The following is a 438,055-nucleotide window of genomic DNA, read 5'->3' on the forward strand; positions in this document are numbered from 1 at the left end:
TTTGAATAGCTCTTTAAAAATAAATCTAGAATTAACGTTGACGTATTGTCTTGTTTTGTTCAGTTTTCAAGGTTCAATGTGTAAAACACTTCGTTTGAAGCGACCTTTATAATATATCATTTACTGCCGTTACCGTCAAGGTATTTTTATTATTTTAGAAAAGTTTTTTTCTGAAACAGTATGTAATGCCTTTCGGACAACAAATAATATTATACATACTATTGGACAGGTTGGCAAGAGGTAAATCTAAATAAATAAACCAAAGATTAGTTACCTAACCTGAGGTTTACTTAATACGTTGCTATGACTGATCTTAAGAGGCTTCACTCAAAATAAGCTTCAAGCAAAAACTTCTGATATATAAATCTCTTTTTGCTGAGACAGGTCTACGAGTTCTTCCGTTTCGTTTATTTTTACGATGGGCTTTGTAAAAGCGTTCGGTTTGGTATACATCACTTCTCCGTATTGGCCGGTTGATAGCATTACTGAGGTTCCTGTTCTTAGATCTCCCAGTAATTGAAGAAGGCCATTAACGACTTTAATATCGAATTTACCAAATAAATCTTCACTGATCATATCCAGTACCTTGAAGACAGGCTGCTTGCTTCTGTATATTTTTTCTGATGTCATAGCATGAAATACATCGGCGATTCCAACAATCTGAGAGTAAAGATGAATACGATTATCTTTCTCGGATGCCGGGTAGCCGGTACCATCAAATCGTTCATGATGTTGAAAGATTGCCAGTTTTGTTTCCGTTTTTAACAATGGAGTGTCTTTAACCATTTTATATCCGTTGGCTGTATGGAGCTTTACTTCTTTAAATTCACTCTCTGTTAATGGCTGTTCTTTCGTTAATATGTGTGGACTGACCTTGGCCATTCCACAGTCTGCCAGGACACCCGCTAAAGCCAGCTGGTTCACCTGACCTGGGTTCAAGCCTAACTTCTTTCCCAGCATGGCACTTATGATACCCACTGAAATCGCATGGTGAAAAAGATAGTCTTTTTTCGTGCAATATTGATGAAGAGAATATACATATGTATGGTTCTCTTGAACAGTTTTAATGACCGGCAGCATTAACTCTCTCACCCTTGCAACATTTACAGACGTTCCTGATTGCCAGTTCATGAACTCTTTCTTAAATTCCTTGATCGTCATTAAATAGAGATCGATGAATCCGACTGGCTCATTGATTTCTTCGTCCACTATCTCCTTTTCAATAGAGACTTTTGCTCTAAATGGATGTCCATCCGCTTTTGTTTTCTCTATTACGAGCTCTGTTATATGGAATGCTTGAAGAATATTTAGATGTTCTTCTTCTATTACTGTATTCTTTGAAATGATGGGATTGGCTGTCATTCCCATTATATCTTCTGCTACGATGCATCCTAATTGTATCTCTCCACGATGTACCTTCAACTATGAACACCTCACTTCTCACCTTTTTCTTCTAGTTTATTTTACCAAATTTAACAGGTTATAGTTATTTTTTCACAAAAAAATAAGCTGTTTTCCAGTATGAGAGTCTCATTACTGGAAACAGCTTATCCGTTCATTTATTCTTCTGTATCTTCACTTATGTCTTCTGCATCTACAGAAGTTGTTTGATCTTCGCTATCTGATTGTTCCATTCCTTCAGAAGTTTCAACTGGTGCTTCCGTTTCTTCTTCATCTTCTTTTTCAACCTTGGCAACGGTTGAAACAAATTCGCTTTCTTGAAGACGGATCAGTTTAACTCCTTGAGTGTTACGGCCAGTAGTGGAAATATCATTCACATCCATACGGATAAGGACACCATGTGCCGTGATGATCATTAAGTCTTCTTCACCTGTAACGGCTTTAACAGAGACCAGCTCTCCGTTACGTTCCGTTACATTACATGTTTTTAAGCCTTTACCGCCACGTGTTTGAACTCTATATTCACTGGCAGGAGTACGTTTACCGTATCCATTTACCGTTACAACTAAGACATCGCTCTTCTCTTCCAGAATTTCCATTCCTACAACAATGTCATCATCACTCAAGTTAATTCCTTTTACTCCGGTAGCTGTTCTTCCCATTGAACGAACATCCGTTTCAGGGAATCGAATGAGCATACCTTTTTTCGTTCCGATGATCATATCTTTCTCTCCATCGGTCAGTTTGACGGAAATGAGCTCATCGTTTTCTCGGAGGTTAATGGCGATCAGACCGTTCGTACGGATATTGGCGAAATCTGATACAGGCGTACGTTTTGAGATCCCTTGCTTCGTAGTGAAGAATAAGTACCAGTCGTCCACGAATTCTTCCACTCGAATCATGGCGTTGATCCACTCATCTTTTTCTACCCCAAGGAGGTTGATGATCGGAAGTCCTTTAGCAGTACGGCTGAATTCAGGAATTTCATATCCTTTCGCACGGTATGCTTTTCCTTTGTTTGTAAAGAATAGAATCGTATCATGGGTTGACGTTGTCAGTAGGTGTTCAACAAAGTCCTCATCATTGGTACCCATTCCCTGGATTCCTCTTCCTCCACGCTTTTGACTGCGGTAGGTTGAGACAGGCAGGCGCTTGATGTATCCGTTATGAGTAAGGGAGACGACAATGTTTTCTCTTGGAATTAAGTCTTCATCTTCAATATTCTCAATTCCACCCGCTACGATTTCTGATCTTCTTTCATCATTGAAGCGTTCTTTGATTTCGATAAGCTCTTCACGAATGATTTCGAGAACTTTTTCATCATCTGCCAAGATCGCTTTCAATTCTGCAATCTGCTTCAATAGTTCCTGATACTCGTCTTCAATTTTTTCTCGTTCTAAACCGGTTAAACGTTGAAGACGCATATCCAGGATCGCCTGGGCTTGTTTGTCAGAAAGGGAGAAGTTCTCCATCAAGCCTTGTTTCGCAAGTTCCGTAGTTTGAGAGCCACGGATAAGTTTAATGATTTCATCAATATGATCTAAGGCAATACGCAGACCTTCTAAAATATGAGCTCTTGCCTCAGCTTTGCGTAATTCGAATTCCGTTCTACGACGAATGACGACACGTTGATGTTGTAAGTAATGATATAGGCACTCTTTTAAATTCAATACCTTTGGCTGGCCATCAACAAGCGCCAAAAGGTTGATTCCGAAGCTTGTTTGAAGGGCCGTTTGCTTGTAGAGATTATTAAGCAAGACGTTCGCATTCGCATCTTTTCTTACTTCGATCACGATTCGCATACCATTACGGTCCGATTCATCACGTAAATCTGTGATGCCATCAATCTTCTTATCACGAACAAGATCGGCAATTTTCTCGATCAGTCTCGCTTTATTTACTTGATAAGGAATTTGATGAACGATAATCGTTTCTTTTCCGTTGCTTTTTTGTTCAATTTCCACACGGGCACGCATCGTGATGGAACCTTTACCTGTTTCATAGGCACGACGGATGCCGCTTCTTCCTACAATTAGTCCGGCAGTAGGGAAATCAGGTCCAAAGATGAATTCCATCAGCTCTTGAATCGTAATGTCGGGATCTTTACTTAACGCAAGGATTCCATCGATGACTTCTCCAAGATTATGAGGTGGAATGTTCGTTGCCATTCCTACTGCGATACCTGAAGAACCGTTCACTAACAGGTTAGGGAAACGGGCAGGTAACACTTCCGGCTCTCTCTCTGTGCCATCATAGTTATCTTTATAATCAATTGTATCTTTATTAATATCACGAATAAGTTCCATAGAGATCTTGGACATACGTGCTTCTGTGTAACGCATGGCCGCAGCTGCATCTCCATCAACTGAACCGAAGTTACCATGTCCGTCTACAAGCATATAACGATAGTTGAAATCCTGTGCCATACGCACCATTGTGTCATAAACAGCTGAGTCACCGTGGGGGTGATACTTACCGATTACTTCACCGACGATACGTGCTGATTTCTTATATGCTTTGTCAGCTGTCATCCCCAGGTCATTCATCGCATACAAAATACGGCGATGGACAGGTTTCAGGCCGTCACGGGCATCCGGTAGTGCACGGGAAACGATAACACTCATCGCATAATCCAGGAAAGACGAGCGCATTTCACTACTTATATTAATCTCTTTAACATTCGATCTTGGTGTTTCTGCCATAGTAAAAGGGACCTCCTTTTAAAGAAAGATTTATACCTTTCTCATTCTTTACCTTGTCCGCTATGTAAAAGACAGGATAGCACATGGTCTATCCTGTACTATTTAATTTTAGATATCCAGATTCTTAACGTAAGCTGCGTTTTCTTCAATGAAGTTACGTCTCGGCTCTACTTTGTCACCCATCAGGATATCAAAGGTTTCGTCTGCCTCGATCGCATCTTGGAGACTTACTTGCAGCAAGGTTCTTGATTCCGGATCCATTGTCGTTTCCCATAGTTGTTCAGGGTTCATCTCTCCAAGACCTTTGTAACGCTGGATACCAGGTTTAGGCGTCGGGGAGATTTCTGCAAGTATGCGATCCAGTTCTTTATCATTGTAGGCATACTCTATTTTCTTCCCTTGTTGTATTTTATACAAAGGTGGCTGAGCGATGTAGATGTAGCCTGCTTCAATGATGTTTCTCATGTAGCGATAGAAGAACGTCAACAATAGCGTACGGATATGGGCGCCATCGACGTCGGCATCTGTCATGATCACGATTTTATGGTATCTCGCTTTAGCCAGGTTGAAGTCTTCTCCAATCCCTGTCCCAAGAGCTGTAATAATCGCACGCACCTCGTTATTTGAAAGGATCTTATCCAGACGTGCCTTCTCTACGTTGATGATTTTACCACGTAGGGGAAGGATGGCTTGGAAGTGACGATCACGGCCTTGTTTAGCAGATCCGCCGGCTGAGTCACCCTCAACCACATAAATCTCACTGATGCTTGGGTCTTTAGAAGAACAGTCTGCTAATTTACCAGGTAAACTGGAGATTTCCAGGGCACTCTTACGACGGGTAAGCTCCCTTGCCTTTTTCGCAGCCAGTCGGGCACGTGCAGCCATCAATCCTTTTTCTACCACTTTTCGAGCGACAACCGGGTTTTCAAGTAAGAACGTTTCCAGATGCTCTGAGAAAAGAGAATCAGTAATGGTTCTTGCTTCTGAGTTCCCGAGTTTTGTTTTTGTCTGACCTTCGAACTGAGGATCAGGATGTTTGATCGAGATGATGGCTGTTAAGCCTTCACGGACATCTTCCCCTGAAAGATTCGCATCGCTCTCTTTAAACACATTATTTTTTCGGGCATAGTCGTTAATGACCCTCGTTAAAGCCGTTTTAAATCCGGATTCATGGGTTCCACCCTCATGAGTATGGATGTTATTGGCGAAGGAATAAAGATTACTTGCGAAGCCATCGTTATATTGTAGGGCGATTTCAATCGTAATCTCGTCTTTCTCGCCTTCAATGTAAATCGGTTCTTCATGGATGACTTCTTTAGAACGATTAAGATGTTCAACGTAGGACTTAATTCCACCTTCATAATGGTAGTCTCTTCGTTTCCCTTCTCCACGCTTATCTTCAATGCTGATTTGGATTCCTCTGTTTAAGAAAGCCAGTTCGCGAATACGATTTGCAAGTGTGTCATATTCGTATTCCGTCGTTTCAGTAAAGATTTCAGGATCTGGAGTGAAGTGAATGATCGTTCCCGTTTTGTCCGTTTCTCCAATCACCTTAAGATCGAAGCTAGGAACACCTTTTTCGAATTTTTGATAATAGATGTTTCCATCACGATGAACATGGACTTCAAGTTCTGTGGAAAGAGCATTTACTACTGATGCCCCAACTCCGTGGAGACCCCCGGATACTTTATATCCACCGCCGCCAAACTTACCACCGGCGTGAAGTACCGTCATGATTACCTCAACGGCAGGACGTCCCATTTTCTCGTGAATACCCACAGGGATACCACGTCCATTATCTGTGACAGTAATACTGTTATCCTCTTCGATGATGACTTCGATTTCATTACAGTAACCGGCTAACGCTTCATCGATACTGTTATCAACAATTTCCCACACCAAATGATGCAAACCTCTTCCGCTTGTTGATCCAATATACATACCAGGTCTTTTACGAACGGCCTCTAATCCTTCTAAAACCTGAATCTGATTTTCATCATAGGATTGACCTTGTTTTTGTTCCATAGCCATACTGATTCACCTACACTTTCTAACCTTCAGGGCTTTATATTTCTATAATAAATTCTCATAGTTTGAGTATTTCTTTGATCGTTTCTTTAACGTACTTGATGCTAGTGGTGAAAGATACAACTGATTAGACGTGATTACAAGAGATTTATATGAACCCTTTGCAAGATTACAAAGGTTTTTATCTTTCGTTTTTAAAAAGTGTTGAATTTCTTCTGAAAATTGAACGGTGTCTCGATCAATAATAGCGATGATTTCATCTGTACGTACCATGACATCTTCTCCAACATGTATGTACAAGGTAACACCTCATTTCAATCTTTTCATTGATCCGGCTTCCACTTCAAAAGTAGTCGCTTCGTTTAAAGTTTGATGATCAATCCCATCCACGTTTGTCGTCGTTACAAAGGTTTGAACTTTTCCCTGGATGGTATTTAATAAATGTGATTGACGATAATCATCTAATTCCGACAAGACATCATCAAGAAGTAAGATGGGATATTCTTTGATTTCAGAATGAATCAGCTCAATTTCTGCAAGCTTCACAGAGAGGGCCGTTGTCCGCTGCTGCCCCTGCGATCCGAATGTTTGAACATCCCGTCCATTCACAATAAATTGAAGATCGTCCCGATGTGGTCCGATCAGGGTCACACCGCGATCAATTTCCCGCTCGCGGATACCATCAAATTTCTGCTCATATATATCTACCATTTTTGACCATTCTTGATTATCTGATACATCTAAAGACGGTTTATATACGATTTCTAAGTTTTCTAAGTTCCTTGAAATCCCGGAATGGATCGGTTTTGCCCAACTTTCTAATAGCTGAACGAATTCAAAGCGCTTTTTCGTAATTTTCACAGCCATCTCTATGAACTGTTCCGTCAAGACATCCAGCATGGTCTGGTCTTTTTGTTTTCTCGTTTGCAATTGTTTCAGATAATGGTTCCGTTGCTGTAATATTTTTTGATAAAGACTGATATCATGTAAATAAACAGGAGAAACCTGACCGATTTCCATATCAATAAAACGACGCCTTACTTGAGGGCTCCCTTTTACTAAATGGAGATCTTCAGGCGCAAACATGACAACATTCATATTGCCGACATATTGACTTAATTTAGATTGCTCAAGGTGATTACTTTTCGCTTTTTTCCCTTTTTTCGAGAGGATAAGCTCCAATGGTAACGCACCGTTATATTTCTGAATCCTACCTTTTATTTTAGCATATTCCTCGTCCCAACGGATTAAATCTTTATCATTTGAGGTCCGGTGGGATTTAGCCATCGCCAGTACATAGATAGACTCCATAATATTCGTCTTTCCTTGAGCATTCTCTCCAAGAATTACGTTCACCTTATTTTCGAAACTTACGTCGATTGACTCGTAATTCCGATAGTTTCTTAATTCTAATTGTTCAATGTACATGGAAATAACACCCTTTATTATTCTCCAGCAACCACAAATACTCCTACTTCGGGAATTTCAATTGTGTCACCAATTGTGAGTTTTCTGCCTCTTCTTTGGTCTTGTTCGCCATTTATGTATACTTCATATTCACTTAAGAACCACTTCGCCATCCCGCCGGACTGAATTACTTCAGCTAGCTTCAGGAATTGTCCCAATGTGATGATTTCCGTTTCAATGGTGATCTCTTTCGCCACTAAAATCACTACTTTCCGTATAAAGTCTCTAATATCTTATTTTACTCTAAATGGAGTTAAGTCACAACTAACGAAAAATCAGCAAGGACTCACAGTGCAATTTGTCCTTGTTATCATTGGATTTTTCATCAAATAGCCGAGAGTAATTCCTTCAATTACCAGATAAAGTGTAGAAAAAGAGCCAATACCCCATGTGAAAGGCATCGGCTCTTGTATATTCATTAGTACGTTCTAACTGGAAGAATCAACTGAAGGATCGAATCATCATGAAGTGGTTTCAGTACGAACGGTCTCATGGCCCCGGTGAAGTTCACATAGATTTCTGTTCCTTCAATGGCTTTTAACGCGTCCATCATATATTTTGCACTAAAGGAGATCTTCAGTTCTTCTCCTTCAATGGATTGGCTTTGCACCTGTTCGATTACTTTCCCGATCTCTGGTGTGTTAGACGAAATCTCAATCATGCCGCCATCCAGAGTTGAGAGTTTCACTACGTTGTTTCTTCCTTCTCTGGCAAGTAGTGAAGCACGGTCTATCGCTTGTAAAAATTCTTTCGTATTCAGCGTTAGTTCTGTCTTTGTATCAGAAGGAATTAATCGACTAGTGTCAGGGTAATTCCCTTCTAATAGTCTTGAGAAGAATAATAGGTGTTTCGCTTTGAATAGAACTTGATTTTCAGTAATCACGATTTCAACAGGCTCTTCTGTATCATCAAGGATTTTATTCAGCTCGTTTAAGCTTTTCCCTGGTATCACAATATTGTAAGAAGCATCATGATTGGTTTCAATCGGTGCCTTTCTCATCGCAAGTCGATGACTATCTGTTGCAATACAGCTCAGTTCCCCATTTTCAATCTGACAGTTTACACCTGTCAAGATGGGGCGTGTTTCTGAGGTGGACACTGCGAATACGGTTTGTCTGATCATCGTTTTCAGGAGATCCGTCGAAACTTTGATCCCATTCCCTTCTTCAATCTGAGGAAGATGCGGGTACTCTTCTGGATCTAAACCGTTTAAATTAAATTCTGCCTGTCCTGAACGAATAACGGTTTGGAAATGATTTTGAACTTCAATTTCCACCGTATCTTTAGGTAATTTCTTAACAATTTCACTGAAGAACTTAGCCTGAAGAACAATCCCTCCAGTTTCCATGATCTCAACAATTTCTGAACCTTCTTCTTCATTCGGAATAAAGGACTCGATTGAAATGTCTGAATCACTACCTGTTAGTGTTACGCCATCTTCCGTTGCGATGATTTTTATCCCTGTAAGAATGGGTATCGTTGTTCTTGACGTTACAGCCTTCATGACATCCTGAACACTTTGGACAAGATAGTCCCTTTGAATAACAAATTTCATGATTTATTCCTCCAATTTGCACATAATTTTATGGACTGAATCATATACTAATAATTTATTTAAAAAATAGTAATAGAAGTAGTAGGGCCTGTTGATATGTGGATAAGTGTGTGAATTCAACGTAAACACAGCCTATCCACATGTGGACAGACTGTGTGCTAGTTTGTCTTAGTTATTCACATTATCCAGTTTTTTTGTGTGTAAGATTAACTCTTTAAAGACTCACGAATTTCTTTCAGCTGCTGCTGAAGAAGCGCATCTGCTCCGAGTAATGTACTGATCTTCTCATGAGCATGAATGACGGTCGTGTGATCCCGGCCGCCAAATTCTTCCCCAATCTTTGGAAGGGAAGAATCTGTCATTTCCCTGGATAGATACATAGCGATCTGTCGGGGAAACGCGATGGATTTTGTTCGTTTCTTCGCTTTAAAGTCTTCCAGCTTCACATTGAAGTGCTCACCAACGACACGTTGAATTTCCTGGATGGTAATAACCCGTGGTTTTGAGCTTGGAATGATATCTTTCAAAGCTTCAGCTGCAAGATCCGCATTGATATCTTTATTTATAAGAGAAGAGTACGCAACAACTCTGATTAAAGCGCCCTCTAACTCACGAATGTTTGAATCGATTTGGTTAGCTATATAAAGCATGGCTTCATTTGGAATGTCCAATCCTTCAGCCTTTGCCTTTTTTCGTAAAATAGCAATTCTCGTCTCAAGATCTGGGGGGGTTATGTCTGTAATAAGACCCCATTCGAATCGAGAGCGAAGCCTGTCTTCAAGTGTCGGAATTTCTTTCGGTGGCCGATCACTGGAAATGACAATCTGCTTGCTTTCTTCATGTAAGGTATTGAAAGTATGGAAAAATTCCTCTTGCGTTTGTTCTTTTCCTGCTAAAAATTGAATGTCATCTATTAATAAAACATCAACGTTGCGGTATTTATTGCGGAAATCGACTGCTTTATTATCACGAATGGAGTTAATGAATTCATTTGTGAATTTCTCAGAGGATAGATAAACCACTTTAGCAGCAGGATTATGCTCCAGTACATAATGTCCGATCGCATGCATTAAGTGAGTTTTTCCCAGTCCTACTCCACCATAAATAAACAAGGGATTATAGGCTTTTGCAGGTGCTTCAGCCACAGCTAAAGATGCTGCATGGGCGAAACGGTTGCCCGAACCGATAACAAAGGTGTCGAATGTGTATTTTGCATTCAGCATATTTTGATTGATATCCTGTTGATCGTCGTCTTTCATCGACTTCTTTGGCGGCAATTGAATATCAAATTCTTCCGGCTCCTGATTTTGTGGAATGATGAATTTCACGACCAATTCTTCGCCCGTAATATCATACAAAACCCCGGAGATTAATTGAGAATAGCGTCCTTCCAGCCAATCTCGTGCAAATTCATTTGGAGCTGTAATGACAAGTGTGTCACCTTGAATGGAATGCGCCTTAGTTGATTTTAACCAAGTATCAAAGCTTGGTTTACTTATCTTTTTTTCGATGCTTTCTAAGGCTTTGCTCCAAAGATCCCCGATATTCTCCAATCCTGATCCCTCCTTTTCTCAGTTTGTATAACTTCTGTACAACAATTACATGCTATAAAATCCGTTAACTCTCGCTATTTTATAAAAATACAAAACAATGAATGTGGAAAATATATATAATAAGGAAAGAAAATGGTTTTTCGACAATATCCACCACTTGTGGACAACGTTTTACAAACCCTCTGAATAAGTTACCCACATGATATCCACATTTTGTGGATAAGTTATTTCCGTAAACCTAGTTATCAAGAGTGAAAACACAATAATCATATCAAAATATCCTTAGCGGTGCAATGCTTTTTAAAATTTATCCACAAGCCCCCACCCCTTGTGGAATGAAATTGTCCACAACCCAAGAACTTGTGAAAAAGTTGTCAGTATGTGTTGTGGATAAATTAAAAACGTGTCGAATCCTATCCACAGGCATGTTTGATAGAGAAATAAAATAAGATTTGTAGAAGGAGAAAGATCAAACAGGTAGATGAGTTATTCGAAGTAATCGTTCAAATGGATCTAATAATTAGCACATGGTCATTTTTCTTAGATTTTATAAATTGGTTTTGGAAAAAGTATAGTAAATAATTTTGTTGATTGTAGTGGAAGGTGCTCGCTTTCCGCGGGGCGGGCGGTGAGCACCTGGAGCGTAAATCAACCACTACACGCTAATAGTAAAGAGCGAAAAGACTTTAAAATGATTTCCGAAATAACAATTAAAAAGAAAAATAATATGAGTGTTGACTTTTTATGGGTACCGTCTTTATAATAGTGAGGAATGTCTTTAACTTTTATAAAGATATCCTTCAGGGAGGTGTCATAGATGAAAAGAACGTTTCAACCAAATAATCGTAAAAGAAAAAAGAACCACGGTTTCCGTGCACGTATGAGCTCTAAAAACGGACGTAATGTTTTAGCTCGTCGTCGTAGCAAAGGAAGAAAAGTATTATCTGCCTAGACCACTGAACTGACTCAGTGGTCTTTTTTTTCCTTTATCCCAAGTGAAAAGACCATTTGGCTCGTTCGTATTATGTTTTAAGAGAAAAATTACTTATAATTTCAAATGAATGAGCCAATAATGTCGAGGATACATCAAGACAAAAATGAAAATTAGGTGTGGTCAATGCGGAAAGATCAGAGAGTGAAGAAGAATAAAGAGTTCCAGGAGATATTCAAAAAAGGAACATCCTTTGCAAATCGGCAATTCGTCTTATATCTATTGAAGAAAGATGAGCCTCAACCATTTCGAATTGGAATCTCCGTAAGTAAGAAAATTGGAAACGCTGTTTGTCGAAACCAAATTAAACGGTATGTCAGACAGGCTTTCTTAGAATTACAAGAAGACGTTAAAGATCAGTACGATTACTTAATCATCGCCAGAAAACCGGCGGCCGAAATGAATTTCCATGAGGTGAAGGGCAGCCTCACCCATGTGCTGAAAAGAGGAAAAGTGTTGAAAAGATCCTCTAATGGAAAACATGTTAAAAAGAAGTCATAACATTTTACGATATTGACAGGTTTCGTCATCACAAGCCTATGAAAAGATGTTACAATACGAGAGATTGTTCTTTTTAAGTACGGAAGACCTGTTTTACATTAATTTGAAAGATATTAGTAGGGAGGAAATTAAGGGTGAAAAAGAGAATTATAGCCCTGATGGGAATCATTGGGCTAATGGCTATACTATCAGGTTGTACGGAATACAATCAGCCTATCACACCTGAGAGTAGCGGAATATGGAATGAATATATTGTCTATCCTTTATCACAATTAATCACAATGGTAGCTGAGTTCATGAGTGGTTCTTATGGATTGGCCATTGTCATTGTTACATTGATTATTCGTTTAGCGATTCTGCCATTAATGATTAAACAAACGAAAAATTCAAAAGCCATGCAGGCTTTGCAACCGGAAATGAAAAAGCTGCGTGAAAAATATAGCTCTAAAGATGCACAAACTCAACAAAAGCTTCAACAAGAAACGATGGCTCTATTCCAAAGTCACGGGGTCAATCCGCTGGCGGGTTGTTTCCCATTGATCGTTCAAATGCCGATCTTAATTGGTTTCTATCATGCGATCGTCAGAACAGAAGAAATTAAAGCTCATAATTTCCTGTGGTTCGATCTTGGTAACCCGGATCCGTACTATATTTTACCTTTAGTAGCAGGTATTACGACGTTTATCCAACAGAAATTAATGATGGCGGGTACAGCGAATCAAAATCCGCAAATGGCGATGATGCTTTATATCATGCCTGTCATGATCATCATTTTTGCGATTAACTTCCCTGCAGCCCTATCCCTTTACTGGGTAGTCGGAAATCTATTTATGATTGTTCAAACGTATTTCATTAAAGGACCTGATATCAAAGAAGCGCAAACCGCTAAAGCTGCTGGGAATTCGGGAGGAAAGAAAAAGTGAGAGAAGTAGAAGCGACTGGTCAAACGGTGGAAGAAGCCATTGAATCAGCCTTGTCTCAACTGAATATCACCAAAGAAGAAGCAGAGATTGACGTCATTGATCAAGGTAAAAAAGGCTTGTTCGGATTGTTTGGTGGAAGACCTGCTGTCGTTCAAGTCAAAAAAGCGATTGATCCGGTAAATGAAGCGAAAGATTTTCTTCTATCTGTTGCCGAGGAAATGGGAGTGAATGCTACCATTGAAGTGAAAAGAGATGGAAGAGATGTTGAGTTCAACATATCCGGTGAAAAAATGGCTCTATTAATAGGAAAAAGAGGACAAACGTTGAATGCTCTTCAACATTTAACTCAACTCATTGCAAATCGGGTTTCCGATCAGTTCATCACCATCCTTCTAGATGCGGAGAACTATCGGGAAAGACGTAAGCAAACGTTAACAAACCTGGCGGAACGATTAGCAGAGAAAGCATTGCGCACAAATCGTTCCGTTTCATTAGAACCAATGCCTTCCTATGAACGAAAAGTGATTCATACAGCATTAGTTGATTCAACTACTGTTGATACACATTCAGAAGGCAGAGAACCCAATCGTTATATTGTGATTGCTCCAAAATAAATAAGAGACGATTCCTTTCGGGGGATCGTCTTTTTTTATCCCTTCACTCTGTGGATTCTTATTTTCTTCCCGGTTTATTGTTATTCACATGTGGATAAGTTAAAATAATAGAGATGAAGTGTTATCTGTGTGGATAACATTATTTGGTGACGAATAGAGGGTTTCCTTTCTTTAGTATTAAATAGGATTGTGATATTCTAATAATTTGGGGAAACTTTGCTCTCTACTATAATTCAATTATAAATAGATCAACTAAGAAATAAGAGAGGTGAATACAATGGAGTTTGATACAATTGCTGCTATTTCCACTCCGATGGGCGAAGGGGCGATTGCGATCGTGCGTTTAAGCGGTGATCAAGCCTTCGATATCGGTGATAAGGTCTTTAAGGGAATGAAAGGAAACTCTATGAAAGACTTTGCTTCTCATACCATTCATTATGGACATATTATCGATCCGGACACAGAGCAAGTGGTGGAAGAAGTCATGGTTTCTGTGATGAGGGGGCCAAAAACATTCACCCGTGAAGATATTATAGAAATTAACTGCCACGGGGGACTTGTGTCGGTCAATAAAGTACTGCAGCTCGTATTGAAAAATGGAGCCCGCCTTGCAGAGCCGGGTGAATTTACGAAACGGGCGTTCTTGAACGGACGGATTGACCTATCCCAGGCGGAAGCCGTGATGGATCTTATTCGGGCAAAAACCGATCGGGCGATGAATGTAGCCCTTAATCAAATGGAAGGCCGACTTTCCAATTTGATTCGAAAGCTGCGTCAGGAAATTCTTGAAACATTGGCTCATGTAGAAGTGAATATCGATTATCCGGAGTATGATGATGTAGAAGAAATGACGCATAACGTACTGTTGGAAAAATCGAAATACGTCCGGGATGAAATTGACAAGTTGGTCCGAACGTCAGAGCAGGGGAAAATTCTGAGAGAAGGACTTTCTACTGTGATCATCGGACGGCCAAATGTAGGGAAGTCATCTCTATTGAACAGTCTTGTTCATGAAAATAAAGCGATCGTAACCGATATCCCCGGAACAACGAGGGATGTGATTGAAGAATACGTAAATGTACGCGGTGTTCCGTTACGTCTGGTCGATACGGCAGGGATTCGTGAAACAGAGGACATCGTCGAGCGGATCGGTGTGGAACGTTCACGACAAGTATTGAAAGAAGCGGATTTAATTTTACTCGTACTCAACTATGCGGACGAATTGACTCCTGAGGATGAACAGCTCTTTGAAGCAGTAAGAGGAATGGACGTTATTGTCATCGTGAACAAAACGGATCTGCCTCAGAAGATTGATATAGATAAAGTAAGAAAACTAGCGGAAAATCATCAGCTTGTCACAACGGCTTTACTTGAAGAGCAAGGGATCGATGAGCTTGAAGAAGCCATTTCTTCTTTATTCTTTGCAGGTTCCATTGAAGCAGGGGATATGACATATGTGTCCAATAGCCGTCACATAGCTCTACTCAATCAAGCTTCCATTGCGATTAATGAAGCCATAAATAGCGTAGAAATGGGAACTCCCATCGATATCGCTCAAATTGACTTAACCAGAACGTGGGAGCTATTAGGTGAAATCATTGGGGATAGCGTTCATGAAAGCCTGATTGATCAGCTGTTTTCTCAATTCTGCTTAGGGAAATAAATACTATTATAATGTGGACTTTACATTCAAGGTCCTACAAGGAGGAAAATACAAACCATGCAATATGACGCAGGGCAATATGATGTCATTGTCATTGGTGCTGGCCATGCAGGAGTAGAAGCTGGACTTGCTTCGGCCCGGATGGGAGCTAAAACGTTAATGGTCACCATTAACTTGGATATGGTCGCCTTTATGCCATGTAATCCATCTGTTGGTGGACCGGCGAAAGGGATCGTTGTAAGAGAGATTGACGCTCTTGGTGGAGAGATGGGGCGTAATATAGATAAAACACATATTCAAATGAGAATGTTGAATACAGGAAAAGGTCCAGCTGTCCGGGCATTACGGGCTCAGGCGGATAAATTCCTTTATCAGCATGAAATGAAACGTACGATCGAAAATGAACCGAACATGACCTTGCTTCAAGGAATGGTTGAGGAATTGATTGTTGAAGATGATGAATGTAAAGGTGTCGTAACGATGACGGGTGCTGCATACCGCGCCAAAACAGTCGTTATCACAACCGGAACATTCCTGCGGGGTGAAATCATATTAGGAGATCTGAAATATTCAAGCGGTCCTAATAATCAACAACCTTCCATCAGACTTTCTGATCATTTACATGAATTGGGCTTTGATACTGTTCGTTTTAAAACGGGGACGCCACCGCGTGTGAATAGTTCGACAATCGATTATTCGAAAACAGAAATTCAACCAGGTGATGATGTTCCCCGTGCATTCAGCTATGAAACGACGAAATATATTACCGATCAACTTCCATGTTGGTTAACGTATACGAATGAACAGACCCATCAATTGATTGATGACAACTTGCATCGTTCTCCAATGTATTCTGGAATGATTAAAGGAACGGGACCACGTTACTGTCCTTCTATTGAGGATAAAGTCGTGCGTTTCCATGATAAACCGCGTCACCAGATTTTCTTGGAGCCGGAAGGACGAAACACACAAGAAGTCTATGTGCAGGGATTATCAACGAGTCTGCCTGAAGACGTACAACAAAAGATTCTTCAAACCATCCCGGGTCTTGAGAAAGTACAGATGATGCGTGCCGGGTATGCAATTGAGTATGATTCCATCGTACCGACACAATTATGGCCGACCCTTGAAACGAAAAAAATTAAAAATCTTTATACAGCGGGACAAATCAATGGAACGTCCGGTTATGAAGAAGCCGCTGGACAAGGTTTGATGGCGGGGATCAATGCTGCCTGCCGTGCCCTGGATAAAGAAGAGGTTATCTTAAGCCGTTCTGATGCATATATCGGGGTTTTAATCGATGACCTTGTGACAAAAGGGACGAACGAACCGTATCGTCTATTGACTTCACGCGCTGAATATCGGCTATTGCTCCGTCATGACAATGCCGATCTTCGCCTGACTGATATCGGTCATAAAATAGGATTAATCTCCGATGATCGATACGAACGGTTTACAGCGAAAAAAGAAGCGATCTCTTCAGAGAAAAAGCGCCTGGAAGGAATCCGCATCAAACCTACTGACGAAACACAGGCCGTTATCCGTGAAGCGGGCGGAAGCGAGCTGAAAGACGGGATTTTAGCAGCGGATCTTCTGAAGCGCCCTGAAATGAACTATAGTCACATTAAATCACTCGTTCCAAGCGAAATCGAATTGGATTCCGATGTAGAGGAACAGGTTGAAATCCAAGTGAAATATGAAGGCTATATTGAAAAATCCCTTCAACAGGTCGATAAAATGAAGAAGATGGAAAATAAAAGAATTCCTGAAAACATTGATTACAGTGCGATCAGCGGTTTAGCGTCTGAAGCGAGACAGAAATTAATCGAGGTTCAGCCTCTTTCTCTTGCACAAGCTTCCCGGATTTCAGGAGTGAATCCTGCAGACATCTCTATTTTACTCGTCTATATCGAGCAAGGGAAAATTGCAAAAGTATCAGGAGATCAATAGAGGCAAAGGAAGGATAATTTCATGAATGTAAATGAATTTCAATCAATGCTTGAGGAGAAGGGTATCTCCCTTTCTCCTCAGCAATTAACTCAGTTTGAGCGCTATTATGAATTGTTGGTTGAATGGAATGAAAAAATGAACCTGACGGCCATCACTGAAAAGGAAGATGTGTATTTAAAGCATTTTTACGATTCAATCAGTGCAGCTTTTTATGTTGATTTCACGCAGGTGACAACTCTTTGTGATGTTGGGGCAGGAGCCGGTTTTCCGAGTATCCCTCTTAAAATATGCTACCCGCACTTACATATCTCGATTGTTGACTCCTTGAACAAGCGGATTACGTTCTTAAACCATTTATCAGATGAGTTAGGACTTGAAAACACGAATTTCTATCATGATCGAGCTGAGACTTTTGGTAAAAACAAGGATCATCGTGAAAAGTATGATATGGTTACAGCAAGAGCTGTAGCCAGAATGTCTGTATTAAGTGAACTATGTTTGCCACTTGTTAAAAAGGGCGGCTTATTCGTAGCGATGAAGGCTTCAAATGTGAAAGAGGAGCTATCCAATGCGAAGAAAGCCATTGGCATGCTGGGTGGACAAACAGATAAAATGTATTCCTTCTTCTTACCGGAAGAGGAAAGCGAACGAAATATCGTGAAGATCGACAAAGTGAAAGAAACGCCTAACAAATATCCCAGAAAACCTGGGACACCCAATAAATTACCGTTGGAATAATATGGGAATATCTCCTGCCGTGACAGTAACAATACTTTGAAAATCTCAGCACAGGCAGGAACTTGCCATATTTTAGAGAATATTACTAAAGGGAGTTTCTTAAAGGTGGTGTAGGAAGATGAAGCATCCTTTCTCTCGTTTTTTTGGCCTAGGTGAAAAGGAGCAAGATGTTGAATCTGAAGAATCAAATGTAGTGGAAGAAGATCGAGATGAAGTGAAAAAGATACCCGTCTCACAAATCATCCCTAATCGCTTTCAACCAAGAACAGTGTTCAATGATGAAAAGATAGAAGAGTTATCCAGAACGATTCATACTCATGGTATTATCCAACCGATTGTGGTTAGACAATACGATGATGAGCAGTTTGAAATCATTGCAGGTGAACGTCGATACAGAGCCGTTCAAAAGCTTGGCTGGGACACCGTACCGGCCATTGTAAAGAATCTTAATGATACAGAAACAGCTTCTGTTGCATTAATTGAAAACTTACAAAGAGAAGAGCTCTCTCCTATAGAAGAAGCCATTGCGTATGGAAAACTGTTGGAGTTACATGATTTAACCCAAGAAGCCCTTGCTCAACGCTTAGGAAAAGGACAATCGACTGTGGCGAACAAGCTTCGTCTCCTAAAGCTTCCAGAAGAAATTCAATCAGCCTTATTAGATAAACTGATTACAGAACGTCACGCCAGGGCTTTGATTCCTCTGAAGAATGCAGAAAAGCAAATTCAGCTCCTTCAAGAAGTCATTGAAAAAAGCTTGAATGTCAAACAAACCGAAGACCGGGTTGTGAAAATGCAAGAAGGAACGACTCAAAAGCCAAAATCGAAACGTAAAGCATTCAGTAAGGATATGAGAATAGCTGTGAATACGATTCGTCAATCTCTCTCCATGGTATCGGACAGCGGAATCAATCTGGACTCTGAAGAAGAAGAGCATGAGGAATTCTATCAATTCACCATCCGTATTCCTAAAAAAAAATAGATTCGTAGTCTAAAAGTGAGAAACATCTCGGATTGGTTTCTCACTTTTTTTGTTGTCGAATCAGAGGATTTACGATCGATTCATGACGAATGAACAGTTCATAATTACCTGTTTTTAGAAACATGAAAAATTGACAGACAATTAACAAGGAATTTTGATAGAATAGAAGAATACTGTGAAAAAATTTAGTGAATCTTAGGAAGTCAAAAGGTAGGTGACAACCTTGGGCAGAATAGTAGCCGTTACAAACCAAAAAGGTGGAGTGGGAAAGACCACAACATCCGTCAATTTGGGGGCTTGCTTAGCTTATATAGGGAAAAAGGTTTTACTGGTAGACATTGATCCCCAAGGAAACGCCACTAGTGGTGTAGGTGTGGAAAAAGGGGATGTCCAGCAGTGCATATATGATGTGCTGGTAGATGATGTGGATGTCAGAGAAACGATTAAACAATCAAAAGTTGAGAATTTATCCATTGTACCTGCAACGATTTCATTGGCGGGGGCAGAAATTGAACTTGTTCCAACCATCTCCCGTGAAGTGCGTTTAAAGAAAGCATTGGAAAAAGTGAAAGACGAATTTGATTATATTATCATTGATTGTCCGCCGTCTTTAGGGTTATTGACAATCAATGCGTTAACAGCCTCAGATGCTGTCGTCATACCGGTTCAATGCGAATACTATGCTCTGGAAGGATTAAGTCAGCTATTGAGTACCGTTCGTTTAGTTCAGAAGCATCTGAATCATGACCTTATGATCGATGGTGTGCTCCTTACGATGCTTGATGCGAGAACCAATCTGGGAATCCAGGTCATAGAAGAAGTCAAAAAATACTTTCAAGATAAAGTGTATCGCACAATTATTCCTCGTAACGTTCGTTTAAGTGAAGCGCCCAGTCATGGTGAACCGATCATCATCTATGATGCAAAGTCCAGGGGAGCAGAAGTTTATTTAGAACTAGCAAAGGAAGTGGCGGCGAATGGCTAAAGGTTTAGGAAAGGGCCTCAATGCTCTCTTTACCAATATCCAAACAACTCAAAATGAAGAGTCCGTGCAAGAAGTGAGCCTGAAAGAAATACGGCCGAATCCATATCAGCCACGAAAGATCTTTGAGCCGCAAGCAATTGAAGAACTAAAGGATTCGATCTTAGAACACGGAATCCTGCAGCCGATCATTGTGCGTAAAACGATCAAAGGGTATGAAATTGTCGTTGGGGAACGCCGTTATCGTGCAGCCAAAGCGGCTAAATTAGAATCGGCTCCTGTCGTGGTCCGGGAATTGAATGAGCAACAAATGATGGAGCTTGCCGTATTAGAAAACCTTCAACGTGAAGACCTGACACCGATCGAAGAAGGCGCAGCTTATCAAATGCTGATGGATAAGCTAAAGCTCACTCAGGAGGAATTAGCGAAGAGGTTGGGTAAGAGCAGACCTCATATTGCCAATCACATTCGCTTACTATCCCTCCCTGCTCCTATTCAGGAACTTATCTCAGAAGGTAAGTTAACGATGGGACATGGACGTGCACTCCTTGGGTTGAAAAATAAGAAGAATCTATCAACGGTTGTCAATCGTATCCTTAAAGAATCATTAAACGTTCGCCAATTAGAAAAAATCATTCAAGAACTGAATGAGAATGTTCCACGTGAAACAAAAAAGACAGAGCGTAAAGATGTTTTCATTCAGGAACAGGAATCCCTTCTGCGCGAACGCTTCGGGACAACGGTCACGATTAAACAATCAAAGAAAAAAGGAAAAATCGAGCTCGAATTTTTTTCGAAAGAAGACCTCGATCGTATTTTGGAATTATTGCAGTAACGATTTGGGAAAAGGACTGGCTTAAAAAGGTATACTTATACCTATTAAGCCAGTCCTCTTCCATATGGTACATAGAAGATACACTATTCTTTGGGAAATAATCATTTAAAAAGCAGGAATCAGAATTTTTCAGACAGATAAGGAGAACGTCATGGTACTATTAGGAACGCTGGTAAATGGAGTATGTATTATCATCGGAACTCTCCTGGGTAAAGTCCTTCATCGCATCCCGGAAGACATGAAGGGAACTGTCATGAAAGCGATTGGTTTAGCCGTCATCGTCCTTGGGTTACAGATGGGATTGAAAAGTGAAAATTTTCTCATTGTCATCATCAGCCTGGCACTCGGTGCTGCATGGGGAGAGTGGATGAACCTGGAGGACAAGCTTAACTCATTGGGTAACTGGTTGGAAAAGAAGCTGGGCAGTAATAAAGAAACATCCATTTCTCAAGGGTTTGTCACAGCTACCCTTATTTTTGTTATTGGAGCAATGGCTGTGATAGGTGCATTGGATAGCGGCATCAGGGGCGATCATGATGTTCTGCTGACAAAGTCGATCATTGATGGCTTTACATCACTGATCCTAACGACGACACTAGGAATTGGTGTCATGTTTTCGGCGATCCCTGTCGTCCTTTATCAAGGATTCATTGCCCTGTTTGCGACTCAAATTCATCAGTGGGTTCCAAAAGAACTGATGGATACCTATATTGTAGAGATGACCTCAACGGGAGGAATCATGATATTTGCGATTGGTCTCAATCTCCTCGGTGTAACAAAGATCAGAGTCGCCAATTTACTTCCCGGAATCATCGTAGTGGGATTAGTCGTAGGAATCATATACGCATACCAACTCTATATGTAATAAGTGAAAAGGGAGATGACCCGGAACGTATCTGGATCATCTCCCTTTTATTGCTGTAATTCCTCCCGCCATTTTTCAATACTGACGGCGTTGCGGCGTTCCACTGAATCGCCTGCCAGCACAATGGCCTCGGCAATCGTCTTGGCCATTTTCATCACAAGATTCAAACGTGTATTTTGTAACACAAAGAATTCCATAAATCCACTTACATTCACGATTCCGGTCAGGTGAATCTCACCAACCTCTGGTAACTCTTTATTTACGCCGGCACCAGGTTTTAATGGTCCCTCACTTAATTGAATGGCGCCGACACTTTTTAATCGACCGAGACAGGCATCTACACCGATAATAAAAGGATTGATATGTTTAGCGGCAATTTGACCGAGCTTCTCTTCCAGGTTTACTGCATGGATCGGATCATCCAACGTTCCATAGACATGAAATGGTTTGATACCTTGTTCTTCTATTAAGCTTCCAACTAATGGGCCTAATGAATCCCCTGTTGAACGGTCTGTGCCAATACATACGAAAACAATGGGTCTTGTACGATAGTAAGTGGGAAGCATCGACGACAATTGAACGGAAAGATCCTGTGCCGCACGCTCTTCCTGATGAAGGACTCTAAAGGGTTCAGATCTTCGTTCAAATAGTCCTTTTTTTAGATTCATCGCTTCCACTCCTTTGGATATGTTTAAAGGGAATTTTATAGTGAACATACTTTGTCGGACTGACTACCATAATCATATTTTCTAAGTATTATCAGTATACGGACGATTTCTTTTTTTCATACATAATATGGTTGGATTTTTCATAAAATAAAAATTTTCTATAAACTATAGTAATATGAGGTTATATCTACACAAGGAGAGGGAAAGTTGATAAAATAAGGAATACTTCTTATTGAATGATAAGTGGAGGTTCGGTATATATGTCGAGTACTAAAACAGAAGTTGAAGAAACAGTAGACAAAATAAAAGATAGTGAAGCAGCTCAAAAACTTATAGATAATGAATTATGGATTGCCCTGGGATCAGGTGCGATAAAAATTGTGGCGATCATGGTCATCACCTATATCGCTCTAAGGCTGGGAAGGTCAGCCATTCGAAATGTGTTCAGGGTCCGGTCCCGTTCACCTCTTAAGTTTACGGAGCGTCGCGAAGCCACGTTATCGAAACTATTAGAGAATGTATTGACCTATGTGATTTATTTCATTAGTTTAATGACGATTTTATCGACTCTTGATATTGATGTGAAAGGGCTGATTGCCGGTGCCGGGATTGTCGGTCTGGCGGTAGGTTTCGGTGCACAAAACCTTGTTCGGGACATCATCACGGGTTTCTTTATTATATTCGAGGACCAGTTTTCAGTCGGTGACTATGTTCGAATTGGTTCTGCTGAAGGTACTGTTGAAGAAATCGGCCTTCGTACGACAAAGATCAAGAGCTGGACCGGGGAATTACATATCTTCCCCAATGGTAATATTACAGAAGTAACGAACTTCTCCATTCACAACAGCATTGCGGTCGTAGATGTCAGTATTGCCTATGAAGAAAATATAGAAGAAGCAGAGAAAGTGATGCAGGAGCTTCTCCTTGCTTTACCGCAAAAGTATGAAGATCTGGTGAATCCACCTGAACTGTTGGGTGTTCAAACCCTGGGAGCTTCAGATGTGGTCATTCGGATCGTGGCTGAAACGGTTCCGATGAGACATTGGTATATGGCAAGAATGATCCGTAAAGAGGTTAAACTATGCCTGGATGAGCATGGTATCGAAATTCCATTCCCTCGTATGGTGATGTATTCACGTCAGGATCAGGAAGATATCAAACCCCGTGAAGAAAAACAAAGAAAACTTGAAAGCGAATAAGGAGGAGAAATCCAGTGGAGCCCAAGACATTCACATTAAATGATATTGTAGAAATGAAAAAGCCGCATCCATGTGGTACGAACCGCTGGAAAGTGATCCGTATGGGAATGGATATTCGCATCAAATGTGTTGGATGCGGTCACAGCGTCATGATTCCCAGAAAAGATTTTGCGAAAAAAATGAAAAAAGTCATCAGCAGCGGCGAGGAAGGATAAGTATTCTTTTTTTACCCATATTTCTTTTGACCTAATCCATCCTATGGTTAAATTGCCAAGGTTTAAGAGCATTCAGTCGGTTTCAGTCGATTGGATGCTCTTTTTAGTAAGCCATGCCGATGCCTGAAGCTTCACTTGTCTTTTCCCTCTATTATCTCTATAATTGTGAAAGGTTCGACCGTTTACTTATTTTCGATCTTACATGATTTTTAATAGATAAGAATTTAGATGAGGAGTGACCATAATGGCTTTAACAGCTGGTATTGTTGGATTACCTAACGTAGGGAAGTCCACTTTATTTAATGCAATTACAAAAGCAGGTGCAGAATCTGCCAACTATCCTTTCTGTACAATTGATCCGAACGTAGGAATTGTAGAAGTTCCCGATCACCGTTTAGATAAATTAACAGAGCTTGTAGAACCGAAGAAGACGGTTCCCACTGCCTTTGAATTCACGGATATCGCCGGGATTGTAAAAGGAGCGAGTAAAGGAGAAGGATTAGGGAATAAATTCTTATCTCATATTCGCCAAGTGGATGCAATCTGTCAGGTTGTGCGTTGTTTTGCGGATGATAATATCACACACGTTTCAGGTAAAGTAGATCCGATTGCGGATATTGAAGTCATCAACCTGGAATTGATCTTAGCTGACCTTGAAACAGTGGATAAGCGTCTCGCCAGAGTTCAGAAAATGGCCAAGCAAAAAGATAAAGAAGCAGTATTTGAGCATGATATCCTTGTGAAAATCAAAGAAGCTCTTGAAGCGGAGCAGCCGGCACGTACGGTTGAGTTCTCAGATGAACAAATGAAGCTTGTGAAACAGCTACACCTTCTGACTTCAAAGCCTGTATTATATGTAGCAAACGTAAGTGAAGATGAAATTGCCGACCCTTCTGACAACGAATATGTTCAGAAAGTACGTGAATTCGCTAAAGAAGACAATGCAGAAGTGATTGTTGTCTGCGCGAAAATCGAATCTGAAATTGCTGAGCTTGATGATGAAGAAAAAGCAATGTTCCTGGAAGAGCTGGGGATTGAAGAATCCGGTTTAGATCAGCTGATCCGCGCTACCTATTCTTTATTAGGACTGGCTACGTACTTCACAGCCGGCGTTCAAGAGGTCCGCGCCTGGACATTCCGTGAAGGGATGAAAGCTCCACAATGTGCCGGAGTCATCCATACCGACTTCGAAAGAGGCTTCATCCGTGCCGAAACAGTTTCCTATGAAGACCTTGTGGAAGCCGGAACAATGGGTGCAGCCCGTGAAGCAGGAAAAGTGCGATTAGAAGGTAAAGAATACCTCGTAAAAGACGGAGACATCATTCACTTCCGTTTTAATGTATAAATTTGTGAATGAAAGACTAGAGTTTCGATTCTAGTCTTTTTTTTACGTCATATTGCAATAATAGATAACCTGTGCTATAATTTTAATTCGTGAGTAATGAACGCATTGCTCCTTGTTCTTTCACAAAGAAAGGACCGCATAGACCACGAGGAGGTGACATTCAGATGAGAAAGTACGAAGTTATGTACATTGTCCGCCCAAACATTGACGACGAGTCAAAGAAAGCAGTAGTTGAGCGTTTCGATAACGTTTTAACAACTAACGGCGCGGAAATCATCGAGTCAAAAGATTGGGGTAAACGTCGTTTAGCGTATGAAATCAACGATTTTCGTGATGGTTTCTATCAACTAGTTAAGATGAGCGCTACTTCTGATGCAGTTAACGAATTCGATCGTTTAGCTAAAATCAGCGATGATATTATCCGTCATATCGTTGTTAAAGAAGAAGAATAATCCGTACGTTTTTTAAGATATACACTTCTATCATCTGTTTCACATGAAACAGTAAACTAGAAGGAAGGGGTTGATTCTGATGATGAACCGAGTTGTACTAGTAGGGCGTTTAACCAAAGACCCTGAATTAAAATATACTCCAAGTGGAGTGGCTGTTGCTTCGTTTACACTGGCTGTCAATCGTAGTTTTACGAATCAATCAGGAGAACGGGAAGCAGATTTTATTAACTGCGTTGTATGGCGTCGCCCTGCAGAGAATGTAGCAAACTTTCTTAAAAAAGGCAGCTTAGCTGGCGTTGACGGTCGTATTCAAACACGTAATTTCGAAGGACAGGATGGACGCCGTGTGTTTATGACGGAAGTTGTAGCAGAAAGCGTTCAGTTCTTAGAGCCGCGTAGTGCGAATCAAGGCGATCGTGGAGGAAGTCCGGGCTATTCGGGTGGAGGTCAACGCGACCAAGGAAATCCGTATAGTCAGAATCAGAATCAACAGCGCAACAACAATAATAACAACAACTATACACGTGTAGATGAGGATCCATTTGCAAATGACGGTCAGCCGATCGACATTTCCGATGATGATCTGCCATTCTAAACGAACGATAATGAATCCAAACAAGACAGGAGGCGAAACAAATGGCAGGAGGACGTAGAGGTGGACGTAGACGTCGTAAGGTGTGCTACTTCACAGCAAACGGAATTACACATATCGATTTCAAAGATGTAGATCTTCTTAAGAAATTCGTATCTGAACGTGGAAAAATTCTTCCACGTCGTGTAACTGGAACGAACGCTAAGTACCAACGTAAGTTGACTCGTGCGATCAAGCGCGCTCGTACAATGGCATTACTTCCATACGTTACTGGTGAATAATATCATCGGCTAAAGCAGCAGAGACTTGTCTCTGCTGCTTTTTTTTATGCCGTTTTTTAAACGGTGTGTATGAGATCTATCCTTCATCTGCTAAGTACCTCTTCGATTATCCTGTCCATCTTCACTTTGTTCTTGTAAATTCCCCTATACCTATAAAGAAATGGTGGAAAATGTCGATGAATAAGTGTATATATAGATAGTTTTGGCAGTTAGAGGGGGAATTTATGTGAAAAAGAAAAACAAAAGGAAACAGGGCTTTCTTCTATCATCCATTAGAATGAAGCTTATTGTAATCATATCCATTCTATTTATGGTTTCGTTAGCTATTATTATTTCAATTACAAGCTTGCAGACGAGAATGAAAACAGAGAAAGAGGTCATTGACCAAACTCAAGGGATTGTAGGAGAGCTAAATAATTCAGTGCAACTCTTTCTTGGACAATACGAAAAGAGTATTGATCAATATTCAATTTCCAACTCGTTAAAAGATTATGCAAAAGCACAATTGCAAACAGAATCTGCTGGTGAAAATACAGAGCTATTTGCCAATATTCAATCTGATTTTGATAATTACTTAAGCCTTTATGGGGAAGCTACTTCTATTTATTTCGCTTCACCAAATAAGAAATTGAAAATCGTTCCATCCGTCTCTCTGCCAAGTGACTTTGATCCAACAAGCAGGGATTGGTATAAAAACGCTGAGGAAGTAAGGGCTGGCGTGGTGTGGAGCGATCCTTACGTAGATACTGCAACGGAAGAATATATCATTACAGCCTCCAGAGCGATTGTTTCAGATAATAAAGTAGTAGGCGTTCTCGGTGTCGATATTAACTTGACGAAACTTACTGATCGAGTCTCAGAAATGGACATTGGGTTTAATGGCTATCCATTCCTGATTGGACTCGATGGTACAGCCATCGTTCACCCTACTAAGCGGGGGGAAGATCTGTCATCGCTACCTTTCATCGATAAAATGCTGACTTCTGAGAAGGAATCCGATACAATCCGATACGAACTGGACGGTGACGAAAAGGTATTGGTGTATAATACGGTACCCAAGACGAATTGGAAAGTGGGCTCTGCCTATAGTATGGAGGATCTTATTCAGTCATCGAAAGAAATCGAACGATTACTGATCGTGACAGCCCTCATTACTCTGGCTGTCATGTTGGTGTTAGTTGTGTTCATTTCTAATAAAATCACTAAACCAATCAAGCACCTTCAAAAAACGGTAACCGATGTCTCTACTGGAGATTTATCCATTCAGTCTGAAATTAATTCAAAAGATGAGACAGGATTACTAGCGTCCGATTTAAACAAAATGATCGTAAATATGAAAGATACGATACGAGTTGTCCAAGAATCGATTTATAATGTCCGAGAATCAGCTGAGGGATTAAGTGCCGTTTCTGAGGAGACAAATGCTTCAAGTGAAGAGATGGCAAAGGCTGTTTCCGAAATTGCGACAGGGGCTTCTCAGTCAGCAGCAGACTCTGACCGGGCTCATCATCAAACAGAGCAACTAGGAACAAGAATTAATGGAGTCTATGAAAAATCCAAAGCTATGTCTGAGATGGCTGGACAAGCAGATGTCATGAACCAGTCCGGGTTAAACCAGGTAAAAGAATTAGAAAATGCCTACCATTCTTCCAGTGAATACATCTCCTCCATGGAGAAAGTCATCTTTAGTTTGGAAGCAAAGGTGAAGACGATTGAATCGGTCATGGGCACAATAACGGATATTTCTTCTCAAACGAACCTCCTTGCATTAAATGCCAGCATTGAGGCGGCTAGAGCAGGTGAACACGGCAAAGGATTTGCTGTCGTGGCGGAAGAAGTACGAAAGCTTGCGGATCAGTCAGTGAAGGCAACCGAAGAAGTAAAACGAACCATTATAGAAATTCAACAAGGCTCTCATCAAGCGGTTGACGAAATGGTGAAAACGAAGGAGACCTTTGACGTTCAAAATGAAGTGATCCAAAAGACCAATCACGTTTTTGACCAAACCTCACAGTTAATGAAATCCATGCAGGATGAAATTGAAAGAATGTATGAGGAAGTTGGTCAAATCAATCTTGAAAAAGATGAAGTGGTCAACGTGATCCAGATGATGGCTGCTACAGCGGAACAAACGGCTGCTTCCTGCGAGGAAATGAGTGCCTCTACAGAAGAACAAGTAATGGCCGTCCAATCGGTTACACAAGCTGCTGAACGCTTAACAGACCTAAGTCAAGAGCTTCAGTCTTCAATCGAACGGTTTAAAATTTCATAATATTCATTAGAGGGTGGTCCTGATACATTGCTATTCTTTATCTACTGCGTATACTCCTTTTTAAAGTGAGTGCATACTAGAGTAGATAAAGAAAAGAAGCATGTAGAAGGGCTCCTTCTTTTTTGTTCAAAATGAAGTAAAATGAAAATAATAGTTATTCATATTGACAATTGCACAAGTTTAGTGGAAAGTAGCACAACAATGGCGGACATTAAAGAATGCTCGTCACCTTCGGATAAGGACCCGTTAGATGAAATCTATCTCCAAAATTGATATGATAGTGCTATTGCATGTTTTTGAATTTATCGTAAGGAGCGTTTCAATTGAAAAATCCCCGTGTGTTAACGGAAGGTGCGCTTATGCTCGCCATCTTTACTGTTTTACTGTTGTTGGCTTTATATGTTCCGCTAATCGGGACCCTTGCATTTTTCGTATTGCCCCTCCCTCTTATTCTGTTCAGTTCTAAGTATTCGTTACTGAATTCTTTATATGTATTGATCGGATCGTTAGGATTATCCTTCTTGTTTGGAGGGCTCATTGCGCTGCCTGTTGCCTTCATGGTTGCGACAACCGGGGTGGTGATTGGCTGGTGTGTGAAAGCGAAAGTAGATAAAATGAGGCTGTTTATGGCGTCAAGCCTCACACTTGTCATCAATATTGTGATTGGTTTTGTTTTTTCTATCCTACTTTTCAATGTTAATATTATAGAAGATAGCTTAGCTGAATCGAAGGCTGCTTATTATTCTTTACTTGAGAAGATTGGTCAAGCACCGGATAAGAGACTGGTGGAGAGTCTGGAGAACTCCATTGATCTCATTCAGACCTTGATGCCTACTTTGTTTGTGGGAATTGCTGTCGTAATGGCCCTGTTGTTCATGCTGATCAACTTTCCCATAATGAAGCGTTTAGGGAGAGATGTTCCCGTATTTAAACCATTTAGAGAATGGAAGCTTCCTAAGAGTATCCTTTGGTATTATTTACTTACCTTAGTTCTATCCATGATTCTGCAGCCGGAGAAAGGAACGTATGCTTATACGGCCCTTCTTAATGTTCTGTATGTATTGCAAACATTGATGGCGGTACAGGGCTTGTCTTTCCTCTACTTCTTCGCTCATATAAAAGGATGGTCAAAAGGAATTTTGGTATTAATTACAATCATTTCGATTCCTCTTCTTTATCTCGTGCGAATTTTAGGTATAATTGACTTAGGATTTGATCTAAGACAACGCCTACAACGCAAGTCATAGAAATTTAAGGTCCAGGAGCTGAAATCATGCCATCTTATTTTAATAAGCGAATGATCCGCTACCCATTGTACGGTCTTGCTATATTAACAGCTCTATTGTTAGTATCGGTTTCCTTTTACCAATGGATCATTTCGTTAATAGGGTTGATTGTCTTTGGAATCGTGTATTTTCTCGCTTTCTATTTTGAGAGAAGATCGCACGAAGAAACAGAGGAGTATATCTCCACTTTATCCTATCGTGTAAAGCGTGTAGGGGAAGAGGCGTTAATGGAGATGCCCATTGGGATCATGCTGATCAATGATGAATATTACATAGAATGGACGAATCCTTTTCTGGCCTCTTGTTTTAATGAAGATACAGTCGTTGGAAGATCCTTATACGATGTGGCAGAAACTCTAGTCCCATTAATCAAGCAGGAAGTAGATTCAGAAATCGTGACGATTAATGAGAGAAAGTATCATGTCGTATTGAAGCTCAAAGAAAAACTTCTCTATTTCTTTGACGTCACGGAACAAAAAGAAATAGAAAAACAATATCATGATGAACGCACGAATATTGGCATCATCTTTCTAGATAACTATGATGAATTAACGCAAGGGATGGACGATCAAACAAGAAGCAGCTTGAATAGTTTAGTGACGTCCATTCTGAATAAGTGGGCGAAAGAATATGGTGTATTCTTGAAGCGGGTCTCTTCTGAGAGGTTCATCGCCGTCATTAATGAAAAGATCCTTCAAGTATTGGAGAAGGAAAAGTTCGGTATATTGGATGATGTCCGGGATACCACAGCCAAGCAAAATGTACCTTTGACTTTAAGTATTGGTGTAGGGACTGGGGTTTCTTCCCTGCCTGAACTGGGTACCCTTGCCCAATCAAGCCTGGATCTCGCTTTAGGTCGTGGAGGAGATCAGGTGGCCATTAAGCAAACCAATGGAAAGGTTAAATTCTACGGTGGAAAAACCAATCCAATGGAAAAACGTACCCGTGTACGTGCCAGAGTCATTTCCCATGCACTAAAGGAAATCATGCTCGAAAGTGACAAGGTCATCATTATGGGACATAAACATCCCGACATGGATGCCATTGGAGCTGCCATCGGCATTCGTAAAGTGGCTCAAATGAATCAGCGTGAAGGATACGTTGTCCTAAACTTTAATGAAATTGATAATGGTGTGAAACGATTGATGAAGGAGATAAAAGTAAATTCAGATCTTCATTCCCGATTCATCACCCCTGAGGAAGCAATCGAAATGGCGACAGAGGATACACTGCTCGTGGTCGTCGATACCCACAAGCCGTCCCTGGTCATTGAAGAAAGGCTTCTAAACAAAATGGATAAAGTCGTGGTGATCGATCATCATCGACGTGGCGAAGACTTTATTAAGAACCCATTGCTTGTTTATATGGAGCCATATGCTTCTTCAACAGCAGAACTTGTGACGGAGCTATTGGAATATCAGCCTAAACATGAAAAAATCACGATGCTTGAAGCCACCTCCCTCCTGGCAGGAATCATTGTCGATACGAAGAGCTTTACGCTTCGAACGGGATCGAGGACCTTCGATGCTGCTTCTTATTTAAGGGCACAAGGAGCAGATACCGTATTGGTACAAAAGTTTCTGAAAGAGGATGTCGATACCTATATCAAACGTTCAAGGTTAATCGAATCGGTTAAATTTTTCCGTGAAGGCGTTGCGATTGCGAAAGCAGAGGAGGATGTCATCTATGATCCCGTCTTGATTGCACAGGCAGCGGATACGTTATTGACCATGGATGAAGTGATAGCTTCCTTCGTCATCTCCAAGCGGGATCCGGAAACAATCGGGATCAGTGCCCGTTCTTTAGGTGACGTAAACGTACAAATCATTATGGAAAACTTAAACGGTGGAGGTCATTTAACCAACGCCGCTACTCAAATAAAGCAAGCATCTGTACTAGAAGCTGAAGAACAGCTGAAGGAAGCATTAAATGATTATTTTGAAGGGAGAAAAGAGATATGAAAGTAATTTTCTTAAAAGACGTTAAAGGTAAAGGGAAAAAAGGAGAAGTAAAAAACGTAGCAGATGGCTATGCACATAACTTCTTATTAAAAAAAGGCTTGGCCGTTGAAGCAACAAATGCAAATATGGGTCAGCTAGAGGGTCAAAAGAAGAAAGAAGAGCAACTGGCTCAGGAAGAATTTGAAGAGGCAAAACGATTAAAAGCGACTTTAGAAGAAATCACGGTTGAAATGAAAGCAAAATCCGGTGAAGGTGGTCGTTTATTCGGTTCCATCACAAGCAAGCAAATTGCGGATGGGTTGAAAAAAGCACATGACATCAAAATCGATAAACGTAAAATTGAAATGAACGATGCCATTCGTGCCCTAGGCTATACGAATGTCCCTGTGAAGCTTCATACGGATGTTTCAGCTACCTTAAAGGTACATGTAACAGAAGAGTAAGATTCTATCAGAGAAAATATACGAAATTTGGTAACTTCATTTTGAGAAAAACATGTTAAAATGAATATAGCTTGATAAAAAATGTGATCTGGATACTATCCCGATCACATTTTTTCGGTAGGACTAAATTCTTATTTTTATATAGATTAAGGTGTTAACTTTGACGCAGGCAGCAGATGCCTTTAGACGTCTGTTGCCCCTTCGCAGTTTGAATTGGAGGTTATGCATAGATGAATGAAGTGTTCCAGGATAGGATTCCACCTCAGAATATTGAGGCAGAACAAGCGGTATTAGGAGCTATTTTCCTAGAGCCCAGCGCATTAACGACCACATCAGAAATATTGATTCCAGAGGATTTTTATCGTCATTCTCATCAAAAAATATACAATGTCATGCTGAATTTGGGAGACGGGGGAAAAGCCGTCGACTTAATTACAGTGACAGAAGAGCTTGCTGCAGCCAAAGAGCTTGAAGATGTTGGCGGGGTCGCTTATTTAAGTGAGCTTGCAGCCTCAGTTCCGACGGCTGCAAATATTGAATATTACGCAAAGATCGTGGAAGAAAAATCATTACTGAGACGATTGATCCGTACAGCGACGGATATTGCTTCTGACGGCTATGCCCGCGAGGATGAAGTCGACAGCCTTCTGAGTGAAGCGGAAAAAAACATCATGGAAGTCGCACAACGAAAAAATGCCGGTGCATTCCATAATATTAAAGATGTCCTTGTCAGAACCTATGACAACATCGAAACCTTAACGAATCGTAAAGGTGATGTAACAGGGATTTCAACGGGGTTTGCAGACCTTGACCATATGACAGCCGGTTTCCAGCGAAATGACTTGATCATTGTGGGAGCCAGACCTTCCATGGGTAAAACAGCTTTCGCCCTGAATATCGCTCAAAACGTCGCCGTTAAAGCGAAAGAAAACGTCGCGATCTTCTCCCTGGAGATGGGTGCTGAGCAGCTCGTTATGCGTATGCTGTGTGCAGAAGGCAATATTAATGCCCAAAACCTTCGAACAGGTGATTTAACCGATGAAGACTGGAGAAAGCTTACGATGGCAATGGGAAGCCTCTCGAATGCCGGGATCTATATCGATGATACGCCAGGTATTAAAGTGGGGGAAATTCGTTCTAAATGCCGACGTCTCGCTCAGGAGCATGGGCTTGGAATGATCCTCATTGACTACTTGCAGCTCATTCAGGGGAGCGGGCGTTCAGGAGAAAACCGTCAGCAGGAGGTTTCTGAAATCTCCCGTTCCCTTAAAGGACTGGCCCGTGAGCTTGAAGTTCCGGTTATCGCCTTGTCTCAGCTCTCCCGTGGCGTGGAACAGCGTCAAGATAAGCGTCCTATGATGTCTGATATTCGTGAATCAGGAAGTATCGAGCAGGATGCGGATATCGTAGCCTTCTTATACCGTGAAGATTACTATGACAAAGAAGCGGAAAACAAAAATATTATCGAAATCATCATTGCCAAGCAACGTAACGGTCCGGTTGGAAACGTGTCCCTTGCGTTTGTGAAGGAATACAATAAATTCGTGAATCTGGAGCGGCGATTTGACGACGCTCCGGCTTAATAGAAAAAATCCAAGCCCTGCTGATGCAGATGCTTGGATTTTTTTTTATTTTTATAGAATGGTTGCATGCTGATGAGCATGAAGTCTTGTAAAGATACCGTCCTCTCTCGAGAGCAGTTCCTCATGAGTACCATCTTCAGCGATGCCGTTTTCGGTGACGACCATAATGCGGTCAGCCTTGCGGATCGTCGCTAATCGGTGGGCAATGACAAGCGTGGTCCGATCTTTTGCCAATTCATTTAAAGCGTCTTGGATGATCGCTTCCGTTTCCGTATCCAGAGCGGAGGTGGCTTCATCCAGAATCAAGATTCGTGGATTCTTCAGGAACATACGGGCGATGGATAAGCGCTGCTTTTGACCACCGGACAGCTTCAGTCCTCTTTCCCCTATTTGAGTATCATATCCTTCTGGAAGGGAGGCAATGAGATCGGTCAGATGAGCACGTCTCGTTGCCTCTTCAATCTCTTCCTGTGTAGCATCAAGTTTTCCATATGCGATATTTTCCCGAAGAGTCCCGGTGAATAAGAATACATCCTGCTGAACGATTCCTATTTGAGCACGCAGGGATTCCTTCGTCATCTCCCTGATATCGATGCCATCAATGGTGATGGCTCCTTCTTCAATATCATAGAAGCGTGGAATCAAGGAGCAGATCGTTGTTTTCCCTGCACCTGATGGCCCGACAAACGCCACGGTCTGCCCTGATTGAATGGTAAAGGATAGATCCCTTAAAATAGGGCGGTTCGACTCATAACCAAACGTAACGTCGTCAAAAGCAATATCACCACGTAGAGTGGGTACTTCTATGGCATGTGGACGATTTTCAATATCAGGTTCCATATCCATTAGTTCAGTGAAGCGTTTGAAGCCGGCCATTCCCTTCGGATATAACTCAAGGAGGGCTGATATCTTGTCGATCGGTTTAAACAGGACATTGATATAAAGAATAAAGGCAACAAGTTCTCCATAAGAGAGCACTCCGGAAAAGCTTAACCACGCTCCGTACACAAGAATGATCAAGGTCATCAATCGAGTCGTAATGTAGATACCGGATAAATTCACGCTCATCACGTTATACGCTTTCAGCTTGGATTTGCGGAAGAATTGATTATTTTCATTGAATCGTTCCATTTCATATGATTCGTTCGTAAAAGACTGAACCACTCTCGCTCCGGAAACGCTGTCTTCAACGCGGCTGTTTACATCGGCGATATTTCCGTACATTTTTGTCCAGGCTTTATTCATTTTTATATTCGAATAAGAAATAAGCCACACAAGAAATGGAACAATAATAATAGCAACAAGGGCAAGCTCCATATTAATTGTAAGCATGATCCAAAATGCACCAATGAAGGTCATGACCGCGATGAACAGATCTTCAGGTCCGTGATGGGCAAGTTCCCCTATGTCCATCAGATCGTTTGTCACACGACTCATAATATGACCCGTTTTCGTGTTATCAAAGAAACGGAAGGATTGTCGTTGAACATGGTGAAACAATTCCCGTCTCATATCCGTTTCGATATTGATCCCGAGCTTATGTCCCCAGTAGTTCACGACAAACTGCATACTCGAACTAAGTAGGTAAAGAACAAGCAGGCCGGCGGAAACCGCCAATATGGTACTCCAGTTTCCCTCAGGCAATAGGGAGTCGATAAACCATGAAACCGCCATGGGAAACCCTAATTCTAAAAGCCCGACCAACACGGCACAGGCAAAATCAATGTAAAAAAGCCGCTTATGGGGCCGGTAATAGCTGAAAAAACGTTTAATCATCACATCGTCACCTCAGTATTCAATTGTATGTAAAATTCAAAATGCTTATTTTAGATTAGCAAAAGTTTCTAAATTGCGCTATCATAACTTTCTGTTAATGCTCGTTACGTAAACATGCTTAATACTTCATTCAAATGCTCTGTTCAATTTAGCAAACTGTTTGATTGTCAGTGGATTCTCTCCCTTTCCGCGGACGACCGGTCATGCCTCCTCGCATTCGCTGCGGAGTTCTTGACCCGCCTATTTTTAATAGGAGTCTAGCAAATCCCCTGACAATCTCTATGGAAGAGTAATGGAACGAAGCAAATAGTTGAGCTATCATAATGAGGCTAATTTGGTGTTCATCTGTAAATAGTTTGTATTTTGGAACAGACTATCTTCAATAGAGCTTTCTGTGATTGTCTATCCATATTTATAGGTTAGTAAGAGTGTAGAAGTGCAGAGTGGATTGTAGCGGAAAGCAAGTGCCTGGAGCGGAAAGGAACGGTCCCTGTTTTCACACTATCACTATTCGCTTTTAGTTGAGCCTTTTTATTTGTCTCAAAATTCTTAAACTACAGGATTTTCGGGACAAAAGCCCGAAATTATACGAACATAAATATAATCACCCATATAAACGTTCGTGTTTTCATTGACTTTCCTTTTTAGTGTTGATAAAATGAGTTTGTTTGATAAAAGAGGGAATACTAATTCCCGTCGGAGGTGCTTAATATGTCTTCAGTAGTAGTAGTAGGTACGCAATGGGGAGACGAAGGAAAAGGAAAGATCACTGACTTCCTTTCTGAACATGCAGAAGTTATCGCGCGTTACCAAGGTGGGAACAACGCGGGTCATACGATTAAGTTTGACGGAGAAACATATAAATTACACTTAATTCCATCTGGTATTTTCTATAACGAAAAAACATCCGTAATCGGAAATGGGATGGTTGTCGATCCTAAAGCTCTTGTGAAAGAGTTAAAGTATCTTCACGATCGCGATGTGAAAACAGACAACCTGCGAATCAGCAACCGTGCACATGTGATTCTTCCATACCACTTAAAGCTTGATGAAATTGATGAAGAACGCAAAGGTGCCAATAAAATCGGTACAACGAAAAAAGGAATCGGTCCTGCTTATATGGATAAAGCGGCACGTGTCGGAATCCGTATCGCAGATCTTCTGGATCGTCAATCTTTTGAAGAAAAGCTTGCTCGTAACCTTGAAGAGAAAAACCGCCTTTTTGAAAAATTCTATGAAACAGAAGGCTTCAACATTGAAGATATTCTGGATGAGTACTATGAGTATGGTCAACAAATTAAGCACTATGTTGTGGACACATCCGTTGTATTGAACGATGCCATCGATAACGGTCGCCGCGTTTTATTTGAAGGGGCTCAAGGGGTTATGCTTGATATTGATCAAGGTACATATCCATTTGTTACTTCTTCTAACCCGGTAGCTGGTGGAGTAACAATCGGTTCTGGAGTAGGCCCGACAAAAATCAACCACGTAGTTGGAGTATCAAAAGCTTACACAACCCGCGTTGGGGACGGACCTTTCCCGACGGAACTCAAGAACGAAATCGGAGACAAAATCCGTGAAGTAGGACGTGAGTACGGAACAACGACTGGCCGCCCTCGCCGTGTCGGCTGGTTCGACAGCGTGGTTGTACGTCATGCACGTCGTGTTAGTGGTTTAACAGATCTTTCATTAAATTCAATCGATGTATTAACTGGAATCGAAAACTTAAAAATCTGTGTTGCGTACAAATACAAAGGTGAAGTCATGGAAGAATTTCCTGCTAACCTGAACATTCTAGCTGAATGTGAACCAGTATATGAAGAGCTTCCAGGATGGACAGAAGACATTACAGAATGTAAAACGTTAACGGATCTGCCAGAGAATGCACGTCACTACTTAGAGCGCGTATCTCAATTAACTGGTATCCCTCTTTCCATCTTCTCAGTTGGTCCTGACCGCTCTCAAACAAATGTAGTTCGCAGCGTGTGGAGCCCGAATTAATCAACATAAAAAACTCTCAGCCATTTAGAGGCTGAGAGTTTTTTATTGATTTAATTGTTCGTACACTCTGTCATGACATACGACATAAAGAACGTCATCAGCATGCAGTTCCCGGTTCATGGCATCGGTGAAATCCATATTATCATTCACGGCGAGCAGAATAGCTCCCTTTTCAAGCAGCTCCTCAGAAGCCTGCTTGATGGTTTTCCAATTCTCTTTTACACTGAATTCGTGAATATTATTGCCGTATCGTTTACTGAGTAACTGTCTGAATAAATTGGTCGTTCCAGGATGAAGTGTTGCTTTTGCCATTAATAAAGAAACGGAATCATTGGATAAGATAAAGTCCTCAACGGCAATATGCTGGAATTTAGGAATGTGACGGTCCTCTGACACTTCCACAATCGTGTGGACTGATTTCTCATGCGTCTTAGATAATCCCTCAACGGCAGACGCAATCAATAAGGTTTTCCCATCTACAAGGGACGGATCTTCAATCTTTGAATCGGAGAAAATCGCGACTCGTTTCGCCTCAAAGATATTGGCTTTCAATAATACGTTTTCATCTGAAGGATCGCCTTGAATGAAATGAACCTGTTCATGCTCAATGGGTGTGATGGGAAGCATGTCAATAAGGACGATTTCAGCGTCTGGCACATGAGCAAGGATTTCCTCAATGGCTCTCTCTGTTTTCTTCGACCAATTGATATAGATATAATGATCTTCATATGTATACACTAACTTTCCCTCCCTCTTGAATTTCTGAAATGTGGTAATGGAATCAACGGTTTTACTGATCAACACCCCAATAATCCCGATTCCAAAGATAAACAGGAAGATTCCCAACAATCTTCCTCCCACCGAAACGGGAAAATAATCTCCGTATCCGACAGTGGTCAAGGTCGTCATCGTCCACCAGAACCCATCAAAAAGCGTAGGAAATGTTTCAGGCTCCAAAAAATGGCTGCCAAAGGTTCCAAACAGGATAATAATCAGGGATAATAGAAGAATGAAACCGAAGTCCATCTTCGTGATCTGTTTCCAAAGCCTTTGAAATATAATCATACATACCCTCCTTACGAAAAAAATCATAGTTCAATAATACCAATGAATCCCTGTGGAATGAAACCTTTTCCTCAGTGGTTCGTATATTTATAGAAATCATATCCTTCCAATCAGGAGGCTGGTGTCGACAAATGAAACAACAAGTACTGGAATACCGTTTACGAAAAGGCAATGATACGTATGAAGCGATCTATCATTACCCTGATATCGAATTAGAACAAATCCTGGCAAGAAGGGAATGCGAATTTTTTGTAAAAGAAGGTGTGACGTATCGTCAGCTTTCTTCAGCCATTGAAGGGAATCAATTTATACTATATGTAGAAACGTATGAAGAAGAACCTGTTACGGATCCCCTATTTCCACCTGAAGGATTGGTGCTGGAGATTCGCGAATTGAATCCGCGAAGCAACCACCCGATTTTAAAAATAGAACACCATGATTACCATCTCGATATTCTAAGTGTCATCGGTTCTGTTTATTATTATATTGAGGGGGCTGAATGGGAGCGTGATTCTGCTGAAATCGATGAGGATCGGTATGTGTATATATTATATGTAAAAGCAACGGGCTATAAGCTAGAGGAGGAAAGCCGATGAACAAAACGAAAAAAATGATGGCAGGTGTCGCAGCATCCGTAATGGCGATATCTGTGACCGGCTGCGGAAATCAGGACCTGCCTCCTGAACCGACTGATGTTGACTGTGACGACTGGGATTGGGATGACGAAAGCGGCACGTATTATTGTGATGACGACCGCTCATCTAATTTCGGCTACTATTACTTCGCCGGAAGAATGTTTAAAAACAAATCCAGCCTGAAAAATTTCTCGAGCTATAAATCCTATTCCAAGAGCTACAAATCAGGAATCGGAAGCGGCTCAAAAGGCGGATTCGGAGGATAACCATGACAGCCTCTCACCGTGAAAAAAGAAACTCGTTCTATCAGACCATTCCGGAATTTTGGCATGATTTATATGACATGGAGTACTCGTTATTGGATATTAAGATGGAATCACGTGACACGATTTCAGCGATACATGAAGCATCCCGAAGAGTGTACACTATTTATCAAAAAAGTGCGGATCTACTTCGTGAACTGGAAGATGATACTCTTCTGGAGCTGGGTTTTCCAAAGGAATCCCTTGCCTATATAAAATTTAAATCCATTGCTCAAGAGTGCATTGTTGGTCGCTTTGATTTCGTTGTAAGTGATGGGGAAATCAAACTATTAGAATTCAATAGCGACACCCCCACCTTTATCAAAGAGCTTTACCATGTGAATGAAAAGGTTTGTCAGTATTTCGGGTGTTCAAATCCTAATGAGGGATTCGAGGTGGGATTAGCGAAAGAGCTAAAGCGGGCACTCTTATCTTCCTGGAAGTCTTTGCAACGGGAAGGAGAACCAAAGATCGTCTTCACCTCTCACCAGGATCACGAAGAGGATCACCTGACAACAAAATATCTACAAAAGCTTTCAGGTGTTCCGTCTGAATATGTAGGTCTGGATCAGCTGCAGATTAGAGAAGATGGTCTTTATACTCCTAAAGGGGAGCGGATCGACGTATTGTACCGGCCAACGTATCCTATCGAACATCTCATTGATGACAGGGACCCTCTTACAGAAGAACATGTAGGCTTAGACCTGATGCAAATGGTATTGGAAAGAAAGGTTGCCATCTTGAATCCTCCCTCCGCTTTTTTACTCCAGTCTAAAGGAGTTCAAGCACTTATATGGGGTCTTCATGAAGCATGTAGTGCCTTCTATACAGATGAGGAACATCAATGGATCGAACAATACTTTCTTCCAACATACTTAGATTCTGATCAATTCGAGAAGAATGGGATCACCTACGTTCAAAAGCCTGCATTTGGCCGTGAAGGAGATACGGTCAAGATCATTGAAGCGACAGGAAAGATCCTTTTAGAAGACAAAAAAGAAACCTATAAGCAGACCCTGCCAGTATTCCAACAATTTATCCCTCTGCCTGTTGCTGCGATTAAGACGGATGAAGGAATAAAGAATGCAAGCTTGATGGTCGGCAGTTTCATAATTAATGGCACGGCCGGTGCAATCGGAATACGGGCTGGTAACGCCATTACCGATAACGAATCATACTTTCTGCCTGTAGGGTTACAGGAGAAATAAAAAGGAGAGAAACTCATGCAAATCATAACAAGTGAAGCACTACTCAGCTTTCTGGCTCACGTCGGAACGGGCCTTGGACTGATGATCCTCGGAATCACCGTTTTCGCCTTTACCACCAAATTCTCAGAAGCTACCTTAATCAGGGAAGGAAACATTGCCGTAGCCCTAAAACTATGGGGAAAAGCCATCGGACTCGCCATCGTCATCTACACCGTCTGGGCTAACAGCCTGAATTTGCTTGACGCCTTTATCTGGGGACTCATCGGTATCGCGACTCAAGTCATCGCCTACTGGATCATCGAGTACGTTCTGACACCTAAGACGAATTTAGCAAAGAAAGTGGAAGAAGGTAATATTGCCATCGGATTCAGCCTTTTCTCAGCTGCGATTGTAGTGGGATTGGTTGTGGCTGCTAGTTTGACTTATTAAGGGTTGATTTGATATGAAGATCTGCTGCTGGAGCGTTGTGTTGGTGCTTTGGTGGCGGGTCTTTTTTATTCGATAGTACACATATATAGAAGAGGTAATTTGGAATTGATAGGTGCAGAAAGAGTGGAAAATGAAAGTTACAAATAAATATTCAGAGTTGAAAATAATGTTATAAAAGTTGAAAATAAAATTAAAAAGTTGAAAACAAATAGTGGGAAGTTGAAAATAAAAATTTTTCACTTCCCATATTCATAAAAATCTCCTTTGAAAAAGAGGATTTTCTTATAAAATGTAGAATATACTTTAGAAAATCTGAATTGGAGTGATGAAATGGTCAGTAAAGAACGCCCCTTTCCTATTAAAATTCAAAAATTGCAAGTCCTCCTTGATAGACTCCTTTTAAATCATGCAAAGACCCCCATCATAAAAGACAATCTATCAAAAAGTTTAGCTGGATATTATGGTGAGAAATCCATCGACTATTATTTAAATCTCCTCCCTAGCGAACATTTTTATATTCTTCATGACCTCCGGCTTTTTGTTAACGGTCGTTATTTTCAAATTGATACATTATTATTAACAAACCGTTTTGCAATCATAATTGAGGTGAAAAATATAGCAGGGACAGTCGACTTTGATACTACCTTCAATCAGATGATACAACTGAAGAATGGCGTGGAAATTGCCCTACCTGATCCAACTATTCAAGTCAATATGCAGGAATCTCAATTTAGAAAATGGTTAAACCATCATCATTTACCCCTAATACCTATCCGCACTATCATTGTTATCAGTAATCCTCACACCATTATCCGTTCAGATGACAAGGATATAAGTCTACAAGTCATCCACGCAGCTTCTCTACCACAAAAAATCTCTCAAATAGAAAATGCACTCCCAAAAAGCATTCTACTAGATAAGGATATTAGAAAGATAATTGAACTTATTAATAAACACGATACACCTCTAAATCCATCAGTTCTTGAACATTATAAAGTTGGTAGGAATGAAATATTGAAAGGAATCTTTTGTGAAAACTGCAAATACCGTCCCTTAAATAGAGTATATGGATCATGGTATTGTCCTTTGTGCAGAACTAAGTCCAAATGGGCCCATCTTCTAGCACTAGAGCAATATTATTTGCTATTTGGAGAAAAAATAACTGGACAACAACTAAAAGACTTTTTAGTCATCTCATCTTCTGCTCTTGCAACCAGAATTCTGAATACAGTAAGCATCGAATCCCATGGTATAGGAAAAGGAAGGATTCATACATTGCCATTTAAACAAAAGTAGAAAAGTGAATAGGGAAATGCACCTCCCCAAACAGGTGCATTTCCCCATGATTATTCCCCAAGAAATAATTTTCGACAATAAATCCAAAAAAACTATTGCCCTCGACATTCATACTGTGATAATATTAATTTCGTTGTCATGAAAGCGGCTTTGATCAAGCTTGCTATTCGTGTTTATATATATACTTAGAGCCATTAGCTCAGTTGGTAGAGCATCTGACTTTTAATCAGAGGGTCGAAGGTTCGAATCCTTCATGGCTCACCATTTTTTCTCTATATGGCCCATTGGTCAAGCGGTTAAGACACCGCCCTTTCACGGCGGTAACACGGGTTCGAATCCCGTATGGGTCATTATTATTTTCTCAAAGTGATAAATAGTGTTGCTTTCAAGAGAATATTAAACTAGTGTAAGTTGATAGTTAGCTATTTTGCTATCGCAAAAATTTTTGGTCCGGTAGTTCAGTTGGTTAGAATGCCTGCCTGTCACGCAGGAGGTCGCGGGTTCGAGTCCCGTCCGGACCGCCATTTACATAATAGATTCTTTTAAAACGATATGGCTCAGTAGCTCAGTTGGTAGAGCAATGGACTGAAAATCCATGTGTCGGCGGTTCGATTCCGTCCTGAGCCATCTTACAAAAAGTACTGCGACGACTTTGACTCTCGTAGTACTTTTTTATTTGTCTTTGTAACACTATTGTAATAAAACATAATAAAATCCCTCTAATTTTTACCATCATTGTTTCAACGGCTCATCCACCTTTAGACCCACGCAATTCCCACTGTGACGCTAAAAACGCCATTGAAGCGCTTTCTTTGAGCTCTAATCAATTATACAGTTTTATTACAATCGTGATTCTGTGTCCCGGATTTCGTCGAATTATGGTAAATTAGTAAAGTACGAATTTTATAGAATTTTACTAAATTAGGCTTAATGAACTACCGTAACTGGGATTTTTGCTTTAGTTTATAGGAGGCAACTCAATGAGTTTTGGAGAGAAATTAACACCCATTTTAGAAAAATATAAAAAACTTAATATTCGACATAGATCTAATCAATTTGTAAAAAGGGTAGGGATTACAGCCCTCGCTCTGACGACTTTGACCTTTTCATCTGCGGCAGCAAGTACAGGAACGGATGAAAATCTGAAAACCATCTATCATGTATACATGGGTAGTGAGTATGTAGGAGCTGTTACAAATCAAGAAGAGGTTGAAATGGTTCTTGATCGAAAAATGGCTGAAGCTAAGAAGGAGTACACGGATTTCCAGGTTGATTTTAATCATGATGTAACGTACATACCTGAGAATGTGTTTACTGCTGTGAAAACAAACAATCAAAAGGTAATTGAAAATGTAAATAAATCAGTATCAATTGAAGCAAATGCTTTTGCTGTAGTTGTGAACAATAAACCGGTTGCTTTTGTTAAAGACGAAAAGGCTGCTGAAGAAGCTTTAAAGTCTTTTAAGCTCAACTATGTTTCTGAAGATGAGCTAAACGAATTGGAAGCGCGGAAAAATGACTCTTCATCCTCTTCTCTACCCGCTTTAAAGGATAATGAAACACGTTTATTAGAAGTTTCTTTTAAAGAACAGGTAGAGATGAAGAAGACTCAAGTGGAGCCGGAAGATATGATGTCTTCTGAGGAAGCAGCAGATCTTCTTAAGAAGGGTACCTTAGAAGAAAAGAAATATAAGGTTCAGAAAGGTGATGCTCTTGGTACGATTTCAGAAGAGCATCAGTTAACCACCGGGAAGCTGCTGGAGTTAAACTCAGAGCTGAAAGAAGACGATGCACTGAAAGTCGGTTCCGAGTTGAATGTGACCGTCTATGAACCTCTTGTCCATGTACTTGTTAAAAAAGAAGCAAACAAGATCGAAAAGATTGCCTATGAGAAAGAAGTAGTAGAAGACTCTTCTATGAATAAAGGCGATACGAAAGTGAAGCAGGAAGGTCAAGAAGGTGAGAAATCCGTTACGTTTGAAACGACAGAAGTGAACGGTTCTCAAAAAGAGAAGAATGTAAAAGAAGAGAAGAAACTAAAAGATCCAGTGAAATATATTGTCATCAAAGGAACAAAAGCAACTCCATCCAGGGGATCAGGAAACTTTGCATGGCCGACAAATGGCGGTTATATTTCCTCTAAACAAGGACCAAGATGGGGTAAAGTTCATAAAGGGATCGACATTGCGCGACCAGATAATCCTACAATTAAATCCGTAGATAACGGAAGAGTCGTTTCTGCCGGTTGGGATGATGGCGGTTATGGAAATAAAGTTGTGATCGATCATGGAAATGGATATAAAACGATTTATGCTCATTTAGATTCCATTTCAGTTTCTGCCGGTCAAACGGTGGAAAGAGGCCAAAAAATCGGTATCATGGGTACAACTGGTGAATCTACAGGAGTTCACCTGCATATCGAAGTTTACAAAAATGGATCACTTATTAATCCATTAGATGTTTTGTAATTTTATATAGGTAATCAATCATGGGACTGACACAATCATTTTATTTGTCAGTCCCCTTTGTTATATTTAGATTGTAGTCAAAAAGAAATGAAATAAGGGTTATGATAGAGTTAAAGATGAATTAATATGGAGATAGTGGTAAATTTAAAGGAAGAATCCAATACTAATCACAACTTTATATGATACATTACTTTTTTCTAAAGGAGATCAATTGACATGGAAAAGAAAATATTAGTCGTTGACGATGAGAAACCAATTGCAGATATACTACAGTTTAATTTGAAAAAAGAGGGTTATGAAGTACATTGCGCTTACGATGGTGACGAAGCCGTCAAGATGGCGGAAGAAATCAAGCCTGATCTTGTCCTTCTTGATATTATGCTTCCAAATCGTGATGGAATGGAAGTTTGCCGTGAAATCAGGAAGAAGTATGAAATGCCTATCATTATGCTGACAGCGAAAGACTCTGAAATTGATAAGGTGCTGGGGTTAGAACTGGGTGCTGATGATTATGTAACGAAACCTTTTAGTACACGTGAATTGATTGCCCGAGTGAAAGCTAATTTGCGACGCCATCAGCAAGGGGCACAGCAAAATGCGGAAGATGAGAACAATGAAATCACGGTCGGTTCTTTAACCATCCATCCTGATGCGTACGTTGTTTCGAAAAGAGGGGAAACGATTGAGCTGACACATCGTGAGTTTGAGCTTCTTCATTATTTAGCGAAGCATATTGGACAAGTGATGACCCGTGAACATTTGCTTCAGACTGTTTGGGGTTATGATTACTACGGAGATGTACGTACGGTTGATGTTACCGTCAGACGTCTTCGCGAGAAAATTGAAGACAACCCAAGTCACCCTACCTGGATCGTAACACGTAGAGGAGTCGGTTATTACTTACGAAATCCTGAACAGGAGTAATTTGTAATGAAGAAAGTTGGTTTAACCCGTTCAATACATCTGAAATTCGTTTTGATTTATGTTCTGCTTATTCTTCTCGCCATGCAGATTATTGGGGTTTATTTTGTGAGGGAACTTGAGCAGAAGCTTGTTGAGAACTTCCAATCTTCTATTACAAATAGAGTAGAATTGTTAGAGTACACGATTAGAGAAGAAATGGTGAAAGTGCGTGGAGAAGATGACCCTACGCAAGAAGAAGACATTAGAAGAATATTAGAAGATAGCAGCAAGAATTCAGATATCGCTGAAATCCGGGTAATTGATAATCGAAAACGGATCATCGGTACTTCGGATCCCAATAATCAAAAACTTGTAAACAGAGTGACGTCCGATAAAGATGTGAAAAGGGTACTTGCCTTAGGTGTCTCTTCTGAAAATACGTATCTCGATAATCAAACAAATGACCGTATCTGGGTGCATTCGAAACCAATTGAATCTAATGATGAAGTGATTGGTGCCATATATATCGTTGGTGAAATTGAGAGGGTCTATGACCAAATGAACGACATTAATAAAATCTTCACCAACGGTACCCTGATTGCTCTTATCATAACGGCTATACTGGGAGTTTTGTTAGCTCAAACCGTCACCAGGCCAATTTCGGATATGCGAAAACAAGCGTTGGCCATGGCGAAAGGGAATTTTTCCAGAAAAGTTAAAGTGTATGGTTATGATGAGATTGGTCAGCTTGCCATTACGTTTAACAATTTGACTAAGCGCCTGCAGGAAGCACAGGCAACGACAGAAGGAGAGCGCAGAAAGCTTTCATCCGTCCTCTCTTACATGACGGATGGGGTCATTGCAACCGATCGAAAAGGAAGAGTCATTCTCATCAACGATCCTGCAGCAAGCATGCTTAATGTTTCACGTGAAACAGTCGTCTCTCAACCGATTGTTTCATTATTAGGGTTGGATGAAGAATATACTTTTGATGACTTGTCCAATGAACAGGAATCCATCATTTTAGATTACAGCACAAAGGATAAACCTTATATCCTGAGGGCTAATTTCTCTATCATTCAAAAAGAGACCGGGTTTGTGAATGGCCTGATCGCCGTTTTACATGATATAACCGAACAAGAGAAAATTGATTTGGAACGACGGGAATTTGTAGCCAATGTCTCTCATGAGCTCAGAACACCTCTTACCACGATGAGAAGTTACTTAGAGGCTCTTGCAGAAGGTGCATGGCAGGATGAGCAAATAGCCCCTCAATTCCTGGATGTCACCCAAAATGAAACCGAGAGAATGATCAGACTTGTCAATGATCTTCTACAACTCTCTAAAATGGACAGCAAAGACTATCGATTTAATAAAGATTGGGTAGACTTTATCCTCTTTTTCCATAAAATCATCGATCGATTTGAAATGACGAAAGATATTAATGTGACATTTCAACGCTTTTTACCGGACAAGGCATTGTTCGTAGAGGTCGATCAGGATAAAATAACGCAGGTTTTAGATAATATTATTTCGAATGCATTGAAATATTCCCCAGAGGGTGGAACGATTACGTTTCAAGTCCAAGAAAAAGAAGGCTACGTTGAAATCAGTGTATCGGATCAAGGATTAGGCATACCTAAAGAAAACTTAGAAAAAATCTTTGAACGTTTCTACCGTGTCGACAAAGCCAGAACAAGACAAATGGGTGGTACGGGTCTCGGTCTTGCGATTGCGAAAGAAATGATTTCAGCGCACGGTGGTGACGTATGGGCGACCAGTACTGAAGGTAAAGGAACGACGATCATATTTACCCTCCCATATGATACCGCACAAGAGGATGATTGGTCATGAAATACGAAAAAATAAAATCGATAGTATTAACATTGCTTGTTTGTATCAGTATTTTTCTAACCTTTAATCTTTGGACGTATCAACCTGGGTACGACACGATAGATAGTACTGAAACCTTTGAGGTTTCAGTGGGTGAAAAAATTGAGGAGACGGATCTTTCAAAGGTGTTGATCAAACCGTATCAACTTTTTTATCATTCTAGTAACAAAACGGTCGGGACTTTAGATGGTGATGAAATGAATAAGGTTATAAAAGATTTAAGTAGCTGGACTCTGTTTGATTTGAAGGACTATTCAAATCAATACTCCAGAGACGAAATCAAATCATTGATACAAGGAGAAAAGAAAGTAGAGATTGTATTCCCTGATAATGTACCTCTTTCCATCTATAGCCGGGTTATTCATTTGGAAGATAAAAAGGTTCCCACCGCTTCATTTGACCGCATTGTAATTGATTTAAACACTGTAAACTCCGACGCGGGGACTGTGTATTTTGTATCCCTCAATTCTAATGAAAAGTATTTTTATGAGTGTCGTGTCAGTGTTGAAAGTTTACAAAAATTCGAGAAAACATTTCTGAAACAGGTTGTTTCCTATGATGAGTATATTGAGCAGCCATTGAACTCTAAAAGAAACATTTTCCTTCCGAAGTTACCAAAAGAGTATAAAAGCTATAGATACTATTCAGATACACTATCTTTGGATGATTTCAAAAAAGCATTATTCAGCGATCCAAACAATGTCGAGGTGACAAAAAACACCTTTATTAATGTACCAAGCTTTATGAAGACGAATGAAGAATACAATACTCTTTCATATGTGAATTTATCTGTGGATGAAAACACTTCTCTGCCACCCGTTTCTTTATTCCAGAAAAGCATGGAATTTGTCAATGATCATGGTGGTTGGACGGATGACTATCATTTCTATTCCATTAGTCCAATTGAAAATAAGATTGTGTATCGGCTCTTTATGGAGAACCACCCTGTTTTCAATGAGAATAATATGGCTGAGGTGTCTCAAGTGTGGGGAAGTGAATCAATCAGCAAGTATAATCGACCGTTCTTTAAATTGGACATGGTTTCAAAAAATGAAATTCGAGATGTATTACTTCCATCGGGTGCCTCTGTATTATATGCATTGAAACAGAACCGTACGAAAGGACTAGAAGATGTGGAGGATATTGTCATAGGGTATAGAATGACAAGAGATTCAAATGAGTCCAATAAAAATTTCATCATCTTTGAACCTTCCTGGTATTACAAGTTTAGCGGCAATTGGTTAAGAATACCTCTTGAAGAATTGGAGGGGTTCTAACCGATGGATTGGAATAAAACAAAAAGTATATTCATTATCGTCTTTCTGGTTTTAGATATATTTCTATTGACGATATTCATGGATAAAATCCGTGCGAGTAATCCTGATACAATAGTGCAGACTTCTTTTGAAGAAACGCTAAAAGCGGCCAAAATAACCTATCCTCAAAAGCTGTCAAAAGAACCAATAAAAGATGCTTATATTAGAGTTACTACAAAAAAAATCAGTGAAAAAGATCTTGGGAAAATAAAAAATCAAGAAGTAAAAACTGTGAATGATAATACGATCAATGCAATTTTGAAGGAACCTATATCCATCAGTGAGGACTTTTCACCTGCTGAATTAAAGGATTTCCTTAAAGAAAATATCATAAATGGTGAGCAATATAGCTTTTGGAAATACAGTAAAGAAGATCAAACCCTTGTCTATTATCAAACGTACAATGACAGGAAAATTTTTAATAACGAGAATGGAAAGTTGATTTTGTATTTGAATTCAGAAAGGGAAATTGTATCCTATAAACAAACATTGTTGGAAAATATTAAAGAATCCACTGGAAAAAAATCGTTGGTTACCCCTTTTGATGCTCTAAGGTTTTTAGTGGAAAACAATGAAATCGCCAATGGCAGTAAAATCGTAGATGTTCCCAGTCTTTGTTATACAACTTTTGTGCCGATTGATGATTATCAAGTATTGGCTCCAACCTGGCATTTCATTGTTGAAAAAGAAGGGAAGAAAGAAGATTTATTTATTAATGCAGTGGAAGCACAGATAGTAAAGGTCACCGAACCGGACAAAGAAACATTGGAGTGAGAGATATGACGATGCATTTTAGTGTACTTGCCAGTGGCAGTACAGGAAATGCGATATTTGTGGAGACGGAAGAGCATTCTTTTCTTGTCGATGCAGGATTGAGCGGCAAGCAGATGGAAGGCTTGTTCAGTCGGATAGATAGAAAGATAGAAGATTTATCGGGTATTCTTGTTACCCACGAGCATAGTGATCATATCAAGGGAATTGGTGTACTTGCGAGAAAGTACAAGCTTCCTATCTACGCCAACGATAAGACATGGAATGCCATGGACGGGTTAGTAGGGAAAATAGATACGGAACAGAAGTTTTCGTTTGATATGGAAACAGCCAAGCACTTTGGTGGATTGAGCATTGAGTCCTTTGGGGTATCGCATGATGCGGCAGAACCGATGTTCTATATTTTCCACCAGGGAGAGAAAAAGCTTGTTCTGGTAACGGACACGGGATATGTAAGTGATCGGATGAAAGGGATCATTTCCAATGCCGATGCGTATGTATTTGAAAGTAATCATGATGTGGGGATGCTCCGAATGTGCCGGTATCCGTGGAATATAAAGCGTCGTATTCTTGGTGATTATGGACATGTATCCAATGAGGATGCTGCCATTGCCATGAGTGAAGTGATGGGTGATAAGACAAAAGGAATTTATTTAGCCCATCTCAGCCTCGACAATAATATGAAAGATCTAGCCAGAATGAGTGTGACACAAACACTCGAGTCAAAAGGAATAGTAGTAGGAGAACAAATTGACCTATTTGATACGGACCCTAAAGTACCAACACCTTTAGTTGCCATTTAAACCGATTCAAATGTTTACGATTTTTCTTTTGAAGGTATGAAAAAGGTGAGGGCTGATGTCTTCACCTTTTTTTGTCTTCTAATCAAGCTACCTCCACTTTGGGGTTTACATATTTACCAACTTTATGAAATTCCTTCCCTTTTTTCATTATTTTTTAATTAAACCTGACTATAATCATGCTTGTAAAGATAAAATAACAAAAGGAATAGAACGTAGAAAGGATGAAGTTATATGGGATATTATGATTCGGATCATAATTCTGAAAGCCGGAGCAGGCAAAAGGGCAATCGGGGAGGAATGTTCCTTGCCGGGCTATTGGGAGTTGTACTTGGAGCAATCTTGGTTATTGTGGCGATTCCTCAGTTAACCAACTTTGACATCTTACCATATTCAATTCAACCCGACGAGGATCTGAAAGAGACTGATGACGCTTATCATAATGGTGCCACTCAAAATGTTTCTGTCGATGTGACAACGGATGTGACGAAGGCCGTAGAGAAAGCTGGAGACTCTGTTGTAGGAATCACGAATATCCAATCTCAAAGCTTCTGGGGACAGGGTGAAGGACAAACCCAGGATCAACAGGCTGGTACAGGATCCGGGGTTATGTATAAGAAAGAAGGCAGTAAAGTCTATATTGTGACCAATAATCACGTGGTGGAAGGTGCAGATCAGCTGGAAGTGACGCTTGCGGACGGGACTAAGGTGCCTGCTGAAATGCGTGGTGCGGATATCTGGACAGACCTGGCTGTAATCGAAATCGATGGAAGTAAAATCAAGAAAGATGACATTGCGGAGTTTGGAAATTCAGACAAGCTAAAAGCGGGAGAACCTGTTATTGCGATTGGTAACCCGCTAGGACTGCAATTTTCCGGCTCAGTGACACAGGGGGTTGTGTCAGGTGTGGAGAGAACGATTCCGGTCGATATTAACCAGGATGGAATGGAAGATTGGAATGCAGAAGTTCTGCAAACTGATGCAGCCATCAATCCGGGGAACAGTGGTGGAGCGCTCATTAATATTTCCGGACAGTTAATTGGTATCAACTCAATGAAAATCGCACAGAGTGCAGTAGAAGGGATCGGACTTGCCATCCCGATCAACTATGCTCAGCCGATAATTGAAGACCTTGAGCAGTACGGTGAGGTCAAGCGCCCTGCAATGGGTGTGACACTTGAGGATGTGAATAAAATTTCTGCCTATCATCAGCAGGAAACATTGAAGCTTCCGAAAGAAATCAATTATGGTGTCATGATCAGACAAACCGTTCCCAATTCTCCAGCAGCCCAGGCCGGATTACAAGAGCTGGATGTGATTACGGAGCTTGACGGAGAGAAAATTGAAAATGTCATTGAGTTAAGAAAGCATCTTTATAACAAGAAAGATGTAAACGATCAGATGAAAGTCACACTCTATCGAAATGGAGAAAAGAAAGAAGTAACCATGAAACTCACCGACGAGTCCAGATTATAGAATGTGGATAAGCAAAAAGCAGGAAGGCAAAGCGCCCTTTCCTGCTTTTTCTTTACATGATATGATAACTGTGGATAAGTATATACTCTAAAATCAGACCAAAGATTAGGAGGAAACGACATGATTTACTGCTGCTTAGAGCATGTAGAATTAGCGATGGATATTGTCGTCGATGAGCATGAGGTAGCGCCTCAACTGACTGAGCTTTCTGAAGAAAAGAAGTTATCCACAACATGTGAATATTGTGGGAATAACGCAATATATATAGTGGCGAACTAATATTCCCATACGATATGTGGAATGGATATGTGGATATGTGGATAAAGTCTGTGGATAACGTGTTTGTAAATTGTTTGTAAAGTGAGTGTGGATAGTGAATATCACCATTGTAACGGTTGGTAAATTAAAAGAGAAATATTTAAAGCAAGGAATAGATGAATATGCAAAGCGCTTAGGTGCTTATGCAAAGATAGAAATCGTCGAGCTTGCCGACGAAAAAGCTCCGGAAGTGTTGAGTGATTCTGAAATGGAGCAAGTAAAAAATAAAGAAGGCGAACGAATCTTAGCTAAGATCTCTCCTGACCACCATGTCATTGCCCTGGCGATCCAAGGGAAAATGCGTTCATCGGAAGATCTCGCCGATAATCTGGACAAGCTTGCTACGTACGGGAAAAGCAAAGTGGCGTTTGTTATTGGTGGATCACTTGGGTTGAGTGATGATGTGATCAAGAGATCTAATGAAACCCTTTCTTTTTCGAAGATGACTTTCCCCCATCAATTGATGCGGCTGATCCTGGTGGAGCAGATTTATCGTGCATTTCGGATTAATCGGGGTGAGCCGTACCATAAATAGAGGCAAAATAAAGGGTCAGACCCCCCAGTAAGTTAACGAACACTGGGGGACTGACCTTTTTTACTCTATACAAAAATGAAATGAGCTTTACTTAGACACAGAAAAGCCTTCCTCATCTTTCACTGCATCTGCATACTCATCAAGCAGAGCACGAACCTCATCGGTGGATTCTGATTCCATCAGACGATTTCTCAGCTCACTCGCTCCCCGGAACCCGCGGACGTAAATCTTAAAGAAGCGGCGAAGCGGTTTGAATTGCCGTGGCTCGAGTTCTTCGGAGTATTTATCATGAAGATCGAGCTGCAGTCGCAGGAGATCGAGCAGTTCCTGGCTGGTATGCTCTTTCTTCTCTTTTTCGAAAGCGAACGGGTTATGGAAGATCCCCCGTCCGATCATAATTCCGTCCACGCCGTATTTCTCCGCAAGTTCAAGTCCCTTTTGGCGGTCAGGGATGTCGCCGTTGATCGTTAGTAATGTATCAGGGGCAATTTCATCACGTAGTTTCTTGATCTCCGGAATCAGTTCCCAGTGAGCATCAACGTCACTCATTTCCTTTTTGGTACGGAGGTGAATAGACAGATTAACAATATCCTGTTCCAACAGGTGCTTCAGCCAGTCGTGCCATTCCTCCACTTTGGTATAACCAAGACGGGTCTTCACACTGACGGGAAGTCCTCCCGCTTTGGCTGCCTGGATGATTTCCGCTGCTACATCCGGGCGGCGGATCAGGCCTGAGCCTTTCCCGTTTGCTGCGACATTGTGCACTGGGCAGCCCATATTGATATCAATTCCGCGAAAGCCCATTTTAGCCACACCGATACTCGTTTCACGGAAATATTCGGGCTTATCCCCCCAAATGTGGGCGACGATCGGCTGTTCATCTGCAGTGAACGTAAGACGCCCGCGTACGCTGTCTTTCCCTTTCGGATGGCAGTAGCTTTCTGTATTCGTAAACTCTGTAAAAAACACATCAGGTCTCGCCGCTTCACTCACGACATGACGGAAAACGACATCGGTCACGGCTTCCATCGGTGCGAGAACAAAAAACGGCCGAGGCAACTCATGCCAAAAATTATCTTTCATAATATATTTAAACCCTTTCCTTAAGGAAAACATGTTCCCAAAATTAAAAAGTAAAGTCCTTCAGTTTTATCCATTCCCAGTTAGACTGGATTTCAACCAGTATATACTTTAATAGTAAAAAGCGAAAAGTGCAAGGGGATGATACGTCGTGTTTTTTCATGAATGAAAGAAAAACGATAAAAGATAGACGAAAAAAAGGTCGGTGGGCCAGCAAGCTAACGCTACGCGTACTGGGGACTGGCCATTTTTGCGAAAAAAAATCATCCCATATAAGTGAAAATTTCACTCATTATAGTAAACAAAATCTGTAAAAAATTGCTATAATAATTCTTAAGGCAGCAGGGTAATTCCTGCATATTGAATGAAGTAAAGGGGAGCGGCTAATGTCTGAATTGAATGAAAACCCGTTAATGAAGAATGATGAAAAGAAACCAAAGATCAAGGTGGAAAGAAAAGAAGGGGAACCGACTTCCGCATTTAAAGGGGCGAGTTGGGCAGCTTTGGTGGTAGGTGTTTCCGCTTATCTGATCGGCCTGTTCAATGCAGGAATGGAACTGAATGAGAAGGGATATTACTTTGCTGTATTGATATTCGGATTGTATGCAGCTGTATCCCTGCAAAAAGCAGTAAGGGACAAGGAAGAGGATATCCCTGTTTCGGGCATCTATTACGGGCTCAGTTGGTTTGCAGTGATTGTAGCCATTTCCTTGATGGCGATCGGACTTTATAATGCCGGTAGTATCATCTTAAGCGAAAAAGGATTTTATGGTATGTCATTTGTGCTTAGCCTATTTGCGGCTATCACCATTCAGAAAAATATCCGGGATACGCAGGTGGCCAGGGAAAGAGATTAATAATAAGAGAGGCTGGGACAAAAATGTTTTAGCCTAAGTTAAACCCGAACAAATTTGCTTTTTAGTGTGCAGATTTGTTCGGGTTTATTATTTATTTTCGAATCATTTGATTTTAGCTATATCCAGCGGTTGATTGGAGTGCAAGACGAAGACTCCTGCGGGAAAAGTAGCTTATGTGAGACTTGTCCAGCTATAGGGCTTAGAGGCAAATGTCATAAGGCAGATCGTCCATGAAGGCAAAGAACGCCTTCAAGGCCGCTCCGCCTTATGCCAACCGCCTCTGAGCGAAGCCCCTCCCGCTTTTCTACCCGCAGGCTTGCCGAGGAGGCTCACGGGCTACCCGCGGAAAGCGTAGTCTTGCACGGAAATCATTAGCGGTATTAAGACCCTACACTTCTATTGTACGTCTTTTTATCGTGGTTTTGTAGTTTTGTCCCAGCCCTTAGTCATTCTAAATGAAACCTTCCGTTCCCCGAACCGTTCCATATGAAGGGCGGTTCTTTCAAAAAATTTATAGGAGGTCATAATGTTAACCATTCGACAGATTCACAAAAAAGACTTTCCATTTGGAAAAAAAGTGTATTATACCTATACATCTCAAAAATATTATCAGCTACATAGTGAAAAAGCAGAAAATGGCTGGAGTTTTTGTTTAAAGGAAGAAACGTTTGAAACACCTTTTGTAAAAGAGATAGAGGAAGAAATTTTTGAACCTTATAAAGAAGGATCTGAAGTCTATCTGGCAGACTGGGATGGAGAAGAAGCTGCCATTATGGTGATTCAGGAAATGGGATGGAATCATACTTTGTTGATTCATGATTTGTATGTTAAATCCGGGTTTCAACGACTTGGAATTGGTAATAGCTTAATCGCGGCAGCGAAGAAAAGAGCTAATGAATTGAATGTCAGGTCCATCATGTTGGAAACGCAGACTTCCAATTACCCTGCTGTACAGTTTTACTTGAGAAATGACTTTGACATGATAGGTTTCAATACCATTTCCTATTCAAATGATGATGTTAAGAACAAGGAAGTGCGCATTGAAATGGCCTACCTTCCAGAAGAACGCAAATAAATTGGACTGAGTGAACAAAATAGTACGATCCGTATAAGGTGTTCAGGTTTCCGCAAAGGCTTTAGAGGATGGTGGTGGGAAGAGATTCCTATGCCCATATTTTTTGTTTACTAGGTTACCAAGTCTTTGAAAACGGACTTTGCACTTTTTTAAAAGCTCTAAATAGTATATAATTATCAGATAATGGTAGATGTTTTGATCCCTAAATCATTATAATAGATTGTGGTATGGTTATAACAGAACAGGTGAGTTCCAGGGTGGCGCCTTGCTTTAAGTGAGACCCGAGCATGAGCGCTTACTCTTTTCTGAAAATATAAAGAGTAAGGAAGGTTATCATGAGCAGCATACAGAAAAAAACAGACGTTATTTTAATTGGTGCCGGAGTCATGAGCGCGACTTTGGGATCTTTGCTGAAAGAGTTAGCACCGGAATGGGAAATCAAAGTGTTTGAGAAACTCGCAAGTGCAGGAGAAGAAAGTTCGAACGAATGGAATAATGCGGGTACGGGGCATGCTGCATTATGCGAGCTCAACTATACGTCCGAGAAATCTGACGGATCGATAGATATAAGTAAAGCGGTAAAAATCAATGAGCAGTTCCAACTTTCAAGACAGTTTTGGTCTTATCTTGTAAACAAAGATTTGATAGGTAATCCGCAAGACTTTATCATGCCTATACCTCATATGAGTATGGTCCAAGGGGAAAAAAATGTAGCGTTTTTGAAAAAACGATTGGAAGCGCTGTCAAGTAATCCCTTGTTTCAAGGGATGGAGTTTTCCGATGACCCTGAAAAGCTGAAGGAGTGGATTCCGCTTATCATGGAAGGCCGTACATCGAATGAACCGATAGCGGCAACCAAAATCGACTCCGGGACGGACGTCAACTTCGGGGCTTTAACACGAATGATGTTTGACCATTTAACGAGGCAAAATGTCGAGATAAACTACAAGCATAGTGTGAAGGATATTAAACGTAGCAGTGACGGATCTTGGGAAGTCAAGGTGCATAATATTGATAGCGGAATAATCGAACATCACACAGCAAAATTTGTCTTTATCGGCGGTGGTGGCGGTAGTCTTCCTCTACTGCAAAAAACCGGTATTCCAGAATCAAAACATATTGGAGGATTCCCGGTAAGCGGACTTTTTATGGTATGTAACAATCCGGAAGTAGTAGCGCAGCATCATGCCAAAGTATATGGTAAAGCCAAGGTGGGGGCTCCTCCAATGTCCGTTCCTCATCTTGATACACGATATATCGATAACAAAAAATCGTTACTGTTTGGACCGTTTGCCGGATTTTCGCCCAAGTTCTTAAAAACGGGATCAAATATGGATTTAATCGGTTCCGTAAAACCGAATAACGTCCTCACGATGCTCGCGGCAGGTGCCAAAGAGATGTCGTTGACCAAATATCTGATCCAGCAAGTGTTGTTGTCGAATGAAAAGCGCATGGAAGAACTACGGGAGTTTATTCCTAATGCTAAACTCGAGGATTGGGATATCGTAGTAGCCGGCCAACGTGTGCAGGTAATCAAAGATACTGAGGCAGGCGGGAAAGGAACACTTCAATTCGGTACGGAAGTGGTTAGTGCCGCTGATGGTTCGGTAGCTGCATTACTCGGTGCTTCCCCTGGAGCTTCTACTGCCGTTCACGTTATGCTTGAGTTATTTGAAAAATGCTTCCCGCAGCATATGAATGAGTGGGAACCAAAACTGAAAGAAATGATCCCTTCATTTGGGTTGTCACTAGTGGAAAACCCGGAGCTGTTTAAAGAAATTCATGCTTCAACAGCAGAGACGCTTGGTCTAAACGGGAAAGAGTTAGCTTACAGTTAATGTCGTGAAAACCTAAATATATTTGAAATAAACCCAAGCTTATGGCTTGGGTTTATTTCGTGTATTCTATCAGAATTCCATCTGTACATAGAAAAACCTGTAAATGAACAAATCACGAAATGTCTAACACCAAACAATGATTCTATAAGGAGTGGTTTGAGCAGGTATACTCATCGTGGCGGGACCATAGATCACGATCAGATTCCGGTTGCCAGGGTACTTTGAAAAGGATTGTCCGTTGGTCAATACCATTTGAGTATAGGGGGATAGATTTAACCTTAGCATGCCATCGCTGCTCTCCAACTGTGAGTTGAAATAATCAACCTTTACATTTTGAGATGAACTTTCCTTTACCATGACAAGTGCACGAAATTGTGGTGGATAAATAAGAGGAACAGGAGCGTTCCTATCATAATATCCCGTTACCCTATCCCCTACAGCCATCATTACATGGTCCACAAAATATGTGGTTGGTGACACGACAAAATTCACCGAACCACCTGCTCCATCTTCTACAGATATTAATTTATAACAGCCTTCCCCTTCTCCATTTTGTCCTGTCATAAAATCACTGATCATGGTGATGGTACCATAAAAAGACATGAAATTTACCATGCGAATCCTCCATTCATTATTGAATTGAATGGTCCGGTATTGAAATTATGCTTTCCCTGCAAATCTACGAATAAGCCGATGAAAAACATACAACCCTCAACACAATATAGTTTTATGATAAAGAGATTATCACACAAAGTGAAAAATAATTTCTTTCTTCTTTTGTAAAGATTTCATGAAGAAAGCCCTGTTATAGAGGATTTTCCGGTGGCATCTAAGAATGTATACCTCTAAACAGGTTTCTTTAAAGGGGGGTCAAACATGAAGTGGAATGCTGCTATTCGAAAGCCTTTTCTAATGAGAGTCTGGGAGAACTATCCGAAGATTTGGAAATTTATGATCGATGTAGGCATTTTGGTAAAGTACAAAACATTGAATATAAAAAAGCTGCCTAAAACATTAACATTGCCCAGTTCTACGGTTCTCTATATAGATTCTGAGGAAAATCGGGGAAGGGCACTAATGATCAGCAATGGGGTGACCCAAAAAAGGCTCGATCGATTCTGGTCCATGGCTGTGAAGAAAATGAATCCCGACCTGGTCATCGATGTAGGCGTGAATTATGGGGAGTGTATCTTCTCTACTCAATATTCACCCGAGACCAGGATAATAGGCGTGGAGGCGAACAGCCGTTTAATACCTTTTATTGAACAATCGAAAGAAGCACATCCTAACCGGTCACAAATAGCAATCTACAATGCAATCGCCTCGGATAAAGACAATGAAGAAACGGTTTTCTATGTTGATAGGCATTGGTCTGGTACCTCTTCAGCCACTTATGAACCTTCTCATAAGTTAATAGATAAGGTACCTGTCCAGTCCATCACCATCGATACCCTTTGTCATGATCAAACCTATGAAACAGTCCTTTTTAAAGTGGATGTTGAGGGATATGAAGCGTTTGTCTTAAAAGGGATGATTAACCTTTTCAAAACAAGTAAGTCAATCCTTGGGTTCATTGAATTCAATAGTGAATACCTTGAAAAGCTGGGTATCAGTGTAGATGAGTTTCTCCTGTTTCTACAAACGTACTTTACGATTTACGTATATAAGGAAGACCATAGTTTGGTAAAGGCAGCCCATTACAACTACATGGACCTGAAAAATTTGTTTGGAACGGATTATATTCATACTGATTTTTTATTGATGAGTGATGAATCCTTTATGGAACGGATGCATATAAACTATGTGTAAAGCTTCACCTCAACATGGGGGGATTATTAAATTCTTGACAGGCTAGGTGATACGCCTGTACCCAGGTCAGTAAATGAGAAATCCGTCTCACCCAGAGACGGATTTCTTATGATACCATTCATAAAAAATACCAGCTTCCTCTTTCGAAACCCCAAACAACAAACTCTCATGACTCGGATTCGCTCGATTGGAGAACATGATGGTAGCCACTCCGAACTTACGATCAAGCCAGGCATGTTTCACAGTCACCTGCTGGATCCGGTCCCGATGGGTGACGAAGGTTTCGTTCAACCAGCCTCCCTTTCGAATTTGGACGGTTTGATTGTGGCGGGTGTAGCTTGTAAACCAGTAATCCAGGATTCTAAGGAGGATGGATACTCCAAAGACAATGCCTGCAATCCATATCCATTCCATCTTAAAGATCCATAGGCCCACTACAGCAGCAATCGTCAAATAATACGGTTGGAAAAGCTTCAGCCAAAGGACCTTTAGTGGGAAGCGTTCCATCTCCTCTTTGATCGGGTAGTGGGGAAGGATGGTGTGCAGCATATCATAAGCTTCACGTTTTGGCATAAAGGGATATAAAGAACTTATTTCCTCTTTTTCACCTTCGGAGGAGCCGGCACTGATCAACTTGATCGAAACAAGCCCGAGCATCCTCTTCACAATGGATTGTTCCACTCTGACAGCCTGTACTTTATTCTTTGAAATCGAGTAGCTGACCTCATTCCCTATCCCTTTATCGATATAAATCCGTTCCTGGTCATCACTAATGACATAGTTTCCATACTTCATATACGTTTTTACAAAGCCGATGAAGATGGACAGGATCATGGCAGCGATAAAAAGGACGATCAGGATCCACACATGATCGAGCAAGTAGTGCCAGGCACTTTCTGCTGATTCTTCGATGGAAAAGAATTCGGCCAAATTGAAATAGATGGCACTCAGTAATGGGAAGATCGCCAGGAAACTGAGTGACGTGAAGGAGGCTTTAATCAGGTCTTTCCTGGTTGCTTGAAAGTGTACCGTGCGTTCCGGCTTTATACCATCTTTTGATTCATCTCTGTATTGTTTCTGTTCGAGATAAGATAAAATGCGAACTTTCTCTCGTTGTGTGATGACGGGAAATTCAAATTGGGCATTTTCTCCACTCGTCCCTGTCTCCATGGTTAAAGAAGTTAATCCAAACCAGCGATGAATGAAGGTCGTATTGGATCTATGGCTGTGGATCCGATCCCAGGAGACCGTTTTTTGTTTTTTAACGAACATCCCTTCTCTGAAAAGGATGGTTTTATTACTTAATTCATAGCGGTTGAAAATCCACTTGGCAAAGATCGACAGGACAGACACCGCTGTTGCAGCCAACAGGGCGTAGCGGCCCCATATCACCCACCCGGCTGTAGAATTCGACTTCAGCAGGAACAGGAGGATATAGAACCCGAATAGGCCCTTCGCGGTTGAAACTAACTCCACGATGATATAGGCAGGGTGATATCGTTTGACAGGATGGGTCATGCTCCTATTTCTCCTTCTTTTGAATCTTTATCCCGAATCTTTGCGAAGGTACCAATTTCCGCTTTCAATATCTTCGCTACATTTGCCGGTATGGCAGGTATTTTGTGACTGGAAGTCGTTGTCCCGATTTCAAGGTCATAAAGGTCGTAGCGACGCAGGATGGGTCCCTGCTCTGTACGGACGTATTCCACTTTCTCCATGGGTATCAGGATATGCTGCTGCTGAAACTTCCCGAATTTCAACTGAACGAATTCCTCATCGACCTGATAGCGCCAGGTTCTTTGCAGATAAATGGGTTCAATGAAGATGGAGAAAATGGAAGAGACAATGAACAGCCCTCCAAGAATATAAAGAACGATCCCGATCCAGTCGTACCAATCGAATCGGTCACTGCATATCATTAGGGCTCCTATGATGAGCAGTGCTGTTGTATGTACGATCGTGTTGGATATTCGCCAAACTTTAGTGGCTTTTATTGATATGGTTTGTGTTGGTTCAGGTATGTTTATGTACATTTTTTCACCTCTGACTTAAAATACGTGTTTAATATAAGAAAAGTTTCAGATACTGGAAAATAATAGTTGTAAAAAGGGTTTCATTTTACAAAAATTGTGATACTTAATTAATAGTTCGTATTATTCATTGATAAATAATATATCGAATAGGTAAAAAGGATTACTTGCATATACTAAAAATAAACAGATTCTATCATTCTGACAAAATTTCATCCGTGTTATAGTTAAAAAGATTGGAAAATTTTATGAATTAGAGTAATCAATTGAGGTGAAGGTTCTTGTCTTTATATTTTTACTACGGGTTGTTAAGTGAAAAACGTGAGCAACTTCAAAGGCTTCAGACATGTCAGAGCAAACTTCAAGGGAACAAACAGGAATTTTCAAGTTATCGGGAATCCATTACAAATCCTGAATTATCTGGATTCACCTGGCAAGGGACGCTTGCAAATAAATTTGATGAAATAAGGTTTGAAGGAATGCTTCATTACTTTACAGATATTGAAAATAACCAGTTTAGTGAAGTGTTCTCTATGCTGAGCAGTAAGATGCAAACTATAAGAAGTGAAATCCAGGCGATTGAACAGACCATTCATAGGTTGGAATCTGAAGCTGAAGCAACAGTTGATTAGAAAGAAAAGTATTTAATATAGCGGGAGGTAGCTTGTATGGGTAATGAAATCAGAGTAGTGCAAGGTGAGATAGGCCACCACCTTTCAAAAATTAAATCCTCTGCAGAATCTCTTCAACCGGATGTACCTAGTCACATTGGACATGAAAATCGCCTGGAAGTGGTAACAAAATTGAACGAGTTGAATCAAAGCATGGAACAGATGGTACAGAGTTATAAAGAATTGCTTATGCGAAATGAAGAATTGACACGACAGGCTGTCCAGGATATGGCGGATGCCGATCAGGAACTGTCTTCATATATCAAAGCCAGGTAAGGAGAGAAGTTGGGATGAAAACACTGGATGTCATGTCTCTGGATTCAGGAATAGAACAAGTGCTTCGAAAGTTAACCCAGCAAAAAGAACAGATGATCGAAATCGAATCAGCCATAAATGACTTTATTTCTCAAGATGCCTCTTTTAAAGGAAAAGGGGGGCAATCGATACGGTCTTTTTATCAGGATTCTCATCAATCCTTTCTGGAGTTCTATCAGCAAATGGTGACAACATATGAATCTACCCTGAAAGCTATTAAAAATGAATTACAAGGGTTGGAGCCAGCCCAAAATGGATATATACAGGAAAGCTTTTTACAGAATGATATGGAAAACGGATTGAATCGGGGAAGAGATGTGGTCATGGACTTAACAAGTGAGTCCAATGAAACGATTCAAAGTGTTCAAGATATCGTCGCGTTACCAAGATTACAGGATGATTCTTTTCTTCAGCAGGTTCACGTTGCGAGGCAGCAAAAGGATCAAACCGTCGAAAAACTTCACCAGTTTGATCAAAGTCAATCCGCCAACCTGGAGCCAATCCAACAGGATGTCCACACGATGAACCAATACATTCACCAAATTCAAGGTCTCTTCTCCAACGGGAAAATCTCAATCGATACGTATCAGCCCAACAGCTGTTACAACCCTCAATATGATGCTGAGAGCGGGTCGACAAACCCTTATTTCGAGCTGACCAACAATCCCCGATTTGTCGAGAATGGGGTTGAAGCGGCTGATACGGTGAATGGACTGCAACCGGAATGGGATCCTACGCCGACACTAGGCATCAATTTTGATCAGTGGCGAGAGCAGCCTATTAACGCGGCGACGAATTTGGGTATTGCGACTGCTGCCGGGTATGGGGCGGCGAAAGGTGTGAATCTAGGCAGAAAAGGTTTTGGTGTGACGAAAAGCAGTTATACTACCGCACAGGGTAAGGATAGAGTGAGGGTAAAGGTAGATAAGCCGGAACTATACAAAATTAATAAACGAAACTATTCAGGTACGAATGCGACAAACTATACAAAACTCTATAAATTAGTGGATCCCATGACCAGTGTCAAAGAGTCATTTAAGTGGGCTGGAAACAAAATAGGTTACATAGGCGTGGGAACAACTGTTGTTGGTGATATCGTCCACGGTGTTCAGCATAAACAGTCTGGGAGTGAAATTGCAGGAAATGTAACAGGAGATGTAGCCATAGCAGGTGCCTCTATTGCAGCATCTGCCATGGCAGGTGCCAAATTTGGAGCTATGGCAGGCGTAGCATTTGGTGGTCCGGTTGGGGTTGCTGTCGGAGCAGTTGTGGGTGCTGGAATAGGGATTCTAGTAACAACAGCCCTTTCAGATGTTAAATTTATGGATGTTGATGGTGATGGCGAGAGTGATTCAATTGGAGATGCAATAAAAAAAGGGACCACAAGTATCATTGATAAAGTTGGATCTTGGTTTTAAACTCAATTAATTCAATATGATTGGTCTTATGTTAAAAAGAGGTGTGTTTATTTGAAGAAAGCTAAAATAGATGAGATTACATTATCTTATTTAAGATTTCAGAATCCAAAAGAAAATAGGGGGAATATAATCGTTTTCTTTCTTATATTTTTGGATATCATTGGTGTCATTTTTTTATTAGGCGAACCAATGATTCCCTTGATCTTTTGGTCAGGAATCATTCCAGTCATACTAATACACTTATGGGCTATTCCGATTATTATTGCTCCATATAATTTTGAACGGGCATACTATCTTTTTTTTGGAGTGTATGGTGTTATTAATACTTTTGTATACTTTTTAGTCATTCAAAAACTTATTTATAATACTTTTGAAGTTGAAAGCATAGTACCTGCATTTATAGGGTTGGTAATCTGTGTTTCTCTACTTATAGTCTTGAATTGGATTAACATACGTTCACTGTATTCCGGTACATACTCACGACTTCAAAAAGGAGAAAAGACATTAAATCTTTCGCCAATAGCTGCTGCCTCAGGTATAGGCTACGTATTAGCCCAATTTATACTATCTTCTTTTTTTGTAGAGTCGGTGAAAACACTTATTATTATAGGGGTTTTTTCGTTACTCACTATAGCTACAGCTTTCTTTTCAACGAGTATTCACAAATATTTCTTTATTAAAAGAAACATGGAAAAGGTAAAGCAAGTTTATCCTGAATTTGGATTACCTAAAAAGCTAAGAAAAAATACATAGAGGGGATGAAGAATGTGTTCCTAAAAAAGAAAAAAGAAGAAAACCGTTTTTGTATCGCCATTTTCACAGAAAAAGAAATGAGTGATGAAGATTATGACTACCAATCAAACAAAATCTTGGATGCAACAGAAGAATATGTGGTGGTTGTGACAGAGATTGAACCGCAAAATGAAATGGTCGAGGAGTTAAAGAATGCTTTTCCTGACACTAAAATAGAAGTGCCAAGTTACGGCGTCTACAAGTTTGACTCTGAAAAATTAGATGAAGAAACAAAAAAGATGGAGAAGAGGAACAAGTGGAAAAAGTTCTTTAACAACATCCATCCTGATGAGTACCTTATCGTTGAACATAAAGTAATGTACGATATCAAACAGGTTTTATATTATACGACAGATATTAACAAGGTCATATCATATATTCATGAAAATAAAAAAACAGGTTAAAGGGAACACAAATGAAAAAACAGAGTGAAGTCTCAACCTTTTACCTGCAGAATTTACAATGCCCCATAGAAAACAGAAGAAACGTAATTGGTTTTTTAGTAATAAGCATGGACTTCTTAGGTTTATTGCCGCTTCTGAGTATTCCCTTTTTTGCCCCGTTATTTTGGGCCGCTCTTATTCCGATAATATGTATCCATATTTGGGCTCTTTTATATATAATTGCCCCTTATAAATTCGAAAAGTCTTATTACTTGTATCTTGGTGTCTTTGGAATTGTAAATGCGTTTGTGTATTTTCTGGTGATTCAGAAGTTCTTATATAGGCATGTTGGCGTTGAAGGTAGCAGTTATTTTGTAATAGGGATACTATTAATGTTTTTGCTACTGGTTTCAATACAAATTATTAATGCAAAAATGCTATATTCAGGTACATATACTAAACTTCAAAATGGAGAATCAAAGTTTAATGTATCTTTTATAATAGCCGCTTCAAGTTTTGGATATATTATTGCGCAATTTCTGATGTCGTATCTGGTTACTGATTCTGCCTATATGATTGCTATGATCACAGCTTACTCTGTCGCATCCATCTTACCAGCTTATTTATCGACTTATATTCATCGGTTTATATACATTCAAAACAATTATGAAAAAGTCATAAACAGTTATCCTGATTTCGGAAAACCGAAAACATCGAGGAAATTTGGTTAAGGCATTGGTTTATAAAGGGGGATTACAATTGTCGAATTGGATAGTGACCAGCAAGGACTTATATTTACTGGTAAAGATGTTAGGCGGGAAAGTACTGATAGGAATAACAAACCCATTTCCTCATTATCAAGAAGATGATGAACTGGAAAAGGAATGGGAAAGTATGTTCAAGAAGCTCAATAAGATGGGACTTGTGGATTATATCCAAGGAGAATTAAAATTCGAGGGTCAATTTATTGAAGCCATGTGGGTTCTGGCAAGAAGCAATTTGGTTGCAGAAATCGTAACAGATCATCAGGAACAAAGTATTTTTTACTTTAGTGATGACCGGGTCATTGAATGCCTGAAAGAGAGTGAGATGAGCTTTAAGGTGATTCAGCACCCGGCACCTAACCATACAATGAAACAAATCATTTTTCCCCGGATGCTGATGGGAATCGAAGATCGAGCTGTTCGAGTGGGTGATCCACTGTACATTATCCCGAGGGAATATCTTAGTTACTGTGAACATCGGGCCATTTTTAATGTAAACCAGGTAGCGATTAATAATAATATGGATTCTGATTGTTTACTAGTTAAGCAGTTTAATAAATCAATACAAAGAAAGATTCATACTAATCGATTAATGATGTTCTACAGAGATAAAAATGAATGGAATATTGAAGGTGTTCATGTTCTATCATCCCCCTCTTATAATTGGACGTTAAGAATGATGAGTAAAAACGGTATCGAATGGTTAGAAGCTAAACAAGCAACGGGCGATAAATTAGTAAGGGAGATTGTCGGGGTATTGGAGAGAGTAAAGGAAAATCATCTAGTGAAATAAATTCTCTCCCTTTTAGCGGTATGGGGCTTTCATTGCCTTGTATATCAAAATGGAAGTAAAGAATAAATTTCACGAGCATGTTCATAATAACCGTGAAGACAGGAGGTGTGGACATGCCAAATCAAAATGATAACAAACTTAAAAAAATCCAATCTGAAAGTTTCAAACAAGGGAAATCTCAGGAAGAATACGCTGCCGAGCTTGAAATGAACAAGATGAAAAGCCAAAAAAGGAAGTAACCTCGGTCTACATAAAAGAGCCATCCCGATTTTTAATGGGATGGCTCTTTCCATTATAGCGATGATTTAATCACTTTTTTATAATAAAGTACCGATAATACACCAAAGATTGAATACAGAATCGTGTATAACCCCATTACAATGATCATCGGCGTCCAAACCTCGGCACCGAACAGGAACCATCCGGATTGAACCGCGAAGTAACTGTGCAGCAGGCCGATGAGGAGAGGGATTCCGAAGCTGAAGAGCTGCTTGGCTTGAATGCCTTTCAACAAGTCACCCTGAGTGAAGCCCAGTTTTCTTAAAATCGTATAGTTCGGTTTCTCATCTTCACTTTCGTCCATTTGCTTAAAGTACAGGATGCATCCGGATGTGATCAGGAAGGTGAGACCAAGGAACCCGACGATGAACATGATGAGTCCAATATTTTGTTTCTGTTCTGCTTTCATATCATACTGGGAATCGTTTGCCCATCCTTCGTCGAGGCTTAACTCTTGAAAGAGGTCGTTTGCTTTCAAGATATCTTTTTCTTGTTCAATCGTCACCCCGATGTAGAGAGAAGATTCCTTCTGGATAGCAGGATCTAAATCATTCTTCAGGCGTTTGAATACATTGTCATCTACGATCACAACAGGTGAGCCCCCTGCTGTAAAATACCATGAAATCGGGTATTCATCCCTCATTCCCAAGTAATTAAGCTTGGTGACCTCCGTCTTTCCTTTCAGTTCCGTCACCCCTGAATCATGTAACGGAATGACCTTTTGAAGTAAGTCGCTATATCCTGTAAAGACCGTTTCGTCTTCTTTTACATCGACGCCTTCAACGTCTTTCTCGCTGATGACCGAGTTCGGCATGGCATCCAATGAACCGTTCAGTTCCCCAAATTCAGAGTCTGTAATGCCTTTCAGGTTGACCAACACTTCAATGACTTCGATTTCTTCCTTCTTGAATTCGATGCCATTGTCCAGTAGGGCATCTTTAAAGTGTTGGAAGTCTTGTGTATTTGTAAATGAAAAATCGGTCGGAACATTATTTTGAGCTGTTTTTTCAGCCGAGTAATAGCCGATATAGCTTAAGGACAATAAAGCGATAGCAAGAGCCGACACGGTCGTGATGATCGTCAATAGTAAGGCATTGGATTTCATCCTGAACATGATGGATGAAAGGGATAGTACCTCATTGATGTTCAAGTAGCCATCTTTCCTTTTTCGGATGACGTTGAAAATAAAGCTGACGGACCCTTTATAAAAAAGATAAGTTCCGAGAATGACTGAGCCGAGTATAACTAGCATGGCTCCAAACAGCTGAGGCATGGTTGTGAAGTCCCCGCCAAACAATTTGGAAGATACGTAGTACCCTGAGGCAACCAGGGTCATCCCCAAAATCCCGATGATGATCTCAAACTTGGACATTTTTTTCACTTTGGTTTCCGTCGATGAACGTACCCTGAACAGTGATAATATACTTTGCCTTTTAATAAATACAAAGTTCATCAGCATGATCAGCAGGTAGATCGCGCAGAAAACAAGGATGGTCTGGATAAGTGCATGGGTTGAGAAGTGGAGTGTGGCGATTGCCTCGACCCCGGTTATTTTGAATAAGATCATGATGATCAATTTTGAGAAAGAGAATCCGATCAAGATGCCGAGTATCAATGACCCGAAATAAAGGATGAAGTTCTCCACGGTCAAAATACGAAAGATTTTATTTTTTGTCATGCCGATTAACTGAAATAAACCGATTTCTTTACTTCTTCTTTTAATAAAGAGCGTATTCGCATATAAAAGAAAAATAGAGACAATTGCTACAAGTAAAACGGAAGCCGCACGAACCGCTGCGCCGCCTTTGATGGATCCCTTTGTTGCATCCATGGATGGATCATACTGCAGGGTCACAAAGGCGAAGTATAGCGCGACACTAAAGACCAGAGCAAATACATAAAGGTAATAATTCTTGAGGTTTTTCTTAAGATTTCTGAAAATAAGGGTATTAATGTTCATTCTGCACCCCGCCGAGCACCCCTTGGGTTTTCATAATGTCCTTGAAGAAGTGCTGTCTTTCCTGTTCGCCTTTATTTAATTGAGTATAAATTTGCCCATCCTTGATGAAAATCACCCGACTGCAGTAGCTTGCTGCCACAGGATCATGAGTCACCATGACGATCGTCGCTTTCAGCTTTTGATTTAACTCACTAAGCTTATTTAAGAGATCAGAGGCCGACTTTGAGTCGAGAGCACCTGTTGGCTCGTCGGCGAAAATGATGCTTGGTTCATGGATGAATGCCCGGGCTGCTGATGTACGTTGTTTTTGTCCGCCTGAAATTTCGTTCGGGTACTTATCTTTTAATTCAAGAATCCCAAGCTCCGAAGCAAGGTCGTTGAATTTCTGATCGGCTTCCTTTTTGGGTGTCTTTGTGATGGACAATGGCAGAAGAATATTTTCTTTCACCGTTAACGTATCGAGCAAATTGTAATCCTGAAATATAAAGCCCAGGTGATTCTTTCGGAACTCTGCGAGCTGCTTTTCTTTCATCATCGTCATTTCATTGCTCTCAATCTTTATCGAACCCTCACTCACTTTGTCGATGGAGGAAAGGACATTTAAGAGAGTGGTTTTCCCGGAACCCGATGCCCCCATGATACTGACGAATTCTCCTTTTTGGATCGACAGGTCGATTCCCTTTAAGACTTCCTGCTTATTGAATTTATTGCCGTAGCTTTTATGAAGTTTTGTTGCTTCTAATATCGTCATCGTTAAAAACTCCTTTGATTTGATACCCTTATTATAAAAAGCAGGAAGTTTCTTTTCCTTTTATTATTCGAACAAAACAGAAAAGCATGTGACATTTTTGTCACACGCCTGTAAGTTGGACGAAATCATTCTTCTGGGGAAAGGTGAGGGTGACCCGGGTCCCTTCGCCTCGTTTAGACGTAACATCTATAGAAATCAGTAAAGGTTCTGAAACTCTTTTGGTTAAATATAATCCCATTCCGGTAGAAGCGTGATCATTGTGGTCGATGGTTGAAGTGAAGCCTTTGTCAAAGACCCTCGGGAGGTCCTTGGGATCTATTCCCCTGCCAAAATCTTGAATAGTGAGGTTCACCTTATCATCTTGATGCTCACTTTTAATGATAATATCCGATGTTGTGCTGTATTTAACGGCATTGGTTAATAACTGCCTGATCATAAAAGAAAGCCATTTCGCATCGCTCAGCACTTCCGTGATATCCAGTTGAATGTCAAATCCAATACCCTTTTGAATACACCAGGATTGCAGCGTTTTTATCTCCTGAAATATTACGGTCTCAAGATCGGTTTTCTCGATATATAAATCATTCTCCATAAACGACATCCGTTTCTGATGGAGCTGTTGATCGAGCAAAAGGTGGATCCGCAGCCATTCGTATTTTAATGGAGCCTTTAAAGATTGGTTCTCTAAACGCTCAATCATCAAATGCATGGCAGTCAGTGGGGTTTTCACTTCATGGATCCAGGACAGGAGATCATCCTTTTCCTGTTCGAGCAGCATTCGATTTTCAGATGCTGCCTTCCTCAGAAGGTTCGCCTGCTCCGATAAACTATCAGAAATGATTTCTTCAAATGGAGTATCAGGGGCATCCACACCTGTAATATTGAGATTATGATCCCATTCTTTCAGTCGTTTAAAGAAACGGGTTTCCTTCTGATATCGAATGAAAACGAAGACGATGAAAAAGAGCAGTGATATGAACACCATATATAGGATCGGTTGTAGGGGGAGGGCCGTATCGATATAGGCAACAAAGATCCATAACAGGTGAAGAGCGGTAAAGAACAATATCCAGCTTTTTCGTTCCCATAAGTATGTACGGATCATGGTGAATCCTCTTCAATGGCCATATACCCTTGCCCCACTTTGGTTTCAATGAAGCGGCCCAATTCAATCTCTTCAAGCCGTTTCCGAAGTCGGTTCACATTGACGGTCAACGTGTTATCGCTGATGAACCGTTTATCATCCCAGAGGCTATTAATCAACGCATCCCTGCTGACAATCTTATTTTTCTGCTCAATTAGGAGCTTTAAGATGTACATTTCATTCTTCGTTAATTCGATGGACCCCCGTTCATTGGCTACGGTGTTACGCTCATAATCAACTGTTGCCCCGCACCAGGTCTTGATGCTCACCTGTTCGGTGTTATAGTTATAAACTCTCCTAAGGGTCGCTTGAACCTTTGCAATCAGTACATCGAAATGAAAGGGCTTCTGGATGAAGTCATCTGCCCCAAGCTGCATGGACATGACCATATCCGTCGGGTGATCACGGGAGGACAGGAACAGGATCGGCACATTGGAGTGTGAACGGATCATCCGGCACCAGTGGAAGCCGTCGAATTTGGGTAATTGGATATCAATGATCACAAGGTCCGGTTTCACTTCGGTGAACTCCTGCATAACGTGGTTGAAGTCCGTGATTCCATATACATCATAGGACCACTGGGAAAGTCGCTCCTTGATTTCGTTAAATAGGGTTGTGTCATCTTCGATTAGTAATAATTTCAATTTAGTCACCACACAATCTTGATGTTTACATAAATTGTATAGGAAATTATGTAGGTTTGCCATATGACTGAAGAAAGGAACGATTATATTTAGAAGTATTTTGATTATTTTAACAAAATATGGGTATTTAACTCCTAAAAGCAATATAACAAATTGCATAAGAAAGGAATTAAATCATGAAGAAACTTCTAGGGTTATCAGTGATAACAGCGGTTTTGTTAAGTGGATGTGGTGAAGTGCAGATTTCAATTAATAAGGATCAGGATGTGGAGTCCAAAGAGGTGGTCAGTAATAAGAATGATAATGAGAAAGTAGAACTAATGAATGATGGTTCGGAAAGTGAAGAGGTGACAGATGCCGATAAGCAAAAGGCTATCATTCAATTCATCAACGAGGATATCTATAAGGTGGCAGAATATGAAGTCGTCGCCTTCCAGTCTCTGGCATCGGTTTCTGGCGTCAACTATACGGATGATCCAACCGTCTACAATGAGCTGACAAGTAACACCATTCCAGCCTACGAGAAAGCCTTGAAAGAAGCGAAGGGAATTGAGGCTGAGATTCCTGAGCTAGAGGTAATGACGGACAGGATCGTGACGGCGACTCAGACCTTTTACGATGCACTCATTCTCGAAAAAAAGGCGATTGAAGATCAGGATGAAGGCTTGATTAATCAATCAAATGCCAAAATCGAAGAGTATTACAAGCTGGTGGAAGCTTATCATTCGGACATGAGGCTTCTTGCAGAGAAGTATGATGTGACGTATGACCTGAATGAACCGAAACAAAATGTAGAGGAATTATAAGAAATTAAAAAAATGAACAGATATTTTTTTAAGATCATACATTACACAAAGAGCCTTACTATTGAATAAAGGAGTAAGGTTCTTTATGTTAATGAATGCACCTTTTATAAAATTTCTTCTAAAGTAAATTTTATAAAAATAATTGGTTTATAAAAGTAAAAATAAGGATATATAGTAAGTACTTGTAACTAATGGGTCGGATCCTTCAATATGTAACCACCTATCAATGTTATTAATGGAGAGTCTTAAGTCCATGATTTAGCACTATTTTCCTAATTCCATCAAGCGGCTCTTATACCAAATGACCTGAAAGTAATTATTCCTGTAGTTATAAAGTTTCCTTTTCACTGTAAAAATTGTGTTTATATGTATGTTTATAATAGTATGATATTGGAAGTGTGGAAACAATTGTAATTAAAAGGGTTTTGATGAAAGAAAACGAGTTACATAGTTTACAAGGTTCATGTTTCTAATTTGGGTACTCTGATTTGATATAGATGATTACCACCAACAATTTCAATTAAGGGAGAGGAATTACATGTCAGGAATTATTCGTGTTACCCCAGCAGAATTGATTAGTATGTCGAACCGATACACAAGTGAAAGCAGCCAAGTAGGAGAGCAGATTTCACGCCTGGATAATATGATTTCTGAGCTTGAAGGTATGTGGGAAGGTGAATCAAGCCGCGCGTTTGGAGAGCAATATCAAACTTTGCGCCCTTCATTCCTGCAAATGCAGCAACTGCTTGAAGACATCTCAATGCAATTGACTAGCACTGCTAAGTCTCTTGAAGATGCAGATGCTCAAATTGCCAATCAAATTCGCGGATAAGTTTATCCCAACCATTTTAAACATGAAGGAGCGCTTATCATTATGTGGCGCTCCTTCCTTATGAGGTGAAACCCGACATGTATATAGAAATTACCATCGATTTAGGACATTATGAGGAGAAGAGCTTCGATCTTAGATTATCAAACTACCATACTGTTAAAAAACTGATCGATCTTGTGTGGCAGTCTCAGAAACTTACAATCGATCCCAGAGAGGGTTGTTGGATTCGTGTTGTAAATAAACAAAAAGTGGTTCCCGGTCATGCAAGGCTGATCGATGCTGGAATTCATTCTGGAGATCGAATTGAAATATTATAAAGGAGACCAATAGAATGTCACAAAAAAGTGGATCATACTTAGAAGAAAAACTCGAAGCCATTGTACATAAAAAAGAAAATAAAATGACATTTATCTTTCAAAAAGAAAAGATAAAGTTGGATCAAATTGAGGAAATTCACTTCCTGAAGAACATTAACCCATCCATACAAAAAGAAATCACGATGGAAAATGATGAATTGTGCATCGTGAATACCATACCTGACTCCTTCTCTTTTTATCCCCAATTAAAAGCGAATGAGAAAGAAAGGTTGATGTCTGCCTATCAACTGGTACAGAACGTACGAAACCATACCTTATCACGTCTCCATCTCATTATTTGTCCGGAAAATATTGTATTTGATCAAGGCCTGACTCCCCACTTTATCCATTATGGCGTTAAGGAGAGTCTTCCCCCTTACGAAAAAGATGCAGATTTGTTGTTAAAGCAGACAAAAGCTACTGTCGCAGCTATTGTAGATCGGCAGCATACATTTGATGATTACTTTAAGTTCAGCGAAACGCTAAAATTGTCGTCAATGACCAAGGATATCTTGGAAGCCGAAAGCATCGAACGTGTCGGAGAAGTGTTAAATCATTTAATAAAAGAGGCAAAAAAGTCTGATTCCCTCCTTATGACTGTGAGTAAGAAAAAGTGGAAACTCAATCGTTATGTACTGCTCGGAATATCATTGCTCTTAGTACCGGCAATTATTTACTCTATATATTCTTTATTCTTTATGTTCCCTAAGCAGGAGAGGGTAGTAGCAGCTCAAGAGAGTTTTCTCCTGAATAAGTATAGCGATGTGGTAACTGAACTACAGTCTTATGAGGTTGAAGAAATTCCGAAGGTCACTCAATATCAACTTGCACTCTCTTATATTATTAACGAATCCTTAACCGAAGACCAAAAAGAGAATGTACGAAATACTGTCTCCCTTCAATCTGATCCACTTTATTATGAGTATTGGATCAATATCGGAAGAGGAAAGGCTGAGGAAGCATTAGAAGCAGCCAGGTTCTTAGAAGACCGGGATTTAATTCTGTTTGGACTTCTTAAGTACCGAGAGCAAGTCAAGGCAGACGGAGATCTTGATAGCGAGGAAAGACAGCAGGAACTAGATGAAATTGAAAGTGAAATAGCTGAATACGAGGAAGAAATGAAAGCGTTGGAAGACGAACAGCCATCACAACCGGCACAAACAACGGAAGAACCGCAAGAGAATGAGGAAAAAAAGACACCTGAACAAAAACCGGCAGAGACTGATGGAGAGAGTTCCACCCCTCCAACTCAACCTGATAAGAAGGAATCCTGACAAATAAACTAACTGGGGAGGTGAGCATATGTATGCCCTTTGGGTTTTTCACGATCATTACTATCAGTCAATCATGATTGAGGATGAAAATAAAAAAATTACATTAGGTCCACGATTGGAAGATTCAATCACGATTTTATCGTTGCCGTTGTCTGCCGAGTCCATTCTAGTAGAGCACTCAGGCGATACTTTCAAGCTATATCAAGACGGGAAAGAAGGAAGGATTCTTGAATCTGGCCGCAAAGTATCTTTGCTTGCAGGTGATAAAGAACTGCACATATTGGTCACGCCTTTACCAATAAAGTCTCAAATCTATTATGTCGGTCATAAAGAAGAAATCAGTATATCTACCGAACAACTGGACGCAACCATTTATTATGAGAAAAAGGATCTCATTCAAACTTGCCATTGGTATAAAAATGGCGATGATGAATGGGTAATGGATGCTGTTGAGGCGTCTTCCCTTTATCTAAACGGACATCTGGTCAAAGGGAAACAAAAGCTTAAGGTTGGAGACATTTTATTTTCTCCTTTTTTAACTATTACCCTATTAGAAGATGATTTAATCGAGATACATAGTATCGATGACTATCAAACTGAATTATTGGCATCTATACGTCCTACATCAGAAATGCAGAAGAAATACCCTAATTATCGCCGAACGCCACGCATGATTTATGATCTTCCTGATGAAAAGGTTCAATTGTCCTTTCCGAGTCAGGAATCGAGCGATACAAATCGCAGTTTATGGTTGATCATTCTTCCCCCATTGATGATGTTAATCGTCATGGCCATCGTAGCGCTCGTGATTCCACGTGGAATTTTCATTATTATCTCAATGGTGATGTTTACAACCACTTTAGTAACGTCAACCGTACAATTTATTAAAGATAAGAGCAATAGAAAGAAATCCAAGGAACGAAGGAAACGGATCTATACTCATTATTTAGAGAGTAAGAGAAAAGAACTTCAGGAGCTTGCCGAGAAACAGGCAGATGTCCTGCAATTTCACTTTCCTGCTTTTGAAAGAATGAAGTATCTGACAGAGCAGCTTTCCGATCGTCTTTGGGAAAGGACCCTTGAAAGTCCGGACTTCCTCCAGTTTCGTTTAGGAAGTGGAAAGGTGCACGCAAGCTACAGTATTTCAGTGAATTCTTCCGATATGTCAAACCGAGAAATGGATGAGTTATTGGAAGAGTCCCAGAAGTTGGAAATGGTTTATCGTGAGATTGATCAATTACCTGTAACAGCGGATCTTCATAAAGGGGCAATAGGTTTAATCGGTAAAGAATCCGTCTATAAAAATGAGATTCACCAGCTGATCGGGCAATTGGCGTTCTTTCATAGTTACCATGATGTCCGATTTGTCTATATCTTTCATGAGGAAGAGTATACGGACTGGGAGTGGATGAAGTGGTTACCACACTTTCAATTACCACAGTCCTTTGCTAAAGGGTTCATTTATAACGAGAAAACCAGGGATCAAATTCTTTCTTCCATATATGAGGTCCTTCGTGAAAGGGATATCGAGGAAGACTCAGATAAAGTACGTTTTTCACCACATTACGTTTTTATCATAACCAACCACCAGCTTATTTCAGACCATGTGATTCTGCAGTATCTAGAAGGGGAATACGCTCATTTAGGAATGTCCGTCATTTTCGCAGCAGAGGCGAAAGAGAGTTTGTCTGATAATATTCACACTCTCGTTCGTTATATCAATGACAAACAAGGGGACATTCTGATTCAAAATAAAAAGGCGGTTAAGATTCCATTCGAAATGGATGAATTCAAGCATGAGGGCAATGAGCAGTATGCAAGAACATTGAGGACTCTTAATCATCAAATCGGAATGACCAACTCCATCCCTTCAAGTGTTTCTTTTCTGGACATGCTTAGGGTGAAGGATGTTGATCAGCTTCCTATTCAAGAGAACTGGCTATCCAGAGAATCAGCTAAATCCTTAGCTGTTCCCGTTGGTTTGAAAGGAAAAGAAGATATTGTCGAGCTGAATTTGCATGAGAAGGCACACGGCCCCCATGGATTACTTGCCGGAACAACCGGTTCAGGAAAGAGTGAATTTTTACAAACGTATATTCTTTCTTTAGCAGTTCATTTCCATCCTCACGAAGTAGCATTTCTATTAATCGACTACAAGGGTGGAGGAATGGCCCAGCCCTTCAAGAATATCCCGCATTTATTAGGGACGATAACCAATATTGAAGGAAGTAAGAACTTCAGTACGAGGGCACTCGCTTCGATCAAGAGTGAATTGAAACGCAGGCAGCGCTTATTCGATCGTTACGAAGTGAATCATATCAATGACTATACACGCCTTTACAAGCAAGGCAAAACGGAAGACCCCCTCCCTCATTTATTCTTAATATCAGATGAGTTTGCTGAACTTAAGAGTGAAGAGCCGGAATTCATTAAAGAACTTGTAAGTGCAGCCCGTATCGGTCGAAGCCTGGGAGTTCATCTTATCCTTGCTACTCAGAAGCCCGGAGGAGTCATCGATAATCAGATATGGAGTAATGCCCGTTTCCGCGTCGCACTTAAAGTGCAGAATACGGAAGACAGCCGTGAAATCCTAAAAAATGGGGACGCAGCCTCGCTGACTGTAACAGGAAGAGGGTATTTACAGGTCGGAAATAATGAGGTGTATGACCTGTTCCAATCCGCATGGAGTGGGGCCCCTTATCAGGAGGAATCCTTCGAATCAGAGGATGAAGTGGCGATTATCACGGATCTGGGACTGATTCCTTTGTCGGAAGTATCGACTAATCCAAGCAATCAAAAGGAAATGGTCAGTGAAATTGATGCGGTCGTCGATCGAATTGAAGCTTTACAGGAACAGCTGAAGTTAGATAAGCTTTCCAGCCCATGGCTTCCTCCTCTTTCAAATCGCATCTACCGTACATCATTTGCACAGAGAGAAGAGAATAAGATTTTACTTTCCATGATTGATGAACCAGAGAAACAGAGTCAGACCCCGTACCATTATGAAGTGATTGAGGACGGGAATGTAGGAGTCTTCGGTTCTTCAGGATATGGGAAGACTCAAACGCTAATCACCTTATTGATGGGGATGGCCACTCAGTATACACCTGAGGAAGTTCATTATTATCTTCTTGATTTTGGGAACGGTGGCTTACTGCCTTTAAAGCAGCTGCCGCATACTGCAGACTATTTCCTCATCGATGAAGAAAGAAAGATCGAGAAATTCATCGGCATATTGGATGATGAATTAGCCCGCAGAAAGCAGCTCTTCCAAAAGCAGGAAGTAAGCTCGATTAAAATGTATAACACCATAAGTGAAGAAAAACTGCCTCTTCTATTTGTAACAATTGACAATTTCGATTTGGTTAAAGAAGAGATGCAAGAGCTTGAAACGCAAATTAATCAATTTGCAAGGGATGGTCAGTCATTGGGAGTGTATATGTATTTTACAGCTACCCGGGTAAATTCAGTCCGTCAGTCGCTAATGAATAATTTAAAGACAAAAATCGTTCATTATCTGATGGACAGCTCAGAGGCTTATACGATGCTTGGGCGATTACCGTTCAGCCCGGAAGCCATTCCAGGTAGAGCGATTGTTAAGAAAGATACAGCTTTCTTTTCTCAAGTATTCCTTCCAACAGAAGGGAAGGACGATTATGAGCAGATGAATTTCCTAAAGGATGAAATTCAGTTATTGAAAGAAAAGTATAAAGGATTAATGTCGCCTGATCCGGTGCCTATGCTCCCGACAGAGTTGACGATGGTCAACTTTACCCAATATACAGATTCAGTGAGGAAAGAAGGGCTGCTGCCGGTCGGCTTAGACGAAGAATTAGTTAAGCCGGTGTACGTAAACTTTAAAAAGACGAAGCATTGTCTGGTATTGGGACAGGCTCAAAAAGGAAAAACGAACGTCCTGAAGGTTTTAGCCAATACGGCGTTATTGCAGGATAGTGATCATATAGCGATATTCGACTCCATTGACAGGGGACTTTCAAATTTAATGAAAGAAGAAAAAGTAGTCTATATGGAGAACAAAGAACATATCACTATGTGGCTTAATAGAGTGGAAGAATTATTTAGTTTAAGAGAAGAGCAATATAATCTGTCTATACAAAAGGGAAGTGCACTTCCATCCTTCTCACCTGTCATCCTCATTGTAGATGGATATGCAAGGTTCCTGCAGAATCTTGATGCACTGCTTCAAGACAGAATTGTTAAATGTATGAAAAATTATAGTCATTTAGGGTTCTGCATGATTGTTTCCGGAAACAACAGTGAATTAACAAAGGGCTACGACACTTTGACAGTCGAAATGAAGCAGGTTCGTCAGGCTCTTGTCTTGATGAAGAAATCTGAACAAACCTTGTTCACGCTCAGCTATGATCGAAGAGAACCAGAAATTCAACCAGGATTTGGTTATTATGTAGAAAACGGTAAAGAAACTAAAATTCAAATACCACTTATGGTAACGGAAAGGAAAGTACACGCATGACAGAGAAAGTAAGCCTATTTAAACTCTTATTAGCGGTCATGATGATTCTTGCCACTCCTCTTCTTTTCTTCCGGTCAGTTGGGGAAAATCCACTGAAAGTGAAAGAAAACGCTACTCAGTCCATCGCCATTGTGAACGAAGATGCCGGAACAGAATTGGATGGAGAGACGTTGGCATTTGGAGGGGATGTTACGTCCATTCTGGAGGATCAATCATCCTTTGAATGGACTGTTGTAGGCAGAAGTGCGGGAGAAAACGGTCTTCAAAGCTCTAAATATGATGCCGTTGTGTATATACCTTCGGACTTCTCTGACAAAGTGATGACATATGATGAGGAAAGACCAGTAAAAACAAATCTGAACTATAAAGTTCAAACACAACTGAATGCTGTAAACAAAGAAAAAGTCCTTTTAGAGATTGAAAAGGCTACTAAAAGAGTGAATAACAAGATGTCCTCACTCTATTGGAATTATGTATCGGCAGACATGGAGAATATCCGTGCCGAATTCGATGAAATCCTACAAAAAGAGCAGGCTTTCCAAGAAACGATGCTGTCGTTCTATAAACCAAGCTCGAAAGATTTGGCCGGCCAAATCCAACAACAGACCTCGATGCTGTCTAACCTGCAAAACTCGATTCAGCAGGCAGACAGCCGTGCACCACAGCAGCAAAACACGCTGTCATCGTTTGAACAAAGCCTTTCCAGCTTTGTTGAATATGTCAATCAGTATAGAGAATATCAGGATAATCAAAAGCAATTACTCGCGGATATTCAATCACAATCGGTTGAAATGATCAACGCGTCAACTGAAAATCAGCAGCCAAGATATTTGAAAGCAAAATCGCTATTCTCTGATCAAAGTGAATCCCTTGCTGCAGGAATGACCCAACTAAATAGTAGTATGGAAACGAACCAGGCGGTGTTTACAGATTTACAAGAACGCAGGTTTGAAGAAGTAGGGAGGCAGGTAGAAGATTTTTACTCATTCCAGGAACGGGTGTTGAACTTCTATCAGCAATTGCAGGACACCACGACTTTAAATAACCTGCAAGGAAGTATTTTTGAACTTAACAATAAGCTGGCTGAAGGTGACGGAGAGATTTTTAATCCACCCGCTCCTCCTGAAGTTCCTGAACCACCAAAAGACGGAGAGGAACCTGACCCTCAACAGGTCATCATTTCCTCCCAGGAAGGTGAACCCGGACCAGGGGAACCAAGCGATCCTCCTCCTGCACCACCGAATTTAGATCCGGAAATAGGTGAATTGACGGCCATTTCAACAGAAATCGATGCGTTGAAAGAAACACTGACTAATTTAACAGAACCAACACCTGAAGCTATAACCGAGGCAGTTAACAATATTCAAACAATCAATGATCGCATCCTGCAGGTTCGAACGCAGCTGCAAGGAAAAAATAATAGCTCAGAAAACCCTCTGCAGGCAGAAGTGGATAGACTGTTGGGAGAAGTATCAAGACTTCTTGAAGATAATCAGACATTAATTGATAAAATCGATGAACTGACCAAGCAAGTTGAAACTCTTACAACTGAAAATCAAGATCTTAAAGATCAGGTAACGACATTGACTGATACGAATGAAGCTTTGATTAACCAATTGGAAATGTTCTCTGACAATATTTCCAATATCGTTGCGGAAATCGAGGATAAAGAAAGCTCCATCCTGAACTCAGCCGCATTATCTGAAAATAGAAGAAACACTCTATATGGTTATTTTTCTCGAGGGATTAATAACTATAAACTTATGGATCTTCTACAATACTACTCTTACCTGGATCGGTATGAAGCGACTCTTAACGGTATGTTATCGGAGAATGGAGTAAAAGCGGCCGTTCTTCAAGATGAAGAACTGAAAAATGAGATTAATGAGATTCTGAAAGTAAGCCAGTCTGAACAAGCGGAGTGGGAGCAGTTAAATACAGGGCTGCCGAATACAGAGGATGCTCTTAACACGCTTCAAGACTCATTTACCGTGTTTGCAGCAGAATACAACCAAACTCTTGATGACCAGCAATCTCAGCTTACAGAGAGCCTGAATGCGATCAATCAAGAAGCGACAAACGTATTAAATCGTATACAACAGCCGGATCAAGCGGCTCCAACTCCGGTATCAGGGGCAACAGGGCCAGATTTAGTAGGGAACCAGAAGCAAATTGGAAGTGAAATTAAGTCTATCCATTCCTTCCTGGATACAGTGAGTGAAAGCCAAGATACAATCGTGTCCTATACAAATGAGCTTCAATCGAATGTATCCAATGTTCAAAGCGATGCGGATACACTGAATAATAAGTGGGCGACAAATGTAGCCTCCACTCAATTAATTCGCGATGATGTATTTAGTGTTTTAGGGAACGCGTTCGTTGACGGACAATCCAATGGGTATGTGTATGATTTCTTGACGAATCCTCTTAATGTTAATGGAGATGTCCCGGAGGAAAAGAAAGCAAGTGCACTGCCACCTGTTGTGATTTTGTTTATTATCTTGTTGTCCAGTTTACTTATCGGATACACAAGCTATTACTTCCAAAATGCTCCCCTTTGGATACAAGGGGTGATATTCCTACTATTAAATCTCATTGTAGGATTTGTTATTAGCCTTTATGGATTGGACATTTATCCACTAGTTGAATCCCGTTCAGTTGAGTGGACGATCTTTACCATTCTCCTTCTATTAGCAGGATCAGGATTAATCCGTGTTGCTTTTGTCACGCACCGGTTATTGGGCTGGTTTGTGTCTGTAGGACTGGTAGCACTGTTCGTGACCCCATTATTGGCATTAACAACACCTAATTTTACATTTAAAGACCCGATGTCGACCGTTTATATGTCGATACAATATGGATCAGACTCTTTATTTAATCAAGCTGTCATTGTACTGGGTTTGATCGTTATCGGGCTAACCATCGTGCAGGTGTTATTAGACAAACGCTCTAATAGAACATCTGATGAGGGTACGGAAGCGTATGAGGGGTAAAATACTGATTCAATTGATATTAATAGGGGGCATTGTCAGCATGTTTGTGCCCCCTATTTCTGCAAATACAAACATTAATGATTTAATCCCGAATGACTATCAGAACAATGATTTCAAAAAGAATACTGACCTCATCCATGATCAGACGCTCACAAATGAAAAGATAAAAATCCCTGAAGAACAAAAAAGCTTAACATTTGAAGGGATTTCCATTAACAAATTGAATGAGCTCACTGATAAGTTATTTAAAAGTGAAGAAAAAGATACAAATACTATTAAAGCTAAAGCAGAAAACCTGAAACTGTTTAGTGAATCCGAATCGGCAAGATTGGGGAGTCTTGAGGAAAGAAGTCAGAATGGTTCTTCCCTTCCTATCTTGATTGCTGTGTTAGTAGGTATCTGTGTGTTACTTCTCATCATTGTTATTGTCATTTGGAGTCGATCGGCTCAAGGAAGCAAAGGTTGAAAAAATAATAAAGGGGAGCCCGTTTTAGTGCGGGTTCCTCTTCCTCTTTTACCTTCTCGTCTCACTTACCAACGCATGGGTGTTCTCCTCTGAATCCTGAAAAAACACCATCCATGTTTCCATATGATCCATCTAAGCCACAATATAATAATGGAATATAACTCCTGTGCAAGTTCATTGACGGAAGAGAAACATTTATAGATAATATGTTTATATGATTAAACATTTAAACTTTAATTGTAAGGATGATCTATATGAAAGCAATGACCATAAAACAATATGGGAAAACTATTCCTTTAGAACTTACTGACCTTCCGATTCCGGACATGGGAGAACACGATGTTTTAGTGGAGATTCACGCAGCGAGTATCAACCCTATTGACTTCAAGATAAGGGATGGCAAGGTGAAAATGCTATTGAGCTACAAGATGCCATTGGTGTTGGGGAATGACTTTTCCGGTAAGGTGATTCAATCAGGTTCCAAGGTGAGTAAGTTTCAAATTGGGGATGAAGTGTACGGCAGGCCACGCAAGAATCGGATCGGTACGTTCACTGAGTACCTTTCTGTCCATGAAGATGATGTTTCATTGAAACCGGAAAACCTTACGTTTGAAGAAGCAGCGTCCCTTCCTCTGGTTGGTTTAACCTCATGGCAGGCATTCCATGAAATCCTTCAGCTGAAACCGGACCAGAAGATCCTTATCCACGCCGGAGCGGGGGGAGTCGGGACTTTTGCCATTCAGCTTGCAAAGGAAATGGGTGTATTTGTAGCCACAACCGCAAGTGAAAAGGGGTTTGATTTAGTTTCCTCTCTCGGAGCAGATAGAGTGATCAACTACAGGGAAGAGAAATTTGAGGAGATTCTAAACGAATATGATGCTGTGTTTGATACGTTAGGCGGTGATGTCCTCGATCGTTCGTTCCGTATACTCAAGCCTCATGGGAAAATCGTGTCTGTTTCTGCAGTGCCAAACCGCAGATTTGCCGCAGAAAACAATCTTGGTTTCATAAAATGGCTCTTATTTTCTGTAGTTAGCAGAAATATAAGTGCTCTCGAAAAGAAGTTTAACGTAGACTATCACTTCTTATTCATGAAGCCCAGCGGGGAACAGCTGGAAAAAATCAAACATCTTGTCGAAAAAGGGAGTATTCGCCCTGTAATAGACAGGGTGTACTCCCTTGAAGAGGCTCAGGAAGCCGTTCAGTACGTCGAAACGGGCAGAGCTAAGGGTAAGGTAGTCATCCAGGTGAAGAAGCCAATATAACGCAATATAACGCAATATAACGCAATCTAACGAAATAAGACCTGTGAGAGACTTCGGCATGTTGAATGTCGAAGTTTTTTTTCGGTTTTTTGTTATCTTTTCCGTTTAACGAGTCCTTTTTATAACCTATTATTTGTTCAATATATTTGGTAATCTTCATCCTCTTTCATACCTGATAATTTTATTTTCATATCTCTATTATTAGATATTTCTTATTAGCTACATATTATTTATCCCCATTTTCAATGAAAAAAAGGTAGATTCCTAGTTTCACAAAGTAGTAGAATGAGCACAATTTCAAGTAATAATTTGTAAAAAAATCAAAGTTTACAAAAATGTATACTTGTAAACGAAAACGTATACAAGTGTGTACGGAAATGTATACATGTACACAAACAAGTAAACATATTGGTGTGTAAGGATGTGTACAAAAAACGTACACAACGATACAAAAATGTATACAATTCCTCTCTATCTTGACATCAACATTCGATAGAAAAGTAGGATTGACCGGTGAAGAGAAATTGTATACTCTGAGAGTAAGAGTTGAAATTTTATGACAAATTCTTACTCATGAATGAAAGGATGATTTTAATGACGAATTCACGAATTGCAGCCATTGACGTTGGTAATGATTCTCTTAAAGGTATTTTTGGAAAGATGGACGGTGAGGTGAATATTCCAAACGTCATCGCAAGGGATATTGAAGATCGTCCAATTATCGGAATTGAGGAGCTGGATACACAAGACCCACTAGACGGCATACATATCCGTGTCCACTCCCCTACTCTGAAAGATAACAATGCGATTTATCGTGTCGGGAATCTGGCGACGAAGAGCAATAACTCTACTGAACTGGATCCGGGAAGCAGTAAGTCAGAAGAAGATCAAACACTGATCATGCTGTTTGCTTCTATTGCTCTTGATGCAGCACGTAACGACTCTGAATTCAAAAAGAATAATAAGGTAATAGAAGCAAACTATACATTGGGTACGGGTCTTCCCCTTCGCGAAGTTAAGGAAGGTAAAGATGTCGGGTACCGTTCAAGATTATTAGGTTCTGTACACCAAGTAGAGTTCCTGGTAACCCCCCGTTATCAAGGCATCAAAGTGAATATTAAATTTGATGAAGTAAAGGTATACCCTGAAGGCTTCGCAGCATTCATCAACCTTGTAATGGATAACAATCTGAACATCATTAATAAAGACCTTATTGATAAGCGTATCTTAATTCAAGATATCGGTGGCTTATCGACGGATATCGCGGTCATTAAGGACCGAAAAGTAGACGATGATAAAGCCCAAGGTTTTAACCTTGGTGTTTCTGAATCTCTTGAATGGATCCGAGAGGAAATCCGCTCAAGACATGGTATCGAGCTCGACAGCCGACGTGATGTGGTAGAAATCATCACGAAGAAAAATGATCGTAATCATATTATGGTTAAAGGAAGTCGTACAAGCGTACATGACATCGTTGACCGTATTATGCTTGAACTTGCTAAGAAGCAATACCGTCACCTTCGCAATATGTGGCAAAAGAATTCTCAAACGGAAATCTGCTACTTCATTGGTGGGGGATCAAGCGTCCTGAAAGAGTATATCAAGACGCTTAATAACAATCTTGATGGGTATAATATCGACTTCTTTGAAGATGAGAAGGAAAGCATTTGGATGATGGCCAATGCTTATTACAAGCTGATTGCTGACTTCTCAAGAAAGACCCAAAAACAACAAACCCAGAAAGAAGAACAAAAATTAGCGAAAACCAAATAGGGTGATGGTATGAATGGAAAAGGGATGTCGAGGGGACAGCCGATTACGTTTCGAATTCCTTCTGATACACCTGATCATGTATTAAAGCATTTACAAAAGCTAAAGGAAACGGAAAAACGAAATTTCTCCAGTAAAATTGCAGAGCTTGTATTAAATGGAGTAAATGATACGATTTCCAAGCAGAGAGAAGCCATTACAATCCCACTTCCGAAGGGATTGGATAAATCCCAGCGTGACTGGTTGAAGCATGAACACTCAGAAGCGCTGTTGGGGAGTATCGTGTACCAACTGCTTTCAAACCCGGTTCGTACAGCCTCTCTTCTAGCTTCCTTAAGCAGCAATTCGTTGGATATTGATGAAGCGCTCTATCTTCAGGAAGAATCTGCAGCAAGTCACGATTCATCAAGAGAGTGGTCCCTTGATCAAGTGATGGATGATGCACCGGATGAAGATGTAATAGATAAGCGTTCTTACTCTACTGACGAAGAATTGGACAACTTTGATTGGGACAGTGCCATGAAGCCCCAGGAAACCGTTGAAGAAGAACCTAAAGAAGAAACGATGGAAGATCTCTTAGGCGATTTTCTTTCTCAAATGAATAAATAGGAAAAGAACCAGAAGCAAAGCTGAAAAGCGTGATGCTTCTGGTTCTTTTTTTTGCAAAGATTTTTTCATAAAGAATCATTTACACCCTTCCCCCCCGATGAAAATCACATTCTTCCTTTCATTTCAACCCGATTTCTCCTTTAGAAACTGTAATCAATTTGTCTTATTTGAATTATTTTTTCTCCAAAAAACCTTACAAGCCAGATAACTGTAAGAGAGAAATGTTACAAGGTGAAAAAAACGTACTTAAACATGTATAAAAAATGGCAGTTTACTTCAAATGATTTCCACCTCCTGGTTTAGCATAGGTGGAAATCGAGGTAAACACCGATTAAACCGAATATAAAACTTGCACCCAGTCATTGGCTACACCAATTAAGAGGAGAGATTCGATGAGTATTCAAAAAAGTAACGATAGCTCAAGTCTCGCAGAAGTAATTGATAGAATCCTGGATAAAGGAATAGTCATTGATGCATTTGCCAGAGTTTCCTTAGTGGGAATAGAAATTCTTACAATAGAAGCGCGAGTCGTCATTGCAAGTGTAGATACATGGTTACGATATGCAGAGGCAGTTGGGCTTTTAAGAGACGAAGTTCAAGAAGAAGGGTTAGCGAAGCAGGAAAATGAAAGAGGAACAGCGTTTAGCATTTAAACAAGTAAATAAAATATAGTTTTACTATTTTGGTAGAAAAGAGGATGAATATGGCAGAAACAAAAAGCAGTCAACAAGTAGAAGAAAAGAAAAGCACTGAAGAAACCGAAGAGCAAACAGCTGAAAACAGACAATCCATGAATTATGCGATTATCGGAGGAGTAGTCGGGGCTGGTATCGGATTACTTTCAAATCCTGGTACAGGTAAGAAAGTAGTGGACAGTTTAGGGAAGTCAGAAGTGATGAAAGCCGCTACTAAAGAACTGAGAAGATCAGCACAGGAATTCCTGACAGAGCAAGCCATTATTACCTTGAGACAATCGGCTACCGGATATATGAGCAAGTTGGAAGGCGGTTTGCTTGCACCAAAGAAGAAAAAAGAAGAGGCATCGGAAAACACTGATGCCAAGGCAGATAGCGGCGAGAACTCTTCCAATCAATCAGAAGAATTAGAAGAAATCAAAGAAGAAAACAAGAATTTGAATGAGCGTTTAGAACGTATCGAAGAAATGCTTAACAGCTTAGTGGAGTCTAAGAAATAGTCGCATCCCTGAAGGGGGCATTACATGAGTAAGCCGATGAAAAAAGCAGTTGGCAAGATGGCTAAAAAAGCATACGATCACGCTCCAGAGCCTGTGAAAGAGAAAGTGAAAGACACGATGAAAGAGAAAGCGAAAGAAACATTTGTGAACAGTGTTGAAGGCGGTATTCAATCAAAAGCAGGCGAAGCATCCGAGAAGTTAGAGAAGGCAAAAGAGAAAAATGCGGCCAATGTTCATACCAAAGCTGAAGAAGCTAAGGAAAAAGTCCAGGATGTCCTGCTTTCCGTTCGGGAAAAGATAGGAAATGCCAAAGAAGCAGGTGAAGAATTTCAAAAGAAAATTTCTTCATCAAATGATAAACAAACAAAAATGAATGGCGCTGCAAATATTAAAGGAGCAAGTGACATCAAGAGCTCCTTTAACATAAAGAGTTCTACAGAAATCAAAAGTTCAGAAAACATTAAATCTTCAAAAGACATTAAGACGATCTGTTCTTAAACACCGGAAGGAGAATAACAATTGGCTATTCAAAAGAGTAATAATAGTTCAAGTTTAGCAGAAGTGATTGACCGTATCCTTGACAAAGGTATTGTCATTGATGCATTTGCAAGAGTATCTGTCGTTGGGATTGAAATTTTAACGGTTGAAGCAAGGGTTGTCATTGCAAGCGTAGATACATGGTTGCGTTATGCAGAAGCAGTGGGCCTACTTCGAGATGATGTCGAAGAAAACGGCCTTGCTACTCAGCAGAATGAAAGAAGCTCCCAGTTCAGCATTTAAATGGAGTGACAGCAAAAGAATATGTGTTTGAAGGGGGCCATTATTGGCACCCTCCCCCTTCAACTACAGTAGGAGGCAACTATGGTAATCAAAGAAATCATGAATAGTGTGACGGATTTCTTCAATGAACATGTAGCTCCAGTCCATAAGATTACGTCGGTGGAATTGACAGAAGACGAAGGATGGAAGCTTCAAGTCGAGGTAATTGAAGAAAAAGAATATATGAAGAAATATGCTAAAGACGAAATGCTGGGAACATATGATGTTCTTCTCAATAAAGAAAAGGAAGTCACATCATTTAAACGACGGGATATCCGTTACAGAAGTGCCATCGGACAGGAAATGTAGTGGATGAGCGAGTAGGAGGGAATTGTAAGTGACGGTCTTAACAAAACGGATCAAAAAGGATAGCAGGGCATTAATCCAAGACGATGAAACGAAAGAATTGCTTTCGCGCTCATTGCAATACCTTAAAGCTGGATATCCTGTACATTTTACAGGTCCTTCCGGAGCCGGAAAAACGTCTCTTGCTCTGGCACTTGCCAAGAAGAGAAAAAGACCGGTGATGCTCATGCACGGAAATCATGAACTGAATAATAAAGACTTAATTGGTGATTTCACAGGTTATACGAGTAAAAAAGTGGTCGATCAATATGTTCGATCTGTTTACAAAAAGGATGAAAGTGTCACCGAAACATGGAGAGACGGTCGTTTACTGGAAGCAGTAAAGAATGGCTATACCCTTGTATACGATGAATTTACAAGATCACAGCCGACAACGAATAATATCTTTCTATCCATTTTAGAAGAAGGAATCATTCCTTTATATGGATCGAAGCTAACGGAACCTTTTATTCGCGTACACCCGGAATTTGCAATCATATTTACTAGTAATCCTGCAGAATATGCAGGGGTTTATCAAACACAGGATGCTCTCCTGGATCGGTTGATTACCATTAGCGTAGATTACAAGGGAGCAGAACAAGAGGCAATGATTGTATCGGAAAAAGCAAACTTGGTTATGAGTGAAGCAAGAGCGATTACAACACTTGTCTCTACATTACGTGATCAATGTACAAACGAAATGAACGGACCGAGCTTGCGTGCTTCCTTAATGATCGCGAGGCTCGCCATTGAATCAGACATCCCCATAGACGGTAAGGATTCAGACTTTCAACGTCTATGTGTTGATATAGTAGCACACAGTTTAAGCCGATGTATCGATGGAGAAAACCCACAAGAAAAAGCAGAACAACTGATTATAGATGCATGCAAAAGTATGAAGATATCTGAGGAATAAAGGAGAGTTTCATGATGAGTCAGGAAGAAATGGGAATTTATATATTTTGTGCCATCCAGACAGAAGAAGACGATCAATTTGGTTCCATTGAAATCGAAGGTGAGGAACGCGAGACGTTCACGATCAGATATAAGGACGCCGCTATGGTAGCAGCAGAAGTGCCGATGAAAATCTATCATCCTAAGAAGCAGAATTTACTCATGCACCAAGGTGCCGTATCACGGGTGATGGATCAAAAAGATACGGTCATCCCGATCAGCTTCGGGAATGTCTTTAAATCAAGAGACGATGTGCAGGCTCTTCTAGAAAACCTTTATCCTCAGTTCGAAACCCTTTTCCCGGCAATTAAAGGGAAAATCGAGCTGGGCTTAAAGGTTATCGGTAAAAAGGAATGGCTGGAAGCGATGGTTAAAGAAAACCCGCAGGTAGAAAAAATGGCATCAGCCGTTAAAGGGAAATCTGAATCTGCCGCGTATTATGATCGCATTCAGCTTGGAGGAATGGCTCAGAAGCTATTTACTTCCCTTCAAAATGAGGTGAAGCAGGAAGTCTATGCCCCCCTTGAGGAAACAGCCGTATCAGCAAAGGCAAATGACCCTTCAAGTGAAAAAATGCTTCTCAACGCTTCTTTCTTAATTGATCGGGACCAGGAAGAAGTCTTCGATCAAAAGGTGAACGAAGCACATGAAAAGTGGAAGGATAAGGTCGAATTTAACTACACTGGCCCATGGCCGGCATACAATTTTGTCAATATACGCTTGAAGGTTGAGGAAGGCTGATGATTCATAAATTGGTGAGTGCACCAATTAATTTAGTCATTAAAGTCGGCGAAAAGATTAAAGAAGAAGCAGACAAAGAATTATACGACCTTCCTACCATTCAACAAAAGTTGATTCAGCTTCAAATGATGTATGAATTAGGTGAAATTCCTGAGGAAGCATTCCAGGAAAAAGAAGATGAGTTACTAGCACGATATGAAATTGCGAAACAGATGGAAATGGAGCAATGGGAAGAACTAACGAAAAAGAAATAAGGGTGATCAAATGAGCGATTTACTTTATTTATACGGCTTAGTCCCAACAAAAGAAGCAAATGAAAAATCTCTTCCCTCCATGAAAGGATTCGATGGAGAAGGTGAACTTTATACAATTGAAATCGGTGACGTGACAGCAATTGTCTGTGATCTGCAACCGAATGAATACTCAGAAGAAACCATTAAGGACAAAGTCGATAACGACATGGACTGGCTTCAGGAAAAGGCGTTTCATCATCACGAAACCGTTCTGATGGTTTCAAAGATGTATACCATCATTCCCCTGAAGTTCTGTACATTGTACAAGAACGAGGATAGCCTTAAGTCCACGATAGAAGGCAGTCGAAACAAGCTGGAAACGACCTTTACTCAGCTGGATGGCAATGAAGAGTGGAACGTCAAAATCTACTGTGACGATAAGCTGCTGAAGAAGCAGGTAAGCGAAAGCAATCCGTCTATCGAAGCCAAAAGAAAAGAAATCAGTGAATTACCAAAGGGCAGGCAGTTCTTTGAAAAGAAAAAAATCGATCAGCTGATTGATCGGGAGCTTGAAAACGAAAAGAATCGACTCTGTGAAGAGGTTCATGAAAAGCTGAAGGAACATTCCCTCCATGGAAATATCAAAAAAAATTGGAGTAAGGATGTAACAGGCAGACAAGAACATATGGCTTGGAATAGTGTGTTTCTCCTTCCAGTATCCAATGTTGATGAATTTGTAGATGAAATTAAGCAATACGAGGAAGAACTGGGACACGCCGGTTGGAAAATTGAAGCATCCGGCCCTTGGCCACCTTATCATTTTTCTAGTTTTTCTTAATCACAAAACAAGGAATGAGAAATATGACAGTAAGAGAATCGATAGAAAACAAAGATATTGCACTTATAGACATATTGGATGTCATTCTCGATAAAGGTGTGGCGATAAAGGGAGATTTGATTATATCCATTGCAGGTGTCGATCTCGTGTATCTGGATTTGAGAGTGCTGATTTCCTCAGTTGAGACATTGGTTCAACACAAGCAAGGAACACGTAAAACGGTAACGTCCGATCAATTCGATAAAGAAAGGGAGGGATTGATTCATGCCACAGGCCAGCGGGACAAATGGGCGAATTAATTTCGACCCGGAAAAAGCAGAACAAGGCTTAGCGCAACTTGTATTGACCGTTGTAGAACTATTAAGGCAAATCGTCGAAAGACATGCAATGAGGCGTGTTGAAGGCGGTACTTTAACGGATGAACAAGTGGAGAATCTGGGCATTGCCCTTATGAATCTCGAAGAAAAAATGGAAGAGTTAAAAGAGGTATTTGGTCTTGATGCAGAAGACTTGAATATAGACCTTGGTCCTTTAGGGAGCTTAATGTAAGGCCGATTAGGGAGGTTACATGATGGGAATGGAGCATCCGGTACAATCCAACACAATAGTGGATGTATTAGAAAAGATATTAGATAAAGGTGTGGTCGTAGCAGGAGATATTACGGTGGGAATTGCCGATGTCGAGCTGCTTACGATTAAAATCCGCTTAATCGTTGCTTCTGTAGATAAAGCAAAAGAAATAGGCATGGACTGGTGGGAAAATGATCCTTACTTAAGTTCCAAAGCCGCAGATAACAACACGAAAGCACTTGAAGAGGAAAATAAGAAATTACAGGAACGATTGGAATCACTTGAAAAGAAACTGGATACGAACCGTCTGAACCAGGCGGAAACAAACTAATTGGAGGTTTTACCGATGGCAGAAAAAAATACGCAAAACACGACAGTTGAGAATCAAGGACAAGAAAAGGATTCAACAAATGAGAATAAAACAAGAAGAGGCGGCCCTATTAAGAGAACCGTAGCTGGAAGTCTGTTGGGAGCAACTGTAGGGTATCTGGCAACACCTGAAAATGGAAAAAAACTTTTAGATCGTATCGATCAAGAGAAAATCAAAAGCAAAAGCCTGGACTTTGGGAAAGCAGCAAAAGAAAGATCCAGAAAAGCTGCTGTGTCACTAAAATCTTCAACAGCCAACTTGTTTAAGCGTGATAAAGATGAGGAAGCGTCTGAAGACACGGAGACTGACGTGAATTCAACTGAAACGAACAGTTCTGAAGATGAGTCGAACCAGGACTATGACGCCCTTAAACAAGAAAATGAGGAACTTCAGAACCGCTTGCAGCAATTAGAAGAGAAAATGAATCAAATTGCCGCGACTCGTGAAGATGGAAGTGATGACGAGGAAGACGAGGATGAAGAAGAAACCACTTCTAGAAAGAAAGCTTCTAAAAAGTCCAAAGAAGAAGCGACAGATGAAGAAGAAGACGATGAAGAAGACGAAGACACTAATGAAGATGAAAACGAAGAAGACGATGATGATAGCGACGATGAGGAAGAAACTTCAAGCAAGAAGAAATCAAACGGTAAGTCAGGTTCAAAGGGTAAGAAGCGTTCTACCCGCAAGACAAACGCTAAAAGTAAAAAATCTGCTAAAAAAGATGATGATAAAGACGAAGATCAAGAAGAAGATACAACACTCTCTACCGAAGACGATACAGTAGCTTAACGTAAAAAGGAGATGTGAAAATGAGTTTAGAATCAGGTACAGGGAAGGATAGTATCTTAGAATTTTTTGTACAAGCATCAAACAAGCATGACTTTTCATTAGACATCACGTTAAACGTCAAAGGAGCCGTCATAACAGGTACTCTCGTTTCTGCAAAGGAATACTTCGACTCATTAAGTGAAACCTTTGAGGATGGCAGTGAAGTGGCCCAGAAGCTTAGTGAGGAGCTGGCGAAGGCCGGAGAGTCAGTAGATGAAAACCAGAGCGCTGAAGCCCATTTCATTCATTTGAAGAACACCAAGGTGTACTGTGGCGACAGTAAGCCAACCCCTTCCAAAGGGAAAATCATGTGGCGTGGGAAAATAAGCGAGGTTGACGGTTTTTTCTTGGGGAAGATTGCAGAATCGAAAAGTAGTAAATAGCACTAAAAAAGCAACCAGGTACAGTAACTGGTTGCTTTTTTGGTTCTTGAAATGTACGGGTAAGTAATTATTTCCCGGGGAGGATTTACCCTATTCGACAAAAAACTCCTTTCAATTTATTGGAAAGGAGTAGGTGTGATTGACCTAGTTACACAAGGATGACCCATAGCAGTAAAGTGAATACAAGAGCCGTTAAACCCTGAACCAGCGTAGCTGCAGTTTGCGCCTTATAAGCATCTGTGACTTTCATTCCGCTGAATTGGGTTACAACCCAGAAATAACTGTCATTGACATGACTGACTGTCATAGCCCCTGCACCAATGGCCATAACGACTAAAGCAAGAGGCACGGCTCCATCAATCCCCATTTGTGGAAGTAATGGAGCTATCAGGGATGAAGTAATGACAAGTGCAGCGGTAGAAGATCCCTGAGCCGATTTTAATAGAGCTGCAACAATAAATGGAATGAGTAAGACCAGTGCACCGGAAAGTAATCCCCCGTCGGCGATTCCTTGAATCAATTCAGCAACGGGAGTCGCCTTGATAACGGAACCGAATGCTCCTCCTGCGCCTGTGATTAATAGAATATTGGTTGCATCTTTCATACCTTGAGTTACCCAGCCATTCAGGGTTTCTTCATTCCATTTCGGCATGAGGGCAAACGCAGACAGGACACCTATAAGCAAAGCAACAACAGGGGAACCGATGAATAAGAGAACATCCGCTGCTCCGCCTTTCCATTGAAAGAAGCTGACGACTGATCCTGCACCAATCAATAGGATGGGAAGTACAATCGGAGCAAAGGATTTGAACGTTGAAGGAAGTTCCCCAAAGGATTTGACAATCTCATCATAATCCAGATCCAGTTCTTCTTCACCCTCGATTTCAATTTTACTTGCGACCTTAATGGCCCAAAGATAACCTGCTAGAATCGTAGGAATGGCTACAATCAACCCGATTAAAATAATGGTTCCTAAGTAGTCGCTGGCACCGATGTTTCCAGCTGCGGCAATAGGGCCTGGAGTGGGCGGTACCAGAGTATGGGTGGCATATAACCCCGTTGCCAGTGCAACAGACATGGAAGCTAAGGCTACTTTTGCACGCTTTGCCAAAGCTTTTTTTAAGCTTGAGAGAATGACGTATCCGGAGTCGCAGAAGACAGGGATACTCACAATGGCACCGATTAGGGACATGGCCAGTTGAGGTCTCTTTTCCCCCACTAAACGCAGAACCACTTCTGCCATTCTGAGAGCGGCACCTGATTTCTCTAGAATCGTCCCGATAATGGTACCGGCAACGATGACGATACCAATATACCCCATTAACCCTCCAAACCCGCCGTTGACTGCTTCTACGACTGTATTCAGTGGTAAGCCTGCAAATATACCAACCAAGAACGCGGCAAACAATAACGATAGAAAAGGCTGAAGCTTCAATTTTGCCGTTGTGAAAATGATAAATCCTACCCCTAATACAATAACCGTAAATAACCAGATTCCTGACATAAGATTTTCCCCCTTTATCTTTCTCCCTTTGTTACGTGTAAAATTCGTGCGATGTTCCTTGTTTCATGGTAAAGCAGTTCTTCAGCCCGACTGATGCTCTCAGCAAGGTCAATTGGTCCAATGGCAATGGAATGACAGCTGGTAAAGTCTTCGTATAAAGTTTGATAACCTTCTCCTAAGCTCCCTGCAATAAGTGATACTGGAGTTTGATGCTGTTTTGCGATGGTTGCAATATAGGAGGGTAGTTTACCAAACAATGTTTGATGATCACTTTGTCCTTCACCGGTGAGAATCCAATCAGCCTCCCGAATGGCAGTTGAAAGATTGGTCGCTTCAGCAACCAGCTTTGCTCCGGATTCGATTGTTCCGTTTAAATGCATAAAGGCAAAGCCAAGTCCTCCGGCCGCACCGGCACCTTTCGTATCTTGAAAATCGATTCCTTTTTCTCTTTTAAGTAATTGACTGTAGTGAAGCAGCTGTTGATCAAGCTCCTTCACCTGATCTTTATTGGCTCCTTTTTGTGGACCAAATACAGAAGAGGCTCCTGTTTCACCGCATAAAGGGTTCTCGACATCTGAAGCAATGTGAAAGGTACACTCTTTTACAAGGGGATGAAGGCTGCTCCAGTCCACTTTGGAAATGAATCTCAGATCTTTTCCAAAGGACCCGACAGCGATCCCTTCTTCGTCATAGAAGCTGACGCCGAGTGATTGCAGCATTCCGAACCCTCCATCATTCGTCGAGCTTCCGCCTAGAGCAATAATGAAGCTTCGGTAACCTTCTTCTATGGCTGTTATAATAACTTCTCCAATCCCATACGACGTTGTGTAGTAGGGATTGCGTTTTTCAATCGGCACCATTGGTAAGCCTGCAATGGAAGCTATTTCAATAACGGCTGTCTTTTGATCTCCTGACACACCGTACTCAGTGTGAACTTTTTCTCCTAAGGGACCGGTTGCGATCGTTTTTACTTTTTTTCCTCCCGTTGCGTAAATTAAGGTCTCAAGCGTTCCTTCGCCACCATCGGCCATGGGGATGACGTTCGTTTTAAAGCTCGAAGATTCATCAAGAAAGGCTTTTTCCATAATGGTTCCAACCTCGAGTGAGCTTAAACTTCCTTTAAATGAATCGGGGGCAATAAGAATATTCATAGCGGCTCCTTTTTTCAGAAAATATAATCTATTCTTTTATTTAACCAATTTAGGTAAGCGGTTACAATGTGGATTCATCTAAACAATTCTTCATAAAATGAAAAAAGATTGTGCATGTGCACAATCATATTTTACAACTCTTTATTCATTTCCTGGATAATTAGGATAAACCGAAGTAATATGGCGTCATCAAATTGCCGTGGATTTAGACCTGTCAGTTCCTCGACACTTTCAAGCCTGTACAGGAGGGTGTTTCGGTGAATATGTAATGAGTTCGCCGTTTCTTTCATGTTTAATTGGCAATCGAATAATCGTTGTAATGTATGTCGCAAGGTGGTACTCAATTGAAGGATTCGTTCATTATAACGGTCCATAAATTCCTTACGTACATCAATGGGGATTTGCTTTATGAAATCCATGATCCCCCATTCCTGGATATGAATATAGCCGGTGAACTGTGGAAAGCGTTCCTGTAATTCTAGGGAGTTGTGTGCTTCCAAATAAGATTTTCTGTACCCGCTAACTCCTGAATATACATTGCCTACAGCCGTTTTCACCTTGACATGCTTTTCCTGTAAATGGTGTTGCAAACGTTTTGCCAGAATTATCGCTTCTTCCTCAGAGGGGCAAATACTTGAAGGGATTCCTATGACGCAGTGGGAGTCGGTAATGAAGGATTGAAAGTGCACCTTTGGTAATTGAAGCTTCATTCTCCTTAATAGCTCTTCTTTGACCATTGGTAAAGGAAGGTTGGTTGTTGAGTGAGCGGATAAGTCGTCAAACTGAACCAACAAAATGTGAACGTTTTGGCTCGTTTCAAGATGTAAGTAGTGATGAGCAAATGCTTCATTTTTTCTTTCATCAAAATAATGAGGGTGTACCAAATCTAATAACCAATTATCCATTAATGTTTTTTGATGCTGCAATTGATTGTGGAAATGAACCTGTTGAAGCATGACTTCAACGGTGATTTTCACGATTTTCACAAACTGATCTAATTCATGTGGAGAACCTGTAACCCCAACGACGCCGATCATTTCTCCCAGGAACTCAATAGGGAGGTTGATGCCTTCTTTCGAACCATGATACTTACCTAAGTCGTGTTCAGAAATGATTAATGGTCTTTTTTGTTTGAGGACATACAGAGCCCCTTCATGTACTTGATTCATACGTGTAGAATCAGTGCTGGCAACAATCACGCCGGTCTCGTTCATAATATTAATATTAGTACTAACGATGGTTTTTAATTTTGAGATGATTGGATAAGCTAATTCTTCTGTTATATGCATGTGAAACACCTCGTCATTCGTCATGCCTTTATTCTAGCATATGTTTTCATTCTGCATATTCGGGTATAGATTACTATACAAAGGAGGTTACCTGCATGAAACGTTTAATTGGAAGACTGATCAAATGGGGACCTATTATTTACCCGTTTTATAAGAAGTACCGGAATAAAAGAAGACATAAGAAATCGATGACGTATTAAGAGGGCAGCCAACATTGGCTGTTTTTTTTATCTTTAAGGACAAATGAAAAACCCCTGGAATCCAGGGGTTTCAGTGTTTTTAATGAGTAGTCTTTCTCATCCCTCTTAGCAGTAAGCTTAACAGGAATACAAAGATGATCGCTCCGAGTAAGGCTGGAATGATGGCGATTCCTGCAAGGGATGGTCCGAAGCTTCCAAGGAGCTCTCCGCCGATCCATGCACCGATAATACCTGCGATGATGTTTCCGATGATTCCACCAGGAACGTTTTTACCTAATATAAGACCAGCTAACCAACCTATTATTCCACCTACGATTAAGTACAAAATAATACCCATCTTTCTAACCTCCATGTAATGTTTTTTGTATGTTGTTACTGATTTAATTCCCTTTTAGTGTGGAATTAAAACCTAATAGGTGGTCACTTGGAAGATTTTTTGCAAGATATACATGACATATTTAAAGGCAGGCAGCTTATCCTGATATTCCTCATATTTAACGGTGTAGGTGCCATCTTTGTTGTTCCAGGTACGGTTAAAATACTGATCAATATCTGACATGGTTTTACTGTCATTCGGTGCCACAATCTTTATATTTTCTTCTAAGTTATAATCATCTAAGTTTCTCGATGTGTAATTACTGGATCCTCCGATAACGGTACTCTCTTTCGCCCCTTTTATATAAATGAACTTAGTATGGTATTGTTCCTTATTGGTGTTGTACCAGCGAATCGTAATATGGTCATTGTCTAAGTTGTGCAGTTCTGAAGCGATTGGCAGGTTGGGTAACCCTATCTTTTCTTGACCGAAGGCATTCTGATTAGGGTCTAGTACTAATCGTACCTCTACTTCACGATCAGCCGCATTCCCTATGGCATCGATAATGTCACGATCTGCAAGATAGAACATCCCGATCCATACTTCATCCCCTTTCTTTGCTTTATTCATAGCATTGACGACACTTGTTTGAACTTTCTTTTCTGTAAGGATCTGTGCTTTAACGGAGGTCTCCCCAGGGGAAAGCTTTTTAATAGACTGATCTAAGTCTTCCTCAGTAGGGAATGCCTCTACGTTCCCCCCTGAAAATGCTGCCACTGCCTTCTCGGCTTTCACCATGTCCTTAAGTATTTCCCCTTTGACCTTGAAACCTATATTTGAGTGAAAACCGCTGGCGTCATGGGGGTTGGCGGAAAGAATAAGTCCCGCGTTCTCTGAAATGACGACTTTTCGATGATTTGCTTTTACATTTAATAATTTCAGATACGATCTCATGGTTACCTTGGGTGCAGATGAAGCCATGGGATTGGGGAGCCAACCATAGCCATCCTGACCAAACCAGCCTAGAGCAGTTCTCCAAACCCCTGAGTATAAGATATTGGGATCTCTGAGGCGGTTTAAATCGGTATAAATGACTTCAGCCCCAAGGTCTTCTAAAGGTTCCAATTGTTCAGCTGTATGGGATCCATACGTGGTATTGACAACATCACTGATGAAGATTACTTTCAGATCAGGCTTCTTTTTCATCTGTTGTTGAATTTTTTTCGATAACTTTTCACTGATTTTAGGGTAATCACGATCACCTTTTGTGTAACCATTCACTAAAAATAAGTCCAGAATAAGAAAATCTTCTGCTTCTTCTATCGTTTGATAGACTTCATTAAAGATCGAATGGTCATATTGCTCTTTCCCGTCTTTTTGGTATGTAAGGTCGTATAGGAACTCAACATCCTTTTCTGGTATGGTATAGGTGTTGCCAGCGTAGGATATCCCTGGGGGTAACGGCTTTACCCGGTGGTAAAACATGACGACGGTAAGGGTCAATACGATGATCCCTCCGATCCACCATCTTTTCTTCTTATACCACTTTTTCTTTGTTTTCAATTGAATTCCCCTGTTCTACTGTTTTTTTCTTACTATACCCTTAATGGTAGCGGAGGAATCCATGAAGGCTAAGATGAGCACGATTTTTTTACAAAGCTCTTTTCGCAAAGATTGTTGTTTTCTAATATAGAATCTGCGAGGGCTCTGTCAACCAGTTTATGCTAGATAGTGAGGGGAACTGCTCCCTTGCAGCTAGCGTTCGGCCGAGACTCCTCAGCTTACCCGAACGGGGTCTCAGCACGCCCGTACTTCTGCAGGAGTCTGCGCTGTTCCCCTCTCGATATTTAACAAAATTTTCTCTACGGAGCTTCAAGGTGTGCAAGAAAACAAAGTTACTAATAAAATTCTTCTTTCTTATAAGATAATCAATCTCTACTTACCTTAAATGAGATTGTTTGCTAAAATTCTTGTTTTAATTGTTTTCCATTTAAGGATTCATGCTTAGAAAGTTGATCCTCGCTGCAGGATGCTCGACTCCTGCGGGAATAGCTGGACAGTACGAAAAGCGGAGGGGCTTTGCCCAGGGGCGACAAGCATAAGACGAGTCTGCCGGAAAGGCGCTCTTTGCCTTTTTGGCAGACTTGGCTTATGACCTCGAGCCCCTAAGCCCCGTAGCTGGACAGGTGAGACCCCGGAGGCTCACCGCCAGCCCCGCGGAAAGCGATCATCCTGTAGCGGAAATCAACTATTACTTTCTCCCTCTACAATAAGCTACAATTTTTACGAAAAGAGCCTTTTATAAAAAATAGGTCCAGGCAAATATCTGCCTGGACCTGATCTTATTGATCGTTGATTCTTTGGCGGTATAAAAACAATAGAAAAAGGGATAACGTCATTAATACGATCAGAACAAGGAATGTATTCTGAAAGGAATCCACAGGGAATTCTGCTCCGCCCATCTCGACAATGATTCCTCCCAGAACAGAACCAGATGCACTGCCTACGAAGTGGGTAAGCTGTTTCATGCCGATTCCTGAAGCAATCAGCTCTTTACTCATCACCCGGGATACTTCGTTGGTCGAGCTTGACGATAGACTTGAGAAGCCAAAGCTCGTAAACATATAAGCCAGCATAATCATGTATTCGCTGTGGGGTGATAAGATATAAAAGATGACGGTTGAAATGATCAGAAGGATATGTGCAAGGACCATCACCTTCATATTTCCATACCGATCAATCAGTCTTCCTACATAAATAGCTGCCACTGCCGACAGCATCGCACCCGGAAAGATAATGAATCCGACCGCTGTCGGGTTTTTACCAAATACATGCTGAAGCATAAGAGGCATGACGATTAGAATCGCAAAGTGAGTGGCGAAACCCAGGAAACTCATATATAAAATCTGACGGTATCCTTTGTCCCGTATCAAGCTGGGTTGTATAAAAGGTAGTTCGATCTTATGGATCCGAATCCACAGTCCTCCAAAGAATACAACGGCACCTGCGAAATAATACCAGTCGAAAGTTGAAATAAACAGCAGAAAGAACGTAATCCCGATTCCGGTTAAAAGGCCTCCCCATACATCAAAGTACCCTTTCCTGTTCGTCTCATCCGGCAGGAAGCGGTTTAGTACAGGAATCATTCCAAGGACACATAACGTGATTAGAAATAAATAGTTCCAACTTAAATAATCGGTAATCACGCCACCTACGACCGGCCCTAATCCAAAGCCCAGGGAAGAAGCTGAGGCAATCATAGCCAATGCCCGGCCGCGTCTTGCCATCGGGACAAAACGTCCGGCAAACACCATGGATAGACCGGGGATGGCTGCAGCACCTGCCGCTTGGAATAAACGGGAGAGCAATAGCCAGGTAAAGCTATGGGCAAAGAAACCTATGAACGATGCCAGCCCGAAAATGGAAATGCCCAGGATAAGCAGCCTCCTGATCGGAATGTAGTCTGCCAGGCGCGTATATGTAATGGTGCAAATGGCGAGTACGATGGAGTATCCCGATACAATCCAGGCTCCTTCAGAAGGGGCTAAAGAGAAATCCTTTAAGACATTGGGGAGTGCTACATTAAACATGGTGGTATTCATGACAACCAGCCAGACGGTTAAGCTCAAAAGCAGAATCGTCTTTGTATAGGAAGGAGATGCCTGTGCATGTGGTTCTGCAATCATTGTGACCACCTCCATAATATATTTAGATACTCGAAGTAATATATCATAAAAAGCATGGATGTGAAATGAATTCGCTTATATGTGGAAAAGTTTAATTTATATAAAATGGTCTATTATATAAGAAGAATGGAAGAGGAGGATACGTATGTCAAAACTCAATATAAAGGCTTTTGTGTTCGATGCGTATGGAACACTTTTCGATGTTCATTCCGTCATTGAAAAATGTAATGAACTCTTTCCTGATAAAGGGGAGGAAATCAGCCAGGTGTGGCGCAAGAAGCAGCTTGAATATAGTTTTTTACGTCAATTAATGGGTACGTATACGACTTTTTTTACAATAACGAAAGATGCTCTCCATTATGCGGCTAAGCAAGCTGGAGTTGACCTTACTGAAGGAAAAGAGAAGGAATTGCTGGAGGCTTACTTGGAATTAGACCACTATGAAGAAGTAGGGAGTGTGTTGCAAGAACTGAAACCTTATCAAAAAGCCATCTTTTCCAATGGTTCACTGGATATGCTTTCTCCTCTCGTTGAGCAATCTTCCTTTGGGCATTTACTGGATGAGGTTTTGACTGTTGATGAAGTGAAGCAGTTTAAACCGACCCCGATGTCTTACCAGCTCGTACTTGAAAAGCTTGGGGTCAGAAGGGAAGAAGTACTGTTTATGTCTTCTAACCCATGGGACATTGCAGGAGCGACGAACTTTGGATTCTATACGGCTTGGATCAATCGTCAGGATAAAGTGATGGATGAATTAGGGGTCAAACCACACTTTGAATACAGAAATTTAACCGGAATTCTGGAACATATGAGTTAAGAAAAGGGGCGGACGTTTATGCCCCTGCTTTTTTTGTGCAATGAATGGACCACCGTGCCTTTGCTTCTACAATATTTTTTTCTACATTGAGTTTCGAATGCTATCAACTTCAATAATCTTCCCCCTCCCTTTCTTTTAGCATTCATTGTATAGTACAGATAGATTAATAGACTAAGAATGCATCGATGGTAGATGACTAGTTTCATTTTTTTGTAGGAAAATCGGCTTTGTATATCGAAATCTACTACGTAATTAAAAGGGAGGATGGAACATGCCTGAAAAGTTGATTCCTGTATCTGGCGTAGAAGTGGACTCTAAAACGAAATGCAAACATTACCGTACCCCCAAAGATATCATCGCAATTAAATTTAAGTGCTGTAACACGTACTATCCTTGTCATATATGTCATGACGAAATGGCAGATCATGATCCGATCCTTTGGTCAAAGAACGAGTGGAATACGAAAGCGATTCTTTGTGGAGAATGTAAGAATGAGTTAACCATTTTACAATATATGAATTGCCAATCGGTTTGTCCTCATTGTCGAGCATCCTTTAACCCGGGGTGTCAGAGTCATTATCATCTTTACTTTGAAGGATGAATTTAGGGTAAGAAATCTATAACCGATGAGTGTTTCACGTGAAACGAAAGAGGTGATGAAATGGAACATGCGACTTTTGCAGGAGGCTGTTTCTGGTGTATGGTCGAGCCTTTTGATGAACAGGAAGGAATTGAGCGTATTGTCTCCGGATATACAGGAGGTAAATCCGCAAATCCAACATATAAAGAAGTGATCTCCGGGGTAACAGGACACTATGAAGCTGTACAAATCACGTTTGATCCTAATCAGTACCCTTATGAGAAACTGCTGGATCTATACTGGAAGCAAATTGATCCGACAGATTCAGGGGGACAGTTTAAAGATCGGGGTGACTCCTATCGAACAGCCATTTTTTATCATAACGATAATCAAAAAAAACTTGCTGAAGATTCAAAACGAAAATTGGAGCAGAGTGGTATTTTCACGAAACCTTTGGTGACGAAGGTTCTCCCTGCAAGCGAATTTTATCCTGCTGAAGATTATCATCAGGATTTCTATAAGGAAAATGCCTTCCGATATGCTTTATATAAGCGTGGATCCGGGCGGGAAGATTTTTTGAAGGAGTATTGGCCAAATGATCGAGCCCATTTAAAGGAACAGCTAACAGAAATGCAATACTTTGTTACCCAGGAAAATGGAACAGAGTCACCTTACGAAAACGAGTATTGGGATAACAAGGAAGAAGGTTTATACGTTGATATCGTTTCGGGTGAACCTTTATTCACATCCAAAGATCAGTATGATAGTGGGTGCGGCTGGCCAAGTTTTACAAAGCCTGTCATGGATGCAAGCGTCAAAGAACAATATGACCTCTCTCATCGTTCTACAAGAGTGGAGGTAAGAAGCAGGGAAGCTGATTCTCATCTCGGGCATGTGTTCACAGATGGACCCGGTCCTAAAGGTCTTCGGTATTGCATCAATTCTGCTTCTTTACGATTTATTCCCAAGGGTAAGTTAGAAGAAGAAGGGTACGAAGATTTTTTAATTTTGTTTAAAGGCAGATAAAAAGACACGGCAGCGTAGGAGCCGCCATGTCTTTTTATCTTTCTATCTTTTCTTCAACTTTCTCCCAAAGGTTTTCAATTCCTTGTACACGCTTAATAGACGTTATGGTTCCTTGATGTAAGCCTTCATGCCAGTTAGCGAAGGAAAGAACTTCACCTAAAGTGGTAAACGTAGTATGTTCACCAAGAACAAACGGCTTCTCTCCTGTTTCGTCCAAGCGACCGGAGAATGCTTCTTTCATTCTTTGCGGTTGTGCCTCCAATTTCTCACGAAGTTCCTTCAGTGTGGGAGGTGTGAGTGTATTCCAGGTGTCTGGGCTCGTATTGAAGCCAAATAGCTCCCCATATTCAGGTGGAAGTGTTTTACGGTCGATTTCCCCTGCAAAGGAGTATAACAGGTTTTCCTGAGACAGTAGAATATGTCCTAAATTCCATCGGATTGAATTTCTGAATCCAGGAGGCACTTCATCCGCCTGCTGTTCCGTTGTCGCATCGAGAGCAGCCAGTGTTCGAAGCCGGATGAATTCCATTTGTTGAAATAACATTTGTTCTTGCATCATTCATTCCTCCTAATCAATTTCTCTATAACGTATTCGAGGTTGGGAGAGAGATTCCTCTACGGAAAGATGAATGGATCAGGAGAAATAAGAAAAGAATAACCTGACGCAGCGTTACTGCCGGTTATTCTTCAATCAATCAGCTACTTGTTACTAGTCTTGTGGTCGGTTTTTCTTCGTATTCGCTTGCCCGGTTGTAAACTCCACTAATTCAGAACTTGTTCGATTTTGTTTAGCATTCGTATTACTTTGAGCATTACGGTTACCTTTTTTAGTACGTCCCATTCAGAATCCCTCCCAAAAATAGTAACTCAAGCATTTATAGTTTGAGACATAATCGAGGAAATATTCTTCTGTGTATTGCGACAAAATATGTCAAATACTTTAGGATCCGGTTTATTTCCCAGGCTATATTCGACAATAATCGGAAGTTTCTTTCCAGAGGTCCGTCCCTCAATCGGTCACTTCAAACCTTGTAAGAGGTTTCTTAGCAGGTCCTTCAATTACTTCCCCATCAATGGAGAAGCGTGATCCGTGACAAGGGCAGTCCCATGTGTGGTCTCCGTGGTTCCATTCGGTTTCACAGCCGAGATGGGTACAGGTGGTGTCTACGACGTGCAGCTTACCTGTTTCATCCCGGTATCCACCACAACGTCGCCCGTTCAGATTCACCACGTCGCCTTCGCCTTTTTGTAGCTCCTGTACCTTTTTAGTTGGAATTTGAAGCTTTCCTTTAATGAGTTGTCCCGCTACATTTATGTTCTCTTTGAAGAAATGTTTGATGCTTGGATCTGCGACAAAACGGGAAGGAGTATATACGTCAGCATAAATATGGTGATTTCCTAAAATTTGTTCTGATAGAATTTGCCCCGCCAGAGTTCCGGACGTCATGCCCCATTTTTTAAAGCCTGTGGCTACGAAAATGGAAGGATGCTTTTCCGTTAATTTACCGATATAAGGAACTTTGTCTAACGTGATAAGATCCTGTGCTGACCATCTATAACGAATTTCTTCAATTCCAAGCACTTCTTCACCAAAAACTTTGAGAGCTTTATAATGATCCAACGTATCCTTTCCTTGTCCTGTTTTATGATTATCCCCACCGATCAGGATGAGATTCTCTCCATTTTCATCCTCTTGAGAACGGAGGGAACGGGTAGGATCTTCTGCACTTAAGTACATGCCTCCCGGATAATCCTTTTTCGCTTTTACTCCAAGAATGTACGAGCGTTCCGCATACATCTTTGTGAAATAAAAACCCATTCCATCATAAAAAGGAAAGTGAGAGCAGATGACAACTTGCTCGCTATCCAGATGATAACCGTCTGCAGTCACAACTTGATTGGAGTCTCCTTCGTTAATGGTTTTAGCCGCAGTTCCTTCAAATATTTGACCGCCAAGTCCCGTATAAGAATCAATCAAGGCTTTAAGATATTTTAAAGGGTGAAACTGTGCCTGGTCTTTCATTACGACTGCGTTTTTAATGGATAGATCGATCGGGAGTTTTTTGATGAGCTCTCCCATAATCTCTAACTTCTGATACGCCTCGTACTCCTTCTCGATTTTTGTAGCATATTGATCAGTAGTCGCGTATACATACGAGTCCTCTTCTGTAAAATGACAATCTATATTTTCACTGGAAATTGTATCTTTAATAAACTGAAGAGCCTTTGTCTGAGACAGATAGTATTTCTTTGCAAACTCTACTCCAAAATGCTGGATGAGCTCATCATAAATCAATCCGTGTTGAGCGGAAATTTTAGCGGTTGTGTGCCCCGTTGTTCCGTTCAATATATGATCAGCCTCAATAAGAGCCACTTTTTTCCCGCCTTTGGCTAACAGATAGGCAGTGGTGATGCCTGCTATCCCTCCGCCTACAACGGTTACGTCCACTTTTATGTTTTTATCAAGCTTTTTAAATATGGGGAGTTTAGTCGTTTCCCTCCAATAGGGCTCAGGTGTTTCAGAGAAAGCATTTTGGTGTTGTTTATCCATATGAACGCTCCTTTATCTTTCTATTCCTTACCATTCTTTCCTGAAATGTAGAAAAAATAAGTCCGAAATAGGAAAAAAAGAGACTGGCTCCCATAATGGGTCAGTCTCTTAAAGGATATTTATTATGAATGTTCAAGTACAGAACCATATTTCTCAGCAGAATCAACGGTCTGCTTTAATAGCATAGAGATGGTCACGGGGCCAACTCCGCCTGGTACAGGGGTAATCGCGCTCGCTTTTTCATAGCATGCTTCATAGTCTATGTCTCCGACGTTCCCTTTGTTATATCCCGCATCAAGAACGACAGCACCTTCTTTAAGCCAGTCACCTTGAATGAAGTTAGGTTTACCGACTGCTGCCACCACGATATCTGCAGTAGAGAGAATGTCAGGCAGATTCTCTGTATACGAATGACAGGTCGTCACCGTAGCGTTTCGATTCAACAGCATCATGGACACAGGCTTTCCTAGAATCGGGCTTCTTCCTACAACGACAGCATGTTTCCTTTCGAGGGACACACCGTAGTAATCGATGATGCTCATGATTGCAGCAGGTGTGCACGAAGGATATTCACCAAACCCTAATGAATTTTGACCGAACCCGTGGCTCGTGACTCCATCAACGTCTTTTTCAATGGAAATCGCTTCAAAGGCAGCACGTTCATCAATGTGATGAGGTACAGGATGCTGCAAGAGAATGCCATGAACGGAAGGGTCTTGATTAAGCTCATGGATAACGTCCAACAGTTCATTCGTTGTCGTTTCCTTGGGAAGATGAATTCTTCTTGATTCCATTCCGATCTTCGCGCAGGCATTGCCCTTCATCTTGACATACGTAGCAGAAGATGGATCGTCTCCAACGAGCACCGTAGCAAGACATGGAGTAATACCATTCTCCTTTAATATAGCAACTCTAGACTTTAGGCTTTCCTTTACCTCAGATGCAACAAGTTTCCCGTCTAATACTAGTGGTTCCACTGCAATCCCTCCTGATTATAGTAAAAGAAGACAAGGGTATCCCCCTTGCCTTCTGCCCAGGCGAACGGCTAATGGCTCATGATTTATAAGATTCGCAGCTCCCTTGTGGTTGATTCCACATTTTCGCCAGTCACTGCTCTATTTATTTTCAATTTGATTATAACACGAATGTAAATCATATTTCCAGTGTCAATGTTCGTGTTTTTATGAAACTACATCAAAAGGCTGATAATCTGCTCCTTCTAATTTTCTATTCTCCATGACCACTTATAGACGATTTGTCGAAAGGAGATTTTTCATAAACTGTAAGTAATAAGAGTTGGAAAGGGGAAATGAAGATGTTGAAAAATAAAGTGGTCATGATAACAGGTGCTTCAAAAGGGTTGGGTAGGGCCCTTGCCGTACAATTTGCCAAGGAAGGAGCAAAGCTTGCGATCTGTGCACGAACGGATGGACCCCTTCAGGAGGCTGAGAAAGAATTGAAAGCGTTAGGGGCAGAAGTGGTAGCTTTGGAAGCGGATGTTTCTGATTCCCGGGATGTTGATCGTTTTGTTTCTGTAACGGAGGAGGTACTGGGAAGAGTCGATGTTCTTTTTAACAACGCATCCGTTTTTGGACCTGGTCCGCGTTTGCTGGCTGATTATCCTGAAGAAGAATTTCTTGAGGTACTAAGAATCAATGCAATGAACCCATTTTTAGTAACGAAAAGAGTCCTTCCAGGAATGATCAGCAGGGGGAAAGGTTCAATTATTAACTTAACGTCAGAAGCGGGTAAAACAGGCTTTGCGGAGTGGGGAGCATACGGAATTTCAAAATTTGCCGTCGAAGGATTGACTCAAACATGGGCCGACGAGCTAAGTGATACGGGGGTGAGGGTGAATATGGTCGATCCAGGGGAAATGGATACGGACATGCACGACAAGGCTGTTCCGGAATGTGATTATCCACTTGCGGGTCCCCATGATCACCTTGACGTTTTTTTATATCTTGCTTCCGACGCAGCAGAAAACGAGAATGGGAATCGATTTGAAGCACAGGAATTTCAGTGGAATCGAGGTGGGGGAAATGAATGAACTGGCTAAGACCTTTGATATCCCTTCCCACTTAAACGCATCGACTCCCATTGAGCTTCGAGGATTCGAGAGAGACGAAGTGAAACTAATGGTGTTGAACCGTGAAACCGGGAACTGTGATCATACCCAATTCAAGCAGTTACCCGAGTTTTTAAATAAGGGGGATGTACTAGTTTTAAACAACAGCCGGACCATTCCTGCCTCTCTAAAAGGGAAGCAAGGAAACAGGCAGCTCGAAGTTCGTTTATCCAGAAAAGTAGATGATAACTGTTGGGATGCGCTTATCATAGGAGACTTTTATCAAGCGGGGGAACCGATTTGTTTTTCAGAGGAAGTCCTTGCCAGCATGGTGGGTGAAGGAAGTGAAAAACCACTGGTGCAATTGAAATTCAACAGAAGTGGTGTTGAGCTTTTTGATTTTATTTACAGAAACGGAGAACCGATCCGTTACGAATATATTGATTTACCATGGCCGCTTGATTGCTACCAAACCGTATACGGATCAGTCCCTGGGTCTGTGGAAATGACATCTGCCGGAAGGGCCTTTTCTTGGAAGTTGATACAATCCTTGAAGCAGAAAGGAATTGAAATCGTGTTCATACAGCTTCATGCAGGCTTGAGCTATTACGGGGATGATCGCTGGCCGACACCGAAAAATCATCCGGAAGAATACCATGTAGGTTCAGGGACAGTGGACCAAATTCTCAAGGCAAAGAGTAGTGGTAAGCGGGTCATTGCAGTGGGCACTACAGTCGTTCGTGCCCTTGAGACCATCATGACGCAATATGGACAGTTAAAGCCTTCTGAAGGGGTAACAAACTTATATATTTCAGGGGATACCCCTCTCAAACTTGTAGATGGTCTCATTACGGGGCTGCATGAACCGGAAGCGAGCCATCTGGATCTATTAAAGGCTTTTATTTCGGAAAAGAAGCTATTGAACGCCTATCAAACTGCTCTGTTAAAAAATTATAAATGGCATGAGTTTGGTGATATGAATGTAATTTTGTAAGGAGAATGGATATGAGACTTCATCATATTGGGATGAATGTAAAGAGTTTAGTGCGGTCGAAGGAATTCTATCAATCTTACTTTGGGTTTGAAGAGGAAATGTATTTCGAATGGGGTAGTGAGAGAATCCTATTTGTGAAAAAGAATGATTGTCGGTTGGAGCTCATCGAAGAGTCCGGGGAGGATAACGGATCAAAGCGGACTTTTCTTCATATTGCCTTGGCTGTCATCGATTTGGAGACGGAGGTTGGTCAATTAAAGGAGAAAGGGTTAGTACCCGTTGAGGGACCTGTTGTACTTGAAAATGGCTGGAAAGTGGTCTTTTATTTTGGGCCTGACGGGGAAATCGTTGAGTTGGTTGAAGGGTTGTTTCTTTGAGTAGCTGATCTGATTTCATGGAGAAATATACTTTTTTCAGCTTGGAAACTATCGAGTATAAAAAATTTCAATAGTTTCTAATGATGTATCAACGACTTTAAGTGAGTTCAAAGTGACATCTGCTTTTTTTCGAGGCGCAGCTTAGTGAATCCAGCCGAAACGGGCGATAATCCGGCCGAAATCACAATTAATCCAGTTGTTTTAAAATAAATGTAAAAATAGGGTGCAGAGGGTGACTGAATTATCCCCACCAACCCCATAGGTTTTATGAAATTTTTTTGTTTCTTATTCTGTGATACATTTATCCGGGTAATAAATGAAATGACTATGGTGTAGGAAGGGATTTTCATGAATAGAGAATTTGTATTACGTTGGTCGTTCTTCTTTACAGGCCTCCTTGTACTTGCGTTTGGCATAAGCTTGACGATCAAAGGGAAAGACCTTGGAATCGGACCTTGGGATGTGTTTCATTATGGACTATTTAAGCAGCTCGGACTGACGATTGGTACGTGGTCCATCATTGCGGGCTTTGTCATCTTGTTCGTGACGGGGATTGGAACGAAGTCATTTCCTAAAGTCGGAGCCTTTATAAATATGTTGTTAATCGGTATTTTCATAGATTTATTTAATTATGTACTTCCCGATCCTCAATCGTTATTGGCACAGTCAATTGTGTTTGCTATTGGGATTGTGGTAATCGGGTACGGTATCGGACTATATGTGTCAGCTGACTTGGGGGCGGGACCCCGTGACAGCCTGATGCTGCTCGTAGTTGAAAAGACGGGCTGGAAAGTTCAGTGGGTACGGAATGGTATGGAGATCATTGTGTTCTTCTTCGGCTGGTTACTTGGTGGTCCTGTCGGGATCGGGACGGTCATTATCGCACTGGGACTCGGCTCCATCGTCGGATTTTCATTACCTCAAAGTAAAAAGCTCCTTCACTTTTTCCTTATGAGACAAATGACAAAAAGAGACAATCCTTTGGCAAGCTGAGGGTTGTTTTTTTTGTTTAAAAAAGGTTTTTTACCCGATATTAAAGAAGTATGATGAGAGCTCTGCAGACGGGAGATGTTTTGATTGGAGAATATACTGGATGATCAATTTAGTGGGAAAGAACCTTTTAAGAAATGAAAGAGCTGGTAGACTACTGTTATATCTGTCAGAAGCCTCTTTATTGTTTAGACGGTTTCTTTAATGGTGTGCAAAAGGAGAATGGGAAAAGCAGTTGTTTTGAATGCGAAGAACAAAATCAAAAAGGGGAGAAAAAGGATGGGGCATGAGTATTCAGATAAAATCGTCACTCTGTTAAAACAGCATCAAAATAGTGAAAATCGAGAAGCCATGGAAGCGTATATGAGGAATCAATTTCAGTTCTTTGGCATTAGGACCCCGGAACGTACTGCTTTATTACGGGACTTTCTGAAGGAACACGGTAAACCACAGGTAGAAGAATTGCCTGACATTGTTCGTTGTCTTTGGTCTGAACCGCAAAGGGAGTGTCAGTATATCGCTCTTTCCCTTCTGGACAAACAATCCAGATATTTAACGAAAGACCACCTGCCATTTTTGGAAGAAATAATCACAGATAAATCCTGGTGGGACACCATCGATCATATTGCTCCCAATCATGTAGGGAAAATCTATCAAACGGAAGAAGATGACGCACACTTAGAGAAATGGATTCATTCCGATAATATGTGGTTGAATCGGATCTCTATTTTGCATCAATTGAAATATAAAGGAAAAACAGATCAGGATCGTTTGTTCAGGTACATATTGTTCCATAATGAATCAAAAGAATTTTTTATTCAGAAGGCAATCGGCTGGGCCCTCCGGGAGTATTCAAAAACGGACCCGGAAGCGGTTCAGCAATTCATCGAATCAGAAAAGCTGGCACCGTTAAGTAAGCGGGAAGGAATGAAACATATAAACAGAAGGGCTAAGGAAGGGAAAACCGTTGAAAAGTAGTGAGTGTATGAAGAGTCTGGACATGACACTCAGCTAATTTAAGTAAGGGGGATTCCGATTTTAAAATTAGGTATTCACCCTGTCCTCAATCTAGTATAAAGTAAGGACAGATATATGTGAGAGGGGTAGTAGGATATGAATTGGAATGATTGCATCGAGAGAACAAACACTCACTCTGTGAAATGGTCGTTTCCTGCCGAGGATGTAATTCCTATGTGCATTGCAGATATGGACTTTCAAGTGTCGCCTGCCATTCTCGAAGCCATGAATCGCAAGGCTCAGCATGGCATATACGGTTATACGACATTTAGTGATCGATACTTTGAGTCTGTCATTTCATGGTGGAAGAGGCGCTTCCAGATGGGAATAGAGAAAGAGTGGATCAGCTTTAGCCCTGGAATCATTCCGGGTATCAATGTATTGTTGTCCGTGTTAACGGAGCCAGGGGACGGTGTAATCATTCAAGATCCCGTTTATTATCCTTTTTACAGTACGATCGAGAACCATGGCTGCTCTGTTATGAAAAATACGTTGCTTTATGAGGATGGAGTATACTCGATTGATTTTGATGATTTAGAAGAAAAGGCGCGTCATCCCAGAACGAAACTTCTTATTCTTTGCAGTCCTCATAATCCTGTTGGACGGGTATGGACGCGTGAGGAATTAATGAAAATAGGTTCGATCGCTAAACGGCATGACCTATGGATCATTTCAGACGAAATGCATGGAGACCTGGTATACAAAGGATATGAACACGTTCCTCTGTTTAAAGGGGATGAAAGCTTAGTAGAGCGCAGTATTCTATGTGCGGCTCCAAGTAAAACCTTTAATATCGCTGGGCTTCAAACCTCCATCCTGCTCATACCGAACAAAGACCTGAGAGATAAGTATAATGAAAAGCTTACAGGCTATGGACTGATGAGACCGAATGTGTTTGGGATTGAAGGAACGATTGCGGCTTATGAGGAAGGTGAACCTTGGCTTAATGAGCTATTAATGGTGCTTGAAGAGAATAAACAGTATGTACTGAATTATTTAGAGCAACACCTTCCAGAGCTGAAAGGCATTACCCCACAGGCTACACACCTCATATGGATGGATTGTACGGAATTAGGCATGACAGGTGAAGAGTTGTGTACATTTTTCTTAGAAAAGGCCAGAGTGAAATTTGATGAGGGCTTTAAATTTGGTCAGAGCGGGCACACCTTTGTCAGAATGAATATCGCCTGTCCAAAAGAGCGGATCGACTTGGCATTAAGAAGGATCCACGAGGCGATTCTGGAGTACAGGGTCAACCGTAACGTCATGGAATAGAGCAGAGGATGAACAAATGAGATGTCATTTGTTCATCCTTTTTCTTTAAAAGAAATTAAAATAAAGGGCTCAATACTCCCAGATAGCAGAACATATATCGTGCTGTAAAAAAGTCTGAAGTATTTTAAGTATAAGGGGAACACTAAATGATAGGATGAATTTGAATATAATTTTTGTCCATCACAAAAAAACATGTTAAACTAAGAATCAGAATAATCATTAGCAATTATAAAGAATCAACTGATAAATAGTGTGTTTTTGGAGTGGACATTTGTTTTTAAAACGCTTACATAACAGGAGGATACGTATATGACTAGTAAAACATTAGACCATTTTTTACAGGAGAATCTTGAAGACCTTAAATCACGCGGTTTATATAATGAGATCGATCCATTACAAGGTGCAAACGGACCGGTGATTACGATCAATGATAAGAAGCTTGTGAACCTTTCTTCTAATAATTATCTTGGTCTTGCAACGGATGAACGACTGAAAAAAGTAGCGATTGAAGCAGTCAAAGAATACGGTGTAGGAGCCGGAGCCGTCCGTACAATCAATGGAACCCTTGATCTTCACGTGAAGCTTGAAGAGAAGCTTGCGAAGTTTAAAGGGACAGAAGCTGCCATTGCTTATCAGTCAGGATTCAACTGTAATATGGCTGCGATTTCCGCGGTTATGGACAAAAATGACGCTATCCTTTCTGACGAATTGAACCATGCATCGATTATTGATGGCTGTCGTCTTTCGAAAGCAAAGATTATCCGTTTTGGTCACTCAGATATGGAAGATCTTCGTGCGAAGGCAAAAGAAGCTAAGGAATCGGGTCAATACAACAAAATCATGATCATCACCGACGGAGTATTTTCAATGGATGGAGATGTATGTAAACTTCCTGAAATCGTTGAAATTGCTGAGGAATTTGATATCATGACGTATGTAGATGACGCTCACGGTTCCGGGGTCCTTGGAAAAGGTGCAGGAACGGTTAAGCACTTTGGCCTCTCAGACAAAGTGGACTTCCAAATGGGTACGTTATCGAAGGCAATCGGCGTAGTAGGTGGATATGTGGCAGGAACGCAGAACCTGATCGACTGGTTAAAGGTCCGCTCACGTCCATTCCTATTCTCTACATCCTTGACTCCCGCGGATGTAACGGCTTGTACAGAAGCACTTGACCTGATCATGAACTCTACAGAGCTTCAAGATAATATGTGGGAAAACAGTCGTTATCTGAAAGAAGAGCTGACGAAGCTTGGCTTTGACATCGGAAACAGTGAGACACCTATCACTCCGGTTATCATCGGTGAAGAACAGGCGACCCAGGACTTCAGTAAACGCCTGTATGAAGAGGGTGTATATGCCAAATCCATCGTGTTCCCAACCGTACCAAGAGGAACAGGCCGTGTGAGAAACATGCCTTCAGCAGCACATACGAAAGACATGCTTGATCAAGCGATTAAAGCATATGAAAAAGTCGGTAAAGAAATGGGAATTATCTAATCCCCCTATATAAATAACGAGATAGGGTCTGGCTGTAAAAGTCAGCCCTATCTGTATGAATCATGAAATCATTCTATCACCATAGGAAAATGCAGGAGGAAAGACGATGAAAAAGATTTTAGTAACGGGTGCCTTGGGGCAAATCGGTTCTGAGCTCACCAATAAACTTCGTACCGTGTACGGTTCTGATAATGTCATTGCGACAGATATCCGGGAAACAGACAGTCCTGTCGTAACGGACGGTCCTTTTGAGCAATTAGACGTGACCGATGCCGGGAAAATGTTTGATATCGCTAAAACAAATAAAGTGGATACGATTATTCACCTTGCAGCTCTACTATCTGCAACGGCTGAAGCAAAACCGCTACTTGCCTGGAATTTAAATATGGGTGGACTGGTAAATGCCCTGGAAGCAGCAAGAGAATTGGATTGTCAGTTCTTCACACCAAGTTCAATTGGAGCATTCGGTCCATCAACGCCAAAGGATTCGACTCCTCAAGATACCATCATGCGCCCTACTACCATGTACGGAGTCAACAAAGTGTCAGGAGAACTTCTGTCTGATTATTACTTCACTAAATTTGGAGTTGATACAAGAGGACTGCGTTTTCCAGGTCTGATTTCATATGAAACCCTGCCAGGTGGCGGGACGACTGATTATGCAGTAGAAATTTATTATGAAGCAATCAAGAATAACCAGTATACTTCATACATCGGTGAAGGAACCTATATGGATATGATGTATATGCCGGATGCACTTAATGCGATCATCGATCTTATGGAAGCGGACGGTTCAAAACTTGAGCACCGTAATTCCTTCAATGTATCTGCCATGAGCGTAGCACCTGAGGATATTGCAAAAGCAATCCGCGTACACCAACCGGACTTTAAACTGGATTATAGCGTAGATCCAGTTCGCCAAACCATTGCCGAAAGCTGGCCGAACGCCATCGATTCCAGCGCAGCCATGAACGAATGGGGCTTCAAAGCAGAATACGACCTAGCCAAAATGACAGCTGATATGTTAGAAAAATTAAAAACGAAGTAAACAGAATGATCCCTGAGAAGCGATAGTTTCTTAGGGATCTTTTTTATTCCTCATAAGGAATTCAATCTCTATCTAACTTAAAAGAGATTGCTTTTTAAACGTATTTGGTTTTATTTTTTGAAAAGGAAACACACTGAGAATGATGAATCTCACAGCAGGTGCACTCCATTGTAGATAGTTTATTTTGGGAGCAAACTATTTATAAAAGGGGCTTCTTTTGCTTGTCTATCATTAGGGAGTCATAATGTAAAAGCACAGAGTGGATTGTAGCGGAAGGCACTTGACTCCTGCGGGAAATAGAGGAAAGGTCGAGACCCCACAGGGCAAAGCCCGAGGAGGCTCGACTTCCTCCCCGGGGAATCTTGTGCCTGGAGCGGAAAGGAACGGTCCATGTTTTATTCAAACACAAAAATACGACAAAATATGACAATAATTGATAGTAAATTGGAAGGGAAATGTTATACTGAAAGAGAATGAATAAAGGAAACCAAGCTCTTTTTTTGTGGAAAAAAATGGTGGTAACCTATATAAATTATGCTAAAATTCAGAAGTCTAAGGATTTTACATAAGGGGGATTCAGATGAGAGAAAAATTGAAAGTATTTGGGATACCTATAGGAATCATGCTTCTATTCATCGCTGCCTTGTTCTTTCACCAGCTATTGTTAGTGAGAGAACTGCCTCAGCCAAATTGGAGCCGTTCACTCCCATTAGACTACACATCAAAAGAGAGACCACAGGTGTTTCAAAACAATGGGGAACTATACATATCAAGTAAAGGGAAGATCCATGCCTTTACAATCAATGATGAAATGACAGTAGCAGATGAAAGAGTCATTGACACCACTATTACCAGAGGCTATCCATTTTGGACCGATGGCAATGAATTCATCTACTATAAAGATGGAAATCTAGTTTCGACCCAAGACAAGAAGGATCAAATCCTTTCCAAAGAGATCACGGGTCTTGGAGCAAGCGCAAATCATATCTATTATTGGAGTAACGAACAACTCTATGAATATAATGTGCAAGAAGGTTCATCCAGGGAAGTCTACACTTTTCCATCTGGAATTTCTGATGTGCACGTAGGAGAAAACGGAAAAGCTGTCATTCAGGTGGCAAAAGATGATACTCATGATTTCGTCTATTATATGAATGAAAACCGTGAAGTAAGTGAGAAGCCTTTTTTACTAGTAAATACAGCACCGAATAAAAAGGTGGAAGGTTTAACGTTTAAAGTAACAGACGGGCGGCTCATCTTACTATACAATGAGAAATCACGTACACAAGGCACGCTTTCCTACAGTACATACAAGGTGCAGGTTCCATTACAGGAATTGGGATCATCGATGTTAACGGGGAACAAAATTGAATTCGTAAATAAAGATACCGGAGAAAAGCTGGCGAGTGCCGGTGGGGTACAGTTTGTAGATGTTGATGGGAAAGAATCCGTGGTGTTCACTTCAGAAGGACAGCGTATTGGTGATAACGGTGCAATGAGCCTGTATGCGGCTCCTTTTCAAGATCAGGGGATTCTGGAGGGTTCTCCTCTTAGTACGACCAAGCATGTCACATATTCACCCGTGCAATTAACTGACGAAACACTGGTTTGGTTTAATTATGATGGTGGTACATATGAACTATACGGAGCATCTCAGAACGATCAAGTCGTTTCAGAAAGTACAAGCTGGTCGAAAAGATCAGTGAAAGAGGCACTTAACAACGGCGTTCTCATGATGTTCAGCAGCTTGGTGACGGTATTGACGTCCTTTTACTGGGTGCTTCCATCACTCTTTCTATTAATCTTATTGTATATATTCAGACCAAACGCGTTTGAAAAAGACGGGATCAGCTGGGCTGAATATGCATCGATCATCATTTTTATGCTGATGCCGATCAGCTACACAAGCAATGCAATGAACGCATATTTTTACCAAGTGGCACCGGAGTATTTGGTGTTTCCTGGAAGCGGCTACGCACTATTAATGTTGATTAGTGTGATCACTTGGGTGATTTGGAAAGTAGGGCGGGACCCTGATTGGGGTTCATTTGCAGGTGCCTTTTACTTTATGGGAATCTATATTTTGTTCTATATTACTTCAATCGGTCCATATATATTTAACTTATTTTAACGAATAAAAGTATGAGTGGGACGGGTGACTTGGATGATGGAGAAAATGAATCATATGATTAAACATACCTTTTATAACAAAATAATGATCCTCATGGCTCTATTTGTCTTACAGTTCATCTTTTTACTCTTGATTGCCAAGCCATGGAACGTAATCGCTGCCCTTATGGTTACCATTGCAGGCGTAACGGTCCTGGCACGCTTATTAATTAAAGGGAAAATCTTTCTGGCAGAGCATCGAAAATTGCTGGAAGAAGAAAATCAGCTGTCCACCCTTCTCCATTCCCTGCCTGATTTTGTGTGCTTTAAGGATGGACAGGGCCGCTGGTTAAAGGTCAATCAATTTGGCCGAAAACTGTATAACCTTGAAAAAATTGATTATGTAGGGAAGACGGACAGGGAATTAGGGGAGCTGGTTCCCTTTTTTAAAGACGCCTTCGACTATTGTGTGGACTCGGATGAACAATCTTGGAAAGCAGAAAAGGTAACAAGATGTGAAGAAGGATTCTACCTTCCGAACGGTGAATACAAGACCTTTGATGTCATAAAAGTCCCGTTATTTCATTCGAACCAGACAAGAAAGGGACTAGTCATCATCGGCAGGGATATTTCTCAGCAGAAAATAGCAGAAGAAATGCTATTAAGAAAAGAGAAATTATCTGTGGTCGGGGAGCTTGCGGCGGGAATCGCCCATGAAATCCGGAATCCCCTTACGAGCATCAAGGGCTTCATTCAACTGCTTGAAGAGAATGAGCATGTATCCGACCATTACCTTACCGTCATGTCTACCGAGATAGATCGAATCAATCAAATCGTCGGGGAATTACTCATTTTATCAAAGCCACAAATGAGGGAATACCAGGTCTTTGATATGAATGAAGTGTTAAAGTATGTAATCAAGGTAATGGAGCATGAAACGATCCTCAATGGGATCACATTAAATGTTCAAGTACCCTCGTCCTCCATTCACGTATTTGGAGATAAGAATCAATGCGTTCAAGTCTTTATTAATATTATAAAAAACGCAATCGAATCGATGGATGAAGGAGAAATTCGCGTCAACTGGAATGTTCTGAACGAAACGATCATCATCTCGATTCAAGATCAAGGGGTGGGAATTTCACCTGACCGATTAAAGAGACTGGGAGAGCCCTTCTTTACCTTGAAAGAAAAAGGAATGGGGCTCGGACTGACCATTAGTCAAAAAATCATTGAAGACCATAAAGGGTCTATACACATTGAATCAGAAGTGAACAAGGGAACAAAAGTTGAAGTTACCTTACCGGTAAAACATAAGTGAAGTTCAGGGCTGCCTCATTGCGATGCAGCCTTTACCTATTAAAAGGCAGAATTCGTAAGACGATAGGGTTCTTAGCTTGGAATGGTTGTGGGGATAGATGAAAAAGAGTTAATGAACATGAAAGTACAAGAATAAGATGAAAGGAACGGTCAACGTTTTGTTCACTGGTCAAAGAAACAAAATACCCAGATTCGAATTCGAACCTGGGTTTCTTTCATCAAAAAATCATATGAGCAATCGCAACAATCACAAGTAAAGTCAAGAATGTACGCTGTAAGAAGATAATCACTAAGTCCTTGAAATCAACAGGGATCTTAGAACCTAGTAACAGCCCCCCGACTTCAGACATGTAGATCAATTGTGTTACAGATAAACAAGCAATCACAAAGCGTGTCAGCTCACTTTCAATTCCAGATCCAAAGATGGCTGGAAGGAACATATCGGCAAAACCGACAAGGATCGAACGTGACGCTTCTGTTGCCTCTGGAATTTGAAGAAGTTCCAGTAAAGGAATTAGCGGCATACCGATATATTCGAAGAACTTTGTATTCTCGGCTACGATCAACGCGGTTGTACCGATCGCCATTACGATAGGTGCAACCCCCATCCACATATCCAACACATTCTTCATTCCATCAGCGAAAAACTTAGAAGTACTATTGTTATTCTTCGCTTGAACAAGAGCTTGCTCGTATCCATAACCTACGCGGCTGTAGCCTTCTGGAATGACTTCCATCGTGTTCTTGCCTTCTTGATCATTATAGTAAGTGTCAGGCTTACGGGATAATGGCGGGATTCGTGGCAGCACGATCGCTGCGATAATTCCTGAAATGGCTACTGTTATATAGAAAGGAATGAAGTATTTTCCGAGACCAACCTCAGAAATGACGACCAAACTGAAGGTAATGGATACAACAGAGAATGTCGTACCGATGATCGCTGCTTCCTTCTTTGTATAGTATCCTTCTTCATATTGCTTACTTGTCAGTAGCACCCCGATCGTTCCATCTCCTAACCAGGAGGCTAAACAATCGATGGAAGAACGCCCGGGTAAACCGAATACGGGACGCATCACTTTCGTTAAGAGAGCACCGAATAATTCAAGTAGACCGAAATTTAATAATAAAGGTAGAAAAAGTCCGGCAAATAAAAATACAGAGAATAGAATGGTGAGAAGTCCATCCGGATTTAATAAAAGTCCACCTGTTGCGTCTGACCAGACCCATTCAGGACCTAATTTAAATAGAGTCATGATGGCAAACACTGCACCCAATACTCTGACAAAAACCCAAACAGGTCTCACATCGAACAGGCTTGTGAAAAACGGGGATTTTTCAATAAAAGCCGGTCGTACGAACTTTGTGATAAAAGTCCCTAATACGGTAAGGATGATTAACCCAGTCATGATCGCAGGTACATAGCTTCCAATCCAGTCCTGTAATAGTCCTGAAAGAATGGCGATTGGTATCGTGATCCCGTCTTCCTGTGGAATCGGAACCATAAAAAGAAAAATTCCCAATAGGGAAGGAATGATAAATCGTAAATGGCTTGTTAATGTAAAGCGATGTTGTCGATTCATAAATTCACCTCAGATGTAGTTATAACGGAAAATGAAACATTATTCATTCTAATGCATACATATAAATTTGTCCATAAGAAGTTCCCACAAGGGAGATTATGCATTACCTAGCTGTTTTTCCCAAACGGTGTGAAAGTGAAACATAAAATGTCGAATGATAAATCTGGTAAATGTATGTATACAAAAAGAAAGCGCTATCTTTCAATACCTCTCTATTTTACTAAAATTTTAAAAAATTTCAATTATAAGCTGAAAAACATTTTGATTTCTCACATTTCAAGTAAAAAAGTCTGAGGTTCAGGGGGGATTATTACCTAAAAAACTTATTAATTATTTTGATAATAGGGTTTAAGTAGTATGAAAGAGGGTATAAAGAATTCATACCTTGGTAAGTCAGGAGTTGTAATCGATGACATCTTTAACGATACTTACGGAAGAGCAATTGGCTAATGTCTATCAATTAGCACAGGAAGAAGGATTGGAAGAAGAATTTATTGAGATGTTAGAAGGGGAGCTGGAGAGAAGAGAAATCGCTCGATAGGGACCAGAATAAACAAACAATGAAACGCCATACATAACGGCTGATCTCCTCCCGGGAGGTCAGCCTATTTTTATTGTCATATGAAAAGTTCCCTAGAGATTCTAATGGCACAGTCGAAACACTCTAAGGCACTTATAGTTTTTTTATAAGAACAGTAATCCAAGGGAAATGACGACTCCACTAATGACAAGGATAATGACGCAGTAACCCATAATATCCTTCGCCTTTAATCCCGCAATTGCTAAAGCAGGCAATGCCCAGAACGGCTGGATCAGATTTGTCCAGGCGTCCCCCCAAGCAACAGCCATAGCGGTCTTAGCTACAGAAGCATCCAATGTTTGAGCGGCATCAAGCATGATAGGAGCTTGGACGGCCCATTGTCCTCCCCCGGAAGGAACAAAGAAGTTCACAATCCCTGCGCTGAGGAAGGCGAAGAAATAAAAGGTCACATCATTTGAAATCGATACAAAAGCCTCGGACATGACGACAGCAAGACCAGATGCCGTCATCATTCCCATGATTCCTGCGTAGAATGGGAATTGAATGACAATCCCGCTCGCTCCCTTGATCGCTTCCTGAACAGCCGCAAGAAATCGCTTTGGTGTCCCGTGAAACAGAATGCCCAGGAATAAGAATAAAAAGTTGACGATATCTAAATTCAGGGCGAAACCGTTTTGAACAAAATATGAAAATAGGAACGCAATCCCGAGAACGGCTACAATAATGGATAAAATCATGCTGTTTTCGAGACGCTCAGCAGGTGTTAATGCCTCTTTTTCAAGAGTGGCGGCAGTTTCATTAAAGATTTCAGGATCTACGGTTACAGTTTCTTCTTTTGACGGCATCAGCATCCTGTTAATGACCGGAAGAATGATAAATAGAGCTAACACAATCAGGACATTGAACGTAGCGAAAATCGTCTCGCTTGTCGGGATGACACCGATCATATCCTGGAATGGATGATCGGCTGTTGCAACGGATAATGGAATGGAACCCGAGAACCCTGCATGCCAGACGATAAATCCGGAATAAGCACTGGCGATCAGCAACCGGTAATCGACACCTTTCACCCTTTTTGCCAATTCTTTCGCAAATAATGCCCCGATTACAAGCCCGAAGCCCCAGTTGATCCAGCTGGCAATCATCGAAACGACAGTAACAATGACAATCGCTGAACCAGGTGACTTCGCAAATGAGGCCAGGAAACCAAGGAACCGTTTAAACAGTGGACTGCTTGCCAATACATACCCCGTAACAAGAACAAGGACCATCTGCATGGAAAAGGCAAGCAGGCTCCAGAATCCGTTACCCCAATATTGAACCATCTCGAGGCTTGAACTTTCAGTGAAGATAAGACCAAATCCAAATACGGCCAGTGTTAAAATGACAACGAATAAAAATGGATCAGGCAGATAGCGTTGCATGATTTTGTTCGATAATGATATAAGTGCTTTCATCTATTCATCCCCCTTATTTAATACACACCCTTTCTATTCTTCTATAATGATGTATGAAAACCCTTTCATTTATATGAAAAGATGCTCCAAATCAAAAGCGCCTGACTCATTTACAAGAGATCAGGCGCTTTGGTTTATTTCCTTACAGTTCGGGAAGTTCCCTTCTTTTCTTTACGTAGAAGTCTAAACAACGTCACACACATCAAGACAAGGATGACAGTGAATGGCAATGCGGAGACAAGAGAGGCGGTCTGTAAGCCCTCCAGTCCACTGGACACCAGCAGAACCGCGGCAATGGCAGCAATGAGTACCCCCCAGACGATTTTTACTATCATAGGAGGATTCAAGCTTCCCTCCGTCGTCATACTGCTTAAAATATAGGTCGCTGAATCAGCAGATGTAATTAAAAAGGTAAAGATCAATAAGATGGAGGTGACTGACAGGATCATGGTAAATGGAAGTTCTCCATAAGTAGAAAATAATGCACTTGTGACATCTTTGTTGACCCCTTCAGCAATGGAGGTACCATTAAATAAATCGAGGTGAAGAGCTGTACCACCAAAGACGGCAATCCACATAAGGGCAATCAGTGGAGGAACCACCAGGACCCCTATGATAAATTCCCTTATCGTTCTCCCTCTTGATACCCTGGCGATAAAAGCACCTACGAATGGAGACCAGGCGATTGCCCATGCCCAATAGAAAATCGTCCAATCCTGTACCCATGTCCCTCCCTGATAAGGAGTCAGACGTAAGCTGTAGCGGATGAAATTAGAAATATAGTCACCGATTCCAAGGGTGAACGTGTTTAATATAAAGACAGTCGGCCCGACGATGAATACAAACAGCATCAAAAAAAGAGCCAAGGATAAATTTACATTACTGAGCCATTTAATCCCTTTATCGAGGCCAGTTGTGGAAGATGCTAAATAAAGGATAAGCAGAATGAACACAATCAACAGTTGAGAAAGTGTGTTGTTACCCACTCCGAATACGGAACTTAATCCTCCATTTATTTGGAGAATCCCTAACCCCAGTGAAGTCGCTACACCCATGACGGTTGCGATGACAGCCAGGATATCAATCGTATTCTTAATCCCTTTCGTCCTTTTACCTTGGCCGATCATAGGAGTCAGGGAAGTGGAAATCAGACCATTCTCCCCTTTTCTAAATTGAAAGTAGGCAATAATCAATCCGACAATCGTAAAGACAGACCATTGACTGACGCCCCAGTGGAAAAAGGAATAACCCATTGCAAGGCGCGCAGCTTCCTCCGTTTGCGGCTCTACACCCGGAATGGGGGTTTCAAAGAAATGACTCATCGGTTCAGCAATCCCCCAGAACACAAGACCGATTCCAAACCCGGCTGAGAATAACATGCCGATCCAGGTGAAGAAAGGATACTGCGGTCGTTCATCGTCCTTTCCCAATCGTATCTTCCCGTATTTACTTACCATAAGAAAAAATAGAAATAATACAAAGAAAAACACTGCAGCGAGATAAAACCATCCAAACGAATAGGTAGTGAAACCAAAGGCTGCATTTGCCCCTTTAGCAAAAAGTTTCGGAAAAGCAGCCCCAAACACAACCAAGATGGACACAATAATAGCTGAAATCCAAAACACTTTGTTCAAATATGTACGATTACCCATGAATACCCCTCCTGACATAGTAGACGAACGTCTTCTATATTTTCATACCCTAAATCTACAGGGTTATTCATAAGCAGGAGGTGGTTCAGTACAACTCGGGAAATGTTTCATGATACAATGGGTAAAATTATGAACATTAACAACAGGAAGGTGTCTACTTATGATTACATGTATCGCAACGGATATGGACGGAACGCTTTTAAATGAAAAACAGGAAATCAGCGAAGCCAACAAACAGGCTATCCTGGATGCGCAACAGCAAGGAATAGAAGTCGTTGTTGCAACAGGGAGATCATATGAAGAAGCCCGCTATGTCATACAGGAGGCCGGCATCTCATGTGATATCGTTTGTGCCAATGGGGCAGAGGTTCGAAATAAAAAGGGTGAAATCGTCTATCAGGCAGGCATTGAATCAGCACAAGCGAAAAAAATTGCAGCTGTCTTAAACGAAACCGGTATTTACTTTGAAATCTATACAGATCAGGGAACATACACTGAAAATTATGAAATGGGCGTTGAGTTGATCGTCGATATTTTCACGACAGCCAACCCTGAAGTATCAGAAGAGCAGGTGAGAAAAGCAGCCAAGGAACGATTTGATAAAGGTCATATCAAATTAGTGGAAGATTACGGGGTACTGTTCGAGGATGCTTCCCAGCTTGTTTATAAATTCCTTGTTTTCTCTTTTGATGAAAAGCAATTGACAGAAGCGAATGAAAAATTGAATAAAATAACAGGCATTGCCATTAGCTCGTCGGGTAAAGAAAACATTGAAGTGAATAGCCTTGAAGCACAAAAAGGAGTGGCTCTGCAGAAGCTTCTGAACGACAAAGGCCTTTCAGCAGAGAATGCCATGGCAATGGGAGATAACCTTAACGACCTATCCATGATGAAGGCTGTGGGAAGACCTGTTGCCATGGGGAATGCCCTGGATCAGATAAAAGAGTTCTGTCCATTCATCACGGCAACAAACCGTGAAGACGGTGTCGCAAAAGCAATTCAGGAAGCTCTTCAACAGACGGCAAACTCATGAGAACGTACTCTGTTGTCCATACTGGTTAAAAAAGTAAATAAGGGAGCTTGAAAAAAATGAGAAACCGAAATAGAAGCAGTTGGTTCTTATTCGTCATTGGTCTTAGCTTACTACTTAGTGCCTGCTCAATGGGACAGCCAGATGAACAACAGGAAGAAAGTGAATCCGTCAGTAAACCGAGTGTCGAAAGCAGCGTGATCGCACAAAACCTCTCCATTCCCTGGTCGATTCAAAAGCTTGATGATGTATTCTACCTTACCCAAAGGACAGGGGATATCATTGAAATAAAGGATGGCAGGAAATCCGTTGTGAAAATCAATCTGTCTATGCCATTATCCAAACGGCCGGAAGCGGGGTTACTGGGATTTGTGCTTCATCCTGATTTTAAAACAAATCAGCAGGCGTATGCCTACTATACCTATGATGACTCAGGGGACCCGTATAACCGTGTCGTAGTATTGAAACGAACGGAAAATCAATGGAGCGAGGAGAAAGTATTGCTGGATCGTATCCCAAGCGGTCAATACCACCACGGCGGCCGGCTGGAAATCGGTCCGGATAACAAACTTTACATCACGGCAGGGGATGCCACTCAACAGGATAAGGCTCAGGACCTCTCCTTTCTTGGCGGGAAAATTCTTCGGATGAAGTTGGATGGTGGAATCCCAAAAGACAACCCATTTAAGGATTCTTACGTTTACAGTTACGGTCATCGTAATCCTCAGGGACTTGCATGGAACAAAGCTGGAGAGCTATATGAAACAGAGCACGGACCGAACGGATTTGATGAAGTGAACCGTATCAAAGCCGGCAGCAACTATGGATGGCCGAAGATTACCGGGGATGAAAAGGAAGGGTCTTTGATTTCTCCTCTCGCTCACTCCGGGGAACCTTCATGGGCCCCATCAGGAGCGGATTTTTGGAATGAAGATTTAGTGTTTGCTTCTCTCGCAGGTCAAAGTGTGAAGCGATTCGACCCTGAAACCGGCAAAGTATCGGAATTGCTGACAGGATTTGGACGTATTCGGGACGTGCTTGTGGAAGGTGACTCCCTTTACTTTGTATCGAATAACACAGACGGACGCGGGATCCCCCGGGAAAATGATGATAAATTGTATGAGGTGGATCTGAATTCATTGACGATTGAAGAATAAGATTGGGATACCTTCCTTAGCGCTGTATTAGGGGAGGGGTTTTTTGCAAAAAAATAACACGCTAAAGAGCGTGTTTATGAATTCTTATTCTCATCATTGTCTTTATATTTCAGAATAGCGATCACAAACATCCCAAAGCTGAGCATCAGAGATAATACTTCAAATGTATTCATGGATACATCGCCTCCTTACACTCATGCTTCCCTGATCCAGGATTGTCCTATACGCTTCTTAAAAATAAAAAACATGAAACCGATGGAGTATTCGGTTTCATGTTTTTTGTTTTATCTTGTTAAAATATCCAACACATTTGACAGAAATACATCCTCATCGATGGCAACGGCAATCCGTGAACATCCTGTCCCAAAGCAGTCTGTACTTCCCGGCCTGAAATCAGCGATGCTTAATCCATTTGCATAATTTTCTTCATGTTGTACGCGGATTACCCTTTTCTCATAGGTGAACAGCCCATCTATGGCTGCGGCAGCCATGACGGCAGAGAGATCATGCTGTGGAGTCCCGGCTATGCCCGGCTCAAGCTGCTGATACGCTTCGTAATAAAAGTCCAGGATGGGTTTGATGATCTGATCCAATGGGGTCTTTGCCCTGGAATGGATGAAATTCACTTGAGCAGGTGTTATAAGGGCCAACCTTGTGACATTCAGCGGGATCACTGTCAGGTTCGGAGCATTTCTGCACACAATGTCCGCTGCCACTGCATCCCCATAAAAGTTTGCCTCTGCTACTTTTGTTACATTTCCTGGAACAAAAAATGCCCCTCCCATGATATAGGTTTCCTTCACCAGTGACATGACGTCAGGGCTCAAGAGCCAGGCGATGGCAAGGGATGTACACCTCCCCACACCAACAATCGTGAGTTCCGCGGGATTCTTCTTGATCAGTTGGAACAGCTTACTGAAATTGGTTTTGTTCCCATATCGTTCTTCGGGAATTGGAGGGGAGAGGGGACCAAGCCCTTCCACACCATGAATATCCGGGAAAAACTCGGGTTCCTCCCCATTAAGTGGCCGGGTGCTCCCCGCAATGACGGGAATTCCTTTTTGGCCTGCTAATTTCAGTAGATATGTTGCATTCCTATAGCTTTTGTTCCGGTCTGTATTACCGAATCCACTGACAATACCCACGACTTCGATGTTTGGGTCTTTCAAGGCATAGATCAGCGCAATAGCATCATCTATACCGGTATCTGAAAATAGAATGATTTTTTTAATAGAAATCACCTCCTACTATCATATATGTAGGAGGTGCGAAGATTGCTTGTTGTAATCACTAGATTCAACGATTTATTTGTTGGAGTCTGGTAAAAAGAACAATACTTAGCGATAGAAAAGTGAAAGTGATCCAATGCTGATGGTTCATCAAGAGGAGGGTCAAGCTGACGCAGCTCAGGAATATGGCAGCCCATCCCCCGATTATCTTAATCAATTCATATACCATCCGTCTATTTCCCATTATCATTAAACGATTTTGAAAGAGCATGAATGGCGAGTTCTAGCTGTTCCAACTTTTTCTCAAGTTTCACTAATAGAAAGAGTGTGACGGCAATGGGAAATCCGAAATTACCAAGTAATTGAACAAAAACCGAATAATCCATTAGTGCTCCTCCTTTATAAGGCAGGCTGGCCTGCTAGAGATTCAGTGCCTTCCCGATGCCTGATGCTATTGCGTTAGAAATTCCCGTGAGGAAGGTAGGGTCTTTTAAGAGATTGGTATCATTCACACTATCGATAAAGAGATTTTCAAGTAAAATCGCAGGCATGGCCGTTTCTCTCAATACGGCGAAGTTCGCTTCCTTTTGACCTCGGTCCCTTAATCCAAATCCAGTGAGGAACTTCATGACTTCACCGTGCAGGACGTCCTGGCGTCTTCCTGTTTCCGAAGAGCTTGTACCGGGATAGATAAAGCTTTCAAATCCGGTGCCTCCACCTGCATTATGATGAAGGGAGACGAAGTAAGATGCTCCTAAGTTATTGGCGAAATCAGCCCGCTCCAATAGCTCTATAAAGACATCCGTTTCTCTGGTTAAACGCACATCAACGATATAATTTGCCTCCAATAATTGCTTCACCTTCAATCCGATCGTCAGGGTAAGATTCTTTTCCTGAAGTCCGTTTCCAATAGCGCCAGGGTCTGTTCCCCCGTGGCCGGGATCAAGTACGATGATTGGCATATGTTTTCCCCCCTTTTTCTTCTTAAGCCCAGTAATACGACCCGGCACCATACGGGTATTCGACCCGGCTGTCATTATGAACGAAGGTAGAATATTTAATTATCCCGCTGAAGCCGCATGTTTTTGCAACTTCCGCAACTTGAGCCGGTGTCTTTCCTGAGGGATCTACATCTGCTGCGATTCCGTACGTATGCATACTGTTAGAGGCACCGCCGACATTTCGGTTATGTGTGATGCTTCTGAATCCGGAATTAATGACAACGGGTGGATTCCCCAGTTTTTTTCGAAGGGCCTCGAGCTTGTACATCAGTCTTCGTACATTCTCTCTTACCTGTGTCGAGCCGGTATTCCCTCCAGAGAAGCCGCTTCCGTCCTTGGAATAGAATTCACTGAATGCAAAGTTGACCGTCGATCCATCGCTGTCTTCTAGACTATTCAACAGGTTATGGGTTTGCGGTCCTGCAATTCCATCAGCAGAAAGACCGTACGCACTTTGGAATCGTTTGACGGCTGCTTCCGTTCCGGGTCCGAATGCCCCATCCACCGATACATAGGTTTTCGAAGGGGAACTTGCCGCCCAGCCGGCAACGCGGATTTGAAGTTCCAATACATCGCTTCCTGAATCACCTTGTCGTAATGTTCGTGTCCAATTCATTCAACATCTCTCCCTTTATATGGTGATAGGCAAAAGGATGAAGCGGAAGAAAGACCATCCCAATCTCTCTCACTCTTTGTTGTTTGCCTTACACTGTATAAAGAAGAGTTCTAAGGGAAAAAGACAACCTGCAATCAAACATTTATTAAAAAGAAATACAGACAAAAAAAGGACAAGCGCCACAGGTTTGTGAGCACTTGTCCTACCTTTATTGTTCATTTAAATCAAATAACCCTGGTACTTTTTCTAGTGAGTAATCCCGGACATACCGGATCAGTTTGATCTTTAACTCCTGTTCGAGATCATCCCTATTTTCGACCCGGGTAAGATACAAGGATTTCTTGATCTTCGGTTCAAACGTCCGGATGACCTTCGTTTCATATTCCGAGTTGCCCTTCGCTTCTTTGACTAGATCGTATAGAATTCCCATAGTTTATGATTCTCCTTTTTCTAAAATGGATTTTAATAAGCGTAAAGCTTTTCGATGGGTTTTGGAGATCGCTTGTTGTGATACGCTCAGCATTCTTGCGATTTCAGTATCAGATAATTCCTGCACATAGGCTAAATCCAGGATATGCTTCTGTTTGTCGGTCAACGTTTTATAAGCCTGCAAGAGTTCTTCGTTCTCCACGCATTCCATTAAAGTCGAATAATTGGTAAAAAGCGCAATATCCGATGCCGGATCTGGAACAAGATCGACATACGATCCACCATCTTCATCCGCCTGGTTATCCAAGGTCAGAGGGTGTCGTTCGCTATACTTTCTTGTATGTTTGTCAAAGTTCACACTGTGAAAATAAAGGGATGAACTGACGTAAGAGGTAAACCGGATATCAAAATAATGGGCTTTAAAAGCTTCGTTTAAACGTTCTTCCCTACATGCACTGGGGTGACGTAAAAAATTTTCGACTAACTTCTGGTTATCCGATTGACTGATAAAGGACTCAACGGCTTTATTCTGTTTGAGATGAGGATAATGACGATAAAATTCACTGACTAATGAATCCATTTTTTTCACCACCAATAGAACGTATGTTCGATTTTAAAGTAAAAAAAAGAGGAGAAAAATCTCTCAGCTTTACTTTATAAAGAAGTGGAAGGGGACCCTTTCCACAACCCTCTTCACTAATATCGTTCCATAGTACTATCTATTAAACCATATATTACAGATTGAAGTAAGTGATGAATGCACTAATTTTGCCTATTTATCCCTTATTAGCTGCAATTCTGATTTTAAAAAGGGGTTAGAGGGTATTTTATATAATATAGTATACAATGGTTCATTCTCTATGAAAGGGAAGTGATGACGTGAGTGGTAAATGGATGTTCGCATTCCTTTTGGTGCCCTTATTACTGAATGGATGTACTGCAGACGATCAGAGGAACGATCAAGATTCTACTGAAGTCAACTCGGATGTACCTGATTCAGAAACCGAACAGCCAGCAAACAAGATAGACGTTCTGGCCAACGATGAAAAGATCATCGAGATGTTAAAGAAGACCGGAGTCATAGCGGAAGACGCTTCACATGAAGAGATTGAAAAGGCCCTTCAAAAATACCTCCAAGATAAAAACAGTGACCAGCTGAACAATGAAAAAGAAAAGAAAAAATATATAGATGAGATCAAAAAGAAAATTCAAGAGGGCAGCTAGAAATCCAGAATGGGTTAACCGGGGCAAGGGTGAAAATCCTTGCCCGTTCTTTGTTCAACCATGGATCAGCGCATGACGCTTCCCCCTGAAATTTTGACCGATTCCCCGACAATGTTTTCGGCTGCATCACTTAATAGATAGACAATGGTGTTCGCGACCTCAAGAGGGGAGGTCAATCTTCCTGAAGGAATGCTATCCTTTGCGATCTCCAATTGCTCCTCATAACTTCTGCCTTCACGTTCGCCTTTTGATTTTATTGCGCTTCTTCCCATATCAGTATCTACATAACCAGGGCAAATGGCATTCACTCGTATGTGGTTTTCAATCGCTTCATGGGCAAAGGCTTGTGTAAACCCGATTACGGCAAACTTGGAAGCACTGTACGCGCTATTCCCATGTGTCCCTCTCAAACCCGACAGGGAAGAGATATTGACGATGGAACCACTTTTCTTATCCTTCATTTGGTTATAGACTGCCTGTGAGAGCTGAACCAGTGAGAAGTAGTCCAACTCCATGATATTTCTCAGGTCTTCCTCGGATAGACTCTCGACCATATCACCGCCGTCTATTCCGGCTGAGTTCACGAGACCTGTGATGGGACCATGCTGTTTTCTTGCCGCCGATAGAAGCTTTTCGCGATCTTCAGTGATGGTAAGATCTGCTATATATATGAAGACCTTGTCTGAGTCCCGGCATTCATTTTTCAGTTGCTTCAGCTTCTCTTCATTTCTTCCTGTAATCGTCACCTTTGCGCCTGCCTGAACGGCTACTTTCGCCGTTTCAAATCCGATCCCGCCTGTCGCGCCTGTGATGAGGATATGCTGGTCTTTTAATGTGCTTTCGTGAAAAAGGAAACTCATTTCTCTACCTCCTTATGATGTATAGTAGGATTTACCCGTTTGGGGGAGGAAGAAAACAGGTGAAGATGAGGTGGGCTGTCGGTTTTGAAAATAAATTCGAGGTTTTGAAAATAAGCAGGGTGAAATTGAAAATAAAAACCTCATTGCATGAGCAAGACGAATGAAAATCTGCTTCCAGTATCCATTTTCAGTCCCAATGGTCACTTTACAGCAAAAAAAAGAACCCCAAATCCCTCGTTTGGAGTCCTTTCTTCACATTTATCCCTTACCAATCCCATTCACAATCATCTGCACCGTCATGTCGATCTCCTTCTCATCATCCCAATCCGCTTCAGGAAGGAAGAGGTACCTGACAAGCAACAATCCGAAGATACTCGTTGCTGAAAATCGTACGACAGTGTACGAAGGCAGGTCAATGATCTGCCCCTTTTCTTTATAATGATCGACGAGTCTCACGAATTTCTCGATCACTTTTTCAGCGATATGCTCTTTGAATTGTTCCTTCAGCTCAGGATGAAAAGGGATTTCCTGTATCAAAATCTTAAATGCCGTCATGTTCTCTTTCAAAAATTCCTGCCGATTCAAAATCATCGCTTTCAGGAAATCTTCATACCGATCATATTTCGCATCGAGCACTTTATTGAGATCCCGGATGACAAATGGAGCGATCAGCTTGGCCATCGTAGGGGATACAATCGAAAGAAGCAGGTCCTTCTTCGTTTTGTAATGCCGGAAGATGGTTCCTTCTGCAACACCTGCTTTTTTTGCGATTTGACTGGTAGAGGTGGAAGCGTAGCCTTTTTCTGCAAACATTTCAATGGCTGCCTCCACGATTTTTTGTTGCTTATCAGTCAGTGTTTCTTCCTGATCAAATAGCTGTTTAAATATATTCTTTTCTTCAGTCATGCTTTAAACCCCTAACTTGTCGTTCATTACTTACCTATATTTTACGGTATTTTCTGAGGGCTGCAACATTGAGAACGATAAAGAGTAGAGAAAACCCAATCAATACCGATAAGTTAAAGAGCAAATCCTCAAGAGCAAATCCCCGTATCATCACATCTCTTAAAGCATCCGCAGCATAATATAGAGGGGTGATTGGACCGATCCAGCTCAGCCATTCAGAGATCGTATCTAAATTGAATAATCCTGAAAAGAATATCTGTGGTACGACCACAATCGGAATGAACTGCATCATCTGTAATTCATTCTTGGCAAAAGCCGATAGCAATATTCCAAGCGTCAAGGCCGTGAATGATAATGAAACAATGATGATCAATACATTGAAGAAGCTTCCTTCCATCATCATATCCAAAACATAGATGGCATACCAGGAAATCAAGGATGCTTGAAGGAGGGTGACGATACCGAAACCAAGGACATAGCTTACGACCATTTCCCAAATCTTGATCGGGGAAGCAAGCAACCTCTCAAGTGTGCCTGTCGTTCTCTCTCTCAGGAAAGATACCCCGCTGATCAAAAAGACAAAGAAGAAGACGAAAAAGCCCAGAAGGACTGGTCCAAAGGAGTCAAACATCTCCATGTCCCCGCTTCCGTACACGTACTCAATCTGATCTGATAGCTTTTGAGAGTCGGCGGGAAACAAAGTTTGAATTTTTTTCATTACAGCCCCGTTGACAGTGGGGTCACTTCCTTCGATGACAATCGAAGGGGAAGTAGAGTCCTCGAATGATATATAGCCATCCAGTTCACCATCTTTAATGTCTTTCAAGGCCTTATCTGGACTCGCATAAGATTGAAAATCCTTCGTATCGAATTTAGATTCCAGTTGCTGTGGCAGATCGACAATCGCCACCTTTGCATCGTAATCATCAGAGTTAAATACGAGCGACAGCATGCTGAGTATCAATAATGGAGCTAAAAACATCAAAGCCAATGTTCGTTTGTCCCTGAGGAGCTGTTGAAGAATCCGAATGACAAAACCTCTAATCCGCAATGGAAACACCCCCATTTTTCAAAAATACTTCTTCAATCGAAGTCACCCCATAGGTTTCTTTAATAGCATCAGGCGTATCGCTTGAAATGATTTCGCCATGCTGCAGGAGGCCCAGCCGGTCACATCTTTCTGCCTCATCCATCACATGGGTTGTAATGATAAGGGTTCTGCCTTCTTCCTTAAGCCGGTGAAAGCTATCCCATATTTCCTTTCTTAAAACGGGGTCGATCCCGACAGTCGGTTCATCTAAAAATAAGACTTCAGGGTCATGCAGAAGGGCAATGGCAAGGGAAAGCCTCCTTTTCATTCCTCCTGAGTATTGATGGACAGGCTTATAAAGGTGATCAAGTAAATCTACGGTCGTCATTACTTTTTCAATTTGTTCGTTTCGTTTCGGTTTCTTTAATCCATAGAGAGAAGCCATGAAAGATAAATTTTCCTTTGCTGTCAGCTCATCATATAGGGCGTCTGATTGAGCCATATATCCGATGGTCGGGTACAGATCTTTTGCTTTCAGCTTGTTCCCTTTGAAGGTTACACTCCCTGTCGATGGGGTTTCGAGTCCGATCATAAGCTTGATCAATGTCGTTTTGCCCGAGCCAGAGGGGCCTAATAGTCCATAGATATCGCCTTTTGGGATGTTGAGAGAAACGTTTTTTAACACTTCTTGAGGGCCGAATGACTTGGACAGCCCGTTCAATTGGATGATGGAATTCAATTGAATCACACCTTTCTGAAGGTAATGAGTGATTACTCACTATTAATATAAAGTATGCCGGGTGAATTGTAAAGTGAGTAATCACTCATTAATTGGTTATATTTATTCTATTCACAAACCGATACCTTAGAAGAGCACAATAAAAAAAGAGCTTGAGCAAAGCCCAAACTCTTATTACAATCATTATTCCACTGTGTCATTTTCCCATTGATAGCTCCAGAATCGCTCAACAGTCACCCATTTTAATGCTTCAGGGTCATTTTGCTGAATGCCTTTTTCTAAATCCTTGAGCATCCATGCTGTTTGAGAGATATGTGCCTTCATGGCATCGATTTTTTGATCTTTAACTGGTGTGATATCAATAAGGATATCCGGCTGTCCCAACGCTTCCTCACAATTCTTGGAGAAGGCAAGGCAGTGGAGCTTCGGTCTTGATGCTTTTGGAAGGCGTCGAACGGCACGAACGACGGCTCTTGCTGTTGCTTCGTGATCCGGGTGAACGGAGTAGTCGGGATAGAAGGTAATGATGAGTGAAGGGTTCAATTCTTCAATTAACTCAGTCACCATGTTGGATAGCTTTTCATCATTTTCAAATTCAAGGGTTTTATCCCGGTATCCCATCATGCGTAAATCCTGTATTCCCATAACATCGGCCGCTTTTTTTAGTTCTTTTTTACGAATCAGTGGAAGCGACTCTCTGGTTGCGAAGGGTGGGTTCCCTAAGTTTCTTCCCATTTCCCCTAATGTGAGGCAGGCGTAGGTAACAGGCGTTCCATTATTCACGTGGGTGGAAATGGTTCCTGACACACCAAATGCTTCATCATCGGGGTGGGGAAAGATGACAAGTACTTGTCTTTCTTTTTCCATTTTGACCTCTCCTTTTATATAGATTCAAGTTGTTTAGTTGAAAGGTGTCGGGCTGATTTCAAGGGCTACGGCCAGTTTCCCGTCCCCGCCGTGACCTGCAAGTAACAAGCGTCCTTGTTCATCGAATTCATAATGAGTCAGTCCTTCAGCATATATCCAGCCGATTTCAATTTTCAAACCGACACGGTAAGGTCCGTCCCCGATGATCTTCCCGTGCTCATAGTTGACTTTCGCGTTGCGGATATAGGCTCCGGCTGAAAAGAAGCCCTCATTAAAGTGAGATGCATAGGCTCCGTTGGTGGTTTCTAAATGTATATAAACGTCCTGACGGGCAAGCTGGGTAATGATCCCTTGCACATCAGCAATCTTGATCGGTTCCATTCTTTTTCCTCCTTAAATACAGAAAAGACTCTTAACCATTATGTACTATCTTACTAAAATTCATGAATGAATGCGAAAAGTATGATTGGGGGAGGGGCGTGCTTTTTGGAAGGTCCGTCCCTCAAAAAAAGTGCCAGGCACGAGATCATTCTTTCGTGCCTGGCACTAGCCGGTAATTATTTTTCAAGACGATTGTAAGCCCCGTGCATAACCGGGCCTACGTATTCGTTCAGTTTGAATCCGTGTTTGATGGCTGCCGTTACGAAGGTTTTCGCGTTTTGTACAGCTTCTTTCACGTCTTGTCCATTTGCAAGGTTTGATGTGATGGCTGCTGCGAATGTACAACCGGCACCGTGGTTATAAGTCGTTGCTACTTTCTCTTCTTCAAGTAGAGTGAATTCGTTTCCGTCATAGAATAGATCAAGAGCTTTGTCATGTTGTAATTGCTTTCCGCCCTTGATGACAACATTTTTCGCTCCAAGGTCGTGGATTTTCTTTGCGGCTACCTTCATTTCATCAATGGTTTTGATCGGACCTGACCCGGCAAGCTGACCTGCTTCGAACAGGTTAGGAGTCACTACGGTAGCGCGCTTAAGCAAGTGCTCTCTCATGGCATCCGTTGTTTCAGGGTTTAATACTTCATCTTCGCCCTTACATACCATTACAGGGTCGATGACGACTTTATCCAAACCGAAAGCATCGATTTTCTTCGCTGCAAGCTCAATGATCTCAACTGTACCGAGCATGCCTGTTTTCATTGCATCGATTCCGACAGAAAGAACCGTTTCCAGTTGTGATTCCAATGTATCAATGGATAATGGATGAACCTGGTGGTGCCAATGGTTATTCGGATCCATCGTAACAACCGTTGTAAGAGCCGTCATGCCATGCACGCCATGCTCCTGGAATGTTTTAAGATCTGCTTGGATTCCGGCTCCACCGCTTGTATCGGAACCAGCGATCGTCAGGGTTTTTTTCAATGTCATAGTTGCATTCCTCCTTAGAAAGTAACTCTTTATAATTGTAAAAGTCTGACTAAAGAATATAATATCGGACGGGTAAATACAAATTCTTTTGACTATGGCTGTTTACAAAAAAAGACGCCGGGAATGATATCCTCGACGCCTTTTTGGATTGGATGAATCGTTAAAACTTAGAATGGTTTCGCATCATTATTTGTTGCTTCCTTGGAAGCGACGATGACAAGCTTTCCTTTATCGAGTTCTTCTTCATAGACATCTGCTTCTGCCTGATTCATCCCCACTGACTTCATTTTCGAACGTAATTCGTCTCCGCGGCTGTTGAATAAATTACTCATGGACTCAATGATTCCTTGTTCTTTTATACCGGTGGATTCCGTATGGGTTGCTTCTGTGATATGTTCAGAACGATGTTTGTCATGGGCGAACACATAGATTTCATCTTTAGAGTAACCTTCACTTGTAAACATTTCTATTTCTCTTTTCGCTTCTACTACATTTTCAGCTGTTTGAACTTTATACATAATCATTACCTCCACTTTTAATTTAATGTCTTGTTCCTTCTTTTCCCGGTTGTGCAGAAATAAAACTTTCCATAATATAGAAATACTTTTGAGAGAATAATTGTTTCCAAGATTCTACATTATTTCCTATAATAGAAGAGAGGAAGGTGAAGCATTTGACAAATCAATACAAGAAAATACAAGAAATTGAAGCGCTTTTAGCAGATTTGAAAGCGAGTGAAAGAGAAACCGGTGCCTCTTTGGCGTTTGAGAATAGAAGCAGTAGACGTTTTCCGGCTTGGAAATTAACAACATCCGTTCTGTCCTTTTGGAAAAATAGAGTGTTGTTGATTCTCCTTCTTTTCATCCTATTAGTAGGAGGAGTATCCATAGGGGTCTATTCCTTGTTATCCGGATCTACCTTTACAGAAGAGAAGGGGGCATTTGTCGAACGGATTCAAGAGATGAGTTCCCTGGCCACGGCTCAAGGGTTTATAAAGGCCGTGATCGAGCAGGAGGATAATCAATTATTCGGGAAAGACATCAATACGGATATACCCGGGACAAAACGTAAGCTTCTGATGGTGGTCCCTGGAGCCGTCCTGGCAGGGGTTGATTTACAGGGAATCGATGAAGACGATATTGTAGTTGATGAAGAGAAGAAAGAAATTCAATTAACCCTGCCACGTGCTGAGATTCTCCAAGACCCTTCCATTGATACTGAGAACATTAAGACCTTCTCCGTAGAAGGGATCTTCAGAAATGATGTGGACTGGAACGAAGGGTTTGCCCTTGCGGAAGTGGCAAAGGACCAAATCAGTCAGGAGGCGGTTGAGCAGGGGTTGCTTCAAGCCGCGGAAAAAAACGCAGAGAAATCATTGAAAGGTTTCTTTGAACAATTGGGTTATGACGTTACGATTCAATTTAAGGACTAGAAAGGATGTCTAACAGTGACAAAGATTTTTCAAAACGATTGGGCAGACATTCTGGAAGGTGAACTTCAGAGGGAGTACTATCAGACCTTGAGAGAATGGCTTAAAGGGGAATATGAAACGAACACGACGTATCCTTCCATGCATGACATCTTCAATGCTTTTCATTATACAGCTTACGAAGATGTGAAAGTTGTATTGCTTGGACAAGATCCTTATCATGGGCCGAATCAGGCAGAAGGCTTAAGTTTTTCTGTCAAAAAAGGAGTCAAGATTCCGCCGTCGTTACGAAATATGTACAAAGAGCTTCATGATGATATCGGATGTCAGATCCCTCCCCATGGCTCCCTGGTAAAATGGGCAGAGCAAGGTGTCCTGCTGTTAAATACCGTCTTAACCGTACAAGAAGGGAAAGCGCACTCCCACCGGGGAAAAGGGTGGGAACAATTCACGGACCGTGTCATCTCGATCCTGAATGAGCGAGAGAAGCCGATGGTGTTTATTTTATGGGGGAAACCCGCTCAGGCGAAGCAGGCCCTCATCGATTCTTCCAAGCACTATATGGTAACGGCCCCTCATCCGAGTCCATTATCTGCACACAGGGGTTTCTTTGGAAGTAAACCATATACTAAAACAAACGAATTTCTGCGGGATCAAGGCATAAAAGAGATTGACTGGTGTCTCGAATAACCGGATGTTTCACGTGAAACAATGGATGGCCCCTCGTGTATGGAGGGGTTTGTTTTGTAGAAGGGGGATGCCAAATGATAAATGAGAAGCGTATCAACTGCTTTCAATGCCAATATTTTTATACAACGTGGGAGCAGGCTCATCCCCGGGGCTGTAAAGGCTATGGTTTCAAAACAAGAGCCATGCCTTCACTGGTGGTTTTCCAATCATCAGGGAGTCCCTGTATGAAATTCAAGCCTAAACAGAAATGACTCAGGAAGATATTTGCGAAATCCTTCATTTAGAATTAGGATAGTGATGTAGGTGAAACAGAGGAAGTACATATTGTATGTAATCACGTACGGGAAGACTTGTGGAAGGAGTCATAAATTGTGAATATCCCACATCAATCATTAATAAAGAAAATTGAACATGAGCTCGGAAAAGCAAAATCAGCCGAAAAGTCTCAGCAAATCCGTGAGCATGTGTATTCAATAAAGGCTCTATGTGAAGTTTTGTTGGAGGAAAACCACGGGGGGGCCACTGCAGCACCTTCGTTTCAACCTCAACAAGCGATGCCATATTTACAGGAATCACAACCGAGTCAGAAGCCTGTCACCATCCAGAAAGAAGAACCTCTGGAAACGGATGATGGTGCGAATGGAAATTCATTATTCGACTTTTAATCACTAAGTGAAAGAAAGAACAGGAGGTCCATCATGAAAACATTTATCATTATTGGGGCTATCAACGCCTTTTTATCAGTCGCTTTAGGAGCTTTCGGTGCCCACGCATTGGAAGGGAAAATCTCACAGAAGTATATTGATATTTGGAATACCGGAGTTCTCTATCAGATGTTTCACGCCATCGGAATCATCATTGTAGGGGTACTGATGGGGAATGTGACACCAACCTCATTACTGTCCTGGTCCGGGTGGCTGATGCTGATCGGAACGATTTTATTCTCAGGAAGCCTTTATGTACTGAGCCTATCCGGAATCAAGGTGCTTGGAGCAATCACACCTCTGGGCGGAGTCAGTTTCTTGGCAGCATGGGTGCTTTTGATTGTCTTTGCAGCGAAAACGTTATAAAAAAAGTAAAATACCCTGACAGGAAAGTATTCTCCTGTCAGGGTATTTTTTTATCGCTGGGAATAACTTTGCATAGAACCTCCAGCTCCATACGGATATTCATATTCAATTTCTTCATCAAATGTAATGTAGTCTAAGTAAATCATCGGGATGAGGTACCTGGTCCCCGTTTGTGGATCACTCAGGATAAGGTGATCCCGGCCCGCGGCTTCTATGATTCCTTTGAAGATTTTTGCATTCCATTCTGTATTGTTTTCAAACGTAGTGTAAACAGTCGCTACTTTTCCTTTGTTCAAGCGAAGAATATTCTCGATATATGATTCTTCAATCGGCAGCATCCCCTGAATATTTTGAGTAGGGGCTGGAGCATTCGTCGGTGGAGGTACTTGGAAACCTCCACCACCTTGCTGTTGGGGATAATATTGTTGACCCTGAACCTGCCCTCCTCCGTAATATTGACCATATGGATTATACCCTTGCATATACGGGTTTGATTGTTGATTAGCCAAACCGAATACCTCCTTTTAATAAAGTTAAAATACTTTCGGACAATCTCTTTGAGCAGGCTGATAGAAACAACGGGACTTCAAGAAGTTTCACTTCCTTCTCGTGATAAGGAATAACAGCCACCTCACTTTAAAGATGCTATATGTCTCACTATTTCATGTCTATGTAGGGGGAGAAAAATATATTCGTTTGTTTTTTGAATGAGGAAGACGAACTTTTTTTAATAAAAGTTCCTTTCGTAAACTTTGTGTCTTTGCATAACTTCTCAAAAATGAATTTCTGTTTTAGATGAGGGGTAGTGTGAAAATAGGGACCGTTACTTTCCGCTCCAGGCACTTGCTTTCCGCGGGGAGGAAGTCGAGCCTCCTCGACGTTCCGTCTGTGGGGTCTCGACCTTTCCTCTATTTCCCGCAGGAGTCAAGTGCCTTCCGCTCCAATCCACTCTGTGCTGCTCCTAATGACAGATGGCCAAAACAAAAAAAGCTCCTATTGTAGAAATATTGAGCGTTTGTTCCCCCAATAACTATCTACAAAGGAGTAATAGAAAATTTTATGTTAACTCATAAATCGAAGTATCCTTAAACCATCTTTCAAATGAACCAAACAATGATACCACCGTAAATGACCTCATTTAAAGAGAGCAGTAGTCCGTTTTCCATATTAAGCAAGCTCTGTCATGAATTTTTTTATGGATGGTGAGGGGAACTGCGTAGACTCCTGCGGAAGTACGGACGTGCCGAGACCCCGGAAGCGAAGCTGAGGAGGCTCGGCCGAACGTCCGCGGAAAGCGAAGCAGTTCCCCACACCATCCAGCACACGCTTGTTGACAGAGCTCCAGGCAGATCTTATGTTACAAAACAACCATCTGAGAAGAAAAGAGCCTAAAAAAAAAACGACAAGCCAAGAGGGCTTGTCGTTTATCATTGTATTTAGTTCACGTGAAGGAATTTCGCGATTGCTTCTTCTTTTAATAGATTACCTACATAGAAAGTACCGAATTCGCCGTAGCGTGCACTTACTTCATCAAAACGCATTTCGTATACAAGCTTTTTGAATTGAAGGACGTCGTCAGCAAATAGGGTCACACCCCACTCGTAATCATCAAAACCAACAGAGCCCGTGATGATTTGTTTGACTTTTCCTGCGTATTGGCGGCCGATCATTCCATGACTTCTCATCATGTCGCGACGCTCTTCCATCGGCAGCATGTACCAGTTATCATTACCCTGGCGGCGCTTGTCCATCGGATAGAAGCAGATATGATTCGCTTTCGGAAGGATCGGGTAGATGCGCTCCTGTACATATGGATTATCATAAGGATCGCCCTCTGAAGGCATGTAGTTGCCAAGTTCCACTACAGAAACATAAGAGTATGTCGGAATCGTGAATTCAGCGATCTTCAGCTTGTTGAATTCATTTTCCAGTTCATTTAATTCTTCCATCGTAGGACGAAGGATCATCAGCATGAAGTCTGCTTTTTGACCAACGATCGTGTAAAGAGCGTGACTGCCTTCCTTCGCATCCTGCGTGCTGTTTAACTTATCTAAGAAACGGTGGAATTCAGAAATCGCCGAGGATCTTTCTTCACTCGGAAGCATCTTCCAGGACGTCCAATCCATCGCGCGAAAATCATGCAGGGAATACCAACCATCTAACGTTTGTGCCGGTTCTGCCAATGTAATCACTCCTTAAAGTACTTTTTCCAACTTTACTATATCATAGTTTGGCCCTGGAGTAAGAATACAAAACCCAATGTCGTTAAAATGGCACAAATAGTGGATAGGCAAGGGATATGTGGAACACACTATCCTAGTAGATTATGACATAGGCTTAGGGGTGTAGAGAAAAGGGTAAAAGGAAATAGGAATTATTAGAAAACAAAGACTTTTTCCGTGAAACCGATAACATTTCCCCTTTTCCTTGAATTCCTATATGAGAAGAGTATTCTAAGATTGGATATGTATAAATCAAGGAGGTCCCTCTATTGAGCAACTTATTTACAACATTAACAGATAAAGTAAAAGGAAAAGAGTTAAAAATCGTTTTCCCTGAAGGTACAGACGAACGTATTCTAACAGCAGCCTCCCGTTTAGCCGGCGACGGCATCTTGACGCCGATCGTAGTCGGTAACGTGGATGAAGTCAATGCAAAAGCCGACCAGCTTGGTGTGAAGCTTGACGGTTGTGACGTTGTAGACCCGGCATCATTCCCTGGAATGGACGAGCTTGTGAAGGCATTCGTAGAGCGCCGTAAAGGAAAAGCCTCAGAAGAAGATGCGAAAAGAATCCTATTAGACGGAAACTATTTCGGAACGATGCTTGTATACACGGGCAAAGCTCACGGTCTTGTAAGTGGAGCAGCTCACTCGACAGCTGATACGGTTCGCCCGGCTCTTCAAATCATCAAAACAAAAGAAGGCGTCCGCAAAACGTCCGGTGTCTTCATCATGGTACGTGAAGAAGAGAAGTATGTATTCGCTGACTGTGCGATCAACATTTCACCTGACAGCCAGGATCTTGCTGAAATCGCAATCGAAAGTGCGAAAACAGCTGAAATGTTTGACATCGATCCTCGTGTTGCAATGCTAAGCTTCTCTACAAAAGGTTCGGCTAAATCACCGGAAACGGAAAAAGTGGTTGAAGCCGTTTCCGTTGCAAAAGAAAAAGCACCGGAACTGACAATTGATGGTGAATTCCAATTCGACGCAGCATTCGTTCCATCTGTTGCAGAGAAAAAAGCACCGGGTGCCGACATCCAAGGTAATGCGAATGTATTCGTATTCCCGAGCCTTGAAGCAGGAAACATCGGATACAAAATTGCCCAACGCCTAGGAAACTTCGAAGCAGTAGGCCCGATCCTTCAAGGACTGAACGCACCTGTAAACGATCTTTCACGCGGCTGTAATGAAGAAGATGTGTATAAGCTTGCGTTGATTACGGCTGCTCAGGCGCTGTAATTTAATAGATGTTGTATATAAAGCCGGATCCTTTTGGGGTTCGGCTTTTTTTTCGTTTGTGTGTGCTGAATTGGTGGCTGGCACCAGTGATCTGGAGAGAATTACGTTTGCCTGTTAAATATCCCTCTTTTTTTAACAGGCAAATAAACCGGAATATTCATCTGTCAAGATAACCGTAGTTTTTAACAGGCAACCAATCTCAAACGAAATGCGAACCCCATGGATTGTCCAACCCTTTTTTAGCAACCCCATCATTATATGATATAATGAGCTCGCATGTTGTGAGTGAAGGAGAAGCGTTATGGATAAGGAAAAAGCATATGCACTGCTTCGTCAAGACAGATGGAGAGTGATTGATCAATCGAGCTTGGGACCGATGTTCGGGGCCCTGCAGTCGTTTGCCATGGATGATACGTTGTGCACGGCGATTGGAGCAGCTCAGTCAGACCCGACGGCACGCTCATGGGTGCACCATCAAACGGTCGTACTGGGCATTCAGGATACAAAGCTGCCGTTTCTTTCGGATGCCTTGAAGGTGTTGGAAGAAGAAGGCTATCAATATATTGTACGAAACTCCGGGGGCCTTGCCGTTGTATTGGATGAAGGAGTTTTGAATCTATCACTGGTTTTCCCCGATTCTGAAAAAGGGATCGATATTAACCGTGGCTACGATGCCATGTGGTTGCTTGTTGAGGATATGTTCAAGGACTTTGATGTGAAGATCGAGGCGAAGGAAATCACGCAATCCTACTGTCCCGGAAGTTACGATTTGAGCATACATGATCAGAAATTTGCGGGTATTTCTCAGCGCAGGATTCGAAATGGGGTAGCTGTACAGGTGTACCTCTGCGTCAATGGAAGTGGTGCTGAACGAGCGAAGCTGATTCAGCGTTTTTATGAGACCGGGTTGAAGGATGGAACGACGAAGTTTACGTTTCCTGTTATTGATCCTGAAGTGATGGCTTCTTTATCGGAGCTGCTTGGAGTCGAGTTATCGATACAAGACGTGATGCTCCGCTTTCTGCAATCGTTGAAAGGGTTCAGCGGTGAGTTTTATAGCAGTGCCCTTCAAGGGGAAGAGTATGGAATGTATGAAATGTATTATCAGAGAGTCGTTGATCGGAATGAGAAGTTTTTAGGTTAGAAAGATAGATAAGCTGGACTTCGATTGATTTGTGGTCTGGCTTTTTTGGTGGTGTGAGAATTGGTTGACAATGGTAAAAGACGCATAAAATAAAAAAACGACGCAAAAAAATTTTAAAATGACGCAATGACGACTCCTCTCTACTACTTTTGAAGCACCAATTCCTATCGTAAGGTCAATTTTTAGCCTGTTAGCCTTATTTTCATCTGAAAAGGTCTTGAAATAACTGTATTTTCACATAAAATACATCTTTTGCATTCTTTTAGTTTTGTAGAAAAAGGCTTGATCATACATTCACAAGCACTTCGCAACCCCCTTATGCTCCAAAACCTTCCTACAACCCATACCTCTACACCATCCACAAGGCACCATACTGTCACAACCCAACCAAAAAACCAGCACGCCCACAGGCGCACTGGTTGGGAACTAGCATTATTCCGCTACTTTTTCTAAGTTTCCGTTCGGATCCATTTTGAAACGTGGGGCTTTGGCATCGTCTTCATCGAATAGGACAAGCTTTCTGGCACGGTTCATGATTTGCATAAGTGTTTCGTAGTCTTCCTGCATGGTGACGGAATTGTTTTCAAGAGCTTTGACTTTCTTTTCAAGCTCGCTGTTTTCTTTTCTGATTTCAGCGATTTCCTGCTTTAATCTCTGATTCTCTATTTTTACATAGTCGGAATTCATGTTGGTTTGAGCAAGGTTTTGCAGGAAGGCAATGACTTTTTCGAGTGTCACTTCACCTTTTAATCCTGAAGGCTTTACAACATGGTTAGCGGCAGGCGCCTGATGTGTGACGTAGACTGGTTCCTCGCTTGCTTCCATTTCGAATTTCGGGGCTTCTTCGGATTCTTTCCCCAGCTGCTCCGTTTCGGGCACATAGTTCTCGTACTCAGCAAATTCCATTTCTTCTTCGGCTTCAGACATTGATAGAGACATAGCATCTAAATCTTCGAATGAAGGCGTTGGTGGCTGGTACAAAAGCTTTTTCTTGCCGCCCTGGTCTTTCCCGAGGATGCGGTGGCGCTGTTTGCGTTGTTTTTTTGCTAGTTGAAGAGCTTTCTCGTATTGGTGACGCACCACTGCGTTCCAGCGGAATCCACATGCGGCAGATGTGCGGTTCAGTTTGTCCCCGACTTCTTCAAAGGCATTTAATTGTGTGCTGCCTTCCCGTACATGACGTAGGACCGTTTCGGCTAATAATAGATCATTTTCTTCCGTCCAGGCATCCTGTCTTGTTTTCATCATCATTTCATCTCAACTCCCATAGTTTTCTTAAATGATTCGTTGGTTAAAGGATGGACAGTTTTATAGGTTTTTATACGAATATGTTAAATTTATTTTTTGTCTGCTAGTTTCGTTGTATAAGTGGGGGTTCCCACAAGCTGGAAACGATGTTCTCTTGCAAAACTTTGCAGAAAACTGTATTCTATAAATCGATGTTTACGACGAATAAAAATCATTTAAATAGATAGAAAGGGTTGTTGGCAAATGGCAAACGAATTTCGTGTTTGCGATGATTGTCAGGCCGTTAACCTAAAGACATTGATTCCCAAATTAAAAGAAATTGACCCGGATGCACCGATCGATATTGCGTGTCAATCCTATTGTGGTCCAGGGCGCAAGAAGACATTCGCTTTCGTGAATAATCGTCCTGTAGCGGCGTTGACTGAAGAAGAACTCATGGAAAAAGTAATCAAGAAAATAAAGAAATAAAGGAAAACTTCCAGTGAGGGAGTTTTTTCTTTTCTGTTGAATAAAAAAATATAGGTTTGGCTCTTATTGGAAAAGGAAACTAGTTAGAGGGTAGAGAATAAGTAGGGAAAGCGTAGATTTTTGTCAAGCGTGCTTAAAAGCTGAAATTTTTTTGAAGGAAATGGAACGCTTGGCATGGATCATTCAGAAGCCAAATACCTATTTTTTTCGACAGAATTCGAGATGAATACCAGTACGAAAGTAGCTATAATATAAATATGCTAGTTTAGGAAGAGGGTAGAAGATGGAGTATGCCAAGCAGAAATTACATGAAGAAAAAGTATTTAAAGACCCTGTTCATCGGTATGTTCATGTAAGGGATCGCGTGATTTGGGATTTGATTGGAACGAAAGAGTTTCAACGACTTCGCAGGATCAGGCAGCTGGGAACCACTTACCTGACTTTTCATGGTGCAGAGCATAGCCGGTTCAATCATTCTCTTGGCGTGTATGAGATCATCCGCCGAATCGTGGACGATGTCTTCGCAGGCAGACCGGAGTGGAATCAGGATGAGCGGTTATTGTCCCTTTGCGCTGCGTTATTGCACGATCTGGGGCATGGACCGTTTTCCCACTCCTTTGAAAAAGTGTTTCACCTGGATCACGAGCACTTCACCCAAGCCATCATCTTAGGGGATACAGAGGTGAATGAGGTTCTGACGAAAGTGGGACCTGATTTCCCGAAACATGTAGCGGAAGTGATTGCGAAAACGTATAAGAACAAGCTGGTTGTCAGTCTGATTTCAAGTCAGATCGATGCGGACCGAATGGATTATTTGCAGCGTGATGCCTATTTTACAGGGGTCAGCTACGGTCATTTCGATATGGAGCGAATTCTTCGTGTGATGAGACCCCGTGAGGACCAAGTGGTGATCAAACAGAGTGGAATGCATGCAGTGGAAGATTATATTATGAGCCGTTATCAGATGTATTGGCAGGTATATTTCCATCCGGTCACACGGAGTGCTGAAGTGATTTTAACGAAGATCCTACATAGGGCGAAGGAGCTTCATGAAGAGTATTACTCTTTTAAGCAAAGCCCGATCCATTTTTACTCCCTGTTTGAAGAAGAGGTTTCACTTCAGGATTATTTGAAGCTGGATGAAGCGGTCATTATGTATTATTTCCAAATTTGGCAGGAAGAAGAGGATCCGATTTTACGGGACTTATGCGAGCGGTTCATGAACCGTAATTTATTTAAGTACGTGGAATTTGATCCGGCTAAGGAATATAAGAAGCACAGTGAGCTTGAAGTTCTGTTTAAAAAAGCGGGGATCGACCCTGACTATTATTTAGTGGTGGACTCATCTTCAGACCTTCCATACGATTTCTACAGACCTGGGGAGGAAGAAGAACGGCTTCCGATTCATCTGTTAATGAGAAATGATGAGCTGCGCGAGTTGTCGAGGCAGTCGGATATCGTCGATTCTATTTCCGGAAAACGCCGAACCGATCATAAATTATATTATCCAGTGGATTTACTATATGACGAATCAACGAAGAAAAATATTAAGAGACAAATACGTACGATTCTAGAATTAACATAAACGACACGACACAATGAGGATCTGAAAAACGCAATACTAGGAGTAGGAGATGACGTACATTGTTGAAAGATCATGCAAAACTAATGAGTGCCTTCTTAGCCTCGGGTGAAGTGGTGGGAAGAAAAAAGCTTCAGAAGATGATCTTCATCGCGAAGAAGCTTGAATTCCCGTTTCAGGAAAAATTTCAGTTCCATTTTTATGGACCATACTCGGAAGAGCTTACCCTCAGGGTGGAAGAGCTCTGCAATATGGGATTCATCTCCGAGGTGAAGGAGAAAAAGGGTGGATATTATCAATACAGGTACACCGTCACCAAAGAAGGGGAAGACTTCCTGCAGATCTATGAGAAAGAGATGCCCTGTTTAGAAGATTGCCTGACGGATATGAACGTTCAATCAGCACGCTTTCTTGAACTTGTTTCGACAGTCTTATATTTTGATAACCTTCCAAAAGATGAAGTCGTGGAGAAAGTATTCACACTTAAGAGCAAACAGAAATATACAGAAGAAGAAATCGACGAAGCCTTCGCATATATCGAAGGATTAAAATTGAAAAAAATCGTCCAATAAAGGACGTTTCATATGAATGGCGGGGATCACTCGAAATGGGTGATCCCTTTTTAAATGAACAAAAAAATCGTCACTCAAGAGCGTAACGATTTTCCTCACTTTATTTAGGTGTTTGATCCATTTTTTCTATAATCTGATCAAGCTTTTCTTCAATTTGTTTATCATATTTCCGCTGCTGGATCCTTCGATTTCGAAACCCTTTTGCCACCATGAAAGCAACCACCACAATGGCTGCAAGGAAAGCCATCATGAACAATTGGAAGAGTACATCACCGGTATCCATGTCCATTTCACTTCCTCCTTTCCATATGGGTTTGGTATATCGTATTCATCAAAGTGAGAAATTACCCCTTTTTTACGTTTAAGTAGGCTTCATAGCCGAATGTGATGACCAGTCCAGTAAAGAAGAGGAAGGCGGAGGAAAAGAGGTCCCTGCCTATTATCAATGAAGACATATAGTTAACGGCGAGTAACCCCATATATGTATAGAATCCCAGTACGGCACTTTTGTTCCAGTTGGACTTTTCTTTAGGGGACATGGATTTGAAGAATTTCATATGCGCTCCTTCGTATAGAAAACGATTGAAGCCTGCGATCGGTCTGATGGCAGGCTTATTGTCCTTAATTCTTATTGATCACTGAGTCTCTTACCGCCGACTGCATAGTGACCTTTCGTCATTTCTTCAATGAAGACAACGATTTTTTCTTCAGGTGCTCCGGTTGTTTCACTTACGGCTTCGGTTACTTTTTCGACGAGGGCGCGTTTCTGTTCTTCTGAACGGCCTTCGAGCATTTTTACGGTGATATAAGGCATTATGGTTCGCTCCTTGCATTTGGATTTGGTACAATCTGTGGTAGGCATGTTCGTTTTAACCCCCCTTTTAAATGTAAATGGTAGGGGTTGTAAGAGCAAGCTTCTTATGGTGGGGAATTGGAATTGTTCCTTAGAGTGGTCATGAAGGCAGGAATTTTTCTGTATACTATTGAATAAGAAAGTAAATCATTTTTTAAAGGAGTACATACTTTGGATACATTTAGCTCTCTTTTTGAGTCAATTTCCGTCTTTCGCTTGGAAGAGCTTCCGTTTGTGGTGATTGCCCTGGTCATGGCCTTTACGGTTCATGAGTTTGCCCATGCATTTGTGGCGTACAAATTTGGTGACACGACAGCGAAGGATCAGGGAAGGCTCACGTTAAATCCGGTTCAACATCTGGATCCCCTGGGAACCATTTTAATTTTAATTGCGGGGTTTGGCTGGGCGCGTCCTGTGCCGGTCATGAGATCCCGATTTAAAAATCCCCGTTTGGCAGGGGTATTAGTTTCAGTGGCAGGCCCGCTGAGTAATTTCTTACTTGCATTCATTGCATTCGGATTTTTTTATTTTTTTGTAGGAGTGACTGGTGGAGTCGGGGTTCCTCCCTTTGTCATCGATCTCCTGCAGATGATCGTGTATCTGAATGTGTTGTTATTTGTGTTTAATCTACTGCCGTTCCCTCCCCTGGATGGGTACCGGATCATAGAGGATTTATCACCTAATCATATCAGGGCAAAAATGACTCAGTATGAGCAGTATGGAGTCGTGTTATTTCTGATCATCGTGATCACACCCCTTGATGAGTATACGATCTGGCCGCTGTTACAAGGTGGGATGACAGCAACCAACCAGGCTTTCAGTGCCATTTTTACAACTGTTTTTTCAGTCTTTAGCTAGAATGTCAACTTTGAAGGAGTGAAGATACATGGAAAAGAAAAAGAACATCGGGTTCAATATCATCAAAAGTGATCCTACTGACGGCCACGGTGGCTATGGTGTAGGCTCATTAAGTCTTGATAATGTTTCCCCAGTGATGATTGATGTCGAAGAAGGGGAAGCGACGATTGAAATCGGAGCGATGCATGCCAGGAGCCCAATTGAAAAAGGGATTAAATTCACGAATAATCGGGATGATTCAGCAGGCGGTAAGCCGTACTGGTTAATCTGGGTAACCATTGACCGTATGGAAAATGGACCGTACTATGCAGGCGTGACGGCTTGTGAAATGGTCGTGAACCGTGAGAAGCGCAGAGGATACAAGTCCATGCCGGAGCATGTGAATAATATGGATAAATCGATTAAACGTAAAATCGTCCTTGATCATCTGGACGACAAGTCGAAAGGGATTCTCACTGACTTCCTGAAGAAACATGATGAGGGTATGTGGGAACGCTCAAAAGACGAATTAAAGGAAGCGTTAAAAGTTTAAAAAGATAGAAAAAACTTCTTTTGTGAACAAACTATGACATTTTTTTGAATATGTCGTTCACATCTTGCCCTTATGCTTGAAAAAAAGTACACTTAAATCACAGTTTGCACATAAACTAGGACATGAAAAACCACGGGTTCGCACAAACCCGTGGTTTTTCGTTTTTTTATAGAGATTTAGAGTGATTTGAGGGTGTGAATTGGATTTGTTGAGGGGACTTTCTAATTAACTTGTGCCACTTTTGAACTTTGTTGCGCTAAAATGTGAACACTACACTTTTTGGCCTGAACAACCCGCTTCCGCTTTTCGAAATGTCCAGCTCCAGGGGCTTGGGGCTCGAGGTCATAAGCCAAGTCACCCAAAAAGGCAAAGGGCGCCTTACCGGGTGACTCGTCTTATGCTTGTCACCCCAGGGCGAGCCCCTTCCGCTTTTCGAAATGTCCAGCTCCAGCGGCTAGTCCCTCGAGGTCATAAGTCAAGAACGCCAAAAAGGCAAGGAGCGCCTTTCCGGCGTTCTCGCCTTATGCTTGTCGGGCCTGAACAAGCCGCTTCCGCTTTTCGGTATGTCCAGCTCCAGGGCTTAGAGGCTCGAGGTCATAAGTCAAACCTGCCAATAAGGCAAAAACCCGCCTTTTCAGCAGGTTCGCCTTATGCTTGTCGCCTCTGGGCAAAGCCCTTCCGCTTTTCTGTTAAAAAATCCAATCCTTCACCTTTTCATACCAAGGCTTTTCTTCTTTTTTCACTGGTGTCTTTTCTTTCGGTGCTTCATTTTCACCCAGGTGTTCATGACAGTACTCGGTTGGTTCGGTTCCTTTTACAAAGTACGTGAAGCGCTGCACGGGACAGTCCTCTGTGGCCAGTTTCCCGTTATGAGGATTCACGGCTACGCCGACGACACCCTTCGTCGGTTTGAAGTTTTTGACGGGTTCATCCTTCAGGGCTTCTTCCATGAAATTCACCCAGAGTTTCTTGGCTAAATATTTATCGTCGACCAGGGAGATTTCTTTTTCTTTGTCATATCCGGTCCACACCCCTGCAGTGAGCTGAGGTGAGTAGCCGATCATCCAGTTATCTGTGTTGGTGGTACCTGATTTCCCGGCATAGGGACGGGTGGCGTCTTTCCGGATCTGGATCCCCGTCACCGTTGAGTAATCATTGAGCTTTTGATCAAATATTCCACTCAGCATATGTGTCATGACATACGCTTGATCAGGGTCCAAAACTTGTTCTTTTTCAGATTTATTTTCGTAAATGACGTTACCGGACCAGTCTTCCACACGCGTAATGAATACCGGTTTCACCTTATAACCTCCGTTTGCGAAGATATTGTAGGCGTTGACCATATCGATGACTCTTGCCCCTGATGTACCGAGTGCAGAGGAAGGATACTTTTTTACCTTTGTCGTTAATCCGAATGTATCCTGTGCTGTTTTCGTTAAGGTATCCTGACCGATGAAAAGGTGGGTTTTCACTGCGTACACATTATCGGAAAGGGCAATGGCCTGAGCAAGGGTGATATCATCCCCTGCATATTTATTGTTGTAGTTGTGAGGTGTGTATTTCGCTTTGCCATCATCAAATGTGAATGAAGTTAACTCACTTTTCATCGTCGTTGACGGTGTGAAACCTTGCTCCAGGGCAGAATAGTACAGGAGCGGTTTAATCGTTGATCCCGGCTGACGAATGGCCTGAACCGCACGATTAAACGGGCTTTCCTCATAGCTTCTTCCACCGACAAGCGCTGTTACATGACCATTCTTTGGGTTCATCGATACAAAGCCCAGCTGAATATCAGACTCATCGGGGATTTGTTCCTTCACGACTTTTTCTGCGACTTTTTGATGGTCGGGATTGAGGGTTGTGTATACCTTCAGTCCGCCCATTTCAACGGTTCGATCTTCTATGCCTAAGTCTGAGCGGAGAATGCTTTTCACAACATCTTGAAAATACGGAGCCGTTTCTGCCTTATGGTGTGCGTGCTCGCCTGTAATAGTAATCGGAGCTGCCTTTGAAACGACCTGTTGTTCTTTTGTAATGAAGCCGTCCTCGGTCATGGACTGGAGGATCAGCTCCTGACGCTTCTTGGCATTCTCCATATTGGCCACGGGTGAATAGTACGTCGGTGCTTTCGGGATGCCGGCAATCATAGCGGCTTCTGCAACGGTCAATTGATTGGCATCCTTACCGAAATAGTATTGACTTGCCGCCTGGACCCCGTAGGCGCCGTGTCCATAATAGATGGTATTTAAATAGCCTTCCAGAATTTCTTTCTTCGAATAGTTCATTTCGATACGAATCGTATAGAGGGCTTCTGAAATCTTTCTTTTCCATGTCTTGTCATGGGATAAAAATAGATTACGAGCATACTGCTGGGAAATGGTACTGGCTCCTTGTACCTTTGACATGGCTTTCAAATCGGCAAGTGCTGCTCCCGCCATACGTTTGATATCGAAGCCATAGTGCTGATAGAAGCTTTTGTCTTCGATGGAGATGGTGCCTTCGATGAGCGCAGGGGAGATTTCTTTCAGGCTCACCCAATATCGTTTCTCTCCTGTATTCGTTTCCCCTATAACCGAACCGTCCTCACCGTAGAGCAAAGTGGATTGAGGCACAGCAAGTGGAGGCGGCCCCTGGATTTTAGCATATGTTAAAATTCCGATCAGACCGACAAGAATCAAAACCGCCCCCAATAAACCTGCAACGACTGCCACTCTGGCATACTTTTTTGTTCTCTCCATTCGTGCTATCAGTTCCATGCCTCTCCCCACCTTCTCCTCCCGAGGTCCGTGTGTTTAGGGACGGACCTTAGTATATTGGACAATAGTAAACATCCTATATTATGTTTAGCGTATAGTATCAGTATGAAAAGTTTTGCGAGTTTTTAAACGTCAAAGATTTAGAAAAAATTTCACTTGAAATTTTGCTAGATTCCACTATACTTTTTCTCATGTTTGTATTTATCATGATAGGGAAGGATAAAAATGACGTCTGTTGCGGACGTTTTAATAAATAGGAGTAAAGCCCGTCATTAAAGGCTTTCGCTTAATTGAGTGATCTATTTTGTCCTGAGATGAACGTGTGAAAACTCAAACTAGTGGTATATGATTTTTACAACGAAGAACGGAAATAGCGAAAAATCGATAAAAAACAGAAGGGAAGTTGAAACAATGAGCGGACTTTGGTACACAGAAAAACAAACAGAAAACTTCGGAATCACGATGAAAATCAAGAAGACTTTACATACAGAGCAAACGGATTTTCAATATCTTGAAATGGCAGAGACAGAAGAGTGGGGTAACATGCTATTCCTTGATGGAATGGTGATGACAAGTCAAAAAGACGAGTTCGTCTATCACGAAATGGTAGCTCACGTACCTTTATTCACACACCCAAACCCTGAGAAAGTATTAGTTGTTGGTGGCGGAGACGGTGGCGTAATCCGTGAAGTGTTAAAGCACCCAAGCGTGAAGAAAGCGGTACTTGTTGAAATCGACGGAAAAGTGATCGAGTACTCTAAGAAGTATCTTCCGGAGATTGCTGGAGAATTGGAAAACGAGCGCGTTGACGTACAAGTGGACGATGGCTTCATGCACATCGCGAAAAGTGAAAATGAATATGACGTGATCATGGTTGACTCCACTGAGCCGGTCGGTCCAGCTGTAAACCTATTCACAAAAGGTTTCTATGCAGGAATTTCGAAAGCACTGAAAGAAGACGGAATCTTTGTCGCGCAATGTGATAATCCTTGGTTCAAAGCGGATCTTATTCGCCAAGTACAAAGCGATGTAAAGGAAATCTTCCCGATTACCCGTCTGTACACAGCGAATATCCCGACATACCCAAGCGGACTATGGGCATTCACGATCGGTTCGAAAAAGCACGATCCAATCGAAGTGCCGGAAGACCGTTTCCATGATATCGAAACAAAATACTACACACCAGAACTGCACAAAGCAGCATTCGCCCTTCCTAAATTCGTTAAAGACCTGACGAAATAAAGAAAATTTGAGGGACGGACCTCAAAATTCAGTGAAATAGTTTAAATTGAGGCAGGGACGGACCTCAGGAGGTGCTGAAGCACCTCCTGAAGGTCCGTCCCTCTAAAAAAGAGAGGTTGAAGAGTATGCGTTTTGATGAGGCTTATTCAGGTAATGTGTTTATTAAGAGTCATCCTTCTTATGAAGACAGCCAGGTAGTTCTTTACGGTATGCCGATGGATTGGACGGTAAGTTACCGTCCCGGTTCCCGTTTTGGCCCGGCTCGTATTCGTGAAGTTTCGATCGGTTTGGAAGAGTACAGTGCGTATCTTGACCGCGAGCTCGAAGAAGTGAAATTCTTTGATGCCGGGGATATTCCATTGCCATTCGGTAACCCGCAGCGAAGCATCGATATGATTGAAGATTATATCGACGGTCTTCTTGGAGACGGAAAAACCCCATTCGGAATGGGAGGGGAGCACTTGGTATCATGGCCGGTCATGAAAGCAGTCGCTAAGAAATATCCGGACCTTGCGATCATTCATATGGACGCTCACACAGATCTTCGTGAAGAGTATGAAGGAGAGACATTATCCCACTCCACTCCGATCCGCAAGATCGCTGAGCATATCGGACCGAAGAATGTCTATTCATTCGGAATCCGTTCCGGGATGAAAGAGGAATTCCAATGGGCGAAAGAAAACGGTATGCATATCTCGAAATTTGAAGTACTTGAGCCGTTGAAGCAAATTCTTCCACAGCTTGCAGGACGTCCTGTGTACGTGACAATTGATATCGATGTATTAGACCCTGCACACGCTCCTGGTACAGGAACCGTAGATTGCGGTGGGATTACGTCTAAAGAATTACTGGCATCGATCCATGCCATCGCTCACTCTGACGTAAATGTAGTAGGAGCAGACCTTGTAGAAGTTGCCCCGATCTATGATCCATCAGAGCAAACAGCCAATACAGCAAGTAAGCTGATTCGCGAAATGCTCCTTGGTTGGGTAAAATAAACTCCCAAAAGCCTCTTCTGATCGTCGGAAGGGGCTTTTCTTTTACCATAAATCCGCTTACATCCAATCCGCAAAATGAAAACTCATCGTGTTCCATTGCAATTTCCCACAATACTTCTTATACTTAATTAGTTAGAAGGAAGGGACGTCTAAAAGAGGGACGGACCTATCACTTGATCGGACCCTAATATAGAAAAGGATGTGAGTGGTTTGACGGCAAAAACAGATTACACCCCTGTCAAAGTTCACTTGAAAACCAAAATCACAATAGGAGAGGAAAGTGACTCTTTTGAACTGGTATCATTTGGTCGATACTATGAAAAAGGAGATGCCGTTTTCCTGAAGTACGATGAGGTGCAAGAGGAAGGAACCACCCATACGATTGTTAAAGTCTCTGATCAACAAGCTCTCATTCTCAGAAGCGGTGCAGTGAAAATGAGAATGGCCTTTAACGAACGGGAGGAACAAAATGGTTCTTATGAAAGCCAGATGGGTACTCTCTTACTTACAACCAAAACAAAGAAACTTTCACATACACAAAGTGACTCAATACTTGAAGGGGATTTCAACCTTTCTTACGAGTTAAAAATGCAAGACAGTCCAGTAGGGGATTATGTTATGTCCATTCACTATAAGGAGGAAGCATAGGCACATGAATATTGTCGAAAAAGTACAAGAAAACCTGAAATCCGAAATAAAAGCAGCAGTTCTGAAAGCGGGACTCGCAACAGAGGACCAGATTTCTGATGTTATTTTAGAAATCCCGAAAGAAAAATCCCACGGTGACTACTCTACCAATATGGCGATGCAGCTTGCACGCGTAGCGAAAAAAGCGCCGCGCATGATTGCAGAGGACATTATGGCGAACTTCGACCAGTCCAAGGCATCAATTGAAAAAATGGAGATCGCAGGACCTGGATTCATTAACTTCTATATGAACAATGAATACTTGACCGACTTGATTCCATTGATTCTTGATCAAGACCAGCAATATGGCCAATCTAATGCTGGGAATGGCGAGAGAGTGAACGTGGAGTTTGTATCTGCCAACCCGACAGGTGACCTTCACCTTGGACATGCCCGTGGAGCGGCTGTAGGTGATTCCCTATGTAACGTTCTTGAAAAAGCAGGTTATAAAGTAACGCGTGAATACTACATCAATGATGCAGGAAACCAAATCCATAACCTGGCGATTTCGGTCGAGGCCCGTTATTTCCAAGCTCTTGGTGAAGACAAAGCGATGCCTGAAGATGGATATCACGGGGCGGACATCATCGGAATCGGGAAGAAACTGGCGGGAGAATTCGGTTCGAAATATGCGGAAGTTAGCGACGAAGAGCGCTACAAGTTCTTCCGTGAGTATGGACTGAAGATCGAAATGGCGAAGCTTCAAAAGGACCTTGAAATGTTCCGTGTGCCATTCAACGTGTGGTACTCTGAAACTTCACTCTACGAAAACGGTAAAATTGATGCTGCGTTAAAAACATTAAAAGACAATGGTCACGTTTATGAAGAAGACGGGGCGACCTGGTTCCGTTCGACTGAACTTGGGGATGACAAAGACCGTGTTCTCATCAAGAATGATGGGACGTACACGTACTTGACCCCGGATATTTCCTATCACCAGGATAAATTCGAACGCGGGCACGATGTGCTGATCAATATTTGGGGTGCTGACCACCACGGATACATCCCTCGTATGAAGGCGGCGATTGAAGCACTTGGTTTTGACCGTGAGAAGTTAGAAGTAGAAGTGATTCAACTTGTTCACCTTTATAAAAATGGTGAGAAGATGAAGATGAGTAAGCGTACAGGTAAAGCAGTCACTTTACGTGAGCTTGTAGAAGAGGTCGGCCTGGATGCAGTCCGTTATTTCTTTGCCATGAGAAGTGCCGATACGCATATGGACTTTGATTTGGACTTAGCGGTATCCCAATCTAATGAAAATCCAGTGTACTATGCTCAATATGCCCACGCGCGTATTTGCAGCATTCTTCGTCAAGCAGAGGAGCAGGGACTCGCTTCAGAAGACAAGATCGACTTAAAGCTGATCGGTACGGAAAAAGAAGTGGATTTACTGAAAAAATTAGGTGAATTCCCGCAAATGGTTGCCGATGCTGCGGAGAAACGTACACCTCACCGTGTGGCAAACTACATTAACGACCTGGCATCAGCTTTCCACAGCTTCTACAATGCCAATAAGGTTCTTGATGAAGAAAACCGTGAACTTACAACGGCTCGTTTGGCTCTTGTAAAAGTGGTTCGAGTCACATTACAAAACGCTCTTGCATTAATCGGAGTTGCCGCTCCGGAAAAAATGTAATGACGATAGATGAAAAAGGTCCGTCCCTCGGGGTGGACCTTTTTCTTATATTTCTCAAGCTTTGACGTATAATAAAAGTAGACATACTGTTCAGGAGGATGTTATGAAAACAGTTATTTTAGCGATTGTGACCGGTTTCCTGGTTGGTTTTATTTTTGCACTATTCAAGCTTCCTATTCCTGCACCGCCTGCCTTGGCCGGAATTGCAGGAATCGTAGGTATTTACCTTGGATTTAAAGCCTTCACAGCCATTCAGCCTTGGATTGAATCGGTCTTTAAATGAAATCTACATAGGAATCGATTCCAGGAACCGATAGCTTCCAAAGACCGGTTCCCGGAATAGACAAAAAAAGACGAACAACAGCGTGTTCATCTTTTCTTCTACCATTCCAACGCCCCGCCGCTAATCCGCTTTACTCCCCGAATCGTCGAGAGATCCTCTATCAGCTTCAACATGGCCAGATCTTTATGCTTTGCTTCAATCATAAAATCAATGTCCTGATCGAACGTCTTGAGAGTTTTGAAAAATCCTTCTACAAAGCCTGCATCCACCAAATCAGCGTGAGAGCGGAATGCTTTGTCCGATTTCGGCGAGGAAATATGTATTTTTGGAACGAGATCTCTCTTTTCCCATGTGGCAAAAATCGCTTCAAGATAATCTTCTAATGGCTTCTCACTAAGGTTGGCCTCGTGATGGTGGATATCAAGGACCATGGGGATGTTTTCTCTTTGACAGACACCTAATGTTTCTTCTACCGTATAGGTTTTGTCGTCGTTCTCCAGGGTCATGATCTTTTTCACATCAGTCGGGAGGCTTTTCAAATTCTCATGAAAGCGTACAAGCGTTTCTGCCTTATCACCATAGCTTCCACCGATATGAATGTTAATGACAGAGCTATCCTCTATCCCCATATATTCAAGCATGCGGTAATGATAAACCATATCCTTTACGGCGTTGTCAGTGACATGCTGCTTGGGACTGGTGAATAAAGTGAACTGATTAGGGTGAAAACTTGCCCTGATCCCAAACCTTTTGATCAGATCCCCAAGCTCTTTCCATTCGTCTTTAAATGGGGAATAGAAGTCCCATTCAACATCCGGGTGAGTAGCTAACGGAACAAGTGAGCTTGATAGTCGGTACAGTTCAATTTCGTGAGCTGCGCACAGATACAGTATGCGTTTCGTATGTTCCAGGTTTAATCTTGTTACTTCCTTCAAACGATCCATTCGTTCCTCTTTTGGAAGATCAGAATATCGTTTGAAGGTCATGGTTTTGGCAGGGCTTGCGTCCCATAAGGAGAGGGAATTAGCAACAAACCCCAATCTGACTTTCATGTGGTTTCCCCCCTAAAGTAAAATGGAAATGGATGAAGCGACACGTTCCTTTATACGAGTGAGCAAGGAAACATTTGCAAGATCGTTTTCGCTCAGCATGTCGGATGCTTCCATATCCTTTGCCATCTCTTTTTTTAATGTATGAATAAATTCTTTGTCGAAAATAAGGTTGTTGATCTCAAGATTGATAAAAAAGCTTCTTTTATCAAAATTGGCCGTACCTAAATCACAGAAATGATCGTCTATGATCATTACCTTAGCATGGTAAAAACCGTTCATAAATTGATACACCTTTGCCCCTTTAGCCAGTAAGGTTCTAAAATAAGGGAATGCTGCTTCCTTCACTAACATATGATCGGCATTATTTGGAATGATGACCCTTACGATAACGCCACGTTCCAATGCATGACAAAGGGCATCCATTAAAATGGGTGTGGGGATGAAGTAAGGAGTCCCAATAATGATTTCATCTTGTGCTTCATCAATGAACTTCTTGAAGAAATCCTCGATATTCACACCTTCTGTAGGGAAGATCTGATGTGTGATGCTTCCTTTTTCAGCTGGAGGAAAGTATTTCACTTCGTTTTTAAGTTCATTCTTCGCTGCCCTGAACCAATCGATACAAAATTCTGTTTGTAAATCGTGAACGCCTTCACCCTCCAAACGGAGATGATAATCCCTCCAAGGAGACAGCTCGGGTTTGTCATTTTCATCAATATATTCTTTCCCTACATTATACCCTCCCAAATACCCAATCCCCCCATCAATGACGGTGATTTTTCTGTGATTACGCTGTTGGGAGGAAAAGAATAAGAAGGGGAGCCTGACCTTTTGACAGTAGGCCACTTCCACCCCTGCGTCACGGAGCATTCTCACTTTTGATTTAGGCACATTATGACTCCCGATCTGATCCATTAACAAGCGGACCTCTACGCCTTCTTTTGCTTTAACCTTCAGTAAATCCATAAACCGTAAAGCAAAATGGTCATCTTGGACGATATAGAATAAAACATGAATGGAAGACTTGGCTTCCTTCATTTCTTTAAACATTCGATCAAACAGCTCCGGACCTCTGGAAAATAATTCGATATCGCTGTTTCGTTTTTCATAATCTCTTCTTGTCCGTGTCCGGATGAAATGACTTCTACCCAGCTTAAAGTCGATCATTAACAAGCCTATGACAACAACTATTATTAACAGTAGGATGAACCACCACATATAATCACTCTCTCATCTGCATTAGCATTAGTATGTCCTTAAATCTTACCTACTTTGCACTCTTTCTTCTTTTACCTTAAATGATTCATATTGAAACCTATGGGGGGTACAAAAAGTCCTGGTTATTCCCGACGAATGAATGACTATTCATGTAAAGGTTTTCATTTTTCTTGGTAAAAACCATTGACTGAATGCTCATTCATAATATAATGGATATATGAACTATTCAGAATATTAATTTGGTTTGTAAAAGTTTGAACAAAGGGGAAGTTCGGGTCAAACCAAAGAAGGGGGAGTGTTTTTCAATGAATGGGTTACTCATTCTCAATTGGGTTGCATTTATTCTTGTAACCGTTTACGCACTTAGTCTGTTTGTGTATGTAGTAAAGACGAGAATTGAATATATTAAGCTCGGAAAGAAAGTGGAGTTCGACCAGCGATTCAAGGAACGGTTCCAGAAGATCGTGGTCAATGTCTTCGGCCAGAAGAAGCTCTTGAAGGATAAGAAGAGTGGAGCGATCCACGTCATGTTCTTCTACGGCTTCATATTAGTCCAATTCGGAGCCATCGATTTCATCTGGAAAGGACTGGCGCCAGGGAGTCACTTACCACTGGGACCATTATATCCCGGATTCACGTTCTTCCAGGAGATTGTCACACTCATGATCCTGGTAGCGGTTGTTTGGGCCTTCCACCGCCGCTATGTGGAGAAGCTGGTTCGTCTTAAAAGAGGATTTAAATCAGGATTGGTTCTCCTATTCATCGGGGGATTAATGCTATCGGTTCTTGTAGGGAACGGAATGGGCCTTATCTGGCACGGTGAAGAGCTTGCCTGGACAGAGCCTGTAGCGTCACTCATTGCAGGAGCACTTGGAGCCATTGGAGAAACAGCTTCCATCGTCATCTTCTATGTGGCATGGTGGATCCATTTATTATTCTTACTGGCATTTCTTGTATATGTTCCACAATCCAAGCACGCTCATTTAATCGCAGGTCCTGCGAATGTCTACTTCAATCGATTAGACAACCCTGGAAAGCTTAAGCCCATCGACTTTGAAGATGAGTCAGCCGAAAGCTTCGGGGTAGGGAAAATTGAAGAGTTCACGCAACATCAAATGATCGATTTCTACGCGTGCGTGGAATGTGGTCGTTGTACGAATATGTGTCCTGCTACAGGAACAGGGAAAATGCTTTCCCCAATGGATCTAATTGTGAAACTGCGTGATAATCTGACGAATCACGGTGCGGTCGTTACTCAGAAAAAACCGTGGGTGCCGACTTTTGCATTCAATGGGACTAAAGGGAATCAACTTGCGATGGCGAGTGCCACTCAAGCAGCGGAAGAAGCGGCTGCTGGAGCTGCGTACAGTCCAAGCCTGATCGGAGATGTCATCACAGAAGAAGAAATCTGGGCATGTACGACGTGCCGTAACTGTGAAGATCAATGTCCGGTCATGAACGAGCACGTAGATAAAATCATCGACCTTCGCCGTTACCTGGTCCTGACTGAAGGAAAGATGGATGCAGATGCACAGCGCGCGATGCAAAATATCGAACGCCAAGGGAATCCTTGGGGTCTGAACCGTAAAGAACGTGAAAACTGGCGTGAAGCGAGAGAAGACGTTCATATCCCTACGGTTAAAGAAATGAAAAAAGCTGGAGAAGACTTCGAATACTTATTCTGGGTTGGATCCATGGGTTCATTCGATAACCGCAGCCAAAAAATCGCGTTATCCTTTGCCAAGCTGCTGAATGAAGCAGGCGTGAAATTCGCGATCTTAGGAAACAAAGAGAAGAATTCCGGTGATACACCACGTCGACTCGGTAATGAGTTCCTATTCCAGGAGCTTGCAGGTCAAAACATCGCCGAATTCGAAAAGAATGAAATCAAGAAAATTATTACGATCGATCCGCATGCTTATAACATTTTCAAAAATGAGTATCCTGACTTCGGATTGGAAGCGGAAGTGTATCACCATACAGAGCTTCTATATGACCTGGTAAAAGAAGGACGTCTGAAGCCGAAATACGAAGTGAATGAAACGATCACCTTCCACGACTCCTGTTACCTGGGACGTTACAATGAAGTATACGATCCACCTCGGGAAATCCTGAAATCAATCTCCGGCGTGAAATTGGTTGAAATGGAACGTAACCGTGAAAAAGGTATGTGCTGTGGAGCGGGTGGAGGACTTATGTGGATGGAAGAAGACGCAGGTCACCGCGTGAACGTTTCCCGTACAGAGCAGGCACTCGAGGTCAGCCCATCGGTCATCAGCTCGGGTTGTCCATACTGTCTAACGATGCTATCTGATGGAACGAAAGCGAAGGAAGTGGAAGAAACCGTCTCTACTCAGGATGTGGCAGAAATCCTTGAAAAAGCGGTATGTGGCGATCAAAAAGATCAGCCGGCTGCTTCGTAAAAAGAATATTATCCGTTTGATAATGAAAAGTCCGCTTCTCAGTAGTTGAACATCTAGGAGTGAAACAAAAGCCTCAATCTGCGTTTCACTCCTAATATTTTTTTACAATAATAAATTTAATAGAAAAATAAAAACTTTCTAAAAAATCATTACGTTCTAAACGAATATGAAGTACAATAAAGGTATATAAAGGGACAAAAACTGTCCCTTCTCTTATGGTGACTGGTTGAGCGAGCGTTCAGTCGAATTAAAGTAAGTCCAATTTTTTAGGAATAGTTGAAAGCGTATACAATTTGTTTTTGTCGAATCGAATCATTCAGATATAAAGGAGAGCGATTGAGATGGGAAAAACGGTTATTTTAGATGGAGCAAGAACGCCATTTGGTAAATTTGGTGGAAGCTTAAGCAGTTTTACAGCTTCAGAGCTGGGCGGTTTTGCCGTGAAGGAAGCCCTGAAACGATCAGGTATAAATGGTGAAGAAGTAGAGGAAGTGATCCTCGGATCTGTTTTACAAGGGGGGCAGGGACAGATCCCTTCCCGACAAGCATCACGTCATGCCGGATTACCGTGGAACGTTAAAACGGAAACCATCAACAAGGTATGTGCTTCAGGAATGCGAAGCGTGACAATGGGTGACCAAATCATCCGTGCAGGTGACGGCGAAGTCATCGTTGCGGGCGGGATGGAATCCATGTCCAATGCACCGTATATCCTTCCGAAAGCTCGCTGGGGTTTCAAAATGGGGGATTCCCAAGTGAAGGACTTAATGGTTCATGACGGATTGACGTGCAGCTTCAACAATGTCCACATGGGAACGTACGGAAATGAAACAGCGAAAGAGTTTGAATTATCAAGAGAAGAGCAGGACGGTTGGGCACTTAGAAGCCATGAACGCGCTTTGAAAGCGACAGATGCAGGCATTCTTGGGGAAGAAATCGTCGCGGTGGAAGTACCACAGCGTAGAGGGGAACCAGTAGTAGTCAGTAAAGATGAAGCCCCACGCAAAGAAACGTCCATCGAAGCTCTGGCTAAATTAGGCCCAGTCTTCGGATCAGAAGGAACAATCACAGCAGGGAACGCACCGGGGGTCAATGACGGGGCGGCAGCCATGGTACTCATGAGTGAAGAACGAGCCATAAAAGAAGGGAAGCAGCCATTAGCTACCATCCTAGGACACACGGCAATTGCCGTCGAAGCGAAGGACTTCCCGCAAACACCGGGACTCGTCATCAATGAGCTTCTGAAGAAAACAGGCAAATCACTTGAAGAAATCGACCTGTTTGAAATTAACGAAGCATTCGCAGCGGTTGCCCTGACAAGCGGGAAAATCGCCGGGTTAGACCCTGAAAAAGTCAATGTGAACGGTGGAGCAGTCGCCCTTGGACATCCGATCGGAGCAAGCGGAGCCCGTATCATCCTGACGCTGGCATACGAACTGAAACGTCGCGGAGGCGGTGTAGGAATTGCATCGATCTGCAGCGGAGGCGGTCAAGGGGATGCGATTATGATTGAGGTGCCGAAGCAGTAGGCTGTTAGGAGAGTGTTGTACCAGGTACAAAACGGCTAACTTGTACCTGGTACGCATAAATATGATCAGCTACAACTTCAATTACAAACTAAACCAACTAGATAACTAGCTTTAACAAGGGGGAGAAAATAATGAACATCAAAAAAGTAATGGTCATCGGGGCGGGACAAATGGGGTCAGGCATCGCTCAAGTGTGTGCCCAGGCGGGATTCGACGTCTACCTGAACGATCTGAAAGCAGAATTTGTACAAAAGGGAATCGGTGTGATCACAAAGAATCTGACGCGCTCCGTTGAAAAAGGAAGAATGTCAGAAGAAGAAAAAGCAGCTACAGTGAACCGTTTGACGGCTTCAACGGATATTCATGAAGCGAAGCAAGTAGACCTTGTCATCGAGGCAGCGGTTGAAAACATGGAAATCAAAACAAAAATCTTTGCTCAACTGGATGAAATAACTCCGGAGCACACGATCCTTGCTTCTAACACTTCTTCACTACCGATTACAGAAATCGCTGCAGCGACGAAGCGTCCCCAACAAGTAATCGGAATGCACTTTATGAACCCGGTACCGGTCATGAAGTTGGTTGAAATCATCCGTGGCCTTGCGACAACGGATGAAGTGTATCAAGTGATCGAAGACATGACGAAATCCCTTAACAAAGTACCGGTTGAAGTAGAGGACTTTCCAGGGTTTGTCTCAAATCGTATCCTTATGCCTATGATCAACGAAGCAATCTACACACTATATGAAGGGGTCGCAAGTAAAGAGGCGATTGATGAAGTGATGAAGCTGGGTATGAATCATCCAATGGGTCCCCTTACTCTGGCAGATTTCATCGGACTTGATACATGCCTATACATCATGGAAACACTGCACGAAGGCTTCGGTGATGACAAATACCGCCCATGCCCGCTACTTAGAAAATATGTGAAAGCAGGCTGGTTGGGAAGAAAAACGGGCCGCGGTTTCTATTCATACGAGTAACAACGACGAACATCAGGGAGGACCATTCATGGAGTTACGATTCACGGAAGAGCAACAGATGATGAGAAAGATGGTACGGGATTTTGCCGAAACGGAAATCCAGCCGTTTATCGAGAAGATGGAAGAAGGGCAATTCCCGAGAGAGATATTGAATAAAATGGCGGAACTTGGGTTGATGGGCATCACAATCCCTGAGAAATATGGCGGCTCTGAAATGGATTTCACATCCTACATCATTGCCATACATGAGCTGTCCAAAGTAAGCGCAACCATCGGGGTGATCCTGTCTGTGCATACTTCAGTAGGAACAAATCCGATTCTTTATTTCGGTAACGAAGACCAGAAACAAAAGTACCTTCCCAAGCTTGCGACCGGGGAATATTTAGGCGCTTTCTGCCTGACGGAACCAAGTGCAGGATCGGATGCGAAAAGCTTGAAAACGAAAGCCGAAAAACGTGACGATCACTATGTATTAAATGGATCAAAAGTATTTATTACAAATGGTGGAGAAGCGGATACGTATATTGTCTTTGCCGCAACGGATACGTCAAAAGGGAGCCGGGGAGTATCAGCCTTCATCGTAGAGAAAGATACACCGGGTCTTGTGATTGGAAAAGACGAACATAAAATGGGTCTCCACGGTTCGAGAACGGTTCAGTTGACGTTTGAAGATATGAAAGTACCGGCTGAAAACCTTCTGGGTCAAGAAGGGGAAGGTTTCAAAATCGCCATGGCGAATCTGGATGTCGGTAGAATCGGAATCGCAGCGCAGGCGTTGGGAATCGCAGAAGCGGCTTTCGACTATTCCACCGCTTATGCCAAAGAGCGCGTACAATTCGGTAAGTCGATCGCAGCCCAACAGGGGATCGGATTTAAGCTTGCAGATATGGCGACGGCCGTTGAAGGATCGAAGCTTCTTGTGTATCGTGCGGCAAATCTTCGTTCAAATAACATTTCCTGTGGAAAAGAAGCAAGCATGGCAAAGCTATTTGCTTCTAAAACAGCAGTGGAAGTCTCAACAGAAGCCATTCAGGTTTACGGAGGATATGGCTATACGAAGGAATATCCGGTTGAACGTCTATTCCGTGATGCGAAGGTGACGGAGATTTATGAGGGTACGAGTGAGATTCAGAGAATGGTGATTGGGAAGAATTTATTGGTTTAGAGTGATGGATGGGTTTGAGATCTTGGAAGAGTGTATTTGTGCACGTATTCTGAAGCGTGTCAGGCACCTGATCTTGATAGTGATGTTTCGTGGCGTAAAGGGGTTTGTTGCTTTGCTTGCATCGTAAGGGTGCCAGACCCGGTATGTAGTAGATCATAGATATGGAGGAATCGAGATGAATTTTAAATTATCGGAAGAGCATGAAATGATACGTAAGATGGTGCGTGATTTTGCGCGGAATGAGGTGGCCCCGACTGCTGCCGAGCGTGATGAGGAAGAGCGCTTTGATATGGACTTGTTTAAGAAAATGGCTGAGCTTGGATTGACGGGAATTCCTTGGCCGGAGGAGTACGGTGGAATCGGGAGTGACTACCTCGCATACTGCATCGCCGTTGAAGAGCTTTCAAGAGTGTGTGCGTCTACGGGGGTAACCCTTTCAGCCCATACATCGTTAGCGGGATGGCCGGTATATAAATTCGGTACAGAAGAGCAAAAGCAGAAGTACCTTCGTCCAATGGCACAAGGTGAAAAAATCGGGGCTTACGGATTGACTGAGCCAGGTTCAGGATCCGATGCCGGCGGTATGAAAACGACGGCCCGTTTAGAAGGAGACCATTACGTATTGAATGGCTCTAAGATTTTCATCACAAACGGTGGAATCGCCGATACGTATATCGTATTTGCTTTGACAGATCCTTCCCAGCGCCAGCGTGGAACGAGTGCGTTCATCGTTGAGGCAGATTTCGAAGGGTTCTCTGTAGGAAAGAAGGAGAAGAAGCTCGGGATTCGTTCATCGCCAACCACTGAAATCGTATTTGAAGACTGTAAGGTACCAAAAGAAAACATGCTAGGAAACGAAGGGGATGGATTCAAGATTGCCATGATGACCCTTGATGGGGGACGTAACGGAATTGCAGCTCAGGCGGTCGGGATTGCCCAAGGAGCCCTTGATGCGTCTGTCGATTATGCAAAAGAGCGTGAGCAATTCGGTAAGCCGATTGCAGCGAACCAGGGAATTTCATTCAAAATTGCCGATATGGCGACGTCCATCGAAGCTTCCCGTCTACTAACCTATCAAGCTGCGTGGTTAGAGTCAGAAGGCCTTCCGTACGGAAAAGAATCGGCGATGTCGAAACTGATGGCCGGGGATACAGCGATGAAAGTGACAACGGAAGCGGTTCAGATCTTTGGTGGATATGGTTATACGAAGGATTATCCTGTGGAGCGTTATATGCGTGATGCGAAAATTACGCAGATTTATGAGGGGACGCAGGAGATTCAGAGATTGGTTATATCGCGGATGGTGACGAAGTAGGGATTTGGGTGTAATGGGATTTTTGTAGAGGATCTCTTGGTCGTCCTGAAGCGTGTCAGGCACCTGATAGATTTTGGGATGCTTCGTGGCATAAAGGGGTTCGTATCAGCGCTTGCTTCTTAAGGGTGCCAGACCCGGTATGACTGGATATATAGTTAGAGAGAGATATATGACGATCTGCTTTGTTGGGGGATGAGGCAGATTGGTCTTGGAATGGGGTCAATGGGAGAAATGGATAGTAAAGGCGGTCGGTTGTTTTGAATAAGAAGAGGGAAGTTCATGCTTCGGTTAAGGATGAGCGTTTAGTAGAAAAGCGGCGTGATCAGATGATTCGTGGGGCCGTCTCTCTATTTAAACAAAAGGGGTTTCATCGCACCACGACTAGAGAGATCGCAAAGGCCGCCGGATTCAGTATCGGAACGTTATATGAATATATTCGAACAAAGGAAGATGTCTTGTACTTAGTATGTGACAGCATTTATGAGCAGGTCCGGCTGGAGCTTGAGGAGCTGGATGTCGGAAAAGGGACACTGGAGAGCTTAAGGCTTGGCATCGCTCATTATTTTAAAGTGATGGATCGTATGCAGGATGAAGTCCTCGTCATGTATCAGGAGGCGAAATCCTTATCGAAGGACGCCCTTCCATATGTACTGCGTAAAGAACTTGAAATGGTGGGGATGGTGGAAAATCTCATCATTGGCTGTGTCGAGAGTGGAAAGCTTGAGCTTGATGAAGATCAGATCCATATGCTGGCTCAAAATGTATTCGTCCAGGGACAGATGTGGGGATTCCGTCGTTGGGCACTTCAGAAGAGATTTACACTCGATGAATACATCAATCTTCAAATCGAACTCACTTTTGCAGGCGTCATAGGGTTTGAAAAACAAGGGAGAACAGGGGGAGTAATATGAGCACGGTTGAAATTTATAAACCAAAGCACCATGTTCGTTTTGTCACGGCTTCGAGTCTGTTTGACGGACATGATGCGTCGATCAACATAATGCGTCGGATTATCCAGGCAAGCGGGGCAGAGGTTATCCACTTAGGTCATAACCGCTCCGTGGAGGAAGTCGTCAATGCCGCGATTCAAGAGGATGTACAGGGAATCGCGATTTCGTCCTACCAGGGCGGACACGTTGAATACTTCAAGTATATGTACGACCTTTTGAAAGAAAGAGGAGCGTCTCATATCCGCATTTATGGCGGTGGTGGGGGCGTGATCATCCCACGTGAAATCAAAGAGCTTCACGAATACGGGATTGCCCGCATCTTCTCACCTGAAGACGGTCGCAAGCATGGTCTTCAAGGAATGATCAACAACATGATCGAAGAGTGTGATTTCCCGACAATCAAGGGAAGTGTGAATCAAGAGGTTGAAAAGCTTTCGACTGGAAATGTGAACACGGTTTCGAAGCTGATTTCACTTGCCGAGTATCAAGTCGGAGCGAATGAAGAAGTGGCGGCGACGGCCCAAACCGTTTTTTCTGAAATAAAGAACTTAGCGAAAAAAGTTCCTGTACTGGGGATCACAGGAACAGGTGGAGCAGGGAAGAGCTCCCTGACGGATGAGCTGATCCGTCGTTTCATCAACGAGCTTCCTGAAAAGAAGATCGCGATACTATCCATCGATCCCACGAAACAGAAAACAGGCGGAGCCCTTCTTGGGGACCGCATTCGTATGAATGCCATCTTCAATCCTCGCGTCTATATGCGAAGCCTCGCTACCCGTGGGTCGAAAACAGAGCTTTCACTGGCCATCAAGGATGCCATCAATGTGGTCAAAGCGGCAGGCTATGATCTGATCGTCGTTGAAACGAGCGGGATCGGTCAGGGGGATGCGGAAATCGCTGAAATCTGTGATATGTCCATGTATGTGATGACAAGTGAGTTTGGTGCTCCGTCACAGCTCGAGAAAATCGATATGATCGATTTTGCCGACCTTATCGTCATCAATAAATTTGAGCGTAAAGGCTCGGAGGATGCAAGACGCCAGGTCCAGAAGCAGTATCAGCGCAGCCACTTGCTTTTTGATAAAGATTTAGATGACATGCCGGTATACGGAACGATCGCCAGCCAGTTCAACGATCCGGGTACGAACGCGTTGTTTGCAGCGATCGTGGAAACCGTGAATAAGAAAATGGAACTGGATTGGAAAACAAGCTTCTCCAAAGATGTATATGTGGAAAAGCAAAACGTCATCATTCCAAACAATCGCCGTTACTATCTGCGTGAGATTGCGGAAACGGTCCGGAACTATCATAAAAAAGCCGAAGAGCAGGTGAACCTCGCACGCAGGTTGTTCCAATTGGAAGGGGCAATCGAAGCGGTTAACGAAAAGGAAACGAATGATGGGGTCATTACATCTCTTCAGACGTTGAAAGATGAAGTCGAAAACAAATTAACAGCTGAGTCGAAACAGATTTTACAAAAATGGGATGGGTTAAAAGAAACCTACAGCAAAGATCAATTCATCACAAGAATCCGTGATAAAGAAATCGTCACTGAATTAAAGACAAAGAGCTTATCGGGACTCGATATTCCAAAAGTGGCCCTTCCAAAATACAAAGACTACGGACAGATTCTGGATTGGGTATACAAAGAGAATGTTCCAGGCTCATTCCCATACACAGCAGGAGTGTTTCCTTTTAAACGAAAAGGGGAAGATCCGAAGCGTCAGTTTGCAGGGGAAGGCACACCTGAACGGACGAATCGCCGTTTCCATTATCTATCGAAGGATGATGATGCGAAACGCCTGAGTACAGCGTTTGATTCTGTAACGTTATATGGTGAAGATCCGGATCACCGTCCGGACATTTACGGTAAGGTCGGAGAGAGCGGAGTGAGCATCTGTACACTTGAAGACATGAAGAAGCTATACGCCGGCTTTGATCTGTGTGCCCCTTCCACGTCTGTATCCATGACGATCAATGGTCCGGCACCGATCATCCTGGCTATGTATATGAATACGGCTATCGATCAGCAGATCCGCATGAAAGAAGAAGAGCTTGGCCGTGTGCTGACGGTGGAAGAATATGTTGAAGTAAAGGAACAAACGCTTCAGGTCGTTCGTGGAACCGTGCAAGCTGATATTCTAAAAGAAGATCAAGGACAAAATACGTGTATCTTCTCGACTGAATTTGCCCTTCGCATGATGGGTGACATCCAACAGTACTTCATCGATCATAAAGTACGGAACTATTACTCTGTATCGATTTCCGGCTACCATATCGCTGAAGCGGGAGCGAACCCGATTTCACAGCTTGCCTTCACATTGGCGAACGGGTTCACTTACGTTGAATACTATTTAAGTCGCGGAATGGACATTAATGCGTTTGCCCCAAATTTATCGTTCTTCTTCTCGAACGGACTCGATCCCGAGTATACGGTGATCGGACGTGTGGCCCGCCGCATTTGGTCAACGGTGATGCGTGATAAATATGGCGCAAATGAAAGAAGTCAAAAGCTGAAGTACCATATTCAAACATCCGGGCGCTCTCTTCATGCCCAGGAGATTGACTTCAATGATATCCGTACGACGCTTCAAGCCTTGATGGCCCTGCAGGATAACTGTAACTCCCTGCACACCAATGCCTATGATGAAGCCATCACGACACCTACAGAGGAATCGGTCCGCCGTGCCATGGCGATTCAGATGATCATCACGAAAGAACACGGATTATCGAAAAATGAAAATCCGCTTCAAGGATCGTTCATCGCTGAAGAGCTGACCGATCTGGTGGAGGAAATGGTTCTGACAGAATTTGATCGCCTGAATGATCGAGGCGGCGTACTTGGATCGATGGAAACTCAGTATCAACGAGGCAAAATCCAAGAAGAATCCATGTACTACGAAATGAAAAAGCATTCCGGGGAACTTCCGATCGTAGGAGTGAACACGTACCTGAATCCAACTCCACCTTCAGAGGAACAAATGGACAGCATGGAACTTGCACGTGCAACGAAGGAAGAAAAAGAAACACAAATTCATAATCTGCGAGACTTCCAATCACAACACAAAGATCATTCCGAAGAAGCACTCACCCGCTTAAAACAAGCAGCAGTGAACGGAGGAAACATCTTTGAAGAACTCATGGAAACAGTAAAAGTGGCCAGTCTCGGCCAAATAACACGCGCCCTCTACGAAGTAGGCGGGCAGTACCGTCGTAATATGTAAAGAAATCATGAAGAAGATGAGACTACTGTGGGGGTGCAGTGGTCTCTTTTTCACTCAGTGGGGACTTCTATATGGTGGTCAATGGATATATTCATAGCGATGGGTGGGTTGTAATTTTTCTAAGACTGTTTTCAATATTTATTAGGTCTGCCTTGTGAATTTGAAAGTAATATTAGCTAAGTTGATTGGAGCGGAAGGTGCTCGACTCCTGCGGGAATAGTGGGACAGGTGAGACCCCACAGGCGAAGCCGAGGAGGCTCACCGCCCACCCCGCGGAAAGCGAGCATCCTGGAGCGGAAATCAACCACTACTCGCTCATGGGGAAGTAGCAACAAGTCTAAGAAAAGAACCTAATCAATACAGAGCTATGTTAAATAAACGAAAATAAGTTTAAAAAGTCCATAAACAGTCTATCCTTTAAACAAAATCAACCAATTTTTAACACGATCTTAATAGTAGTCGGGTATCATTTCCTATATAATGAGAATTGTCAGATTAGTGAGAGGATAAGAACGATACATACGTTTGGATGTGAGACTGTGAAGACCATTTTTCGTTATATACTATTAGCCATCATCCTATTTGCTGCAGTACTTCTATATCAATTGCAATTAGGAGCGATTCCTTTTCTTCTACTCTCTTTCTATCTTTTCTATGAAGCGTTCCGTGTAATTCGAAATGGTGAAAAAGAAGAGAAATGGGAAAGCGGCAGACCTTCCTGATTCCAATTGTGAAAAAAATGCAAGAAAAACCAGATAGGTATAGCATAAAGTCTTTTCAATTGTTTATAATGATGAATATGGTTAGAATTGATAATGGAGAATTTTTGCCCTTTTTTACTCTACTTAGTAGAGTGTGAAATAGAGAAAGGAAGTGCGTTAATTGAGTCTTAAGCAGTTATCCAAAGAAGAATTACGTCAAACATCATTCATTGAGTTGGCACATGAGATTTTAACAGAGAAAAAGAAAGCGATGCCCTTCGAAGACTTAGTCAAAGAAATTAAAGGTTTGCTTGAAATCTCTGAAAAAGAGGTTCGCAGCCGCTTACTTCAATTCTACACGGACCTTAATGTCGAGGGACGTTTTATTGCAATGGGCGATAACAGTTGGGGATTAAGAGAATGGTATCCAGTGGATCAAATCGAGGAAGAAACGGTTCCAACGATGAAGTCCAGCAAAAAGAAAAAAGCGAAGAAGAAAGACGATGACGATTTAGATCTTGAAGATTTCGATGATCTGGACGATGAAGATCTTGATTATGATGATCTTGATGACACGGACGATGACGATGATCTGACAGATGACGACGATGTAGACGCCGTTGACGACGATGCAGATGAAGATCTGGACATCGATGAAGACGAGGAAGAACTTGAAATCGATGAATTCGATGAAGTCGATGAAGACGAAGAAGAAGAAGAAGATCTTGATGAGGAAAAGGACGATAAATAATCCTCACCTCCTATAAGCATCAGACAAACCCATCAAAAAGGCGTTTTTTCCTTTTTGATGGGTTTTTTTATGGTCTCGAGCCTTGTGCATCGAGTGATGCCATTGATTGAAAATTCCCTCATCATTCTATGCTTGACTTCTTTCTTTGAGGAAGGTAGTATTTTATTTGGGCTCCTTAAAAAAGGACGAATTACGTATACAATGCTCCCCTTACATGTTTTGTAAGCGGGGCTTTTTTTATTTTATAAGAAGAAAGCTTTGACGTAACAGGGTATTTTCTATTCCTTTATGTGTGGCGGATCGATTCTTAAAGACCCCTTACATTTTTATGTATATTTATAATAAGAGGCTGTCTTAAAGCTTGAGTATGCAGATGAATTTATATTAAGAGAATGGACTTGTCCTTCTTTGAACAAGATAAATTCATGACATACCTACAATAGACACCCTCTACTTTTTTTGAACCAAACTTACTTTGAAGGGGGACATATACATGACTAAGTATATTTTCGTAACAGGCGGCGTAGTGTCGTCACTAGGGAAAGGGATCACAGCAGCGTCCCTTGGAAGGCTATTGAAAAACCGTGGCGTGAGTGTCACGATCCAGAAGTTCGATCCATACATTAACGTGGATCCGGGAACGATGAGTCCCTATCAGCACGGTGAAGTATTCGTAACAGATGATGGTGCAGAAACGGATCTTGACTTAGGTCACTATGAGCGTTTCGTTGACATTAACCTGACGAAATACAGCTCTGTCACAACAGGTAAAATCTATTCAACTGTACTGAAAAAAGAGCGTCGCGGTGATTATCTTGGTGGTACTGTACAAGTTATCCCACACATTACAAACGAAATCAAAGAACGCGTATACCGCGCTGGACGCGAGACGAATTCAGATGTCGTGATCACGGAAATCGGTGGAACGGTCGGGGATATCGAATCTCTTCCTTTCCTTGAAGCGATTCGTCAGATCAAGAGCGATGTAGGCCGTGACAATGTGATGTACATCCACTGTACTCTTGTACCTTACATCAAAGCAGCCGGTGAAATGAAAACAAAACCGACTCAGCATAGCGTAAAAGAGCTTCGCAGTCTAGGTATCCAGCCAAATGTCATCGTCGTGCGTACAGAAATGCCAATGACTCAAGACATGAAAGACAAAATCGCGTTATTCTGTGATATCGATAAAAATGCTGTAATCGAAGCAATGGATGCAGACACACTATACTCTGTTCCACTTGCGCTACAGGATCAAAAGCTTGATGAAATCACATGTCAGCACTTGAAGTTGAACTGCCACGAAGCAGATATGACCGAGTGGAATGAACTCGTTGATCGCGTGAAAAACCTGTCTCGTAAAACAAGAATCGCCCTGGTTGGGAAATATGTCGAGCTGCAGGATGCGTATATCTCAGTAGTGGAAGCCCTTCGTCATGCCGGTTATCATTTCGATAGCGACATCGAGGTAAGATGGTTGAACTCTGAGCTGATCGACAGCGCAAACGTAGCAGAAAAACTGGCAGATGTAGATGGAATCCTTGTACCAGGCGGTTTCGGTGACCGTGGGGTAGAGGGGAAAATCGCTGCCACTCAATATGCCCGTGAAAACAAGGTACCTTTCCTTGGAATTTGCCTAGGAATGCAGCTGGCATCTGTAGAATATGCACGTAACGTTCTTGGGTTGGAAGGAGCTCACTCAGCTGAGTTAAATCCTGAAACGCCATACCCTGTCATCGACCTTTTACCAGAACAAAAGGACATCGAAGATCTTGGTGGAACACTGCGCCTCGGACTATACCCATGTAAGCTGACAAAAGGTTCAAAAGCCTATACAGCCTATGATGGAGAAGTGGTTTACGAGCGTCACCGCCACCGCTTCGAGTTCAACAATCACTACCGTGAGCAAATGGAAAAAGCCGGCTTCATCTTCTCAGGGACAAGTCCTGATGGCCGTCTAGTGGAAATCATCGAGCTAAGCGACCACCCATGGTTCGTCGCATCTCAATTCCATCCTGAATTCACATCACGCCCGACACGTCCACAGCCTCTATTCAGAGACTTCGTGGAAGCGTCACTTGCATATGGTGAAAAATAAGATTTGATTATGGAACTGCTCTCCCTGGTTTGGGAGGGCGGTTTTTTTGTTTGATAGGGTGGGGGTGGCCGATTTTTAAGGGGAATCGGAATTTATCGACCGTTATTGAAATTTATCAACCGAAATCCAAAATTATCGACCGTTAATCGGATTTATCAACCGTATTTTCAATTTATCAACCTAATTTTCAGGATATCGACCGTTCTACAAATAGTGACAAATTCGCTCAACCCTCTTTAATCCTCTATAGAAAATTCCCTAAAAAGAATATTGACAATATTCCCACATATCGTTAATATATCGTTTATAGCGCATGCGAACTATATCAAATTTCATAATCTCTTATAAAGAGTTGGCAGAGGGACTGGCCCGATGACGCCCGGCAACCTACCGTACACACGGAAAGGTGCTAAAACCTGCAGGAATAATTTCCTGAGTGATAAGAGTACGTTTATTTATACATAAACCTCTTTTCTCTTGGGAAAAGGGGTTTTTTTATTTGGAAAATTAAGGTATATTACCTCGGGAGGAGAAAAGAACGATGAAAAAAATGGCATCAATACTCGTATTACTCGCACTTATTTTCAGTTTAGCGGCTTGCCAGCCAAAGGTATCCCAGGAGGCGGACGCAGACAGTGGTAACAAGAAGGAAGCAACGTCTGATCATCCGCTAGCCAATAAAAAGATCGCACTAATTATGCAAATCAATTTAGGGACATTTTCCGCTCAATACATAGAAGGTGTCAAAGAACAGGTAGAGAAGTTCGGAGGAAAGGTTCAAGTATTTACGTCTGAAGGAGATTTGGCAAAAATGTCTTCCAACCTGGATGCGGCCATCAACCAGAAGTTTGATGGTATCCTCATCGATCATGGAACGAAAGAAGCACTGCAATCAGGGGTGGAAAAGGCGAAGGAACAAAACATCCCGGTTGTCGTATTCGATGCGGATGTTGCATCAAAAGGGGTGACGGTCCTCGAACAGGGTGATCAGCAAATGGCTGAACAGACCTTGACGAAGCTTTCAGATGAGCTTGGCGGAAAGGGTGAGATCGTGAAGATCTGGGTTGCAGGCTTTGCCCCGATGGAAAGACGCCAAGTGGCCTATCAGGAATTTTTAGAAAAAAATCCCGATATTAAAGAGGTGGCAGCCTTTGGAGCGGCTACTCAGAATACAGCACTGGATACACAAGCTCAAATGGAGGCCATATTGAAACAGTATCCAAATAAAGGTGACATCGATGCTGTCTGGGCTGCTTGGGATGAATTTGCAAAAGGCGCCGTTCGGGCAATCGAAGCGGCAGGAAGAGATGAAATCAAAGTATATGGAATCGACATGAGTGATGAAGATCTGCAAATCATTCAAAAAGATGGAAGCCCGTGGGTGGCATCAGCAGCGGTCGACCCGAAAGATATCGGCCGAGTGCAGGTCCGTTTCTTATATCAAAAGCTAAACGGCGAAGAAACACCTGAGAAAGTAAAGCTTGAACCGGTCTTTATTGAAAAAGAAGCATTGCCTGAAGAAACGATCACCACAGATCAATTACACGAGCACGTAAATGGCTGGGGAGCAAGTGAGCAAGGCTATACAGATGATTTGAAAAAGCTTGAAGGATCATTCACAGAGTAGAAAGGAGTGAGAAGAGATGACGTCTCCACTGTTAGAAATGATCGATATCAATAAAACCTTCTCAGGAGTGAGAGCCCTAAAGAATGCAAGCTTCGATGTGAAAGAGGGGGAGGTTCATGCTCTGTTGGGGGCGAATGGTGCAGGTAAAAGCACGCTGATGAAGATTTTATCAGGAGCCTATGTGCAAGACAGCGGAGATATCATCCTTCACTCCGGGAAAAGAGACTATCAATCTCCGAAGGAAGCGAAGGAGCATGGCATTCATTGCGTATACCAGGAAGTGGACACGGCCATTGTCCCGGAACTTTCTGTAGCAGAAAATATCGTCCTTGATCAGTTTTCACAAAAAGGCTCCTTCTTTATTACAAAGAAGTCATTAAAGAAAGAAGCATTGGAGGCACTCAGACGAGTTGGGGCAGAAGCGATCCCCCTCGGGCAGCCTGCGTCACACTTAAGTCTCGCAGAAAAGCAGCTTGTACTCATTGCCAGAAGCCTGCTTCAAAAAGCGAAGATATTGATTTTAGATGAACCAACAGCACCACTAAGTTCTTCTGAGACGGAAAAATTATTCCGTGTCATAGAAGATTTAAAGAAAGAGAGAGTTGGGGTCATTTTCATCTCTCACAGGCTCCCGGAAGTATTTCAGATTTCCGATCGTATTACTGTCATGCGAGACGGTGAGACCGTTGAAACGTATGAAGCCTACCATACCACCTCCCAGAAAATCATTGAAGCCATGCTTGGAGGAACATATAGAGAGGAGTTTCAGAAAAGAAGGCTGCCAATCGGTGAAACGCTTTACGAAGTGAGAGGGCTGGCAGACGGGAAAAAGGTGAAGGACATCCATTTATCCGTGAAGGCAGGAGAAGTAGTCGGAGTGGTCGGACTTGTGGGAGCGGGAAAAACCGAGCTTGCTAAAGCCTTATTTGGAGCCACTCAAGTAGAATCGGGTGACCATTTTCTGAAAGAAAAGAAACTCACAATCCATTCTCCCCGGCACGCGGTCCAAAATGGCTTGGCGCTCATCCCGGAAGAAAGGCGAAAGGAAGGATTGTTCATTCATGAATCTGTTCAGCACAACCTAAGCTTTCCTTCTTTAAAAAAAGTCTCCAACTGGTTATGGATCAACGGTCGCAAAGAACGTGAGCTGGCTCGTGAAAAAATCCGATCCCTGGGAATTAAAACTGCTCATGAAGGAATCCAGGCAAACTTTTTAAGTGGAGGAAACCAGCAGAAGGTTTCAATAGGGAAATGGCTATCCGATGAAGCTTCGGTGTTTTTATTTGATGAACCGACGAAGGGTGTGGACGTGGGAGCGAAGAAAGAGATATTTTCCCTGATTCAATCCCTTGCAGAAAAAGAGAAAGGCATTCTCTACTTTTCCTGCGAAATACAAGAAATCCTGGCGATTTCGGACCGGATACTCGTCATGTATGATGGTCGGATCGTCAAAGAACTGACAAAAGAAGAAGCAACTCAAGAACTCATATTGTTTTATGCTTCAGGAGGGATCCAAGCGCATGAAAGGCAAGATACTCGACTTACTATTTAAATACGGAGCCATCGTGTTAATGGCTGCAATTCTTCTATTTTTCAGCTTATATAACCCGTTTTTCTTCACATATGGAAATCTATCAGACATTCTCCGCTCGATTTCCATCGTCACATTGGTCGCCATAGGGGTCACCTTTACCCTTGTCGTTGATGGCTTTGACTTATCAGTGGGATCGACGGTTTCCCTGTCTACCGTTGTGACGGCTTCTTTGATGGTATGGTATGAAGCGCCGTTGTGGATCGTGCTCCTTGTTCCATTGTTGGTGGGAGCGGGAGTCGGGTTATTCAATTCGCTATTGATCGTGAAGTTTGGAATTCCGGATTTGCTTGCTACATTAGGGGCGATGTATATCATTTCAGGTGTTCATCGGACGTATACAGAAGGATACTCGATCTACAATAATATGCCGATGACAACTGGCGGGACGGCCCCGGGCGAATTTTCCGAAGCGTTCCTCTGGATTGGCCAGGGAAAGTGGCTCGGATTGCCGGTACCGGTATGGATCATGCTCGTGTTGGTCGGAATCGTCTATGTGATCATGCATTTCACTAGATGGGGACGGATTTTATACATGACAGGAGGTAACGCGGAAGCGTCACGCTTATCAGGTGTCAGAGTGACGCGGGTGAAATTGATTGCCTACGTTCTCTCAGGAGTATTCGCATCGATTGGGGGAATCCTGTTCACGGCCCGGGTCGGATCAGGACAGATGGATGCCGGTGCCCCGCTCCTGATGGAAGCAGTCGCCGCTGTGTTTGTCGGCTTTTCCGTCTTGGGTGCAGGAAAACCGAATATCCTCGGGACCTTCTTTGGAGCAGCCTTGATCGGGGTCCTGCTGAATGGATTGACGATGATGAATCTACCATACTATGCATTTGAAATTATTAAAGGAAGCGTACTGGTATTGGCACTGGCAGTGACGTATGTGCATGCGAAGAAAGTGCGTGGGGGTTGAATTAGTTGAGGGGGAGAGGGCCTTTTAATGGTGCCTCTCTATTTATTGTGAAAAGGAGCCACGACGATTCAAGTAGTAACGTATATGAGAAACGTTATCGACCGTTATTCGGATTTATCAACCTTATTTTCAAGATATCGACCGTTCTACAATGAACGACAAATTTCGCGGAGCGCTTCCCTCAGAAAATATCCATCACAAAAAACCCGTCCCCAACCAGGAACGGGCCTATCCATTACTCCTCATACTCCTCCAACATCTCACGGATCACAAACCCCAGGGCGAAATAAAGATAAAGCGCCGCCATGCTGGAAGGAAAGCTCACTCGCTCACCGATCTCGTCGCCTGGAAGCATGCCCTTGATCACTTTTGTATCCAGGTGAACATCGGCTAAGTCCACCAGGTTCTCATCCCCCTCTACCAATCCAGAGACTGCCACGAATGGGACACCTTCATCAGCCAGTTCTTTCCCTAACTTCACGGCATCCTCATCTGTTGAAAAGCGGCTGACGACTAATACTCGATCAGCTTCCGTCAGCTCGGTGGAATCTTCGTATCTTTTAGCGGAAGGTAGAGGTTCAGCACCAAACAAGGCCTCGGCTGTGACAGCTTCCATTTCCCCGTAGCCCTTAATATAGATATTTCCTTGTCCGATGGCGGCTTGGGCCAGCAGGCGGGCACCGTCTTCGATTTCGAATTCCTGCTTATCATAAATGCGTTTGAAAAGTCCCGTTAACTGTGTCGTGAACATTTTAATCATGGAATAAACTCTCCTTATATATTTAGCTTCGACATTTGTCATCGTAACGCTTATTATAAAGGGGAAAAAGGTCTTAAGTAAAATCTTGATTAGAAGCAGGATTTTTTACAGTAAAAAGAGAATTAGTAATAAATATACAATTATTAGTCGGTTATTTAGCTCAGTAATACATAATTTACTTTAATACGAAGGGGATTGGGATGAATGAACGAGAAAATTCTTATTGTAGACGATCAATTTGGTATTAGGATTCTATTAAATGAAGTGTTACAAAAGGAAGGCTACCAAACATTTCAGGCTGCGAACGGTATCCAGGCGCTTGAAATTGTAGATCAGCATTCCCCTGATTTGGTTTTGCTGGATATGAAGATCCCGGGTATGGATGGTATCGAAATTTTGAAGAGAATGAAGCAGAAGGATGCTGATATCCGCGTCATTATTATGACGGCATACGGGGAACTGGACATGATTCAGGAAGCAAAGGATCTGGGAGCGCTTACTCACTTTGCGAAACCGTTTGATATCGATGACATCAGGCAGGCTGTGAAACAATATATTCCAGCTTGATAGTATTATTTGAATAGTGAAAATAGTAGTATTTTTATCAATTCGCCTCTGCAGTTGGTAAAATCAATTCTGTTTTGGTATGATACAAGTGAAATTGTAAACAATGTCACATGGTGCTATGAATATCACCGCCATTTCTACTAGAATGGTTCACTGACTGAATAAAAGGAGGAAATTACTATGCCTTTAGTTTCAATGAAAGACATGCTAATTCAAGCAAAAGAAAATAGCTATGCGGTAGGTCAATTCAACCTGAATAACCTTGAGTTCACTCAAGCGATCCTACAAGCTGCTGAAGAAGAAAAATCACCTGTCATCCTTGGTGTTTCTGAAGGGGCAGCACGTTACATGAGCGGTTTCAAAACAGTTGTGAAAATGGTCGAAGGTCTTATGGAAGACTTGAACATCACAGTACCTGTTGCGATTCACTTAGATCACGGTTCAAGCTATGACAAATGTAAAGAAGCAATCGATGCAGGTTTCACTTCTGTCATGATCGACGCTTCTCACGGTCCTTTCGAGGAAAACATTGAAATCACTTCTAAAGTGGTTGAATATGCTCACTCTAAAGGTGTTTCTGTTGAAGCTGAGCTTGGAACTGTTGGTGGACAAGAGGATGACGTAGTAGCAGATGGCGTTATCTATGCAGATCCTAAAGAGTGTCAAGAATTAGTAGAGCGTACTGGTATCGATACACTTGCGCCTGCACTTGGTTCTGTTCACGGTCCTTACAAAGGTGAACCGAATCTTGGATTCAAAGAAATGGAAGAAATCGGTGCAGCGACTGGAGTACCTCTAGTACTTCACGGTGGTACTGGAATTCCGACAAAAGACATCCAAAAAGCGATTTCTTACGGAACGGCGAAAATCAACGTAAACACTGAAAACCAAATTGCTTCTGCCAAAGCGGTACGTGAAGTACTTGCAGCTGACACAGAAGTATATGATCCACGTAAATACATGGGTCCTGCCCGTGAAGCGATCAAAGCGACAGTTGCTGGCAAAATGCGCGAATTTGGTTCTTCTAACCAAGCTAAATAATAGGTAATGTTTGGAAAGTTCTTGATGATAGATTACAGGCTTTCCGAATGTGGTAGAAATAGAATGAAGCTGTAGGATGGGACTGGCACCAGGAAAGGGTTGATACCTTTTTGGGTCAGTCCCTTCCGTTCATTAAAAGATGATTGAAAATTTTGTCGAAAATGGGGTATAGTTAATGAAATTTTTCATAGACACAGCAAACATGAGTGAAATTCAAGAAGCATTTGAATGGGGTATTCTTTCAGGAGTGACAACGAATCCGTCGCTTGTAGCGAAAGAAAAAAACGTGACATTTGAAGATCGATTAAAGGAAATCACAGATTTAGTGCCTGGTTCTGTAAGCGCTGAAGTCATCGCAACAGACGCTGAAGGAATGATCAAAGAGGGCAGGGAGCTTGCAAAGATTGCGCCTAACATTACGGTTAAGCTTCCGATGACGCCGGATGGCTTGAAAGCGACATCTACTTTTGCTAAAGAAGGAATTAAGACAAATGTGACGCTGATTTTCAGTGCGAACCAGGCGCTTTTAGCGGCTCGTGCTGGAGCGACGTATGTTTCGCCTTTTTTAGGAAGATTAGATGATATCGGTCATGATGGACTTGAGCTTGTATCCAAAATCGCTGAAATCTTTGCGATTCACGGCCTGGAAACAGAGATCATTGCGGCATCGACCCGCCATCCACAGCATATTACAGAAGCCGCTTTAAGAGGGGCTCATATTGCGACAGTGCCTTTGAAAGTGTTGAAGCAATTGTTCCAGCATCCCCTTACGGATAAAGGAATCGATGCATTCCTGAATGATTGGAACAACCGCTAATTTAAGTCAATTTGTCTAAGCCAAAAAAAATTCGTTTATCCTATACATGTTTTGACGAATTATGTATACACTAGTAGACAATACCTCTTAGAACGTCTTCATTTGGAAAAATAATCCTTTTTGTTTTTGATGTGCGGAGTCTGACAGCCATTGGGTCTTCCTCATCAATGAACAGTGGAAGGGAGTTTAATATGGAAAAGCTAAAAATTGCAGGAGGTTATCCCCTTGAAGGAACCATTAAAGTCAGTGGTGCCAAAAATAGTGCGGTAGCCTTGATCCCGGCAACCATTCTTGCTGATTCACCAGTCACAATCGAAGGGTTACCAGACATCTCTGATGTACGGACGCTGAAAGATCTATTAGAAGAGATCGGTGGTTCCGTCAATTTGGAAGATGGGGATATGAGTGTAGATCCAAGTCAAATGGTGTCCATGCCTTTACCGAGCGGGAAGGTAAAAAAGCTTCGTGCTTCTTATTATTTAATGGGAGCGATGCTTGGACGATTCAAAAAAGCGGTCATCGGCTTACCGGGTGGATGTCACCTTGGTCCACGTCCCATTGACCAGCATATTAAAGGCTTCGAGGCTCTCGGAGCAGAAGTGACGAATGAACAGGGTGCGATTTATCTTCGTGCCGAAGAATTAAGGGGTGCCCGTATTTATCTTGACGTCGTCAGTGTAGGGGCAACGATCAACATCATGCTTGCGGCAGTACGCGCAAAAGGTAGAACGATCATTGAAAATGCGGCAAAAGAACCTGAGATCATTGACGTAGCTACATTACTAAGTAATATGGGTGCGAAGATCAAAGGGGCAGGGACCGATGTGATCCGTATTGATGGTGTAGACGAGCTTCACGGCTGCCGCCACACAATCATTCCTGACCGCATTGAAGCAGGAACGTTCATGATCCTTGCAGCTGCTGTCGGTAAAGGCGTACTTGTTGACAACGTTATCCCATTACATATGGAATCGGTCATCGCCAAGCTGCGTGAAATGGGCGTACCCGTTGAAACAAACGACGACCAGATCTACATCGGAAGAGCGGACAAGCTCAAATCCGTTGATGTGAAAACATTGGTGTATCCAGGTTTCCCAACAGATCTGCAGCAGCCGTTCACCACGTTATTGAACCGGGCAGAAGGTTCCGCTGTCGTAACAGACACCATCTATTCAGCCCGCTTCAAGCATATCGATGAACTGAGAAGAATGAATGCGACGATCAAGGTGGAAGGTCGCTCGGCCATCGTCAATGGACCTGTACAATTACAAGGTGCCAAAGTGAAAGCAAGTGACCTCCGCGCTGGAGCAGCTCTTGTCATCGCCGGCTTAATGGCAGAAGGAATCACTGAAGTAACCGGTCTCGAACATATCGACCGCGGATACAGCGACCTCGTTGCCAAACTCGAAGGCCTTGGAGCAACAATCTGGCGTGAAAAGATGTCAGCGGAAGAACTGGAGCAGATGAAGTCGTAGTTTCGTAAAGCTGTACTATTGTAAAGGTGGTTGATTCCACTAGGAGTAATGGTGAAACATTTAAAACTAAGTTGATTGGAACGGAAGGGTGCTCGACTCCTGCGGGAGAAGCGGGACAGGTGAGACCCCGCAGGCGAAGCCGAGGAGGCTCACCGCCCGCCCCGCGGAAAGCGAGCACCCTGGAGTGGAAATCAAAAACTACTCGCTTTTTGTTAATTCCCTTAAATTTTTCCAATATGACCAGTTCTTTTTCGCCTGAATGAACCATTGTGTCCTACTTTTTTCTAAAAAAAGTCTCTCCATCCCCTTTAATGTGTTACAATAAATCTGTTAATATGTTATACAATTAAAGGATATTGTAAAACAAAAGGGAATACGGGAGGCTATATACATGGAAAGAAGTTTATCAATGGAGCTTGTTCGAGTAACAGAAGGGGCTGCCCTTGCATCAGCCCGCTGGATGGGTCGCGGTAAGAAGGATGAAGCAGATGATGCTGCAACCTCTGCCATGCGCGATGTATTCGACACAGTACCGATGAAGGGAACAGTTGTCATCGGGGAAGGTGAAATGGATGAAGCTCCAATGCTTTATATCGGTGAGAAACTAGGGACAGGCTATGGTCCACGTGTTGATGTGGCCGTCGATCCGTTGGAAGGAACGAATATCGTTGCTTCCGGAGGCTGGAATGCACTTGCGGTACTCGCGGTGGCAGACCACGGAAACCTACTGAACGCACCGGATATGTATATGGATAAAATCGCAGTAGGACCGGAAGCGGTTGGGGAAATTGATATCAACGCTTCTGTTATCGATAATCTGAAAGCCGTTGCAAAAGCAAAGAACAAGGACATTGAAGACGTAGTTGCTACCGTCTTAAATCGTCCTCGTCATGAGCATATCATCCAGCAGCTGAGAGAAGCGGGAGCCCGTATTAAACTGATCAATGATGGTGACGTAGCAGGAGCTATGAACACAGCATTCGATCATACGGGTGTAGATATTCTATTCGGTTCGGGTGGCGCTCCAGAAGGAGTACTTGCTGCCGTTGCGCTGAAATGCTTAGGTGGAGAAATTCAAGGTAAGCTTTTACCACAGAACGATGCCGAACTGCAGCGCTGTATCAGCATGGGGCTGGATGTGGACAAGATTCTTCGAATGGAAGACCTCGTATGCGGTGATGATGCGATCTTTGCAGCAACAGGTGTGACGGACGGCGAACTGTTAAGAGGTGTTCAGCTTAAAGGGACATACGGATTGACCCATTCGGTCGTTATGCGTGCGAAGTCTGGGACTGTCCGCTTCATAGACGGCCGCCACAGTCTTCAGAAAAAGCCAAACCTGGTCATGAGATAATATATATAAGAAACATTGAGAGAGAAACCAACTCTTCTTAATAAGAGATGAGGGATGGGCAGAGTGTCTTACCATTTCTGCCCATGACCACTCTTATCACTCACTTTTTTTCTTCATAGGTGAAAAAATGCTGCCTATCTACAAATTTACCTTCCTTTTTTTACCCAGTCATTGATTCTTGATTAAAAGTATGGTTACAATAGATAAGGTTTTTATCTTCAGCATTTTTTCTATTAGTTTATGCTTCAACATATTTCTTCATTTTTAGAAAAATCTACCCATATTTGGCTCTTTTCTAAAAGATAGATATTTATTTGTGAAAGAGATTAAAAGTAAGTTGATTGGACCGGAAGGTGCTCGACTCCTGCGGGAATAGCGGGAAAGTTGAGACCCCGCAGGGCAAAGCCCGAGGAGGCTCAACTCACGCCCCGCGGAAAGCGAGCATCCTGTAGCGGAAATCAACCTCTACTCTCTCGTGAAAAATAACAACAAAGTTTTATTTTAAGGTAGGACAAATTAATAAAGCGTGGTGTCATGATGGAAGAGTTAACAATTTCTAGCTTAGAAAATATGAAGCTTAAAGAGCTTTATGAGCTGGCCAAACAATACAAAGTTTCTTATTATAGTAAATTAACAAAAAAAGAATTGATATTCGCTATCCTTAAAGTTCGAGCAGAACAAGAAGGCTTCTTCTTTATGGAAGGTGTTCTTGAAATCATCCAATCAGAGGGCTTCGGTTTCTTACGACCGATCAACTATTCTCCAAGCTCTGAGGATATTTATATCTCTGCGTCACAGATCCGCCGTTTCGATCTTCGTAACGGGGATAAGGTATCGGGTAAGGTGCGCCCTCCGAAGGAAAACGAGCGTTATTTCGGACTGCTTCATGTTGAAATGGTCAATGGAGAAGAGCCTGAATCTGCGAAAGAACGTGTCCATTTCCCAGGTCTCACGCCTTTATATCCTGACCGTCAAATGAAACTTGAAACAACACCAAACAAAATCTCCACGCGTATCATGGATCTTATAGCGCCTGTCGGTTTTGGTCAACGTGGTCTAGTCGTTGCGCCACCTAAAGCTGGTAAGACGATGCTGATCAAAGAAATTGCAAACTCGATCACGACGAATCATCCTGAAGCAGAATTAATCATTCTTCTGATCGATGAGCGTCCAGAAGAAGTAACGGATATCGAACGTTCAGTCGAAGCAGAAGTCGTAAGTTCAACATTCGATGAAGTGCCGGAAAACCACATTAAAGTGGCAGAACTCGTTCTTGAGCGCGCCATGCGTTTAGTGGAGCACAAGCGTGATGTCATTATCCTGATGGATAGTATCACTCGTTTGGCACGTGCTTATAACCTCGTCATCCCGCCAAGTGGACGAACTCTTTCCGGAGGTATCGATCCTGCTGCGTTCCACCGCCCGAAACGATTCTTTGGTGCTGCACGTAACATTGAAGAAGGCGGAAGCTTAACGGTTCTCGCAACTGCGTTAGTGGATACAGGATCCCGTATGGATGATGTGATTTATGAAGAGTTCAAAGGAACAGGGAACTTAGAACTTCATCTTGATCGCTCTCTTGCTGAAAGACGTATCTTCCCGGCCATCGACATCCGTCGTTCCGGAACTCGTCGCGAGGAACTTCTCATCAAACCGGATCATCTTGAAAAGCTGTGGGCGATTCGTAAAGCGATGTCCGATCAGCCTGATTTCGCTGAGAAGCTTATGCGCAAGCTGAAGCAATCGAAGACGAATGAAGAGTTTTTCAATGTGTTGACAGAAGAGTCGAAGAAGCGTTAATCTAGTAATCGAATGATTTTCTTTAGGAGAATGATGTCTGTAACTTCCAATTTTTCAGGTTGCAAATATCACTTGACCTTGTTATAATAGTGTCAATGTGTTTTAAAAAATGGATGTGGTAAGGGGCTGGCTATAACTCTCATGCTTATGCTCATATCACATATATCTTCGTAATAAATTACTCTGTCTCAGATGATTCAGGGCGGAAGGAGATGAAAGAAATGAAATCAGGAATTCATCCTAAGTACAACACGATCAAAGTTAGCTGTGCTTGCGGTAACGAATTTGAAACTGGTTCTGTAGCGGAAGAAATGCGCGTTGAGGTATGTTCTGAATGCCATCCATTCTACACAGGACGTCAGAAATTCGCTGACGCTGGTGGACGTGTTGACCGTTTCAACAAAAAATACGGTCTTAAAAATCAACAACAATAATGAAGAGCTGAAAGGTCATATCGAATTTCTTTGTGCGTAAGGCATAAATATATGAGATTGGCACTTCTCTTCTATTAGAAAAACAGGCAAGGATCTTCATGCTTGCCTGTTTTTTATTCTCTTTAAAGCAAATGGTTGAAGAAATAGAGGCAGTTCCAATTGAGCTGTGCCTCTTTTTTTCTGCCAAATTACAGGATTCTGAGCATTTTTCCCGTACATAAAGGAATGCTTTATACTAAAGAGTAGTCCGTTTTTACTAACAGTCAGACTGTTTTATTATAGAATATTGCATAAGGAAGGAGAGGCGCTTTCGTGTATGTCATGAAACAAACGGGTTGGGTAGAAGTCATTTGCGGCAGCATGTTCTCAGGGAAATCCGAGGAACTGATCCGCCGGGTAAGACGCACTCAATTTGCTAAACAAAAAATTGCTGTGTATAAGCCAAAACTAGATAATCGCTATAGCGATGAGTCGGTTGTATCTCATAATGGTACCTCTGTCATTGCCAAAGCAGTCGAGGGATCAAATGTGATCCTCGATGATCTGAATCCAGAGGTGGATGTCGTTGCTATTGATGAGGTCCAATTTTTTGACGAAGGCATTGTAGAGGTCGTCCAAAAATTAGCGAACAGTGGATATCGTGTCATCATAGCAGGACTTGATCAGGATTTCCGCGGAGAACCATTCGGTCCTATGCCGGACTTAATGTCCATTGCAGAACAAGTGACAAAACTTCAAGCCGTTTGTGCAGTATGCGGCTCTCCCGCAAGTCGAACACAACGTTTAATCAACGGCGAACCAGCTTGCTACGATGATCCCGTCATCCTTGTAGGTGCGTCTGAAGCATATGAGCCAAGATGCCGTCATCACCATGAAGTTCCGACTGGAATGAGCGTTACACCTGATATGGTGAAGGAAGTATAAATGAAAAGTCCCATGTTTGGGGCTTTTTTTTATTTCTGGTTATGGTCATTTGCCGAGCTATATTACCCCCTGGACTTTTGTATGAATAAGCACTTTCCTGTGGGAAATCCTAAAAGCAGGAGGTGTGAAAGTATGAAAAAGTTAGTATTAGTTTTATCCTTTACCGTATTCTTCATTTTAATCACCGCATGTGGAGTGAATCAGGAATCGGAATTCGGTATGCACGAGGATCAAAATGGAACACGGTTCATTGATAATCGAAAAGATGATATGAATGATCGTCAAGATAGAAGCGTCCGAAATACGACAAATGAAAACCCGAACTTCCCTAACCTGACGAACTCACCAGGCACAACATCGACAACGACGGGTGTGTATGAAGATAAAGCGCGTGAGGTTGTGAAGGAGTATTCCAACTTCGAACCAGATGAAGTCTGGATCAATGGCGAACAAATGTGGGTCACGGCCCATACCCAAAATGAAATGAGTATGGCTGAGACGGATAAAGAAGAAGCGATGTTAAAAGAGAGACTGGAAAAAGCCATTCCAAAGTACGATATAAATGTGAAAATCACCGAAAGATAAAAAAGTGCAAGCGGGTCTGGATGCTGATCTGCTTGCCATCTACATAAAATCCACCCGTTTATGCCTTCTGCCCATTCCTGATCCTCCTTGTGTTTACATACTCCATATAATATAATTAGACTGTTATGGACTAAAATTGAGGTGAATAGCTGTGTTCGATCGTTTACAAGCAGTGGAAGATCGCTATGATAAGTTAAATGAACTATTGAGTGATCCAGAAATTGTGAATGACCCAAAGAAGCTAAGAGATTATTCGAAAGAGCAATCAGACATCCAAGCAACGGTAGAAGCATATCGAGAATATAAAGAACTTACTGGGCAGTATAAAGACGCTAAGGCGATGCTGGATGATAAGCTTGATGCTGATATGCGTGAAATGGTGAAAGAAGAAGTTTCCGAGCTTGAAGAACAAATTGAAGCATTGGAAGCCCGTCTGAAAATATTATTGATCCCTAAAGATCCGAACGATGATAAGAACGTAATCATGGAGGTTCGTGGTGCTGCAGGTGGAGATGAAGCAGCCCTGTTTGCCGGTGACTTATACCGTATGTACAGCCGCTATGCAGAATCACAAGGTTGGAAGACTGAAGTAATGGAAGCGAACTCGACTGGCGTTGGTGGATATAAAGAGATCATCTTTATGATCAACGGAAATGGCGCATTCTCCAAAATGAAATACGAAAACGGGGCACACCGTGTGCAACGTGTACCTGAAACAGAATCCGGCGGACGTATCCATACGTCGACCGCAACAGTTGCCTGCCTGCCGGAAGCGGAAGAAGTCGAAGTGGATATTCACGACAAAGATATCCGTGTCGATACCTTCGCATCCAGTGGCCCGGGAGGACAAAGTGTTAATACAACCATGTCTGCTGTCCGTCTGACTCACATGCCGACAGGAGTAGTCGTGTCATGTCAGGATGAAAAGTCACAAATCAAGAACAAAGAGAAAGCAATGAAAGTATTGCGTGCCCGCGTTTACGATAAATTCCAACGTGAAGTTCAAGCTGAATACGATGCAAACCGTAAATCAGCCGTTGGTACAGGTGACCGTTCCGAACGTATCCGTACGTACAATTTCCCACAAAACCGCGTAACGGATCATCGTATCGGATTGACGATTCAAAAGCTTGACCAAATTCTTGAAGGAAAGATGGATGAAGTCATCGATGCGTTAATCATCGAGGATCAATCCAAACTTCTTGAGAGACTGGAAGAATAGTGACGTCTGTTACCATATTTGAAGCCCTAAAATGGGCTTCTTCTTTTTTAGTCGAAAATGGCCGTGATGAAAATGTGGGAGAAATCTATTTGCGGCACTTAGTAGGGATGTCCCGTGCCCAGTTATTGGCTGAACAGCGAAGGTCCGTCCCGGGGGAGAATTGGGAAGAATTCCAGGAGGGGATTCGCCGGCATGTTGGTGGAGTGCCGATTCAGCATATTATCGGGGTTGAGGAGTTTTATGGTCGGGAGTTTGTGGTGAATGAGCATGTGCTGATTCCGAGACCTGAAACGGAAGAACTGATTTATTATGGCTTGCAGAAAATGAAGGGTCTGTTTAGTGATTCGGACACTTCTTTGCAGGCTGCTGATGTTGGAACGGGTAGTGGGGCGATTGCGATTACGTTGAAGCTTGAGGCGGATCGTTTCCCTCTTGATTTGATGGCTGTGGATATTTCTCGTGAAGCGTTGGCAGTTGCCCGTGAAAATAGAGAGAGACTCGGAGCTGAGATTCGTTTTTTTGAAGGGGACTTACTGCAGCCTTTAATTGAAGAAGGAGTCAAGCTCGATATCCTCTTATCGAATCCCCCATATATTCCCCTGACAGATCGTGAAACGCTATCAGATGTAGTCATCGAGCATGAGCCTGAACTCGCTTTGTTTGGCGGGGAAGATGGTTATGATTTATACAAGAGATTAATGGATGAACTGCCATTGGTGATGAAGGAAAAATGTTTGATCGGTTTCGAAGTCGGAGTCGGACAGGGCGAGACGGTGGCTGACTTACTACGGGATACATTTCCTGATGCAGAAGTGGAAGTCGTTCATGATATCAACGGGAAAGATCGAATGGTGTTTTGTGAGAGAAAATAAGGATGTTGACCCTCGATTCGTGTGATCGGGGGTGTTTTTTTGTGGAAAAGAGACTATTGTGGGATGAATGCAGAAATTGTAAGGTAGAATATAAAAAGTTGTTCTCATTATTTATCTCTGTGAAAGATAGATTCTCAGAAAGTTGATTGGAGCGGAAGGTGCTCGACTCCTGCAGGAAAAGCTGGACAGGTGAGACCCCGGAGGCGCAGCCGAGGAGGCTCACCGCCAGCCCCGCGGAAAGCGAGCACCTGGAGCGGAAATCAACTAGCACTCGCTTTTTTAAAAGTAACTATATTTTTAAAATCGAAATTCAGCAGATTTTCCAAACAAAAATGTTATTTTACTAGTTTAAGATTTCCCCTTTTTGACTAGACTGTTTTACTGAGGGGGAGAGGAAATGAAAACAAAACATACGGTTTTATTGTATATCTTGATTCTATCATTAGGAACGATTCTAAGTTTATATATACCGAAGCAGGAAATGGCGGCTCAGGAGACGATGGTGATTCCGGAAGAAGCGATTCGACTGCGGATCCTGGCAAATAGTGATCTGGAGCAGGATCAAAATGTGAAGAGACTCGTTCGTGATGAAGTAAATAAAGAGATTACGAATTGGGTGGCGACTCTTACATCACAGGATGAAGCGAAATCAGTGATTCAAGCAGGCTTGCCGCAGCTTCAGAAGATTGCAGAAGAGGTTATTGCTGAGCAGGGCTTGGATCAATCGGTGAAAATAGATTTCGGAAAAGTTGAGTTTCCTACTAAATTATATGGTCAGTATTTATACCCGGCAGGCGAATACGAAGCGGTGTTGATCACTCTCGGTGCAGGAGAAGGGGCGAACTGGTGGTGTGTTCTTTATCCTCCTTTATGCTTCCTTGATTTCTCGACTGGAAATGCAGTAAGAAGTCCTGGGTTTGAAACGAAAGTGGAAGCGAGTGGGAATGAGATTACTGAAGTGGATCCGGAAGATGTAGTTGGTGAAACGTCAGAAGTGGATTCAAGTACTAAATCAGTAGATACCCAAACTCCTGAAATCGTCATGGAAGATGTTATTGCCTATAAAGAGGTCGGGATGGAAAAAGTGGAAGCAGCAACGACGGAAGAAACAGTAGTTGTTGATGAGTCTCAGAAAGAAGAGATTGAAACGGCGAAAGCACAAGAACAGCCAGTCTTTGTTGAAGAAGGAGATGAGGAAGAAGTAGAGGTTCGATTCTTCGTAGTCGATTTTTTCAAAGGATTATTCAATAAGTAAAATGTAGAGCTTCATCTACCTGAGATGGAGCTCTTTTTATGTTTGAAGGAAATCTATCGTTCTAGTATTTTTTCACAACAACTTGTTCTATTCTCTTTTTCCCCTCATACATTAACATTAGGGGATGATAGAAAAGGGAGGATGAAATGTGATGTTAAAAGTGATTCGCCAAGCAACACAGGAAGATATCCATGAAGTTGTAGCCTTCTTAATGAAAGCAGGATTAAGCACAGAAGGCATTAAAAATAGTATTGATTGCTTTTTAGTAGTAGAAGACTCGGACAACCAGTTAATTGGGACTCTCGGTATTGAGGTTCAAGAGAAGATTGGGCTTCTTCGCTCCCTCGTTGTGACTTCATCATTTGAAAGTGAAGAATTGTTTGCTCTATTTCAAGAAATATTAAAGTTGGCACAAGAAAAAGAACTTACGCGTCTTTACTTGATCTCCAATCGAAAAGCGTCGCTGAACTTCTTTGACCTGCTGGGTTTTCAACAGGAAAAGGAGCCTTTTGTGGATGAGTTGCAGAAGTTTGTTCATGCGCAAAAGTTATCCACTGTGGATAACTGTATTACGATGAGGCTTGACCTATAGGATTTCGACAAATTCCACCTAGAAGAAATTAGTTTGCCATAGCAGTCTGCTAGTAGACTGAATCATTTTTATTTAGAAATGATTCAGTTTTTTTATGTGGAAAATTCGACAAAATGCGTGAAGTCCCGATTAATAACGTAAATATCTCTTTTTTCAGAATTATTCACACCATCCACAGGTTTATCCACAGTCTGGAGAGTATGTTTCACGTTTTGTGGACAATACTTGAGAATTTGTGGGGTTTCTTTTATACTTTCAAAAGAGTAAAGTAGTTGAACGCTTGTTAATTCTGTATCTATACACAGATATGAGTGTTGATAATAGAAGGTGGATGACGGAAATGATGAAACATTGGATTGTGGAAAGAGATGTGGATAACAATGAAAGTTATCCACAAATTGTGGATGCAGCGAAGGTTCTTCAACAGAATGAAGTGGTGGCATTCCCGACAGAGACGGTTTATGGTCTGGGTGCCAATGCGAAATCGGATACGGCTGTAGAGAAAATCTTCAAAGCGAAAGGAAGACCTTCGGATAATCCACTGATTGTCCACATATCAAATATAGATCAGCTGGATGAACTGGTGGAGGAGGTTTCTGATGATGCAGCGAAACTCATCGATGCTTTCTGGCCGGGTCCATTAACGATTATTTTGGAAAATAAGGAAAACGTACTTTCTGAAAAAGTAACAGCGGGATTACCTACCGTAGGGATCCGGATGCCTGATCACCCAGTAGCCCTGGCAATCATTGAAGCGTCAGGGCTCCCGATTGCGGCCCCAAGTGCCAACCGCTCGGGAAAACCAAGTCCGACAACCGCTCAGCATGTCATCGATGATCTGAAGGACCGGATTGCGGGAGTCGTCGACGGAGGCGAAACGGGTATCGGTGTGGAATCGACGGTAGTGGATTGCACCGGACCAAGCCCGATGGTTTTGCGTCCCGGAGGTGTCTCGATCGAACAGCTGGAAGAAGTACTCGGTAGAGTGGATGTGGATGCTTCTTTAAAAGAGGGAAAGGGGGCTCCGAAATCCCCGGGCATGAAATATACGCACTACGCACCTGATGCTCCTGTGTATTTAGTGGATGGTACGAGGGCAGATCTTCAGAAATTAGTGGATAACAAAAAAGCAGAAGGTCTCAAAGTAGGTGTGTTAACAACGGAAGAATTCATGGATGACTTCCGTGCAGACGTCATTCTCTCGGTTGGACGAAGAGAGGACCTGACAACAGTCGCTCGAAATCTCTACGATTCGCTGCGTGCTTTTAATAAAAGCGACGTAGATATAATTTTTGCCGAAATGTTTCCCGAAGAAGGAGTCGGACTGGCGATTATGAACCGGCTTCAGAAAGCTGCCGGATATCGGGTGATAAAAGGATAATCGTTACCCCTACGGTTTGAAAGAACTGTAGGTTTTTTTTGTTTGAATGCAACGCTTTACAATAATGCCCAATTTTCAAAATCATTTACCATTCTATTTCCCTTTGGACGTGCATAAATTTGTTCTGTAGGCATGTCCGGAGGGGGAAAAACAAAAATGACAACGATAATTGGTGAACTGATTACCTTGATGTTAATGGCATTTGCTCTTGGGATGGATGCCTTTTCGATCGGAATCGGGATGGGTATGTTTCAGCTGAGATTAAAGCAAATCTTCTATATAGGATTGGTTGTAGGAATCTTTCATGTCTGGATGCCCCTCTTAGGGATGATGACGGGGAAATTCTTATCAGAAACATTCGGTGCCTTTGCAGGGTATGCCGGCGGGCTCCTTTTGATTGTATTAGGAATACAAATGTTCATGTCCAGCTTCAAAGAAGATGAGACGACGCTCATTTCCCCGGTAGGATTTGGTTTAGTGCTCTTTGCTTTGAGTGTAAGCCTGGATAGCTTTTCTGTTGGCTTGACCCTGGGGATATTCGGTGCCAGGACAGCTGTTGCCCTCTTCTGTTTTGGAATAGCGGCGACGGTGTTGACCTGGGCTGGTTTATTCATAGGTCGTAAATTTCAAGGGGTGCTCGGGACGTATAGCGAAGCCCTTGGGGGAAGTATTTTGTTTGCATTTGGGATTAAGCTGCTTCTGCCGTTGTGAAATAAGGTGGTGGGCTGGAGGTTGCGATTTAATTGAGGAAGTCCGTCCCTCTTGGGTGGGCTTTTTTTTGTGTCCAGCTCCAGGGCTTTGAGGCTCGAGGTCATAAGTCAAGCCGACCAAAAAGGCAAAGAGCACCGTTTTGGCCGCCTCCACTTTTCTTTTGTATTCTTTATGAATGGACTATGGGTCGATTGGAAAATATTTTATAATAGGTTGTAAGGAGGATGACGTGATGAAAATTTTATTTGTTTGTACGGGAAATACGTGCCGAAGTCCTATGGCAGAGGCAGTTTTGAAGCATAAGGGTGCAGAGAGGTTTGATGTGAAATCTGCAGGTGTTTTTGCCATGGACGGAAATGATGCTTCATTTCAGACTAAAGAAGTGCTGAAAGAGAACGATATAATACATAGACACCAATCGAGTTCGCTCTCAAAAGAGAATCTGGATTGGGCTTCCTATATTTTCACGATGACTTCGAATCATAAGCGGGCAATTGTGGATCAGTATCCACATGTTGCGGACAAAATTTTCACATTGAAAGAGTTTGTCCTTGAAGATCCTGCAGATTTGGATGTATCGGATCCTTACGGGGGAAGTGTGGACATCTATAGACATACATACAGAGAGCTGGATTCATTGATTGAGGAGTTAATTAAAAAGCTGGGTTGAGACAGGGAGAGAGAAAGAATGGGGAAAGAGAGAAGCTACAAATCGGGTCTTAGAAAGAAATTGGTCTTCTTTATCACGCTTCTTGCGATGGTGACGTATTCCACAAGTGCACTTTTTATTTATTTTATCAAACCTACTTTTGCACCTGAAATGAACGAACTTTTATTTACGAGCATGACGCTTGGGATGGGTGTGTTCTGGTCAGGTGTGCTTGCCTTTTTTGCAGCCGGATTCATCGTCAAACCACTTCAGCGTTTGGAACAGGCTGCGTTAAAAGCGGCTGAAGGGGACATTGCCGAAGAAGTGGAGGTACCTAAGTCGGATGATGAAATCCGCTCACTCGCATTGGCCTTCAATCGCATGCTGCATAATTTAAGAGACATGGTGTCTAGTATCGACGAAAACTTCACCAAGACAAATTCCAATGTCATCGAGCTGTCGAAAGCATCGGAATCAGCTTCCATTCAAGCGGATTCCATTTCCAAAACGATCAGCGAAATTTCAGCAGGTGCCGAAAGTTCGGTGATGGCGATTCAAACGACGGCTGAATCTGTTGAGGACGTGATCCGGATCGCACAGGAAGTACAGAATCACTCCAAATCATCAGAACAAATGTCCAAGCATATGGTGACGGAGCTCCAAGGAAGCAAGGAAGTCATTCATTCCCTCGTAGAAGGAATCAGTCGACTTGCAAGAGGAAATGAAGATTCCTTAGACGCCGTTCGCCGATTGGAAGACAATGCGAAAAAAGTGGAACAGATCATTCAATTGGTCGGTGATATCGCGAACCAAACCAATCTTCTCGCTTTAAATGCTTCCATTGAAGCAGCACGTGCAGGAGAGCACGGTAAGGGGTTTGCAGTTGTAGCAGAGGAAGTCCGCAAACTGGCAGATGAAAGCGGCAAGGCAGTCCAGGGAATTTCGGATCTCATCAAGAACATTCAAACCGAGGTTGGAAATGTAGTTGGACAAATCACGACTCAAGTTGACTCTGCAAATTCTGAAGTAAAAAAAGGAACTCAGACCAATGAGATGATCGAAACGATGACGAAAACGATCCATGAAGTAGCTGATGCGGTTCAAAATATATCCGTTCTTGTAGATCAGCAAATGAACAGCATCCAATTGACTTCCCAGCAATCACAGGAAGTTGCCGCCATCGCAGAAGAAACCTCCGCGGGGGCGGTGGAAGTGTCAGCCTCCACAAAAGAACAAGCGGCTGTGATGGGTGATGTAGAGAAGCTTGCGTTGAATCTGAAAGAGCAGGCAGAATCATTGAAGGGTACGATTACGCGTTTTCATCTATAAAAAAGACGGACATGAGGGACGGACCTCATGTCCGTTTTTTTGTAGTTGTCTGGCTTTCGACTCATTCTCTCAAAAACAATCCGAAAAACTTTATATAATCACGAGTGTGTGGCAAAATAATACGTATCAAAGGCTATAGGGAGTGGGATTAATTATGAAGATTGCAATTGCATCCGATCACGGCGGGGTAAATATCAGGGAAGAAATAAAATCACTACTGGAAGATCTGGGGCTGGAATATGAGGATTTCGGTTGTGAGTGTGGAACGTCCGTTGACTATCCGGACTATGCAGTGCCTGTTGCGGAGAAAGTAGCCAGCGGTGAATTCGATCGTGGAATCCTGATTTGTGGAACGGGCATCGGGATGAGCATTTCAGCTAATAAGGTCAAGGGAATCCGTTGCGCCCTTGTACATGATGTGTTCAGTGCGAAAGCAACGCGTGAGCATAATGACAGCAATATGTTAGCCATGGGTGAACGTGTGATTGGACCTGGGCTAGCGCGTGAAATCGCCCAAACGTGGCTGGTAACAGAATTTGAAGGTGGCCGTCATGCGAACCGTGTAGGGAAAATCACGGCATACGAAGACAAACAATAGGGAGTGGATTTCATGGAAATCGCTCAAATGAAGGAAGAACTGCAAACGATCCTGCAAGATTTCAGCAAACAGGTTCCAATGAAAAAAGGACAAGTGTTTGTTGTAGGCTGTTCAACATCAGAAGTGATGGGGGAGCGGATCGGAACATCAGGAACCATTGAAGTAGCGGAAATGATTTTTGATGAGTTAAAAGGATGGTCGGATTCAATAGGTGTATCGCTTGCTTTTCAATGCTGCGAGCACTTAAATCGTGCCATCGTTTTGGAAAGAGATGTGGCTGAAAGAAAAGGCTTGGATGAAGTCACAGTCATTCCTGTGCGAAAAGCAGGAGGAGCGATGGCGACCCAAGCGTACCATTCCTTTGAAGATCCCGTCATGGTCGAGCATATTAAAGGCGACGCCGGCATCGACATCGGGGATACCTTCATCGGCATGCATCTGAAACACGTAGCCGTCCCGGTCCGGGTATCACAAAAAAGCCTCGGTGAAGCCCACGTCACACTGGCCAAGACCAGACCAAAACTCATCGGGGGAATCAGAGCCGTATACGAATAATATTCTCTACTAAAAGGTCCGTCCCTCTGATTTGAGGGACGGACCTTTATTTCGGTGTTATCTTATATCAAGGTATAAATCCCGAACTATAAAGGAAGACATGGAGAATATGATTATGTTAAAGGTGAGTGAGGGAAATATATAGAACTTAATAAAATAACGGCACATGTGCATCTTCATTCGACAAGGTTAGTCATAATGCTACTTTTGGGAGTGTGTAGGAGAGCGGTGGAGGTGTTTGTGAATAAAATCACACGAGGTCCGTCCCTCTCAATACGCTCTAAACACGAACATTACGTTTTGACTAGAGGTTTTTATTTCGCGTTTTGCGGAATCGTGTTAGAATGAGAGTGAATGAATCAATGAGGCACCTAGAGCAGTTGGGCCTATGAATTAAAGGGGGATATGTATGAGTAAGATTGCCAAGCAAGATCCGGAAATTTATGCAGCGATTCAAGATGAATTAGAGCGTCAACGAACAAAAATCGAGTTAATTGCATCTGAAAACTTTGTCAGTGAAGCGGTTATGGAAGCACAAGGCTCCGTTCTGACAAACAAGTATGCAGAAGGGTACCCAGGTCGTCGCTATTATGGTGGCTGTGAGCATGTGGACGTAGCCGAGAATTTGGCTCGCGATCGTGCGAAGGAACTATTTGGAGCAGAACATGTAAACGTTCAGCCTCACTCAGGAGCACAAGCCAATATGGCAGTCTACTTCACGATCCTCGAACAAGGTGATACGGTTCTTGGAATGAACTTATCTCATGGTGGACATCTGACTCACGGGAGTGCCGTCAACTTCAGTGGAATTCAATATAACTTCGTAGAGTACGGTGTGGACGAAGAGAAGCACCTGATCAATTATGAAGATGTTAGACAAAAAGCGTTAGAGCACAAGCCGAAGCTGATCGTAGCCGGAGCAAGTGCATACCCAAGAGCGATCGATTTCGCGAAATTCCGTGAAATCGCAGACGAAGTGGGGGCCTACCTCATGGTTGATATGGCTCACATCGCTGGTCTTGTAGCAGCCGGTCTTCATCAGAACCCGGTTCCTTATGCAGACTTCGTGACAACAACGACTCATAAAACATTGCGCGGACCTCGTGGCGGTATGATCCTATGCAGAGAAGAATTTGCAAAGAAAATAGACAAGTCTATTTTCCCTGGAATTCAAGGTGGCCCGCTTATGCACGTGATCTCAGCTAAAGCTGTTGCTTTCGGTGAAGCGCTGCAGGATTCTTTCAAAGACTATGCGCAGAACATCATCGACAATGCGAACCGTTTAGGTGAAGGTCTTGTAAAAGAAGGAATCAATCTTGTATCAGGCGGATCTGATAACCATCTATTACTGATCGACCTGCGTTCACTAGGACTGACTGGTAAAATCGCAGAGAAAGTGCTTGATGAAATCGGTATTACCGTTAATAAAAACACGATTCCATTCGATCCTGAAAGCCCATTCGTTACAAGCGGTGTCCGTATCGGAACGGCAGCCGTTACATCCAGAGGCTTTGGACTCGAGGACATGGACGAAATTGCTTCCATCATGGCATTGACACTTAAGAACCATGAAGACGAGGCGAAACTGGAAGAAGCACGCAAACGTGTCATCGACCTGACGAGCAAATTTGAATTATATCCGGAAAAATAATAGATGACCTCTCCGCCAGGGACGGACCTCCCTGGTGGAGGGGTTTTTTTGATGGGAAATTAGTAGGGAAGTAGATTTTCAAACTTATAGTTGTCGGCTATAAAGCGATTTTGGGTAGAATCCAGCCTAAATATGTAATAATCCGGCCGTTTTTTCAGAGAATCCAGAGGCTTTTCAAGAAAATCCAGCCGATTCAGGCATTAATCCAACCAATTAACAAAATTAACCAGAACCAAACCGGATTCGCTCCAGCCCACACCCATCATCTCAATTCAAACGATTCCATTACACTTCCCATCTCATGTTGCTCTTAAATTGTCTTTTATGTACAATAGTCTGAGGTGTAAAGGAAGTAGACAAACTATTTTTACATAAAATCGAATTTAAAGGAGAGAGTCGAATGGGCAAAGTATATGTATTTGATCATCCGTTAATTCAACACAAATTAACGTTTATTCGTGATAAAGAAACAGGTACGAAGGAATTTCGTGAGCTTGTTGATGAAGTAGCGACATTGATGGCGTTTGAAATCACACGTGATTTACCGTTAGAGGATATTGATGTGGAAACACCAGTAAGCAACGCCAAGGCCAAGACTCTTGCAGGTAAAAAATTAGGGATTGTTCCTATTCTGCGAGCAGGGTTAGGGATGGTCGACGGAATTCTTAAGCTGATTCCGGCTGCAAAAGTAGGACATGTTGGTTTATATCGTGACCCGGAGACTCTTAAACCGATTGAATATTACGTAAAGCTTCCAAGTGATGTGGAAGAGCGTGACTTCATCCTGGTCGATCCAATGCTTGCAACAGGAGGATCTGCCGTTGAAGCCATCAACTCATTAAAGAAGCGTGGTGCGGTAAGCATCAAGTTCATGTGTCTCGTTGCTTGTCCTGAAGGGGTAGACGCAATCAAGGAAGCGCACCCTGACGTTGACATCTTCATCGCGGCTCTTGATGAGAAGCTGAATGAAAAAGGATACATCGTTCCTGGTTTAGGGGATGCTGGAGATCGTTTATACGGTACGAAATAATTTGAAATAAGACAGGAAAGCCGGAGTATCTATAATTGATAACCCGGCTTTTCTATTTATATAACGACATAATTCCTACTGTTATTTAGTTGGAAGTATTTACATTAAATTCAAGGGTTACTCATAAAAAGAATTTTCTATATAATGGAGGGGCATGTGAAGGTAGAATCTATACATGAGCGAGACCACAGTCGCCTCCGCTTTTCTGTATGTTCAGCTCCGGCGGGTAATCCCTCGAGGTCACAACTGAAAAATCCCAAAAGGCAAAGAGCGCCTTTAGGGATTTTCCAGTTGTGCTTGTCGGGCCTGACCAACCCGCCTCCGCTTTTCTGTAAATGTGTTAAAAATGTGAACAATTTGGAAACGCGTGGATAGGTTGTGAACTTTTTAACTTGAACTCATTGACATAGATAATACCCTATTGTATGCTTACAAAGGGTATCAAATGATAAGGTTTTCACAAGGGTTGAACCCGTATGGAAACGGTTTTTCATCATTTGTACAGTGTGAACGATTTTCCACTAAATCACATGTGTGGAGATGAAAAAAATGCGTCAAAATGATCGACGCCCTTATCAATCGATGGTCTTGTATTCTGCTATTCTTTCCCAGCTTGTTGGTTCTATCTTAATAGGAATCTTCGGCGGGAGATGGTTAGATGGAATATGGAGCACCACACCACTTTTCTTAATTATTGGACTACTCCTTGGGCTCGCAACAGGAATCTACACCATGCTCCGTACAGTCCAACATTTCAATTCGGGAGATTAATGTATGCCAGAACTTCAGCAATTGTTTAACAGGCATCGTAAGTACATATTTTTCCTCCTTTCCCTTTACGTCCTCGGTTGGGGTTTTACTTCCTATCAGTCTATTTTCCTTGGGCTTTTTTTGGGGACAGGCATCAGTCTGTTTAGTCACTGGCTGATCATGAGGAGAACCGTGCGATTCGGTGATGCAGTAGAATCTGGTCAAAAGGTTCGATCTTTAGGAACCTTCTCAAGGATGGCAGGTGCGGCCTTTGCAGTCATTATTGCAACGGAATACCCTGAGCACTTTCATCTCCTGAGCGTCATTATGGGATTAATGACAATTTACCTTGTCATTATGATAGATTATTTTATTCAGCAGCTTTTAGCTCATAAATAGCGGGGAAGAGAGGTGAATTTCATTGCATCATGAAAATCCTACAGCCGAGTTTCTAGGGTTAACTTTTAACCTGGCGAACGTACTGATGATCACAGTGGCGAGTGCCGTTGTTTTCCTAATCGCCGTTCTGTCAACTCGTAGACTGGCCATGAAACCAACAGGAGTGCAAAACTTTATGGAATGGGTCATGGACTTTGTCAAGAATATCGTGAAAAGTAATATGGATTGGAAAACAGGTGGTCGTTTCCATCTCCTTGGACTTACTTTACTCATGTACATTTTCGTTTCAAACATGTTAGGACTTCCGTTCTCGGTAGTCATTGACCACGAATTATGGTGGAAGTCACCAACAGCGGATCCAGTTATCACTATGACCCTGGCAGTTATGGTCGTTGTGTTAACACATTATTATGCAATCAAGATGAAGGGCTTCGGTGAATACGGTAAAGACTTCTTCAGACCTATGTCGTTCTTATTCCCGCTGAAGATCATTGAAGAATTTGCCAACACACTAACGCTTGGTCTTCGTCTTTACGGTAACATCTACGCCGGGGAAATCCTGCTTACACTACTGGTAGGAAGCCTGGCACATATGGGAGCAGCCGGATTACTGGGTGCCATAATCCCAACGATTGTATGGCAAGCTTTCTCAATCTTTGTCGGCGCAATCCAATCATTTATTTTTGTTATGTTAACGATGGTTTATATGGCTCACAAAGTCAGCCTAGACCATTAATATATACCCTGTTCAAAATTGAACAAAACTACTCAAAACATTTTTTCATACATTTAAAGGAGGAAATTCAGAATGGGTCTTTTAGCAGCAGCAATTGCAATCGGTTTAGCAGCACTAGGTGCAGGTATTGGTAACGGTCTTATTGTTTCACGTACGGTAGAAGGTATGGCTCGTCAACCGGAAGCTCGTGGAATGCTTCAAACTACAATGTTCATCGGGGTTGCGTTAGTAGAGGCGATTCCTATCATCGCAGTAGTTATCGCATTCATCGTAATGGGTCAATAATAGCAGTTTAAAGTTCAAGATGGCGAAGATCATTCGATAAGAACCTTCGCCATTCCTTTATGTTTAGTACTTATGAACAATTGACTATGAATGATACGGCATTTGCCGATATTGTACAGCTTTCTTATGGAAGGCATTGACTCTTGAAGGGAGTGAAACCGCGTGCTTACAAACGCATTTGTCCTTGGAGCTGGTGGCGGCTTTACAGGTGGAGATATCGTATTCCAGCTTGCTATGTTCCTTATCCTTCTTGCGTTACTGAAGAAGTTTGCCTGGGGTCCTTTGATGGGCATCATGCAAGAGCGTGAGAATCACATTGCAAGCGAAATAGAAGCGGCTGAACAAAGCCGTCTAGAAGCAAATAAGAGCTTAGAAGAACAGCGTCAACTTTTAAAAGAGGCTCGTCAAGAAGCGCAAGCGATGATCGAGAACTCTAAGAAGCAGGGCGATGAGCAACGTGAACAAATCATCATTGCCGCTCGTCAGGAATCCGAGCGCTTGAAAGAATCTGCGAAACGTGAAATCGAGACGCAGAAAGAACAAGCGATGGCAGCATTACGCGAGCAGGTTGCTTCACTATCTGTTCTGATTGCATCGAAAGTGATTGAAAAAGAACTTTCTGTTCAAGATCAACAGAAGCTGATCAACGATTATATTAAAGAGGCAGGAGAAGAGCGATGAGCTACTCTACAGTCGCAAAACGCTATGCGTTAGCTCTTTTCGATATTGCCAAAGAACAGAATCAATTAGAAGCGATTGAACAAGAGCTTCGTGCAGTGAAATCCGTTTTTATCCAAAATAAAGAATTAAGCATTCTTTTGGAAAATCCGAAGTTTTCGACGGATAAGAAGAAAGACATGTTGAAAGAAGCGTTCTCAAGCGTTTCAGTACCAGTATTGAATACATTGCTTCTTATGACTGATCGTCATCGTGAAGATCAGGTAGTGGGCGTTGTCGATGCATTCATCGAGCTATCTAATGAAGCTAGAGGAATTGCAGAAGCAAAGGTGTACTCCGTACGTGCTTTAACAGAAGATGAGAAGACAGCAGTCTCAGCTTCTTTTGCTAAGAAAATTGGTAAACAATCATTAAGAATTGAGAATGTGATAGACGAGAACATACTTGGCGGACTTAAGGTCCGTATCGGCAACCGTATTTATGACGGAACACTTGCTGGCAAGTTGGATCGTCTTGAGCGTGAACTTGTTCGTTAACTTTCGTATAAATGAGGGGTGAAATTCATGAGCATCAAGGCGGAAGAAATCAGCGCGCTGATAAAAAAGCAAATTGAAAACTATCAGTCTGAGATGAAAGTAAGCGATGTAGGTACAGTTATCCAAATCGGTGACGGTATCGCTCGTGCTCATGGCCTCGACAATGTCATGGCTGGAGAGCTTGTTGAATTTTCTAACGGTGTCATGGGTATGGCGCAGAACTTAGAGGAAAACAACGTAGGTATCATCATTCTCGGACCATTTAAAGACATTCGTGAAGGCGATGAGGTTCGTCGTACTGGACGTATCATGGAAGTTCCAGTAGGACAAGAATTAGTAGGTCGTGTTGTAAACTCACTTGGACAACCAGTTGATGGATTAGGTCCAATTGCGACAACGAAAACACGTCCAATTGAAGGTGGAGCACCTGGTGTTATGGATCGTAAATCCGTACACGAGCCACTTCAAACTGGTATCAAAGCGATCGACGCTCTAGTTCCAATCGGTCGTGGTCAACGTGAGTTAATCATCGGAGACCGTCAAACAGGTAAAACATCTGTTGCGATCGATTCGATCCTAAACCAAAAAGGTCAAGACATGATCTGTATCTATGTTGCGATCGGACAAAAAGAATCAACTGTACGTAATGCAGTTGAAACGCTTCGTAAGCACGGTGCCCTTGATTACACAATCGTTGTAACGGCATCAGCTGCTTCACCAGCTCCAATGCTATTCTTAGCACCATACGCTGGTATCACAATGGGTGAAGAATTCATGCATAGCGGCAAGCACGTTCTTGTTGTATATGATGATCTTTCTAAGCAAGCATCTGCTTACCGTGAGCTTTCATTATTATTACGTCGTCCTCCAGGCCGTGAAGCATTCCCTGGTGACGTATTCTACTTACACTCTCGTTTACTTGAGCGTGCAGCGAAATTAAGTGATGCAAAAGGTGGAGGTTCCATCACAGCATTACCATTCGTTGAAACACAAGCAGGAGATATCTCCGCTTATATTCCAACAAACGTTATCTCCATCACTGACGGACAGATTTTCTTACAATCTGACCTATTCTTCTCCGGTGTTCGTCCGGCGATCAATGCAGGTCTTTCCGTATCACGTGTTGGTGGATCCGCACAAATCAAAGCGATGAAGAAGGTTTCCGGTACACTGCGTCTTGACTTAGCGGCATACCGTGAGCTTGAAGCATTTGCTCAGTTCGGATCAGATCTTGATAAAGCGACACAAGCGAAACTGAACCGTGGAGCACGTACTGTTGAAGTACTGAAGCAGGATCTTAACAAACCACTAAATGTTGAAAAACAAGTTATGATCTTCTATTCATTAACAAAAGGTCATTTAGATGATATTCCAGTAACAGATATTCGTCGTTTCGAAGGTGAATTCCTAAGCTGGTTAGATCACAACCATACAGAACTGTTAGACCATATCCGCACAACAAAAGGTCTTCCTGAAGACGATGCAATGGTCGCTGCGATCAACGAATTCAAGAAGACATTTGTAAAGTCTGAGTAATTTTATAAGATGTCGGTGTTCATTCTGATGACACCGGCTGATTATTCTATTATTTAGTTGGTTCTAGTGAATATGACTAACATTTTAAAAGGGTGGTGAGAACCAGTGGCATCGTTACGCGACATAAAAACTCGTATTACATCTACGAAGAAAACCAGTCAAATTACGAAAGCAATGGAAATGGTCTCTGCCTCTAAATTGAACCGTGCTGAATCGAATGCGAAAGCCTTCGTCCCATACATGGAGAAAATTCAGGAAGTCGTTGCTTCCATTTCCCTTGGTAGCACAGATGTAACGCATCCGATGCTAGTCTCCCGCCCCGTAAAAAAAACCGGCTACTTGGTCATTACATCTGACCGCGGTTTGGCGGGGGCTTATAACTCGAGCGTCATTCGTGCTGTAAGTAATGCGATTAAAGAGCGTCACAGCTCACAAGATGAATACGCCATTATTGCGTTAGGTCGTATTGGAAGGGACTTCTTCCAAAAACGAGGCGATAATGTAGTGGAAGGTATTGTAGGGCTACCAGATCAACCAAACTTTGCAGACATTAAAGACATTGCCAACAAGGCAGTCAGCATGTTCTCTGATGGTGCTTATGATGAGCTTTACATGTACTACAACCACTATGTCAGTGCCATTCAACAAGATGTTACCGAGAAGAAGGTTCTTCCTTTAACGGAGCTTGATTCTTCTTCATCGAACTTAACTTCTTATGAGTTTGAGCCTAATGCTGAAGAAATTTTGGAAGTGTTGCTTCCCCAATATGCTGAAAGCTTGATTTACGGAGCGTTACTTGATGGTAAAGCCAGTGAGCACGCTGCTCGTATGACAGCAATGAGAAGCGCAACAGACAATGCGAAAGAAATCATTAACAGCCTTACACTTTCTTATAACCGTGCGCGTCAAGCAGCGATTACCCAAGAAATCACGGAAATCGTCGGCGGGGCAGCAGCACTCGAATAGAAATGACATTCCGGTTCAGTGCCGGATTACAACATAGTTTTGTCGTCAAAAGCTAGTTAGGAGGGAAAGAGATGAACAAAGGACACGTTCTTCAAGTAATGGGTCCAGTTGTCGATGTCAAGTTTGCTAATGGCCAACTTCCTGATATCTACAACTCATTAAAGGTCCAAATTGCAGATAGAGCTGAACTTACATTAGAGGTTGCCCTTCACCTAGGTGATGATTCTGTACGTACAATCGCGATGGCTTCCACAGATGGTTTACAGCGTGGAGCTGACGTGCTTGATACAGGAGCACCAATCTCTGTACCAGTAGGGGATATCACATTAGGTCGTGTATTCAACGTTCTGGGTGAATCAATCGATTTAGACGAGCCTCTTGCAGCAGGTATCCGTCGTGATCCAATTCATAGACAAGCACCTACATTTGATCAGCTTTCTACAGAAGTTGAGATTCTGGAAACAGGTATTAAAGTAGTAGACTTACTTGCCCCTTACATCAAGGGTGGTAAGATCGGTCTATTCGGTGGTGCCGGTGTTGGTAAAACCGTATTAATCCAGGAGCTTATCAACAACATCGCTCAAGAGCACGGTGGTATCTCTGTATTCGCCGGTGTTGGAGAGCGTACTCGTGAAGGTAATGACCTTTACCACGAGATGAGCGACTCTGGCGTTATCAAGAAAACAGCGATGGTATTCGGACAAATGAACGAGCCGCCAGGTGCGCGTATGCGTGTTGCCTTGACGGGTCTTACAATGGCAGAATACTTCCGTGATGAGCAAGGTCAAGACGTACTTCTGTTCATCGATAACATCTTCCGTTTCACGCAGGCAGGTTCAGAGGTTTCTGCCCTACTAGGCCGTATGCCATCTGCCGTTGGTTACCAGCCGACACTTGCTACTGAAATGGGTCAATTGCAAGAGCGTATCACGTCAACTAACGTAGGTTCTGTAACATCGATCCAAGCGATCTATGTACCTGCCGATGACTACACGGATCCGGCTCCTGCTACAACTTTCGCTCACTTGGATGCAACAACGAACCTTGAGCGTAAGCTTTCTGAGATGGGTATCTATCCTGCGGTAGATCCATTAGCATCGACTTCCCGTGCTCTTTCTCCGGAAATCGTAGGAGAAGAACACTACAGCATCGCTCGAAATGTTCAACAAACATTACAGCGTTATAAAGAACTTCAAGATATCATTGCGATCCTTGGTATGGATGAGCTTTCTGATGATGATAAGCTGACGGTACACCGCGCTCGTCGTGTACAATTCTTCTTATCTCAAAACTTCCACGTTGCAGAACAGTTCACTGGACAAAAAGGTTCTTACGTTGAAGTGAAAGACACTGTTAAAGGATTCAAAGATATCCTTGACGGTAAATACGATCACATTCCTGAAGATGCGTTCCGTCTAGTAGGTCCGATTGAGGATGTATTAGCAGCAGCTAAAGAAATGGGCGTAGAGGTATAATTAGGGACCAGGAGGGAAGAAAATGAAGACATTAAAAGTCAATATTGTCACTCCCGATGGCCCAGTGTACGATTCAGAAGTGGAAATGGTGAGCACGAAAGCTCAAAGCGGTGAGCTTGGAATCTTACCTGGACACATTCCGATGGTTGCTCCACTACAAATCGGTGCGGTTCGCCTGAAAAAAGGTGGCAACACTGAGCTTGTAGCTGTCAGTGGCGGATTCTTAGAAGTACGTCCTGAACAAGTGACAATTCTAGCACAGTCTGCTGAAACAGCAGAAGCTATCGATGTACAACGCGCGAAAGAAGCAAAAGGCCGTGCAGAAGACCGCATGCAGGCACAACGCGACGACGTAGACTTCCGTCGTGCCGAACTTGCTCTTAAGCGTGCCATGAACAGAATTAACGTTTCCGAACGTAACTTCTAATATAAACACCAAAGCCGCCCTTTCCTTGTGGAAGGGTGGTTTTTTGAATAGAGGGACGGACCTCTGTTGGAAGTTTAAAACAGGTATCGAATCCACTTTCTCCTATTGTAAGGTCTCCAAAGACCTGGTTAAATTTCCACTCCCCAAACTGTACTAAAAAATTTGCAAATTCCATATGTCGTTACAGAATTATGTGGTAAAATGGACTTTGTGCGTCGAATTGATTATTAGGAGTGAGAAGAGTGATAGAAAGCTTTGGCCAGCAGGCCCTTATCAGCATGCTCGTGCATCTATTTGTATTCGGGATCACATTTTGGTCTTTGCAATCCATCCAGTTAGACAAGCTCCTCAAGAAAAATCGAGTCGCTCAAGGGAGACTATTGTATATCCTACTAACGGTCGCGATCGGATCAGCCGTCAGCCGATTTTTACTGGATTACTACCTGTGGTCTCAAAGCTTGCCTGTTTTCTTTGAATAAGTAGAGCTTCTGACAAAAAATAGGTCTTACTGCATGTTTTCAACGGGGCCTGTTTTAAGTAAGATTAATTTTGTGCTCGTTCCTTTGTGAAAAAGTTTCAAAGTGAAACGCTTTCATATAACAGCCTGCCGACAACTCAATATTTGTAAAAAGATGACGACAATTTTCAAGTATGTTCTTCTCCTATTCGGACAGACTTTTAGGTAAGGGGAGGAATGGAAAATGACTCGGTATCTTTACATTATTTTAATCTTTTTTGTTGGATTAGGTTTTCTTCCTGTTATTAATGGGAACAACACTATCGAAGCCAATCATTTATTAGACATTGAAAAGCTTGACCAAGCCATTATACATTCTCAAGGTCAGATAACTGAATGGTCTCTATATGCAAGAGAAAACAAAAAAAGCTTCACGAATAAAGGGTTTGCCAAATATAGTACTACTATGCAAGAAAGATTTTCTGATTTTGAGTGGGTGACGAAGAAATCAGCTGAAGAGGTAATGGTTGTGGGACAACGTCAGACGTCTCACGGGGAAGAAACCATTAAGTTGCAGCATACCCTCACAAAAAAGCAGTCCGTTTCGTATAGTATGTATGAAATGCGCGGAGATCAGAAAGCGTTGGGAGAAAAGACGAAGCATTATATCAAGACTGAATTTATCCCAAATATGGAAATCATTTTTACTACTAAACCTATGATTTTCTCTTGTATAAAAGGCGAATTCAATGATAAGCTTGAGAAAGTTTTGTCGAATCAGGCTGTCGAACTAATGTCGAAATTAGACGCTAAAGAACTGGAATCACTTAAAGAAGAAGACTTTTATTCCATTTCAGCTTACTCGGAACAAATGTCACGGACTATACCAACAAAAAATGATGATATGAATATACAACTAGGTCTACGGAAAAGCGGAATGGGCGCTAAGACAACCTTTGTGATTGGCACACCCATCCTAATTATTGAATATTAATATAGAGAAATTGGACGCGGAGGGGAATACTCTTGGAAAAAATTATCGTCCGCGGCGGTCAGCGTTTAAGCGGTACAGTGCAAGTTGAAGGAGCAAAGAATGCCGTTTTACCAGTCATCGCTGCTACATTATTAGCAAGTGAAGGAAAAAGTGTCATTAAAAACGTACCACCACTCTCCGATGTATATACGATTAATGAAGTATTACGTCATTTAAATACAGATGTAGAGTTTAACCATGGTGAAGTCATCGTGAATGCATCAAGAGAGTTGTTTGTGGAAGCACCGTTCGAATATGTTCGAAAAATGCGTGCATCCGTTCTTGTAATGGGATCATTACTTGGACGTACAGGTAAAGCACGTGTTGCACTTCCTGGTGGATGTGCGATTGGATCAAGACCGATTGACCAACACTTAAAAGGCTTCGAAGCAATGGGAGCAAAAGTGAAGGTAGGAAATGGTTTCATCGAAGCTGAAGTAGACGGAAGACTGAAAGGTGCCAAGGTTTATCTGGACTTCCCAAGCGTTGGGGCCACAGAAAACATCATGATGGCTGCAGTCCTTGCAGAAGGAACAACAATCCTTGAAAACGTCGCAAAAGAGCCTGAAATCGTCGACTTAGCCAACTTCCTTAACAAAATGGGAGGAAGCGTAGTAGGTGCAGGTACTGGAACGATCCGTATCGAAGGTGTAGACCGTCTATACGGTGTCGAGCACAGCATCATCCCAGACCGTATCGAAGCGGGAACTTTCATGGTGGCTGCTGCCATCACTCAAGGTGATGTCCTGGTAAAAGGTGCGATTCCAGAACATTTATCATCATTGGTTGCCAAGATGGAAGAAATGGGCGTTACAATTATCGATGAAGAAGAAGGTCTTCGTGTCATTGGACCGGAGAAATTAAAATCTGTCGATATCAAGACAATGCCTCATCCTGGTTTCCCAACAGATATGCAATCTCAAATGATGGCATTACTTCTAGCAGCTGACGGCACAAGCGTCATCACTGAAACAGTTTTCGAAAATCGTTTCATGCATGCTGAAGAATTCCGTCGTATGGGAGCAGACATTAAGATTGAAGGCCGCTCTGTAATCATGAACGGACCAACGCCTCTTCAAGGAGCAGAAGTGGCTGCAACGGACCTACGTGCAGCAGCAGCTCTTTCGATCGCAGGTTTGGTAGCAGATGGTTACACTCGAGTAACAGAACTTAAGCATTTAGATCGTGGATATGTGAACTTCCATCAGAAGCTTGCAGGCCTTGGTGCCGATATCGAGCGTGTGAAAGAAGTGGAGGAAACACCTGTTTCCGAGCAAGACATGATTAAAGATGCGTAAGCATTAGATAGGAAGGTGAGCTTTTCTTTTATAGAAGAGCTTGCCTTTTTTGTTTGGATTGAGAGTCTGGCTGGGTGTGGGAGCTAGCTGTAACTCAGATTGTTTTGGTAAAATAAGTGAATTGTCTGGATTATTGTTGATTTCGGCTGGATTCTTTCCAAGTTCACCAATCCCAAACAACTTCCCTCGTTAAAATCACTCTTAAAAGATTCATAATTGCTTGTCCACTACCATACATATGAAAGAGAGTGGAGAAGTGTGCTAGGACATTCTCCTATTTAATCTTTCATTGGAGGCCGCGAACATGAAGCATTTGAAACCAGTACTGATCATCTTCTCAATCTTTATCAGCATCATTTTTATTGTACCTACTCTTCTCGTGCTCCCATTTTCATCAGAAAAGGAAACGGCAAACTTAGACGAAAAGCTAAAAGATACGCCAACCGTTGAAAAGCTGGAGAACTCGGTTGAGGTAGCAGTCTATCGCTCCAACCAGGACCTGATCGAGAAACTTCCTTTGGAGCAGTATGTAGTAGGGGTAGTAGCTGGTGAAATGCCTGCAGATTTTGAAAAGGAAGCGTTAAAAGCTCAAGCACTTGCAGCAAGGACGTATATTGTGAATCAGCTTTTACTTGAGGACTCCACTGTTCCGAAGGGTGCCGATGTGACAGATACCGTCTCTCATCAGGTTTATAAGAACCAGAAGGAGCTTGCTGGCCTCTGGGGTGCCGACTATGACTGGAAGGTCAAGAAAATATCCGAAGCGGTGCTTGAAACGATGGGGCAGGTGCTGACCTATGATGGTAAGCCCATTACGGCAGCCTTCTTCTCAACGAGTAATGGTTACACAGAAAACTCAGAGGCTTATTGGCCGAATGAATATCCATATTTAAGAAGTGTCGAAAGCCCTTGGGACTCTGCGTCACCCAAATACGAAGATCAAAAGGTTATCCCGATCAAAGAGTTTGAGCAGAAACTGGGCGTAACCCTGCCAAAGGATGGCTCGGTAGGAACGATCACATCAAGAACAGAAGGCAAAAGGGTAGCGAGTGTTGAAATAAACGGCAAAGGATTCTCCGGCCGTGATATAAGAGAAAAGTTAGAACTGAGATCCTCAGACTTCACTTGGTACCTGAAGGATGATCATATCGTCATCGCTACAAAAGGATATGGCCACGGAGTCGGTATGAGCCAATACGGAGCAAACGGAATGGCGAAGGAAGGCAAGGATTATCAAGACATCGTCACGCATTACTATAAAGACGTCAAAATAACAGAGTCAGATAAACTCCTGCAGAAAGTGACAGCACAAAGATAATAAAAAGGATTGAGTCTATAAGGTCAAGGTGACCAGACTCAATCCTTTTTTAAATAGGCTTCAAACTTCTTCATCTTTCTCGTTAAAGCATGATCAGGCTTTTTAAAATATGTCCGGTTCACAATCCAGAAAAGGACAGTGACCCCGATCAGATCCTTGGCAGCATCAATCATCGTTGCCGACCGATACGGAACAAAGGATTGATGAATTTCATCTACAAACCCATAAAAGACCGCAATTAACGCAACGGTAAAATTCAAAGTGAATCGAAGCTTTCCATGTGCCAACAGAGCGACCACAAATAATCCATATAAAATACCGAATTCGATTAAATGAAGAGATTCTTTAATAAAACGATCCAACTGATTATCAGGAAAACGAATGACGGCATCATCCGGATTACTCGACATAATCCAGATAAGAATCATATAGAGAAAAGGCGCAGCTGTCAGCACATATGTAAGTAACTTCTTCATATGCAGCTCGTCCTTTCTATTTTTTTATATTGTATCATGCAGGATAGTATTTTCGTTAACAATCTAGAATTGCAGGACCTGCGCTATTCTTAAGGTTGTTGTTTTAAATTATTTTGTAAAAAAAGAATCTCAGTAAGTTGAGTGGAGCGAAAGGCGCCCGCCCCGCGGAAAGCGAGCGTCCTGTAGTAGAAAATCAACTACTACTGCTTCTGTTAAAATACGAAAAACGCATAATAAAAAGAAATATTTCATCTTATTTTTAAAATCATACATATTTTCCATCCCTTTGTCGAAAGATAAGAATTAAAAAATTTTTTTGCGAATGTGTATATATTTTCTGAATTCTGTTCAGAATGATTGCTGAGGTGATGAAAATGAGAGAGGAAGAAAAGAAACAACCTTCTCAAAACTTTTTGAAAAGACGTTGGGCATACCCAGCAATCTATTTAGCAAGTGCAGCAATCATTATCACGGGGATTCTGTGGTACCAGGCAGGAAATGATGTAAACGAGAAAGCCAAGGATTACAGCTATGATGGAGTTCCTACTGATAATGAGTTCAACCAGCCTGCAGAAGAAGTCAATCGTTCATTGGAAAACTTTGTAATGCCTGTTGCAAGCCCTGAAGACACAGTCATCGAAAAACAATTCTACGATACTGAAGCATCAGCGGAAGAACAGGAAGCTGCCCTAGTCGTTTATGGTAACATGTATTATCCGAACCAAGGAGTCGACATCTCTAAAGATGGAAAAGAATTCGATGTTCTGGCTGCCATGAGCGGTACAGTCACAAAGGTTCAAGAAGATTCCCTACTCGGAAACACGATTGAAATCGAGCACAGCAAAGGAATCGTTACTCGTTATCAATCAGTCAAAGACTTTGAAGTCGCGGTTGGAGATGTAGTAGATCAAGGACAAGCTATCGCTAAAGCAGGTAAGAGCTTATTCAATGAAGAAGCTGGTGTTCACGTACACTTTGAAATTCGTAAAGCAAATGTAGCAGTGAATCCACTGGAGTACTTCAATAAGTCCCTTGCAACACTTCAAGAAGCGCAATTAGAAGACAAGAAGGTTTCAGGTGAACAGCCCGATGCTGAAGCTGCACAGGAAAACGCAGCTGAAGATCAAGCTAGCGAAGACAAAGCAACTGAAGACAAAGCAACAGAAGATAAAGCAACAGAAGAAAACGGTGCTGACGATGCAGCTGAAGAAAAACCGGAAGCTGAGCAAAAGCCGAAACAAGAAAATGCTGATCAAAAAGACGACGCAGCCGGTAATGGCTCTGACGTAAAAGACGAAGAATAATCATATAGATGAAGAAAGACTGACCGGTGAATTCCGGTCAGTTTTTTTGTTTTCAGATATATTCCCTTTGTCGCCTCATCCATATAAAAATTTCCTCGGAAATTCGACAAAGGAATTATTTTACTGGTAAAGCATTTCCAAGCCATTCCATTCTACTAATGTAATTACTTATTTCAATATCTTTATTGTAGTAAAATGATTTATTTATATAGGGAAAGATCAAGTGCAGATTTGTCGTTTTTTCTTTATTGACCAGGCTTTTTTCAAAAAAGATAATGAGGGCATGAATAAAATTTCAGAAAATTAAATCTTTACTAGTGGGAGGTCGTGTGATTAAGGAGACGCTTACAAAATCAGGAGGTGAAACGTTGCTTTACTTCATCGCGATTTTACTCATAACAGGGGGAAGCATTTTTCTTGCGCTGAGAAAGAAACGGGCTTTCTTCTTAACCATTCCATTCTTGTCTTTATTCATTTACTTTATTTTTCAAATCGCCATGGTCCCGATTCCGTTTTTTGAGACCGTGAAATTTATTTTCAGTTTAAAATAATGAGCTTGAAAAGGGGTTACATAAATGAAGAAGATCGATAGAGCAAAAGCGGATCAGTATTTTAAGGAAAAAAACCGTTATATGGGAATGTATTTAGTGATTTGGCTCGTCTCTTCCTTTGGGGTCGTGCTGTTTGCTGAAAGCCTGTCAACAATCACCCTCAATGGCTTTCCGTTTCACTACTTTATGGGTGCCCAGGGGTCGATTGTCATTTTCATCATCTTACTATACGTAAATGCGAAGGTGAGCGATGGAATCGATAAAAAGTATGGAATAGATGAAAGTAAAAATGAACAGATCAGTTACGGAAAAACACTCGATCATTAAACGGCTTCAACCAAATATAGAGCATAGCAGGGGGAAACGATAAATGGATACTCAGTTTTTAGTATCAACGTCGATTATTCTGTTGACGTTTGCGTTATATATCGGAATTGCTGTTTATAACAAAGCGAAAGCGACATCGGACTTTTATGTAGCAGGCCGTGGTGTACCGCCAATCTTTAATGGGATGGCCATCGGGGCCGATTGGATGAGCGCGGCATCATTCATTGGACTGGCTGGTACCGTCATGATCCTCGGGTATGATGGACTTGCCTACATAATGGGGTGGACGGGGGGATATTTGCTGTTGACCTTCTTACTTGCCCCACAGCTCAGGAAATATGGACGCTATACAGTACCGGAATTCATCGGGGATCGTTACAACAGCCACACGGCCCGCGTCATTGCCGCGATCTGTACGATCATTATCAGTTTCACGTATAGCATCGGTCAGCTATCGGGTTCAGGAGTCGTAATCGGGCGTTTATTCGAAATCGATGCCAAAGTCGGTACGATGATCGGGGTCGTCCTCATCGCCTTCTACGCAGCCTTCGGGGGGATGAAGGGGATCACGTGGACGCAGGTAGCTCAGTATGTCGTTCTTATTATCGCTTATTTAATTCCTGTTATATTTATGTCCTTACAAATTACCGGAAACCCCGCACCTTGGATTTCCTATGGGGAACTGGTAGGGAAAATCGGGGAGCTCGATCGTGAGCTTGGGGTCTCGGAATACTTCGCTCCTTTTACAAACGGTACGAAGTGGCAGTTCATGGCTCTCATGTTTACGTTGATGGCAGGGACCGCGGGACTTCCACACGTCATCGTTCGATTCTATACGGTTTCTACAATGAAAGCGGCTCGCTGGTCAGGAGCATGGGCCCTTCTTTTCATCGGACTTCTCTATTTATCAGCACCTGCATACGCAGCGTTCTCCCGCTTTATTTTAATGACAAAGGTAGCGGGCAGCCAAATCAGTGACTTACCTTCCTGGACGAAATCATGGGTGGATACAGGTAAATTACAGGTCGCAGACGCAAATGGAGATGGAATCCTCCAGTGGAAGGAAATCATCATCTCCAATGATATCGTGGTAATGGCAACACCGGAAATTGCGAATTTAGGCGTATTTGTTATTGGTCTCGTTGCGGCTGGTGCCATGGCAGCGGCGTTATCGACAGCAGGCGGACTGATGATCGCAATATCGTCTTCCTTTGCTCATGATATTTACTACCGTGTATTCAAACCGAACGCAACAGAGAAGAATCGTCTGGCGGTTGCCCGTTGGTCGATCGTCATCGCGACTGTGCTCGCCGGGATCGTGGCACTCAATCCTCCAGGCGTTATCACTCAAATCGTCGCCTGGGCCTTCGCACTGGCGTCAGGAACGTTCTTCCCGGCCCTCTTACTCGGAGTATGGTGGAAACGGTCCAATGCCCAAGGGGTAATCGCAGGGATGCTCGTAGGGTTAGGGGTGACCCTTACGTATATCTTCCTGGCAAGATCGGGAGTTACCCTATTTGGCATCATTGATACGGGGGCAGGAGTGTTTGGCGCAGCGGCAGCCACTATTGCCAACATTGTCGTGTCACTGATGACGAAAGCACCTTCTCAAAAGATTCAAGAAGAGGTAATGGATCTCCGTTACCCGGAACAAATGACCTTCAAAGACGGAGAAGTTTGGGTGAACGACGATGTCGACTTCAAGGCCTGACCAATCATTTCAAGAAGCTGTACTCCTTCATCCCTTCTTCAAGGGGATGGAGCGGAGTACGGCTCTTTCTCTTTTTACTGAGTGTAAGCGGCTTGAGGTGGGAAAGCACTCTACCATTCTTAAAAGCTTTGAACATCGTCTGGGACTCTATCTTGTTGTAGAGGGGGAAGTAGAAGTTGTTGTGACAAAGGAAAAAGAAGAGATTCTCGAAATGATTTCGAGGGATGGGATCGTCGGCTTATCGAGTCTGTATTCTGTACTGAATACAGATGTGGAGGATAGTGTGTATTCCTCGGTTGAGGTCAAGGCGAAAGAAGATTGCCTGCTCTGTCTCGTTCCGTATACTAGTTTGCAAAACTATTGGAATGAACCTTATTTGAAGAATTTTTTATTGGAGGAAACATCGAAACGACTTCAGGATGTTTATTATTCCTTGTCCCATCAAGTGGGAGTGGCGCACGGGCTTGAAGAGCGGACAACGATTCTGAAGCGGGTGAGTGATGCCATGACGAATTCAGTTGTAACTGTCAGCAGTGATGATTCCCTGGGGGAGGCAGCTAGAGCCATGGGAGAAAATCGGGTCAGCTCGGTCATCATTCTGGAAAACAATCGCATCACAGGAATCCTGACAGAAAGAGACCTCGTCTCCAGATGTCTTGCAAGGTCCGTCCCTCTCACCAAACCCATAAACATGGCCATGACCCCCAACCCAACCGTCATCACCCGTTACGCCTACCTGTATGAAGCCCTCGCAGTCATGATCGATCACTCCATCAAACACCTGCCCGTTGTCGGGGGTAAGGAGAGGGACGGACCTATCGTCGGCATCATCACCCTCCACGATGTAATGAAAGCGAATCATATAGGTGCCCTGACGAGTGCAAGGAAATTGGAGAACAAGGATTTTCCCCTGGAAAAGGTTAAACCTATGGCAGAGTCGATGCTTGCGAGCCTTTGGAAAGCACAAGCTCCTGTGTTTCACATACTCGATTTCATGTCGGGGCTATTCGATCGTATATATCAGCGAATCTTAAGGCAGGTTGAGGAGGAATTGCATCAGGAAGGACGTGAAAGCCCTTGTTCGTATGCTTTTTATGTCATGGGCTCAGCAGGAAGGAAAGAGCAGTATATGCTCACCGACCAAGATCATTTCCTGGTTTATGAAAGACATAGTGAAGAAGCGGTGGACTATTTCTATGACTTTGCTGAAAGGGTCGTCGTTGCATTGGAAAAGGCAGGACTAAGTCTTTGTGACGGAGGAATGATGGCGAATCAGAGATCTTGGACAGGAAGTATGGATTCCTGGCAGGAAAGATTGAGGGAATGGTCTCTCCATTCGTCAGAAGAAACACTATTGAAAGTGCAAAACTTCTTATCTTACCGTTTTTTATTTGGGGATGAAGCACTTCATTCAGCATTTGAAGAAGCCATAAAAGATCAGCTGCGCAGTGCGAAAATATTGTTGGTACGGCTGGCTCAAGTTGAAAATTCCAAGCAGGTTCCTGTCCTGCACTCCTCCATCCGATCAATATTAGGAATGGACCTAAAAATAGTGTCCATTAAGAAAGACATTCTGTTTCCTTTTCATCATGCCTTACAGATCTTGAACGCTGCTCATGGAAACACCTCGGGATCAACAAGAGAGAAGCTGGACTTTTTGAAAGAAAAACGGTCAATTTCGTCGGAATTTGCAGAAGAATTATCCGGAGCATTCGAGGAATTCATGAAGCTCTATTTAGAGTTAAAGCGGATGGGTAAGGGAGATACGATACACCTCTCCTCACTCTCTACCCGTAAAAAAGAAAATCTATATAAGAGTGTGAAAACGATTCGTGAATTTCAACATATGATGCTTTCTCATTACTCATTAACATAGAAGGGATGTGTAGATCTTCATTTTTTCAAAGAAAAAGATCGAATGTCCGCTGCACTATGATTCAGTCCCCTTAAACAGTAAAATCAAAGACCTGAAGTTTGTTGTCTTCGATACAGAGACGACAGGATTCCGCGTCGGAGCGGAAGACCGGATGCTGGAAATCGGAGCGGTTATAGTGGAAGGGTATGAAGTAAAGGAAAACATCACATTTCAGACATTTTCCAATCCTCATCGACTCATTTCTCAGGAAATAATCCAGCTGACGGGAATTCAGTCAAAGGATGTCGAACAAGCTCCGGAAGCAGGGGATGCCATCCATGATTTCTTCGCTTTTTTAGAAGGGAATACCGTGAATAGTCTGGTTGGTCACTATGTAAGCTTTGATGAACTCGTGTTGAAGAGTGAACTGAAGCGAGCCGGACTTCATCTACAGATGGCACCGAGCCTGGATACGCTTAATCTAATCGGATATCTTTCGCCCTCTTACGATATGAGAGATCTTGAGCGATATGCCCAGTTATTCGGGACCAGGTTGTACCCGAGACATCGGGCGTTGAACGATGCCCTTATGACGGCTTATTTGTTTGTGGAACTATTGGAGCTGTTAAGAGATCGGAAGGTGGAAACCTGGGGGGAGTTGGTTCGGGTCAGCCGGGGTAGTGGGTGAAAGGTGATACATATCGGATATATTCCCGTGGACGATTTCCCTCCGGAAACCAAGTGAAGGTCCGTCCCTAAGAGTGATTTTTCAGAAAATTAACCTCAAACCTTGTCCTTATTGTGTTTTTTGTGCATATATGTGGGCACAAGCTAATAAAATGATACAAACCTATCAAAATAGAGAGTGTTTGAGGTGAGGAATCGTCGTTATATCATTGATCATTAGCTGAATATTTGTTTATATGTTGTAACATCAGAAAGCTGCCGTGCTTTAAATAAGGCTTTCTGCCGCTTGCGCATGGGTCTATGTGTGCATGCGGTCTATACTATTTCATTGATGCGAATGCGAGTCTCATTTCACACTTCTCACATCCAATTTAGGGAGGTCGAGTGGTGTGCACGATTACATCAAAGAGAGAACAATCAAGATTGGTAAGTATATCGTGGAGACGAAAAAAACTGTTCGTGTAATTGCGAAGGAGTTTGGCGTGTCCAAAAGTACTGTCCATAAAGATCTAACAGAACGACTGCCAGAAATTAATCCAGAACTCGCAAATGAAGTCAAAATAATACTTGATTATCATAAATCTATCCGGCATCTACGAGGTGGAGAAGCGACGAAGCAAAAATACAAAAAAGAAGAGCTCCACAGCTAACCAAAATACGCCAAGCCCCAGAAAGATGGGTCATGCTTGGTGTGTTTTTGTTTTATGTTGGTATATGAAGCGGTTTTGCCTGTTGAATTTACGTCTTTTTTTAACAGTTAAATATTGATTGGAATTTACCTGTTAAAAATCCTCTGAAGTTCAACAGTCTAATAAATACGGTATTTTAACAGGTAAACAAAACGCTCACTTGTAGCAGGTAAAAACCACCCCATCCCACTCAACTTCACCAAACCTTAACACTCCTGTAACATCCTCCTCCAATCTCCCTATACTTTTCCAATTAAATAACAAACTCAATACATTTTTTTGACAAAAAATATCTACCTTCGACATATTTATGGTAAAATAATTAATTAGGTGAAAGTTTTGACTTAACGTTTTTACGTAATGACATTAAGATGAAACCATAGATGAAATATGATGATGAATTTGTAAAAGAAGAAGGGAGAAACACAAGATGTTCGCGAAAGATATTGGGATTGACCTTGGTACGGCTAATGTTTTAATTCATGTTAAAGGAAAAGGGATTGTCTTGAATGAGCCATCGGTTGTGGCTTTGGACAAGAATACAGGTAAGGTATTAGCGGTTGGAGAGGAAGCGCGCCGCATGGTTGGGCGTACTCCTGGAAACATTGTGGCGACTCGTCCGTTAAAAGACGGGGTCATTGCTGACTTTGATGTAACAGAAGCGATGCTGAAGCATTTTATAAATAAATTGAATGTTAAAGGGTTTCTTTCCAAGCCAAGAATCTTGATATGCTGCCCAACGAACATCACAAGTGTCGAGCAAAAAGCGATCAGAGAAGCGGCTGAAAAGAGCGGTGGGAAGAAAATTTATTTAGAAGAAGAGCCTAAAGTCGCTGCGATCGGTGCAGGAATGGATATTTTCAACCCAACCGGAAACATGGTCGTGGACATCGGTGGAGGAACGACTGATGTTGCGGTCCTTTCCATGGGTGACATCGTAACGAGTCAGTCCATCAAGATGGCCGGAGATAAGTTTGATCACGAAATCCTGAACTATATTAAAAAAGAGTACAAGCTTCTCATCGGAGAGCGTACAGCGGAAGATATCAAGGTGAACATCGGGACGGTATTCTCAGAAACATTAGATGAAGACCGAAAAGAAATGAGCATCCGTGGCCGCGACATGGTGTCCGGTCTGCCACGCACAATTACCGTAACATCAACGGAAATCGAAGGAGCCCTTCGTGAATCAGTGGCAGTGATCGTACAAGCTGCTAAGAATGTTCTTGAAAAGACTCCACCGGAATTATCAGCGGACATCATTGACCGCGGTGTTATCTTAACTGGAGGGGGAGCGCTTCTTCACGGAATGGATACCCTTCTTGCAGAAGAACTGAAAGTACCGGTCCTTATTGCTGAAAACCCGATGGATTGCGTAGCGATTGGAACAGGGTTGATGCTAGAGAATATCGATAAAATTTCAAGAAGAAGCATTATATAATTTTTTATAAAATATTGCACCATTCATCCGATATAAAAACGGCAAAGTTATGAGGTGAAAATATGTTTCGCGGATTTTATACAGTAGCATCGGGAATGCTTTCCCAGCAGCGAAAGACTGAAATGCTGACGAATAATATGTCGAATGCGAATACACCGGGTTATAAAGCGGACCAGGCATCGATGCGGGCATTTCCGGAAATGCTCATGGAGCGGATGGATTCTACGTCGATTCCGACAGAGAACAAATTATCCCTTCCATACAATCAAAAAGTGGGAGCCCTCAATACGGGCGTGTATATGCAGGAAACAATCCCTTCCTTTTTACAGGGGGATCTGCAGGAGACTGGAAGAAGCCTGGACATTGCACTCCTGGACGTGTCGATGCCGGCTAATGAAGAAACGGGATCGAAGGGATCGGTGTTTCTGGCGGTTGAAGGTGCAGACGGAAATCCCCGCTATACACGAAACGGAAACCTGACTGTGAACGGAAACGGATTTCTCACGACAAACAGCGGTTTTTATATTTTGGATGAAAATGGCGAGCGTATTCAATTAGACAGTGATCAGTTCGCTGTTGGGGAGAAGGGTCAGATTCTAGTCGATGATAACGTTGTGGCTACTTTGGGTGTAGGCTATTCAGAAAATCCGAACCGACTTGTGAAACAGGGAGATGGGCTATTTGCAACAGAAGGAAATGTGCCTCTACCTGATGCCTATGAAGAAGCCGATGTTTCTTTTACCACCAAGCAGGGATTCCTTGAAAGGTCGAATGTCGATGCATCCCGAACAATGACGGATATGTTATCTGCGTACAGAGCCTTTGAAGCGAATCAGAAAGTCCTCCAGGCGTATGATCGAAGTATGGAAAAAGCAGCTAACGAAATCGGCCGTGTCAACTGATAGTTAAAGATTGTAAATGAATTTCGTCACTCAATACCTTATAATAGGGGGGAACACGTCATGAATCGAACAATGATTACAGCAACCAACACATTAGGTCAATTGCAGAAACAAATGGACATGATTGGTCATAATCTGTCGAACGCAGATACAAATGGATACAAGCGCCGGGAAGCGACATTCTCAGAGTTACTTGTGCAACAGGTGAACAATCAGCGTGTGGAAGAGTTTGAAACAGGCAGACTTACCCCTCTTGGAGTAAGGGAAGGCAGTGGTGCAAAGCTTTCACAATCTCAACTGATCCTGAATCAGGGTTCTTTGAAATCAACGGGTCGCTCGCTTGATTTTGCTTTAACCAGTGGGGGGCAGTTCTTTAAAGTCCTTGCTCAAGATGACAATTCAAGTGCCGTTCGCTATACGAGAGACGGAGCATTCTTTGTCAGTCCAACCGGGAATGGGGAAGCGATGCTCGTGAACGGAAGCGGATTACCGGTCCTGGATGAGAACGATAACTATATTACTTTTTCAGAAGACGCGTCTTCTTTCCAGTTAGGGGATAATGGAATCCTGACGGTTGCGGGTGCAGGCGGCGTAGAAGAGCAATTCAACCTGGGGATTGTCACGGTTGAAAAGTCTCAATTTCTACAGCAGTTTGGCGGCAATCTGTTAGGTTTTGCAGAGAACCTTAACGAACTCGGGGTTACGGAAGAAGAGGTCGTAACGAATATCGTTGGAGGAGCACGCTCTGATATTTCAATGGTTCAGAATTCATTAGAGTCCTCGAACGTTGATATCAGCAAAGAAATGACGGACATGCTGAATGTCCAACGATCATATCAATTTCAGGCCCGCTCGATCTCCCTTGCAGATCAAATGATGGGCCTTGTAAATGGGATACGCTAAAAGGAGTTAAATGCTATGAGTGAAAAAGAGCTACTACAAGAAGAAAAAATGACAAGAGAATCAGTAAAAACAGAAAAAAAAGCCAAGCAAAAGGACGAAACCAAGCCTGCTCGCTGGGTACGTGTCCGCATGCTGCCAATCTGGCTCAGAATCCTTCTGTTCATCCTCCTTCTTGCAGGAAGTCTCGTACTAGGTGCCATCATTGGCTTCGCAGGCATCGGAGACGGCAAAGCAGCCGACGTCTTCAAAGCAGAAACCTGGCAGCATATCATCGATATCGTAATGAAGAAATAACTTCTTGATAACTTCTTGAGGGACGGACCTCGAAATATTTAGCTTTTGGCAAAGAATCCTGGTATATCGGGGGTTCGTTGAGGATGGAGCTTTGTATTCGAAGTCCGTCCCTCTTTTTCAATTGTCGACAAAGTAGAGGGACGGACCTCAATTTTACGCTCATATTGAACAAGGAACCTTGATATAACGGGATTTAGTTTTTAAAGTTAGTCTGTTTTTGAGGTCCGTCCCTCTCCAGGCGTCCTCTCCTGTTGCTATTACACGCCCGGTTTCTGTACAATAAGGTGTACATACATATTGGTAGGAGGAATTATGAATGCTTGATATTAATGAGATTAAAGAGATTATTCCCCATCGTTATCCATTTTTGCTGGTGGATCGGATCCTTGAGGTGGAAGAAGGCAAGAAAGCGGTTGGGATTAAGAATGTGACGGCGAATGAGGAGTTTTTCAATGGGCATTTCCCTGATTATCCTGTTATGCCTGGTGTGTTGATTGTGGAGGCGCTTGCTCAGGTGGGTGCTGTTGCCATGCTGAAAGTGGAAGATAACCGTGGACGTCTAGCTTTCTTCACTGGCATTGATAAGTGTCGTTTCAAGCGTCAAGTAAAGCCGGGAGACCAGCTGAGACTTGAAGTCGAAATGATCCGTTTTAAAGGACCGATCGGTAAAGGAAAAGGCGTAGCGACGGTTGATGGTGAGGTTGCATGCGAATTAGAAATGATGTTCGCTTTAGGAGATAAACAATAAAAAATGTGCAAACTGGGCTTGTTGTGATTCGTTCACTTCATGCCCAGTTTTTTGATTCAACCCTTCGCATGCTTAAATTCAAATTAACCCAAAAAATTTTACTCAAAATGCAAGTAAATTTATTTTCAGGGAATGCTAACGAAAGACCAGAGTAACGGTCTTACATTAACTAACATACACGTTAGAAAGGAGTAATACATCATGAGCAAAAAATTACTTTCAATTCTTGGTGGATCAGCACTTGCTGCCATGCTTCTTGTAGGATGTAACGCAAATCAGGAGCCACCTCCGGAAGACGAGGCACCAACAGAAGAAGAAGTGCCGGAAGATGATGGCATGAACGAAGATAACGGGGACATGGGTGAAGAAAATCTCCCTGAAACAGAGGACCAAAACGAGCAAGGCGACAAAGATGCAGCGAAGGATAATAACACACCTGAAGAAGACGCTGTAGAAGATGATATGGATATGCAGGATCAGGATAAGAAGGACGAGTAATCACTTCAAAAGGCAGAGGCAGCTAAGTGTTGTCTCTGTTTTATTTTTTGAATCACATCACCCCAAAAATAGAGATGATGTAAGATGAAATTTCTAACCGGTTCCATTATTGAGATATTAGAAGACAAAAATGAAACATAATCTCCACACCAAAGGTTAACATTTTACTCAATTCTTTTAGCCTCAATAATATATCGTTCGGTTGAGGGACCAAGAATAGTAAAAGGGTAGCAAGTAGAAAGAGTCAGAATTTCCTCAGGACGTGTTGCCCGAATAACCGACGTGTCATTTTCATCTACAATATAAGTTTTAAAAATTTCATAGGAGTAAGTTCCGGTTGGCATAACGATGGAAAGGATATCTCCATGCTGGAGTTCACCAATGTTTCTAAATACCGTATCCCTGTGCCCGGCCAAAAAAATTTGATCCTTTTGTTCCGGTAGTGACGTTGATGAATAATGTCCTACCCCTTTCTTAAGTTCCTCCCCATCTGTTCCTTCAATAATTGCTACATCTCTTTCCAGTCTTGGAATCTGTAAAACCCCAATGACATCCCCTTTCTCAAAATGGTAATCGATTGAGGTATGAGAGGAACTAATTGGTTCTGAACTCTTATGTACTGAAGAATTTTCCATAATACTTGCTTTTGCTTTTACGAGAGCTTCATTTTCGGCTTCTTCGTTACTTTTCATCTGAAGGAATGAATATAGGATAAACGATAGTCCACTTGATAAAATGAAAATCCCTAAAATCAGAAAAACCTTCCTACTCATGATACTTCCTCCTTTTATACTGAAAAAAAGAAAGAAAATCGTGAAATTCCTCTTTTGTTAAGCCCTGGTGAATGGCCTTCTCAAGTGGTTCAACCCACTCCTCATCTAAAAAAACTTTATTCTTATCAGACGAAAGAATATTCTCTAGAGAAGTATCTAAAGTAAGAGCGATTTTTTTAAGAATCTTAATGGAGGGATTCTTTTGAATTCCTCTTTCAATAGAACTTATATATGATTTAGAAACATTTGAATGATGAGAAAGCTCGTTTATGGTTAACCCTTTTTGTTCACGAAGATCTTTAATCTTATCACCTACCATGTCGATAACTCCTTCACAATTCATTTAATTCATTATATAGAACAATTGTTATTTTATAAAGTACGAAATAAAGTGAATTTTAAAGGGATAAAGAGGAAAGTATCGATATCCACGTTGTTTGACGGGTATTTCAATATTTTTGAAGATTTTCTTTTCATAAGTAAAATCTTATAATTAGTTAAGGTGTTCTTTAAAAAGAACAAATCGCTGATTCTAGGAGATGAAATGAATGAATCAAAAGAGAATTGCCGTAATATTATTAATCCTATTTTTTATCTCTGGAATAATGAATCATAAAACGTATGCAAATGAAGTAGACATCATATTAATACCTAACGAAAAGTTCTTATTTAATATTTCAAATATGAAGCCGGGTGATTGGGCAGAGAGGGAATTGAGGGTTAAAAATGGCGGGGAGAAAGATTTTAACTACTCGATTCGCGTTGACAATAAACAATCTGACAGGAAATTATTTAACGAATTGGATTTGAAGGTGTATGAAGGTGATAAATCCATATTAATCTTTGATGATAAACTAAAAAATTTCACTGGGTTTAAACCAAAGCCATTAAAAAAAGGTGTAACTGACAGTCTATTTTTCCAGGTTGAAATGCCATATGAATTAGGGAATGAGTTTCAGCAAACATCAGCATATTTTGAAATGATCATTGTAGCAGCTGCTAATACATCCACTACTCCCGAGGATTCAGATGATCCGGTAAAGCAACCAGAAAGTAATGTTAAGCCGACCCCGGTGAACCCAGGAACAAATGATACCCAATTACCTGTAGCATCACAAGGCCCAAAGCTACCTAACACAGCAACCAACCTTTACCTGCTATTAACAGTAGGTCTTATATTAACTACAGTGGGATTGACAATAATATATGTAAATAAACGTTTATCAAATAAAAGAGAAACATAACCTGAATGAAGAGGTGACCTTATGTACAAAAAAATATGCAGACGATGTACAAGACCATCCTATAGCAGCACTGAAACAGGTGAATGGGTTTGTCCCACCTGTAAATTTGACATAACCGATCAGCCATTCTATGATTCTAGTAATTACCAAAATATTAATAAGAAAGTCCTTCCTCTTAGAAGGAAGTTAGAAGCATATAAAAATAGCATGAATTCGTAGTTTTTCGACAAACCTCAACATGCTCTTACACGATTTATTAATCCCAACATAATTATATTTTTGTAAATGTCAGATTATAGTTGAATGTGTAGGAAAAAAGTGTAAATAAAATAATCAGAATAGACAAAAAACAACAAAAACTCGGGTGGTTTATTAGTATAATCGAATTAGTTCGAAGGGAAGTCAGATAAAGGCAAACTTATTGAAAAATAAGGACGCAAAGTCACAGATCTAAGGTGGGAAAGTAGGCATATCTTCATAATCATCTTGAATATAATGAACAGAAAATAGATGAAGAAGGTGTGGTTATTTGAGAACTATGATGGCTGGATTGCCTGGAATACATATATGTATTTTGGGAGGGTATTTATATTGACAAATCGTGAACTTGATCTTGAATGGATGGAACTAATTAAACAAGCCTTAGACGCCGGAATTTCTAAATCAGAAATCAGAGAATTTCTTCAAAATCAGTCCCAGGAAGTGAAAGCAGAGTACAAAGTGATTTAATATAAATAAAGTCTTGCGAATCGATTCGCAAGACTTTATTTATTGCCTAATTTCCACTTATTAAATTCAATGAATTCCCTGAACTGCTCCTTGGTAATTCCAGAATCCATGGCTTCTTCTGCAATCTTAAGCCACTCATGATCGATATTTTGATCATCTGGTTGATCGTGTAAAAGAGCATCCATCGGAATCCCTAAGGCAGCTGAAACTTTTTCGAGAAATTGAATGGAAGGGTTTTGTTGAAGGTTACGCTCTATTGAACTCAAGTAAGACTTTGCGACACCGGCTTTATCAGCAAGCTCTGTCATGGACATGCGTTTTTCTTGTCTGTATTTCTTTACTCTTTCTCCAATCACAGGGAACACCTACCTAAGAACTTCATATAAGAAGTCACAATATTAAATACAATTATATCATAATGAATCATACGGATATTACATAATTTCGCATAATTAAACGCTCGGTTTTGCCGTTGCCGGAATCCTAGGCTTCGATACCATTTTCTCACGGAACTCCCGGATTAGTTCTTCGCCCGAATACCCTTTTTGCACCAAGTCATCAAGGAGTAATTCTGCATATTCATTCCTCTGTTTTTTCAATTTCCCCTCAAACATAATACTGATATGCTCATCCATCTCTTTAATACAACGGATTGTAGTCATGAAAGCAGCCGGGTCATTGGCCTTGTGGGAAATCACGACCTGGATTTCCAAGTCTTCCTTACGTTGCTGAGCCTCTTGAAAGAACTCGATATATTCATTCGACAAGTACGTTTCGACAAGCCAAGTACTTTGCCCATCTTCTTTATTAATAATCAGACCGTCCACAATCTCAAAGTCACGCAGTTCATCGTTCTCCACTACTTGCAGTGAAATAACTTTAAAGGTTTTCATGAACGAACATCTCCCATTTAAAGGTTTTATAAAATTATATCATAGTAGGAATTGTTTCCCTAACAAATTCCTCGATGAAAAAAAGGACGAAAGATGCAATTTTGTGATTTTGACCCTGATTTTGATCGAAAACCGGGAATTCTCCCTAGGCGAATTTCCGAAATTCAAGCCATTTTTGCCTCGAATTTCGGAAATCCACGATTTTACAAGATGCGACAGAAGATTGTAAGATGAAAACACCTTAAGAGAAAGGAGGAAAGAATTCATTGATCAACCAAGTGACCCTCGTTGGAAGGCTGACCAAGGATCCTGAAACAAGAAAAACATTGGAAGGGAAATCAGTACTAAACGCAACGATTGCCGTGAACAGGCACTATAAGAATCAACAAGGTCAAGTTGATACAGACTTCGTGCTCTGCACCATATGGAACAGGGCAGCAGACAACACGGAGAAATACTGCCGGAAAGGATCTGTCATTGGCGTCACCGGTCGAATCCAAACCCGTTATTTTGACAATGATCAAGGAAAACGTACGTATGTAACCGAAGTTGTCGCTGAAAATGTCCGATTTATGGACAGCAGGCGGGAAACCGCAGAAACCCCTGAGCCAAGCAAGAAAGAGCCTATCGAATTACCGTTTTAATATTTTTCGAAAGGGAGATGGAGTTGTGGCCACACTGCAAGATCTTGAACAAAGAATTGACAGAATGGAGAAGTTAACAGAAGACCTCATTAAAAAAGTAGCAAGAGCAAAAGTCGAAAATTTCTATTTATCTCAACGGGTGACAGCCCTTGAGCAAGGGTACGAATACCCCAATTCTGTTTTGAAATCCTCGTCATAAGTAAAACAACCTCACCCAGAATTCTTTCCATACGAACAATCCAACCAACCTTATAAGCAGCTGTCTCAAAATCCAATGGTCACCGCAACATGCCCCAAACATACCTCATTAGAAATATACATGTGTAGCAGTGAGTAAAGTAAGCAGTTGTTCCCCTTATTGTCTTCTTATAGAGTCGGTTTCCCTTTTGGGGAGCCGGCGTTTTTTTTGATTAATTAGTTTTTCTGGAGGAGGAAGATGATTCCGGTTGTTCACATTTTGGCACGAGTTTTGTGGAAAGTGGCACAACAGAAGGAAACTGCTTATTAAACGGTAATCATTTATACAATTATATTTGTAAAAACGATTCAAACCTAACCCTATTTTGTCAAACCCTTTTAAAATAACTCTATAAGCCCCCTTTTTTATGCAAGCTCAGCTCAATTCATCCTACACCTACAAAAAAACCTCTTTCCCAAAAAGGAAAGAGGTCACATACAACTACTCCAACACCAACAACGACTCCAAATCCTTATCTGACAATTCCGTAACCCATTGATCACTTCGGATGATCTCATCGTTCAATGCCTGCTTTTTCGTCAGCATGGCGTCGATTTTTTCCTCAAGGGTACCTGAAGAGACCAGTTTATGAACATGAACGAATCGCTGTTGTCCGATCCGATAAGCACGGTCCGTTGCCTGGTTTTCTACTGCCGGGTTCCACCAGCGATCATAGTGGACGACGTGGTTGGCTGCGGTCAGGTTCAATCCGGTTCCGCCGGCTTTTAGTGACAAGAGAAATACTGGGAAATTACCATTCTGGAATTTCTCCACGAGTTCATCGCGTTTTCCTTTGGCCATGCTTCCGTTCAGGAATGGGACATCGACGTTGAATTCTTCTTTCATCACTTCCTGGATCATTTCGCCCATTGAAATATATTGAGTGAAGATCAGGCAAGCTTCACCGGATTCCAGGGCGGTTTCCACGATATCCTTAAGCTTCTGCATTTTTTCAGAACGGGACAGGATCGATTTAGGATCCGGTTCCTTTAAGTAGAGAGCAGGGTGGTTACATAGCTGCTTCAGCTGGTTGAGCATTTGCAGGATTAATCCTTTGCGCTCAAATCCGCTCAATGTTTCAATTTTAGCGAGAGTGTCTTTCACCAGCTGCTCATATAATGCCGCCTGCTCAGTGGTTAGGTGACAATATTCTTTCTGCTCCAGTTTTTCAGGAAGATTCAATTCCACTTCAGGATCTTTCTTCGTCCGACGCAATAAGAACGGCTTGATTTTTGCCTGAAGCTCTTTGACTTTTTCTTCAGATTCATCCTTTTCAATCGGAGCAATATAGTTTTTCTGATACTGCGTGAATCCACCAAGGTACCCGTGATTAAGGAAATCAAAGATCGACCACAGTTCGGACAACCGATTCTCCATCGGGGTCCCGGTCAACGCAATATGATGCTTCCCACTGAGTTTACGGATCGCCCGGGATTGTTTCGTATTGGCATTCTTGATATTTTGTGCTTCATCAAGGGAAATCGATGTCCAGACGACTTCAGATAATTCTTCAAAGTCGATGTGGGACAAGCCGTAAGAGGTGAGGACCACATCTATGCCTTTGATCTCCTTGGCAAATTGTTCGCCTTTCGTCCGGGTCGGTCCATAATGAAGGTGGACCTTCAAGTCCGGAGCAAATTTCTCCAACTCCCGCTGCCAGTTTCCGAGAACGGAGGTAGGGGCAACGATCAGGGAAGGTGTTTCCGGTTTCTCGGCTTCTTTTACATGTTGCAGGTAGGTAATCAGCTGTACCGTTTTCCCAAGACCCATGTCATCAGCCAGACACGCGCCAAAGCTGAATTTTCGTAAAAAGAGCATCCAGCTCATCCCCAGCTGCTGGTAAGGACGGAGCTCACCGATAAACGCGTCAGGTGTTTCCGTTAAAGGGATCGATGACACATTTGTCAGCTGATGGATCATTTTTTTCATCGATCGATTGAGTTCCAGCTGGATCTTGGCATATTTATAAGGATCATGCTCGTCATCATCTGGCTCAAGTTCCGATTCACCGGAATCGCGGGGAACAAGCTCCTGTTCCAGCATATCCTGGATCGAAATCCCTTCCTGCTTCGCTTTCGTCATCATTTGCTGAATCCTTCTAATCATAGCGGGATCAAGCTTCATCCATTGACCGCGGATCTTCACCAGGCGGCGTTGATTATCGACGAGCTGATTAAAGTCATCCTCTGACAGATTGACGCCGTTCATGGATAATCGCCAGTCGAAATCAAGCATGGCATTCAATCCTACGAATGAAGGACGATAGCTTGTATCCGTGTTTTTCAGTTTGGCTTTTACCAGGACCTGAGCATCTTTCATCGCTTCCCACCAGGATGGCAGGAGGATTTCAATGTCCAAGTCGATGAGCTTCTCACTTAATACGGATAGGAAATCCCAGGCATCGTGCTCACCAAGAGCTGTACGGAGGGAACCATCCACGTCACGGAGGATCGGCATCATCTTCATCCACCGTTCCTGTTCTTCGGATACATCAGGCAGATGCTTTTTCCAGGAAGGAGGGACTGTGTCTTCAGCCAGTGAAATGACGCGATTCGTTTTCTTGCGGTCTCTTAAGATCGTCTCAAGCTCCCATGACTCATCCTCATCAAGCGGTTCAGAAATCCTCAGACCGATCGAAAACGGTAATTCTTCATCCTCACCGGCAATCCACTCACTCCAACGCTTCTCATCAAAATACGCATCCAGCTCTTCAGACGTAAGCGTACTTTCCTTCAGCTTCTGAATCCTCTGCATCGCACTCGATCCACCCGAAGCCATCGCCTCATTCAACGCACCCTGAAACCAATTTTCGGTGAGATTTTTGAGGGACGGACCTCCATCAGGAAGCTCTTCCTCCCAGAACTCATCATTGAAATTCGACCAGACTTCAACGGGGATATGAAACTGCAACCCTTTTTCCTGCCATTCCTCGAAGCGGGGCAGCCAGCGACCGGCTTCCACAGCTTCGTAGATCACAGGGGCAATCGCAATACACGCTTGCCCGGTTTCGTCCCAGTCCCATTGGATCATGCTGCTGAAATGCTCACCGGCAAGCAAGGTGAGAAGCTGCCACTGAGTCACTGTAATTCCGTTTGCGGAATCCTCAAGGAGTGTCCCGTAGTAACTCTCTTCATGCCAAAGAAACAACTGACTCTTCCATTCTTTTGGAGGCAGAAGTTTGCCTTCGTCGTTTTCCGCAGTGATGAAGAAACGGTCTTCATATTCAGTTGTGTTGACGTTGATTTTTACGGAAGACAGTTTAAGCATCGATTAACTTACCCTTTCTGCACTCTTCTTGGAACGCACGTAATCGCTTGTATTTATCTAAAATGTAGGGGAGATACACATCCCATTTGTCTGTTTTCTTCGTCTTTTTATAAATCGTCCGGATCTTTTTCATATAGCGGACCGCAAGCTTATAGCTGTCCCGATTCTTCTGATCGATCGCATCCATCACCCCGGCGTAATAGATCGGAAGGGCAAGCTCAGGTGCTTCCTTCGTCACGTCCCGGAGGCCCATGCCTTCCATCTCCTGAATGCTATAGCTCATATATTTCTGCAGCTCGACCCATTCACGATAGGCCTTCGCACTGATGAGATACTCATTGTACGAGAAGAAGCTGTACGGAAGCATGGAAAGGAGGAGTTCATTGACAAGGGAGCTGTCCTTTTCCATCAGCCAATCCATCGGCAGGATCCTCACAAACCAGCGTACGAATCGGGTTGCTTCATAATAGTCGAGGGTTTCCAGGTGTTCCGGCATTCTGGATAATATATTGCGGACCAGGAAGAAGCCGACTTCGAAACGCTTCCCTACGAAAAATTTACGCAGCCAGAATTCACTGAACGCGACCAGCTCGGTACCCAGTTCATCCACCACTTCACTCGCCTTATTTAAATCTTCAAGGAGTAAATATTGATGAAGGATGGCCACGTTGTAAAAAGTGGAGTCCTGTGCGCTGCTTTCTTCTAAACGCGCAACCTCTTCACGGCGCCACGACTTCTGTTTGAACAAGTAATACCACAGGAAGCGGTACACTTCGGCTTTCATCATCGTACTATTTTCTGTGGAATCACTCATTTCAATCGTCTGCTTTTTCAAAAAAGCAATGTACGGATCGAAGCTGAATGGCATGGCATGTATCGACAGTTTTTCAACCGCGTCTTCCATTTCTCCTAACAGAAAATCATACATGCTGTACTGCTCGCGGCTCAGCTCTACATTCCTCTTTTGTAAATAAAGATCGATGTGAATCGATAAATAGAAGGTAGCAAAGAGCTGATAAAGAGGCTTCCATTCCCGTTCGAATGGAGCTTCCTTCATGAAGCGTTTTGTTATATTTTGAACGAGGACATCCATCAAATAGGGCTGTCTTTCAAGTAACTCCAAGTCTTCCTGCTTGAGGATAGAGTTAAAGAATTGCCACCATTCCTCAGGCGTGTTCCCCCGCGTTTTCCGTTCGTTTAACAGATCGCTTGCTTTCTTTAGAGCACCGGTACTGCTGTGCTTCTTCAATAAATCATCCAGTGTCTGGGATTCCTGACTAGGTGGAGCAGACTGACTCCGCCAATTTTGTATCCACTCACTGACCCGTCCAACCTTGTTATATAGCATAAAAAAGGTCGCCATTTGATGCCGGCACCATTTATCCTGAGGACATGAGCACTTGCTTAAAAGGGGAAACGAAAAATTCAGCTCGAGCGTGACAGGCGTGACATCCTGCACCTCTGCCGTCACTTCCTCATCCCGGACCTTTACGTTCGAAACCAGATTTTGACGGAACAAAAGAAGGCCCTTCGAAACGACATTCTTACTCTCGTCCTGATTCGGGTCCAGTTCACCCTGTATCGACTGACTCATGGGAAGTAACTTATCCTTCAACTCCTGAATACGAATCGACATCAACCAACCTCTCCAATCTATAAAATCGCATTCTTTTATTATAACGCAAAAGGAGGGGGAAAAGGAACATGTGGCGGGGGAAGTGGTGGAAGAGGGTGAGGTGAGGGTGGAGGAGTTTGTCGAATTGTGTAGTGACTGTTGGGTTTTGTTGGGAGGCAGAGTGGGATTGGGACGCTTGGGAGAGTGAAGTTGATAATATATTTAGAAAGTCGATAATAAAAGTAGCAAAGTTGATAATATAAGGTCGCATCTCGATAATAAAATTTGAAGATGAGTAAAAAACCTACAAAAAGTTGCTTGTTACAGGTCGATGGAGGTGGATTTGAAAATAAAAAGTGCGTTTTTGAAAATAAATCCCCTTAATTTGAAAATAAAACGCCAAAATTGAAAACAAATCGGCCGAATTTGAAAATAAAACCCCAGAATTAACTCAAAACCTCTCCAATCCCCGCATCATCCCTCCACATGCACATAAAAAGTCTTCCCATCGTACACATTCACACTCTTCAGCCTCACTTTTTCACCATTTTTCCAATAAAAGTCCTTATTTTCAGGAAAACGCAGCTCTTCGTCCCCACGCTCCACCACCATCACAGGATTTTTCGAGGTCCGTCCCTCGATCTTCACCTCAAAACCTCTTTCACGATATAATTCCGCACCATTCACATACCAGGAGGCAAATTCACCTGATGATAATGAAAATCCTAGATACTTAGAAATCACTCTGGGTATATCGGTATTTTCTATAAGACCTACAGGCTTCCCAGGGCCATACGCGTATAAAAAGACATCCTCACCGGTGTGTCCATGAGTCGTAAAACCAAGATTGGCCCGCTTCGCCATCAGCTTCACCATTTCATCCTCCAGATCCTCTGCTTTTTTAGAAGCATCCTCCATCGTACAGAATTCTTTTTTACTCAAGTTCCCTAACCCATAGTTTGAAAGGACCTCTTTTAAATTTGAACGATCCTCCTTAAGCTGGGAAACGGCACCTTTAACCGTAAGCTCAGCTTTACGTAAAGGCTCCACAAACTTTTCAACTGGCTGATTTTTATAGTCCCCGTTTGTACCTTGATTCCCAAGTGTCAACCCGCTATTCCCGTGATCGGTCACGGCGACCACCATTGTATTTCGGTCCTCGCGCGCGAACTTTAAAGCTTCTCCAACTGCGTCATCAAAGCTCAATACCTCACTGATCATTCCTACAGGATCATTTTTATGAGCGGCCCAATCCACCTTACTGCCTTCAACCATCAAGAAGAACCCCTTCTCACTTTGAGAAAGGCGCTGGATGGCTGCACGAGTCATCTCCGCAAGGGAAGGTTCATCAGGCTTTAGAGACTTCCTGTCCATTTCATAGGCAATGTCCTCTTCAGCAAACGCACCCCATAATTTAGATGAGCCTTTTCTTTTTAGAAGTCCGTCCCTCTTCAAAACCAAATCATAGCCTTCTGAGCCGATGACCTCAACGAGATTTTCTCCATCTTCGCGACTGACTTGTTTCGTTTTAAGCATGCCATCATCGTTTTTTACGTGGTCTTTTGATTTTGGCTTCAGCCAGGCGGCACCTCCACCCAGGAGAACGTCGAGACCCTGGTACACCTGTTGTTCGCCGATATCTCCAAATTCATCACGGTTCAAGACATGGGAAGTGAATGCAGCCGGAGTGGCATGCTGGACAGGTGAGGTAGCTACGATACCGGTTTTGTAGCCGGCCAACTTGGCACCCTCGAGGATGGTCAAAACGGGACGTCCATCCGGGTTCATTCCTATGTAATCAGCTTTCGTCTTCATACCGGTGGCCATGGCAGACCCGGCTGCAGCGGAATCGGTGATTGCTGATTGAGCTGAGTATGTCCGGGCGCCGCCGACCAGAATCTTATCCAGATGAAGGTCCGTTCCTCGGTACCAACGTGACAACGTGACGATGTCGGAGTTGGTGCCGTCCATGATCATGAGGATGACGTTTTTCTTGGGTGGATTTGGGGCTGCGAATAGGCAGGTGGATGGGAAGGAGAAGGCCAGGAGGGAGAGGAGGATGGTTAGGATGATGAGGCGTTTTAGTGTATTCATGGTGAGCGCTCCTTTATGTCAGTGATTAACCAATAGTATTTGTTGGTTGAGAAGGAGTATGTATAGAAAATGAAGCGTCTTCATTTACACATGTAGTCGACAAAAAAAGTCGCATCTAAACCTACCTGGCTTTAGATGCGACTAATCCCTATTATTTCCGTTCCAATATTCCAATTAGCAGGTTTTCTAATACCGTCGGGCGATCTACTTTCTTCAACTCACGCAATTTGATTTTATTCCAATCAATGCCCGTTACGAAAGGAGTACAGTTCTCTAAAGCAGGAATGTCCCCTGGATAAACAATGTAGTATTCTCCTGCCTTCACTCCTGACTTGATTTGTTGCTGCCCATTTACTTGAAGCCCTGTTTCAACTTTTCGCTTTTCAACGGTTCCTTTTTCTGTGAGGATCCAGACGTATGTAGAAGAACCTTCTTTTTCAATCGCAGTGACAGGCACGACCAATGCACCTTTTACTTCCTCCGTGATGATCGATAGGAAAACGTGATGACCGGGTAGAAGCTTATTCTCAGTGTCCTGAATTTTCACTTCCACAGGATACATGCTATCTGTTTGCAAGTGTGGATCGTTTTTTGGGAGAGTGGCAACACTGGTCACAATTCCTTTTTGAGTCTTTTTCTCAATGTCGGATTGAACGACTGCGCTCATATTTTCTTCCACGGTCACGATTTCTTTTTCCGTAAGATCAGTCGCTACAATGGTGGACTGTGAGGCAATTGTAATCAATGGATTATCAATCGCATGGGAGAGGTCCTTGATGGTCCCGTCCACACTGCTTTGCACCGTTAACGTTGTTTCATACGATTCCATATCTGAAATTTGGCGTTCAAGATTATCGATTTGATTTTCTAAGCGGTCAATTTCTAATTCTTTAGCGGCAATTTCTTTTTTTATTTCGTACTCCGACTGAAGTGCACTGGCGTCAATCGGAATTTTTTTGTCGTCCGATGAAGAGGAAGGAAGGGACGATTCCAGGCTTTCCAAATCATCGATGTTGTCTTCAATACTATCAATCTCATCTTCCAATTGCTCTACTTCTGATTCCAGAACACTTTTTTGCTGTGTTTGATCGGTTACTTCATATTCATAAAGTGGCGTTCCGGATTTTACCTGTTCACCTTCTTTAACAAGGAATTTCTTGAAGGAGCCAAATTCGTCGTTGAAATAGATGTAGCTTTCTTCTTCAGCTGTAACGACACCAGGTTTCGGAAGCTCTTTAACTAAATCGTCTTTTCCGCTGATTTCCCAATTGGCTACCCGGACTTCGCGATCGACCTTGCTGTTCGCTTTTTCAATTAGATATGTATTTGCACCGACAAACAAAAGAGAGAGTGTTAAAGTGCTATAAAAAATGGTTTTCCTTTTCATCATGTTCACAGCCTTTAGAAAGTTAAATTAAGGTTGAAATGTTTAAGAAAGCGAGTAGTGCGTTAAGAGACCACAAGAATAAATTGGTTAAGAGAATCACTAACCAGATGATCCAGTTTTTTTGATTGGTTAACTGTTTGATACCTTTGTATTGAATGTAGAAAACCCAAACTTTAAAAAGTGAGAAGCTTCCCATTAAATAGATGACATACGATTTTGATGTTATATATTGGGTAATTACCCCTAAAGAGAGTGGTGAAGAGTGCCATTCGAGTGAAAAGAATAGGGATAATGGTATATAGGTGAGTTTTTCAAGTAATAAAATGATTAAGACCAGGCCTTGAGTGATAACCAGTTTACGGTATTCACCTTCATTGGATATTGTCCAGAAGATTAATGATGAAAAAAAGAGAATGATAGCTGCATAAAGCATTCCAGCTATTAGTCTGCCTAAGAAAAATAAAAATTTCTCCAACTCGAATACAGTTGGGGATAGCTTCGTCATTTCTTTAGACAAAGGGTCCATTCCGATCCCGAAAGACGAGATCAATCCAAATATAACAATGGATAATAGGAAGAGAAATGAGACTCGTTTCTTAAAACCTTTTAATGCCTCCATCTCATTGAGTTGATAAAAGAAGATTGATGGTTGTTTCAAACCAATGAAAAGTCTGACTTCTCTATGCATAAAATGATGTCCTCCAACTTGAATAGATTCCACCTCTTATTCTATCGAAAATCATCGAACTTTTCCATAAATTGTAGAACGAATTAAGAAATAAAATAAAAAAGCGTCGAATGGACGCTTTTTGTCAGCTTATGCTTGATAGGTTAGGTAGGTAGTCCCTGCTATTAGTAGAATCGTAATAATAACGAAACTTACATATGTAACTACTTTCTGCGTTTTCTTCTTTCTCATTGCCTCTTCCGGTGTTAAAAATGCCATTATAAAAATCCCCCTTTTCCCGACTTGAAGCTGCTAGACAATAACGAACGTATGTATATATTTTTTGACGAACGTTAATTTTTCCCCATACCAAAATTTTATCGGAAATATATGCTAATAATTAATAGGTCTTTAAGCCTATTTAAATTGACGGATGTCGAAAAATATTTGTAGAATTTTGTATATATATGGTAATATAACTAGTAATTGATGTTTGAACTTTCGTATAATAGTGTAATAAAGTGATAGAAACTGTTTTATATTGTAGGAGGTTGTCTTTTTTGAAAGGAAACGTAAGCAAGGAACAATATGTTCTCTCTGTTATCCAGAAAGCGTATGACAAGGGTCAGCAAGGAGATATGAATACAGATAAAATGATTGATTGGCTAAAACAAGAATTGCAAACTGGATATGCTTTAAATCAACGAAAAGCGCTGTAGAATCCTTAATGGGAATCTCAGCGCTTTTTGTTTTTTATGAGGGACGGACCTCTATTGATAGAACAATAAAGTTAAAATGCCGATTTCCTCACATATTGAATTAAATTGAGGATCCTTGAGGTCCGTCCCTACTTCGTCTGTTAGAGGTGGTTAACCTCGGAGATAAATTTTTCATTGCGCTTTTCTGTGAAGGAGGATAGGTCCGTTTGAATTTAGGATGATCGTGAAGGATTTTCAGGATTTACCTGTTTTCTTCGTCTTTAAAGTTTCAGAATTATTGATTGAAATTACAAAAAATTGAAAAAGGTATACTAAATTACACTAAAACGTATTAAAATGTAAATATAATTGTAATTTTGTCGAATTGGGGGTAAAGGTGGAAGATAGAATGGGAGATCAGAACAGAGGGAGAAAGATTTGCGCTATATGGGTCACGGAATCCAATTTAACGGGAAAGGTCAAATGGATACGTTTGAAATCAGAGTCAAACCTGGTATTCAGTACTAAAAATTACGGCAAACAGCGTGTGATCTACTATTCTCAAAACAGCTTTACCAGCGAGGAACTGAACAGAAAAGATTACCTCTTAATAGATAGAATAGAAGAATAAAGGTGGTTCACTAAAAAGATGAGGGACGGACCTCCAAAGTATAACTTGAAGCCAAGAAGCTTAATTTAACTTCTTTTGTGAATTACCAAGGTCCGTCCCTCAAAAAAAGAGGATTTTTCGGAGTTGTGTCGAATAGGTAATTGTACGAAATTTAGTTTAAACCAAGAGAAGGAGTGATGTTATGGTCCGAACGCCTCGGGATTGGTGTCCGGGAGCCACTTATCATGTAACAGCAAGAGGGAACCGGAAGCAAGATTTGTTTCATGATATTGAAGACCGAAAGAAGTATTTATCCTACCTGCAGGAAACGAAAGACAAGTATCCCTTTACTATCCACGCTTACTGTTTGATGTCCAACCACATTCATCTTCTAATCGAAACCCATGACGTTCCACTCGAGCAGATCTTCAGAATCCTTCATACCCGTTATGCGATTTATTTCAATAAAAAATATGATTATGTCGGACATGTTTTTCAAGGAAGATATGGCTCAACCAAGATTGATACACCTGCCTATTTCATTAAGGTCAGCAGATATATTCACCAAAATCCTGTCAAAGCCAAACTCACTGTCGTCCCCGAGTATTATCCCTGGAGCAGCTACCCCTCTTATGTTCATTCCATCGACAATCCGCTTCTCTCAAAGGAGAGGACCCTGGCCTATTTTCCAGATTCAGAAGTGAAGCTTTATAAAGAATATGTAGACAAAGATGAAGAGAAGGAAGACCCAAACAAGGAATTTGACAAAAATACAACTAAAGTTGTAAAAAAATAAAATATTTTTGTAAAAAATTAAAGGGAATTAGATGTTTATGTCGAAATTCAAGTTAGTAGGACCAAATTCCTATATCGAGGAGGAGGAAGTATGAAAAAAGATTTTATGTTGGTGTTTGAGGATTTTCATGTTTCAAAGAGGAGCATCAAGAAATCGAAAAAACATTTAGTCGTCTTTCAAGGCCAGCATTATTACAATAAGTTAGTCGTTGTGAATCAGCCACCGGGATTTTCCCATGCACTGGAAAGCATCATGTATTCCGATAAGATACTTGAAACAGTTGGGTTTACCACCTTATTTGCCGTTCCAATCGATCGTAATCATTCCATCCCATTTAAGTTTGTCCGAATAGGTGACAACACACCAAAGGAATGTAAGGTTGTTCTGGAAAAGCGGGATGGAGTGGAGCAACTGAATATACGATCTTTATACCCTATGGATGACCGTCTTGCCAATGAAGACAAACAGGATATTCTGTCCTACCTGAGCCTGAAGTCTGATGATGGAACCGTCACCTATCTCATGAACAATCCCCAAGTGTTCAAAGGAAAGGGCAAAAAACAAGAAGAGTAAAGGAGGAATGAGGCGAACCTAAATTGAATAGGTACGTCTTTTCTAGTTCTTATTGTTTATGAGGGACGGACCTCCAACCATTTGAACTAGTGAACACCCCCTATGCCTCTGCCAGAGAAGCTCTCCAAAACCCTTTACCACGCTACCAAACTACCTCTCTAAGTTTCTAAAATCACCACTTTTTTCGTTGACCTCTTATGAAACAGACCATACAATATAAGTAGTTATTAGTATTTTTAGAATTTTCACGTAAGGTGCGAATGCCACTTGGATAAGACAGATCATACTCGTATCGGAAAGAATGCCATGCTTCTTCTCCTCGTAGATAAAGAGGAAGAAGAATGGAATCGTCATTTCAATGAACTGAATTGGAGTTACTGCACTGGGAAAATCGGTTCCATGGATAGTCAAAAAATCGTGGCTGCGATTGAAACGGCAGCGAAGCGAAGTGATCTTGTCCGGGAAGATTTGTATCGTGAAATGCACGCCTTATATCACGCCATCATGGAGGCATTGACGGGTGTGACCCGCGGCCATACACAATTAGGTGAGGTTCTGCGCACAGTGGGATTGCGCTTCTCTGTTGTACGGGGGACTCCATATGCAAGTGAAGATGAAGGCGAATGGATCGCAGTAGCGTTATATGGAACGATTGGTGCGCCCATTAAAGGGTTGGAGCACGAGACAATCGGACTTGGAATCAATCATATTTAAAGTAGAGAGCCTAGAGATATTAGTTAAAAGGAGGCTCGACCAACGGCAGAAGTCTGTCTTTGGTCGAGCCTCTTTTTGTGTGGAGTTTTTGGGGTCAAGATTTTCGGGAGTGGACTGTGCAGATTTGGAGGTCCGTCCCAGAGTGGTTTAAAGCGTTAAAGAATGAAACAACAAACATAGCGATTCAGAGGGGTTTGGCCAGATTGAGGTTGTACAGAGGCGACTTATGGAGGTCCGTCCCTAAAAATATGGAGAGGTGATTGTAATGGTAGAGTTGACGGGTTGTAGTTTGACGCTGGATGAGGCGAAGAGGGTTATTTATGGGAAGGAGCGAGTGGAGCTTTCGCCGGTTAGTATGGAGCGGGTGCGGAAGAGTCGTGAGGCTGTTGAGCGGATTGTGAAGGAGAAGCGTGTGGTGTATGGGATCAATACGGGCTTTGGGAAGTTTAGTGATGTTTTGATTGATTCGGATGATGTGGAGGAGCTTCAGCTGAACCTGATTCACTCTCATGCTTGTGGAGTGGGTGATCCGTTCCCTGAGAACGTTTCTCGTGCCATGCTCCTACTGAGATGCAACGCTCTTTTAAAAGGCTATTCTGGTGTTAGGCCCGTGATCGTCGAAAGGCTAGCGGAGTTCTTGAATAAAGGAATCCATCCTGTGGTCCCGCAGCAGGGATCACTTGGAGCAAGCGGAGACTTAGCGCCACTTTCACACCTTGCCCTAGCATTGATGGGAGAAGGAGAAGTCCACTATCAAGGAGAGGTACATCAAACCCTTCCTGTCCTTTCGAAAGAAAACATCTTCCCTATCCAGCTTCAGGCGAAAGAAGGATTGGCACTCATCAACGGAACGCAAGCGATGACGGCAATGGGAGTCATCGGATACCTGGAAGCAGAGGAACTTGCTTTCCAAAGTGAGATGATCGCAAGTCTGACCTTGGAGGGACTTAGAGGAATCATGGATGCCTTCGACGAAGATATTCATTTAGTAAGGGGTTATCCTCAGCAGGTCGCAACGGCAAAAAGAATCCGGGATTACCTGGTAGACAGTAAACTGACAACGAAGCAAGGAGAACTCAGAGTCCAGGACGCATATTCGTTACGATGCATCCCGCAAGTACACGGAGCATCTTGGCAGGCGCTTGACTATGTAAAAGAAAAGCTGGAAATAGAAATGAATGCTGCAACCGATAATCCACTCATTTTTGATGACGGAGAAAAGGTCATTTCAGGCGGTAACTTCCATGGCCAGCCAATCGCATTCGCCATGGATTTCATGAAAATTGCCATTGCTGAGCTTGCCAACATTTCAGAAAGACGGATCGAACGACTCGTGAATCCGCAGCTCAATGATCTGCCACCGTTCCTGAGTCCACAACCAGGACTTCAATCCGGTGCCATGATCATGCAATACTGTGCAGCATCACTCGTATCCGAAAACAAAACACTCGCCCATCCAGCGAGCGTCGATTCCATCCCGTCATCAGCCAACCAGGAAGATCACGTCAGCATGGGAACCATCGGATCGAGACACGCCTACCAAATCCTGCAGAACTCAAGAAGAGTCCTCGCCGTCGAACTTATCTGCAATCTGCAGGCAGCAGAACATCGAGGGACGGACCTCATGGCAAGCAGGACACGACAATTTTACGAAGCAGCGAGAAAGGTCATCCCTTCCATCACTAAGGACCGGATCTTCTCGAAAGATATAGAAAAAGCCAACCAGTGGCTGCAACAGATCTCGTTAAGCACACTCATCAAACCTAACAAAACAAAGGAGGAAACGACAAATGGTTAAGGCAAACAACCGAATCGTACAAATCAAAACAGGGACGGACCTTGAATGTAAAGGATGGGAGCAGGAAGCAGTTCTTCGCATGCTCTATAACAATCTTGATCCTGAGGTAGCTGAAATTCCGGAAGACCTTGTTGTATATGGTGGTATCGGGAAAGCGGCCCGTAACTGGGAGTCCTTCGACGCCATTGTTCACACGCTCAGAAACTTGGAAAACGATGAAACCATGCTTGTTCAATCCGGGAAACCGGTTGGTGTGTTCAAAACCCATAAAGCGGCTCCGAGAGTTTTACTTTCTAACTCGGTCCTTGTACCAAAATGGGCAAACTGGGAGCACTTCCACGAACTCGATCAAAAAGGCCTCATGATGTACGGCCAAATGACGGCGGGAAGCTGGATCTATATCGGGACGCAAGGAATCCTGCAAGGGACATATGAAACGTTCGCAGCACTTGCGAAGAAACATTTCAACAACTCACTTAAAGGTACGATCACTCTAACTGCAGGACTAGGCGGAATGGGTGGAGCACAACCTCTCGCCGTCACCATGAACGGGGGAGTCGTGATCGCAGTCGACGTTGATGCAGAACGCATCCAAAAGCGCCTCGACACGAAATACTGTGACGTGAAGACAGATTCCATCGATGAAGCGTTAATGATGGCCTATGAAGCACGTGATCAAGGCAAGCCTCTTTCCATCGCCTTACTTGGAAACGCGGCAGAGGTTCATCATGAACTTTTAAAAAGGAATGTTCAGATCGATATCGTAACTGACCAAACATCAGCCCACGACCCATTGAACGGCTATGTACCAGAGTGATATTCGCTTACAGAAGCAGCAGAGCTTCGCAAACAGGATCCGAAAGCCTACACAACGCTTTCACAAAAAAGCATGGCCAAACACGTGGAAGCAATGCTTGAGTTCCAGAATAGAGGATCGATCGTATTCGACTACGGCAACAACATCCGACAGGTAGCGAAGGATGAGGGAGTCGACAATGCCTTTGATTTCCCTGGCTTCGTCCCAGCCTACATCCGTCCATTATTCTGTGAAGGAAAAGGACCTTTCCGCTGGGCGGCACTGTCAGGTGATCCAGAGGATATCTATAGAACAGATCGCCTGATCAAAGAGCTTTTCCCAGAAAACGAAGCCCTCAATCGCTGGATCGATATGGCACAGGAGCAGGTGGCATTCCAGGGACTGCCTTCCCGTATTTGCTGGCTTGGATACGGTGAGCGAGTGAAAATGGGTCTGGCCATCAACGAGCTTGTCAAAAACGGAGAACTGAAAGCACCGATCGTCATCGGCCGTGACCATCTGGACTGCGGATCCGTTGCTTCACCGAACCGTGAAACGGAAAGCATGAAAGACGGCAGTGACGCAGTAGGAGACTGGGCAATCCTGAACGCCCTCATCAACACAGCGGCAGGCGGCTCATGGATCTCCTTCCACCACGGCGGCGGAGTAGGCATGGGTTACTCACTGCACGCTGGTATGGTGGTTGTGGCAGACGGGACGGACCTTGCACAGGAAAGATTAGAACGCGTGCTCACAACAGACCCGGGAATGGGTGTCATCCGCCACGTCGACGCAGGCTACGACATAGCAGAAAAAACAGCCGAAAAACACAACATCCACATCCCGATGAACAAAGGAGGAGAATAATATGACCGCAGAAAAACACTTCGACACCATCATCGACAATATCGGACAGCTCCTGACGATGGATCATGGGGACGGACCTCTTAAAGGGGAGGAAATGAGTAAACTCGAGGTTTCAGAACATGCAGCCCTTGCCATCAGGGACGGACTTGTCGCATGGATCGGAACACATGAAGAAGCACAATCCCTCAAAGCAACGGAACGAATCGACGCAGAAGGAAAGCTGGTCACACCAGGTCTAGTAGATCCGCATACACATTTAGTCTTTGGCGGCTCACGTGAACACGAAATGGCCCTCAAACAGCAGGGAGTTCCATACTTAGAGATCCTGAAACGCGGGGGAGGTATCCTATCTACAGTAGGTGCCACCCGCGAAGCATCAGAAGAAGAGCTGCTCACTAAAGCGCGTTTCCACTTAAACAGAATGATTTCATACGGAGTCACAACTGTCGAAGCGAAAAGCGGCTACGGCCTTGACCGCCCAACTGAACTAAAACAGCTGCGAGTTGCCAAACAACTGAACGAATCGCACCCGGCAGACATCGTTTCCACATTCCTTGGAGCACACGCGATCCCACCGGAATTCAAAGGTCGCTCCGATGAATTTTTAACGGAAATGCTCGAGCTGTTGAACGATATCGAAAAAGGACAGCTGGCTGAATTCGTTGATATCTTCTGTGAAACAGGGGTATTCACAGTAGAACAGTCCCGCGAGTTCCTAACAAAAGCCAAAGAAAAAGGCTTCTCCGTTAAAATTCACGCCGACGAAATCGATCCACTCGGCGGAACAGAAATGGCAACGGAAATTGGGGCAACAAGCGGAGACCACTTAGTTGGCGCATCCGAAAAAGGTATCCAGGCACTGGGCGAGACGGACACCATTGCGGTCCTCCTGCCAGGCACGTCCTTCTATCTGAACAAAGGCAAGTTCGCCAACGCAAGAGGCATGATGGAAGCGGGAGCGGCAGTCGCCCTGTCAACAGACTTCAACCCGGGCAGCTCACCAACAGAGAATCTGCAGTTCATTATGAATCTAGCATCCCTGCAGCTGAAAATGACACCGGAAGAAATCTGGAACGCTGTAACAATCAACGCAGCACATGCCATCAACAGAGGGGATTCAGCAGGAAAACTAATCCCGGGCAGAAAAGCCGACATCGTCCTATGGGATGTACCTAACTATCATTACGTACCGTATCACTACGGGGTGAACCACACCCACACCGTCATGAAAAACGGTCGGATCATCTACCGCAAGGAGAAGCTTCATGAGCACATTTCAACACATTAAGCAGGCGGGTAAAGCTCAATTCAAAGACCGCTACACAACCAAAGCAGCAGAACTTCTGACACCATGGGTAGAAGGAATAAAAGGGGACATCGCCATCATTGGCGCTCCCCTTTCCAAACCTTCCATTTCACACTCAGGGGCAAGCTTTGCACCCGATGCGATCAGACGATGCCTGAACTCGTTTACGACCTACAACATCGAAAGAGGGACGGACCTCGCCAAAGACAAGAAAACCATCATCGACTTCGGCGACATCACCATGCACCCGACATCAATAGAAGACTGCCATCAACGAATCTATGAATCAGTCAAAGATGCAACCAACACAAACGCAGCACCCTTCACCATAATCCTTGGAGGCGACCATTCCATCACCACATCAACGGTGAAAGCTATCAAGGAAACGAAAGGGACAGTCGGGATCATTCAGTTTGATGCTCACCATGACCTCCGTAACACGGAAGACGGGGGACCAACGAACGGAACACCTTTTAGAAGGTTAATAGAAGAGGGGCACATCAAAGGTGAGCACCTCATCCAAATTGGCATTCGTAACTACGCCAACGCAAAAGCCTATTATGACTATGCCATCGAGCAAGGTGTTACAGTTTATACCATGAAGGACGTCAGACAACAACCCATGACAGAGCTAATCAATAATGCTCTAAACCAACTTCAAGACAAAGTCGACACCATCTACCTCTCAGTAGACATGGACGTCCTCGATCAGGCTTACGCTCCAGGCTGCCCGGCAATCGGTCCAGGAGGCATGCATCCTGATACGCTGACACAAGCGATCGAAACCGCCCTGCAGCATCCTAAAGTCCACACCATGGACATCGTAGAAATTGACCCGACTCTCGACACCCGAGACATGACGAGTAGAGTCGCAAGCCTTCTTATCATTAATTCACTTCTATAACAAAGGTCCGTCCCTCACCGCTTTAAAGTGGTGAGGGACGGACCTTTGACGGTGTTGCCCCAATCGTCTCCCTTCCATCTCATCTGTTATGTTGAATTGTCCTTTATCTTTTGTTTCAGTAACTTCTATTGTCAATCACTCTCTTTCCTATTTAGAATCCGAGAAGATACAACATTTTTAATCAATTGTTAAGTCAGTTAATAACAAAATTCGTTTTTTTGTTAAATAATCTCAAAAAATGAGACACCTTAATCCCGACAAACGTCTAATTCAAGAATAACTTACAAAAATGTAAAAAAATTCATTAAACTTTAGCGGATGGGGAACGGACCTGGGTATAATGAGGACTTGGAAATAGCGTCCATCCAGCCTAATCAAGGGGGATATAAAATGGGAGAAGTTATACAGCATGAGAAGAGGGGAGTGATGCAGATGGAAGTAAGTGGGGAAAGGCTGATTGAGAATTTGATTGACGAGTATGAAGCACAGGTTACAAAATTGGTGTATTTGTATGTGAAAGACTGGTCAACTGCTCAGGATATTACGCAAGAGGTATTCATTAAAGCATTTCATGCTCTCCATCAGTTCAATCAAAAATCCTCCTACAAAACGTGGATTTACAGAATAGCCATTAACCAGTGTAAGGATTATAAACGTTCAGCTTATTTCAGGAAAAATATGATTGTGAATAAATTCCATAGCATTCTTAATAAAGAGACGGCAGTTACCCCGGAACAAGAAATCATAAAAAACGAAGAAAATGACTCTGTTGCATTTCATATCTTCTCATTGCCCCTGAAATATAGAGAAATCATTTTATTATACTACTACGAGGAATTATCGACCCAGGAAATCGCTGAAATGCTGGGTATTAACCCTTCAACGGTCCGGACAAGGTTAGATCGCGGAAGAGAAAAGTTGAAGAAAACAATGGAAGGGAGGTTTCCCAATGAATAAGGACCCATTGCACAATTTGAAGAATGAAATAGAACGGGAAGTATTCAAGAACACCGACCCTGTCAGTCAAAAAAGGGCCATACTGACGAAGATAAGGAGTGAAAAACAAAAGAAGTCATCACCAAAATCTATCTTCATCAATCTAGGTGTTTCTTTATGTGTCATCATGATTCTTTCTATTCTAAGTTCCAGTTATCTGTTTAAGGATGACCTCGTGAAGGAGAACGATACAGAGGAGTCTATAGATCAATTCACGTTTATACCTAATGACAATTCAGATGAACACATAAAAGATGAAAAAGCCATAATCAGGAAATCCGCGAAACCCGTTGATCGTGTAAATGAGAATGAAGGACAAGAAGAAGAGATAGAAGAGTTAGAAGAAGGGCCATCTGTTAAAAATGAACAGGAAAACAAGCCTGAAAAGGTGGATGTACCATCTTTAAATCCCTTTGACCTGTCTATCATCCTAAGTCACCCGGATGAATTTAAGCGTGAAGCGAAGAATGGAACTTTCATAGGGACTTCTTTTACCATAGGAGATTCTGTTGACGAGATACAGGAGTTATACAAGGATACGTATGAAGATATTAACATTATGAAAGGTCATAAAGATTATGATCGGATTAACAATTATCTACTTCATTTTCTTCAAGATGAAAAGAAGCTGTTACAGATTCGCTCTAATATCAGCCCTGTATACAAACTGGATCAAGTTATCGAGACGCTTGGTGAACCGTATTATTTTTATAATGTGATGGAAGGCGTTTATACTGCGGATTTTCACTACGGCGAATATATTGTTGAAATGCAGTTAGACGGTCTTAACAAACTTAAACCAAATACGGCTGGCGAGATTCAAACCATTGATCGCGGATCGTATATTACATCAGTGGCACTTCTTAAGAACAAAGGAGGTGCGGATTATTTAAGTAAGGATATTCAGTACCTTGGCGAGGAAGAAGTGGTAGATTTTCGAAAGGAATGGTTTAACGAAGCGAGAGACTATATCGTGCAAAATACAGTATCTCACGCAGTCATCCTTCACTCTCAACAGGACCCGTTGGAATTTAACATCGTCGTCCCACAAGAAACACCAGAGGACGAAATGAGAGCCATAGCAAACCAATTCCTGAAGAAATTGACGGATGTTTCGAACGATGCGATCGAAGAAGGAACAATATGGAATGATTATACCTATGTTATTCATATTGAGAATAGTATAGACGGTTATTACGATACGGGATCGAGCAATTCGAAAAGTATTCATGAAGGGGGTTATCCAGACATCAATTGGACCGGTGATTTAAGCTCCATTGAGTAAGGTCCGTCCCTCACATAAGAACTTTGGCATATGCCAAAGTTCTTTACGTATGTATGAGAAGCGTGAAACATATATGCAGTTCAAACTTCATTGAAAAAATGAGATTGGCAGGAGTTTTGTTAAGAAAAGGTGAAATGAATCATAGGTAAGATTTTATGAAAATGAGGAATCATTATGATTGAAGCACTTATAGGCTTATTATGTGCCATGCTCTTCCTGCTCCTTTCATCCATAATGGTTGCAGTAATCCCGGCATATTTGATTAAAAAGAAATTAACCTATGAAAAAAGGGTAGTAGTGGAGGCAGTGTTATGGGGCTTATGCTCAATGGTGGTATTCATACTCAATCTACCATACTTTTTAATCAATTCATTTGCCTGCGCAGCCCTTACAATCAACGGAGTGAAATTAGTTGCCCTTCCAGTATTGGGTATGTTGAAACGCTCGAATAAAAGAAGGTATATCGTTTTGAGACGATTTATGAGGAAATTTTAGAATGGCAGATGCAAAAAGAGGCAGCCCAGATGGGATAGCCTCTTCAATCTAAACAACATTTAATTACTAATTCTTTCCCGCGTCATGTCATAACCAGAATGAATTTCTTTCATCCCGATCACTTTCAGAAAGTGGCGGAGCTTGTTCATGCAGGATTCCCCAAGGTCACCTGCGATTTCGAACTGATCAATGACGGCACACTTCTCAACTTTAGAAGTTGTTACGCTTTGAGTTTTACGATGCTCCACATGGTTGTTAATGGCGTACGTGGATACCATGGCTTGCCCGACCTTACAATCACCTTTGGAAAATTCGAATTGGAACTGGATCGACATATCCAAATCCGAGTATAGAGGATTTACTTTCATGCTTATGCTTTTCATCATGAAGCCCCCTTTCTTTTATTGTACTTTTATCCTATCACAATATGGAAAAGAGGGAATTTAGCCTTATGAACTAATATCACACATGCAACTTTGTTTATAACATGAATAATCCGTTTTTTGGCAAATTCTATAACTGTAGGAATATTACTATAAGAATATTTTTCATCGTAAAAAAGCTCCCTTTTAAGGGAAGCTTTAAAGTATTTATTAATGTGGGTTTCCTGGAAGTTCAGTTTGTTGGATTTGTCCCCCAGCAATCTCATTTGAACCAGTAGCAAATCCATAAACACTAAGTAAAAGGATAGATGCTGTAAAAACAGTAAGAAAACGTCTTTTCATAGGACTTTCCTCCCTTTCTTGTTTAAATAGATTTTAGATAAGATTAATATTATATATGTTAGTTTAATTAAAACATATTTTATTTTTATGATAGTTCCCCATATAACATCAAAATACCTAATTAATTAACTGTAATATCGTTTATTCATCAGTTTTCATTTAGAAATATAACTTTAGGCATATTTAGGAGAGGGTTTAATGGATTTTGCAGCAGTTGGAAAAAAAATCAAAGAACTCAGAAAAAATAGCGGGTTATCTCAAGAAGAACTTGCAGAAGGAGTATGTACCCAAGCACAAATAAGTAAAATAGAAAAAGGAGATGTTTTCCCTTATGCATCCACCTTATATCAAATTTCTCAGAAGCTAGGGGTGGATGTCAATTATTTTTTTGATATTGGTACTACACCTAGACTGGATTATGTACAAGAGGTATTTCAACAATTACAAATTCTTCGGAGAAGCTTAAAGTTTGAAGAAATGATGGAAATTGTAAGGGCTGAAGAACACAATCCTTTATTTATGCAAAATAATAAAAATAAACAAATTTTATTGTGGCACAAAGGAATATACTTATACGAAGTAAGAAAAGATCTTGATAAGTCGGTGGAAACCCTCCAAGAGGCTATAAATATTACAAGTCTTAAAGGGAAAATTCTTCAAGAAAGAGAATTAGAGATTTTGTTATCTCTCGGAGCTATTTACTTTAATGAAGACCTTGATAAAGCTTTGGAGGTATTTGAAGAAATTAAAGTGCATTTGCAAATTTTACCGCACTTGAATAACTATTCTATTAAAACAAGGCTTCTATACAATTTAGCAAGAGTACTAACGAGACTAGTTAGAATAGAAGAATCAAATAAATATTGTGAGGACGCTATTAAGTGGGCTCTTCATAAAGATAGTTTGTATCTCTTAGGAGAGTTACACTACCAAATCGGATATAATTTGGAACTGTTAAATCAACCACAAAAAGCCAAGAGCTATATGGAGAAAGCACTTATTGTATTTGAACTTCAAGAGGATGACAAATATATCAATTTTATCAGGAATAAAATTAAAGAATTGTCAGAGGTTAAATAAGCTTTTAGACACTTTATAACGTAAAGCACCAATTCCATAAATTTATGATTAGCTTTCTGTTCTTTCTTCTGAAGAGAAATTATCTATTTAATATAAAGAGAAAGAAAGAACCAGTTGTGAACTGGTTTTTTTTTCGTCTCCGTCGTCAATCGAAAGCGGGGGATATCGTTACAGTCTCAACCTCTACGTTTATACTTCTACCAATCGGTTTGGATGCACATACTGGTTTGAAATACTAAAAATTAAAAATCTAATAAACATCACTATCTATTAGAGTATCGCGTTTTTTGTCGGAAAGTATTTGAATTCCCTCTACAAAAATATACAACCTCATTAAATAAAGTTCACTAAAATAGTAGAAAGTTACATAGAAAAAGTGATGATCAAAGAAACCTAGAAATGGACTCCATTCGAACAAATAAGGTGGGATTGAGGACAATGAATAAAAGACAAAAGTTGTGGTTTAAAATAAGTACATCTTTCTTATTATTAGGAATCATCATCATGTCTATCGTAGCTTACTTCCTTATCCAATCCATAAGAGAGGGCTTTTATCAACGTGCGTTTGAGAAGCAATATGACTATGTGTCCTTAGAGGAAGAGGGATCGATTGATGCGGTCCAGGTCTTTCACGGGGTGAAAATAAATACCTATGTGGAAAGTGAGAGTAACGCGAGCATCGTTCTAGAAATAAATGACGAAGTGGAAGCGAAGATAAAAGGACTTAAGGTTGACCCTGAGGAAGAGGGGATGCAGCCCTTCTCTAATGTGATCCAATATAAATCAGTAACAGACATTGAATCAGGCAAAGAGCAGTTCATCGTCAGCCTGCAAACGACTCCTGCTAATCAGAGGGACGGCAACATTAAATACAGGACCTACACGATCAATGAAAATGGTATCGTCAAGAAGAGTGATTTCACGGAAGACACTAAGTCAAAGCTGGAGACCCAATGGATAAGGGGGATTTCAGATGAAACAAAGGGACATTATACTAACATCCTTTACCAGGATGGTTCAGTGGGAGCTATTTTGTTCCTAATGTTTATCGGGATCGCCAGTATCGCAGGTGGGGTATTGATGAGAAAAGCGGTTATTACAATTGAAAGAAGGACAGCCGCATAGGCAGCTGTCCTTCTTTCAATTCATGATTATTTCAAATCCAAATGATCCTTTAAATCACTTTGTACTTTTTGTTTTTCTTCTTCAGGTACGATGTAGTAGTAGATACCGCCCAGTTTGGCTCCCTCACCGGCAATTTGACTTTGAGAAATATCTTTTGTCGCCGATTTGTAGTTCTTCTGAATATCGACCATTTCTTCAAGCGTCAGGTTCGTTTTCACATTTTCACCAATGGCTCCGAAGATATCACCATAGTTCCAGAGGGATGACACGCTCGCACCCTCTTTAATGACCGCCTGGATCACCTGGCGTTGTCTTGCCTGACGGCCGAAGTCACCACGTGGATCTTCATAGCGCATACGTGCATAAGCAAGGGCTTTATCGCCACTTAACGATAGCTGGCCTTTATTAAAGGTATAGCCACCAGAAGAGAAAGTGAAATCATTGTTAACGGTTACTCCACCGACAGCATTTACGATATCTTTGAATCCCTCCATATTGATCTTTGCATAATAATCAATCGGGATATCCAGGAATCCTTCGACTGTATCCATGGCCATCTCGACGCCACCGAACGCGTAAGCATGGTTGATTTTATCTTCCGTTCCTCTACCTACAATATCGACGAGTGTATCACGAGGTATACTAATCATTTTAGTCGTTTTCTCGTGTGGGTTGACTGTCACGACAATCATAGTATCTGAACGGCCCTTATCACCGTCTCTTTCATCCACCCCCAATAGGAGCACAGAGAATGGATGTTTCTTGTCAAACTTTACTTCCTCTGTCCGCTTCTCAGACTTCGGTCTGTCAATGTTCTCGTTCATCGTTTCAGCCGTTTTATTCAGTGAATGATAAATGGAATACGCATATCCTCCACCAGCTAAAAGTAACAGGATAAAGACAATCCCAACGACTTTCGGCCACTTGCGTTTTCTTTTTTTATTATGTTTATCTGCTCTCAAAATATTTCCCACCTATAAATAATGAATTTTACACATATGAAAAATATACTAGAAATAACGTGAAAAGGGAATACATTAGTAAAATTTTGTCTCTTTTTGTCAGAAGCATCAGAAAACGGGATTGAATTGTCGGGTGACCCTCAACAGGTTGGATTTATTTGGTATTATTAGAGCAGAGAGAACATAAAGAGGGAATCAATTGATCAAAAAAACCGCCATAACCATTTTACTTATCATCCTTGCATTCAGCCTGGTAAGACTGGACACAGCTAAGGCAAATGTAAACCGGATCAATGGAGAAAATCGCTTCGATACAGCTGTGGAGATTTCATTTCGGGGATGGGTTCAATCCGACACTGTTGTGCTGGCAAACGGACAAACGTTTCCCGATGCTCTTGCAGGGGGACCGCTGGCTTATAAAATGAGCGCACCGATTCTACTAACCTACAAAAATCGTCTGCCTTCTGAAACGACGGAAGAAATCGAGCGTTTACAGGCAAAGCATATATACATATTAGGCGGGATTGGTGCAATCGATGCAACCATTGAAAATGAACTGAAAAAGAATAATATCAAGATTACAAGAATCGGAGGAGCCGACCGCTTCCAAACGGCAGCCCAAATCGCCAGCTACTTACCTTCCAAGAAGGCAATCGTAGCCAACGGGCGAAACTTCCCGGATGCATTGGCCGTGGCTCCATTTGCCGCCAAGAACGGTATTCCGATTGTATTGACGGAATCCAGTACACTGCCTTCATCCACCAAAAAGATTACAGATCAAAAAGCAGAGACCATAATAGTCGGAGGTAACGGAGTGATCTCTGCGAATGTCGAATCAAAGCTCCCAGGCACAACCAGATATGGCGGAGTCGACCGATATGAAACCGCCAGGAACATCATAGAAGGGCTTCCGATGGAAAAGGGAATGGCTTATGTAGCAACGGGGACAAACTTCGCAGATGCCTTATCGGGGTCAGTGCTGGCAGCGAAAGAAAACTCACCTATTCTATTAGTGAAGAAAGAGGCCATTCCTTCACCGATGAAGAGCTTGGTAAACTCTTACAACTCATTTCGTATTCTTGGAGGGATCAACGCCGTTTCAACAGTTGTGCAGGAGAAATTAACCGGCAGCTTAGTAGAGTTCCGATTCCAAGGAGTTCATGTCAATGCCACCGAAGAATTACTGCGCTCTTCTTCAGGTGATCCCCAGCGAGTCGATGAAAGCAGATTCAGCTTCGATTGGTATGTTTATAATCAGGATCCCAAGAAGTACATCCAATACGGTGTATTTAAAGGAGTAGTGGTGGCTGTCTATTCCAATTCGGATAGCTGGGTATCCCAATCAAGACTTAAGCTTGGTCTGAGCAGAACAGAAGTAGAAGCCAAAATGAACCAAATAGGCGCCATTCATAATCAGGCCAACGATTATGATTACGATGAAATGCTTATTCGAGCTTATTATGACAAAAATGATGGAAATACACTTTCCGGCATCTTACTCATGAGAGAAGATTTCACGATAACCAACCCGGACGTGAACGAAACAGAATTAAGAAACAGCATGGAGAAGCAGATTCTCGACCAGGCAAATGCATTACGGGCAAGACATCTAGTGCATCCTCTTCAGGCAGATGTAAAAGCTCAAGAGGTGGCAAGAGCCCATAGCAAAGACATGTCCATTAGAAACTTCTTCAGTCATAATAACCCCGATGGTCTATCATCCTTTGAAAGAATGGACCGGGCGGGAATCTCTTACTCATCAGCGGGGGAAAACATCGCCGCGGGTCAATTCAATGCCATCGATGTCCATGATGCCTGGGTAAACTCATCCGGTCACCGTAAGAACATCCTGAGTCCCCTCTTCAAACAACTGGGTACAGGAGTATACTTCGGCGGTGAGTACGGGGTTTACTATACACAAAATTACTATACACCATAAAAAGAACCCGATGACATTTAAGTCATCGGGTTCTGCTATTCTACAATTCATAAAATCTCTTAAATCCATCAAACTTCGATTTCCAATAAGAGTTACTTAAGCTTGTAACCTGGACACCATTGTCCCCGGCATGAATGAATTCATTATTTCCGATATAAATGCCTAAGTGAGAAATGCCTTTTTTATATGTATTTTCGAAGAATACAAGGTCACCCGGCTGAGGTGAATTTACGTAGTAGGAGCGACTGTAGTATCCTTCACTGGATAGACGCTTTACACTTTTAGCACCGGCTTCTTTAAAGACATAATAGATGAAGCCGCTGCAATCAAAGCCGCCGACCGATGAGCCTCCCCATACATAAGGGGTTCCCATATGAGACGTTGCCTCACTTAATAATTTATCAACGGAAAAGGACGTAGATTGATTTGGGGACGGAGCTGGCGGCTTGACTGTCTGTGCCGTACCCTTCACTTTCAGTACCTGTCCGATACGTAGGAAATCGCTTGGAAGATTGTTCCAGCTTCTCAAGTCACTTACACTCACACCGAATGCTGCACCAATATGAGACAGAGTATCCCCTGACTTAACGGTATAGCTTGTCATTGAGCTGTCCGGTTTAGTAGGAGCAGGTTGTGCCGGTGCCGGACTGACAGGCTGAGCGCCTGATTTCGACACTTTCAGTACTTGTCCAATCGATAAGAAATCGCTCGAAAGTCCATTCCAACTTTTCAATTGAGCTACCGTCACACCAAACTTCATACCGATATGAGACAATGTATCCCCCGACTGAACCGAGTAGCTTTGAATCGAACTGTCTTGTTTTGGTGGAGTTGGAGCGGGTGCCGGACTGCTCGGGGCAGGATTGGAGCCTGTTTTCGATGTTTTCAACACCTGCCCCGGATAGATCAGATGATTACTTAAACCATTCCAGCTCATTAAATCAGAAAGGGAAATCGAATGCTTACCCGCAATCTGTCCCAATGTATCCCCTGACTTGATCGTATACGTTTTAGCGTTCGTTTGCCCTGTGTTTTGCTTAGGTGGCGTTGGCGTTTGTGGAGCCTGGGCACCGTTCGCGGTAACCTTCAGAACCTGATTGGGAAAAATCATCTCCGACTGCAGCTTGTTCCAACTCTTCAAGTTGGCAACGCTTGTGTCATATTTGTTTGCGATCAGCCAAAGGGAGTCGCCTGATTCCACCTTATGAGTGCTTGCCGAGGCATAGCTAACAAACGAAGACGAGAGAACAGCCGTAGCTGCTACAGAAACCAATGTCTTTTTCACGTACACTTCTCCTTTATTGTCATAGTTTGATAGATAATACCGTCATTTTATCACATAATTTGGTGGAAAAAACTAAATTATTCCTAAAATAGTAAAAAATTATTCCTTTTCTACTAGGAATTCGGTGATTCCTTTGGCCCAGGTTGTATGCCCCTGTTCATTCGGACTGCTGACATCATCCAGATACGTTTTGATTTCTTCATCCTCCACATCAGGCCAGTTGGACCAGTGGTCGATAAACGGAATATCATTCTCTTCCGCGTACTCCTGAATCTCGGTAACCTGTGCAGCATAATTCGCCGGCTGATAAATAGGCTGAGGAGGGGTAAGGACGAATGCGGATCCTGGTGATGACTCTTTTACTTCATCTATAATTGTTCCGATGCTCTGAAGAGTGTCCTCAATCGTAACATTTCCATTATCTTTAAAGACGAACGGCTCAAAAACGACGAGTCCTGGCTGTAATTCCCCAATCTCTTCATATTTTTCTTCACGAACGAATTCAAGTGTATTGGTTTCAAAGGAAAGACTTTCAATTGATACGGTGTCTCCATACTCTTCTACTAAAGCGTCCTCCACCTTATCGTTCCATCCCTCTTCAATAGAATCCATTTCGGTTGACCCCAACAGAACAATAGTGAAGGGTTCTCCAGCTGCCAGCTTCTCTTTATAAAGAGAACGAGACTCTTCTGGCCAATTGACCGTTCCAGGCAGATCCTCACCATTATCTGCTCCAGGGGATGGTGAATCATCCTTTTCAGATTGCCCTTTTTCTTCAGGTTTAAGAGACGAATCTGAAGACGTAGAGTCCGTCGTCATCGCCTTCCAGTGAAGATTCCCGTACACGATAACCCCACCACATAATATAAGTAGGAAAAAAATAATTACCTTTTTCATTACGAACCTCCTATGAATAATGAATTTGGAAAATGGAACCAAATCCGTATAGCCCCTTCCAATAATAAACAATCTATTGTTTAATAGATATGTAACAAAAGATTTCAATTCTATTAAAATTATGACAAGATTACCTAAAAATAACAAGAACTTATGATATAATATGACAAGATTTTTATTTTTGAAGAAATGTAGGAGGCTATCATGGAAGAAACCATCAGTTTAAAGGAGCTCATTCAGACGTTGAAGAAACGCATGAGTCTCATCATCATACTGACCCTTATGGCAGTATTGGTAAGTGCGGCGATCAGCTATTTCGTCCTCACACCAATCTATCAATCGTCCACTCAATTGCTTGTGAATAAATCGAATGACGACCAACAGTCATTTAATGTAGGGGAAGTACAAACCAACCTGCAATTGATCAATACATATAATGTCATTATGAAGAGCCCGGCTATTCTGGATATTGTTATTGATGACCTTAATTTAGATATGACGACTAAAGAATTAAACGAGAAAATTACGGTTCAAAGCGAAAAGGATTCCCAAGTTGTGAACATCTCCGTTCAGGATGAAGACCCTAAACAGGCAGCGGCTATCGCGAATAAGATTGCAGAAGTCTTTCAAACCGAAATCGTTAAGATCATGAACGTCGATAATGTGAGCATCCTTGCTAAGGCAGAGCTAGGAGAAAATCCATCTCCGATTAAACCCCAACCGTTATTAAATATCGCTATTGCGTTGGTAGTGGGATTAATGGCCGGAGTCGGACTTGCATTCTTACTTGAATTCTTGGATAACACAGTGAAAACAGAGCAGGACATCGAGAAAGGTCTTGAGCTCCCAGTACTAGGGGTGATCCCGACGATTACCGACAGTGAATTTCAGAAGGTAGCTCATCGCCAGGAAAGAACGTCAAGACGCAGAGGTGAAAGTGTCGGTGTTTAATAAACAGAAGAAATCAATGAACGCAAATATACGTAAGCTTATAGCGAAAGTCAATCCGAAATCTCCAGTATCGGAGCAATACCGTACGATTCGTACGAATATCCAATTCTCATCCGTCGATCAGGAGTACCGATCGATCATGGTATCATCAGCTGGCCCCGGGGAAGGGAAGTCCACAACGGCTGCGAACTTAGCCGTCGTCTTTGCTCAGCAGGGGAAGACCGTCCTCCTCGTCGATGCAGATATGAGAAAGCCAACTGTTCACTATACGTTTAACTTTCCGAACACGACGGGATTAACGAATATTCTATCGAGACAAGTGACCCTAAAGGAAGCTGTTAAAGACAGCGGGGTGGACAAACTTCATATTCTTTCGAGCGGTCCAGTGCCTCCTAATCCGGCAGAGCTTCTAAGTTCAAGAGCAATGGAGAATTTCTTTGAAGAAGCATATAAAGAATACGACTTGATCCTATTTGATACGCCACCCGTCCTGGTAGTAACAGATGCACAAATTATGGCCAACCAGTGCCATGGAAGCATCCTTGTCGTTTCAAGCGGGAAAACAGAAATGGATCCGGCAAAGAAAGCGAAGGAGCTTCTACAATCAACAAAAGGAAAGCTGTTAGGATGCGTTCTTAATAATAAGAAAGCTTCAGAAACAGACTATTATTACTATTACGGAAATTAAATAGAATTCGACAAAATTCACCTCTTTACAAATATACCTAGTGGTGTAAAATGGTAGTCGGTGTAGAAATAAGTCGAAAGAACTAGAATAAGGGGGAGTTAGTAATGATTGACATTCATAGCCATATCCTGCCCGGGATTGATGACGGAGCCAATACGATCTACGACAGTATCGATATGGCGAAACAGGCTGTCTCAGAAGGGATTCATACAATCATTGCGACTCCTCATCACCGTAATGGGAAATACGACAACGTGAAGTCGGACATCCTTCCACTAGTGAAAGAAGTGAATGAACGTTTTAAAGAAGAGCATATCAACCTTGAAGTTCTTCCCGGTCAGGAGTGCCGCATTTATGGTGAAATTTTAGAAGATTACCAAAAGGGTGACATCTTGCCATTAAACCAAGTATCCCAATATCTTTTCATAGAATTTCCGTCAAGCTCAGTCCCAAGATATACGGAAAAGCTTCTATACGACATTCAGGTAACGGGCTTGACCCCTGTCATCGTCCATCCCGAGCGGAATGCCGAACTGATTGAGCGACCAGAAAAGCTATATAAGCTTGTACAAGGGGGAGCAGCTACGCAACTGACAGCCTCCAGCCTTACGGGATACTTTGGCAAGAATATCCAGAAATTTTCACAGCAAATGATCCAGGCCAACTTGACACACTTCATCGCATCAGATGCTCACAACATACATAATCGCACCTTCAAAATGGAAGAAGCGATGGACTATATAGAGAAAAAGTACGGGATAGACATGGTCTATTACTTTACAGAGAATGCAGAACTGCTGGTCGATGGGAAAAATATTTATAAAGAAATACCTGAGTTGATCAAAAAGAAGAAGTTCCTTGGAATCTTCTAACATGATCAAGATACAGGTAATCCTAAGGTACTATTGTCGTTGGTAAATCAGACTTGATAAGTTGCACACAGACAACAGTAGAATTTTGGGAATGTCTCCTTACCGTTATCATTGGAGGCACTCGGTCACACCGTGGGTGAAGAGGAAGCTTTGCCTTAGACGCTTGTCGTCAGTGGTGGGACGTGAGGAAGGGTTAGATGCCCACAAATACCATTATAATAGAAGCTAGTAAAGTCTTTAAATGAAAACGCTTTATGTAATTTATTCTTATAATGGTATGAAAAAGATTAATTGTAAAATCAAGGGGAAACTAAAATTGAAAAATTTTAATACTTTGTCCAAAAGCATGAAAAAGCCATAAGATACATCTATCAAGATGCACCGATAGAGCGACTAGAAGAAATAAGAACACTAATCAACCTAGCCATTGAAAAAAGATTAAATGATCAAAAGTAAATCTAGATACCTAAGGAAAGGGTATACGGTTGTATCTTTTCCTTAGGTATTTATTTTGTCAAAATAACTTAGAAAAGAAGGGATTTATATGAGTTATACAAAACGGGTATCATTGCTGATGCTGCTGGATTCATTGATTGTGTTAACAGCCATTTATTTCGGTTATTATCTCCTCCATCCAACCTTCAGCCTGTACACGTTACCTACACTCGTCTTTAGCTCATGTGTACTACTGGCAAGTCATCATGTATTCGCATTTATTGATCGTCTTTATCAGAAAGCATGGGAATACGCCAGTGTCGGGGAATTGGTTGCGATCATTCGAGCGATTACATTTTCAATCGTGGCCACCGGTATTCTACAGTTTATTGTGAACGGGGATATATATGTTCGGGTGTTAGCGGTCACTTGGATGCTTCATATCATCTTAATAGGTGGGTCACGATTCTCATGGAGAATGTACAGACACTATTACATAAAGGCTAAACAGGAAAAGAAACGTGCTTTAATTATCGGAGCAGGTTCTGCTGGATCTATGCTTGTACGCCAGTTAATAAAGAGCCAGGATACTGATTTACTTCCAGTTGGATTTATTGATGATGATCCTAAAAAAATGAAACTTCAAATTTATGGTGTGACGATACTAGGCCGTACCAAAGATATACCGACATTAGTTGAAAAGCACCAAATTGATAATATCATCATTGCCATTCCTTCTCTTCGCAAGGGTGAACTGCAAGAAGTCTATCAACAATGCAGTAAAACTACCGCAAAGACACAGATTATGCCAATGATTGAGGATATCGTGTCTGGTAAAGTATCGGTCAATCAATTCCGGGAAGTGCAGGTAGAAGATCTACTTGGTCGTGAGCCAGTAGAGCTGGACACCAATAGTATCTCAAAGAAATTATCAGGTAAAACAGTTCTGGTTACAGGCGCTGGAGGTTCAATCGGATCTGAGATCTGTCGTCAAGTAAGCAAGTTCAGACCTAAGAAGCTTTTATTATTGGGTCATGGTGAAAACTCTATCTACACAATCGATATGGAATTAAGAAATAAATATGGAACAGAACTAAAAGTTGTTCCTATCATCGCGGATATACAAGATCGTAACCGTATTTTTGAAGTTTTTGAAGAGCATGCTCCAGAAGTTGTATATCATGCAGTAGCACATAAGCACGTGCCGTTAATGGAATATAATCCGAAAGAAGCTGTTAAGAATAATGTTATTGGCACAAAAAATGTAGCAGAGGCTGCGGATACATTCGGTGTGAATACGTTTGTTTTAGTTTCTTCTGATAAAGCAGTTAACCCTACAAATGTAATGGGGTCTACGAAACGAATTGCAGAAATGGTCATTCAAAACTTGAATAAAGATAGTCAAACTAACTTTGTTGCGGTTCGCTTCGGAAACGTTTTAGGTAGCAGAGGTAGCGTGATTCCGTTATTTAAGAAGCAAATTCAAGCTGGCGGTCCGGTTACAGTGACTCATCCTGACATGACAAGGTACTTTATGACAATACCAGAAGCGTCCCGTTTAGTCATGCAGGCTGGAGCTTTGGCACGTGGCGGAGAAATCTTCGTGTTGGATATGGGTGAACCGGTTAAAATAGTTGACCTGGCAAAAAATTTGATTAAGTTATCGGGTTATACAATAGAAGAAATAGGAATTAAGTTTGCTGGGATTCGTCCGGGTGAGAAGATGTATGAGGAACTGCTTGGGGAGAATGAAGTACACGGGAAGGCTGTGTTTCCGAAGATCTTTATTGGCAAAACGGTTGATTTTGAGTATGAGAGAGTTTCAAACTTGATTGAGAATCAAAGTGAATTTGATCCCCAGTACTTATCTAACTACGTACTAGAATTAGCTAATAAGAAAAAACAATTATTAGTAAAGAATGTAAATTAAGAGGTGGAAGGTATGCAAAAAGTAAGAAAAGCAATTATACCTGCAGCAGGACTAGGTACACGGTTTTTACCGGCAACAAAAGCACAACCAAAAGAAATGTTACCAATTGTAGACAAACCTACTATTCAATATATTATCGAGGAGGCAGTAGCTTCAGGTATAGAGGATATTATTATTGTTACGGGTAGAGGAAAGAGAGCAATAGAAGATCATTTTGATAAGTCATATGAGCTTGAAGAGACGCTTGCTAAGAAGGGGAAGTACGAACAGCTAGAAGAAGTGCAAGGTATTTCTAACCTGGCTAATATCCATTATATACGTCAAAAGGAACCTCTTGGATTAGGTCATGCAATTTCGTGTGCTAGTAGATTTATCGGCAATGAGCCTTTTGCTGTATTACTGGGGGATGATATTGTTCACTCTCCTGAGAGTCCTTGCTTGAAGCAGCTGGTAGATATATATGAGCGTTATAATTCTTCTGTCATTGGGGTTCAGCAGGTTCTAGAACAGGATGTTTCTAAATACGGGATAATTTCTATTATTCATAATGGGATTGAAGATGGGGTTTATCATGTCAATGATTTAGTCGAAAAGCCAAAGGTGCAAGAGGCTCCTTCTAATTATGCGATTATGGGTCGATATGTATTGCGTCCGGAGATTTTTAGTATTCTTGAAAATCTTACACCAGGGGCTGGCGGGGAGATTCAATTGACGGATGCGATTAAAAAGCTAAATGAATCGCAGATGGTTGTTGGGTATGAGTTTGAGGGTGAGCGTTATGATGTTGGAGATAAGTTTGGGTTTATTAAGGCTACGGTGGAGTTTGCTTTGGAACGAGGAGATTTGCAGGTTCAAGTAATGGAATATCTTAAGCGTATAGTGAACCAAGAAAAGATAACTAGTTAACATAAGAATATTAACATGGGTACTTAACCAAACTTAAGTACCCATGTTAATAAAAGGTATTAGTAGTTTATTAGTTGCTTGGAAAAAGCATCTAAATATCCAAGTAAGTAATAAGCAACTACTTAATAGTGGAAGGAAGATTTAGAGTATGGAAGATCGTATTTTTCTTTCATCACCACATATGAGTGATGAGGGATATGAAATGGAATATGTAAAAAAAGCCTTTGATACGAATTGGATTGCCCCTCTTGGGGAGAACGTAAATGAATTTGAAAAAGAATTTGCTGCTAAGGTAGGATCCAAAGCTGCAGCAGCACTATCTTCTGGTACTGGGGCTATCCATTTAGCTTTAAGAGCAGCTGGTGTAGAGAAGGGAGACATCGTCTTCTGTTCAACACTAACATTCTCAGCTACAGCCAATCCAATAATCTATCAAAATGCTATTCCTGTTTTTATAGATAGTGATTACGAGACTTGGAATATGTGCCCTAAAGCCTTAGAAGAAGCTTTTGAAAAGTATCCTGAAGTTAAAGCAGTGATTGTGGTCCATCTTTATGGTCTGTCTGCTGATATGGATAAAATAGCAGAACTATGTAAGAAGTATAACGTTGCACTAATAGAAGATGCTGCAGAGAGTTTGGGTACTTATTACAAAGGGAAACAAACAGGAACTTTCGGTGATTACGGTATTTTTTCCTTTAATGGAAACAAGATCATCACTACCTCTGGTGGAGGGATGTTAGTTTCAAATAATGAAGAACGCATTGAGAAAACAAGATTTTGGGCTACTCAAAGTAGGGATCAGGCAAGACACTATCAACACAGCGAATTAGGCTTTAATTACCGTATGAGCAATGTGGTTGCTGGTATTGGTAGGGGACAACTTAAAGTTTTAGATCAAAGAGTTAAGAAGAAGAGGCATATTTGTGACTTTTATAAAAGAGAGCTTGGAGAACTTGATGGTGTTGAATTTATGCCTACTAATGAATGGGATGAGCCGAATTATTGGTTAAGTTCGATAACTTTGAATGGTCATGTAAGACCTATAGATGTTATGGATGCTCTTGAAAAAGAAAATATTGAATCGAGACCAATATGGAAGCCGATGCATATGCAACCGTATTTTGAGAAATATGACTTTCTTGGATCTGGTGTCTCTGAGAAGTTGTTTGAGAATGGTGTTTGTTTGCCGTCTGATACGAAGATGACAGTAGAGGATCTAGAAAGAATTGTGGAGATTATTAAAGGATTGTGGATTAAATAATGAAGAATCCCCATGGTGGTATTTATAGAAAGTTTATAAAAAGGCCGATGGATTTAATTCTTGCGTTAATTGCTATTATCATTCTTACTATAATTCCGGTTTTCCCTATAGTAGCTATTCTTGTGAGAATTAAGTTAGGCAGTCCGGTCCTTTTTAAGCAAGAAAGGCCAGGGCTTAATGAAAAGGTTTTTATGATGTATAAGTTTCGAACGATGACAGACCAAAGGGATGAGAATGGAGAGTTGCTTCCTGATAGTGTTAGGTTAACGAAGTTTGGAAGGTTTCTGCGTTCAACGTCTCTTGATGAACTTCCTGAACTTTTTAACATTCTTAAGGGGGATATGTCGATCATAGGTCCAAGACCATTACTGGTTCAGTATTTACCTCTTTATAATGAGGAGCAAAAGAGGCGTCATGAGGTTAGGCCGGGGTTGTCTGGATTGGCTCAGGTAAGTGGTAGAAATGCTATTGGTTGGGAAGATAAGTTTGATCTCGATGTTAGATATGTTGATAGTGTGAGTTTTATTGGTGATTGGAATATTATTTTTTCTACTATTAAAAAGGTTTTTGTTAGAGAAGGCATCAACTCAGAGACCGCAGCGACTATGGAACCATTTAAAGGATCTGAAAAGGGAAGAAATGAACTATGAAAAATAAACTACTCATTATCGGTGCTAGTGGCCACGGCAAAGTTGTCGCTGACATTGCGTTAAATATGAATAAATGGTCGCACATCTCTTTTCTAGATGATGATGAAAGTATAGAATCATCAATGGGAATAAAAGTAATTGGTAAATCAAATGAAGCATTTGAACTTATAAATGATTATGACATTTTTGTTGGTATTGGTAATAATGCCATACGAGAAAAAATACAGGAAGTTCTTGAGACAAAAGGTGCTACCTTACCTGTTTTGATCCACCCTACTGCTATTGTTGGCGAAGAAGTTTGCTTAGCACCCGGGACAGTAGTTATGGCTGGTGCTGTGATAAACTGTTGCACCAGTATCGGTAAGGGCTGCATCATTAATACTGCAACTACAATAGATCACGACAATATCATCGGTGATTATGTTCATGTTTCACCTGGTTCGCATTTGGCTGGGTCAGTGAAGGTTGGTCAACAAACGTGGTTAGGGATTGGTAGCATAGTTAGTAATAATGTAACTATAGACAGTGGATGTATGGTTGGTGCAGGTTCTGTGATTGTCAAAGATATTACTGAAAGCGGGACCTATGTAGGGGTCCCAGCTAGGAGAGTTTAAACAATGAAGATTCTTGTGTTAGCCAACTTTGGTATGGGATTGTATAAATTTAGAAAAGAATTATTAAAAGAATTAATTAGTAATAATAATGATGTATATATCTCCCTACCAAATGATGAGTATGTTCCTAAACTGAAAAATTTGGGTTGTAAATTCATAGAAACCCATCTTGATAGAAGAGGGAAAAATCCATTTACAGATATAAAACTTTTGGTTGAATATATAAAAATAGTAAAGCACATAAAACCAGATGTGGTTTTAACTTACACTATTAAGCCGAATGTTTACGGCGGATTAGCTTGTAGAATAACTAAAACACCTTACATAGCCAATATTACTGGGTTAGGTACTTCGCTAGAAAATAAGGGCTTGCTTCAGAAAATTACACTAATGCTCTATAAAGCTGGTTTAAAAAAAGCAAAGTGTACATTCTTTCAAAACAAGACCAATAAAGCGTTTTTTACTGAAAGTGGTATTGTCGAAAGGAAAACCCAGTTAGTTCCAGGATCAGGAGTTAATCTTAAGACGAACAAATTTGAAGTATATCCCTCTGAAACGGAAAATGTAAAATTCCTATTTATCGGACGGATAATGAAAGCAAAGGGAATAGAAGAATTGTTAGAGGCTGCTCAAAAGATTAAGAACATTTATCCAAATGTCCAATTTGAATTGATAGGAGCTTGTGAAGAAGACTATTCTCAAAAATTAGATGTTTTAAATAAAGCTGGAATAATAAAATATCATGGGCAACAGAATGACGTACACTCGTTTATTAAGAAATCTCACGCAACAATTCTTCCATCTTACCATGAGGGGACGGCGAATGTTCTTCTAGAATCTGCTTCATCGGGAAGACCTGTATTAGCAAGTAGAGTTCCTGGTTGTAAAGAAACGTTTGAGGAAGACGTGAGTGGTCTTGGTTTTGAAGTTAAGAGTGTAGATAGTTTGGTTGACGCAATCATTAAATTTATTCAGTTACCGTATGAAGAAAAGAAAAGAATGGGCTTAGCTGGGCGAAAAAAGATGGAACAAGAGTTTGATAGGAGTATTGTTATCAATGCTTACATTCAAGAATTAAAAATGCTAATGGGTGAGGAGAACAAACATGAACTTATACGAAAGAATAGTTAACCGGGAAGAAAAAATTTCATTAATAGGGCTAGGGTATGTTGGAATGCCTATTGCGGTTGCATTTGCTAAAAAAGTTGATGTAATTGGTTTTGATATTCATAAAGAAAAAATTGAATTATATAAAAACGGTATAGATCCAACAAAAGAGGTTGGTAACGAGGTAATAAAGAGTACAACAGTAGACTTTACTTCAGATGAAGCAAGGATTAGAGAGGCTAAATTTCATATTGTAGCAGTACCAACTCCAGTGAAAGAAGATCGCACCCCAGATTTAACACCGGTCAAATCAGCAAGCCGAACACTAGGTAGAAACTTAACTAAGGGATCTATCGTTGTTTTTGAATCTACTGTATACCCAGGTGTTACAGAGGATATCTGTGTACCAATTTTGGAAAAAGAATCTGGATTAAAGTATGGCGAAGATTTTAAAGTTGGGTATTCACCAGAAAGAATAAATCCTGGTGATCAAGAGCATAGGTTAGAAACTATAATAAAAGTAGTTTCAGGTATGGACGAAGAAACTCTAGATATCATTGCAAGAGTGTATGAGCTGGTGGTAGACGTTGGGGTTTATAAAGCAGAAAGTATAAAGGTAGCTGAAGCTGCTAAAGTTATTGAGAATGCACAACGTGATATTAATATTGCTTTTATGAATGAACTATCCATTATTTTTAATAAAATGGAAATAGATACAAAAGCTGTACTTGAAGCTGCTGGGACAAAATGGAATTTTCTTAAATTCTCCCCTGGGCTGGTTGGTGGTCATTGTATAGGTGTGGACCCATATTATCTAACATACAAAGCAGAGCAGATGGGCTACTATTCGCAGATTATACTTTCAGGAAGAAAAATAAATGATGATATGGGTAAATATGTAGCAGAAAGCACTGTAAAGAAAATGATAAAAGCTAATAAACAAATAAATGGGGCTAAAGTAGCTATCTTTGGCGTTACGTTTAAAGAAAATTGTCCTGATGTTAGAAATACGAAAGTAGTCGACGTAATAAAAGAATTAGAGGAGTACGGAGTAGACGTCAAAGTTGTAGATCCTGCAGCAGATAAGGAAGATCTATGGCGTGAATATAGAATCAATCTTTGTGAAGTAGATGATATAAAAGAGATGGATGCAGTAATCTTTGCCGTTCCACATGATGAATTTAAGGCTATTCAATTGGAAGATGTAAAAGCGATGTTTGGGACAACTGGAGATGTAAATTTAGAAGTTATGAAAGAAGTAGCTGTAACTTCTGAGATTAATATAGATATTGATCGAAAAGATTGTGTACTGATAGATCTCAAAGGAATATTTAATAGAACAGAAGCAAAGGATGCTGGGTTTGTATATTGGAGGTTGTAAAAATGGGATATGAAAATATAAAGTTTCCAGAGGGTAGTACATTCTTAGTTACTGGCTCAGCAGGTTTTATTGGTTCAAATTTAGTAGAAGCCATACTTAAATTAGGATATAAGGTTAGAGGGCTTGATAATTTTTCAACAGGGAAAAAAGAAAATGTAGAAGAGTTTATAGACAATCCTAATTACGAATTTATCGAAGGAGATATTCGTGATCTTGACACATGTATGAGAGCTTGTGATGGGATCGATTATGTTTTGAATCAAGCTGCATGGGGGAGCGTTCCAAGAAGTATTGAGATGCCCTTGTTTTATGAAGAGGTAAATATAAAAGGTACTTTAAATATGATGGAAGCAGGAAGACAAAGTGGCGTGAAGAAATTTGTCTATGCTTCAAGTTCATCAGTGTATGGTGATGAACCCAATCTTCCAAAAAAAGAAGGAAGAGAGGGCAACGTATTGTCACCTTATGCACTGACCAAAAAAGTAGATGAGGAATATGGCAAACTATATACAAAAATGTACGGTCTTGATACTTATGGCATGCGTTATTTTAATGTATTTGGAAGAAGACAAGATCCTAATGGTGCCTATGCAGCCGTTATTCCGAAATTTATTAAACAACTGTTAAATGATGAATCCCCAACTATTAATGGGGATGGGAAGCAAAGTAGAGATTTCACTTACATTGAGAATGTAATTGAGGCCAACTTGAAGGCTTGCAATGCATCCCATGAAGCAGCTGGGCAGGCCTATAATATTGCTTATGGTGGTAGGGAGTATTTGATTGATATCTATACCCACTTATTGAATGCATTAGGAAAGGATATACAGCCTATTTATGGACCTGACCGGAAAGGCGATATTAAACATAGTAACGCTGATATAAGTAATGCTAGAGAACAACTTGATTATGATCCTGAATGGAGTTTTGAGCAAGGGATCGATGCTGCTATACAATGGTATAAGGAGAATTTGTAATGGGATTACTTGAAAGATTATATGATAAATCTCCAATTGGATTTCAAAATATGATGGTATCTCTTTCAGGTTTTCAACGTAATATGAGCCGGTACGGTAAAGCCTATTATGAGTACTTAGATTTTTTGTCTGATTTCGATAAATGGAGTTTGAAGAAAAAAATAGATTATCAAAATGAGGAATTAGTAAGATTCATTAGATATGCTGTAGATAATAGTAAATTTTACAGGGAATTATATAAAGATATTGACATTAATTCCATTAAAACGATAGCAGATCTTAAGAAGTTACCTATAGTAGATAAGGAATTGCTAAGGAAAAATATTGATGATGTTTGTACGATACCACATAAAGGTGCAGTAGAAGGTCATACTGGAGGAACGACAGGAAAGTCGCTAGTTGTATTATTTACACCCGAAGATATGATGAGAAGAATGGCCATGCTGGATCATTTTAAGGATCGAGTAGGTTTTGTACATCGAAAAATGAAACGCGCGACTTTTAATGGTAAACATATCATTCCTCCAAATCAAAAGAAGAAAGTCTTTTGGCGCTATAATAAGGCTTGTAAACAAATGATCTATTCCTCATTCCATCTAACTGAAGAGAATATGCAATATTATGTCGAATCTTTAAATAAGTTTAAACCTCAAGCATTAGATGGTTTTTTTATGTCAATATGTGATATAGCTGGGTATATTGAACGCCATAGCATTAAGTTGGAATTTACACCAACTGCTATTTTTCCCACATCAGAAACTTTAACCGAATCAGGGCGGCAACTACTTGAACGAGTATTTAAATGCAAGGTTTACGATCAATATGCTTCAAGTGAAGGTGCGCCGTTTGTTACAGAGTGTAAAAGTCAAGTATTGCATATGGAACTGGCTTCCGGTGTATTTGAGCACTTTGAATGTGATAGTGATGAAGTATTAGTTACAAGTTATACAACCCATGGTACACCTTTAATTCGTTATCGTATTGGTGATTCTATAGTCTTGGATGATAAGAATGACAAATGTGAATGTGGTATAGAATCCCATACGGTTAAGGAGATTGAAGGTCGTAAATTAGACTTTTTATATACAGCTGAAGGTGCAAAAATCAATGGAGGAAATGTTGCGAATTTATTTAAAAATATGCCAAATGCATTGATTAGAGCTCAAACTATTCAGGAGAAAATTGATGAAATTACAATAAAACTCGAAGTAGATGAGAACCTTTATAAATCAGAGTATGATGACTTATTGAGGGATGAGTTTGTTCATAAGTTTGGAACCAATACCAAAATCATAATTGAACATGTTGATGAAATTCCACGAGAAAAAAGTGGGAAATTTAGATTAATTAAAAATAGTGTTAAGAAATAGGGAGGGGATTTTGTTGGGACCGGTTAGAGTATTACATGTAGTTAGTACAATGAATTTCGCTGGAATAGAGACCCTTCTAATTAATTTATATAGAAATATTGACCGTAATAAATTGCAGTTCGATTTCTTAATTCACTCTTCTGAAAAAAACGACTATGAAGATGAAATATTGTCACTAGGTGGAAAAATATTTAGGGTGAAAAAATTAAATGTATTTAATAAAAAAGGTTATGAAAATTGTTTATATGAATTTTTTATTAACCATCCTGAATATCAGATTATTCATTCTCACTTAAATACTTTTAGTAAACATGTTCTAAAAGCTGCTTCGAGGGCAGGAGTTAAGCACAAAATAGCGCATTCTCACATTTCTTTCCCTGGAATGAGTTTCAAGACTATAATAAAGTCCATTTCAAAGTTTAACATAAATAAGTATACTGACTATAGGTTTGCCTGTTCTAAAGATGCTGCAAAATGGGTTTTTGGTAAAACAAATAACGTACATCTTTTCAACAATGCAATAGATTCAAAAAACTTTGTTTATAATTCAGGGGATAGAAGTAAAGTTAGAGAGAAACTGAATGTATCGTCAGATACACTACTGATAGGTAATGTGGGAAGATTTAACCCTCAAAAGAATCATTCCTTAATTATAGATGTTTTTGCAGAATTAAATAAAAAAGATGAAAATTCTAAGCTCCTTTTGATCGGTGAAGGGGAATTGAAAAATAAAATAAAGCTAAAGGTAGAAAAATTAGGTCTGTCAAAAAAAGTTATATTTTTAGGGGTAACCAAAGACGTAAACAAATATTTACAAGCTATGGATATCTTTTTGTTTCCTTCACTTTATGAGGGATTAGGAATAGTTTCTATTGAAGCACAAGCTTCTGGTCTAAGAACAATTGTATCAGACACTGTTCCTATTGAAACTAAGGTTACTGACCTAATAGAGTATTATTCATTAAGAGATTCAATTGATTCATGGGTTAATGCTATTTTAGACTTTAATAATACTTATGAAAGAAAAAACATGTATTCCATTATAAAAGAAGCAGGATATGATTTGCCTGAAAATACTAAATGGATAGAACGGTTTTATCTAGAATTATAATTTTTAAAAACACATTAAATTTACTCAATATATATACATTTTACTTTGCAACTTCTGTTTCGTTAGGAGTTTAGGACCTTCGGATAAGTTATTTAGAATTGGGGCGTTCCAAGTGGATAATAGAATTAAGGTATTACACTATACACCTGGGTTTGATCATGGTGGAATAGAGTCAAGACTAATAGATTGGTATAAAAATATAGATAGAAATATGGTTCAATTTGATTTAATAAAATTAACAACAGCTGATGATAATAATCAGTTAATAAGAGATTTTAAGGATCTTGGAGGTAAGGTCTTTACTTTACCTCAATTTTCATTTGAATCTATAAAACCATTTATGAGAGGTTTAAGAGATTTTTTTGAACATAATAATGATTATGATGTAATACACTGCCATTCTCCACTGTCAGGTTCTTTTGTACTTCGAGAAGCGAAAAAATATAATATACCAGTAAGGATTATGCATTCAAGAACTACACAGTTTGACCCTGGTAGTAAACTTTTACCTATAAGGAAGTATCTAAAGAATAGGTCTAATAAATATGCTACACATTTTTTTGCTTGCTCTAAGGAAGCTGGAGAATGGCAATTTGGAAAGAAAAACGTGAACGATGGAAATGTAAAGATTATAAAGAATGGAATACAGAGTGAAAAATTTATATTTAATGAAGAAATTAGACAAAAAACACGTCAAGCCCTCAAATTAAATAAGACCTTTACAATTGGACATATTGGCAGATTTTCTAGTGTAAAGAATCACACCTTTCTAATAGATGTATTTAAGGAAATTACACGCAGGTATGAAGATTCAAAGTTATTGCTCATAGGTGATGGTCCGGAGGAATTTAATATAAAACAAAAAGTACGTAACTTAAATATAGATGATAAAGTTATATTCTTGGGTAGACAAAAAGAAGTTGAAAATTACTTGCATAGTATGGATGTATTTATATTCCCATCTATATTTGAGGGTTTTGGAACAGTTGCAATTGAGGCTCAAGCTTCAGGATTAGAATGCATTGTATCAAAAGGAGTACCTTTTTCAGTTGATGTTTCTAATTTAATAAATCATTTGCCGCTTTCTGCTGGTCCTGAAGAGTGGGCAGAAATAATTTTGCAATTTAGAGAAGGTTATAAAAGGAGAAACATGTATGAGGTAATAGTAAAAGCTGGTTTTGATGCAAAATATACTGCAAAATTATTAGAAAGCTTTTATATAAGTGAATCTGAATCAAAACGTATATAATTTCCTATGTTAATTAGTGGACGACAAAGTATATTGATTTGCATACTAGAATAACTGTAACTATTTTCTAGGAGTGATTTTTTGTTAAAATTTTTGTATGCTCTTAACTTTTCACTTGTAAGAAAAAAAACAAGTGGTAATTTTTTGTGGACAATAAAGTATATTTTCCTTAGAAAAGTAGCAAATATATTCGTGAAATTTTATTACAAATTCCCTTATAAAAAAATAGGAATAAATAAAACAATCAAGAGAGAGAAAAAGTATATAGTTTCACTTACAACTTTTCCTGGTCGGATTAATGTTGTTTGGATAGCTATAGAATCCTTATTGAGACAAAGGTTTAAACCGGACGAAATTATTCTTTGGTTAGCAAAAGAACAGTTCAATGGATTAGAAGACATTCCAATTGAAATTATTAAACAACAAGAAAGAGGGTTAACGATCCGATTCTGTGACGATTTACGTTCTCATAAAAAGTACTATTATGCTTTTAAAGAATTTTCCGAGGACGTTATTATTACAGTTGATGACGATGTTATTTATCCCAATAATACTTTAGAAGTTTTAGTTGGTTTACACAAGAAGCACCCTAATTGTATTTGTAGTAATAGGGCGCATGTGATAACAAAGAAGGAAGATAATCTAATTGATTCTTACAATAGGTGGGTTAATAATCCAAGAGGTTTTCAAGGACCCTCAAAATTGTTGTGTCCTACAGGAGTTAGTGGAGTACTCTATCCCCCAAACTCTGTAGATAGGGAAATTTTCAACAAAGAAAGCATAAAAAATTTATGTTTCTATGCAGATGATCTTTGGCTAAAAATAATGTCATTAAAAAAAGGTACACATGTTGTAAAATCAGCCTCATTTCCTGATGATTTATTTACAATTGAATCTAGTCAAAATGAATCATTGGGCAGTATAAATGTTGCAGAAAATAAGAATGATGAACAACTACAAGCCATTTTAAGAAAATATGATATATCCCTATAAAAAGCACTAATTAACCGATTTGAATTTTTTTTCTTCATTTTTTATAAAAATTTATTTTTAGCATTCGTAGTTTATAGTTTATGTAAAAGATGTCTTACATTTTTTATGGACTTGATAAAAAATGATCTACACTAACTAGAGCCATAAAAATAATAAAGGGATAGATAAAATGACTTTATTTTTCATTCTAAGTTTTTTAAATGTAATTTTATATCTTATCAATAATGAGTTAGGCTTAATGTTTACATTAATTTCCGTTTTAATTATATTCTTTAAAAGCGACCAGGGGCTACTAAATAAATTTTTACCAGCTTTTATTTTCACATCTGCATTTTATAATTTAAGTGTAATCTTTGTTTTTTCATTTATGGAATTATTATTATTCTTATATATAGCTTTAGGATTAATAATCATTCTTTACAAAGACTATCGTATTAATTTTTACTTGCTATTTTTATCCACCCTATCAATATCTTTTTTAATAATAGGGGTATTACTCTCTTTAAATCCATTTGAAACATTCATAAATATTTTAAATCTAATAGTATTGATAATGGTTATCTTTATTACAAGTACATTAGTTGGTAATATTAAACAAAGTTTTAATATTAAAAATATGATTAATATGTATATTTTAGTTTGTATCTCATTGTCAATAGGCTTAATTTTCCAATTTTCAATGCATTTATTCAGTATAGATTTTGGCCAAATTTTTTATTATAAAGACAGGATAATTTTTAACCTTTACTTTATTTCTAAGAGCACACTCTCTGCATTTATTAGTAGTGGTGCAATAATAATATTAATTAGATTGTATAAAAACTTAAGGTTAAAATACTTATTGATATTATTAATTTTATTATGTGGGAATATTATTAATACATCCCGAACAGGAATTGTAGTCATGATTGTTATTTTTAGTTTGTATGTTATTTTTAATACAAAATATATTTTTAAAAATTATAAAACCTCTATATTAATACTATCAGTTATACTTGTATTTTCAGTTTCTGCTAATCTGTTGCTATCAAGTAGAACATCTAGTCTTTTTGATGATAATGGTAGATTTGATTTAATTATACAATCAAAAGAGGTTTTGAAAGATAACTTTTTCTTAGGTATAGGTTCTAGTTGGGCAGATTTACAAGAGTATGGGATATTTATAGAGCTTCATAATTTTGTTTTACAATACCTACTACAAATGGGTGTAATAGTTATCGTTTCATTAATACTATTATTAATATATGTTGGTCATAAACTTAAAAACTCAGAATTCATATATGTATTTTTATTTATCTGTTTAATAGGTAATTTTTATACGTACTGGCATAATTCTTTGTTTATTAATGTATTAATAATACTTGGTATTTTATGTGCAAGAAAAAACTATAAATATCTTTAATTTTTTTATACATGTCTTAAATGATTACTTTCAACAAAAAGATATTTTTTAACTAGTAAAAAGGATAAAGAAGGTTGGATATGAAGGACTCATTAATAAAAAAGTTCTTAAAGTTTTCATATGGTAGCTGGGTAGGAATAATATTAGGTGTATTCAATACTATGTTAGCTACTAGACTGTTACAACCAGATGCTTTTGGTAAGGCATCTATGTTCGATCTGTTTATACAAGTTGGTATGATTTTAGCGATCTTTGGAACCGACCAAGCATTTGTTCGCTTATTTTACGAAGAGCAAAGTAATAAACGGGGAGCTTTGTTATATAATTGTCTACGCATACCAATAATAATAGCTATTGTAATGATTGGATTTGTTATTATATTCTATCAGCCAATAAGTTTATTTTTGTTTGGAAAAGAAAGCTTGTCATTGGCATTCATAATTTCTATTGGAATATTAACTCAACTTTTATTTCGGTTCGGCCAATTAGTTATCAGAATGCAGCAAAAAGGAAATCTGTACTCATTGCTACAAATTTTTCAAAAGTTATTTAATATTATTCTAATTTTAATTTTCTTTTGGTTGTTAGGTTCAACATTTGAAGTTCTTATATTTTCTAAATTTTTAGCGCTACTTTTAGTCGCTAGTATCGCAATATATTTTGGCAAGCAATATTGGTCCATTAGTAATTTGAAAATAAGAAACGTTGAGCATTCCCGAAAAGAGATATTAAAACTTAGTGCACCATTTGTATTAACTACTTTTATCTCTTGGTTATTTGAAGGATTTGATAAAATAGCACTACGTCATTGGAGTACATTTGATGAATTAGGACTATATTCAGCCTCTATGCGTTTAGTGGCTTTAGTTTTAGTACTTGGGACGACCTTTTCAACCTTTTGGACTCCAGTCGCCTATGAACGTTTTAAGCATCAACCTGAGAAGAAGGAATTCTTTAGATATATATCAATCATTGTTTCGTTTGCTATGTTTTTTGTTGCAATTGTATGCATTGCTGCAAAGGATTTAATTGTTATTTTGTTAGGAAGTGATTATCAGAGCGCAGCAAAGATCATGCCCTTTTTAGTATTTATGCCGATTCTTTATACTATCTCTGAGACAACTGTAATGGGTATTAACTTTTATAAGAAGGTTAATTGGCATATATTGATTGCAGGAATAGCATGTGGTATTAATATCCTAGGAAATTGGCTCCTTGTTCCGAACTTCGGTGCAATTGGTGCTTCTGTGGCTACAGCATTTTCTTATATAATTTTCTTCACACTACGAACATCTATTTCTTTAAGATTTTTTAAGGTAAAATATCCATTAGTACGAATCTATACTATGATTATTATTTCATCAGTGTATTCGACTGGAACGATTATTAATGGAAGTTTTTGGGGTAATATACTATTAGGTCTTATTAGTTTAAGTGTATTAGTTTTGATATTTTATAAAGATCTTATATATATTATAAAAAATAGACGAGTGTTACTAGACTCATAGTAAATGAAGAAGATTATTTAAAGCCTTTAATTGATAAAAGATCTTATTAAATTTATGTCTATTCCGACAATCTTTTTGATTACCATTACTTATAATGAGTTAACACAGTTCAGTTCAATAGCTCCAATTGATTAAAAACTGTTAGGGGTGCTTGAATGATGAAGAGGGAAGGCAACTTTATAGTGGGTATGTATTGGGGAACACTGCTAAGTATTCCACTTTGGGTTTCATTTTTCGGGTGGGTGAAGTTAGTGAAAGGCTTTTTCTATTAAACTATTTTTAAATAAGTTCGTTATAGCATGTTAATTTAAAAGAAGACCTGCATCGTACACAACATTGTGTGTGACGCAGGTCTTTTTTTAGTGGTTATTTATTCTTTATCAAAAAGAACGTAATTGAAATTTTAATCCTTTTATAGAATTTTTTAACTATTAAAACCAGGATAAGGATAGTATTAAATAGTCCAAAAGTAACCGATTATAAAAGAGAAGAAATACTAATTATTTGATGGGGGAATCAACAATATGCACAAACAAACTTCAAGGAAAAAGTGGATGGCAAAACTATTAATCTTGCTGTTACTCCTAACCACAGCACCGCTAATAGGCAATACTGCTTCTGCTACAAGTCAAGATTATTTGTACTTCTCAAGCGATACAATCTTATCAGCCATCGAGACGGTTGATAAAACAGTGGTGATTTCACCAAATGTCACGTTGACGATACAATCTGGATCAGACTACGTGATTAATGGGAATCTGATTATTTATGGGGAAGTAAAGAATACCGGTAAGCTTACCGTGAATGGTGAGATTTATGCCAATAATTATAATAATTTTATGTTTGGTGACTCTTCGAATCCGGCTGGTAAGCTCTCGAATTCAGGAAGCTTGAGAGTACAGTCGTTAAAAGTCACAACCGATTATCCTGATCCACTGTTCGATTATACGGGTCCCGAGGATCAGTCTAGTGTTGGCAGCAGCAGTAACGAGGTGACCGGTGTTTCGTTTCCGGGCTTACCTTATGATGTGAGTGGTCCTTTAAATGGAGGGGGAGCATTAGTCAAAGAGGATGGTACCTTTCGTGAGCGCATTGTGCTGCAGGAGGGATTGAATGAGATTACGGGGACAGTCACAGACCCTTTTGGGAATACTGTGACAAAGAATATGACAATTAATCATGAAAAATGAATATATATGGAACCGTTGGTTGTAGAGGGAACGACTCCAACTGCAGGCACGTCCAATGTTTCACTTGATACAGACATAAGCATTACATACAATGAACCAATACAAGAAGGCTCTCATTATTTTGATATTTTCATAGATGATGAAGGACGATGAATGTATTCTACCAGTATAGAGAATAATACGTTATTCATTAAACCGGAAAACGGCATGACTTATACGGTCAGGGTTTTTCAGAATGGCGTGATGGATATGAGTGGAAATAGCCCGGATGAATTGTTCGTGTTTAGTTTCACTACAGAGAAAGACATGATACCAACCGAAGCTCCTCGAGTTGATGAAGTCACAGATCAGGCGACTGCGTTGACCGGTATTGCGGAAATGGATTCGACGATCAAGGTTCAAAGCGGCTGGAAGTGTAATCGGCAAAGGAAAAGTGGGTTCTGAAGGGACTTATCGGGTTGGGATTCCAACGCAGAAAGCAGGGACACTGTTAGAAGTAACGGCCACCGATCATGGAGGGAATAGCAGCCAGGTCACCCAAGTGACGGTGAAAGATACTACGGCTCCTATGGCTCCGACTGTAGATGCCGTAACAGATCAGTCCACCAGTGCTAGAAAAGCCGAAGTGGATTCAATGATCAAGGTAAAGACCGGTGGCACTGAAATCGACAAGGCAAAAGTGGGTGCTGACGGAAGTTATCATGTTACGATTCCAAAGCAGAAGGCAGGGACCCTTTTAGAAGTATCCTCTACAGACCAAGCGGGTAATGAGAGTGGGGGCACTATGGTTACGGTGAAGGATCTTACTGGCCCATCTGCTTCCATAGTGGATGAGGTCACCGATCAATCCACTTCTGTAACAGGAAAGTCCGAGGCTGGTTCTGTTATCAAGGTGAGAACTGGGGGAAGTGAGATAGGTATGGGAAAAGCGAACTCCGAAGGGACCTTTGCTGTAACGATTTCAAAGCAGCAGGCAGGAAAAGTCCTGGATGTAACAGCTACGGATCAGGCAGGAAATAAAAGTGACGTCACCAAGGTGACCGTAAAGGATAGAACGGCTCCACCGGCTCCAAGTGTGGATGCAGTGACGGATGGATCGACTACTGTAAACGGAAAAGCAGAAATGGCTTCGACGATCAAGGTGAGGGTCGATGGAAATGAAATCGGCACATCCACGACGGATTCAGCAGGGACCTATCGTGTTGCGGTTCCTAGACAGCAGGCAGGAAAAGTGATGGAGGTAATCGCGATAGACGAGACTCTTTTCCTAATGTAGGTTACATATTTCATATCAATCTTTTCTGCCATACTGAACCGGACTCGGAAGCTGCTGTTTCGCCGAGTCGTTGACATCTCTTTTCTTCTTAATTTTCCATTCAGTCAGAGAACCTATTGGAAAAACGTTTAATATGCCTAAGGTCGCTTGTCCCCATTCAAAAGCTATTTTCATCACCAATGCCAACGACTCTCCCCATACTTCCCAGCCTCCACAAAATAAGACTTCACCGAAGTATACCCAATACGATAAAACCCTTCATCAGGCTTCCAGATCCGGTAAGCATCCAAACTCTTAGTATATTCATCAGAGAGATCGTCAGGCACGGGATATGTGTCGTCGTACTCCAAATGCTCAAACTCTTGAACTGGGAGGTAATAGAGGGCAGATTGTATGGTCCCGTCTTCAACCAGCTTTTTCAAGGCTTTCCCCGAAGTGGCATGGTCTTTGTGAGGATCGTTGTAGGTTAACGCATGATGTCTGGCTTCAGGATATCGTTCATTCATTTCTTTCATGATCTCGATGACATCATCTTCCTTGATTTCGCCATCGGGTAGGTCATATACGAAAACGTTCTCTGGCTCGACTCCCAATTCTTCAACGGATTTCTTAAATTCCATCACCCGTGAGTCACCGAACTCTTCTTTAGAAATAGGTGGCAAATTTTTTTCTCGTAAGTTTTCGTTGACTTTATTAATGGATTGGCTGGCTTCACCGTGTGATAGCAGCACCACGGCTACTTCATTTCCCTTGTCGATTTGACGAAGGATGGAAGGGCCTAAACTGAGGGTTTCATCGTCTGCGTGTGGAGCATAATAAACGGATGTTTCCGGTTCTTTTTCAAAAAGGGTACAAGCGCTTAGTGATGCAGATAGTAAAAAAATGAGAGATAGATAGACAACTCGCATGTGTACCTCCAGGTGAGAAAAATAGTTAAATCTTTACTAATTGATTCTATCAAAGTTTTGGGGGCTGGTGTATACTTTCATAGTAGGAAAGTAAAGAACGTGAAGTGAAAGGAACGGAGTATGGAACAAGTTCAACCAACAGAGAAACAGGTACAAGTAAAAAAGAAAAAAAGAGTCTATTCCCTTGATATGCTGAGAGGGATTATTGTAGCATTATCCGTGTTTTTAAGCACGATTCCTTATGGTAAAGTGGACTATCCTTATTTCCGTCATGCGGATTGGTATGGGGTCACTTTGATTGATATCATTTTACCGACGTTCATCACCATTTTTGGTGTGAGTATGGCGATTGCGTATCAGCGAGGGGTGAAATGGGAGAAGATTTTAAAGCGGACCGTTCGATTGATCGTGTACGGCATCATTTTTACAATCATTGTGGAATGGACGTTGGATTTCCCGACTATCCGACTGACCGGTGTATTACAGATGTTCGCCCTTCTGGGAATTGTTACGGTGGCGATCACCAAGTTTGTACAATCTCCTTGGAAGTTGATGATGATTGCTTTGTTGGTGTCTTCTGTATATGGGGGGCTCATTCTCTATACAGGTCAATCCTGTGAAGGCGGATTGCCTCAGCCGGAATGTAATCCTTCACACGTGATTGATAGTGCGGTGTTTGGGGAAAGTCATTTATACCATCATGGCGAGCGGGGGTATGACCCTGAAGGGCTGGTCACCAGTTTGTCTGCCTTATCGAATGTCCTCTTCGGATATGCGTTTGGACGATTAATATTGACCCGTAAAGAGACAGGAGCATGGCGGGAGTTATTAGGGATAGGTGTCCTATTGATTGCCGTTTCTCTCGCTTGGGATCATTTCCTGCCCTATAACAAACGTTTATGGACGCCTGCGTTTGCTCTATTGGCAGCTGGATTCGCAGCTAGTATGCTATCGATTCTTTATCTAATATTCGATAAACGAAAAGTAGACGCCAAAGAGACGGCGCTTAAGCCGGTTGTTTGGTTCCTGGAAGCGTATGGACGGAATAGCTTCTTGATCTATTTCGGTAAATTTATGCTCGGTTCTGTGCTGATCCATCTCTCAGTCACGGATGACGGTATAGAAAAATCGCTTTCCAGGGTTATCAATGAATGGGTGGCAACGTTTGCCCCTCATCCCCAGCTGGCTTATGGCTTATTGAACCTGATTTTCTGGACAATCGTTGCATTTGTCTGTCATAGGAAAAAGTGGTATTTGAAAGTATAAATGAAAGAAGGTCTGTCCCTCTCATTGAGGGACGGACCTTCTTCTATTTCTGATTTAAAGTCTTTTCAAATATAAGGCTGGCATAGGTTCTTGTGTATTTCAGAATGGTTTCTCCAACCTCTTCAGCCGGAGAATCAAATAAAGGTTGGAACAGCTCTTTATTGCTCTCTGTACCGAATGCGTCGATAAAACGGTACGTTAATCGAAGTTCTGTGAAGGTCGTCGTAAAGTATATTTCCAATTGTGTGATGAGATCATAATTGGATTCTTCACTCTTGATCTGCTCGTGATAAAGGGGGATTAGTTCATCCATTCCATTTTCAATGCGCACTTGAGCGCGATTCATAAGCTGTGAAACACCGTCTAGGTTAGGATATTTTTCATTTAACAAAAGTGGCTGCAGAATTCCATGAAGGGCTTTTGTCGTTTCAACCTGAAATACAATGGCCTTCATCAAGTTAGGGGTGTATTCATCCTCTGTTGGTGAGCTTTTCATCATTTGAAGGAAATGATTATTTATTTCTTCTCGAAGCTTGTCCTTATCTAGATGTATAACTAGTTTCTTAAAGATGGTAGCAACTGATTGTGTGAGGGACTCCATGGGTTATGTGCCTTCTTTCTTATGTAAGGTTTGAAACTTGCTACTATTCTACCATTAAAATACAGAAAATTCTATATATTATTCTGTGTAAAAAAACGCGCTCTGAATAGAACGCGTACTCTACGGATTATTGGTTGCCTTCAAGGACTGCCCAAATGTCCTTCTCTACATTAGGCTGAATGGCTTTGATTCCGCCAAGGATCTTTACATCATAAGTGTAATCAACCATCAGATCTTTGATTGCTGGATGTAATCTGTCCGGGGGAGTCAATAATAAAGGCTCACCGATATGTGCTGCAAGGGAGGAACCTGTTAACGCATCGGCAAATTGAGTCCCGGTTGCAAAGAACACAGAACCAGTATGGACGTTGAAATTCTGAATGATGCTGGCGTTCGTTTCATAGCGATTCATACCGTAAATTCTTGTTGGATGGTTTAATTTAGTCATGACGGACTGACTGATGACACCTGTTCCCCCAATGACGTAGTTTTTCTTATATGTGTTCGCTTGAGCAAGGGTGGAAGCAGGGATTATGTCCTTCTCGGATAACAGAATCGGATAGCCCTCTTGTGCAGCGATGGAAGCAATGGAAAGGGCATCAGGGTAGTTCTTTCCACTTACGACAACCGCTGCCTCATGATTGGGAAGAGACTTAGAAATGGCAACGGCTGTCTCATAACGATTGTTTCCGCTGATACGGTTAACAGAAACCCCCAAATCTTTAATTTCCTCTACTACGTTATCAGATATCACGCCTGCGCCCCCAAGGATGGTTACTTTTTCGACATCCAATTCTTCAATTCCTTTTTTGGCTGAAGAATGCAGAGTTTGCTTGGAGGTTAATAGAATGGGAGCACCCTTATGGTAAGCAAGCGGTGCTCCGGCCAGGGCATCAGGATAATTGGTCCCGGTAGCTAAAATCATTTCATCACTACCTGAATCCCACCCCTTTAATGCAACTTGAAGAGCCGTTTCATAGCGATCTGCACCGTAAATCCGTTCTACATTAGGCTCGAAATAGAATTGGAAGACCAACAAGACATATTCTTTATCCACTCCTAAATCACTTTTATTCTTAACAGAAACATAATAAGTTCCTGAAGTGGATGGGTAAAGGGCAGCATACCCTTCTTCATCATTAACAAAGAATTCATGTGGTTCAACGGCAACTTTGTTTTCATCATATAAAATGATGTCCAATGGGATATTTGCCGTCTCCTGCAAAAACGAACCGTATAAATACAATGGAATGTCGGAATCTAACTCTACTTTATACATATCGACATCATCTACTGGAAGTGTTCCTTTTACATAGGTCGGTTCGACAATATCACCGGCCATGATGTTATTTGCCGCGTCGAACGTATTGTTTGGTTCTTCTTCTGATAATAATTTTTCCTCTTCATCACCTAAAATCTCCACTTTTTGTTGTAGTGTAGCTGCAGGATTTTCTGCGAATACGGACGCACTAAATAAGCTGGATGCCAGCAAGGCGTATCCAACCGAAATAATAAACCCCTTTTTCATCTTTTTCCCCCATTTAGATATTCTCTCTATTTTTGTTAAATCTTTACCATCTCATTTTAACACACTGTAAATGGCTAGTTTAAGAGAATATGAAAAAAACGCGCCCTTCACGAGAGCGCGTTCAGCATTATTCATTTCCTTCTAAAATGGACCAAATCTCGTTCTCGACTTTTGGCTGGATCGCTTTCTCTCCACCAAGGATCGTCGCCCCGAATGTATAATCCACCATCAAGTCCCTGATTTCAGGATGTAACTCATATGGTGTGGTCAGTAACAATGGCTCTCCCCAATTAGCTGCAAGAACAGAACCAGTTAACGCATCCGCGAATTGAGTACCGGTAGCAACGAAGACGAAGGTGGTAGGAACGTAGAAATCGCGAATGATATTTGCATTCGTTTCATAGCGATTTTTCCCTGCAATCCTCGTTGGGTCGTTCAGCTTTCTGGAAACTGCATTACTGATGACACCTGTCCCTCCAATAACATAGTTCATTTCATATGTCTTCGCCTGTGTCAGCGTTGCGGCAGGAATACTATCTTTATCAGATAAGAGAATAGGATATCCGTTTTGTGCTGCAATGGACGCAATGGATAGTGCATCTGGATAGTTCTTTCCGTTGACGACTACGGCTGCGTCATTATTTGGCAGCTTTTTAGAGATGGCTACGGCCGTTTCATAGCGATCTTTCCCATTGATGCGTGTAACGGAGACATCCAAAGCTCTTAATTCCTTCACTACTTGATCCGAAATGACGCCCGCCCCACCAAGGATCGTCACCTTATTGACACCTAATTCAAAAATGGCTTCCTCCACTGATGGATGAAGGGAACCCTTCGTAGTTAATAGAATAGGAGCGTCTTTATGATAAGCAAGCGGTGCACCGGCCAAAGCATCAGGGAAATTGCTTCCTGTAGCTAAAATGATTTCATCTGTTCCGTATCCCCAACCCTGTAAAGCAATTTCGAGAGCGGTCTCATACCGGTCTTTACCAAATATCCGGTCTACGTAAGACTCAAATAAGAATTGTGACGCAACGACTACATACTCTTCCCCAGTGGCCGAATTCGTCTTATCCTTTATAGACATATAATAAGTACCAGGAGTAACAGTGTAATCGGCTATTAATCCATCTGTCAGATTTGTGCTCATTTCATTTGGTTCAATCACATTTTTGTTCTCATCATAAAGAGTGACATCTAATAGAATCCCAGGGTTTTCATCCCATGATCCTCCGTATATAATCAATGGATCTTCAGTGTCGACTTGAAACTTATACATATCTACATCATTTAGAGGGAAGGTCCCTTTTATGGCATCCTCAAGAGAAATTTCATTGGAACTGGCAAACGAATTGTTAGGCTCTTCCTCGACGAAGAAACCTTCACGATCGTACCCTAAAAGCTCCATCTTTTGTTGGGAAGGGCTTTCTGCTAGGACAGATGTGCTGAATAAACTTGAAGCAAGTAACGCTGAACCCACTGAAGCAATAAACCACTTTTTCATCTTTCTTTCCCCCGATTGTTATGTTCTTTCTATTTTTAGATAAAACTGTACTAAAGCTGATGTCATTGGTACTCCCATACCAATTTTCATAACATCTAGAATAGTATAATAGCGTTTTGAACGTTTGACTAGATAGTTGCAAATAAATATTTTTCGCCCTTTTTTGACATGAATGGAAGGTAATTCAGGAAGGGTGATTAGGGTGAAAATTAAGGATATTTTACATTTTAATGACCGAATAGAATCGTGTTGTGAATTTTGCTATACTTACAAGAGTGAAAAAATAAAGAATAACTCTCCATACTGAAAGGGGAACAACATAAATGAGCAAGATCCTTGTTACAGGCGGGGCCGGATTTATCGGCTCTCATATTGTAGAAGATTTGTTAAACAATAACGAAACAGTGGTAGTGATAGATAATTTCTCAATGGGTTCAATCGATAACCTGCCGAAGGACGATAACTTAACAGTGGTAGAAGGAGATATTTCTTCTAAAGAAACCATTCAAACGTTATTTCAACAACACCAATTCAAAAAAATCTTCCATTTAGGGGCGATTGCCAGTGTAGCGGCTTCAGTAGAAGATCCCCTTCATACACATCAAACCAACTTGGAAGCCACCTTATACTTATTGGAAGAAGCCCGGAAACAAGGAGGTTTGGAGCGTTTTGTTTTCGCTTCGTCTGCAGCGGTTTACGGAGATGAGCAAACACTTCCCAAGAAAGAAACATCGACGATCAGACCATTGACGCCTTATGCCATCGATAAATTTGCCTCAGAGCAATATGTGCTGGCATTCAGCCGCTTGTATGATATACCTACAACGGCGGTTCGATTCTTCAACGTCTTTGGAAACAGACAAAATCCATCTTCACCATACTCTGGTGTCGTATCGATCTTAACGGACAAGTTCAAGCAGTTAGTAAACAAGAAAGAAACCAACTTCACATTATATGGAGATGGAGAACAAACCAGAGACTTCATTTATGTAAAAGATGTTGTTCAAGCAAATCTTCTCGTTTCAGAATCAAAAGAGGCCATCGGCAGGGTATTCAACGTTGGCACTGGGGAATCGACAAGTTTAAACGAATTGATTGGCATGTATGAAGAGATTACGAATACAAAGCTTCCTATCGAACAACTGGAAGAGCGTTCAGGAGATATTAAAGAATCCTACTCTGATATTTCTGAGCTTAAATCTTTAGGGTTCGATCCAAAGTTCACTATGAGAGAAGGACTTTTGGAGTATTGGAATAAAGAAAACGAATAACGAAAAATGCCCGTTTCTACTGCAGAAACGGGCATTTTTGTGTCGTTTACAGGAAGGGATATTACAAAAAAGGGGTAAATATGACGAATTTTGTTACATAACTGTAAAATTATTTTGAAAATTTTAATGATAAGATTGTTTTTGTAGATTTATAGAGAAGGGGAATTGAGAAATGTCTAATTATCGCAAACCTGTATCTATTACTTTCGTCACGGTAGTAAGTTTCATGTTCCTATTATTTTTCCAGAACCCTGCATCAGCTGCAGGTACACAGATAGATCGAGTAAGTGGTGTAGACCGGTATGAAACGGCAGTTAAAGTATCCAGGCAAGGGTGGAGCAGTGGTGCAAAGACCGTCGTCATCGCAGTGGGAAATAATTTTCCGGATGCGTTAGCAGGCGCACCGTTAGCGGACAAATATAATGCGCCTATCTTATTAGTAACAAAAGATAGCGTTCCGTATAGTGTGAAACAAGAATTAAAACGATTAAAGCCAAGTAAAGCATACATATTAGGTGGAAGTTCTGTCATTTCATCCTCAGTCGAAGCTCAGCTTAAGAGTTTAGGGATTACCGCTACAAGGGTGGCAGGGGAAAACAGATATGAAACAGCGGCGAAAATCGCTGCATTAGTAGGTGGATCACAAGCCATTGTTACATATGGAAGGGATTTCCCGGACAGTCTGGCGGTTGCACCTGTTGCTGCAAGTAAATCAATGCCGATTCTTTTAACAGAAAAGAACCATGTCCCTGAAGAGACACAGAAAGCATTAAGTAAATATAGTTCCTCTATTCTTGTAGGAGGTACAGGCGTGGTAAGTGACAGCGTCAAGAATCAATTACCACGAGCAACCCGTATTTCAGGGAAAGACCGATATGATACGGCAGCAAAAGTCGCCGAGAAATATTACTCATCTTCAAATAGTACAGTGATTGCCACAGGCGAAAGCTATGCAGATGCGTTGACGGGATCTGTCCTTGCAGCCAAGAAAGGTTCACCTGTTATGCTGGTTCAATCCAATAATGTCCCATCGTCTGTGAAGTCAACAGTTGATAAATTGGGTATTAATCAGTTTACGATCATTGGCGGGACGTCCGTGATTTCTGAGAAAGCCCAAAGTCTATTTGGTTTTGATACAGATGGTTTAATCAAGACGGCGAAACAGTATATTGGGACACCTTATAAATGGGGTGGAACGACTCCAAGTGGTTTTGATTGCAGTGGCTATTTAAATTATGTATATGATAAATATGATATTGATCTGCCTAGAACGACATCGGACATCTGGAATTTTGGAAGCCGGTCAAGCTCTCCCGCAGTCGGGGATATTGTCATGTTTGAAACGTACAAGCCCGGCCCGTCACATGGTGGAATCTATATTGGAAACAACCAGTTCATCCATGCTGGTAATGATGGAGTAGAAATCACAAGTATGAGTAACGTATATTGGAAGCCTCGTTATCTGGGCGCAGTGAAGGTTGTAAATTAATAGAATGATAGTAAAACTGTTTGTCACATGGCAAGCAGTTTTTTTCTTTTTACCCGATTCAATAGTCCTTAAACATATTCTTTTAAATAATTTTTGTTTCCAAATAGATTGTTAAATTTCAAATAGTAAAAAGTAAAGTTATGTTGATTGGAGCGGAAATCAACCAGCACTCGCTCTGAGACAATGTTTACAAACAAAGTTTATATAATTTAACGAATATGAAAACACAATAGTAAAAATATATTATTTTTTCTGAAAATAACGTCTCCTTTTATTGACTAAAGAACTAACTGAGATTAAAATGGAAAATAGAGTTCGAATTTTTCCATAATTATATTTTTTTGGAAGATGCGGAGTATTTCGGACCACTACTATTAATCTATCAAGGGGGAAAAGGGATTGACGTTTAAGAAAAAGGTATTTTCGGTTATGGCCAGTGCTGCTTTGGTAACTTCCTCATTCGCTGGAATCACAGCTTTCAATCCTGATAAAGCAGAAGCTGCTTTACAGGAAACGAAAAAGTTCAAAGTTTCGAATTTCTCAGAGGTTGTGGCACTTTCTATGAGTGAGCAGGCTGTTCAAGAGCTTGTCATCGTAGGTAACGGTAAAGTAGATGCGACTAGTCAATTAGAGAAGCTTGGCGTTAAGGTAAAACAGAATTATAAGAACTATGTTTACTTAGCGGATGTACCTACACGCAAAGTGATGGAAGTTCTTGACCTTAAGAGTGTTCGTACAGTGGGTAAAAATGCTGAAATCGAATTAGGCGAGGTCAAGGATCCTGAATTAGCCGTGAAGGATCAAAATAAGGTCGATGAAGATGCGGTTGTAAAACCTAATCAGGCAGAAACTCATGCTCCGACCGGAGTAGATGATTTCCACGATAAGTTTGATGGTAGTGGTACACGTATCGGAATCATTGACTCAGGTCCCGATCCGGGTCATGAATCCTTCACAGAGGGTCTTGAAGAAGGAACACGTAAATATGGTGATTCTAAGATTGTCGCTGTAAGAGACTACACCATTTCGAATCGTCAACTTGCTTATGGCATTGAAGAGCGCTATAAAAAATACTTAGGTGACGGTGTCAATTATCTTTCCGAGGGAGACGTGCTATTCGATAAAGGACATGCTGAAGGTGACTCCATTACAGTAGGGGAAACTACATATAATACAGCAGGGATTGACGCTTCCGATGATAAATTACACTACGGGAAAACGGCATTTGAAACAAATCCTTATCCTCAGGGGAATGCTAACTGGACGAATCAGGATTTAAATGCCGATGGGACAAATGGAAATTCTGATAACTTCTCTGTTTTATTGGCAGGGGACAAAGTCTATATCGATACAGATATGGATAATGACTTCACTGACGAAACAGCCTATGCGAATAACGAAACAGGTACATTCGATGTAAATGTAGAAGATGAGAAGCTTGGAGCGAACTTCCGTGTCAATGATATGGAATTGAACTGGTTCGGTGCAGGTTTGAAGAAGATTAATCTATTCACTGACTTCAACGGGCACGGTTCACACGTTTCGGGTATTTCTGCCGCAAACGGTCCGGCAAAAGCGAATGCCTTCGGTGCCGTTGCCGGTGAAGGGGTTGCCCCTGGAGCCGAGCTTGTCGGTATGCGTGTGTTCAAAGCAGCTGGCGGAGCCCCTACATTCAGTATCCAAAAGGCTATGGTCGATGCGGCGCTTCCTAAATCAGAAGGCGGATTTGGCGTCGATGTTGCTAACTTAAGCTTAGGTTCTTCACCGGATTTAAATGATGGTCTGGGATCCTATGGAGAATTAATGACAGTCCTAAGTGAAGATACAGATATCGTATTCGTTACATCTGCTGGAAATGCCGGTCCTGGTGCAGACACAGTTGGATCACCTGGTGACGTAGCTCCTATCATTTCTGTTGGTGCACATATCACGGCTGACATGTGGGCAAAAGAATACAATTCCTATCCATATGGTAAAAATGCAGACGGTACTCCTAAAGAGGGACAAGGATTATGGTACTTCTCTTCTGTAGGGCCGAACGAAGCTGGGAATCAAAAGCCTGATATCGTTGGACCTGGATCTGCATTTGCTGCTCATCCGGTACAAAATGGACCGTACGTTGTGATGCAGGGTACAAGTATGTCTTCACCATATGTTGCTGGAGCTGTAGCGTTGCTGAAATCTGCAGCTGAGAAAGATCGTATTCCATTTAATTATGAAATTGCCCGTGAAGCATTGATTGAAACGGCTAATCATTTAGATGGATACAACCGTGCTCAAGAAGGTGGCGGACTGATTGATGTTCCGGCAGCTTATGAGTATCTGCGCAAGAACTTCATCACAGATATTAAAGATGTAGACGTAACGGTCTATCACGGAGAGAAAGTGTCCGGCGGTCCGGGTCTATATGTAAGAAATAAAGAAATTCCTGAAACCGTTGAAGTATTAGTAGAGAACAAGACGGATGAAGATAAGAGCCTGGATGTATCTCCTACTGGCGATTGGATCAAGCCATCTGTATCGAAAGTAGATCTTAAAGCTGGAGAAAGCAAAACGATTACAGTCGACTACGATGCGTCGAAATTAGAGACAGGCGTAAATGCTGAGACATTAGTCTTTGATGATGCGTCTACCCCTTATGTAGAAGCTAGATCAGCTCAAACAATTGTTACCGGTCATGAGTTTAATCAGGAAAATCGTTTCCGCTTCCGCGAAGAAGGTGAAGTACAATCTTCTCAAACAAAAGGTTATACATTTGACGTAAAACCAGGTGTAAGTGAAGTTCGTTTCTCACTGAATGCAATCAGTGAAAATGATGATTATAAAGGCCGCGTACGCGCGATCGTCTTCAATCCTGACGGAGTGGAAGTAAGTGAGTTCCAAGGGTATGCTGGATACGGTGCCGGTGGATTGGGCGTTGAAGATCATGTATTCAAGTCTCCTAAACCAGGGGTATGGGAAGTACATGTTTATGGGACTTCCGGACCGGAAGCAGGTAAAGAAGTAAATAAATATCAATTAGAGGCTGTTGTTCAAGATGTGGTTGCTGAACCAGGTGAAATTGATTTAGGTAATGTTTCTTCTGACACTGAAATGACGAAATCTGTAACATTCTCAAACTACTTATCTGAAGCGAGAGAAGTGAAGGTTGTCGGTGCACCATTCAGCACGCCTAAGCTTTCTTCCGAGAAGGTAGAAGTACCAGGTAACAATGCATTTTACTACAAAGATATCAAAGTGAAGAACAACGTATCTTTAGAAGTTCAAACTTCAAACCCATCACATTCTACTGATGACGTAGATCTATATATCTTTGATTCTAAAGGTAACCAGGTAGCTTACTCTGCAGGTGCGACATCTGATGAAAAAGTTTCATTGACTTCTTTACCGGATGATACGTACACAATTGCCATTGAAGGCTATGCAACAATGGATCCGACGACAACTCTTGATCTATCAGTCAATGAGTTTGGCGTACTGTCCCCTGGTGAAAAAGGGAAAGGGAAAGTAGAAGCCAATGCTTCACAAAACCTTAAAGTTGGAAAATCTTTAACGACAGATGTAAAGATTACAACTCCATCTGAGTCAGTTGGATCAATCGGAGCAGTATATTTACTTGATGCAAAAACGGATGAAGTATTATCACTGCTTCCAATCAAGGTAGACGGTGACATCATCAATGAAGTATCAGGTCTAGACCGTGTAGGAACTGCGATCGAAGTTTCCAAAAAGCTTCATATGGATGGCTTTGCCGATGACCATGAATACAAAACAGTTATCCTCTCAACTGGATACAACTTCCCTGATTCATTATCTGCAGGTCCATTGGCATCCGCAATCGATGCGCCAATCTTACCTGTAGGCAGCGATGGGAAACTTTCTAAGGAAGTATTAGTTGAAATTGAACGTCTTGGTGCTGAAAATGTGTATATCCTTGGTGGAGAAGGTGTCGTATCCAAAGATGTATTCACACAATTGAACAGCATCTCAATCGACTCTTCTGATATCGAACGCTTAGAAACAGATGGTATGCCAAACCGTTACGGTACAAACCTTGCCATCGTTTCGAAGCTTCAAGAGCTTGGATTCAAAGGAAACGGTGTATTCGTTGCAACTGGTAAGAACTTTGCAGATGCACTAAGTGCTGCGGCAATTGCCGGTGCGAATGATATGCCAATCGTATTAACGGATGGAAAAGATTTATCTGCTGAAGCGAAAGCCATTCTTGAAGACGAGAAAGTCTATGTGCTTGGTGGTAAGTCAGCTGTCCCAGAAAATGTAGTAGCTCAAGCTAAGAAAGTAGCTGTCGATGTTAAAGTACTTTCTGGTGTGAACCGTTATGGTACACTGGCTGCAATCCTAGGAGAGTTCGCCAATAGCACAGATAAGTTATATGTTGCCAGCGGTAAGAACTTCCCGGATGCATTATCTGCTGCTCCACTTGTAACAGATAACGCAGGTTTACTATTACTGACAGATCCTAATGGATTACCGAAAGAAGTAGACGCTTTCTTAACGAAGTATCTGTACCAGAACAAAATCACTTCTGTCACTGTACTTGGTGGTAAAGGTGCAGTTGGTGAAGGAGCAAGAGAAGACCTTCAAGGAAAAGTATCAAACTAATAGAGTTTAATAGGGTCACCTGCTATTTATAGCGGGTGGCTTTTTTTATTTTCTCTACCAAGCACAAGATTCCCCGGGAAGGAAGTCAAGCATTCTCGACGTTCTCTCTTTCTGGTCTAAAACCAGATCTACTAAATTCCCTCACCATACAACTCACACTTGATTGACAGAGCCCAGGCAGGAGAGTTATTGGCAAAGAGTGTTGTTTATATTTGTATCTTTTGGAAGAGTCATGCTTAAACAGTTGATTGCAGCAGAAGGATGTTCGACTCCTGCGGGGAATGCCTGGACAGGTGAGACCCCGGAAGCTCACCGCCACCTCCTCGGAAAGCGAGCATCCTGTAGCGGAATTCAACTACTACTTTCTTATTTAAAATGGCAACAGATGCAAAAGAATTTTTTTAATATGAACATAAAGGTCTTTCAGCCTATTATTCTGAAAATTTCTTGAATTCATGGACAGGCCTTCCACCATCTTATATACTTTTTACAGATGATGTAAATGACATTCAACTGAGAGAGGAGTGGCTTAATGAAAATGAGAATAATCACTTCTATTATCTTCTTATTTGGTTGCATCCTGCTTCCAAACGGATTTGCGCAGGCGGATGATGAGAAGAAGGTTCAACTTTTGGTGGTTCACAAGGATCAAAAAGGTGATATATCGACACAGTCATCGGACACGGGTGAAGGGAAATTAGAAGTCATAGAAGTTCCTGCTAAAGATGTTCCTGGCACTCTAACCAAATTAAATAATAATGAAAACGTGGAATATGCAGAGATCGATCAGCTCGTACATACACAAGCTGCTCCGCCAAATGATACATATTTTAATAATCAATACCAAGATTTTCAGGTAATGAAGGTATTGGAAGCCTGGGAAAGCTACAATCCCATTGAGGAAGTTACCGTGGCGATTGTCGATTCAGGTGTTGATCTGAAACACCCTGAGCTCCGCAGTAGATTAATAGAAGGAAAGAATTTCATGAATGAAGGGGAGCCCCCTGTCGATACGTCAGGACATGGGACCCATGTTGCGGGTCTTGTAGGGGCTGTGACCAATAACAAAATGGGTATTGCTTCTGCTGCTGAAAAGGTAAAAATTATGCCTGTCAAAGTGTTTGAGGGTAAGACCACCTATATGTCAACGGTTATTAAAGGCATTCGTTATGCAGCGGACAACGGAGCAGATATCATCAATTTGAGTCTTGGCAGCTATAGCAATATGCAAGCACTAGAGGATGCAATTGATTACGCTGTGGACAAAGGTGCTCTCGTGGTAGGTGCTGCAGGTAACGATGATGAGCACGCAGTTCTTTACCCGGCAACTTACCCGGATGTCCTGGCAGTAGGAAGCGTGGATTCTGCGACATTGGCTAAATCGACGTTCTCAAACTATGGGGATACAGTAAATGTATCTGCCCCGGGAACGAACATTTTCAGCACATGGATGGGTGGCTATGAGACATTGGATGGTACCAGTATGTCAACAGCCATTGTAAGTTCGATTTCCGCCATGGTTAAACAGCAATACCCTTTTCTAAAAGGTATGCAGGTAAAGGATGTTCTTGAAAACTCCACTACCCCATTACCTGAAGTCGAAAGGCTTGGAACGGGTTTGATCAACGCAGAAAAAGCGCTGAACTATGTCCAAACAAAAAATCGGCACTACGGACTGACTTCTGTGGAAACAGCTGTAGAAATATCTAAGAATGGCTGGAACTCACTACAGGAAGAAGAGTTGACGATCGGTGGCAACAAATTGTATGGATCGTTTGTTGTCTTAGCAAGCGGTGATTCCTTCCCGGATAGTTTAGCAGCTTCCCCGTTGGCATCTCATTTGGATAGTCCGATTCTATTGGTTAAGAACAATCGATTAAGTGAATCCGTTAAGGAAGAACTGAAAAGGTTGACCCCTTCTCATGTTTTGATGATCGGAGGGGAAAATGCCATCTCTCATGAGGTTGAAAATGAGATTAAGAATCTATCAATCTCGACCGCTCGACTATTTGGCGTGGACCGTTATGAAACGGCCGTAGCGATCAATGACGCCATTCCATACACAACCAATAAGGCATTTGTCGTCTCGGGTCAAAACTATCCTGATGCGTTGTCGGTCGCTTCCTATAGTGGCAGTATGCAATATCCTGTACTCTTTGTTCAAAAAGACAAGGTTCCACAGTCGGTTCGTACGTATATGAAAGAGAATGAAATTTCTAAGACGTACGTGATCGGCGGTCAGGGCATCCTTACAAATAAGATGGTTGATCAATTGCCGGGACATTTTCGAATTTACGGTCTGGATCGTTATGAAACCAATTATAAAGTTCATCAGACGTTTGCTTCGGAAGATTCGGATTCAGTTTATTTTGCCACAGGAGTGAAATTCCCTGATGCCCTTAGCATAAGCCCGCTAGCTGCAAGGACCGATAGCCCGGTTGTATTGGTAGATAAACAGCATAACCCCTATTTACAGAAATCGATCAATGTATTTTCCAATAGGACCAGTTATCATATTTTAGGTGGACCGGGTGCTTTATCCATAGAAAAAGCATGGGAAATTGATCATTATATGATGAACGAGTGAGATAGAGAGGATTCCTCTCTATCTTTTTTTTGCCAATGAAGGGTTATAGTTTACTAGATACTATGATAAGATGGAATAAAATAACATTAAAAGGGGAACAAAATGAATCCAAAAATGAAAAAGCTTGTATCCGGAATAGCAGCGGTGGCACTTACTGCGACACTGGCGAGTCCGATCAATTCGAAGGCAGCGGGGTATGAAAACCCATCAAAATATGAAATTAATCGACTGTTGACGGAAGCAGCAATGAAGTATGACGTTCCAGCAGAAATCGTGAAGGCAGTAGCTGCAGAAGAGAGCGGTTGGAAGCAATTCACGTCAGACGGAGAACCGAATATTTCGGGTGATGGCGGGATCGGAATCATGCAAGTGACTGATACAGCAGGCTATGATGTTGAACGTTTGAAAAATGACATCGCCTTCAATATCGAATCAGGTATCAAAATCCTGAACGAAAAGTGGGAGCTCGGTGAGAAAGGCATAACCAACTGGAATCGCTCTACCAGCATCCCTACTGTCGGAGATAATGAGCGTGACATCATCGAGAACTGGTATTTTGCCCTTTTAGCTTACAATGGCCAGGTGCAGGAAAATAGTCCGATCAAAATGGCGACAGGCCAAAGAAACTTCGGAAGCTATCAAGAACGGGTGTATGCAGAGCTTGTAAGTGGGAATCCCGGAATTTTCAAGAATGATAGAGTCGAGTTTTCTTTTGCCAAATCGGATTTCACCTACTCCGGGGAGCCAAACAATTATTTATTATTCAACAAAAAGCAGTATGAAGTAGAGGGACTTGCCCATACGTCAAAACATTCGTATCAAGCAGGTGACCTGGTCATTTCTGCAGATGGTTCCCGTTTTAGAGAACGACCAACTTCTGAGTCTGATGAAGTCTCTGCGAAACTTCCAAGTGGTGAAACGGAAGTACTTGAAATCCTTAAAGGATTTGAATACGATCAATCCAAGAATCCGAATCACTTCGTCTGGTACAACGTTGAACGTGAAGACAATAAACAAGAGGCATACGTTGCTTCAAGCGAACTAAACAAAATCGGTGAGCGACTATCTGGTACAGATCGAATCAAGACGGCCGTTGATATTTCCCAGTCTGGCTGGGATCAGGCGGATACGGTCGTTGTGGCACAAGCTTATAACTTCCCGGATGCCTTAACGGGTGGCCCGCTTGCTTATAAAAATGATGCGCCACTTCTATTAACGGATAAAAATAAACTGACTGAATCAACGAAGGATGAGATCAAGCGATTAAAGGCTTCGAACATCATCATTTTAGGTGGAAAAGGGGCAGTCAGCGAGGGAGTCAGTGATGCTATTGAAGGAATGGGATTGCAAGTTGACCGAATCGGTGGCGTCGATCGTTATGAAACAGCCCAACTCATTTCGGAGCAAGTAAATCCGAATCCGGACAAAGCGATCATCGCTTCAGGAAAGAACTTCCCGGATGCTCTCTCAGTGGCACCTTATGCTTCTGTCAAAGGATACCCGATTTTATTAACATCCAAGGATGCCGTTTCTTCTTATACGAGTCAGGCTCTTACTGGAGTGGATAGCACGATCGTTGTGGGTGGTGCAGGGGTCATCAGTGATGGCGTCATGAAAAAGGTGAAAGCAGAGCAGCGGGTAAGCGGATTGGATCGTTTCGAAACGTCTCTTCAAATCGCGAAGAAGCTTCCACTTGCTAATCCCGATGAAAAAGCCCTGATCGCAAGCGGTAAAAACTACCCGGATGCGTTATCGGGATCTGTATTGGCAGCAAAGCAAAAGGCCCCACTCCTATTGTCTAATCCGGAACAGCTGCCAACGAGCGTCAACAACTTTATCGCAGTCGAGAAATATAAAGAGTTCTTCCTGCTCGGAGGACCTGGTGCAATGAATGTGGAAGACGAGCTTGGAGATTTATACAAAAAGCTGTATTATTAAAATAGTAGGTTTTAATCCTAAAGACTCTATCGATTATCGATAGAGTCTTTTTTGATAGGATTATTAAACAGAGATTACATTTATGTAAGATTCTATTTTTTTAATCTATTTCATGATAAAATTATTTTTCGTATTGATCTTCGATTTGAAAGGTGAAAACATACATGAAGACTCGTAATGATTATAAACAGCGGATGAGAAGAAGAAAGAGATTCTTCCGCATATTTCTTGCACTTTCTTTCTTGGGACTAAGCATCGGAACAGCGTATTTTCTTTTCCAGTATCAAACTGGAAAAATGAATGCCGGCAAGACACAGGCGGCATCCGAAGAAATTCCTGAATTTAATGGGAAAAAAGATGAGCATGGAAAGATAAATGTGTTACTCCTCGGTTCGGATACGAGGGGTGAAGAAAAATCCCGTACAGATACGATCATGATTGCCCAATACGATCCTGACAAAGGTGAGGCCAGATTGGTATCATTGATGAGGGATATGTATGTAGATGTACCGGAATACGGAAAGTATAAATTGAATACTTCCTATTTCCTAGGGGGGCCGGAACTCCTTCGACAAACATTAAAAGAGAACTTCGATATAGATGTACAATATTATGCCTTAATGGACTTTAAAGGATTCCAAAAGATTGTAGATGCACTGGCGCCAGATGGAATTGAAATGAATGTGGAAAAAGAAATGTCCACTAATATTAATGTGACTCTGGAGCCAGGTTTGCAAAAATTGAACGGTAAGGAACTATTAGGATATGCCCGTTTCCGCCATGACGCGGAAGGAGACTTCGGCCGTGTTAAGCGCCAGCAGGAAGTCATTAATGCCTTGAAAGATGAGATGCTGTCATTAAACGGAGTATCCAAAATTCCTAAACTGATGGGGACAGTCTCACCATATATCGAAACGAATATTGGCTCGATGGACCGAATCAGTCTTGCAAAAGAATTTGTACTGAATCCGGTTGATAACATCGAAACCATGACATTACCAATCGACAACTCGTTTGAAAATGCCCGATATGAAGGCGCCGGTGCCGTGTTAGACGTAGACCTGGAGGCAAATACCGAGGCATTAAAAGACTTTTTGAATGGTGAAGAACCAAAGTCGTATGCAGAGTATGTGGAGGAAGATGGGGTAAGTGACGATGCCTTGGTTGAGGATACAACTGGGGTGGAGGAAACCAATGAGGATTCTGGTGTTTATGAGGAATCTATAGAAACTGAGGATTCAAGTAGTTACGAGGAATAGAAATTATAGATTGAACCCACGGAGTGAAGTGATGCTCCGTGGGTTTTTTAGTAGGTGTGGACCTTAAGGGTGATTGGCAAATGCTACAGTTGGTAAAGAAAATTCGACACGGAGGATCAATTAATTGGAATTGGGATCAAATAATCATATTTCGGATTAATAAAGCCCAAACCGGATCAATTATTCTAAATCGGGATCAATTCCATCCCAAACCGGATTAATTATCGTGCCGAGTGACATTTCAAGGCACGGTTTGATCACGCCAATCGGCCTTCAAGCTAATCGAAGACCACATTCACAGCTAAAAAGGACAATCTTAAGGAAAAACCCTTCCATAATGGAAGAATTACATCAAACACTTACTCATCTAGAGAAAAATCCGAAAGCCAAAGTTACGCTCTTTCAGCTATTGGTTATCTGCCTGTTGGCGAGGGAGGGAACTTGATGTGGATGGAATTTCACACGCATATTTAAAGAAAATTCGACACGGAGGATCAATAAAATAGAATTCGGATCGAATAATGATATTTCGGATTAATAAAGCCCAAACCGGATCAATTATTCTAAATCGGGATCAATTCCATCCGAAACCGGATTAATTATCGTGCCGAGTGCTATTTCAAGGCAGGGATTGATCACGCCAATCGGCCCTCAAGCAAGTCGAAGACCGCATTCCCAGCTAAAAAGGACAATCTTAAGGAAAAACCCCTTCATAATGGAAGGATTACATCAAACACTTACTCATCTAGAGAAAAATCCGAAAGCCAAAGTTACGCTCTTTCAGCTATTGGTTATCTGCCTGATGGCGAGAGAGGGAACTTGAGGTAGATGGAATTTCACACACATATTTAAAGAAAATTCAACACGAAGGATCAATTAATTGGAATTGGGATCAAATAATGATATTTCGGATTAATAAAGCCCAAACCGGATCAATTATTCTAAATCAGGATCAATTCCATCCCAAACCGGATCAATTATCGTGCCGAGTGCCATTTCAAGGCACGGATTGATCACGCCAATCGGCCTTCCATCTAGTCAAAGAGTCAAAGTCCACATCCAAGGACCATCTTGAACCAAAACCACTCCAGAGGTGAAGGAAAACCAGCAAAATGGACACGAAACCATTCTTGAAAAACCCCGCAAAAAAATCCCCTCAATCACTGAGGGGATTTCTTCAATCGACGCATAACAAGCTGGCGTATTCCATTAATATTCAAAGCCAATACTACAGCCCCATAAGCAACAATTCCAACTGCAATTTGCACAATAAAGCCGAAGATGCCATCAACAGCAAGTGCCGGCCAAACTAGAAGCGCCATCACACCAGTCGCAACAAAGATCTTTCCGACTTCTTTGAACGGAAACGTAAGCGGGAAGATTTTCTTTCCAATTAACGCGCTTAATAAAACGGATACCACGTATGAAATGATCGTCGCATAAGCTGATCCGAATATGCCGTACTCCGGTATTAAGAGTAAGTTCAGGACCACATTCAGTACAGCTGCGGCCAACACTGGCCATATTTGCAGCTTCGTATTTTTCCCGAGCTGGAAAGCAAGGTCGAAGTAGTACATTTTAAAGCCTTGGATAAAGATTGCCAGCGCAATCAGTGAAAAGATCGTCGCTGCTTTTCCCTGATAGGATTCTCCCAGGAAGATCCCGGTAAAGGAATCGCTTAATAAAATCATTCCTGTGGTAGCAGGGACAGACACAAGTAACAGCAGGGACGTGTTTTCATTTAGTTGTTTCTGACATTCTTTGATTCCACCTGTTTCAAGGGCTTTGACCACAAGTGGGTAAGCGGCGAGATTGATGATCATCATCAATAAGAACAGGATTTGTTTGGCCAAGTCGTAAGAAACGGCGTAGATCCCGACAGAAGCCTTGTCCATTAACCAGCCTATCAAGTAACGGTCTGTATTTAGGATGATTGCTTCCATCGAAAGAGCCGCAATAAATGGAATGGAATATTTCACGACTTCCTTAATCATATCCCGGTCAATCAACTTAATGTCAATTAAGTGAAGGTACTTCGGAATAAAGAAGACAATCGACAGGAAGATCCCGATGATCAGTCCAAGGATGATCCCTTCTGCCCCGAACCCGAAGAATTTAATCAGAACGACAGCGGTGATAAGGGATAATACCACTTTTAAAGCTGTCACAACTCCGAATAGTTTGGACGAAAGCTCTGAACGCAAGTATTCAGTGAATAAGTCGAACATGCTTTGCATGGTGAGTAATCCGATTCCCAGGAACCATAAGAGAGCCATTGAATGAAAAGGTGTATAGACAATGAATGCACCTGTAGCCAGGAACACCGTCAAGACCGTCATGGAAATGAATGTAGCTGTGATCGAGCTGATGAACATGGCTTTCTGATTGCCTTCGTATTTAGGGTTGTAGCGGAGCAATCCTAATCTAAGCCAGTGGAACAAGGTTGTATTCACAAATGTTACAGCCGCGATGACCAGTGCATATTCACCGTACTCGCTTGGTGACAGTAGACGTGTATATAAGGCGATGGCCACGAAGTTGATGATCCCGGGCACACCTTTAGATAGAAAATAGATAAACGTATGTTTAAACATGGAAATACCTCTCTGAACGTACAATTTTTATCACTGTGATTTAACAAAATTTATATAGTTTTTACAAATAAATTCAATTTAATCGCTTTTTATATTATGATAAGAAGTATCAAATCAATTAGTATATTATATCACAAACGATATTATTGAATATATTTCTTTTGACAGTCGGTTTTTTAAGAGGCCTTGTCAATCATTTCAGCAAGCCAGTAGTAAAAAAGAGAGTGTGGTACCCGAGTTATGAAAGTTTTATTATTAGCACCAGCGAATAATGTACATACGAAGAAATGGCTTGATTACTATAATTCGGTTGGTATCGAGGTCATCAATATTAGCTTAGAGAACCATAAAGACTCTTCTGAACACATCCCTTGGGAGAATGTAAGCAGAGTCTATTTAAATCTGAAATTGAATCATAAGATTTCATATTTATTTACGGTTTCAAGGCTTAAGAAGATCATCCGAGACTATAAGCCAGATCTCATCCATTCCCATTATGCTTCTAGCTACGGATTAATAGGAGCGTTAACAGGGTTCAGTCCTTACATTCTATCGGTGTGGGGGTCTGACATCTATGATTTCCCCAAGCGGAACGTGATGAATCGGATCATCCTCCAGTACGCCTTGAGAAAAGCAGACTATATTTGTTCAACGAGCCCTGCACTTGAACAGGAAACAAAAAAATATATAGATGAGAACAAGCCATTGTCCATTACGCCATTTGGTGTTGATATAACACAATTCAAACCTAATCCAACGAAGAAGGTGGAAGGGCAATTCAGAATCGGGATTGCTAAGGGAATGGAGCCGAAATATGGGATTGAATATCTACTGAAAGGCTTCAAGCTTTTCTTGGATACACTTGGATCGGAGCGCCAGTATGTACGCCTGCAACTGGCCGGGGACGGACCTTTCTTGACGAAGTATATGAAACTGACAGAAGAACTGGGCATAGTTGAGAATGTAGAGTTCTTAGGAAGAATCGCTCATGAGGATGTTCCTGATTTCATCTCATCTCTTCATATATTTGTCATTTCTTCCTTGATTGAAAGCTTCGGAGTTTCAGCTGTAGAGGCCCAGGCTTGTGGCGTACCCGTTATCGCTACAGATGTCGGTGGTCTCCCGGAAGTGGTGTTGGATGGAGAGACAGGCTATCTGATCCCCTCGAAGAATCCAGCTGCTTTAGCAGAAAAGTTATTATATCTCTATAAAGATTCTTCAGAGCGAGAGAAACTAGGGAAAAACGGCAGGGAACATGTAATCAATCATTATGATTGGGAAGATAATTCAAAGAGAATGGTAGATCTTTATAATGAAATAATAAAGGTCGTGAGATAAACTTTTCTATTACGGTGGGGTACATCATTTCATTTCCAATAAATATTAAAGACACTTAATGATCCTAATTTAAGGAGATTGAGTGTCTTTTTTGATGTTTATGTAAAACTTTACGAAAACATGTCAAAAGTATGTCAACTGTTGCCGATAATAATGGTAGAATAAAGGAAAATTTTAATATTATGGAGGAGAATGCAGAAAAATGAAGAAAAAGATTGCGATGCTTGTTGTTACGATGACGATGTTTCTAGTCATTCCAATTCTGGCATCAGCAGAGAAGAATGTAGTCATTGACCCAGGTCACGGAGGTTGGGATTCAGGAACAGCAGGATATTCTGGGAGTTCAACTGGTTATTATGAAAAGCATGCCAATCTGGCAATCTCTGAAAAATTACGGGATAAGCTAAGAGCAGCAGGATTTAATGTTTATATGACTCACGATAATTTAGATACGTATTTGAGTCTTCAAGAGCGTACAGATATAGCTAATTCATTCGCTAGAGGAAAGAATGATCAAACGGTTTTTGTTTCCGTCCATCACAATGCGGCACCTACAAACCCGTATGTACGTGGATTCGAATCGTATCATTATGATAATAAATATGCCTGGGAAGCTGAATACCCGCCAGATCCCATTCAGGTAGCGTATGGAAGTGAATCGAAGAGATTAGCAGAAACGGTTCATCCGAGTACGGTCAATGCCATTGGATTGACAGACAAGGGAATGAGAAATAATCAGGCGTTTTATGTGATCCGTAATACACAGATGCCATCACTTCTATTGGAGATGGGGTTCATGTCGAACCCGACAGAGGAAGCCCTGATCAAAACATGGTCGTTCCAAAATAATGCAGCAGAGGGTATCAAGGATGGAATTGTTTCCTATTTCAAAGTATTTGAAGTATACAATGCTGAGGACAAACGACTTAAGATTTACGAGTCGAAAGACGAAGCGATTCAATATTCCAAGTCCCAATCGAATACATATGTGTTTGATAAATACCAGCAGAAAAAAGTGTACGAGAATTTAAATGAATACAGTGTCTATCAAAAAGGGAATGAAAAGCTTAAAACCTACCCGATTAAAGAAGACGCTATTCAATATGCAGAAACATTAGCAAATACTAGAGTAGTAGATGAGCACACTGAAAAGATTCTTTGGTCTAATTACTTATCGAAAAAGTACAGCGTTCAAACAGAGGCTGGAAAAAGTTTATGGTCTTATTATGATGTGAAGAGCGCAATCGATTACGCTAAATGGAAGGCAACACCATTAAAAGTGGTTGATATTGATTCTAAAGGAGTCATTTGGTCGAGTATCGATGGGGTTAAGATCAATCGTTTCATCAACGATACAAACTTAATTGGACTGGATCGAATGGAAACGGCGATCAAAGTTTCCAAAGACCTTTATCCTAACGGTTTCTCAAGTTCCAAAGCGAAAAAGGCTGTTGTATTAGCAACCGCATATGATTTCGCAGACGCACTCTCAGTAGGGCCCCTGGCAGCTCAATTGGATAACGCACCTATTCTATTAACGGCTAAGGACGAGCTTTCTTCAGAAGTAGAAAGGGAGCTTACGAGACTGAATGCGAATGAAGTATACATGATCGGTGGTAAGGGAGCCGTTTCAAATGCGGTTCAAGATCGATTAGCGAATCTTGGTATGACGGTTACCAGAGTGGGCGGCGCTGATCGTTACGAAACGAATCTTCTTATTAATAAGAAGCTGACGAATGTAAAGGGTGCTTTTGTCGCATCAGGTAAAAATTACGCCGATGCACTGGGCGCTGCACCGATCGCTTCAGCCAATCAATGGGCCATCGTGCTGACGGGCAAGGACAGCATCAATTCTTCCGCACTCACTTACTTGAAAGGAAAGCAAGTGAAGGTACTTGGGGGAGGAAATGCGATTTCTTCAACGGTTGAACAGTCGATTAAACGATATTCAACGAATGTTGAAAGGCTTTCAGGAACAGACCGTTATAAAACACTTGCCAAAGTGCTGACGAAATTTAAATCATTGATGGGTTCAGACAAATTCATCGTTTCAACAGGAACGAATTATCCCGACGCTTTAACAGCTTCTGCGCTGTCTGTGAAAACAAAGGCACCGATCGTATTGGTCGGAGGTTCATTAGATGGGCATTTAGAGGATTTCATCCTTGAGTATCAGCCATCAACCGGTGTTAAAGAAGTGATCAAAGTAGGCGGAAAAGTCGATGACAGCATCATTGAAAAAATGAAGAATGTCTTGTACTAAGGAGGACAACCCATGTTAAACAGTCGTAAAAATTTCTTTCTGGTCTCTCTGCTCATCTTGTCTATGACTGTCGTTACGGCATGCAATGCTTCCTCGCCGAGTGAGAAAACAAATAAGGAAGAACCGGATACATCTAAGGTTGAAAGCGAAACGTCGAATGAAGATACCTCTCTTAATGAAGAATCGGATACCTCCACTGTTCAGGAAGAAGTGGATGGAGAGGATATTCAGGAGCCGGCCGAAGATGCATCTCCTGAAGAAGAAACATCAGATGAAGACAAGGATACAACGGATAAAGAAGAAGTAAACCTGTTACTCCAGCAGCTCAAACCTGAAAAAAACATGGTCAAAACCTTTGAAAATAAGGATTTTAGCTTAACGGAGACGGTAGTGGATCACAATGACACGCATGTTCAACGTGTATTCAAAGTAGGAGAGATGGTCACTCTTCAGGTCCTTAAATGGGAACAGGATGTCATTCAAGTCGTGTATGAAGAAAGTAACCCAAAGAATGTGAAAGAAAGCATCTTGGACAACTTCACCGCGGATAAAGAAGCGAAGCCGCTGGCCGATATAAAGCATAAAGGCAAAGGCGACACCACACGCTGGGAAATCATCAGCGAAGATGAAACGGTCGAAGTTCCTTATGACACATACGAAAATGTCGTCGCTGTCCGAAGTACGGTGAAAAACGGAGATGTGAATACCATCAATACCATGTACTATGCACCGGGAATCGGCATGATTAAAGAGGTATATGAAGAAACCGGGAAAAACGGATATAAAATCGAGTCCGTATTGAAAAAGGTAGAAGCACTATAAACATTCAGAAGGTGCCCTGTAACAAGGGCGCCTTCCTCAATATCCATTCCAAGGAGGAAATACATTGAAGAAGAAGTTACTTTCTATGCTGGTTCTTTCCACAATGGTTACGGGATTCATTTCAGCACCGATTGATACAAGTGCAGCAGGTGAACCTATTTCTGTAAAACTTCAGAATTATATTGGAAGTAAGAGTTCACTACCTTTTTCAACAAGTGGTGACTATCAAGTGAAGGGAACTTCGATTTTCATCCAGCCAGGGGCGGCCTATACAATCAAGGTCGAGTCAGGGAAACTATCTCTTTACAAAGGTACTGCACTAGTGAAAAAGTTCGATGGCAACGTGTCCATCATTCCTACGATTACTGAAGCGATGGATCGTTCGATGACCATTAAAGGCAATTACGATAAGAGATACCTGGGTGAAGTTGAGTTCACAGTTGAATCAGGCAAATATGTAAGACCTGTGAATCATATTAATCTCGAAGACTACTTAAAAGGCGTGGTGCCAGCCGAAATGCCTGCTTCCTGGGGCGATAACGGCGGACTGGATGCCTTAAAGGCTCAAGCTGTCGCAGCCAGAACCTTTGTATTGAAAAAAGGAAACTGGACGATTTATGATGGCCAAAGTGATCAAGTGTATAAAGGGTATGATTGGAATCCCCATACAACAAAGGCAGTTAATGAAACACAAGGTGAAGTTCTGAAAAAAGGCGAAGGCTATGCTGAAGCATTTTATTCTTCATCGAATGGGGGAAGAGTATTCTCTAATCAAAATGTTTGGGGATCACCTTTGGTTCCTTACCTGGAGACAAAGCAGGACATCTATGATGCGAAAATCTCACCACACAGCGATTGGAAGGTCACTCTCTCAAAAGCTCAATTCGACACCAACGAATTAGATCTCAAGAAACCGGAATCCTGGTGGACGGATGTGAAGGAAAAAGATCAAACAATCATTTCAAACATGAAATCATGGTTGAAAAATAAAAATCATATTGATGACAATAGTGACATTAAAATAGTAGGTATCAAAAATGTCTCATTTGATATTCCTGATTCCTCTTTTACTTCAACAGATGTATTGAAAGGAAAAGTTTCTTTCACTTATTTTGAGAAAAAAGACAGTGGATTTGTGAAAAATGAAGATGGAACAATCAAGTTGCAAACGAAAACCATCGATGACCGATCTTATAATATTCGATTCATGCTTGGGACATCTATCATGAAAAGTCCATATGTGAAAAGTCTTGATGAGAAGGACGAACTATTTGCGATTAATGGCGGAGGGTTCGGTCACGGAATCGGGATGAGCCAATACGGCGCTTACCAAATGTCCAAAGAAGGAAACAACTTCAGAACGATCCTTGGCTATTACTATCCAACAACAAGTGTGAAGAGAGAGCTGGACTTAAACGACTATTCCCATGAACTTGAAGGTGACGACCGCTATGATACAAGCGTGAGTGTATCTGATTATGGTTGGGAGAATAAATCAAAGGCTGTAGTCATAGGCCGTGGCGATTTATCGATTGATGCGTTAACAGGAAGTGTATTGGCGAAGAAACTCGATTCACCATTATTATTAACCACTTCAACATCACTTCCGGATACAGTACTGGACGAAATTAGACGACTTCAACCTGAGAAAGTTTACTTATTGGGTGGAACGAATGCCATCAGCACGAACGTAGAGAATCAGCTGAAAGGTTTATCTGATATCACTCGTATAAGCGGGGAAGAGCGTTACGAGACAGCAGTAAAAGTAGCAGATCAAATCAATAACAACAATGAAATCTTTGTGGTGACAAAAGACGAGAAATCCCCGGATGCCTTGTCAATTGCATCGTATGCCAGCATGATGCAGATCCCGATTTTGTACACAACAAAGAATACTCTACATGAAAGCGTTGAAGCTTACATGAAAGAGAATACCATAAACAAAGTAACGATCATCGGTGGTCAGTCTGCTGTTTCTTCTGAAGTAGAACGCCAATTAACTGCCCTGGCACCGAATGTTTCCCGAGTATACGGGCTGGACCGATACCAAACGAGCTTGACGATTGCAGAAAAATATCGAGATCAGTTTGAAGAGAAGACACTATTCTTCGCACGAGGAGACGTCTTCATTGATGCCCTGCCTGCTTCAGCACTTGCATCGGCAATGAAATCCCCATTGATACTGACACGTAAAGATGCTTTGCCTGACAATGTAGGAAAGTGGCTGGACGAGCGTACAGTCTTGGCCGATACGTACTTCCTGGGTGGTAAAGGGGCGATTGCAGATTCTGTTCGGAGCGACATCCAAAAGGCATTTGCAAATTAATTAGAAACAAGAGGCTGCCATTCTTAGGGATGGCAGTTTTTTTATGGGATATACGTGTACATGGGTGAACGTTTGTGAGATTCACTTCAAAGATTGTCTTGTTTCAGCTGGAAATGTGGTCTCAGGCAAACGTGAAGGCCGATTCGGATGATGAATCCATGACTTGAAATGGTCATCTCGAGATAATTGATCTCCTTTTGACCGGAATTGATCCGGATTCCCCGATAATTAATCCTGTTTTGATTTTTTTTATCCGGAATATGATTAATTGATCCGAAATTCAATTAATTGATCCCCCTTGTCGAATCTCCTTTATATTTGTACGAAATGTGCCCATCCCCCTCAACCTTCCACACAGACAACCGGTAGCTAAAATAGAGTAACTTTGGCTTATATAGATCAATCTTCCAAAAATATGACTATAAAACATGTTTGTAACACATATTTAACATAACGGAATCATAGAGGATTTGCGTGATTTTGCAGGATTGCCAAGGGAGACAAAGTATGCAGAGGCCGGGGAACAAAGCATTTTCAAATGATGGGTTTTCATGTATAATTTTTTATTGTTATTTAATTATTAAGACTTAACAGGGTGCGTCCCTTTTTACATAGGAAACAAGGAATTCGAAAGAGACGATGGTCCTCATAGGAAAGGAGTTTGTAATGAAAAGACAGTTTGCCGTTCTACTAATTTTGATTACCTTATTTTTAAGCGGCTGCGGTGATCAGCCATTGAAATTCAGAAACCTTCTGGAAGCTGACCAATACATTCGCAATAATATTGAAAATACGGATTGGAATACCTTTAAATATATGCTGAGTCCTGATAACACAGTGACAGAAACGGACTTCAACTATTTGAAAGAAAAACTTACATCTCAACGGAAAAGTTATTTTCATACCGAAGCCGTTAATAAGTTCTATCGGTTTAATAAAGAAAATGAATTGGTTTATATGACCGAATGGGAGAAGAAGGACGGAATACTTTTACTGAAGGATATAGATTACATTCAATGAGGCGTTTGACGAAAGCCTTCCATAAACTAAAAAGACAATGAGGAGTTTAGTATGAATTTTTCCACACTCATGAACAAGTATGAGCCGAGGCTGGAGCAGATCATCTTGATTTTAGTGGCCGGATATTTGTTCTTCGCGCAGTTCTCTACTCAAGCCAAATACATCAAGCTTCTCCCCGTACCCGTTCCAGCGGTATTGACACTGGGGGTTGGCTCATTATTATTTCTGTATTACTTACTCAATCGAAAACGTTTGACCCAAACCTCAGAGTTTGATAAATACCTCAAACGCTTCCTGATTTTATTCCTTATCTCATTGGCACTTGCTATTCTTTCTGCTTTTTATACTGCTACAGTCTTGAATAGTGTAGAGTATATGAACTACTTGAAGAGCTCGATGATTACACGACTTGCATATTATCTCAGCTTTTTTATGTTTGTGTACTTTGGCTACCGTTTGCTTGTAAATGAGCCAAGGGATAATGAAAGCATCATCAAAGTCTACCCATTGTCGATAACGTTATTAGTGGCTGTAGCCTTTTGGCAGCTTGCCTATTTCGTGTTCAACATTCCATTTCTTAACTTAGATACACGTTCCTTTGTTCATAGTGTCGAAGGAGTGACCCTGTTCGATTTCCGGATCACCTCATTCACTAACGAACCAAGCTACATGGGACCGTTCTTGATTGACCTGATTATATTGGCATTCCTTTTTGTAAAACGTAAATGGGTGTATGCAGTTGTCGTACTAATTCCAACATTATTCATACTGGCCTTTACGTTTTCCGTGAGCGCATACTTTAACCTGGTCTTGGTGATCGGCTTTTTAATGGTCTACTTAATGTTCCACCCTAAATTCCCAAAGAAAATCCTATGGATGATTCCGTTGGTGGGCATCATCGGGATTGCAGGTCTTTATCTGGTAAATCCGGACCTGTTGGCTAAATTCTTCTCTCCGATCTGGGGCAGAAGAGATAATCTTTTTGATCCGACACAATCAAGCCGGATTTATATGTATGTCATGCCATTCCAGTGGCTGTTCGATCATTCCATCGTATCAGGACTATTTGGATACGGACCGGGAGCTTATGAGTTCCTGGCGGGGACCAAAATCGTGCCCCATACTCAGATGAGCCTGGCCATCTCGGCTAATAATATGTTTATTGATGTCCTATTCGAGCAAGGTGTCATCGGACTCCTTCTTTTATTAACAGGATTGATATCCATCGCCGTATTCCTGTTGAAGAACGGCATGAAGAATATGTACTACTTCATTGCATTGGTAGAGTACTTTCACCTGATGGTCACATCCTTATACAGAGCTGATTATGTTACACCAAGATTCTGGGCAGTTCTATTAGTTATCGCCGTGCTAGTGAAAATCGGTGAAATGAAACACAAAGATAGCAAAATGTAACGGAGTGATACAGTTGAGTTCATACAAAATCTTTCTTTCATATCTGATCTTTGTGGTTCTTTTGTTCGGCATCATTGTAGGCGTGAAAACAAAAGAGGTGCAAAAAAGTGAATATAAATCGGTCGGAAACGAATATTCACTCCTGAATTTCGGCTTAGGTGAAAGGTACCAGGAAGTATATAAGGTACTGGAAGATCCTGATTCCAAGGATGAAGTCCTGGATGATTCAGAACAAAAGCTTCGCGTTCACTTCACTGGTGGAGAAGCAGACTACCTGATCACATCCAATAAAAAATTCAAGATTTCTGACACGATCAATGTAGGAGATAACCTCCAAAAGGTTATAGACAATAACTTAGAGCTGGACATGTTTGAATACAAAGCAGATGAAAATGCTGAACAATCGTACGTGTATATGATCATCAAGAAACAAAGTATTGTATTTGAAGTAGAAGAAGGTAAAATTACCAAAATTCTGCTCGCCCAAGAAGAAATACCGATTGTCGAGCTAATAAGTGCTTTGAACGATGATCTTGCGACAGAAGAGTTTTTGGAAATAACAGACGAAGAGCTGCTCAAAAAGTCCGGAACACTGAGCTTCCGAATCGATTACGAAAAGAACAACAGAAAAGTACTATCGGATGAATTCCTGCAGTACGTGGACGCAGGTCTTCTGCCAGAAACGCCTCTCCCAATCGGATACTCAGAAAAGAACCTGTTCAATAAGTATGGCGATCCAGTTTACATCTTTGAAGGGAAAGGCGATGCTGAATTCTTCTACTACTACAAAGAGTTCAACTCCTTTGTTGGATTGAACGAAGATAAGCGACTAGTGGAAATCAAGTTTCCGGTAAACATCCCGGCAGCTGAATTCGAAAAGATCCATGGAGATCTTGAGAATGAGCTCGACCTAGAACAAAATGAGCTGGAGTTAACGAAAGAAAATGACATGATTACGGAAGTCATTTTAAAAGAGAAGTGATTTCTTGAGGTGCACCCGGGGGAGTGGGGTGCACCTTTTTATTTATCCTCTCCACAGCCTGTTGGGGCGACTGCTCTTCTTAAGGTGAGGTATAGAAAATTCGACATGAAGGATTAATTAATCGAAATTAGGATCAATTAATCATATTCGGGATTGAAAAAGCCAAAACAGGATTAATTATTGTAAATCCGGATCAATTCCATCCAAAATAGGATCAATTATGCTGGGAAGAAAAGATTCCACCCTTAAATACGGTCCGCAGCCTACCGAAATACCACAAAGCAGACAATCTAAAAGAAAAAACGATCCGAACTGAACGAAAATCGAACAAAAGCATCCCAATCTACCCAGAAGCGAAAGGTCCACTTTTTAACAACCAATGAAGTGCCTGTTGATGGGGATTGGATTCAACTCTGAAGGCATTTGAACCTTCTTTGATAAAGTAAATTCGACACGTAGGATCAATTAATCGAAATTAGGATTAATTAATCATATTCAGGATTGAAAAAGCCATAACAGGATTAATTATCGTAAATCCGGTTCAATTCCATCCAAAAAGGATCAATTATGCTGGGAAGAAGAGATTCCACCCTCTAATCAGTCACCAGCCTACCGAAATAGCCCGAACCCGGACCCCAAAAAAGACAAGCTAATAGAAAAACCGATCCAAACTCTATCACAAACTAAAAAACGGCAGGCGCCCACAACCTGGCACCTGCCGAAAAATCAAATCAAACAAACACTATTTCTTCTCATACCTGAAAATTTCTCTGAACGCTTTGCCATAATAGCTGAATGGCTCATCTAAATGACGGTACTTCTTTAAAGTGAAGAGAGTCAATAGCACCACTGCAGTAGGGGTATTGTACATTCTCTTAAACAAAGGACCTTTTCCGATAAAGGACTTTTCATACAAACGGGTTTGCATCTCAGGCTTCTCGTGATTTACGACAACCTTGGGAAAATAGCTGATGGACTTATGATTTCTGGCTAAATCAAATAAGAAGACATTTTCTTCCCCTGAAGGATAGATTGCACCCAAGCCGAATTTCTCGTCGAATTGAATCAGTGAACGCTCGATATTGGCCGTCTGGATAAAGATCTCGATAGAAGACTTCTTCAACAGCTTACCGGTTGTAACCTGTTTCTGCTCTTCTTCGTCATATTCTTTATAGTAAACGCCTTTGATCGGATCATAGATCTGGAAGCAAGCGACATCGGTCTCGAGGTTCTCGTTGAAATAATCAATAACAAGCTGGAACGAGTCGTCATTATACCAGCAGTCATCGTCGGAAAACGTCAGAATGCTTCCCTTGGCATGCTCGATACCAACGTTTCGTGCAAGTGACAACCCTTTGCGATCAATTTCAATATGATTGTATTTAAAGTTAACATCTTTTAAAACGGATGTAATATAATTGTGATTGTCTTGTGATACAATAATGACTTCGAAGTCTTTATATACTTGATTATTAAGACTTTCAAACAATCGTTTCAGTTCCTCTGGTTTCGTTCCAAGAGTTGGTACGATTACACTAATCATTTTCTTCATCCTCACATCTGAAATTACTCGCTATATTATAGCACAATAAACCTGTGAGATTAAGAAATCAACAACATATGGTATAATACTCGTGAAATTTAATGATTTTGGCTCATCGATTGAAACGAACGTTTCGATCTTCATTCAGATTTCTCTTCTAGAGGCGTAAATGAGCCAATCTCTGCAGACACTATTTAAAAAGACTTCGAATCAGAATAAGAACAATTGATTTACACAAAACTAAGAGGTGAGTTCTTTGAGAGTGAAAAAAGCGATTATCCCGGCTGCGGGTTTAGGTACTAGATTCTTACCAGCAACAAAGGCACAGCCGAAAGAAATGTTACCAATTGTAGATAAACCTACAATTCAATATATTATTGAAGAAGCCGTTAATTCAGGGATAGAGGATATACTGATTGTAACAGGCCGTGGAAAACGTGCCATCGAAGACCATTTTGACAAGTCTTTAGAGCTTGAAGAGATGCTCGCAATGAAAGAAAAATACGATGAGCTAGAGCAAATCAAACAAATCTCTCATCTGGCGGACATTCACTACATTCGTCAAAAAGAGCCAAAAGGCCTCGGACATGCCATCTGGTGTGCCAGAAAGTTCATTGGTAACGATCCTTTCGCAGTTTTACTTGGAGATGACATCGTAATCTCTGAGAAGCCTTGTCTTAAACAATTAATCGATGAATTCGAAGAAAAAGAATCGAGCATCATCGGCGTACAGGAAGTTCCAGATGAGGACGTATCCAAATATGGCGTCATCGACGTAGAAGACCCTACGAATGAAGGTCCGCTTTTCAAAGTCAAGGGACTTGTGGAAAAGCCGAAATTAGAAGATGCTCCTTCTAACATGGCCATCATGGGACGCTATGTTCTGACTCCGGATGTCCTTGATATTTTAGGAAATCTGGAGCCTGGTCAAGGAAATGAAATTCAATTGACAGACGCACTTCAAGAATTAAATACTAAGCAAAATGTTTACGGATATTCTTTTGATGGTAAAAGATATGACATTGGAAATAAATACGGCTTTGTTCAAGCAACGGTAGAGTTTGCTTTAATGAGAGATGACCTTAAAGGTCCATTGAAAAGTTGGTTAAAAGACATCATTTCAGAATGAACAAGGAGAAATTAAGATGAACATTTGTGTAATTGGTACAGGTTATGTAGGACTTGTTTCAGGCGTGTGCTTCAGTGACGCAGGAAATAAAGTGACATGCCTGGATATAGACGCTCAAAAAGTAGAAAACCTGAAAAATGGGATCATTCCTATATACGAGCCGGGATTAACCGAATTAGTAGAAAAGAATATAAGCGAAGGCCGGTTATCCTTCACAACGAATTATGCTGAAGGGATGAAGGATGCAGACCTTGTCATTATAGCGGTGGGCACTCCACCAAAGGAGAATGGTGAAGCGAACCTGCAATATATTGAAGCGGCGGCCCGCTCGATTGCAGAGCACCTGCATGACTATAAAGTGATCGTAACGAAGAGTACGGTTCCAGTGGGAACAGGTGCCATGATTAAAAGTGTCATCAAAGAGGTTGTCGGGCATGAAGAATTCGATGTCGCATCCAACCCTGAGTTCCTGCGCGAAGGATCAGCGATTTACGATACGGTGAATATGGAAAGAGCGGTCATTGGTGTGGAATCAGAGAAAGCGGAAGCGATTCTGAAGGAATTACATGCTCCATTTACCAAAAATATTGTAGTGACAAACATCGAAACATCTGAAATGATCAAATATGCGTCGAATGCGTTCCTTGCAACGAAAATCAGCTTCATCAATGAAGTGGCAAACGTGTGCGAACTTGTTGGAGCAGATGTGACGAAGGTGGCAGAAGGAATGGGGTATGACCCTCGTATCGGGCCTCAATTCCTGAACGCAGGAATCGGCTACGGAGGTTCTTGTTTCCCTAAAGACACAAGTGCACTTGTAAAGATTGCCGATCAAGTAGGGTACGATTTCAAGATTGTCAAAGACGTTGAAGCGGTGAACGGTCTACAGCGCTTTAAAGTTGTAGATAAGCTGGTAGAAGCTTTTAATGGCGACCTGACAGACAAGAAAATTGCCGTCCTTGGTCTTGCATTTAAGCCGAATACAGATGACATGAGGGACGCGCCTTCTGTTGATGTCATTCCGAAGCTGCAAGAGCTTGGAGCGGATATCATCGCTTATGATCGCATTGCAGAGAAAAATGCGAAGGCGCTTATTCCGAATCTGCGCACTGGTCAAGATTTATATGAAGTCATTCAAAACGCTGACGCCATCCTCATCTTAACGGAGTGGGATGAAGTGAGAGAGCTTGATTTAGAGAAAGTGTCTACGATTGTAGACAGTAAGATCATTGTGGATGGACGTAATATCTTTGATCCGGCTCACATGGAAGAGAACGGATTCTACTATGCGTCAATCGGAAGAAAAACGGTCAAAGCATAACATGATAGGTGGATCCTTCATCAGGGTCCACCTTCAATTGGTAATAAGGATAGATGAGAGGAAGTCATGATATGATACTAGAAATAATCTTTTGGCTGCTGATTATCCTTTCGGTTTATATCTATGCCGGTTATCCGATCCTTCTGAAGCTCATATCAGGAGTTGTCAAAAAGGATCAAATCACCGATACAGGCTATGAACCAAAGGTAACGCTCTTTATCGCAGCGTACAACGAAGAGAAAGTCATCGCTGAAAAAGTACAAAACTCTGTGGATCTTGATTATCCACAGGACAAGCTTGAGATCATTGTTGTGTCAGATGATTCTTCCGACAGAACGAATGACATCGTCAATGAGTTTGTGGCAAAATATCCGAACGTGAAGTTGAATGTTGTAAAAGGAAGAAAAGGGAAGACTGCAGCCCTGAACAAGTCCGTCCCTCTGGCAACTGGAGAGGTACTTGTATTCTCCGATGCGAATTCGCTTTACAATAAGGATGCCGTTCATCATTTAGTGAAGCACTTTAAAGATGAAGAAATCGGTGGAGTTTGTGGAGAGCTTCGTTTAACGAATCCAACAAACTCATCCATCGGGGAGTCAGAGGGTGCTTATTGGAAGTATGAAAAGCTCCTGAAAATGCTTGAGACGGCAACCGGTACGACGATCGTAGCAAATGGTTCAATCTATGCCCTGCGTAAAGAATTATTCAAAGAGATGAATCCGAACGTTGGGGATGATATGCAGAACCCGCTGATCATCATCAACCAGCAAAAGCGATTCGTCTATGAACCGAATGCGGTTACGATGGAAGAGACATCACCAAAATCATCAGAAGAATTTGGCCGGAAAGTCCGTATCGTAACGCGGAGCTTCACAGGAATCATGAGCTACAAGCATGTGTTGAATCCGTTCAGGAATTTCGATTTCTTCTATAAATATATGTCTCATAAATTTTTAAGATGGCTTGTTCCTTACTATATGATTGCTGTTTTCATCATTAACCTCTTCCTGCTGGATCAGCCATTATATCAAGTCATGTTCGGCTTACAATTGGCATTCTATATTCTCGCACTATTAGGCAAAGTGACGAGCAACAAAATAACGTACATCCCTTACTACTTCTGCCTCGTAAACTATGCAGCCTTCCTCGGTACACTGAGAGCGATCTCAGGTAAGAGACAGGCTACATGGACACCAACTAGTAGATAATGGAAACGAAACCCGGTTTGAGCCTGCTCAAACCGGGTTTTTTCGCGACTTTATTTATCGTGTCCATCTCTAATAAAGTCGATTCCTATAATAAACTGTCAAAACCTGACTTTATAAGTAGAGGGAAAAGTGTTAAAATTTTATTACAATTATGTAAACGAGGTATTAAGATTATGAATCTAGTAAACAAGCTAAAAGAGGCGTTGCTATCCATATGGCAAGACAAGCTCCTGCTCATCTCTGCCATTGGTCTTTCCATTAAAGTCGTCTTATTCTATCTATTTTTAGGAAAAGGCCTTTTCGAAGTGAAAAGCTTATTCGTGACACTTCCAGGCAGTATTTTAATGTTATTTTCATTTGTGTTTCTGTTTAAGACGTGGTCCAGGAAGACGGCCATCATCGGTCTTAATATCATAGCGACCTTCCTGTTGCTGTCCCAGCTATGGTATATCCGCTATTTTGGAACACCATTATCGTTCTTTGCCTTGCTGCAGACGTCTAACCTTTCAGGATTAGGACCAAGCATCATGGAATTGATCAACGGCCTGGATGTCCTGTTTGTAGTGGATATCATCCTATTGCTCATTCTGACTAAAAGGAAATCATTTTCGATTCCTAAGGTGCAATGGAAAACCTTTATCATACTCTTCCTTGCAGGTTTCAGCATCCTTGCCGTGAAACCATTGAAGAATCATTATGTCGATGGCACTCCATATGCTCAAATCTTTAAGATTTACGATCGCTATGATTACATATTGAAGTTCAATCCGCTTCAATACAGTGTTCTGGATATGTATCTGTTTTATCAAAACAATCGTTACATTGACTTGAACGAGGAAGAAGAAGCTCTTGTGAAAGATTGGTTTGACAATAAAGATGAATACAGAGAAAAGAGACTCTATTTAAATGATAAGTACGAAGGAGTCGGGGAAGGGAAAAACCTCATCATTCTTCAATTCGAATCCCTTGAAAATTGGGTGCTGAATAAAAAGGTGAATGGGAAAGAGGTCACACCCAACTTGAACAGACTGTTGAAGAACAGTATATATGCTTCCAACTTTTATCCGCAAACAAAAGGCGGGCGTAGCTCTGATGCGGAGTTTGTTGTGAATACATCCCTGCTGCCGGTAATGGAGGGGAGTACATTCTTCCGATATCCGACGAATGATTATACAACGCTACCCGGACTATTGAAGGAAAAGGGTTATTCCACCTATGCTTTTCATGGTGACGAGGGAACGTATTGGAACAGAAGGGAAGCTTACCCGCATATCGATATCGACGAATATCATGCCATTGAGGAATTCCATGAAGGCGAAGAAATCGGAATGGGCTTGAGTGATGAAGAATTTTTCCATCAATCGGTTGAATTCTTGAGTAAGAAGGAGCAGCCTTTTTATGGCTATCTGATCACGTTAACAAGTCATACGCCGTTCGTGATTCCAGAGCAATTCAGAGGCCTGGAGTTTGAAGCGCAGTACAGTGACACATCGGCTGCTCACTATCTTCAGTCCATTCACTATACGGATATGGCGGTCGGCAAGCTGATGGAAGATCTTGAAGCGAATAATATGCTCGATGACACCATGATTGCGATCTTTGGTGATCACGCAGCCTTCGAAAACAGCTACAAGGATCAAATGATGAAAGAAAATCCTAAGGTTGAGGGGATTGATGAAGAAGGCAGAGTGCCGTTCATCCTCTACAATCCGGGGATGGAACCATTGGAATTAGACAAAGCATATGGACAAGTCGATATTTACCCTACTTTAGCCTATGTAATGGGCATTGAGGAAAAGAAATATGAAGACATCGTAATGGGAAGAAATATGCTTACATCGGACAACAGCTTTGCCGTCATTCCACTCGAGAATATCATTCGTTCAGATCGTGAACTGACAGAGGAACAGAAGGAATACGAATTGAGAGCCCAGCAAGTATCAGATCTTATTATCAGAAGTAATTATTTCGAAGAAAAAGAATAACCACTTAAACACTCCTGTCTATATGATAGGAGTGTTTTTCTGCTCTGCGATATTCTTCAATTCGTTTGCTCTCATCTCGATGAATGTGTACATGTACCTTTTTAAAAAGAGGATGTCTGCAAGATTCCCTAATAAGCCAAAAGGAGCCTTATATGTAAAAGTGTCTTTCATTAGTGTGCCATTTTCATGTTCGTGAAATTCATGGACATGGGTAAAGGATTTAAAAGCCCCCTTCACCATCACATCTGTGAATGAATGAGGAGTATCCATTTCGACAATTTGAGCCGTAAGTCGCTGTTTAACGCCAAAATGAACAGCTTCCCATGTGACAGCATCTCCAACCTCTAACAATCCGCTTGTGACGCCTCCAACGGCCCTCTCCTTGGTTCTGGAGGTAGTTTGAGTATGAATCTCCACATTACGGGCTAAATCAAAACAAAGGGACACAGGAGCGTTTATATGCGTGATATGACGAATCGTGGGCAAAATAGTGTCATCTCCTTCACTTATACGTTAATTTCGGATGGTTTGTTGTTTGAGATAGGGGGGACGGACCTGGATGTATGGAACGTTTGTATCAAGAAAATTCGACACGGAGGATCAATTAATTGAAATTAGGATCAATTAATCAGATTTAGGATTAAAAAAGGTGAATGAGGATTAATTATCATAAATCAAGATCAATTATATCCCAAACCGGATCAATTTACCCGCGAAGACCACATCAACTCACAGATTCTTCACCAGGATCGCCCTTTAGGCTAATCTTAGACCACATTCCCAGTTTAAAAAGGACAAACTAAAGAAAATCTCCTTATTAGCAGCATATTTGGAAGTGAAAACAGTCTATTTCTAATCCCATCAGGTAAAAAGCACAAACAATAAAAGAAAACCTTGGATAATCATCCAAGGTTTTCTACTAATCTAGTATTTTCCACGCATAAACGGAAGCGTGTGCTTATCTCTCGCGTAATTTCTTCATCGTATTGATCAATGGCTTGTGCTGACCGATCAATCCAACCACTTCAGCCGTTAACTGAATGATAATCACCAGTACAGCGGAGAAGAGAATGGCTCCCCAAAGAGTTGATCGGGTGAATAGGATCGCACATAGTCCGAAGAAGGCTCCGATTGCATAAATGATCAGGACCGTTTCTTTATGGGAGAAGCCCATTGCCAGTAATCGATGATGCAGATGAGATTTATCAGGTGCTGAAATCTTTTGCTTATTCAGGATACGTCTGATGATTGCAAAGAACGTATCAAAAATTGGTATAGCCAGGATGATAATTGGAACAACTAAACTGAAGATGGTCACACTCTTGAACAATCCAAGTAGCGAGATGATGGATATACAGTATCCAAGGAATAATGCTCCTGTATCACCCATAAAGATCTTCGCAGGATTGAAGTTAAAGAACAGGAATCCGATGGTCCCACCGATTAAGATAACGGTAAGGGCAACGACCATATACTGACCATTCATAGCTGCAAGAGCCATAATGGAAGTCATGGCAATAACGGATACTCCTCCTGCCAGTCCATCCAGTCCATCGATCAGGTTAATGGCATTCGTGATTCCAACGATCCACAGAATACCGAACACATAACTGAAGTTTCCTAAATATATACGCTCTGCCACAAACGGCAAAGTAATGAAGTCAATTTTAAAGTCGGCAAACACGACGATACAAGCTGCCAGGATTTGTCCAACAAGCTTAGCTTTTGGTGACAGGGTAAAGCGATCATCAAGGATTCCTACAATCAGGATGATTCCTCCCCCAAGAATGACCGGCCAAAGTGGAGCAATCAGATCATTCAAATACAATAAGCCAGCTGATGCACCAATGACGATCGACAAGCCGCCCACACGAGGCATGAGACCTTTATGAACCTTACGATGGTCTGGTTTATCCACAAAGCCAAATCGCTTGGCGAATTTAATGACGAATGGAGTCACTGCTACAGAAACAACTAAAGAAATAGCAAAAGCAATTACAAAATCAATTAGAGAGTACATTCGTTCACCTCTTTTTCTTCTATGGGCACTCCAATTGTAAGAATACCACATATTTAATGATGTGCAACATTTTTTTTAAGGGAACAATTACTAAAATACGTAGTGGGTATTATGTCAAAAAAAGCAGAGGCTTTCTTCATTAGACGTCGAATTTTAGTGAAAAGTTTCAAAAAGTAACAAGTTAATGTATAACTACCCATTAACCAGATGAATCTAAACGTTAGGTTGTCCAATTAATTTCACCATTGTAGGCGAAAAAAGTGTATTTCTCTATCCGTCTAAAGAGTCATTTTTCCGCGTTACTTCTATACAATTAGTATGAGTTTCTTGATGGCTTTGTAAGAAAAAAGATATTTCCAATGTAACGTTTTTTACAAGTTGGTTTCAACAGATGTTTCGAGGTATTCCACATCCCCTTCTTGTATGTCAGCCTGTCCATTTGTCAGCTCTGTCATCCATTCAAAGAACGAAGACTTTTTGGCTTCCTCTACATAGACCTCTACCTCTACAGCTTCTAAATAGTGAATGTCCTTCAGTTTATAATGAGAGGACCGCACTTCATTTTCCACTTTTCCTAACCAAGTATAATCAATCTTCGCCTTCATGATACGCATCAGGCTTCTTTCCACAATACCGGTAGCGTTCAAGCCTTCTGAGGTCGCACGGCCATATGCGCGGATAAGTCCGCCTGCACCAAGCTTAATCCCGCCGAAATAACGGGTAACAACGACAACTGTATCTTTAAGGTCACGTTTTTTTAATACTTCCAGCATGGGTACACCTGCAGTCCCACTCGGCTCACCATCGTCATTCGCTTTCTGGATGAGATTGTTTTCACCGATCATATAGGCGGAACAGTTATGATTCGCATCTCCATGCTTTTTCTTAATGTGAGTGATAAATTCCTGAGCTTCTTCTTCAGTTTCCACCCGATTCACATACGTGATGAATCGAGAGCGCTCTATCGTGATTTCATGTTCTCCGTAACCCTTGACGGTATTATAGTGATGTAGCAAAACGTTATCTCCTTTCAGATTCCTTATGTATGAATGATGGCGAAATCCGCGTTTAATCCCCATTTGTATTCAATATCTACTATATATAAAAGTAGAACGGATTGCACATATATAAATAACCACCTCCCATTATAAACGGAAAAAACTGGTTTTACATGAAATAATGGTAATACAATGTAATCAAACTTTAATCTCCGACAATATGTGACATGGTATAATGGACGCTGAAAGTAATACTTCTGTTGTTCCAAAGCCTCGGACAGGAAGCCGAATGGTCTAGAAAATTACCATTCATTTTCTTCTTTTCTGAAATCAAGATTCCTTGGTAGAGGTATTACATAGGAATATGCCTAGATGAATAAAGGAGTTTTATGATTTTACATGGAATTGATAAAAGGGATTATTAAATAGATGCATTTTAGGTCTAAGGACATATCCATAAGACTGAAAATTATAAGATATAATCCGATTATTACTATGTAAGAATAACTTCATGAACCTTAATTCTGGGTTGACTACTATTGTGGAACAAAAGAGAGGTGTACCGTGTCACTTAAAAAAATAGACACCAAGATGTTAGATAGCATCCTGAAAAAGATGGTCGATACGGTTGACGAAAGTAAGGATGAAATCTTCCAGATTGGCGAGCAATGTCGAACTGATTATGAAGAATTGATGAAAGAACTGCTGGAAGTGAAAGAAATGGTCTTGAAAGTGATTGATGAAGGAGATCACCTCCAACAGAAATCGAAGTTTGCACGTCTCAGACTTTCTGAAGTAAGCAAGCACTTTCAAACCTATTCAGAAGATCAGGTTAGAGAAGCGTATGAAAAAGCTCATGACCTGCAAATGAAGCTATCCATGAATAGACAGCAAGAAAAGCAGCTGAGAGACCGTCGGGATGAATTGGAAAGACGGTTACACGCACTCGGGGACACGATTGAACGGGCAGAAAATCTTTGCTCGCAAATATCCGTCGTTCTTAATTATTTAAATAGTGACTTAAGGCAAGTGAATGAGGCGCTGGAGGATGCGAAGCAGCGTCAGGATTTCGGCCTTCAAATCATCGAGGCACAAGAGGACGAGCGGAAACGCTTATCCCGTGAGATTCATGATGGTCCTGCACAAATGATGGCCAACGTCTTGATTCGTTCAGATTTAATCGAGCGGGTTTTTCGGGAAAAAAGCACAGATGATGCTGTTAAGGAAATTCGTGATCTCAAACGGATGGTCCGTTCAGCATTATATGAGGTACGTCGCATCATTTATGATTTAAGACCAATGGCGCTCGATGACCTGGGATTAATCCCGACCCTCAAAAAATACTTGAGTACAATCGAAGAGTATAACCAGGAGACCTCCATTCAGTTTGTGAATATGGGGCTCGATATCAGACTTCCTTCAAAATTCGAAGTCGCTCTTTTCCGATTAGTACAAGAGAGTGTTCAGAACGCACTTAAGCACGCTGAAGCGACACATATTCAAGTTAAGGTAGAAGTAAAGAAAGACCAAATAACAGTTGTTGTCAAAGACAACGGCAAAGGATTCGATAAAGAGAAACAAAAAACGGGATCCTTTGGCATCATGGGGATGAAAGAACGTGTCGACCTTCTTGAAGGAGACATCACGATTGACTCAAAAGTAGGGACAGGAACGGTCATACTGATCCAGGTCCCGCTTAATAAGTAAATTTTTCCAAGGTTTAGGGAGGCGAAAGACATGGCAACAAATATTGTTATCATTGATGATCATCAGCTTTTCAGAGAGGGAGTAAAAAGAATCCTTGAATTCGAACCTTCTTTCAACGTAGTAGCAGAAGGCGATGACGGTTCAGAAGCCATGAACCTAGTTGAAACACACGAACCAGATGTTGTCTTGATGGACATCAATATGCCTGAAACAAACGGCGTAGAAGCAACACGTGAACTGATGGACAGATACCCGGATACGAAGGTAATCATCCTATCCATCCACGATGATGAAAACTATGTAAACCATGCGTTGAAAACAGGAGCTCTAGGTTATTTATTAAAAGAGATGGATTCAGAGGCACTGGTTGACGCTGTTAAGATTGTCGCTGATGGCGGTTCATATGTCCATCCTAAAGTGACGCATAATCTGGTTGCTGAATACAAGCGCCTGGCAAACGCCCAAAACTCAGGTGGATTCCAACAATCCGAAGTTCGCCGCCCGCTTCACCTATTAACGCGCCGCGAGTGTGAAGTACTGCAGATGCTTGCAGATGGTAAGAGTAACCGTGGTATTGGTGAAGGATTATATATCAGTGAAAAAACTGTCAAAAATCATGTAAGTAATATACTTCAAAAAATGAACGTGAACGACCGTACCCAGGCAGTAGTGACTGCGATCAAGAACGGTTGGGTTGAAGTACGATAACGTTTAGAGAGATATGCGTATTGTTAATTTGTTGTTGAGAGAGCGGCCCTTCTTGGTGGAGGGCCGCTTTTTGATTGGAATTTTGGATAGGTTTGGGCCATTGGATTGTCTGTTTTAGCTGGAATGGGATCTTGAATGGGACTGAAGGCTGAATATAGGGGTGATTTCCTAATCCGAGGATAACCCCTGTGGAGGAATTAATCCCATTTGAGTTGGTTTCGATCCCTATTTCGGATTTTTAATCCTGTCTGGGAATTATTGATCCTCATTTTGATTTATTAATCCTAAATTTAAATAATTGATCCTCATTGTCGAATATTCTTTACGAATATGGCTCAACCAGTACCGATTCCCATCTCCGACAACAGGCAGATGCTTGATTGTTAATACAGTGTACCACTAAAAAAGCCACTTCCCGACCAGGAAGTGGATCCATCCTAATGCTTTCTCCGCGCAAAATCAACAAACCGGAACATATCCAACCGATGTCTCGATTCCGTATACTCAAACAATGTTGCATCCTTCAAATGGACAAAATTCTTCACGACAACCACGTGATCATACTTATCTAAATCAAGATACTCCCGGTCCTCATCGGTACATTCTTCCACGACAATCTCTTTTTTGGCAAAATCGATTGGGAGCTCGAGTTCACCCTCCAGATATTCATAAATCGAGTTCTCGCATATCTCTTTCGTTAACAAAGGGACTTGTTCTTTCAGAAAATAGGATTTGTCCAGTATAATCCTTTCCCCGCTGATTTGACGGGAGCGGACGACTTTCCAGACTTCAGCGTTTGCAGAAGTCTCGAGCTGGGAAACGACCTGGTCATTGGCACGCATCAGTCCAAATTCATGCACGGACGTCTCGATCTGATCCCGACCCATGGAGGTCTGCAGCTCTTTAAAGCTCACAAGCCCTGAAATCGGAAAGCTCATCCGCGACACATCGAGCACAAGGGACCCTTTTCCCCTCAGTTTTTGTATAAACCCTTTTTGAGCCAATAATGTAAGCGCTTTACGAATAGTCTCACGTGAAGTGGCGTAAATCACCGAGAGCTCGTTTTCCGATGGCAGGATTGAATTCGCTGTATAGGTGCCATCCTGTATTTTTTTAGAGAGATCCTCGAAGATTTGTTTGTATTTATTGCTTTTCGTCATAATATCACCTGCTAGTATTTTACCATAATTAATAGGAAGAAATGAGATTGAACTTGAGTGTTGTGAATATTTTCAATAGAATGGAGATAGCGCAAATTTTAGAAAAGGGTGAAGAGCATTGTCGAAACAGCATTGGAAGAAAATCATGTTGGGAATTGGCATGAGTACGTTACTATTGGGTGCTTGTGGTGCAGACGAAGAGAAGAAGGAAGAGAACACAAACAGTACGGAAGAGGTAAAGCCAAGTGAAGACCCGGCAACAGACGAAGCGGCATCCCTGAATCAAATGACACAAATCGTTGAGGATGCGAGCGAGCTGAAAGAAGCAGAGGGTATCCCGGAAGAAGAGAAAACGGCGATCAACGAAGCCTTTAATCAATATATCACGGCATTTAACGAAGAAGACTTCGAATCATACATGAGTGTCATCTCGAAGACACCGGTGAATTTCAAATACGAAGACGAAGAGCGCTATGTGAAACAAATCTTTGACTCCGTCGATTCAAAGCGTACGGTGGAAAACGTGAAGATCATCAACTATGCATCTGGAAAAAAAGCAGATGTTTATTCTGATATCCAAGCGACAACGAAAGACCCGAACAGCGATAAGGAAGTGACCCGTTCAGGGAAGCAGGTAACCGTCTTCCATAATAAAGAAGATGGATGGAAGGTTGCAGCGATTTTCTTCTTGGCTAGTGAAGGGGAAGAGGAAGCAACGGAATAAGATGAAAGGCTGCGTTAGCGCGCAGCCTTTTTTCATTTCAATCGTTGATAACGGTTGAATAGTTCATCAAGCTCTGACTAGCTTTTTTTTCCTACAGGTAGAATAAATGTTAACTAATTTATGTATAAGGATTACTATTGTATACGCTGATCTGAATCTTTCTTGAAAAATTTTGACCGCACCAAGAGTAAAACGATAGCAAAACTATAATTGACAACGGCAATGATCGCAAATGCTGGAAACTGATCAGGCATAGGGTTGCCTGAAAGGAGGGCAGGACTGATGATGGCCAGTGGCAGTGTCCCACTGATGAAGGCCATAATTGCGAATACAAGCAGGCCGGTCCGTACGATTTTTCTAATGGATGGATTGTCTGTGAACATCGATAAACCTCCTAGTAAGTGTTATCCTCGCGATCGGCTTCTTCACGAATTTTTTTATCTTCATCCGTTACATAGCCGTTATGTAGAATGTCCTCGATTAAATTACGGTTGAAAAATACGTTATAGTCGGGCGAAATATTTCCTTCCGGATAAGGGACGCCGATATAGTCGAACTGCTTATTTGTGCTGTTTTGAATTTGATTATACCCATAGATCATGACGCTTTTTTCAACCTGTTTCAGCTTTACGACGGTTCCGATAGGAAGGAGCTTTGCAGGATCAAGTTCATCTTCCTGAACCTTCTCTTCCTTAGTTTCCTCAGGTTGATTACTTTGAGTCTGGCTGCAGCCAATTAAAGAAAATACCAGTACAAATAAAATAAAAAGATATTTAGTCCTCACGATGATTGTTCTCATTTCTTTGGTTTTTTTGTATTTCTGCTTCTACTTTTTCTCTCATTAATTCTTCGGCAGGTGAAACGAACCCTGGATGCATGATATCTTCAATCAACTCACGATTGAAGAAGACATTGAATTCGTCTGTCAGGTTTCCTTCCGGATAAGGAACGGCTATATAATCGAAAATATTGTTTGTTTTCTTTTGTATCTGATGTCGTCCATAGATCATGACCGGCTTCTCTACTTTTTTTAATTTGACGACGGTTCCGATCGGTAGAAGGGTGGGGGTTGAATTATTCATTAGCAATGACCTCTTTCTTGAAGAATTTTGATCGAATCACTAGAGCCGCCACACAAGTCCCATATATGAATAAAGCCATCATGGACAGAGGTAGGCTTACATTTGAGAGTTGATCTTTCGGAATCACCCAAAGGAGCAAAACGGAAAACATAATGGTTCCGCTTAACCCTATAAAAATAGCATAAAATAATAATGCGAAGCGTACTGCTTTCTTAACGTTTTTTTTGTTTGTATTCATGAACTCAATATCACCCGTTTTTCTTGATTTTCCTTACTCGTCTTCCTTGTCTTCCTCGAATCCGCCCTTTACTCCGACACCGATACCCAAGGCCGCGTATATGCTGGTTTCTAAACCTACGGAAGCACTGGCTCCTGCACTGCCGAGGGAAAGGTCGACACCTACGTAAGGATCATACTCAAACCCAAACCACTCCTCCAAGGGTTCATACCCGAAGAAATTTAGAGGCTCGAGCTTTAGTTCGACTTTTGCTGCACTCACTTCGGCCCCGGCACTGGCAGTATAATTCTCATAATTGACCTTTGCCTCACCCTGGCCAAAGCTTATATCCCCTCCAAGAGGTGAATTGTCATGTGAAAAGCTGGACTTTGAGATACCTGCCTCCGTTTTGAAGCCTATTTGTTGTCCCATAAGAACCGATTTACCAAAAGCTAATGGAGTATATGGCATTGCAGCACCCATATCAGTATAAAGGACCTTTTGATCGACAAATTCGGGAACATCATCCATATACTTCGTGTCCACCATCGAAGCAAATAGTTTGGCTTCACTGGTTCCTTCTTTCAAATCAGCAGAAAATAACGCCCCTGCATTTCCAACCCCATCGGATCCCATCATATCTTCATGTGGCTTCCCGTAGCTGACAGTGGTGCTCGGCGGTCGAGGGCAGAAACCGTATTGGGTCTGGGCAGTTCCATTACCAGCTACGGCTAAGTCGTTATTATAAGAGGTTTGATTGGTTTGGAGCATCAAAAGCTCTTCCAGTGATCCATACTCACCAGGAATCGTAGACATTGATAATAATAGATTACGAGAATTCAATCTTTCCTCCAGTGTATTCATAAATGGATGACGGTGAAATGATTGATCAAGCTCAGTACCCGAGTATTCCGACACGCTGAGTTTTCCGCCTTTAAACATTCCCTGTATATCATAAATATAACGTTTCATCAGCTGAATGTCATGGTCCACTGTATCCAGGGCTTTTGTTTGGTCAGCGTCAAAAGAGGTTAAGTGATCAATGGTTTGAGTGATTTCCTGATGAGCCCTCTTCGTATCACCCAGGAATCGCTGGTCCTGAATGTGGGGGACATGGACAATGTCGCTAATGGAGTTCAACGTTTCGTTTGTTTCATCCACGAGGTCGCAGGTGACGGTTTCGGATTTATTCAACCCATCGGTTAACTCTCCATCCAAAAAACTTTGACGAATCAACCCATTGGAATCAGACTCCAGCTCAATGGAAGCTCCTTTAAGGCTTGTAAGGGTCCTCTCATAGTTTTGAAGGGAAAGGGAGTAAAAGGTCAGGAAGGGGATGTGCATATCCTGATAAAACGAACGGATGGCTTCCCCGCCTTTTCCGCTGAATGACTCCTGCAATCCAGTAAAGGTACCGACAGCCCGCCGGAGTTCATCGAGTTGTTTCTTCTGTGCTTCCAGTTTATTTAACAAATCTTCAATACCGCTATGTAGCGATTGGTTATCAAGCATTTTCATGGTCCGGTTTCTCCCCCTAGCGTGACATGATGGAAGCAGAGATCGTGTGATCCACTTCTTTAAAGTCTTCAATGGCCTTGCTTGCAGATTGATTGTTTTCGATTAATACGCTTTTATATACGTTTGCCACTTCCTCGAACAGATGACTTAATTCATTCAATCTCCTGACAACGTCCAGTTGGTTGGGGGAGGCGATATCTTTGGAGAGTGACGTTTCAAATGATTCAGAGGCAGCTTGTATGTCAGCCAGTGCTTCATTGATATCGGAGAACCGCAGCTTAATATCCTGACTCACATTCCTTCCTCCCTTCTAAGTTCCCTCTCGATGCGCTCTTGTTCGTTTGCGATGCTTATTTCCAGTGATTGAATCTGTGACCGAATCGAGGAAATTTTATCTTCTATGCTCATGATGGCGGTGTCCATCTGGGTTTGAGACATATCTTTATAAGATAATATGACATCTTCGCGGACTTCGATAAACTTTCTGGCTAATGTCCCCTGCCAAGTGGAAGAAGTGAGTTCGGGATGAGTAATGCTCGTTTGATGCCGGAGAAATTCTCCCTGGAGCTGATTGACGGAAGAATAAGCATTCTTTAGTCGGATAAGTTGTTCTTTTTTTTCGTGAAGCTGTGAAGTTAAATAGGATAAATAGGACACGTCTTTCATCCCCTTATATATTCATTTTTTGTATATTCGGTAAGGCATACGTAGTATATGGTATCAAATGGAAGAGGTCGGGATAAATGGGTAATTTCTCCTGAAAGAATTCATGTGAAAAGAGTGAGCCTTTTTGCATACTATATACCCATAATATGGTTGTTTACACCTATTATTTTAAAAATGATTTTGTAGCATTAGAAAAAGGCATTGTCGGAACAATGCCTTTTATCTTTTACTTTTTAAAATGAAACACAACAGACTCGTAAGGACGTAATGTTATGTTCTTATAAACGTTCGCCGTATCTTCATAGTTAGACAACAACACTTCGCTCGACCAGCCTTCAACATCGACCTTATCAGGAAGAGTGAATTTCGTTTCATGTCCATAGAAGTTGTTCACCACAAGCAGTTTTTCACCTTCACCGTTTCGGACATAAGCAAAAATATCTCGGTGATCTTCTAAAATCAATTGATAGTCACCATCCACTATAATGTCGTATTCTTTGCGAAGGCGATTCAGCTTCTGATAGTGATAGAAGACTGAATTTTCGTCTTGTAAGGCTTGTTCTGCATTGATTTCTGTATAATTCTTCGCCACAGGAATCCAAGGAGTGCCGCTTGTAAATCCGGCATTTTCATCACTATTCCACTGCACAGGCGTTCTTGAGTTATCACGTGACTTGTGACGCAGAATTTCTAAAATCTCTTCTTCAGATTTACCTTGCTCTTTTAATATATTGAAGATGTTGATCGACTCAACATCACGGTATTCATCGATGCTTGTGAATTTCGGATTCGTCATCCCGAACTCTTCACCCTGATAAATATAAGGGGTACCCTGCATCATATGAATCGTTGTTGCGAGCATCTTCGCCGATTCGTTACGGTACTCACCGTCATTTCCGTAGCGGGACACGATACGGGGCTGATCATGGTTGCACCAGAATAGGGCGTTCCAGCCGCCGCCTTCATGCATTTCACGCTGCCAGGTAGAGAGGATGTCCTTCAGCTTCAGAAAATCAAAGTCAGCGACTGACCATTTCTCCCCGTTAGGATAATCCACTTTTAAATGGTGGAAGTTGAACGTCATGCTGAGCTCGTTCCGGTCAGGGCGTGAGTATTTGATACAATGATCGATCGTTGTGGAAGACATTTCCCCGACCGTCATGATGTCGTATTGAGAGAAGACTTCCTTGTTCATTTCCTGCATATAGTCATGGACCTTGGGACCGTCAGTGTAAAACTTTCGTCCGTCTCCAGGAGCGACCGAACCGTCATCGTCAGGGAAGTCCTGATCCTTGGAGATGAGATTGATCACGTCCAGGCGGAAGCCGTCGACGCCTTTCTTCAGCCAGAAGTGCATCATGTCATAAAGCTTCTGGCGGACTTCATCGTTCTCCCAGTTCAAGTCAGCCTGGGTCACGTCAAAGAGGTGAAGGTAGTATTGACCTGTTTCCTCATCATACTGCCAGGCGTTGCCGCCGAACTTGGACTGCCAGTTTGTCGGCTCGGAACCATCCGGCTTGCCGTCCTTCCAAATGTAGAAATCGCGGTATTCATTGTCCTTCGACTTACGGGACTCAATGAACCACTGGTTCTCCGTGGATGTATGGTTGATGACGATATCCATGATGATCTTGATTCCACGCTGGTGAGCCTGTTTCAATAGCTCATCGAAATCCTCCATCGTCCCATACTCATCGTGAATATTGAAATAATCACTAATATCGTATCCGTTGTCGCGCTGAGGACTCTTATAAATAGGCGTCAACCACACCACATCAATCCCAAGCTCCTTCAAATAATCCAACTTAGCCGTAATCCCCTTAATATCCCCAACGCCATTCCCAGACGTATCATAAAAACTCTTCGGATAAATCTGATACACAACCGACTTCTTCCACCAAGGCTGCTTCATACCTTATACACCATCCTAAATATAATTTTGAGGGACGGACCTCAATCGATTTCGCTTATATACAACCATGGCCGTCAAACATGATTGTTCTGCGATTTTGCTTTTTTAAGGTCAGTCAAGAGGGACGGACCTCCAACACATATTCCTCTAATTTTTCACTAATGAGACTGGACACTCCGCACTACTGCAAGCTTTTCGGAGGTCCGTCCCTTAAAACAACTAAACAAAAGGGAGACAATCATCCACTGCACATAACCTGAACAGGCTTGTGGTTAGAATTGATTTGTCCCCCTTAGTTTAACTTGTATATACAAGTTGTTACAACTGTTTTCTTTTTCTATTTATTAGGCTACTTCGTTTTTGCTGAATTTTGACCATACCATTGTCAGGACGAATGGCACGACGATACAGATGGCCATTCCGATAAAGAATGATAGCCAGTATTCAGGAATGATCGATAGGAAACCAGGTAATCCACCTACACCGATGGAGAAAGCTTTTGTTCCTGTCATCGCTAACAGGACACCACCGATTGCAGATCCGATTAAGGCACTGATGAATGGGTAGCGATAGCGCAGGTTAACCCCGAACATCGCGGGTTCTGTAATTCCTAAATAAGCAGAGATGGCAGACGTACCTGCCAGGCCACGAAGCTTTTCGTTTTCCTTCTTCGCGACAAACATCATCGCAAGGGCTGCAGAACCCTGTGCGATATTCGATAGTGCCAGGATTGGCCATAGGAATGTTCCACCTTGGCTTCCGACTAGCTGTAAGTCTACTGCAAGGAAGGTATGGTGCATACCTGTGATAACCATTACCGCATAGAGACCACCATACAGCAATCCGCCTAACCAGGAAGCAGAATCGAATACCCAAACCACACCGTCTGTTAAAAGGTTACCGATAAAGAACGTAACCGGTCCAATCAAGATAAATGAAGCAAACCCAGTAATTAAGAGTGCAACTGGCGCAACTACTAAGAGCTTGATGGAATCATGAACTCTCTTATCCAGGAACATTTCGATTTTCGCTAATAGATAGGAAGCGAATAGAATCGGTAGAACCTGTCCTTGGTACCCAATTTTGTCGACTTCAAAGCCGAATAAGTTCCACGTAGGAATCTTTTCTGCACTTGCATAAGACCAAGCGTTAAGTAAGTCCGGATGAACAAGCATAAGACCTAATACAATACCGAGTAATGGACTTCCCCCAAAACGCTTGACCGCTGACCAACCAATTAACCCTGGCAGGAACACAAAGGCCGTGTTGGCAATCAAGTTAATAATCGAAGCGAAATCGGCCCATTGCTTATGAACATCAATGACCGATTTCTCATCATAGAAAATCCCCGGCCCGGTCAAAATATTATTCAGACCCATCAACAAACCGGCTGTTACGATCGCCGGCAGAATCGGAATGAAGATATCCGCCAATACCTTGATCGCACGCTGCAATGGATTCAGGTTTTGAGTAGCGGCATCCTTCACATCCTGCTTTGAAGCCTGCTCAATCCCGGTTTCTTCTGCTAAAATTTGATACGCTTTATTTACAAGACCTTGTCCGATGACAACTTGGAACTGACCGTTGGAAGAGAATGAACCCTTCACAAGATCAATCGCCTCTAATCTTTCTTTATCCACCTTTTTCTCATCATTCAATACCAATCGAAGACGAGTCACACAATGAGTGGCTGTACGGATATTATCCTTGCCGCCAATCGCTTCAATAATTTCCAGAACGTCTTCACGTTTCACGCTCATGAAATTCCCTCCTTTAGGTATGGTGCATGACAATTCTCGAAAAATGTCGAAATTTGTCTTGAACCCGCTTTCATTTCTATTAATGGAATTCCCCTAAATAGTATGTGGAAAACGCTTCTCTCTATGCTTTCGTAAAAAACTTCCGATAAAGCGAAACGCTTTCATTTAAGAGGAATCTTGTTGTATATACAAGATGTACTATTATTGTATTCATGTATATACAAGTTGTCAATGGAAAAGTGTAGCGTTTTCATTTGAAGGTAGTCAAAACAAAACTTGTATGTGGAGATTGTGGTTGATTTCACTTTTATAAAAGAAAAGGAACATGGAGTATTGAAGAAGTGGTTGAGTGGCCTTATAACTTCCACCTTTTTATCCCAAACAACAAGAAGACACCCCCTGTAACCAGGGAAAGTGCCTCCAATCAGAACCTATCCTTTACGATCTCTCTCATATTTGTTCCACATATAATAGGTATAAAATAGTTGAGCCAGATGACCAAGAGAGAAGGCCGCGAGAAAGATCCAGGTGTAGAAAAGGTCCAGCCCGATAAATCTTAAAAGAAAATACAAAACTGGGAGTAGCAGGGTCATCCAAAGGGTTCGAATCATTTTCCTTCTATAAGTGAGCCTGAAATAAACCAGTTCGAAACCTTTGTCTACCTTCTTGGTATATCCCTCCCACATATGGAACCTCCTTTCGAATAAAAAGACATCTGCAAAACAAAGCAGACATCTTCCATTAATCCTTCAATCTTAGTTAATTTAGGGCATCAAACATACCAATTGCAACTACGCCAATAAACCCTAATATGATCCACACGATATAGGCGATGAGGATCAACCATCCCAAAAGTTTCTTGCCAGTTATGATCCAGTAGATTCCTAATGTGATGAAACTGAACAGCAGTCCAAGGATCCCCCATAACCATGGATTTTTGTCATGCTTTTTGGCATCCATAAATAGATAGACAGCAATAATAATATTGAACACATACATCAAAGCTTCCAAAGTACCCCTCCTTAATATTTTACACTTATATGTAAATTTACCTGTTTTTACTAAAAGTAAACCGCTTTTTGACACTTAGTTTGCAAATCCAATGAAAAACGCCAGCTGATTTCCAGCTGGCGTGCATTCTTTCATCTCAGGACATCAACCGGCCATCTTCACCTTTTTAACTGGATCCTTCTTCTTTAAGAGGGTCTTATAATTGATCATCGAGTAAACCACATAAGATATCCCCAGGCAAATTCCGAATACCACAACGGCAAACAACAGATATTGAACAATCAATAAAGATTCATTCCCCGTGCTCATCCACTCCATCACGTTGTTCCACAACCGCTGCCTGATCAACGGATGCTCATGGATCAAGTAAACCCCCAACACATATCCGGATAGGAAGTTAATCGGTCTAGATACAAACGTAAGTTTCGAGAAGAATAAGAACAGTGCAAGTGACATCGCAACAATGACAGGGGAGTTATACGACAGCAGCTTAAATGGTAATTCCCACGATTGTAGTAAAACCATGGCCGTAACGGCTCCCAGTAAAATGTAAACGCTTAAATAATAGTGCTTGTTTAAGGCAGACAGAAACTGTCCGTGGTGTCGTAAATAGCCCGCTACAAAATAAAGGAAGATGAAATGCACGATGCTATAGCCACTGTTTACCCCGAAGCTCCCCAACGGATGGAAAAATTGCCATACACAATTGATCATAAATAATAGGAAGAGGAATTTTCCGTAATCCTTCTTTGATAGCTGATTGATCAAGATATTTAAATAAGGTGAAAGCATAAACAATGCGATATATACGGTGATGAACCAGTAGGTGGACAGATACACCGGGAATACCGACCTGATAAAGCTGGTATAGGATCCATCCGTTAATTGTAAGACCGTCAATCCGGCAAAAATAAGAACCGAAAAAATGAACGTTTCCCGAACGACCCTTAACACTTTGCTCATTTTAAATTGTGACTTACATAAAAAATATCCACTTATCAGCACATACACATTGACCCCAACGATACAAAGCACCTTTATGAAATGGAATAGATATTGATTCACCGTGCTTAGCTCTGATATCGCAATATATTTTGAAAATCCGTAGGTACCGAAATGCAACAAGACGATCATGACCATCGACAGTACCCTGAGAGATTCAAAGTTTGACAGCCTAATTTTCTCCGCCAATCCAACCCGCCCCTTGTATACATAAATATAAATTCTATTCATTTTAATCTATAAAAATAGTCTTGTCATTCAGAATTTTCTTGGTGGAATCGGTGAGTGGGTAATAGGGAGGGACTGCATGGGATTGAATGGTTCATAGGAAAGGTGAGAAACCCAGTGCTCTTGCGAAAAATAGAGAGGAAAGCCCTATAAAGCCGTCAAATCAGCAATGAAAGCGCAACCATAAATTTCTAAAGCGCACGAGACGGGGGGTGACGCGTTCCTTTGAGGAAATAAGCACATTCACCTACCTGACTCATTAATGGAGGACGGAAAGAGGAACTTTATCAGCAGGTTACCGATAATGGTAATACAACCATAAATTACTAAACGCTATTATACTGGGGTTTCTTCCTTATTTTTCTTCATATAAGAATTTTAGCCTATTAAACTCTTAGTCTTCTTCCTCCATAATGGACAAGCAACAAAATTCGACATTACCCGATAAAGGAGACAATTTTTTTGAAGAAAACCATTATTGCCTTTACTACTGCTGCATTACTTTCGTCAGTTGCTGTCAATTCAACGGAAGCGGCTTCTTACCGCGTACAATCAGGGGATTCCCTTTCGGTGATTGCTTATAAATATGATACATCTGTTTCAAGCCTGAAGAGCTGGAATAACCTGAGCTCCGACATGATCTATGTAAACCAAGTTCTTGAAGTTTCAGCACCAAGCAGTACTTCTGCTAAAACGTATACCGTTCAATCAGGTGATTATCTGTCAAAAATCGGTGCAAAGTTTGATGTGTATGTCGCTGAACTCCGAGCGTGGAACAATCTAAAGAGTGACGTCATCTATCCTGGTCAAACGCTGGTCGTTTCTTCAGGAAGCACAAGTACACCGCCACCATCAGGCTCTAGTACCTACACCGTCCAATCCGGGGACACGTTATCCCACATCGCTATCCGTTATGATGTGAGCGTTTCATCCATCAAGTCATGGAACGGATTAACCTCCGATAACATCTATGTCGGTCAAAAGCTTTCCATTAAAGGAACGTCAGACGGCGGATCGCAGACTCCATCTTCAAGTGTCGTCGACATTGCGAAGAAATACGTAGGAACTCCATACGCATGGGGCGGAACATCACCATCCGGCTTCGACTGCAGCGGGTTCATCTACTATGTATTCAACCAGGCAGGACAATCGATTGCACGTACCAACACAGACGGCTACTATAGCAAATCATCCTTCGTATCAAGCCCGAAAGCAGGGGATCTGGTATTCTTCGAGAATACATACAAAGCCGGCATCAGCCATATGGGGATCTACCTAGGAAATGGAGAATTCGTCCACGCCTCAGACAGCGGGGTAACGATTTCGAAGCTGAGCAACACGTATTGGAATCCTAAGTTTGTCGGATATAAGAGATTTAACTAATATTATGGAGCGTCCTGCCTAAGCAGGGCGTTTTTTATTTGTATTATTTCCGAGGAAATCCGACACGGAGGATCAATTAATGGGAAAGAGGATTAAAAAATCAGGAACAGGATCAATAAATTTCAAACAGGATCAATAATCCGAAATCGGGATTGAATCCTTCTGAAAGGGGATCAATTCCTCCATGAAGGCATCCTCGATCATGGATTTCCCCCTTAATCCGGCCCACAACCCCCGTTCAGGATCAAACTCCAGCTTAAAAAAGACAATCTAAGGTCACTTTGTGTTCAAAAGTAGATACAGTATGGCCAAAACACTTGTATCCGAAGATAGGCTGTTTCAACAACCGGGTCTCTGCCTGTTGTCTGAATGGGAGAGAGGTTGGTGATGGGATCTGACGCAGACATACATCGTCGAGAAAATTCGACACGGAGGATCAAATAATGGGAAAGAGGATCAATAAATCAGGAACAGGATCAATAAATTTCAAACAGGATCAATAATCCGAAATCGGGATTGAATCCTTCTAAAAGGGGATCAATTCCTCCACGAAGGCATACTTGATCAAGCATTTCCCCCTTAATCCGGCCCACAGCCCCCGTTCAGGATCCAACTCCAGCTAAAAAAAGACAATCTAAAGTCACTTTGTGTTCAAAAGTAGATACAGTATGGCCAAAACACTTGTATCCGAAGATACGCTGTTTCAACAACCGGGTCTCTGCCTGTTGTCGGAGATGGGAGAGCGGTTGGTGATGGGATCTGACGCAGACATACATCGTCGAGAAAATTCGACACGGAGGATCAAATAATGGGAAAGAGGATCAATAAATCAGGAACAGGATCAATAAATTTCAAACAGGATCAATAATCCGAAATCGGGATTGAATCCTTCTGAAAGGGGATCAATTCCTCCACCAAGACATGCCCAGCCCGAAATCTCATCCCCAACCCGTTCCACAATTCCCGTAAAGGACCGCCACTCCAGCTGAAAAAAGACAATCCTAAACAAAATCCCATCAAAAAGCAGGAATTTCCTCAAAAAAGTAGAATAATTCTATATTCCAACCCAAAAGGAGTGTTTCCTTAACAAATGAATGTAAAAAAACGAATACCTCCCCACAAACTCCTCCAAACCGAAGCCTTACTCAAAAGGCTGCAGCCACTTGATCACCCGAAAAGGCCTCTCATCGAACAGGATTTCAAAAAAAGGAAAGCGGGATACGCAGGGGAACGGTCAGTCGATTATCACTTAAGCTTCCTGACGGATAAAAAATATATGATCTTCAACGACCTCAGTCTGCCAATGGAACCGCATGACTTCCAAATCGATAGCCTGCTGGTCACCCCCTACTATTTACTCCCAATCGAAATAAAAAACATTTCCGGCATCCTTACGATAGACCCCGAATTCAATCAGCTTTCCAAGGAGTTCAATGGAATCGAAACCGGCTATCAAGATCCCATCACACAGGTCAACCGCCAGAAACTGCTCCTTCAGAAGTGGTTCCTGAATAATAAGCTTCCGTGTCCCCCAATCGAATTCCTGGTGGTTTTCAGTCATCCGTCAACGATTCTGAAGATGGCTCCCGGTCATAAACGAATCCCTCCTTACGACAAAATCATCCACGCCCAAAACATCGTGAGAGAAATCAGCAAGTTAAACACACAATACACCCGGGAAGTAATCAACATCAAAAAAGTAAAGCGACTCTTACTGAATCAACACAAACCTAAGTATTCATCAATACTCACAACCTATCAGTTAACCGAAACAGACATCATAAAAGGTGTACAGTGTGAAAAATGTCTTCACATCATGAATAGGAAGACAGGCATATGGCAATGTTCCAACTGCCACCACTTGTCCAAAACAGCCCACCATAAAGCCATCCAAGATTACTTCCTTCTCATCAAACCCACTATCACCAATCGGGAACTGCGAAACTTCCTGAACCTGTCATCGCCCAGGTCTGCCACACTGATCCTGCAATCTCTCAATCTCAAAACGGAGGGATCCACCAAAGGGACCGTCTACACGAAAAACTTCACATAAAAAAACCGCCCAGAATCAACATCCTGAACGGTCTCCCGACAAACTCTATTTATAACTAAGCACACCATCTGCCACTCGGTCATACTTCCAATACATCCATCCACCAAGCACCACGCAAGGAAGCACGACAACCGCCATTCCTAGAAACGCAGAACCGGGCGAAATATCATACAAGAAACCACCGATAAACGTCAGAATCGCCGTACTCAATCCCATACCCAACGAAGTATACACTCCCTGTGCAGCGGGGATATCCTTGCTCTCCAATTCTTCATAAATCAACCGCATAAAAGCATAATGTGTCAATCCGAAGGTTAGAGAGTGAAAGATTTGGGTAAAGATGAATACAGGGGTGCTGGGGAATAGGAACAACAAAGTCCAACGCGTCACAGCAGCCCCTGCTGATATCATAAACATGACCGATATGCTTCGCCCTTTTAACAAACGATCTGAAAACGTAAAGAACAGGATTTCAGACAACACGGCAATATTTAAAATCACGCCGATATAAACGGCGCTAACATCTAATTCCTTCAAATAGAGCACACCATAATTATAGTATGAAGCATGTGCCCCCTGAATCAAGACAACAATTACCATGGCCCAGACAAACTTACGGGATTTCAGCAATCCCCGGTATGAAAGCTTTTCCTGACCACGGGTACCACTCATGGACTGTGGCAGCTTCGCAAGAGATGACAGCAATATGACCACAATCCCACCGAACAACAGATAAATCACTGCCCCCTCGGTAAAAATCGAAGTCAAAAATCCAACTGCAAGCAACGCAACCGTATACCCAATCGATCCCCAGGAACGGCTCCGCCCATAATCAATGCCATCTTCCTTCATCATCACAGCCGCCATGCTCTCCACCATCGGAAGCATCATCGGGTAAACAAGGCTGAACAATACCATGCACACCAAAATCATCCCAAAGGAATTCATAGGCAGGAACAGTAGCAATGCAACCCCGGAAATCAACACAAGCCACCGAGAAAGTCGACCCAACGAAACCGTCTGACTCAACTTTGGAAACAGGAAAAAGCTCGAAAACGACCGGGCAATCATTCCAACCGCAATCACCGTACTTGCAGCCGAAATGGAAAAGTCCTTACTCTCGACCAGCCACGCTGTCCAATAAGGGATGAAAATTCCCCATGTGAAAAAAATCGCAAAGAACTGAACGGATAACCACGTCTGATTCTTCAAATCTATCAAAACTCCTCTTATGTAGACTGGAAATCAATTTACAAACATTGAGTAATTATATAGAAATCAGATGGGGAATACAACCAACTTAGCGACCATCTCTTTAGGACCATTGAAAAGTATGGAAGGATAACAATTCATTTACAAATACTTGCAGGACATTATGCCTAACGAATAGAAGTAGTACTACAGAAAAATAGAGATTCCATACAGGGGGAGAACCATGCTGCGAAAAAAATCATTCACCATCATAGTGGGAAGCGTCCTGCTCTTGACGGCCATCGGAGTCTATATTGCAGTAAGCAGTTTAAATAATGCCGGCACAACGGATGAAATCAATCAGACAGATGTGGTCTCGACAGCGGGTGTAACCACTACTGCACCTCAAACCAAAACGGGTGAAGAAAATCCATTCGGGGAAAAAGTAAAGACACCGTTAAGTGAAGATCTGATTCAGCAATACATACATGCGATGAGTCACCAAAAGGTAGAAGCTGAAGAAAAATGGTCATTCTTTGAGATAACCGATGAACGTATCGCTTACTTGTTAGGGCAATTAGAAATCAATAACTATAAAAGTGAACACACCTATAAAGAAATCTTAACGAGCTGGAAAGAGGGAGATTTCTCTGGTGCCGTCAGCGATCATAATAAGATTTGGAGAATGAGGAAAGGGAATATCGGCGTGGCAACCGGACTGTTAAGTACCAAGGAAGAGAAGAAGTATATCAAAAGCCAGAAGAAAGAGAAGCGATAATAGGGGAGTGAAGACGTATCAGGGGGCACGTCTTTTTCTGTGGCTCCACCCTATAAACAGATGAAAAAATGAGCTTGAGGCACCAAACCTCAAGCTCATTCTTGTTCAAACACTAATAAAATATTTCACTTAATAATCAGACCACAATACATGCCCTTATTCACTTGGCTACTCATGACTATCCACCAGAAACAGAAAGAACATATTTTTTAAAGTGTTTACAAAACACCTGCCACTCCATAATTTAGCATCCTTATGTTTGTGGGAATTTATAAAAGAATCCTATATAAAGGGCAGGTTTCCAGTGGCCTTTATATAGGATTCGTTTAAATGTAGTAAAACTTAAATCATCAAACTACCTCCCAAGCCACCCCCCATCAACAGCCACCAAATGCCCATGAACATAATTCGAAGCTCCCGAAGCTAAATAAACGACGGTACCCTTGAAATCATCCGGTTCTCCCCATCGATCTGCTGGAATCCGATCAAGAATTTGTTTACTTCTGATAGGGTCATCGATTAAGGCTGTATTCATGTCCGTGGCAATATAACCTGGAACGATCGCGTTGACGTTCACACCCTCTTTGGCCCATTCGTTCGAGAGGGCTTTCGTGAGTTGTGCCACACCGCCTTTTGCCGCTGCATAGGCTGGAACGGTCAATCCTCCTTGGTAAGAAAGGAGGGAAGCGGTGTTGATGATTTTGCCTTCTCCTTTCGCAACCATGTGACGTCCTGCCTCCTGACATAATAGCCAGACCACTTTTAGATTGATATTCAGCACATCATCCCAATCGGATTCAGGGAAATCAACAGAAGGCGACCGGCGCTGAATACCGGCATTGTTTACTAAAATATCAATCTTTCCAAATGTCGAGATCACACTGGGAATAGCAGATTTCACTTCCTCTTCCTTTTCAAGATTACATGGTATAATGGAGCACTTTCTACCAAACTGTTCAATTTCTTCCTTCACATCAGTTTGTTCCGGGTTCCTTTGAAGTAAGGCAATATCTGCTCCGGCTTCTGCCAGGGCCATTGCCATTGACCGTCCAATACCACGCGTAGCCCCCGTGATGGCGGCTACCTTTCCAGTTAAATCAAATAGATTCTTAGTCATATGTATCTCTCTCCTTCTGTCATAATAATAATCATTCTATTAAATTAGGAATAAACGTAACAATCGACGGAAACAACACGATTAAAACGAGTGCAAAGCAAAGCACCAGAACAAATGGAATGGCACTCTTCATCGCATGATCGAGCTTAACGCCCGCGGAGGAGCATGCCACGAACAGGCAGACACCTACCGGAGGAGTCAGTGTTCCAATCGCAATGTTAATAACAATCATAACCCCGAATACAATTGGATCCATTCCGGCACCCATGGCGATGGGTAATAGGATGGGAACAAACATAATTAACAGCGCAAGCCCTTCAATGAACATGCCGCCAACGATAAAGATCAGGTTGATGACGAGTATAATAAAGAACGGGCTGTCTGATACGCTTGTGATGAGACTGCTCAGGATCTGTGGGAAGTTGTGGCTCACAAGGATCCAGCTGAACAGGGAGGAGGCGGCAATGATTAACAACACATTCCCTGAACTGATGACGGCTTCCATGAAAATCGATGACAAGTCTCGAAGTTGAATACTTCTATAAACGAACAATCCCAGGATTAACGTATACACAACCGCAATGACACTGGATTCTGTAGGTGTAAAGGCGCCTGTTAAAATCCCGCCAACGATAATGACCGGAGCAAATAATGGGAGTATCGCTTTTTTAAAGCTGTCGATGAAATAGCTGAATGAAAACGAGTTGGATTTAGATACACCATAGTTTTTCTTGATGCAAATGATCCTCGACGCCACCATAAATAGAATCCCAATGAGAATACCGGGAATGATTCCTCCTAAGAATAACTTCCCGACGGAAATACTGGCAATTCCGCCTAACACAACCATCGGAATACTCGGTGGAATAATAATGCCAATGGATCCTGATGCTGCTTGCAATGCGGCGGCAAAGCGTGCTGGATAGCCTAGTTTCACCATACTTGGCGTCATGACACTGCTTAGTGCAGCTGTATCAGCAGGGGCGGATCCTGAAATGCCTCCCATCATCATCCCGGAAGTGACACTCACATAGCTCATGCCGCCTTTCGTCCATCCAATGATGGAGTCGGCAAAGTTTACAAGCCTTTGCGTTAATCCGCTTTTATCCATGATGACACCCGTCAGCATAAAGAATGGGATGGCTAGTAATGTAAAGCTATTCATGGAAACGAACATTTTTTGGGGAATCAGTAATAGCGGGACCACCCCTTCCCATAAAATGGTGATAATCGAGGCGACTCCTAAAGAGATCCCAACCGGCACACCCAGGATCAATAGGACAAAAAAGGCTATAAACAGTAATAAAATCATCGTTTCTCCTCCTTGGATGAGGCGATTAATACGACAACAAAGATCATCGCAATGAAACCTGAAAGGGGTATAATTGAATAAATGATTCCCAGATTAATAGGCAGTACAGCCGCCGTGCCGGTCATATTCACCTCTACGAATTGAATTCCCTGCCAACACAAAACGGCTAAAAAGGATCCTGTAATGATATGTACGAGAAGCTGAATGCCTTTCGAGAACCCTTTCAGTCGATCGGCCACTGCCGTAATCGCAATATGTTTTTGTTTATAAACGCCCATTGCAATTCCTAAAAACATTAACCAAACAAAAATGTATCGATCAAGCTCTTCTACCCAGACCAGCCCATTCGAGAAGACATATCGAAGGACGACCTGAATGAAGACAAGAGAAACCAAAACGGCCATAAGGAATAGAACTAGGTACATCACGAACTTTTCTAATCCTTGGCCAATGAGCTTTAATGTTCTCATACGTCCCACCTCCTGGTTCATTCATGAAAGGGGGCAGGGAAAGCCCCCCTATACATCTACTTTGTATCCATGATTTGCTGAATAAGATCTTTACCAAATTCATCGCTGTACTTGTCATAGACAGGCTGAACGGCTTTTCTCCATGCGTCTTTATCGGGGTTTTCTTCGATTTCTAAATCGCCTTCTTCTTTCAGGTACTGAATATCTTCCTTTTCATTATCACGGATTAACTGTCTCTCATAATCCCCGGCTTCCTTCGATGCCTCGGTTAACACCTCTTGGACATCTTTTGATAGACTATTAAACTTATCTGGATTCATAATCAGGAGCATCGCTGTATACGTATGACCGTCTAAGACCATGTAATCTTGCACTTCATACATTTTCGAGCTTTTGATCGCGAATATTGGTCCTTCTTGACCATCGACAACCCCATGCTGTGCTGCCATATAAAGCTCGGAGAATGGCATTGGTACGGCACTGGCCCCAAGCGTCTCGGTGGCGGAGGTCAGCACCGGCCATTCAGGCGTCCTGATTTTCAGTCCTTCCAGGTCCTCGGGTGATTTCAAAGGACGCTTACTGTTTACATAGTGTCTGAACCCGGATTCCCAGTAGCTCATCACTTTAAAGCCACCTTGTTCTTCCGCTTCACTGGCAAGCTGTTCTCCCACTTCGCCCTGTAATACTTTATCGACATGATCGTAATCCCTGAAGAGAAAAGGCAAATCAAACATGGAATAGCGAGGGTAATATTGCGTCACACTTCCAGTCGCCACAAGCGAGATATCCACTGTTCCCATTTTCGTACCTGTAGCAAGTTCCCCTTCATCCCCTAATTGACTGTCATGATACACATCAACCTTCACATTCCCATCTGATTTCTCTGCTACTAATTCTGCAAACTTTTCGGCCCCTGCATGGAATGGCGAAGAGGTCGGCTGATTGTGACCCAGCTTTAATGTAACGGTTTTGGATTCTGATCCCCCCGCACTTTTTCCACAACCTGCTAATCCAATCAGTAAGACAGCTGCCATAATCAGGCTAAAAACGTTGAACTTTCTTTTCATCTTGATTCCCCCTTTGTAATTGGCCCTGTAAGAAACAGATGAGAATCCTGATTCAAACAGAGAATGTAACCGCTAACAATACACTTCAAAAAAATTTCTTTACTCCCCAAAACCTTTGTGAAAATTCAGATTTAATATTATATATAATATCTGTGATTATATATAATCTATAAGGGCACGTCAAGACCCCTACCATAAATAGATAGGGTCTTCGTTTCGAGTCTATTTTTCAACCATTTTCATAATATGCTCTTTGAAGACGGTTTTTGCTTTCTCTACATCTCTTTCTTCCAGTGTTTCCACAAGGGCTTGATGATATTGATGGACTTCCTCTGGAAGGATCCGGACCTTCGGATTCAATAACGTGATATATCGTCGGATATGATTCGTTAACATTCCCCAAATGCGTAAAAATACATCTACATTGGACCATTCAATGATTGTACGATGAAACTCCATATCCAGTTGCGACTGGACCGCATAATCCTTCTCGGCGTATTTCATTTTGTCCACGATATCGTATAATTCACCAAAATGCCTTTTGGTCAGCTGGGGGAGAACCACTTCAATGGCATCTGTCTCGATCTTCGCCCTTAATGAAAACATATGATACATTTCAACGGGATTGATATCCGTTACAAACGCACCTCTATACTTAATCGTATGAATGAGCCCTTCTTCCTCCAGGCCCCTAAGTGCCTCCCTCACCGGGACCTGACTAATACCCAGCCTTTTGGCAACTTCTGTTTCGACAATGCGGTCACCGGGCTTGAGTTTGAACATAATAATATCCTCTCTAAGTTTTTCTTTCACTTCATCCTTGAGGGAAATAAGCGTATTCACTTTTTTGGTTTTCGACATTTCATACAGTCCTTTATCGCGTTTAGATTTATGAGGTTATATATAATGAATTGTATTGTATATAATGTTGGGATGCAATCGGGAAGGGGAGGGACGTTTCGCATGCTCTCTTTTTGGGTGTTATTTTTGAAGCACCAGAACCGTCCCCTTAGTTCTTGCATCCATTCATCCCATCAACCTTGCCTGTACTCCTGCTGAGGAAAACATCGTGGATGAATCCTATGCTTCCTGCGCCCTCATCTTCTCCATCTTCTTCCCGAGAAAGTCTATATGGACTTTATCATTACGAAGCTCAAACATATGGTATGCCCGTTGCATATAGAAAAGGGCTTTTTCCATGTCATCCATCAGCTCATAGTTGTAGCCGATTTGGTAATGCAGCTCGCCTATTCCCCAGAGAAGTTCTTCCTCGAAACACCACTTGATCGCCTTTAGGCAATAATTTGTTGACTCTTCCAGTCTGTGACAGCGGGTCAGGACTCTGGCCATATTACAGAACAATTTGGTTTTGATGACCTTTTCTTGTAAATGTTCGGTCGTTTTCATGGCTGTTTCAACTTGATGATAATAATCGAGTGCTTCGTCATGGTGATGGAGCGTAGCATGAATCGTACCAATGGTTGAAAGGATTTCCATTTCTCTTTCGGACATGGCTTTTTTAGTATGGGCGGTCAGATGGTACGCTTTTTGTAAAAGGGTAAAGGCCGATTCGGTTTCTTTCTTCTCTTCATACAGGTAGATCGCTTTGTGCCAGTAGAGTAACTGAAGCTTCTCATTATCTTTATAAAACAGGGGATTCTTTTCCTCGATTTTCACGACATCGATCATCCCTCTGTATTCCCGTGTATCTCTTAAGTATTTTAATTGCTTTTCCACTTCCCGGATATAATCCAACCTGGGTGTGGTTCCGATTTCAAAGAAATAATTGATGTCGACACCAAGTTTAACAGCAATTTGATACAGAGCCGTGGCACTTGGATAAATGTCTCCTTTTTCAATCCTGCTGATGAGTGCCTGCGTACAGATTCCTTCCGCCAGGTCTCCTTGTGTGAGCCCGACCATCTTCCTCATTTCCTTGATTTTTGTTCCTATTACTGAGTAGTCCATAGTAGCACCTCTTTGGTGGTATTCATTATTCTTAGTGTAACACGGAGAGGGGTCTCATTGAGGGGGGATACTGGCCATTTCTTTCAGGACCGGTTCAAATGTGAGTATGTTGAAACCTTGAACTACCTCTTCATTGTTATAAGGTGAATCCATCAAAACCCCGTCTTTTTCATGGAGAAGCTTCCTTTTGTATTACGGTGAATTTGTTTCCTCACTCTACATTTCACATAAACATGGGGGAGGAAGGATAATTTGAGCCATTGTCCCGGGCATAGAACCTCAGATAATAAAAGGACACTGATTTTATTATTGGAGGTATTTTTTTGATCAAGTATCGTGAGTTCAAAAGTCTGAACCATCAATTAATAAATGAAATACACCGTTCACTCAATCAAATTTATCTTCAAAGAAAAGACTGCCTTCTCAGCGAAAAGGCAGTCTCTGTTGTTCTAGTCTTCGGCAGAACAAAAAAGTATTATCCATTCCCTCCCAAAAAGCTCTCAACCACACCATTAAACTTCTCACTATACTCCCAAAACATAAGGTGTCCTCCCAATACCTCCACCGACGCTTTAGGAGCAAGCTTTCTCAGACTATAGGTCGCAACTTCTGCCCAGTGCTCGGCTACAACAAAAAGAGTCGGAACAGATTCACTGCTCTCTGCCGCCTCCTCACGATAATCGGAGAAAAGCCCCGAAGAAAACAAATTGGCGGCAATATAGTAAGGTGTCTTCAGCGATTGCTCGACAATCCACGTCAACTCTTCTTCTTCCAGCTCCCGTTGGACCATGACTCCCTTGGCATAAGCAGCAATGAAATCCCGTTGTCCTTTTGGATTGCGAAGGTAGTTCGTGTAGGCTGCCGCCATGTCATCAAGCGGGCCTTCCACCCATTCCTGGTCTTGGTGGAGGGATAGTGATTTAGGCGGCATATCAATGAGGACGAGGGATTTGATCCCAACCGTACCGAATTGGCGGATATATTCCCAAACCGTTAAGCATCCGAATGACCAGCCGACAAGCGTTACATTCTCGATCTTTAATTGCTTCAATACCTTTTGTAGATCTGTCCCATGCGTGACATAGTCATTCCCGTGGACCGTCATGGTTGACCGTCCATGGCTTCTGGGATCGACCACAATTACTCGGTGAGTTTTTGAAAAATGCTTGACCTGCTCGGTGAAGACCTCAGTGGTAAATGTAAAACCCGGAATAAATACAATAGGCTCCCCACTGCCGGTATCCTGCACGAATAATTCGATTCCCGGTTCCACTTCAATGTATGTGTTCATAGCTGTCCCCCTGAAAGTCTGTCAATTTGTTTCTACATTATATTCTTCACGACGTTGTTTCATATCGGAAATTATTTATCAATAAAGAATACGCCGTCCTAATAATGGAGCATTTTTTAAAAATTTTTATAGGGTGTCTTTTTTCCGTTTCTATTCGCAACTTGTTAAACAGGGGATGAATAAGAACACAAGAAAGAGGCCGGCTGCCCGGACCTCTTATGGCTTACTTCAGTTTAATTTGGACTGAATTACTGTCTTGTGTATGAATGGTTTTCGGATTCCTCTTTTGCAAAGCGGTCCTTTTCACCGAGCTGGTCACATTTTGTAACATATCACCCACGTCATGAACGGACTCAAGTAAAGGATCAACAGCTTTCATTTTTCCTTTTACATCATCCGAAATCTGGTTGGCTGTATGAATCAATTCTTCTGCTTCCTCTGTCACTCCGTTCACGGCTTTCCTGGCGTCAGACAGCGTCTTTTCCGTTTCAGCAAGGGTTGTCATTACTTTTCTTAATGTCATAATTAAATAGATGACGAGAACGGAGAACGCGACGGCTGCAATAACAGCACTCCACTCAAGCATTGAGACCAGCTCCTTTCGATTACTCTAAATCTATGGGAATGGGGGCACGGATATTCCTTTTCCTGGGACATGGGGACAGAACCATTACGCAAAAAAGTGAGGATGACGGGAGAATTCATTGTACTCGTATTCTTTTGTTCTGGGACAGGGACCTGTCCCTTTGTCCCTTCTCAGCAAATATTAAATAGGGGGGATTCAAATTGAAATCCTACATTGTCAAAATCGAATTAGAAGAGTCCGATCCGTTAATATGGAGAAGGGTGATCTTGCCAGCAGGAGCGACATATAGGAGGCTTCATGATATTATCCAGAACGTGACTAATTTTCTGAGTGGTTATCCTCATGGTGGTTATCACCTCTTTGAATTCGACCTGACGAAGGATCAAAAGACTGTCACGGATAATGAAGAAGCATACCTTGAGCATCAGCATTATAAGAAAAACAAGGCCGAGTATGAAGAACGGCTAAGATCCATATCATCTGAAATGCTGAATTTTGAACAGAATTATCAGGAAAGACTTAAGATTGAAGTACGGAAACCCACTGGTTTAAAGATCGATGAGTATCTGGAAAAGCATAAGGAAATCAGGTATTCCTATGATTTTGGTGATGGTTGGCATTTTACTGTAAAGCTTGAGCGGATTGTCGACGATTACTATTTTGGCTTTCCGACTCTTCTTGATGGAGCGGAAACAGCACCACCTGAAGATGTTGGTGGTATACATGGGTTCTATGAATTTCTTGATGCTTATCGTGATGAGAAGCATCCTGAGCATGAGAACATGAAGTCATGGGCTAAGTCAGTATATTTCAGGGAATATGATCTTGTGTGGATCAATCAAAAACTCAAAGGGCTTAATTATAAGAAGACTGAGTGGGATAAGATTAACCATGAAAACTACAAAATCATTGAGGATAAATATCGGAAGAGCTAGATTTTTGGGATGGGACGGGGGACAGGCACCCACTGTAAACAAATCGGGCTGGATTGAGATTGAATCGATGCTCAAAGGATCCCATTCTGTCTGTTTTGTTTGAAAACCAAGGAAAAGTTTGCGGATTTTTAGCTGAGGTGGGATTTTGAGAGTTACATGGGTACATATAGCGGCCGGAAAGGATGGTGAGGGTGTCTCTGCTTAAGAATTAATCCTGATCGGACTATTTTCAAACCTGTTTTAAGATAATTGATCCTGTATTCGATTTTTTAATCCTCTTTTTAAATAATTGATCCTACTTGTCGAATTTTCTTTAGGTAGTCAAATAAACTGGATTACTTTATAACTTAGATGTTATCTTTCTCAGTAACCGAAGAGTCTTTAAGGTAACTGTGCTCTAAAACTATCATTTTAATTTGGTTCTGCAGCCATGAGCCCCTTGTGAATAATAGATTTTTCGTGGGGGGTCCTGCCCTCTCGCCACCCTAAGAATGGGTCAAAAGTTATGTTTGTAATTAAAATGTAATATTAACCCAAATACATAGTATAATAGACTTGTTGTAAAAATAACCCAAATACTAAGGAGGCAAAATGTGAGGAAATTTCTAAGCAGTCTAGGTATGATTACGATGTTGTTAATATCTGTATGTATAGGTGGTACGGTGAAAGCTGCTTCTGTACAGGGAGATACTTTGGAGAATGCGGTGTCAATCAATCTTGACCAGGAGTATGAAGGAACCCTGGGATCGACTGAAGATGTAGACTTTTACCGTTTTACACTAGATAAGACTGGAAATACGGTTATACAATTTAATCGAGTGGAAGGCGCTACATGGGATGTGGAAATCACTGATGAAAATGGTGACCCTTATACGCAATTTAGTACTAGATTTCATTCTGGGGTCACGGGTGCTGAAGAGGTGAATATCGGCTTGCCTGCGGGAGAATATTTTATCAAGGTGAGCACCGACTATCACAAATCCCCAGAAGTCCCATATACGTTCATGGTCAAACAAACCCAAAACGATTATTATGAAAAAGAATTCAATGACAAAATGGAAGCAGCATCTTCTATGCAATTGAACAAAACCTACAAAGGTCACATACAAACATATGACGACAAAGATTATTTTACATTTACCTTAGATCGTACCGAGAAGATTGCTTTCAGTATAGAAAGAGATAATGAAGGATCATGGAATGCCCTCCTTGTGGATGAAAATGGGAAGGAATATGTCAATCTGGACACAGACGTCCATTTTGCCGAGTATGGTCCTGATGTAGAGCGGCTGGAGCTGCCTGCTGGGACGTACTATGTAAGATTGGAAAACAATTGGGGTACCCCGAACATGCCATATGCGTTTAAAGTACAGGAGTTAACAGACAGGATACAGGGAGCGAAGCGCTACGACACAGCAGTGGAGATTTCAAAGCAGGGCTTCAAAACCTCTGACACGGTTGTGTTGGTCTCAGGGAATGACTTCCCCGATGCCCTTGCAGGTGGTCCTCTGGCTTATTATCACAATGCCCCGATTCTATTGACGGATAAGGAAAAACTTCCGATTGCCACCTGGAGGGAGGTTCAGCGCCTTAAAGCGAAGAACGTGATCATCCTTGGTGGTGAGGGAGCCGTTTCCAATCATGTTGTGGAAGAATTGGAGTACATGGATATTTCTGTGAAACGAATCGGTGGGGATAACCGTTACGAGACAGCTGCGTATGTGGCGAAAGAAATACCCTCCACAAAAGCTGTGATCGCAAACGGTAAAAATTTTCCTGATGCCCTGGCTGTAGCACCATACGCTTCAAAGAATAGCATCCCGATTCTATTGACTGAAAAAGCTTCGTTACCGGATGCGACGAAAAAAGCACTTGCAGGGAAGGCAAATACCATCATTGTAGGTGCGGCAGGTGCAGTCAGTGAGTCCATAGAAAATCAACTCCCAAGCCCGGTTCGCTACGGTGGAATAAATCGCTATGAAACAGCTAAGTTGATTGTTGAAAACCTGGCACTGGGGAAAAACACGGGATATGTTGCGACAGGAAAGAACTTCCCTGATGCCCTTGCAGGATCTGTCCTGGCAGCAAAAAATAACTCGCCTATTTTGTTGGTCAGCGATACCTCTATACCAAGTCCGACCAAATCCCTCTTGATGGATTATTCTCATTACATGGTATGGGGTGGACCGGGAGCAATCACCGAAAACGTTGTGAAGGAATTGGATACGAATTTGATACAAATTAAATAACATAAAAAGGAAGCACAGGGATATCCTGTGCTTCCTTTTATCTCTGCCTTTGTTTATTTCATCCCATCTGCAATCGCTTCGAAATCTCATTAATCTTAGTTATAAGAAACGCTATATACACCTTATCTTCCCTTATTTCAAACATATGCAAGGCATGTTTGAAATAAGGAAGGGCTTTTTCATAGTCACCGACCAACTCATAGTTGTAGCCTATCTGATAATGCAATTCGCCCAATCCCCATAGAAGTTCTTCTTCGAAACACCATTTGATGGCCTCGAGGCAATAGGCGGTTGAATCCTCGAGTTCTCCTATTCGTGTCAGCACTCTGGAAATATTGTAAAATAACCGGGCTTTAATGGACTTATCATGTACTAACTTAGTCGTGTGCAAGGCTGTTTCCACTTGCTTAGTGAGGGGGCCAATCCTTCCTTCACCGCACTGCGCAACCTGAAGGAGCTGTCCCTGAGAATTCAGGATGAAAAAGGGAATACCATTAAAGAGATAAGCAACTTTAGTGAATTCACAGAAGATGGAACTCCGTTTAAATTCAGAAAGAACATCATGAGCTACAGGGATTACTCTTATAAAATGGAAGGGTTCTTCTGGAATTCTACGGATGATGAAGGGAAAACAATACCGGATGGTCAGTACTATTACGTATATACAAGTACGTTGAATTATGAGGGGGCTGAACCGCAAGTGACCAAGATCCCGATAAAAGTAGATTCCGAGGCTCCTAAAGTAGAAGACATCAAGGTGGAAGAGTTGCCGGGTGGAAACTACCATATCAGCTGGGATCTAACAGAAGACACAGGCACCGGTCCTCTTGGCAGCCCCTGCTTTGGGTGAACGGAAAGTCCCAACGGGTTCAAGATGGGGCATCAGAGTACATTTCCAACGTTAAGCCTGAGCTGGTCACCATCTCTGCCATAGACAATGCCCGGAATGTGGGAGTTGCGTACCAGGGGGATGAAACGTATTTAAACGCTGAACCCCTTATTAACTATTTAGGCATCAACAACGCTTCAAGCGTAAGTGAAACCAAGCCGCTGCGTCTGATGCTCTTCGGATGCAAACGCCTCAATTGGCATTTGGAAATTACCGATGCACAGGGGGAACGCTTGAAGAAGCAGACATCTATAATGAACATTCCATTTATAACCTTCCGTGGGTTCCGGATAGTGATTATCCAGATGGGGACTACTACGTGAAGGTTACAATGCAGGATGAGAGTAGATTGACGCTGTCGTCTGAGCCGAGGAAATTCACGGTTAAGCGTTAGATTGTGGGACTGGTGGACAGGCACCGTGTCCCAATAAGTGTTAGAGACGAGGGGGGTGATCCCCTCGTCTTTATTTGGGTAGTGACCTGCGCACCCACACTAGGTGAGCGCAGGGACGGTTCTATTGCTTCTATTAAAGGAAGCAGAAGAACCGTCCCCCTGCTCCATCTGCTTCCCCTAAACCCTACCAATATCCGATTGACGACTTCCCGCTCTCCCATTATAGTACTTATATAACGTCTATTTAGCGACAATTTAAAATTGTCAAAAAACAAAAGGGGATTACAAGGGGGATTTAGGATGAAGAAGAAGGAAATGTCTTTTGGGTTGGCGATCATTCCGCTCCTCGTCATGATCACGGTCATGGCTATTACGATCGTGGTGTTGGAGCAGGGGCCGCACATCCCGCTTATCATTGGGACAACTACGGCAGCGCTTGTTGCCTGGTTTGCCGGGTTCAAGTGGAAAGAGATTGAGGAGGCGATGTATAAGGGGATTCGCCTTGCGCTTCCGGCCGTTGTCATTATTATGCTGGTCGGACTGACGATCGGTGCCTGGATTGGAGGGGGCGTTGTGGCGACAATGATTTATTACGGGTTGAAAATGATCACGCCGTCCCTGTTTCTGCTGTCCATTGCGGTGATCTGTGCGATTGTCTCCCTTGCCATCGGGAGCTCGTGGTCAACAATGGGGACGATCGGGGTGGCCGGCATGGGAATCGGGATGAGTATGGGGATCCCAGCTCCAATGATAGCCGGTGCCATCATCTCAGGGGCTTATTTCGGTGATAAGATGTCGCCGTTGTCGGATACGACGAATCTTGCTTCGGGGCTGACCAACACCAATTTGTTTGTACATATCCGTCATATGCTATACACGACCATTCCTGGATTTGTCATCGCACTTCTAGTATATGCCTATCTCGGTAGGAATTTTGGAAAGAACGGGGTCGATACGGCAGAAATCGAGAAAACGATCGGTGTTCTGCAGGACAGCTTTGTCGTGTCACCTTTCCTTTTGATTGTGATCTTGCAAGGATTGTTTAATTATCAATTCCCGATTCATAAGTAGTTCCCTCCCATTGATACTTATGAAGGAAGCTTCAAACTGCCACATATATAGCACCTATAATATAAACCTTCTCCTCCAGCTTCTCATAAATTCGTTCTCAGGTAGATAAATAAATAGACTGTAATATTTAAAGATTAACTGTCCATACTTTACAACATCCTCCAAATCAATTGATTCCTCTTACCTTCTCGACTAAATTAAATCTAATCCATCTGCTTTTTTCTATTTTTGTAAACGTTTACAAAATGGAGATTAGTAGTTTCTAATTCATGAAGGGGGTGGATTGGAACAAGGCAATAAAAGGATTGATCCATTCATAATAGGAGGTTGAGTAAAGGAAATGAAGAACGGTTATAAAAGAATGGTTGGAAGTTTCATGTTTTTCGTTTTGTTTCTATTTCCCATGGCAGTAATGGCGGAAGGCCCCACTTCTTCTCATTGGTATCCGGAAGGTCTTCTAGAATGGTCGCCTGATCAGGATCCGGACGCAGCCTACAACAGGTCCATGGTTCCTCTGGCGAATCGGGTAGAGTCGAGTGAAGGTACTAATTCTGCGCGTGTTGTAGCTTTATCTGCTTTGAACCCTCATACGAGTGGAGTACCTTCTCAAGGAGGAGAGGAGTTTTATGCGAACACATTTGCCTTTTGGCAATATGTAGATGTGATGGTGTACTGGGCAGGTTCTTCTGGAGAAGGAATCATCGTGCCCCCGAGTGCTGATGTGATTGATGCTTCTCACCGTAACGGTGTACCGATTTTAGGAAACGTCTTTTTCCCGCCAAAAGTGTATGGCGGAAAAGAAGAGTGGGTCGATCAAATGTTGACACAGCGGGAGGATGGGTCGTTCCCGGCTGCTGACAAGTTGCTTGAAGTAGCAGAATATTATGGGTTTGACGGCTGGTTTATTAATCAGGAGACCGAGGGTGGTGACGAGGAACAAGCTGAGAAGATGCAAGAGTTTCTTATCTACCTTCAGGATCATAAGCCAAAGGACTTTGAGATTATGTGGTATGATTCGATGGTGAAATCAGGCGAAATAGATTGGCAGAACTATTTAACGGATAAGAATACGTATTTTCTGCAAGATGAGCGCCAACGTGTATCCGACAGTATGTTCCTGAATTTCTGGTGGAGGGGTGAAAGTCAAGAACGCTCGTATGAAAAGGCGTTGGAAATTGGACGATCTCCTTTCGATTTGTATTCAGGAATAGATGTGGAAGCAAATGGGACAGAGACCTCGGTGAAGTGGGACAACCTATTCAGGGAGGACGGTTCTCCTTGGACATCTCTTGGTATTTATCGCCCGGATTGGGCATTTAAATCGTCAAGTACGATGACCGAGTTTTATCAAAAAGAAGAAGCGTTTTGGACAGGGGATCCTGAAGTGAATTGGCCTGGAATTTCAAGTCATTTTTCTGAAAAGACAACGATTCAGTCCCTTCCATTCACGACGAACTTTAATACGGGAAGTGGAGAATTCTTTGCTGTTGACGGAGAAAAGTTATCTGAACGGGAGTGGAATAACCGAAGTCTCCAAGACATTTTACCGACTTGGCGTTGGAAAGTGGAAGGAGAAGGCGAATTATTGGATCCAACCTTTGACTGGAGTAAGTCTTACTACGGTGGAAGCTCATTGAAAGTTCAAGGCACGCGTGATGAGAATAGCAAGACGACTCTGTCTCTTTATGAAACAGATGTGGAAATTACCAAAGACACAAAGTTTTCCATTACGTATAAAACAGATGAAAAGAAACCTGAGATGGACGTACAACTAAACTTTGATCATGATAAGACTTCCTTTTTGAAAGTGAAAAAGAAGAGTAGCGGAGATTGGGTCACTCAAACGTTTAATCTGACGAAATTTAAGGGACATCGTCTTTCCTCCGTTTCCCTTCATTTCGATAAAGTTAAAAAACCTGAGGATTATGAAATTCATATTGGAGAAATGAAGATTTACAATGATAAGGATGAAAAAGATAAGCCTCAAAATCCAACAGGGCTTAAGGTCTCTCAACTCGATTTTGTAGATGGTTTATATGCAGATGTCAGGCTATCATGGAAAAGAGTAGATAAAGTTAAACATTATGAGGTGTACAGAATTCATTCAGATGGTTCAAAAGAATGGGTAGGGTCAACTCCAAACCATGTCCTTGCTTTAAATGATTTAAAAAGAGAGGGAAAAGAAGTATCTACTTCTTATGAGGTAGTATCAGTTAGTGAGGAGCTTGTAAGAGGAGAAGGCAGTGTCGTCAAAATGGACTGGCCAGCCTATCCAAAGCCGGAAGCAGACTTTCGGGTCGATCAAACGGTTATACGCCCAGGTGATAAGGTACAATTCTTTAGTGAAGCTTCAGAAGTCACTGAAGAGTGGGAATGGCAATTCGAAGGTGGCCAGCCGGCGGTTAGTTCAGAGGAGAACCCTGTTGTTCAATATCTCGAGGAGGGGTTATTTTCAGTTACGTTGACGGCTCGGAATACATCGGGCGAAGATGTCATGACGAAACAAGCTTATATTTACGTTTCTGAAGACGCGGATGCGATTGAAAATGTTGCCTTGAATAAAGCGACTGAATCAAGTGGTTCCTGTGCTCCGAGTGAAGGAGCAGATAAGGCTGTCGATGGGGGAGTGGAGAATAACAGTAAATGGTGTGCGCTTGGAACGGATCAGTGGATGATGGTTGATTTACAAGATACGTATCATTTATCTAAATTCATCGTGAAACATGCTGAAGCAGGAGGAGAATCTCCTGCGTTTAACACAAAATCCTTTGTTATAGAGACGAGTATGGATGGAGAAACGTGGGAAGAGAATGTAAGCGTGGTTGATAACCAGGCCTCTGTTACCGAGCATACGATACCCGTGACAGAAGCTCGCTTCGTTCGTTTATCGATAAACGAACCTACTCAAACAGGGGATCAGGCAGCGCGTATTTTTGAACTGGAGGTTCATGGATATTAATCATTTACTTTCAGAATAGAATTTTGCCAAAATCGGATGTCGGTTTTGGCTTTTTTTATAGAAGGCTACTGGAAATTGAGGTAGTCAATAAGATATAAAGTGCTTGGGGAACATAATGACGAGAAGGTGGAGTAAAGCGATCATTCAATAAGCCACTACGGATGATCGATTGTCAGTCAATGAAATAAGGTCGAACACTATTTCGTACTTGATAGAACCTACATTATGTAAGACAATCAATTGGGAAGAGCTAATGAGCCTTATGATTGATGAAATGGTTATCAATGAGATAAGAGATCGGAGCTCAAAAGAATCAACTGGGTCGTTGATAAGATTAGTGAAATCGTACAAGTACATACAAAAAGCGAACATTAGGAGGCAACCATGAACCAACCACTATTTCTACAACCCGTATTCCAGGAAAGAATCTGGGGAGGTACGGCATTAAAAGACCAATTCAACTACGATATTCCATCTGATATAACGGGTGAATGTTGGGCCATATCCGGCCACCCGAATGGACAGAGCACAGTAGTCAACGGTGAGTTTGCCGGAAAGACGATTGGCGAGCTTTGGAACGAGCATCGTGAGTTATTTGGGAACCATTCGTCACCGGTGTTTCCATTACTGACGAAAATTTTGGACGCAAACGCAGATCTTTCTGTGCAGGTGCACCCGGATGATCCCTATGCTAAAGAACATGAAAACGGTGAACTGGGTAAAACTGAGTGCTGGTACATCATCGATTGTGATGAAGATGCCGAAATGATTTTTGGACATACAGCTCAAACGAAGAAAGAGTTTGTATCGATGATTGAAAAAGGCGAGTGGAATGACCTGCTTCGCCGAATCCCGGTTAAGCCTGGTGACTTCTTCTATGTCCCAAGTGGCACCATCCATGCCCTTTGTAAAGGAACATTGGTGTTAGAAACACAGCAAAGTTCGGATACGACGTATCGTGTGTATGACTATGACCGTAAGGATGGGGAAGGGAATACCCGTGAGCTTCATATCGACAAGTCGATTGAAGTGACGACCATTCCACACAAAGCTGAGGCGGTTGAACCGGTTGTGGAAAAACGTGAAGGGGTAGAGTCAACGAAGTTTGTGGAAGCAGAGTATTTCACAGTATACAAATGGAAAGTCGATGGACATGCAGCACTTGTGCAAGACCAGCCATTCCAGCTGGCAAGTGTATTAGATGGAAATGGGGTACTGAAGGTCCAGGGAGAAGAGTATTCTCTTACAAAAGGAGATCATTTCATACTACCTGCGGATGTTGAGACATTTGAGATTGAGGGACAGGTTGAGTTGATTGTTTCTCATGTTTGATTGATTATGAGAAAGGCGCAGAGCTTAGGAGCTTTGCGTTTTTTTACTTTTCTCTTATAGTGTTTAGTTGGGAACCACCAGTCCACAAAAAGTGTCATTTTTAAAGTTTTCATGCGTTTATTAAAGGAGTTGGAGTGAACATATTCCAACTCCTTTTTTTTCTATATATGATGGCTTTAAGAAGAAATGTAAGCGATTTCCGGAGAGGGTGTTAATGATGAAATTTCCTGATGGTTTTTTATGGGGCGCGGCTTCTTCGGGACCCCAGATGGAGGGAGCGGGAAGTAGTGGAGGAAAGGCTCAAAATGTTTGGGATTATTGGTTTCAGAAGGAACCTGTACGTTTCTTTCAGCAGACAGGGCCGGAAGAGACTTCAGGCTTTTATGCTCACTATAAAGAAGACATAGACACTATGAAGCAAACGGGCTTTAATTCCTTTCGAACCTCGATATCGTGGGCGCGGTTATTACCTGATGGCATTCAAGTGAATGAAGAGGCGGTTGCCTTTTATAGGGATGTATTTAAGAGGCTTAATGAAAGTGGTATTAAGCCGATTGTTAATTTGTTTCATTTCGATATGCCCTTTCGATTGTACGAGAAAGGCGGTTGGGACAATCGGGAAGTTGTCGATGAGTTTGAGTTTTACGCTAAGGTGGCATTTGAACGATTTGGAGATCTTGTTGAGGAATGGGTCACATTTAATGAACCTATTGTACCCATTGAAATGGGTTATTTAAATGATAAGCATCTACCGGGAGTGTTCGATCTCAATCGAGCATTTCAGGCTGGATATCATACGTTGATGGCCCATGTGAAAGCAGTAAGGGCATTTAAGGACAGGAACCATCGGGGGAAAATAGGGATCATTTTAAACTTAACGCCAAGTTATCCCCGCTCAGATACACCTAAAGACTTGGAAGCAGCTATGTGGGCCGATGTGCTGTATAATCGGAGCTTTTTAGATCCGGTTGTTAAGGGTGAGTTCCCGGAAGAGTTGTTGTCCTTCAAAGAACAAGAACACATTCACGTCCGTTATTTTCCTGGAGACTTCCAACTATTGAAAGATTCCCCCGTGGACTTTCTTGGTGTTAATTATTATCAACCACGAAGGGTACAGGCAGGGTCACCTGCTTCGACAAACACACTTGATCACTATTTCGAACCGTATCAATGGGACGGAGCGAAAATGAATCCACATCGCGGCTGGGAAATATATGAAGAGGGCATTTATGATATTGCCCTGACGATAAGAGACCAATATGGAAACATCCCCTGGTATATAGCGGAGAATGGGATGGGAGTGGAGGGTGAATCAAGGTTTAGAGATTCATCAGGGATGATTCAGGATTCCTACCGGATTGAATTCATGAGCAATCATCTAAAATGGCTTCACAAAGGAATCGAAGAAGGGTCAAATTGTTATGGGTATCATGTATGGACCTTCATTGATAACTGGTCTTGGCTAAATGAGTACAAGAATAGGTATGGACTCGTTGAACTGGATTTGAAGACCGGGAGAAGGTATAAGAAAAAAAGTGCAGGCTGGTTTAAGGCACTTGCCGAATCAAATCAGCTTCCGGATTTAGGGTGATGAGATATGGAGTTTCTATTAACCATTGATATAGGCGGCACCTATATTAAGCTTGCGCTGATTTCCATAAGAGGTCAGTTAGTTGAGAAAGAAGAAGTTTCAACCCCTCAATCAATCGATGAATTTAGTGACGTGATCGATGAGTATTATAAGCGCATGAACAAGAATTATTCCTTGATTGGCATAACCATTAGCAGTCCGGGAAGTGTGACGGATACAGGGCATGTCTTAGGTTATAGTGCGGTGCCATTTGTTCATGAGCATAATCTCAAGCAGTTGCTCGGTAAGAGATATTGTTTGCCGGTGGCCATGGAGAATGATGCCAATTGTGCTGCCCTTTCAGAGCTTTGGAAAGGGGCGGCAAGAGAATGTGAAACGTTCGCCTGTATCGTATGTGGTACGGGAATAGGTGGGGCTCTTATCATTAACAAGAAACTCTTCAAGGGAGCCAATCTTCATGGAGGCGAATTTGGATACTCGATTTTAGCAAGTGACATTCATGAAAATGTTTATGAGACATGGAGTGAGCTGGGTTCGTCCTCAGCCATTTCAAGAAGGCTGGAGCATCAAGCCCCTTATGACGATGGATGGACAGGGCCCATGGTATTTGAACAAGCCGGGAAGAACCATGAAGGAGCTCAGAAATCATTAGATTCCTTTTTTTATACTCTGGCGATCGGAATCTTCAACATCCAGTACATATTGGATCCTGAGAAGATTTTGGTAGGGGGAGGAATTACTAGACAGCCTGATTTTTTAGAGGAGCTGGAATCCAGAATGGACAAGATATTGGATGCAAAGCCTATTGCTAAAGTACGGCCTTCCATCTCTTTGTGTCACTATCTGGATGAAGCACAATTAGTGGGGGCTGCTTATGTGTGGTTGGAAGAATACAGAAAGGGGGATCTTCATGTTTAGTCGTTTGGGTGATTTGTTTACAGATGCGAGCCTATGGATTTGGAAGACGATTCAACTCAATCTTTCTTGGTTATTACACATTGTAATGGGTGGTGTTGTATTGGGAATCTTCCCCGCAACCGTTTCTTTATTTGCAATTACTAGAAAGTGGTTACAAGGTGGCCGGGATGAACCTTTCTTTAGTGAATACCATCACTATTACAAAAAGAATTTTTGGAAGGTTAACGGTCTGGGCTGGATCTATTCAAGTGTTGGTCTATTCTTATGGATCGATCTTTATCTTGTGACCCAACTAAAGGGTATCATTGCTTTATTCAGCACGGTGCTCATTTTATTCATACTCATCCTGTATGTATTTTCATTTCTATATTTATTCCCCTATTACGTTCATTTTGACCAGTCTTTTAAGCGTTATCTGTACCAGCCATTTATCATAACGATCATCAGCTTCAAACAGAATCTTATCCTCACCATCGGCTTAACGATGGTAGGTTACCTGATTTATCAAATGCCTGGGTTAATTCCCTTTGCCTTGGGTGTCATGCCAGCCTATTGGGTGATGAAAGTATCGATGAATCGCTATAAACAATTACAAGTCGAAATGATTGGAGGAGAGTCATGATGGAGAACAAAACCGCTCATATTATTTCCCATTCTCATTGGGATCGGGAATGGTATATGTCACTGGAAGAACACCGTTATTACTTAGTAAAGCTGTTTGATGATTTGTTAGAGCAATTGGCACAAGATCCGGGTTTCCACAGTTTTCACCTGGATGGACAAACGATTATGGTTGATGACTACTTGCAGGTCCGTCCTGATAAAGAAGAAGAAGTCAAACGATATATTCGTGAAGGGCGTTTGATCATCGGTCCATGGTATATCTTGCAAGATGCATTTCTTACAAGTTCTGAAGCAAATGTAAGGAATTTGCTTTATGGGATGAAAGATACGAAGAAACTTGGTCAAGAAGCTACGCTGGGGTATTTTCCTGATACGTTCGGCATTTACGGACAGGCACCGCAATTATTACAACAAGCCCATATAGATGTTGCAGCCTTCGGAAGAGGGGTGACACCGACAGGGTTTAATAATCAGGTTCATCACGGTGATGAATTCTCTTCCCCTTATTCGGAAATGAAGTGGGAGGCTCCGGATGGCTCGAATGTATTAGGGATTTTATTCGCCAATTGGTATTCCAATGGAAATGAAATTCCAACCGGTAAAGCGGAGGCTGAAGCTTTTTGGGAAAAGAAACTTGCAGATGCTGAGAAGTTTGCTTCAACTTCCCAATTACTATTTATGAATGGTTGTGACCATCAACCTCTGCAAAAGGATATTGTAAAAGCCATTGGGACGGCCAATGAGCTAATTCCGAACGTCACATTCAAGCACTCAAGTTTCAAAGAATATATAGATGAGGTGAAAAAAGAACTGCCGGATGAGCTTCAAACCATTCGTGGAGAACTCAGGAACCAAAAAACGGATGGATGGTCGACACTAGTGAACACAGCTTCTGCGAGAATCTATTTAAAGCAGGCGAACGACCGCTGTCAGACTCTATTGGAAAGAATATTGGAGCCGATGGGGCTTTTGGTAGAAGATAAAAGACTTCACCGTGATTTTGCGGAATTTTATTGGAAGATGCTTATGGAGAATCATCCGCATGACAGTATTTGTGGATGCAGTGTAGATGGCGTTCATCGGGAAATGGAGACGCGTTTCGAGAAGGTTGAGAAAGGGGCTTTGAGATATGTTACGGAGCAAGAGCGTGAGATCGCATCCGATATCTCCACGACACATCATAACCCTGAAGCGATTCCACTTATCCTGTTTTACACGGATGGAAAACCTTCTACTCAAGTCATTCGAGAAAAAGTAATGGTTCAGAAAATCTATTTTGATGAATTGGATTTTCGTCAGATTCCGGGTAAGTTAAAGAGCAGCCCACTCCCTTCTTTTGTATTAGAGAGAGGGGATGGTACGACGTTACCTGTTCATGTGAAAGAAAAGGGCATCTCATTCGGTTACGATCTCCCGGGAGATGGATTCAGAAAACCTTATTATGCGAAGGAAATAGAAATAACATTTGCAATAGAATCCCCTATTCATATTGGCTATGAAACTTGTTATTTAGTGCCTGGGGAAAATACGCCTTATGAGGAGAACCTTATTTGGCACCAATCAGAACAAAAGCTTGAAAACGAGCATATCTGCGTGACCGTTCATGAGAATGGATCCTATTCAATCTTGGACAAACAAACGGGCTATCATTATGAAAGTCTTGGTATGTATGAAGACATGGGGGATATCGGAAACGAGTATATGTTCAAAGCAAGTAGTGACGGTATCGTCTTCACGACGAAGCAGCAAACCTCTACCGTGAACCTTGTAGAAAATAACCCGTTTCGTGCATCCATTGAGATTGAGTCCAAGATTTCTGTCCCGAAGCAAGCGGATGAACAATTGGAATTAGAGCGGCAGGACCTGGTCTGGCACCCTGAGCGTAAAGCGGCGCGACATGAGGAAGAAGTGTTGCTAACCTTTAAAACCCTGCTCATCCTCGAAAAGGGTTCTAAAGGGCTGAAAGTCGAAGTGACAATAGACAATCAAGCAAAAGACCATCGCTTGCGTGCGTTGTTTCCTGTTGGAAACGGGAATCTGTATCACTTTGCCGATAGTGTGTTTGAAGTGGTAAAGCGTCCAAACCAACCGGAAAGCCAGTGGATCAATCCGACGTTCGATCACCATATGCAAAGGTTTGTCAGCCTCAATGACCATGAGAAGGGGTTGACGATTGCCGGGAAGGGTCTTCATGAATATGAAATCTTGGACGGAAAATCCATTGCGGTCACACTGCTCCGATCCGTTGGGGAGCTTGGGGACTGGGGGGTGTTTGAAACACCGGAAGCACAGTGCCTTGGTCTAAATAAAGCAGAATTCATGTTGATCCCCCATCGAGGAAATGTCATTGATTCACGTGCTTTCAATGAAGCCTATCACTATCCGTTGAATCCGACTGTTGTGCAAGTAGAACAAGGTGAAGGAAGAAATGAAAAGACTAGCAATCTACTCAAATGGTCGGGTGATGCTTTAGCCTTGACTGCATGCAAGCCTGCGGAAGAAGGAATAGGGATTATTGTTAGGTGGTTTAACCCTACGGATGAACCACAGGAACTGAGTGTAGAAGGAGATGAAGTCTATCTTTCTACGATTCTAGAAGAAAAGAAAGAATGTCTGGGACACGGATACGTGGAGAGGACCATCCGCCCTAAAGAAATTATCACTGTTTTAATTCAAACTGACGAGGAGTGAATATCATGAGTGGAAAAGTAGTACCAGCGTCTTTTCAAACGATTATGAATAAAGTGAAGTCGGCCTATAGCCATGATCCGGAAGTCTATGAATTATTCGAAAATTGCTTCTTGAATACGTACCAAACAACTTTGAAAAAGGATGAGGATGGAACCTTTGTGATAACAGGGGACATCCCGGCCATGTGGCTAAGGGATTCGTCTGCTCAGGTTCGTCCGTATTTGATTCTCGCGAAAGAAGATGCGGAGATTGCCGCTATGCTGAAGGGGGTCATCGAACGCCAATGGAAGTACATCCTTCTGGATCCTTATGCGAATGCCTTCAACCAAACACCTGACAATCAAGGACATCAGGCTGACCGTACGGAGATGACCCCTTGGATCTGGGAGCGTAAATATGAAGTGGACTCCCTGTGCTATCCGATTCAATTGACATACCTTTATTGGAAGGCGACAGGTGATGAGAGCGTATTGAATGACCAGCTAAAGGAAGTGCTGACGGTCATCCATGATGTATGGAAAGTGGAGCAGGATCACGAGGCCGAATCTCCGTATCTCTTTGAACGGGAGAACTGCCGCGTATCGGATACTCTTCTGAGGGAGGGGAAAGGTGGAAATTCTGTGAAGACAGGTATGACTTGGTCGGGATTCCGTCCTAGTGATGACGCGTGTTTGTATGGATATCTTGTGCCTGCCAATATGTTCGCTGTTGTGGTACTGGGGTATGCGAAGGAAATGCTTGTGGAAATGAAGGAGGACCAGCTCGCAGGTCAAATGGAGCAGCTTTCTGTTGAAATCAAGAAGGGTATCGAGACATTCGCTAAAGTGAACCATCCGGTCTTCGGGGAAATCTATGCTTACGAAACCGATGGGGACGGGCAGTACAATCTGATGGATGACGCCAACGTACCAAGCCTTTTGGCCATCCCGTACCTAGGATATAAAGATCCTTATGATGAAACGTATGTAAATACCCGGAAGTTCATTCTAAGCCGCCACAACCCTTACTTCTATGAAGGGAAAAAGGCGGAAGGGATCGGAAGTCCACACACACCTGATCATTACATCTGGCACATCAGCCTGGCCATCCAGGGAATGACGGCGACTTCTCAAGAAGAAAAGGCAAAGATCCTCGAGATGTTCAAGAATACACACGCATCTACCCTTTACATGCACGAAGGATTCGATGCCGATCGTCCGGAAGAGTTCACTCGTTCTTGGTTTGCGTGGGCCAATTCCATGTTTAGTGAATTCATTCTAAGCGAAGTCGGGATCTTCGTACCTGAAAGTCCGTTGGGGCTTGCTAATCAATAAAAATTTTTTGAATGGAGGCTCCATATGTTTTATCCTGTCCAAAAGCTAGAAAACCGAGTAAACGAGTTGGATCGCCTGCGTTACCGGGATATAAGGGGCATCGACTCTTTTAATCTTTATGAGCCCCAACAAGGAAAAGAGAATACCCCCCCTGAAGGATATTCAGATCAAAAAATGAAAGTAAACGATACCTGGTCAGGAAGGGACAAATATCTTTGGTTGAATACGTTTCTTTCTATCCCGGAAGAATGGGAAGGAAAGAAGCCTGTCCTCTACCTCGATCTCGGAAGAACAGGAGGGGGGAACAACTCAGGATTCGAGTCCCTCCTCTATGTGAATGAAAAGCCGTTCCAAGGGGTCGACTCCAATCATAAAGAAGTCATCCTGCCTGCAGAGGACTTCCTCGATATTTCCATTCAGCTTTGGTCCGGCCTAGAGGGGGGCGGTCAGCCTGCTAACCAGTATTACCGGTTGAAGGAAGCCTGGTGGGGATACTTGGATGAGAAAGCGGATGAGCTGTATTTCAAATCCAAAGCGATACTGGATTCTATTAAGCAGCAAGATGAGCACGACCCTAACCGTTCCATCGTATTGACCATACTCAACCGGGCATTCCATGAGATCGACTGGTCGGACAGAGGTAGTGAGGCCTTTTATCAAAGCCTATATTCTGCCCGTTCTGTACTATTACATGAAATGGATAACCTTCCTAAGCACTCGGATATAACCATACATGCCACCGGTCATTCCCATATCGATCTTGCCTGGCTGTGGCGTACAAAACATACGAAGGAAAAGGCAAGGAGGACGTTCTACACAGTACTTAGATTGATGGAACTTTACCCTGACTACACTTTCCTGCAAAGCCAGCCTCAACTTTACGCATGGGTGAAGGAGGAAGATCCGGAATTGTTCGCAGCGATCAAAGCGAAGGTTGCGGATGGTCAGTGGGAAGTGGAGGGCTCCATGTGGGTGGAAGCCGACTGTAACATTCCATCCGGGGAATCCTTCGTACGTCAGCTTCTATACGGTAAAAGGTTTTTTGAGAAAGAGTTCAATAAGAAGACCCGGACCTTATGGCTTCCTGATGTTTTCGGCTACAGCTGGTCCCTCCCGCAAATATTAAGGAAATCTGGCATTGATACATTCATGACGACGAAGATCAGTTGGAATCAATATAACCGGATGCCCCACGATACGTTCCAGTGGAGAGGAATTGACGGTTCCGAAATCCTGACACATTTCATTACGACGCCTGAACCGGGAAGACCTGCCGACTCATGGTTCTATACGTATAACGGGCTGATCACGGCTGAAACCGTTAAAGGCATTTGGGAAAAGTACCGTGATAAAGACCTGAATAAAGAACTGCTTCTGGCATATGGATACGGAGACGGAGGCGGCGGTGTCAATCGTGAAATGATCGAAATGAAGCGCCATCTCGACACCGTTCCAAGCATGCCGTCCGTTAAGTCCGTCAATGCCCGGAACTATTTCGAGAAGCTTCATGATACAGTTGGGAAATCCGATCAGTACACCCATACGTGGGACGGGGAATTATATTTGGAATATCACAGAGGTACCTACACAAGCCATGCGAAGATGAAAGAGATGAATCGGACACTTGAATACGGGTACCGTGAAGCGGAACTCCTCTCTTCCTGGAACGGTGCTGTGAATGGATGGGATCAATATCCCCAGGCGCTCCTTGAAAAGGGGTGGAAGATGATTCTACTAAACCAATTCCACGACATCATTCCGGGTTCTTCGATTACGGAGGTATATGAGGATGCACACCAAGATTATGAAAAAGCGTCTGGAATCAAGGAAACAATTATAACCTCTCAAGAGAATCATATCTTCGATGGGGATAAACATTGGTCATTTCTACATCCCCATCAATATACATCATCGGTCCTGATCACCGTGCCTGAATCCAATGGAGTTTATGAGCTGGATGGAGTAGAGGTCGATGCCCAGACTCTGTCTAATGGTGATACCCTCGTCCTGATACCTGAAACGAAACCGTTCTCCTATCACACGATCAGTGTGGCAGAGAAGGGGGAGAAGGAAAAAAGGATGTTGAGTAACATTGACTTGAATGAAAGAAGATGGGAAACACCGTTTTATCGCATCCGATGGAATACAGATGGTCACATCACAAGTCTCTTCGATAAAAAAGAGGGACGGGAGATGATTCAGGCGGGAGCAACAGGCAATGTGCTGAAGCTCTATGAAGACAAGCCACTCGCCCACGATGCATGGGACATTGACCTTTATTATGTGGAGAAATCGACTCCTATTGATTTACTCGAGGAGTGTACTATACTTGAAAATGGACCATTAAAAACAACCGTAGCATTTACATGGAAAACCCCACAAATGGAAATTTTCCAGAGAATCCATTGTTATTCTCATACAAAACGCATCGACTTCGAGACGGATATTAATTGGTCTGCCAGACAGCAGCTTCTCAAAGTGGAGTTTCCAGTTAGCATCCGATCGACCGAAGCCATATACGATATCCAATTCGGGAATGTCAAACGCCCAACCCACTGGAACACTTCTTGGGATATGGCGAGATTCGAGTCGGTGGGTCATAAATGGGCGGCACTGACCGAACCTTATTATGGAATCAGTTTAATGAACGATAGTAAGTATGGCTACTCGATTAAAGATAATGTCCTGGGCCTTTCTTTATTAAAAGGGCCCGTATATCCAGATCCCAAGGCTGATATAGGGCATCATCACTTCGTCTATTCACTCTATCCTTTCGCTGGACAAACGTCTAAGCATGATATTGAACGGGAAGCTACTTACTTAAACGCACCGCTTCGGATCGTCCGGGGAGAAACCCAATCCGGGTTCCAGGAACCCCTACTGTCTATTTCCGGACATGGCGTCATCATCGACACGGTGAAAAAAGCGGAAGACCGTGAATCCCTGATTGTCCGTCTTCATGAAATGGAAGGTGCACGCTCATCCGTCACCATCACCAGCTCATTGCCGTTAGAGGCATGGCGGGAAATCAATCTTATGGAAGATGAAAGCATCTCGGATTTCAATGAAGTCCCAATATGTTTGACATTCAATCCTTATGAAATCAAGACGATTGAACTCATTATAAAGGGGCAGAACGCTGAGCGTCCCTATAGGACTGAACCAGGGTTATGAGCAGATCTTTCTGCCTGATAGGCTGGCCTCCATAAAGGAAGTCACCATTTTGATAGAATCGCAGGTGAAGAACAGGGAACAGGTGCGTCCAAGCTTCTGTTCCCCCTTTTACCTTACGTTAGGGGATTCATAAATGAAAGCGTTCCTATTTTTCAAACGAATAAGCAAGAGAATGTTTTATAGGGTGTTTTTAACTTATTCCCTCATCATTTTCCTTACAATGTCCACCTTGTTTGTTTTTCTATCAGAATATTATTCTGACTTTATCGTTCAACGTGAAATTGATAGACAAGAAGCGGTGATCGATGAGATCAAATCTGAAATACATGCCAAGCATCAATTCGTTAGTCAAGGTATTCGTCAGCTTTACCAAGAAGAACGGCTAATTGAAGATTTGGCTTTTGCTTTACAGCATGACTACCAAGAATATATTGGGTATCGTTTAGATAAATTCTCGAGCAGTGATTCCTTTGTTCCTTATAACTTCGATATTTATGTAAAGAACTATTTCTCCAGAGATTCAGAGTCCATCGCATTGCGTGTTCGAAATGAAAGTTTAGGAACAGAGTATATGTATTTGTTCGATCATGGTAGGTGGAATCAACATAATCAACCTAAAGAAGACAGTAGCTTCATGTTAGAAAACCAGCCCCTTCCAAAGGATAAGTATGTCGTGCCAAAGGATATGTATGTCGTGGAAGAACAAATAAACGATCCCGTTTCTATGGATCGATTGGGAAAAGTAATGGTCTATTTCAGTTATGAAAATTTAGATCGATTATTATCATTGAAAGATACCCCCTCTAAGGGAACCTTTTTTATCACAGATATGAACAAACGACTCTATTATTCTAATGGGAATGCTCCTGAACGACTTCTTAGGGACTTATCTTATAGTGCCGTTCAAAAGAAAGTGAATTTGGATGAGCGCTATTATATTCAATCCTCCATCGAGCCCACGAGTCAGCTCATGGTCACTGCCGTAATTTCAGAGAAGGAAATGGCTCAGCTCCTTACGTATAAATTAACGATTTTTTCTATTATTGTATTGTTGACGGTTTTGTCTATTGCCCTTCCTTACATCGCATTACGAGGATACTCTAAACGGGTGGATGAGATTCTTAATAAGATGAGGGAAGTACAAGAAGGAAACTTATCGGCACGAATTATAACAGCCAATGTAGATGATGATCTTACAGATATATCCCATACTATTAATGAAACATTGGATGATTTAAATGATTACATAGATAGAGTCTATCTATCCAAGCTGAAACAAAGAGAAGCTGAATTGGCGAATCTTCAAGCACAGATTAATCCTCATTTCTTATACAACACATTGGAAGCCATACGAATGAAATCATTAGCTGAGGGTGGACGAACATCTGCCAAAATGATTGTCCAATTAGCTCAGTTATTTCGATATTCCTTGAAAACAGAAGACTTGGTTACGGTTGAGAACGAAATCAACCATGCACAACAATATATTGAATTATTTAAAATCCGATTTCAAAATCAGTTAATCGACAACATTAATGTAGAAGAAAAAATCAGGGACTACTATACGCCTTCATTTATATTACAGCCCTTGATTGAAAATTTCTTATTGCATGGCTTCAGGAGAGATAGCGAAACCAACCAATTAGCGGTCACCATTTATGAGCAGAACGATATCCTTATCATAGATATTGAAGACAATGGAAGTGGCATTGAACATAAAAAGTTGGAAGATATCAAATCAAGATTGAAACAGGAAGAAGGAACTTCCGATTCAATCGGACTGGGAAATGTTCACAGGCGCATTCAATTAAAGTATGGTTCCGATTATGGGGTGGAGATACGAAGTGTACCTAATGTCAAAACTTCCGTCACGGTTAAATTACCACTAATAAGTGAGGTGTAGTAAGTGATAAGAGTTATGCTGGTAGACGATGAACCCCTTATTCTAGAAGGAATGAAGTATATACTTGATTGGGAAGACATTGGATTTACTATTGTGGCTACAGCGAAGAATGGCATGGAAGCATTAGAACTGTCCAGGGAAATTGAATTTGATGTATTAATCACTGATATTAAAATGCCTGAACTAACCGGCCTGGAGTTGATAGAGAGGATAAGCAAGGAAAAAGAATCGATTAAGTCCATTATTCTTTCAGGTTTTCAAGAGTTCGACTTGGTGAAAAAAGGTCTGAGGCTTGGTATTGAAAATTATCTATTAAAGCCCATTAATGAAGATGAGCTCTTGTCTACCATCCTTCACTTGAAAGAGAAAATAGATCGGATATCACTAGAAGAAGAGTCTATCCTTATTCTCCGCGATCACTCCATTTGGAGATGGCTGATGAGAAAAATGACGGAAAATGATTTTAAAGAAAGAATCTCGTTATACCCCATGGTCAATATTCAAACACCTCTTCGTCTAGGTTTGTTAAAAACAGAATTGGAAGATGCGATACACCTGCAGAAAACGATTGAGGAAGAAACGAGTACATTGGCGATCACTACACCTTCAGGGGACGTTCTACTCATTTGGTCTGAGGAGTCTTTTGAAGAGGAGAAAGAGGAGGTCTCCTCGATTGTTGAGCATGTATGCAACGGGAGAGAACACGTTGTTGTCTTGAGTAGAAGAGTAGATCTAATTGAAGATGCCGAGAAGGTTTACCGAGAGTTAGAAATGGCGTGTGAATTGAAGATGCTGCTGCCGGATCAAGATCATCGTATAGCAGAGGAAATGCACTTGAAATCATCAACCTCTGATAAACAGACGATTAACTACCTGAAACCGGATATTCTGGAGCAATTAGCTAATCAGGAATATGATACTGTACGCAATTATTTAAGTGAAATCTTCACTCAGCTTGAACAGGATAAAGACGTATTCGTTATAAAAAGCATCATGCTTGAGTACTTCTTTCAGATGAAAAACAAGTTTCTGATTTCCTTGGAGTATACTCAATACGTTCAATTAATCCACCAAATTCTGTACCTTCAAGGTAATGAAGACGCCCTTGCCATAATGGATCAATGCATAAGGTACATTGAACATGATGATAGTGGAGAAGAGAAGAAGAGTCCGATCATTCAAACGGTCCTTACCTATATCCATCAGAACTACTCAGAAGATATGTCCTTGAAAACACTCGGCCATCGTTTTCACATCAATCCCATCTATTTAGGACAATTATTTCAAAAGGAAGTCAAAGACTCTTTCACCAAATACCTGAACCACCTTAGAATTGACCGGGCTAAGAAACTCTTAATGAATTCACATGAGAAAGCGGGACATATCGGCAAAAAAGTAGGGTATACGGATGCTACTTATTTCTATAAGCAGTTTAAAAAATACGAACATGCAACCCCTTCCGAGTGGAGAAAACAACACTCACAAGCATGAAAAAAAGTCTCTTTGATTAAGAGGCTTTTTTTGATAGTTTCCTGAAAATAAAGGTAATTTCAATGATTGTATTTATTTTGACCAGTAAATCTAAGATATCTCAACTATTTATCATGTAAGGGTTTTCATATAATTGAATTATAGTGATCAGAAGGGAGGAGAAGCATGAGCAGAGTCAATCGATTTGTTAAAAATGTGTACGATAACCGAATATGGCTGTTAATGATTTTACCAGGGTTTATATGGCTCATCGTCATGAAATATATTCCCATGTTTGGGCAGATCATTGCATTTAAGAACTTTCGGTTTCATCCTGATGGCTTTTTTGCCAGCGTATTTCACAGTGAATGGGTGGGATTTGAAAATTTCAAGTTCTTGTTCAGTACAAATGATGCATTTGTCATAACGAGAAATACCCTACTCTATAACATCCTATTTATCATAGTCGGATTGATATTATCCGTAGCCGTAGCCATTATTTTAAGTGAAATAACGAAGCAGAAATTAGCCAAAATCTATCAGACTGGAATGTTGTTTCCTCATTTCTTATCGTGGGTGGTAGTCAGTTACTTTGTATTCGCCTTTCTTAGTGTAGACAAGGGATTATTTAATAGTGTGCTGGGCTTCTTTAATATAGAGCCCGTTTCTTGGTATAACGAACCGCAATATTGGCCTTATTTCATCACAGTAATTAGCCAGTGGAAAGGTGTAGGATTTAGCAGTATTGTGTATCTTGCTGCCATTGTCGGTATTGATAGGACGCATTATGAAGCGGCGATGATTGATGGAGCAAATAAGTGGCAGCAGATTCGTCACGTTACTATTCCTATGATCATGCCACTCATTGTGATATTAACGATACTGAATATTGGCAGCATCTTCAGCGCCGATTTCGGATTGTTCTATCAAATCCCTCGTGACTCGGGACCTCTTTATTCTGTAACGAATGTTATCGATACATACGTTTACCGGGGATTGATGACAATGGGGGATATAGGAATGAGTACAGCGGCTGGTTTATACCAAGCGACCGTTGGTTTTATATTAATTCTAATAACTAACTATATTGTGAGAAAGATTGATGAAGATAATGCCTTGTTCTAAGAAAATACCTTAGAGAGAAAGGAGAGTACTAGATGGAGACATCTACTAATGTCACGACGAGTTACCAGAAGGAAGCGGATAAGAAACTAACGAAGAAAAAAACGTATAACCCTTATGGATTTTCAGGAAAGACGAGCATCTTTATGCATCTATTGCTTGGTACCTTTGCCTTTCTATGTATCTTTCCATTTTTATATGTGATCATTATTTCGCTTAGTAATGAACAATCATTAGCGGAAAATGGTTATCAGCTTATTCCGGAACAGTGGAGTTTTGAAGCATATAAGTATTTATGGGAAATGAAAGCACAGGTAGTGAGAGCATATGGTGTAACCATTTTGGTTACAGTATTAGGTACTTTCATCAGTGTGACGGTTATTGCATTGTACGCCTATGCTATATCGAGAAAACAGTTTATATTCAGAAAGCAATTCACCTTTATCGCTTTTTTCACGATGCTATTTAGCGGAGGAATGGTTCCATTCTACATCGTGATGACACAATTTCTGGACTTGAAGAATTCGATGTGGGCCCTCATTCTTCCAATGGCTGTTAATGCTTTCTATATCATTATTATGAGAACGTTTTTCCTTAGATCCGTACCTGAAGCAATCCTTGAATCCGCCCGCATCGACGGAGCAGGAGAGTGGAGAATATTTCTAACCATTGTTCTGCCGTTATCGGTTCCGGGTATAGCAACCATTGCACTATTCAATACCCTTGCCTATTGGAACGATTGGTTTAACGCTCTCCTCTTCATTGACGATCCGAACTTGATACCATTGCAATCGCTATTAATGCGGATTGAGAACAATATGGACTTTATTAAACAGAATGCCATGCTATCAAACCAAAATAGTTCCATCTTAGAATCGATTCCACAAGATTCAGCCAGAATGGCGATGGTGGTTATTGCCACTCTTCCGATTGCTTTATCGTATCCTTTCTTTCAAAAGTACTTTATTAAAGGCCTGACTATTGGAGGAGTAAAGGATTGATCGTATTCATTGAAGGAGCGAATTCCTTTTTTGATAGAACCAAATCAATTAAACGAACTGGGGGATGGAAATGAAAAAAGTAGGGGTACTTTCACTTGTATTGGTGCTGCTTATGGGGATACTGGCAGCATGTAGCGGGAAAAGTTCAAGCGGGGAAACATCAGGTGACTCCACGGAGGATCATGTTACACTGACCTGGTATTTAATCGGAACTCCTCAAAAAGATGTTGACGATGTCATGAAAGAGGTTAACAAGTACACGAAGGAAAAGATCAACACGTCTATCGACCTTAAACTCCTTGATTGGGGAGAGTATAATGATCGGATGCAGGTTATTACAACTTCTGGAGAAGAGTATGATATTGCCTTCACAAGCTCCTGGGCCAACAATTACGCATTGAATGCAAGAAGGGGAGCATTTGTTGGATTGAATGAATTAATGGATGAATACGGGAAAGACATGAAGAAGCTAATTGATCCGGCATTCCTTGAGGGTGCTAAGATTGATGGAGAACTTTATGCAGTACCAACGAATAAAGAAGTAGGTCAGCAAGCCGTACTTTCCTTTAATAATGAACTGGTAAAAAAACATGGACTAGATATTTCAAAAGTGAACTCAATTGAAGACCTGGAGCCGCTGCTTGCTGTTATTAAAGAAAAAGAAAAGAATGTAACACCCATTGCAACATTTGATGCCTATCTTCCTTTCGACTCCATCCTTCAAGAGGAGTTACCATTTGCATTCCGTTTAGATGGAAACACTGATGAGGTTGTGAACAAATACGAAGAAGATATTACGATGGAAACGTTAAAAACGATGCATGAATACTATAAAAAAGGCTATATCCAAAAAGATGCAGCAACAAGCACAGACTCATGGCCACTGGAAACGGCTAACTGGTTCGTACGTAAAGAGATTTATCAACCATACGCAGAAGACATCTGGTCCAGATCAGCAGGATATGAAATCGTGACTAGAGAACTTCATGAACCGTATATCTTTAATAACTCAGTTACGGGCTCCATGCAAGCCATTTCAGCTACTTCTAAACATCCTGAAAGAGCCATGATGTTCTTGAATCTATTAAACTCCGACGAATATTTAAGAAATTTGCTTGATAAAGGAATCGAAGGGGTTCACTATGAAGAGAACGAAGATGGAACAATTAAAGACTTGCCTGCTCGTGTTGAAAACTATAACATGCCGAGCTTTGCTATCGGGAATCAGCTGATCCTTAAACTTTACGAAGATGACCCGGCAGACAAATGGGAGGCATTTGAAAAATTCAATGAAAGCGCAAAATCGTCTCCGGCACTTGGTTTCTATTTTGACTCTAATCCAGTTAGAACAGAAATTGCAGCAATCTCGAATGTCACTAGTGAATTCTCTCCTGCATTGTTAAAAGGTGCTGTAGATCCTGAAGAATATTTACCTGCTTTCAATAAAAAGCTAGACGAAGCCGGAATGCAAAAAGTATTGGATGAAATTCAAAAGCAATATGATGAGTGGAAGAAGGAACAATAGGAGCGCGGGAGGACAGCTCTCCTTTGTATCATTACAAGATTAGCTACCAAGGGAAATAATTTGAAGAAGGGTTCAGACAAGTGTGAACCCTTCTTTCAATTGGAGGGAGATACATGTTATATGGTGCAATAGAAGCCGGTGGAACGAAATTTGTTTGTGCCGTCGGAAATGAGAAGGGAGAAATCATAAGCAAGAAGGTCTTTCCTACTCAAGATCCTGAGACTACATTAGGTAACGTCTACTCTTATTTTTCTAATTACACTTTAACGTCGATTGGGGTAGGCTGTTTTGGGCCTATAGAATTAAATAAGAACAAGGACAGTTACGGGCAAATTTTAAATACTCCAAAACATCTGTGGAAGAATTTCAATATCCATCAAGCCCTCTCAAGTCACTTTTCTGTTCCTGTTTTTGTTGATACAGATGTGAATGCAGCTGCATTGGGGGAATTTCATTCAGGAGCTGCTCAAGAATCCGACAGTTGTTTATATATAACTGTCGGAACGGGTATTGGGGCGGGATTTGTACAAAATGGTAAAGTGTCAAAGGGATTTTTCAATACCGAAATGGGCCACATTTATGTACCAAGGCACTCGCAAGATTCTTTTGATGGCAGCTGTCACTATCATCGGGATTGCTTAGAAGGCCTGGCTTCTGGTACGGCTATACATACCCGATACGGAAAGAAAGGGGACGAGCTGGAAGAGATGCAAGCAGTTTGGGAACTTGAGGCATATTATCTTGCCCAAGCCATCGTAAACTACATCTTGATCCTCGCTCCCGAAAAAATCATATTGGGTGGGGGAGTCATGAAGCAAGCCGTTTTATACACGCTCATTCGAGAGGAAGTAGCAAAACTTCTTAATCAATATGTCGACATAGACGACTTTAAACATTATATTGTACCTCCTGAATTGAATGACAATCAGGGAGTGATGGGATCGCTGTTTTTAGCCAGGGAAGGTGTACTAAAAACATGTAAATAAATAGGGGGCGTTGCTGAAAAGACCTTAACGAATGAGCGATGTTGTTGAGGTCTTTTACATTTTATAAGCTTTTCCACGACAATAGGAATAATTGAGGTTATTGAAGCTTTCCTGTTTATTATGTATTCGAGTGCTTATTTGAATACGTATCCTTCCTTGTAAGGATTTAAACAAACGTTTGATTAATTATAGGAAACCCCTAGGCAATAGGAAGAATCCAACTAAACAATTGTTTAATGATCACTTCATCACTTTCTTCAAATAAAACTCAAAAATCAAATCAATCAAGATCACCATCGTAGAACGGGGAGTCAGATCATACCCCGCAAACTGTACTTTTTGTACATCGGCGCTAATGGCGTTCCTGGTGAGTTTGGCCAGCGTGCTGTCTGCCGAATTGGTGATTGCCAGGGAGTCGGCATTCTTATAACGGATCTTCTCGGCTGCCCCGACAATGGTTTTCGTCTCTCCACTGGATGAGATGAAGACGATGAGATCGTCCTGCTGAACCATATTGGGGAGCAGGTCGATGATATGTGATTCATATACGTAAGACGTTGGCTTGTTTACCTGCATAAACAGCTTGCTAAAATATTCCCCCGCCATCTTCGTCAAGCCCACGGCGACAATCATCACTCGATTCGATTGTAAAAGCTGTTGGCTGATTTTTTCTAACTCTTCCACTCGTAAAGACTCCAGTGTTCGATTCGTATCCTGACGATAACGATCGAGCATGTTTTCTGCCGGTCCCACGTTTTCATCGATGTTCTTTAGGTTAAACTTGAATTCAGAAAAGCCCCCGAGCCCAAGCTTATGGCACATGCGAATAATCGTAGTGGTGCTGACGCTATTGCTTTCGGCCATGGCGGTCAGCGATTGATTCTTCGCGGTCTCCAAATTCTCCTCCACATAATAAAGAACATGTTTTTCCGCGTATGTAAGCTCCCCGATATGGGAAGAAAATCGATCCAATACTTTCCCCATAGAATACTCCTTTGTAAACCGTTTCATTGTTTATCATTCATTATATCACTGATTGTTATACTCTTTTACCTCCTCTTACGAATGATAAGGCTTTCATTCTGTACAATTGTACGCTGGATGTACAAAAGACCTGATGGTTTCTGTGTTATAACTACATTGTAAGGGATTTCACAGGAAATGATATTTACTAATAGAGAGGTGAACCTCATGGAATTAAGAAAAATGACAGATGGACAATTGGTCATATTTGATATTGAATCAAACTCAAAACAAGAGATTCTTGAGACGCTTGTGGATGCGTTATATAAACAGGATGTTTTAACGTCTAAAGAAGATTTTTTACAAGCTGTACTGGAGAGGGAGAAGATCTCTCCCACAGGGTTAGAAGCGGGGCTTGCGATCCCCCACGGGAAAAGCTCAGCTGTAAAGAAAGCGAAATTTGCCGTCGCCAGACTTCGAAACGGTATCGATACATGGGAAAGCATTGATCCGACGAACAAAGTCAAGCTTGTATTCCTACTTGCCATACCGGATGCGGAAGCCGGATCAACCCACTTAAGTGTCCTATCTGAACTGAGTACACGACTGATGGACAAGGGCTATATCAATAACTTGATGAACGCTTCTTCACCTTCAGAGTTTCTATCATTATTAGATCAGAAGGAAGAGGTAGTCGAGGCTCCTCAAGAATATACCAAAACGGTACTGGCCATCACTGCCTGTGCAGCGGGTATCGCCCACACGTATATGTCTGCAGAGGCATTGGAGAAAGCAGGACGTGAGATGGGTGTCCGTGTTCTTACAGAGAAACAGGGTGCGAACGGGATTGAAGATGAGCACCGGGGGGCGATTTTGAAAGAAGCGGATGCCGTTGTTTTTGCTACCGATATTGCTCCTAAGAATAAGGAACGTTTCGCTGGGAAGCCATACGTTCAAACACGTGTAGCAGAACCGTTGAAGCATGCCAAGGAGATCATTAACCGGGCGTTGACGAACCCGGATGGAACCGTTTCAGGGGACAGTGGTGAAGAAGAGGTTTCCACTGGAGGTAATAAGCAGGGACTTCTGTCTGAGATCACTCAGGCGGTCATGACCGGGATTTCTTATATGATTCCTGTCCTTGTCGCAGCCGGTCTGATGATGGGGATTGCGAAGCTCTCTGCCATGCCGATGGGTCTCGTAGATCAAATTCATGATATTAAGTATGCGACTCACTCAAATGAACTATTGGTGATCCTTCATCACCTTGATAAATTCGGCGGCATGATCTTTAAGTTCATGTATCCAATCTTCGGGGCTTTCGTTGCTTATTCAATTGCCGACAGAGTTGGACTCGTTTCCGGGTTTATTGGAGGGGTATTTGCAGCAGGACTTCACTATACGTTCTGGGGAATCGAAGGTGGAATTCCATCAGGTTTCCTAGGGGCACTGATCCTTGGATTAACGGCTGGATATGTCTCTAAATTCTTAAATGAAAGAATTAAGCTAAATAAAAATTTAATCGCAATGAAACCGATGTTAATCATTCCTGCGATTTCTGTATTAACGATTTTCTTCCTTAATTTCTACATTGTTGATCCCGTTTTCGGCGGACTTAATGCACTTCTAAGTGAGTGGATCACAGCGGCTCAAGGGGCAGGGAATGTAGTGCTCGCAAGTATCATCGCTGCTGCCACCGCCTTTGACTTAGGTGGACCGATCAACAAAGCAGCCGGAGCTATTGCCATCGGACTTGCAGCTGATCAGATCTATCCGTTGACAGCACGTGTATTGGCGATCGTTATCCCGCCGATCGGTTTGGGACTTGCGACGGTTATCGATAAATATGTAGTAGGTCGCCGTGTGTTCGATGCGAACCTGCGAGTGGCAGGGAATACGTCTTTATTACTTGGATTTATCGCCATCAGTGAGGGAGCGATTCCATTCATGCTCCGTAACCCGCTGATCACGATACCGATCAATATCATCGGGGCTATTTTAGGATCCGTAACGGCAGTCGTACTTGGGGCCGTTCAGTGGTATCCACTTCCGGCTGTCTGGGGATGGCCGCTCGTTGAAAATATTTGGGCTTACCTCATTGGACTTCTGGTAGGGGTATTGTTCATCGCTTTCGCAAACATTTTCATCCGCTTTGCAATCTTGAAAAAGAACGAAAAATAATCACAAAAAGGGGGCTGGGTCTTTATGGACCCGGAACCCTTTACCTATTATTTGGAGGGAACATCCATGAAAAAGCGCGTTTATGTCGTACCTCATTCCCACTGGGATCGTGAATGGTATTTTACAATAGAAGATTCGAATGTATTACTTGCAGAAAACCTGGACCATCTCTTAGATGTTCTTGAAACAGATCAAGACTATACGGGCTATGTATTCGATGCCCAGGCAAGCATTGTGGAGGAGTATTTGAAGGTCCGTCCTGAAAACAGGGACCGATTGAAGCAGCTTGTGGAAATGAAGCAGCTGTTTATCGGACCTTGGTATACGCAGACCGATTCCCTGCTTGTGAATAAAGAATCCATCATCCGTAACCTGTTATACGGAACCAAGATATCGAAGAGTTTCGGTCACAGTATGAATTGTGGTTACCTGCCTGATATTTTTGGACAGAATCAGTATCTTCCTTCAATCTTCAAAGGATTCGGTATCGATAACAGCGTCCTTCAGCGGGGAATTTACACCGATCAATTGAAAGGTGATTTGAATTTCAAGTGGAAATCTCCTGACGGTGAAACCGTGCATGCCAACAACATTTATTTCGGATATGGACCGGGGAAATTCCTTGAAGCTACAGAGGAGTATAAGGAAGAACGACTGTTTCCGATTCTGGAGAAACTGGCTGATATGAATCAGAATAGTGACCATCTCCTTCTCCCGGCAGGCGGGGATCAGGTGCTTGTGCGTGAGCATTTCCCTGAGACCATTAAGCAGCTGAATGAAAGCTCAGAGGACTATGAGTTTGTCCTTTCCGACTATGAGACCTTTATGAAGGATGCATGGGAGAACGAGGCGGATTTGACAAATGTGATTGAAGGCGAATTGACGGCGACCCAGAAGTCCCGTATTCATAACACAATCCGTTCCCAGCGCTATGATATTAAGAAAGCAAATTATGAAGTCGAACATAAGATTTTGAATGTATTGGAGCCATTGGCGGTCATCGGTCAATCCTTGGGCCTTCGTTATCCCCAGGCATGGCTGGACGGAATGTGGAAGGAACTCTTCGATGTCCATGCCCACGACAGTATCGGCGGGTGTAACTCCGATGATACCAATCGTGATATCGTTCAACGGCTGGAAAAGGTGAACCGTATTGCAGATGGGCTCCTGAATATCTTGAAGAAACAAATGACTGAAGCGATCAGCAAGAAGCTCGGTAATGACTCCGTTTTTGTATTCTTCAACACGAATGCGTCTGAATTTTCCGGAACGGTGGAGGCTGTCCTGTTTACAAAGTCTGATCAATTCAACGTGAAGGACCTTAATGGAGAGCTTGTTGATATGGAAGCCGTTGACCAGGAATATATAAGCGGCGGTAAGAAAATTGTCGTGACTGCTGAAGGCGAAAAACAGGTAGAGGTCCCGGGTTATTATCGCACCGTCGTAATGGCAGATTTGAAAGATGTTGCCGGGTTAGGGTACGAGACATATATGGTTGAAGAGCTCAGCGAAGGTATGAAAAGGCTTGAAGACAGCAAAAGTCGGACGATTGAAAATGAACATGTGAAAGTTGAATTTGTGGAAGGTAATCTGACCCTGACTGAGAAAGGTAAGGGCAAAGTGATTCCCAATCTGCTTCGATTTGAAAATGTCGGTGATGCAGGAGATTCCTATGATTTCTCACCTTTGGAAGATGATCAGCCTCTTTGGTTAGAAAATGGAGAGCTTCTTTCTGTAGAAACAGGTGAGCTTTCACAGAAAATCATGGTGAAACATGAGGCCCTTGTACCAGGGAATCTGGAGGACCGCCAGGCGGAAATCAACAGCGAACCATTGGTGGTCATCTCGACTCTTGAGCTTCAAAAAAATGAAAAGTTCGTCCGGGTTCAGCATACAATCGAGAATGCTGTTGAGGATCACCGTGTACGCGTTCTATTGAATACAGGGACAAACAAACCTCAGACTTCCTTTGCCGATCAAGGCTTTGGGCTGATTGAGCGAAGTGTGGACAATCCGTATATGAAGGATTGGAAAGAGAATGGTTTTGCGGAAGCACCGGTACCGATTTATTCCCTTGAAAACTTTGCAGGGGTATCGACTGATTCCCATACTTTTGCGGCCGTAACAAGAGGGATCAAGGAATATCAAGTGCTTGAAAACTCAGGTGAACTCGCTCTTACTCTATTTAGAAGCGTCGGGTTGTTAGGGAAAGATGATCTCATGTGGCGTCCGGGAAGAGCATCGGGCATTAACAATAAAGTCGTTTATACCCCTGATGCGCAGATGAAGCAGAAGATGGTGTTTGAGTACGGGATTTATGTAGGGGATGCAGAGCCTGTGGAGATGTTCGGGCTGACGGATCATTATGTTGCTCGACATGCTTCTTATCAGAAACAAAGCTTGAATACGTTTGAAGAGCGGTTGGAGCGTTTTGAGATTCCTTATCCGGTTAAGGAGATGGATGACAAGGTTTCATTGTTGGAAATGGACAATCCTTCTGTTGTGATGAGCAGCTGCAAGCGTGCCTATGATGACAAGTCGATTGTTGTTCGCTTGTTCAACCCGACTGAATCCGTTCAGACCGTGAAAGTAGACCATGAATTCAGCAACGTTTCCATCACGAATCTGGCGGAGGAATTCCAGGAAGAGGCGGGTACGGCGATCACAGTCAATCCGAAGAGCCACCTCACATTAAAACTATCTTAAGAAGGTGAAATCATGACAAAGCAAGAACTAGTACGGAATGTGGAAGAGAGATTAAAGACGATTTACGGGGAAGATTTCAAAGAGGAGTTCCTGACTTCTTTTACAGGGCTAGTGGATAAATGGAGTCGTCATTCCTGGGAAAGCGCAGCACCAGTGTCTGAAGAAAACGTTTATCTGATCACGTATGGTGACAGCATTTACGAAGAGGGCAAGCCCACACTTGCTTCTCTTCGCACCTTCTTAAATGAAAAGGTGAAGGGTTCGATTACGGACGTACACTTGCTGCCGATGTTTCCTTATACATCCGATGATGGTTTCTCAGTCGTGGACTACCGTCAAGTGGACCCGAAACTCGGGGATTGGACGAACATTGAAGAACTGGCTCAGGATTATCGCTTGATGTTTGATTTTGTTGCCAATCATATTTCGAAATCCAGTGCGTGGTTTCAAGGTTATATCAATGGTGAAGAGAGATACAAGGAATATTTTGTTCCAAAGAATCCTTCTTTTGATCCTAGTGGCGTCGTACGTCCCCGCACATCGCCTTTGTATCATGAATATGAAGGACGTGACGGCTTGAAAACGGCTTGGACGACCTTTAGTGAAGACCAGGTTGATTTGAACTTCCGCCATTTTCCGGTATTAAAGGAAACGACGGATATTTTACTTGAGTATGCGAGCAAGGGCGGGACAAGCATCCGATTGGATGCCATCGGGTTCATTTGGAAGGAATCAGGCACAACCTCCATCCATCTGCCCCAGGCACATGAAATCATCAAGCTGTGGAGAGAGGTCATGGACTTCTTTAAGCCGAATACCCAGATCATTACGGAAACGAATGTACCGCATAAAGAAAACATCAGCTATTTCGGTGATGGGACTGATGAAGCCAATATGGTCTATCAATTCTCCCTGCCTCCATTGGTGCTGTTTTCACTGACGACTCACAATGGTGAAAAGCTGACGGAATGGGCGAAAACGATTGATACCGTTTCGGATACTGCGACCTATTTCAACTTTCTGGCGAGTCATGATGGAATCGGGATGCGTCCGACTGAAGGGATCCTGACAGAGAACGAGAAACACAAGCTTGTGAATAAAGTGAAAGAAAACGGCGGTCGTGTTTCGTATAAAGCCAATAGTGATGGCAGCCAGTCTGTTTATGAGTTGAACATCAACTATTCAGCAGCGTTGGTCAACCAAGGTGAGGATACGACAGAAGAACTGGAAGTGAAGAAGATGTTGGCCGCACATTCCATCTTGTTATCGTTTGTGGGAGTTCCGGCCATTTACTATCATTCCTTACTGGGCTCTCATAACGATGAAGCGGGTGTAGCGTCGTCAGGCATCAACCGCAGGATCAATCGTGAGAAGCTGGAGCTTTCAAGTATCCTTGGAGAATTAGAGACAAGTTCCCGTCGCAAAGGGATTTTCGAAGGCTTACAGGAAATGATTTCGATCCGACAAAAGGAATCTGCTTTTTCTCCGTATGCAGGGCAGGAAGTGCTGGAACTGGGTGCCAATCTATTCGGACTGAAGCGTTTCAATCAGGAAACAGGAGAGAGCATCACGTTTGTCGTCAACCTGGATGCTGCTCCAGCAGCTGTAACGCTTCCTCATTCAGGCTTCGATTTACAGAGTGGAAAAGAAGTAAGTGGAGAAGTTGAATTAAACTCGTATGAATTCATGTGGGTAAAACAATAGATCAATATAGGTGCCAGTCGCTTTTACAGGCTTCTGGCACCTTTTCATAGGAGCGTGTGTGATATGAATTTTTTAATAGCTTCTGATTCCTATAAGGATTCATTATCAGCTTTTGAAGTGGGAGAAGCGGCTCGTAAAGGGATCCTTTCTGTTATGCCATCAGCTCATGTTGAGAACTCTCCCATGGCAGATGGTGGAGAGGGAACCCTGGATGCCCTGCTCTCATGTCTGGATGGAGAAGAGAAGGAAGTCCCGGTACATGACCCGTTAATGAACCCTGTTCTCGCGCGTTATGTTGTTTTTAATGGAGACACTGCTTTTATTGAGAGTGCCCGCAGCAGTGGACTTCCCCTCGTACCATTTGAGAAGAGGAATCCATTGGTGTCGAATACGTATGGGTTGGGGGAACAGATAAAGGATGCCGTCATGAACGGATATCGCAACATTGTCATTTCCCTTGGCGGGAGTGCCACGAACGACGGCGGAGTCGGGATGCTGCAGGCGTTGGGATGGACCTTTTATGATGAGGACGGAGTAGAGGTTGAAGTGAAAGGGAATCCATTGCTTAAGGCAGCTTCGTTTTCTGATCATGAGCGGATACCCCAACTGGAGCAATGCTCGTTCACGATTGCGAGCGATGTCACGAACCCTTTTTATGGAGAGAAAGGTGCTGCCCATATTTTTGGCAGACAGAAGGGTGCCACTTCTGCAGGGATCCTGGAACTTGATGCCGGTTTGGTGAAGCTCTCTTCCCTATTTAGTGAAGTGTATGGGATCGACGTCCAAGATGTCCCTGGATCGGGTGCTGCCGGAGGGCTTGGTGGAAGTATCGTTGCCGCTTTGAACGGGGTTCTTCAATCGGGGGTGGATACGATTATTGAACTTACCAAGTTAGAAGAGAAAGTGATGAAAGCAGACATCATCTTCACCGGAGAAGGAAGCTTGGATCAGCAATCACTGATGGGAAAAGTGCCGGTTGGGGTTGCGAAACTGGCGAAGAAGCACAGTAAGAAAGTGATCGGGATCGCGGGTCGGATTGATACGGATTTGGCAGAGATGAATCAGTACCTGGATGCTGTTTTCTCGATTCAGACAGAGTGCCGGTCGCTGAAGGAAGCGTTGAAGAGTGAGGTGACGGGTGAGCAGATCCGGGTGACGGTTGAGCAGGTTGTACGATTGTTAAGATGATGGAAGGGCGAGGCGACTAGAACCTCGCCTTATTTTTTTTGTTTAGAACAACAATTCCACTACCGAGTTTACATTTCCATAAGCAAAAAGTATCATAAGGGAGATAATCGTCTCAAACATTAAGAAGGTGAAATCATGAATGAGAGACAAAACGAAATCTTGCGTATGCTTATAGGCCAATCCAATCATTACATACTAGTGAGGAACATTACCGATCAAGTACAGTGCTCTGAAAAGACGGTACGAAACGACTTGAAAGCGATCCAACATTATTTAGAAGGTATTTCTTCTGCTGAACTAATTCGAAAACCTGGGCTGGGTGTCTGTTTGGAAGTGAATGAAGAGGATGAAAAAAAGCTGTTTGCTCTCCTTCACTCCACTGATGCGACATCGAGTGACCAGGAGGATGAAAGAAGGGTTATTCAAATAGCCTATCATCTACTGATGGATACTACCCCGGTCACATCCCAGGACTTTATGAGCCGATTTTACGTGAGTAAGGCTATTATAAAAAGAGATATAGAAAAAATTGAAACATGGTTAAAGCGCTTTGATATTACATTAGGTACCAGGCAAAAGGTAGGCTTAACATTAGAGGGCACAGAAAAGAATAAGCGCTCAGCACTTTCCCGTTTATCGGAAATGGTCAATCATCCAGCGCTTATTCATGATTTCATGAAGGATCAATTTTCATCTGCAGAATTCAAGGTTGTAAATACGGAGCTGAAAGAAGTGCAACGGAAATATGCACTGCGTTTTACCGACGAAAGCTTTGAACGGATTGTCCTTCATACTCTTCTGATGATCAAGAGAACCAAACTGGGACAAATCATTTCTATATCAGAGGAAGAGCGTCTTTTTTTACTAAAGAAAACCGAGTATCGTTGGGCTGTTGATTTCTCAGAGAAGCTTGAACCTTTCTTCTCCATTCGTTTTCCAGATAAAGAAAAGGCATACCTGACCCTTCATTTCCTTGGAGGGAAATATCGATCTCAGAAGGACACCTTAAACCAAAGCTTTCAAGATGACAATCCTATTCTTTTAAAAGTGATGAGTATGCTAGTGGAACGGGTATCCCAATCTACAAACATCGATTTTAAGAAAGACAGGGAATTACGGGAAGGATTAAACGTTCATTTGCATTCTACACTTAATCGTTTGGAACATGGACTTCCTGTCTCGAATGTCATGTTACATGAAATCAAGAAAATGTATCCTTATATGTTTGATCAATTGATGCTTTCGTTAGGGGATATTAATCAATCATTAGCCCTTGATATTCCCGAAGAAGAAGCAGCTTATTTAACCTTACACTTTCAATCTTCACTAGAAAGAATAAAAAATCAACATCTAACCACAACAAAAGTTGTACTCGTTTGCCATATGGGTATCGGTATGTCTCAATTATTGCGTACGAAAATTGAAAGGAAATTCTATTCTGTAAACGTTTTAGGAAGTATTGCTAAGTCTGAATTACAGGATTTCCTTTGTAAGCAAGAAGTGGACTTGGTGATCAGCACCATTTCGTTGCCGGAAATCAAAGTCCCTCACATCGTCGTTTCACCTCTATTGGAAAATAGTGATGAAGAACGTCTGGAGCAGTGGCTAAAGCAGGATAAACGGTCCTTCAAACGATCACCTGAGGAATCTATCTTATTAAAATATACCAATCCGTTTGTGGTGTTTCTTCAACAAGATGAAACGAGCAAATATGAGATCATAAAGAAGCTCGCTGCCTCTCTCTACTCAAAAGGCTATGTGGAGAAGGAATATATCGAAAGCACTATGATAAGGGAGAGAATGTCAGCTACCGCCATCGGTGCAGGGATAGCCATCCCTCATGGACACCCTGACTTGATCAAGCAATCTGCGATTGGTATTGCGACCTTAAAGGAACCTATTGAATGGGGAGTAGAAAAAGTATCATTAGTCTTTCTATTGGCAGTGAATAATGAAGAGCAGAAAGAAGTGAAACACCTATTTAGCGAAATTTCATCTTTAAGTGAAGATCCCAGGAAGGTTCAATCTTTGATTGTGCAGCAGGATATCATGAACTTTCTATCTGTGTTCAAGAATGAATGAAGTAAAGCGAATTGGCTTTACTTCTTATTTTTTGCTTTTTACCGGAGCTCCGGTAAAACAATGGTCTTTTTGTTTCAGCTTTTCATTGTATAGTGATTGTAAGCGATTACGAAAAAGGAGAATGAGAGATGAAACTACTAGCCATTACATCTTGTCCCAATGGTATTGCCCATACTTATATGGCTGCTGAAAATCTGGAAAAAGCAGCCAAACAGTTGGGGGTCCAGTTAAAAGTAGAGACCCAGGGTTCCATCGGGGTAGAAAATGAGTTCACTGAAAAAGATATACAAGAAGCTGACGGTATTATCATTGCTGCTGATAAAGCCGTAAACAAAGAGCGGTTCAATGGAAAGAAGGTATTAGTAGCAGGAGTGCAGGATGGCATTCGTAAACCGGAGCAGTTGCTTAAGAAAGTAATGAGTGGCGATGTTCCTGTCTATCACTCTACTTCCGGAGAAAAGAAACAGGCGGAGAAGAAAGAAAACCCAATCTATCGCCACTTAATGAATGGCGTATCGTATATGATCCCGTTCATTGTGATTGGTGGATTATTGATTGCCGTTGCCTTGACGATGGGTGGTGTGAAAACGCCGGGTGGTCTCGTCATACCAGAAGATTCATTCTGGAAAAGCATTGAAGCGATCGGCGGAGCATCATTCACGTTCATGGTCCCTATCCTGGCAGGGTTCATCGCGTATAGTATTGCAGACAGGCCAGGACTTGCACCGGGTATCGTCGGTGGATACATTGCAGCGAATGGAAGTTTCTATGGAAGTGAAGCCGGTGCAGGGTTCATCGGTGGTATCATAGCTGGTTTCCTGGCGGGGTACGTTGCCCTTTATATTAAAAAGATTAAAGTTCCTAAAGCCATTCAACCAATCATGCCTATTATCATTATACCGGTGTTGGCATCCTTAATTGTCGGATTGGCATTTGTATTTATAATTGGTGCACCAGTCGCTCAAACATTTGAAGTACTAACAGGCTGGCTCTCAGGTATGCAAGGGACAAGTTCTATCTTACTTGCCCTCATACTGGGCGCCATGATCTCCTTCGATATGGGAGGTCCGGTGAACAAAGTTGCCTTCCTCTTCGGTTCTGCCATGATTGCAGAAGGAAACTATGAAATTATGGGACCGATAGCCGTTGCCATCTGTATTCCGCCAATCGGACTGGGACTGGCCACTTTCATCGGCAAAAAGAAATTCCAGGCATCTGAAAGAGAAACAGGAAAAGCAGCATTTACAATGGGCTTGTTCGGTATTACAGAAGGAGCAATCCCATTTGCGGCACAAGACCCACTCCGTGTCATTCCTAGTATCATGGTCGGTTCCATGACAGGATCAGTCATCGCGATGCTTGGTCATGTAGGAGACCGGGTGGCTCATGGAGGTCCGATTGTTGCCGTTCTTGGTGCTGTGGATAACATATTGATGTTCTTTGTTGCTGTTATTGCTGGTGCGGTTGTCACCGCGTTAGTGGTCAACCTTTTAAAGAGGGATGTTGTGACGGATGAAGAGGCAGTAGCAGAGGGTGAAATGACGAACTCACCAGATATTGCTGAAGAGCAACCTCAAATGGAGTCAATTGAAATCAACAAGCTAACGGATATAACCAATTTAGAGCTGATTGATGTGAACTTGAAAGGTTCTACACGTGACGATGTCATTGATGAAATGATTCAAAAATTAGATAAAGCGGGAACGATCACTTCATCCATCGATTTTAAACAATCCATCATAGACCGGGAAGAAGAAAGTACCACAGGGATCGGTATGAATATTGCCATTCCTCATGGGAAGTCCACTGCCGTTACAAAACCAAGTGTTGTGTTTGGAATCAAGAAAGACGGTGTGGATTGGAAGAGTCTGGATGGATCGGATGCCAAGTTGATATTTATGATTGCTGTTCCTAAAGAAAGTGAAGGGAATGAGCATTTGAAGATATTACAACTGTTATCCCGTCAGCTGATGGATGAGGAATATCGGAATCAGTTGTTGAATGTAAAGACGAGGGAAGAAGCTTATGAGTTATTAGAGGAGATAGAGTAATTTTTAGGACGAGGAGGTTTAATAAGCCGCCTCGTCCTTATTTTATATGTTTAAAATTTGTGCGTTTTTGATTGTAAGAATGGATCTTTCTATTCTTTAGTATGGAGCATTTATCCACCAAAAAAATAAAAAATGGAGAACATATTCACAAAAGCGCTTTCATATGCTAGGATAGAAACTAATAGGGGAACCTATTCTGGGAAAGGGGGAGAATACGCTCGTTGAATTCTAGATTGAAAGAATGCGTGATGACGAGTCATTATTTACGAAGAGATCAACTTTACTACACCTATGAATACAAGAGGGGTCAAAGCAATGTAGTAGATTTACTGTTTATTCAGGATGGGATGGACTATGTAGAACTGGGACATATCGATCAAGCTCTGGAATCAATTCTGGAAAACTTGGAATCCATTCATCTATTCTTGGTTCTTGTGCCGCCGCCAAGCTCTGAAGAACGCTATCATCTTTATCATCCACAGGGAGAGCGGCTCGAGTCGTACATTCGATTTTTCCAGGATGAGCTTCTGATGACTGTTCGGCGCCGTTTTGAAAATGAAGATAAGGAGATTCGTAAAGTTGGTTTGTTAGGGGATTCTCTTGGAGCTGCTGTTAGTGTGAGTATAGCTTCTGAATTTCCGGAATCATGGTCTCACTTACTATTGCAGTCCGGTGCTTTTACAGCTAGTCACGTCGTTAAAATTCAAAATCTTCAAAAAGTTGATTGGCAAGTGTACCAGGTTGTCGGTCTGCAAGAAGAAGCGGTTACCTATCCACTAACTGGAGAAAACCTTCCAATCCTAACTTACAACCGAAGTCTTCTCAAACAACTTCAATCCATCACAGATACCATTACATACTACGAAGAAGACGAGCAGCATCTCTGGGATTTTTGGCGAAGGGACTTACCACGTGCAATCAGCTATTTTGTTGAAACAAATATAAAAGGGGAAAGGGATGAACGCAATGTTTAAAAATGGAAAGTTTTTATTAACGCTTATGTTGATGTTTGCTATGCTATTTACAGCTGCTTGTAACAGCAGCAGCTCAAGCTCTTCTGAAGGACAGAAAGAGGGAACGGAAAAGGAACCAGTGGAAATTGAATTCTGGACCATGCAGTTATCTCCAACTTTTGATGATTATTTAAATGGGGTCATCGCTGATTTTGAAAAGGAAAACCCAAATGTGAAAGTGAAATGGGTCGACATTCCTTGGGGTGATATGGAAACAAAGATTCTTTCAGCAGTCGCTTCCAAGACGGCTCCCGACGTAGCGAACCTGAATCCTCAATTCGCGGCGAAATTAGCAGAACTGGATGCGTTAGTGAATATGGATGAAATGGTTTCGGAAGATGTTAAAAGTAAATACTTTGAGAACATCTGGGCTTCTAACACGTTTGACGGAAAAACATTCGGTATCCCTTGGTACCTTTCTTCTCAAGTAACGATGTACAACTCAGAGATCTTCAGGGAAGCAGGATTGGATCCCGAGAAAGCTCCAGCCACTTTTGAAGAGCTGAAAGAAGTTTCTAAAACAATCAAAGACAAAACGGGTAAATACGCATTCTTCCCGGCTCTTGATGGAAGTCATCTTTTAGAAACAATGGTTATGATGGGTGTAGACTTAACAAATGAAGATATGACGAAAGCAACGTTCAACACAGCTGAAGGCAAAGAGTCCTTCAATTTCTTCGTGGACCTTTATAAGGATGGTTTAATTCCTCGTGAAGTCTTAACAGAAGGTCACTCTAAAGCGGTTGACTTATACCAGGCGGGTGAAATCGCGATCCTGGCATCCGGTCCCCAATTCCTGACAATTGTAGAGGAAAATGCCCCTGATATTTTAAAAGCAACGAAAACAGCTCCAATCATCACTGGTGATACGAATAAGAAAAACGTGGCAGCGATGAACGTGGTTGTCCCGAAACAATCCGAGCATCAAAAAGCAGCAGTAGACTTCTCGATTTTCTTAACAAACGCTGAAAACCAAGTGGAGTTTGATAAACAAACGGCTATTCTTCCATCCATTGAAACAGCTTTAGATGATCCTTACTTTAGTGAAGAGCCGGCAGATGCTACTCCAATTGATAAAGCACGTATCGTATCAGCTGGTCAATTGAAGGACAGTGAAGTGTTAATTCCGCCAATGAGCAATTTCGAAGAGCTACGCACAGCTATGAACGAAGCCCTGCATGCTGCGATGCTTGGAGATATGACAGTGGATGAAGCTTTAGAGCAAGCAGAGATGAAATGGAACGAAACACTATCTAAATAAAGGAAATGAAGGAAAGGGAGTTTATCTCCCTTTCTCTCATTTCAATGAAAGCACGGTGATGAAAAAAATGATCAGTAAGGAAATCGTATTCAATCAACTGAAAGGGAAGCTCGTGGTTTCCTGCCAGGCACTACAGGATGAACCTTTGCACGGCTCGGATGTAATGGGGAAAATGGCAAAAGCAGCTTGCGTTGGAGGCGCGTCCGGGATAAGAGCAAACAGTGCAGTCGACATTGAAGCCATCAAGGGCTATGTGGACCTGCCGATTATTGGCTTGGTGAAGAGAGACTACCCCAAAAGTGATGTCTACATAACAGCCACCAGAAAAGAAGCTGATGAACTGATAGGAGCAGGGGTGGATATCATTGCCATCGATGCAACTGACAGACCTCGTCCAAACGGTGAGTCGTTGGAAAGCTTGATCGCTTACTTAAAGGCCAAAGGACAAACCATTATGGCGGACGTTTCTACATTTGATGAGGCGTTGAAGGCTGTGAAGCTTGGTGTGGATTGTGTCAGCACGACGATGTCGGGATACACCCCATACTCTCCTCAGCAATGCTGTCCGGATTTTATTTTATTAAAGAGATTGGTTGATACCCTGCAAATTCCTGTATTTGCTGAAGGAAGAATCTCTACGCCGGAGGATGTGAAGCGGGCGATGGATATAGGAGCTCACGCAGTTGTAGTGGGATCAGCAATTACAAGACCTCAGGAAATCACGAAGAAGTTTGTTCAATCAATTCAGAGTAGAGGAGAGAAACAAGATGAACACACAAACGGCGTCCAAGAGCAAGTTAGGCGGATTAATTAATAGTTACTTTCCTTCGTTAACGAAATCAGAGCAAAAAGTGGCGGCAGTCGTGCTGGAACAGATGGAGAAGGCCCTTTATTATTCCGTCACCGACCTTGCCGATGTGGCAGAAGTGGGAGAGACGACGGTTTTACGGTTTTGCCGGAAGATCGGAATGAAAGGGTATCAGGAATTCAAGCTGGCGATAGCCAAGGATTTATCCTCCCTTTCACAAGAAGAGGAGTCGGATCCGAGCAAGCCTTCAGGTTTCATTCAATCGATTGCTTCCTACACAAAGAATGCCATTGATGAAACCGTTAATAAACTGGATGATGAAACATTAGATCGAGCGATTCAACTATTATCAGGCGCAAAGTCCATCCACTTCTTTGGAGTTGGAACATCCGGACTGACGGCACTGGATGCGAAGAATCGTTTTTTACGGATCGGCTACAGGTCCGATGCAGTGATCGATCCTCATATTCAGTCGATGACGGCTGCCACAGTTGGAGCGGGGGATGTTGTCATTGGATTGAGTATTTCAGGGAGTACAAAGGATACCATTGATTCTCTGACGTTAGCGAAAGAAAACGGAGCGAATGTGATTGCGATTACGTATTACGCCAGGTCCCCGATTACGAAGCTTGCCGATGCTGTCCTCTTAAGCGGAGGGAAAGAATCTCCTCTTGAAGGCGGATCCATGATTGCGAAGATCTCACAGCTGTTTGTCATTGATATGCTATGTACAGGCCTTGCCCTTCATAATAAAGAGTACTCTCTTGGGATGAAAGAAAAAACAGCAAGAGCCGTAGTGGAGAAAATCTACTAATCTCTTATAAGAGAAAGCGGGTGATGGGATGAAGGTCATCGGAATAGATGTTGGGGGAACGGAAGTCAAAGGATCCGTTGTGAATGAAGATGGGGACATTTTATTTGAAGCAAAGGTTCCGACCGATATTTCAAAGGGAAGAGATGGAATACTGGAATCAATTCACATTGTGATTGGTTATTTAATGAAGAAAGACAGTGCCATCTTGGGAATCGGCATTGGCACAGCAGGTCGGGTGAATGTTCATAGTGGTGAAATCGTATTTGCTACAGCGAACTTACCATCCTGGCAGGGAACCAATGTAAAAGCAGAAATCGAATCGAGGTACAGCTTACCTTGCGTTGTTGAAAATGATGCCAACGCGGCTCTCATCGGAGAGCTATGGAAGTCACAAAGAAAACCTCAATCGGCGGTCATGATCACACTCGGAACCGGGGTTGGAGGAGCAAATGCTATAAATGGTGAGGTCTTAAATGGCTATCATCATCAAAGTGGAGAATGGGGACATGTGGTTCTCGTTCCAAATGGAAAGCTATGCAATTGCGGGAAGAAAGGGTGCATCGAGCAATACCTTTCGGGTACTGCGTTAGTGCAAGCCGTTCTCACCGAAACGGAGCTCTCTTTCAGGCATGGCTCAGAGATTTTCGAAGAATTTTCAAAGGGAAATCAACAGGTCAAACAGGTGATTGACCGATACTTAGATTATTTAGCGATTACGATGTATAACATTTCGGTGTCCATCGACCCGGAAATGATTTTCATAGGAGGCGGGGTCATTGATTCCAAGCGTCATTGGTGGACCTCCTTTCGAGGGAAATTGAAAGAATATTGCGTTAATACGAGTGTTCATCCTGCTTCTTTGGGTAATAAAGCAGGCATGCTCGGAGCAGCTAAGCTCATATTTCAAGTGATAGAGAAAAGAGGGGAGCCCATTGAAAAGTAATCCTTTAACACCGTTTCTGTTTCTGATACCGGGAGTCATCATTCTTGGTGCATTCATCTTCTACCCCATGCTTAACGCGATTTGGCTGAGCTTTACAGACTACAATATCGTTGCGGACGCAGAGTTTATTGGTATGGAGAATTATAAAGAACTATTTGCCGATGCATTGTTTTGGAAAGTGTTAGGTCAGACCTTATTATACTTAATCATTGTTGTACCGGCACTCGTCATCCTGCCGATCTTCCTTGCGATTCTTGTGAACCAACAGGTGAAGGGAATTGGATTCTTCCGTTCAGCTTATTATGTTCCTGTTGTGACCTCGATGGTTGTTGTGGGGATTGCCTGGAAATGGGTGTATGCAGACCGCGGTATTTTAAACTACATACTGGAATCGTTCGGATTGATTGATGAACCCATCAATTGGTTGACTTCAACATCAACGTCGATCTTTGCCGTCATGGTTGTCACCATTTGGAAAGGGTTGGGGTATTACATGGTCATTTACCTCGCGGGCTTACAATCCATACCGGATGATTTATATGAAGCAGCTGATATTGATGGTGCGACCAAATGGAAACAAATCTGGCATATTACTGTTCCTTTATTAATGCCTTCGATCATGATTGTTACGATCATGTCTTCGATTTCAGCCATGAAGGTATTCGAAGAAATCTACGTCATGACGGGTGGGGGACCACTCAACAGTTCGAAGACATTGGTATTCTATATTTATGAAGAAGCCTTTGACAAGCTGCAGATGGGCTATGCCAGTGCAGCCGGAGTTGTCTTGTTCGTCATTACACTTATCTTTTCCGTCATAAACATCAAATTTATGAGCAAAAAAGAATCTGATATAAAGGGGTGATTCTCCATGAGTTCTCCTTCTCTTGGAACCAGCAAAGAAAATCCAACCGTACTACCTTCAAAAAGACCCATTAATGTAAAAAAAATAGCCAAACGCGCTCTTCAATACGGAACGCTCTTATTTGTCACACTCATCATGGTCGGACCATTCTTATGGCTCTTGGCGACGTCATTGAAATCAGGGAGCGAGAATATCTTCGCGTACCCGCCTCAATTTATTCCAGAAAAAATAACCTTCGGAAACTATGTAGAAGTCATGGAATTCTTTCCATTTTGGCGTTACTTATTCAACAGTGTCGTGGTATCTGTCGTGACCGTTCTATTGAATATCGTTTTCTGTTCATTGGCGGCTTATCCTTTAGCACGGATGAACTTCCGTGGTAAGAACATTGTATTCGTTCTTATCCTTAGTACGATGATGGTTCCGTTTCAGCTGTTGATGATTCCCATCTATTTATTAGCGCTGGATTTAGGGCTTCAAAACACGTATGCAGGATTGATACTCCCTCATGCGACGACTGCCTTTGGAATCTTCCTGATGCGTCAAGCGTTCCTGACGATTCCGTATGAACTGGATGAATCAGCCCGCATGGACGGAGCGAACGCCTTTCAGATCTGGTGGAGGGTGCTTATGCCTTTAGTGAAGCCTTCACTCGTCACACTTGCGATTTTCACGTTCATGATGGCGTGGGGGGATTTCCTCTGGCCGCTGATTATCCTGAATGACACAAGCATGTACACGTTACCTCTCGGCGTCAATACTCTTGCCGGTTCGTTCTCGGCCAACTGGCGCTATATCGCTGCCGGATCAATTATTTCGATACTTCCGATCATCATCATCTTCGCCATCCTGCAACGACACTTCATCGCAGGTGCCATGAAAGGGGCTGTAAAAGGATGACGGGCAAAAAAGTCACATGTCATATTGTCTTTCAAACCCACTGGGACCGGGAATGGTATTTGCCTTTTGAAGTATTCAGGCACCGATTGGCACAGGTGATGGGTCGGATCGTTTCCGGTCTTGAAACCGGGGAACTGAAGCAATTCGTCCTGGATGGTCAAATGGCCGCACTGGAGGATTACTTTGACGTTTGTGAAGACGAGATGAAAGAAAAAGTGCTCCATCTAATAGTAGAAAAGAAGATCATCATTGGCCCATGGTATGTTCTGGCGGATGAGTTCCTGGTAAGCGGAGAGTCCCTGGTCCGGAATCTTGAAGTGGGGATGAGGCTGGCCGGTCAGTATGGGGAATCCCAGAAGGTCGGTTACTTACCGGATACATTTGGTCATGTGAGCCAGATGCCTCAGCTATTAAAAGGCTTCGGGATTGATAACTCAATTTTATGGCGTGGTATTAAATCCGAGACGTCTGAATTTACCTGGGAGGCACCAAATGGCTCCCGGGTCTTTACGGCCTTTTTGCCGGAAGGGTACTATCAGCCATTATTGAATGAAGACAATGTAGAAGAGCAATTGAAGACATATGTGGGGAAGGTCAGGCCTTATGCGACGACTTCTCATGTTCTGTTAACCAACGGCGGCGACCACTTGATGCCGAAGCATGGAAATCTGATGGGACAAATCGATGATATCCAAGATGAAGTGGAGTTTGTATCGAGTACGTATGAAGAATTCTTAACCAAAGTCCAGGCCGAGTCTTCAACGGACCTTCCCGTTTATGTGGGGGAAATGAGAAGTAATGAACATATCTATGTTCTTCCGAATGTACTTTCTACGAGAAGCTATCTAAAGCAGCAGAATCAGGAGATGGAAGACGAGCTTGCAGGATACACCGAACCACTTGCCTCTCTTTGCAGCAAAGGGAAGTACCCGGAACGATATTTAGAGGAATCTTGGAAACTGTTAATGCAGAACCATCCCCATGACAGTATATGTGGCTGCAGTATCGATGTGGTTCATCGGGAAATGGAGACGAGGACGATGATGTTGAAGCAGAGACTGGAGTCCATCCAAATGGGGTCCCTTTCTCATGCCGCAGTCCAGGATCCGATGTTTTCGGGAAACGGATTGAGAAAGCCATTTGAAGATAATAGCGTGTTTACAGTCTTCAATCCTCATCCAAGATCGTTCACCGGTTGGGTTTCGGGAGAAATCTGGCTTAAAGAAGATAGGTCGTTCCGATTGAAAGATCGCAATGGAAAGCTGTATATCCCGGTCATCAAGAAGAAACGGAGCGGAAGACATTTTGCTTCTCCTCTCGATGCGTTTCCTGATTTTAAAGAAGGTACCTTTTACTACATTGAGTTTTATGTTGAGAATCTTCCCGGAACCTCCCTTTCGAGCTTCAGCGTAGCAGAGGGGAATTACGAGGAATTTGTTGAAACAAATCTCGAGACCGTTGAAAATGAGTTTTACTCTATTGAATTGAGTAGGGAAGGAACCATTGTGTTAGTAGATAAAGAAACAGGCAGGAAACATGCTGGATTACAACGCATCTATAGTTCGCTGGACGCAGGGGATGAGTACAACTACTCCCCACCGGTTCACGATGTGAAGACGTACGCTGAGCTATTTTCTTTACCAACCGTGAGGAAGTCCTTCAGCGTTCAAGAAATGACCTATGTGCTGAAGCTTGAAACACCTGAGGGACTGGATCAGGAAAGAACCGGTCCATCTGAAAAAAACGTCCTAACCACGATACATATCACGATTACCTTACGCGCAGGTGATCGAAAGATGTATGTGGACTACATCATCGATAATCACTCGAAGGATCAACGTCTTCGCGTTCAATATCCTCTAGGAGATTCCGCCCGGTACACGTATAGCGATACAGCATTTGATGTGGTGAAGCGAAAAGCGAAGACAGAGGAAGAATTGGATGCTCCAAAGCAAAAAGAAGTTCCAGTGGTAGTCGAACCTTCTCTTTCTTTCATTCGGGCTGAAAATGGGTTCACTTTCTATCATCGTGGTTTACAGGAATACCAGGTTACAAGCCTAGGAGAAGAAGATACGTTGGACGTTACGTTGATCAGGAGTGTCGGCTGGCTGTCCCGGGATGATCTCAGAACCCGCGGTGGAGGGGCCGGTCCGAATATGGAAACGCCTGAAGCTCAATGTATCGGACAATATACGTTTCATGCTGCATTTGAATTCACACCTGATAAAAGTCTGGGCCAGGTAGCAACGGATGCTCACATTTACCGTATACCGCCGAGGATTTATCCCGGGGAAACAAGAGAAAATGAGTTAACGGGTTTGATAGAATTCGATAATGAAGAAGTGCAGTGGAGCTCACTTAGAAGAGTGGCTGATGGAGTGGAGCTGCGTTTATGGAATCCGACAGATCGAGTTCAGGCTGTAACGCTCAAATCTGGAGCTGAGAGAATAGAGCGGGTTGATTTTCTGCATGCACGAGTGAAAACAGTAGAAAACTTTACGGACCATCTGAACCCGAAAGAAATTAGTACTTACCTATTAAAAGGAGGAAGGAATGCATGAACAGAAAGATTGCCCTCCTGCCTGTTGATGGTAGACCTGTGACAAGAGAACTTCCAAAGCAGATTGCATCGATCGGAAATTGGGAGGTGCTTATTCCCCATAAAGACTTACTCGGCTTTTTGAAAGAGCCGGGGGATATGGCTGCACTGGAAAAGTGGATGTGGAAAGTGGCGCCTGAAGTAGATGGATTTGTCCTTTCGATTGATATGCTGGGCTATGGTGGCCTTGTTCCGTCCCGTGTGTGCCTGGATGGGAAAGAAACGATCATACAAAGAATTGGCATCCTCCGTGCATTAAAAGAGAAATATCCTGATAAAGCATTGATGGCATTTAGCTCGACCATGAGAATTTCCAATAACTATGTAAACGAAGAAGAGAAGGAATACTGGTGTGACTATGGAGTCGAGCTTTGGGAGTATTCCTATCACTTTCACCGCTTTGAAAAAACGGGGCATGATGACTCCAATCTAAGGGTTCGGGATTTACAGAATAAAATACCTTCAGACATTCTGGAAGACTATTTATCAACCAGACTGAAAAATTATCAGGTGAATGAATCCCTGTTGGAGATGGTAGAAGACAAGACTATTGATGTCCTTGTCTTTCCGCAAGATGATACCTCTGAATATGGGCTTAATATCGGGGAGCAGGAAGAGCTCTCAGATAAGGTGGCACACCGGGAATTATTCCAGAATGTATTTATCTATCCCGGAGCCGATGAGGTCGCCAATACGCTTGTGGCAAAGATGATCTATCAATTGGAACAAGTCGATTTTCCGACCTTCTACCCGGTGTATAGTGGAGAAACCGGGGCATTGTCGACTGCGATGTATGAAGACCGTCCGATTTGTGAGTCCGTGAAGGGCCAGATTCATGCCTTTGGTGGCTATACGGTCGATCAAGCAGGAGAGGCGGATATCGTGTTCGCTGTCAATGTTCCAGGAAAACGCCAAGGAGATCTTGCTCTGCAAAAATTCCTTGGGGAAGTGGATACCCCTCATCGAAATATCGGTGAGTGGATCAAGCGCATCGCTCATTATCTTCGCCAGGATAAACTGGTAGCGGTAGCCGATACGGCCTATGCCAACGGAGTGGACCCGAGAATGCTCCCTAGACTGCTGGGAGAGATAGAGGTTTCCCAATTAGCGGGATTTGGTGGCTGGAATACAGCGGGGAACACTTTGGGCACGGTCGTTGCACAGGCAGCCATGGTGCACTTGCAGAAAAAGAAGCCCTCTCTTCCTCAAGAAGAGGTAAAAGCAAGAATCCTGGAAGAAATGACATTGCGATTATTAGATGAATACGTCTATCAGTCGATTGTCCGACAGCAAGTGCGTGCCGGGACAGATGAATCAGCAGTGAGTCATGAAGAGCTTTTGAATCGAGTGAAAGAATTGTTCTTAAAGGAGTCCGTGACGTTTCTTACGAAGTATGGTCTTGATTTCCCCCTTAAAGAAATCTATCTGCCCTGGAAGCGAACCTTTGAGATTGGCTTAGGCAGGAGGGATGAGTCATGACGTTAAGGGTCGGTGTCGATTTAGGCGGGACCAATATTCGAGCGGCTCTTCTCGACGAAAAGGGAACGATTCTCAGGGAAGTAAGGGAGAAAACAGAGGCACATTTGGGACCAGTCAGGATCATTGCGAAATTGATTTCAGTAGTGGAGCGTGTCAAAGGAGAAGAGAAGGTGAGGGGGATCGGGATAGGGTGTCCGGGCCCCCTGGATGCGAAAACGGGCATCATCCTTTCTCCTCCCAATCTTCCGGGATGGGACATGATTCCATTGGCATCGATGGTAGAAGAGCATTTTCAATTACCCGTGAAGGTGGATAATGATGCGAATGTGGCAGCAGTGGCAGAAGCGATACTAGGAGCAGGTTCCGGGTGTGAAAGTGTGTATTACTTAACCGTGAGCACAGGAGTCGGCGGGGGATTTGTCATCAATGGAAAGGTATTTCAAGGAGCGAACGGATACGCCGGAGAGGTCGGGAATATGATTGTCGTTCCAAACGGGGTCAAGCACCCGGCTTTAAATGCAGGAGCACTCGAAACCCTTGCAAGCGGCACTGCTATTGGAGTAGCCGGCAAAGCTAAGGGAATTCACGGTGGAGCGGAGGCAGTATTCCGGGAAGCCAAAGCTTTAAATAAGGTTGCTCAGACAATTGTTAATGAGGCCATTGAATATCTGGCTGTAGCCATTGCCAACCTGACCCATGCGATTAATCCTGAAGTATTCGTAGTGGGTGGTGGAGTGATGAATTCCGAAGAGCAGGTCCTGCTTCCTTTAAGGGGTAAGGTTAAAGAATATGTATATCCAGGTTTGAAGGAGTCCGTCAACATCATCCCGGCGAAGCTTGGATCGAATTCAGGTGTGATTGGAGCAGGATTTATCATTTAATCAAACGTTTGTTTAATGGTTTTACCAAAGGGAGTAGCTTACTTTTTCAAAAAGAGGTGAAAAAATGTCAGAGAATTTAAAAACAGATATTGTCATCATTGGCGGAGGAATCGGCGGTTGTACGGCCGCTTTAGCTGCCTCAAAACGCGGACATAGAGTCATTATGACAGAGGAAACAGATTGGATTGGCGGACAGTTGACCAGCCAAGCGGTCCCGCCGGATGAACATCAGTGGATTGAACAATTCGGCTGTACCAAAACGTATCGTCAATTTCGGAATCGGGTCAGAGACTATTACCGGTCGCACTACTCTTTAAAAGAAGAAGCTCGTCAAAATGACAGGCTGAATCCCGGAAATGGCTGGGTCAGCAGGTTATGTCATGAGCCGAAAGTGGCTCTTACCGTTCTTCAGGAGATGCTCGTTCCTTATACGAGTAGTGGGAGGTTACAGATCTACACCAACTACAAAGCCATTCTGGCCTCCGTTGAAGGAGATGATGTTTTCTCTGTAACCGTTCAACATACCGAAAACGAGAAGAGAATGAAGCTGGAGGGACAATATTATCTGGATGCAACAGAAGTAGGGGATTTACTTCCTTTAGCTGGTGTTGAATATGTGACAGGTGCCGAATCCAAACGGGATACAGGAGAGCTCCACGCACCAGAAGAGGCAAGACCACAGGATATGCAGTCGTTTACCTATGTGTTTGCCGTGGATTATGTAGAGGGTGGGAATTTCGTCATCGAAAAACCGGAGAAGTATGATTTCTGGAAAGATTACCAGGCACCATTCCTGCAACACAAGCAGCTAAGCTGGTTCGCACCCGATGCCCATACGGGAGGTTCGAAGGAATTCGCCATGTTTCATCATGAAGACATCTGGGGACTGTGGGATTACCGTCGCATCATAGACCCTTCTTTATTTCAGGAGGGAACGTATGATGGGGATATTTCGTTAATCAACTGGCCACAGAACGATTATTGGTCAGGCTCGATCATTGACGTCAATGAAGAAGAGTATGAAACACATATTCATGAATCTAAACAATTAAGTCTATCACTTCTTTATTGGCTGCAAACCGAAGCGCCTAGACCGGATGGTGGAAAAGGGTATCCGGGCGTGCGTCTGCGAGGGGATATTTTAGGAACAGAGGATGGTCTGGCCAAGTACCCTTATATTCGTGAATCAAGGAGGATCAAGGCCGTCACGACTGTTGTGGAAGAGCATATCAATGCCAATGTCAGAGGCGATCGAGGCATCGAGCACTTTGAAGACTCCGTGGGGATCGGCTGCTACCGGATTGACCTTCATCCGACGACAGAAACCAATACTTTTTTCTATGCAGAAAGCTATCCGTTTGAAATTCCATTAGGTGCCCTGCTGCCGGTAAGAGTGAACAATGTATTACCAGCGTGTAAGAATATTGGCTCAACTCATATTACGAACGGCTGCTTTCGAGTTCATCCTGTGGAATGGAATATCGGTGAATCAGCGGGGTATCTGGCCGCTTTTGCTATTGAGAAGGGTGTTCTCCCTCGCAAGGTGAGAGAGGATAAAGTGTTGTTGGAAGAATTTCAAGAGATGCTTGTAGTGGCAGGTATTGAATTGCGCTGGCCTGAGCTAGGGCCAATTTGATTCGAACTTATGAAGTTGATGACATCTGGTAGAACCCTTTCTAAAATGGTTTCTACCAGAGGGGTGTCCTCTGGAACATATAATGTATCTATATTCACTTATATCTTTTTGACTATTTATGAAGAATTAATCCAACTAAACTATCTTTTGTGAAGAATTATTCCTTTTATTCTGAAAATTATGATAGTATTTAATTGCCGCATCATGTTAGCGCATACATACAAAAACGATTATTTGGAGGTATTGTATGAAAAAGTGGTTGGTAGGAAAGAAAATGGCTGTGCCTGCTATGGCCATGGCATTGGTCGTCCCTGCATTTCAAGCCCCGGCACTACAAGTGGAAGCAGATGAAAGTGAAGCAATGAAGGTAGTCGATGAGGATGGTATCAGCATCACTGTGGATGCAGAAAACAATCGCAATAACACGAACAAGCTGGTGTTATTTGATCCTACGTTCAGTTATTTCACGGAAACCAATGGATCATCTTATGAGGTGATCCTGGAGCATGAAGAAGGCTCAAGCTATCATGTGGTGGAGTCAGGTAAAGGAGACAGTGCGATTCCTGAAGATGGTGTTGTCCTATCCACGGGTCCAGAGACGACAGATGAAATTATGACGTTCTTAAAGAGCCTTGATGAAGGAGAAACGGTTTGGATTAATGAGCCAGTTGAAAGAACCTACTCGGCTGTCCTAGATGACGTTGATCCAACAGATGAATCCAATCCGGATGGTGCGCCGTTCCCGGGTAACCGTGGAGCAAATCAACTTCTTGTCTATACACCGGCATTCGGGACCAGTACCGGTACCAATCCTTACGGGTATGAAATCACGGTAACCGGTGGAGTGGTCACGAAAGTCGGTGGAGGAGACAGTGCGATTCCGGCTGATGGGTTTGTCGTGAGTGGTCACGGAACAGAAGCCGAATACTTGAAAAATGCTGAAATCGGTATGAAGGTTGAGTATGATGCTGAAGGGAATATCGAGTTGATCCGCGATGCGTCCACTTATATATTCAAGAGCGAACAGAATTTACAGGAAGCGAAGCAAAGTATCTCTCATGCAGAAGAGAACTACATCGATGCAGCCTTTGAAGAGGCGAATGCTTCTGTCGAGCTGGCAGAAGAGCTCCTTCAAAAAGCGGATGACATTCAAAATGAGGATCCGCAAAAGGCCTTGGAATATACAGAGCAAGCCACTCAGGCTGCTTACGACGCATATTATTATTCCCTGCCATCTGAAGTAGGTGAGCAGAGAGCCATCTGGTATCGCCCTGAAGAGAAGGATCTGGATGATGTCATCACGACATTGGACCGCATGGAGGAAGCGGGATTCAATTCCCTTTATCTTGAAACAACATTCTGGGGATATACAATCTTCCCGAGTGATAAAATGGAAGACTACGGTTTGCCAAAGCAACATCCGAATTTCGCTGACCAAGACTATGGAAAGTACGGATCAGATATCCTGAAAGCCTTTATTGAAGAAGGAAAAGAACGGGGCATTACGGTTCAATCATGGACAGATGGTTTCATGATCGGTCACAGCAGCCTTGGACTTCCATCTCAGTTCAAAAAGTATCCTGAGTGGAGCGCGGTTCAACGGAATGATGAGCCGGGAACACCCGGAAGCGATTCAGGCAGTAATTATTATTGGTTAGATATTGCCAATCCAGAGGTACAAGAATTCATGCTGGAAATCTATAAAGAACAGCAGGAGGACTACAAAATCACTGGTGTCAATATAGACTATATGCGCTATCCGCACCATTCTTTTGATAAGAGTTATGGATTTAGTGCATCGAACCGCGAACGTTTTGAAGAAGAATTCGGTGTAGACCCTATGAATCTAGAAGAATCTGATGAACTATGGGAAGAATGGGGGCTTTGGTTACGTGAACAAGAGAATGCTTTCGTGGAGAAGCTTCATGATCAGAGTAAAGGGATCGACCCTGCATTTATGATGACGGCTACCCCTGAGCCAGGACCTGAAGCCGTATTGATCAGCGACTGGGTTGAGGATATCGATGGTGTTATCCCGCAAGCCTATGGCCATGACTTTAATAGTATTCAGTCTACCGTTGTAGCAAGTAAAAAGCTGACACCACCTTCTATGATGTATTACACAGGAATCTATTCCTTCTATCACCATCTGGGGGAAAAAGCAGCCGTGAACGATGTACTGGCTGCCGCCTACGGTACATCAGGAGTAAACATGTTTGCCTTTGGTCAAGCAAGTGCACCTTCTGTGGATGCCTTGGGGAAAGGACCATGGAGAAACACCGCCGTCAATCCTGGAGAAACGCCGAAAGAAGCTGTACTGGCTACAGTAAAACAATTGAAGGAACAGACAGCATCCATCTATATTCCTAAAGGCGCAGTGGACAAGAGAGAAGGTAAAAAGCTTGAGAACAACCTTCGTAAGTGGGAGAAGATGATGGACCGTCCCGATCATTCGTTAAAGAAAGACAAAGTAGAAAAAGAGTTTGAGAAGAGTGTTGAACTGATCCAATCAATGGATAGCTTGAATGAAGTAGTAAAAGAACGTGTGTTAGAAAAGATGAACAAAGTGCATAAGTGGTTGAATTATTTTTATGAGAAACAGCAGTAAATGATAAAGTGGGACCAGGAGAAAAATACCTGGTCTCATTTTTTTGTTTGTCCATTCCCTATTAATATTATCCCTTCCCCATGAGAACCATTGAAATTTAGGACAACATACAAATACTCCGCACTCACTAAAAGAAGTTAGGGGTGCTCGATCCATGAAAGAAGAAGTTCTGTCCCTTGAGCGATATGAATATGAATTGATTCGTGCAGTGAACGACCTACCATATTGAATGCTTCCCTTTCAATCCCCTCCTTTTATCTTGCTCCCAATCTCTCGTTTCCTTCGTTCAAGAAACTCGAGATGAGTATCATCATTCCTCAAAATAAACAATTGGATGGCTTGGTCCACATAAGGAAGTGCCTTTTCAAAATCCCCGATTTTTTCGTAATTATAGCCTATATGATAGTGAAGCTCTCCCAGTCCCCATAAATGCTCTTCTTCTAAACACCAATTGATGCCTTTATGACAATAAGCAATAGACTCTTCATAGTTTCCTATTTGGGTCAGGACACGGGCGATATTATATAATAATCGTGTATTGATGGATTGATCACTCAAATGTTCCATTTGCTTGAGGATATCTTCGACTTTATGATAATAATGGAGCGCCTTATCATTGTTGTGTAGTAATTTCTCCCATGTTCCAAAAGTCATCAGGATTTCCAATTCTCTTTCAGAGGGTGCTTTTTTTTGATGGGCTGTCAGCTCATACGCTTGGCGCAATACGGAAAAGGCGGACGCGTGGTCTTCTTCGACCTCGAATAGATAGATGGCTTTATGCCAGTTGAGGAGCTGCAGCTTTTCGTTATCCTTGTAGAAAAATGGATTTTTTTCTTCCGTCCTTACCATCTCGATCATTTCTGTAAATTTTCGTTTAAACCTCAGAGTTTTTAATTGTCTTTCAACCTCTCGGACATAATCAATACGGGGCGTCGTCCCGATTTCAAAGAAGTAGTTCACATCCACTCCAAGCTTCATGGCGACTTGATATAACGCCGTGGCACTTGGGTAAATATCCCCTTTCTCGATCCGGCTGATCAGCGCTTGGGTGCAAATTCCTTCAGCCAAATCACCCTGGGTCAGTCCTACCGCATTCCTTAATTCTTTAATCTTCTTTCCTATCACTGAATAATCCAATTCCTCACCCCTCTGAACAAGTCATCTTTTCCTATTTTAACAGATGGATGGGAAGGGTGAGCTGGCATCCTTTGCATTTAGAAATGCCTCGTACTTTATTGAAGGGACACACGGTTCTCCGTGTATCTCTTCTATTCACCCAATATTCGTCCATTTCTGCGATTGAAGTTCCGTAAGGGTTCCATTCCTTTCGGGGATTGCTTCTTCGAGGTCTTCCAGTGTTACTTCATCAGGCATTCTACGCCTGTTTAGCTTGCCAAAACGTTTTTTATTATAGAAGCTCCACCCGTATGATAGGATCGCGATGAAAATGATAAACATGACAGTCAAAGGGAGGGCAAATTGTAAAAAGGCAATGTGACTGAATGATGTGATAAAGTCAAAGGCTGGAGTGAAAAGGAATCCGTTTAATACTATGATGATTAACCATATCAATCCACTGATGAGATGGGCAATCAATCGCTTATTCTTCTGTTTTCTTTCGATCATCATGTCTGTTTCCCTCTATCCGGACTTTCCCAAATGGCATATTCCGATTTCTTTGATGTGAGTATTCTAAAGGCTTTCGGGATGGCTGGAACCAGTGCGAATGTACTGACCATCCAGTAAACCATTGGATACCATCCTGCCCACCATACGTATTGGAGGAGTTTCTCCTCGTATTGTCTATCAATGAATAAAGCGACCATTAATTGAATTAATGAGATGAAAGCAATATAGGCACCGTAGAACAGCATAGAAGGAGAAAATCCAAAGAATACTAGATAAATGAGATAGAACATCCAAGATATTGACCATAGGATGCTCAGAGTCTGTTCGATATAAACGGGATATAATCTTCTTTGTCTGAAATCCTTAAAGATGGATCTATGCCTTATGAGCACTTCCATTCCCCCTTGCGCCCATCTGATCCTCTGATTTAATAAACCTTTTAGCGTTTCCGGGACCAGCATCCAGCACAATGCTCTTGGTTCGTACCGTACATCCCAGAACCGTTCCTGAAGTTTCCAGGTGATTCCGATATCATCCGTGATTAAATCCTTGTCCCAAAAGTTGACGTCAAGAAGAGCTTTTTTCCGAAAGGCAACGAAAACTCCTGAAACGGTCATCATCTTGCCTAAAATCCTTTGAGATCGTTTAATTAAGCCTATAATGGAAGAGTATTCCACCACCTGGATTTTTCCCAATAAGGATTGCCTGTTACGAACACGAGGATTCCCGGTAACTGCCCCTACACGTTCACTATTTCTGGGAGTTGTGAAATGAGGGATCATATAGAGTAACGCATTTCTATCCAACATGGCATCACTATCCATCGTCACTACAATTTCACCTTTCGAGGCGATGGTTCCATAATATAAGGCATTTGCTTTTCCTTTGTTTTCTATAATGTTGATGACTTTTAGCCGATCAATCGAGCGGGTCAACACGGATAAAATGTCTTGTGTTCCATCAGTGCTGCCATCGTTGATCACGATTATTTCATAATGTTTATAGTTGATGTTATTTAATTCCTTAACCGTCTTCTCAATGTGAGCTTCTTCATTGTAACAAGGCAAAAGAATGGAGACGAAAGGAAGCTCCTCCAAGTTGTCTTGTATGTCCATCGGTTTTCTTTCACGTCTAATATAGAAGAGTAGACCCGAAATGATCCAAACAAGGCTCATGAACAAAGGATAAATGAAAAGAAAGTTTCCAACGGAATGTATGATTGTACTGAGCAATTTCTGACCTCCTTCGCGGTTCAATAGATAAGTAAGCGAGGCTATGAATAGTAGAATGATAGGGTCTTTTATTATTTAACGTACATACGGGTTATGTTTTCGATGGGTTAAGAAACAGCTTCTAGATGATTGAATCATATAAAGGGGGCCAATGAAACTCTTTGAAAGGTCTTTCGTCGTTACTTGATGAAAATATTGTTGGTGTAATTGGGATATTAATGAAAAAGGAGTTTTGTAGAATCCTGTCGATATAATTTTTAGAAAATTTAAATAAAAACGTTCATCTTCTTGAATGAAGGTGATATACTTTGTTTAACTGGTAATGACATCATTACTAAGACGGGGCATCCTCGGTTTCTTACCAGGTCATACAACGCCTTACACCTTAACTGGTAATAACATCATGACAATTCTTAAGGCAGGTAGCTGTATACGAATATCACTTGAAGAAAGAGGGGGAAACATGGTGAGAAAGGGTCTTATGGTTTTACTATCGTTAGTACTTGGGGTGTTTGGATTACTGGCAGGGTGCAGTGACACTTCTTCAGGGGAATCGAAGGACGGAAAGGTCGAGATCAGTTATGGATTCTGGGATAAGAAGCAAGTACCTGCGATTGAAGAGATCATTAAACAGTTTAATGAAGAACATCCGGACATTAAGGTGAAGACGGAGCTGATCCCATACGGGCAGTATTTTCAGAAGCTCGAAACTGCCGCAACAGGAGGAGCATTGCCTGATGTGTTATGGATGAATGGTCCTCATATTGTTCAATATGCGGAAGGGAAGGTGCTTCTGCCACTGAGCGACCTTGCTGAGAAAGATGATTACAGCCTGGATAATTATCCCGAGTCGCTTATTGATCTGTATACGGTAAATGATGAGGTATATGGAATACCTAAGGATTATGATACGACGGGATTATGGTATAACAAGAAAATTTTTGACGAGGCCGGTGTCCCTTATCCTGATGACACATGGGATTGGGATATGTTAAAGGAAGCGGCGAAGAAACTGACGAACAAGGATAAAGGGGTATGGGGCTTTGCTGCAGTGATGGGGAATCAAGGTGGTTACTACGATTTGATTTGGCAGAACGGAGGACATGTGATTTCAGAGGATGGAAAATCGGTAGGATTTGATCAGCCTGAAGCGATCGAGGCATTGAAATACAATATTAGTTTCATAGAAGAGGGAATGTCTCCGACTCAAGCACAGATGAATGAAACGGCAGCATCGGATCTGTTCTCATCCGGAAAGATCGCCATGATGTTCGATGGTCCCTGGATGGTCCCGGAATATAAGAAGAATCCCGATTTGGACGTAGCGGTTCTGCCAAAAGGAAAGCAGAGGGCTGTTTCGATTCATGGATTGTCCAATGTCATCGCAGCCAATACCAAGCATAAAGAAGCTGCGTGGGAGTTTGTGAAGTTCCTTGGTTCGAAAGAGGCAGCCGAAGTGTTTGCCGAAACAGGTACGGTCATACCTGCCTTTAACGGTACTCAGGATGCCTGGTTGAATTCTGTTCCGGAGTTGAACCTTCAAGCGTATATCGACGGAGCTGAGTATTCGAATCCGCTTCCAAGTGTGAAAAACACAGGGCCGATCTGGCAGCATGAAACGGATATCCTCAAGAAGGCCTGGGCCGGTGAAGAGAGTGTGGAGAAAGTAGTAAAGGAGCTTGCGGATAAAGCGAATAAAGAACTGGAAGAGTAGGAAAGGAAAGAAGGGAAGAGTGTTTCTTCTCTTCATTTCCTGACAAAGGAGGAGAAATGAAATGGAACCGCTTCCTCTCCAGGTTGAAACGAAACGAAAGCTTCATGTGCTTTCATATGCGAGTACGAAAAAACGTTCTGACTATTTATGGGCATATATCATGATCGCTCCAACGATGATAGGTCTCTTTGTTTTTTATTTATGGCCGATGCTTCAGACCTTTTACTTCAGCTTTACCGAGTGGGGGGCATTTGGGACATACGAATGGATCGGGCTGAAGAATTATACAAGGATGCTTACAGATGTGAATCTTCTGCAATCATTCAAGAATACAGGGATCTATATTCTATGTACCGTTCCATTGGGTATTTTCCTTTCGATCCTTGTAGCCGTTTTGCTCAATCAAAAGATTAAGGGGACGACGATTTACCGGACGTTGTATTTCCTGCCCGTCATTACCATGCCTGCAGCGATCGCCATGGTGTGGAAATGGTTATACAATTCGGATTTCGGCTTATTGAATTACCTGCTGTCCTTTATCGGGATAGAAGGTCCACAATGGTTGACGAATCCAAATATCGCGTTGTATTCGATTATTGCTGTGGCGATTTGGAGCGGGATCGGGTACAACATGGTCATTTTTTTATCGGGCCTGCAGGGGATCCCGAAAACGTATTATGAAGCAGCCGAAATGGACGGGGCAGGTCCCGTTACGATGTTCTTTAAAATTACCTTGCCGCTTCTATCACCGGTCATTTTCTTCGTGTCGATTATGTCGTTGATCGGAGCATTTCAATTCTTCGACCTGATCTTTATGATGATCAGTAAAAGCAGTACGGCGCTGGAGAATACTCAATCCATTGTGTATTTGTTCTTTCAACATGCCTTTGTTTTAAATGATAAAGGATATGCAGCTGCCATTGCGGTGTTATTACTAGTGGTGATTCTCATCATCACGGTGATCCAGATGGCCCTGCAAAAGAAGTGGGTCCATTATGATTGAGGAGGGAATGACCTATGCAGAAATCGATTCAGTTTGTAAGGAGTAAGACGTTTCTCATCCATTTCATCCTGATCATGGGCTCGATTGTCATGTTGTTTCCCTTTGTCTGGATGATTCTGACCTCACTGAAAACCTATGCAGAGTCCATTCAGGTTCCGCCTGTGATGATACCGGAAGACTTTCAGTGGAAGAATTATCAAGAGGTATTCACTCTGCTGCCATTCTTTAAATTTATGATGAACACATTTATCATTACGGTACTGCGGACGGCGGGGCAGTTATTTCTCTGCTCACTGGCTGCCTATGCCTTTGCGCGGATCGTGTTTCCCGGAAGGAATCTCCTGTTCGTACTGGCTTTGTCCGTATTGATGGTCCCAGGCCAGGTATTCCTGCTTCCTCAATACATGATCATGGTGAAGCTGGGATGGCTCAATACGCTGCAAGCCGTTGTGGTTCCCGGGTTATTTAGTGCCTTTGGAACGTTTCTCTTAAGGCAATTCTTCATGGGGTTACCGAAGGAGCTTGAGGAGGCGGCCAGACTTGACGGATGCAATCATTTTCAAATCTATTGGCGCATCATGCTGCCACTCGCCAAGCCGGGTTTGATCGCCCTTGGGATCTTCACGATTCTATGGTCCTGGAATGAACTGATGTGGCCGATGATCGTGAATAGTTCACCTGAAGCCATGACACTGGCAGTGGGATTATCATCTTTACAGGGGCAGTATGGCACCAACTATCCGATCTTGATGGCAGGGTCATTCTTGGCCGTGTTACCGATGTTGCTTCTATTTATCATATTACAGAAGCAATTTATAGAAGGAATTGCAATCACCGGTGGAAAATAAGTTGGTAGGCAACTAAGGGAGGAATGACAATGAAAGCAGCATTAATAGGGGCTGGGAGCAGGGGATTCTATGCGTATGGGTCCTATGCCCTCCAGTATCCTCATGAAATCGAGTTTATCGCGGTAGCAGAACCGGATAAAGAGAAGCGGGAGAAATTTGCGGAAGCACATGGAATCCCTGAGAATATGAGATTTGAAGACTGGCCGGACCTGTTGGATCAAGAAAGGGTATGTGAAGCCCTGCTTATATGCAGCCCGGATCGGGATCATTATAAACCTGTCATGCGTGCCATGGAAAAGGGATATAGCATTCTACTGGAGAAACCGATGTCACCGAGCCCCATTGAAACGTTGGCCATCGCAGAAGCGGCCGAAAAGCATGACACGCTCCTCAGTGTATGCCATGTGATGAGATATGCTCCGTTCTATCAGTCTCTTAAAGAAGTGATTGATCGGAAGGTGATCGGGGATATTGTCTCGGTTCAATGGAATGAAAATGTCGGTTATTTCCATCAGGCTCACAGCTTTGTCCGTGGAAATTGGCGCAATTCGAAGGAATCAAGTCCGATGATTCTTCAGAAGAGCTGTCATGATATGGATATGCTCGCCTGGTTGATCGGAACGGAATGTAAGAGCGTTTCGTCCTATGGAAGTCTCACCTATTTTAAAGAGGAGAACGCTCCTGAGGGATCGACCCACCGCTGTCTGGATGGCTGTAAGGTGGAGAAAGAATGTCCGTATTCCGCTGCGAAGTGGTATCTTCATGACCGGGATGTATGGCCGGCGAATGTTGTTTCGGCAAGTCCCAGTATCGAAAGCCGCTTGAAGGCTATCCAGGAAGGTCCTTACGGCCGCTGCGTATACCGGTGTGACAATGATGTGGTGGACCATCAAGTCGTCAATTTATTATTTGACGGGGATGTGACGGTGTCGTTCACGATGACTGCCTTTACGAAGGAAACGTATCGAAACTTCAAGATCATGGGAACAAAAGGGGAAATTACAGGTCATGACGCAGATAACGAATTAATCATCAAGCATTTTACCGGGAAAAAGGAAGTGATCCATCCTCCAACTGTGGATGGCGGTCACATGGGTGCTGATACGAGTATCATGCAGGATTTTATCAACCGGGTCCGCACGAAGGATAAAGGAACATTAACATCTGCCAGAGTCTCTTCTCAAAGTCATTTGATTGCCTTTGCAGCGGAGGAATCGAGACTGTCAGGTGCGACTATCGAATTAAAAAAATATATTGAAGAATTGGAAAAGGCAAAAGAAAATGCTTAATCAAAACTTCTATCATGGCATCAAGTGATAATTGTCGCAATTTTATGTATAATGAGTATACAAATGGTTATGACAAAGATACCACTAAAGGAGTTTAACATGATAGAAAAAGATAATCGCTTACCATTATATTATCAGCTGATGGATATCCTTCTCGAAAAGATCGAGAAGGGTGAACTTGCGGAGCAGGAGCAGTTACCCTCTGAACGGGAGCTGTGTGAAACATACAAAGTGAGCCGAACGACGGTAAGGCAAACGATGCAGGAGCTTGAAAAGGGCGGCTACATCTATAAGGTTCACGGCAAGGGATCTTATGTTTCGCCGAAGACCTATAAGCAGAGCCTTGTTGAGTTCTACAGCTTCACAGAAGAAATGAAGAAAATCGGGAAACATCCTTCCACACAGGTCGTTTCATTTGAAAAAGTACCTTGTGACAGCACGATTTCGAAATCTATGAAACTGCCGGTGGAAGAAGAAGTATTCAAGATCACGAGATTGAGACTTGCTGACGAAGAACCGATGATTTATGAAACCTCATATGTTCCGGTAGGGCGTTTTACCAATCTCACGAAGGAACAATTGGAATATACGCCAATGTATGAAATCTTTCGGTCCCAATACGATGTGACGATCACTAGAGCACTGGAAAGCTTCAATGCTGTCAGCGCGGAAAGACAGGCAGCCGCCATGCTGACCATTGAAGAAAACTCACCGTGTCTCCGACTGGAGCGTATTACGTATGAAGATCAAGACGTCATTGAATATACCATCTCCATCGCAAGGGGAGATAAATTTACGTACACAGTTGAATTGAAGTAGGTGCTTTCGAGTATCTATTTCACTTAACTGGTAATGATGACATTAACAGTTTTGGAGGAATGGGTATGGAACTTATACAATCAAATAAATGGGAACCAAATGATCCCGGTGCCATCCATACAACAAGAGAAATAGCTCAACAACCAAGACTTTGGAAAGAAACCGTTGAAATCCTGCTTGAACATAGAGATACACTGCTGACTTTTTTTAAGAAGTTGGGAGAAAGGCATCCACATCTTCGAGTGATTTTGACAGGAGCGGGAACATCTGCTTTTGTCGGGGAAACCGTTCTTACTTCCATTAAGGAAATGGTCAAGAATAAGAAATGGACGGTAGAAAGCATCGCCACTACCGATATTGTCTCTAATCCATATGAGTATTTAGACAAGGATTCACCGACCTTGATGATTTCATTTGCCCGTTCTGGTAACAGTCCTGAAAGCGTTGGGGCGGTTGAGTTGGGAGAGCAAATCATTGATGATTTTTATGGAATCGCCCTTACGTGTAATCGTGATGGTTTACTGGCTGAGAAGAAGAAGGGGAATCCGGATCACCTGGTCATCTACATGCCGAAGGAAGCGAATGATCAAGGGTTTGCGATGACGAGCAGCTTTACGACCATGCTACTTTCGGTCCTGCTCCTTTTCCAGCCGGAGCACATTCATACTCTTGAGAAGACTGTGAAGGAAATAGGTTCGGCAGGTGAAAAAATTATCGAGACCGGAAAGACAGAGTTAGAAGCGCTTGCTTCCTCCACGTTTTCGAAGGTTGTATATTTAGGCTCAGGTGTTTTCCAGGGGCTTGCAAGGGAGTCATCTTTAAAACTGTTGGAATTAACGGGAGGTATGATTCCGGCATTCTTTGATTCACCGCTGGGATTCCGTCACGGCCCGAAATCGATCTTAGATGAAGAGACAATCGTCTTCGTTTTCTTATCCTGCCATCCGTACACGAGAAAATATGATTTGGATTTATTGAAGGAGCTATACCATGAACAAAAGCGAGGGAAGGTGGTGGCACTCTCCTCTTATCATGATGAAGTCGCTGAACGTTACAGTGACCTGTTCTTGAATACCGGCTTGGAGACGGTTCAAGAGGATATATTCCTTGCGTTTCCATATGTCATGTACGCCCAGCAGTTCGCCCTTTGTAAATCCATGCATCTGGGACTTTCCCCGGATAATCCATCTCCCTCGGGGCTCGTCAACCGGGTCGTAAAAGGTGTCACGATTTATCCTTATCGGAATGGAGGAGAAAGGGTATGATTGTGTCAAGAAGTAGGATTCTTGTGGATGCTCAGTCGAAAGGCTACGCTGTGCCTGCCTTTAATATTCACAATCTCGAAACGCTCAAAGCGGTTCTTGAAACCGCCCGGGACCTCCGTTCACCCGTCATGATCGCGGCTACGCCCGGTACCGTCCGATATATGGGGAAAGAGTTCCTGATCAAGATGATGGAAGCGGCAAAGAAGAGCTATGATATCCCGGTTTGCTTTCACCTTGATCATCATGAAAACCTGGATGATATCAAGAACCTCATTCATATGGGTGTTCCATCTGTCATGATCGATGCCTCCCATTATTCTTTCGACGAGAACATCCGGATTGTCAGGGAAATTGTAGAGTATGCTGCCCCGTTCGGTGTGACGGTTGAAGCCGAGCTTGGTCGTCTAAGTGGAATGGAAGATGATTTGGTTGTGGACGAAAGGGATCAGATCTATACCAACCCCAAACAGGCAAACGAGTTTGTAACGAGAACAGGCATTGATTCTCTGGCTGTGGCGATCGGGACCGCTCATGGACTTTATAAAGGTGAACCTAAGCTCGATATCGACCGGTTGTCGGCGATCCAGCAGGAAGTCGATATCCCCCTTGTTCTCCACGGGGCATCGGGATTGCCCGATGAGCTTGTCCGCAAGACCATTGAGAGGGGAATTTGCAAAGTGAATGTGGCGACGGAGCTGAAGATGGCATTTGTGAAAGGGCTCCGCAGCTATCTGAAAGCAAACCCGGAAGCCAATGACCCCCGCTATTATTTCACGGATGCCGTCGCTGGGATGAAAAAAGTTGTAGCAGACAAAATCAAGCTGTGCGGCAGCTTTAATCGTGGCTAGTCCCATGATTGCGACGGTCACTTTAAATCCGGCGATAGACGTTAGATATACATTGTCCCAGTTTCAAATGGGTGGGGTCAATCGTGTTTCTTCCATTGAAAAATCGGCAGGTGGTAAAGGTCTTAACGTCACCCGGGTTCTATCCCGATTGGGGCAGAAGGTTACTTGTACCGGTTTCCTGGGTGGAAAGAGCGGGGAGTGGATTGAAAGCGAATTATCTCATTTGAAGGTACATAATTCATTTGTACCCATTAAAGGAGAGACTAGAACGTGTCTGGCCATTTTATCAAAGGAAGGTCAGACCGAAATTCTGGAAACGGGTCCCTTTATTTTAAGTAATGAGTTAGAAATTTTTGGTCGAACATTCTCTTCGATTCTGGATACCGTAGATTTTGTCGTCGTTTCCGGAAGTTTGCCAGAAGGAGTCCCTACTGGCTTTTACAGTGAGCTTTCAAAGATGGCCAATCAAAAAGGAGTTCGTTTGTTATTGGATACAAGTGGGCCGAGACTTGTCGAAGGTATCACAGGAAAACCTTTTTTAATCAAGCCGAACAAAGAAGAATTTGCCAGGTTGATAGGGAGAACATTTGACTCTACCGATGACATGTTACGGCATGCCCGAGCAATTTGTCATAAAGGAATACATTATGTGCTTCTTTCTCTGGGGGAAGAAGGGGCCATTTTAGTTAGTGAAAAAAGAATTCTGAGGGCAAAGGTTCCTAACGTTAAAGCAGTGAATCCCGTTGGTTCCGGAGATAGTATGCTCGCCGGGTTTACCTATGCGTATTCCCATGGATTCCCGATTGAAGAAGTCTTGAAATGGGCTTGTGCTTGTGGAATGTCAAACGCCATAATGGAAAAAACGGGTGAGGTTAATCTGTTGGACATTCGACGATTCGTGAAGGAAATAGATGTAGTTGAAAGAATTGGGGGGATGGAAAATGAGTCATATCGTCTGTTTTGACATAGGAGGCACGTTTATTAAATATGCCGTTTTTGATCCAAAGGGTCACCTTCTTGTTAAAAGTAAAATGGCAACCCCCACAAGCCATGAGATCCCTGACGTATTAAATAACAAAGTGAAATCGCTTCAGCATGATTTTCGCATCTCTGCCATTGGCATTTCTTCTTGCGGTCTGGTGGATCGTGAGAAAGGAACGATATTATTCTCGAATAATATTAAAGGGTATAGTGGAATGAAGCTGGGAGAGATATTATTTTCCATGACCCATATACCGGTATCGGTTGAAAACGATGTAAAAAGTGCGTGCCTTGGCGAGATGTGGCAAGGTGCTGTCAAGGGTAAGAGAAACGCTGTCTTTCTAACACTGGGTACTGGAATTGGCAGCAGCATCGTGATGGATGGGAGGATCGTCAATGGCTCTTCGGGACTTGCGGGTGAGCTGGGTCATACCGTCATTGTTGCAGGTGGGAAGCCGTGCAGCTGCGGCAGAAAAGGCTGCCTTGAACGATATGCGTCCACTTCTGCTTTTGTTCAAGACTATAAGGAGCAAAAAGGAGTGGCGGTTGAGGACGTTTCCGGCGAAACGCTTATGAAGCTTGTCAAGCAGGGAGATCCAGTTGCTTTGCTCGTATATGAACGGTTTATTCATTATATTAGTATGGGATTAACGAATGTAATTCATCTTCTCAACCCTGAAAAGATCATCATTGGGGGCGGTATCACGGAAGGTGAGGGTCCTTTACTTCAAGATATCAATATCCAATTAAGGAAAGAAGTAATGGATGTATACGGGAATGAGGATACGGTCATTGCTTCCTCTCTAGGGAATGACGCAGGATTATACGGAGCATGTTACTTGGCTTTAAACCGGATGAACATGAAAGAATCAGTGTAAGAAGCAGCACCCATAATGGTGTTGCTTGTTCTGTTTATTTTAATAAAAGGGGATGAGGATAATGAAAGCCGTGAAGGCCGGCCGCATTTATACACCGGAAGGAATCGTTGAAAATGGGTATCTGCTCTTGGAAGATTGGCGCATTTCAGGCATTACTAAGAAAACTCCTCCATGTGACATCATCGAATTCCCCGGTTGTTCCGCCATACCTGGCATGATTGACCTTCATATCCATGGCATAGCGGGACATGACACCATGGATGGAAGTGTCCATTCTTTACAGGAGATGTCTAACTCTCTTGTGAAATATGGAGTAACTGGATTCCTGCCGACCACACTCACCCACGATCTGGAAAGCATCCGGAAGGCGGTAGGAGCAGTGAGTACAGCGATCGGTCAAACAACTGGAGCCGAAATCCTTGGATCTTATGTGGAAGGTCCTTATATTACACCCGAACATAAAGGCGCCCATCCCGTGGAGTACATGCGAGAGCTATCAATGGAGGAGATAGAAGGGTTGATCGATGCTTCGGATAACACTATAAAAGTACTGACGATCGCCCCGGAAAAAGAACATGCCATGGAGATCATCGATTATCTCACGGGTATGGGGATCCAGGTTTCAATGGGGCATACCAACGCAGATTATGAAACAACGAATCTTGCTGTCGCCCAAGGGGCAAGAATCGCAGTCCATACGTTTAACGGAATGAGAGGATTCAAGCACCGCGATCCGGGATGCGTCGGGGCCGTCCTGACCAATGATGACTGCCTTTGTGAATGCATCGCCGACCTCCATCACCTCCACCCAGGCGCCATCAAACTATTACATAAAACAAAAGGAAGCGATAAAATCCTTTTAATCAGCGATTCCATGGCTGCAGCCGACTTGCCTGACGGCCATTACACCCTCGGTACAATGAAAGTGAAAGTTCAAGATCGAATCGCGAGGACTGTGGACACCGACTCCTTGGCAGGAAGTACAGCCAACTTACTGGAATGCCTTAAAAATATGAAAGAAGTATTGAAGCTTCCCCTTGAGGAAATTTTACCAATGGTTGGCCTAAACCAGGCAAAGCTGCTCAATATTGACCACGAGGTTGGCAGCTTAGAGATCGGGAAAAAGGCCAATATCGCGTTGATTGATGAAAAGTGGGACGTTCGAGCAACCTTTGTTGGTGGGGAAATGGTGTGGGACAGGGGGACAGGCGCTGTGCCCCATTAGAAGCAAGGGAGCAAGGGGACGGTTCTCTTGCTTCTTTTTTGTCCACGTTATTAACAAAAAAGTAATTATTTCGTAAGCATAAGAACCGTCCCTATGCTTCCTTCCCTAGTCCAGCAACCGCACCAATATCCCATCCCCCTTATCACTCACCTTCACCACCGCGGCTTTCACCTTCCTTTCCACATCCTGTCCGGTTCCTTCCGGGATAAAGAAATGTTCGATTCCGTATGTGACCTGGGCATTGTTGTCCCATGAGCTTGTAACCTTTCCATTTAAAAGCACGTCCCCGGGTTTCTTTTCGTAAGGAGCATTCCATTGCCCGTTAAACTTATAAACACCTGTATATTCGTGGAGTCCTTGTTGGTTTTCACGTAACAAAATGGTGATGGGACCGTTGTCATCAATGGAGATATCTTCAAGCTGAGAAATCGTGTAATTCAATTCCACATAGTCACCCTGGAGGAGAGATCTCGGATCGACAGGTTGAAGCTCTAAAAGAATCGTTTCCCCTTTTTGTAAAAGGGTTTCGTTCGAATGGACCTGATACCCGATCCATCCCGCTTGAAGGCATATGATGAGAAGGATTCCGAGCCTTTTCCCGGCAAGCATTGATTGGGATTGCTGATCAGAACCTACTTTTCTGTCCATGTAAACGGCCGTCATCAAGAAGAGGACACCTAATACGGCTAAGAGCAGGGATTTATGAACAAGCTTCCAGGCCAAATCGTAATACAGCTGAACGATGAGCATGAACCAGAATACCAGCGATGAAACCCAATAGAAGGTGCGATCCTGCTTTTTGAAAAAATAGACGCATCCCGTAGCGGTCAAGAAGAACAGAGCAGTATAGATAATATGAAGCGTCGATGAAAGATCGATGGCAGTTAACGAGAAAAAGGCAAAGAATCCAATGAGGAAAGCTCCATGCTGGATGACATGTTTTTTATTCAGAGCAAGGTACACTGCAACATTCAGGTGCACCATCACAACAAGGAGGGCATGAGTACCTAAGTCCATCGTTTGCCCTAAGAAAATCGCTGTGTTCAATTGAAAAAGAAGGTAGAATACAAACCTCGCGGCGAACTGTTTCTCAACATAAAACACATAGGCCAGAACGAAGAACATAACAAAGGAAAATTCATCAAACGTACTTGCGATCATCCCTATGACGATACCGGTCATCATGAGTGAATACTTTACAGGAGACGGCCAGCTGGTTAACGTACTTGGGATGACGAGAAAAACGGTCGCGAATACAAATAGCGTAACCATTGAAACATCCACCATGAGTAATGAAAGCAGTCCGAAAACAGACGCTATGATGAAAACAGAGGCAATGGTCGTGACACTTGCAACGAAGATCGTCTTTGTCCAATGAAGGGAAGAGGAATGCTTCCGTAAATAGTTAACAAGGAATACACTTCCCGCTAATAACAGAAATGCGGTTAATAACAGACCGACAAAGAAAAGACTGGACACATACTGTGCCATCAACTCGAACATTTTGATGATGATGAAGCCCGTTCCGAAGATAGAAAGAATGATGAAAATGGAAGTTTCTTTATGGAAGAAGCGGTACACCCCAATCCCCAGTGTGAAAAGATAAAACAAGGTGAAAAAGACGGAATACTCGTTATCGAATGCAGTCACTATGAGGAGGAGATTGGCTGAGATGAGACTTAGATATAGCAACGGTTTTGAATGGATGTAGCCCTTTTTTATGAACAAAAATAAGAATGTGTTAACGATTGCGATTCCGAATGCGATCCAAGTATGGGCGAGTGTCCAGTGTGCAAATGGAGACGACGGAAAGAGGTAAAAATATATCGCCAAATGGATGAGGATATGGGTTAATACGTAAAATCCACTGTACCTTGTGTACAAGCTTAATAGGAAGGCAGGAATAGCCCAAATAAAAAACAATAAATAGCTGTCTGCGTGGGAATTGTACAGTTGACCGAGTAATGCAACGGACAACCCAAAGGAGATCACCCCACTTACCATCAACCAGTTTGAAAGGAAATGGGCTCCCTTTAAAACACGATCCAACAGATAAGCAGCTCCATAGAACAATAGAATCAAAGAACTCCCTAAAGCCACTTTCTCCAAACGGGAAAACATCTGCCAGTTGGATGCGAAAAAATAAAGAGCACTTGCTAATAGGAACACAACTCCGAAAAAATACGTTAGTGAAATTAATTTCTTCATACACTTCACACTCCTTATCCTATTATATGAGGGAAAGGGAAATATAAGCATGTGGGGTGGGGAGGGAATTAAACCCCTTCTCGGTTCTCTAACTTCTTCCAGTCTTATTGTGCATTATTAAGAACTTATTGTTCTTAATAATAAATAATAAAATACGATATACAGAGTTAAATAGAGAGAAATAACGTATTTTGTTCTTTTTAACGAATAAATAGCCAAATTTGAGGTTTTTCAACCTGTGACATTTGTCTTATACTTCAAATGTAGGGTTCGTTAAAAAGAACAAAAGAAACTTTGGAACGAACCAAAAAATAGAGTGAAAACGAGGAGGAATTTAGAAATGGGTATTAAGCAAAAATTAGGTTTAGGCGTAGCATCAGCGGCACTAGGGTTGGCATTGGTTGGGGGAGGTACATATGCTTATTTTAGTGATAGTGCAGAGGCAAATGCTACTTTTGCAGCTGGTACGTTGGATCTTAGTGTAGACCCGACAACGATTATTAATGTTGATGATATTAAACCAGGTGATACTATGCTTCGTTCCTTTGATTTAGTAAACGGTGGTAGTCTTGATATTGCTACGATTGATTTAATGACTGATTACACAGTGACTGATGCAAATGGTAACAATAATAGTGATTTTGGAAAGCATATTCGAGTTAACTTCTTAATAAATGGAGATAAATTAGATGCACCGATTTGGTCAACAACATTATATGACTTGAAAAATATGTCACCAGATGTAATCGAAGGTAATTTCTGGAGTCAGTTCTTTGCAGAGCGTGGAGGAAACCTTGCTGCGGGTACATCAGATAAACTTTATGTTCAATATGAATTTGTAGATAACGGTCAAGATCAAAACAGATTCCAAGGTGATTCTCTTACACTAAAATGGACATTTGATGGTAAGCAAGGCGCAGGTGTTGCACGCTAATATTAAAGTGAATAATTGGGGAAGGTGGGCTTTTCGCCCATCTTTCCATTGAATTTTAATTTTCTTCAGAGAATAAAGCTATTTGGATTTTATTTTCTGAAGAGAACTAAAGTTTATCACATATCCAAAGGATGTGATCTCCATAAGATACCTAAGAACAAGAAAACATAAAACCCCCATTAAAAAGTGGAAGCTTCTCTGCCAACTAATGGCCATCTGGTATGCCACTACCATTACGACATCATTCATAGATGGCAGTACCGGCGCCTACTTTAATGATCAAGACCATGTAACCGGTGTAATCACTGCAGGTACTTGGAGTACATGGGATAAAAGCTCTTTAACTTTCCCTAATAAAGAGCGAAATATTAAGATGTGTCCACCAGGAGAAATATCCGCTTCTATAACGAACACGGGCAGCAGCATGGAAGGAACAACTGAATATGAAGTCTACTATGCTGCTTCAGGAAATCCGAAAAAGGGAAATAAAGTTTCGCAGGGAGAAATCCAGCCAATAGCTGAAGGGAACACCGCTTTAGTAAAGGCGACTATCACTAAACCCGGAAACTATAAATTCAAAGCCCTCCAACGTCCCGGCCACGGAAATAAAGAAGACACCAGAAATGAAATATGGAGTGAAACGATTACTGTAAAATGCACAGAAGAAAAACCAAAAGCTCCGGATAAGGGCGGAGATGAAAGTAAGCCTGAGCCGCCGGATAAAAAAGAAGAACCGAAAGGAACCGAGCCTGATCCTGCTACTGATGGAAGTAAAGAGGACATCAAAGAAGAACCTCCGCCGCAGGAAGAGGAGAAGCAAGAACCAGAACAGCCTGCAGTTCCTGCTGAGCCAGAACCGGAAGTGGAGGAGGAACAACCAGAAACTACAGAAGCCAGTGTCCAATCTTCAGAAGCGCCTCCCTCCAAGGAAGAAGATCAGGTAGAACCATCTCCTGCTTCACCTGAAAAAACTAGTAATCAAGAGTAAAAGAAAGGTAAGGTTGATGAAAAAATGAAGCTAGCCAAAAAAATACTAAGTACGAGTATAACGGTCGTTCTGTATGCGGTATTGTTTATGATGATATTTGTTGTCGTTTCATCCAAGGCAGCCGGTGGGGAACCCCAATTCATGGGCTATCAAATCAAGACAGTGTTATCAGGGTCGATGGAGCCGGATATCCAAACGGGATCAATCATTGCGGTGAAACCCGGAGGAGATATGACCCGTTTTAAAGAAGGCGATGTGATAACATTTAAAGAGAAAGAGAACATTCTTATTACTCACCGGGTTTTAGAAGTGATCAAAAGCGGAGAACATGTGATGTATAAAACTAAAGGGGATAATAATGACGCTCCGGATCTTGAACCTGTGTTATCTGAAAATGTGGTTGCAGAATACAAAGGGTTCACGATTCCCTATATAGGCTACTTCATGAATTTCATGAATTCGAAAAACGGAGCATTGATGTTCATCATCCCGGGGATTTTACTCCTTTTTTATTCAGGTATCACGATTTGGAAAGCAATCTCCACCATAGACCTTTCATCAAAAAAAGAAGATACGATCGAGAAGAATGTATCATAATCTATTTCAAGAGAAGTGAGGGGACGGACCTCTTGCTTCTCTTTTTTTATTTTCTACGAGAAAAGGAAATTACAGTGTAATCATTAATCATAATATAATTAATGAAAAAGTAGACGATGGAATTGAAGATAATTCTTTGCAGTTAACGTTTCCGGATTCCATTGTAAAGAAGTGATGTTAAAGTGGTGAACTGTATGACCTTATCTAACTACTCCCGATCTGATGATAACGTCGGTTAGTTATAAATTTCAGGAGATTATTTTCAAGACTTATAGGTTATCATTTGAATAATTGGGGTAATTATACAAATATATGAGCCTGAAGGCATGAGGTGAATGAGCGAAATCAATAGGATAAAAGAAATGTGAAAAAGAAGTCTGCTCCCCTACTATTTTCCTGTTTTACCTGATTGCTTTAAGTATTACCCGATTGAACTGTTAATACTTTACAGACTTTTATACAATATAAAGGTAATTCTTTAAATGAACCCATCCAATTAGGAGGATCAGACATTCATGAATACGAAAAATAAATGGATTATATGCGGAATCGGACTTTCATTATTACTTGGAGGATGTATGAATATGGATAATGCGAATGGTAATGGTGTGGATGAAAAAGAGAGCCCTGAAAAACAAGTTATGAATCAATATGTAAGTGTGCAGGAGTACAATGGGGAGGGATACACCCTGAAAAATGGGGAAGAAACAGACAAGATTGCCGAAGAAAATCGTGAAGAAGTAGAGAAAGCGGTTAAAGATTTTTTCTTGAAAGAATATAAGACAGATGTAAAGGTTCATAATATTGTGGGTAATGTAGACGGAGCTACAGTATTTGTGGAATCAACTGATCCGCTTCATTTTTACACGTATGCAGTTGTTCCAATTGATCAATCAAATGAAAAAATCCTGTCAGACAAAGTGTTTTCCCAAGAAGGACAGGTGGAGAGTGCCATAACAGAAGGTTTATACAGGGAAATATTTAAAGACGAGTTTGATCGTTTGGATGAGTATTTAGAGAAAATTGCAAATGAAGAAGCTATTACTGGAAGAACGATTGAATCCCTTCAAAATGTTGGTGGTTCAGGATATATGACACCTTATTACTTTTTATCTTCCTCCGTTTCAAATGATGAAGCAATTAAACCAGTTTTTGAGCTATATATGGAAGATCCCCAGGTCAGTAGAGAAAAATTAAGGGCTGCTTACAATAAACAAGCGTTTAATCCAACTTATTTTGAGGTAGTCATTAATTTATTTATGAAAGAGAAAGAAACTGACCCGGATGAGAAGGTATTTAATAGAGTTGTAAACGATATTGAAAGCATGGATGATATACCAAAAGGAACATACAGTATTTTCGTCAATGACAATACAGTCCTCAAACAGTCGTTTGAAGGGGTAAAAGAAAATTCGCTCGAAAAAACGACCCCAGATGAGATTATTAAAGAGTAAGGGGGTATAACTTAATGAGTAGTCCAAACAATCAAACCGGAGTCACAACAGTAAGTAATGATAAAAATTTAGTTGAATTAGCAGGATTACACGCTTATAAGGATATCCCTACGCGAGAAATTATAACTGTAAATGAAGTGGATTATTTGGTATTGGATACCGTATATGGAGACATCACGGGCTTGGATGCAATGACGGTTATCAACCAAAAGTCAAGGGAAGTATCTATTATCTATGTAGGCACTGATGCAGCAGCCGATAACGGAAAACAAGACTTACTAACCGATGCTCAACTCCTTAGTGACCTTACCCTTCCTCAGCTGGAAGCAGCACAGGATTACTATAATAAAATGAACAAAAAATATGAATCTATTGGAGGAGTTAAATCCGTTGCGGGTAATTCATTGGGTGGACCATTGGCCAACTCTGTCGCCATTAATCATCCCGAAGTTACATCCGTGACGCTTAACCCTGCACTTCTTCCAAAAGGGATGGCCGATCCCACCAAAAGCTACGATAACATCACTAACTACTTCACCAACTACGACGTCTTAACCGGAACCCTGATAGCCCTGAATCTCGATTCCCGTATCCCTGGACGGAGATACGACATCTCTACGGGAATCCCGCAAATCGGTGAGAATTTCAGTACGCTGACGAACAATCATACAGGTTATAACGACAAAGGAGCCTATGAGATCGGTCAACCAGGAGACCCTGGTTACGGCAAAATCCATGACGAAGCCGATGCCCACATCATGACAAGCATCTGGACGGGAGAACCCCTCTATGGCGGCCATTCGGATAGAATTGAAATCAATCGAGACAATTTGAACCTATTGGCTGAAGCCCTGGCGGGGGATGTCACCACAAGATTGGGGTATGCACAAGACTACTTGACCAACTCGCAGGAAATCGCCCAGCATGAAGGAGACCGTTACTCGGAACGGTTGAGCCGCCTGCAGATGATCTTTGAGGATTCGTTCGAAAACTTGATCGGAAACCCTTTATTCATAGGCATCACGTCGACGGGACATCGTCTGACCTCGGAAATCGACCATCTAATTTCACTCGTGAATATGGCTGAAAACGCCAGTAAATCTCTCAATGGTGTGTTGAATTCCCCACCTGTCGAACTCGTGGAGCACTTATTCAACCGAAGCATCAGTGTCGAAAGCATTTTCGGTCAGGCCCGGAATCAGCTGCTTGAATTCAAACAGGAGATTATCAGTCTGACAGGATTCCTGCAGAACATCCTTCATAAAGAAATCCCGGAGCTGTTTAGCGGAGGGAAGGAAACACTGGAGGACCTACTTGTGAACGAGATGCTCTCACACTATGAGATTATCAAAGCCAATAACGTGAAAATGAATAGTCACATAGCAGAATTTCAGAGTCAGGTTGGGGACCTTGCAAAAAACTTTGGAGAACGTGATTCTTCTTTAAGTGCAAGCATCTCAGGAGGAGCTTCGGTTCCACATGAAGTAGTGATGCCCAAGAAAAGCGAATACGTGCTGGAAACGTCTAATCACATGCTCATTGGTATGAAAGTGAAAGAAATCTACTTGGATGGATCCTTTGAAGCCTTCAAGGGAGTTTCACACCGTTTTCTATTTCCGCTTTTAGGAGGTTTGACGGGTCTTGCTTTTGCCATCGAAAACACATTGGAGGTCATATCGGCTCAAATCAAGGGTGCCATGAATGTTGCCTTGAGTGGAACGGTTCCTGGAAAACTCATCAGCATCTTCTCGGACTTCGATGACAAAATCCGATCATACGTTTCTTCCGCACTGGAGCCGATAGACGAACTTGCTGCAACCATTGAAGGACTCCGGGACGGATTAACCAGATTGACGATCGGATTTCCAGCGTTACTTGACAGCTTCAGACCTTATATCGACTCAGCGATTTTTGATAAAATGAGTTACTCCAATATCCATATATATAATGTATCGGCCATGGCCATTCATGAAGAAATGGAAATGCTCTTTGACGACATCGTCCACCAGCTCAGTCAACATAAAGGAAATTCGATTCAAGCATTGTGTGAAATTTCACAACGAGTGAAAGACAATATGATCCAACTGCGTCAACAAGTGGATCGTGTGACATTGTAGGGACAGGGTATCCGCTTGTTCCTATTTTTTTTTGGATCTATTCGCAAAGGGTTAATATGAACCTTAGACTTGAATGATCACTGCTTCTGAGCAGCCTTTACTTGAAGAAAATTCGACACGGAGGATCAATTATTCGTAAAGAGGATCAATTATTCAAAATCTGGATTAATAATTTCCAAACAGGATTGAATATTTCATTTCCGGATTGAAAATAGTCCAATCCGGATCAATTTCTCGGGGAGAGGGTTACGTATCAGGATTTATAGCCAAACCGGACCCCCTCTAATCCGATCAGCTTTCCACCTCAGCTAAAAATGGACAATCTAAAGTCGTTCTGTGTTCAATAGCAGCCAATGAATAGCCGCGGGACCTCCAAGTCGAGCACAGTGTCGCCCCAAAAAGAGCCATTACACTATTCGAGTCATTATGATTACGATAAGAGCCATAATAAAAACTAGGAATAAAATCCCCCTTTTGTCATATAGCCCCTTTTATGAATTTATTGTAAAATAGAAAAGACAGATAATTGCAAGCGCTTGCACTAGTTCAAAATAACTACCCCTAGAATCATCTCACATTTTTTTAACTGTTTGCGCAAACGTTTTCACAATCATCAAGAGCACTTCTATTATTCTATTAATCCAATTTAAGAGGGGGAAAACATGAATGGGAAATAGGACAAAGCGTCGATTCTCAATTTTTATGACTTTGATGATGCTTATCAGTCTTTGGTCACCATTTGCACCGGCAGCTTCTGCAGTGGCGGACGGCAATGCCACGATTGAATCAGCAGAGTCCAGTGATCGCACGGTACGTTTCACGTATGATCGTGAAGACCAAACGTACGGAGACTGGAACATTTGGGCCTGGAATACAGGGGTACAGGATGATCAAATCAACTTTGACTCCTATGAAAATGGAGTGGCGGTAGCAAACATTGCTGTTACACCTGAAACAGAGCAATTCGGCTTTGTTCTTCGCAGTACGGAGGATTGGAATACGGCGGAGAAGGAGTTTGGCGATCGTTTTATTAAAGTGAACCAAAACGACACCATCACCAAGGCGTACATAACAAGCGGTGTCGAGGAAATCCGAATTGTACCGGATGGATCGGCCCCGGTGATCGATCAGGGAAATGCGACGTTCTATTATCGTGATAAAGAATTATTCGCAAATGATGCGATGGATTCAATTGAAAAAGTAGAGTTGAAGTACAACGGGGAAACGAGAGAAATGACATATGAACCGGATAATGAACGGTTCGTACTTGCATATGACAACATTCCTAATGGGAAAAACCCGTACTCCTTTTTAGTCACGAAAGATGGTGAAACGACAGAAGTAAGTGACCCTTACAATACAGTCGATGGGGAATCGTTTCTTGATTTCCAAAAAGCGGATCTGACAGTTACGGGTTCAGTGTCACCAACGGCTGTGGACTATAATGAGAATGCTGTCTTATCTGTTGGTGTCGATGGACTGACAGAGGATGTGAAGATCCAAAAAATCACGGCGGATGTTTCTTCATTAGGCGGATCAGAGAAACTTGAAATCGATCCTTCATTAAAAGAAGTGACAGTAGCAGTCGATGATGATGTAACGGCAGGCACGAAATCTATTCCTCTGACAATAGTGGATTCTTACGGGAACTATTATGAGGGAACGACTGGAATCGAAGTCAAAGCAAGACAGTCGGTCGGAGATTCGGATCTCGATTGGGATGAATCCATCATTTATTTTATGCTGACAGACCGATTCTTCAATGGGGATACGTCGAATGATGATCCTTACAATCTGAATTATGATAAGAGCAAAAGAGGAACGTACCAGGGGGGAGATTTTAAAGGAATCACAGAGAAACTCGATTACCTTGATAATCTTGGTGTGAATACGATCTGGATCAGTCCGGTCGTTGAAAATATTCAATATGATGTCCGTTCCGTTGAAACGAACGGGGAATCGGATCAGCCTTATTTCGGTTATCATGGCTACTGGGCCAGTAACTTCGGTGAGTTGAATCCTCACTTTGGATCCATGGAGGAATTCCATACGTTAATTGATGAGGCACATGATCGAGGCATTAAAATCATGGTAGATGTGGTCTTGAATCATACTGGATATGGCTTGAAAGAGATTGATGGAGAGCTTGCTGAGGATAAGCGTCCTGCAGGTTATCCGACGGATGCAGAAAGAGACAAGTACAGCGACATCGTTCGTCAAGGTGCTGATGTCGGTACGGATGAAGTGGTTGGTGAACTAGCAGGATTACCAGACGTCATCACGGAAAATCCAGAAGTCCGCCAGCAAATCATCGATTGGCAAACGGATTGGATCGAAAAAGCGACAACGGCTAAAGGGAATACGATTGACTATTTCCGCGTAGACACTGTGAAGCATGTGGAAGATGCGACGTGGATGGCTTTTAAAAACGCCATCACGGAAAAAATGCCTCAGCACAAAATGATTGGAGAAGCGTGGGGAGCGAGTGCTGACAACCAATTAGGATATCTTGATACGGGAATGATGGACTCCCTTCTGGACTTCGGCTTCAAAGGTATCGCTCATGAATTTGTTAGCGGCAACCTGAAAGCAGCCAATGATAAACTGACGGCTCGAAACGGAAAGATTGATAACACGGCAACACTTGGACATTTTTTAGGAAGTCATGACGAAGACGGCTTCTTGTATTCGTTAGGCGGAGATGAAGGCAAGCTGAAAGTGGCTGCTTCCCTTCAGGCAACGTCGAAGGGACAGCCGGTCATTTATTACGGTGAAGAGCTTGGACAAAGCGGAGCGAACAATTATCCGCAGTACGATAACCGTTATGATTTTGCCTGGGATGATGTAGAAAATAATGACGTGTTGGAGCACTATACGAAGATTTTAAACTTTAGAGGGGCGCATTCCGATGTGTTCGCTAAAGGGGAGAGAAAGACTGTCGGTGGTTCGAATAGCGATCAGTTCCTGGTATTCTCCCGTGACTATAAAGAGGATTCCGTATACGTTGGTTTGAACGTGGCGGACGAAGCGAAAGAGATCACGTTGACTGTTGATTCTCCTGGTGCTGTCGTAACAGATACTTATTCTGGAGAAGAGTATAATGCTGACGGTGGGGATGAAATCACCCTGACTCTTCCTTCTATAGCAGACGGCGGTACCGCGTTGTTGACCGTTGAAGGCGGTAAGATTACAGGTGCTGAAGCAGGATCAGGTTCAGGGGGAGAGGATCCTGAAGTAGAGCCGGTTCCGGAAAACAACATCCGCATCCACTATAACCGTACCGATGGAAACTACGAAAACTACGGTGCATGGCTTTGGAATGATGTGGCTTCACCATCGGCAAACTGGCCGACCGGTGCTACCATGTTTGAAAAGACTGACAGCTATGGCGCCTACATTGATGTTCCCCTGGCTGAAGGAGCGAAAAATATCGGCTTCCTTGTAATGGATATTACAAAAGGCGATGCCGGTAAAGATGGTGGGGACAAAGGATTTACCATCACTTCTCCAGAGGTAAATGAGATTTGGATCCAACAAGGTTCTGATAAGGTGTATACGTATGAGCCGGTTGATCTTCCGGAGAACACGGTACGTATTCATTATGAACGTGAAGACGGGAATTATGAGAACTTCGGTGTGTGGAATTGGGGAGATGTCGCAGCACCATCAGATAACTGGCCGACAGGTGCGGCTGATTTAGAGGGTGAAGACCGTTATGGTGCTTATGTAGACATCCCGTTAAACGAGAATGCAAAAGAAATCGGCTTCATTATGCTGGATGAGTCGAAAGGCGATGCCGGTAAGGATGGCGGCAACAAAACGTTCAATCTGTTAGATAAATATGATCACTTATGGGTGAAGCAGGGCGACGATACGGTCTACATTTCTCCACACGGGGATGTGGCAACTGGACTGATTTCTTCTGAGGTCATTTCAGACGATACGATCCGTCTGAATTTCACGATGACAGATGGGTTGACAGAAGAAGCGCTATTGTCCGGTTTAGCCATCAAAGACAGCGCTGGATCAGATGTGACGGTTCAAAGTGCTGAAATCACAGGAGACAAAACAGTGGAAGTAAAAGCTGATTTTGACCTGGAAAAACTGCCACTATCGATCACTTACTCTGGCAGAACCGTTTCAGCGGCGGCTGGGTGGAGACTGATCGATAACAAATATGCTTACGATGGGGACGATCTCGGTGCCAATTATAAAAAAGGCGATGCTACCTTAAAGCTTTGGGCACCGAAAGCAAGCAAGGTCGTCGCGAACTTCTTTGATAAAAAAGATGCCGCGAAACCAATCGGCAGTGTGGAACTGACCCTTGGTGAACAAGGAGTTTGGTCAACGGAAGTAAAAGCAAAAGACTTAAAGGTTAAAGATCTGAAAGGCTACTACTATCAATACGAAGTAACCAATGACGGCGTAACGAAAAAAGTCTTGGATCCTTACGCAAAATCCATGGCAGCCTTCACCGTGAATACAGAAGGTGAAGCAGGACCAGACGGCGATAACGTCGGGAAAGCGGCGATCGTTGATTTAAAAGGAACCGATCCCAAGAAATTCAGCCATGCTTCCATTGATGGTTATGAAAAACGTGAAGATGCCGTCATTTACGAGGTTCACGTCCGTGACTTCACGTCAGACCCTTCGATTGAAAAAGATTTGAAGAAGGAAAGATGGGGTACCTATGACGCCTTTATCAAAAAACTTGATTACATTAAATCGATGGGTGTGACACACGTTCAACTGCTTCCGATCATGGCATGGTACTATGGGGATGAAACGAATATGGGCGAACGTGAGCTTGAGTATTCAGCAGGTGGCAATGAATACAACTGGGGCTACGATCCTCACAGCTACTTCTCACCGGATGGTGCGTATTCACAGGATGCCACTGATCCACAATTACGAATTAAAGAAACGAAACGTTTGATCGACGCGATTCATGATAAGGGTATGGGTGTCGTGCTTGACGTCGTCTACACGCATATGGCCAAAACAAGCACATTGAACGATATCGTGCCAAACTACTATGCGTTCCAGGATGACAAAGGGAACTTCCTTGGAGGCTTCGGGAACAACCTGGCAACCAACCATACAATGGCTGAAAAGCTGATGGTCGACTCAGTGAAATACTGGTTCGACGAATACAAGATCGATGGTATGCGATTCGATATGATGGGTGACGCAACCTACCCATCCATCCAAAAAGCCTATGACGCAGCGGCTGAAATCAACCCGGATGCCTTGTTCATCGGTGAAGGCTGGAGAACATTCGCCGGTCACTTATCAGATCCTTCATTAGAAGGAATGGGTGCCGACCAGGATTGGATGGACAAAACAGACGACGTAGGAGTCTTCTCCGACGAAATCCGTAACGAACTGAAATCCGGATTCGGTTCTGAAGGTGAGCCGCGATTCCTGACAGGCGGCGCACGCGACATCAACACGATTTTTAACAACATCAAAGGTCAGCCTGGCAACACGGCAGACGACGACCCAGGTGATATGGTCCAATACATCGCAGCACATGACAACCTCCCGTTATACGATGTCATTGCCCAATCGATTAAAAAGGACCCGGCCATTCCGGAAAACAACCAGGAGATTCATAAACGTATCCGCCTTGGTAACTCCATGATTCTGACATCGCAGGGAACGGCCTTTATCCACGCAGGTCAGGAATACGGTCGAACGAAGCAATGGTTAGGGGAAGGCGTACCGGAACAGAAATATCATGAGTTGGAAGACGAAGAGGGCAACCCATTCGGTTACTTCATCCACGACTCATACGATTCATCCGACGCCATCAATAAGTTTGACTGGGAAAAAGCAACGAATAAAAAGAAGTATGAAGTCAATACAACAACAAGAGAGTATACAGAAGGGTTGATTGAGCTGAGAAGATCAACCGATGCTTTCCGTTTAGGCGAGCAGGAGCTCGTTGATCAGAATGTATCCCTGCTTGATTTACCTGAAATCGCCGATACAGACTTGATGCTTGCTTACAAGAATGTATCCACGGATGGTACGGGTGAGTACTATGTATTTGTCAACGCGGATAGCGAAGCACGTACCCTATCGGTGGGTGACTATGACTTCTCTAAAGGGAAGGTTGTAGTAGACAATGATGAAGCGGGAACAAAGCCTGTTTCCAAGAAGTCTGGATTCAGTCTTACAAAAGACACATTGACCTTGGACCCTTTAACCACGGTAGTGATCAAGGTGGAGAAGCGGGACGTGGGTACAGGTCCCTTGTCCCGGATTCTGAATTGGTGGTGGGAATGGGGGAGAGGTCCCTTATCCTGGATTCTGAATTGGTGGAACTAGATCCCCTGGTCTGAATTCTGAGTAAGCGCTATTTCAATGCAGGTACAGTGTTATCTATGTAAGTAACGTAGCAGGTTCATGTAAAGTGAATGTTTCAAGACAATAAAACCCAAGAGTGTCGATTTTATTGCACTCTTGGTTTTTTAGTTTTCGTGCAGATTCAATAAGGTTGTTCACGATTAATGTCGTATATGATAATTCAGTAGTAAAGCTTCTATTTTTCTTCGCTTTTTTTATTAACTAATTTCCATTATCCGTTTAATTGAATAAGTATAGAAATAGAGACGCTCTTCAACATTATAGATACTGTTTAATGGACAATCGTATTTACTTACTAGAGAGAAACAGAGGGCACCATTTATGATGCTATTAAATGAATTAATTCCAGTTATGATTATGGTACAACATAAAATATGATCGTAACGGAAACATAGTTCAAGATCGGTTTATTAATGAAAAAGTAGAAATTTCCACACAAATGCGTATTCAAATGCTCATGAATACACGAAGAAGAATAGTAGTGTCATCGCTACAATCAGTAAATAGATATGTATTATTCATGGTGAAGCAGAACGATGATCATTTCTTAGGAAAATCTAAAATAAGAAAGACTGATATGGAAGTAAATGTGGATAAACATCAGCATGCTACAGAAGCTATACAGGCATAATTGGAACAATCTATTAAAGAAACTAAGACAAATTGATGAAGTAAGAGGAAGGAATCGATTAAGAGTAACAGGGACCTCCAAAAGTGTGATTGACCGTGCTCGATAAGGAGGACTGGGGACAGTGAGCCTGTCCCTTCGTCCCTCTTATAACTGTTTAAGATACTCTTCGATTTTTCTATACGTATCATAACGGTCGGTCCCTGAAAGAACGACAATATTATCAGCGATTAACCCATCTTTTTTACCCCCACAGACAATCAGTTCTTTTGCCACTTTTCCGCTTATTGCATTGCGGGGATAAATCGGGCATTTTAACCTGTTTGCCAATAATTCTGCTGCCGGATAATCATTGAATGTACCAATCACAATTGCCTTCTCTAGCATATCATCGTCCTCCTTCGGTTTTTCAGTCGGTTTAGGTGTATCCGGCAAATACGGTAATTTAAAGTATTCCAGTACACCTTGAGCCGATTCTCTCGCTACTTCTTTTTGGTAATCTTTATCAAGCATCAGTTTAGCTTCTTCAGGATGATCCATGAATCCATTCTCTGTCAGAATGGCAACTCCTTCGAATTCCCTGGTTATATGAAGGTCCTGCTCTATGACTCCACGCCAAACTTGTTTGGTCCCTTGCCTTAAATATTTACCTACACTGTTGGCCAATTCCCTTGCATACTTACTTCCAGGCTGGATATGAATAGAAATCCCACTTGGATTTGACCCGCTGAATGACCCATCAAATGCATTGAAATGAAAACTCACTAACACGATCTTCACGTTTGATGCACCGTATTTATTAATGTAAAAATTTAATAATCGATTTGCTTCATTTGTTCTGGCAGTTAACGGGATGTCTGCGGTCGTTGGAGAAATATCATGGACGATGATCCCATGTCGCTTTAATTCATCCCCGAAAAATTCACTCACAGGCTCATTGAACTCGTTTTCCTTAATCGACCTGCCCAGAGAGCTGATATAGGGAGTCCTCTTGCCTGGAGTCTCTAATCCATGACCAGCATCCCGTAATACTACATAAATCATATGAATTCCCCCTTTACTAGTACTATATTCACAGCTTGTCTTTTTGGTTACGGTGGTGGGAGAAGAGGGGATTCTGTGTCACTCTTATTGAAATATGGTGAAGATGTCTATGTATCATTCTTTTAGGAATATACGGTTTGTCTATTTAGAAAGTATGGTATTATTCAAAAGCTATATAGTCCCAGGTTTATTTACTATTCTCGTATCTATCAATGGAGGGGAGAGGGGTATCCATAAATTAAAGCTATGTTTGAACTTGAATAGTTTGTCATTTTTCCTATTGATATATTGTTTAAAGGTATGGTATATTCTTTTTCGGCTTACAAAAATGTTAAGCTGAGTATGGAGAAAAAAGTTTTCGTTTTCTGTTAATTAGAAGTTGACTTCTGCGAAACCAGATGATATATTTATACATGTCCTTAAGCGGGACGTTTTGACAATACGGCCCATTGGTCAAGCGGTTAAGACACCGCCCTTTCACGGCGGTAACACGGGTTCGAATCCCGTATGGGTCACCAATATGGAGGATTAGCTCAGCTGGGAGAGCATCTGCCTTACAAGCAGAGGGTCGGCGGTTCGATCCCGTCATCCTCCACCA

395 protein-coding genes, 6 tRNA genes, 2 pseudogenes and 3 riboswitches are annotated in these 438,055 nt (G+C 42.0%); of the genes and pseudogenes, 290 read left to right on the top strand and 113 right to left on the bottom strand.

Annotated elements, in window-relative coordinates; genetic code table 11:
* Positions 1-339: 339 nt before the first annotated feature.
* From RSX31_RS16275 to dnaA, 8 genes are all read right to left on the bottom strand, one after another.
* Complete coding sequence (locus tag RSX31_RS16275) at positions 340-1,422, bottom strand: HD-GYP domain-containing protein (RefSeq protein ID WP_315635216.1); 1,083 nt, start codon at positions 1,420-1,422, stop codon at positions 340-342.
* 137 nt (positions 1,423-1,559) lie between these two features.
* The gene (gyrA, locus tag RSX31_RS16280) at positions 1,560-4,103 is read right to left on the bottom strand and encodes a DNA gyrase subunit A (protein ID WP_148996220.1); all 2,544 of its coding nucleotides are present in this window, start codon (positions 4,101-4,103) and stop codon (positions 1,560-1,562) included.
* Between the two features lie 108 nt (positions 4,104-4,211).
* The gene (gene gyrB, locus RSX31_RS16285; RefSeq protein WP_148970677.1) at positions 4,212-6,128 is read right to left on the bottom strand and encodes a DNA topoisomerase (ATP-hydrolyzing) subunit B; all 1,917 of its coding nucleotides are present in this window, start codon (positions 6,126-6,128) and stop codon (positions 4,212-4,214) included.
* A 48-nt stretch (positions 6,129-6,176) separates the two neighbouring features.
* Positions 6,177-6,431, bottom strand: a complete 255-nt coding sequence (gene remB, locus RSX31_RS16290; RefSeq protein WP_113969423.1) for an extracellular matrix regulator RemB — start codon at positions 6,429-6,431, stop codon at positions 6,177-6,179.
* Positions 6,432-6,440: 9 nt separating this feature from the next.
* A complete protein-coding gene (gene recF / locus RSX31_RS16295; protein WP_315635218.1) occupies positions 6,441-7,559 on the bottom strand; it encodes a DNA replication/repair protein RecF in 1,119 nt (372 codons plus the stop codon).
* A 17-nt stretch (positions 7,560-7,576) separates the two neighbouring features.
* The gene (yaaA, locus tag RSX31_RS16300; protein WP_044340280.1) at positions 7,577-7,795 is read right to left on the bottom strand and encodes a S4 domain-containing protein YaaA; all 219 of its coding nucleotides are present in this window, start codon (positions 7,793-7,795) and stop codon (positions 7,577-7,579) included.
* A 221-nt stretch (positions 7,796-8,016) separates the two neighbouring features.
* Entirely contained in the window at positions 8,017-9,153 is a 1,137-nt protein-coding gene (gene dnaN / locus RSX31_RS16305; RefSeq protein ID WP_044340279.1) for a DNA polymerase III subunit beta, read from the bottom strand.
* A gap of 206 nt (positions 9,154-9,359) precedes the next feature.
* Positions 9,360-10,706: a chromosomal replication initiator protein DnaA gene (gene dnaA / locus RSX31_RS16310; protein ID WP_044340278.1), complete on the bottom strand. Its 1,347-nt coding sequence runs from the start codon at positions 10,704-10,706 to the stop codon at positions 9,360-9,362.
* A gap of 817 nt (positions 10,707-11,523) precedes the next feature.
* On the opposite strand from dnaA, the gene rpmH reads away from it, so the two are divergent.
* The 11 genes from rpmH to RSX31_RS16365 all read left to right on the top strand — a co-directional run bounded on the left by rpmH (position 11,524) and on the right by RSX31_RS16365 (position 21,750).
* A complete protein-coding gene (gene rpmH / locus RSX31_RS16315) occupies positions 11,524-11,658 on the top strand; it encodes a 50S ribosomal protein L34 (RefSeq protein WP_034764748.1) in 135 nt (44 codons plus the stop codon).
* 165 nt (positions 11,659-11,823) lie between these two features.
* Complete coding sequence (rnpA, locus tag RSX31_RS16320; protein WP_148996222.1) at positions 11,824-12,198, top strand: ribonuclease P protein component; 375 nt, start codon at positions 11,824-11,826, stop codon at positions 12,196-12,198.
* A 134-nt stretch (positions 12,199-12,332) separates the two neighbouring features.
* Positions 12,333-13,121 carry a YidC family membrane integrase SpoIIIJ gene (gene spoIIIJ, locus RSX31_RS16325; protein WP_148996223.1) on the top strand — a complete coding sequence of 263 codons (789 nt, stop codon included), beginning with the start codon at positions 12,333-12,335 and terminating at the stop codon, positions 13,119-13,121.
* Positions 13,118-13,735, top strand: a complete 618-nt coding sequence (gene jag, locus RSX31_RS16330; RefSeq protein ID WP_148996224.1) for an RNA-binding cell elongation regulator Jag/EloR — start codon at positions 13,118-13,120, stop codon at positions 13,733-13,735. The genes spoIIIJ and jag overlap by 4 nt, the downstream gene beginning before the upstream one ends.
* 277 nt (positions 13,736-14,012) lie before the next feature.
* Positions 14,013-15,398, top strand: a complete 1,386-nt coding sequence (gene mnmE / locus RSX31_RS16335; protein WP_282138451.1) for a tRNA uridine-5-carboxymethylaminomethyl(34) synthesis GTPase MnmE — start codon at positions 14,013-14,015, stop codon at positions 15,396-15,398.
* Between the two features lie 57 nt (positions 15,399-15,455).
* A complete protein-coding gene (gene mnmG, locus RSX31_RS16340; protein ID WP_148970548.1) occupies positions 15,456-17,348 on the top strand; it encodes a tRNA uridine-5-carboxymethylaminomethyl(34) synthesis enzyme MnmG in 1,893 nt (630 codons plus the stop codon).
* A 21-nt stretch (positions 17,349-17,369) separates the two neighbouring features.
* Complete coding sequence (gene rsmG, locus RSX31_RS16345; RefSeq protein ID WP_148996227.1) at positions 17,370-18,086, top strand: 16S rRNA (guanine(527)-N(7))-methyltransferase RsmG; 717 nt, start codon at positions 17,370-17,372, stop codon at positions 18,084-18,086.
* A 118-nt stretch (positions 18,087-18,204) separates the two neighbouring features.
* Positions 18,205-19,068, top strand: a complete 864-nt coding sequence (gene noc, locus RSX31_RS16350; RefSeq protein WP_148996228.1) for a nucleoid occlusion protein — start codon at positions 18,205-18,207, stop codon at positions 19,066-19,068.
* 223 nt (positions 19,069-19,291) lie between these two features.
* Positions 19,292-20,053 carry a ParA family protein gene (locus RSX31_RS16355; RefSeq protein WP_148970551.1) on the top strand — a complete coding sequence of 254 codons (762 nt, stop codon included), beginning with the start codon at positions 19,292-19,294 and terminating at the stop codon, positions 20,051-20,053.
* Positions 20,046-20,885, top strand: a complete 840-nt coding sequence (locus RSX31_RS16360) for a ParB/RepB/Spo0J family partition protein (RefSeq protein ID WP_148970552.1) — start codon at positions 20,046-20,048, stop codon at positions 20,883-20,885. Before RSX31_RS16355 ends, RSX31_RS16360 begins: the two co-directional genes overlap by 8 nt.
* A 151-nt stretch (positions 20,886-21,036) precedes the next feature.
* Positions 21,037-21,750, top strand: coding sequence for a DUF554 domain-containing protein (locus RSX31_RS16365; RefSeq protein WP_148970553.1), 714 nt, complete (start codon positions 21,037-21,039; stop codon positions 21,748-21,750).
* A gap of 47 nt (positions 21,751-21,797) precedes the next feature.
* Here the strand turns inward: RSX31_RS16365 and yyaC are convergent, their stop codons facing one another.
* Complete coding sequence (yyaC, locus tag RSX31_RS16370) at positions 21,798-22,418, bottom strand: spore protease YyaC (RefSeq protein ID WP_148996229.1); 621 nt, start codon at positions 22,416-22,418, stop codon at positions 21,798-21,800.
* A gap of 260 nt (positions 22,419-22,678) precedes the next feature.
* Between yyaC and RSX31_RS16375 the strand changes: the two genes are divergently transcribed.
* The 11 genes from RSX31_RS16375 to dnaB all read left to right on the top strand — a co-directional run bounded on the left by RSX31_RS16375 (position 22,679) and on the right by dnaB (position 34,047).
* Positions 22,679-23,617, top strand: a complete 939-nt coding sequence (locus RSX31_RS16375; RefSeq protein WP_315635220.1) for a mechanosensitive ion channel family protein — start codon at positions 22,679-22,681, stop codon at positions 23,615-23,617.
* Positions 23,618-23,631: 14 nt separating this feature from the next.
* A complete protein-coding gene (locus tag RSX31_RS16380) occupies positions 23,632-23,832 on the top strand; it encodes a DUF951 domain-containing protein (RefSeq protein WP_148996231.1) in 201 nt (66 codons plus the stop codon).
* A gap of 244 nt (positions 23,833-24,076) precedes the next feature.
* Complete coding sequence (ychF, locus tag RSX31_RS16385) at positions 24,077-25,177, top strand: redox-regulated ATPase YchF (RefSeq protein ID WP_282138447.1); 1,101 nt, start codon at positions 24,077-24,079, stop codon at positions 25,175-25,177.
* Positions 25,178-25,341: 164 nt separating this feature from the next.
* The gene (gene rpsF, locus RSX31_RS16390; protein ID WP_034764776.1) at positions 25,342-25,629 is read left to right on the top strand and encodes a 30S ribosomal protein S6; all 288 of its coding nucleotides are present in this window, start codon (positions 25,342-25,344) and stop codon (positions 25,627-25,629) included.
* Positions 25,630-25,708: 79 nt separating this feature from the next.
* A complete protein-coding gene (gene ssb / locus RSX31_RS16395; RefSeq protein ID WP_034764778.1) occupies positions 25,709-26,224 on the top strand; it encodes a single-stranded DNA-binding protein in 516 nt (171 codons plus the stop codon).
* Positions 26,225-26,265: 41 nt separating this feature from the next.
* Positions 26,266-26,502, top strand: coding sequence for a 30S ribosomal protein S18 (rpsR, locus tag RSX31_RS16400; protein ID WP_034764780.1), 237 nt, complete (start codon positions 26,266-26,268; stop codon positions 26,500-26,502).
* 226 nt (positions 26,503-26,728) lie between these two features.
* Positions 26,729-28,774 (top strand): methyl-accepting chemotaxis protein, encoded by a 2,046-nt coding sequence (locus tag RSX31_RS16405; protein WP_315635221.1) that lies wholly within the window; start codon positions 26,729-26,731, stop codon positions 28,772-28,774.
* Positions 28,775-29,097: 323 nt separating this feature from the next.
* Positions 29,098-30,021 carry a YybS family protein gene (locus RSX31_RS16410; protein WP_315635222.1) on the top strand — a complete coding sequence of 308 codons (924 nt, stop codon included), beginning with the start codon at positions 29,098-29,100 and terminating at the stop codon, positions 30,019-30,021.
* A 26-nt stretch (positions 30,022-30,047) separates the two neighbouring features.
* The gene (locus RSX31_RS16415) at positions 30,048-32,021 is read left to right on the top strand and encodes a DHH family phosphoesterase (protein WP_148996235.1); all 1,974 of its coding nucleotides are present in this window, start codon (positions 30,048-30,050) and stop codon (positions 32,019-32,021) included.
* A complete protein-coding gene (gene rplI, locus RSX31_RS16420) occupies positions 32,018-32,464 on the top strand; it encodes a 50S ribosomal protein L9 (protein WP_315635223.1) in 447 nt (148 codons plus the stop codon). Before RSX31_RS16415 ends, rplI begins: the two co-directional genes overlap by 4 nt.
* Positions 32,465-32,694: 230 nt before the next feature.
* Complete coding sequence (gene dnaB / locus RSX31_RS16425) at positions 32,695-34,047, top strand: replicative DNA helicase (protein WP_148996236.1); 1,353 nt, start codon at positions 32,695-32,697, stop codon at positions 34,045-34,047.
* Between the two features lie 51 nt (positions 34,048-34,098).
* Here dnaB and RSX31_RS16430 read toward each other — a convergent pair whose 3' ends face one another.
* On the bottom strand, positions 34,099-35,823 hold the full coding sequence (locus RSX31_RS16430; protein ID WP_315635224.1) for an ABC transporter ATP-binding protein: 1,725 nt from the start codon (positions 35,821-35,823) through the stop codon (positions 34,099-34,101).
* A gap of 711 nt (positions 35,824-36,534) precedes the next feature.
* Here RSX31_RS16430 and RSX31_RS16435 point away from each other — a divergent pair.
* Positions 36,535-37,827: an adenylosuccinate synthase gene (locus RSX31_RS16435; protein ID WP_148996238.1), complete on the top strand. Its 1,293-nt coding sequence runs from the start codon at positions 36,535-36,537 to the stop codon at positions 37,825-37,827.
* A 42-nt stretch (positions 37,828-37,869) separates the two neighbouring features.
* On the opposite strand, the gene RSX31_RS16440 is transcribed toward RSX31_RS16435, so the two are convergent.
* Positions 37,870-38,892 (bottom strand): potassium channel family protein, encoded by a 1,023-nt coding sequence (locus RSX31_RS16440; protein WP_148996239.1) that lies wholly within the window; start codon positions 38,890-38,892, stop codon positions 37,870-37,872.
* 131 nt (positions 38,893-39,023) lie between these two features.
* Between RSX31_RS16440 and RSX31_RS16445 the strand changes: the two genes are divergently transcribed.
* The 18 genes from RSX31_RS16445 to rlmH all read left to right on the top strand — a co-directional run bounded on the left by RSX31_RS16445 (position 39,024) and on the right by rlmH (position 53,242).
* Entirely contained in the window at positions 39,024-39,488 is a 465-nt protein-coding gene (locus RSX31_RS16445; protein ID WP_315635225.1) for a hypothetical protein, read from the top strand.
* Entirely contained in the window at positions 39,485-39,793 is a 309-nt protein-coding gene (locus RSX31_RS16450) for a hypothetical protein (RefSeq protein WP_148970566.1), read from the top strand. Before RSX31_RS16445 ends, RSX31_RS16450 begins: the two co-directional genes overlap by 4 nt.
* A gap of 2 nt (positions 39,794-39,795) precedes the next feature.
* Positions 39,796-41,037 (top strand): glutathionylspermidine synthase family protein, encoded by a 1,242-nt coding sequence (locus RSX31_RS16455; RefSeq protein ID WP_315635226.1) that lies wholly within the window; start codon positions 39,796-39,798, stop codon positions 41,035-41,037.
* Between the two features lie 15 nt (positions 41,038-41,052).
* Entirely contained in the window at positions 41,053-41,466 is a 414-nt protein-coding gene (locus RSX31_RS16460) for a DUF350 domain-containing protein (RefSeq protein WP_148970568.1), read from the top strand.
* A 330-nt stretch (positions 41,467-41,796) separates the two neighbouring features.
* Positions 41,797-42,762 carry a nuclease-related domain-containing protein gene (locus RSX31_RS16465; protein WP_315635227.1) on the top strand — a complete coding sequence of 322 codons (966 nt, stop codon included), beginning with the start codon at positions 41,797-41,799 and terminating at the stop codon, positions 42,760-42,762.
* Between the two features lie 188 nt (positions 42,763-42,950).
* Positions 42,951-43,026: transfer RNA gene (locus RSX31_RS16470), tRNA-Lys, on the top strand.
* Positions 43,027-43,040: 14 nt separating this feature from the next.
* Positions 43,041-43,112 (top strand) — tRNA-Glu (locus RSX31_RS16475).
* 97 nt (positions 43,113-43,209) lie between these two features.
* Positions 43,210-43,286, top strand: a tRNA-Asp gene (locus tag RSX31_RS16480).
* Between the two features lie 30 nt (positions 43,287-43,316).
* A tRNA-Phe gene (locus RSX31_RS16485) sits at positions 43,317-43,389 on the top strand.
* 353 nt (positions 43,390-43,742) lie between these two features.
* Positions 43,743-45,230 carry a M23 family metallopeptidase gene (locus RSX31_RS16490; protein WP_315635228.1) on the top strand — a complete coding sequence of 496 codons (1,488 nt, stop codon included), beginning with the start codon at positions 43,743-43,745 and terminating at the stop codon, positions 45,228-45,230.
* A 216-nt stretch (positions 45,231-45,446) separates the two neighbouring features.
* Positions 45,447-46,154, top strand: coding sequence for a response regulator YycF (gene yycF, locus RSX31_RS16495; RefSeq protein WP_113969391.1), 708 nt, complete (start codon positions 45,447-45,449; stop codon positions 46,152-46,154).
* A 6-nt stretch (positions 46,155-46,160) separates the two neighbouring features.
* Positions 46,161-47,987 (top strand): cell wall metabolism sensor histidine kinase WalK, encoded by a 1,827-nt coding sequence (walK, locus tag RSX31_RS16500; RefSeq protein WP_148970571.1) that lies wholly within the window; start codon positions 46,161-46,163, stop codon positions 47,985-47,987.
* Positions 47,984-49,303 (top strand): YycH family regulatory protein, encoded by a 1,320-nt coding sequence (locus tag RSX31_RS16505; RefSeq protein WP_315635229.1) that lies wholly within the window; start codon positions 47,984-47,986, stop codon positions 49,301-49,303. The genes walK and RSX31_RS16505 overlap by 4 nt, the downstream gene beginning before the upstream one ends.
* A gap of 78 nt (positions 49,304-49,381) precedes the next feature.
* Positions 49,382-50,116, top strand: coding sequence for a two-component system regulatory protein YycI (locus RSX31_RS16510; protein ID WP_187443424.1), 735 nt, complete (start codon positions 49,382-49,384; stop codon positions 50,114-50,116).
* 5 nt (positions 50,117-50,121) lie between these two features.
* Entirely contained in the window at positions 50,122-50,916 is a 795-nt protein-coding gene (locus RSX31_RS16515) for an MBL fold metallo-hydrolase (RefSeq protein ID WP_315635230.1), read from the top strand.
* 231 nt (positions 50,917-51,147) lie between these two features.
* Positions 51,148-52,389: a S1C family serine protease gene (locus RSX31_RS16520; protein ID WP_148970575.1), complete on the top strand. Its 1,242-nt coding sequence runs from the start codon at positions 51,148-51,150 to the stop codon at positions 52,387-52,389.
* A gap of 120 nt (positions 52,390-52,509) precedes the next feature.
* Positions 52,510-52,668, top strand: a complete 159-nt coding sequence (locus RSX31_RS16525; RefSeq protein WP_113969385.1) for a CxxH/CxxC protein — start codon at positions 52,510-52,512, stop codon at positions 52,666-52,668.
* A 94-nt stretch (positions 52,669-52,762) separates the two neighbouring features.
* Positions 52,763-53,242 carry a 23S rRNA (pseudouridine(1915)-N(3))-methyltransferase RlmH gene (gene rlmH, locus RSX31_RS16530; protein ID WP_148996247.1) on the top strand — a complete coding sequence of 160 codons (480 nt, stop codon included), beginning with the start codon at positions 52,763-52,765 and terminating at the stop codon, positions 53,240-53,242.
* A gap of 87 nt (positions 53,243-53,329) precedes the next feature.
* Here rlmH and RSX31_RS16535 read toward each other — a convergent pair whose 3' ends face one another.
* Entirely contained in the window at positions 53,330-54,325 is a 996-nt protein-coding gene (locus tag RSX31_RS16535) for a tRNA dihydrouridine synthase (RefSeq protein WP_148996481.1), read from the bottom strand.
* Between the two features lie 383 nt (positions 54,326-54,708).
* Here RSX31_RS16535 and yiaA point away from each other — a divergent pair, with 383 nt between their 5' ends.
* The 3 genes from yiaA to RSX31_RS16550 all read left to right on the top strand — a co-directional run bounded on the left by yiaA (position 54,709) and on the right by RSX31_RS16550 (position 58,092).
* Positions 54,709-55,179 (top strand): inner membrane protein YiaA, encoded by a 471-nt coding sequence (gene yiaA / locus RSX31_RS16540; RefSeq protein WP_148970579.1) that lies wholly within the window; start codon positions 54,709-54,711, stop codon positions 55,177-55,179.
* 526 nt (positions 55,180-55,705) lie between these two features.
* Positions 55,706-56,254: a GNAT family N-acetyltransferase gene (locus tag RSX31_RS16545; protein WP_315635231.1), complete on the top strand. Its 549-nt coding sequence runs from the start codon at positions 55,706-55,708 to the stop codon at positions 56,252-56,254.
* Positions 56,255-56,589: 335 nt separating this feature from the next.
* A complete protein-coding gene (locus RSX31_RS16550) occupies positions 56,590-58,092 on the top strand; it encodes a malate:quinone oxidoreductase (RefSeq protein ID WP_315635232.1) in 1,503 nt (500 codons plus the stop codon).
* Positions 58,093-58,215: 123 nt separating this feature from the next.
* On the opposite strand, the gene RSX31_RS16555 is transcribed toward RSX31_RS16550, so the two are convergent.
* Entirely contained in the window at positions 58,216-58,707 is a 492-nt protein-coding gene (locus RSX31_RS16555) for a hypothetical protein (RefSeq protein WP_148996250.1), read from the bottom strand.
* Between the two features lie 261 nt (positions 58,708-58,968).
* Here RSX31_RS16555 and RSX31_RS16560 point away from each other — a divergent pair, with 261 nt between their 5' ends.
* The gene (locus tag RSX31_RS16560; RefSeq protein WP_148996251.1) at positions 58,969-59,901 is read left to right on the top strand and encodes an FkbM family methyltransferase; all 933 of its coding nucleotides are present in this window, start codon (positions 58,969-58,971) and stop codon (positions 59,899-59,901) included.
* An 87-nt stretch (positions 59,902-59,988) separates the two neighbouring features.
* Here the strand turns inward: RSX31_RS16560 and RSX31_RS16565 are convergent, their stop codons facing one another.
* Positions 59,989-61,419: a PH domain-containing protein gene (locus RSX31_RS16565; RefSeq protein WP_315635233.1), complete on the bottom strand. Its 1,431-nt coding sequence runs from the start codon at positions 61,417-61,419 to the stop codon at positions 59,989-59,991.
* The gene (locus tag RSX31_RS16570; RefSeq protein WP_315635234.1) at positions 61,416-61,934 is read right to left on the bottom strand and encodes a PH domain-containing protein; all 519 of its coding nucleotides are present in this window, start codon (positions 61,932-61,934) and stop codon (positions 61,416-61,418) included. The genes RSX31_RS16565 and RSX31_RS16570 overlap by 4 nt, the downstream gene beginning before the upstream one ends.
* A 278-nt stretch (positions 61,935-62,212) precedes the next feature.
* Between RSX31_RS16570 and RSX31_RS16575 the strand changes: the two genes are divergently transcribed.
* The 8 genes from RSX31_RS16575 (at position 62,213) to RSX31_RS16610 (ending at position 67,306) form a co-directional block, all read left to right on the top strand.
* Positions 62,213-62,563, top strand: coding sequence for a YwqH-like family protein (locus RSX31_RS16575; protein WP_148996254.1), 351 nt, complete (start codon positions 62,213-62,215; stop codon positions 62,561-62,563).
* Between the two features lie 36 nt (positions 62,564-62,599).
* A complete protein-coding gene (locus tag RSX31_RS16580; RefSeq protein WP_148996255.1) occupies positions 62,600-62,878 on the top strand; it encodes a YwqI/YxiC family protein in 279 nt (92 codons plus the stop codon).
* Positions 62,879-62,892: 14 nt separating this feature from the next.
* Complete coding sequence (locus RSX31_RS16585; RefSeq protein ID WP_148970588.1) at positions 62,893-64,335, top strand: ribonuclease YeeF family protein; 1,443 nt, start codon at positions 62,893-62,895, stop codon at positions 64,333-64,335.
* Between the two features lie 51 nt (positions 64,336-64,386).
* Positions 64,387-65,088: a hypothetical protein gene (locus RSX31_RS16590; protein ID WP_315635235.1), complete on the top strand. Its 702-nt coding sequence runs from the start codon at positions 64,387-64,389 to the stop codon at positions 65,086-65,088.
* Between the two features lie 14 nt (positions 65,089-65,102).
* The gene (locus tag RSX31_RS16595) at positions 65,103-65,531 is read left to right on the top strand and encodes a hypothetical protein (RefSeq protein ID WP_148970590.1); all 429 of its coding nucleotides are present in this window, start codon (positions 65,103-65,105) and stop codon (positions 65,529-65,531) included.
* 11 nt (positions 65,532-65,542) lie between these two features.
* On the top strand, positions 65,543-66,241 hold the full coding sequence (locus tag RSX31_RS16600) for a hypothetical protein (RefSeq protein ID WP_315635236.1): 699 nt from the start codon (positions 65,543-65,545) through the stop codon (positions 66,239-66,241).
* A 28-nt stretch (positions 66,242-66,269) separates the two neighbouring features.
* Complete coding sequence (locus tag RSX31_RS16605) at positions 66,270-67,067, top strand: hypothetical protein (protein ID WP_315635237.1); 798 nt, start codon at positions 66,270-66,272, stop codon at positions 67,065-67,067.
* Between the two features lie 113 nt (positions 67,068-67,180).
* A complete protein-coding gene (locus tag RSX31_RS16610; RefSeq protein WP_258549627.1) occupies positions 67,181-67,306 on the top strand; it encodes a hypothetical protein in 126 nt (41 codons plus the stop codon).
* A gap of 53 nt (positions 67,307-67,359) precedes the next feature.
* Here RSX31_RS16610 and RSX31_RS16615 read toward each other — a convergent pair whose 3' ends face one another.
* The 4 genes from RSX31_RS16615 to RSX31_RS16630 form a co-directional block, all read right to left on the bottom strand.
* Positions 67,360-69,306 (bottom strand): ABC transporter permease, encoded by a 1,947-nt coding sequence (locus RSX31_RS16615; protein ID WP_315635238.1) that lies wholly within the window; start codon positions 69,304-69,306, stop codon positions 67,360-67,362.
* Positions 69,296-70,057, bottom strand: coding sequence for an ABC transporter ATP-binding protein (locus RSX31_RS16620; protein ID WP_148970594.1), 762 nt, complete (start codon positions 70,055-70,057; stop codon positions 69,296-69,298). The genes RSX31_RS16615 and RSX31_RS16620 overlap by 11 nt, the downstream gene beginning before the upstream one ends.
* Before the next feature lie 100 nt (positions 70,058-70,157).
* Positions 70,158-71,162 (bottom strand): sensor histidine kinase, encoded by a 1,005-nt coding sequence (locus RSX31_RS16625; RefSeq protein ID WP_315635239.1) that lies wholly within the window; start codon positions 71,160-71,162, stop codon positions 70,158-70,160.
* The gene (locus RSX31_RS16630; RefSeq protein ID WP_262371998.1) at positions 71,159-71,845 is read right to left on the bottom strand and encodes a response regulator transcription factor; all 687 of its coding nucleotides are present in this window, start codon (positions 71,843-71,845) and stop codon (positions 71,159-71,161) included. Before RSX31_RS16630 ends, RSX31_RS16625 begins: the two co-directional genes overlap by 4 nt.
* 176 nt (positions 71,846-72,021) lie before the next feature.
* Between RSX31_RS16630 and RSX31_RS16635 the strand changes: the two genes are divergently transcribed.
* From RSX31_RS16635 to gvpU, 24 genes are all read left to right on the top strand, one after another.
* Positions 72,022-72,651: a hypothetical protein gene (locus tag RSX31_RS16635; protein ID WP_148996263.1), complete on the top strand. Its 630-nt coding sequence runs from the start codon at positions 72,022-72,024 to the stop codon at positions 72,649-72,651.
* 538 nt (positions 72,652-73,189) lie between these two features.
* Positions 73,190-73,483 (top strand): WXG100 family type VII secretion target, encoded by a 294-nt coding sequence (locus RSX31_RS16640; protein WP_034764875.1) that lies wholly within the window; start codon positions 73,190-73,192, stop codon positions 73,481-73,483.
* A 77-nt stretch (positions 73,484-73,560) separates the two neighbouring features.
* Positions 73,561-73,800: an EsaB/YukD family protein gene (locus RSX31_RS16645; RefSeq protein ID WP_148996264.1), complete on the top strand. Its 240-nt coding sequence runs from the start codon at positions 73,561-73,563 to the stop codon at positions 73,798-73,800.
* Between the two features lie 14 nt (positions 73,801-73,814).
* Entirely contained in the window at positions 73,815-75,113 is a 1,299-nt protein-coding gene (gene essB, locus RSX31_RS16650) for a type VII secretion protein EssB (protein WP_148996265.1), read from the top strand.
* A 28-nt stretch (positions 75,114-75,141) separates the two neighbouring features.
* On the top strand, positions 75,142-79,608 hold the full coding sequence (essC, locus tag RSX31_RS16655) for a type VII secretion protein EssC (RefSeq protein ID WP_315635240.1): 4,467 nt from the start codon (positions 75,142-75,144) through the stop codon (positions 79,606-79,608).
* Positions 79,605-82,601 (top strand): type VII secretion protein EsaA, encoded by a 2,997-nt coding sequence (gene esaA, locus RSX31_RS16660; RefSeq protein ID WP_148996267.1) that lies wholly within the window; start codon positions 79,605-79,607, stop codon positions 82,599-82,601. The genes essC and esaA overlap by 4 nt, the downstream gene beginning before the upstream one ends.
* The gene (gene essA / locus RSX31_RS16665; RefSeq protein ID WP_187443709.1) at positions 82,591-83,067 is read left to right on the top strand and encodes a type VII secretion protein EssA; all 477 of its coding nucleotides are present in this window, start codon (positions 82,591-82,593) and stop codon (positions 83,065-83,067) included. The genes esaA and essA overlap by 11 nt, the downstream gene beginning before the upstream one ends.
* Positions 83,068-83,321: 254 nt before the next feature.
* On the top strand, positions 83,322-84,332 hold the full coding sequence (locus RSX31_RS16670) for an NADP-dependent oxidoreductase (protein WP_315635241.1): 1,011 nt from the start codon (positions 83,322-83,324) through the stop codon (positions 84,330-84,332).
* 594 nt (positions 84,333-84,926) lie between these two features.
* Entirely contained in the window at positions 84,927-86,105 is a 1,179-nt protein-coding gene (locus RSX31_RS16675; RefSeq protein ID WP_315635242.1) for a ParM/StbA family protein, read from the top strand.
* Between the two features lie 9 nt (positions 86,106-86,114).
* A complete protein-coding gene (locus tag RSX31_RS16680; protein WP_148996271.1) occupies positions 86,115-86,711 on the top strand; it encodes an uL1 family ribosomal protein in 597 nt (198 codons plus the stop codon).
* A gap of 392 nt (positions 86,712-87,103) precedes the next feature.
* Entirely contained in the window at positions 87,104-87,364 is a 261-nt protein-coding gene (gene gvpA / locus RSX31_RS16685; RefSeq protein WP_060674023.1) for a gas vesicle structural protein GvpA, read from the top strand.
* A gap of 50 nt (positions 87,365-87,414) precedes the next feature.
* Complete coding sequence (gene gvpT, locus RSX31_RS16690) at positions 87,415-87,906, top strand: GvpT/GvpP family gas vesicle accessory protein (RefSeq protein ID WP_315635243.1); 492 nt, start codon at positions 87,415-87,417, stop codon at positions 87,904-87,906.
* Positions 87,907-87,930: 24 nt separating this feature from the next.
* Positions 87,931-88,404, top strand: a complete 474-nt coding sequence (gene gvpQ / locus RSX31_RS16695; RefSeq protein ID WP_315635244.1) for a gas vesicle protein GvpQ — start codon at positions 87,931-87,933, stop codon at positions 88,402-88,404.
* A 21-nt stretch (positions 88,405-88,425) separates the two neighbouring features.
* Positions 88,426-88,686 carry a gas vesicle protein GvpJ gene (gvpJ, locus tag RSX31_RS16700; protein ID WP_034764908.1) on the top strand — a complete coding sequence of 87 codons (261 nt, stop codon included), beginning with the start codon at positions 88,426-88,428 and terminating at the stop codon, positions 88,684-88,686.
* 81 nt (positions 88,687-88,767) lie between these two features.
* Positions 88,768-89,034: a gas vesicle protein GvpO gene (gene gvpO / locus RSX31_RS16705; RefSeq protein WP_034764910.1), complete on the top strand. Its 267-nt coding sequence runs from the start codon at positions 88,768-88,770 to the stop codon at positions 89,032-89,034.
* A 28-nt stretch (positions 89,035-89,062) separates the two neighbouring features.
* The gene (gene gvpN / locus RSX31_RS16710; protein WP_315635245.1) at positions 89,063-89,986 is read left to right on the top strand and encodes a gas vesicle protein GvpN; all 924 of its coding nucleotides are present in this window, start codon (positions 89,063-89,065) and stop codon (positions 89,984-89,986) included.
* 14 nt (positions 89,987-90,000) lie between these two features.
* On the top strand, positions 90,001-90,765 hold the full coding sequence (locus RSX31_RS16715) for a GvpL/GvpF family gas vesicle protein (RefSeq protein WP_148970678.1): 765 nt from the start codon (positions 90,001-90,003) through the stop codon (positions 90,763-90,765).
* Entirely contained in the window at positions 90,765-91,019 is a 255-nt protein-coding gene (locus RSX31_RS16720; protein ID WP_148970609.1) for a gas vesicle protein GvpG, read from the top strand. The genes RSX31_RS16715 and RSX31_RS16720 overlap by 1 nt, the downstream gene beginning before the upstream one ends.
* 10 nt (positions 91,020-91,029) lie before the next feature.
* Entirely contained in the window at positions 91,030-91,836 is an 807-nt protein-coding gene (locus RSX31_RS16725) for a GvpL/GvpF family gas vesicle protein (RefSeq protein ID WP_315635246.1), read from the top strand.
* A 23-nt stretch (positions 91,837-91,859) separates the two neighbouring features.
* The gene (locus tag RSX31_RS16730) at positions 91,860-92,135 is read left to right on the top strand and encodes a gas vesicle protein (RefSeq protein WP_044340208.1); all 276 of its coding nucleotides are present in this window, start codon (positions 91,860-91,862) and stop codon (positions 92,133-92,135) included.
* Positions 92,101-92,385 carry a gas vesicle protein K gene (locus RSX31_RS16735; protein WP_148970611.1) on the top strand — a complete coding sequence of 95 codons (285 nt, stop codon included), beginning with the start codon at positions 92,101-92,103 and terminating at the stop codon, positions 92,383-92,385. Before RSX31_RS16730 ends, RSX31_RS16735 begins: the two co-directional genes overlap by 35 nt.
* A gap of 22 nt (positions 92,386-92,407) precedes the next feature.
* On the top strand, positions 92,408-92,737 hold the full coding sequence (gene gvpJ / locus RSX31_RS16740) for a gas vesicle protein (protein ID WP_148996483.1): 330 nt from the start codon (positions 92,408-92,410) through the stop codon (positions 92,735-92,737).
* Positions 92,738-92,752: 15 nt separating this feature from the next.
* Positions 92,753-93,565 (top strand): YtxH domain-containing protein, encoded by an 813-nt coding sequence (locus tag RSX31_RS16745; protein WP_315635247.1) that lies wholly within the window; start codon positions 92,753-92,755, stop codon positions 93,563-93,565.
* Between the two features lie 20 nt (positions 93,566-93,585).
* Positions 93,586-93,987 carry a gas vesicle accessory protein GvpU gene (gvpU, locus tag RSX31_RS16750; RefSeq protein ID WP_148996276.1) on the top strand — a complete coding sequence of 134 codons (402 nt, stop codon included), beginning with the start codon at positions 93,586-93,588 and terminating at the stop codon, positions 93,985-93,987.
* A 148-nt stretch (positions 93,988-94,135) separates the two neighbouring features.
* On the opposite strand, the gene RSX31_RS16755 is transcribed toward gvpU, so the two are convergent.
* The 6 genes from RSX31_RS16755 to RSX31_RS16780 all read right to left on the bottom strand — a co-directional run bounded on the left by RSX31_RS16755 (position 94,136) and on the right by RSX31_RS16780 (position 102,133).
* The gene (locus RSX31_RS16755) at positions 94,136-95,491 is read right to left on the bottom strand and encodes a GntP family permease (RefSeq protein ID WP_149154886.1); all 1,356 of its coding nucleotides are present in this window, start codon (positions 95,489-95,491) and stop codon (positions 94,136-94,138) included.
* Positions 95,492-95,505: 14 nt separating this feature from the next.
* Positions 95,506-96,642, bottom strand: coding sequence for a glycerate kinase (locus tag RSX31_RS16760; RefSeq protein ID WP_148996278.1), 1,137 nt, complete (start codon positions 96,640-96,642; stop codon positions 95,506-95,508).
* 131 nt (positions 96,643-96,773) lie between these two features.
* Complete coding sequence (locus RSX31_RS16765; RefSeq protein WP_315635248.1) at positions 96,774-97,931, bottom strand: CdaR family transcriptional regulator; 1,158 nt, start codon at positions 97,929-97,931, stop codon at positions 96,774-96,776.
* Between the two features lie 279 nt (positions 97,932-98,210).
* A complete protein-coding gene (locus RSX31_RS16770; protein ID WP_113969324.1) occupies positions 98,211-98,468 on the bottom strand; it encodes a GlsB/YeaQ/YmgE family stress response membrane protein in 258 nt (85 codons plus the stop codon).
* Positions 98,469-98,540: 72 nt separating this feature from the next.
* A complete protein-coding gene (locus RSX31_RS16775) occupies positions 98,541-100,010 on the bottom strand; it encodes a phospholipase D family protein (protein WP_315635249.1) in 1,470 nt (489 codons plus the stop codon).
* 779 nt (positions 100,011-100,789) lie between these two features.
* Positions 100,790-102,133: an MFS transporter gene (locus tag RSX31_RS16780; RefSeq protein ID WP_315635250.1), complete on the bottom strand. Its 1,344-nt coding sequence runs from the start codon at positions 102,131-102,133 to the stop codon at positions 100,790-100,792.
* 145 nt (positions 102,134-102,278) lie between these two features.
* On the opposite strand from RSX31_RS16780, the gene RSX31_RS16785 reads away from it, so the two are divergent.
* The 3 genes from RSX31_RS16785 to msrB all read left to right on the top strand — a co-directional run bounded on the left by RSX31_RS16785 (position 102,279) and on the right by msrB (position 104,556).
* Positions 102,279-102,950 carry a haloacid dehalogenase type II gene (locus RSX31_RS16785; RefSeq protein ID WP_148996282.1) on the top strand — a complete coding sequence of 224 codons (672 nt, stop codon included), beginning with the start codon at positions 102,279-102,281 and terminating at the stop codon, positions 102,948-102,950.
* Positions 102,951-103,221: 271 nt separating this feature from the next.
* Complete coding sequence (locus tag RSX31_RS16790) at positions 103,222-103,551, top strand: CHY zinc finger protein (protein WP_315635251.1); 330 nt, start codon at positions 103,222-103,224, stop codon at positions 103,549-103,551.
* Positions 103,552-103,611: 60 nt separating this feature from the next.
* On the top strand, positions 103,612-104,556 hold the full coding sequence (gene msrB / locus RSX31_RS16795) for a peptide-methionine (R)-S-oxide reductase MsrB (RefSeq protein ID WP_315635252.1): 945 nt from the start codon (positions 103,612-103,614) through the stop codon (positions 104,554-104,556).
* 34 nt (positions 104,557-104,590) lie between these two features.
* Here msrB and RSX31_RS16800 read toward each other — a convergent pair whose 3' ends face one another.
* The 4 genes from RSX31_RS16800 to RSX31_RS16815 form a co-directional block, all read right to left on the bottom strand.
* The gene (locus RSX31_RS16800; RefSeq protein ID WP_187443712.1) at positions 104,591-105,112 is read right to left on the bottom strand and encodes a DinB family protein; all 522 of its coding nucleotides are present in this window, start codon (positions 105,110-105,112) and stop codon (positions 104,591-104,593) included.
* Positions 105,113-105,265: 153 nt separating this feature from the next.
* Complete coding sequence (locus tag RSX31_RS16805; protein ID WP_262372000.1) at positions 105,266-105,397, bottom strand: hypothetical protein; 132 nt, start codon at positions 105,395-105,397, stop codon at positions 105,266-105,268.
* A 168-nt stretch (positions 105,398-105,565) separates the two neighbouring features.
* Positions 105,566-107,107: an FAD-dependent oxidoreductase gene (locus tag RSX31_RS16810; RefSeq protein WP_315635253.1), complete on the bottom strand. Its 1,542-nt coding sequence runs from the start codon at positions 107,105-107,107 to the stop codon at positions 105,566-105,568.
* Between the two features lie 122 nt (positions 107,108-107,229).
* Complete coding sequence (locus RSX31_RS16815) at positions 107,230-108,084, bottom strand: tetrahydrofolate dehydrogenase/cyclohydrolase catalytic domain-containing protein (protein ID WP_397548105.1); 855 nt, start codon at positions 108,082-108,084, stop codon at positions 107,230-107,232.
* Positions 108,085-108,131: 47 nt separating this feature from the next.
* Positions 108,132-108,228: riboswitch (ZMP/ZTP riboswitch) on the bottom strand.
* A 194-nt stretch (positions 108,229-108,422) separates the two neighbouring features.
* Here RSX31_RS16815 and RSX31_RS16820 point away from each other — a divergent pair.
* The 10 genes from RSX31_RS16820 (at position 108,423) to RSX31_RS16865 (ending at position 119,806) form a co-directional block, all read left to right on the top strand.
* On the top strand, positions 108,423-109,157 hold the full coding sequence (locus tag RSX31_RS16820; RefSeq protein WP_315635254.1) for an SDR family NAD(P)-dependent oxidoreductase: 735 nt from the start codon (positions 108,423-108,425) through the stop codon (positions 109,155-109,157).
* Positions 109,099-110,169 carry an S-adenosylmethionine:tRNA ribosyltransferase-isomerase gene (locus RSX31_RS16825; RefSeq protein WP_262372001.1) on the top strand — a complete coding sequence of 357 codons (1,071 nt, stop codon included), beginning with the start codon at positions 109,099-109,101 and terminating at the stop codon, positions 110,167-110,169. Before RSX31_RS16820 ends, RSX31_RS16825 begins: the two co-directional genes overlap by 59 nt.
* Before the next feature lie 11 nt (positions 110,170-110,180).
* Entirely contained in the window at positions 110,181-110,546 is a 366-nt protein-coding gene (locus RSX31_RS16830) for a VOC family protein (RefSeq protein ID WP_315635255.1), read from the top strand.
* A gap of 348 nt (positions 110,547-110,894) precedes the next feature.
* The gene (locus tag RSX31_RS16835; RefSeq protein ID WP_148970626.1) at positions 110,895-111,539 is read left to right on the top strand and encodes a YczE/YyaS/YitT family protein; all 645 of its coding nucleotides are present in this window, start codon (positions 110,895-110,897) and stop codon (positions 111,537-111,539) included.
* A gap of 276 nt (positions 111,540-111,815) precedes the next feature.
* Entirely contained in the window at positions 111,816-112,514 is a 699-nt protein-coding gene (locus RSX31_RS16840) for a DNA alkylation repair protein (RefSeq protein ID WP_315635256.1), read from the top strand.
* A gap of 135 nt (positions 112,515-112,649) precedes the next feature.
* Positions 112,650-113,828, top strand: a complete 1,179-nt coding sequence (locus RSX31_RS16845) for a MalY/PatB family protein (protein WP_315635257.1) — start codon at positions 112,650-112,652, stop codon at positions 113,826-113,828.
* 309 nt (positions 113,829-114,137) lie between these two features.
* Positions 114,138-115,328 carry a glycine C-acetyltransferase gene (locus tag RSX31_RS16850; protein ID WP_315635258.1) on the top strand — a complete coding sequence of 397 codons (1,191 nt, stop codon included), beginning with the start codon at positions 114,138-114,140 and terminating at the stop codon, positions 115,326-115,328.
* Positions 115,329-115,434: 106 nt separating this feature from the next.
* The gene (locus tag RSX31_RS16855) at positions 115,435-116,376 is read left to right on the top strand and encodes an L-threonine 3-dehydrogenase (protein WP_148996292.1); all 942 of its coding nucleotides are present in this window, start codon (positions 115,435-115,437) and stop codon (positions 116,374-116,376) included.
* Between the two features lie 580 nt (positions 116,377-116,956).
* The gene (locus tag RSX31_RS16860) at positions 116,957-118,507 is read left to right on the top strand and encodes a hypothetical protein (protein ID WP_148996293.1); all 1,551 of its coding nucleotides are present in this window, start codon (positions 116,957-116,959) and stop codon (positions 118,505-118,507) included.
* 36 nt (positions 118,508-118,543) lie between these two features.
* Positions 118,544-119,806 carry an ATP-binding protein gene (locus tag RSX31_RS16865; protein ID WP_262372003.1) on the top strand — a complete coding sequence of 421 codons (1,263 nt, stop codon included), beginning with the start codon at positions 118,544-118,546 and terminating at the stop codon, positions 119,804-119,806.
* A 217-nt stretch (positions 119,807-120,023) separates the two neighbouring features.
* Here the strand turns inward: RSX31_RS16865 and RSX31_RS16870 are convergent, their stop codons facing one another.
* Positions 120,024-121,385, bottom strand: coding sequence for a YjiH family protein (locus tag RSX31_RS16870; RefSeq protein WP_148970634.1), 1,362 nt, complete (start codon positions 121,383-121,385; stop codon positions 120,024-120,026).
* A 409-nt stretch (positions 121,386-121,794) separates the two neighbouring features.
* Here RSX31_RS16870 and sda point away from each other — a divergent pair, with 409 nt between their 5' ends.
* On the top strand, positions 121,795-121,926 hold the full coding sequence (gene sda, locus RSX31_RS16875; RefSeq protein WP_113969300.1) for a sporulation histidine kinase inhibitor Sda: 132 nt from the start codon (positions 121,795-121,797) through the stop codon (positions 121,924-121,926).
* 143 nt (positions 121,927-122,069) lie between these two features.
* On the opposite strand, the gene RSX31_RS16880 is transcribed toward sda, so the two are convergent.
* Both RSX31_RS16880 and RSX31_RS16885 read right to left on the bottom strand, forming a co-directional pair.
* The gene (locus RSX31_RS16880; RefSeq protein WP_315635259.1) at positions 122,070-123,383 is read right to left on the bottom strand and encodes a short-chain fatty acid transporter; all 1,314 of its coding nucleotides are present in this window, start codon (positions 123,381-123,383) and stop codon (positions 122,070-122,072) included.
* Between the two features lie 134 nt (positions 123,384-123,517).
* Positions 123,518-125,035: a BCCT family transporter gene (locus tag RSX31_RS16885; protein ID WP_315635261.1), complete on the bottom strand. Its 1,518-nt coding sequence runs from the start codon at positions 125,033-125,035 to the stop codon at positions 123,518-123,520.
* Between the two features lie 160 nt (positions 125,036-125,195).
* On the opposite strand from RSX31_RS16885, the gene RSX31_RS16890 reads away from it, so the two are divergent.
* Positions 125,196-126,068 (top strand): Cof-type HAD-IIB family hydrolase, encoded by an 873-nt coding sequence (locus tag RSX31_RS16890; protein WP_148996296.1) that lies wholly within the window; start codon positions 125,196-125,198, stop codon positions 126,066-126,068.
* A gap of 56 nt (positions 126,069-126,124) precedes the next feature.
* A complete protein-coding gene (locus RSX31_RS16895; protein WP_315635262.1) occupies positions 126,125-127,222 on the top strand; it encodes a PQQ-dependent sugar dehydrogenase in 1,098 nt (365 codons plus the stop codon).
* Between the two features lie 74 nt (positions 127,223-127,296).
* On the opposite strand, the gene RSX31_RS16900 is transcribed toward RSX31_RS16895, so the two are convergent.
* From RSX31_RS16900 to RSX31_RS16930, 7 genes are all read right to left on the bottom strand, one after another.
* Complete coding sequence (locus RSX31_RS16900; RefSeq protein WP_220154059.1) at positions 127,297-127,395, bottom strand: putative holin-like toxin; 99 nt, start codon at positions 127,393-127,395, stop codon at positions 127,297-127,299.
* Positions 127,396-127,506: 111 nt separating this feature from the next.
* Complete coding sequence (locus tag RSX31_RS16905; RefSeq protein ID WP_315635264.1) at positions 127,507-128,463, bottom strand: nucleoside hydrolase; 957 nt, start codon at positions 128,461-128,463, stop codon at positions 127,507-127,509.
* Positions 128,464-128,684: 221 nt separating this feature from the next.
* A complete protein-coding gene (locus RSX31_RS16910) occupies positions 128,685-128,837 on the bottom strand; it encodes a YvrJ family protein (RefSeq protein WP_148970640.1) in 153 nt (50 codons plus the stop codon).
* 33 nt (positions 128,838-128,870) lie between these two features.
* Positions 128,871-129,413 (bottom strand): N-acetylmuramoyl-L-alanine amidase family protein, encoded by a 543-nt coding sequence (locus RSX31_RS16915; RefSeq protein ID WP_315635265.1) that lies wholly within the window; start codon positions 129,411-129,413, stop codon positions 128,871-128,873.
* A 22-nt stretch (positions 129,414-129,435) separates the two neighbouring features.
* Positions 129,436-130,068 (bottom strand): D-Ala-D-Ala carboxypeptidase family metallohydrolase, encoded by a 633-nt coding sequence (locus RSX31_RS16920; RefSeq protein ID WP_148970642.1) that lies wholly within the window; start codon positions 130,066-130,068, stop codon positions 129,436-129,438.
* Between the two features lie 208 nt (positions 130,069-130,276).
* A complete protein-coding gene (locus RSX31_RS16925) occupies positions 130,277-130,498 on the bottom strand; it encodes a hypothetical protein (protein WP_315635266.1) in 222 nt (73 codons plus the stop codon).
* Positions 130,499-130,501: 3 nt separating this feature from the next.
* Positions 130,502-131,077 carry a sigma-70 family RNA polymerase sigma factor gene (locus RSX31_RS16930; RefSeq protein WP_148996299.1) on the bottom strand — a complete coding sequence of 192 codons (576 nt, stop codon included), beginning with the start codon at positions 131,075-131,077 and terminating at the stop codon, positions 130,502-130,504.
* Positions 131,078-131,376: 299 nt separating this feature from the next.
* Between RSX31_RS16930 and RSX31_RS16935 the strand changes: the two genes are divergently transcribed.
* Positions 131,377-131,721, top strand: coding sequence for a hypothetical protein (locus RSX31_RS16935; protein ID WP_315635268.1), 345 nt, complete (start codon positions 131,377-131,379; stop codon positions 131,719-131,721).
* A gap of 65 nt (positions 131,722-131,786) precedes the next feature.
* Here RSX31_RS16935 and RSX31_RS16940 read toward each other — a convergent pair whose 3' ends face one another.
* The 8 genes from RSX31_RS16940 to RSX31_RS16975 all read right to left on the bottom strand — a co-directional run bounded on the left by RSX31_RS16940 (position 131,787) and on the right by RSX31_RS16975 (position 138,008).
* Positions 131,787-132,581 (bottom strand): SDR family NAD(P)-dependent oxidoreductase, encoded by a 795-nt coding sequence (locus RSX31_RS16940; RefSeq protein WP_315635269.1) that lies wholly within the window; start codon positions 132,579-132,581, stop codon positions 131,787-131,789.
* Between the two features lie 258 nt (positions 132,582-132,839).
* Positions 132,840-133,487, bottom strand: coding sequence for a TetR/AcrR family transcriptional regulator (locus RSX31_RS16945; protein ID WP_148970647.1), 648 nt, complete (start codon positions 133,485-133,487; stop codon positions 132,840-132,842).
* 34 nt (positions 133,488-133,521) lie between these two features.
* Positions 133,522-134,538: an ABC transporter permease gene (locus tag RSX31_RS16950; RefSeq protein WP_148970648.1), complete on the bottom strand. Its 1,017-nt coding sequence runs from the start codon at positions 134,536-134,538 to the stop codon at positions 133,522-133,524.
* Positions 134,528-135,256, bottom strand: coding sequence for an ABC transporter ATP-binding protein (locus RSX31_RS16955; protein WP_282138392.1), 729 nt, complete (start codon positions 135,254-135,256; stop codon positions 134,528-134,530). The genes RSX31_RS16950 and RSX31_RS16955 overlap by 11 nt, the downstream gene beginning before the upstream one ends.
* Positions 135,257-135,439: 183 nt before the next feature.
* Positions 135,440-136,123, bottom strand: coding sequence for a bacillithiol biosynthesis deacetylase BshB2 (gene bshB2 / locus RSX31_RS16960; RefSeq protein ID WP_282138391.1), 684 nt, complete (start codon positions 136,121-136,123; stop codon positions 135,440-135,442).
* A gap of 33 nt (positions 136,124-136,156) precedes the next feature.
* On the bottom strand, positions 136,157-136,504 hold the full coding sequence (locus tag RSX31_RS16965; protein ID WP_148970650.1) for a YojF family protein: 348 nt from the start codon (positions 136,502-136,504) through the stop codon (positions 136,157-136,159).
* A gap of 176 nt (positions 136,505-136,680) precedes the next feature.
* Positions 136,681-137,490, bottom strand: a complete 810-nt coding sequence (gene pdxK / locus RSX31_RS16970; RefSeq protein ID WP_315635272.1) for a pyridoxine/pyridoxal/pyridoxamine kinase — start codon at positions 137,488-137,490, stop codon at positions 136,681-136,683.
* A 167-nt stretch (positions 137,491-137,657) separates the two neighbouring features.
* Positions 137,658-138,008, bottom strand: coding sequence for a general stress protein (locus RSX31_RS16975; RefSeq protein ID WP_148970652.1), 351 nt, complete (start codon positions 138,006-138,008; stop codon positions 137,658-137,660).
* Positions 138,009-138,163: 155 nt separating this feature from the next.
* Here RSX31_RS16975 and RSX31_RS16980 point away from each other — a divergent pair, with 155 nt between their 5' ends.
* The 4 genes from RSX31_RS16980 to RSX31_RS16995 all read left to right on the top strand — a co-directional run bounded on the left by RSX31_RS16980 (position 138,164) and on the right by RSX31_RS16995 (position 140,679).
* Positions 138,164-138,922 carry a DUF4230 domain-containing protein gene (locus tag RSX31_RS16980; protein ID WP_262372006.1) on the top strand — a complete coding sequence of 253 codons (759 nt, stop codon included), beginning with the start codon at positions 138,164-138,166 and terminating at the stop codon, positions 138,920-138,922.
* A gap of 15 nt (positions 138,923-138,937) precedes the next feature.
* On the top strand, positions 138,938-139,609 hold the full coding sequence (locus tag RSX31_RS16985; RefSeq protein ID WP_315635275.1) for a uracil-DNA glycosylase: 672 nt from the start codon (positions 138,938-138,940) through the stop codon (positions 139,607-139,609).
* A gap of 371 nt (positions 139,610-139,980) precedes the next feature.
* Entirely contained in the window at positions 139,981-140,274 is a 294-nt protein-coding gene (locus RSX31_RS16990) for a YwdI family protein (protein ID WP_148970656.1), read from the top strand.
* 33 nt (positions 140,275-140,307) lie between these two features.
* On the top strand, positions 140,308-140,679 hold the full coding sequence (locus RSX31_RS16995) for a DUF423 domain-containing protein (protein WP_113969283.1): 372 nt from the start codon (positions 140,308-140,310) through the stop codon (positions 140,677-140,679).
* Positions 140,680-140,729: 50 nt separating this feature from the next.
* Here the strand turns inward: RSX31_RS16995 and gerQ are convergent, their stop codons facing one another.
* The gene (gene gerQ, locus RSX31_RS17000; RefSeq protein WP_148970684.1) at positions 140,730-141,161 is read right to left on the bottom strand and encodes a spore coat protein GerQ; all 432 of its coding nucleotides are present in this window, start codon (positions 141,159-141,161) and stop codon (positions 140,730-140,732) included.
* A gap of 954 nt (positions 141,162-142,115) precedes the next feature.
* Positions 142,116-142,862: a hydrogen peroxide-dependent heme synthase gene (gene hemQ / locus RSX31_RS17005; protein ID WP_148970657.1), complete on the bottom strand. Its 747-nt coding sequence runs from the start codon at positions 142,860-142,862 to the stop codon at positions 142,116-142,118.
* A gap of 308 nt (positions 142,863-143,170) precedes the next feature.
* Between hemQ and pta the strand changes: the two genes are divergently transcribed.
* A complete protein-coding gene (gene pta / locus RSX31_RS17010) occupies positions 143,171-144,142 on the top strand; it encodes a phosphate acetyltransferase (RefSeq protein ID WP_148996309.1) in 972 nt (323 codons plus the stop codon).
* 301 nt (positions 144,143-144,443) lie between these two features.
* A complete protein-coding gene (locus tag RSX31_RS17015; protein WP_148970659.1) occupies positions 144,444-145,286 on the top strand; it encodes a lipoate--protein ligase family protein in 843 nt (280 codons plus the stop codon).
* Positions 145,287-145,718: 432 nt separating this feature from the next.
* Here RSX31_RS17015 and RSX31_RS17020 read toward each other — a convergent pair whose 3' ends face one another.
* Positions 145,719-146,531: an RsfA family transcriptional regulator gene (locus tag RSX31_RS17020; protein WP_315635603.1), complete on the bottom strand. Its 813-nt coding sequence runs from the start codon at positions 146,529-146,531 to the stop codon at positions 145,719-145,721.
* A gap of 246 nt (positions 146,532-146,777) precedes the next feature.
* Between RSX31_RS17020 and RSX31_RS17025 the strand changes: the two genes are divergently transcribed.
* The 3 genes from RSX31_RS17025 (at position 146,778) to RSX31_RS17035 (ending at position 149,156) form a co-directional block, all read left to right on the top strand.
* The gene (locus tag RSX31_RS17025; RefSeq protein ID WP_034765044.1) at positions 146,778-147,002 is read left to right on the top strand and encodes a DUF1450 domain-containing protein; all 225 of its coding nucleotides are present in this window, start codon (positions 146,778-146,780) and stop codon (positions 147,000-147,002) included.
* A 283-nt stretch (positions 147,003-147,285) separates the two neighbouring features.
* Positions 147,286-148,587 (top strand): HD domain-containing protein, encoded by a 1,302-nt coding sequence (locus tag RSX31_RS17030; RefSeq protein ID WP_148970660.1) that lies wholly within the window; start codon positions 147,286-147,288, stop codon positions 148,585-148,587.
* Between the two features lie 59 nt (positions 148,588-148,646).
* Complete coding sequence (locus tag RSX31_RS17035; protein ID WP_148970661.1) at positions 148,647-149,156, top strand: YwgA family protein; 510 nt, start codon at positions 148,647-148,649, stop codon at positions 149,154-149,156.
* A 100-nt stretch (positions 149,157-149,256) separates the two neighbouring features.
* On the opposite strand, the gene RSX31_RS17040 is transcribed toward RSX31_RS17035, so the two are convergent.
* The 3 genes from RSX31_RS17040 to RSX31_RS17050 form a co-directional block, all read right to left on the bottom strand.
* The gene (locus RSX31_RS17040) at positions 149,257-149,445 is read right to left on the bottom strand and encodes a DUF4083 family protein (protein ID WP_148996310.1); all 189 of its coding nucleotides are present in this window, start codon (positions 149,443-149,445) and stop codon (positions 149,257-149,259) included.
* A 55-nt stretch (positions 149,446-149,500) separates the two neighbouring features.
* Positions 149,501-149,713: a hypothetical protein gene (locus tag RSX31_RS17045; RefSeq protein ID WP_148996311.1), complete on the bottom strand. Its 213-nt coding sequence runs from the start codon at positions 149,711-149,713 to the stop codon at positions 149,501-149,503.
* A 71-nt stretch (positions 149,714-149,784) separates the two neighbouring features.
* Positions 149,785-149,970 carry a 2-hydroxymuconate tautomerase gene (locus RSX31_RS17050; protein ID WP_034765056.1) on the bottom strand — a complete coding sequence of 62 codons (186 nt, stop codon included), beginning with the start codon at positions 149,968-149,970 and terminating at the stop codon, positions 149,785-149,787.
* 291 nt (positions 149,971-150,261) lie between these two features.
* On the opposite strand from RSX31_RS17050, the gene RSX31_RS17055 reads away from it, so the two are divergent.
* Both RSX31_RS17055 and RSX31_RS17060 read left to right on the top strand, forming a co-directional pair.
* Positions 150,262-150,867 (top strand): site-2 protease family protein, encoded by a 606-nt coding sequence (locus tag RSX31_RS17055; RefSeq protein ID WP_315635604.1) that lies wholly within the window; start codon positions 150,262-150,264, stop codon positions 150,865-150,867.
* Positions 150,868-150,895: 28 nt separating this feature from the next.
* Positions 150,896-151,399: a YwhD family protein gene (locus RSX31_RS17060; protein ID WP_148970664.1), complete on the top strand. Its 504-nt coding sequence runs from the start codon at positions 150,896-150,898 to the stop codon at positions 151,397-151,399.
* A 689-nt stretch (positions 151,400-152,088) separates the two neighbouring features.
* Here the strand turns inward: RSX31_RS17060 and RSX31_RS17065 are convergent.
* Positions 152,089-154,155: a transglycosylase domain-containing protein gene (locus RSX31_RS17065; RefSeq protein ID WP_315635281.1), complete on the bottom strand. Its 2,067-nt coding sequence runs from the start codon at positions 154,153-154,155 to the stop codon at positions 152,089-152,091.
* Positions 154,156-154,566: 411 nt separating this feature from the next.
* Here RSX31_RS17065 and speE point away from each other — a divergent pair, with 411 nt between their 5' ends.
* The 5 genes from speE to RSX31_RS17090 all read left to right on the top strand — a co-directional run bounded on the left by speE (position 154,567) and on the right by RSX31_RS17090 (position 159,001).
* Positions 154,567-155,397 carry a spermidine synthase gene (gene speE, locus RSX31_RS17070; protein ID WP_148996313.1) on the top strand — a complete coding sequence of 277 codons (831 nt, stop codon included), beginning with the start codon at positions 154,567-154,569 and terminating at the stop codon, positions 155,395-155,397.
* Positions 155,398-155,522: 125 nt separating this feature from the next.
* Entirely contained in the window at positions 155,523-156,395 is an 873-nt protein-coding gene (gene speB / locus RSX31_RS17075; protein ID WP_148996314.1) for an agmatinase, read from the top strand.
* Between the two features lie 210 nt (positions 156,396-156,605).
* Complete coding sequence (locus RSX31_RS17080; RefSeq protein ID WP_262372008.1) at positions 156,606-157,043, top strand: DUF1934 domain-containing protein; 438 nt, start codon at positions 156,606-156,608, stop codon at positions 157,041-157,043.
* 4 nt (positions 157,044-157,047) lie between these two features.
* A complete protein-coding gene (argS, locus tag RSX31_RS17085) occupies positions 157,048-158,718 on the top strand; it encodes an arginine--tRNA ligase (protein WP_315635285.1) in 1,671 nt (556 codons plus the stop codon).
* 103 nt (positions 158,719-158,821) lie between these two features.
* Positions 158,822-159,001 (top strand): XapX domain-containing protein, encoded by a 180-nt coding sequence (locus RSX31_RS17090; RefSeq protein ID WP_148970668.1) that lies wholly within the window; start codon positions 158,822-158,824, stop codon positions 158,999-159,001.
* A gap of 98 nt (positions 159,002-159,099) precedes the next feature.
* Here RSX31_RS17090 and uvsE read toward each other — a convergent pair whose 3' ends face one another.
* Together uvsE and cls are read right to left on the bottom strand one after the other, a co-directional pair.
* Complete coding sequence (gene uvsE, locus RSX31_RS17095; RefSeq protein WP_148996317.1) at positions 159,100-160,053, bottom strand: UV DNA damage repair endonuclease UvsE; 954 nt, start codon at positions 160,051-160,053, stop codon at positions 159,100-159,102.
* 12 nt (positions 160,054-160,065) lie between these two features.
* Positions 160,066-161,271 (bottom strand): cardiolipin synthase, encoded by a 1,206-nt coding sequence (cls, locus tag RSX31_RS17100; protein ID WP_315635287.1) that lies wholly within the window; start codon positions 161,269-161,271, stop codon positions 160,066-160,068.
* Between the two features lie 305 nt (positions 161,272-161,576).
* On the opposite strand from cls, the gene RSX31_RS17105 reads away from it, so the two are divergent.
* The 13 genes from RSX31_RS17105 (at position 161,577) to RSX31_RS17165 (ending at position 180,547) form a co-directional block, all read left to right on the top strand.
* A complete protein-coding gene (locus tag RSX31_RS17105; RefSeq protein WP_148970671.1) occupies positions 161,577-163,694 on the top strand; it encodes a 4Fe-4S dicluster domain-containing protein in 2,118 nt (705 codons plus the stop codon).
* A gap of 341 nt (positions 163,695-164,035) precedes the next feature.
* Positions 164,036-165,223, top strand: coding sequence for an acetyl-CoA C-acetyltransferase (locus RSX31_RS17110; RefSeq protein WP_315635290.1), 1,188 nt, complete (start codon positions 164,036-164,038; stop codon positions 165,221-165,223).
* 131 nt (positions 165,224-165,354) lie between these two features.
* Positions 165,355-166,206: a 3-hydroxybutyryl-CoA dehydrogenase gene (locus RSX31_RS17115; protein WP_315635292.1), complete on the top strand. Its 852-nt coding sequence runs from the start codon at positions 165,355-165,357 to the stop codon at positions 166,204-166,206.
* Positions 166,207-166,234: 28 nt separating this feature from the next.
* Entirely contained in the window at positions 166,235-167,371 is a 1,137-nt protein-coding gene (locus RSX31_RS17120; protein WP_315635295.1) for an acyl-CoA dehydrogenase, read from the top strand.
* A gap of 175 nt (positions 167,372-167,546) precedes the next feature.
* The gene (locus tag RSX31_RS17125) at positions 167,547-168,686 is read left to right on the top strand and encodes an acyl-CoA dehydrogenase (protein ID WP_034765086.1); all 1,140 of its coding nucleotides are present in this window, start codon (positions 167,547-167,549) and stop codon (positions 168,684-168,686) included.
* 257 nt (positions 168,687-168,943) lie between these two features.
* Positions 168,944-169,597 carry a TetR/AcrR family transcriptional regulator gene (locus RSX31_RS17130; RefSeq protein WP_262372010.1) on the top strand — a complete coding sequence of 218 codons (654 nt, stop codon included), beginning with the start codon at positions 168,944-168,946 and terminating at the stop codon, positions 169,595-169,597.
* Entirely contained in the window at positions 169,594-172,860 is a 3,267-nt protein-coding gene (gene icmF / locus RSX31_RS17135) for a fused isobutyryl-CoA mutase/GTPase IcmF (RefSeq protein ID WP_315635298.1), read from the top strand. Before RSX31_RS17130 ends, icmF begins: the two co-directional genes overlap by 4 nt.
* A gap of 539 nt (positions 172,861-173,399) precedes the next feature.
* The gene (locus tag RSX31_RS17140) at positions 173,400-173,582 is read left to right on the top strand and encodes a hypothetical protein (RefSeq protein WP_148971213.1); all 183 of its coding nucleotides are present in this window, start codon (positions 173,400-173,402) and stop codon (positions 173,580-173,582) included.
* A gap of 160 nt (positions 173,583-173,742) precedes the next feature.
* Positions 173,743-174,312, top strand: coding sequence for a DNA-directed RNA polymerase subunit delta (gene rpoE / locus RSX31_RS17145; protein ID WP_315635301.1), 570 nt, complete (start codon positions 173,743-173,745; stop codon positions 174,310-174,312).
* 493 nt (positions 174,313-174,805) lie between these two features.
* On the top strand, positions 174,806-176,410 hold the full coding sequence (locus RSX31_RS17150; protein ID WP_148996323.1) for a CTP synthase: 1,605 nt from the start codon (positions 174,806-174,808) through the stop codon (positions 176,408-176,410).
* A gap of 339 nt (positions 176,411-176,749) precedes the next feature.
* Positions 176,750-176,856: riboswitch (SAM riboswitch) on the top strand.
* Positions 176,857-176,951: 95 nt separating this feature from the next.
* Positions 176,952-178,037: a sugar ABC transporter substrate-binding protein gene (locus RSX31_RS17155; RefSeq protein WP_315635305.1), complete on the top strand. Its 1,086-nt coding sequence runs from the start codon at positions 176,952-176,954 to the stop codon at positions 178,035-178,037.
* 16 nt (positions 178,038-178,053) lie between these two features.
* Positions 178,054-179,589, top strand: a complete 1,536-nt coding sequence (locus tag RSX31_RS17160) for a sugar ABC transporter ATP-binding protein (protein ID WP_315635306.1) — start codon at positions 178,054-178,056, stop codon at positions 179,587-179,589.
* A complete protein-coding gene (locus RSX31_RS17165; protein WP_315635308.1) occupies positions 179,558-180,547 on the top strand; it encodes an ABC transporter permease in 990 nt (329 codons plus the stop codon). Before RSX31_RS17160 ends, RSX31_RS17165 begins: the two co-directional genes overlap by 32 nt.
* Positions 180,548-180,782: 235 nt before the next feature.
* Here the strand turns inward: RSX31_RS17165 and RSX31_RS17170 are convergent, their stop codons facing one another.
* The gene (locus tag RSX31_RS17170; protein ID WP_315635310.1) at positions 180,783-181,307 is read right to left on the bottom strand and encodes a DUF2529 domain-containing protein; all 525 of its coding nucleotides are present in this window, start codon (positions 181,305-181,307) and stop codon (positions 180,783-180,785) included.
* 204 nt (positions 181,308-181,511) lie between these two features.
* Between RSX31_RS17170 and RSX31_RS17175 the strand changes: the two genes are divergently transcribed.
* The 35 genes from RSX31_RS17175 to spoIID all read left to right on the top strand — a co-directional run bounded on the left by RSX31_RS17175 (position 181,512) and on the right by spoIID (position 214,043).
* Positions 181,512-181,874, top strand: coding sequence for a response regulator (locus RSX31_RS17175; protein ID WP_148971206.1), 363 nt, complete (start codon positions 181,512-181,514; stop codon positions 181,872-181,874).
* Between the two features lie 180 nt (positions 181,875-182,054).
* Positions 182,055-182,915, top strand: a complete 861-nt coding sequence (fdaB, locus tag RSX31_RS17180; RefSeq protein ID WP_148996328.1) for a class IIb fructose-bisphosphate aldolase FdaB — start codon at positions 182,055-182,057, stop codon at positions 182,913-182,915.
* 175 nt (positions 182,916-183,090) lie between these two features.
* Positions 183,091-183,732, top strand: coding sequence for a fructose-6-phosphate aldolase (fsa, locus tag RSX31_RS17185; protein ID WP_148996329.1), 642 nt, complete (start codon positions 183,091-183,093; stop codon positions 183,730-183,732).
* Positions 183,733-183,923: 191 nt separating this feature from the next.
* Positions 183,924-185,207, top strand: coding sequence for a UDP-N-acetylglucosamine 1-carboxyvinyltransferase (locus tag RSX31_RS17190; RefSeq protein WP_148971203.1), 1,284 nt, complete (start codon positions 183,924-183,926; stop codon positions 185,205-185,207).
* A 391-nt stretch (positions 185,208-185,598) separates the two neighbouring features.
* The gene (glpX, locus tag RSX31_RS17195; protein ID WP_034765120.1) at positions 185,599-186,561 is read left to right on the top strand and encodes a class II fructose-bisphosphatase; all 963 of its coding nucleotides are present in this window, start codon (positions 185,599-185,601) and stop codon (positions 186,559-186,561) included.
* A gap of 537 nt (positions 186,562-187,098) precedes the next feature.
* Positions 187,099-188,361: a transcription termination factor Rho gene (gene rho, locus RSX31_RS17200; RefSeq protein WP_044340561.1), complete on the top strand. Its 1,263-nt coding sequence runs from the start codon at positions 187,099-187,101 to the stop codon at positions 188,359-188,361.
* Positions 188,362-188,582: 221 nt separating this feature from the next.
* The gene (gene rpmE, locus RSX31_RS17205) at positions 188,583-188,795 is read left to right on the top strand and encodes a 50S ribosomal protein L31 (protein WP_034765123.1); all 213 of its coding nucleotides are present in this window, start codon (positions 188,583-188,585) and stop codon (positions 188,793-188,795) included.
* A 312-nt stretch (positions 188,796-189,107) separates the two neighbouring features.
* The gene (locus RSX31_RS17210; RefSeq protein WP_148996330.1) at positions 189,108-189,719 is read left to right on the top strand and encodes a thymidine kinase; all 612 of its coding nucleotides are present in this window, start codon (positions 189,108-189,110) and stop codon (positions 189,717-189,719) included.
* Positions 189,720-189,851: 132 nt separating this feature from the next.
* Complete coding sequence (locus RSX31_RS17215) at positions 189,852-190,304, top strand: hypothetical protein (protein WP_148996331.1); 453 nt, start codon at positions 189,852-189,854, stop codon at positions 190,302-190,304.
* A 151-nt stretch (positions 190,305-190,455) separates the two neighbouring features.
* The gene (gene prfA / locus RSX31_RS17220) at positions 190,456-191,526 is read left to right on the top strand and encodes a peptide chain release factor 1 (RefSeq protein ID WP_148996332.1); all 1,071 of its coding nucleotides are present in this window, start codon (positions 190,456-190,458) and stop codon (positions 191,524-191,526) included.
* Positions 191,526-192,398, top strand: a complete 873-nt coding sequence (gene prmC / locus RSX31_RS17225) for a peptide chain release factor N(5)-glutamine methyltransferase (protein WP_315635323.1) — start codon at positions 191,526-191,528, stop codon at positions 192,396-192,398. Before prfA ends, prmC begins: the two co-directional genes overlap by 1 nt.
* A gap of 397 nt (positions 192,399-192,795) precedes the next feature.
* Entirely contained in the window at positions 192,796-193,653 is an 858-nt protein-coding gene (gene spoIIR / locus RSX31_RS17230; protein WP_315635325.1) for a stage II sporulation protein R, read from the top strand.
* Positions 193,654-193,804: 151 nt separating this feature from the next.
* Complete coding sequence (locus tag RSX31_RS17235; protein WP_187443715.1) at positions 193,805-194,245, top strand: GNAT family N-acetyltransferase; 441 nt, start codon at positions 193,805-193,807, stop codon at positions 194,243-194,245.
* A 340-nt stretch (positions 194,246-194,585) separates the two neighbouring features.
* The gene (locus RSX31_RS17240; RefSeq protein WP_397548106.1) at positions 194,586-195,626 is read left to right on the top strand and encodes an L-threonylcarbamoyladenylate synthase; all 1,041 of its coding nucleotides are present in this window, start codon (positions 194,586-194,588) and stop codon (positions 195,624-195,626) included.
* Positions 195,627-195,782: 156 nt separating this feature from the next.
* Entirely contained in the window at positions 195,783-196,337 is a 555-nt protein-coding gene (locus tag RSX31_RS17245) for a manganese efflux pump MntP (RefSeq protein ID WP_315635328.1), read from the top strand.
* Positions 196,338-196,569: 232 nt separating this feature from the next.
* Positions 196,570-197,007 carry a low molecular weight protein arginine phosphatase gene (locus RSX31_RS17250; RefSeq protein WP_148996336.1) on the top strand — a complete coding sequence of 146 codons (438 nt, stop codon included), beginning with the start codon at positions 196,570-196,572 and terminating at the stop codon, positions 197,005-197,007.
* Between the two features lie 18 nt (positions 197,008-197,025).
* Entirely contained in the window at positions 197,026-198,315 is a 1,290-nt protein-coding gene (locus tag RSX31_RS17255; protein ID WP_315635329.1) for a methyl-accepting chemotaxis protein, read from the top strand.
* A gap of 154 nt (positions 198,316-198,469) precedes the next feature.
* Entirely contained in the window at positions 198,470-198,913 is a 444-nt protein-coding gene (gene rpiB / locus RSX31_RS17260; RefSeq protein ID WP_148971193.1) for a ribose 5-phosphate isomerase B, read from the top strand.
* A gap of 12 nt (positions 198,914-198,925) precedes the next feature.
* A complete protein-coding gene (locus RSX31_RS17265) occupies positions 198,926-199,468 on the top strand; it encodes a TIGR01440 family protein (protein ID WP_148996338.1) in 543 nt (180 codons plus the stop codon).
* 409 nt (positions 199,469-199,877) lie between these two features.
* Positions 199,878-201,119, top strand: a complete 1,242-nt coding sequence (locus RSX31_RS17270) for a serine hydroxymethyltransferase (protein WP_148996339.1) — start codon at positions 199,878-199,880, stop codon at positions 201,117-201,119.
* Positions 201,120-201,519: 400 nt separating this feature from the next.
* Positions 201,520-202,149 (top strand): uracil phosphoribosyltransferase, encoded by a 630-nt coding sequence (gene upp, locus RSX31_RS17275; RefSeq protein WP_034765147.1) that lies wholly within the window; start codon positions 201,520-201,522, stop codon positions 202,147-202,149.
* A gap of 549 nt (positions 202,150-202,698) precedes the next feature.
* Positions 202,699-202,920, top strand: a complete 222-nt coding sequence (locus RSX31_RS17280) for an AtpZ/AtpI family protein (RefSeq protein ID WP_113969237.1) — start codon at positions 202,699-202,701, stop codon at positions 202,918-202,920.
* 3 nt (positions 202,921-202,923) lie between these two features.
* Positions 202,924-203,298: an ATP synthase subunit I gene (locus RSX31_RS17285; protein ID WP_148996340.1), complete on the top strand. Its 375-nt coding sequence runs from the start codon at positions 202,924-202,926 to the stop codon at positions 203,296-203,298.
* A 22-nt stretch (positions 203,299-203,320) separates the two neighbouring features.
* A complete protein-coding gene (atpB, locus tag RSX31_RS17290) occupies positions 203,321-204,034 on the top strand; it encodes a F0F1 ATP synthase subunit A (protein WP_148996341.1) in 714 nt (237 codons plus the stop codon).
* 72 nt (positions 204,035-204,106) lie between these two features.
* The gene (gene atpE / locus RSX31_RS17295) at positions 204,107-204,319 is read left to right on the top strand and encodes a F0F1 ATP synthase subunit C (RefSeq protein ID WP_044339990.1); all 213 of its coding nucleotides are present in this window, start codon (positions 204,107-204,109) and stop codon (positions 204,317-204,319) included.
* A 162-nt stretch (positions 204,320-204,481) separates the two neighbouring features.
* Positions 204,482-205,000, top strand: coding sequence for a F0F1 ATP synthase subunit B (locus RSX31_RS17300; RefSeq protein WP_148996342.1), 519 nt, complete (start codon positions 204,482-204,484; stop codon positions 204,998-205,000).
* The gene (locus RSX31_RS17305) at positions 204,997-205,533 is read left to right on the top strand and encodes a F0F1 ATP synthase subunit delta (protein WP_148996343.1); all 537 of its coding nucleotides are present in this window, start codon (positions 204,997-204,999) and stop codon (positions 205,531-205,533) included. The genes RSX31_RS17300 and RSX31_RS17305 overlap by 4 nt, the downstream gene beginning before the upstream one ends.
* 27 nt (positions 205,534-205,560) lie before the next feature.
* Entirely contained in the window at positions 205,561-207,069 is a 1,509-nt protein-coding gene (gene atpA / locus RSX31_RS17310) for a F0F1 ATP synthase subunit alpha (RefSeq protein ID WP_148996344.1), read from the top strand.
* Positions 207,070-207,174: 105 nt separating this feature from the next.
* Positions 207,175-208,035: a F0F1 ATP synthase subunit gamma gene (locus tag RSX31_RS17315; protein WP_148971185.1), complete on the top strand. Its 861-nt coding sequence runs from the start codon at positions 207,175-207,177 to the stop codon at positions 208,033-208,035.
* 71 nt (positions 208,036-208,106) lie between these two features.
* On the top strand, positions 208,107-209,510 hold the full coding sequence (gene atpD / locus RSX31_RS17320) for a F0F1 ATP synthase subunit beta (protein ID WP_113969230.1): 1,404 nt from the start codon (positions 208,107-208,109) through the stop codon (positions 209,508-209,510).
* A 22-nt stretch (positions 209,511-209,532) separates the two neighbouring features.
* Complete coding sequence (locus RSX31_RS17325; RefSeq protein WP_044339984.1) at positions 209,533-209,937, top strand: F0F1 ATP synthase subunit epsilon; 405 nt, start codon at positions 209,533-209,535, stop codon at positions 209,935-209,937.
* A 242-nt stretch (positions 209,938-210,179) separates the two neighbouring features.
* Positions 210,180-210,416: a DUF1146 family protein gene (locus RSX31_RS17330; RefSeq protein WP_148971184.1), complete on the top strand. Its 237-nt coding sequence runs from the start codon at positions 210,180-210,182 to the stop codon at positions 210,414-210,416.
* A gap of 222 nt (positions 210,417-210,638) precedes the next feature.
* Complete coding sequence (locus tag RSX31_RS17335) at positions 210,639-211,388, top strand: YwmB family TATA-box binding protein (RefSeq protein WP_315635337.1); 750 nt, start codon at positions 210,639-210,641, stop codon at positions 211,386-211,388.
* Between the two features lie 32 nt (positions 211,389-211,420).
* Positions 211,421-212,725, top strand: coding sequence for a UDP-N-acetylglucosamine 1-carboxyvinyltransferase (murA, locus tag RSX31_RS17340; RefSeq protein WP_113969226.1), 1,305 nt, complete (start codon positions 211,421-211,423; stop codon positions 212,723-212,725).
* A gap of 304 nt (positions 212,726-213,029) precedes the next feature.
* Positions 213,030-214,043, top strand: coding sequence for a stage II sporulation protein D (gene spoIID / locus RSX31_RS17345; RefSeq protein WP_315635339.1), 1,014 nt, complete (start codon positions 213,030-213,032; stop codon positions 214,041-214,043).
* A 38-nt stretch (positions 214,044-214,081) separates the two neighbouring features.
* Here the strand turns inward: spoIID and RSX31_RS17350 are convergent, their stop codons facing one another.
* Positions 214,082-214,519 (bottom strand): VanZ family protein, encoded by a 438-nt coding sequence (locus RSX31_RS17350; RefSeq protein WP_148996346.1) that lies wholly within the window; start codon positions 214,517-214,519, stop codon positions 214,082-214,084.
* 374 nt (positions 214,520-214,893) lie between these two features.
* Between RSX31_RS17350 and RSX31_RS17355 the strand changes: the two genes are divergently transcribed.
* From RSX31_RS17355 to RSX31_RS17415, 13 genes are all read left to right on the top strand, one after another.
* A complete protein-coding gene (locus RSX31_RS17355) occupies positions 214,894-215,823 on the top strand; it encodes a M23 family metallopeptidase (RefSeq protein WP_148996347.1) in 930 nt (309 codons plus the stop codon).
* Positions 215,824-216,191: 368 nt separating this feature from the next.
* Complete coding sequence (locus RSX31_RS17360) at positions 216,192-216,374, top strand: hypothetical protein (RefSeq protein WP_148971215.1); 183 nt, start codon at positions 216,192-216,194, stop codon at positions 216,372-216,374.
* Positions 216,375-216,398: 24 nt separating this feature from the next.
* Positions 216,399-216,701 (top strand): DUF4212 domain-containing protein, encoded by a 303-nt coding sequence (locus tag RSX31_RS17365; RefSeq protein ID WP_148996348.1) that lies wholly within the window; start codon positions 216,399-216,401, stop codon positions 216,699-216,701.
* Between the two features lie 43 nt (positions 216,702-216,744).
* On the top strand, positions 216,745-218,412 hold the full coding sequence (locus RSX31_RS17370; RefSeq protein ID WP_148971178.1) for a sodium:solute symporter family protein: 1,668 nt from the start codon (positions 216,745-216,747) through the stop codon (positions 218,410-218,412).
* Complete coding sequence (locus RSX31_RS17375; RefSeq protein WP_315635342.1) at positions 218,393-220,288, top strand: DUF294 nucleotidyltransferase-like domain-containing protein; 1,896 nt, start codon at positions 218,393-218,395, stop codon at positions 220,286-220,288. Before RSX31_RS17370 ends, RSX31_RS17375 begins: the two co-directional genes overlap by 20 nt.
* A 49-nt stretch (positions 220,289-220,337) precedes the next feature.
* Positions 220,338-220,955: a 3'-5' exonuclease gene (locus RSX31_RS17380; RefSeq protein WP_315635606.1), complete on the top strand. Its 618-nt coding sequence runs from the start codon at positions 220,338-220,340 to the stop codon at positions 220,953-220,955.
* Between the two features lie 388 nt (positions 220,956-221,343).
* Entirely contained in the window at positions 221,344-221,604 is a 261-nt protein-coding gene (gene spoIIID / locus RSX31_RS17385) for a sporulation transcriptional regulator SpoIIID (protein ID WP_064091916.1), read from the top strand.
* A gap of 469 nt (positions 221,605-222,073) precedes the next feature.
* Complete coding sequence (gene mreB / locus RSX31_RS17390) at positions 222,074-223,084, top strand: rod shape-determining protein (RefSeq protein ID WP_113969218.1); 1,011 nt, start codon at positions 222,074-222,076, stop codon at positions 223,082-223,084.
* Between the two features lie 62 nt (positions 223,085-223,146).
* Positions 223,147-223,986: a flagellar hook-basal body protein gene (locus RSX31_RS17395; protein WP_315635346.1), complete on the top strand. Its 840-nt coding sequence runs from the start codon at positions 223,147-223,149 to the stop codon at positions 223,984-223,986.
* 60 nt (positions 223,987-224,046) lie between these two features.
* Positions 224,047-224,889 carry a flagellar hook-basal body protein gene (locus RSX31_RS17400; RefSeq protein WP_148996352.1) on the top strand — a complete coding sequence of 281 codons (843 nt, stop codon included), beginning with the start codon at positions 224,047-224,049 and terminating at the stop codon, positions 224,887-224,889.
* A 15-nt stretch (positions 224,890-224,904) separates the two neighbouring features.
* Complete coding sequence (locus RSX31_RS17405) at positions 224,905-225,183, top strand: DNA-directed RNA polymerase subunit beta (RefSeq protein WP_148996353.1); 279 nt, start codon at positions 224,905-224,907, stop codon at positions 225,181-225,183.
* A 316-nt stretch (positions 225,184-225,499) separates the two neighbouring features.
* A complete protein-coding gene (gene fabZ / locus RSX31_RS17410; RefSeq protein WP_034765205.1) occupies positions 225,500-225,931 on the top strand; it encodes a 3-hydroxyacyl-ACP dehydratase FabZ in 432 nt (143 codons plus the stop codon).
* 201 nt (positions 225,932-226,132) lie between these two features.
* The gene (locus tag RSX31_RS17415; RefSeq protein ID WP_148996354.1) at positions 226,133-226,429 is read left to right on the top strand and encodes a hypothetical protein; all 297 of its coding nucleotides are present in this window, start codon (positions 226,133-226,135) and stop codon (positions 226,427-226,429) included.
* A gap of 164 nt (positions 226,430-226,593) precedes the next feature.
* Here the strand turns inward: RSX31_RS17415 and RSX31_RS17420 are convergent, their stop codons facing one another.
* Both RSX31_RS17420 and RSX31_RS17425 read right to left on the bottom strand, forming a co-directional pair.
* Positions 226,594-227,202: a class D sortase gene (locus RSX31_RS17420; RefSeq protein ID WP_148996355.1), complete on the bottom strand. Its 609-nt coding sequence runs from the start codon at positions 227,200-227,202 to the stop codon at positions 226,594-226,596.
* Positions 227,195-227,521 (bottom strand): helix-turn-helix domain-containing protein, encoded by a 327-nt coding sequence (locus RSX31_RS17425; protein WP_315635352.1) that lies wholly within the window; start codon positions 227,519-227,521, stop codon positions 227,195-227,197. Before RSX31_RS17425 ends, RSX31_RS17420 begins: the two co-directional genes overlap by 8 nt.
* Before the next feature lie 229 nt (positions 227,522-227,750).
* On the opposite strand from RSX31_RS17425, the gene RSX31_RS17430 reads away from it, so the two are divergent.
* Complete coding sequence (locus RSX31_RS17430; protein ID WP_315635354.1) at positions 227,751-228,446, top strand: LPXTG cell wall anchor domain-containing protein; 696 nt, start codon at positions 227,751-227,753, stop codon at positions 228,444-228,446.
* Between the two features lie 401 nt (positions 228,447-228,847).
* A riboswitch (cyclic di-GMP riboswitch) is annotated at positions 228,848-229,004 on the top strand.
* 33 nt (positions 229,005-229,037) lie between these two features.
* Positions 229,038-229,175 carry an anti-repressor SinI family protein gene (locus RSX31_RS17435; protein WP_262372011.1) on the top strand — a complete coding sequence of 46 codons (138 nt, stop codon included), beginning with the start codon at positions 229,038-229,040 and terminating at the stop codon, positions 229,173-229,175.
* A gap of 35 nt (positions 229,176-229,210) precedes the next feature.
* Here the strand turns inward: RSX31_RS17435 and RSX31_RS17440 are convergent, their stop codons facing one another.
* Together RSX31_RS17440 and RSX31_RS17445 are read right to left on the bottom strand one after the other, a co-directional pair.
* A complete protein-coding gene (locus tag RSX31_RS17440; RefSeq protein ID WP_148971166.1) occupies positions 229,211-229,531 on the bottom strand; it encodes a helix-turn-helix domain-containing protein in 321 nt (106 codons plus the stop codon).
* Positions 229,532-229,627: 96 nt separating this feature from the next.
* Positions 229,628-230,068, bottom strand: coding sequence for a YwpF-like family protein (locus tag RSX31_RS17445; RefSeq protein ID WP_148996358.1), 441 nt, complete (start codon positions 230,066-230,068; stop codon positions 229,628-229,630).
* A gap of 266 nt (positions 230,069-230,334) precedes the next feature.
* Between RSX31_RS17445 and RSX31_RS17450 the strand changes: the two genes are divergently transcribed.
* Positions 230,335-230,712 (top strand): single-stranded DNA-binding protein, encoded by a 378-nt coding sequence (locus tag RSX31_RS17450; RefSeq protein WP_148996359.1) that lies wholly within the window; start codon positions 230,335-230,337, stop codon positions 230,710-230,712.
* Between the two features lie 25 nt (positions 230,713-230,737).
* Positions 230,738-230,911 (top strand): hypothetical protein, encoded by a 174-nt coding sequence (locus RSX31_RS17455; RefSeq protein ID WP_315635356.1) that lies wholly within the window; start codon positions 230,738-230,740, stop codon positions 230,909-230,911.
* Positions 230,912-231,391: 480 nt separating this feature from the next.
* On the opposite strand, the gene RSX31_RS17460 is transcribed toward RSX31_RS17455, so the two are convergent.
* The 6 genes from RSX31_RS17460 to RSX31_RS17485 form a co-directional block, all read right to left on the bottom strand.
* The gene (locus tag RSX31_RS17460) at positions 231,392-234,217 is read right to left on the bottom strand and encodes a DEAD/DEAH box helicase (RefSeq protein ID WP_315635357.1); all 2,826 of its coding nucleotides are present in this window, start codon (positions 234,215-234,217) and stop codon (positions 231,392-231,394) included.
* The gene (locus RSX31_RS17465; RefSeq protein WP_315635358.1) at positions 234,210-235,853 is read right to left on the bottom strand and encodes an SWIM zinc finger family protein; all 1,644 of its coding nucleotides are present in this window, start codon (positions 235,851-235,853) and stop codon (positions 234,210-234,212) included. The genes RSX31_RS17460 and RSX31_RS17465 overlap by 8 nt, the downstream gene beginning before the upstream one ends.
* A gap of 453 nt (positions 235,854-236,306) precedes the next feature.
* Positions 236,307-237,926: an alkaline phosphatase gene (locus RSX31_RS17470; RefSeq protein ID WP_315635360.1), complete on the bottom strand. Its 1,620-nt coding sequence runs from the start codon at positions 237,924-237,926 to the stop codon at positions 236,307-236,309.
* Between the two features lie 151 nt (positions 237,927-238,077).
* On the bottom strand, positions 238,078-239,316 hold the full coding sequence (locus RSX31_RS17475; protein ID WP_315635362.1) for an efflux RND transporter periplasmic adaptor subunit: 1,239 nt from the start codon (positions 239,314-239,316) through the stop codon (positions 238,078-238,080).
* Between the two features lie 19 nt (positions 239,317-239,335).
* A complete protein-coding gene (locus RSX31_RS17480; protein ID WP_315635364.1) occupies positions 239,336-240,001 on the bottom strand; it encodes a hypothetical protein in 666 nt (221 codons plus the stop codon).
* Positions 240,002-240,130: 129 nt separating this feature from the next.
* Complete coding sequence (locus tag RSX31_RS17485) at positions 240,131-240,259, bottom strand: hypothetical protein (protein WP_299744173.1); 129 nt, start codon at positions 240,257-240,259, stop codon at positions 240,131-240,133.
* 281 nt (positions 240,260-240,540) lie between these two features.
* Between RSX31_RS17485 and RSX31_RS17490 the strand changes: the two genes are divergently transcribed.
* From RSX31_RS17490 to RSX31_RS17545, 12 genes and pseudogenes are all read left to right on the top strand, one after another.
* Positions 240,541-240,699 (top strand): hypothetical protein, encoded by a 159-nt coding sequence (locus RSX31_RS17490; RefSeq protein WP_187443716.1) that lies wholly within the window; start codon positions 240,541-240,543, stop codon positions 240,697-240,699.
* 388 nt (positions 240,700-241,087) lie between these two features.
* Positions 241,088-241,309 carry a hypothetical protein gene (locus RSX31_RS17495; protein ID WP_148971157.1) on the top strand — a complete coding sequence of 74 codons (222 nt, stop codon included), beginning with the start codon at positions 241,088-241,090 and terminating at the stop codon, positions 241,307-241,309.
* A 181-nt stretch (positions 241,310-241,490) separates the two neighbouring features.
* On the top strand, positions 241,491-242,084 hold the full coding sequence (locus RSX31_RS17500) for a transposase (protein WP_315635368.1): 594 nt from the start codon (positions 241,491-241,493) through the stop codon (positions 242,082-242,084).
* A gap of 90 nt (positions 242,085-242,174) precedes the next feature.
* Positions 242,175-242,657, top strand: coding sequence for a hypothetical protein (locus tag RSX31_RS17505; RefSeq protein WP_315635370.1), 483 nt, complete (start codon positions 242,175-242,177; stop codon positions 242,655-242,657).
* 267 nt (positions 242,658-242,924) lie between these two features.
* Complete coding sequence (hutP, locus tag RSX31_RS17510) at positions 242,925-243,371, top strand: hut operon transcriptional regulator HutP (protein WP_262372014.1); 447 nt, start codon at positions 242,925-242,927, stop codon at positions 243,369-243,371.
* Positions 243,372-243,636: 265 nt separating this feature from the next.
* The gene (hutH, locus tag RSX31_RS17515; RefSeq protein ID WP_315635373.1) at positions 243,637-245,169 is read left to right on the top strand and encodes a histidine ammonia-lyase; all 1,533 of its coding nucleotides are present in this window, start codon (positions 243,637-243,639) and stop codon (positions 245,167-245,169) included.
* Positions 245,162-246,832 (top strand): annotated as a pseudogene (gene hutU / locus RSX31_RS17520) (urocanate hydratase). Before hutH ends, hutU begins: the two are co-directional and overlap by 8 nt.
* Before the next feature lies 1 nt (position 246,833).
* A complete protein-coding gene (hutI, locus tag RSX31_RS17525; protein ID WP_315635375.1) occupies positions 246,834-248,120 on the top strand; it encodes an imidazolonepropionase in 1,287 nt (428 codons plus the stop codon).
* A complete protein-coding gene (hutG, locus tag RSX31_RS17530; RefSeq protein WP_148996377.1) occupies positions 248,098-249,042 on the top strand; it encodes a formimidoylglutamase in 945 nt (314 codons plus the stop codon). Before hutI ends, hutG begins: the two co-directional genes overlap by 23 nt.
* A 390-nt stretch (positions 249,043-249,432) precedes the next feature.
* On the top strand, positions 249,433-249,999 hold the full coding sequence (locus RSX31_RS17535; protein WP_187443718.1) for a sigma-70 family RNA polymerase sigma factor: 567 nt from the start codon (positions 249,433-249,435) through the stop codon (positions 249,997-249,999).
* Positions 249,992-251,323, top strand: coding sequence for a hypothetical protein (locus RSX31_RS17540; RefSeq protein ID WP_315635378.1), 1,332 nt, complete (start codon positions 249,992-249,994; stop codon positions 251,321-251,323). Before RSX31_RS17535 ends, RSX31_RS17540 begins: the two co-directional genes overlap by 8 nt.
* A gap of 174 nt (positions 251,324-251,497) precedes the next feature.
* A complete protein-coding gene (locus RSX31_RS17545) occupies positions 251,498-251,818 on the top strand; it encodes a hypothetical protein (RefSeq protein ID WP_315635380.1) in 321 nt (106 codons plus the stop codon).
* Between the two features lie 59 nt (positions 251,819-251,877).
* Here RSX31_RS17545 and RSX31_RS17550 read toward each other — a convergent pair whose 3' ends face one another.
* The gene (locus RSX31_RS17550) at positions 251,878-252,201 is read right to left on the bottom strand and encodes a hypothetical protein (RefSeq protein ID WP_315635382.1); all 324 of its coding nucleotides are present in this window, start codon (positions 252,199-252,201) and stop codon (positions 251,878-251,880) included.
* A 210-nt stretch (positions 252,202-252,411) separates the two neighbouring features.
* On the bottom strand, positions 252,412-252,543 hold the full coding sequence (locus tag RSX31_RS17555) for a hypothetical protein (protein ID WP_315635384.1): 132 nt from the start codon (positions 252,541-252,543) through the stop codon (positions 252,412-252,414).
* Between the two features lie 198 nt (positions 252,544-252,741).
* Between RSX31_RS17555 and RSX31_RS17560 the strand changes: the two genes are divergently transcribed.
* Both RSX31_RS17560 and RSX31_RS17565 read left to right on the top strand, forming a co-directional pair.
* Entirely contained in the window at positions 252,742-253,623 is an 882-nt protein-coding gene (locus tag RSX31_RS17560; RefSeq protein WP_315635386.1) for a helix-turn-helix domain-containing protein, read from the top strand.
* A 438-nt stretch (positions 253,624-254,061) separates the two neighbouring features.
* The gene (locus RSX31_RS17565; protein WP_315635388.1) at positions 254,062-254,748 is read left to right on the top strand and encodes a hypothetical protein; all 687 of its coding nucleotides are present in this window, start codon (positions 254,062-254,064) and stop codon (positions 254,746-254,748) included.
* Between the two features lie 26 nt (positions 254,749-254,774).
* On the opposite strand, the gene tagU is transcribed toward RSX31_RS17565, so the two are convergent.
* Positions 254,775-255,710 (bottom strand): polyisoprenyl-teichoic acid--peptidoglycan teichoic acid transferase TagU, encoded by a 936-nt coding sequence (gene tagU, locus RSX31_RS17570; RefSeq protein WP_315635390.1) that lies wholly within the window; start codon positions 255,708-255,710, stop codon positions 254,775-254,777.
* A gap of 199 nt (positions 255,711-255,909) precedes the next feature.
* On the opposite strand from tagU, the gene RSX31_RS17575 reads away from it, so the two are divergent.
* Positions 255,910-257,649: a cell wall-binding repeat-containing protein gene (locus RSX31_RS17575; protein ID WP_315635391.1), complete on the top strand. Its 1,740-nt coding sequence runs from the start codon at positions 255,910-255,912 to the stop codon at positions 257,647-257,649.
* A gap of 40 nt (positions 257,650-257,689) precedes the next feature.
* Here RSX31_RS17575 and RSX31_RS17580 read toward each other — a convergent pair whose 3' ends face one another.
* Together RSX31_RS17580 and RSX31_RS17585 are read right to left on the bottom strand one after the other, a co-directional pair.
* A complete protein-coding gene (locus RSX31_RS17580; RefSeq protein ID WP_315635393.1) occupies positions 257,690-258,934 on the bottom strand; it encodes a C40 family peptidase in 1,245 nt (414 codons plus the stop codon).
* Positions 258,935-259,033: 99 nt separating this feature from the next.
* The gene (locus RSX31_RS17585) at positions 259,034-259,831 is read right to left on the bottom strand and encodes an SGNH/GDSL hydrolase family protein (protein ID WP_315635395.1); all 798 of its coding nucleotides are present in this window, start codon (positions 259,829-259,831) and stop codon (positions 259,034-259,036) included.
* 204 nt (positions 259,832-260,035) lie between these two features.
* Here RSX31_RS17585 and RSX31_RS17590 point away from each other — a divergent pair, with 204 nt between their 5' ends.
* The 21 genes from RSX31_RS17590 (at position 260,036) to RSX31_RS17690 (ending at position 281,705) form a co-directional block, all read left to right on the top strand.
* A complete protein-coding gene (locus RSX31_RS17590; RefSeq protein ID WP_315635397.1) occupies positions 260,036-260,782 on the top strand; it encodes a YveK family protein in 747 nt (248 codons plus the stop codon).
* A gap of 16 nt (positions 260,783-260,798) precedes the next feature.
* Positions 260,799-261,470: a CpsD/CapB family tyrosine-protein kinase gene (locus tag RSX31_RS17595; RefSeq protein ID WP_315635607.1), complete on the top strand. Its 672-nt coding sequence runs from the start codon at positions 260,799-260,801 to the stop codon at positions 261,468-261,470.
* 104 nt (positions 261,471-261,574) lie between these two features.
* Complete coding sequence (locus tag RSX31_RS17600) at positions 261,575-262,342, top strand: tyrosine-protein phosphatase (protein ID WP_315635399.1); 768 nt, start codon at positions 261,575-261,577, stop codon at positions 262,340-262,342.
* Positions 262,343-262,886: 544 nt separating this feature from the next.
* The gene (locus tag RSX31_RS17605) at positions 262,887-264,707 is read left to right on the top strand and encodes a polysaccharide biosynthesis protein (protein WP_315635400.1); all 1,821 of its coding nucleotides are present in this window, start codon (positions 262,887-262,889) and stop codon (positions 264,705-264,707) included.
* Positions 264,708-264,719: 12 nt separating this feature from the next.
* Entirely contained in the window at positions 264,720-265,613 is an 894-nt protein-coding gene (gene galU / locus RSX31_RS17610; protein WP_315635402.1) for a UTP--glucose-1-phosphate uridylyltransferase GalU, read from the top strand.
* A gap of 148 nt (positions 265,614-265,761) precedes the next feature.
* On the top strand, positions 265,762-266,877 hold the full coding sequence (locus RSX31_RS17615) for a DegT/DnrJ/EryC1/StrS family aminotransferase (protein ID WP_315635404.1): 1,116 nt from the start codon (positions 265,762-265,764) through the stop codon (positions 266,875-266,877).
* Positions 266,877-267,527: a sugar transferase gene (locus RSX31_RS17620; RefSeq protein WP_315635406.1), complete on the top strand. Its 651-nt coding sequence runs from the start codon at positions 266,877-266,879 to the stop codon at positions 267,525-267,527. The genes RSX31_RS17615 and RSX31_RS17620 overlap by 1 nt, the downstream gene beginning before the upstream one ends.
* On the top strand, positions 267,524-268,141 hold the full coding sequence (locus RSX31_RS17625) for an acetyltransferase (RefSeq protein WP_315635408.1): 618 nt from the start codon (positions 267,524-267,526) through the stop codon (positions 268,139-268,141). The genes RSX31_RS17620 and RSX31_RS17625 overlap by 4 nt, the downstream gene beginning before the upstream one ends.
* 3 nt (positions 268,142-268,144) lie before the next feature.
* Complete coding sequence (locus tag RSX31_RS17630) at positions 268,145-269,272, top strand: glycosyltransferase family 4 protein (protein WP_315635410.1); 1,128 nt, start codon at positions 268,145-268,147, stop codon at positions 269,270-269,272.
* Complete coding sequence (locus RSX31_RS17635; protein ID WP_315635412.1) at positions 269,247-270,629, top strand: nucleotide sugar dehydrogenase; 1,383 nt, start codon at positions 269,247-269,249, stop codon at positions 270,627-270,629. The genes RSX31_RS17630 and RSX31_RS17635 overlap by 26 nt, the downstream gene beginning before the upstream one ends.
* Before the next feature lie 2 nt (positions 270,630-270,631).
* Positions 270,632-271,606: an SDR family oxidoreductase gene (locus tag RSX31_RS17640; RefSeq protein WP_315635413.1), complete on the top strand. Its 975-nt coding sequence runs from the start codon at positions 270,632-270,634 to the stop codon at positions 271,604-271,606.
* Positions 271,606-272,976, top strand: a complete 1,371-nt coding sequence (locus tag RSX31_RS17645) for a phenylacetate--CoA ligase family protein (RefSeq protein ID WP_315635415.1) — start codon at positions 271,606-271,608, stop codon at positions 272,974-272,976. Before RSX31_RS17640 ends, RSX31_RS17645 begins: the two co-directional genes overlap by 1 nt.
* A gap of 13 nt (positions 272,977-272,989) precedes the next feature.
* Entirely contained in the window at positions 272,990-274,087 is a 1,098-nt protein-coding gene (locus tag RSX31_RS17650) for a glycosyltransferase family 1 protein (protein WP_315635417.1), read from the top strand.
* A 112-nt stretch (positions 274,088-274,199) separates the two neighbouring features.
* Positions 274,200-275,336: a glycosyltransferase family 1 protein gene (locus RSX31_RS17655; RefSeq protein WP_315635419.1), complete on the top strand. Its 1,137-nt coding sequence runs from the start codon at positions 274,200-274,202 to the stop codon at positions 275,334-275,336.
* Positions 275,337-275,417: 81 nt separating this feature from the next.
* Complete coding sequence (locus tag RSX31_RS17660) at positions 275,418-276,329, top strand: glycosyltransferase family A protein (protein WP_315635421.1); 912 nt, start codon at positions 275,418-275,420, stop codon at positions 276,327-276,329.
* 238 nt (positions 276,330-276,567) lie between these two features.
* Entirely contained in the window at positions 276,568-277,731 is a 1,164-nt protein-coding gene (locus RSX31_RS17665) for an O-antigen ligase family protein (protein WP_315635423.1), read from the top strand.
* 80 nt (positions 277,732-277,811) lie between these two features.
* Positions 277,812-279,239 carry a lipopolysaccharide biosynthesis protein gene (locus RSX31_RS17670; protein WP_315635424.1) on the top strand — a complete coding sequence of 476 codons (1,428 nt, stop codon included), beginning with the start codon at positions 277,812-277,814 and terminating at the stop codon, positions 279,237-279,239.
* Positions 279,240-279,793: 554 nt separating this feature from the next.
* On the top strand, positions 279,794-280,429 hold the full coding sequence (locus RSX31_RS17675) for a hypothetical protein (protein ID WP_315635426.1): 636 nt from the start codon (positions 279,794-279,796) through the stop codon (positions 280,427-280,429).
* Positions 280,430-280,435: 6 nt separating this feature from the next.
* On the top strand, positions 280,436-280,582 hold the full coding sequence (locus RSX31_RS17680) for an Ig-like domain-containing protein (protein ID WP_315635428.1): 147 nt from the start codon (positions 280,436-280,438) through the stop codon (positions 280,580-280,582).
* A complete protein-coding gene (locus RSX31_RS17685; RefSeq protein WP_315635430.1) occupies positions 280,583-280,873 on the top strand; it encodes an Ig-like domain-containing protein in 291 nt (96 codons plus the stop codon). It begins immediately after the preceding gene.
* Positions 280,800-281,705 (top strand): Ig-like domain-containing protein, encoded by a 906-nt coding sequence (locus RSX31_RS17690; RefSeq protein ID WP_315635432.1) that lies wholly within the window; start codon positions 280,800-280,802, stop codon positions 281,703-281,705. The genes RSX31_RS17685 and RSX31_RS17690 overlap by 74 nt, the downstream gene beginning before the upstream one ends.
* A 15-nt stretch (positions 281,706-281,720) precedes the next feature.
* On the opposite strand, the gene RSX31_RS17695 is transcribed toward RSX31_RS17690, so the two are convergent.
* The gene (locus RSX31_RS17695; RefSeq protein ID WP_315635434.1) at positions 281,721-281,891 is read right to left on the bottom strand and encodes a hypothetical protein; all 171 of its coding nucleotides are present in this window, start codon (positions 281,889-281,891) and stop codon (positions 281,721-281,723) included.
* Positions 281,879-282,613: a PIG-L deacetylase family protein gene (locus RSX31_RS17700; protein WP_315635436.1), complete on the bottom strand. Its 735-nt coding sequence runs from the start codon at positions 282,611-282,613 to the stop codon at positions 281,879-281,881. The genes RSX31_RS17695 and RSX31_RS17700 overlap by 13 nt, the downstream gene beginning before the upstream one ends.
* Before the next feature lie 120 nt (positions 282,614-282,733).
* On the opposite strand from RSX31_RS17700, the gene RSX31_RS17705 reads away from it, so the two are divergent.
* A complete protein-coding gene (locus tag RSX31_RS17705; protein ID WP_315635438.1) occupies positions 282,734-283,879 on the top strand; it encodes a heparan-alpha-glucosaminide N-acetyltransferase domain-containing protein in 1,146 nt (381 codons plus the stop codon).
* Positions 283,880-283,922: 43 nt separating this feature from the next.
* Here RSX31_RS17705 and RSX31_RS17710 read toward each other — a convergent pair whose 3' ends face one another.
* The 3 genes from RSX31_RS17710 to RSX31_RS17720 all read right to left on the bottom strand — a co-directional run bounded on the left by RSX31_RS17710 (position 283,923) and on the right by RSX31_RS17720 (position 287,512).
* Positions 283,923-284,480: a hypothetical protein gene (locus RSX31_RS17710; RefSeq protein WP_315635440.1), complete on the bottom strand. Its 558-nt coding sequence runs from the start codon at positions 284,478-284,480 to the stop codon at positions 283,923-283,925.
* Between the two features lie 127 nt (positions 284,481-284,607).
* Positions 284,608-286,008 carry a cell wall-binding repeat-containing protein gene (locus tag RSX31_RS17715; protein WP_315635442.1) on the bottom strand — a complete coding sequence of 467 codons (1,401 nt, stop codon included), beginning with the start codon at positions 286,006-286,008 and terminating at the stop codon, positions 284,608-284,610.
* Between the two features lie 127 nt (positions 286,009-286,135).
* Positions 286,136-287,512: a cell wall-binding repeat-containing protein gene (locus RSX31_RS17720; RefSeq protein ID WP_315635444.1), complete on the bottom strand. Its 1,377-nt coding sequence runs from the start codon at positions 287,510-287,512 to the stop codon at positions 286,136-286,138.
* Between the two features lie 323 nt (positions 287,513-287,835).
* Between RSX31_RS17720 and RSX31_RS17725 the strand changes: the two genes are divergently transcribed.
* From RSX31_RS17725 to RSX31_RS17750, 6 genes are all read left to right on the top strand, one after another.
* Complete coding sequence (locus RSX31_RS17725; protein ID WP_315635446.1) at positions 287,836-288,783, top strand: NAD-dependent epimerase/dehydratase family protein; 948 nt, start codon at positions 287,836-287,838, stop codon at positions 288,781-288,783.
* 172 nt (positions 288,784-288,955) lie between these two features.
* The gene (locus tag RSX31_RS17730) at positions 288,956-290,272 is read left to right on the top strand and encodes a cell wall-binding repeat-containing protein (RefSeq protein WP_315635447.1); all 1,317 of its coding nucleotides are present in this window, start codon (positions 288,956-288,958) and stop codon (positions 290,270-290,272) included.
* Positions 290,273-290,671: 399 nt separating this feature from the next.
* Positions 290,672-294,895: a cell wall-binding repeat-containing protein gene (locus tag RSX31_RS17735; protein WP_315635449.1), complete on the top strand. Its 4,224-nt coding sequence runs from the start codon at positions 290,672-290,674 to the stop codon at positions 294,893-294,895.
* A gap of 532 nt (positions 294,896-295,427) precedes the next feature.
* On the top strand, positions 295,428-297,482 hold the full coding sequence (locus tag RSX31_RS17740; protein ID WP_315635451.1) for a S8 family serine peptidase: 2,055 nt from the start codon (positions 295,428-295,430) through the stop codon (positions 297,480-297,482).
* Between the two features lie 102 nt (positions 297,483-297,584).
* Positions 297,585-299,420: a cell wall-binding repeat-containing protein gene (locus RSX31_RS17745; protein ID WP_315635452.1), complete on the top strand. Its 1,836-nt coding sequence runs from the start codon at positions 297,585-297,587 to the stop codon at positions 299,418-299,420.
* A 164-nt stretch (positions 299,421-299,584) separates the two neighbouring features.
* Positions 299,585-300,679 (top strand): LCP family protein, encoded by a 1,095-nt coding sequence (locus RSX31_RS17750; protein ID WP_148996408.1) that lies wholly within the window; start codon positions 299,585-299,587, stop codon positions 300,677-300,679.
* A gap of 1,160 nt (positions 300,680-301,839) precedes the next feature.
* Here RSX31_RS17750 and RSX31_RS17755 read toward each other — a convergent pair.
* A complete protein-coding gene (locus RSX31_RS17755; protein WP_148996409.1) occupies positions 301,840-303,273 on the bottom strand; it encodes an oligosaccharide flippase family protein in 1,434 nt (477 codons plus the stop codon).
* Positions 303,274-303,513: 240 nt separating this feature from the next.
* Here RSX31_RS17755 and RSX31_RS17760 point away from each other — a divergent pair, with 240 nt between their 5' ends.
* The 4 genes from RSX31_RS17760 to RSX31_RS17775 all read left to right on the top strand — a co-directional run bounded on the left by RSX31_RS17760 (position 303,514) and on the right by RSX31_RS17775 (position 310,022).
* A complete protein-coding gene (locus RSX31_RS17760) occupies positions 303,514-304,611 on the top strand; it encodes a glycosyltransferase (RefSeq protein WP_148996410.1) in 1,098 nt (365 codons plus the stop codon).
* 202 nt (positions 304,612-304,813) lie between these two features.
* On the top strand, positions 304,814-306,874 hold the full coding sequence (locus tag RSX31_RS17765) for a cell wall-binding repeat-containing protein (protein WP_315635455.1): 2,061 nt from the start codon (positions 304,814-304,816) through the stop codon (positions 306,872-306,874).
* Between the two features lie 12 nt (positions 306,875-306,886).
* The gene (locus RSX31_RS17770) at positions 306,887-307,696 is read left to right on the top strand and encodes a hypothetical protein (RefSeq protein WP_315635456.1); all 810 of its coding nucleotides are present in this window, start codon (positions 306,887-306,889) and stop codon (positions 307,694-307,696) included.
* Between the two features lie 64 nt (positions 307,697-307,760).
* Entirely contained in the window at positions 307,761-310,022 is a 2,262-nt protein-coding gene (locus RSX31_RS17775; protein WP_315635458.1) for a SpoIID/LytB domain-containing protein, read from the top strand.
* Between the two features lie 86 nt (positions 310,023-310,108).
* Here RSX31_RS17775 and RSX31_RS17780 read toward each other — a convergent pair whose 3' ends face one another.
* Entirely contained in the window at positions 310,109-310,306 is a 198-nt protein-coding gene (locus RSX31_RS17780) for a hypothetical protein (RefSeq protein ID WP_315635460.1), read from the bottom strand.
* A gap of 382 nt (positions 310,307-310,688) precedes the next feature.
* Here RSX31_RS17780 and RSX31_RS17785 point away from each other — a divergent pair, with 382 nt between their 5' ends.
* Genes RSX31_RS17785 through RSX31_RS17795 form a run of 3 tightly spaced genes read left to right on the top strand, consistent with a single transcriptional unit; the run spans position 310,689 to position 313,440 of the window.
* The gene (locus RSX31_RS17785; protein WP_315635462.1) at positions 310,689-311,042 is read left to right on the top strand and encodes a hypothetical protein; all 354 of its coding nucleotides are present in this window, start codon (positions 310,689-310,691) and stop codon (positions 311,040-311,042) included.
* Between the two features lie 51 nt (positions 311,043-311,093).
* Positions 311,094-312,458 (top strand): O-antigen ligase family protein, encoded by a 1,365-nt coding sequence (locus tag RSX31_RS17790; protein ID WP_315635463.1) that lies wholly within the window; start codon positions 311,094-311,096, stop codon positions 312,456-312,458.
* A gap of 13 nt (positions 312,459-312,471) precedes the next feature.
* A complete protein-coding gene (locus tag RSX31_RS17795; protein WP_315635465.1) occupies positions 312,472-313,440 on the top strand; it encodes a hypothetical protein in 969 nt (322 codons plus the stop codon).
* Between the two features lie 742 nt (positions 313,441-314,182).
* On the opposite strand, the gene RSX31_RS17800 is transcribed toward RSX31_RS17795, so the two are convergent.
* On the bottom strand, positions 314,183-314,983 hold the full coding sequence (locus RSX31_RS17800; RefSeq protein ID WP_148996417.1) for a glycosyltransferase family 2 protein: 801 nt from the start codon (positions 314,981-314,983) through the stop codon (positions 314,183-314,185).
* A gap of 256 nt (positions 314,984-315,239) precedes the next feature.
* Between RSX31_RS17800 and galU (RSX31_RS17805) the strand changes: the two genes are divergently transcribed.
* The 4 genes from galU (RSX31_RS17805) (at position 315,240) to RSX31_RS17820 (ending at position 320,626) form a co-directional block, all read left to right on the top strand.
* A complete protein-coding gene (gene galU / locus RSX31_RS17805) occupies positions 315,240-316,112 on the top strand; it encodes a UTP--glucose-1-phosphate uridylyltransferase GalU (RefSeq protein WP_148996418.1) in 873 nt (290 codons plus the stop codon).
* A gap of 16 nt (positions 316,113-316,128) precedes the next feature.
* Complete coding sequence (locus RSX31_RS17810; RefSeq protein ID WP_187443720.1) at positions 316,129-317,433, top strand: UDP-glucose dehydrogenase family protein; 1,305 nt, start codon at positions 316,129-316,131, stop codon at positions 317,431-317,433.
* A 71-nt stretch (positions 317,434-317,504) separates the two neighbouring features.
* The gene (locus RSX31_RS17815) at positions 317,505-318,641 is read left to right on the top strand and encodes a glycosyltransferase family 2 protein (protein ID WP_315635469.1); all 1,137 of its coding nucleotides are present in this window, start codon (positions 317,505-317,507) and stop codon (positions 318,639-318,641) included.
* Positions 318,642-318,814: 173 nt separating this feature from the next.
* Positions 318,815-320,626: an LTA synthase family protein gene (locus RSX31_RS17820; protein ID WP_315635470.1), complete on the top strand. Its 1,812-nt coding sequence runs from the start codon at positions 318,815-318,817 to the stop codon at positions 320,624-320,626.
* An 18-nt stretch (positions 320,627-320,644) separates the two neighbouring features.
* Here the strand turns inward: RSX31_RS17820 and RSX31_RS17825 are convergent, their stop codons facing one another.
* The 3 genes from RSX31_RS17825 to RSX31_RS17835 form a co-directional block, all read right to left on the bottom strand.
* Positions 320,645-321,112: an SRPBCC family protein gene (locus RSX31_RS17825; RefSeq protein WP_315635472.1), complete on the bottom strand. Its 468-nt coding sequence runs from the start codon at positions 321,110-321,112 to the stop codon at positions 320,645-320,647.
* Between the two features lie 472 nt (positions 321,113-321,584).
* Complete coding sequence (locus RSX31_RS17830) at positions 321,585-322,646, bottom strand: glycosyltransferase family 4 protein (RefSeq protein WP_044338402.1); 1,062 nt, start codon at positions 322,644-322,646, stop codon at positions 321,585-321,587.
* Positions 322,647-323,017: 371 nt separating this feature from the next.
* The gene (locus RSX31_RS17835) at positions 323,018-323,662 is read right to left on the bottom strand and encodes a YigZ family protein (protein ID WP_315635475.1); all 645 of its coding nucleotides are present in this window, start codon (positions 323,660-323,662) and stop codon (positions 323,018-323,020) included.
* A gap of 546 nt (positions 323,663-324,208) precedes the next feature.
* Between RSX31_RS17835 and RSX31_RS17840 the strand changes: the two genes are divergently transcribed.
* Positions 324,209-325,351 (top strand): sensor histidine kinase, encoded by a 1,143-nt coding sequence (locus RSX31_RS17840; protein WP_315635477.1) that lies wholly within the window; start codon positions 324,209-324,211, stop codon positions 325,349-325,351.
* A 30-nt stretch (positions 325,352-325,381) separates the two neighbouring features.
* Entirely contained in the window at positions 325,382-326,059 is a 678-nt protein-coding gene (locus RSX31_RS17845; RefSeq protein ID WP_044338399.1) for a response regulator, read from the top strand.
* Between the two features lie 437 nt (positions 326,060-326,496).
* Here RSX31_RS17845 and treR read toward each other — a convergent pair whose 3' ends face one another.
* The gene (gene treR, locus RSX31_RS17850) at positions 326,497-327,219 is read right to left on the bottom strand and encodes a trehalose operon repressor (protein ID WP_148996426.1); all 723 of its coding nucleotides are present in this window, start codon (positions 327,217-327,219) and stop codon (positions 326,497-326,499) included.
* 118 nt (positions 327,220-327,337) lie between these two features.
* Here treR and RSX31_RS17855 point away from each other — a divergent pair, with 118 nt between their 5' ends.
* Positions 327,338-327,943 carry a Cif family virulence factor gene (locus RSX31_RS17855; protein WP_148970388.1) on the top strand — a complete coding sequence of 202 codons (606 nt, stop codon included), beginning with the start codon at positions 327,338-327,340 and terminating at the stop codon, positions 327,941-327,943.
* Positions 327,944-328,077: 134 nt separating this feature from the next.
* On the opposite strand, the gene RSX31_RS17860 is transcribed toward RSX31_RS17855, so the two are convergent.
* The 11 genes from RSX31_RS17860 to RSX31_RS17910 form a co-directional block, all read right to left on the bottom strand.
* The gene (locus tag RSX31_RS17860; RefSeq protein WP_148996427.1) at positions 328,078-328,326 is read right to left on the bottom strand and encodes a hypothetical protein; all 249 of its coding nucleotides are present in this window, start codon (positions 328,324-328,326) and stop codon (positions 328,078-328,080) included.
* 11 nt (positions 328,327-328,337) lie between these two features.
* On the bottom strand, positions 328,338-328,727 hold the full coding sequence (locus tag RSX31_RS17865; protein WP_262372016.1) for a DUF4176 domain-containing protein: 390 nt from the start codon (positions 328,725-328,727) through the stop codon (positions 328,338-328,340).
* Positions 328,717-329,025 (bottom strand): DUF4176 domain-containing protein, encoded by a 309-nt coding sequence (locus RSX31_RS17870; RefSeq protein ID WP_148996429.1) that lies wholly within the window; start codon positions 329,023-329,025, stop codon positions 328,717-328,719. The genes RSX31_RS17865 and RSX31_RS17870 overlap by 11 nt, the downstream gene beginning before the upstream one ends.
* Positions 329,018-329,263, bottom strand: coding sequence for a hypothetical protein (locus RSX31_RS17875; RefSeq protein WP_148996430.1), 246 nt, complete (start codon positions 329,261-329,263; stop codon positions 329,018-329,020). Before RSX31_RS17875 ends, RSX31_RS17870 begins: the two co-directional genes overlap by 8 nt.
* A gap of 33 nt (positions 329,264-329,296) precedes the next feature.
* Complete coding sequence (locus RSX31_RS17880; RefSeq protein ID WP_315635485.1) at positions 329,297-330,760, bottom strand: LXG domain-containing protein; 1,464 nt, start codon at positions 330,758-330,760, stop codon at positions 329,297-329,299.
* 16 nt (positions 330,761-330,776) lie between these two features.
* Positions 330,777-331,055: a DUF5344 family protein gene (locus RSX31_RS17885; protein ID WP_315635486.1), complete on the bottom strand. Its 279-nt coding sequence runs from the start codon at positions 331,053-331,055 to the stop codon at positions 330,777-330,779.
* Entirely contained in the window at positions 331,052-331,417 is a 366-nt protein-coding gene (locus RSX31_RS17890; protein ID WP_315635488.1) for a YwqH-like family protein, read from the bottom strand. Before RSX31_RS17890 ends, RSX31_RS17885 begins: the two co-directional genes overlap by 4 nt.
* A gap of 235 nt (positions 331,418-331,652) precedes the next feature.
* Entirely contained in the window at positions 331,653-333,338 is a 1,686-nt protein-coding gene (gene treC, locus RSX31_RS17895; protein WP_315635490.1) for an alpha,alpha-phosphotrehalase, read from the bottom strand.
* A 344-nt stretch (positions 333,339-333,682) separates the two neighbouring features.
* On the bottom strand, positions 333,683-335,098 hold the full coding sequence (gene treP, locus RSX31_RS17900) for a PTS system trehalose-specific EIIBC component (protein WP_315635492.1): 1,416 nt from the start codon (positions 335,096-335,098) through the stop codon (positions 333,683-333,685).
* 759 nt (positions 335,099-335,857) lie between these two features.
* Positions 335,858-336,109 carry a hypothetical protein gene (locus RSX31_RS17905; RefSeq protein WP_397548107.1) on the bottom strand — a complete coding sequence of 84 codons (252 nt, stop codon included), beginning with the start codon at positions 336,107-336,109 and terminating at the stop codon, positions 335,858-335,860.
* A 144-nt stretch (positions 336,110-336,253) separates the two neighbouring features.
* Positions 336,254-337,300, bottom strand: coding sequence for an acyltransferase (locus RSX31_RS17910; protein ID WP_315635494.1), 1,047 nt, complete (start codon positions 337,298-337,300; stop codon positions 336,254-336,256).
* A gap of 501 nt (positions 337,301-337,801) precedes the next feature.
* Between RSX31_RS17910 and RSX31_RS17915 the strand changes: the two genes are divergently transcribed.
* Positions 337,802-338,722, top strand: a complete 921-nt coding sequence (locus RSX31_RS17915; protein WP_148996438.1) for a C40 family peptidase — start codon at positions 337,802-337,804, stop codon at positions 338,720-338,722.
* An 841-nt stretch (positions 338,723-339,563) separates the two neighbouring features.
* On the opposite strand, the gene RSX31_RS17920 is transcribed toward RSX31_RS17915, so the two are convergent.
* Entirely contained in the window at positions 339,564-339,731 is a 168-nt protein-coding gene (locus tag RSX31_RS17920; protein ID WP_315635497.1) for a hypothetical protein, read from the bottom strand.
* Between the two features lie 81 nt (positions 339,732-339,812).
* Here RSX31_RS17920 and RSX31_RS17925 point away from each other — a divergent pair, with 81 nt between their 5' ends.
* On the top strand, positions 339,813-340,775 hold the full coding sequence (locus RSX31_RS17925; protein WP_315635499.1) for a nuclease-related domain-containing protein: 963 nt from the start codon (positions 339,813-339,815) through the stop codon (positions 340,773-340,775).
* A 45-nt stretch (positions 340,776-340,820) separates the two neighbouring features.
* Here RSX31_RS17925 and RSX31_RS17930 read toward each other — a convergent pair whose 3' ends face one another.
* Positions 340,821-341,987, bottom strand: a complete 1,167-nt coding sequence (locus tag RSX31_RS17930; RefSeq protein ID WP_315635501.1) for a 3-phenylpropionate MFS transporter — start codon at positions 341,985-341,987, stop codon at positions 340,821-340,823.
* A gap of 223 nt (positions 341,988-342,210) precedes the next feature.
* Here RSX31_RS17930 and RSX31_RS17935 point away from each other — a divergent pair, with 223 nt between their 5' ends.
* Entirely contained in the window at positions 342,211-342,744 is a 534-nt protein-coding gene (locus RSX31_RS17935) for a DUF6241 domain-containing protein (protein ID WP_315635502.1), read from the top strand.
* A gap of 355 nt (positions 342,745-343,099) precedes the next feature.
* Here RSX31_RS17935 and RSX31_RS17940 read toward each other — a convergent pair whose 3' ends face one another.
* The 8 genes from RSX31_RS17940 to RSX31_RS17975 all read right to left on the bottom strand — a co-directional run bounded on the left by RSX31_RS17940 (position 343,100) and on the right by RSX31_RS17975 (position 350,555).
* Positions 343,100-343,861 carry an SDR family oxidoreductase gene (locus RSX31_RS17940; protein WP_315635503.1) on the bottom strand — a complete coding sequence of 254 codons (762 nt, stop codon included), beginning with the start codon at positions 343,859-343,861 and terminating at the stop codon, positions 343,100-343,102.
* 31 nt (positions 343,862-343,892) lie between these two features.
* A complete protein-coding gene (locus tag RSX31_RS17945; protein ID WP_315635504.1) occupies positions 343,893-345,173 on the bottom strand; it encodes a TRAP transporter large permease in 1,281 nt (426 codons plus the stop codon).
* A complete protein-coding gene (locus RSX31_RS17950) occupies positions 345,170-345,643 on the bottom strand; it encodes a TRAP transporter small permease (RefSeq protein ID WP_315635506.1) in 474 nt (157 codons plus the stop codon). Before RSX31_RS17950 ends, RSX31_RS17945 begins: the two co-directional genes overlap by 4 nt.
* Before the next feature lie 56 nt (positions 345,644-345,699).
* Positions 345,700-346,710, bottom strand: a complete 1,011-nt coding sequence (locus tag RSX31_RS17955) for a TRAP transporter substrate-binding protein (RefSeq protein ID WP_315635507.1) — start codon at positions 346,708-346,710, stop codon at positions 345,700-345,702.
* A gap of 222 nt (positions 346,711-346,932) precedes the next feature.
* Positions 346,933-347,571, bottom strand: coding sequence for a GntR family transcriptional regulator (locus RSX31_RS17960; RefSeq protein WP_315635508.1), 639 nt, complete (start codon positions 347,569-347,571; stop codon positions 346,933-346,935).
* A gap of 219 nt (positions 347,572-347,790) precedes the next feature.
* Positions 347,791-348,678: a helix-turn-helix domain-containing protein gene (locus RSX31_RS17965; protein ID WP_315635509.1), complete on the bottom strand. Its 888-nt coding sequence runs from the start codon at positions 348,676-348,678 to the stop codon at positions 347,791-347,793.
* A gap of 475 nt (positions 348,679-349,153) precedes the next feature.
* Entirely contained in the window at positions 349,154-349,969 is an 816-nt protein-coding gene (locus RSX31_RS17970; RefSeq protein ID WP_315635511.1) for an alpha/beta fold hydrolase, read from the bottom strand.
* Positions 349,970-350,192: 223 nt separating this feature from the next.
* The gene (locus tag RSX31_RS17975; protein ID WP_315635513.1) at positions 350,193-350,555 is read right to left on the bottom strand and encodes a DUF948 domain-containing protein; all 363 of its coding nucleotides are present in this window, start codon (positions 350,553-350,555) and stop codon (positions 350,193-350,195) included.
* A 200-nt stretch (positions 350,556-350,755) separates the two neighbouring features.
* Between RSX31_RS17975 and RSX31_RS17980 the strand changes: the two genes are divergently transcribed.
* Together RSX31_RS17980 and RSX31_RS17985 are read left to right on the top strand one after the other, a co-directional pair.
* The gene (locus tag RSX31_RS17980) at positions 350,756-351,490 is read left to right on the top strand and encodes a plasmid pRiA4b ORF-3 family protein (protein WP_315635515.1); all 735 of its coding nucleotides are present in this window, start codon (positions 350,756-350,758) and stop codon (positions 351,488-351,490) included.
* 593 nt (positions 351,491-352,083) lie between these two features.
* A complete protein-coding gene (locus RSX31_RS17985) occupies positions 352,084-353,739 on the top strand; it encodes a cell wall-binding repeat-containing protein (protein ID WP_315635517.1) in 1,656 nt (551 codons plus the stop codon).
* Positions 353,740-353,797: 58 nt separating this feature from the next.
* Here RSX31_RS17985 and RSX31_RS17990 read toward each other — a convergent pair whose 3' ends face one another.
* Positions 353,798-354,130: a tetratricopeptide repeat protein gene (locus tag RSX31_RS17990; protein WP_315635519.1), complete on the bottom strand. Its 333-nt coding sequence runs from the start codon at positions 354,128-354,130 to the stop codon at positions 353,798-353,800.
* Positions 354,131-354,142: 12 nt separating this feature from the next.
* On the opposite strand from RSX31_RS17990, the gene RSX31_RS17995 reads away from it, so the two are divergent.
* The 17 genes and pseudogenes from RSX31_RS17995 to RSX31_RS18075 all read left to right on the top strand — a co-directional run bounded on the left by RSX31_RS17995 (position 354,143) and on the right by RSX31_RS18075 (position 378,702).
* The gene (locus RSX31_RS17995) at positions 354,143-354,589 is read left to right on the top strand and encodes a flagellar hook assembly protein FlgD (RefSeq protein WP_315635521.1); all 447 of its coding nucleotides are present in this window, start codon (positions 354,143-354,145) and stop codon (positions 354,587-354,589) included.
* A complete protein-coding gene (locus RSX31_RS18000) occupies positions 354,586-354,951 on the top strand; it encodes a hypothetical protein (protein ID WP_315635523.1) in 366 nt (121 codons plus the stop codon). The genes RSX31_RS17995 and RSX31_RS18000 overlap by 4 nt, the downstream gene beginning before the upstream one ends.
* Before the next feature lie 371 nt (positions 354,952-355,322).
* Positions 355,323-356,048, top strand: a pseudogene (locus tag RSX31_RS18005) (Na+/H+ antiporter NhaC family protein); the annotation flags it as partial.
* 385 nt (positions 356,049-356,433) lie between these two features.
* Entirely contained in the window at positions 356,434-359,052 is a 2,619-nt protein-coding gene (locus RSX31_RS18010; RefSeq protein WP_315635525.1) for an endo-beta-N-acetylglucosaminidase, read from the top strand.
* A 384-nt stretch (positions 359,053-359,436) separates the two neighbouring features.
* Positions 359,437-360,384, top strand: a complete 948-nt coding sequence (manA, locus tag RSX31_RS18015; RefSeq protein WP_315635527.1) for a mannose-6-phosphate isomerase, class I — start codon at positions 359,437-359,439, stop codon at positions 360,382-360,384.
* Between the two features lie 217 nt (positions 360,385-360,601).
* Positions 360,602-361,975 (top strand): glycoside hydrolase family 1 protein, encoded by a 1,374-nt coding sequence (locus RSX31_RS18020; protein ID WP_315635529.1) that lies wholly within the window; start codon positions 360,602-360,604, stop codon positions 361,973-361,975.
* 6 nt (positions 361,976-361,981) lie between these two features.
* A complete protein-coding gene (locus tag RSX31_RS18025; protein WP_315635530.1) occupies positions 361,982-362,893 on the top strand; it encodes an ROK family protein in 912 nt (303 codons plus the stop codon).
* Complete coding sequence (locus RSX31_RS18030; RefSeq protein ID WP_315635532.1) at positions 362,886-363,515, top strand: YesL family protein; 630 nt, start codon at positions 362,886-362,888, stop codon at positions 363,513-363,515. Before RSX31_RS18025 ends, RSX31_RS18030 begins: the two co-directional genes overlap by 8 nt.
* Positions 363,512-366,208 (top strand): alpha-mannosidase, encoded by a 2,697-nt coding sequence (locus RSX31_RS18035; RefSeq protein ID WP_315635534.1) that lies wholly within the window; start codon positions 363,512-363,514, stop codon positions 366,206-366,208. Before RSX31_RS18030 ends, RSX31_RS18035 begins: the two co-directional genes overlap by 4 nt.
* A 5-nt stretch (positions 366,209-366,213) precedes the next feature.
* Complete coding sequence (locus RSX31_RS18040; RefSeq protein WP_315635536.1) at positions 366,214-367,521, top strand: glycoside hydrolase family 125 protein; 1,308 nt, start codon at positions 366,214-366,216, stop codon at positions 367,519-367,521.
* Between the two features lie 24 nt (positions 367,522-367,545).
* A complete protein-coding gene (locus tag RSX31_RS18045) occupies positions 367,546-370,695 on the top strand; it encodes an alpha-mannosidase (RefSeq protein ID WP_315635538.1) in 3,150 nt (1,049 codons plus the stop codon).
* A gap of 133 nt (positions 370,696-370,828) precedes the next feature.
* Positions 370,829-372,598 (top strand): sensor histidine kinase, encoded by a 1,770-nt coding sequence (locus RSX31_RS18050; protein WP_315635540.1) that lies wholly within the window; start codon positions 370,829-370,831, stop codon positions 372,596-372,598.
* Between the two features lie 3 nt (positions 372,599-372,601).
* The gene (locus RSX31_RS18055; RefSeq protein WP_148970458.1) at positions 372,602-374,089 is read left to right on the top strand and encodes a response regulator transcription factor; all 1,488 of its coding nucleotides are present in this window, start codon (positions 372,602-372,604) and stop codon (positions 374,087-374,089) included.
* Positions 374,090-374,254: 165 nt separating this feature from the next.
* The gene (locus RSX31_RS18060) at positions 374,255-375,193 is read left to right on the top strand and encodes an ABC transporter permease (protein WP_148970459.1); all 939 of its coding nucleotides are present in this window, start codon (positions 374,255-374,257) and stop codon (positions 375,191-375,193) included.
* A gap of 143 nt (positions 375,194-375,336) precedes the next feature.
* Positions 375,337-376,191, top strand: coding sequence for a carbohydrate ABC transporter permease (locus RSX31_RS18065; RefSeq protein WP_262372656.1), 855 nt, complete (start codon positions 375,337-375,339; stop codon positions 376,189-376,191).
* 70 nt (positions 376,192-376,261) lie between these two features.
* On the top strand, positions 376,262-377,716 hold the full coding sequence (locus RSX31_RS18070; RefSeq protein ID WP_397548108.1) for an extracellular solute-binding protein: 1,455 nt from the start codon (positions 376,262-376,264) through the stop codon (positions 377,714-377,716).
* A 113-nt stretch (positions 377,717-377,829) separates the two neighbouring features.
* On the top strand, positions 377,830-378,702 hold the full coding sequence (locus RSX31_RS18075) for an ROK family protein (protein WP_315635545.1): 873 nt from the start codon (positions 377,830-377,832) through the stop codon (positions 378,700-378,702).
* Between the two features lie 240 nt (positions 378,703-378,942).
* On the opposite strand, the gene RSX31_RS18080 is transcribed toward RSX31_RS18075, so the two are convergent.
* Positions 378,943-379,686, bottom strand: coding sequence for a MurR/RpiR family transcriptional regulator (locus RSX31_RS18080; RefSeq protein ID WP_148970463.1), 744 nt, complete (start codon positions 379,684-379,686; stop codon positions 378,943-378,945).
* Between the two features lie 207 nt (positions 379,687-379,893).
* Between RSX31_RS18080 and RSX31_RS18085 the strand changes: the two genes are divergently transcribed.
* The 18 genes from RSX31_RS18085 to RSX31_RS18170 all read left to right on the top strand — a co-directional run bounded on the left by RSX31_RS18085 (position 379,894) and on the right by RSX31_RS18170 (position 407,384).
* Positions 379,894-381,846: a fructose-specific PTS transporter subunit EIIC gene (locus RSX31_RS18085; protein WP_315635547.1), complete on the top strand. Its 1,953-nt coding sequence runs from the start codon at positions 379,894-379,896 to the stop codon at positions 381,844-381,846.
* A 66-nt stretch (positions 381,847-381,912) separates the two neighbouring features.
* Positions 381,913-384,552, top strand: a complete 2,640-nt coding sequence (locus RSX31_RS18090) for a glycoside hydrolase family 38 N-terminal domain-containing protein (protein ID WP_315635549.1) — start codon at positions 381,913-381,915, stop codon at positions 384,550-384,552.
* Between the two features lie 12 nt (positions 384,553-384,564).
* On the top strand, positions 384,565-386,256 hold the full coding sequence (locus tag RSX31_RS18095) for a sugar phosphorylase (RefSeq protein WP_315635551.1): 1,692 nt from the start codon (positions 384,565-384,567) through the stop codon (positions 386,254-386,256).
* Between the two features lie 63 nt (positions 386,257-386,319).
* Positions 386,320-387,444 (top strand): glycerate kinase family protein, encoded by a 1,125-nt coding sequence (locus RSX31_RS18100; protein WP_315635553.1) that lies wholly within the window; start codon positions 386,320-386,322, stop codon positions 387,442-387,444.
* A 135-nt stretch (positions 387,445-387,579) separates the two neighbouring features.
* Positions 387,580-389,526: a BglG family transcription antiterminator gene (locus RSX31_RS18105; protein ID WP_282138270.1), complete on the top strand. Its 1,947-nt coding sequence runs from the start codon at positions 387,580-387,582 to the stop codon at positions 389,524-389,526.
* 128 nt (positions 389,527-389,654) lie between these two features.
* Positions 389,655-391,577, top strand: a complete 1,923-nt coding sequence (locus RSX31_RS18110; protein ID WP_315635556.1) for a PTS fructose transporter subunit IIABC — start codon at positions 389,655-389,657, stop codon at positions 391,575-391,577.
* Positions 391,578-391,798: 221 nt separating this feature from the next.
* A complete protein-coding gene (locus RSX31_RS18115) occupies positions 391,799-392,551 on the top strand; it encodes an alpha/beta hydrolase-fold protein (protein WP_315635557.1) in 753 nt (250 codons plus the stop codon).
* Entirely contained in the window at positions 392,535-393,851 is a 1,317-nt protein-coding gene (locus tag RSX31_RS18120) for an ABC transporter substrate-binding protein (protein ID WP_315635558.1), read from the top strand. Before RSX31_RS18115 ends, RSX31_RS18120 begins: the two co-directional genes overlap by 17 nt.
* A gap of 67 nt (positions 393,852-393,918) precedes the next feature.
* Entirely contained in the window at positions 393,919-394,665 is a 747-nt protein-coding gene (locus RSX31_RS18125; RefSeq protein WP_315635559.1) for an N-acetylmannosamine-6-phosphate 2-epimerase, read from the top strand.
* On the top strand, positions 394,619-395,473 hold the full coding sequence (locus tag RSX31_RS18130) for a MurR/RpiR family transcriptional regulator (RefSeq protein WP_148970486.1): 855 nt from the start codon (positions 394,619-394,621) through the stop codon (positions 395,471-395,473). Before RSX31_RS18125 ends, RSX31_RS18130 begins: the two co-directional genes overlap by 47 nt.
* Positions 395,474-395,501: 28 nt before the next feature.
* Positions 395,502-396,416: an ROK family protein gene (locus RSX31_RS18135; protein WP_315635561.1), complete on the top strand. Its 915-nt coding sequence runs from the start codon at positions 395,502-395,504 to the stop codon at positions 396,414-396,416.
* Positions 396,406-397,281, top strand: coding sequence for a carbohydrate ABC transporter permease (locus tag RSX31_RS18140; RefSeq protein ID WP_315635563.1), 876 nt, complete (start codon positions 396,406-396,408; stop codon positions 397,279-397,281). Before RSX31_RS18135 ends, RSX31_RS18140 begins: the two co-directional genes overlap by 11 nt.
* 6 nt (positions 397,282-397,287) lie before the next feature.
* Positions 397,288-398,181: a carbohydrate ABC transporter permease gene (locus RSX31_RS18145; RefSeq protein ID WP_315635565.1), complete on the top strand. Its 894-nt coding sequence runs from the start codon at positions 397,288-397,290 to the stop codon at positions 398,179-398,181.
* Entirely contained in the window at positions 398,178-400,742 is a 2,565-nt protein-coding gene (locus RSX31_RS18150) for an alpha-mannosidase (RefSeq protein ID WP_315635568.1), read from the top strand. Before RSX31_RS18145 ends, RSX31_RS18150 begins: the two co-directional genes overlap by 4 nt.
* Positions 400,739-402,259, top strand: a complete 1,521-nt coding sequence (locus tag RSX31_RS18155) for a DUF4127 family protein (RefSeq protein ID WP_315635570.1) — start codon at positions 400,739-400,741, stop codon at positions 402,257-402,259. Before RSX31_RS18150 ends, RSX31_RS18155 begins: the two co-directional genes overlap by 4 nt.
* Complete coding sequence (locus tag RSX31_RS18160; protein WP_315635571.1) at positions 402,256-403,140, top strand: ROK family protein; 885 nt, start codon at positions 402,256-402,258, stop codon at positions 403,138-403,140. Before RSX31_RS18155 ends, RSX31_RS18160 begins: the two co-directional genes overlap by 4 nt.
* A 64-nt stretch (positions 403,141-403,204) precedes the next feature.
* The gene (locus RSX31_RS18165; RefSeq protein WP_315635573.1) at positions 403,205-404,776 is read left to right on the top strand and encodes an FAD-dependent oxidoreductase; all 1,572 of its coding nucleotides are present in this window, start codon (positions 403,205-403,207) and stop codon (positions 404,774-404,776) included.
* 247 nt (positions 404,777-405,023) lie between these two features.
* On the top strand, positions 405,024-407,384 hold the full coding sequence (locus RSX31_RS18170) for a glycoside hydrolase family 10 protein (protein ID WP_315635575.1): 2,361 nt from the start codon (positions 405,024-405,026) through the stop codon (positions 407,382-407,384).
* A 240-nt stretch (positions 407,385-407,624) separates the two neighbouring features.
* On the opposite strand, the gene RSX31_RS18175 is transcribed toward RSX31_RS18170, so the two are convergent.
* From RSX31_RS18175 to pgaC, 3 genes are all read right to left on the bottom strand, one after another.
* Positions 407,625-408,521, bottom strand: a complete 897-nt coding sequence (locus RSX31_RS18175) for a helix-turn-helix domain-containing protein (protein ID WP_315635577.1) — start codon at positions 408,519-408,521, stop codon at positions 407,625-407,627.
* A gap of 135 nt (positions 408,522-408,656) precedes the next feature.
* Positions 408,657-409,013, bottom strand: a complete 357-nt coding sequence (locus RSX31_RS18180; RefSeq protein WP_315635579.1) for a hypothetical protein — start codon at positions 409,011-409,013, stop codon at positions 408,657-408,659.
* Positions 409,010-410,245, bottom strand: coding sequence for a poly-beta-1,6-N-acetyl-D-glucosamine synthase (pgaC, locus tag RSX31_RS18185; RefSeq protein ID WP_315635581.1), 1,236 nt, complete (start codon positions 410,243-410,245; stop codon positions 409,010-409,012). The genes RSX31_RS18180 and pgaC overlap by 4 nt, the downstream gene beginning before the upstream one ends.
* Before the next feature lie 463 nt (positions 410,246-410,708).
* On the opposite strand from pgaC, the gene RSX31_RS18190 reads away from it, so the two are divergent.
* The 10 genes from RSX31_RS18190 to nagA all read left to right on the top strand — a co-directional run bounded on the left by RSX31_RS18190 (position 410,709) and on the right by nagA (position 421,115).
* Positions 410,709-411,959: an ABC transporter substrate-binding protein gene (locus tag RSX31_RS18190; protein ID WP_397548109.1), complete on the top strand. Its 1,251-nt coding sequence runs from the start codon at positions 410,709-410,711 to the stop codon at positions 411,957-411,959.
* A gap of 61 nt (positions 411,960-412,020) precedes the next feature.
* Positions 412,021-412,962 carry a carbohydrate ABC transporter permease gene (locus RSX31_RS18195; protein WP_315635584.1) on the top strand — a complete coding sequence of 314 codons (942 nt, stop codon included), beginning with the start codon at positions 412,021-412,023 and terminating at the stop codon, positions 412,960-412,962.
* A 14-nt stretch (positions 412,963-412,976) separates the two neighbouring features.
* Positions 412,977-413,810 carry a carbohydrate ABC transporter permease gene (locus tag RSX31_RS18200; protein WP_315635586.1) on the top strand — a complete coding sequence of 278 codons (834 nt, stop codon included), beginning with the start codon at positions 412,977-412,979 and terminating at the stop codon, positions 413,808-413,810.
* 29 nt (positions 413,811-413,839) lie between these two features.
* Entirely contained in the window at positions 413,840-415,099 is a 1,260-nt protein-coding gene (locus RSX31_RS18205; protein WP_315635588.1) for a Gfo/Idh/MocA family protein, read from the top strand.
* A 99-nt stretch (positions 415,100-415,198) separates the two neighbouring features.
* Complete coding sequence (locus tag RSX31_RS18210; RefSeq protein ID WP_148996458.1) at positions 415,199-415,918, top strand: GntR family transcriptional regulator; 720 nt, start codon at positions 415,199-415,201, stop codon at positions 415,916-415,918.
* A gap of 65 nt (positions 415,919-415,983) precedes the next feature.
* Positions 415,984-417,183: an SIS domain-containing protein gene (locus RSX31_RS18215; protein WP_315635590.1), complete on the top strand. Its 1,200-nt coding sequence runs from the start codon at positions 415,984-415,986 to the stop codon at positions 417,181-417,183.
* The gene (gatY, locus tag RSX31_RS18220; protein ID WP_315635591.1) at positions 417,180-418,031 is read left to right on the top strand and encodes a tagatose-bisphosphate aldolase subunit GatY; all 852 of its coding nucleotides are present in this window, start codon (positions 417,180-417,182) and stop codon (positions 418,029-418,031) included. Before RSX31_RS18215 ends, gatY begins: the two co-directional genes overlap by 4 nt.
* A complete protein-coding gene (gene pfkB, locus RSX31_RS18225; protein WP_315635592.1) occupies positions 418,024-418,995 on the top strand; it encodes a 1-phosphofructokinase in 972 nt (323 codons plus the stop codon). The genes gatY and pfkB overlap by 8 nt, the downstream gene beginning before the upstream one ends.
* Positions 418,973-419,890 (top strand): ROK family protein, encoded by a 918-nt coding sequence (locus tag RSX31_RS18230; protein ID WP_315635593.1) that lies wholly within the window; start codon positions 418,973-418,975, stop codon positions 419,888-419,890. Before pfkB ends, RSX31_RS18230 begins: the two co-directional genes overlap by 23 nt.
* A 61-nt stretch (positions 419,891-419,951) precedes the next feature.
* On the top strand, positions 419,952-421,115 hold the full coding sequence (gene nagA, locus RSX31_RS18235) for an N-acetylglucosamine-6-phosphate deacetylase (protein WP_315635594.1): 1,164 nt from the start codon (positions 419,952-419,954) through the stop codon (positions 421,113-421,115).
* Between the two features lie 105 nt (positions 421,116-421,220).
* Here nagA and RSX31_RS18240 read toward each other — a convergent pair whose 3' ends face one another.
* Positions 421,221-423,323 (bottom strand): GDYXXLXY domain-containing protein, encoded by a 2,103-nt coding sequence (locus tag RSX31_RS18240; protein ID WP_315635595.1) that lies wholly within the window; start codon positions 423,321-423,323, stop codon positions 421,221-421,223.
* A 340-nt stretch (positions 423,324-423,663) separates the two neighbouring features.
* Here RSX31_RS18240 and RSX31_RS18245 point away from each other — a divergent pair, with 340 nt between their 5' ends.
* The 6 genes from RSX31_RS18245 (at position 423,664) to RSX31_RS18270 (ending at position 435,746) form a co-directional block, all read left to right on the top strand.
* Positions 423,664-424,257: a CalY family protein gene (locus RSX31_RS18245; protein WP_315635596.1), complete on the top strand. Its 594-nt coding sequence runs from the start codon at positions 423,664-423,666 to the stop codon at positions 424,255-424,257.
* Positions 424,258-424,390: 133 nt separating this feature from the next.
* Positions 424,391-425,245 carry an amyloid fiber anchoring/assembly protein TapA gene (gene tapA, locus RSX31_RS18250; RefSeq protein ID WP_315635597.1) on the top strand — a complete coding sequence of 285 codons (855 nt, stop codon included), beginning with the start codon at positions 424,391-424,393 and terminating at the stop codon, positions 425,243-425,245.
* Between the two features lie 24 nt (positions 425,246-425,269).
* On the top strand, positions 425,270-425,842 hold the full coding sequence (gene sipW / locus RSX31_RS18255; protein ID WP_315635598.1) for a signal peptidase I SipW: 573 nt from the start codon (positions 425,270-425,272) through the stop codon (positions 425,840-425,842).
* A gap of 515 nt (positions 425,843-426,357) precedes the next feature.
* Positions 426,358-427,296 carry a DUF1672 family protein gene (locus tag RSX31_RS18260; RefSeq protein WP_315635599.1) on the top strand — a complete coding sequence of 313 codons (939 nt, stop codon included), beginning with the start codon at positions 426,358-426,360 and terminating at the stop codon, positions 427,294-427,296.
* Positions 427,297-427,310: 14 nt separating this feature from the next.
* Positions 427,311-429,413: an SA1320 family protein gene (locus RSX31_RS18265; RefSeq protein WP_315635600.1), complete on the top strand. Its 2,103-nt coding sequence runs from the start codon at positions 427,311-427,313 to the stop codon at positions 429,411-429,413.
* Positions 429,414-430,079: 666 nt separating this feature from the next.
* Entirely contained in the window at positions 430,080-435,746 is a 5,667-nt protein-coding gene (locus RSX31_RS18270; RefSeq protein ID WP_315635601.1) for a pullulanase, read from the top strand.
* Between the two features lie 814 nt (positions 435,747-436,560).
* Here RSX31_RS18270 and RSX31_RS18275 read toward each other — a convergent pair.
* Complete coding sequence (locus RSX31_RS18275) at positions 436,561-437,457, bottom strand: N-acetylmuramoyl-L-alanine amidase (protein WP_148996480.1); 897 nt, start codon at positions 437,455-437,457, stop codon at positions 436,561-436,563.
* Positions 437,458-437,900: 443 nt separating this feature from the next.
* On the opposite strand from RSX31_RS18275, the gene RSX31_RS18280 reads away from it, so the two are divergent.
* A tRNA-Glu gene (locus tag RSX31_RS18280) sits at positions 437,901-437,975 on the top strand.
* A 4-nt stretch (positions 437,976-437,979) separates the two neighbouring features.
* A tRNA-Val gene (locus RSX31_RS18285) sits at positions 437,980-438,055 on the top strand.

The organism is Rossellomorea yichunensis (assembly GCF_032337515.1).
Lineage (GTDB): Bacteria > Bacillota > Bacilli > Bacillales > Bacillaceae_B > Rossellomorea > Rossellomorea yichunensis.

What these genes read in the sequence shown, in the direction of transcription:
- gyrA (WP_148996220.1), bottom strand. Translation starts at nt 4,103, where the DNA reads ATGGCAGAAACACCAAGATCGAATGTTAAAGAGATTAATATAAGTAGT.
- gyrB (WP_148970677.1), bottom strand. Translation starts at nt 6,128, where the DNA reads ATGGAACAAAAACAAGGTCAATCCTATGATGAAAATCAGATTCAGGTT.
- recF (WP_315635218.1), bottom strand. Translation starts at nt 7,559, where the DNA reads ATGTACATTGAACAATTAGAATTAAGAAACTATCGGAATTACGAGTCA.
- dnaN (WP_044340279.1), bottom strand. Translation starts at nt 9,153, where the DNA reads ATGAAATTTGTTATTCAAAGGGACTATCTTGTCCAAAGTGTTCAGGAT.
- rpmH (WP_034764748.1), top strand. Translation starts at nt 11,524, where the DNA reads ATGAAAAGAACGTTTCAACCAAATAATCGTAAAAGAAAAAAGAACCAC.
- rnpA (WP_148996222.1), top strand. Translation starts at nt 11,824, where the DNA reads ATGCGGAAAGATCAGAGAGTGAAGAAGAATAAAGAGTTCCAGGAGATA.
- mnmE (WP_282138451.1), top strand. Translation starts at nt 14,013, where the DNA reads ATGGAGTTTGATACAATTGCTGCTATTTCCACTCCGATGGGCGAAGGG.
- mnmG (WP_148970548.1), top strand. Translation starts at nt 15,456, where the DNA reads ATGCAATATGACGCAGGGCAATATGATGTCATTGTCATTGGTGCTGGC.
- rsmG (WP_148996227.1), top strand. Translation starts at nt 17,370, where the DNA reads ATGAATGTAAATGAATTTCAATCAATGCTTGAGGAGAAGGGTATCTCC.
- noc (WP_148996228.1), top strand. Translation starts at nt 18,205, where the DNA reads ATGAAGCATCCTTTCTCTCGTTTTTTTGGCCTAGGTGAAAAGGAGCAA.
- RSX31_RS16360 (WP_148970552.1), top strand. Translation starts at nt 20,046, where the DNA reads ATGGCTAAAGGTTTAGGAAAGGGCCTCAATGCTCTCTTTACCAATATC.
- RSX31_RS16365 (WP_148970553.1), top strand. Translation starts at nt 21,037, where the DNA reads ATGGTACTATTAGGAACGCTGGTAAATGGAGTATGTATTATCATCGGA.
- yyaC (WP_148996229.1), bottom strand. Translation starts at nt 22,418, where the DNA reads ATGAATCTAAAAAAAGGACTATTTGAACGAAGATCTGAACCCTTTAGA.
- RSX31_RS16375 (WP_315635220.1), top strand. Translation starts at nt 22,679, where the DNA reads ATGTCGAGTACTAAAACAGAAGTTGAAGAAACAGTAGACAAAATAAAA.
- ychF (WP_282138447.1), top strand. Translation starts at nt 24,077, where the DNA reads ATGGCTTTAACAGCTGGTATTGTTGGATTACCTAACGTAGGGAAGTCC.
- rpsF (WP_034764776.1), top strand. Translation starts at nt 25,342, where the DNA reads ATGAGAAAGTACGAAGTTATGTACATTGTCCGCCCAAACATTGACGAC.
- ssb (WP_034764778.1), top strand. Translation starts at nt 25,709, where the DNA reads ATGATGAACCGAGTTGTACTAGTAGGGCGTTTAACCAAAGACCCTGAA.
- rpsR (WP_034764780.1), top strand. Translation starts at nt 26,266, where the DNA reads ATGGCAGGAGGACGTAGAGGTGGACGTAGACGTCGTAAGGTGTGCTAC.
- RSX31_RS16415 (WP_148996235.1), top strand. Translation starts at nt 30,048, where the DNA reads ATGCCATCTTATTTTAATAAGCGAATGATCCGCTACCCATTGTACGGT.
- rplI (WP_315635223.1), top strand. Translation starts at nt 32,018, where the DNA reads ATGAAAGTAATTTTCTTAAAAGACGTTAAAGGTAAAGGGAAAAAAGGA.
- dnaB (WP_148996236.1), top strand. Translation starts at nt 32,695, where the DNA reads ATGAATGAAGTGTTCCAGGATAGGATTCCACCTCAGAATATTGAGGCA.
- RSX31_RS16430 (WP_315635224.1), bottom strand. Translation starts at nt 35,823, where the DNA reads ATGATTAAACGTTTTTTCAGCTATTACCGGCCCCATAAGCGGCTTTTT.
- RSX31_RS16435 (WP_148996238.1), top strand. Translation starts at nt 36,535, where the DNA reads ATGTCTTCAGTAGTAGTAGTAGGTACGCAATGGGGAGACGAAGGAAAA.
- RSX31_RS16440 (WP_148996239.1), bottom strand. Translation starts at nt 38,892, where the DNA reads ATGATTATATTTCAAAGGCTTTGGAAACAGATCACGAAGATGGACTTC.
- RSX31_RS16445 (WP_315635225.1), top strand. Translation starts at nt 39,024, where the DNA reads ATGAAACAACAAGTACTGGAATACCGTTTACGAAAAGGCAATGATACG.
- RSX31_RS16450 (WP_148970566.1), top strand. Translation starts at nt 39,485, where the DNA reads ATGAACAAAACGAAAAAAATGATGGCAGGTGTCGCAGCATCCGTAATG.
- RSX31_RS16455 (WP_315635226.1), top strand. Translation starts at nt 39,796, where the DNA reads ATGACAGCCTCTCACCGTGAAAAAAGAAACTCGTTCTATCAGACCATT.
- RSX31_RS16460 (WP_148970568.1), top strand. Translation starts at nt 41,053, where the DNA reads ATGCAAATCATAACAAGTGAAGCACTACTCAGCTTTCTGGCTCACGTC.
- RSX31_RS16465 (WP_315635227.1), top strand. Translation starts at nt 41,797, where the DNA reads ATGGTCAGTAAAGAACGCCCCTTTCCTATTAAAATTCAAAAATTGCAA.
- RSX31_RS16490 (WP_315635228.1), top strand. Translation starts at nt 43,743, where the DNA reads ATGAGTTTTGGAGAGAAATTAACACCCATTTTAGAAAAATATAAAAAA.
- yycF (WP_113969391.1), top strand. Translation starts at nt 45,447, where the DNA reads ATGGAAAAGAAAATATTAGTCGTTGACGATGAGAAACCAATTGCAGAT.
- walK (WP_148970571.1), top strand. Translation starts at nt 46,161, where the DNA reads ATGAAGAAAGTTGGTTTAACCCGTTCAATACATCTGAAATTCGTTTTG.
- RSX31_RS16505 (WP_315635229.1), top strand. Translation starts at nt 47,984, where the DNA reads ATGAAATACGAAAAAATAAAATCGATAGTATTAACATTGCTTGTTTGT.
- RSX31_RS16510 (WP_187443424.1), top strand. Translation starts at nt 49,382, where the DNA reads ATGGATAAAATCCGTGCGAGTAATCCTGATACAATAGTGCAGACTTCT.
- RSX31_RS16515 (WP_315635230.1), top strand. Translation starts at nt 50,122, where the DNA reads ATGACGATGCATTTTAGTGTACTTGCCAGTGGCAGTACAGGAAATGCG.
- RSX31_RS16520 (WP_148970575.1), top strand. Translation starts at nt 51,148, where the DNA reads ATGGGATATTATGATTCGGATCATAATTCTGAAAGCCGGAGCAGGCAA.
- RSX31_RS16525 (WP_113969385.1), top strand. Translation starts at nt 52,510, where the DNA reads ATGATTTACTGCTGCTTAGAGCATGTAGAATTAGCGATGGATATTGTC.
- RSX31_RS16535 (WP_148996481.1), bottom strand. Translation starts at nt 54,325, where the DNA reads ATGAAAGATAATTTTTGGCATGAGTTGCCTCGGCCGTTTTTTGTTCTC.
- yiaA (WP_148970579.1), top strand. Translation starts at nt 54,709, where the DNA reads ATGTCTGAATTGAATGAAAACCCGTTAATGAAGAATGATGAAAAGAAA.
- RSX31_RS16545 (WP_315635231.1), top strand. Translation starts at nt 55,706, where the DNA reads ATGTTAACCATTCGACAGATTCACAAAAAAGACTTTCCATTTGGAAAA.
- RSX31_RS16550 (WP_315635232.1), top strand. Translation starts at nt 56,590, where the DNA reads ATGAGCAGCATACAGAAAAAAACAGACGTTATTTTAATTGGTGCCGGA.
- RSX31_RS16555 (WP_148996250.1), bottom strand. Translation starts at nt 58,707, where the DNA reads ATGGTAAATTTCATGTCTTTTTATGGTACCATCACCATGATCAGTGAT.
- RSX31_RS16560 (WP_148996251.1), top strand. Translation starts at nt 58,969, where the DNA reads ATGAAGTGGAATGCTGCTATTCGAAAGCCTTTTCTAATGAGAGTCTGG.
- RSX31_RS16565 (WP_315635233.1), bottom strand. Translation starts at nt 61,419, where the DNA reads ATGACCCATCCTGTCAAACGATATCACCCTGCCTATATCATCGTGGAG.
- RSX31_RS16570 (WP_315635234.1), bottom strand. Translation starts at nt 61,934, where the DNA reads ATGTACATAAACATACCTGAACCAACACAAACCATATCAATAAAAGCC.
- RSX31_RS16580 (WP_148996255.1), top strand. Translation starts at nt 62,600, where the DNA reads ATGGGTAATGAAATCAGAGTAGTGCAAGGTGAGATAGGCCACCACCTT.
- RSX31_RS16585 (WP_148970588.1), top strand. Translation starts at nt 62,893, where the DNA reads ATGAAAACACTGGATGTCATGTCTCTGGATTCAGGAATAGAACAAGTG.
- RSX31_RS16600 (WP_315635236.1), top strand. Translation starts at nt 65,543, where the DNA reads ATGAAAAAACAGAGTGAAGTCTCAACCTTTTACCTGCAGAATTTACAA.
- RSX31_RS16610 (WP_258549627.1), top strand. Translation starts at nt 67,181, where the DNA reads ATGCCAAATCAAAATGATAACAAACTTAAAAAAATCCAATCTGAAAGT.
- RSX31_RS16615 (WP_315635238.1), bottom strand. Translation starts at nt 69,306, where the DNA reads ATGAACATTAATACCCTTATTTTCAGAAATCTTAAGAAAAACCTCAAG.
- RSX31_RS16620 (WP_148970594.1), bottom strand. Translation starts at nt 70,057, where the DNA reads ATGACGATATTAGAAGCAACAAAACTTCATAAAAGCTACGGCAATAAA.
- RSX31_RS16625 (WP_315635239.1), bottom strand. Translation starts at nt 71,162, where the DNA reads ATGATCCGTACATACTTATGGGAACGAAAAAGCTGGATATTGTTCTTT.
- RSX31_RS16635 (WP_148996263.1), top strand. Translation starts at nt 72,022, where the DNA reads ATGAAGAAACTTCTAGGGTTATCAGTGATAACAGCGGTTTTGTTAAGT.
- RSX31_RS16640 (WP_034764875.1), top strand. Translation starts at nt 73,190, where the DNA reads ATGTCAGGAATTATTCGTGTTACCCCAGCAGAATTGATTAGTATGTCG.
- RSX31_RS16645 (WP_148996264.1), top strand. Translation starts at nt 73,561, where the DNA reads ATGTATATAGAAATTACCATCGATTTAGGACATTATGAGGAGAAGAGC.
- essB (WP_148996265.1), top strand. Translation starts at nt 73,815, where the DNA reads ATGTCACAAAAAAGTGGATCATACTTAGAAGAAAAACTCGAAGCCATT.
- essC (WP_315635240.1), top strand. Translation starts at nt 75,142, where the DNA reads ATGTATGCCCTTTGGGTTTTTCACGATCATTACTATCAGTCAATCATG.
- esaA (WP_148996267.1), top strand. Translation starts at nt 79,605, where the DNA reads ATGACAGAGAAAGTAAGCCTATTTAAACTCTTATTAGCGGTCATGATG.
- essA (WP_187443709.1), top strand. Translation starts at nt 82,591, where the DNA reads ATGAGGGGTAAAATACTGATTCAATTGATATTAATAGGGGGCATTGTC.
- RSX31_RS16670 (WP_315635241.1), top strand. Translation starts at nt 83,322, where the DNA reads ATGAAAGCAATGACCATAAAACAATATGGGAAAACTATTCCTTTAGAA.
- RSX31_RS16675 (WP_315635242.1), top strand. Translation starts at nt 84,927, where the DNA reads ATGACGAATTCACGAATTGCAGCCATTGACGTTGGTAATGATTCTCTT.
- RSX31_RS16680 (WP_148996271.1), top strand. Translation starts at nt 86,115, where the DNA reads ATGAATGGAAAAGGGATGTCGAGGGGACAGCCGATTACGTTTCGAATT.
- gvpA (WP_060674023.1), top strand. Translation starts at nt 87,104, where the DNA reads ATGAGTATTCAAAAAAGTAACGATAGCTCAAGTCTCGCAGAAGTAATT.
- gvpT (WP_315635243.1), top strand. Translation starts at nt 87,415, where the DNA reads ATGGCAGAAACAAAAAGCAGTCAACAAGTAGAAGAAAAGAAAAGCACT.
- gvpQ (WP_315635244.1), top strand. Translation starts at nt 87,931, where the DNA reads ATGAGTAAGCCGATGAAAAAAGCAGTTGGCAAGATGGCTAAAAAAGCA.
- gvpO (WP_034764910.1), top strand. Translation starts at nt 88,768, where the DNA reads ATGGTAATCAAAGAAATCATGAATAGTGTGACGGATTTCTTCAATGAA.
- RSX31_RS16715 (WP_148970678.1), top strand. Translation starts at nt 90,001, where the DNA reads ATGAGTCAGGAAGAAATGGGAATTTATATATTTTGTGCCATCCAGACA.
- RSX31_RS16720 (WP_148970609.1), top strand. Translation starts at nt 90,765, where the DNA reads ATGATTCATAAATTGGTGAGTGCACCAATTAATTTAGTCATTAAAGTC.
- RSX31_RS16725 (WP_315635246.1), top strand. Translation starts at nt 91,030, where the DNA reads ATGAGCGATTTACTTTATTTATACGGCTTAGTCCCAACAAAAGAAGCA.
- RSX31_RS16730 (WP_044340208.1), top strand. Translation starts at nt 91,860, where the DNA reads ATGACAGTAAGAGAATCGATAGAAAACAAAGATATTGCACTTATAGAC.
- RSX31_RS16735 (WP_148970611.1), top strand. Translation starts at nt 92,101, where the DNA reads ATGCCACAGGCCAGCGGGACAAATGGGCGAATTAATTTCGACCCGGAA.
- gvpJ (WP_148996483.1), top strand. Translation starts at nt 92,408, where the DNA reads ATGGGAATGGAGCATCCGGTACAATCCAACACAATAGTGGATGTATTA.
- RSX31_RS16745 (WP_315635247.1), top strand. Translation starts at nt 92,753, where the DNA reads ATGGCAGAAAAAAATACGCAAAACACGACAGTTGAGAATCAAGGACAA.
- gvpU (WP_148996276.1), top strand. Translation starts at nt 93,586, where the DNA reads ATGAGTTTAGAATCAGGTACAGGGAAGGATAGTATCTTAGAATTTTTT.
- RSX31_RS16755 (WP_149154886.1), bottom strand. Translation starts at nt 95,491, where the DNA reads ATGTCAGGAATCTGGTTATTTACGGTTATTGTATTAGGGGTAGGATTT.
- RSX31_RS16760 (WP_148996278.1), bottom strand. Translation starts at nt 96,642, where the DNA reads ATGAATATTCTTATTGCCCCCGATTCATTTAAAGGAAGTTTAAGCTCA.
- RSX31_RS16765 (WP_315635248.1), bottom strand. Translation starts at nt 97,931, where the DNA reads ATGCATATAACAGAAGAATTAGCTTATCCAATCATCTCAAAATTAAAA.
- RSX31_RS16770 (WP_113969324.1), bottom strand. Translation starts at nt 98,468, where the DNA reads ATGGGTATTATTTTGTACTTAATCGTAGGTGGAATAATAGGTTGGTTA.
- RSX31_RS16780 (WP_315635250.1), bottom strand. Translation starts at nt 102,133, where the DNA reads ATGATTGCAGAACCACATGCACAGGCATCTCCTTCCTATACAAAGACG.
- RSX31_RS16785 (WP_148996282.1), top strand. Translation starts at nt 102,279, where the DNA reads ATGTCAAAACTCAATATAAAGGCTTTTGTGTTCGATGCGTATGGAACA.
- RSX31_RS16790 (WP_315635251.1), top strand. Translation starts at nt 103,222, where the DNA reads ATGCCTGAAAAGTTGATTCCTGTATCTGGCGTAGAAGTGGACTCTAAA.
- msrB (WP_315635252.1), top strand. Translation starts at nt 103,612, where the DNA reads ATGGAACATGCGACTTTTGCAGGAGGCTGTTTCTGGTGTATGGTCGAG.
- RSX31_RS16800 (WP_187443712.1), bottom strand. Translation starts at nt 105,112, where the DNA reads ATGCAAGAACAAATGTTATTTCAACAAATGGAATTCATCCGGCTTCGA.
- RSX31_RS16805 (WP_262372000.1), bottom strand. Translation starts at nt 105,397, where the DNA reads ATGGGACGTACTAAAAAAGGTAACCGTAATGCTCAAAGTAATACGAAT.
- RSX31_RS16810 (WP_315635253.1), bottom strand. Translation starts at nt 107,107, where the DNA reads ATGGATAAACAACACCAAAATGCTTTCTCTGAAACACCTGAGCCCTAT.
- RSX31_RS16820 (WP_315635254.1), top strand. Translation starts at nt 108,423, where the DNA reads ATGTTGAAAAATAAAGTGGTCATGATAACAGGTGCTTCAAAAGGGTTG.
- RSX31_RS16825 (WP_262372001.1), top strand. Translation starts at nt 109,099, where the DNA reads ATGGGAATCGATTTGAAGCACAGGAATTTCAGTGGAATCGAGGTGGGG.
- RSX31_RS16830 (WP_315635255.1), top strand. Translation starts at nt 110,181, where the DNA reads ATGAGACTTCATCATATTGGGATGAATGTAAAGAGTTTAGTGCGGTCG.
- RSX31_RS16835 (WP_148970626.1), top strand. Translation starts at nt 110,895, where the DNA reads ATGAATAGAGAATTTGTATTACGTTGGTCGTTCTTCTTTACAGGCCTC.
- RSX31_RS16840 (WP_315635256.1), top strand. Translation starts at nt 111,816, where the DNA reads ATGGGGCATGAGTATTCAGATAAAATCGTCACTCTGTTAAAACAGCAT.
- RSX31_RS16845 (WP_315635257.1), top strand. Translation starts at nt 112,650, where the DNA reads ATGAATTGGAATGATTGCATCGAGAGAACAAACACTCACTCTGTGAAA.
- RSX31_RS16850 (WP_315635258.1), top strand. Translation starts at nt 114,138, where the DNA reads ATGACTAGTAAAACATTAGACCATTTTTTACAGGAGAATCTTGAAGAC.
- RSX31_RS16855 (WP_148996292.1), top strand. Translation starts at nt 115,435, where the DNA reads ATGAAAAAGATTTTAGTAACGGGTGCCTTGGGGCAAATCGGTTCTGAG.
- RSX31_RS16860 (WP_148996293.1), top strand. Translation starts at nt 116,957, where the DNA reads ATGAGAGAAAAATTGAAAGTATTTGGGATACCTATAGGAATCATGCTT.
- RSX31_RS16865 (WP_262372003.1), top strand. Translation starts at nt 118,544, where the DNA reads ATGGAGAAAATGAATCATATGATTAAACATACCTTTTATAACAAAATA.
- RSX31_RS16870 (WP_148970634.1), bottom strand. Translation starts at nt 121,385, where the DNA reads ATGAATCGACAACATCGCTTTACATTAACAAGCCATTTACGATTTATC.
- sda (WP_113969300.1), top strand. Translation starts at nt 121,795, where the DNA reads ATGACATCTTTAACGATACTTACGGAAGAGCAATTGGCTAATGTCTAT.
- RSX31_RS16880 (WP_315635259.1), bottom strand. Translation starts at nt 123,383, where the DNA reads ATGAAAGCACTTATATCATTATCGAACAAAATCATGCAACGCTATCTG.
- RSX31_RS16885 (WP_315635261.1), bottom strand. Translation starts at nt 125,035, where the DNA reads ATGGGTAATCGTACATATTTGAACAAAGTGTTTTGGATTTCAGCTATT.
- RSX31_RS16890 (WP_148996296.1), top strand. Translation starts at nt 125,196, where the DNA reads ATGATTACATGTATCGCAACGGATATGGACGGAACGCTTTTAAATGAA.
- RSX31_RS16895 (WP_315635262.1), top strand. Translation starts at nt 126,125, where the DNA reads ATGAGAAACCGAAATAGAAGCAGTTGGTTCTTATTCGTCATTGGTCTT.
- RSX31_RS16900 (WP_220154059.1), bottom strand. Translation starts at nt 127,395, where the DNA reads ATGAATACATTTGAAGTATTATCTCTGATGCTCAGCTTTGGGATGTTT.
- RSX31_RS16910 (WP_148970640.1), bottom strand. Translation starts at nt 128,837, where the DNA reads ATGGATTATTCGGTTTTTGTTCAATTACTTGGTAATTTCGGATTTCCC.
- RSX31_RS16915 (WP_315635265.1), bottom strand. Translation starts at nt 129,413, where the DNA reads ATGCCAATCATCGTACTTGATCCCGGCCACGGGGGAACAGACCCTGGC.
- RSX31_RS16920 (WP_148970642.1), bottom strand. Translation starts at nt 130,068, where the DNA reads ATGAATTGGACACGAACATTACGACAAGGTGATTCAGGAAGCGATGTA.
- RSX31_RS16925 (WP_315635266.1), bottom strand. Translation starts at nt 130,498, where the DNA reads ATGGGAATTCTATACGATCTAGTCAAAGAAGCGAAGGGCAACTCGGAA.
- RSX31_RS16930 (WP_148996299.1), bottom strand. Translation starts at nt 131,077, where the DNA reads ATGGATTCATTAGTCAGTGAATTTTATCGTCATTATCCTCATCTCAAA.
- RSX31_RS16940 (WP_315635269.1), bottom strand. Translation starts at nt 132,581, where the DNA reads ATGAGTTTCCTTTTTCACGAAAGCACATTAAAAGACCAGCATATCCTC.
- RSX31_RS16945 (WP_148970647.1), bottom strand. Translation starts at nt 133,487, where the DNA reads ATGACTGAAGAAAAGAATATATTTAAACAGCTATTTGATCAGGAAGAA.
- bshB2 (WP_282138391.1), bottom strand. Translation starts at nt 136,123, where the DNA reads ATGGAAAAAGAAAGACAAGTACTTGTCATCTTTCCCCACCCCGATGAT.
- RSX31_RS16965 (WP_148970650.1), bottom strand. Translation starts at nt 136,504, where the DNA reads ATGGAACCGATCAAGATTGCTGATGTGCAAGGGATCATTACCCAGCTT.
- pdxK (WP_315635272.1), bottom strand. Translation starts at nt 137,490, where the DNA reads ATGACATTGAAAAAAACCCTGACGATCGCTGGTTCCGATACAAGCGGT.
- RSX31_RS16975 (WP_148970652.1), bottom strand. Translation starts at nt 138,008, where the DNA reads ATGTATAAAGTTCAAACAGCTGAAAATGTAGTAGAAGCGAAAAGAGAA.
- RSX31_RS16995 (WP_113969283.1), top strand. Translation starts at nt 140,308, where the DNA reads ATGAAAACATTTATCATTATTGGGGCTATCAACGCCTTTTTATCAGTC.
- gerQ (WP_148970684.1), bottom strand. Translation starts at nt 141,161, where the DNA reads ATGCAAGGGTATAATCCATATGGTCAATATTACGGAGGAGGGCAGGTT.
- RSX31_RS17015 (WP_148970659.1), top strand. Translation starts at nt 144,444, where the DNA reads ATGGATAAGGAAAAAGCATATGCACTGCTTCGTCAAGACAGATGGAGA.
- RSX31_RS17020 (WP_315635603.1), bottom strand. Translation starts at nt 146,531, where the DNA reads ATGAAAACAAGACAGGATGCCTGGACGGAAGAAAATGATCTATTATTA.
- RSX31_RS17025 (WP_034765044.1), top strand. Translation starts at nt 146,778, where the DNA reads ATGGCAAACGAATTTCGTGTTTGCGATGATTGTCAGGCCGTTAACCTA.
- RSX31_RS17030 (WP_148970660.1), top strand. Translation starts at nt 147,286, where the DNA reads ATGGAGTATGCCAAGCAGAAATTACATGAAGAAAAAGTATTTAAAGAC.
- RSX31_RS17040 (WP_148996310.1), bottom strand. Translation starts at nt 149,445, where the DNA reads ATGGACATGGATACCGGTGATGTACTCTTCCAATTGTTCATGATGGCT.
- RSX31_RS17045 (WP_148996311.1), bottom strand. Translation starts at nt 149,713, where the DNA reads ATGAAATTCTTCAAATCCATGTCCCCTAAAGAAAAGTCCAACTGGAAC.
- RSX31_RS17050 (WP_034765056.1), bottom strand. Translation starts at nt 149,970, where the DNA reads ATGCCTTATATCACCGTAAAAATGCTCGAAGGCCGTTCAGAAGAACAG.
- RSX31_RS17055 (WP_315635604.1), top strand. Translation starts at nt 150,262, where the DNA reads ATGGCCTTTACGGTTCATGAGTTTGCCCATGCATTTGTGGCGTACAAA.
- RSX31_RS17060 (WP_148970664.1), top strand. Translation starts at nt 150,896, where the DNA reads ATGGAAAAGAAAAAGAACATCGGGTTCAATATCATCAAAAGTGATCCT.
- RSX31_RS17065 (WP_315635281.1), bottom strand. Translation starts at nt 154,155, where the DNA reads ATGGAACTGATAGCACGAATGGAGAGAACAAAAAAGTATGCCAGAGTG.
- speE (WP_148996313.1), top strand. Translation starts at nt 154,567, where the DNA reads ATGAGCGGACTTTGGTACACAGAAAAACAAACAGAAAACTTCGGAATC.
- speB (WP_148996314.1), top strand. Translation starts at nt 155,523, where the DNA reads ATGCGTTTTGATGAGGCTTATTCAGGTAATGTGTTTATTAAGAGTCAT.
- argS (WP_315635285.1), top strand. Translation starts at nt 157,048, where the DNA reads ATGAATATTGTCGAAAAAGTACAAGAAAACCTGAAATCCGAAATAAAA.
- RSX31_RS17090 (WP_148970668.1), top strand. Translation starts at nt 158,822, where the DNA reads ATGAAAACAGTTATTTTAGCGATTGTGACCGGTTTCCTGGTTGGTTTT.
- uvsE (WP_148996317.1), bottom strand. Translation starts at nt 160,053, where the DNA reads ATGAAAGTCAGATTGGGGTTTGTTGCTAATTCCCTCTCCTTATGGGAC.
- cls (WP_315635287.1), bottom strand. Translation starts at nt 161,271, where the DNA reads ATGTGGTGGTTCATCCTACTGTTAATAATAGTTGTTGTCATAGGCTTG.
- RSX31_RS17105 (WP_148970671.1), top strand. Translation starts at nt 161,577, where the DNA reads ATGAATGGGTTACTCATTCTCAATTGGGTTGCATTTATTCTTGTAACC.
- RSX31_RS17110 (WP_315635290.1), top strand. Translation starts at nt 164,036, where the DNA reads ATGGGAAAAACGGTTATTTTAGATGGAGCAAGAACGCCATTTGGTAAA.
- RSX31_RS17115 (WP_315635292.1), top strand. Translation starts at nt 165,355, where the DNA reads ATGAACATCAAAAAAGTAATGGTCATCGGGGCGGGACAAATGGGGTCA.
- RSX31_RS17120 (WP_315635295.1), top strand. Translation starts at nt 166,235, where the DNA reads ATGGAGTTACGATTCACGGAAGAGCAACAGATGATGAGAAAGATGGTA.
- RSX31_RS17125 (WP_034765086.1), top strand. Translation starts at nt 167,547, where the DNA reads ATGAATTTTAAATTATCGGAAGAGCATGAAATGATACGTAAGATGGTG.
- icmF (WP_315635298.1), top strand. Translation starts at nt 169,594, where the DNA reads ATGAGCACGGTTGAAATTTATAAACCAAAGCACCATGTTCGTTTTGTC.
- RSX31_RS17150 (WP_148996323.1), top strand. Translation starts at nt 174,806, where the DNA reads ATGACTAAGTATATTTTCGTAACAGGCGGCGTAGTGTCGTCACTAGGG.
- RSX31_RS17155 (WP_315635305.1), top strand. Translation starts at nt 176,952, where the DNA reads ATGAAAAAAATGGCATCAATACTCGTATTACTCGCACTTATTTTCAGT.
- RSX31_RS17160 (WP_315635306.1), top strand. Translation starts at nt 178,054, where the DNA reads ATGACGTCTCCACTGTTAGAAATGATCGATATCAATAAAACCTTCTCA.
- RSX31_RS17165 (WP_315635308.1), top strand. Translation starts at nt 179,558, where the DNA reads ATGAAAGGCAAGATACTCGACTTACTATTTAAATACGGAGCCATCGTG.
- RSX31_RS17170 (WP_315635310.1), bottom strand. Translation starts at nt 181,307, where the DNA reads ATGATTAAAATGTTCACGACACAGTTAACGGGACTTTTCAAACGCATT.
- RSX31_RS17175 (WP_148971206.1), top strand. Translation starts at nt 181,512, where the DNA reads ATGAACGAGAAAATTCTTATTGTAGACGATCAATTTGGTATTAGGATT.
- fdaB (WP_148996328.1), top strand. Translation starts at nt 182,055, where the DNA reads ATGCCTTTAGTTTCAATGAAAGACATGCTAATTCAAGCAAAAGAAAAT.
- fsa (WP_148996329.1), top strand. Translation starts at nt 183,091, where the DNA reads ATGAAATTTTTCATAGACACAGCAAACATGAGTGAAATTCAAGAAGCA.
- RSX31_RS17190 (WP_148971203.1), top strand. Translation starts at nt 183,924, where the DNA reads ATGGAAAAGCTAAAAATTGCAGGAGGTTATCCCCTTGAAGGAACCATT.
- glpX (WP_034765120.1), top strand. Translation starts at nt 185,599, where the DNA reads ATGGAAAGAAGTTTATCAATGGAGCTTGTTCGAGTAACAGAAGGGGCT.
- rho (WP_044340561.1), top strand. Translation starts at nt 187,099, where the DNA reads ATGGAAGAGTTAACAATTTCTAGCTTAGAAAATATGAAGCTTAAAGAG.
- rpmE (WP_034765123.1), top strand. Translation starts at nt 188,583, where the DNA reads ATGAAATCAGGAATTCATCCTAAGTACAACACGATCAAAGTTAGCTGT.
- RSX31_RS17215 (WP_148996331.1), top strand. Translation starts at nt 189,852, where the DNA reads ATGAAAAAGTTAGTATTAGTTTTATCCTTTACCGTATTCTTCATTTTA.
- spoIIR (WP_315635325.1), top strand. Translation starts at nt 192,796, where the DNA reads ATGAAAACAAAACATACGGTTTTATTGTATATCTTGATTCTATCATTA.
- RSX31_RS17235 (WP_187443715.1), top strand. Translation starts at nt 193,805, where the DNA reads ATGTTAAAAGTGATTCGCCAAGCAACACAGGAAGATATCCATGAAGTT.
- RSX31_RS17240 (WP_397548106.1), top strand. Translation starts at nt 194,586, where the DNA reads ATGATGAAACATTGGATTGTGGAAAGAGATGTGGATAACAATGAAAGT.
- RSX31_RS17245 (WP_315635328.1), top strand. Translation starts at nt 195,783, where the DNA reads ATGACAACGATAATTGGTGAACTGATTACCTTGATGTTAATGGCATTT.
- RSX31_RS17250 (WP_148996336.1), top strand. Translation starts at nt 196,570, where the DNA reads ATGAAAATTTTATTTGTTTGTACGGGAAATACGTGCCGAAGTCCTATG.
- RSX31_RS17255 (WP_315635329.1), top strand. Translation starts at nt 197,026, where the DNA reads ATGGGGAAAGAGAGAAGCTACAAATCGGGTCTTAGAAAGAAATTGGTC.
- rpiB (WP_148971193.1), top strand. Translation starts at nt 198,470, where the DNA reads ATGAAGATTGCAATTGCATCCGATCACGGCGGGGTAAATATCAGGGAA.
- RSX31_RS17265 (WP_148996338.1), top strand. Translation starts at nt 198,926, where the DNA reads ATGGAAATCGCTCAAATGAAGGAAGAACTGCAAACGATCCTGCAAGAT.
- RSX31_RS17270 (WP_148996339.1), top strand. Translation starts at nt 199,878, where the DNA reads ATGAGTAAGATTGCCAAGCAAGATCCGGAAATTTATGCAGCGATTCAA.
- upp (WP_034765147.1), top strand. Translation starts at nt 201,520, where the DNA reads ATGGGCAAAGTATATGTATTTGATCATCCGTTAATTCAACACAAATTA.
- RSX31_RS17280 (WP_113969237.1), top strand. Translation starts at nt 202,699, where the DNA reads ATGCGTCAAAATGATCGACGCCCTTATCAATCGATGGTCTTGTATTCT.
- RSX31_RS17285 (WP_148996340.1), top strand. Translation starts at nt 202,924, where the DNA reads ATGCCAGAACTTCAGCAATTGTTTAACAGGCATCGTAAGTACATATTT.
- atpE (WP_044339990.1), top strand. Translation starts at nt 204,107, where the DNA reads ATGGGTCTTTTAGCAGCAGCAATTGCAATCGGTTTAGCAGCACTAGGT.
- RSX31_RS17305 (WP_148996343.1), top strand. Translation starts at nt 204,997, where the DNA reads ATGAGCTACTCTACAGTCGCAAAACGCTATGCGTTAGCTCTTTTCGAT.
- atpA (WP_148996344.1), top strand. Translation starts at nt 205,561, where the DNA reads ATGAGCATCAAGGCGGAAGAAATCAGCGCGCTGATAAAAAAGCAAATT.
- atpD (WP_113969230.1), top strand. Translation starts at nt 208,107, where the DNA reads ATGAACAAAGGACACGTTCTTCAAGTAATGGGTCCAGTTGTCGATGTC.
- RSX31_RS17325 (WP_044339984.1), top strand. Translation starts at nt 209,533, where the DNA reads ATGAAGACATTAAAAGTCAATATTGTCACTCCCGATGGCCCAGTGTAC.
- RSX31_RS17335 (WP_315635337.1), top strand. Translation starts at nt 210,639, where the DNA reads ATGACTCGGTATCTTTACATTATTTTAATCTTTTTTGTTGGATTAGGT.
- spoIID (WP_315635339.1), top strand. Translation starts at nt 213,030, where the DNA reads ATGAAGCATTTGAAACCAGTACTGATCATCTTCTCAATCTTTATCAGC.
- RSX31_RS17350 (WP_148996346.1), bottom strand. Translation starts at nt 214,519, where the DNA reads ATGAAGAAGTTACTTACATATGTGCTGACAGCTGCGCCTTTTCTCTAT.
- RSX31_RS17355 (WP_148996347.1), top strand. Translation starts at nt 214,894, where the DNA reads ATGAGAGAGGAAGAAAAGAAACAACCTTCTCAAAACTTTTTGAAAAGA.
- RSX31_RS17365 (WP_148996348.1), top strand. Translation starts at nt 216,399, where the DNA reads ATGAAGAAGATCGATAGAGCAAAAGCGGATCAGTATTTTAAGGAAAAA.
- RSX31_RS17370 (WP_148971178.1), top strand. Translation starts at nt 216,745, where the DNA reads ATGGATACTCAGTTTTTAGTATCAACGTCGATTATTCTGTTGACGTTT.
- RSX31_RS17375 (WP_315635342.1), top strand. Translation starts at nt 218,393, where the DNA reads ATGTCGACTTCAAGGCCTGACCAATCATTTCAAGAAGCTGTACTCCTT.
- mreB (WP_113969218.1), top strand. Translation starts at nt 222,074, where the DNA reads ATGTTCGCGAAAGATATTGGGATTGACCTTGGTACGGCTAATGTTTTA.
- RSX31_RS17395 (WP_315635346.1), top strand. Translation starts at nt 223,147, where the DNA reads ATGTTTCGCGGATTTTATACAGTAGCATCGGGAATGCTTTCCCAGCAG.
- RSX31_RS17400 (WP_148996352.1), top strand. Translation starts at nt 224,047, where the DNA reads ATGAATCGAACAATGATTACAGCAACCAACACATTAGGTCAATTGCAG.
- RSX31_RS17405 (WP_148996353.1), top strand. Translation starts at nt 224,905, where the DNA reads ATGAGTGAAAAAGAGCTACTACAAGAAGAAAAAATGACAAGAGAATCA.
- fabZ (WP_034765205.1), top strand. Translation starts at nt 225,500, where the DNA reads ATGCTTGATATTAATGAGATTAAAGAGATTATTCCCCATCGTTATCCA.
- RSX31_RS17415 (WP_148996354.1), top strand. Translation starts at nt 226,133, where the DNA reads ATGAGCAAAAAATTACTTTCAATTCTTGGTGGATCAGCACTTGCTGCC.
- RSX31_RS17420 (WP_148996355.1), bottom strand. Translation starts at nt 227,202, where the DNA reads ATGAGTAGGAAGGTTTTTCTGATTTTAGGGATTTTCATTTTATCAAGT.
- RSX31_RS17425 (WP_315635352.1), bottom strand. Translation starts at nt 227,521, where the DNA reads ATGGTAGGTGATAAGATTAAAGATCTTCGTGAACAAAAAGGGTTAACC.
- RSX31_RS17430 (WP_315635354.1), top strand. Translation starts at nt 227,751, where the DNA reads ATGAATCAAAAGAGAATTGCCGTAATATTATTAATCCTATTTTTTATC.
- RSX31_RS17445 (WP_148996358.1), bottom strand. Translation starts at nt 230,068, where the DNA reads ATGAAAACCTTTAAAGTTATTTCACTGCAAGTAGTGGAGAACGATGAA.
- RSX31_RS17460 (WP_315635357.1), bottom strand. Translation starts at nt 234,217, where the DNA reads ATGCTTAAACTGTCTTCCGTAAAAATCAACGTCAACACAACTGAATAT.
- RSX31_RS17465 (WP_315635358.1), bottom strand. Translation starts at nt 235,853, where the DNA reads ATGTCGATTCGTATTCAGGAGTTGAAGGATAAGTTACTTCCCATGAGT.
- RSX31_RS17470 (WP_315635360.1), bottom strand. Translation starts at nt 237,926, where the DNA reads ATGAATACACTAAAACGCCTCATCATCCTAACCATCCTCCTCTCCCTC.
- RSX31_RS17475 (WP_315635362.1), bottom strand. Translation starts at nt 239,316, where the DNA reads ATGATGAAAAGGAAAACCATTTTTTATAGCACTTTAACACTCTCTCTT.
- RSX31_RS17480 (WP_315635364.1), bottom strand. Translation starts at nt 240,001, where the DNA reads ATGCATAGAGAAGTCAGACTTTTCATTGGTTTGAAACAACCATCAATC.
- RSX31_RS17485 (WP_299744173.1), bottom strand. Translation starts at nt 240,259, where the DNA reads ATGGCATTTTTAACACCGGAAGAGGCAATGAGAAAGAAGAAAACGCAG.
- RSX31_RS17495 (WP_148971157.1), top strand. Translation starts at nt 241,088, where the DNA reads ATGGGAGATCAGAACAGAGGGAGAAAGATTTGCGCTATATGGGTCACG.
- RSX31_RS17500 (WP_315635368.1), top strand. Translation starts at nt 241,491, where the DNA reads ATGGTCCGAACGCCTCGGGATTGGTGTCCGGGAGCCACTTATCATGTA.
- RSX31_RS17505 (WP_315635370.1), top strand. Translation starts at nt 242,175, where the DNA reads ATGAAAAAAGATTTTATGTTGGTGTTTGAGGATTTTCATGTTTCAAAG.
- hutH (WP_315635373.1), top strand. Translation starts at nt 243,637, where the DNA reads ATGGTAGAGTTGACGGGTTGTAGTTTGACGCTGGATGAGGCGAAGAGG.
- hutI (WP_315635375.1), top strand. Translation starts at nt 246,834, where the DNA reads ATGACCGCAGAAAAACACTTCGACACCATCATCGACAATATCGGACAG.
- hutG (WP_148996377.1), top strand. Translation starts at nt 248,098, where the DNA reads ATGAGCACATTTCAACACATTAAGCAGGCGGGTAAAGCTCAATTCAAA.
- RSX31_RS17535 (WP_187443718.1), top strand. Translation starts at nt 249,433, where the DNA reads ATGGGAGAAGTTATACAGCATGAGAAGAGGGGAGTGATGCAGATGGAA.
- RSX31_RS17540 (WP_315635378.1), top strand. Translation starts at nt 249,992, where the DNA reads ATGAATAAGGACCCATTGCACAATTTGAAGAATGAAATAGAACGGGAA.
- RSX31_RS17545 (WP_315635380.1), top strand. Translation starts at nt 251,498, where the DNA reads ATGATTGAAGCACTTATAGGCTTATTATGTGCCATGCTCTTCCTGCTC.
- RSX31_RS17550 (WP_315635382.1), bottom strand. Translation starts at nt 252,201, where the DNA reads ATGAAAAGCATAAGCATGAAAGTAAATCCTCTATACTCGGATTTGGAT.
- RSX31_RS17555 (WP_315635384.1), bottom strand. Translation starts at nt 252,543, where the DNA reads ATGAAAAGACGTTTTCTTACTGTTTTTACAGCATCTATCCTTTTACTT.
- RSX31_RS17560 (WP_315635386.1), top strand. Translation starts at nt 252,742, where the DNA reads ATGGATTTTGCAGCAGTTGGAAAAAAAATCAAAGAACTCAGAAAAAAT.
- RSX31_RS17565 (WP_315635388.1), top strand. Translation starts at nt 254,062, where the DNA reads ATGAATAAAAGACAAAAGTTGTGGTTTAAAATAAGTACATCTTTCTTA.
- RSX31_RS17585 (WP_315635395.1), bottom strand. Translation starts at nt 259,831, where the DNA reads ATGAAAAAGGTAATTATTTTTTTCCTACTTATATTATGTGGTGGGGTT.
- RSX31_RS17590 (WP_315635397.1), top strand. Translation starts at nt 260,036, where the DNA reads ATGGAAGAAACCATCAGTTTAAAGGAGCTCATTCAGACGTTGAAGAAA.
- RSX31_RS17595 (WP_315635607.1), top strand. Translation starts at nt 260,799, where the DNA reads ATGAACGCAAATATACGTAAGCTTATAGCGAAAGTCAATCCGAAATCT.
- RSX31_RS17600 (WP_315635399.1), top strand. Translation starts at nt 261,575, where the DNA reads ATGATTGACATTCATAGCCATATCCTGCCCGGGATTGATGACGGAGCC.
- RSX31_RS17605 (WP_315635400.1), top strand. Translation starts at nt 262,887, where the DNA reads ATGAGTTATACAAAACGGGTATCATTGCTGATGCTGCTGGATTCATTG.
- galU (WP_315635402.1), top strand. Translation starts at nt 264,720, where the DNA reads ATGCAAAAAGTAAGAAAAGCAATTATACCTGCAGCAGGACTAGGTACA.
- RSX31_RS17615 (WP_315635404.1), top strand. Translation starts at nt 265,762, where the DNA reads ATGGAAGATCGTATTTTTCTTTCATCACCACATATGAGTGATGAGGGA.
- RSX31_RS17620 (WP_315635406.1), top strand. Translation starts at nt 266,877, where the DNA reads ATGAAGAATCCCCATGGTGGTATTTATAGAAAGTTTATAAAAAGGCCG.
- RSX31_RS17625 (WP_315635408.1), top strand. Translation starts at nt 267,524, where the DNA reads ATGAAAAATAAACTACTCATTATCGGTGCTAGTGGCCACGGCAAAGTT.
- RSX31_RS17630 (WP_315635410.1), top strand. Translation starts at nt 268,145, where the DNA reads ATGAAGATTCTTGTGTTAGCCAACTTTGGTATGGGATTGTATAAATTT.
- RSX31_RS17635 (WP_315635412.1), top strand. Translation starts at nt 269,247, where the DNA reads ATGAACTTATACGAAAGAATAGTTAACCGGGAAGAAAAAATTTCATTA.
- RSX31_RS17640 (WP_315635413.1), top strand. Translation starts at nt 270,632, where the DNA reads ATGGGATATGAAAATATAAAGTTTCCAGAGGGTAGTACATTCTTAGTT.
- RSX31_RS17645 (WP_315635415.1), top strand. Translation starts at nt 271,606, where the DNA reads ATGGGATTACTTGAAAGATTATATGATAAATCTCCAATTGGATTTCAA.
- RSX31_RS17665 (WP_315635423.1), top strand. Translation starts at nt 276,568, where the DNA reads ATGTTTACATTAATTTCCGTTTTAATTATATTCTTTAAAAGCGACCAG.
- RSX31_RS17670 (WP_315635424.1), top strand. Translation starts at nt 277,812, where the DNA reads ATGAAGGACTCATTAATAAAAAAGTTCTTAAAGTTTTCATATGGTAGC.
- RSX31_RS17675 (WP_315635426.1), top strand. Translation starts at nt 279,794, where the DNA reads ATGGCAAAACTATTAATCTTGCTGTTACTCCTAACCACAGCACCGCTA.
- RSX31_RS17680 (WP_315635428.1), top strand. Translation starts at nt 280,436, where the DNA reads ATGGAACCGTTGGTTGTAGAGGGAACGACTCCAACTGCAGGCACGTCC.
- RSX31_RS17685 (WP_315635430.1), top strand. Translation starts at nt 280,583, where the DNA reads ATGTATTCTACCAGTATAGAGAATAATACGTTATTCATTAAACCGGAA.
- RSX31_RS17700 (WP_315635436.1), bottom strand. Translation starts at nt 282,613, where the DNA reads ATGCGAGTTGTCTATCTATCTCTCATTTTTTTACTATCTGCATCACTA.
- RSX31_RS17705 (WP_315635438.1), top strand. Translation starts at nt 282,734, where the DNA reads ATGGAACAAGTTCAACCAACAGAGAAACAGGTACAAGTAAAAAAGAAA.
- RSX31_RS17710 (WP_315635440.1), bottom strand. Translation starts at nt 284,480, where the DNA reads ATGGAGTCCCTCACACAATCAGTTGCTACCATCTTTAAGAAACTAGTT.
- RSX31_RS17715 (WP_315635442.1), bottom strand. Translation starts at nt 286,008, where the DNA reads ATGAAAAAGGGGTTTATTATTTCGGTTGGATACGCCTTGCTGGCATCC.
- RSX31_RS17720 (WP_315635444.1), bottom strand. Translation starts at nt 287,512, where the DNA reads ATGAAAAAGTGGTTTATTGCTTCAGTGGGTTCAGCGTTACTTGCTTCA.
- RSX31_RS17725 (WP_315635446.1), top strand. Translation starts at nt 287,836, where the DNA reads ATGAGCAAGATCCTTGTTACAGGCGGGGCCGGATTTATCGGCTCTCAT.
- RSX31_RS17730 (WP_315635447.1), top strand. Translation starts at nt 288,956, where the DNA reads ATGTCTAATTATCGCAAACCTGTATCTATTACTTTCGTCACGGTAGTA.
- RSX31_RS17740 (WP_315635451.1), top strand. Translation starts at nt 295,428, where the DNA reads ATGAAAATGAGAATAATCACTTCTATTATCTTCTTATTTGGTTGCATC.
- RSX31_RS17745 (WP_315635452.1), top strand. Translation starts at nt 297,585, where the DNA reads ATGAATCCAAAAATGAAAAAGCTTGTATCCGGAATAGCAGCGGTGGCA.
- RSX31_RS17750 (WP_148996408.1), top strand. Translation starts at nt 299,585, where the DNA reads ATGAAGACTCGTAATGATTATAAACAGCGGATGAGAAGAAGAAAGAGA.
- RSX31_RS17755 (WP_148996409.1), bottom strand. Translation starts at nt 303,273, where the DNA reads ATGTTTAAACATACGTTTATCTATTTTCTATCTAAAGGTGTGCCCGGG.
- RSX31_RS17760 (WP_148996410.1), top strand. Translation starts at nt 303,514, where the DNA reads ATGAAAGTTTTATTATTAGCACCAGCGAATAATGTACATACGAAGAAA.
- RSX31_RS17765 (WP_315635455.1), top strand. Translation starts at nt 304,814, where the DNA reads ATGAAGAAAAAGATTGCGATGCTTGTTGTTACGATGACGATGTTTCTA.
- RSX31_RS17770 (WP_315635456.1), top strand. Translation starts at nt 306,887, where the DNA reads ATGTTAAACAGTCGTAAAAATTTCTTTCTGGTCTCTCTGCTCATCTTG.
- RSX31_RS17785 (WP_315635462.1), top strand. Translation starts at nt 310,689, where the DNA reads ATGAAAAGACAGTTTGCCGTTCTACTAATTTTGATTACCTTATTTTTA.
- RSX31_RS17790 (WP_315635463.1), top strand. Translation starts at nt 311,094, where the DNA reads ATGAATTTTTCCACACTCATGAACAAGTATGAGCCGAGGCTGGAGCAG.
- RSX31_RS17800 (WP_148996417.1), bottom strand. Translation starts at nt 314,983, where the DNA reads ATGATTAGTGTAATCGTACCAACTCTTGGAACGAAACCAGAGGAACTG.
- RSX31_RS17810 (WP_187443720.1), top strand. Translation starts at nt 316,129, where the DNA reads ATGAACATTTGTGTAATTGGTACAGGTTATGTAGGACTTGTTTCAGGC.
- RSX31_RS17815 (WP_315635469.1), top strand. Translation starts at nt 317,505, where the DNA reads ATGATACTAGAAATAATCTTTTGGCTGCTGATTATCCTTTCGGTTTAT.
- RSX31_RS17820 (WP_315635470.1), top strand. Translation starts at nt 318,815, where the DNA reads ATGAATCTAGTAAACAAGCTAAAAGAGGCGTTGCTATCCATATGGCAA.
- RSX31_RS17830 (WP_044338402.1), bottom strand. Translation starts at nt 322,646, where the DNA reads ATGTACTCTCTAATTGATTTTGTAATTGCTTTTGCTATTTCTTTAGTT.
- RSX31_RS17845 (WP_044338399.1), top strand. Translation starts at nt 325,382, where the DNA reads ATGGCAACAAATATTGTTATCATTGATGATCATCAGCTTTTCAGAGAG.
- treR (WP_148996426.1), bottom strand. Translation starts at nt 327,219, where the DNA reads ATGACGAAAAGCAATAAATACAAACAAATCTTCGAGGATCTCTCTAAA.
- RSX31_RS17860 (WP_148996427.1), bottom strand. Translation starts at nt 328,326, where the DNA reads ATGTTCACAGACAATCCATCCATTAGAAAAATCGTACGGACCGGCCTG.
- RSX31_RS17870 (WP_148996429.1), bottom strand. Translation starts at nt 329,025, where the DNA reads ATGAATAATTCAACCCCCACCCTTCTACCGATCGGAACCGTCGTCAAA.
- RSX31_RS17875 (WP_148996430.1), bottom strand. Translation starts at nt 329,263, where the DNA reads ATGAATACAAACAAAAAAAACGTTAAGAAAGCAGTACGCTTCGCATTA.
- RSX31_RS17880 (WP_315635485.1), bottom strand. Translation starts at nt 330,760, where the DNA reads ATGAAAATGCTTGATAACCAATCGCTACATAGCGGTATTGAAGATTTG.
- treC (WP_315635490.1), bottom strand. Translation starts at nt 333,338, where the DNA reads ATGAAGCAGCCTTGGTGGAAGAAGTCGGTTGTGTATCAGATTTATCCG.
- treP (WP_315635492.1), bottom strand. Translation starts at nt 335,098, where the DNA reads ATGAGCGTGAAACGTGAAGACGTTCTGGAAATTATTGAAGCGATTGGC.
- RSX31_RS17925 (WP_315635499.1), top strand. Translation starts at nt 339,813, where the DNA reads ATGAATGTAAAAAAACGAATACCTCCCCACAAACTCCTCCAAACCGAA.
- RSX31_RS17935 (WP_315635502.1), top strand. Translation starts at nt 342,211, where the DNA reads ATGCTGCGAAAAAAATCATTCACCATCATAGTGGGAAGCGTCCTGCTC.
- RSX31_RS17940 (WP_315635503.1), bottom strand. Translation starts at nt 343,861, where the DNA reads ATGACTAAGAATCTATTTGATTTAACTGGAAAGGTAGCCGCCATCACG.
- RSX31_RS17945 (WP_315635504.1), bottom strand. Translation starts at nt 345,173, where the DNA reads ATGATTTTATTACTGTTTATAGCCTTTTTTGTCCTATTGATCCTGGGT.
- RSX31_RS17950 (WP_315635506.1), bottom strand. Translation starts at nt 345,643, where the DNA reads ATGAGAACATTAAAGCTCATTGGCCAAGGATTAGAAAAGTTCGTGATG.
- RSX31_RS17955 (WP_315635507.1), bottom strand. Translation starts at nt 346,710, where the DNA reads ATGAAAAGAAAGTTCAACGTTTTTAGCCTGATTATGGCAGCTGTCTTA.
- RSX31_RS17960 (WP_315635508.1), bottom strand. Translation starts at nt 347,571, where the DNA reads ATGTCGAAAACCAAAAAAGTGAATACGCTTATTTCCCTCAAGGATGAA.
- RSX31_RS17965 (WP_315635509.1), bottom strand. Translation starts at nt 348,678, where the DNA reads ATGGACTACTCAGTAATAGGAACAAAAATCAAGGAAATGAGGAAGATG.
- RSX31_RS17970 (WP_315635511.1), bottom strand. Translation starts at nt 349,969, where the DNA reads ATGAACACATACATTGAAGTGGAACCGGGAATCGAATTATTCGTGCAG.
- RSX31_RS17975 (WP_315635513.1), bottom strand. Translation starts at nt 350,555, where the DNA reads ATGCTTGAGTGGAGTGCTGTTATTGCAGCCGTCGCGTTCTCCGTTCTC.
- RSX31_RS18010 (WP_315635525.1), top strand. Translation starts at nt 356,434, where the DNA reads ATGAAGAACGGTTATAAAAGAATGGTTGGAAGTTTCATGTTTTTCGTT.
- manA (WP_315635527.1), top strand. Translation starts at nt 359,437, where the DNA reads ATGAACCAACCACTATTTCTACAACCCGTATTCCAGGAAAGAATCTGG.
- RSX31_RS18020 (WP_315635529.1), top strand. Translation starts at nt 360,602, where the DNA reads ATGAAATTTCCTGATGGTTTTTTATGGGGCGCGGCTTCTTCGGGACCC.
- RSX31_RS18025 (WP_315635530.1), top strand. Translation starts at nt 361,982, where the DNA reads ATGGAGTTTCTATTAACCATTGATATAGGCGGCACCTATATTAAGCTT.
- RSX31_RS18030 (WP_315635532.1), top strand. Translation starts at nt 362,886, where the DNA reads ATGTTTAGTCGTTTGGGTGATTTGTTTACAGATGCGAGCCTATGGATT.
- RSX31_RS18035 (WP_315635534.1), top strand. Translation starts at nt 363,512, where the DNA reads ATGATGGAGAACAAAACCGCTCATATTATTTCCCATTCTCATTGGGAT.
- RSX31_RS18040 (WP_315635536.1), top strand. Translation starts at nt 366,214, where the DNA reads ATGAGTGGAAAAGTAGTACCAGCGTCTTTTCAAACGATTATGAATAAA.
- RSX31_RS18045 (WP_315635538.1), top strand. Translation starts at nt 367,546, where the DNA reads ATGTTTTATCCTGTCCAAAAGCTAGAAAACCGAGTAAACGAGTTGGAT.
- RSX31_RS18050 (WP_315635540.1), top strand. Translation starts at nt 370,829, where the DNA reads ATGAAAGCGTTCCTATTTTTCAAACGAATAAGCAAGAGAATGTTTTAT.
- RSX31_RS18060 (WP_148970459.1), top strand. Translation starts at nt 374,255, where the DNA reads ATGAGCAGAGTCAATCGATTTGTTAAAAATGTGTACGATAACCGAATA.
- RSX31_RS18065 (WP_262372656.1), top strand. Translation starts at nt 375,337, where the DNA reads ATGCATCTATTGCTTGGTACCTTTGCCTTTCTATGTATCTTTCCATTT.
- RSX31_RS18070 (WP_397548108.1), top strand. Translation starts at nt 376,262, where the DNA reads ATGAAAAAAGTAGGGGTACTTTCACTTGTATTGGTGCTGCTTATGGGG.
- RSX31_RS18075 (WP_315635545.1), top strand. Translation starts at nt 377,830, where the DNA reads ATGTTATATGGTGCAATAGAAGCCGGTGGAACGAAATTTGTTTGTGCC.
- RSX31_RS18080 (WP_148970463.1), bottom strand. Translation starts at nt 379,686, where the DNA reads ATGGGGAAAGTATTGGATCGATTTTCTTCCCATATCGGGGAGCTTACA.
- RSX31_RS18085 (WP_315635547.1), top strand. Translation starts at nt 379,894, where the DNA reads ATGGAATTAAGAAAAATGACAGATGGACAATTGGTCATATTTGATATT.
- RSX31_RS18090 (WP_315635549.1), top strand. Translation starts at nt 381,913, where the DNA reads ATGAAAAAGCGCGTTTATGTCGTACCTCATTCCCACTGGGATCGTGAA.
- RSX31_RS18095 (WP_315635551.1), top strand. Translation starts at nt 384,565, where the DNA reads ATGACAAAGCAAGAACTAGTACGGAATGTGGAAGAGAGATTAAAGACG.
- RSX31_RS18100 (WP_315635553.1), top strand. Translation starts at nt 386,320, where the DNA reads ATGAATTTTTTAATAGCTTCTGATTCCTATAAGGATTCATTATCAGCT.
- RSX31_RS18105 (WP_282138270.1), top strand. Translation starts at nt 387,580, where the DNA reads ATGAATGAGAGACAAAACGAAATCTTGCGTATGCTTATAGGCCAATCC.
- RSX31_RS18110 (WP_315635556.1), top strand. Translation starts at nt 389,655, where the DNA reads ATGAAACTACTAGCCATTACATCTTGTCCCAATGGTATTGCCCATACT.
- RSX31_RS18120 (WP_315635558.1), top strand. Translation starts at nt 392,535, where the DNA reads ATGAACGCAATGTTTAAAAATGGAAAGTTTTTATTAACGCTTATGTTG.
- RSX31_RS18125 (WP_315635559.1), top strand. Translation starts at nt 393,919, where the DNA reads ATGATCAGTAAGGAAATCGTATTCAATCAACTGAAAGGGAAGCTCGTG.
- RSX31_RS18130 (WP_148970486.1), top strand. Translation starts at nt 394,619, where the DNA reads ATGAACACACAAACGGCGTCCAAGAGCAAGTTAGGCGGATTAATTAAT.
- RSX31_RS18135 (WP_315635561.1), top strand. Translation starts at nt 395,502, where the DNA reads ATGAAGGTCATCGGAATAGATGTTGGGGGAACGGAAGTCAAAGGATCC.
- RSX31_RS18145 (WP_315635565.1), top strand. Translation starts at nt 397,288, where the DNA reads ATGAGTTCTCCTTCTCTTGGAACCAGCAAAGAAAATCCAACCGTACTA.
- RSX31_RS18150 (WP_315635568.1), top strand. Translation starts at nt 398,178, where the DNA reads ATGACGGGCAAAAAAGTCACATGTCATATTGTCTTTCAAACCCACTGG.
- RSX31_RS18155 (WP_315635570.1), top strand. Translation starts at nt 400,739, where the DNA reads ATGAACAGAAAGATTGCCCTCCTGCCTGTTGATGGTAGACCTGTGACA.
- RSX31_RS18160 (WP_315635571.1), top strand. Translation starts at nt 402,256, where the DNA reads ATGACGTTAAGGGTCGGTGTCGATTTAGGCGGGACCAATATTCGAGCG.
- RSX31_RS18165 (WP_315635573.1), top strand. Translation starts at nt 403,205, where the DNA reads ATGTCAGAGAATTTAAAAACAGATATTGTCATCATTGGCGGAGGAATC.
- RSX31_RS18170 (WP_315635575.1), top strand. Translation starts at nt 405,024, where the DNA reads ATGAAAAAGTGGTTGGTAGGAAAGAAAATGGCTGTGCCTGCTATGGCC.
- RSX31_RS18180 (WP_315635579.1), bottom strand. Translation starts at nt 409,013, where the DNA reads ATGATGATCGAAAGAAAACAGAAGAATAAGCGATTGATTGCCCATCTC.
- RSX31_RS18190 (WP_397548109.1), top strand. Translation starts at nt 410,709, where the DNA reads ATGGTGAGAAAGGGTCTTATGGTTTTACTATCGTTAGTACTTGGGGTG.
- RSX31_RS18195 (WP_315635584.1), top strand. Translation starts at nt 412,021, where the DNA reads ATGGAACCGCTTCCTCTCCAGGTTGAAACGAAACGAAAGCTTCATGTG.
- RSX31_RS18200 (WP_315635586.1), top strand. Translation starts at nt 412,977, where the DNA reads ATGCAGAAATCGATTCAGTTTGTAAGGAGTAAGACGTTTCTCATCCAT.
- RSX31_RS18205 (WP_315635588.1), top strand. Translation starts at nt 413,840, where the DNA reads ATGAAAGCAGCATTAATAGGGGCTGGGAGCAGGGGATTCTATGCGTAT.
- RSX31_RS18210 (WP_148996458.1), top strand. Translation starts at nt 415,199, where the DNA reads ATGATAGAAAAAGATAATCGCTTACCATTATATTATCAGCTGATGGAT.
- RSX31_RS18215 (WP_315635590.1), top strand. Translation starts at nt 415,984, where the DNA reads ATGGAACTTATACAATCAAATAAATGGGAACCAAATGATCCCGGTGCC.
- gatY (WP_315635591.1), top strand. Translation starts at nt 417,180, where the DNA reads ATGATTGTGTCAAGAAGTAGGATTCTTGTGGATGCTCAGTCGAAAGGC.
- RSX31_RS18230 (WP_315635593.1), top strand. Translation starts at nt 418,973, where the DNA reads ATGAGTCATATCGTCTGTTTTGACATAGGAGGCACGTTTATTAAATAT.
- nagA (WP_315635594.1), top strand. Translation starts at nt 419,952, where the DNA reads ATGAAAGCCGTGAAGGCCGGCCGCATTTATACACCGGAAGGAATCGTT.
- RSX31_RS18240 (WP_315635595.1), bottom strand. Translation starts at nt 423,323, where the DNA reads ATGAAGAAATTAATTTCACTAACGTATTTTTTCGGAGTTGTGTTCCTA.
- RSX31_RS18245 (WP_315635596.1), top strand. Translation starts at nt 423,664, where the DNA reads ATGGGTATTAAGCAAAAATTAGGTTTAGGCGTAGCATCAGCGGCACTA.
- sipW (WP_315635598.1), top strand. Translation starts at nt 425,270, where the DNA reads ATGAAGCTAGCCAAAAAAATACTAAGTACGAGTATAACGGTCGTTCTG.
- RSX31_RS18260 (WP_315635599.1), top strand. Translation starts at nt 426,358, where the DNA reads ATGAATACGAAAAATAAATGGATTATATGCGGAATCGGACTTTCATTA.
- RSX31_RS18265 (WP_315635600.1), top strand. Translation starts at nt 427,311, where the DNA reads ATGAGTAGTCCAAACAATCAAACCGGAGTCACAACAGTAAGTAATGAT.
- RSX31_RS18270 (WP_315635601.1), top strand. Translation starts at nt 430,080, where the DNA reads ATGGGAAATAGGACAAAGCGTCGATTCTCAATTTTTATGACTTTGATG.
- RSX31_RS18275 (WP_148996480.1), bottom strand. Translation starts at nt 437,457, where the DNA reads ATGATTTATGTAGTATTACGGGATGCTGGTCATGGATTAGAGACTCCA.